The organism is Sphingomonas alpina (assembly GCF_014490665.1).
GTDB classification, from domain to species: domain Bacteria; phylum Pseudomonadota; class Alphaproteobacteria; order Sphingomonadales; family Sphingomonadaceae; genus Sphingomonas; species Sphingomonas alpina.
The window spans coordinates 1,198,954-1,660,326 of sequence record NZ_CP061038.1 but is presented as its reverse complement, the minus strand read 5'-3'; the positions used below and the strand labels follow the sequence as shown (position 1 = coordinate 1,660,326).

The following is a 461,373-nucleotide window of genomic DNA, read 5'->3' as shown; positions in this document are numbered from 1 at the left end:
CTCCATAAAGCAGGGGCGGCTCCCTCTCACCAGCCGGTCGGCTTGCCCTTGTTCTGTTCGTCGAGCCATGCCTTGAGCGGCGCGAAATATTCGACCATCGCCGCGCCGGACATTTCCTTGGTACCGGTGAACGCTTCGAGCGCCTCGGGCCAGGGCTTGGACTGGCCCATCTTCAGCATCGCATCGAGCTTCGCGCCGACTTCCTTGTTGCCGTAGAAGGAACAGCGATGCAGCGGCCCCTTCCAGCCGGCCTGGTCGCACGCCGCCTTGTAGAACTGGAACTGCAACAGCCGCGCGAGGAAGTAGCGGGTATAGGGGACGCTCGCCGGGACATGATATTTCGCGCCCGGATCGAACCGGGTCTCATCGCGATCGACCGGCGGGACGATGCCCTGATATTGCAGGCGCAGCGCATTCCATGACGCTTCGTACCCGACCGGTTTGATCGTGCCGGAGAAGACGCCCCAGCGCCATTTGTCGATCAGCAGCCCGAACGGCAGGAACGCGACCTTGTCCATCGCCTGTTTCAGCAACAGGCCGGTGTCCTTGTCCGCGCTCGGCACCTTGGCCTTGTCGAGCAGGCCGATCTGCACGAGGTAGTCGGGCGTGATCGACAGCGCGACGAAATCGCCGATCGCCTCGTGGAAACCGTCATTGGCGCCGTTCAGATAGAGGAACGGCTGCGCCTGATAGGCGCGCTGATAATAATTGTGGCCCAGTTCGTGATGGATGGTGACGAAATCATCGCCATTGACCTTGGTGCACATCTTGATGCGCACATCATTCTTGTTGTCGAGGTCCCAGGCCGAAGCGTGGCAGATGACCTCGCGGTCGGCCGGCTTGGTGATCTGCGAGCGAGCCCAGAAGGTCTCGGGCAGCGCTGCAAAACCGAGCGAGGAATAGAAACCCTCGCCGGCCTTGACCATCTTGACCGGATCATAGCCCTTGGCCTTCAGCAGCTCGCCGGTATCGAAGCCGAGATCGCCTGCACCCTTGGGTGCGACCAGATCATAGATATTGCCCCATTCCTGCGCCCACATATTGCCGAGCAGGTCGGCGCGGATCGGGCCGGTCTTCGATTGCACCGCATCGCCATATTTCTCGTTGAGCTTCCAGCGGACATAGGTGTGGAGCGACTGGTAGAGCGGCTCGACTTCTTTCCACAATTTGTCGGTGAGCTTGGCGAACTCCTCCGGGCTCATGTCATAGCCCGAGCGCCACAGCGATCCGACATCCTTGTAGCCGAGCTCGACCGCCCCCTGGTTGCCGATCTCGACCATGCGCGCATAATCCTCGCGCATCGGCGCGCCGACATTGTCGTGCCAGCTGACCCACATTTCCTTGAGTTTGGCCGGATCGCGCTCGGTGCCCATCGCGGCTTCGATATCGCTGCCGTTGATCGGCTTGCCGGCGAGCGTGCCCTTGCCCTTGCCATAGGAGGACGACATGCGCGTCACGATCGTCGACAGTTCGGTTGCCGCCCCCGGCTTGGTCGGCGCCGGCAGCGTCAGCCCGCCGCGCAACAGGTCGAGCTTGCGGCGCGTGTCGGGCGACAGCCCGGCAACCTTGTCGTACTTCGCCGCCTCGAGCGCGAACTTGACCGACAATTCGGTGCCGGTCGCGTTGATCCGTGCCGCCATGGCATCGGTATCTTCGGTGATATAGGTCGCGTTGACCCAATTGACCTGGCTCGACTCGATCGAGAAATCGAACAGCGTCTTCTCCGCTGCGGCAACGAAAGCGTCGGCGTCGGCCGCCGTCGGGGCAGCCGCGCTTCGGGCTGCGACCGGCTGGTCCTGCTTCTCCTTGGCAAGCGACGGCGTGGCGGCGAGCGCGCAGGCGAGCGCCGCGATCGAAAGTCCGGTGCGGATCATTGGTAACCCCTGATACTTGTTGCTGGCGGCAACCTGTCCGCCGCCGCATGCAAGGTCAAGTGGGCGGTCAAGCGCGGATCAGGCGGCGAGAAATTCCGCGATCGCCAGGCCCAGCTCGGGCTTCACCACCGCGCTCATATGGCCGCCCGGCACGGTACGATACAGTGCGTCGGGCAAGGTCTGCGCCAGCGCTTCGGCCGATCCGTTATCGTCATCCTCCTCGCCCGACAGGATCAGCGCCGGCCGGGCGATCGCGCGGATCGTCTCGATCGGCGTATCGACGAAGGTGTCGAGGATGTTCAACAAGGCGATCGGGTCGCCCTTGCTGGTCTTCAGGAACGCTTCGGCCAGCCATTCGGGCGAACCCTGCCGGAAGCTGCCGAGATTGGTCAGGATGTTGCGGAAATGCCCGCCGCGCCCCGCGGTGTGGATCAGTCCTTCGAGCCCCATGCCCGACAGGATGAAACGGCGCGGCGTCGCCCCTTGCGCCATCATCCGCGCCACCGTGCGGGCGCCAAGCGAATAGCCGCCCAGGTCGTAATCGCTCAGGCCGAGATGCTCGATCAGCGCAAAGCCGTCCCGCGCCAGCACGTCGGGCGGATAGGATGCGGCGTCATGCGGCTTGGCGCTCGATCCATGCGCGCGCAAATCGGGCATGATGACGCGGAAGCCGCGCGCCGCGATCGCCGCGGCATGGCCATAGCGGATCCAGTTGGTCTGCGCGTCGGAGAAGAAGCCGTGCAGGAGCACCACCACCCTGCCCTCACCCGTCTCGCGCCACGCGATCCGCGCGCCATCGAAGCTTTCGAAAAATTGCGGTTCAATCGGGGAGTGTGCCAAGGGTTTTCATCCAGCGATCGACAAGGCTGTCGTGTTGATCGGCGCGATAGTCCGGTAGGTCGCGAGTGTCGAGCCACGCCTCATGCCGGCTCTCCACCCCGAAATGATGCGTCGGACGAAACCGCCCCGGCGTATCGAAACTGGCGACGGTCAGGTCCATCTGCTCGCTGTCGGGAAATTCGAAGGTCAGCGACGTGCCGCACGCGGCACAAAAACCCCGGCTCGCGATCGGCGAGGATTGATAGCGCTCCGGCTCGCGCGACCAGATCACTTCGGCCTTTTTCGCATTCATGAATGCCACCGAGACATTGCCGATCGCGCGCTGGCACATGCGGCAATGGCACAGATAGGCATCGTCGGTCGCGACCTGCACGGTATAGCGGATTCGCCCGCACTGACAGCCTCCGGAAAGCCGCTCATTGATCGGCGCAACCGCCGGTTCGAGCTTGTCCGGTACGGCACCGGCGGCGGATTGATCAACCATGACACTCTCCCTGAATGCTATGGGCTCACGCGCCCGGCTCAATCACTCACACCACATGGCATCATTTTCTGAATCGGGCGCGGCACCTGAAAAGGTACCGTCACCGATATTCAAAGTGCCGCTGGTTCAAGCTTCGCTATCCCAGTCATCCTGTTGCATTGACCAGGGCTTACCAGCCGCGACGCGTGTTGCCGACCAGCCAGGCGGAAGGCTGGCAATCTCACCAAGATCAGGGTGGCGATCCAAGACCTCCGACATGGCTACCACCAGCGCCGTCGCCATATTGGTCGGTGCTCCATCCATGAAGGCCCATGAGTGATCGTCTTCATAATGTGTGGCTACGAGAACGGTTTGCCCTTCCATCACCGAGCGACAGGTAATGCAGGCAACATTCGGTGCTTGATCGAACTTCCAGCTCATACCCTGTCTTATCCCGCCGAATTTCGTCACCGAATTTCCGCTGTAGCAGCGCTACTCGTACCATTTCCCCGCATAGAGAATGTGGGCGCATCGCCGCCAAGGATTCTGCTTGTCGGCGAATACCCCGGTCTCACCCCAGCGCGCTGATGCGCCAAGAAAATTGTCGATCGTTCCGTTTTCCCAGCCAAGCAGCCCGGCCGAATATGGAACTGGCTTCCCATCCTCCAATTCTTTCTCAAGTGCGAAGTCGGCGGCAAGCGCATCGACAAAATCGATAAAAGTGCTTTCGTCGTGGACCGTCTCCAGCAGCACATCCAGATCGACAATACGCGGATCGTCGACGCTCATTTAAGCGTCCCGCTCATATCCGATAGCGCAGCCTCGATTTGCGCATAAGCATCGGGGCGCTTGGCGCGCTCGCGGCCGATAAAACCGGCATGACGCTGCGCAAAGGCAGTAACCTGGTCGAGTGTTTCGGGATAGGGCTCCCCTAAACTCCAGAACAGGAATCCATGCCGGACCAACGCCTCCACCTTTTCCCACTGCTTGATATCGGTGCGCTTCGGCGGCTTGAACTTCCGCGTCAGGCCGATGCTGGGACCGCCGCAATCCGGGCAGGTGAGGACCGCATTGGCACGACTGGCGCGTTTGAAGCTCTTGCGGCACCGGAAGCAGGCATAGGGATGGAGATAGGCCGAGCTGGAAGCTCCGCCCTTCTGCGCCGGTGGAGTTGAGGCATCGCGGTCCATGCCGTCATTCTACTTCGCGAGACCAGGTTCGCAACACTTGCGATGACGGGCATCCGATTTTGGGGACACAATATTTATCTCGCTGCCGCACCACGCCTAAATTAATAACTATATGATATCTATACATATTACTGTAACACTCTTGATCGCTGGGCACCAGAGATATGGAACAATCCGGTGTCCCATATCTCCCCCGCGCCTTTTATCGCGCGCTCGATTCAAACCCCATGAAACCGCCGTTATCCCGGCAGCATGGAAACACGTCCCTCAACTTTCGATCCTGATTATATCCGCCAGGCGCGCGAGCTCTACGCCGAAGGCCTGACTGACCGCGAGCTCGCCGCAGCCTTCGGTGTCTCGCGCAGCACCATCTTCCGCTGGCGCGCCGCTTACCCTGAATTCGCCGAGGCGACCCGGCTTGGGAAGGACGTTGCCGACGACCGGGTCGAACGCGCGCTGTACGAGCGCGCGATCGGCTACGAAGAGGAAGCGGTCAGCGTCTACCACCCGGCCAGCACCGAAGCGCCGGTGATCGTGCGTTACAAGCGCGAAGTCCGCCCCGATGCTAACGCAGCGTTGCAATGGCTGCGCGCACGCCGCCCGGGACTCTGGGCAAGGCCTACGCCTCCACCTGAAGAGGAAGCGAATATCGCCGAGGAAATCCGCAAGGGAATGGAGCGGGTCAGGAAGCGGACATTGCTTAATCACGGCGAAAGGCCGCATCCCAATGCGCGGGAGTAGGCGTGCGAGCGCCGCCGTCTCCGCCAGCGCGCTCGCTGCGCTGATACCGGACTTCATGCATAATCCGCTCGCTCATGCCGACTTCGCCTATACCTGGGGCGAAGGCGCGCTGAAGGGCGTTAGCGGCCCGCGCGCATGGCAGTGCGAGGTGATGGAGGTGATCCGGGAGCACCTCCAAAACCCAAAGACCCAGTACACCCCCTGCCGCATCGCCCGTGCTTCGGGCCACGGCATCGGCAAATCGGCGCTGATCGCCATGCTGATCAAATGGGGTCTGGATACCGGCGTCGACACCCGCGTCGTGGTCACCGCCAATACCGAAAACCAGCTCCTCACCAAGACCGCCCCGGAACTTGCGAAATGGTCCAACCTGTCGCTCACCCGCGACTGGTTCCGGGTCGGTGCGACGTCGCTCGCCGCGTGCGCAAACTCACGGAGGAAGAGGAATGGGAGCAGCTCCATGCCGAATTACGGCCGGAGGGCTGGAATTCTTGAGCCACAATTTCCTGTGCTTCCCCGGCGAAGGCCGGGGCCCAGTCGGGAAGGCAGTGGTAACGAAGCGCAGCGCCAGCCAATAACTGCTTACCGACTGGGCCCCGGCCTTCGCCGGGGAACACGCAAGATAGATCATGGCTCACGTGGAGGACGCAGAGAGGACGCGCGCCACGGAACGGTCAATCCACAAGGAACGACCGGTCCGCAAGCCAGCAAGTATCGAGGCACGATGACTGCGCCGCAAAAAACCTCCGCGCCTCTGCGCGAACCCTTTTCCTGCCCTGCCGATAAGCACGACATGAATGCCCCACGCACCATTTACGCTGCGCCGCAACATTTCTCTTCGCCAACCACTGGATTATATAAGTAAGCTTATTATATGTGCGGTCATGAGCGATTCACTCGGATTCCTGATCAGCGACGTCTCGCGCCTGATGCGGCGGCGTTTCGATGAGCGCGCGCGCATGATCGGCGTGACGCGCGCGCAGTGGCGCACCCTGTTCACCGTCTCGCGCAACGAAGGCGCCAATCAGGGCGGGCTGGCCGATATCCTCGAAGTCGAGCCGATCACCCTGTGCCGGATGATCGACCGGCTGGAGGAATCCGGCCTGGTCGAACGCCGCCGCGATCCCGCCGATCGCCGCGCGTGGCAGATCTTCCTCACCCCCAAGGCGCTGCCGCTGCTCGGCCAGCTGCGCACGATCGGCGAAGACATGTTCGAGCATGCGCTTGAGGGTGTGACCCCGGAAGCACGCGACCAGCTGGTCGCCGCGCTGACCCTGATCCAGAATAATCTGAACGACGCCCCCAGGGGCAAGGAGGCCAGCCATGGCTGATGCAGACCCGGTGATCGACCGCAACGCGGCAACCGAAATCGAGATTTCCCCGATCGAATCGGCCCCGGCCAGGCGCCGCAACCGGCTGCGCCCGCTGCTGATGTTCAGCGTGCCGCTGCTGATCCTCGCGATCGGCGGCTATTTCTGGCTGACTTCGGGCCGCTACGTCTCGACCGACAATGCCTATGTGAAACAGGACATGGTCTCGATCAGCCCGGACGTGTCGGGCCGCATCGTGCAGGTCGCGGTGGCGGAGAATCAGCGCGTCAAGGCCGGCGACCTGCTGTTCCGCATCGATCCGGAGCCCTATCGCATCGCGCTGGCCCAGGCCGATGCGGCGATCGCCAATGCCCGGGTCCAGGTCAGCACCATGTCGACCGATGTCGGCGGCGCCGATGCGGATATCGAAAGCGCCCGCGCCGACATCCTCCTTTCCCAGGCCACGTATGACCGCCAGGTCGCGCTGATGAAGCAGGGCTTCACCACCCGCGCCAGCCTCGACGCGGCATCGCACGAGCTTGCCGCCAGCAGGGCCAAGCTCGCCACCGCCCAGGCCGCGGTCGCCCGTGCGCGCAGCCAGCTCGGCAGCGGCACCGCCGCAACCGGCGCCCCCGCCGCGATCCAGGCAGCGATGGCGCAGCGCGAACAGGCTGCGCTCAACCTCGCCCGCACCGAAGTCCGCGCGCCGAGCGACGGCATCGTCAGCCAGACCGGGCGCCTGCAGGTCGGCAACATCACGCCGAGCGGCGTGCCGGCGCTGAGCATCGTGGTCAATCAGGGCACCTGGGTCGAAGCGAACTTCAAGGAAACCGACCTCAATCACATGGCGGTCGGCCAGCCGGCCGAGATCAGCCTCGATGCCTATCCCGGGCTCAAGGTCAAAGGCCATGTCGCCAGCATCGGCGCCGGCACCGGTTCGCAATTCTCGGTCCTCCCGGCACAGAATGCCACCGGCAACTGGGTCAAGGTCACTCAGCGCGTGCCGGTCCGTGTCGCGATCGACGGCACGCCGGCGCGCGCGATGATCGCCGGGCTCAGCGCCGACGTGTCGATCGATACCAAGACCCATGGCTGAAGCCGCGCCCGGCACGCCGCTGCTGCCGGTCCGGCAGCGTGGCCTGCTCACCGTTGGCGTGATGGGTGCGATGATCATGCAGATCCTCGACACCACCATCGCCAATGTCGCCCTGCCGCATATGCAGACCAGCCTTGGCGCGACCGTCGATACCGTCACCTGGGTGCTGACCAGCTATATCGTCGCCTCGGCGATCGCCATTCCCGCGACCGGCTGGCTTTCCGGCCGGTTCGGCTCGCGCAACCTGTTCCTGTTTGCGGTCGCCGGATTCATCGTCGCGTCGATGCTGTGCGGCACCGCCGTCAGCCTGGAGGAGATGGTCGCATTCCGCATCTTCCAGGGCGTCACCGCGGCCTTTATCGGCCCGCTGTCGCAAACCGCGATGCTCGACATCAACGCGCCCGAGAACCAGGCAAAGGCCATGTCGGTCTGGGGCATGGGGGTGATGGTCGGGCCGATCATGGGGCCGGTGATCGGCGGCTGGCTGACCGAAAGCTATAACTGGCGCTGGGTGTTCTACGTCAATCTGCCGATCGGCATTGCGACCTTCGCGATCCTCTGGTTCCTGCTGCCTTCACGCCCGCGCGAAACGCGCTCGTTCGATATCACCGGCTTCGCGCTGATCGGCATCGCCGTCGCCAGCTTCCAGCTGATGCTCGACCGCGGTCAGCAGGAGGACTGGTTCTCCAGCTGGGAAATCATCGTTGAGGGCGGCGTCGCCATGGCCGCGCTGTGGATGGGCATCGTCCACCTCGCGACCGCCAACAAGCCTTTGTTCGACCGTGCGCTGTTCAAGAACCGCAATCTGGTCGTCGGCATGTTCTTCATGGTGGTGATCGGCATTTCGACCATGGCGCCGATGGCCCTGCTCCCACCGATGCTGCAGTCGCTGTTCGGCTATCCCGTGATCGATACCGGCCTGATGCTCGCGCCGCGCGGGGTCGGCGTGCTGCTCTCGATGGCACTTGCCGCGCGGCTGATGGGCAAGGTCGATACGCGCATCGTCATCGCGGTCGGGTTGGGTATCTTCGCCTTCTCGCTGCGGCAGATGGCGGGCTGGTCGCTGGAAATGGATTTCTGGCCGGTGATCACCAGCGGCTTCATCCAGGGTATCGGCATGGGTCTGGTCTTCATGCCGCTCAACTCGCTCGCCTTTGCCACGCTGAGCGGCGCATATCGGACGGATGGCGCCAGCCTGCTCAACCTGATGCGCAGCATCGGCCAGTCGGCGGGTATTTCGATGGTCACCACCCTGCTCGCCCGCAATATTCAGCAAAGCCATGCCGATTTGAGCAGCCATATCACCGCGACGACCATCCCGGCGCTCGATCTCGGCGCGCTCGACCGCTTCGGCAGCCTGTCCGACGCCGCGTTCGGCTTTGCCGACGGCATGATCAACCAGCAGGCGGCAATGGTCGCCTATATCGACGATTTCTACCTGATGGCCGGGATTTCGATCGCGGTGGTGCCGCTGGTCTTCCTGCTGTCCAAGCCGAAGGGCAAGATGGAAGCGGTCCACGCCGAATAGGCAGCCTGAAAAGGGCGCGAGAGCCGTTCGACTGCCCCCTGTCATCCCCGCTTTCGCGGGGATGACGGGAAATAATATCTTCCCCCGCCCATCCCCGGCCGCGATTCAACCATGACCCGAGATCAGGCATATCACCTTCGCCGGTCCCGAACCGGCACGCTCTTTCTCAATGTCGAAACCTGTATGCAGCGCGCCGAACGCTCAGCGCAGTCTGCTCTACCCCTTCCGTTCGCCCTGAGCTTGTCGAAGGGCCGTTCTTCCTTCTTTTACGCAGCTGAAGAAGGACGGTGCTTCGACAAGCTCAGCACGAACGGGAAAGGTGATTCCCAATCCGAAACCGCTCAGCGCAGCATCGTCGCAACGAACTCCGCGATCGGCGGCGTTTCTTCGAAGGTCGGGATATCTTCGGCGATCACCACCCAGGGCTGTTTGCGCCTGACCCACATATGCAGGCGCGGGCTGAGCCGGTCGCTCTCGTCCAGCGTTCCGGCACGTAATACGACAAGTCCCGGCCGTGCGCTGTTCGTGTTGAAGATGCGCGTGTGGCAGGTGCCGCACAGGCGCTGATGCGATTCATGCCCGCTCGGGTTGATGAAGCGATACTCGATCACTGGCCCGGTGACGCTGATCGCGCCGTCCGGCAACAGCGCACTCTGGGTGAACGCGCTGCCCGCCCAGCTCTGGCAATTCAGGCAATGGCAGCAATAGATCGCCGGCGCCGCATCGACCGCCAGCACGTAGCGGACCGCACCGCAATGGCATCCGCCTTCCACCGTCACGTCGTGCTGCCTCCTCGAACCGCTATGGCCGCCCTGCCGGTTTGCCCGGCTCGGCCCGCCACTGCCAGATCATCGCCAGGACCGCACCGAACAGCGCGATCGCCATGTCCTTCTGGGCGTCCCATATATCGCCCTGCTGGCCATTATAGTCATTGGCCAGGTCGGACGCGACCATGATCGTCAGCAGCCATTCGAAAATCTCGTACAGCGCACTGACCGCGCCGACGAACAGAAAGGCATTCCACAATGCCGCCCGCCAGCGCGCGCCGGTATAGCGCCAGCTGATCTCGGCATAGAGCGGAACCGCGCACAGGCCGAAGGTCAGATGCACCAGCCGGTCGAAATTGTTGCGCGTCATCCCGAACGTCTCGCTGACGCTGTGCCCGGTCAGCGCCGTCGCCCAGCGGTCATAGGGGATGTTCGAATAGGCATAGCGACCCGCCAAGGTGTGCAGCAGGAAGAAGATCACCACCGCCAGCACCGCGCGATTGGACAGCGGCCAGCGCACCAGCAAGGCTGGTGCGGCCAGGATCAGCAATACGGTCGGAATATGCTGAAGCGGCGCGATCCCCGGATAGGGCTGGTTGATGTTCGCCAGCACCACCGCGGCGGCCAGCACCAGGACCATGCGAAGCTGCGGCCGCGGCAACGACCGCCAGCTCGCCGCATAGCCCGGCAATCAGGCCGCCTTTTTCAAATGGCGCCGCCCGAGCAGTTCCGCGATCTGCACCGCATTGAGTGCGGCGCCTTTGCGCAGATTGTCGCTCACGCACCACAGGGTCAGGCCGTTCTCGACCGTCGAATCCTCACGCACGCGGCTGACAAAGGTGGCGAATTCGCCGACGCATTCGATCGGCGTGATATAGCCGCCATCCTCGCGCTTATCGATCAGCATCACGCCGGGCGCCTCGCGCAGAATGCCTTGCGCCTGCTCGGCCGACATCTCGTCCTCGAACTCGATGTTGATCGCTTCGCTATGGCCGACGAACACCGGCACGCGCACGCAGGTCGCGACCAGCTTGATCTTCGGGTCGAGGATCTTCTTGGTCTCGACCACCATCTTCCACTCTTCCTTGGTCGACCCGTCGTCGAGGAAACTGTCGATGTGCGGGATCACGTTGAAGGCGATCTGCTTGGTGAATTTATGCGGCTCGGCGGGATCGCCGACAAAGATGTTGCGGCTCTGCTCGAACAGCTCGTCCATGCCCTGCTTGCCCGCGCCCGACACCGACTGATAGGTCGCGACGACGACGCGCTTGATCCGTGCCACGTCATGCAGCGGCTTCAGCACCACGACCATCTGCGCGGTCGAGCAATTGGGGTTGGCGATGATGTTCTTGGCGCGGAAGCCGTCGATTGCCTCCGGGTTCACCTCGGGCACGATCAGCGGCACATCGGGGTCCATGCGATACAGCGATGAATTGTCGATCACCGTGCAGCCCGCCTTGGCGGCGATCGGCGCATAGACTGCGGTCGCTTCCGACCCGATCGCGAACAACGCCATGTCCCAGCCGTTCCAGTCGAAATGCTCGATATTCTGGACCTTGAACTGCTTTCCGGTGTCGCCGTAATCGACCATCAGCCCCTGGCTGCGCGAAGACGCGACGACGGCGATCTCGTCCGCCGGAAATTCGCGCTCCGCGAGGATGTTGAGCATTTCGCGCCCGACATTCCCCGTCGCGCCTGCGACCACGACCCGATAGCCCATCATCTACTCCAGTTCCGAAAGTAGCGCCGCCGGTACGCCCCGCACGCCGCACACGCAAGCAAGCGCTGCTTGCTCGCGCCTCAAGCGAGGTTTTTCGCCGCCCTTATCTGGCTGGCGGCTTGTTCTTCACCTCGCGGTCGAGGAATTTCAGGATCGTCGTCCAGACATGAATGTCCCGCCCGGCACTATGCGTCTTGCCCGGATAGAGCATCATCTCGAACGGCACATTCTCAGCCTGCATCTTTGCGGCGAAGGCAGTGCTGTTGTCGAGCACGACATTGTCGTCGGCCATGCCGTGAATGAGCAGCAGTGGATCGGTGATCTTCGCCGCGTCGTCGATCGCATCCGACTTTGCATAGGCTTTCGCATCCTTTTTGGGATTGCCCATGTAGCGCTCGGTATAATGCGTGTCGTACAGTTCCCATTTGGTCACCGGCGCGCCGGAGACGCCCGCCGCATAGGCGCCGGGATTGGCCTCGAGCATCTTGAGCGTCATATAGCCGCCATAGGACCAGCCATAGGTCGCGATCTTGCCGGCATCGACGAACGGCTGCGCCTTGAGCCATTTTGCGCCGGTCAGCTGGTCCTCGACCTCGACCGAGCCCATTGCGCGAAAGATCTGATCCTCGAACGCTGTACCGCGATTGGCCGAACCGCGATTGTCGAGCTGGAACACGATCCAGCCCTGGCTGACGAGATATTGGTGCAGCGGGCTGCCCCAGTTGCGGCTGACGGTCTGCGCATGCGGGCCGCCATAATGTTCGAAGAACACCGGATATTTCCGCCCCGGCTCAAGCACCGGCGTGAGCATCTCGTAATGCAGCGTGCTGCCGTCGCCGGCCTTCAGCGTGCCGAAGGTCGGCGCGCGGTGCTGCGCCAGGAACGGGAAATAGGGATGGCCGGCGACCACCGCATTCTCGTTGATCCATGACAGTCGCTTGCCCTCGGCATTGGCGAGATAGACCTGAGTTGGCTGGCCGGGGTTGGAGCGCGAGATGATCATCCGCGACGCGGCGATATCCATCGTCGCACTGTTCCACCAGCCCGGCTCGGTGCGCCGCGCAATGACGTTCGGATGCGCGAGATCGACCGAATAGACCTGCTGTTCGAGCACATCGTCCTTGTTGGCGGTGAAGAAGATGCGCTCTTTCGCCTCGTCGAACCCGACCATGCCGGTCACCACCCACGGCCCCTTGGTCAGCTGAGTCCAGCTGCCGTCCTTGAAACGGTAAAGATGCGCATAGCCGTCGCGCTCGGAGGTCCAGATCAGGCCGCCGCCCTTCAGCGGGCGATAGCCGTCGCTGAGGTTGACCCAGCTCTTCGGCCCCGATGTCTCGCTGAACAGCAATGTCGACTTGCCGGTCGCCGGATCGACCTGCAGCATGTCGAGCACGGTCTGGTCACGATTCTGGCGCTGCACCAGCAGCGACCGACCATCCGCCGTCCAGTCGACGCGGGCGAGATAAATGTCGGTCTCCGTACCCAGATCGACCTTCACCCGGCCCGATCCGTCGGCATTCATCACATAGAGTTCGACCAGCACATTGGGCGTGCCCGCGGCGGGATAGCGCTGGTCGAACACCCTGGTGCCGTTGGCGCCGATCGCGGCACGGGTGACCACGCCGACCGGCGCCTCGTCGAACTTCTCGACCGCGATGCGCTTGTCGCCCGGCGACCACCAGTAACCGGTGCGGCGGCCGATTTCTTCCTGCGCGACGAACTCCGCCTCACCCCAATGCACCGTGCCGGCGCCGTCATGGGTCAGCGCCAGCTCCCTGCCCGTCGCCGTACCACCCAGCGGCTGCACGAACAGATTCTGGTCGCGCACGAAGCTGACGAAACCGCCCGCCGGGCTGATCTTCGGGTTGAGCTCGCCACTTGGCGTCGCGGTCAGCCGGGTGACCTTGCCATCGAGGCTCGCGAGATAGAGATCGCCGTCGAGCGGCACGAGGATCGACTGGCCGTCGGGCGACCATTCATAAGCAACGATCCCCCGTGCCGCGCCGATCCGCGCGCGCTCGCGCTGCATCTTCTCGGCCTCGGACAGTTCCGCGCCGCTGCCGAATTTCTTCGAATCGACCAGCATCCATTCCTTGCCGGTCCGCGTATCGCGTGCCCACAGGTCGTACCGGTCCTTCTCGTCCGGCCGCGGGCGCAGCGAGGTCAGCAGGCCTCCGTCGGGCGAGAGCTTGAGCAGCTTGGGCTGCGATCCCGCCAGGTCGGGCGATGCGAAGACGCGCTCCAGCGTCAGCGTCTGCGCCACGGCCGCCTCGGCCGGGACCGGCGCGGCCGGCTCAGCAGCCATGGCGGGAACAGCCATCGCGGCGAGCATGACGCCGGCGAGCGTCCATGGTTTCGGCATCGTCCATCTCCAGTCCCGATTTCTCTGCGCCGGCGAAGGGCGGCGGATGCGGCGTTATTACGGGCGTCGGACGCTACGTAAAGTGACCTGTGCGCCACTCAGCTCAGGGCCGGCTTGCGACGCATCGGCAGCACGCGGCCGGCGATGATCGACCGCCACGCCCATTCGACCGGCGCAATGACATGGTCACGCAAATACCAGTTGGCCGCCCAGAGCAGCAGCGCATTCAGCGCCAGCGCAGTCAGCATCAGCGCCATCCACCCTTGCTGCCCGTACAGTCCGAGCGCGAACGGCGGATAGATCACCCACAGGCAGATCACGCTCTGCAGGATATAGAGGGTCAGCGCGGTCCGTCCCGCCGCCTCGAACGGCTTGAGCAGCGTCCTGCCGGGAGCGCTGCCGAGCATCAGGTGGATCAGCCCGATATGGCCAAGCGTGGTCGCCAGCCGGGTCACTTCGCTGGTAGCCACGATCGGGTGCGGATAGGCGTCGAACTGCACCTGCCAATAGGCCGCAGCGGCGCGGCCGGTCAGGCCGATGGCGTATGCGGCAAGCGTCATCACCAGGTAGAAACGGCGCGACCTCTGGCCCTGAATAATGCCCCATTTGAACAGAGCGGCGCCAATCAGCATCGTCCCCGCCGCCTCCCACACGAACAGCGGCTCCAGAAACTCTCCTCTGCCGATGCCATCGGACCTGCCCCACAGGAACAGCATAGTGGTCCAGGCATTTGTCGCCCAGGTCATGAAATTACCGGTCGTCGCCGTACGCCTTTTATCTTCCAGAGCGACGCGCGCGCGTTCTTCCGCCCTGCCCTTGGCCTGGGCTGCTTCGTTGCTTGCCTGGGCGGCCACCTGCTTGGCCTGCTCCGCGGTCAATGTCTGCCCCGCGTCGCGCCTGGCCTGCAACTGGGCGACCTCGACGCGCGATTGCTGCTCGGCATGCAGGCCAAGCCCTCCAAAGAAGAGCAGGCCGAAGGCCATGACCAGGCCGAACCCCAGCAATGCCGCCGGTTGCAGACGCCGAAACAGAAAGGCGACCATCGCGGCGATGCCATAGGTGTGAAGGATGTCGCCGGGCCATAACAGGATGAAAATATGCACCAGGCCGAACAGGAACAGGATGAAGTTGCGCAGATAATAGCGCCGCATCACGACACCGTCGCCGAACAGAACGCGGGCGGCCGCGCGAAACACGCCTTCTGATCCGGTCGCAGCCGTGTCGAGCGCAGTCGCGGCCCGATCGGTCAGGATCACCATCCCCACGCCGAACAGCACTTCCAGCATGCAGCGCGCTGTCCCGTCGGCGAATATCTCGCGTAGCCACCAGGCGACTTGATCAGCCCTGCTCCAGCCGAGATGGCGGACGTCGCCGAACGAAGCCCAGAGCGATCCGCCCATATCGTTGATGTTCATGAACAATATGCCGAGGATCGCGACCCCGCGCAGGATATCGAGGCTCGCGACACGCGGCGCGCCATCGGGCTCGGCCGCGGTGGTCATCGTCGCTTCACTCATCGCTGTTCCCCGCACCATTCTCGTCGGATAGGCGATCCCGGCGGTGTATTGCAAATACAGAGCAGCGCTTGATCGTCCACGTCGTCACCTGTCGTGCGAGAGGTTGAAACGGGCGTTATCCGGGCTAAGGTCGGGCAATGGATTACCCTGATGAACCGGAAACCCGCACCTGGATCGATACGCTGCGGGAGAAATGGATCTACGGCTTCGGCGTGCTGTTCCTGCTGACGTGGATCGTCATGCTCTATTTCATGTTCCACGACGTGATGTAGCGCGCACCTCAGCCGTGGCGGCGAAAACAGTCCGCCAGATGATCGTCGACCACGCCCACCGCCTGCATCCAGGCATAGACGATCACCGGCCCGACGAACTTGAAGCCACGCTTCTTGAATGCCTTTGACATTTCTTCCGACAGCGGCGTCTTGGTCGGCACATGCACGCCATCGCCAATGATCGGCTTGCCGCCCGCCATGCCCCAGACAAAGTCCGAGAAATCCTCGCCCGCCTCGCGCATCGCCAGATAGGCGCGCGCATTGCCGATCGTCGCGACGATCTTGGAGCGCGACCGAATGATGCGCGGGTCGACCACCAGCCGCTCGATATCCGCCTCATCGAAGCGCGCGACGATCTCGGGATCGAAACCCTGGAACAGCTCGCGAAACGCCTCGCGCTTGCGCAGGATGATGCTCCAGGACAGCCCGGCCTGGAATCCGTCGAGCATCAGCTTTTCCCACAGGGCGCGGCTGTCGCGTTCCGGCACGCCCCATTCCTCGTCATGATAGGCGCGCATCATCGGGTCGTTATCGGCCCAGGGGCAGCGATGGGGCATGAGCGGTCCTGACCTTGAGAGGAACTCGCCGCGTCGATCGGTGCGGAGAGATCGGAATGGCGCAGCTTGACGGCACTCCTTACTGAGCCGAGCAACACCCAGCAATATCGATAGGGGAAGTCCGTGACGTCGTGGTTCCGACGCGAAGCGCTGTCAGCCGTATCGCCCGCACTGGTCATCATGGCCGGCGCGGCGGCGACCGCCGGTGCCTATTGGCCCGGACTGATGACCTGGGACGCGATCCGCCAATATGATCAGGCGACCAGCGGCGCGTTCGACGACTGGCATCCACCGGCGATGGAATGGCTGTGGCGGCAGCTGATCCCGATCCATAGCGGACCGGCGCCGATGCTGGTGCTCCAGCTCTTCCTGTTCTGGGGCGGCCTGGCGCTGCTCGCCGGCTGGGCCTTGAAGCAGCGACGTCCCGGATTGGCGCTGGCCTTGGCGGCATGCGGGTTGCTGCCGATCTCGCTCGCCCTGACCGGCGCAGTGCTGAAGGACTGCCTGATGGCGGGGGCCTTGATGTCCGCCACCGGCCTGCTGGCCTGGCAGCCTTATGCAACGCGCCCTGCCGTCCGTGCGCTGGTTCCCGTTCTCGGCGTCGTCCTGCTGCTGTTCGCCGCGACGCTGCGCTTCAACGCATTCCTCGCCACTGTGCCGATCTTCGTCGCGCTCATGCCGCCGGCGGCGCGGAGCAGCAGGCTGCGGTTCGCGAGCACGACCCTGATCGCCGCATTGCTGATGATCGCGGCGCTGCCGCTCGCCAACCGGCTGATCGGCGCGCAATCGAGCGGGGTCGAAATGTCGCTGGTCATCTTCGATCTTGGCGGCATCACCGAACATGCCGGCGTCGATGCCTTTCCACCGGTCGACGTGGCCGATGCGGTCGCGGTCAACCATCATTGCTATTCGCCGGTCAAATGGGATCCCTATTCCTGGTGGGTCGACGAACCCTGCGCGATCGGCTTCGCCGATGTGCGTGCGGCGATCGCAGCGCGGCACGAGAGCCCCTACATATTCCTCGCCAAAGCGATCCTGGCGCATCCGGTGGCCTATGCGCAGCACCGTCTTGCTCACTTCAACGTCAACACGCGTTTCCTCGTCCATGACGAAATCGAGCGGCCGGTGCAGGTCGAGTCCGCCCCCAATGACTGGGGCTATAAAGTGCACCCCAACCCGCTGCTGTCGGCAATCGACGGCATCGCCCTGGCCAGTGCACACACGCCGCTCGACTGGCCGATCGTCTGGCTGGCGCTGGCGTTCGGCGTGCTGACCATCGCGAGCCGGTTGCCGTCGCGCGGCATCGTCATCCCGGTCGCGCTGTCCGCCCTGCTCTATGGGCTGGGCTATGGCGTGTTCAGCGTCGCGGCCGAGCTGCGCTATCATCTGTGGACCATGCTCGCGACCGCCATCGCGCTGGCGATCACCGCCGCCGATCTGGCTGGCGGGAATACCGGCGTGTCGCGTCAGCGGCTGGCCTGGGGGATCTCGCCCGCCCTGCTCGTCACTGCGCTGTGCATCGCCTGGCGGTTGATTCCCGGCCTGTAACGCGAACGGGGCGCGGAAGCTTTCGCTTCCACGCCCCGCGTGACGCCTGAAACTGTCGCGCCCGATTACTCGGCGGCAACGGTGCCCTTGGCCGGACGCGTGTCGCGGCGCTCGGCGATACGCGCCGACTTGCCGGTGCGGCCACGCAGATAATAAAGCTTCGCACGACGCACGGCGCCCTTGCGGACGACTTCGATCGAATCGATGTTCGGCGAATAGAGCGGGAAGACGCGCTCGACGCCCTCGCCGAACGAAATCTTGCGCACGGTGAAGTTCGAACCCATGCCCTTGTTCGAGCGCGCGATGCACACGCCTTCGTAGTTCTGAACGCGGGTGCGCTCGCCTTCGACCACCTTCACACCGACCTTCAGCGTGTCGCCGGGGCGGAATTCCGGGATCTTCTTGGTCTCGAGAAACTTGGCGATGTTCTCGGCTTCGATCGTCTGGATGAGATTCATCTCATTCGTCCTTCGTCTTCGCGTGCGCGCCAGAGGGCGACTGAACCCGAGCACCGATATGGCGCTCCCAAAGGTCCGGCCGCCTTAGCCGTGTCTCGGTCTCGGCCATCGACTTTCGCCAGGCCGCGATCCTCGCATGATCCCCCGATCGCAGCACTTCGGGGATCGTGCGCCCTTCCCACATCGGTGGTCGGGTGTAATGCGGGTATTCGAGCAGCCCCGTTTCGAAGCTCTCGTCCACACCGCTGGAAGCCGCGCCCATTACGCCGGGAAGCAGCCGAATGCAAGCGTCGAGCAACACCAGCGCGCCCATCTCCCCGCCTGACAGGATATAGTCGCCGATCGACACTTCCTCGACGCCGCGCGCTTCGAAGATGCGTTCGTCAAATCCCTCGAACCGTCCGCACAAGATCGTGACGCCGGGTCCCCCCTGCCAACTGCCTGATCCGCGCTTGGGTCAGCGGTGCGCCCCGCGGCGTCATCGCCAGCACTGGCCGACCGCCGGGCACACTGTCGATCGCCGCAGCGAGGACATCGACGCGCAGCACCATACCCGCCCCGCCCCCGGCCGGCGTGTCATCGACGGTCCGATGCCGGTCGATCGCGAAGTCGCGGATATTGACCGCGTCGAGCGTCCATTTTCCTTCGCTCAGCGCGCGTCCGGCAAGAGAAATGCCCAGCGGCCCGGGAAACATCTCGGGGTAGAGCGTTAAGATGGTGGCGGCGAAGGACATGGCTCTCCTTCACGCAATGGCCACACGAAGGCAAGGATGAGCAATTGGACACGCAAGACGACTGCATCATCATCGGCGCCGGCCCCGCCGGCTTGACCGCCGCAATCTATCTTGCGCGCTTCCATCTATCGATCCGATTGTTCGATTGCGGCAACAGCCGCGCCGCACTGATCCCGCGCACGCACAACCATGCGGGTTACCCCCATGGGATCAAGGGCACCGATCTGCTCGCGCTGATGCTCGAGCAAGCGGAGCGCTTCGGCGCGCGGCGTGAAATGGCCGAGGTGACGGCGATCGTGCCGATAGATGACGGCTTCGACGTTCAGGTGGAAGGATCGAGCTTCCATGCACGCAGCGTGTTGCTGGCGACGGGGGTGGTCAACAATCGCCCGGACATGCCGCGCGACGAGCATGACGATGCATTGGCTCGCGGATTGCTGCGCTATTGCCCGATTTGCGACGGTTATGAAGTGACCGACAAGCGCGTCGGGGTCATCGGTACCGGCGATCATGGCATGCGCGAGGCATTGTTCCTGCGCGGTTTTACCAGCGACATCACGCTGATCGCGCCGGGTGCCGCGCATGACCTGGACAAGGAATGCCGGGCCAGGCTCGATGCGGCGGGCATCGCACATGTCGACGGGCCGTGCACGCCGATCCAGGTTCGCGACGATCGGATCGTCGCGGCCACGCCCGATGGCGAAATGGTGTTCGACACCATCTATCCCGCACTGGGTTCCAAAATCCGCTCCGACCTGGCGGTGGCGGCGGGCGCGCGCGCTTCCAGCGATGGCTGTCTTGAGGTCGATGCCCATCAGCGCACCAGTATTCCCGGCCTGTTTGCGGCTGGCGATGTGGTGAAAGGCCTTGATCAGATCAGCCATGCGATGGGTGAAGCCGGCGTTGCCGCGACCACGATCCGCAATTTGCTCGATGAACAGCGCCCGATCAGGCGGTAAGGCGCCCGGTACGCAGCGCCAGGGCCCAATCGTCGCGGCCTTCCTGTGCGGCCTTTAATGCCGCCGCTTCATGATCATAATCGACCGCAACGAACTCGATCCCGCCATCCTCGATAATCGCATAGCGCGCCTGCGGGTCGCCCACCTCGACGCGGTACGGCCAGGGACGGTCGTCATCGAATGCCTGCAGGCCGACGCTGCCGGGATTGGCCACGATCTGCCCGTCGGCAAGCGTGATGGCGCGCGGCAAATGGGTGTGGCCGCAGAGCAGAAAGGCCTCGGGGCGACCGCCAGTTCGCCTGACGATCTCGTCATCGCTGGCCTCACTTATCCCGGCCGGCCCGACGCTGTGCAAGAAATGCTTGAGATCGCTGCCAGGCGTGCCGTGGCACATGAAGATCTCGGGCGACCAGGCCAGCGTCGCCGGCTGGGCAGCGATCCAGGTCATATGACACTCACCCAGCACATCGTGCGCATGAACGTCGCTTGCGCCCATCCGCCCGCGCTCGAGCGTCAGCAACTGCCGTTCGTGATTGCCGGCGATGGTCGGCCAATCCTCGCGCATCAGCCGCTCGGCCGTCTCGACCGGCCAGAGCGGTCCCGACAGGCTATCGCCAAGATTGATGAACACATCGCACCCGCGCCGCCCGGCATCCGCAATCACCGCCTCGAGCGCGGGCAGATTGCCATGAATGTCGGACAAGACGGCAATGCGGCTCAGGAGATGAAATCCTCGGCCACGACCAGCCGCTCGCCATCCCATTCAGGCACGGCATCGGCGTTCATCGGCACCATGAAGCGCTTGCCGCCATCGCGCTCGATCTCGATCACGTCGCCGGCACCGAAATCGTCGATCGCCACGACCTTGCCGATCGCGTCGCCACCAGTCGAAAATGCCGGTAAGCCAAGCAGGTCGGCATGGTAATATTCGCCCTCGGCGAGCGGCGGCAGCGCGGAACGGGGCACGGTAAGCTCGGTCCCGCGCATCGCCTCGGCGGCATTGCGGTCGGTCACCTCGGCGATACGCGCGATCATGCCGTTGCTGCCATGGCGTGTCGATTTCAGCGTCAACGCGCCATTATTGAAGCTTTTGTAGGGCGTCAGGTCCTCGGCGAAGACCTTCAGCCGCACCTCGCCCGTCACGCCGTGCGCGCCAATGACGACGGCGAGCGTGACGGGGCGGTCGGTGGACATCAGCCCTCGGCAGGCTTCTGTGCGGATTCACCTTCGACGGCATCGACGCTGTCGCCGGCATCGCTGTTCGGCGTCGCTTCGTTGACCGCTGCCGGTGCTTCTTCAGCAGCAGGTGCCTCTTCGGCGGCCGGTGCTTCAACCGCAGGAGCTTCTTCCGCGGTCGCTTCGACCACGGCTTCGGCTTCCGGCGTCGGCTCTTCGGTCGCGGCTTCGACTTCAGCGGCTACAACCGCTTCGGCTTCTTCATTGCTGTCGGCAACCGGCGCGGCCTCAGGCTCGGGAGCCGGCGCCGGAGCGGCGGCTGCCGCTGCTGCGGCTTCCTCGGCTTCAGCCGCCTTGGTCGCACGCTCTTCGGCGCGCTCGGTGGCCTTCTCGCCCGGCTTCGCCTTGTTCGGATTGTTGCGTGCAGGACGCTCGCGCACGCCGGCGACGTCGAGGAAGCGCGCAACGCGATCGGTCGGCTGTGCGCCAACGCTCAGCCAATGCTTGGCACGGTCAGCGTCGAGCTTGACGCGCTCAGGCGAATCCTTGGCGAGGAGCGGGTTGTAGGTGCCGAGCTTCTCGATGAAGCGGCCGTCACGCGGGCTGCGCGCATCGGCGACGATGATCTTGTAGTAAGGACGCTTCTTGGAGCCGCCACGCGACAGACGAATGCTGAGTGCCATTGTAATTGTCTTCCTTGATTGATCGAATGTTGATCGGGTTATTTTTTCTTGTTGAGCAGATTTTCAAAACCGGGCGGCAGTTTGGCCTGACCGCCGCCAAGGCCGGGAAGCCCGCCACCGCCGGCGCCGCCGAGCATATTGCCGAGACCGCCCAGGCCACCGGCGCCGCCGGCACCACTCATGCCTCCGCCGCCCATGCCGCCTTTGCCGAACATCGCGGCCATGCCCTTCAATCCGCCCATCTTGCGGATCTTCTTCATTGCGGTGGACATTTCGAGGTGCATTTTCAGCAGCTTGTTGACGTCCTGCACGGTCGTCCCGCTGCCCTTCGCGATACGGATCTTGCGCTTGGCGTTGATCACTTCAGGCTTGGTGCGTTCCTTTTGCGTCATCGACGTGATCATCGCATCCATGCGCAGCAGAATACGCTCGTCGACCGCGCCCGACGCCATCGCTGCCTGCGCCTTCTTCATGCCGGGGATCATGCCGGCCAGCGCGCCAAGACCGCCCATGCGACGCATCTGGGCGAGCTGGTTGCGCAGGTCGTCCATGTCGAACTGGCCCTTGGCCAGCTTCGCCGCCATCTTCTCGGCATCTTCTTGCTGGATCGATTCCGCCGCACGCTCGACCAGGCCGACCACGTCGCCCATGCCGAGGATACGGCCGGCAACCCGGCTGGGATGGAATGCCTCAAGCGCGTCGAGCTTTTCGCCCATACCGGCGAACTTGATCGGCTTGCCGGTGACGGCCCGCATCGACAGCGCCGCACCCCCACGCGCATCGCCGTCCATGCGGGTCAGCACGACGCCCGTCAGCGGCACCTGATCGGAGAAGCTCTTCGCGACATTGACCGCGTCCTGGCCGGTCAGCGCATCGACCACGAGCAGGATTTCGGCGGGCTGCGCGACATCGGCGACGGCGCGCATTTCGTCCATCAGCGCCTGGTCGACATGAAGGCGACCGGCGGTATCCAGTATCAGGACGTCATAGCCCTGCAGCTTGGCCGCCTGCAGCGCACGGCGTGCGATATCGACCGGCTGCTGGCCCTGCACGATCGGCAGAGTCGCGACCTCAGCTTGGGTACCGAGCGTGGCGAGCTGTTCCTGGGCGTTCGGGCGATTGACGTCGAGCGACGCCATCAGCACCTTTTTGCGCTCGCGGCTCGCCAGGCGCTTGGCGATCTTCGCCGTAGTGGTGGTCTTGCCCGAGCCCTGCAGGCCGACCATCATGATCACTGCCGGCGGCGTAACACCGAGTTCGAGCTCGGACGAGTCCGAGCCGAGCATCTCGACCAGCGCATCGTTGACGATCTTGACGACCTGCTGTCCCGGCGTGACCGAGCGCAGCACATTCTGACCAACCGCGAGTTCAGTGACCTTGTCGACGAAATCGCGCGCCACGGGCAGCGCGACATCGGCCTCGAGCAGGGCAACGCGAACCTCGCGCATCGCCGCGCGCACGTCCGCCTCGGTGAGCGCACCGCGCCCCCGCAGTCGATCGAACACACCGCCAAGGCGGTCGCTCAGGCTTTCAAACATCAACAAACTCCGTTGCCGATCGCGGCTATCCCCGGCAAAACGCAAGAAACGCCGGCGGACGAAACCTCGTCAGCCAGCGTATGACCGTCCCTGTGGTGGACGGTGCCCCTGCGTCAGTGCGGGAACGGGTGGGCCTATACGCGGCGGCCGCCGCAAAGGCAAGCCGGGCCCATAACATGCACATTGGCCATCTATGCCGGGTCCCGGCTTAACGTCTTCTATACCCGATCCGTGACATGAGAATGCCCGGCAGGGAACATGAATTGGGGCACACCGGCATGGCGCTGGATTCAAGCGAAGAGATTACCGAAACACCGATCACAGCACGGCGTGAGTTGCTGAGCGGCGCGATCACCGTTGCCGCGATCCTGCTGTTCGTCGGCACCGGCAGCGCTGTGCTCTCGAGCACTCTGAAACATTATTTCGCGGGCGGCGGCGGCGCCGACCAGACTTTGGTCATCGCCCTGCTGCTCAATGTCGCCCTGATCCTGTTCGGCTGGCGTCGCCACCGCGAACTGAGCATCGAGGTGACGATCCGCGCCGCCGCCGAGGAGCGCGCACAACAACTGGCCTCGAAGGATCCGCTGACCGGCTTCCTCAATCGCCGCAGCCTGGCCGAGGAGGGCGCCGCCATGTTCGTGCGCGCCGAACGCCGCCAAAAGGCGATGGCGATGCTGATGCTCGACCTCGACCATTTCAAAACGGTCAACGACATGCACGGCCACGCCACCGGCGACGCCCTTCTGCGCCAGGTCGCGGTCGAGATCGCCGCGGCAATGCCGTCGATCGCACTTACCGCGCGCTTCGGCGGCGATGAATTCGCCTGCGCCTTTCTGTTCGATCCGGCACATCCCGATACGGTCGAGCGGATCGCCGAAAAGCTGATCAGCCGCCTCGCCCAGCCCTTCCATGCCGAAGGCCTGCAACTCCATATCAGCGCTTCGGTCGGCGTAGCGCGATCGGATTTCGATTGCGCCAGCATCGATGCGCTGATGCGTTCGGCCGATATCGCCATGTATGCGGCGAAGAATTCGGGCCGCAACCGCTATGCCTGGTTCGACTTGTCGATGGAGCGCGAACTGCAAGCGCGCAACGAACTGGAAAGCGGCCTGCGCGCTGCCATTCCACGCCTTGAGATCGTGCCCTATTTCGAACAGCAGATCGATCTGACCACCGGTCGGCTCGGCGGGTTCGAAGTGCTGGCGCGCTGGGAACATCCGACGCGCGGCCTGATCGTGCCCGACAAGTTCATCCCGATCGCCGAGGAAACCGGCATGATCGCAGATCTGTCGCTGTCGATCATGCGTCAGGCGTTCGTCGCGGCGAAGGACTGGGATCCGGGTCTGTCACTGTCGGTCAATATCTCGCCCTGGCAGCTCAAGGACGCCTGGCTGGCGCAGAAGATCATCAAGGTGCTGACCGAGACGGGCTTCCCGGCCAGCCGGCTGGAGATCGAGATCACCGAAAGCTCGTTGTTCGACAATCTCGCGCTGGCGCAGTCGATCGTCGGGTCGTTGAAGAACCAGGGCATCCGCCTTGCGCTCGACGATTTCGGTACCGGCTATTCCTCGCTCGCGCATCTGCGGGCACTGCCATTCGACCGGATCAAGATCGACAAGAGCTTTGTCATGTCGATCAACGACAATTCGGAAAGCGCTGCGATCGTCAATGCCATCACGCGGCTCGGCGACAGTCTGAACCTCCCCATCACCGCCGAGGGGATCGAGGACGCCTCAATCGAAGAAAGGCTGCGCGCGCTCGGCTGCTCCAAGGGCCAAGGCTATCTATATGGCCGACCGCTGAGCGTCGCCAATGTACGGCGCTTGCTGGCCGAAAAAGGCTGCTGCGCCATGCCTTGCCGATCGAGCCCAAGCCCGCGGCGGTCACCAGCCAGCGCCTGGCTGGCTGAGATAGTCGAGCTCTTCCGGCGTCGAATCACGCCCGAGTGCTGCATTGCGTGAGGGGAAGCGGCCAAAGCGCGCGATCACCGCCTGGTGGTCGCGGGCATAGGTCAGATTCTCCTCATCCCCCAGCCGCTCGAACCAGATGAGGCTCTTGGTCTGAACCGCAGGATCTTCGCTGTGCATCATCGGCATGTAAAGAAAGGCGCGCCGTTCGACCGGCAGCGTATCGTCCCAGGCGAGGATGATCGCCCGGTTGGTCAGCTTCAGTGCCAGCGCATCGGCCGCGAACGCCGCCGCCGTGCCGCGATGGATGTTGCGCGAGAATTGGTCGAGCAGGATGATCGCGGCGAGCAGCGTGTCCGGATCGTCGCGCCAGCCCGCCGCCTCGGTCGCGATCACCTGATCACGCAAGGCACCGAACCGCTCGGCAATGGTGCGATCGAGCGCATCGTCCTTGGCGAAACGCTTCTCGGCCGGAACCTCGTCGAACCAGAAGCGCAGCACCTCGCGGGCACTATCGCCAGCCTTGTCGTGGACTTCGCCAGCCTTCGCACCTAGATCACCGCTCATGTCCCATCCTCCCGGCCCTGTGGCTGAACCCCATATTGTCAGTCTGGGCTGCCGCTTGAACATCGCGGAGAGCGAAACGATCCGTGCATTGGTCGGCGGACGCGACATGGTCGTGGTCAACAGTTGCGCCGTGACCAACACCGCGGTGCGCCAGACACGCAGCGCGATCCGCCGCGCGCGCCGCGACCGCCCGGGCGCGCAAATCGTCGTGACCGGATGCGCAGCGCAGATCGACCCGGCGGGATTTGCCGCCATGCCCGAAGTCGACCGGGTGATCGGCAATGCCGAAAAACTCACCGCAGGAGCCTGGGAAGCTCATGACCCGGTTGTGGTCGGCGACATCATGCAGGTGCGCAAAACCGCCCCTCACCTCGCCACTGCCTTCGCTACCCATGCCCGCGCCTTTGTCGAGGTGCAGAATGGCTGCGATCATCGCTGCACCTTTTGCGCAATTCCGTTCGGGCGCGGCAACAGCCGCTCGGTGCCGGCGGGCGCCGTGATCGACCGGATCGCTGGGCTGGTCGATGCCGGGCACCGCGAAGTCGTGCTGACCGGGGTCGACCTGACCAGCTACGGCCCCGACCTGCCCGGCGCACCGAGCCTCGCCCTGCTGGTCGAGCGCATATTGCGCCACATCCCCGCGCTTCAGCGGCTCCGATTGTCATCGCTCGATTCGATCGAGATCGACGACCGGCTGTTCGACCTGATCACCGGCGAAGCGCGGATCATGCCGCATGTACATCTCTCCTTCCAGGCCGGCGACGATATGATCCTCAAGCGGATGAAGCGCCGCCACGACCGCGCGCAATCGGTCGCGGCAGTGGCGCGGCTCAAGGCGGCACGTCCGGAGATCGCAGTCGGCGCTGACCTGATCGCCGGCTTTCCGACCGAAACCGATGCGATGTTCGCCAATACGCTGGCGCTGATCGACGATTGCGACGTGGTCCACGCGCATATCTTCCCCTATTCGCCGCGCACCGGCACGCCGGCGGCCCGAATGCCGCAGGTCGCGCCTGAGATCCGCAAGGCACGCGCGGCATCGTTGAGAGCAGCTGGTGAGCGGCGCAAGCTGGCATGGCTGGAGAGCCTGGTTGGAACCGAACAGCAAATATTGATCGAACACCCTGGCGACCGGGGCCATGCACCAAACTTCGCGGAGGTGCGCTTCCCTTCCCCTGTTCGTGCTGAGCTTGTCGAAGCAACGCCGTTTCTCATCGGCGAAGAGAAGAAGAACGGCCCTTCGACAAGCTCAGGGCGAACGGTCGGGTGCATTGCTTCGATCCTCATTACCGCTACCGATGGCAAGACATTGACCGGAATTCCCGTATGAGCACCAATAGCTGGCACGAAAAACTGCTCGGCGGCTTCAAACGCACCTCGGACCGCCTGCTCGGCAATCTCGCCGGGCTCGGCGCGGCGCGGCTCGACGACGCGACGCTTGATGATATCGAGGAAGCGCTGATCGCCTCCGACCTTGGCCCGGAAACCGCCACGCGGATTCGCGCGCGCCTCACCGACGGGCAATATGAGCGCAACATGGAGGAGCTCGGCATCCGCCTGGTGGTTGCCGAAGAGATTGAGAAGGTGCTTGCCAAGGTGGCCAAGCCGCTCGAGATCGAGGCGTTCCCCCGTCCGCAGGTTATCCTTGTCATCGGCGTCAACGGATCGGGCAAGACCACCACCATCGCCAAGCTCGCCCATCTGCTGATGGAGCAGGATTATGGCGTGATGCTTGCCGCCGGTGATACGTTCCGCGCCGCCGCGATCGGGCAGCTCGCGACCTGGGCCGAGCGAGTCGGCGTGCCGATCATCAGCGGCAAGGAAGGCGGCGACGCGGCGGGAATCGTCTATGAGGCGGTCAAGCAGGCGACCGCGACCGGCATCGACGTGCTGATCGTCGACACCGCCGGGCGGCTGCAGAACAAGCGGGAGCTCATGGACGAATTGTCCAAGATCCGCCGCGTGCTCGGCCGGCTCAATCCGGCTGCACCGCATGACGTGGTGCTCGTCCTCGACGCGACGACCGGGCAGAATGCGCTCAACCAGATCGAGGTGTTCCAGAAGGATGCCGGCGTGACCGGCCTGGTGATGACCAAGCTCGATGGCACCGCACGCGGCGGCGTGCTGGTCGCGGCAGCGGAGAAATACGGCCTGCCGATCCATGCGATCGGCGTGGGCGAAAGCATGGGCGACCTGCGCCCGTTCGATGCGAACGAAGTTGCGCGGATCATCGCCGGTGTGGAAGGAGCGGTGAAATGACCAGTTCTACCCGTCCCAAGATCGGCGCAGGCCTGCGCCTCGCCATCGATATCGGCCCGCTCGCCGTCTTCTTCCTCGTCAACACACTGGCCGGCGGCCCTGCCCTCGCCAAGCTGCTCGCCGCCACCGCTGCGTTCATGGTGGCCAGCGTCGTCGCAATGATCGTGTCGCGCGTGAAGACCGGGCATATCTCACCGATGCTGTGGATCTCGGGCACGCTGGTGCTCGTGTTCGGCGGGCTGACGCTCTATTTCCACGATGGCACCTTCATCAAGATGAAGCCGACCTTCGTCTATTCGATGTTCGCCGCGATCCTCGCTTTTGGTCTCGCGACCGGGCGACCCTTGCTGCAGCAATTGCTCGACACTGCGTATCCCGGCGTCGATGCGGCCGGCTGGCGCCAGCTGACAATCAACTGGGCGATCTTCTTCGTGTTCATGGCAGGGCTGAACGAAAGCGTGTGGCGCTACACCGCGCCGCTCAGCAGCGACGATCCCGCCTTCTGGGCCGGATTCAAGCTGTGGGGCGCGGTGCCGCTGACGCTGATCTTCGCCTTTGCCAATGTGCCGATGCTGATGAAGCATGGCCTGAAGGTCGGCGAAGACGAAACACCGCCGATACCGCCCGAAGGCTGAAGGGCCGGGCGACGGGAGATATGGGACACCGGTAATGTCCCATATCTCTGAGCGGGCGCCTTCGACAGATTTGTATAATATTGTTATATATCAGTTACTTATATCGCGCGTTATTGATCCCGATCTATCCTCTCTGTGCTTCCCCGGCGCAGGCCGGGGCCCAGTCGGCAGGCAGTTGTGGCTCTGGCGCTACGCTCATTCCATATTGACCTTCCCGACTGGGCCCCGGCCTGCTCCGGGGAAGCAGAGAAGAAACGAGTCTTGATCAGCGGGCCTTGGTATTAATCTGGCACCGGTCCGTCACGGCAAACGAAAAGGGCCCCGGTTTCCCGAGGCCCCTCACCGTGTCGATGATCAGTTGGATCAGCCGACCGCAGCGTCGTAGCGCTTGCCGGCCTCGTCCCAGTTCACCACGTCCCACCATGATTTCAGATAGGCAGCGCGGTCATTGCGATAGGTCAGGTAATAAGCGTGCTCCCACACGTCATTGCCGAGAATCGGGGTGCCCTTGTCCTTGGCGTCGTCCATCAGGGGATTGTCCTGGTTGGGCGTCGAAGTGACCTTCAGCGCGCCCGAACTGTCGGCGATCACCCAGGCCCAACCCGAGCCGAACTGGCCCGCACCCTTGGTGTTGAATTCTTCCTTGAGCTTGTCGAGGCCGCCGAACGCCTCGATCGCCGCGGCGAGCTTGCCCGACGGCGTGCCGCCGCCCGGGGTCATGATCTTCCAGAAGAAATCATGGTTCCAGAAACCACCGCCATTGTTGCGCACCAGCGGCGGCTGAGTCGAAATCACGGCGAGGATTTCCTCGATCGTCTTGCCGGCCAGCGCCGGATCCTTCTCGACGCCCTCGTTGAGCTTGTCGGTATAGGCCTTGTGATGCTTGTCGTGATGGAACTTCATCGTCTCTTCGTTGATGGTCGGCTCCAGCGCGTCATAGGCGTAGGGCAGCGGGGGCAGTTCGAAAGCCATCGGTAAACTCCATCATCAAAGGGTGCCGCCCGTCCAACGAGCGTCGCGCGAGCTTGTTCAGTCAGCCGGCGGATTTTATCAATCGTTACGTGTAAAAAACGATCTTTTTCCTAGCCCGGCACTGCCATCGGGCAAGAAGCACAATAGCGCCCCCTACATGGGAGGGGTGTCCTGAGGCACAAGATACGCACTGATCGGAAATGGCGATCACTGCGACTTTCAAACTGCCTCAATCCTCGCGCGCTTGCCCCGCCGAAATCAGCCCGTGACGCTTGAGCGCATGGCGGAGCTGGTCATAGCTCAGCCCCAGCCCTTCGGCAGTCGAACGCTGGTTGAAGCGATGTTCGGCCAGCGCCTTGGCCAGCAGGTCGCGCTCGAACCGGGCGATGCGCGATTTGAAGTCGGATCCGGCATCGCCGTCCTCCTCGGCGCGGCCCGCCACCGCCGCGGCATCGCCACCTTCGCCTTGGGCCATAGTCACGGGCGCCGCTGCCGGGCGCCTGACGCTTGCCGGCTGATAAGGCGAGTGGAACGGATCGAACTCGATCGTCTCGATCGGGCCACCCATTTCCCAGCGATAGACCGCTCGCTCGACGACGTTGCGCAGTTCGCGGACATTGCCCGGCCATTGATAATCGACCAGCGCATCGATCGCCTGCGGGCCGAAACCGGGCCAATCGTCCCGCCCCATCTCGGCCGCCATGCGCCGGCCGAAATGATCCGCCAGCACCATCACGTCACCGGGCCGCGCGCGGAGCGGCGGCAGCGTCACGACCTCGAAACTCAGCCGGTCGAGCAGATCGGCGCGGAACTGGTTGCGTTCGACCTTCTCCGGCAAATGCTCATTGGTCGCGGCCACGATGCGGACATCGACCCGCAAGGGCCGCGACGAACCGATCCGCGTGATTTCGCCATATTCCACCGCGCGCAGCAGACGTTCCTGCGCGCCCATCGACAAAGTGCCGAGTTCGTCGAGGAACAGCGTCCCGCCATCGGCCTCTTCAAAGCGTCCGACCCGCGCCTTGGTCGCGCCGGTAAACGCGCCCGCTTCATGCCCGAACAGTTCGGCTTCGATCAGCGTCTCGGGCAAAGCGGCGCAGTTCATGATCACCAGCGGCTGATCCCAGCGCGGGCTGAGCCGGTGAAGGCGCTCGGCGACCAGTTCCTTGCCGGTCCCGCGCTCGCCGATCACCAGTACCGGCCGGTCGAGCGCGGCGGCCCGGCTCGCGCGTTCAAGTACATCGAGAAACTCGGTCGACTGACCAATGACCTGGGTGGTGCGCTCCATGCCTAACGCTTGGCGTAAATTCCCAAGCCTTGGCAAGATGAAAATACCAAGTTGAACGAAATGCCAGAAAAAAGCCCGGAATTCCGCCAATTTCGAAATTGGCACGGCTCCTGCAATGCCCTGAGCAACCGCCGATGAGCGGCACCAGTTACCGCCCCAACGGGCCCAGATCAGGAAGTTTCGACATGAACAACGACTATAACCCCCGCAACGTCCGCCACACCGTCGCAGCGATCATCTGCACCATCGTCTGCAGCTCGGCCTTTGTGCTCAGCGCGGTTGCACCGGCCCAGGCAGTGACCGCCCCCACCCATCAGATCGCCGCTCGCGCCTAATCCGGGCGGCGCTGCCGGGGTGGTCCAACGCCCCTTGCACCATCCCGGCACCCTTTCTTCCAGTCAACCGGCCCAGTATTCCGGCCAGCGTATCTTCAAGGAGTTTCTTCCGATGGGCATTTTCTCCCGCACCCGCGACATCATCGCCGCGAACTTCACCGACCTGCTCGACAAGGCGGAAGACCCGTCGAAGATGATCCGCATGATCATCCTCGAGATGGAGGAAACCCTGGTTGAGGTACGCGCCTCTGCCGCGCGCACCATCGCTGACCAGAAGGAAATGCGCCGTCACATCTCGAAGTTGAACACGCTGCAGGAAAGCTGGACCGAAAAGGCCGAGCTGGCGCTGTCGAAGGACCGCGAGGATCTCGCCAAGGCCGCCCTGGTCGAGCGTCAGAAGGCTGCCGACATGGCCGATCAGCTGAGTGCGGAAATCGGCGTGCTCGACGATGCGCTGCGCGCGTCGGAAGAGGACATCGCCAAGTTGCAGAACAAGCTGCGTGAAGCACGGACGCGCCAGAACACGATCGTCACCCGGCTCGAATCCGCCAACAACCGCTTCAAGCTGCGCGACATGTATGCCGGCCCGAAGATCCAGGACGCATTCTCACGCTTCGAAGTGATGGAACGCCGGGTCGACTTCGCCGAAGGCCGCGCCGATGCGCTGAGCCTGGGGGCGCCGAAAAGCCTGGATGAGGAAATCGCCGAGTTGAAGTCCGCCGAGAAGGTCGATGCCGATCTCGCCGCACTGAAGGCTCGCATGGGTAAGGACGGCTGAGATGGAATTTCTGGTTGGCATAATCGCGATCGTTTCGATCTTCATCGGACTGCCCTGGCTGATCTTCCACTATGTCACAAAGTGGAAAACGGCGCCCAGGATCACCCAGGAGGATGAGAAGCTGCTCGACGAAATGCATATTCTCGCCCGCCGGCTCGAAGATCGCCTCAACACCGTCGAACGCATCGTCGCCGCCGACAATCCCGACTGGAAGCCCGGCCTGCCGAGCGCATCCAGCTCCGATTACGAAATCACCAGGAGGAACTGAAATGTCCGCCAGCCGCACCAAATTCTATCTCGACAAGCAGAACCGCAAATGGCTCGGCGTCTGCTCCGGGATCGCCGATTACACCGGGGTCGATGCTACCTGGGTCCGGATCGGTACCGTGGTCCTCACCCTGGCCGGTGGCTTCCCCTGGACCCTGATCGCCTATTGGCTGGCCGCCTGGATGGCCGATGCCAAGCCTTACGGGCTGTATGACACGCCGGAGGACGCGAAATTCTGGCAGGGCGTACGATCGAACCCGAAACGTTCGACCGCCGAAGTCCGCTCGACCTTCCGCGACATCGATCGCCGGCTCGCCGACATCGAGATGCACTATACGAGCCGCAACAGCCGGCTCGCCAATGAGATCGACAGCCTGCGCTAAGGCGCAGATCGATCCGGGGCTGATCAGGGAGAACGACAATGAGCTGGGGTGGACCGGGTTTCGTGATCGCGCTTGTCGCGATCTCCACGGCCGGATGGATCATCAACAACTGGATCCGTGCTCGCCACGGTTATCCGATGGAAGATGAATGGTCCGGCAAGAAGAGCCATCGCACCGATGTGGCAGCCGACGCCGAACGAAAGATCGGTCTGCTCTCATCCGAAAACGAGCGCCTGACCGGACAGATCAGCCGCCTGGAGGAACGGATCGCCGTTCTCGAACGCATCGCCACCGACCCCGCTGAGCGCACTGCTCGCGAAATCGACTCGCTGCGCTGACATAGGAATACGACCATGAATGTAGCACAGTTCATCCCCGTCATCGCCGCCATCGGCCCGATCTTCGCCATCATATCGGTCGCCGGCGTGATGGGCTGGGTGATCACCACCTGGATGCGCATCCGCCACGGCTATCCGCTGGACGGGCAATGGGGCCAGGCGATCTATCCCAAGACCGACCAGGAATCGGTCGAACGCATCCGCCTGCTCAGCCAGGAGAATGGCCAGCTGCGCGCCGAGATCGGCTCGATCAAGGATCGCCTCGCCAATGTCGAACGCATCGTCACCGACGGCGCGCACAGCCTCGATCGGGAGATCGAAAGCCTGCGCACCAAGGCGAACTGAGGAACCCGGGTCATGGAAAATCTGAACGGGTTCACGATCTTCATGCTGGCCTTTGTGGTCGTCGGGCTACCGGTCATCCTCGGCGTCGGCAGCGAGATTTTCAAAAACTGGACCCAGCACAAAAGAGCCATGGCCAATGCGCTAAGCGCGCAAACTGCTGAGAAAGCCGCCCAATATGCGGCCCAGACCGAGCGGCTCGAACAGCGGGTCCGGGTTCTGGAACGCATCGTCACCGATCGCGGCATTGATGTCGCGGATGAAATCGAACGGCTGCGCGACGACAGCGCACCGCTCAACTGAATCACCTGAAAGGAACCATGAAGTGCTTATCATCTTCGCAGTGTTCGCTGTCATTGCCGGTGTCGGCGTGTATCTGACCGAACGTGTCGACCGCCCGTTGCGCCGCCAGGAACGCGAAGCCCGCAACGCTCAGTAATCGGATCGGTCGGCGGTGATCCGCAGCTCCAAAAACTAGAAAACGACGGAGACTCCCCATGAATCCATTTGAAATGGTCGTCCTGATCGTGATCGTGGTCACGATCGGCAAAGTTCTCCAGGCCCGTTTCGGCGGTGTCCGCCACAAGCGTGGACATGATTTCGGCCCGGGTCGCGACGACGGCGCGACGGAAAACGAGAACCGGCGACTGCGTGAGGAACTGACGGCGATGAAAGATCGTCTCGCGGTTCTCGAACGCCTCGCCACCGACAGCAACGACAGCGGTGCCCGCCTCGATCGCGAGATCGAGAAGCTCCGCGACCGTCCCTAACCCAAGGAGCAGGGATCATGAACGATCCAAACTTCTACATCATCCTGTCCGCCGCGGCGCTTGCCGGGCTCGGTATGCTGACCCTGGCGGCCCTCAACGGCTGGCGCGGCTGGCTTGCCCTCAAGCAGCAGGAACTTCGGGCCCATGGGGAATTCCACCCCGCCGCCCCGGTGCCGAATGCCAGCGCCCGGATCGAGATCGCGGATCTCAAGGAACGCATCCGCAAGCTCGAAGCGATCGCCGCCGGCGTGGATCTCTGAAGACTGCCCGTTCCCCGGTCGGCCGGGGAACGGGAGGTTGGCATGACGAGCCACGAAGCTATAGCCGTCGCCATGGCCATTCTTTCCGACCTGCAAGACGAATATAGCTTCCTCGATGCCGATGATCGGTATCGCCTGTTGATCGACCTGGGCCGCGCGCTCGAGCCGATGCCGGAAGCCCTCAAGACCGATGCAACTCTGGTCCGGGGCTGTTCCGCTTCGGTATGGGTCTATCCCATGGTTCGCGACGACGGCACATTGCACTTTCTTGCGGATTCAAATGCTGCCATCACCAAAGGCATTATCGCACTGGTGTTGCTGACGGTGCAGGACGCCATGCCGGCGGCGATCCTCGCCACCGACATCGCGGGCGCCCTCACCCCCTTCGACCTGAAGAATCAGCTCAGCTCGAACCGCACGCAGGGGATTCCGAACATGATTGCGCTGATCGTCGAAACAGCGCGGCGCTATGCCGCGCACTGACCGGTATCAGTGGGCAGCGGCCGCCTTGGGCGGCCTGGGATATGGTACGAACTCGCCCAGGCCCACCGCGCCGCTCGACATCCGCGTCGACCGGTCAACCAGTTGCAGGATATCGATGCTGCAGAGCTGACTGGAATGGGTGTTGCTGACGAGAATATCGTCATCGTCGAGAAATGCCGCGCTGCCGTTCACCCGGTTGACGTACCGCGTGCCGTTCCGGCCGGTATAGACGATTGCCGTCTTGTCGATGATCTCGCTCGACTGGATGTCGAGCAGGCGGATACAATCCACCGGCTTTCCGGCAACCCGACCGTCGAGAAGCTTAGCCAGCTTGGCTGCCGGGCTCAGCCGCTCGGCCTGGGCGACACCGCCGACCATGAGCCCAGTCACGAGCGCCGCGCCGGTGAGAAAGAGGTGAATCGAGCGCATGCCAAAAACTCCTGTCATTGTGTCGGGTGATAACACAGTCAGCCTTAACCGTCGCTGACCGATGGTCTTTCATCCCCTAAGACGGAGTGCCGATACGATTTCCTCAATGTTATGGCGGGCCGGCACAATCTTCCACTCTCCGGGATTGGCGCCATCGACTATCGTCACGCCCCCGCGCGGACAGACACCCAGGCATTTGACTTCGACCACGCCGAACTTGCCTTTGCGGCCCTTGCCGACGCCAAGTTCCTTGCGCAATGCCTTGGCCAGCGGCGTGCGGCCCTTGGGGCCAAATCCGCCGCCAAGCCGTTTCGAACATTTCCGGCACACCAGCAGCGCGGTCGCCCAGTCGGAGCGGACCGATTTCAGTCCCACGCCCTTCAATCGGCCGGCTTCCATTCCCGCGCTTCCTCGGCGAGGCGAAGCACTTCGTACGCAGCCTGGATCGCCTGGAAGCGTTTGGCCGCCTCAGTATCGCCCGGGCGCAAATCGGGGTGATTCTCCTTGGCGAGCTTGCGCCACGCCAGCCGTATCGCGGTGAAATCAGCATCGGGGTCGAGTTCGAACAGTTCGAGCGCGCGCATCTCGTCTCGCGACCGGCTGCCGTCGCCCGGCCCGGCCCAGCTATGGTGCCTGGATTCGGTATAGCCATCGGCGGTCGATCGCTCGGCCGCCTCACGCTCGGCGGCTTCCTCGGCAGTCAATCCTTCGAAATAATTCCAGCCGCGATTATATTCACCGGCATGTTCCTGGCAGAAATACCAGCGTTCCGGACTGTTGGGCGATTTCGGCGCCGGACAATTGCCCGGCTCCTCGCAACCATGCCGGTCGCACAGGCGCACGGTCGTGGCCTCGCTGCCGGTGGCGCCATAGCCGCGCCAGCGGGGGAAGCCCCAGTCAACCGATCGGGAAGAAGAACGCGCCATCGCCGCACGACATAGGCTGCGCGCGCGAGAGCGCAACCCGGGGTGTCAGTTTTGAATCTGGAACTTCACACGCTGCATGCTGCCACCGCAGCCGAGCCCGCCATCGGGGCGAAAACTCTTCTCATACTTCGCGGTCGCGAGCGTTTCCTTGCCGGCCTTGGTAAAAACGAAGGGCGGATAGGAGACGATCGCGCGTTCGTTAAGCACCTTGCCATCTGCGGCAACGTCGAACTGCACCTGCGTCCAGCCCTCGAAGCCCCATTGCCGCGCCTCCATGGGGAAGGAGCCACCAGCGTGCAGGAACCGCGGCGGTGAGTCGATCAGCGCACATTGGTTGGCCGCCAGACCGGAGCTTTCGAATGCGGCACGCGCCGCGTCGACATTGCCGTTCGCCTGTTCGAGCGACGCGAGCCGGACCAATGCGCCGACGCGCAACGGGTGGTTGGCCGGCAGGCGGGATTCATCCCCGACCTGCTTCAGCACGGCGACTGCGCCATTCTCATCGAAGTTTCGCAGGGTGTCGGCCAGCATTAGCCGCCCCGCCGACAGAGCCTCGGGATCGTCGGCATAGGCTGGCGACGACAGTGCGGCCATTGTGGTCCGGGCGACCGCCCTGGGCCTCCAACTTTCGGAACGTGCCGTGGTCCAGGTCAGGCGATCGACCGCCAGCCGTCCGGCACCCTTTGCGCCATTGGTATCGAGGATCGACAGCGCGCGAGTCGCGGCGGCATAGCTTTCGTCTCGTGTAGCGACCGCATTGTGCGCGATCGCGTAGAGCAGCGGAACCAAACTGAGTGCATTCGGTCCATCCGCCGCTTCGGACTTTGTGAGCTGCAGCTTCAGCTTGGGCAATGCAGCGGCATCCGACCCCGCCTCGATCGCCGGCAAGGACACCTTCTTCGCAATCAGCCAGCGCCCCAGTTCGCCATCGAGATAGTCGCCGATCGACGGTCGCGTGAAGGCGGTCGAACAACGCAGTTCGACACGCGCCCGCGCGCGGAAAAATGTCGGCATTTCCTTCATCTGCTGGGGATTGAACGACCAACCACGCGCCGCGCGAGCGAATTCGAGCGCAACCGCGCCACCGCCGGCGGCGTAAACCGGGGATGCGGCACGAACCGCACCATCATCCGCGACGGAAAATTCGACCACCGCGACATCGTCGGGCTTCAAGCCGCCCTCGCCGCCGCAATCCGGCACCTTCATCTGCGAACCAGGGTCGAAATTGCCCTTGCTGAGACGTCCTGCGCCGGTCATCGCCATATAGCGACGCGCCTCTTCCGTTTTCCCGCCAAGCAATGCCGCAATCGCATAGTTGGATCGTGAGGCAACGTCATACAGATCGGTTCGTGCCGTAAGGCCGCCAAGCAGCTTGACCGACAGCCCGGCCTCGGCCTGTGCTGCCGCATAATTGCCCTGGTTCATCAGCAGCTGGCTTTTGACCCGCTTCAGTATGGCCCTGCTCTTGGCTTCAATCGTCAGTGGCGCGACAAATGCCTCCGCGCGCGCCATATCGCGTGTCGCCGCATCGGGATCGGTAAAAGTCTCAGTCTCGACAAGTCCGCGAAACACCGCAACACGCTCCCCCGCATTGGGTGCAATCGCTTCCGCCTGCCGATAGGCTTCGGCCGCACTGGCATAGTCGAGTGAAGCTTCCGCGATCCGCGCCAGATTTGCCCAGGCCCTGAAGCGATCTTCCTGCAGCGTCGTGTCGCCCGCCGGCAAACCGGCAAGGCCGGCGCGCGCCGCGGCAACCGCTTCATCATCGCGCCACAACCCGACCAGCGCGCTGCTCTTGCGGACATGAATGATGGCCAGGCTGCGCTTGTTGTTGGGAATGCGCTTTTCCAGCGCTTCCCATGCAGCAAGCGCTCCGGCGTAATTATCCGCATCCTGTAGCGCTGTTGCCGCTTCGAAATCCTGCTGCACGGTGCGCTTCGCGGGTGTCGCCTGGGACACCGATATCGACCCGGGTGTTGGCGTGACGGCCTGTGCCGCAATCAACAGAATTCCCAGCATGATTCCCCGCCTTTTCCCTTGCCGCTGGATATATCCGATAGCAGACGGGCAAACACCAGTGGAGTTTCAGCCCGGTCGGCCGGGCGTCGGTCCGCCGAAGATCAGCAGGATGACGAGCAGTAGCGCTGCCGGCATAGCGACCACGACTCCGCCATAGCTGAGCGCCAATGCGGCGCCCGCCACCGCGCCGGCAACCAGCGCAATCCACAGCCCAAGCCATGGCATCACTTCACGCACCTGCCCCGTCCCGATTGCAGCCGCCGCCAGGCGTTCGCCGATCCGCGCCAGTGCGCCGGTCATGTAGGTTACCCCGAAGCGAACCTCGCCGTCCGCCATGAACACTGCGTTTGCGCTGCCCATCGCCAAGACCATAAGGGGCGCGGCCGCCACGGGTCGCCCGGTCGCATGCAGCATCGCCGCGCCTGCCAGCAGCAGCGCCTCGACCAGCAGCAATACGGCGATCCGGTTCCCGGCGACTCGCGCACCGATAATGTTGCCCGCGGCCACACCGGTTACGAACAGCGCCACCAATCCCGCTGCGAAACCGACGTCACGCCACGCGCCAAGTGCCGCCGAGACCGCGAGGCGGGTCGAATTACCGCTCATGAACGACACGAAAAACTGGCCGATCGTGATGAAGGCGACGGCATCGACAAAGCCGGCAACGCCCGCCAGCATCAGGGCAAGCGCCAATCCGGATCGGTCGAGCTGCTTCATGACATCGCGATAGCAGCACCGCCGCTTGCGGTCCAAGCGGGTGTTTGCCGTTCCCGCTCCAACGTTCGTGAAAAAATGCCAGAGGGTCTGTAAGCCGGGTTCTGTCCTCGCACCGAAATGCGATGTGCGACCATTCCTCTAGGCCCGCATTTGCATGCGGGCTCAAGCAACCAACCCGGGCGACGAGCTGAAACAAAGCTCATGTGCCGCCCCTATTCGGTCTTGCTCCCGGTGGGGTTTGCCGTGCCGCCCCTGTTACCAGGCGCGCGGTGCGCTTTTACCGCACCCTTTCACCATGACGTGGCCGAAGCCGTCGCCGTCTGCTCTCTGTGGCACTTTCCCTGGGGTCACCCCCGCCGGGCGTTACCCGGCACCGTCGTTTCGTGGAGCCCGGACTTTCCTCGGCGTGCTTGCGCACGACGCGGCCGCCCAACCCTCTGGCACGACCGCCCTACTCGTCCCCTTGCGGTTTTGGCAACAGCAGTGCGAGCAGGATGCAGCGGCACTCGCCGTCGATCTCGCCGTCGATCAGTTCCGGGCGAAAGCGACGCTGGAAAGCGACCACGGCGGCGAGCTTGTCGGCGACATCATAGCCGAAGCGCTCCAGTGCAAGCAGAAAGCCGCCTTCAGTCCAGCCCGGGTCCATCAGATTCTTCGAGGGACGGGGCAGCGCGAGCCGAACTTTCGCCAGCCGTGCCCAGGGGAATAGTTCACCCGGATCCTGTTTGCGGGTCGGCGCGACGTCGGAATGACCCACCACATTGCCGCGCGTGATGCCGTGACGTTCCTTGATCTCATGGACCAGCGGGATCAGCGCATCGATCTGCTCCTCCGGGAATGGGCGATAGCCCCATTCATGCCCCGGATTGACGATCTCGATGCCGATGCTTGCGCTGTTGACGTCGGTGATGTGCCGCCAGTGCGACTTGCCGGCATGCCAGGCGCGCTTGTCCTCGGCGACCATGCGCAGGATCGTGCCATCTTCCTTGACCAGATAATGCGCGGAAACCTTGGCTTCAGGATCGGTCAGCCGGGCGATCGCCGAGTCCGCATCGTTCATCCCGGTATAATGCAGCACGATCATCGACACGGGCAGCGCACGGTCGTCGAAATTGGGCGACGGCGTTTCGATGATGGTCATGGCGTATCCCCTGCCCTTGCCGTCCGGATGGTGACGATCGCGACGCCCAGCATCGCCACAGCCCCGCCGCTCAGCATAAGCACGGTCAGCGGCGTTCCGAAATACCAGGATGCGGCAAAGACCGACACGACCGGTGCCGCAAGAGTCAATGGCGTGACGATGCTGACCGGATGGCGCTGCAGCAGCCAGGACATGGATCCCTGCCCGATCACGGTCGATCCGAGCGCGGAGAAGGCGACCCAGCCCAAGGTTCGCAGCGGCAGATCGGGGATCGCGCGCATCGCCACGGGCTCGATGAACCAGGCGAGCGTGCCCAGCGTGATCGTTCCCCAGAAGCCGATCCAGGCATAGATGGTCAGCACCGGTACGCCGATCAGGTAGCGCTGGATCAGCGAACAGATCGCCCAGATGAAACTGCCGATCGCGGTCAATGCCAGGCCCGGCACCTCGCGCGCGGCGGCAGGGTCGAACACCAAGAGCACCACGCCGCCAAAGGACAGAGCGATGCCGGCAATGCGCGGCAGGCGAATCCGTTCACGGAACACCAGGATCGCGAGCAGCAGCGAAAAGGGCACGCCCAATTGCCCGGCGATCGCAAGCGCGCCGACATTGTCGGAAATGGCGAGCGAAAAATTGATCGCGACATAGAAAACGCCGCCCGAGAGAATGCCGAGAATGGTCAGCAGCCGCATCCTGCCCGGCACGATCCGGAGCGCGCTGGCGCACACAACCAGGACGATCAGCTGACGCAGGAAGCCCGCGGTCAAGGGCGCGATCGCCATCACCGCCATCTTCACCGCGATGACATTCAGGCCCCACAATATGTTCATTGCCAGCACGACCAGCAGGTCGTGGGCGCCGAAACTGATGGCTTTGGGCGGCGGTGCGGTCACTGCCGTCGCTTGCGGTCTTACACGGGCAAAGTAAACCGCCCTCAGGCGCGGACGGCAACACTGCAGGGCGTGACACCGGTCGGCTCATACAAGCCGCGATAGTCGGGCGACGGCCGGAAGGCCTCGGTCTGGCCGATCACTGTTTCGCCGGCGCCGAGCACCAGCAAACCGCCCGGTCGCATCACTTGCGCAAGCCGGTCGAGGACCTGGGTGCGCAGCGCCGGTGACAGATAAAGCAGGACGTTGCGGCACAGGATCACGTCGAAACGACCGATCGGCAACGGATCCGCGACAAGATTGAGGCGGCGGAACGAAACGCGGCGAACCAGTTCCGGCCGTGCCACCCAATCCACGCCAATCGTATCGAACCAGCGCATCATCCGCCGCACGGGCAGCCCGCGCTGGATCTCGAACTGCGAGAAACGCCCGGCACGCGCGCGCGAAATCGCAGTCTCCGATACGTCGGTCGCAACGATCTCCGGTGATTGCACACCCTTCGCTTCTTCCTGCTCCGCGAACAGCATCGCCAGTGACAATGGCTCCTGCCCCATCGAGCATCCGGCAGACCAGACGCGCAACCGCCGCCCCGGGCTCTCGACACGCATCGCGTCCAGTGCCGGAGGAATCATGTCGAGCACCGCCGCATCCCGGAAGAAGGAGCTTTCCTGGTTGAGCAGCGCGTCGACCACCTGGTCGGCGACCAGCGGGTCGCGCCCGTCGACGATCGCTCCGGCGAGTTCGTCGAGCGTTTGCAGTCCGCGTTCGCGCAGCACCGGCTTGAGCGCGGTCTCGATCCGCCATTCGCGGTTCGCCGCGATCTGCTGCCCGGTGCGCTGTTCAAGCAATGCGGCGAAGATATGCATCGCGCCGGTTGGGCGGACAGCCGACAAGGAAGTGGTCGAGCGCGGTCCGGGAGGCATGGGAAGCAGCATCAGGGCCGCCGCCGCATCGCGATGAGGCGACCGATCTCATCCGGGGGCAGGATCGCATTGGCGCCCCCCGCGCTGGCGATCGCGCCGGGCATGCCCCACACGACCGAGCTGGCCTGATCCTGCACGACGACGCAGCCGCCGGCTTCGCTCAACCGCTTCGCTCCTTCGCTGCCATCACGGCCCATCCCGCTCAGCACGATCGCCAGCGCGCGGGCGCCGTACACATCGGCGAGGCTTTCGAACATCGGGTCGACCGAGGGCATGCACCCGCTCTTCACCGGCTCACGCGTCAGCCGCACGGCCGCGGCCCCGTCACCGAGATTGACCAGCCGAAGATGACCATCGCCCGGCGCGATGATCACCCGCCCCGGGCGGATGCGCAGGCAGTCGGTGGCCACCTCGCAAGGGCGCCCGGCAAGCACTGCCACCTGCGCCGCGAAATAGGGCATGAAGGATTCGGGCAGATGCTGGGTGATCAGGATCGGCAGTGGGAAGCTTGCCGGAATCTCGCGTAGCAACTGGCTGAGTGCGTGGATGCCGCCGGTGGAGGCACCGATCGCAACAATATCGAAGCCGCCGCTATCGCTTCGCGCCGACACCGTCGGCATCACGTCAATCGCGAGATGGTCGATTTCGAGCAGGCGCGTAAGCTTGTCGGACAGCACCTTGGCAAAGCGGCCGGCAAAGGCACCGACGCCCGGTTTCACCAGCGTGTCGGCGGCGCCCAGCGCCAATGCCTGGACCGTCGCCGCGGCGCCCTCGTCGCAGGATGACGAGACGACCAGGACCTTTGCCCCGCCGCTCAGCGCGATCAGGTCGGGCAAGGCGGTGAGGCCGTCGATTCCCGGCATATCGATATCGAGCAGGATCGCATCGACATGATTGGTCTTGAGAAAGGCCATCGCGGCCTGCGCATTGGGCACCGATCCGGCCACCGCGAAGCGACGGCTACCCTCGATCATGCGGCCGATCACTGCGCGAGCGACGGCCGAATCATCGACGATCAGGATGCGGGGCGCGCGACCGGGACCGCGCATATCGGCACGGGTGGACTGTGCCTCGATGGGCGGGCTGTGCATGGCGACGGCGTCAGGCCATGCCGACGATCTGGAGCTTGCTTTCCAGCGTCTCGCGATCGAATGGCTTCATCACATATTCGTCGGCACCGGCCTCGATCGCGGCACGGATATGCGCCATGCCGTTCTCGGTCGTGCAGAAAACGACCTTTGGCCGATGCGTCACGGCGCTGTCGCGCAGCGCACGCAGGAAATCCATCCCGCTCATTACCGGCATGTTCCAGTCGAGCAGGATCACATCGGGCGCGGATGCCAGGCAGGAATCGAGCGCTTCGCGGCCATCGCCCGCCTCCGACACGTTGAAGTTCAACGTTTCGAGGATGTGCCGGGCGACCTTGCGGATCACCTTCGAATCATCAACCACCAGACACGTCTTCATTTGCACATCCTGTCCCGCTCACGTCCCTCTTTGCCGGAAACCCGTAAGCGTCGCGTTAATTTGTAAAAATCGGCCGGCGATGATCACGCCGCCAGCGCGGCCAGCCCTGGAATCAGCGCGCGCAGGTCGATCGCGAGAATAGCCTCCCCGTCGCGCTCGACGATCCCGCATCCGGTCGCGCGCCAACCGCCGTCAAGCACGATCCCGGATGACAAGGGCGCGAGGTCGAAGGGCGCCACATCCTCAAGCGAATCGACCAGCACGGCATAATGATGACCATCGGCCAGCGTGATGATCGCGCGCGTTGCCGGTACCGGGGCGGCCGCCACGCCCAGCGCGGCGCGTGTGTCGATCACCGTCACCACGCGGCTACGCAATGCCGCCAGGCCAAGCACCTGGGTCGCGGCGCGGGGCACCGGAATGACGTCGCCGATATCGACGACCGATTCGACTTGCCCGGATTCGATCGCCACCGCGCGACCGGCGATATGCGCGATCAGGAATAACTGGGTCATTGGCCTTCCCCTGCCCGCGCGGCGAGCGCCGCGAGCAGTGCGCCGCGGTCATAGCGATAAATGCTGTCGTCATTCGCCCCGTTTGCGGAACGATCCTGGCGCAGGCGGACGACCGGCGCCGTACCGATCTGCGCCGGCGCGCCGCTATCCATGGTCAGTACCACCGCCGCCGCCTCGCCCGGCTTGAGCTTCGTCGTCACCTTGTAGCCCGCCCCTTCCAGCGCCGGCTTCAGGAAGGTGGTCATCCACGCCGTGTCGGCACCATCGATCAGGCACAGAGGCGGGCTTTCCTGGCAATTCTCTTCACCATGTGTCGCGAACAGCCAATGCACATCGAGCAGTTCGATCTGCTCGTCGTCGAGCGCGACCACGCCCGCCACCGGACCGAGTTCATGTGCTGGTGCGATCGTATCGGGCAAGGCGACGATGTCGAGCGCCTCGGCGATCGCATAGCCGATCTCCATGGCGCCATCGCGTAGCCGCAGCACCGACACGTCGAGGCGACTGCCGATCTCGCCCTGCGTCGCCAGCGGGATGATGCGGCCATCGATCGACAGCCTCAGTCGACCCGCGGCAAAGCGGATCGCATCGGCCGAAACCGGCTCGACGCGGTCGATCACCGACAGCGGCACCAAGCGGCGGACGCCGTCGAGATCGTCAAACAGCAAGGCGGACGGGCGCTCGGCCGCTATCGCCTCGGGCTCGTCGTCATCGGCCGAAATCTCGCGGTGGAACGCAAGCCCGGCGACCGAGGCGATACCGGTGCAATCGAGCAGCAGCATGGGCAGGCCGCTATCGGGTAGCGTCTGACCGGCATAAAGCCCGGTCGCCATCACCGCCGGAGCGGCCGGCTTGATCACCAGTTCCTCATGATCGAGCACAGAGTCGACCGCCAGTGCATAGCTGCCGCCGACCACGCTGACGATGACCAGCATCGAAGGCGGCGTGTGCCCCACAGGCATGCCGAGCGTGCCGGTCAGGTCGACCAGCGGCATACGTCGCTCGCGCACCGTCGCAGCCGGCGTATCGCCGAGCATGTCGATACGGATCGCGTCGCCGCCGACGCGCACGATTTCCTCGATCGCCTGGCGCGAGATCGCAAAACGCTGGTCGCCGACGCCGACGCCGATGGTAGAGATGATCGACAGGGTCAGCGGCACATGGATCGCAATCCGCAGCCCCTTGCCCGGGCTGTTGTCCAGATCGATGCGGCCGCCAATCTGTTCGATATTGGTCCGCACAACATCCATGCCGACGCCGCGCCCGGAAATTGCGGTCGCCTCGTCCTTGGTCGACAGCCCGGCTTCGAACACCAGGTCAAGCTTGGCCTTGTCGCTCAGCGCGCGCAGTTCGCGTTCCGAACGGCCGGTGCCGGCGATCTTGGCGATCAGCCGGTCGGTATTGATCCCCTGGCCGTCATCGCTGATCTCGATAATGATCTGGTTGCCCGATTGCCGCGCCGCGACCGTCAGCCGGCCGCTCTCGCGCTTGCCCAGCGCGCGGCGCTGCGCCGGTGTCTCGATGCCGTGATCGATCGAATTGCGCACGATATGGACCAGCGGATCGCGCATCATCTCGATCATTTCGCGATCGAGCTCGACATCGGCGCCCTCGACATGGAGCGTCACCAGCTTGCCCAGCTCCGCCGCGGTATCGCGCACCATCCGCGGCAGCGCGGAAAACAGCGCGTCGATCTTCTGCATGCGCGTCCGGGTCACCGTATCGCGCATTTCCGCGACAGTCAGCGACAGGCGCTCGAGCGCTGCCTCGACCGCCGGATCGGCGCCATCGTCGCGCAGGCGCCGCGCCAGTTCGTTCCGCGCCAGCACCATGTCGGACATGCCCGACATCATCCGGTCAAGCAGGTCGACATTGAGACGCACGCTGCGCGACGGCGCGCGGACCGCCGCCGGAATCGATGCCTGGACCGCCGACGCCGATCCCTGGTCGAGCGCCGCGATCAGCAGATCCTCGCCGGTATCGTCGAGCGCCGCGCCGGCATCGATCGCCTCGACGATCTCGCCGATCCGGTCGACGATCGCGAGCACAGCATTGACCAGCGCGGTATCGGGTTCGCGCGCACCGGACCGTACCGCCGCCAGCACATCCTCGGCAGCATGGCTGAGCCGGGCAAGCCGGGGCAGATCGAGAAAGCCGCAGCTGCCCTTTACCGTATGGACGAAGCGAAAAATCGCATCGAGCCGGTTGCGGTCCGAAGGATCGCTCTCCCACGCGATGATCTCGCCGGAAAGCGCTTCCAGCGTCTCACGCGTCTCGGCGATAAATTCTTGAAGCAGATCGTCCATGTGTCCCCGCGCGGCTGCGGCCCGGACCATGGTATAAAAGCGGTTAAAGAGGCGTTATTATCCGGGCAGATGAGCAGTGCGGCAAAAATCCTGATCGTGGCGCTGGCGGTTTCGATCGCGGCCTCCGCCGGCTTCCTGCTTGGGCGCCACGGCCGCGGCGATGTCTATGAACAACGCCGGCTGGGCGTGATGCGCGCGATCGTCCACCAGGCGGGGCCGGGTCAGATGCTGTTGATCGGCGACAGCATCGTCGAGATGCAGGCGCTGCCGCCTTTGTGCGGCCTCACCGCGATCAACGGCGGCATCGGCGGCGCGCGCTCGACCGATCTCGTCGCTTTCGCCACGTCTGCGATCACGATGGCCCGGCCGTCCAGGGTCGTGTTCGCGGTCGGCGTCAACGATCTGTATCAGGGGACCGATCTGGATGCCTGGGCCGCCCGGACGACCGAGTTGGCAGGGCTATGGCCGGGCAAGCCGATCATTATCGGTATCACATCACTCAAGGCCAGGGACCACGCAACGGCGGATCGGATGAACGACATGCTGCGCCACCTCGCAAAGACACGCGGCGGGGTATTCGTCACCGGATTGACACCGCAAGAGACTTACGACGGCGTGCATCCTTCACTCGCTGGAGCCAAGGCCTGGCAGTCGAGAGTCGAGGCAGCGTGTGGTCAGCTGTAGAACGGCGTTGGCTGGAGGTAATTCCCCTCCCCGTTTTGGGCTGAGCTTGTCAAAGTCCTGTCTTGAAGAACGGCCCTTCGACAAGCTCGGGGCGAACGGCTGGGAGTATCAAATCAGCGCGACAGCGCCTTGGCGACCTTGAACGACGCCCCGAACAGCAGCACCGGATCCGCCGGATCCGACACCTGTACCTTGCCGCCGCCCTCGGCGACGAGCGCATGGACGAGATAGGCGGCGGCCGCACGCGGGGTGATGATCGCATCGCCGGTCGCGCCGGTCAGCGCATTGCGCAATTCCTGGTCGAGCACGATGCGCGGCCCATCGGCACGCACCACGATCTCGACCTGGCCGGCGACGCTTTCCGCTCCGACATCGAGCTGCCCGCCACGGATCAGCGCGTCGCCCGCGATCAGCGCGAGGTTGAGCAGCGCCTTGATCGCCGGCTTCGGCAAGGTCGCGTCCTCAACCAGCCAACCGAGCTTGACGCGGTGATTGTCGCTGAACAGCCCCTCGATCGCCGCCCGCGCCTCACGCGAATCCACCGTTTCGCCAAACCCGCCGGCCGCGCCAAAGGCGAGCCGGAAGAATTTCAGCTTGTTGGCAGAGGCACGCGCGCTTTCGTTGAGCAATTCCAGGCAGCGCTGGCGCATTTCCGGGTCATGCTCGTCGGCGAGCAGTTCGAGCCCGTTGTTGAGCGCGCCGACCGGGCTGAGCAGATCGTGGCATAGTCGCGAGCAGAGCAGGCTGGCGAAATCGACCGGACTGATGGTCATGATAAGGTTTGGGCTCCGGGCAAATTGTTGAGGCTCTTCTGGCGATGCTATAGCCTCTGCGCAACCCATCGCCATTTTTCGCAGGGTCGGGCCATCGCTGTTTCAGGCCGGACAGCCGGAGATGCGCGTGATAATTGCGGGGAAAGGAGGAGCGCATGGGGGAGGCGGTGCTTGAGCCGATCGTTGCCGGGAGCACCGATCTGTTCGCGGCGGGAAAACGGCGACCGCTACCAACCGTCGCGACACCTCGCGGCTGACCTGGTGCGCCTATTACGGCGATGTCAGCGCGATCCGCCTGCTGCTTGGGCGGAGGCCGCGCTCACGCCCTTTCCCGATTGTCCCGCAGTACACCCGAAAATTCCGTATCGCTCCGACAAAATTCCCGTAGATTCCCGCAGCACACTCAAAAAGCTCTTTCTCACAGAAATTTCTGCAACTGCGCGGAATTTGGCGTGAAGGTGAGGCCAATTCAGCCCCGCCATACTAACCCCCCGAATTGATCACCCCATGCAAAATTGTTCGAGCGCGACCGGCTCGAATGTGCCGAACGCGACGCTCCGCCACAACCCCGCCTCGTCCCCGGTCAGGATCAGCCAATAGGCGCCGTCGCCCATCGCCGCTTCGGCATCGCGCGCCGAGGGGATCGGCAAGCCCGACGGGTGCGAGTGATAATGCCCGATCATCTGCGGCCCGCAAATGCGTGCGGCGCGGTGCGCGGCGAACAGGGCGGCGGGATCGATTTCGAACCGGCGCGCCGGGTCGAGTGCGACATTGGCGGTCGGCTCGGCAGCCTCGATCCGCTCGGATGTGCCGAACAATAGCCCACAAATCTCCGCACCTGGCGATGCGCGCGCCTCGTTTAGCAGTCTATGCAGGAGAGTGCTTGAAATCGCGATTCCCATGCCCACATCGCTAGAACATGAATTCGGGGGTTTCCATCATCGAAGCGCGCATCTCGACCGAAGCCGATGGCTGGCGGATCGATCGCGCGCTGGCAGAAGCGGTGCCGACTCTGTCGCGCGAACGGCTGAAGGCGCTGCTGTCCTCGGGCGCGGTGAGTGACCCGAGCGGCGCGCTGGTTCGCGATCCGGCGCGCAAGGCGGTCGGCGGCACGGTGTTCACCGTTACCGTTCCGGACGCGACGCCGTCACATAACGAAGCGCAGCCGATCGCGCTCAACATCGTCTATGAGGACGAATATCTGATCGTGATCGACAAGCAGGCCGGGCTGGTCGTCCATCCTGCGGCGGGCAATCCGGACGGGACGCTGGTCAACGCGCTGCTGCATCACTGCGCGGGCAATCTGTCGGGCATTGGCGGGGTCGCGCGGCCCGGAATCGTTCACCGCATCGACAAGGATACGTCGGGGCTGATGGTCGCGGCCAAGACCGACCGGGCGCATGAAGGGCTGGCGCGGCAATTTCACGATCACTCGATCGACCGGCGCTACAAGGCGATCGTCTCGGGACGTCCGACCCGGCTCGAGGGCACGATCGATGCGCCGCTTGCGCGCTCTCCGAGCAACCGCAAGAAGGTCGCGATCGTGCCCGGCGGCAAGCGCGCGGTGACGCATTACACCACGTTGAAGATGCTCAAGGATGCCGCGCTCGTCGAATGCCGGCTTGAGACCGGGCGGACCCACCAGGTGCGCGTGCACATGGCGTCGCTCGGTCACCCCTTGATTGGAGACCCGGTTTATGGTAGAACAAAACAAGCTCATCGAGCAATTCTGGAAACCCTGAATTTCCATCGGCAGGCGTTGCATGCCGCCCGATTGGGGTTCATTCACCCAGTGAAAAGTAACGCTTTGGCGTTCGATAGCGAAATGCCTGCGGATATGCAGGAACTGTACGATACACTCTGCGTCTAATCGGTTCAGCGTCCATGCAGCCTTTTTGGGGCATGGGCCAATAATTAAGGGAGATCAGATCATGGCAAACCGCAGCAACGTGCCAGCAACGGTCCCCGCTCTTGGCGGCGAGGCGAGCCTCAACCGCTATCTGTCGGAAATCAAGAAATTCCCCATCCTCGCGCCCGAGCAGGAATATATGCTTGCCAAGCGCTTCGAGGAGCATGGCGATACGGACGCAGCGGCACAGCTCGTCACCTCGCATCTCCGTCTCGTCGCGAAGATCGCGATGGGCTATCGCGGCTATGGCCTGCCCGTGTCCGAGCTGATCTCGGAGGGCAATATCGGCCTGATGCAGGGCGTGAAGAAATTCGAGCCCGACCGGGGCTTCCGTCTCGCCACTTATGCGATGTGGTGGATTCGCGCCTCGATCCAGGAATATATCCTGCGTTCGTGGAGCCTGGTGAAGATGGGCACCACTGCCGCGCAGAAGAAATTGTTCTTCAACCTGCGCCGCATGAAATCGAAGCTCGACGCGTTCGAGGATGGCGATCTGACGCCGGAACATCTCTCCAAGATCGCGACCGACCTGGGCGTGACCGAGGAAGAGGTCACCAGCATGAACCGTCGCATGTCGATGGGCGGCGATACGTCGCTCAACGTGCCGATGCGCGAGGATGGCGAGGGCCAGTGGCAGGATTGGCTGCAGGACGATGCGCCATTGCAGGACACGGTCGTGGCGGAAGCGCAGGAAGCCGATGTGCGGCATGAAATGCTCACCTCGGCGATGGGCGACCTCAACGAACGCGAAAAGCACATCCTGACCGAGCGCCGACTGACCGACGACCCCAAGACGCTCGAAGAGCTCAGTCAGGTCTATAATGTGAGCCGAGAACGCGTCCGCCAGATTGAGGTTCGCGCATTCGAAAAGCTGCAAAAGGCGATGATGCGCCTTGCCGGCGACAAGCGGATGCTGGCGGCAGCCTGATCGATCATCTCCCTCCCGCTTGCGGGAGGGAGATTGGTTCGGGATCGGGCACGGCACGAAGCCCCTTTCCCCGGCGCGCGCGATCCGGCATTCCGGCAGCGTAATGACCGATCCCACGCGCCCCGACTTTCCGCATACCGATCCCGCACCGTCATCCGGCCTGCCGATCCGTTCGACGCGTGCCGCAACGACGCTGCCAGCTGAAGAGAGTGCCCCCATCCCTGCTCGCCGGCCCGCCAAACGTTACTCGCTGTTCCGGCGCATCGTTACGATCGCCGTCAAGTCGGTGCTGTGGTTCCTGCTGATCTCGGTCCTGTGGGTGCTCGCCTATCGCTTCGTCGCGCCGCCGATCACCTTTACCATGATCGGCGACATGATCGGCGGGCACAGCGTGACCAAGGGCTGGATGCCGCTGGCGAAGATCGACCCGAACATGGCGCGCGCCGCGATCGCCGGCGAGGATGCCCGCTTCTGCACGCATCACGGCTTTGACATCGCGGCGATCGAGCAGGCCTATAAGCGCAATGCCAAAGGTGGCCGCATCCGCGGCGGATCGACGATCAGCCAGCAGACCGCGAAGAACGTCTTCCTGATCCAGGGCGGCGGCTATCCGCGCAAGGCGCTGGAGGCCTATTTCACCGTGCTGATCGAAAATCTCTGGGGCAAGAGGCGTATCATGGAGGTCTATCTCAACGTCGCGGAGACCGGGATCGGCACCTATGGCGTCAATGCTGGCTCATTGCGCTATTTCGGCCATGACGCATCGACCATGAGCCCGGCCGAGGCCGGCCGGCTCGCAGCTGTTCTGCCCCTGCCCAAAAAACGAGCCGCGATCGCACCGCGCGGCTTCACCAAGCGCCACGGCAATTCGATCTCCCGCCGGGTCGGCGTGGTGCGCAATGACGGGCTGGATGCCTGCCTGCGCTAGCCGGATGAACTTACCGTCCGCCCTTTTCGAACAATGGGGGCAAGAGCATCCTACTCTGCCGGCTTGTCGACCGCCTTCTGGGCCGCATCTCCGACCTTCTGTGCGCCATCGCCGACATCCTTGGCAGCCGACTGGATCGCCTCGGTCTTGATGCCGTCATTCTTGCTCTGGTTGAACAGGTAGAAGGCACCGATCGCGACCGCGATCAGCAATATAACGGCGATCAGAATGCCGCCGCCGCCGCGGCGCTCGATGATCGTGGTATGCGGGGTTTCGGTCACACGGTCTTCAGTCATCACATCTCTCCCTGTACCAGAGAGGAGAACGGCGCGCCGGGTGTGATTGTTCCAGGATCAGAAGGGCAGCTTGAACCCCGGCGGCAACGCCATCCCGCTGGTCAGCTTGGACATTTCGCCACTCGATGCGGTGTCAGCCTTGCCGCGTGCATCGTTGAATGCCGCGACGATCAGGTCCTCGAGCATCTGCTTCTCACTCGGCACGAGCAGCGAATCGTCGATTGCGATGCCGATGATCCGGCCCTTGGCCGATGCGCGGACCTTGACCAACCCGCCGCCCGACGCGCCCTCGACCTCGATCGTGTCGAGGTTGGCCTGCGCCTTTTCCAGCTCGGCCTGGACGTTCTGCGCCATGGCCATGATGTCTTCGATGCTCTTCATGCTTCGTTACTCCGTATTTCACTTGTCCAGCTCTCCAGGGCAGCCTCGGGAAATGCCTCGAACGCCGCCCTGACCACCGGGGTTTCCAATATCGCCGCGCGTTCGGCCGCCGCCGCCGCCAGCTTCACTTCGTTGAGCGTCGGCTCACCTGGCACCTCTTCGGCCGAGACGCGCCACTGCTTGCCGGTAATCCGCTTGAGCTCGAGCGTCAGCTCGCGCACGAAATCCGCCGGCATCGGCCGCGCCGAACTCAGCACCAGTTCGCCCGGAGCGTAACGCACCAGACTCGCGCTATGGCTCAGCCGGGCCGCCAGCGCCGCCTCGCCCTGATCGTCGAGCATGCCGATAAGGCCGACAAAAGTCTCCGGCAGAGACGAACCGGCCGTCACGCTTGAACCCGGTGCGGGTGCTGTTGGCGCCGTGGCTACAGCCGGCCCGGGGCCGCCGGCCGCCAATTGTCGGGCCAGCTCGCCCGGATCGGGCAGGGTCGATGCATGGACGACGCGCAACAGCGCCATCTCGCACGCCTCGATCGGCAAGGCAGCGCGCGCGACCTCGTCATGACCCTTGAGCAGCAATTGCCACAGCCGGTGCAGCGCGGCGAAGGACAGGTTGCCGGCCCATTCCTCCTGCACCTGGCGTTCCTCAACCGCCTGCCCCGCCTCGGGCACGGTGCCGAGCTTGACCAGAGTCGTCGCATGAACCGCTTCGAGCAGCGCGCGCATCACTGCCTGGGGATCGACGCCGAGATCATATTGGCGTCTGAGCGCCGCAAGCGCGCCGAGGCCGTCGCCGGTCAGCAGCACGCCGAGTAGTGCACGCACGGCGCCACGATCGGACAGTCCGAGCATGTCGCGCACCGCCGCGGCCTTCACGCCACCGCCTTCAATCCCGGCATGCGCAATCGCCTGATCGAGAATCGACAGGCCGTCGCGCGCCGAGCCTTCCGCCGCGCGCGCGATCAGCGCCAGCGCCTCGGGTTCGGCCTCGACACCTTCGGCCTCGGCGACAGCGGCGAAATGCGCACCGAGCATTTCTGCCGAGATCCGCCGCAGGTCGAAACGCTGGCAGCGCGAGAGAACGGTCACCGGAACCTTGTTGACCTCGGTCGTGGCGAACAGGAACTTCACATGCGCTGGCGGCTCTTCGAGCGTCTTCAGGAGCGCGTTGAACGCGTTCTTCGACAGCATGTGCACTTCGTCGATGATGTAGATCTTGTAACGCGCCGACACCGCCGCATAGCGCGACGCATCGATGATCTCGCGCACATCGTCGACGCCGGTATGGCTCGCGGCGTCCATCTCGATCACGTCGATATGCCGCCCCTCGGCGATCGCCCGGCACGGCTCGCACACGCCGCACGGATCGATTGTCGGACCACCCTCCCCGTCCGGGCCGATACAGTTGAGCGCCTTGGCGATCAGCCGCGCGGTCGAGGTCTTGCCGACTCCGCGGACGCCGGTGAGCAGAAAGGCATGCGCCAGCCGCCCGCGCTTGATCGCGTTGCCCAGCGTGGTGACCATCGCATCCTGGCCGATCAGCTCGGCAAAGGTCTGCGGCCGGTATTTGCGGGCGAGAACGCGATAGACCTCAGCCTTGGCAGGCTGGGGCGGTTCGCCGAGATCGAAGGAGTCGGACATTGCGCCCTATCTAGGGAGCCGCGCAGCGAATGTCGAAGGCGATGATGCAGTGCTGGCGCATCATGGGGATCAAATGAGCGGTTCGAGGAGCGCCGCGGCAAGGCCGCGTCGTCGGACGGCGCCCTAGCGCCGCCAGCCGCGCGCACTGCGGATTCTCGCTGCAGTTTCGCTGCTTCTCGGCAGCGCGCGGTGGGAGCCGGAACGACCCGCGGCGAAATCGTTGCGGCTGCTTCCTTCCGGACCTGACCGGGTTGGCGACGACCACGTCCGCCCGACTCCCGCGCTGCAGATAGGAGAGTCGGGCGGCGTGATCAATAGCCGGGATCAGCGGCGGTAGCGGACCGTGCGGCAACGCGTCACCTTGCGGCCATGATACCAGGTGCGCTTGCAGACCTTGCGAGTGCCCCAGCCATGACGGCGGCGATCATTGCCCCAGTGACGACGGGTTTCGGTACGCTCACGGACGACGACGCGCTCATGCGACTGCACCCCGGCCACGGGGGCTGCGACGGCAGCGGCCGGGGCAGTCGCTGCGACGCTGAGCAATCCGGCGGCGATCATGACGAAGAATTTCATGGGCTTCTCTCCTTGTACCGATGTCGGCACGGGATCGAAACGGTCATCGTCCCTGCATGTTCCGCGCTTCACCGGGAATGCGGACGGTCAAGCCATCGAGAGCATCGTCGAGCCAGACCTGGCAAGCGAGCCGGCTGGTGCGCGTCGCGCCGGCAGCAAGGTCGAGCATGTCTTCCTCGTCTTCGCTCGCCCTGGGCAGCCGTGCAAAATCCTCCGCGGCGACGATGACGTGGCAGGTCGAACAGGCCATCTGGCCTTCGCATGTGCCTTCGAGCGGCTGACCATAAGCCTGGGCGAGGTCGAGGAGCCGGTCGCCGGGCGATCCGCGCGTTTCCATGACCGTCCCGTCGGTGGCGATGAACCGGACGAGCGTCACGCCGCAGCTCGTTGTGCGTCGGCGGCGGCGTTGATGCGATCGATCGCGTCGGTCAGTTCGGCTTCGGTCGTGTAGCGCCCAAAGCCGATCCGGATGCTCGATCGGGCCAGTGCCTCACTCAGGCCGATCGCGCGCAGCACATGGCTGGAGCGGCCCGATCCGCTGGCGCAGGCGGATCCGGCGGAAAATGCCAGGTCGCGCAAATCAGACATCAGGCGCGCAACGTCGAGACCGTCACGGCGGACATTGAGGTTGCCATGATAGCGCTGATGGACCGAACCGTTGATCGTCCAGCGTGGCCCGAGTGCTGCCACCGCACCGACCCACAAGCGCTCGATCTGTGCAGCGTCCCCAGCCTGGCGTTCGACCGCCAGCCGCGCCGCCGCGCCAAAGCCGGCACAAAGCGCGGGCGACAAGGTGCCCGATCGCCCGAGCGCCTCCTGCCCGCCGCCGTGCAGCAGCGGCGCGAGCGTAACGCCATCGCGTACCCACAACGCGCCAATGCCCTTTGGTCCGTGAATCTTGTGCGCCGACACCGCAATCATATCGCAGCCGGCCGGAATCGGCAGTCGTCCGAACCCTTGCACCGCGTCGCACAGCACCAGCGCGCCGGCGGCATGGGCCATTTCGGCCAGCTCCGCGATCGGCTGCACCACACCGATCTCGTTATTGACCAGCATGGCAGCGACCAGCGCCGTGCCCGGCACGATCGCCGCTTGTGCCGCCGCGCGATCGACCAGCCCATCGGCATCGACCGGCAGGACGACCACTTCGCGCCCGGTTCGGGCCAGCGCGTCGACCGTGTCGAGCGTCGCAGCATGTTCGGTCGCAAGCGTGACGATTCGCCCTGGACCAGCCCCCTTGATCGCCCAGTTGATCGCTTCGGTCGCACCACTGGTGAAGGCGCTCTTCCCCGCGACGGGCAGGAGCGCGGCGAGATTGTCCCGCGCCACCTCGACCGCCGCCTTTGCCGCCCTGCCCGGCACATGTGCGGAATGCGGATTGGCGTGCTGGTTCTCCAGCCAGGGCAACATCGCCGCCAGCGCTTCCGGCGCGAGCGGCGTGGTCGCCTGATAATCGAGATAGATCATGCCGCGAATGCTCGAGCGGAGCGTGACACGCCGCGCCATTCCGCGATGAAGCGGTCGATGTCGGCCTCATTCGTGCCACGGCCGAAGCTGACCCGCACCACTTCGCGCGACGCCTCAACGCTCCATCCCATCGCCCCGAGCACATGGCTGGGCTTCATGCTGCCCGAAGAACAGGCGCTGCCCGCCGACACCGCGATCCCCGCCATATCGAACCGGATCAGCTGCGTCGCCGCCGCCAGCCCAGGGAGACGATAGGACCCGATCGCGGGATGCCGCGATGCCCCTTCCGCAACCACCACGCCACCCGACCGCGCAATGGCATCGTCGAGCTTCGCCCGAAGCACCGCCATCTTCTCCAGATCTTCCGGCGCCTCGAGTGCCGCTGCGAAACCCAATGCTGCGGGCAAATTCTCCGTGCCCGGCCGATAGCCCCGCTCCTGTCCGCCGGTCGGCAGCAAGGTCGCCAGATCGCGCACCAGCAGCGCGCCGATCCCGGGCGGTCCGCCGCGCTTATGCGCGGAAATCGCGACGAAATCGGCGTGCTCGGCTACCGCCGGGTCAGCGCCGGCGGGCATCTGTGCCGCATCGACCAGCAGCAAGCCGCCGGCGGCGTGGATCGTTACCGCCAGGGCAGCGATTGGCTGGCGCACGCCGGTTTCGCTGTTCGCCCATTGGATCGCCACCACCGGACGACCCGAAATTCCCAACGCCGCGTCAAGCGAGGTCGGATCGATCAGCCCGCTGGCGTCGACGGCGATCACCGCTGCTTCCGCGGCGACTCGGATCGCCGCATCATGTTCGACCGCCGAGATGACCCGCCGCTCGGCCACCGATCGCCCCAGGCCGATCGCCAGCGCCTCGCTCGCGCCGCTGGTCAGGATCACCTCACCGGACCAGCCATAGACAGCGGCAATGCAGCCGCGCGCCCCCTCCAGCGCCGCGCGCGCCGCGCGTCCCTCGGCATGCGGCGATGATGGATTGGCCCAATGCGCCATGCCATCGGTCATCGCGGCGATCGCCACCGGCAGCATCGGCGTGGTCGCGGCATGGTCAAGATAGAGGCGGTCGGCCAAGCGGTTTGTTCCAATTGCGAAAAGGCGCATCTTGCCTATATAGCGCGCACATTCCAGCGCTCCACTCGCCATTCTTTTCAGGTGGGGCGCGCAGTCATTGTCAGCAGGTCTCCATGCCAGAAGTCATTTTCCCCGGTCCCGATGGCCGTCTCGAAGGCCGTTTCGCTCCCGGGCCGCGCCCGCGCGCCCCTGTGGCGATGATTCTCCACCCGCACCCCTCGTCGGGCGGCACCATGAACAACCGCATCGTGCAGGAGCTCTACAAGACCTTCCAGCGGCGCGGTTTTGCCACGCTGCGCTTCAATTTCCGCGGCGTCGGCAAGAGCCAGGGCACGTTCGACAACGGCATCGGCGAATTGTCCGATGCGGCGTCGGCCCTCGACTGGGTGCAGAGCTTCCATCCCGAGGCCTCGACAACCTGGATCGCCGGGTTCAGCTTCGGCGCATGGATCGGCATGCAGTTGCTGATGCGCCGCCCGGAGATTCGCGGCTTCATCTCGGTCGCGCCCCCGGCGAACATGTACGACTTCACCTTCCTCGCCCCCTGCCCAGCCAGCGGAATCATCATTCAGGGCGAGAATGACGAAGTGTCCCCGCCGCTTGCGACCCAGAAGCTGGTCGACAAGCTGCGCACGCAGAAGCACATCACGATCCACCATGACACGATCCCGAAGGCGAACCATTTCTTCGAGCATGAAATGCCCGAGCTGATGGGCAGCGTGGACAAGTATCTGGATATGCGGCTCGATCCCAACTCGCCGATCCGGTGAGCGGGGTCGGCTTCGCCAATACCAGTTCGATAGCCTGAACGGGGCTGGAGCTCGAGAATCGCATTTCACATTCGCCGCAATAGCGGGGACTGGATGGCGCTTGAATCGCGCCCGCTTGAACGGTTGTGGGCGGTCCGGGGGAGATATGTTACACCGGTAGTGTAACATATCTCCTATGCGGATCCATGGACATCCGTTAGAATATTCGGATAATATTCAATAGCATATAGCGTATATTTAACACATGCTACGGGCGACCGCGCGTCTTGGCGATTGAGAGGTTGTCCTTGCCACCGAAACCATCCGACGCCGCTGCGGATCGCGCGATCGGCGCGCTGCTCGGACTTGCCGTCGGCGACGCGCTGGGCACAACGCTGGAGTTCAGCGCGCGCGATTCGCTGCCACTTCTGGTCGATATGGTCGGTGGCGGCCCGTTCCAGCTCGTGCCGGGCCAATGGACCGATGACACCGCAATGGCGCTCGCGCTCGGTCATAGCCTGATCGGACGGGACGAATTCGATCCGCGGAACTGCATGGCGCGGTTCGTCAACTGGTATCGCTGGGGCATGTATAGCTGCACCGGCACGTGTTTCGATATCGGCGTGACCACGCGGATTGCGCTTCAAAGCTTCGAAGAGAATGGTGATCCCTTCGCCGGATCAAGCGATCCCAAAAGCGCCGGCAACGGATCGCTCATGCGGTTGTCGCCCGTCGCCATCTGGGGTGCGCGACGCGATGAAGCCGCGATCCTGGAGGTTGCCCGCGCCCAAAGTCGGCTGACTCATGGTGCTGCCGAATGCCTCGTCGCATGCGAAAGCTTTGCTGTGCTCACCGCACGTGCGATCCGCGGCGTGGCGCCAGAGGAACTCTTTGCGGCGCCGCTTGTGACAACACCTCCGAGCCAAAGCATCGAAGACATCCTTGCCGGCAGTTGGCGCGGCAAGCCGCGTCACGCGATCCGGTCGAGCGGCTATGTCGTCGACAGCCTGGAAGCGGCGCTCTGGTGCGTGCACGAAACCACCTCGTTCGAAGAGGCAGTTCTGCTCGCAGCGAATCTCGGTGATGATGCCGATACGGTTGCGGCAATCACCGGTCAGCTTGCCGGGGCGATCCACGGCGCAAGCGCGATACCGCCACATTGGCGCGAAAGACTGGCCTGGCGCGAGGAAATCAAAGACCTCGCCCTCAAGCTTTATAATGGCGATTCTGCAATTCCGGCTTAAATCTGAAGGCACAGCGATAAATTTGCCTCAGATAAACAGGCCTACATCGTCCAGACCAGCACATTACCCAACAGCACAACCGCCATGATCAACAGCAGGATGGCGCGTTTGCGCTGCAGTCCCTTGATCAGCAGATAACCGCCGCCGATCAGGCAGGCGAAGAAGCCGATCATGGCAATAGCGGGAGCGACCGCAGCGATTCCGGTGAGGGCCTGGTTCATCCGCCTGTCCTACCTGCTCGCGCCGGACGAAGTCGAGCGGCCGGCACCTGAAATCATCCGGCCGAGTGCGCCGCCAATGCTCAAAAGACTACGCATCCACGCCCGAACAATGCTATAAGATACCTATGACTAGCATATCACTCTTCATTCCGGTTCAGCCGCCGCGCTCGACCGACTGGCAACCGATCTGGCGCGAGCTGAGCGGGGAGCGGCTTCGCAACACCGTCTACGGCATCCCACAGCCCGCCTTCGACCTGCCCATCCGCACGCGCAAGGCGCTGGGGATCACGATACACAGCCTGATGGACCCGGAAGCGGTCGAACGTGTGCTGCTCAGCAACAAGGCCAATTATCTGCGGCCGCGGCTGGCGCAGCGCCTGCTGTCCTCACTGGTCGGCAATGGGCTGCTCAGCGCGGAAGGGGATGATTGGCGCACGCAGCGGCGGATCGTCGCGCCGACCTTCGCACCCGGCGCGGTCGCCGGCATGGCGCAAACCATGACGCAATGCGCGGTCGACAATATCGCGCGGTGGCCGGCCGGTCCGGCGCAAATCGACATGGCGGAGGAAGCGACTCACACCACCATGGCGATCATCGCCAACAGCCTGTTCGCCGGTGACTCGCGGCTGACCAACCCGCAGGCGAGCGATTATATCAGCCAGTTGCTCGTCGTCGCCGGCCAGGCGCGCCTGATGGCGGTGCTCGGCCTGCAGGACTGGGATCCGAGTCCTGGCATGCGGCGGGCACGACGGGCGCGCAACTGGCTGCGGCAGACATTGACCGAGATGGTCCGCGATCGTGGCCCGGACGGCGGGGGCGATGATTTTTTCGGCGGAATGATTCGCTCGCTTGGCGAGCATTTTCCGCCCGAGCAGGCGATAACACTGGCGGTCGACAATGCGATCACCTTCTATCTCGCCGGACATGAAACCACAGCGAACGCGCTGGCATGGAGCATCTACTGCCTGGCGGCCCAGCCCGGCCTTCAGGAAGAGGCGCGGGCCGAAGCCATCGCGGCCAAGTCCTATCCGGCCTCCGAACGGATCGATCATCTCGAGTTGCTGAAGCAGATCTTCGAAGAAACCATGCGGCTCTACCCGCCCGCACCTCGATTCGCCCGCGAAGCACTGGCACCGGACGAACTCGCCGGCCGGCCGATCGCCAAGGGAGAGCTGGTGGCGATCTGGCCATGGGTCATCCATCGCCATCGCGCCTTGTGGAACGATCCCGATCACTTCGATCACACCCGGTTCGCGCCCGAAAACCGCGCCAAGCTGCATCGCTTTCAGTATATCCCGTTTGGCGGCGGGCCGCGGGTATGCGTCGGTGCGCGCTTCGCCACGATGGAAGCGCTGTTGATCCTGGCACAGTGGCTCTGCGAACGGCGCTTCACGCTGCCGCAGGGATTCGTACCGGACCCGGTGGGCAGCGTGACGTTGCGGCCAAGAGGCGGGATGCCGCTGATGACCGAGCCGGTATGATATAAAGGGCGTTGAAGATGATCTTCAGGCCCGTTCTGCTGAGCACTTAAAGATCTGATTCTTCGGTCGATATGGTTCACCAGTCACGCTGATCACCGCTTCCACAACTTGTCAGGGAGCGGCTATATTTCTACGCCTTTCGATGATCATTGAACTGTAGGCGTTACGAGAATGGCATCTTCGACATATGCTGCGGCCTGATCCTTGCCGGCGCCCTTCTGTCCAGCCCTGCCCCGTTGCTCGTACAGTCAGCGCCGTCCTCGGCCAACGGCACTTGCGGCGCCGGAACTATTCCCGGCCGGGCGGCGGGGGTATGTATATACCGCAAGGCGGTGATCAGGCACCGCAGATCCCCACTATTCCAAAAGCCCGATAATGCTCTTGGCACATGAGTTGTACATGCCGGGGACCCATCACTACGTGGAGCAGCCTCGGAAAGCGCCGTTATGTCGATCTTCAACACGATTGCAGCCGAGATGAACGCGTCAACTAGAAGTCACTATGAAACGATAGAACCAATCATGATGGCAAGTTATTCATGACTGACAATGTTCACTCTCAAACTGCGTCTATCTCTAGGCCCGATTGCCCATGATAGAGCGTTTTATGCCGCGCGCTAATATTGGCCATTCGATTGCGGCTGGCCTTGTCCTGATGATTGGCGTCATATCGCCTAGTGCTTCGGCGGAACCGGCGGCTGCTTGCAAGGCAATTTCTGAGCATGGCAAGTCGGTTTCAAGCGCTCGCGATTTGATCTTCTTACCGCCAGAGATACAAACTGACCTGGAATCCCGATTGGGCAGCATTGCCAATCCCGACGAGGATTATCAGAAGAATGATGTTGTTGGCACTCCCGCCTTGCCACGTTGGCGATTTAACGATGCGATCTTGCTGAATGGAATCTGGCTTATCTTCGTAGATGGAGGTGAACGCGGGTTAAATTCTTTTGGTTACGTGATGCAAACGGATACAGAAACGGGAACAGAACAATTTTCATTCCTGTCTAGCTATCACCTTATTGGACCGAAGTGTTCAATCATATCGTCCATCTTAGATGGGGTCAAAAGCCCGTAGATTTGACAGATTCAACTGCCAGATGAAGCTGACCTTTTTGGCGGTGACTTCGATTGACCAGGCGGTCTCGCCGTTCTTCTCGCTGCAGCTGAAGTGGGTTCATCGGTGGAGCGTGAGCTAGGCGTCGTGGACAAAGCTTGACCTGAGACACTCGGGTTGATTCAAGGCTTCCTTTTGGAGGCAGCGTTGGGTGAGCGGATCGGCGTGTCGGACGAAGAGTGGGCGCATCCGACTGAACTATTACCGTCATCCCCGCTTTCGCGGGCATGACGGAGAAGACTGTGATTATCTAACTCTGATGATGCTTTGCGCCTCAGTCGCCCCGCGCCAGCACGGTGCCATAGGCTTCCATATCGACATTGCCGCCCGACAGAATGACCAGCATCCCCTCTTCAAGCGCGACCTGCCCGGTCAGCACCGCCGCCAGTGCGACGGCGCCGCCCGGTTCGACCACCAGCTGCAATTTCTCCGCTGCCCAGCGCTGCGCCGCGCGAATCGCCGCTTCGCTGACCGCCACGCCATTCACGCCGCGTCGCGACAGCACGTCGAAGGTCAGCGGCGATACGCGAATCGTCTGCAACGCATCGCAGGCGGTTGGCGGCGGATTGTCGCCGACCGGCTCGATCCAGCCTGCCTCAAGCGAGCGGCGCATATCGTCCCAGCCCTCGGGCTCCGCGACGGTTATCGCCGCATCGGGCAGTCCGAGCGCGATCCCTGCCGAAAGGCCGCCGCCGCCACATGGCACCGCGACTCGGCGCGGTGCGCCCAGCCCCAAGGCCGCCATTTGCGCCGCTGCCTCGATTCCCGCGCTGCCCTGCCCTTCGATGATCCAGGGATCATCGAAGCTCGGTACCAGCACTGCGCCGCGGGCATGGGCGAGGTGCGCCGCGATCTTCTCGCGACTCTCCGTCATGCGGTCATAATCGACCACTTCCGCACCCAGCGCGAGCGTGCCGTCGCGCTTCGATTTGGGGGCGTCGGCGGGCATCACGATCGTCGCGGGCATGCCCAGCCGCTTCGCCGCCCAGGCAATGCCCTGAGCATGGTTGCCGGAGGAGAATGCGACGACGCCTTTTTCGCGCAGATCGCCATCGATTGCGGTGAGCCGATGCCACGCCCCGCGCAATTTGAACGCGCCGATCGGCTGCAGACACTCCGCCTTGAAAGCCACTGGGATTCCACGAATTTCCGCCACGAACAAAGGCGAAGGCGGCAAGATCGCCGCAATCTTCGCTGCAGCATCGCGGACGCCGGCCCGGGTCGGTTGTCGCACTAGAGTCACATTTTACCTCGCTGGTCACCTTCATGGGTCCAATAGCGCTTTACATCCGTGAAAGCCGACCCTATTTCGCCCATCCGCTGCCCCATGGGACTTCCAACCGCAAGGCAGTGTTTCGTGAACTTGTCTTCGGACATTGGAGGTCCCTTGAATTGCACAAGCATCATAACGCGCTGGGGTTAGCGACCACCCATTCTACCGTTGTAGAGATCGCCAACACTCGTCCGGTTCAGCCGGTCACGCTTATTCGTCCGCATGCCGCTGCGCGTGCCGCCCGCTTCTTCGTCGAGAAGTTTCCGGGACGGTCGCTCTATGCGGTGAAGGCGAATCCGTCTCCCGACCTGATCAAGGTGCTGTGGGACAGCGGAATCACGCATTACGACGTCGCCTCGATCGCCGAGGTGCGGCTCGTCGCGCGCACGCTGCCTGACGCCACCCTGTGCTTCATGCACCCGGTCAAGGCCGAGGAAGCGATCCACGAGGCGTATTTCAAATATGGCTGCCGCACGTTCAGTCTCGATTCGCTTGAGGAGCTGGACAAGATCCTGCGCGCGACCGAGCACGCCACCGATCTGACTTTGTGCGTCCGGCTGCGCGTGTCGTCGGAGCATTCGAAGCTCAGCCTCGCGTCCAAGTTCGGCTGCGCGCCGCATGAGGCAAAGGAGCTGCTGTTCGCAGCACGCCAGGCGGCTGATGCGCTCGGCATCTGCTTCCATGTCGGCAGCCAGGCGATGACGCCGGAAGCCTATGCCAATGCGCTGGAGCGGGTTCGTGCCGCAATCGTCGATGCGGCGGTCACGGTCGACGTGATCGATGTCGGCGGTGGTTTCCCCTCGACCTATCCGGGCATGGAGCCGCCCCCGCTCGAACATTATTTCGAGACGATCCACCGCGCGTTCGAAAGCCTGCCGGTGAGCTATTCGTCCGAATTGTGGGCCGAGCCGGGCCGGGCATTGTGCGCGGAATATTCCTCGCTGATCGTCCGCGTCGAGCGGCGTCGCGGCGACGAGCTGTACATCAACGACGGTGCCTATGGCGCGCTGTTCGATGCCGCGCATATCGGCTGGCGGTTCCCGGTGCAGCTGCTCCGCGAACCCGACAGCCGGGCGCGCGACATGGAGTTCAGCTTCTACGGCCCGACCTGCGACGACATGGACCATATGGCCGGTCCGTTCATGCTTCCCGCCGACACCCAGGCGGGCGACTATATCGAGATCGGCATGCTCGGGGCCTATGGCTGCGCGATGCGCACTGCGTTCAACGGCTTCGGCTCGGATGAGACGGTGATCATGGACGATGAGCCGATGGCGTCGCTGTATGTCAGCGACGAACGTGAGGTCGCGTCGAACGTCGTCACGCTGTAACAGCACAGTATTACCGCCGTCTTCCTCCCCTCCCGCTCGCGGGAGGGGATCGAGGGGTGGGCTCGCGCTCACCACCGGCGAAACCGCTCGCGGGAAGCGCGAGCCCACCCCTGCCCCCTCCCGCAAGCGGGAGGGGAATTGAGATTCTGAATGACCGATACCACCCTCTCGAACCGCAAGGCCGAGCTTCTTTCGACCACCGTCGAGCATATCGACATCACCAAGTTCGACGCGCGCCCGATCGTCGATGCGATGAAGAAGATGAGCTTCACCAGCCGCGACCTGGGCCGTGCGACCGACATCTACAATCAGATGCTGGCCGATCCCGATTGCTCGATCTTCCTGGTCATTGCCGGGTCGACCAGCGCGGGCGGATGCATGGACCTCTATGCCGAGCTGCTGCGCAACAACATGATCGACGGCGTGGTCGCGACCGGCGCGTCGATCGTCGACATGGATTTCTTCGAAGGCCTTGGCCACAAACATTATCAGGCGCTCGAAGTGCCCGATGACGACACGCTGCGCTCGCTGCTGATCGATCGCATCTACGACACCTATATCGACGAGGAGCAGCTGCAGGATTGCGATCACACGATCCTGGAAATCGCCAACAGCCTGGAACCGCGCCCCTATTCGAGCCGCGAGTTCATCCGTGCGATGGGCAAGTATCTCGTCGAGAACGGCAAGAAGGACAACAGCCTGGTCAAGCTGGCATACGAGCATGACGTGCCGATCTTCTGCCCGGCATTCGTCGACAGCTCGGCCGGTTTCGGGCTGGTCAAGCACCAGGTCGACCGCGCCAAGGAGGGCAAGCCGTACATGGTGCTCGACGCGATCGCCGATTTCCGCGAACTGACCGACATCAAGATCAAGGCCGGCACCACCGGTCTGCTGATGATCGGTGGCGGCGTGCCGAAGAACTTCATCCAGGACACCGTGGTGTGCGCCGAGATCCTTGGCCATGACGGTGTTCAGGTGCACAAATATGCCGTGCAGATCACCGTCGCCGACGTACGCGACGGCGCCTGCTCATCTTCGACGCTGCAGGAAGCGGCGAGCTGGGGCAAGGTCAACACCGGCATCGAACAGATGGTGTTCGCCGAAGCAGGATCGGTCATGCCGCTGCTCGCCAGCGATGCCTATCATCGCGGGCTGTGGAAGAACCGCACCAAGCGCCGCTGGGGCGCCAGCTTCGACTGAAGCATTTTTCAGCCAGAAAAAAGGGGCGTCGGATCGATCCGGCGCCCCTTTTTCTTTGGCGGTTATGCCGTATCCGCGGACATCTCGCAGAAAAGTTGCGCATCCGTTCCGATTACGGCAGCTTGCCCGGCAAATATAAGGGGAGCTGAAAGATGACCGAGCATAGCCCGATCCTCGCGCCGATCGTTGTCCTGATCGCGTGGAGCCTTGTGATGTGGCTCTGGATGTATGTCCGCCGCATCCCGGCAATGGGCAAGGCCGGCATCGATTCGAAAACATTGGTCGGTGGAAATGGTAGCGACCTGCGAGCGCGCCTTCCGGCCAAGGACCAGTGGCCCGCCGATAATTACAATCATCTGATGGAACAGCCGACGCTGTTCTATGCGATTGCACTGGTCCTCGCACTGTCCGGGACCGGTGGGGGCTGGAACGCCTGCATCGCCTGGGCCTATGTCGGTCTGCGGATCCTCCACAGCCTGATCCAGGTGACGATCAACCGCGTTCTGGTGCGTTTCGCGGTCTTCACGCTATCGACATTGTGCTTGATGGCACTGACGGTCCACGCGGCAATCGCAGTATTCTGCCGCTGATCCCAGTCAGCCGAAAAGACGCTGCATCGACCGTTCGAGCATCACCAGCTGCCACAAAGTCCGGCCGTGCTCCGCGCGGCCGGACCGGTGCTCGGTGGCGATACGCTCGATTGCCCGCGGATCGAACATGGTTCCAAGTATGCGCGACTTGGCCAGCGCGCCCGCCTCATCGGCAAGCGCACCGCGAAACCAGGCGCTGATCGGCGTCACAAAGCCCATTTTAGGGCGATAGAGGATGTCCCTGGGAAGATAGCGCTCCATCGCCTTCTTCATGAGCCATTTGCCCTGGCCGGCCCTGATCCGCATCGATGCGGGTAGCGACGCGGCGAACTCGACGAAGCGATAGTCGAGCAGCGGCTCGCGTGCCTCAAGGCTGACCGCCATGCTGGTACGGTCGGTCTTGGTCAGAATGTCGCCGGGCAGCCAATGCTGGAAGTCGGCATATTGCGCGCGGTCGATCGCATCGCGCGCCGGCGCGTCGCGCATCGTGCGGACATAGCGGTCCTCGGCCCGGTGTCCGACCAGCGCGCGTTTCGCTTCATCGGAGAAGAGCATCGCCCGGAGCGTCGGAGTCGTCACACCGACCGAGCGCGCATAGGCCTCCGCTCCATCCTCGGCGAGTGCGAGCAGGGTCGTCTTCGCGCGCAACGAGCGTGGCGCCCAGTCGGCCTTGGGATACAGGCCGCCAAGCGCCCCGAACACACCGGCGCGCATCGATGGTGGGAACAGCGCCCTCACCCGCTCCTCCGCCGCCTGGAACTTGTAGCGGCGATATCCGGCCAGTGCCTCGTCCGCGCCGTCGCCCGACAGCGCGACGGTCACATTCTCGCGCGCCAGTTCGCAGACGCGGTAGGTCGCCAGCGCCGAGGCATCGGCAAAGGGTTCGTCGAACGCCGTGACCAAGGTGTCGATCAAGGCAAAATCATCCGCCGCCACGACCCGCTCGCGGTGGTCGGTGGCAAAGCGCTGCGCGACCTGGTCGGCATAGCCGCGCTCGTCATGGCCCGCTTCCCGGAAACCGATCGTGCAGGTCTTGACCGCGCTCGACGATGCTTCAGCCATCAATGCGACCACTGCCGAGCTGTCGACCCCGCCCGAGAGGAACGCGCCGAGCGGCACGTCGGCCATCAGGCGCGACCGGACCGCGTCGCGCATCCGCGACACCAATTCTTCCTCCAGCGCCTTGACCGAACCGCTGGCGCGGCGCGAGAAATCCACATCCCACCAGCGCGACGGGGCGGGCACCGACTTGCCGCGCTCGATCAGCAGCGAATGACCCGCGGGCAGTTTCTTCACCCCGGCGACGAGGCAGATATCGTCCGGCACATAGCCGAACGCCATATAATCCTCGACCGCGCGAATATCGGGCTCGCGCCGCAGCAGCGGGTGCGCGAGCAGCCCTTTCAGTTCCGACGCGAAGGCGACGCCTCCATCGGCCAGCTCGACATAATGAAGCGGCTTCACGCCGAGGCGGTCGCGCGCCATGAACAGGCACTGCCGGCGTGAATCGTGCAGCGCGAAAGCGAACATGCCGTTGAGCCGGTCGAGCATCGCCGGGCCCCAGGCAGACCAGCCATGAAGCAGCACTTCGGTGTCGCTGTTCGATGCGAACACCGCGCCCTTTGCCTCGAGTTGGGCACGAACCTCGAGGAAATTATAGATTTCGCCGTTATAGGTGACCGTCAGCGCCCCGTCAGCGCTCGCCATGGGCTGCGCCCCCGCTTCGGTCAGGTCGATGATGGCCAGCCGCCTGTGGCCCAGACCGACGCCCGGCGCGGTCCATACGCCTGACCCGTCGGGCCCACGATGCAGCTGCGCGTCGGTCATCGCCCGGATGCGCGCAGGATCGACCGGCTTCGGCGTTGCGGGGTAATAAAGGCCGGCGATGCCGCACATATGTTGGTTTATCCCGCAGTCGTACCGATAGATCCGTCAGCTGAACTTGTTTCAGCGTCCCGGCGTGGCCACTCGCACCGGGAGCGCCGCACCTGTGGCTAATGACCGCGCCCGAAGCCTGAAACAAGTTCGAGGTAACGGGTTATTTGCGTCACATCCCCGCTGCACGATCCGCCAGCAGATCGATCGGCCCGAGATCGCGCACGAAGCGCTCGAGCACCGCGCGCGTATCGACGCCGGGCTGGACCTCGGCCGAGACATGCACGGCAACCGCACGCTGCGGACCACCGAGCAACTTCGCCTGCAGGGTCGCGAGCTTCACCGCCCGGTCGCTCTGTGTCAGGACATTGCCGACACGGTACCAGGTCACCACCTGGCGCTCGACCGGGCCGGGCGCGGTAATGCGCATCGCCGACCCGCCGGCGAGATCGGGCAGATCGTCTATCCGCACCCAGATATCGTCCTGCCGCAGCACGCCGGTGCCGAACGAGACCAGTTCCTTGCCCTCGCGCTGGCTGCCGAACACGGCGATGGCGAGATCCACCGACGCACCGCGACCGTCGCTGTAGCGCCCGATCAGGAAATGATCGGCGCCGGGATAATAGGGGGCCCAGGGCGCGCGCTTGCTCATCTCGCTGCGCTGCCAGCCCGGCACATTGGGCAGCGAGATCCTGTCGGGCAGTGATTGAGCACGCCCGGCGATCGCGCCGGCCCAGGCCGGGAAGATACCCGCCACGGTCAGTATCAGTGCACCCGCCAACAATGCATCGATCCGGCTCTTCGGCTGCGCCTGCACGGCTACGGGGTCGAACACGGGGTCATCGGGCGCCCGGTCGAACCAGCGCCAGCCGATCGCGATCACCGCCGCCATCACCACGCCGAAGAACACCCAGCCATAGACGATATGATCCATGCCGGTGGCCTGTTCGACCGAGGTCAGATGCGCGGCATAGATCGTTCCGAAGGCGCGCAGGCCATTGGCGATCACCGGTACGATCACCGCCACCGCCATGAATATCGCGCGCCGCGTCCAGCTGACGAAGCAGACATTGGCGACCAGAGCGCCATAGGCGACCATGGCAATGACGAACTTCGCGCCCGAACAGGCCTCGGCGACTTCGAAATAGCCATTGGGGATGGTGATCAGCACGCCATCGACCTGGGCCGGCACACCGAACAGATGGAGCAACGGCATGGTCATCGCCACAGTGAGGTCCTGCAGCATCGGCTCCAGCCCCTCGCCGAACGGCACCAGAAAAAAGGCGTAGCACAGCGGGAACAGCAGCCCGCGTGCGACATTGGGGCCAAGCAACGTAACCACTGCGCCCTGCAGCATCATCACCAACCCGAGATGCCGCGCCAGCGCGACGCTCGACGCATCGCCGAGCAGCCAGCCGAACCCGCCGGCCGCGACAAGCACGAGCCCCGGCCACCACGCGACCGGCTGAAGTTCAGCGAGTTGCGTGCGCCGCTGCCACACCAGCCAGGCGATGACGGGGGCGATGAACAGGCAATGCCCGAAGGTCGTGCTGGTCCACCAGATCTTCGCCAGGTCTTCGGCATCCCCGCGGAACAGCAGCAACAGGATCAGTGCGACGCCGCCGAGGATCAGCGACTGGCGCCGCCATCCTGCCGCCAGCAACGGCTTTCCGCCCTCGAAATCGGCACTGGGAAAGGCGATCGTCATGCGGCGGTCCGGCGTTGCGGCGCGGCCTTCACGCGAAGGCCCATGATGGTATCGAGCGGTGCAAGCCGCGCCTCCCAGCTATAGCGATCCTCGACCTGCTTGCGCGCCTTCTGGCCAAGCGCGGCTGCGCCGGACGGATTGGCGAGCAACGCGTTGACCTGCTCGGCGATCTCGCCGACCGTCTCGCCGACGCGGATCGTGTCCTGATGGTCGATACCCGCGGCAGCGGCGGCGGAGGCAACCACCGGACGCGCCATCGCCATTGCCTCGAGTATCTTGTTCTGCACGCCGCGCGCGAGCTTGAGCGGCGCGACCACGACGGAGGCCGCGGCGATCCAGCCACGCACGTCGGCGACTTCGCCGGTCACGATCACACCCGGCATCTTGGCCAGCGCCTTGACCGCCTCGGTCGGCTCACGCCCGACGATCGCAAAGCGCGCCTTCGGATATTCCAGATGGATATGCGGCAGGATCGCCTCGACAAACCAGGTCACCGCCTCGACGTTCGGGCGATAATCCATCTGGCCGGTGAACACGATCAGCGCGCCCGTGGTGTCGATCCGTCTGAAGCTCGCGACAGGATCGAAAAATTCGATGTCGATGCCGTTCTCGACCGCATAAACGCGCTCGGCACCGGTCTTTTCGCGGAACAGCGCGGCCTCCGCATCGCTGACGAACAGGCTCGCGGTCGCGTTCCGGGCGACATTGCGCTCAAAGGACTGGAGCAACCGTGCCTCGCGCTTCATCATCCAGGCCATCGGCCCGCGCGAGGATTTGCCATAGGCAGCGAATTTCGCCGAATCCATATCGACGAAGTCCATGATCACGCGCTGCCGCGGATTGGCCGGCAGATACTGCGCCATCTGGCTCGAAAAGACGTAGATCGTGTCGATCGAATGGCGCGCAAGGATGTTGTTCACCGCATCGCGCAGCGGCCGGTTCTCGAACGCGGTGAGCGATACCGGTCTGTACTTCAGTAACGCCTGGGCGGCCGCCATCACCCGGGATTTGGAACGCCAGATGATCGACCGGTTGCCGGTATATTTGGCCAGACCGCTCTTGCCTTTCATGTCGCGCGTGTCGTCGGCAAAGGCGATCAGATGGACGCGTTTGCGCGCCGAGAGGAATTTCAGGATGTGGAAGCCGCGGATCTTGTCGCCCCGATCGGGCGGATAGGGCACCCGATGCGCCAGAAACAGGATGTCCCCCATCAGCCGAGTCCCTTGGAAATAAACGGCCCAACCTGGTTTGCGACCCACAATGGCAGTTTTTTCCACACCTCGATCTTCAACCGATAGCGCGGGTTCAACGGATTGATGTCGCGAAGCGCCCCTCAGATGCCGCACGCTTAACATACATCAAAGGAACGCCCGGAAAACCCCAGTTCTTCTTGAACGCCGCCGGCCCCGTTCCCGCCTTTGAACGCCCGAAATCGAACCGCGTGCAGCCCTTGGCGCGAGCGTGGCTCATCAGCGCGAAGTACATCCGGTCATTGGCGCGAAGCGCACGCGCCGTAGCGGTACCGCCACCCCAATAGGGATAGACGGTGCCGTTGAAGTACAGGCTCAGCACGCTCGCGACCGGCTTGCCGCCCGCGCATACGGTCAAGATATCCGCCTCATCGTCGAACGCCGCCAGAACCTCACGGAAGAGCCGCGCGGGAAACACTGGCGTGCCCAGGTTGCGGACCGATTCGGCATACACCGCGAAATGCGCCGCCTGCTCCGCCTTCTCGCTGCCGGTCGTCACCTGCAGGTCGATCTCCAGCGACTTGCGCACCTCGGCACGCTGCTTGCGCGGAATGGCGAGCAATTCGGCCTCGTCATCGGCGGCAAGATCGCGAACGAAGCCGAGATAGGTGTCGCCGTCGACCTTCCAGCCCGGCCCGGTCGGCTCGGCCCCGCGCAATTCCAGCGTCGGGCACTTCAAATCCTGCGCCAGCGCCCAGGCGGCATCGCCCAGCACCGGCACCGCCGCTTCGTCTTCGGCAAGGATGCCTCCACCGACTGCGAAGCCGTTCGAGACCAATGCCCGTCCGAACAGCGGCGAGCGTATCTCGGTCAGCGGGACATAACCGGCGATCGATCCGTCCGCTCGCTCGGCGATCAGCGCATGGGCGATCTGCCCGCAACCGCGCGCCACCGCGGTGCTCCATTCCGGCAAATGAAACGGCGTTGCATCGGGATGCGCACGCACGAACGCCGCGATCCGCGCGCACTCGTGCGCGTCGCTCAAGTCGACGGCACGCACCGCCAACAGCGTCGAGATCAGCGGCATGTTCACGCCAGCCCGCGCCGCGCCTCGGCCACCACCGCGTCCATCCGGCCCCAATCGTGCCGCCCGATCAGGGTGCGCAGCTTGCCGGCCATCGCGCCGAGCCGGCTGTAATGCCTGAGCTTCGACCTGACCGGCGCGTTGGTGACGCGCGGCTGGCCGGGATCGATCTCCCATGGATGGAAATAGAATACCGCCGGCTGCCCCTCGCCCGCCACCTGGCGTACCGCGAAATCGGTCAGCGCGCCGGGAAAGAGCCGGAAGAAACCACCCCCGGTCGCCATCTTGCGCCCGGCCAGCTCGGCGACCGTAACGGGAACCTCGATCAGATCGGAATCCGGCAGGGGGCGAAACGCATAGCGCGGTGCCTCAGGCCAGCCATAATGGTCGTGCTTCAGCGGCGCGACACTCGACGAATAGGTATACCCCGCCTCGGCAAGTTCCACATGTGCCCAGGGAGTGCGTTTGTCGATCGAGAAACTCGGCGCGCGGTAGCCGGTGACGGCGACGCCGCCGGCATCCTCGAGCGTCTTGCGCGCCCGGGCCAGATCGGCGCGGAAAGTCGCCGGATCCATAGTGAAGACACGATCATGGTCCCAGCCATGGCTGGCCACCTCATGCCCTGCATCGACGATCCGCCGAATCAGCGCCGGGTATCGTTCGGCTACCCAGCCAAGCGTGAAGAAGGTCGCCTTGACCCCGCTTTCACCAAACAGCGCGAGCACCGCATCGGTGTTGCGCTCGACCCGCGCTTCGAGCGAATCCCAGTCCCGCTTGTCGATCACCTTTTCGAAGGCGCCGACCTGGAACCAGTCCTCGACATCGACGGAGAGCGCGTGGCGCATCGCCCGGGCTACCGCCCGGCCGCGTGACGCACGGACGCGATATCCGGACTGCCCTCGCCTTCGACCCAATCGACCAGCAGGGTCAGAACGCGGCGCAGCGCCGCTTCCTGTTCCTCGACGCGCTCTTCGAGCGCCGCGATGCGGTCGATCAGCGCCTGATCGGGAATCGATGCCGCCCTCTCGGGTGCAGAGACAGCTTGCGGTGCAGCAACTGGCGGCACTTCGGGCGCTGTTTCCGTCTCAAGCGCAAAGCGGATCGGACGTGGCTCGACCGGCAATCGTGGCGCGTTGACGATCGGGATCGGCTTGGCCGCGTCCACCGGTTCCAGAGCCTCCACCGCAGGCTCCGGAGCTTCAACTGCGTCTACGGCCGGCACCGGCTCGGCTCTGGCGCGATTGATCGGGCGCGGCATCGGCGAATCGCCTGCGATATCCGCAATCACTGCGTCGACCACATCGCCATTGATGATTTCGAGCTGGTCGATCGCGCCGAACAGCAGCACTCGCCCGGCAAGCTGGTTGAGCACGCGCGGCACGCCGCCCGAGCCGCGATACAGCGCCTGCAAGGCTTCCGGCGTGAAACTGGGGCGCCCCTGCCACCCCACCACTGACAGGCGGTGAACCATATAAGGTTCGACTTCTTCCGGCCCCATCGGATCGAGATGGTGCATGGCAATGACGCGCTGGCGCAATTGTTCGAGCCGGTCGGAGCCGTGCAGCCGCTGGCGGAACTCAGGCTGGCCGAGCAGGAAGATCTGTAACAGCGCATGTCCGCCCGCCTGAAAATTGGACAGCATGCGCAATTCTTCGAGCGCCGATACCGGCAACGCCTGAGCCTCGTCGACGATCAACAGTGTTCGTCGTCCCGACCTCGCCGTTGCATGCAGCCCGCGTTCGATCGCGGTCAGCAACTGCGACTTGGTCTGGCCGGCGGTCTCGATATCGAGCCCGCCCGCGACCATGCGCAGCAGATCCTCCGCCTCGATCTGGGTCGAGACGATCTTGATCACGTTCAGCCGCTCGCGATCCACCGTCGCCATCAGATGGCCGACCAGGGTCGTCTTGCCAGCACCGATATCGCCAGTGATGACGATGAAGCCCTCACCCTGGCTCAGACCATAGCCGAGATAAGCCATCGCCTTGCGGTGCGTCGCGGTGTCGAACCAGAAACGCGGATCGGGCGTCAGCTGGAACGGTCGTCCGCTCAATCCATAATGATCGTCGTACATCGTCACCACCCTGTGCGAGCTAAGCTCGACACGTTTCAGAATTGATACCGTACGCCCACTTGCGCCTGCGCCGAATATTGATCTTCCGTACCGTCCTGGCTGAACGAGTAGATCCCGGCCGATACGGTCGTACCGATGCGCCCGAAATTGCGATAGTAAAGACCGGTCGCCCCCGTCGAGAAGATGCCCGGCGTGTTGCCGATGCCGCTTTCGAAATAATTGGCGAAGACATTCGCACTGATGCCGGAATTGCGGTCGAGCGACGCCGACAGGAAGGCCTGGGCATAATAGCTTTCGTCAGTCACCCCATTGACGCTGTAGCCTGTGCCACCCCTCGGTGCATAAAAGCGGCGATTGGCGTAGCCGGCGCCGACCCCGAAGCTGAGCGGCCCGCGATTGGCGGAGATCACAGCATCGATGCCGCGCGCGCGATAACTCGCGGTGGCGATCGACTGGAACACATCGTTCAGACACCCGCCGGTCGATGCACTCGATTTGCCGAAAGTACAGCCGGCAAATTGCTGACCGAATGAATCGCGCTGATCGATGAAGCTCGTGGGCAGGCTGGCGATGCCGTCACGCAACTGACGTCCAAAGGTTTCGACGCTGTCATATACACCGACCTGGATGCCAAGCGACCGGGTCGCGGCATAGCTGAGGGAGCCGGTATAGATCGTCCCGCCATAGCGCTTGCCCACCCGGGCCTCCAACGTCATGCGCCGGCTCGGTTTCCAGATGACGCCCGCGTCATAGATCAGGCCGTCCGTCTCATAGGCGATTCGACGCGGCGATGATTTGTCGGTGCGAAACCGGCCATTGGAATCGACCACGGGCTCGCCGGCGCCATCCACCACGGGGTCGCGCTGGCTGATTTCGATCTTCTCATAGCCCACACCTGCGGTTACGGCGAGTGTTGGCAAAACCGGCACGACCACGTCGGCGCGGCCATATTTTCCTTCGTATCGCTGATCGAGCTGACCAGCATCCTCGCGCTCATAGGCGCCGCTGACAGTCACCCCAACCGGCAGGACGGTGCCCGCCTTGACGCCGGCGCTTGCCTGCAGGACGTGACTTTTCGAACTGTCGTAATTGTCGAGCCGTGGACTGCCCGGCGCCACGCCGGTGAACCCTGGATCCTCTACCTTGGTATAGCCAAAGCGATAGCTTGCGCCGACGCTGACCGGGCCGACATTGGTCGACACGGTCGGACCAACATAGGCCGAATAGACCTGGCTGATATTGTCGACATTGCCCGCCAGCACCACCGGCGCGGATCCGCGAATGTCCGACCGCGCACGAGTCGCCAGCGCGCCGCCCTCGATGCTCACGCCTGGAGCGACCTTCACGGCTGCACGGGCCAGACCGCTATGGATGTCGTCGTCCCCGACATTCTTGTCCCAGCTGATCCGGCGTTCGTAGCGATAGCTGACCTGCACTTCGGCGCGCCGATTCTGGATCGAAGCATCGACGCCGGCGGCAATGGTCGAATAGGTCAGCACGTCGCCGCCATTGAGATCGGCAGTCAGCACCTGGCCAAGCTCGATATAGGGCGCGATCGATTTCTCGCGTGCGGCGGCGGGACTCGCAACGAGTGCGATCATACCGGCGGCGATCAGATATTGAGCCCGCGTCACGAAGCGTCCTCCTGGCCATAATAGCTACCGAAGCGGCGGCCCCCGGGGACGAACGACACGGCGTTCAGGACCAGCTGAATATGTTCGCATCCATCGAGCAGCGCGACTGCCTGGCGCAGGTCGCCCTCGCTCGTCTTGTCGGCGCGCACGACGAGCATCACCTGCCCTGCCTGCGTGGCGAGTACACCGGCGGGCGAGGCCGCGAGCGCGGGTGGCGAATCGAAGATGATGATGCGGCGCGGATCGGCAGCAAGCAGTGTCGCGATCAGTGTCGCGGTGCGGTCGCTGGCCAGCAATTCGGTATCGGTGTTCGACTTGGTGCCGCACGGCAATAGGCTGAGCTGCGGGATATCGGTCGCAACGACGCAGCGCTCCGCCTCGATCCTCGGGTCGGCAAGAATGTCGAGCAAGCCGGGACCATCGCTCCCGCCCAAGCGGCGCATCACGTCGGGCTTGGCGAAATCGGCATCGACCAGCAGCACTTCAGTGTCGCGCTCCGCAGCGAGCGAGATCGCCAGATTGACCGCGCAGAAGGTCTTGCCCTCGCCGGTATTGGCCGAACACACCAATATGGTGCGCGACCGGTCGCCATCGTGCAGCTTCACGGTCTTTGCCGTGAGAAGCAAATGCCGCTTCACCAGGCGGAATTCCTCGGCCAGTGCGCCGATCGCGGCCCCGGGAACGAGAAGGCCCTTTTCGGAGAGCATCGCGCGATCGATCGCGATCGATTTACCGCCGGTGGGCATGCGCAAGGGGCGTACCGAGGCTTCCGCCGCGGCAACCCGCGGGTGGATCGATTGCGGTGCGGGTTTTGGAACCGGCGCCAGCTCCGGAATCGGCGCGCTTTCCGGAACGCGTGTGGTTTCAGGAGGCTGTCCAAATTCCAGGTCGAGAATCGGTGCCGGCCGGGCCGGCGCTGCTCCACTGCGCGCGCGCAGATGCGCGTCGAAATCGTAAACCTGCGCTGCGCGTTCGAGCAGCGACGCCTGTATCTTCCGTGGCGCCTCGGTCATGCCGCCATCCCCCGCGAAACCATTTCGACGCCGAGCAGCGCCACATAGGCGACGGCCAGCGCCGCAGCGCCGCCCCCGAAATACATTAGCTTACGGCGACGCGTGGCGATCTGCGCTGCGGTCACCATCTCCCCGATCGAGCCGATCACCGGCATGCCGGTCGCCCGCTCCAGCCGGCCGGACGTGGCGAAAGTGGTCTGCAACTGGCCCATCGCAAAGGCCGCGCCGATCCCGCCGCAAATCGCGGCGATCAACGCACCGGTCAGCAGCAAAGGCCGGTTCGGTGCATTGGGCACGCGCGGGCTGGTCGGCGGATCGATCACGCTGAATTTGATCGCGTCGGTCTGGGTCTGGGCCTGGCCGCGCAGCTTGATGTCCTCGCGGTCGGCAAGCATCTTGTCATACTGATCCTTCAGGACCGCATAATTGCGCTCGATCTGGCCCTGTTCGGCGGCAACCGCCGGATCGCCTGCCAGCTTCGAATTGATCGTATCGAGGTCGGCCTGCAGCTGTTTCTTGCGCATCGTCAGCGCGGCGACCTGCGACTGCTTCTCGGCCTGCATCGAGCGCAGCGACAAATAGAGCGGGTTCGACGCACTCCCCGCCCCACCGCCGATAACCGGCTCGTTGCGCGCCGCGGCCTGCGCCGCCGCCAGTTGGCCCCTGAGGGCGACCATGTCGGGATGATTGTCGGTAAAGCCGCGGCCGCGCGCTTCGGCAATCTGGCCCTGGATCGCGGCAAGCCGCGCGCGCGCCGGGCCCGCCGTCGGCCCGCCACCCACCCCCCGCAACATTCTGCGGCGTTCCCGCCATCTGGCCAGTGACCGCGGCGAGGCTCGATTGCGCAGCGGCAAGATCGCTGTCGACCTGCGCCATCTGCGTGCGGGCAGCGCCCATGCGATCGGTCAGCGACCCGGTGCCTGGGAGCGAGCCGAGATAGCGGTTCTGGAAATCGGTCTTCTTCGCCTCGGCGTCCTGCAATTGCTTCTGGCGCTGTTCGAGCTGTGCATCGAGAAAGCGCAAAGTCTGGCTGGTCTCATCGCGATCGCCAGCAAGGTTTTCCTCGACGAAAATGTCGATCAGCTTCTGCACGATTTGACGCACGACCTTCGGGCTGCTGCCGGTGGCAGTGATCTCGAATAGATTGTCCTGCTGGGCGGTGACCTTGATCGCCTTTTGCAAGCCGGCGACCCGATCCGCGATATCTCGGTCGGTGGACACGGTGTTGGCGAGATCGGTGCCGCGCACGACCTTCTGCAAATTGATCGCCGAGGTCAGCGTCTGGCGGACCCGGTCGACATCCTGCTGCTGTTCCACCTGCGTGATCCCGATCTTCGATGGCAGGATCGACTGCATCTGGACGAACACGCGCGCGCGCGATTCATAGCTGCTGGGAATCTGCGCCACAACGAACCAGCCGACGACCGCGATTCCCCAGGCGACCGCAAGCGCCAGCCAGCGCCGCGTCCAGACCGCATGTACCGCGATCCTCAACTCGTCATAAAGACCGTTCACCCCGGCCCCCTCAGAACATCGATTCGGGGATGATGATCACGTCGCCCGGTTCCAACCGGACGTTCGCCTTGGCATCGCCGTTCTTGAGAAGGTTGGAAAGTTTGACGTTATACTCGACCTGACGCCCGGTGGTGCGGTCGTAGCGCACCAGCCGCGCCTTGTTGCCGGCGGCGAACTCGCTCAAGCCACCGACCGCGATCATCGCATCCAGCAGGGTCATGTTGGCGCGGTATGGGATCGACGCCGGCTTTTCAGTCGCGCCGACGATCCGCACCTGCTGGCTGAACGTACCGGAGAAATTCTCCACGATCACCGAGACGATCGGATCCTTGATATATTCGCTCAGCGCGATCTTCATGTCGTCGGCAAGCATTGCCGGGGTCTTTCCGACCGCCGGCATGTCGGAAATCAGCGGCGTGGTGATCCGGCCATCGGGGCGCACCTGCACCTTCGCCGACAGTTCGGGATTGCGCCACACGAAGATGTTGAGCTGGTCGAGCGGGCCGATGACATATTCCTCGCCCGGCTGTTCCTGCGTCGCCACAAAGGTCGCGGGCGGCAACTGGGATCTGCCACCACCGCCGGTGCAGCCGGCAAGCATCGTTGCCGCGATCCCTGCGACAGCGAACCCCTTGGAAACGGAAGAAAAACGCATTGCACTGGCCTCCTGCCGCAACACGTTTCGCTGGTGACGTCGTTCCAGCGAGGCGCACGGCTACATCGGAGCTATGCGATGAAAGAGGTAAATATAGCGTTAGGATTGTCCGACGTTGGCCGTGATCTCCGCCGCTTGCGGGTGTCCCAGAAAGGCCGTCGGACTTGCCGTCAAACCATAAGCGCCGGCCATGAAGATCGCGATAATATCCCCCGGTTGCGCTATCGGCAGGGTGACACGGTCAGCCAGCCGATCGAGCGGGGTGCACAGGCAGCCGACAACGCTGACCGTCTCGGTCGGCGCGTCATAGGGCGCGGCGGCGACCGCAACGGGATAGTTGCGCTTCACTACCGTGCCGAAATTGCCCGAGGCCGCGAGCTGGTGATGGAGTCCGCCATCAACGATCAGGAAGGTCTCGCCGCGGCTCTCCTTTCGGTCGATCACCTGAGTCAGATACACGCCGCATTCGCCGACCAGCCAGCGGCCCAGCTCAATCGCGAAGCGGGTCTCGGCAAGTGATCCCGCGCGCTCCGCCAGCCGCTCGGCCAGTGCCGCACCCACCGCCTCGACATCCAGCGCCACGTCACCCGGGAAATATGGAATGCCAAAACCCCCGCCGAGATTGACCAGCGGCGGCATGACGCCAACATCGTCCGCCAGACGGCCGGCCAGCGCCAGCGTCTCGGTCTGAGTGTCGATGATCGCTTCGGCGCTAAGCGCCTGGGATCCGGCAAAGATATGAAAGCCGCGCCAGTCCGCACCGCTCTTGATGATACGCCGGACCAAAGCGGGTACGCGGTCGGCATCGACACCGAAGGGTGAGGCACGACCGCCCATCTTCATGCCCGAGCCGCGCAACTCCATGTCGGGGTTCACCCGCACGGCGAGGCGCGGCGTGGCGCAAAGCCTTTGTCCCGCCGCGATCGCGCGAGCCGCCTCGCCTTCCGACTCCAGGTTGATCGTCGCGCCGGCGATGATCGCCACCTCGAGCTCTGCATCGCGCTTGCCCGGTCCGGCAAAGCTGATCCGGCCGGCCGGTTTCTCGGCCAGCGCCAGCGATAGCTCTCCACCCGATGCCACATCGAGCCCATCGACCAGCCGCGCCAGCGCAGCGATCATCGGCGGCGCCGGATTGGCCTTGATCGCATAGTGCAGGTCCAGCCCCGGCGGCATCGCGGCACGGAACCGCGCCACGCGAGCCGTGGCGATACCCACGTCATAGACGAAGACCGGGCTGCTGCCCGCCGCATCGATCCATTCCGCCGCGCTCCGGCCAGCAATCCTTAGCGGGCCCGGGGCCAAGAATTCCGCGGGTATCGCCCCCATTGGCTTCATGACGTCATCTCCGCCTTCAGCGCCGCCCGGTCGAGCTTGCCATTGGCATTGCGCGGCAATACCTCACGCCATTCATAGCGCACCGGCTGCATGAAGCTCGGCAAATCGCGCCGCAAACGTTCGCGCAACGCGCTTTCGGCATCGCCGGCATCGCCGACCGCCCGCGCCACGACCAGGATCGCCTGGCCGAGACGCGGATCGGCCACGCCCAGTGCCACCGCCTCCGCCGCTTCGCCACCCGACAGCACCGCCTCCTCGATCTCGGTCGGGCTGATCCGGTTGCCGGCGGATTTGATCATCTCATCATCGCGCCCGACAAAGCGGAACAGGCCATCGGCGTCTTCGACCACCGTATCCCCCGACCACACCGCCATTCCGCCCGATTCCGCCCAGTCGGGCGCCGTGCGGAAACGCTGCGCGGTCCGCTCGGCATCGCGCCAATAGCCCTGCGCGACCAATGGGCCGGCATGAACCAGTTCGCCCGGCTCGCCCGACCCGGCGCGTGTTCCGTCCGCGCGCACCGTCATCACCTCGGCAAAGGGAATCGCCCGCCCCATCGCATCGGGATTCGCATCGACCAGCGACGGATCGAGATAGGTTGAGCGGAATGCTTCGGTCAGGCCGTACATCGGATAGAGATCAGCGTCCGGGAATCGCTCGCGCAGCGCGCGGACCATGCGCGGCGTCAGCGCACCGCCCGAATTGGTCAGCCGCTTCAGCCGAGCCGCGGTCTCGGTCGGCCAGTCGGCCTCGAGCAGCTGAACCCAGAGCGGCGGGACGCCCGCCAGCGTGGTCGCCTCCAGCCGCTCGATCGCCTTCACGACATCGCGCGCAGTCAGATAATCAAGTGGTGCGTAACCGCCCCCAGCGGCCCAGGTCGAGAAAAGCTGGTTCTGGCCATAGTCGAAGCTCAGCGGCAGGACGCCGAGCACACGATCGGCCGGCGTCAGCTTCAGATAATGCGCGACCGAGATCGCACCGAGCCACAGATTGGCATGGCTGAGCATCACGCCCTTGGGCCGCCCGGTCGATCCGGAGGTATAGAGGATGGCCGCCAGCGTCGCGGGATTGGCAACGGATGGAGGCATGACGTCAGTTGCCGTCACTTCGTCCTCCAGCACCGTTCTGCAATCGGCCGGCACATCGCCGGCCTCGAGCGTCCCGGCCCGCGCGGATTGCGTGATCAATAGCGACGCACCACTATCGGCGAGGATATGCGCGACTTGCCCGCGCTTGAGCATCGGGTTGACTGGTACATGCACCAGCCCCGCCCTGGGCGCCGCCATCGGCAGCACGCACGCCATCCGCGTCTTGGGCAGCCAGCTCGCCACCCGATCGCCCGGTGCAAGGCCTCGCGCGGTCAGCCAGGCTGCGGCCTGACCGGTCAGCGCCTCCAGTTCGGTGAAGCTGAGCGTGCCCGCACGGTCGATCAGCGCGATGTCGGCGGCGGCACCATGTGCGGGCAGCGCGTCGATCGGATGCGGAACGGGATCGAGTGAGATCATGCGTCCTTGATAACCTCCACCGCCGCGCTGCCAAGCCGCGCGTGCGGTCCATGCCGGTTGCCCTTGGCATAAACCCCTGCATTCTCTAACGGCGGCTTCATTACGGGGGAAACCAAGGGTTCGCAGTGCTTCCTGATGACACGCAAATGATCGACGCCACAATCCGCGCCGTCCTTCGCGACGTGCTTGGCCTGAGCGAGGAACGCGTTGCGGCCTTTCGCAGCGAAACGCCGCTGTTCGGCGCGCTACCCGAGCTCGACTCGATGGCCGTTGCCGGGTTGCTCACCGAAATCGAGGAGCGACTCGGCATTCTCATCGAGGATGACGAGGTCGATGGCGAGATGCTCGAGACCTTCGGTGCGCTGGTGCGCTTCGCCACCGCCAAGGCCGCGGGGTGATCGACGCCTATGACTGGTCCGGCGGACGAGAGGCGATGCTTCGCTTCGGCCCCGCCACCGGCCCGGTCGTCATCGCCGCAATGCCGTTGTTCGAAGAAGCCAACCGGACGCGCGCGTTCATGGCCGAGATCCTGCGCGGCCTGGCCGAGCGGGGCATTGCCAGCGCCCTCCCCGACCTTCCGGGCTCGGGCGATAGCCTCATCGAGACTGAACAAATTTCTTTAAGCAACTGGAAAGAAGCATTTTCATCTGCAGCCTCTGCACTTCGTGACAGCGGCCCGGTACATGCCGTCGCGATCAGGGGCGGCGCGTTGCTCGACCATGACTCACCGGTCGCCAGCCGCTGGCACTTCGCACCGGCCACCGGCGCGGCGCTGGTCCGCGACATGTTCCGCACGCGCCTCGCCGCGGCCAAGGAAGATGGCGAGGCATTCGATGCCTCGGTAATCGACTCGCCCGGCCCGCCGGTCGAACTTGCCGGGAATCGCCTCAGCCGCGCCTTGCTGGCGGATTTGAACGGCGCGACGCCGTCAACCAGCGGCCCACTGCGCACCGTCCGCCTGGACACCGACGCGCAGGCGGCCGACTTGAAGCTTGCCGGAGCACCGCTCTGGCGACGTGCCGAACCCGGTAACGACCCTGCCCTGGCCGATCGCCTCGCGGCCGACATCGCTGCCTGGATCACGACATGCGGCGTATAACCTCCTTCACCTGCTCAGGCGAAACGCTGTTCGGCACACTTGACGACGCGCCGGGTACCACCGGCCTGCTGATCGTTTCCGGCGGCAATGAAATCCGCATCGGCGCGCATCGCGGCATGGCCCTGCTCGCCGCACGGCTCGCGACCGCCGGCATTCCGGTGTTCCGCTATGACCGGCGCGGCATTGGTGATTCGACCGGCGAGAATCGCGGCTTCGAGGGATCCGGCGATGACATCATGGCGGCAGCGGCGGCGTTTCGTGTCGAGGCGCCCCAGGTCGTGCGACTGGCTGCATTCGGCAATTGCGACGCAGCGACATCGCTTGCGCTGTTCCATGAGGCCGCCGGGATCGAAACGTTGATCCTGTCCAACCCCTGGGTGATCGAGGAGGATGACGACCTGCCCCCCGCTGCCGCGATCCGCGCCCGTTATATCGAGCGGCTGCGCGACCCCGCGACCTGGCTCCGGCTGATCAAGGGAGATATCGATCTCGGTAAATTATTCAAAGGCTTGCTTAAGGCTTCAAAGAGTAATTCTCAGGAACCGGACTCTCTCGCTGGACGGATTCGGAAAGCCCTGAGCGGCCATACCGACACCGTGACCTTTGTCCTCGCGCGCCAGGATGCCACTGCCATCGCTTTTGCCGACGCTTGCAGGCGACATGGTTGGGCGCCGCAGACGCATATTATCGACACCGCATCGCACAGCTTCGCGCGTACCGATGATGCGGCCGAACTTGAATCGGTGATCCGCACGCAGCTGGCGCGCGACTGACCTCACTCGGCCGCTTCGGCGACCTCGAACTCAGCCGTCGCCAGGAAGCGCTCGGCATCCAGTGCCGCCATGCATCCGGTGCCCGCCGCCGTGACGGCCTGGCGATAAACCTTGTCCATCACGTCACCACAGGCGAACACCCCGGGCACGCTGGTCCGCGTAGTGCCCGTCTCGACCGCGATATAGCCATCCGAATCGAGCGCGAGATGACCGCGGAACAATTCGGTTGCCGGATGATGCCCGATCGCGACAAAGCCGCCCTCGACATCGACACGCGAAATCTCCCCGGTCACCGTATCGCGCAGATCGATGCCGACCAGGCCGGCGGTGCCGCCGCCATCGACGAAGCCGTCGACTTCCTTGTTCCACAGCACCTTGATGCCCTTGTGCGCGAACAGCCGGTCCTGGAGGATCTTCTCCGCGCGGAAACTGTCGCGGCGGTGGATCAGCGTCACGTCGGGCGAATGGTTGGTCAGGTACAGCGCTTCTTCGACCGCGGTGTTGCCGCCGCCGATCACGGCGACGCGCTTGCCGCGATAGAAGAAGCCGTCACAGGTCGCGCAGGCGCTGACACCCTTGCCCTTGAGCAGGTCTTCACTGTCGAGCCCGAGCCATTTGGCCTGCGCACCGGTCGCGATGACCAGTACATCGCCCTCATAGACATCCCCGCCATCGCCGATCAGCCGGAACGGGCGGCGGGTCAGGTCGACCTCGACGATCGTGTCCCACATCAGGCGCGTGCCGACATGCTCGGCCTGGGCCTGCATCTGCTCCATCAGCCACGGACCCTGGATCACATCGGCAAAGCCCGGATAATTCTCGACATCGGTGGTGGTGGTCAGCTGGCCGCCCGGCTGGATACCCTGCACGACGATCGGCGCCATGCCGGCGCGCGCGCCGTAGATGGCGGCGGAAAGGCCGGCAGGGCCGGAGCCGAGGATAAGCATCTTGGTCGTGTGGGTGGTCATGAAAGCGTCCGTTCTGGCGAAGCCGCGCTTCTAGGGCGCGCCTGCGTTCCAATGCAACATGGGAGGTGATGGCGCAGGGGGAAGCCTATCGATTCTTGTCCTCGCCCTAGATGCAATTGGGCGCATTATTCCAATCTATAGCCGTTCCCCGGCGAAGGCCGGGGCCCAGCTGGGAAGGTAGAGGTTGCGAAGGGCAGCAGCAGTTACAACCCGCTTCACGACTGGGCCTTCGCCGGGGAAGCAAGAAGAATTGCCGGTGCGATCGGGCAGGTCCACGATATAAGCGGCACGAAATCGACGGCGAGGATCTGAGATGCTGTTCCGAACGACCTTCCTGACACTGGCGCTTACGGCTTCAGTCATCGCTCAAGCGCAAACCACGCCGCCGCCCAAGCCTGCTCCAGCCCCTTCCCCAGCACCCGCCACGGTGCGCGTGGTGCTTGAAACGGATCAGGGCCGTATCGTGCTGGAGCTCGAAAAGGAGCGTGCGCCGGTCACCACGGCCAATTTCCTGCGCTATGTCGACCAGAAGCGGCTCGACGGGATCGGCTTTTATCGCACGGTGAAGGTGCAGGCGGCGTTCGGCTTCGTCCAGTTCGGGGTGCAGAATGCTCCCAAGCGCGTCCTTCCACCGATCAAACATGAGCCGACCACCCAGACCGGCGTGAAACATCTCAGCGGCACGATCTCGACCGCGCGCTATGCCCCAGGCACGGCGACCGGCGACTTCACCATCATGGTCGGCGATCAGCCGTCGCTCGATGCCGATCCAAGCCAGCCGGGGGACAATCTCGGCTATGCCGCGTTTGGCCATGTCGTGGAGGGCATGGATGTGGTGATCCGCGTGCTCGACGCAACGCCCTCGCCGACTGCCGGCGAAGGCGTGATGAAGGGGCAGATGCTCGTCCCGCCGATCCTGATCCGGACCGCGCGGCGCCTGCCATGACCTGATTTGAAAGGCTCGCGAGTGGTAGCGGAGGAGGGACTTGAACCCCCGACCCCAGGATTATGATTCCCGTGCTCTAACCAGCTGAGCTACTCCGCCCCAAAGAGGCCGCTTCACTCGCGAGGCGCGGGCTATAGGAACGCGCGCGGAAAGGGTCAAGCGAACATATGACGCGACAGCGGTTCCCATGGGCCGCCGCGATACCACCAGCTCGCCAGACCGGCGATCGCGACCGGGCGTGGGCAGAAATCCAGCGCCAGCGCCGCCTGCAGCGCCTTGGCCTCAGCCGGCGTGACCTTGTTCTGAATCGTGACGTGCGGCCGCCACCCGACCGCATCCTGCGGCGTCAGCATCGCGGCAAAACTATCGGCCAGCCTGTCGCGGATATCTGCGAGTTCCGGTGATTCGATACGGAACGCCACGCCCTTGCCCAGCGACATCAAACCGGCGATTCGCGCCGGCGGCGGGCGAACGCCGCGCGTCTCATTTGTCAGCCGCTGCCGGAGCTCGGCTTCGAGCGACGGGCTTAGATGATGGAACATCGTCAGATGTGCCGGTAACTGATTGCGTTCGGCCGGGAAATGGGCGCGACGCAAGGCGTCGAAATAGGCCGTATCCTGCTTCCCGAACAGTGCGGTCACTATGATCGGCGCCGGAGCGCTCAAATCTCGACCTGACTGCCCAGTTCGACCACGCGATTGGTCGGCAAGCGGAAGAACTCCATCGCGCTTTCCGCATTGCGCAACATCCAGGCGAAGAGCTTTTCGCGCCAAACCATCATGCCCGGCCGGGCCGACAGCAGCAGCGTCTGGCGCGACAGGAAGAAGCTGGTGTCCATCATGCGGAAATCAGCGCCGCACTGGTGGATGCGGGCCAGCGCCGCCGGCACGTCGGGCTCCTGCATGAAGCCGTATTTCAGCACCATGCGGTGGAACCCCTGATCCAGATCCTCGAGATGGCAGCGGCCGCCATCGGGATAATAAGGCTCGTCCATGATCTTGATGGTGAGCAGGATGATACGCTCGTGCAGCACCTTGTTGTGCTTGAGATTGTGCAGCAGGGCATGCGGCACGCCCTCGGGCGACGAGGTCATGAACACCGCGGTGCCGGGCACGCGCGTGGCCGAGGTCGCGGCGGACTGGATGAACACCTTGATCGGCATCGCGCCCTCGCGCATCCGCTCGATCATCAGCTTGCGGCCCTTGGCCCAGGTGGTCAGCAAGGTGAAGATGATCAGGCCGATGAGCAGCGGGAACCAGCCGCCATCGGGAACCTTGGTCAGGTTGGCGGCGAAATAGGCACCATCGACCAGGAATAGGACGGCCAGCAGCGGGACGGCGTAATAGGCGGGCCAGTTCCACAGCCGGAACAGCACGACGCCGAGCAGGCAGGTATCGATCATCATCGCGCCGGTCACCGCGATGCCATAGGCCGAGGTGAGGTTGGCGGAGGAGCGGAACGCCAGCACCAGCAGCAGGACCATGGCCATCAACAGCCAGTTGACCAGCGGGATGTAGATTTGCCCCGCAGTCGAGGCGCTGGTGTGTTCGATGCGCAGCCGCGGGATGAAGCCAAGCTGGATTGCCTGTTGCGTGACCGAGAAGGCGCCGGTGATCACGGCCTGGCTCGCGATCACCGCCGCGGCGGTGGCGAGCAGCACCAGCGGCAGCTGCAGATACTCAGGCGCGAGCAGGTAGAACGGGCTGGCCAGCGCGGGGGTGCCGTCGCGCATCAACATCGCGCCCTGCCCCATATAATTGAGGATCAGCGCCGGCAGCACGAAGAACAGCCAGGAAACGCGGATCGGGTTGCGCCCGAAATGCCCCATATCGGCATAAAGCGCCTCTGCACCGGTCACCGCCAGCACCACCGAGCCAAGCGCCAGGAAGGCGCGGACCGGATCGTAGAGGAAGAACTCGACCGCATAATGCGGCGACAGGGCCCAGAGGATATCGGGCGTCTTGACGACACTGAGCACGCCGAGCGTGGCAATGACCGCGAAGTAGAGCAGCATGACGGGGCCGAAGAACAGGCCGATTTTCGACGTGCCGCTGCGCTGGATCGAGAAGAGCGCGACGAGGATGACCACCGCGATCGGTAACACCAGCCCGCCCAGGCCCGGCGCGGCGATCGCCAACCCCTCGACCGCGCCGAGGACGGTCACTGCCGGAGTGATCATGCTGTCGCCGTAGAACAGCGCGGTGGCGAACACGCCGAGCAGGACGATGCCGGCTGTCCAGCGCTTGGTCTTGGTCTTGCCTGACACCAGGGCGAGCAAAGCGAGACTGCCGCCCTCCCCCTTATTGTCGGCGCGCATGATGATGCTGACATATTTGACCGTCACGACCAGCATCATCGACCAGAACATCAGGCTGACCACGCCCATGATATGGAACGCATCGACGGCCAGCGGGTGATGCCCCGCAAAGGTCTCGCGAAAGGCGTAGAGAGGACTGGTGCCGATATCGCCGAACACCACACCGATCGCGCCGAGCGACAGCTTGATGATGCCGTCGGGGCCATGGCAATGCGCCGCCGGCGCACCGACAAGGTCGGCGCCCGGTTCAGCGACGATTTCAGGGGAACCGGTGGTCACCGGGGCAGCACTCTGATCGGGATTTGCATCAATCGCATCTTGGCCAAACGCGACCGACGCCTAGCCGGTTGCGTGGCGCGCCTATCACGCGCGGGGTAAGGCCGCAATATATGGTCATGCCGCGCCGGCGAACAAGGCGTCCGCCTCGCCCCGTGTCGGGACGGAGCGAAGCACGAAGCTGCTGCTGATCGTGTTCACGCCGGGCAAGCGGCCGAGATGTTCGCGATGCATGCGCTCATAATCGTCGAGGTCGCGACAGATGATTTTCAGCCGATAATCCTGCGCGCCGGAAACCAGCGCGCATTCGACAATTCCATCGATCGCCGCCACCGCGCGTTCGAACTGGGCGAGATCCTCCTCGACCTGCGTGCCAAGCGTGATGTCGACCAGCGCAGTCACCCGAAAGCCAAGCCGCCGATGGCCGAGATGCGCGCCATAGCCGAGGATATGCCCCGACGACTCGAGCGCCTGGATGCGACGGGTACAGGCCGATTGCGATAGGCCGACCTGAGCGGCGATGCTGCTGACCGATGCCCGCGCGTCGGCAGCGAGCAGTTGCAATATCGCCGAGTCTATTCGGTTAAGTTGCATATTTTCCGTTCAATATCCCGACCACACCGGCAATGTATGCAATCAGCCCCTGTTTAGCCATGGTAATTTGCAGAGATTTGAGGCCCGGAACGCAGTATGATGCGCCATAACAATTCGATCCGGAGAGTTTCGCCATGCGTGTCGGTGTCCCCAAGGAAATCAAGAATCACGAATATCGCGTCGGTCTGACGCCGCCGTCGGTGTCGGAACTGACCGCGCTCGGCCATAGCGTCGTGGTGCAGACCGGTGCCGGTCTCGGTATCGATTTCGAGGACCAGGACTATATCGACGCCGGTGCGACGATCCTGCCCGACGCCGCCAGCGTGTTTGCGCAGTCGGACATGATCGTGAAGGTGAAAGAGCCGCAGCCAAGCGAGATCGCGCTGCTCGAATCACGCCATCTGCTCTTCACCTATCTCCACCTCGCCGCCGACAAGGCGCAGGCCGAGGGGCTGATCAAGTCGGGCGCGACCTGCATCGCCTATGAAACGGTCACCGCCAATGACCGCTCGCTGCCGCTGCTCAAGCCGATGTCGGAAGTCGCCGGCCGCATGTCGATCCAGGTCGGCGCGCATTATCTCGAAAAGGAACAGGGCGGCCGTGGCGTCCTGCTCGGCGGCGTGCCCGGCGTGGCCCCTGCCCGGGTCGCGATCCTTGGTGGCGGTGTCTCCGGCGTCAACGCGGCGCAGATGGCGGTCGGCATGCGCGCCGACGTGACGATCTACGACATTTCGAACGCCCGCCTCGCGGAACTCGACATGTTCTTCTCGAGCCAGATCAAGACGGCCTATGCCTCCAAGGCGGCGATCGCTTCGGCGGTGAAGAACGCGCACCTCGTGATCGGCGCGGTACTGGTGCCTGGTGCCGCCGCTCCCAAGCTCGTCACGCGCGAGATGCTCAAGACGATGAAGCGCGGGTCGGTGCTGGTCGATATCGCGATCGACCAGGGCGGCTGCTTCGAAACCAGCCATGCGACGACACATGACAACCCGGTGTTCGAAGTCGACGGCGTGATCCATTATTGCGTCGCCAACATGCCGGGCGCGGTCGCGCGTACCAGCACGTTCGCGCTCAACAATGCCACCCTCCCCTTCGTGCTGAAGCTGGCGAGCCTCGGCGCGGAAAAGGCGATGGCGGCCGATCCGCACCTCGCCAATGGCTTGAATGTGTCGAACGGCAAGATCCGTCACCAGGCCGTCGCCGACGCGCTCGACCTGCCGTTCGAGGCATGGAGCGCGTAATATCCCGGCCGGACTCGGGGCTTCCGCCTTTGTGGGAGCCCCCGGGCCATGGAGCTTGTTTCTGTACTTGAGTCAGATGACTTTGAGCAGACCTCTCTGCCATTTCCGCGAAAGCGCGACTCCCGCTTCCTTTTCTGAGCGCGGGCAAGGCAGTGGGATCCCCGCTTTGGTGGGATGACGAGGCCGGTTCGATCGAAACAGGGGCTTGCGCCCGACGCTTCACGGCCATGAGAAAGAGCAGAACCTACGCGCCGGTTCATGTCCGGCAAGCGATGACATGCCCGATCCGGTACGATGGTTGAATCGTTGCAGGTGACAGGATTGCGGGGACGCGCGCAGGAGATATGTTACACCAGAGATGTAACATATCTCCTCATCACGGCATTAGACGGCGCTTATATAATTCGTTTATTGTCATATACTTAGCTGAAGAAATCAGCTCTTCGAGCGGCCAAGCATACACCGTGCGGAGCCGCGGGTCCTACCGGGCATCCATGCCCGAAATCAGCGCGGCGTAGCCTGATCCGCGTCCGCCAGCAGGCGATCGAGCAGCGCCAGCCGATAGGCCAATTCCGGCCGGTAGGAGATTTTTGCCGGCGTCAGCGCCAATGCGCGGGCCCAATAGGGTCGAGCCTGGGCGAAATTGCCTGCGCGAATATAGGCCAGACCAGTGAAAAAGGGCGGTGCCGGATGTTTTGGGGCGAGCCGTGCGGCCTGGGCAAAGGCGAACAGCGCGGTGGGCGACACCTGCCCGCCATCGTGCAGCGCAAGCGAAGTACCGAGACCGGTCCAGAGCGCCAGGCTATCGGGATAGCGACGCAGGCCACCAAGAATCGCGCGCACCGCGCTCTCGGTATCGCCAACGCGAGTCATGCCGTCCGCCGCGGTCAGATAAGCCGTATCGGCGCGCAACCGCCCGACCATCGATTCACGCAGCTCGACCAGACCAGCGTCGACCGCGATCGGCCGCGCATTCGCCTCGACCGGCGTGCCCGCCAGCAAGGGCCGGCCCTGCAGCGCATAGCCGGCCGCGCCGAGCACCAGCGCGGATCCGATGAACGACCAGAGTTCACGCGAGACGCCAATGCGCCACAGCAGCAGCGCCGCACCGCCGGCAATCGCAGCAAGGATCACCCAGCCCATCAGCCGCGCCGGCGCTTGAACGACCCGCGCGCGAGCCAACCGCCGATCGCCAGCAGCACCAGCGGCATCAGCCACAAGGGCGCGGTCACAGCGCTGAGCGGCGGATCATAGGTCACATAGTCGCCATAGCGCGCGATCAGCCATTTGCGGACTTGCTCGGGGCTTTCGCCGGCGGCGATACGACGACGCACCAGCGAGCGCATGTCGCCGGCCATGTCGGCATCACTGTCGGAGATGGCCTGTCCCTGACACACCAGGCAGCGCAAGGTCGCCATCAACGCCCTGGCCTGGGCTTCCTTGGCCGGGTCCTTGAGCTGGGTGTTGGCAAGCGATGCCGGCGGCAAGGCGCTGTCAGCGTGAGCCGGAGGGGCGGCGAGCAATGCCAGTACAGCAAAGATCGTCACCCAGATCTTCTTTATGAACGCTTCCCCGGCGAAGGCCGGGGCCCAGTTGGGAAACGGCCTTGGCTGCGCGCTGCGGGTCGTTACATCCGACATCTCGACTGGGCCCCGGCCTTCGCCGGGGAAGCCGTGAGAAAATATGGTCGCGGATCGAATCATCGCGCCGACTGCAACGCGGCAAGAATTTCGGGAATGTCGTCAGCGCGGATATCGCCGACATGCTGTTTCACTACGCGGCCCTGGCCGTCGATGACGAAGGTCTCCGGCACACCTGACGAGCCAAGCGCCAGTTGCACCGAACTCTCCGCGTCGTTGCCGATGCGTTGATAGGGATCGCCGTTGCGCTTCAGAAACGCTTGAATCGCCGGGGTTGTATCGCGAATCGCAATGGCATCGATCGGCACACCCATCTGTTTGAGCTTCATCAGTTGCGGCGCCTCGGCGATGCATGGCACGCACCAGCTGGCGAAGACATTGAGCAATCGCGGCTGGCCCTGACCGAATACCGCGCTGCCGAGCCCCGGCTTGTCCGGCACCATTGCGGGCAGGGAGAAGGTCGGCAGCTTCTGGCCGATCAGTGCCGAGCGCACAGTGCGATCAGCGGGCCGGATCAGGCCGCTCGCGACGACGGCGAACAGCAACGCGAACCCCACCAATGGCAGCCAGATTACCGCGCGCTTCATGCATATGCCTCCCGCAGCACGACCTGGCGTTCGCGGCGGACGCGTCCGAACAGAGACAGCGCACCACCCAGCGCGATCAATGCACCGCCAAGCCAGATAAAGGTCACAAACGGTTTCCACCACAGCCGAAGCTGCCAGCGCCCCTGCCCGTCCGGCGCGCCGAGCACGGTGTAGAGCTGTCCGTCGAGCCGCGTCGCGATCGCCGATTCACTTGTCACGGTCGGCGGCGAGGAGAAAAAGCGCGATTGTGGATGAAGCGCGAAGGGCGTGCCGTCTTCCCCGCGCCGGACCGTCAATTGCGCCTGCAATGCCGACCAGTTCGACCCGATCACCGGGCTGATACCGTCGAGCGTCACACGGTAAGGCCCGACCTTGTATGGCTGGCCGACACGCGCCGCGACCAGCGTTTCCTTGGTAAAGGCGCTGTCGCAGGCCATACCGGCCAAGCTGACTGCGATACCGAGATGCGCGATCACCATACCCCAGGTGAACAGGGGCGTGCGGCGCAGATTGCGTTTCCACAGGGGTGCGACGCTGGCCACCGCCAGCCCTGCCGCGAGCCCGAGTCCAAGCATCGGCAGGATCGCGATCCCGCCGGTGACCATGAACACCGCCGCCCAGGTGAAGCAGGTCGCCGCAATCGGCCCAAGCATGCGCGACACAATCAGCCCGCTTTCATCGCGCCGCCAGCGCATCAGCGGTCCGGCCGCCATGAACGCGACCAGGATCAGGGCGATCGGCCCGGCGGTCTTGTCGAAGAAAGGCGGACCAACCGACAATTGCGTGCCCATCGACGCCGCGACGATCGGATAGAGCGTGCCAATCAGCACGATACCGAGAATGACCGAGAGCAGCAGGTTGTTGGCCACCAGTGCGCCCTCGCGGCTGACCAGTTCGAACGTCCGCCCCTGATGTACCGTGCCAACGCGCGCGCCGAACAGGGCCAGCGCGCCGCCGATATAGATGACCAGCAAGGCGAGAATGAAACTGCCGCGTTCGGGATCGACCGCAAAGGCATGGACGCTGGTCAGGATGCCCGAGCGGACCAGGAAGGTGCCGACCATCGACATCGAAAAGGCGACCACCGCCAGCATCACCGTCCAGGCGCGCAGACCATCGCGCGTCGCCAGCACCGTCACCGAATGAAGCAAGGCCGTCGCGGCGAGCCACGGCATCAGCGAAGCATTCTCGACCGGGTCCCAGAACCACCAGCCGCCCCAGCCAAGTTCATAATAGGCCCAATAGGAGCCGGCGGTGATGCCGAGCGTCAAGAAAATCCATGCCGCCAGGATCCACGGCCGCATCGCTCGCGCGAAAGCCGGGCCGACATCGCGCGTGATCAGCGCCCCGACGGCGAAGGAAAAGGCGACCGAAATGCCGACATAGCCGATGTATAATGTCGGCGGATGGAACGCCAAGCCGGGGTCCTGCAGCAGCGGATTGAGGCCGGCCCCGTCGGGCGCGGCCGGGCTCAATCTTGTGAACGGATTGGAGGAAAAGAGCAGAAAGGCATAGAAACCAAGGGCAATTGCTGCCTGCGCACCCAGCGTCGCGATCAGCGTCGACTTGTTCAGCCGATCCTCGAAGATCGCGATCGCGCCGCCCGCCAGTCCCAATATGGTGACCCAGAGCAGCATGGACCCTTCATGATTACCCCAGGCGCCGGCGAATTTGTACAGCCAGGGCTTGGCCGAATGGCTGTTCTCCGCGACCAGCAGCACCGACATGTCGGAGCGCATGAACACTGCGATCAACGCGCCCATCGCCAGCGTGGTCAGCAGTCCCTGCACGATCGCCACGGGGCGTACCGCCGCCATGACGTCATCACGCTGCTTGGCGATGCCGACCGCGGCCATGATCAGCTGCAACGCCGCCAGCGCCGCCGCCATCCATAATGCTGCCAGCCCCCCTTCGGCGATCATGGCTCGAGCGACTTCGTCTCGTGCATGTTGCCTTCACGCGTCTGGGCGACCTGTGGGGGCATATAGCGCTCGTCATGCTTGGCCAGCAAATTGGTCGCGGTGAAACTGCCATCGGCGTTGAAGCTGCCTTCGGCGACCACGCCCGAGGCCTCCTTGAACAGATCGGGGGTGATGCCGCTGAAGCTGACCGGGACGGTGGCGGCGCCGTCGGTGACCACGAACCGGATCGACACGCCGTCTGCTTGGCGCTCGATCGACCCTTTCTTGACCATGCCGCCGAGCCGCACCGCGCGACCGACCGGCGGCCCCGATTTTGCGACATCCGACGGCGCATAGAAGAAGGCGGCCTGATCCTTGAGTGCAGACAAGGCGAGGCCGCTTGCGCCGGCAATCGCCACCACGGCAAGCAGCACGAGCATCAGCCGCTGATGCTTTGCTTTCATGGTCGCTCGCCCGAGGAGCGTTCCGCCTTGCGCATCGCACGCCAGCTGCCCAGCGCCAGCGCAAAGGCCGCGGCAAAGGTCAGCGTGTAAGCCGCAATGACGAAGGGCCAGGGATTCACGAGGTTGCCATCCGGCGCATCCGCGCCTCGGACTTGGCCGTCGCGAGCATGGTGCGCATCCGCATCAGCACGATCGCGGCAAAGAACAGGGTGAAGCCGAGCAGCATCACCGGCAACGGCCAGAGGATGCTGCCGGCGATCTTCGAGCCGGTCAGGCCAATGCTCTGGCCCTGGTGCAGCGTGTTCCACCACACCACCGAATAGCGGATGATCGGCAGCAGCACGGATCCGGCAACGCCATAGATTGCGGGAATGCGCCCATCGCCGCCGCGATCGGCATCGGCGCGAGCCAGCGCCATATAGCCGAGATAGACGAAGAACAGCAGCAGCATCGAGGTCAGCCGCCCGTCCCATTGCCACCAGGTACCCCAGGTCGGCCGCCCCCAGATCGAGCCGGTAATCAAGCACAGCGCAGTAAACACCGCACCGGGCAGCGCAATCGCCCGCGCAGCGACCCCTGCGAGCGGATGGCGCCAGACCAGGAACAGGATGCTCGACGCCGCGATCCCACTCCACCCGGCCATACCCAGCCATGCGCTCGGCACATGGATGTAGAGGATCCGCACCGTCTCGCCCTGAAGATAATCGGGCGGGGTCACGAGCAACCCGGCCCAGGTGCCAAGCACGATCAGCCCCAGCCCGCCCCAGAACAGGAAAGGCGTCAGCGGGCGCGCGAGCTTCAGGAAGCGGGCGGGATTGGCAAAGGCATGAAGGGAGGCCACGATGGCTCGCGGTCTAAAGGGGATCGAGGCGTTACTCAACAGGCCGAAAGAGCCATTACCGAGTGATCAGCAAGACATGATCGCCCGTATCGATCAGCTGCGCCCGATCAACCGCTTGGCGATCATGTCGGCCACGTCCGACGCCGGCGCGCCGCTGCGGTCGCTCTCGTCCCACACCTCGACCAGGCGCTCGGGAATCCGGGCGATGCGGGCATTGACCTCGGCCTCGTCACCCTGGCCGAGATATTCGAGCCCGACATTGATGATGCCGCCGGCGTTGATGACATAGTCAGGCGCATAAAGAATCCCGCGCGCCGCCAGCCGCGCACCATCTTCGCGCGTCGCAAGCTGGTTGTTCGCGCCGCCGGCAATCACTGTGGTCTGCAGCGCGGCAATCGACTCTTCGGTCAGGATCGCGCCAAGCGCATTGGGGCTGACGATATCCGCCTTCAGGCCGAGGATCGCATCGGTCGCGGCGACTTCCGCGCTCAGTTCGACCGCCAGCGCCTTCGCGCGATCCTTGTTCACGTCCGCCAGAGTCAGACGCGCGCCATCACGGGCGAGCAATCTGGCCAGGCCGCCGCCGACACTGCCGACGCCCTGGATCGCGACATGCACGTCCTTCATCGAGTCGGCGCCTAGCCCCCGCTTCGCGGCTGCCTTGACGCCGAGATAGACGCCATGCGCGGTATAGGGGCCGGGGTCGCCGCCCGCACTCCCCGCCGCAACCGGCAGGCCGGAGACATGGCGAGTCATGGTCGCGATGATCTTCATGCTGGCTTCGGACATGCCGACATCCTCGGCCGTCACATAGCGCCCGCCGAGCGAGTCGACCGCACGGCCGAACGCCTCGAGCTGCGCAGTGCTGATGGTATCGCCGGGCTTCGCCGCCAGCACCACGCCCTTGCCGCCGCCCATCGGCAGGCCGGCCATCGCATTCTTGAAGCTCATGCCGCGCGAGAGGCGCAATGCATCGGTGATCGCACGGTCGCTGTCGGCATAATGCCAGAAGCGCACCCCGCCCGCGGCCGGGCCGAGATTGGTCGAATGGACGGCGATGACCGCCTGGAGGCCGGACTTGGAGTCCGTGAACAGGTGGACGCCCTCATGGTCGTCGAAATCGGGAAAGCCCCAGGTGCTCATGATCATCCTTCGACCGATGCGATACCGGCCCGACACGCCATCAGGCGAGCAAATGAATAAATGGGGCGACCGACGGGACTTGAACCCGCAACATCCGGCATCACAAGCCGACGCTCTAACCAATTGAACTACGATCGCCGCAGAGCCAGCGCCCCTAGCGGGCCGAACGGGCCAGCGTCAAGATTAGCATGCACTCAAACGCTCGAAGGTTATTCAGAATCTGCCCTCGATCGCGAGCGTATAGCCGTTCGCGCCCGGCTGGAACCCACTGAGCACCAGTTTCGGCACGGCTGCAGGATCAGCGGGCTGCACGACCAGTTCGGCGCGGAAACGACCGGTCGCCCAGAGTCGCAACGCGACTCTTTCCGTCCCGGACTGGCTGGCGAGCGGCAGCAACAATGCGCCCGATTCGCATTTCGCCGTGCCGGAAAGGCCCTGGGTCAGCGCGATGCCTGCCAGATCGCCGTTCAGGGTCGCGCGCACCCGGCCCTCGGCCCGCTGGCATGTGCCGTCTTTGAAGCGCACGCTGACATCATCAAGGTTGATCGCGGAGACGGGTACCGGCGCAAATACAGTGCCCGCCGCAAGCGTCGCAGTCATATCGTCGAGCCCGACGCTGTGGCGGCTGACCCCGATCGCGCCGTGCAGCGCGCGGTCCGATTCTGCGCCCGTCGAGCGCCACACGGGCGCGGCCGACCAGCAATTGCACCGGCGACAGCCCCGCGCGCAGATCACCCAGTTCCAGGTCGCCGAACTGCGCGCCGCTGAGCGATCCCCACCAGACGCTGCCCTCGACACTGCGCGCCGCCAGCCCGGTTTCGCCGAGCCCGAACCAGCCGAGCACCAGCCGCATCGGCATGAACGCGATCAGCGCGATCACGAACGCGGCACCGAACATCGCGGTCGGGCCAGTGGTCAGGCAGATGCGCCTCATTGTCCTCGCACCTTCAGGGTGATGGCCGCCGCCACCGTCTGATCGCCATTATTGGTCAGGTTGAGCGAATCGACCAATATGCCTGCCAGTTCCAGATCGGCAATCCAGCCAAGCAGCGCCCCCGGCTTTGCGGCGGCGATGTCGATCTGCACCCGGTCGCCGCCCTGCATCGTGACATTGGCAAGCGGGAATCCGGCATTGTTGGCGCGGTCGCGGATGATCGTGTCGAGCGGGGCACCGAGCGGTGCCGGCCGATCCTGCTGCAACGATTTCAGCGCTGCGAGCCGTGATTCGGTTTCGGCGACGCGGATCACCGCCCCGGCATGGCGTTCGCGCGCCGCGGACAGGCCGTCGGTGACCGGCCGGATAATCCCGGCCCAGACCAGGGTCAGCGCCGCCAGCGCGGCCATCACGATGAGCAAGCGCTTTTCGCGCAGCGACCGGCCAGTGAACCAGCTGCTAAAGGCGGCGATCATCGTGGCGACACCTTCAATTGCCCTGAAACCCGTCCATTGGCCGCCTCGAACGTCGCGGCCGGGACAACAAAGCCCTGTGCCACAAGCCGACTCCGGACATCCGCGGCGGCAGCTTCGCGATCGGCCGAGATGGTCGCGCGGACATCGCCATTCGCATCGAAGGCCAGCGCCGTCAGTTCCGCGCCCGGCACCGACCGCACCGCGGAGGAAACCGCTGCTGCCGTACGGGTGAAACCAAGGCCGCCGCCGCGCAACCGCGACAGGCGTTCGTCGAGCTGGCGGTCGGCATTGTTGACCGTCTCGCCACGCGGCAATCCCTGGCGCGCAAGCGTATCGGCGCGCTGCTCCAGCGCATCGGCGGCGAGGCTGTATTTGAGGATCGACACGATACCGATGAACAGCGTGACGACCAGGATCGCGACCGACAGCCAACCGAGGCGCCGGATCAGCGCCCAATCGAGCGCGAGCTTGCGCCGCCGCGCGAAAACTCCCTGACGCAGGTCGAGCGCCGGCGACGCCACTGCCGCAACGATCGCCGCCTCCAGCTCATCGCGCCCGAGTGTTGCCGGTGCGGCACCGCCGGTCACCAGCTCGGTCAGCCGCGCTTCATCGGCAAAGCCGCTGGTCGTGCCGCGCACCACGCCTTCGCCACCAAGGTCGGCGCGGACATAGCCCTCTTCCGGGCGCGGCAGCAGCATGGGCGCCGGCAGGAGCATCGCCGGATCGACGCCATTCGCGGCCAGCGCGGCGAGCCAATGATGCATTTGCGATATCGACACCACGCCGATCGGCCGTTCGGCATGATCGTCCTCGCGCCCGACAGCGACATGCAGGTCGGCGATCGGCGAGGCGCTGGCATCCGCTGCCAGCATCCGCGCGGCGGTGACCGATTGCGCGGCGGAGCGATCGGGCAATTCCGCCCAGTGCAGCGTGACCGACTCGGCCGGCGCGATCGCAACCGGCGGTGGCCCGTCCGGATCCACGCCTTCCGGGAACCCCTCCCCACGCGCCTTCACCATATCGTCGGCGATGCGCAGCCAGCGCCACGGCGTGCTCGGCGCGGGCAGGAACAGGACCAGCGTGTCGTTCATGACCGCTCACCCCATTGCCGCGACACGAGCCGCGCGGGCAAGGTCGTCGCATCGATCGTCGATTGCTGTTCCAATTCCGCCCCACCCAAGGTCACGTCCACATCGAGCGCGAACCAGTGCGTCGTAACCGCCGTTTGAGCAAGCGCATCCGGGGATGGCGTGATCGCGGTCAACGACGGCAGCTTCCAGAACGCGACCGTGCTCTCATAGCCTTGGGGCGGCCGTTTCAACAGCAATTGCCGCGCACCTTCGACACTCAGCGTTTCGGGCAGCAACATGGCAAACAGCGGCGCCTGTTCCGGCAGCAGCGTGTTGATGTTGATCGTCGAAGGCTTGGCGATCGGCAGCGTGCAGAGCCAGGGGCGAATCTTCGCATAGATTTCGGGCGTGACCCCGGACACCGCGCGCAATTCGCTCGGATCCGCCATTAACGTGTTGGCCGTGCGATATGGTGTCTCCGCGCCGAGATAGACGGAATCCTCCGCCCCGGCTGGCAACGGATAGGTATCGCTGTCGATCCAGTCGGACGCCGCGTCGGCGATCGGCACGGCGAGTTGCGCGGATACGCCGACCAGCCGCATCAGGCGCGCGAACTGCAAGCGGGCGGGCGTGTAGGCGGCATAGATGCGGGGCTCGGTTTCGACAACCAGGCCATTGAGATTGAAGCAATTACCGCCATCGCGGACGCGCGCAGTGGCCATGCCGCCGGGCACCGGCAGCGGGAACGGCTTTCCGCTCCATCCGCCCGCCAGCGTCACTCGCGCCGCATCGCGCCCGAGCAGGTCGGTGACCTTGGTCAGCGCCAGCGTTTCGGCGGCATAGGCATAGGCGCGCGCCTGCTCGGTTGCGGCGGCATTGCCGGAGAGCCGGGTCGCAAGGCGCAGCTTCTCCAATGCGGTCGCGGCGAGCACCGAGATGACTGCGACCAGCAGCAGCACGGTCAACAATGCCGCCCCCGCTCGGAGCCTCGATCAGCCGCCATTGCCGGTCTCCAGCCCCTTGGGCGCATAGCCGGCCCCGACCAGGAAAAGCTGGCGGAACTCAGTGCCGTTGCCGCGGACCAGCCGCATTTCGACCACTTGCGGGAGCGGCGACCTGGCGCTGCCCTGCCAGACATCGCTCCATGCACCGTTGATCCGATAACGCAGGGACACTTGACGCACGTCGCTCAGCAGCACGGCCGGGGCCAACGGTTCGGCGCCATCGAGCATCGGAAAGGAGATGCGTTCGATATTACCGTCGGCAAGCCGATATTCGACCTTCTGCTCGCTCGCGCGGCGGGCCCGATCGAGATTGCTCCAGCCGCCGCGCACGAGACGCAGCATCGGCGTCGTTCCCGAGCCGGATTCTCCAGTGAAGGCGGGCAAGACGTCGCCCGCCTCGTTGCGCGTCGTGCGGAAAGAGGCCTGGGCGAAATCGGCCGACAGCGCCGATGACAGGCGGCTCAACGCGCCGACATCGTCGAGCCGTGCCCCGGTCACGCCCTGCGCCCGCACGCTGAATGACAGCAAGGCAACGCCCGCCGAGGCGAGCATGCCGAAGATCAGGAAGGAGATCATCAACTCGACCAGCGTGAAGCCGTGTTCGGCGGAACGCCTCACGGGCGTGAAGCCGTGTTCGGCGGAACGTCTCATGACGACGCCCCGGGCAAGGAAGCCGGGCGCACCACGGTCAATCGTCCCTGCACCTGCCCTGCCGTATCCGCGACCGAGACGTCGATGCGCAGGATGCGCGTGTCGCCGGTCGGACGAGTCACGCGCGTCCAGCCCCAGCTGCGGCCGCCATTCTGCTCGACGCCCCGGGCCTGGCCGATCGCAGGCGGGCGAGAGTCGCTCAATGCTTCGATCGCGACATTGCGCGCGACCATCTGGGCGGTCAGCGCAGAATCGAGCATCCCCGCACCGCGGATCGTCGCCCCTTCCAGACGGATCAGCGCCAGCGCAGCGAGACTGAACACCGCAAGCGCCACCATCATCTCGATCAGCGTGAAGCCGCGTTCGGCGGAACGCCGCGAAGAGGTGGAGCGAGTGATTGGAAGCCTGTCAGCCATCGACTTTGACCGAACCATCAGCGCCGATCCGCACGATCGTGCTCTCGCCATCGCGGGTCAGGCGGACATCGAACGAACGATCCGCAAGGCCAGTCGAATCGAACACGACCCGATCGCGGTCGCCGCTCAGTACCGGCGTGACGCCGTCGGCCCAGCGCGCCACCTTGAACGGCTTTTCGCTGATCGGCTGCCAGGTACCGCGGCTCCGCGTGTCGAAACCATAACCGCCACCGGAAATCCAGATACTCACCGGCCGCGCCTCGACGATCGCCGAATCATGCGCGGCGCGCGCGCGCGCCGCGAAGCGCGTCGCGTCGTCGATCAGCCGGCCGCGCGGATCGGGGATCGCCAGCACGACGACAGCCGATGCCAGCCCGATGATCGTGATGACGATCATCAGCTCGACCAGTGTGAAGCCGTGTTCGGCGAAACGCCTCACGGGTGTGAAGCCGTGTTCGGCGAAACGTCTCAAGAGAAAGCTCCTCTTAAGACCAAGTCACTGCCAGCTGCCGATATCGGCATCGGCTCCCTCGCCGCCTTCTTTCCCGTCCGCACCAAAAGTCCAGATATCGGTGTCGCCATGCGTGCCCGGCGAGGCATAGAGGTAAGGACGTCCCCAGGGGTCGTCGGGCAGCTTCTTGATATAGCCGCCCTTCTGGTAGCGCGACGGGTCGCCAAGATCGGCCGGTGCATTGAGCAGCGCCGCCAGCCCCTGCGACGTGGTCGGGTAGTTCGACAGGTTGAGCTTGTAGAGTTCCAGGCCATTCTCGATCGTCGCGATATCGGCCTTGGCTTTTTCCGACTTGGCGCGCTCGCCCTGCGGGATCACATTAAGCGCGACGATCGTCGCGAGCAGGCCGAGAATGACGATCACCACCATCAGCTCAACCAATGTGAAGCCGTGTTCGGCGGAACGCCTCACGGGGGTGAAGCCGTGTTCGGCGGAACGCTTCACCGGCGCACATCCTTCCCGATGGCGGCGTTTGCGGGCGGCGGTTTGCGGGTCGGTAGTCATGATCTTCCTCATTGTCCGGCCCTCATTGTCCAGCCAGGGTGTTGAGCTGCAGGATCGGCAGCAGAATGGATAGCACGATCGTCGCAACGATACCGCCCATGACGACGATGATCGCGGGCTCGAGCAGCGACAAAGCGGTCGCGGTGAAGCGGTCGAACTCGCGTTCGAGATAGTCGGCAGCGCGTTCGAGCATCTCGTCGAGCTTGCCCGCCGATTCGCCCGATGCGGCAAGATAGGTCAGCAGCGGCGGAAAGACGCCGGCGCGGCGCATTGCCGCGGACAGACTGCCGCCGCCGCGGATCGATCTCGACGATCTCGTCCGATGCGGCGCGCAAGCGGCGATTGTGGATCGTGCCGGCGGTCAAAGTGAGCCCTTCCAGCAAGGGCAGGCGGCTCGCGACCATGGTGGCCAGCGTACGCGCCATGCGCGCCGCGTGGAGATCACGCAGCAATCTGCCGAGCAGTGGAATGCGCAGCAGCCAACCGTCGAACGCGAGCCGGATCGACGGCTGCTTGAGCGCCTGCCAGCAGATCAGGCTTATCAGCGCGACGGCGAGCAGCATGGCCCACCAATAGCCAACGAGCAAATCCGACAGACCAATGACGAGGCGCGTGAGCAACGGGAGTTGCTGCCCGACATTGTCGAACTGTTCGACTACCTGCGGCACGACAAAGGCCATCAAGGCGGTCACCACACCCATGGCCACCACTGCCAGCACGGTAGGATAGGCCAGAGTGGTGACGATCTTGCCGCTGATCTCGGCCTGGCGCTCGAGCAGGATCGACAGACGGTCGAGAATGGTCGGCAACGAGCCCGATCGCTCACCGGCTGCGACCATCGCGCGGTAGAGCGGCGGGAAGCTTTTCGGCTCTCGCCCCATGGCTTCGGCGAGCCGCCGCCCCTCCATGACGCCGGCATGGACGCTGGCGACGATCGTGCGGACCGATTCCTGCTCGGTCTGGCGGGTGATGGTGCGGAGCGATTCCTCCAGCGGCGATACCTGATTGAGCGTCGCCAGCTGACGCGTGAAGAGCGTAAGCTGCTTCACGCTCATCTTGCGACGCCCGAGGCGAAAGTCGGAAAGCAATGGCTTGCCGCGTGCGGGGCCGCCAGTGCCCGCCTCGATCTTCACGACATGGAAGCGCTTGCGGTCGAGCCGGTCACGTGCATCATCGATCGTATCGGCGGCAATATGTCCACGGACCTCGCGGCCGGCCGTATCGATCACCAGATAGTCGAAATCAGGCATTGCCGTTCGCGTCGATCACCAAAGGAGCTTCGACATCGGCCATGTCGCGGCGCGAAACGCGTACCGCCTCCTCCGGCGTCGTCAGTCCGTCGCGGACGAGCTGTCGCGCAGCCGATCCGAGATTGGGCGCGTTGACGAAGGCATGACGCGCAATGATCGCCTCATCGCCGCCATCGTTGATCAGGCGGCGGATCGTCTCGTCGATGCGGATCGCCTCGAACACGCCGATCCGGCCCTTGAACCCGGTGCCGTTGCAATCCTCGCAGCCGACCGGTTCATAGACGATCGCACCGGGGTCGAAGCCGAGCAACGCCGATACCGACCCTTGTGCTTGTACCGGCCTGCGACAGGTCTGGCACAAACGCCGCACCAGCCGCTGCGCGATCACCGCGCGCAAAGTCGAGGCGAGCAGGAAGGGCTCGATCTTCATGTCGCGCATGCGCGTGATTGCGCCGACCGCATCATTGGTATGGACGGTCGAGAGCACGAGATGGCCGGTGAGCGATGCCTGCACCGCAATCTCGGCGGTTTCCTTGTCACGAATTTCGCCGACCATCACCACATCGGGATCCTGGCGCAGAATCGCGCGCAGCCCCGCGGCGAAGGTCAGGCCGACCTTGGGATTGACCTGGGTCTGGCCGATCCCTTCCATGGCATATTCGACCGGGTCCTCGACCGTCAGGATATTGCGACTGCCGTCGTTGAGCAGGCGCAGTGCGGCATAAAGCGTGGTGGTCTTGCCCGAGCCGGTCGGGCCGGTGACGAGGATGATGCCGTTGGGCTCGGAAACCGCGCCTTTCAGCATGGTGTTGATCGCCGGCGTCATGCCGAGCACGTCAAGCGTGATCCCGGCATTTTCCTTGTCCAGGATACGCAGCACGACACGCTCTCCCGCGCGGCTCGGCAGGGTCGATACGCGCACGTCGAGCAGCTTGCCGGCCAGCGTCAGGCCGATGCGCCCGTCCTGCGGCACGCGGCGCTCGGCGATATCGAGTCGCGCCATGACCTTGACGCGGCTGACGATGACCGGTGCGACATGCGGTGGCATACGCAGCGTCTCGCGCAGCACGCCATCGATGCGCATCCGCACGACGAGGCCGGTTTCATAGGGCTCGATATGGATATCCGACACGCCGTTGCGCGCCGCATCGGCAATGATGCCGTTGATCAGGCGGATCGCCGGGGCATCGTCGGCGGTATCGAGCAGATCGTCGGCGGTCGGCATGTCGCCGGCCAGAATGTCGAGCTCGTCGCCAAGGCCCAGCGTCCCTGCTGCGACCGCCGCCGCCTGTCCGTCCATCGCATAGGCGTCGGACAGTTTGCGATCGAATTCCTCGGCGCTGACGAACCCGACATCGAAGGGCCGCGCGAGATGTCGCCTGAGTTCGAGCAGGACGCGCGGGTCAGCGCCTTCACGCATCGAGATGGCCAGATGATCGCCGCCATCCGGTTCGAGCACCACACCGAAACGCCGCGCAAAGCCATAGGGAATGGCGACCATCGCCGATGGTGGTATGAAAGCTTCTGGCAGTTCGACCGGCGCATCGGTTGCAGGCTCGACCTCGTCGCCGCGCGCGATGTGCATCATCGTTCTCCCTGCGGCTTCAAGGGTTTGGTCGAGTTGCGCATGATCGGCACGGTGATGCGTGGATCCTCGATATTGCCTGGCGTCGGCGCCGAGGGGATCGGCGGCGCGGCGCCCATATAGTCGCGCACCAGCTCATCGATGCTCGGCTCCTGATTGGGTGCCTGGCCCGCCTGTTGCAGGCGCAGATAGCCATAGCGCTGCTCGGTGACGCGCCGCGTGTCCTCGGGCGTGCGCAGGACGGTCGGGCGGATGAAGATCATCAAATTGGTCTTGGTGCGCTGCTTGGCCTTGGAGCGGAACAGGGCGCCGATCCCCGGCAAGTCGCCCAGCAGCGGGATCTTCTCGATCGTGCGGCGCTCATCGTCGCTGAGCAGCCCGCCAATGATCGCGATCTGGCCGTCATCGACCGTCAGCGTCGTTTCCACTTCGCGCTTGTTGAGGATCAGGTCGCTATTGTCGCTCGACACCGGCCCGGCGATCGAACTGACCTGCTGGTGCAGAAACAGCTTGATCGTGCCGCTCGAATTCACCTGCGGCCGCACTTCAAGCTGAATGCCGACATTTTCACGCTGCACCGTGCGGAAGGCATTGTCGAAATTGGTCGACAGCTGCTGACCAGTAGTGATCGGAATTTCCTGACCGACCAGGATCCGCGCCGGCTGATTGTCGAGCGTAGTCAGCGACGGCGCCTGAAGCAGGTTCGAGGTGGTGTCGGATTTCACCGCATTGATGATCGATCCGAAAATCGCATTCTTGCCGATATTGAACGCGCCGCCGCCAAAACCGCCACTCGCGCCGAGGATCGAATTGATCGCCGACTGGGCAAGCAGAATCGCTGACCGCGCTGTTGGTCGACGTTGTGACGGTCGTGCCGTTGACCGTGGTGGTCGTGGTGTTCAGCTGCCGCGCGCCGATCGCGCCGGCGATGGTCAACAGATTGGGGGCCGAATTGCTGAAGCTGGTAGCGAAGGTAGGCACGCCGCTGCCGGGCAATCCGGCGAGCAGGAATTGCACGCCGAGCTTGTTGGCGGTCGCATCCGACACTTCAGCGACGATCGCTTCGACCAGCACCTGCTCGCGCCGCGTATCGAGCTGCCGCACCACCTCATTCAACTGGCGCTGCACCTCCGCCGGCGCGGCGATGACGATCGCATTGGCTCCAGCGAAGCGAGTGATGACCGATGCAGTGCGGCCCCCCTCGGCAACGATCGCGGCCTCGCCGGTCCCCCGCCCGCGGCCGGAGCTGATTGTTGCTGCCGGGGTGGCTCGGCATTGTTGCTGTTGTTCTGCCCGTTCGCCGCGGTTCCGCCGAAATTCGAGCGGGATAGAGTATTGGTATTGTTCGACGTCGGCTGAGTCGGCGTCTGGCCGACAAGCTGTTGCAGCACTGGCAGCAATTGTTCGGCATCGGCATTTTCGAGGAAAATGACGCGAATTTCGGTGCCGTTCTTCGCCCGCTTGTCGAGATCCTCCGCCACGGCGGCGAGCCGCGCAACCGTGGCGCCGTCGCCGCGCAGCGCGATTGAGTTGGAACTGGTAATGGCGACCACCGTCGCGCTGGGCCCGGTCGCGGCTCCCTGGCCACCCTGCCCGCCCGTACCGATCAGCGCCTGCAATGCGCTGGCGATTTCGCGCGCGCCGGCATTCTTCAGCGCGACGACCCGGGTCGAGGCATTGTCGGTATCGATCTGGCGCAGCACTTCGCGCACCCGGCGGACATTGTCGGCGAAATCGACCACGACGATCGAATTGCCACCGCGATTGGCAGTGACCGAGCCTTGCGGGCTGACCAGCGCGCGCACCGTTTCCACAGCGGAGGCGGAATCGATCGAGCGCAAACGGATCACCTCGGTCACGAAGCTGTTGCGTGATGCACCGCGCGATCCCACCCGGCTCGGCTGCGATGCGGCGTTGTCGATCGGCTGCACGCGGAGCGCGCCGTTGGATGTCGGCACCGCGACCAGCCCGTTGGCACGCAGGGTCGACAGGAAGACCTCGAAATATTCGGACCGGCTCAGGGGGCGGTCGGTCACTACCGTCACCTTGCCCTGCACCCGGCTATCGATAATGAAGGTCCGCCCCGTCACCTTGGCGGCATCGGCGATGAACGCGCGGATATCCGCATCGCGCACGTTCAATGTGGTTTGCGCGAGAATCGGCCCGGCGAGCAGGCACGCAAGAACAGGTGCGAGGATCAGTTTTTTCATTGGCTCGCTATCGAGATGACAAGAGGAATGGTGGTGTTGCCCCGCTCGACGGTCAGCGGCAGATTGCCCCCACCTGCGAACTGCCCGGCAATGCGTTCGATGTCGCCCTGACCGGTGACCGCGCGACCGCCAATCGCGGTGACGATATCACCATCGCGCAGATTGGCGGCACGAAACGCGGCGCCAGACCCCTGCGAGCGCACGACGAGGCCGGTCACGCGACCACCATCGACACGCGGGATAAAGCCGATATCCGACTGGACCTGGGCAAAAGTCGTGACGCGAGACCCGATCCCGCCAGGGGCTGCAGCCGGGTTCGGGCCGCTGCCAGCCGCAGAGGCGGTCGGTGCTACGGTTTCGACCGCGCCGGATTGATCGAGAAACAGGTCCTCCTCGGCGCCGCCACGGTCGATCGTGATATGATCGAACGCGACCGCTTTCAATTTCACGCCGGGCATGATCTCGCCACCGACAGCCACGCTTTGCTGCACGCCGTCGGGGCCGGCGACGATCGCCGAGCCGCCGCCGACCGCTTCGTCGATCCGCGTGCCGAACAGCGTGATCTGCAACGAGGTGACCACCGCCGGCTTGCCGTCGCCGCCCGCACTCAGCCGGAAAAAGGGATCGAACCCGCGTAGGATCGCCGCGGGTGAGCCGATCGTACCGGGTTCGGCCGGCTTCCAGTTCCCGAGCGGACCGACCGGCGTGACGATCACCCACAAGAGCCGCGCGCACTGCACCGCCAGCACCGCGAGCAGCAGAAGCTCGAGCGCCGAATAGACAGTGGTGCGCGGTAGCCGCCGAAGGATACGGCGCGCGCGGGCGTCGAGTGCGAGGCGCATTGAGAGAATCCCCCGGGTCGCGCAGGTGCTAGGCGGCCAGTGTTACAGTCACACGGCACAAGTGTGAACCTTTTGCGACAATCCTAATGTCGACGGCCAATCGGTGACCGGCAACGCTCGCGATCGCGGAAATCTCTGCAGGTCCGGCCTCCGGCGGCGCCCAGGCCGGCCGCTCCAGTTAAGTATATGATATACAACGAATTATACTAGAATCCACCCTGACAGCGATGAAGAGATATGGGACACGACGGGTGTCCCATATCTCCCGCCGCCTTCCCCACAGCCCCGTCACCGGCGGCGATTCAGCCAAGACGCGGGATCGGGCATGCCATCGTCGGAGCATCGGCCATCGTCTGAGAGTGCCTGCCATTTTATTATGTGCGACAACGCGATCCGCACAACGTCGGAAATTCCATCGTCGTGCATCCTTGTGGAGAGCAAGTGAGGTTGAGGAAGGCTGATCGGCTTTGATGCAGAGTCGGGCGGAAATCGTGGCATGGGTGGCGGGCAATATCATCCCGCACGAGGGAGCTCTGCGCGCGCGCCTGCGGCGCATGGCGGCGACGTCCTGGGAGATCGACGATATCGTGCAGGATGCCTATCTCAACATCGCGCGGCTGAAGAGCGTCGCGCATATTCGCGACGGACGGGCGTATCTGTTCACCACCGCCCGGATGGCGATGCTCCAGCGGATCCGGCGCGACCGGATCGTGCGCATCGACAGCTTGACCGAGATGCAGGCAATGGCGCTCGAAGACGAGGATCCCGGCCCGGAACGGCGCGCGGGCGCGCGGCGCGAACTGGAACGAATCCGGCAGTTGATCGATGCCCTGCCCGCGCGCTGCCGCGAAATCTTCGAGCTGCGGCGGATCGAGGGCGTGCCGCAGCGCGAGATCGCAGCCCGGCTGGGAATTGCCGAACATAGCGTCGAACAACAGGCGACGCGCGGATTGAAGCTGATCCTGAAGGCACTGGCCGCGGACGGCGGCACCGAAACGCCGCATTCGGGGACGCGGGATGAAAAAACGGAGGGCAATCATGGCAATGGATGAGGACGGCGCGGCGCGCTGGGCCATCCGTCGTGATGCCGGCCCGCTTACCGCCAACGACCAGGCCGAACTCGACCTGTGGCTTGCCGCTGACGAGCGCCACGAAGGCGCCCTGCTACGTGCCGAGGCGGCGTTGGTCTATCTCGATCGCGGGCGCGCGCTGGCGGGCCAGCCGCTCGATCCGGAAGAGGTCGCACGCGACGAGCCGTTCCCCCCCGCCATGCTCAGCCGGCGCAAGCTGGTCGGCGGCGGCGCGCTGATCGCCGCTGCCATTGCCGGGATCGGCGGGGGGCTGCTCTGGCCGGCCGGTGAAAGCTTCACGACCACGATCGGCGAAGTCCGGCGCCTGTCCCTCACCGACGGATCCGTTGCCACGATCAACACCGCCAGCCGGCTAACCGTGACGATGGCGAAGACGGCGCGGCGGATCACGCTCGACGATGGCGAAGCCTGGTTCGAAGTCGCACACGACAAGGCACGGCCGTTCCTGGTGTCGGCGGGCGATGTGCACGTCCGCGCTGTGGGGACCGCCTTTTCCGTGCGCCGTCACACCGACGGTGTCGATATTTTGGTCACCGAAGGTGTGGTCGAAACCTGGACCGGGGACCGCAGCACCGCGCCGACCCGGTTGAGCGGCGGCGAACGTGCGTTCGTTGCCGATGCGACCACGCGGATCGTCGCGGTTCCGGCGGGCGCGGAAATCGAGCGCGCGCTGTCCTGGCGCAGCGGCGACCTGGCGCTGAACGGCGAGCCGCTGGATTATGCTGTGACGGAGCTGAATCGCTATAATCGCCGCAAGCTGATCGTTGACGATCCGGTGCTGGGTCGCACGCCGATCGTCGGCTATTTCAAGGTCGATGACCCCGACAAGTTCATGCGATCGGTGGCGGTACTGCTCGACGCGCGGATCACGACATCGGGCGGCGATATCCATATTGCGCCGAAAGGCAGCTGATTTTTTTCACGCCGGGCATCGGAAACGCATGGCCCGGACATCCTGATCAATAACGAAGGCGCACAAGCGTCTTCACGATCAGGAGGGGACTATGATGCGGGGATTTGCTGTTCCGGGATTCCGTGCCGGCGCCATGGCGAGCGTCGCAGCGATCGCTGCGATAACGGTGGCCACACCGGCTCATGCGCAGACGCGCAGCTTCGACCTGCCCGCGCAGCCTGCCGCCACCGGCCTTCCCGCTTTCGCCAAACAGGCGGGAATCGAGATCGTCGCCGACGGCAACAGTGTCCGTGACAAGCGCACCAACGCGGTCCGCGGCACGATGACGGTGGCCGCTGCGCTGCAGCGGCTTCTGGCCGGCACCGGGCTGGCCGTGAGCGAAGACCAGACACAGACCGGCGTCGTGATCATCCGCGCGGCGGTGCAAGCTGAGGTCGAAAAGGACGACCCTGGCCCCGACATCATCGTGACGGCGCAGAAGCGTGAGGAGAAGATCCAGGATGTGCCGATCGCGATCTCGGTGTTCACGGCAAAGACGCTGGACGAGCAGAAGATCGAGGGCGGCAGCGAGTTGCTGCGCGGGACGCCCAACGTCAATTTCTCCAAGACCAACTTCGCCAGCTACAATTTCTCGATCCGCGGCATCGGTACCAAGGCGCTGTCGGTGACCACCGATCCGGCAGTGGCGATCAGCTTCAATTCGATGCCGCTGGTCCGCAACCGGCTATTCGAGCAGGAATATTTCGACGTCGAGCGGATCGAAGTGCTGCGCGGACCGCAGGGCACGCTCTATGGCCGCAATGCGACGGCGGGTGTGGTCAACATGATCCCGATCCTCGCCGATCCCGGCAAGTTCACCGGCAGCCTGAAACTGGAAGGCGGCAATTACGGTTCGATGCGTGCGAGCGGCATGCTCAACATACCGATCACCGACACGCTGGCGGTGCGCATTGCCGGCGCGCGCACGCAGCGCGACGGCTATGACTTCAACACCGTCACCAACCGCGACGTCAACGACCGCAATCTCTGGTCGACCCGCGGATCGATTACCTGGAAGCCGGACAGCAGCTTCAGGGCCAGCCTGGTATGGGAGCATTTCCAGGAAAAGGACCGCCGCTCGCGCACCGGCAAGCAGCTCTGCCATCGCGATCCCTCGCCGACGCAGGTGGGCGGGGTCGCGATGCTGCCTCAGAATGGCGGTTTCTTCAGCCAGGGCTGCAAGCCGGGATCGCTATACGAGGATGCCGCATTCGGCGTGCCCAATGGCGCCAGCCTGCCCAACGTCATTGCCGCCAGCGTCGGAGTCTCGGGGGCGGTGGGTTTCACGGAGAATTTTCAGGGCGTCTTCGCCATTCCCTTCGCCACGGATCCGTTTTCAGCCGTCGTGCAGTCGCGCGACCTGCGCAAGATCGCGACAACCTATGACCCGCAGTTCCGGGCCAAAAATGACGTGGTACAACTCAACCTCGATTTCGAGATCAATCCAGATCTGAAACTGGTGTCGCAAACCGGTTGGACGCGCGACAAATATTACTCGACGCAGGATTATGGCCGTTTCCAGTCGATCCCGATCTTCACCGATACATCGCAACCCGGAATCTACCAGCTCGTTGGCGACAATCTCGTCCCTGCCTATAATCTGTTGCCCGGCGGGGTTTTTTGCGATCCCCAACTCGGTTGCTCCAGAGGTTATCTTTCGGCCGATCTCAACCGTTCCAAAAGCCGGCAATGGTCACAGGAATTCCGTCTTCAATCCTCCTTCGACGGACCACTCAATTTCAACCTCGGGATCAATTATCTCGATTTCAAAATCGATGAGGATTATTTCGTCTTCAACAATACATTCACACTTGCGGGGATGATATTGTTCAATCGAGGCACCGGTCAGACCGGATCAACGATCACCCAAACCTGCGCCCCAAATCAGTCGGTATTGGCCAACCCCGGCGATGGCGGAACCTGTCTTTATATCGATCCCAATCCGATCGATAAGATCAATGGCGAGGGGCATAATTATTTCCGCAGCCGCAACGTCGCGCACACTAAATCCTATGCCGGGTTCGGCGAACTCTACTGGCAGGCCAGCGACACGCTGAAGGTCACCGCGGGCCTGCGCTATACCCGCGATATCAAGACGACCACGCCCTATCCGAGCCAGTTGTTGCTGACCCCCGGCTATGTCGGCGGCGGCTATGTCAACAGCGGCTATCCGGCGCTTCCCGACATCGAACAGAAATGGGGTGCGCTTACCGGCCGGTTCGTGGTCGACTGGAAGCCACAGCTGTCCTTCACGGACGACAGCCTGTTTTATGCTTCCTATTCACGCGGCTACAAGGCGGGCGGCACCAATTCACCCGGTATCGGGACGAATCAGGCAGCGCTCGGATTCTTCCAGGTCGATCCGCGATTTCGGCCGGAATATGTCAACGCCTTCGAAGTCGGCAGCAAGAACACGCTCGCCGGCGGCAAGCTGCAATTGAACGCCACCGCCTTCTACTATGATTACAAGGATTATCAGGTCTCGCAGATCATCGATCGCGGAACCCGGAACGAGAATTACAATGCCCAGACCTGGGGATTGGAGTTTGAAACGATCTGGCGCCCGACACGGCGGCTGAGCTTCAACGCCAATCTCGGCCTGCTCGACACCAAAATCGGCAAGGGGATGAAGTCGATCGATGTGATGGATCGCCTTCAAGGGCATGATGACTGGATATTGATCAAGCCCTGGCTGCAACAAGCCTCCAATTGCGTCGCGCCCAAGGCGCTGGTCCTGCCATATCTTCAGGGCCTGTACATAGAACATGACCCGTCCAATCCAATCGTCACCCCCCAGATCACCGGCTTTTGCCCATTTGGCGGCGTGCTCCTTGGTGGCCCGGGTGTCGGCTACGACCCCTTCACCTATACCGACGTTGGCCAGAACCAGGGCCAGGGGTTCGCCGCCAATCTCTCCGGTAACGAATTGCCCAATGCGCCGCACTGGACGGTCAATATCGGCACCCAATACACCATCCCGATCGATACATGGAACGTGACCCTGCGCGGCGATTACTACCGCCAGGGCAAGAGCTGGGCGCGAGTCTACAACGCGGTCAATGACCGCCTGCGGTCATGGGGCAACGCCAATTTGGCGATCACCGTCGAACGGCCTGACTCGGCGCTGACCTTCCAGCTTTACGTCAAGAATCTGCTCAACGACACGCCGATCACCGACGCGTTCATCAACAGCGACGACAGCGGCCTGACCACCAACGTCTTCACCCTCGACCCGCGCATCATCGGATTCAGCGTGGCCAAGAAGTTCTGAGTTCCGGCTGACCGGTTCGATCAGCCCTCGCTCCCCCCTCGGGCGATGACGACTTCCCCGCCCCCCGAAGTCGTCATCGCCGCTTTTTTGCCACGCCCACGCGATCGGAATCAGGCAAGCGACCCTTGTCCAGGCTGGCGAAAGCCAGCCGGTTTTGGCAAAGCGTGCGACGATGAATCAGCTCCTCACCACTGCCGCCAATTTCGGTTCGGGCTACCCTTCGGAGGCAATGGTCGCGCATCTTGGCGCGCAGTCCGGCGTGCAACGCGTGCCCAGTCCCAAGCTGACGCTGTTTCTACGACGCGGCTTCCTGTCGCCCGATCTCTGCGCTGCCCTGATCGAGCAGATCGAGGCGCAGCGCCGTCCATCGACCATCTCCGATTCGAACGGGGATGCCGGGTTCCGTACGAGCGAAACATGCGACCTGGACCGCACCGATCCGGTGGTGGCGGAAACCGATGCACTGATCACCGCCCTCACGGGGCTGGATCCCGCCCATGGCGAACCGATGCAGGGCCAGCGCTATGCCGTGGGGCAGGAATTCAAGGGCCATACCGACTATTTCGAGCCGGCCGGCCTCGACTATCTCAAATATTGCAGCGTGGCGGGGCAGCGTACCTGGACGGTGATGATCTATCTCAACCAGACCGAAGCAGGTGGCGCGACGCGGTTCAAGACGATCGACAAGATCGTCCAGCCGGAGGTGGGGAAACTGCTCGCCTGGAACAATCTGCGGCCCGACGGGACGCCCAATCCGGCGACGATCCACCAGGGCATGAAGGTGCGTTCGGGCGTGAAATATGTCGTGACGAAATGGTTTCGAATGCGGGAATGGAAATAGTCCGCCTCCCTCGGCAAAGCGAGGCAGACGGCATTTGCTCCTGACATGACCGCTATCGGGTGTTTCCATCCACGAAGCGCGCATTTTCGGCCGGCCCCTTCCCGGAAGTGAAGGGGCCGGTCGAATTCACAGCTTCGCGCTGATCCCGATCGTGAAGGTACGTCCCAGACGATAGGTGTTGACGTCCACCCGCGAGCCATTGGCGAAGGTCTGAAACTCCTGGAACTTCGTGCCGGTCAGGTTGCGCGCCTCCAGCTTCAGTTCAAATTCGGCATCGCCGAACCTGATCCCCTGCCGCCCGACAAGATCGAGCTTGATGCCCGGCTGCTCGACAATGTCGGGCAGGAACCCGCCCGACACCGGCCCGCGATTGGTCACGCGCTTGCTGGCATAGGAAAACAGCAAGGTCAGCTGCGACAGTGAATCCTTCTTTTCGATGGCGAGCTGGGCATTGACGAGATGATCCGACTGCCCGGTAAGCGGCGCACCGTTGACGAACAACTGATTGGCCGGGACCAGTAGCGCGACACCGTTACCGTTCTGGATCGGGCTCGGTACCAGTTCGGTGCCCGACTTTATCTTCGATTGCGTATAGGTGTAATTTGCCACCACCAGCAGCCGGCGATCGGAGAAGAAGCCGCCTAGGCCGGCCAGGTCGAAATATTTCTGCGCCTCGATTTCTCCGCCGTACAGATCGGCGCTCGGCGCATAGGAAAAGCCTGTCTGCAGTGCCGATGTGTCGTTCGGATAGAAGCCGACCTGCTCGATCGGGTTCTTGATATGCTTGTAAAAGGCGGCAGCGGTAATCCGCTGATCGCGGCCGAAGAACCATTCGTAACGCGCCTCGGCGTTGGTCAGCTGGGAATCGACCAGTTTCGGATTACCAAAAAACTGCCGGTCCGAATCGAAATCGCGGTAGAGCTGCGGCGCAAGTTCGCGGAACTGGGGGCGAGCGATGGTCTTCGATCCGTGCACCCGGAATTGCATATCCGGGGCGAAATTCCACGTCACGGTCGCCGCAGGCAGGAAATAATCATTGTCGAGGCTCGCGCCCTGAAATGAGAGGCTGTTTGTCGTGACTTCTTCGAGCGCCTTTTCGTAACGGACCCCAAGTGTCGCGCGCACGCCGTCAAGAATCTCGCCCTCTAGCTGCACGTAACCGGCATGGATGCGCAACGAAGCGGCGTAAGCCGCTGCGCCGTCCGACCCCGACAAGTTGAACAGCCGGATGCAGCCACCCCCGTCATTCGCTACGCAGCCGTTGACGACACTGTTGATCGACAACAGGTAGTCGGGCCGCAAAAAGCGCGACGGCGCGGGAAGCGCGCTGCCGTCAAAGGTTCGGTACTGGTAATTGTACCGCGTCGATGTGCGGTCGCTGTCGCTGTAATAATAGCCCGCCGACAGTTTGATTGGCCGCGCTGTCGGCAATTTGTAGCCCAGGTCCGCCTGCCCGCTCCACAAATCCTCATTGAGACTGCTGAATGCGACATAGGCGGATTCGCCAAGGCCGTTGAGCGTGTTCTGATAGGCTTTGGCATTCTGGTCGTAGCGATAGCTGAACGAGCGCTCATAGGGCGAGTTGCGCTTGGTGTTGGCATAGCTGCCGCGAACGTCGAGCGAGACATCACCGAATTTGAACTCGCCGACCAGTTGACTGTCGATCAGCTGGCGTTCGAACCAGTTGGTGTTCTGTTGCATGATCCGATCGCCGCTGCTGTTCGGATACAGCGTCGCGGTGCTCAGGCGCCCCTGCTTGAGCGTGTCGTGGATATAAAGGTTGGTCCAACGAACGCGCTGTTCGCCGAAATCGGCGCCGATTCCGATCAGGCCGTTGGCGACGATCCGGTTGTCGGTCAGCACAGTACGGTAATCGCTGCGCAGCGCACCCTCGGCGTCGATCGTGTCCTGCTGGACGGCATCGCGAGTACGAAAGCCGTTGCTGACGCTTCCCGAAGCGATCAGGCCAATCCGCGTGCTGCCCACATCGAACGAATGGCCAAGATTGATCTCGCCCGAGAAATTGGGCGGCAAGTGGTCGTTCTGCTGCAACAGCGTGGTCGGCGCGTTGGACATCGTCATGATCTGCGCCGAACTGAATTGTGGTTCGGTCGAGCCGCCGGCCTTGATGAACCCCGGCACGGTGCGCTCGCCGCTGTCAAAACCGAGCCAGTCAAGGCTGCCGCCATCATAGACATAGCCGAGTTGGTCAGTGCTGGTGCTGTTGTAGGTCGCCGAGGCGCCGAACTCGAGGAAGCTTTCCTCCGGCACCGCCTTGGTCGTCAGATTGATGACGCCGCCGCCGAATTCGGCCGGATAATTCACCGAATAGCTCTTCTGAACAAGCGCGCTGGCGATGATGCTGGTCGGAAAAATGTCGAGCGGCACGGTGCGGCGCAGCGGTTCCGGAGACGGCAGCGGCGAGCCGTTGAGCATTGAGGAGGAATAGCGATCGCCAAGCCCGCGCACGAAGACGAAGCCGTTGCCCACCACGCTGAGGCCCGTCACGCGCTGCAGCGCGCCGGCAATGTCGCCTTCGCCCGTCCGTGCAATGTCCGCGCTGGACAGCACCGAGACGACCTGGGGCGTGGCCCGGATCGCATTGGGGATATTACGCCCGATGACGACGATATCGCCGACATCATCGGCACCCGGGGTCGAAACCTCGATCTGTTCCTGCTCGGCTGCCGGATCCTGACTTGCGTCTGAAGGCGTAGCAGCGGCCGTTTCCGGCGGGGTTGCCGCCTGAGTGCCGGAGGTTTGCGCGATCGCGCCGGGCGCGATCAGGCTGGAGGTGAGCAGCAGCAGGGTGCCGTAGGCGATTGGCTTGGCCATCTTGAAAATATCCGGTGTTCGAGTCCGTACAGCGAAAGCCGGAAGCGGGGTTGAGACCACGCTTCCGGCTTCGCGATCATGCGGGAAGCGGCTCTCAGGCGCCGTTGCAGGCGAAATAGATCGAGTGGAACACGGGCGGGCCGCGCTCATCGATCGTCGTCGGGACGGCACCGGTGCCGCCCGCCGGGCGGATGGTCGATTTGCCGCCATTCGCTTCCGTACCCGCGATCATGTTCACGCAGGGTACGTTCGACTTCACGATGCCGTTCACGAATGTATAGTCCGCACCACCACGCAAACGGATTGCCGCAGCGGAATTCGCCGTCTGAAGGAAGGTGAAGTTGGCAAGCCGGCCGAACTGGCGCGGGAGAAAGTCCTCGTTGCCGTTCGAGTCGATCTCGGTCGAGAAGGAATCGGTGGTCGCGCCGATGGTCTTTTGTGCAACGATGATAAACTGAACAAGGCCCTGCCAGCCCACATCGGTATCCAGACCGTCATCGTCGGAGCCGGTCAGGGCGACATATTTAAGATTGGTGCGGCCACCGAAGATTTCGATGCCATCGTCCGAGCTGTTGTGGACCTGGATATGGTCGAGCGTTGTGCCCGAGCCGGTTCCACCAAGCGTGAGGCCCTGAAGCTCATTGCCGTCCGAGATGGCAATGCCAGAATAGCGGATCTGAACATATTGCATGGTCCCGCTATTGTCGGTGGCGGTCGCACCGCCATAGAGCGCGTTGCCGGTACCCTCGACCACGTTCTCGCAATTCGCAGCGCCACCGGCGGTGCCGGCAACGTTGCAGTTCGAAATCGGTGCGCGACCGGCAAGGATCACGCCGCCCCACTGCCCCTGCGTCGCATCGCCGTTCGATGCCGGGTTGAGATTCTGCTGCGAGGTGAAGATGATCGGGCTGGTGGCGGTGCCGATCGCGTTGATCGTCGATCCGCGGTTGACCACCAGATAGTCATTTGCCGCGTCAGACGAATTTGAGACGACCAGCACGCCGGCGGCGATGTTGAGCGTTGCCGCGGCACCGCCACCGCCCGCACCACCGACATCGGCCCCGACATCGACGCGTCCATTGATCTGATACGCCACGCCATCGATCTTGGGCAGCGACAATGTGCCCGATACCAGGGCCGGCAGGACGCACAGGCGGTAATTGTTATTGGTGCCTGCAGCCGTTGTGCCGGCCGGGCATGCGCTTGCTGCCGGGGCAGCGGCGGAGGTCGGAACCGACGAGCAGGATGAGCTGGTCGCGCCAAAGTTCGCCGTGCTCGAGTTGCAGGTCCAGCCCTGATACCAGGTATCGCCCGCCGGATTGACCGCGCCGATATAGCTGGTGGTCGTGAAGAATGTTGACCCGGCCGGATTGAGCAGCGCCGCATTATACGGCGTTGCGGTTGCTGCGGCGCCCGCCGGCAGGAAGCCGTTGAGCGCGCCGGATCCGGTCAGCACGTTATTGGTGCCGGCATTGACCACAGCCAGTTGCTCGTCGCGCGTCACGGTGATGCCGCTCTGCGTCGTCTCGGCGAATGCCGCGATCGCGGACGGTGTCGGGGTTGGTGTTGGGGTCGGCGTGGGAGTCGGAGTTGGCGTCGGCGTGCCGCCACCACCGCCGGGCGATGCGACACCGTTAGCACCGTCGCATGCGCTAAGCGCGAGCGCGGCACAGCCGCTGAAAAGAACAAGGCTGAGACGCTTGAAGCTGGACATGAAAATCTCCGAATCCGTGGGCATTCACGTTCGGTGGCTCCAGCCCCCGACCCGCCATCGACTCGGTGATCCCCCTGTCGATTGATCGTGCGGGTAGGCGCGCTGCGTGACTCGCAAATGCGAATCCGACGACATAATGATGACGATCATGTTTCGTTTGCATGACAAGAACGGCGCACGGCAGTTTGCGACCCAACTGCATTTGCAGTTCGATGGATCAGAATCAGCGGATTTCGAGAGCGGAGCGGAAGCCGCAGATTGGTGGGCGCGGCAAGGATTGAACTTGCGACCCCACCCGTGTGAAGGGTGTGCTCTACCACTGAGCTACGCGCCCATCGCGTGATCGCGACGGAGATAGCGTTACGGCAGCTCTCTGAGAGCCGCGAACGCAACAGGGCGACGTTTACCGCCGCCCCGTTACATGTGCCTTAAGACAGCCGACCGGGACTTGTCCAGCCCCGGCCGGTCATCAAATATGGTCGATCAGTTGACCGCGTCCTTGAGGCCCTTGCCGGCCTTGAACTTCGGCTGCGACGACGCCTTGATCGTCATCGGCTCTCCGGTGCGCGGATTGCGCCCCGTTGAGGCCTTGCGCTTGCTCACCGAGAACGTGCCGAAGCCAACCAGGCGAACTTCATCGCCCTTCTTCAGCGAATTGGAAATCGCATCGAAAACCGCCTCGACCGCCTTGCTGGCATCACCCTTGCTCAGCCCAGACGCGTCGGCGACGGTGCCGATCAGTTCTTGCTTGTTCATGCCTACAGACCCCCGTTTACAGATTACACCAACTTGAATGATTCACGGCGCGAAGCCGGTGGCACAGTAAGGCGGGTCACGCGGTGACTGTCAAAGCAAAACGTCATCGAACTGCATCGAATGCGGCGGGATTATGGTGCGATCTCCGTAAAAGGCGCCTCAGTGGTGCACGCCCCCACCGATCGGCGCCACACCCGGAGGCGGGAGCGCGGCAAGTTCATCGGCCTCGCTCCAGTCGATCGCGGTCAATGGCTCGGTCAGCGCGAGGCGCAACACTTCGTCGACATGCGCCACCGGGATGATCGTCAATCCTTCACGGATATTCGCTGGAATCTCGACCAGATCCTTCTCATTCTCGGCGGGGATCAGCACGGTCTTGATGCCGCCGCGGAGCGCCGCGAGCAGTTTCTCCTTGAGCCCGCCGATCGGCAACACGCGGCCGCGCAGCGTCACTTCGCCGGTCATTGCGATATCGCGCCGCACCGGCACGCCGGTCAGTGTCGAAACGATCGCGGTAACGATACCGATACCCGCCGATGGTCCGTCCTTGGGCACCGCCCCCTCGGGCAGATGGATGTGGAGATCCTTGCGCGCGAAAATGCTCGGCTTGATGCCATAACTCGGCGCACGCGCTTTGATGAAGCTGAGCGCGGTTTCAATTGATTCCTTCATCACATCGCCGAGCTTGCCGGTAACCTTGGCGCCGCCCTTGCCCGGCACGGTGACGCTTTCGATCGTCAGCAATTCACCGCCGACCTCGGTCCAGGCGAGGCCGGTGACGGCACCGATCTGATTCTCTTCCTCGCTCAGGCCGTAGCGATATTTCTTCACGCCAGCGAAATCGGCGAGATTGTCGGGCGTGATCGTCACGCTCTCCACCTTGCCTTCGAGGATCTGACGCAACGCCTTGCGCGCCAGGCGCGCAATCTCACGCTCCAGCGTGCGGACACCTGCTTCACGCGTATAATATTGGATCAACGCGCGCAGGCCCTCTGTGGTCAGCGTGAATTCGCCGGCCTTCAGCCCATGTGCTTCGATCTGCTTTTCAATCAGATGGCGTTGCGCGATCTCGACCTTCTCATCCTCGGTATAGCCCTCGAGGCGAATGATCTCCATCCGGTCGAGCAAAGGCTGGGGCAGGTTGAGCGTATTCGCGGTGGTCACGAACATCACATCGGACAGGTCGATATCGAGCTCCAGATAATGATCCTGGAACTTCGAATTCTGCTCCGGGTCGAGCACCTCGAGCAACGCCGAAGCTGGATCGCCGCGGAAATCCTGGCCAAGCTTGTCGATCTCGTCGAGCAGGAACAGCGGGTTCGACGTGCCGGCCTTTTTCAGATTGGTCACGATCTTGCCCGGCAGCGAGCCGATATAAGTTCGCCTGTGGCCGCGAATCTCGGCTTCGTCGCGCACGCCGCCGAGCGACTGGCGGATGAATTCGCGCCCGGTCGCCTTCGCGATCGATTTGCCAAGCGACGTCTTGCCCACGCCGGGAGGGCCGACGAGACACAGGATCGGCCCCTTCAGCTTGTTGGTGCGCGCCTGAACCGCGAGATATTCGACGATCCGGTCCTTGACCTTCTCGAGCGCATAATGATCCTCGTCGAGGATCGCCTGTGCCGCCGCGATATCCTTCTTCACCTTGGACTTCTTGCCCCAGGGCAGGCCGAGCAGAACGTCGAGATAGTTGCGGATCACCGTCGCTTCAGCCGACATCGGCGCCATCGACTTGAGCTTCTTCAACTCCGACGTCGCCTTGGTCCGGGCTTCCTTGGACAGTTTCAGCGTCGCGATCTTCTGGGTCAGCTCGGCAATCTCGTCGCCTTCGCCTTCCTCGCCCTCGTTGCCGAGTTCGCGCTGGATCGCCTTCAACTGCTCGTTGAGATAATATTCGCGCTGCGTCTTCTCCATCTGGCGCTTGACGCGGCTCTTGATCTTCTTCTCGACCTGCAAGACGCCGAGTTCACCTTCCATGAAGGCGAACGCCATCTCGAGCCGCTTGGCCGGATCGATCTCGACCAGCAGCGACTGCTTGTCGGCCACCTTGACCGAGATATTGGCGGCAACCGCATCGGCGAGGCGCGACGCGTCCTCGATCTCGTTGAGTTGCACTGCGGTTTCGGCAGGCAGCTTGCGGTTGAGCTTGGCGTAATTCTCGAACTGGTCGATCACCGATCGCATCAGCGCGGAAACCTCATTACCCTCGGCAACGGCTTCCTCGACCGGCAATACGGTCGCGGTCAGATACCCATCGGTTTCGCTCAGCACGTCAAGCGAGGCGCGGGTCTTGCCCTCGACCAGAACGCGCACGGTTCCATCGGGCAGCTTGAGCAACTGCAGCACGGTGGCGGTCACGCCGATATCATACAAGTCGTCGCGGACGGGATCGTCTTCCGACGGATCGAGCTGTGCGACGAGGAAGATTTCCTTATCGGCGTTCATCGCCGCTTCCAGTGCCGCAACGGACTTGTCGCGGCCGACGAACAGCGGCACGATCATGTGCGGGAACACGACGATGTCGCGCAACGGCAGGACGGGGTAGGACTGGGTCATGAATACTCCGGGGGCGCCTGAACGCGGCGCCGGTCTACCCTTATATGGTGATGGTTGCCGATCCATCAATCGTGCGATTTGCACGACGCGCCGAAGCGTTATCGGCGGGGCTGTTGCTATGCTCCCAGCCATAGCGATGGCGCGCGGGGCCTCCGGCGATCCCGTGGCCCGCACCGCTGCGGCAATGGGCGGACAGCGCCTGCTTGACCGGATCGCTGCAATCGGCTGGGTCGGTGCAGCCGAGGTGGTCACACCCGAACGGACGCTCAGACTCGGCATGCGAACGCGCATCGAACCCTTCGTGCGCATGCGTTCCGACAGTTGGGTCATGAAGGAAGGAACCGCCGCGACTCGCTCGCTGATCATCGAGCCCGATGGCGGATGGACCGAACGCGACGGCAAGCGAGCCCCCCTGCCCGCGCATCAGGCCCGGCACGAGCGCGAGCAATATGGCCTGTACGGCTATATGCTGCTGCGCGCGCCGACCGCGGCGGTCGGAGGCAAGCTTCTCGCTGCACATCCCGGCCTGCCACCGGTCAGCTTCGAAACCGACACCGAGGGCCGCCTCACCGCCGCAGCCTATACCGTCTTCGCGCCGGACGGCGGCGAGGTCATCCAGGAGCGCTTCACCTTCGACGGCGCCATTGCCGCCCAAGGCTTGAACTGGCCCAGACGTCTGCGCATCGCGCAGAACGGCGTCCCCTTTTTCACACTCGTCATCGACCGGCTCATGGTCGAGTTGCACTGACCTTGCGAAGAAAGCCCTACATGTTCGTTCGCCCGCTGCTTGCCGTCCCGCTCATCGCACTGATCGCTGCGGCGCCTCCGCCAAAGGGATTGCCGCCGCTGACGGCGCAGACGCAGCGGTCGGGCGGTCCTGTCGACCCGGAGCAGGCGAAATTGCAGCTCGATACCGTCGACCTGGCGATCGAAGTGATGCCCGCCACCCAGTCGATCGCTGGTGTCGCGATACTCGATTTTACCGCCAAGGCGGCGTTGACCAGCCTGGTGATCGATCTCGATCGCAATCTGCCCGTCAGCGCCATCGCGATCGATGGCAAGCCGTTGCCGCGATCGGCCTGGACCAATCCCGAAGGCCGATTGAGCATCACCTTGCCCGCACCGGTACCGGCGGATGGCAAAGTCATAGCGAAAATCAGCTATGGCGGCACTCCGCATGTCGCGGTGCGCGCGCCCTGGGACGGCGGCTTTGTCTGGTCCAAGACGCCGGCGGGATTGCCGTGGATCGCGACTGCCGTGCAAGGCGAAGGCTGCGACCTGTTCTGGCCCTGCCTCGATTTCCCAACCGCCGAGCCGCGTTCGGTCGATCTGCACATCACTGTGCCCAAGGGGCTGAAGGCACCATCGAACGGCATATTGCTCGGCATCGACAAATTGGCTGATGGGCGCACGAGGTGGAACTGGCGCGCCAGGCATCCGAACATGTATGCGATCGCGCTCAACATCGCTCCGTACGAGGAGATCACGGAAACCTATAAAAGCCGTTTCGGCAACAGCTTCCCGATGACCTATTGGTATCTGCCAGGCGAAGAGAAACAGGCCAGGGCGTTGTTCGCCGAATTCGCGCCGACGGTGGATTTTTTCGAGCGCACCATCGGACCCTATCCGTTCGGCGACGAGAAGGTCGGCGTTGTGGAAACGCCGCACAAGGGCATGGAGCACCAGACGATCAACGGGTATGGCAATGAATATGCCAAGGCGGCCGAAGGGTTCGACTGGCTGTTCCACCACGAATTCGCCCATGAATGGTTCGCCAATCAGCTGACCGTCGCCGACTGGGACGATATGTGGCTGCACGAAGGCTACGCCACCTATATGCAGCCACTCTATGGGCGCTGGCGCGAGGGCGATGCGCGCTATGCCGCAATGATGCTGGCCAGCCGTACCGACATTCTCAACCAGGCGCCGATCGTCTCGGGCAAGCCGCGCAGCGAGGAAGATGTCTATCAGAGCGACAAAGGCGGCCCGGGCCTCGACATCTATTATAAAGCGTCGTGGATGCTCCACACGCTACGCTATCTGATCGGCGATCAAGCGTTCGGCGATGTCACCCGACTTGCCGTCTATGGGCGGCTTGATCCGAAGCCAGGCAATTTCGCGCCGCGCTACAGCAGTACGTCCGAATATCAACAACTTGTGCAGCAGGTCACCGGCGTGGACTATCGCTGGTTCTTCGATGTCTATCTGCGCCAGGCAGCCCTCCCCGAATTGATTGAAACGCGCGAGGGCGGGAAACTGACCTTGAGCTGGAAAGTGCCGGGCAACCTGCCCTTTCCGATGCCGGTCGACGTGCAGATCGACGGCCGGGACACCCGGTTCGCGATGACCGGCGGCAGCAATACGATCGATGTATCGCCCGATGCGCATGTCGTGCTTGATCCAGACAGCCGCATTCTCAAACGATCGATCGCCGTCGAGGAATTGCAGGCATGGCGCGCGGCGATGGCTGCCAAGGCAGCAGCCAAGTGAGTTTCGTGCATGCCAGCCCGATTGGTGCGCCGGGATTGGTGGCCATGGCGACCGGCTTCGCGCTTTTCCTGTTGTCGTTGCTGGTGGCGCGCAGCGGGGCAGTGAAAGATACCGGCCAGCAAAAGAAATCGCCGCGTTCGCTGGCCGGGATCCTGATCCAGGGACTGGGCATCGGCCTTGCCGGCTTCGGCCCGATCAATGTCGGGCTCGCCCCCCTTTCCCCTTTTGCGATCGGCCAGGCAATCCTGATCACCCTGCTGATGGCCGCGGTCATCGGCCTCTTCGTCACCTCGGCGCGGGCGCTTGGACGGAATTGGAGCCTGGTTGCGCGCACCAGGTCGGATCACAGCCTGGTGACCAATGGCCCCTTCGCCCATGTCCGCCATCCCATCTACGTGGCGCTGTTCCTATTCATGATCGCGCTGGCGGTCGCGTTCGGGCATCCGCTGCATCTGTTGCTGGCGGTGCCACTCTACATCGCCGGTACGTGGCTGCGGATCGTCGAGGAAGAGCGGTTGCTGCGCGAGATGTTCGGAAGCGTGTATGACAGCTATGCGGCGCGAGTGCGTCGGTTCGTGCCGGGGATATTCTGAATCGGCGGCGTATCTTGATCGTCTGACGGTATCCGATGCCCGACGACGGCTTACATCAATGAAGGACCAACAATGGCGAAGGCCGACAGGCTGGCTCAACTCGACGAACACCGCGCGACAATGGAGCGCGAGTATCGCCTTCTGCTGATTTCTGCACTTGAGCGGTGCGCGACCGGCAAATGGGGATTGTTCGCCCACAACAAGGATCGCCAACTGGCTATACTCTGGGCGCCCGTAATCGAAGAGTTGACCGACCTCGCGGGTGATGTCGACGAGGCTCGGAAACGTCTCGGACTTCCACCGTTCGACCTGCATGCCGAGTTCATGGCCTCGCGCGGCCCCGTCGATGCCAGTGCCGTTGGCGAGCCGAAACAGGCCAAGGCCTGGCTGGGAAAACTGGCCGCCGGAATACCCTAGGCGCTGCGCATCATCGACCAGAAGCGCGGTCCGCCCTTGGGCACCTGCCATTCGCCGGTCAGCTCGAAGCCCAGACCAAGATAGAAGCCGATATTCTTCTCGAGCGGCGTTTCCAGATAGATTGGAAGCCCGCCGCCAGCGACGCGATCAATCCCGGCCTGCACCGCTGCCCTGCCCAGCCCGCGCCCCTGCATGGCCGGATCGCAGCCGGCAATATGGAGATACCAGTAATCCCCGGCCGGGTGATGCGCGTCGATTGCATCGGATACTGCCAGCGCCCGCGCAAGAGTCCCACCCAGTCCCATGGTGCGGAGCACCGGCCAGGCGCTGCGGATCAACTCCAGGCGGCTGGTCCGCGACCGCCCGGGCCCGCGCCACAAGGTCGCCGCCGCGCCGCCCGCGGTAACCAGTCGCATACCCGCCGATTCATCCCCATCGAACAACAAGGCGAACAGCCTCGGCAAGCGCCGAGCGCGAACGACCGGGTCGGGAAAGATGAAGCAGGTTGCCGGGTCCTCGGCAAAGGCACGCGCCAGCATCGCGGCCACCGGTGCCCGATCTCCTTGCCCGGCAAGCAATGTCGTTGCGCTTTCAGCCGTCATGGCACGATCGTCGTGAACAGATAGGCAGCGAAGATGACGAGGTGCACCGCACCCTGCAATACCGTCGTGCGCCCGGTGCCGAGCGACAGGATCGATACCATCAGCGACAGGCCGAGCAAGGTGATGCCCTTCGCATCGATGCCCAGGCTAAGCGGCAGATCAAGGACCAGAGAGACGACCGCAACGCTCGGGATGGTCAGGCCGATCGTTGCCAAGGCTGAACCGAGCGCCAGGTTCAGACTGGTCTGCAGGCGATTTCGCTTGGCCGCACGATAGGCCGCCAGGCTCTCCGGCGCGAGCACCAGCGCAGCGATCGCCACGCCGACCAGCGCCAGAGGCAGGCCCGCCCCAACCACCGCCCGCTCCAGCGTCGGCGCAAGTCCTTTGGCGAGCAGGACTACCGCAACCAGCGCAACCAGCAGCAAACCGAATGCCGTCCAGGTCGTACGCACCGATGGCGGCTCGGCATGCGCGTCAGCCGGCAGCGTGCCGGTGGTCGCCGGCAGGAAATAATCGCGGTGCCGGACCGTCTGCACCAGCACGAAGGTCGCATAGAGGATCAGCGACATGATCGCGACGAAGATCAATTGGCTGTTCGAATAGACCGGCCCGGCGACGGTCGAGGTGAAATTGGGCAACACGAGCGTCAGCACCACCATCGCCGCAAGCACGGCAAGCGTCGCGCTTACACCGCGCTGGACGAAGCGTTGCTCATGATGCCGCGCGCCGCCCGCCAGCAGGCACAGGCCGACAATGCCGTTGAGGATGATCATTACCGCGGCGAACACCGTGTCGCGAGCCAGGGTGGCACCATCCCCACCTTCGGCAAGCATCAGCGAGACGATCAGCGAGACCTCGATCACCGTGACAGAAATCGCCAGGACCAGGGTCCCGAATGGCTCGCCGATACGGTGGGCAACGACTTCGGCATGATGGACCGCCGCGAGTACGCAACCGATCAGGATCAGCGCTCCGATACCGGCACCAACGCCACCCATCTTGGAGACAGAAGCCAGGACGGCGACAAGGCCGAGCGGCGGCAGGATGAGCGACCAGAGCGGAAGGCTGGGGTTACGGGTCATGTGTCGGCTGGATTCCCTGATCTTTGGATGGTCGCACGTGGCGGCGCGATACTGTGGCGGCAAATGACGAACAGCACCAGCGCGGGCACTGCGACCATGCCATGAATCCAATAGGCCAAACCATAGCCGCCTTGCGCGACCAGCCAGCCGGCGACGATATTGCTCAGCGATGCACCGATGCCTTGCACGGTCATCACTGCGGCCAGGCCGACATTGAACCGTCCGCTGCCCGACAGGATTCGCTCCGCTGCGACCGGGGTGACAATTCCGAGCAATCCGGCACCGAAGCCATCAAGGAACTGGACCGGATAGACCGTCCAGAACCCGGTCAGGCCACCGGCGATCGCCCCGCGCAACGGCAAGGCGGCCAGCCCGATGACGAATACCGCTGCCAGCCCGAAGCGCCTGATCAGCAGCGGCGCAAGCACCGCTGCACCGATCATGGTCAGTTGCGCGACACCGGTGATCAGCGCGGTGGTCCGGAAAGGTGTGCCGAGTTCGATCGAATATTGCTGTGCGATCAGCCGGCTGATCGGTGCGTTGGCGAAATGGAAGATCAGCAGCACGACCGCGAGCATGATCAGGCCACGCGAACGGAGCAGCACGGTGAAACCCGACGGTCCCGGTTCGCCATCGTCATGCGCCAGTCCCCGCGCCACCTGGTGATCGATTCGCTTTGGGTCGATCGCCGCGGCCGCAATCACCGCGCCAAGCGCCGTAGCAATCATCAGCCAGACGATGCCAGATTCGCCATACAAGGCCGTCGCGACGTAGATCGCGGCGAGCGAGAGGACATTGCCCGCGTGATTCCAGAATTCGTTCCGCGACACCTGATCGGGAAAGCGCGCCTCACCGACCACGCCCAAGGTCAGGCCGATCAGTGCAGGGCCGATCACGGCGCCGACCACCGCTGTCATGCCCTGCCCGCCGATGACCATCGCGACCGAGGGAATGCGTAGCGTCAGCAGCGCGGCGATTGTTACCAGAATCACCGGCACGATAACCAGGGTTCGCTTGTAACGCGTGCCATCGACCAGCGCGCCGAACAGCGGCGTTGCAATCATGCCGAGCAAACCGCCGCCCGTCGCGATTGCACCCAATGCCATCGAAGACCAGCCATGGGTCGCGAGATAAGCGTCGAGGAAGGGCCCGAGCCCGTCACGCGCATCGGCGAGAAAGAAATTGAGCGCAGCCAACGCGACGAGCGGCCGCCGCAGCCTCGCATCAGTCAATAAAGGTGATGTGCCGCCAGACCGGAAAGCCACACCTGGTGCAGCGGGCATGGCGGCATCGGACATAGCGACGAAACACCAGTCCGATGGGAAGGTTCAATAGTCGTCCGAATATCCCGCGGCAGGAAAACCCGGCCTGGGAAGGTCAGGCCCGGCGCTGCGATCACGCAGCGCCGGCACCCGCCTTGTCCTTCTTGGCATAGACGCGGATCGGCTCCTTACGGCCCTCGATCACGTCGCCGTCGATCATCACTTCGTCAACGCCGTCCATGCCGGGCAGGTCGAACATCGTGTCGAGCAAGATGCCCTCGAGAATCGAACGCAAGCCACGCGCACCGGTCTTGCGATCGATCGCCTTCTTGGCGACGGTGACCAGTGCATCGTCGGTGAAGCCGAGCTTGACCTGCTCCATGTCGAACAGCTTCTGATACTGTTTGACCAAAGCGTTCTTCGGCTCGGTCAGGATCGTCACCAGCGCCGGTACGTCGAGATCCTCGAGCGTAGCGATCACCGGCAGACGGCCGACGAATTCGGGGATCAGGCCGAATTTCAGCAGATCCTCGGGCTCGACAGCCTTCAGTGTCTCGCCGGTACGGCGCTCTTCGGGTGAAGCGACATAGGCACCGAAGCCGATCGACTTGCCCTGCAAGCGGTCGCCGATGATCTTTTCGAGGCCGCTGAACGCGCCACCGCAGATGAACAGGATGTTGGTCGTGTCGACCTGGAGGAATTCCTGCTGCGGATGCTTGCGCCCGCCCTGTGGCGGCACCGACGCGGTGGTGCCCTCCATCAGCTTGAGCAGCGCTTGCTGCACGCCTTCGCCCGACACGTCGCGCGTGATCGAAGGATTCTCCGCCTTGCGGCTGATCTTGTCGATCTCGTCGATGTAAACAATGCCGCGCTGCGCCCGCTCGACGTTATAATCCGACGCCTGGAGCAGCTTGAGGATGATGTTCTCGACATCCTCGCCGACATAACCCGCTTCGGTCAGCGTGGTCGCATCGGCCATGGTGAACGGCACATCGAGAATTCGCGCCAGCGTCTGGGCAAGCAGCGTCTTGCCGCAACCGGTCGGACCGACGAGCAGGATGTTCGACTTGGCAAGCTCGACATCCGCGCCCTTCTGGCCATGGTTGAGGCGCTTGTAATGGTTGTGCACCGCGACCGACAGGACGCGCTTGGCGCGCTTCTGGCCGATGACATAGTCATCCAGCACGTCGCAGATTTCCTGCGGCGTCGGCACACCCCCGTCCTTTTTCGAAACGAGCGCGGATTTGGTTTCTTCACGAATGATGTCGTTGCAGAGCTCGACGCACTCATCACAGATGAACACGGTCGGCCCCGCGATGAGCTTGCGCACCTCGTGCTGCGACTTGCCGCAGAACGAGCAATAGAGCGTGCTCTTCGAATCGCCACCGCTGAGCTTCGTCATTCAATACATCCTTCGCAGCCCCTCGGGCGCGCTAGTGCGGACGGCCATGGTAGACCGCCCGCCTTCATTCCTACAACAATCAAAATCGTCTCACGACGACTGGAATCAAATTCATCTTGCGACGAGTGGCGTCAAATTAGCGTTACGATGCCGGCAGCACCGGCGTGCCCGATTCGTCCGCAATCGCCGGACGCTTGTCGAACACCTCATCGATCAGGCCGAATTCCTTCGCTTCATCCGACGACATGAACTTGTCGCGGTCCATTGCGCGTTCGATTTCCTCGACCGGCTTGCCGGTATAGTGCGCATAGAGCTCGTTCATGCGGGCCCGGATGCGCAGAATCTCGCGCGCCTGGATCTCGATGTCCGATGCCATGCCCTGCGCCCCGCCCGAAGGCTGATGGATCATGATGCGCGAATTGGTCAGCGCAACGCGCATGCCCGGTTCGCCGGCGGCGAGCAGGAAGCTGCCCATCGAAGCCGCCTGGCCCATGCACACGGTGCCGACGCGCGGGCGGATATACTGCATCGTGTCATGGATCGCCATGCCCGCCGTGACGACGCCGCCCGGCGAGTTGATGTACATGAAGATGTCTTTCTTGGGGTTTTCCGACTCCAGAAAGAGCAACTGTGCGCTGATGACCGACGCCATATGGTCCTCGACCCCGCCAGTCACGAAGATGATGCGCTCGCGCAGCAGGCGCGAATAAATGTCGAAACTGCGTTCACCGCGGTTGGACTGCTCGATCACGATCGGGACCAGGCCCGACTGAGGATCTTGCGCAGCGAAGCCGGCGGTAGTGAGGGGACGCATGAAATCGCCGGTGTCGAACGGATTATGCATGGAAGTCTTGAATCCTTTATGCCCTTGCGACAGCCTACATCGGCCTTGGCGAAAGCGAGTTCAACCCCGTTGCCGGGAGCCTTGTGTGCCAGATAGGCAAGACGTCGCACCTCGCGGCGCCCATGCACCACCGTATCGAGGATCAATCCCGCAAAGATATTGAGCGAGGCGAGGATCATCAGGCCGGTCACCAGGATCGCGGTCGGGAAGCGCGGCACCAGATGCGTCTGCATATAGGTCATGACGAGCGGCACTGCGAGTATCACCGCCAGTATCGCGAGCAGCGCCGCGATGATGCCGAAAAACAGCATCGGCCGCTCGATCCGGTATAATGTCGCGATGGTACGCGCGATGCGGAAGCCATCGCGATAGGTGTTGAGCTTCGACACCGACCCTTCGGGCCGCGCATAATAGGGTGTCTCGACTTCACCGACCGGCATCTTCAGTTCGAGCGCATGGACGCTGATCTCGGTCTCGATCTCGAAGCCGGACGACAGGACCGGAAAGCTCTTCACGAAGCGGCGCGAAAAAACGCGGTAACCGGAAAAGATATCGGTGAAGCTGCGCCCGAACAGACGCGCAAGGATTCCTGTCATCGCGCGATTGCCGAATTGGTGACCGCGGCGATACGCCGCGGTTTCCTGCGTGACGCGCGAGCCGACCACCATGTCGAGCTGCTCGTTCTGGACCCGGGCGATCAATGCGGGCGCAGAGGCCGCGTCATAGGTCGCGTCACCATCGGCCATCACATAGATGTCGGCGTCGATGTCCGCGAACATGCGGCGCACCACATTGCCCTTGCCCTGGATACGTTCGCTGCGCACGATCGCACCAGCCGCCTTCGCAACCTCGATCGTGCGATCACGGCTGTTATTGTCATAGACATAGATGGTGGCGTGAGGGAGCACCGCGCGAAAACCGGCGATCGTCTGGGCGATCGCGGCTTCTTCATTATAGCACGGGAGCAAGATGGCGATGCTGGCGGTCATCGCGCCGCCTTAGGGCCGAACGGATCCGAGTTCGACCCCCATTTTATCGTTTGACCGGCAAAGGCGCCTTGCCGACCATGAGCGGCAATCGGGGGACGATACATGAAACTGCTGAACCTAGGTCCATTAACATTATTTCTAGCGGCCATGATTGTCGTTGGCGCTTTGTGGTCGCCCATCGTGCTGGCGTCGGCATTCCTGTTTCCGGAGGCCTTTTCCCAGAATATCACACCGATCGCGCAGCAAGTCGATCTTGCTGCCTCGATCTTTCAAATCTCCACGATGATCGTCTTTTCCTACTGGATTTATATCGCCGGGCTAAATTTGCTGGCCAGCGGACTCAAGGATCTCGAGTTTTCTCCAGCCTCACGCATTTGGTGGTTCTTCGTACCGATCGCATCATTTGTGAAGCCGTATCAGGGCATGCGCGAGCTGTGGAACGCCAGTCGCGGCACCTGGCCTTACGATACCAATACCAATCTTCTCGGTATTTGGTGGGCATTGTGGCTGTTATCGGCGCTCTCCGTCTGGATAACTGGCTTGGCCTTTCGCGACGACATCAGCCAGATGCCGTTGATTATCAACAGCTTCATTGACATCGCTCAGGCAATCGTCGCGATCCTGCTGATTCGCGGCATTGCCCAGGCGCAAAACAACCTCGACGGAACGCCACTAATCGACATCTTCGCCTGATTGCGCGCGGCAAACATAAAGAGGCCGGGCATGATGCCCGGCCTCGTGTAATTGAACCAGCCGCCTGCGCGACACAGTTTCTATCTTTTCAGCTTATTTCTTCGCTGCCGGCTTCTTGGCCGCTGGCTTTTTGGCCGGCGCTGCTTCTTCAACCGGAGCCGCTTCCGCCTTCGGCTTGGCTGCCTTCTTTGTTGCAGGCTTCACCTCTTCGACGACTTCGGCAGGAGCCTCGGCCTTCTTGGCAGCCGCCTTCTTGGCGGGCTTTGCCTCGACCGGCTTCTCCTCGACGGCAGCTTCCTCAGCAGGAGCGGCTTTCTTGGATGCCGCCTTCTTCGCCTTGGGCTTGGCGTCATGATCGTGGTCATGATCATGGCCGCAACCCGGGCCATGGACGTGACCATCCTCGGACTCGATCGCCGCTTCCAGCTCTTCGCGCGTCACTTCGCGGTCGCTGATCGTCGCCTTGTCGAACAGGAAGTCGACCACCTTGTCTTCATACAGCGGAGCGCGCAGCTGGGCGGCCGCCATTGGCTCCTGCTGGATATATTGCATGAAGCGCTGACGATCTTCGGGGCCGTATTGCTGCGCGGCCTGCGCGATCAGGCGGTTCATTTCCTGCTGGCTGACCTCAACGCCGTTCGCTTGGCCGATCTCCGACAGGAGCAGGCCGAGGCGCACGCGGCGCTCGGCGATGTTGTGATAGTCTGCGCGCTCGGATTCCATCTCGGCGAGTGCCGCCGCTGGATCTTCCTCATGGCTCGCTTCATGCTCGAGCTGCGACCAGATCTGGCCGAACTCGGCTTCGACCATCGATGGCGGAACCGGGAAATCATGCCCCTCGGCGAGCTGATCGAGCAGCTTGCGCTTCATGTGCGTGCGCGTCAGGCCATTCAGTTCCTGATCGATCTGGCCCTTGAGCAGTCCCTTGAGCTGCTCGAGACTTTCAAGGCCGAGCGACGTCGCGAGTTCGTCGTCGATCTTGGTCTCGCCGGCGGTCTTCACTGCCTTGATCGTCAGATCGAAGGTTGCAGGCTTACCCTTCAGCGTGTCGACATTGTAGTCGTCGGGGAAGGTCACGTTGATCTGGCGCTCGTCGCCCGTCTTCACACCAACGACCTGGTCTTCGAAACCGGGGATCAGGCGGCCCGAGCCGAGCTCGACCGACATGTCCTCACCGGTGCCGCCATCGAATGCAACGCCGTCGACCTTGCCAATGAAATCCATCACGACGAGATCACCGGTCTTCGCCTTGTAGGTCGCTTTCGCGTCTTCCCAGCGCTTCTGCTGGTCGGCGAACTTCTGCAGTTGCTCATTGAGCGCCGTTTCATCCGTGGCGACGGTCAGGCGCTCGAGCGTCAGGCCATCGATCGATGGAGTCGGTACATCGGGCAGCACTTCCAGCTCGACCTTCAGCTCGGCATCCTTGCCGGGCTCATAGTCATTCTCGAGGCTCACCGAAGGCTGCATCGCGGGCCGCAGCTTCTGCTCGGCGAGCAGTTGCTGCACGCCTTCCTGAATCGAGCTGTTAAGCGCGTCCTGCGCCAGCGCGGGGCCGTGCATCTTGCGCACCAGATTCGCAGGCACCTTGCCGGGGCGGAAGCCTGGCATGCGCACTTGCGGTGCAACGCGCTTCAGTTCGGCATCGACCTTGGAATCGATGTCCTTCGCGGTGATCTTCAGCGTGTAGGCGCGCTTCAGGCCCTCGTTCAACGTCTCGACAGTCTGCATGGTAACTACTCAAGCCTTATCCGAAATTCTAGGAAGCCAGTCCCCGCTAGGAGCAGCGAGACTGGTGCGGGCGAAGGGACTCGAACCCCCACATCTTGCGATACCTGGACCTAAACCAGGCGCGTCTACCAGTTCCGCCACGCCCGCATGGGACACCGCCGATTGCGCGGCGTCTATACCAGCCCCGCGTCGCGGGGCAAGCGGCCCATTACGATATAGGGCCATAGCAATATCATGACCGCTGGCAAGAGCAGAGGCAACCACCCGGATTCCCGCGCGTTTAGGCGATAAGGAGAATTTCGATGGCCACCACCCCGCCGACCGAGTTACCGCCCCAGCCGACCCTGCCTCCCCAGCCGGACCAGGCGCCACCGGAGGTCGGCCCGACCGCACCGGACATCGATATCCCGGCGCCCCAGCCCGACAACCCGGGCGGCGCACCTGGGCAACCTGCAGATCTTGGAGATTTTGCATGAGCGATCGCGCTTCCCACCCCGACACGCCGCCGAGCAATGACAATGAAATTGGCGAGGACGGACGCAGCGACATCGAGCAGGTGATTGAAGCACGCAAGGATGCGGTCGAGCGCGGCGAAGGCGGGCGCGAACCCGATGCCTTTACCTCACCCGGTTTGCCGGACGGCGTTGGCGGTACCGGCGGCGTGACGAAGAATCAGGAAGATGACGCGCAATAGCCTTGATGGCGTGGGCAGCGTGAAATGCGCCGCCCGCGCCTTATCGGTGGATTGGGTGCTACTTCTTGACCGGCCGGATCACGGCGGTTTCCGCGAGCTTGTGGAACAACTCGATCGAGGCATCGTAATAATGGATGACCGGGGCTTCATAAGTGATCATGTATAAATTGCCGCCGATCACGGCGCCCGTCGCCTCGCCCTTTCGCCGCACTTCCTCGCCCTGAACCACGAAGCTGTAGGAGAAATGAAAACCCGGGCTACCGGCAAAAGTGGCCGGCTTCACGGCATCGATGGACATCAGCGACGTGCCGACGGACACCCGGTAGCTGCTCTCGAACAACTGCGCGATGTCCGGGATCAACATCGTCGAAGAGAATCGCGGCAGTGGCTCGGTCTTCTTCTTGGCGTCCTTGAACAGGGTCGTGTTGTTGGGGATGCCGCCATAGAAGGTCACATCGTTCAAGGTCAGACCGTCAAGCGTCCAGCTTTCCGCATTTCGGCCGGGGCGTGATCCCAGACGGTTCCAATCGATCGACGGCGTGATCGTCAGCCCCGATTTCGCCACTGCGACCGGAACGCCAGCCGGCATCAGCTTGTATCCGGCGATCGCTGGTGCCGTGACCAAACCGATGGCCGCAACGCCAAGCGCCAGTTTCTTGAAGTGATTCATGGTCATACTCCTGCCAGCATGGCAATCATGGTTTTGTCGGACGCGTCGGGACGACGGCTCAGATAATCCTTGAGCGCCGCCTGACCTTCAGCCTGAGCTCCGGTACGCAGCAATGAGAGCCCCAATCCCCGCCAGGCTTCGACCGGTGCGTCGGCTCCCTGGGTCGCCTGACGGTAGAAGCCTGCCGCTGCGGTGAGATCCTCCGGCCGACCACGCGCGCGATACAGTTCACCCCGGGCATAATTCAAGCTGGGGGTCCAGCCGTCGACCGCAAGGAAACCGATCAGATATTCGGTCGCTCCGAAATCGTTGAGCTTGACCTGATCGTCGATCAGGCTTGCCCACATCGGCGCGAGCGCCGCGCGATATTCGTCGCGATTCAACCGCGGCGTTCCCATTGGCTTGATGCTGGCGGCCAACGCCTTGAGTGTCGCGAGGCGTTCGGTAGTCGGCGGATGGCTCGCGAACATGCCGCCATTCTTGTCCTTGCGGCTCTTGGTATTGCGCGCGGCGGCCGTCGCATCCGCCTCCGCACCGATCTGTTCCCAAATTCGCGATGCGGCCATCGGATCGTAACCGGCCTTGGCGATCATCTCCACCGACAGCGCGTCGGCCCTGGCCTCCATCTCACGAGAGAATCTGAACAGGGCGCTGATCTCGCCAAGCGCGAACAATGCGCCGACCAGACCAAACATGGCGAGGAAAGTTGCCGAGGCGGCCTTGGCCTTGGCCTGGCGGAACAGCATCAGGGAATGCCGCTCCTTATAATGCGCAAACTCGTGCGCCAGCACGGCAGCGAGTTGCGCCTCGTCGCGCGTACGCAGGAACAGCCCGGACCATATCTGCATCGCGCCATTTGGTGCCATATTGGCGTTGAAATAGGCCGTACGCATCAAATAGATGCGGATGCTTGCGCACTCCGGCCCGACTGTCTTGCAGAAGACGCGATGGACATAGTCGTTGAGTTGCGCCTCGCGCATGACGAAGTTGGAGGTCTTGAGCTTTCGCTCCTCCTCTTCCATCTGCATCCACAGGCCGCGTTCGTCCTTGTCCTGCGGCACATACACCGCCGGAACCGGTTGCGGCTCGACCGATACGATGATGTCCGGCTGAGTCGCACTGGTCTGGGGCGTCGGCGCAGCGACTTGCGGCGTGGATGCGGCCACTTGAGGCGTCGACGCCGCGGCCTGTGGCGGCACGGTCGCCGCACACAGCGTCGTCGCCATGACCGCGAGCGTTACCGCCCGACGGGCGATCATTTCGCGGCAACCACCGGGACAGTCCGTCCGGGCAAGCCGGCGAGCAATTGCCCGACTCGTTTGGTCGCGCCTTCGGGCGTACGAACGTCGCCGCCCATTTGCGGATCGGCGTTGAACCAGATCACATCGCCGGTCTTCAGATCGACAAGGCCGGCATAACCGACATGGATGCCCGGAGCGATCGCCACACCGAACATCGCGCCGAAAATCTGCGCGGTCTTCCGACCGGAAGAACCATAGGCATCATGGGTGAAGAAGAAGAGCGCATAATCGGCCCCCGCCATCTTCCCGATCCGCGCCGTCCCGTCCCCAAGCGTCCAGTCGAAGTCCTTCTTCTTGGTCGGCAACCGCTGGCCGACAAAGAGCTTATGGACCTGGATCGACTGCGCGACCGCACTGAATAATGCGCGATACTCGGCAAGATAGGCGCCGTCCTCGCCTTCGGGATCCTCGGGGAAGATGACCTTCGCGCCGGAGATCTTGTCGTTCGCCTTCATCTGTTCGGCGATCAGGCCACGGGCCGTCGCGGTCCAGTCGGCATTGGGCTCATCGACCCCGCCGGTTGTGAGCGTTCCGACATGAACATCCGGCCGGAATACGGCGATGGTCACCTGGCGATCGGTCGGAAAGGCGAACCCTTCACGAACCGCAGACCGCTCCTGCGCCACCGCCGCAGACGACATCAGAAACGCAGCAGCAAATGCCGCAATAAAACGCGAAATCATCATTCCCCCGACCCCTCGAAGCCAAATCTCTCGATCTGTCACCGGCAATTTTGGCAATCGGGCAAAATTTAGGCAAGCATCTTTTCGGGGGGCTTGTCCAAGGCAGGCTTGTCGGGCCTGCCGGCGAGGATCAACTCAATGCTTTTTTGAGCAATTCATTGACTACCGCCGGGTTGGCCTTGCCGCCCATCGCCTTCATCGTCTGTCCCACGAAGAAGCCGAACAAGGCTTCCTTGCCGCCACGATACTGCTCCAGCTGGTTGGGATTGGCCGCCATCACATCGGCAATGACCTTTTCGATCGCACCGGTATCGCTGGTCTGCTTCAGGCCGCGTTCCTCGACGATCGCTCCGGCCCCCTGCCCGGTTTCGAGCATGACTTCGAACACCTGCTTTGCAAGCGTGCCCGACAGCGTACCATCGGCAACCAGGCCGAGCAGTTCCGCCGCCTGGGTCGGACCGACCGGACTTTCGTCGAGTCCCTTGCCCAGCCGGTTGAGCGCGCCGAACAGTTCCGAGGTCACCCAATTGGCGGCCGCAACCGGCTTGGCGCCGGCGTCGAGCAGCGTATCGAACCAGCGGGCATTTTCCACCTCCGCAGTCAGCACCGCCGCGCCATAAGGCGTGATGCCAAGTGCCTGGTACCGGGCGCGCTTGGTATCGGGCAGTTCGGGCAGGCTTGCACGGCATTCGGCAAGAAACGCGTCGTCAAGCTCCAGTGGCAACAGATCGGGATCGGGGAAGTAGCGGTAATCATGCGCATCTTCCTTCGATCGCATCGACCGCGTCTCGTTACGATCGGGATCGTACAGGCGCGTTTCCTGGACGATACGGCCGCCCTCTTCCAGAACATCGACCTGGCGGCGCGCTTCCTGTTCGACCACCGCCATGACGAAGCGAACCGAATTGACGTTCTTGGTCTCGGTTCGCGTACCGAGCGGATCGCCGGGCTTGCGCACACTGACATTGACGTCGGCGCGCATCGAACCCTCTTCCATATTGCCGTCGCAGCTGCCGACATAACGCAGAATCGATCTCAGCTTGCGCAGATAAGCCCCTGCTTCTGCGGGGGAAGCCATGTCGGGCTTGGACACGATCTCCATCAGCGCGACGCCCGAGCGATTGAGGTCGACATAGGACCGCGTCGGATGCTGATCGTGCATCAGCTTGCCGGCATCCTGTTCGACATGGATACGCTCAACGCCAATCCGCTTGCCGCTGGCATCGGGGTTCTTCTCGTCGAGGCTGATGTCGATCGCGCCCTCGCCGACCAGCGGATGATAGAGCTGGCTGATCTGATAGCCCTGCGGCAAATCGGCATAGAAGTAATTCTTGCGGTCAAAACGCGACCATTTGTTGATCTGCGCGTCGATTGCCATGCCCGTGCGCACCGCCTGACGGATGCACTCACGATTCGGCACCGGCAACATACCGGGCATCGCGGCATCGACCAGCGACACCTGCGTGTTCGGCTCCGCGCCGAACGCCGTCGCCGCGCCCGAAAAGAGCTTGGCGTTCGACGTGACCTGGGCATGGACTTCAAGGCCGATCACGACCTCCCACTCGCCGGTTGCGCCCTGAATGCGATAGTCGCTCATTTCCGATTCCGATGATGAATGTAATGAATTGCGGTCAGCACCGCATTGCTGCCGAGAAGCGCACCGACCCAGCATCCGGCCAGGATGCGCAGGATCGCAACCTCGAAGCCGAGCGAGCGACCTTGGCTGTGCGCCGCGACCGCGGCACCTGCTGCGATCGCCAGGAACAGCGCTCCAAGGCGGAACTCACCACGCAGGATCACGCTGTTGCCGACGCATAACCCGATGATGAAGATGGCGATGAACACGAAGAATTTCGCCAGCGCTGTATGGTCGAATGGGCCATTGTCGATCTCGGCCAGCGAATTGCCGATATAAGCGCTGAGAATCGCACCGAACGCCACGTTCAGCGCCGTCTGGGCTTCGCGCAGCACCTCGAGGTTGCGGGCGCGGAATCCCTCTGGCGTTACCACCACGCCTCCGGTCGCGCGACAAACCCGGCACGTTCCTCCAGCGCCAGGCCGGCATTGAGCACGCCCTGCTCGTCCAGTGCCTTACCGATGATCTGCAACCCAAGCGGCAGGCCGCCCATATCGAGACCGCCCGGCACCGACATCGCCGGAAGGCCGGCGAGAGACGACGGCACGGTGAAAACGTCATTCAAATACATCGCCAGCGGATCGGCGAGCTTTTCGCCCAGCGCGAACGCCGCAGACGGCGCGGTCGGGGTGAGCAGCAGGTCGCAACTTTCCCAGGCGCGGTCGAAATCGCGTGCGATCAGCGTCCGGACTTTCTGCGCCTGGGTGTAATAGGCGTCGTAGAACCCGGCCGAGAGCACATAGGTGCCGATCAGGATGCGGCGCTTGACCTCCGGCCCGAAACCGGCAGCGCGGGTCGCGGCATACATGTCCTGCAGATTCGCACCATCGGGCAAGTCGCGCAGGCCGTAGCGCACACCATCATAGCGCGCGAGGTTGGACGAAGCCTCCGCCGGCGCGATGATGTAATAGGCAGGCAACGCGTACTTGGTGTGCGGCAATGAGACCTCGACGATCTCCGCGCCCGCATCCTTCAGCCAGTCGATGCCCTGCTGCCACAAGGCGTCGATTTCGGCCGGCATATTGTCGACGCGATATTCCTTCGGGATACCGACGCGCTTGCCGCGCAGATTACCCGACAGGCTCTGCTCCCATTTCGGCACGTCGAGCTCGAGCGAGGTCGCGTCCTTCGGATCGAAACCGGACATCGCCTCAAGCATGATCGCGCAGTCGCGTACGTCGCGCGCCATTGGCCCGGCCTGGTCGAGCGACGAGGCGAACGCCACCACGCCCCAGCGCGAGCAGCGGCCATAGGTCGGCTTGATTCCGGAAATACCGGTAAAGGCGGCGGGCTGGCGGATCGACCCACCGGTATCGGTGCCGGTCGCCGCCGGACACAGCCGAGCCGCGATCGCCGCGGAGCTGCCGCCCGAGGATCCGCCCGGCGCGAGCGGTGCGTTACCACCATCGGCGCGCCGCCAGGGCGAGATGACATTGCCGAACGCGCTGGTCTCGTTCGACGATCCCATTGCGAACTGGTCCATGTTGAGCTTGCCGAGCATGCCGGCACCGGCGTCCCACAGCTTGCCCGACACGGTCGATTCGTACGGCGGGGTGAAGCCTTCGAGGATATGGCTCGCCGCGGTCGAGGCCACGCCCTTGGTACAGAACAGGTCCTTCATGCCGATCGGTACGCCGGCCAGCGGCTTGAGCGCTTCGCCCGCGGCGCGCGCCGAGTCCGCTTCCTTGGCGGCGGCGATCGCATGGTCCGGGGTTTCGACCAGGAACGCATTCAGCGCCTTTGCCTGGCTCACCTTGACGATGAACGCATCGGCGACTTCACGCGCCGAAAAGGTGCCGACACGCACCCCGTCGCGGATCGCCGCGACGCCAAGATCAGTCAGGTCTGTCACTTTGCTGCTCCGTTCGGGCTGAGCCTGTAGAAGCCGCTTGTAGAGAGATACCCTTCGACAAGCTCAGGGCAAACGGAGGTGGAGAAGCTCATCATTCGATCACCTTGGGCACGGTGAAGAAACCGTGTTCGGCCTGGGGCGCGTTGGACAGCACCGCGTCGCGCACGCCACCGTCGGTGACGACGTCATCGCGCAGGCGCAGATGATTGGGGATGACTGCGGTCATCGGTTCGACGCCGGTGCAATCGACCTCGCCCAATTGCTCGATCCAGCCCATGATATTGTCGAGCTCGGGCGCGATACGCGCGGCCTCTTCCTCGGTGATCGCGATGCGGGCAAGGCTCGCGATCTTTTTGACGGTTGCGATATCGACTGACATGCCGGAGCGGCTAGCAGAGCCCGCCGCGCCGACGCAACCTATTCGAACGGTTCTCCCACCGGAACGCCGCCAACAAACACCTGACGGCGCGGTACGGTGCGAATTTCAAAGCTCCCTGCGGCGGCGCCCCGCTTCAGCGCGGCCTGTTGCGCATCGCTCAATCCACGCCATTCACCACCCAGCACGGACCGCCATTCGCTGCCATGCTGCCAGAAGCGAGCGACAGCGCAGACATTCGACGATTCCGGGCGCGCCACGCAATCCTCGCGCAGGACGATCGCTTCAGTTGCACTGGGCGAATAAAACACGGTGCACCGGCCAAAAGACCCGCAGCTTTCGAACCCGGTGAGCTTTTGACGAAGAGCATAGGGCAGCGGAACGGGCTTTGGCAGGACTCGCAGTCGGTTCACCAACTTGTCGGCCTCATCGCGGCCTTCTTCGATCTGTGTCACCTGCCAGCGATTTTCCTTGCCGGCGGCTTCCTTGGCGCGGGTCGCAATCGCTGTTTTGGACGATTTGGCCAGCCGTCCGATCGCCGCCTTGCCAGGATCGCCGAAATCAAACGCGAGCGCCGCCCAGTCAAATTTGTCCGGCGCCGTGCGTCCGCTTTCCAGCCGCCCGACCTGATCGCGCACCGAGATTGCGTTGAAGCTGAGGATCGGTGTGGCCAGGAACAGCGCCACCCCGGAAACCACGAACGCCAGAGTCAGATTCGATGCGCGGACAAACCGCGCCCAATCGAAGCGCCCACGCACCAGCGCCACGAGATAAACCACACCATAGCAACTCGCGAGGATCACGAAGACCAGCGCCCAGAGCCGATCCGGCGTGAAACCATATTGGCCGATCCGCGCGCCCGTCGCCACCGCGGCGATCACCGCCAGCGGCAGGATCGCCAGCGCCAGCGCCATCGCACCCCAGCGCAATATCGGGTTGGTCGCTTCGTCCTCCCCATCTTCACCTGAGCCATTGCCGATCACCGCATTGGCCAGGATCAGCGCGCCAATCACGCAGCCAAGCAGAATCGGCGTGGTCGATTTGGTCGCTTCCCACAAAGCTCCGAGGCCGGTGAAGGGCAGCGCACCAAGAAAGATCAGCAGGCCGACACCAAGGATCGGTGCGAGCACGCCGAGCACCGCTGTCACCACGCGCTGGAGCAGTCGCACGACCCGATCGCGTTCGCGCAACACGCCCAAAGCGCCACCGAACGCAGCGCCCGCCATACCGGCACCGAACCAGTCCTTGCCCAGCAACTCGGTCAGGATCTTCAGCCCGATCAGATCGAACAGCGCAGCCAGCAGATGGGCGAGCAGGAACACCACGCCGACGAACAGCCAGCATGCGAACCACAGCACGACATTGGTCCAGGCATGACCATGAACCTCCGCATAGGGGAACTGCCAGCGCCCCTCGTCGCGCGCGGTCTGGAACAGTGGCACCGCGATGGCGATCGACAGGAACAGGCTCGCATTGCTCCACCCGCCAAACGCCTCCCAGCCGGGATTGCCGTGCCAATAGAGGATCAATCCGCCAACCGCGCCGACAACCCCGGCAAAGATCAACGACCAGATCAGCCGCAGGCGTTCCATGCCGAAGCCAAGCGCCAGAGCACCCGCGCCGATGGCCGTGGCCAGTGCGATTCGCCAGGTCGCCGGCTCGGGCGTGACCACGCCGCTCCGGTAATCGCGGTCGAGCAATTGCTGGAGGATCAGCGCGACGATCAGCCCGATACCGGCCAGGATCAGCGGCCGCGCCCGCCATTCGCCATGGTCGCGCACTGCGCTTTCGTATCCCGCTGCAGCTTCGTCGCTCATCGCTATGCCCCTTTTCCCGGCGAATGAAGGCTGGTGCGATCACGATTGCAAGCATTGCCTTCATCAGGCACGGCGCATGCGATTATCCCGGCAGGCGGCATTCCCGCCTGGCACATTGGAGTTTGGCGTTTGGCCCGGAAGTTCCTCTATGTCATCGCGATCCTCATCGTGCTGGCGATAGCGTCGCTCTTCGCCTACCGGCTCTGGGGTCCACAGTTGATCCGCTTCGCGACGGTACCAAGTGCTGCGTTCGAGGCATTGCCGGCGCAACCGGCCAATGCCTATGCCGATCCGAAACTATGGGTCGCGCGGCCCGGCATGCGCGGTAATCCGGCGCTATGGGCACCGGCCGGTTACAAGGCAGCGACTTCGCCCGCCGCCGCGATCTTCTACATCCATCCGACTTCCTATCTCGGCCGCACGCATTGGAACGCGCCGCTCGACGATGCCGAGGCGAACGATCGGGCCGTGCTGTTCCTGCGCGGCCAGGCGACTGCCTTCAACGAAAGCGGCGCAATCTGGGCGCCACGCTACCGCCAGGCGACGTTCGGCGCGTTCCTGACCAGCCAGGCCGAGGCGCAAAAGGCGCTCGATCTCGCCTATCGCGACATCGCCGCCGCCTTCGATCAGTTCCTGAAGGAAGCCGGCGACCGCCCGATCATCCTTGCCGGCCACAGCCAGGGTGCGCTGCACCTCACCCGCTTGTTGCGTGACCGCGTCGCCGGCACGCCGCTCGCCAAGCGCATCGTCGCGGCCTATGTCGTCGGCTGGCCGGTGTCGCGCACCACCGACCTGCCCTTGCTGGGCCTCGCCGAATGCACGCGCGCCGATCAGGCCGGATGTCTGTTGTCCTGGCAGAGCTTCGCCGAGCCGGCCGAACCCGAATTGATCATCGATATGTTCGACACCACGACCGGCTTCAACGGCCAGCCGCGCAAGGGCACCCCGATGGTCTGCACCAACCCGCTGACCGGAACGGCTGATGCCGCAGCCCCCGCGACGGCCAACCTCGGCACATTGCTTCCCTCCGCCGACCTCGGCAGCGCGACGATCGTCGCCGGCCAGGTTCCGGCACGCTGTGCGGGCCGCGGCCTGTTGCTGATCGGCGCGGGACCGAACATGGGCAGCTATGTGCTGCCCGGCAACAACTACCATGTTTATGACTATGGCCTGTTCTGGGCCAATGTCCGCGCCGACGCCGCGCGGCGGCGCTCGCGGCATTCCAAGCCAGATGACGGCTTCCCTCTCCCCGTTCGCCCTGGGCCTGTCGAGGGGCCGTCCTTCTTGTCGGCCTGTGAGAAAAATCAGGACGGCGCTTCGACGACCCCGGATCAACTCCGGGGTCGAACGGAAGGGTGTGAAATGATCACCACCGACCGCACACTCTTCCGTGACGCCCTCCCTGCCGGCGGCCGCCTGATCGGTCTCGACGTCGGTACCAAGACGATCGGCACGGCTTTATGTGACGCCGGCTGGAGCTTCGCCTCTCCCGCCACGCTGATCCGCCGCACCAAGTTTCAAAAGGACAAGCTCGCGCTCGCCGCGCTGATCGCCGAACAGCAGGTCAAGGGCATCGTCATCGGCCTGCCGCTCAACCTGACCGACGGCAGCGAAAGCCCGCGCAGCCAGTCGAGCCGCGCATTTGCCCGCAACATGGAGGATCTCGGCCTGCCGATCTTCCTGCAGGACGAGCGCTGGTCGACTCAAGCCGTGACCCGCACCCTGATCGAACAGGACGCAAGCCGCGCCAAACGCGCCGAGCTGGTCGACAAGATGGCCGCCGCCTACATCCTGCAGGGCGCGATCGATGCGCTGGTCGGCGTTTGAACTCCGGGTCGGGGCACTGCCCCCGACCCGTCCAAGGCTTCCCGTCTAAGGCTTCATGCCATGCATCCGGTCTATCGCGCGCCGAACACCGCGCCGGCGACCGAAAAATCCAGTGTTCCACCACCGAAATTCAGCATGTTGAAGGAATAGCCATATTCCTGTCCTTGCGGCCCGAAGAAAGCGCCGCCGAAATTGCCGATCACCGGCCGCGTCGTCCCGCTCCACGATCCGTAATAGTTACCGGTGGACGGATCGATATCGCCATCGCCGGTAAATGTTCCCAAATCGACATCTGCGCCGGAACCGGTCGGCAAGGGCGTACCGACAAGATTCATCGTCGCGACGATCTTTCCTGTGGTTAGGTTGACCGTCATGCCGATCGTGCTTTTGACGAGCGAGAATTGTGTCGTCGACCCGCTCGGATTGCGCAGGAAGGCGCTGCCGGTGATACCACTCCGTGTAAAGCTGACCGACGTGACCGGCGGCGCATCATTGACCCGCGTCTGTACACCGATCCCGCAGAAATTAATCGTGAGAGTAGGAATGCTGGCTGTGTTCCGCCACTGCACCGCCCGCGCATAGGTCAGCCCGCTGCCCCCCGCACCCGGATTGAACAGGACGAAGCTATCGGCACGCGCGCCGCTTGGGGTGAATTTGACATAAGCCTTGGCCGGAGCCGGTGCGGCCGGATCGACATCCGCCGGACCGAAGGTCTGGGTCTGTCCGTTGGCACTCAGCGTGTAAGTCGCGGTTGGGGAATCATACGCGATGTTGACCCCCTGGCCATATGGCGTGGCCGGCGTGACCTGCGGCGGATTCCCGTTCAGCAGCAAGGCGGCGCAGGTCGATGCGAAATTCTGATTGCCCGTCAGACTGTCGAAGCTGGTGTAACTCGCCGGCGGGGTCGGCGTTGGTGTTGGCGTGGGACTGGTCGTTGGTGTTGGTGTCGGCGTGTTTCCGGTCGTCGAACCGCCCCCACCGGAGCCACAGGCGGCCAGAGACAGCCCGGCCAAGATCGCCCCGATCGTTATCGCCTTCATAAATATCCCCCTGTTACAGATGCTTAATGCCCAAGCTCGATCATATCAGACCCTGTCGTTCTTGCAATGCGATTGGATTGGGCTCGTGGATCGCCCGCGTGAACCGGACGACCGAAAATCGCGCCGCGTCCTGCAACAATCAACTACCTCCCCGCTTGCGCCTCCGCCGCCGTCTCGCTACCCGATCCCTTTAATGTCAGCTTCAGATCATCGCCCCGCTTCGCAGTTCGCCGGAAGCGCCGTTTTCCCGCACCGGCACCTGACCGGGATCGACGGGTTGCAACCGCATGAGATCATGTTCCTGCTCGACGAATCGGAACAATGGATCGACAGCAATCGCAGCCGTGACAAGAGCCACAAGCAGCTGCGCGGCCTGACTCAGATCAACGCTTTTTTCGAAAACAGCACCCGCACGCTGCTCTCGTTCGAGATCGCGGGCAAAAGGCTGCGTGCCGATGTCGTCAACATGCACGCCGCCCAATCCTCGGTGAAGAAGGGCGAGACGCTGATCGACACCGCGATGACGCTCAATGCGATGCGCGCCGATGTGATCGTGATCCGCCATCAGAGTTCGGGCGCGGTGCGGCTGATTGCCGACAAGGTCGATTGCCCCGTGCTGAATGCCGGCGACGGTCGGCATGAACACCCGACTCAGGCGCTGCTCGACGCGCTGACCATCCGCCGCCGGCGCGGCTCGGTCGCCGGGCAGCGCGTGGTGATCTGCGGCGACATATTGCACAGTCGAGTCGCGCGCTCGAACATCCTCGCGCTCACCGCGCTCGCCGCCGAGGTGCGCGTCTGCGCACCCTCGACACTGATGCCGGCGGGGATGGAGCGAATGGGCGTCACGCCCTTCACGGATTTCGACCAGGCGCTCGAAGGCGCCGATGTGGTGATGATGCTCAGGCTGCAGAATGAACGGATGAGTGGCGGCTTCATCCCCTCCAACCGGGAATTTCACTTGCGCTACGGCCTGACGCTGGCACGCCTCGCCCGCGCCAAACCCGATGTGCTGGTGATGCATCCCGGACCGATGAATCGCGGCGTCGAGATCGACTCGGCGGTCGCCGACCATGTCGTGCATTCGGCGATCACCGAACAGGTCGAAATGGGCGTGGCGGTGCGCATGGCCTGTCTCGATGTGCTGACGCGCCGCGCGCGCCGCGTGAAAGGCTGGTCATGAGCCGTACCTTTGCCCTGACCAATGCCAACCTGGTCTGCCCGGTCGCCGGAGCCAGCAAGGGCGCGGTGCTGGTGCGTGGCGAGACCATCGCGGCAAGCGGCGACATCAGGATTCCCAAGGACGCAGACGTCATCGACTGCAAGGGCGCGACGCTCGCCCCGGCGATCGTCGATCTGGGGGTCTTCACGATCGACATTCCCGCCTGCCATGCCGGCGGCATCGTCCGGGTCGGGCTGATGCCCGACCAGACACCGGTCCTGGATGAACCTGGCGTGGTGCAGCGCGCCGCGCTGATCGGGCGTCCGGGGTTGTGGATCCATCCGATCGCCGCCGCGACCCGCGGCCTTGCCGGCCAGGATCTCGCCGAAATGGCGATCAATCGCGACGCGGGCGCCCGGGCCGTGGGCACGGGCGAGCGCTGGATCGCCGATTCGGGCGTGATGCGCAAAGTCCTGGCCTATGCTGGCGATCTCGGCCTGACCGTCATCGCGCACCCGGAGGATGGCGGCGTGGTCGGTGAGGCCGTCGCCACCTCGGGCGAAACCGCGACGCGGATGGGCTTGCCCTCGGCGCCGGCGATTGCCGAGGCTCTGGCGATCGCACGCGATCTGATGCTGGCTGAGGAAACCGGCGCGAAGCTGCATCTGCGCCAGGTAACGACGGCCGCTGGTTTCGACCTGGTGCGCGCCGCGAAACGCCGGGGTATCGCGGTCACCTGCGGCATCACCCCTGCCCATCTGCTGCTGTCCGACATCGCGATGAGCGATTTTCGCACCTTCACTCATTTGTCGCCGCCGTTACGGGATGAAAGCGATCGCCGGGCCTGCCTGCAGGCGTTGGCCGACGGGACGATCGATGTATTGTGCTCGGGGCATGACCCGCGCGGGCCGGAGGAGAAACGCTTGCCCTTCGCCGATTCGGCGCCGGGCATGGCGGGTGCAGAAACCTTGCTCGCGCTCGCGCTTGGCATGGTCCGCGACGAGGTGATCACGGTCGAACGGTTGATGGCGCTGCTCTCGGCCAATCCCGCCGCCATACTCGGGCTTGAAACGGGCACGCTGGCGGCAGGTATGCCGGCCGATCTGATGGTGTTCGATGCCGATGCGCCGTGGCTGATCGATGCCGACCATATGGTTGCCATCGCCGGCAACACCCCATTCGACGGGTTGCCGGTTCAGGGCAAGGTGCGCCGCCTGTTCAAGGGCGGCGCCGAGCTTCTGTAATCAGGCGCTTCGCGCCGGCCCTTACTTGACCCAGCTGGCCGGCTGGTCGCCCGCACTGGCGCGCACGAAGCAGGTACCGCCCTTCGCCTTGTAGCTTTTGCACAATGCGTTGGCATCGTTGCGGGCAAAGCCGCCGACCGACAGGCGATAGAAGCTGCCGGCCGCCGATTTGATCGGCATGCCCGATGGCTTCTGGCCGCCAAAGCCGGCCTCGCGCCGGGTGGCGCGTCCCCAGGCGTCCTTGGCGACGGCGGCACTTTCGAACGCGCCGAGCTGGACGAAGAAATTGCCCTTGGCCGTGATGCGTGGCGCCACAGCCGCACCGGCAACCGGTTTGGGTTTGGCAGTGACGAGCCTGGCCGCTTTCGGGGCAACGATCGGGCTGACCGCCGCGCCTGGCGTATCGCGCGGTTCCGGCTTCATACGGGCAACGCGTGCCGGGATCGACTGAACCATTTCCTGACGTGGGCCGAAGCTGACATAAGAAGCGGGCGCAGCCACCGCGGCGACCGATGTTTCCGCAGGCAAGCTTGCCTCGGTAGCGACAGCGACCGCGGTCGCGGGCTGGCTCGGCGCGACAGTCTCGACCGGAACGCTCCCCGTGCTCGCCAGCGCCGTACCGCGCGGCATGTTGAGCGCCAGCGCGACCGGTTGGCCCGAATCCTGGGCAGGCGTCACGCCGAGTAGCGCTGCGACCTGGTCGGAGGCCGAAGTCGGGCGCGCAAAGCTCGCCCATTCCATGATCCGCTTGTCGACCTCGGCGGGAGCCACATCGACTGCAATAAGGGTCTTGGCATCCTGCCAGCGCCCGGCCAGCGCAAGCGCGAGCGCAAGATTCTGCCGGGTTTTCGCATCCGAACCGGGCGTCCGAACAGCGGCGACCAGCACTTCGACGGCGGTGCCCGGATCGCCGGCCAGTGCGATGGCCAGGCCACGATCGCTGGCCGGAATGATCGAGGCATTGGCATCGAGCGTGCGGCGTGCGCCGTCCCAATTGCCTTCGGCGATCTCGGTCAGCGCGAGTTGCAGCGCGGCCCCGCCGTTCGACGGCTCGAGTGCCAGAACATCGGCAAAAGACTGGCGCGCGGAACTGAAGCGCCCGGCGCGAAGATAGCTTTGCGCCAGCAGCATGCGATAGCTCGCAACCTGCGGCCCGAAACCGACCGCCGCTTCGGCATGGGCGACCGCTTGATCATATTTGCCCTTGCCGAATGCCTTGCGCGCCGTCGCCACTTCCCTGGCGGCGGCCTTTTCGACATCGGTTTCCGCACGCGTGCTGGCGGTGGCTATACCACCCGGCCCAGTGGCGCAGACGAACACCGTCCCGCCAAGCACGAGTGCGGACATTCCAGCGGTGAACAAGGCCCGGGTCTTCATCGGATTTCCCCCAAATCGATCAACGTGCGGCCGGTGGTGACAGCTGGTTCGCCAGCTCGGCCACCTCGGGCAAAGTTTCGAGAAATGCGTCCAGCGCCTCCGTGACGAGTTGCTGGGCGGAACGGTTCCTGAGTGCGCTTGCCAGGCGCAGGTGCAGATGACGGTCTTGATCGAGCCGCAGCGTGAACGCCGCCTTGCCCCGCTTGGCGCTCGTCTCGCGAACGATCTGTGCCGCGCGCGCCGGGGGGAGCGTGACAGCGACCGGAACCATGTTCGCAACACTTGGCGCTGCTACGGGCACGGCAGCAACCGGGGCCACCACAACAGGGGGCGCCGCGACCGGAGGCGCCACAACTGGAGACGAGGCTACCGCAAGTGCCGCGACCGGTGTTTCGACGGCGCGGACCGGCTTCACCGCCAGAACGGATTCTATCGCCGGCGCATAATCTTCCTCGAGTTCGGGCTCGGGTTCGTCTTCATACGAATCGAACATGGGCGCTGGCTGAACCGGAGGCGCGTCGAAGTCGTCGCCGATCATCTCGCGCTGCAGCGCTTCGCGTTGCATCAGCACGGGCGGTACGGCCGGTTGTTCTTCATGATGGGCATGCACGTCGTGCGGATCGCCCATGTCGTTCCAGCCGAGATCGTCCTGCGTCTGCAGCGCGCCGAAGCCGCCAAAGCCCTGCGGGCGCATGGCGGGACGCGCCGTGCCCTTGCGGGCCAGCAGGGTCGAGGAAAGCGATGCGAAGGGTTTGGGCTGTCCAATCATGTCAGGCCCTCCCTCAGCTCATCACGCGGCGGCCGAAGCCGCCTGCGGCCGGACGCTGCTGACCATAGCCGTTGACCGCCTGAGGGGCGGCAAAGACGGTACGGCGGAAATTCTTCTCGAGCCGGTCGGAGATATAGGTCCAGAGCGCCTGAACTTCCTGGCTGGAGCGTCCATTGGGATCGACCTCCATCACGGTACGGCCATCGATCATCGATGCAGCGAAATCGGTGCGGTGATGGATCGTGACCGGAGCCACCGTGCCATGCTGCGACAGCGCGACCGCTGCTTCCGAGGTGATCTTGGCCTTGGGCGTCGCGCCGTTGACCACGAACAGCAGCGGCTTGCCGGCGCGTTCGCAAAGATCGACCGTCGCACCGACGGCGCGCAGGTCGTGCGGCGACGGTCGCGTCGGAATGACAATCAGCTCTGCGACCTGGATCACGCTCTGGATCGCCATGGTGATTGCCGGCGGCGTATCGATCATCGCCAATCGAAAGCCCTGCTGACGCAGCACCTCCAGATCGGCGGCGAGCCGCGCCACCGTTGTTTGCGCAAAGGCCGGATATTCGGCACTCCGCTCGTTCCACCAATCGGACAGCGACCCCTGCGGGTCGATATCGATCAGCACGACCGGGCCGGCGCCGGCCAGCTGTGCCTGAACGGCCAGATGCCCGGACAGCGTGGTCTTGCCCGACCCGCCTTTCTGTGATGCCATCGCGAGAACGCGCATGTGTCCCCTGAACTCCCGCTAAAATCCAGGGGCTGAAATGGCATGGGACACGTCAAGAACCGGTTAACGGGCCGGAGAGCGACTTGGATGCGGCGGTTGAAAGCCGGCACCGGAACGGCCGCGCCCCGTTTCGGCACGATATGGCTAACGAAATCTTTGCCAATTTCGCGTTAGGGGGCATTATCGACCTCAAGTGGTGTAGCGAGGATGGAACAGATTATGCGCAGCACGCTTCGTCCGGTGGCTCTTGGCCCGATAGCCTTGGGCCTTGCCGGTATCTTCATGGCGCTGGCCACGCCGGCGGTTGCCGACGTGAAAGCAGGCGTCGATGCCTGGGGCCGCGGCGAATATAAGAGGGCCGTCGACGAATGGCGGCCGGCGGCGATCGCCGGTGACGCCGATGCCCAGTTCAATCTCGGCCAGGCCTATAAGCTCGGCCGCGGCGTGCCGGTCGATATCGCCATGGCCGAAAGCTGGTACCGCAAGGCTGCGCTCCAGGGTCACCCCCAGGGTGAGACCAATTACGGCCTGATCCTGTTCCAGGGCGGAAAGCGCGCCGAGGCACTGCCCTGGCTGGAGAAATCGGTCGCCCGCGGCGAACCGCGCGCTCAGCTCGTGCTCGGCACCATGCTCTACAATGGCGACGGCGTGCCGCGCGACTGGCCGCGCGCCTATGCGCTGATGGTCCGCTCCGCCGCCTCCGGTCTGCCCCAGGCGTCGACCGTGCAAGCGCAGATGGATCAATATATTCCGCAGGATCAGCGCCAGAAGGGCCTGGTCCTCGCGCGTCAATATGAAGCCGATGCCGCGCGGTCGCCGCTGCCGCCGGAAACCTCCGGCTCGGGTACGCAGACCGCCATGCGGGGTACCGAAGTGCCGCCCTCATCCTATGACGACAATGCCGGCCCGCGCCCCGTTGACGAGGCGCCGGCGCAACCGCCGGTACGGACGAAGCCCCGTCCGGCACCGGTCGCGACACAGGCCCCGCCGCCCCGTCCGGCCGCAACCGGCAAGTGGCGCGTGCAGCTCGGCGCGTTCGGCGATCCCAACAATGCGCGCAAGCTGTGGGGGCAAGTCGCCGGCCGTTTTGCCGGTCGCCAGCCCTATTATGTGAAGAGCGGCGCGCTTACCCGCTTGCTCGTCGGGCCGTTCGCCTCGAGCAGCGAAGCCTCGCGCGCCTGCGGCGCGGTCAAGCCATGCGTACCGGTCGGGCCATAGGATCTATTGGCGATTCAACCCCGACATCGACCATGACAGGCGGGAGCCGGTCGGAACCCTGCTCGGGTCCCGGCCCGCTTTTTCTCATGGTTGGAATGACGACTGGACACGACGCACCGCTGTTCGGCAATCGCTGACCCCTGTTAATTCACCGATCCACCCCTGTTATCCATAACAGCGGTGGAAGCGATCAAGCGATTGAAAAGAAGCCGCTAATTCCCCACTGAAATCCAACTTAACAGGGGTGGTTTTTTATTTTTTCGTAACAGCGGAAAAACAGCGGTCCTGCCGGATGCGGGAACGTCTGACACCGGCCGCTACGCCGTCACCCAATCGGCCTTGGCGATCCCTTGCGCATACAGCAGCGCGGTGAGATCGTTATGGCTGACCCGCGCGGCTGCCGCCGCAGCGACGATCGGCTTGGCACGATAGGCCACGCCCAGCCCTGCGCGCTTGATCATTGCCAGATCGTTCGCGCCGTCGCCGACCGCCAATGTCTGATTCGGGTTCAACCCGATCTCAGCCACTGCGTTGAGCAGGGTCTGCAGCTTGGTGTCCGACCCCACGATCGGCTTGGTCACCGTGCCGGTCAGCGCGCCGTCCGCCACTTCGAGCACATTGGCGATCGCGCGGTCGAAGCCGATGATCTTGGCCACCGGCTCGGCAAAGCGCGTGAAGCCGCCCGACACCAAGATGGTCAGCGCACCACGCTCCCGCATCGTGCGGATCAGCGGCGCTGCGCCCGGCATGATGACGACGCGTTCGGCGAGGCACTGCTCGATCACGGCTTCGTCGAGCCCCTTGAGCAGTGCGACCCGCGCATCGAGCGCTGCCTCGAAATCCAGCTCGCCGCGCATCGCTCGCTCGGTAATCTCGGCGATCTGCGGCTTGATGCCGGCATAATCCGCAAGTTCGTCGATGCATTCGACCGTGATCATGGTCGAATCCATATCGGCAACCAGCAGCGCCTTGGCGCGTCCCTTGGCGGGCTGCACAACGATATCCACGGCCGGGACGTTGCTTTCCAGCGCCTCGCGCGCCGCCGCCGGATCTCCGGTGAAACCGATATCGGCGGCAAAGCCCTCATCGATCCAGCCCGTCGCACCTGGTTCGCAACCGGCATCCCGAAGCACGTCGCCGGCGGTGGAAATATCGCTCCCGGCCAGTGTCCCCGGTGCTATCAGCGTCGCGATGAACATGGCCCAATCCTCGAATCCGGAGCCCCTGCCCCGCGTGGCGCTCATTGCAGGGCCGACCGCAAGCGGCAAGTCCGCGCTGGCGATGGGGCTCGCCGAACGACATGACGGCGTGGTGATCAACGCGGATTCGGCGCAAATCTATGCCGATCTGCGTGTCCTCTCGGCGCGCCCCACCGCCGAGGAAGAGGCACGCGTTCCGCACCGACTGTTCGGTTATGTCGACGGTGCCGAAAGCAGTTCCGCCGCGCACTGGGCGGCCGATGCGCGGCAAGTTATCTCCGAGACCCACGCATCAGGCCGGTTGCCGGTCCTGGTCGGCGGCACCGGCCTCCATATCCGCACCCTGCTTGACGGGATCGCGCCGGTCCCGCCGATCGACCCGGCGATCCGCGAGGAAATCCGCGCCCTGCCCGTTGCCCAGGCCTATCGCCTGCTGGCCGAGGCCGATCCCGTCGCCGCGCAACGCCTTGCGCCTGCCGATACGACGCGTGTCGCCCGCGCGCTCGAGGTCGTGCGATCCACCGGCCGCCCGCTCACAGACTGGCAACGCGACAAGACCGGGGGCATCGGCAATGCGATCCACCTGACCGCAACCATCTTGCTGCCCGATCGCGACTGGCTGCTCGACCGCTGCGACACGCGGCTCGGCTGGATGTTCGACCATGGCGCGATCGCCGAAGTCGAAGCGCTGCTCGCCCGCACCGACATCCCGTCACTCGCCCCGGTGTTGCGTGCGATCGGCGTTCCCGAAATCGCCGCGTTGCTGAATGGCGAGATCGACCGCGACGAAGCGCTGACCCGCGCCCGTCTCGCCACCCGCCAATATGCCAAGCGACAATTTACATGGTTTCGGAATCAACCTCCCGCTATGTGGCCCCGGACGTCGGAGACAGATTCGAACACGCTGATCGACGATATTGAAACTAGATTACACAATTGAGGTTGACGACCGCATTTTCCATCCCTAGCAGCGCGCTTCGCATTGCATTTGTTGCGCTGCAATCATGAAGGACGACCAATGACCGAGAAGAGTGGAGCCGATATCCTTGTCGAGGCGCTGTGCGATCTCGGTGTGGAAGTCGTGTTCGGCTATCCGGGCGGCGCGGTTCTTCCAATCTATGATGCTCTGTTCCGCTCGGGTCGGATCAAGCACATTCTGGTGCGCCACGAACAGGCCGCAACGCATGCCGCGGAAGGCTATGCGCGCTCGACCGGCAAGCCCGGCGTGGTGCTCGTCACCTCCGGCCCCGGCGCGACCAATGCCGTCACCGGCATCACCGACGCGCTGATGGATTCGATCCCGATGGTCGTGATCACCGGTCAGGTGCCGACCGCGCTGATCGGCACCGACGCGTTCCAGGAGGCCGACACGGTGGGCATCACGCGCCACTGCACCAAGCACAACTATCTGGTGAAGGATCCCGCCCAGCTCGGCGCGGTGATCCATGAGGCATTCCATATCGCCACCTCGGGCCGGCCCGGCCCGGTCGTGGTCGACATCCCGAAGGATGTTCAGGTCGCAACCGCGCGCTACACCAAGCCCGGTCCGATCAAGCACAAGACCTATCGCCCGCAGGTCAAGGCCGACCAGTCGGCGATCGAGCAGGTCGTCGACATGCTGGCGGCGGCGGAACGGCCGATCTTCTACACCGGCGGCGGGATCATCAATTCGGGCCCGGCGGCAAGCCAGCTGCTGCGCGAACTCGCGCGCATCACCGGCGCGCCGGTCACCTCGACCTTGATGGGTCTGGGCGCATTTCCCGCTTCGTCCGACCAGTGGCTCGGCATGCTCGGCATGCACGGCACCTATGAAGCGAACTGGGCGATGAATCAGGCCGATCTGGTGATCGCGATGGGCGCGCGCTTCGACGACCGGGTGACTGGACGGCTCGATGCGTTCAGCCCGAACAGCCGCAAAGTGCATATCGATATCGACCGCTCTTCGATCAACAAGACGGTGCGCATCGATCTGCCGATCGTCGCCGATGTCGGCCATGCGCTCGAGGATATGATCCGCGTCTACAAGGCACGGCGTCATCCCAAGCCCGACCTCGCCGAATGGTGGCGGCGGATCGAAGGCTGGCGCGCCGTTGGCAGCCTCAACTTCACGGACAGCGCGACCGAGATCATGCCGCAACGCGCAATCCGTGCGCTGTGGGAGGCGACGCACAAGCAGGCGCCGATCATCACCACCGAGGTCGGTCAGCACCAGATGTGGGCCGCGCAGCATTTCGACTTCGAGGCGCCCAATAAATGGCTGACCTCGGGCGGGCTCGGCACGATGGGGTACGGCCTGCCCGCCGCGATCGGCGCGCAGCTCGGCAATCCCAAGGCGCTGGTGATCGACATTGCCGGCGAAGCCTCGATCCAGATGAACATCCAGGAACTGGCGACGGCGACGCAATATCGCCTGCCGGTCAAGATCTTCATCCTCAACAACCAATATATGGGCATGGTCCGTCAGTGGCAGGAACTGACCTATTCGAGCCGTTATGCCGAGAGTTACAGCGACTCCCTGCCCGACTTCGTCAAGCTCGCCGAGGCCTATGGCTGGAAGGGCATCAAGATCGAGAAGCCAGGCGAGCTCGATGACGGCATCGCCGCGATGCTCGCGCATGACGGCCCGGTGCTGGTCGACTGCATGGTCAGCCAGCTGGCCAATTGCTTCCCGATGATCCCGTCGGGCGCAGCGCACACTGAAATGATCCTTCAGGCCAATGAAGTCACCGGCGAAATGGACGACGAAGCGAAGGCGCTGGTCTGATGCACATCAAGACGGAAACGACGCAGCGTCACACGCTGGCGATCATGGTCGACAATGAACCGGGCATTCTCGCGCGAATCGCCGGCCTGTTCACCGCACGCGGCTACAACATCGAAAGCCTGACCGTGTCCGACGTGACCGCCGACCATGCGGTCAGCCGGATCACCATCGTGACCAGCGCATCGGATGAGACGATGGAGCAGATCCTCGCTCAGCTCGACCGGCTGATTCCGGTTCATTCGGTCACCGACCTGACCGCGCTCGGCCCGCATGTCGAACGCGAGCTGGCGCTGGTCAAGGTCGCCGGCACCGGCGATCACCGCATCGAGGCGCTGCGCCTCGCCGATGTCTATCGCGCCCGCGTGGTCGATGCGACGACCTCGAGCTTCGTGTTCGAAGTGACCGGCGGGCGCGAGAAGATCGACACGTTCGTCACCCTGATGCGCGAGGTCGGCCTGATCGAGGTCGCCCGCACCGGCATCGTCGCCATCGCCCGGGGGAAAGAACCGGTCTGATTTTCCCCTCTCCCCTTGTGGGAGAGGGAGGGGCCCGCTGTGCAGCAGCGGGAGGGTGAGGGGGAAACCCCTGCCCTTGTCAGCCCCCTCACCAACTTCGCCTAACCCTCGCTTCGCGAGGCCATGGCTCCGTATCCTCTCCCACAGGGGGAGAGGAGCAGAAGGGGAACTAGAATGCGTGTCTATTACGATCGCGATGCCGATCTGAACCTGATCTCGACCAAGAAGATCGCGATCGTCGGCTATGGCAGCCAGGGCCATGCCCATGCCCAGAATTTGCGCGACAGCGGCGTGAAGGACGTGGCGATCGCACTGCGCGAAGGCTCGGCCACCGCCAAAAAGGCAATCGACGCGGGCTTCGCGGTCAAGTCGAACGCCGAAGCGGCGGCCTGGGCCGACATCGTCATGATCCTCGCCCCCGATGAACATCAGGCCGCGATCTATGCCGACGATCTTCACGCCAATATGAAGCAGGGTGCCGCGCTTGCCTTCGCGCACGGCCTCAACGTGCATTTCGGCCTGATCGAACCGCGCGCCGATCTCGACGTGATCATGATCGCGCCCAAGGGTCCGGGCCACACCGTGCGCTCCGAATATGTCCGCGGCGGCGGCGTCCCCTGCCTGATCGCAATCGACCAGGACAAGAGCGGCAACGCGCATGACATCGCGCTCGCTTACGCCTCGGGCGTCGGCGGCGGCCGCTCGGGCATCATCGAGACCAATTTCCGCGAGGAATGCGAAACCGACCTGTTCGGCGAGCAGGCCGTGCTGTGCGGCGGGATCACCCATCTGATCCAGGCCGGTTTCGAAACCTTGACCGAAGCCGGTTACGCACCCGAAATGGCCTATTTCGAATGCCTTCACGAAACCAAGCTGATCGTCGATCTGCTCTATGAAGGCGGCATCGCCAATATGCGCTATTCGATCAGCAACACCGCCGAATATGGCGACATCACCACGGGCCCGCGCATCATCACCAGCGAGACCAAGGCGGAGATGAAGCGCGTGCTGGACGACATCCAGAGCGGCCGTTTCGTGAAGAACTTCGTCCTCGACAACCGCGCCGGCCAGCCTGAACTCAAGGCCGCACGCAAGCGGGCCGAGGCGCATCCGATCGAGAAGGTCGGCACCGAACTGCGCGCGATGATGCCATGGATCGGGGCCAACAAGCTGGTGGACAAGGACAAGAACTAAGCGTTTCCGCTTCGGCGCTTGCGTGGTGGAAGGGGTCGCGTCAGACTGGCGCGGCCCCTTTCCCTTGTCTGGAGACGACCCGATGCGCCTTCCCCTGATCCTGCTCGCCGCCACCGCCATCATCGCCACCCCGCTGCTCGCGCAGCAGGCAATGGAGAAGCCGGGGTCGAAGAACGTCGCGCTGGTGACCGGCGGCGCCTACAAGGCGGATCCCTATCACACGCTGGTCAGCTGGTCGGTCGATCATATGGGCCTGACGCCCTATTTCGGGCTGGTCGGCGACATCACAGGCACGCTGGAGCTCGACCCGAAGAATCTGGCGGCCGCCAAGGTCGATGTCACCATACCGATCGCCAAGATCACCACCGCCAGCGCCGGCCTCACCAGCCATCTGCTCAAGGCCCCGGCAACGGCCGGCGGGAAGCCCGACTTTTTCGGCCCCAATCCGGCGGCCGCCCATTTCGTCTCGACCTCGGTCCAGGTCAAGGATGAGGACGAAGCGGTCGTGACCGGCAATCTGACGCTGAACGGCGTGACGCGGCCGGTTACGCTCGACGTCGATTTCTACGGCGCCGGCAAGACCCCGCCGCAGATGGGCGGCAAGGACAATGTCGGTTTCGAAGCCGAGGGCACGATCAAGCGCAGCGAATTCGGCCTCGGCTTCGGCGTCCCGATCGTCTCCGACGAGATCAAGCTCAAGATCGCGGCCGGCTTCCAGAAGTAGCCGCCCGGCAATAACGACGACGCCACGGCGCGGGAATGCCGTGGCGCCGCCTGTGCGCGATTGGGGGGACGAGATGAGCAAGACAGAACTGACCGACGACGGCCGCCCCGCCGATGGCGGGCAGGAAGGCGTGCCGGGCGTCGGCCGGGTCGAGGCCTTCTCCGATGGTGTGATTGCGATCATCATCACGATCATGGTGCTCGAACTGAAGGCGCCGGAAGAGGCGGGCATGCACCACCTCTGGCAGCTTTGGCCGATCGCGGTCGCCTATGTGCTGAGCTTCGCCTATGTCGGCATCTACTGGGTCAATCATCACCAGTTGTTCAGTCATGCGACCAAGGTCACCAATCCGCTGATCTGGGGCAATCTCGCCTTGCTCTTCACCCTGTCGCTGGTGCCTTTCTCGACCGCCTATCTCGGCGAGCAGCATTTCAGCCGCGACGCGACGATCATCTATCTCGTGACGATGCTGCTGCCGGCGATCGCCTATGGCCCGCTGCAGCGCGCGATCCGCGCCACCGGCATCGCCGGCCCTGCCGCAGACCGCTATCACCGCCGCGGCATCCGCAAGACCCTGGTCGCCACCGGCATCTATGCGGCAGGCATTCCGCTCAGCTTCATCACGCCATGGCTCGGCGTGGCCGCTGCCACCGCGGTCGCCATCCTGTGGTTCCTGCCGAAAAGCCCGATGGACGCCTGGTTCGATCAGAAGTGACCGTAAATCCGGGCTGGACATGCGGCCCGTCGCCACGCTAGGCGAACAGGCAATGACGCAGGCCACTCGCCTTTCGCTGCTTCGACTTACGCGCCCTTAGGCGCGACCCTCGCCGCGCGCCTCGGGCGTGCGCGATCCGCCTAAGGGCCCGTGGGACATCCCCACAAAATCAAATGCCGCCGCCCCAGACGACGACAAGCGAATTGCGAGACCCGAAGCCATGCTGCGTGACCCTTCCGTAAAATACCGCCCCTTCCCCCAGATCGACCTGCCCGACCGCCAATGGCCGTCGCGCACCATCACCCGGCCGCCACGCTGGCTCTCGACTGACCTGCGCGACGGCAATCAGGCGCTGATCGACCCGATGGATGCGGAGAAGAAGACCCGCCTTTTCGACCTGCTGGTCAAGGTCGGGCTGAAGGAGATCGAGGTCGGATTCCCCTCCGCTGGCGCGACCGAGTTCGATTTCATTTCCGGCCTGGTGAAGAACGACCGCATCCCCGACGATGTGACGATCCAGGTGCTGACCCAGTCGCGCCGCGACCTGATCGAAACCAGCTTCGAAAGCCTGCGCGGCGCGCCCAGGGCGATCGTCCATCTCTACAACGCGGTCAGCCCGGCCTGGCGCAAGATCGTCTTCGGCATGACTCGCGACGAGGTACGCCAGATCGCGGTGCAGGGCGCCATGATCCTGCGCGACCAGGCCGCCGCCCAGCCCGGCACCGACTGGCATTTCGAATATAGCCCCGAAACCTTCTCGACCGCCGAACTCGATTTCTCGGTCGAGGTGTGTGAGGCGGTGATGGAAGTGCTGCGCCCCACCCCCGACCATCCGATTATCCTCAACCTGCCCGCGACGGTCGAATGCGCCACGCCCAACATCTATGCCGACCAGATCGAATGGTTCGGCAAGAACATCCGCAACCGCGACAGCATCGTCATCTCGCTGCATCCGCACAACGACCGCGGTACCGGCGTAGCGGCGGCGGAGCTCGGCCTGATGGCCGGCGCCGACCGGGTCGAGGGCTGTCTGCTCGGCAATGGTGAGCGCACCGGCAATTGCGACCTGGTGACGGTCGCGCTCAACATGTACACGCAAGGCATTGATCCGAAACTCGATTTCTCCGACATCGATGAGATCGTCAGCACCGTGAATTATTGCACCAACCTGCCGGTGCATCCGCGCACACCCTATGCCGGCGACCTGGTCTTCACCGCCTTTTCGGGCAGCCATCAGGACGCGATCAAGAAGGGCTTCGCGTCACAGGCGGAGCGCAACGACGAATATTGGGAAGTCCCCTATCTGCCGATCGACCCGGCCGATCTCGGGCGCAGCTATGAAGCCGTGATCCGGGTCAATTCGCAATCCGGCAAGGGCGGGGTCGCCTGGGTGATTGAGCAGGATAAGGGGCTGAAGCTGCCCAAGCGCCTGCAGGCCGATTTCAGCCGCCATGTGCAGGCCTTTGCCGACGAAAGCAGCCGCGAACTCAACGCTGCCGATATCTGGCAGCTGTTCGAGACGACCTATCTGCCGACCGGCCGCGACCGCTTCGCGCTGATCGACTATCAGGAAAACCACGCCCCCGGCGGCGGCCCGCCGCGCACCTTTGTCGGCCGCGTCCGGCTCGACGGCGAGGAACGCTCGATCAGCGGGCGCGGCAATGGCCTGATCTCCGGCGTGCTCGATGCGCTGCGCGAGGATTGCGGCGTGGACCTCGACGTGATCGACTATAACGAACACGCAATCGGCGTCGGCGCGCAGGCGCAGGCGGCGGCGTATCTCGAATGCCGCACCGCCGATGGGCGGACGGTGTTCGGGGTCGGCATCGATGTCGATGTCGCGACGGCCACGGTGCGCGCGGCGCTGAGTGCGGCGAACGCCGTCTGAGCGCTGCTTTCGGAGGATCTATCGATGGTCGCTGTTCGTATCGAATATCTGGGGGATCTTCGCTGCAAGGCGCTGCATGGCGAGTCCGGTACCGAACTGACCACCGATGCGCCGAAGGACAATCAGGGTCGGGGTGAGAGCTTCTCCCCGACCGACTTGCTGGCGAGCGCGCTGGGCAGTTGCATCCTGAGCGTCATGGGCATCAAGGCGCGCGCCCTGAACATTGAAATCGGCGGCGCGACGGCAATTGTCGAGAAGGAAATGGCCAATGCGCCGGTGCGCCGGGTGCATAAGCTGGCGGTCCGTATTCATGTGCCGCAACAGCTTAGCCAGGAACATCGGCACAAGCTGGAAGAGGCTGCACATAGCTGCCCGGTGCACAAGAGCATGCATCCGGACGTGCAGATACCGATCGAGTTTTCCTGGGGTTGAGGTTCTCGGTTTGGGCGACTGAAGCGCGACACGCTCGCCATTGATTGCATCCACTGGCGCCGATGCAATCGCCATGATGCGCCATACCATCCCCGCATCGATGTGCGAGGATCGACGGCATAGCCGGTTCCATCGTTCCTCTAACGGGATCATCACATTCCTGTTGGAAACAGTGACGCGCCGAGGAAGAGATTAACTTAACTTATTGATTATAAATCATTTTATTAACATCTTCCTTGATATGTAAGACCGCCTGGTTGAGCAACATCGATAGATGCCCTCGCCCGCTCCGCGTCCGAGATATGGAACAATCCGGTGTAACATATCTCCCCTCCAGCCTTTATCGCGCGGCCGATTCAAACCCCGTGCAAGCGCCGCTATCCCGGCAGCATGGAGACACGTCCTTCAACCTTCAAAACCGACTATATCCGTCAGGCGCAGGAGCTTTATGCCCACGGCCTGACCGATCGTGAGCTCGCCGCAGCTTTCGGCGTCTGTCGCATGACGATCTTTCGCTGGCGCGCCGCTTACCCTGAGTTCGCCGAGGCGACGAAGCTCGGCAAAGAGGTCGCCGACGACCGTGTCGAACGCGCGCTGTACGAGCGTGCGATCGGCTATGAAGAGGAAGCGGTCAGCGTTTATCACCCGGCCGGCAATGAAGAGCCGGTGATCGTGCGCTACAAGCGCGAAGTGCGCCCCGATGTCACCGCAGCACTGCAATGGATGCGCGCGCGCCGCCCTGCAATCTGGGCACGGCCCGCGCCCCCGCCTGCGGAAGAGACCAATATCGCCGAGGAAATCCGCAAGGGGATGGAGCGGGTCAAAAACCGGACATTGCTCAATCGCGGCGAAAGGCCATACCATCATGCGCACGAATAGCGCGTCCGGCGTCGCTAGCCCCGCCCCCGCACGATCTCGCACCCCACTGCCGCATCGGGATAGATATCCGGCTTGGACGACCGCACCGTCACTTCGCACACGCGGTCATCACGCAGGCACAAGGCGGCAACCGCTTCGCACAATGTCTCCTGCAAGTTGAAATGGCGCCCGGCGACCAGTTCGCGAATGCCGGTGCGGATGAAGTCGTAGTCGAGCACGGCCTCGATCCGGTCTTCGGCCGGCGGCGCGGGATAATCGACCTCGATCCGCACGTTCAGGATCACCCGCTGCGGCGCCGCCAGTTCCTCCGGATGGATGCCGAGGCCCATGGTGACCTCCAGGCCATCGAGGATCGTCGCGAAGCGCGTGCCTTTAGCCATGCGCGATTCTCGTTTCGAACATCACATCGCCATCGCGGGGCAGGAAATGCTGGCCATTATCGACAAAGACATTCTGCCCGGTGACGCCACGCGCGGTCAGCAGGAAATCGACCGCGCGGGCGATCGCGCCGGTATCGACCGGGCGCTGGAGCAGGTTGCGGCTTGCCACCGCGACGAATTCGGCCTCGGTCTGGTCGAGGCTCGGCAGCGACAGGCCTGGCGACACCGCATTGACGCGGATGCGCGGCCCCAGCGCTTGCGCCAACATTGCGGTCGCCCCCGCCAGCGCGACCTTGGAGCAGCTATAGGAGAAGAAGTCGGGATTGAGGTTCGCGACCTTCTGGTCGAGGATATTCACCACCGCCCCGTCCGCCAGATCGTCCTGCGCCGCGATCGCCGAGGCCAGCAGCACCGGCGCCGTCAGATTGACCGCCATATGCTCCGCCATCGCCTCCCCATCGGTCAGCGGCGGGCGATCGAACTGGAAGATCGACGCATTATTGACCAGCCCGGCGACCGGCGCACCGAACCGCTCACGCACTTCGCCGACCAGCGCCTGCGCGGTGGACGGCAAAGCAAGATCGCCCGTCACCACCATCGCCCCGGGCAGCTCGGAGGCCAGCGCATCGGCCTCGTCATGCGATTTCCAGTGATGGATCGCGACGCGCCACCCCTGCCCCGCCAGATGGCGCGCAATCACCGCACCGATCCGGCGCGCGCCTCCTGTAACCAGAACGGTTCGGCCAGATTCGGGCATGCGGCGCTAGAAGCCCATCAGGGCAAGGACTTCCTTGCGGCTGCGCTCATCTTCGCGGAACACGCCCATCATCCGGCTGGTGACCATCGCCACGCCCGGCGTGCGCACGCCGCGCGCGCTCATGCAGGCATGGTTCGCCTCGATCACTACTGCGACGCCGACCGGCTTCAGATTGTCCCAGATGCAATTGGCGACCTCCGCGGTCAGCCTTTCCTGCACCTGCAATCGGCGCGCATAGGCGTGCAGCACGCGCGCCAGCTTGGAGATGCCAACCACCCAGTTGCTCGGCAGATAGGCGATGTGCGCCTTGCCGATGATCGGCGCCATATGATGCTCGCAATGCGACTGGAACGGGATGTCCTTCAACAGCACGATCTCGTCATAGCCGCCGACTTCCTCGAACACGCGCGACAGATGGTGCGCGGGATCGTCGGTATAGCCCTGGCAATATTCCTTCCACGCCCGGGCGACGCGCGCCGGCGTATCGATCAGTCCTTCGCGCGCGGGATCGTCGCCGGCCCAGCGGATCAGCGTCCGCACCGCCTCCGCCACTTCGTCCGGCACCGGAATCTTGGGAGTCGGGGCGACGAGGTCCCCATCATCGGGGCTGGCGATCAGATCAGGCATTCGGGATTCCTTCGCGGCGATTCGCAGGCGACGTTACGGCAAGCGACGTTCCGGCGTGACGATGTTCGATTCAACGACTGTCTCATTTAGGCAACTGTGCCGCAACCCCGCAGATTCCCGCATGAAACGCCATTGACGTCCGAATCGACGCAGCGCAGATTACCGTACCGAATTTACGAACGTGCCAGCCGACGAAAAGATCGGCAACGTAAACACGAGGGGATGTTTATGAAGAAATATGAACTGCTTGCCGCGTCTGCATTGGCATTGATCTATGCAGTACCCGCCACCGCCCAAACCGCCGGCCCTGCCGATACTGCGCAGGATACCCAAGCCGCCGACACCAGCGATGACATCATCGTCACCGCGACCAAGCGCGAACAGACGCTGCAGGACGTGCCGATCTCGGTCGCCGTGACCGGTGCCGCGACCATCGAACAAGCGCAGATTCGCGATCTTATCGACCTGCAATCGGTCGTTCCCTCACTGAAGGTTTCGCAATTCAACGCGGCCGGACAGACCAATTTCTCGATCCGCGGCTTCGGCAACGGCAACGGTAATGACGGTATCGAAAGCTCGGTGGGTGTGTTCATCGATGGCGTCTACCGCTCGCGTTCCGCCGCCGCGCTGGACGATCTTCCGGAGATCGAACGCGTCGAGGTCCTTCGTGGCCCGCAATCGACCCTGTTCGGCAAGAACGTGTCTGCAGGCGCGATCAACATCGTAACCAAGCGTCCTGCATTCGACTGGGGCGGCAAGGCAGAGATCAGCGTCGGCAATTACGGCCTGATGAATGCCAGGGCGACGGTGACTGGACCAATCGCTGAGAGTCTTGCGATCCGTTTGTCGGGCAGCGTCAATGAGCGTGACGGCTATTTCAATAACCTGACGACCGGTACCGATGTAAACAATCGCCACCGCTGGTCAGTCCGCGCGGATGTTCTGTGGGAACCGACGTCCGACCTCTCGGTCCGCATCATCGGCGATTATAATTTGATCAAGGAAGTCTGCTGCGGCGTCTCGTCGATCCGCAACGGCCTGCCGACACAAGCGATCGGCGCGCTCGGGTTCGCCATTTCCGATACGACGCGCGTGTTCGATCGCAACGTCATCTTCAATACCGACCCATCCAACCGTATCCGGGGCAAGGGCGTTTCCGGTCAGGTCGACTGGAATGTCGGTTTCGCCAAACTGACCTCCATCACCGCCTATCGCAACCAGATCAACCAGTCGCAGCAGGACATTGATTTCACTGGCGCCGATATTGCGAGCAATACGACCGCAAACGAGATCAAGACCTTCACCCAGGAATTCCGCCTTGCTTCGACCGGAGATGGGCCCTTCAGCTGGCTGGTCGGCGGTTTCTATCAGGATGAAAAACTCGACACCGGTCGCGACATTCGTTTCGGCAAGGATGCCCGCGCGTTCGTCAACGCTCTTACGGGTGGCCCCGGCGGCTTGATCACTGGCCTCGAAACGTTGCAGAGCCTAACCAATCCAGCGATCGTGCCCGGACGCACCTATTTCCAGGCCGGGCAAGGTATTTCGGACCGTTACAAGATGAAACAGCGCTCCTATTCGCTGTTCGGTCAGGCGGATTTCAAGGTCACTGACCGGCTGACCCTGACCGGCGGCGTCGCCTATATGAACGATCGTAAGGCCGTGATGTCCAACGTGGTCATGAACGACCCATTCTCGTCACTGAATCTGGAGAATATCGCTGGTCTCGGCTTTATTCCTTTTGCGGCACTTCCGGCATCACTGTCCGGTTGCCTGTTGCAAAAGGGCTTCAACCCGGCGTCGACCGCTGGGCGGACGCCGGTCAACCTGTTCGGGTCAAGCCTCGGCGCTTCGCTCCCGGGACCGGGCGGCACGCCCTGCCCCTCATCACTTGGCGGGGTCAACCCGTTCGCCTTGAACGGCCTGCAGTTCTTTTACGGAGATTCACCGGTCCACGGGCCGGTTAATTTCCCGAATGCGAACGAGTCGGGCATTCTCACCGGCGACAAGGTCACCTATGCCGCGCGCGTCGCCTATGACCTCGATTTCGTGAACGTCTATGCCAGCTACTCCACCGGCTGGAAGGCCGGCGCCTATAATCTCTCATCCGACAGCCGCCCACCATCGAACGGCGTTGGTCGCTCGGCCGCTCCGGAAGAGGTCACCGTCTACGAAGCCGGACTGAAGGCGAAATTCCGCGGCGGTTTCTTCAACCTCGCGGTGTTCAAGCAGGAGATCAAAGGCTTCCAGTCCAATGCCTTTACCGGCCTTGGGTATAGCCTGGTCAATGCGGGCAAGGAATCGGTCAAGGGCTTCGAGATCGATGCCGCCTATCGCCCGGCACCGTGGCTCTCGCTTACGGGCGCGGCCACCTATCTCGATCCGAAATATGATTCCTTCACCCGCGCACCGTGCGTCACCTACGACCCGCGCTGCGCCCGTAGCACGACCACAGGTCTGCGGCCGCCTTTCCGCGATCTGACCGGTGAGCGTCCTGCCGGTATCCCCAAATGGAGCGTATCGGCCTCCGCAACTCTTTCGCATGACATCTCGGATGGGGTTAACGCCTATCTGCGTGGCGAATATGATTATGTCAGCCCGACCCAACTGACGGAGACCACCCCGCCAGCATTGTCGACGTTCGACAGCAACAATGTGAACGCGAGCTTTGGTGTCAGCTTCACCAAAATCCAGCTCGACGTCATGGTCTGGGGGCGTAACCTGACCAAGGACAATGCGCTGATCTCGACCTTCCCGACGGTCGCGCAGCAATTCCCGGAACCGGAAAGCTATAGCGGCTATCCCAACCAGCCGCGTACCTATGGCGTGACGCTGCGCAAGTCGTTCTGATCCGGCATCGGGGGCGGGCCCGTCCGTCCCCGACCCACTAAAAAGCCCCCGGCGTCGCACGCCGGGGGCTTTTCCTTTTTCGGCAGGCCACACCCGCCGGCTACGTCGATTCAATAGACCACCACGCTCCTGATACTCTCCCCGGCATGCATCAGGTCGAAGCCCTTGTTGATCTCCTCCAGGCTCAGCACATGGGTGATCATCGGGTCGATCTCGATCTTGCCGTTCATGTACCAGTCGATGATCTTGGGCACGTCGGTACGGCCCTTGGCGCCGCCGAACGCGGTACCGCGCCAGTTGCGCCCGGTGACCAGCTGGAACGGCCGTGTGGCGATCTCCTTGCCCGCCTCGGCCACGCCGATGATGATGCTGGTGCCCCAGCCCCTGTGGCAGGCCTCGAGCGCCTGGCGCATCACCGTGGTGTTGCCGGTGCAGTCGAACGTATAGTCCGCCCCGCCATCGGTCAGCGCAACGAGGTGCGCGACGATGTCGCTCACATCCTTCGGGTTGACGAAATGCGTCATGCCGAACTTGCGGCCCCATTCTTCGCGGTCGGGATTGATATCGACCCCGACGATCATGTTGGCGCCCGCCATCCGCGCGCCTTGCAGCACGTTGAGACCGATCCCGCCGAGGCCGAACACGATAACGTTGTCGCCGACCGCGACCTTGGCGGTGTTGACCACCGCGCCCACACCGGTGGTCACGCCGCATCCGACATAGCAGCTGGTCTTGAACGGCGCGTCCTCGCGGATCTTCGCCACCGCGATCTCGGGCAGGACGGTGAAGTTCGAAAAGGTCGAACAGCCCATATAATGGAAGATCGTCTCTCCCTTGTAGCTGAAGCGGCTGGTGCCATCGGGCATCAGCCCCTTCCCTTGCGTGGCACGGATCGCGGTGCACAGGTTGGTCTTGCCGCTGAGGCACGACTTACACTGGCGGCATTCCGGGGTGTAAAGCGGGATGACATGATCGCCCGGCTTCACGCTGGTCACGCCGGCGCCGATCTCGCGCACGATTCCCGCCCCTTCATGGCCGAGCACGCTCGGGAACAACCCTTCCGAATCGAGACCGTCCAGCGTGTAGGCGTCGGTATGGCAGATTCCCGTCGCCATGATCTCGATCAGCACTTCTCCCGCTTTCGGTCCTTCAAGGTCCAGTTCGACGATCTCGAGCGGCTTCTTCGCTTCGAATGCAACGGCGGCACGAGTCTTCATCGGTCGTCCTTTCAGGCTGTGCGGATCAGATGCCGCGATGCCGGCGACAACGCAAGCGTGAGGCGGAAAATGGCGGAAATGCAACCTTTCCTGCTATTCCGCGCTTGTCATACGATATGATCAGAGAGGCCCCAAAATGGGCGAAGCGGTCAACTGGAAAGCGCCGTCACGGCATTGGGCGCGACCGGTTCGTGAAACCGCGGCTCGGCGTCCTGCGGGCTGCGCCCCCTCGGGCTCGTGCGACGAAGGGTTGCACGCAAGGCATGGTAGAGAGTGACAATGGCGGAAAGGCAGCGCACAAGGAGGGCGCGCTGAAGAAGGCGTGAATCGATGTCGGCTTGAACGGCACATCAGGAAGGACTTTATATGGCGACGACCCCCACCAAGACCGGCGGCATCCATGCACCGGTGCAGCCCTCGCCCGAGCTCGGCGCGATCGTCGGCAACGACAAGCTGCCCCGCAGCCAGGTCATCAGCAAGGTCTGGGACTACATCAAGGCCAACAATCTCCAGAACCCCGCCAACAAGCGCGAGATTCTGGCTGATGAAAAGCTGAAGAAGGTGTTCGGCCGCGACAAGTGCACGATGTTCGAAATGAACAAATATATCGCGCAGCACGTCAAGGCGTAACCATCTGCTGCCGGATGCGCAGGCATTCGCGGCACATATAACGAGACCGGGCCCGGCGGCATGGCTGTCCGGGCCCGGCCTTTGTTCGGATGCGGCCGGATAGGGTGCTGACGTTCGTTGCGGCCAAGTGACCAATTGACCGCCTCAGCGCCAGCGCTTACCAACCGCGACCGTGCCCCCGTAGCTCAGCCGGATAGAGCAACGGTTTCCTAAACCGTAGGCCGCGTGTTCGAATCTCGCCGGGGGCACCACTCCGAACCCTTGATTCGACCAACGAGTCATTGATCGAACGATATATATCGCAACCCGAGATTCGGTTGAACGCTACCTAATCGACCCAGTTGGACAGCTTCTGTGTCACGGTTTCTGACCTGGGAGCCTCGACCGGGCGAGAGGCCAAGCCCGAAAGCGTCCGGACTCGCCCAGCGCAATTGACAACGAAGGACAATTTCGCCAACGACTTGGGCATGGCTCGTGGAGAGAAACGTTCAACGATCATTGACGTCGCCAAATTGGCGCAGGTGTCACCCAAAAGCGTTTCGCGCGTCTATAATGACGAACCGCATATCTCGCCCGCCTTGCGCAAAAAGGTGCTCCGCGCGGCCAAAGAGCTCAATTATCATCCCAATGTCCTCGCGCAAGGTCTGGTCCGGAGGCAGTCCTACCTGATTGGATTGATTTATGAAAAGCCGAGCCCGAGCTATGTGGTCGAGTTGCAGCGAGGGGCGCTCGAACGATTGCATGGCGAACGCTACCGTTTGATAGTGCTGCCCGTGGAATCAGTGGCGGATCACCCTCTCGAAGTGGTGAGCCTCGTGCGATCAGCGGCCCTTGACGGTGTCATCCTCGCGCCACCGGCGTCCGATCACCCTGACATTATCGAGGGGCTTTCCGACGCAGGGATTCCCTTCGCGCGGATCGCGCCGCAATCACAGCTGGGCGTCGGACTGTCGACCGCGATGGACGATGTGGCCGCTGCGCGCGAGATCGCAGAGTATGTCATCGGCCTCGGCCACCGGACAATCGCGATCCTCATGGGTGATCCCGCCCATGCCGCAAGTGCCCAGCGACTGATCGGCTATCATCAGGCGTTCGACGTCAATGGCCTGCCGCGACTTCCCGAGTTGGTCGAAACCGGCGATTTCAGCTTTGAATCGGGGTATGAGGCGACCAAGCGCCTTTTGTCGCGCAAGCTGAGACCGACGGCAATATTGGCGCAGAATGACGATATGGCGGTCGGCGCCATGTCGGTAGCGCGTGAGCTCGGATTTGATATTCCCGGCGACCTGACCGTCGTCGGCTTCGACGATTCCGAAATCGCCCGCATGGTGTGGCCGCGCCTGACGACGATCCGGCAACCGGTCGTAGAAATGGCCAAGACGGCCGCCGATATGTTGCTGCGCGACCTGGCGGGTGAAGATCCGGGTGGTATGATCATTCATGCACACCACCTCGTCGAGCGGCTGACAGCTGCGCCACCGCCAGCCTAAGCGGTATCTCTTCTCGCGCATTTGGCCTGGCCTGCAAGAGCAGCGACCCTTCGAAAGAAGGGTCGCTGCCTTATCCGAGGAAAACTCCAAGGTCAGAAGTTGAATTTCACCCCGCCGTAGACGCGCCTCGAGCCTGACTCGTAGCGGAAGGGCAGTTCAGGAAATTGCAGATAAACGCGGGTGTCGGCTTTCGTGATATTGATGGCCTCTGCAAATATCTCGAAATTCTTGGTGAGCTTATAGCTGATCTGCCCGTCGAGTTGACCATAGGATTTCTGAAAAATACCGAGGTTCCGCGTTATTGCTCCGTCGGAAAATCCGAAATTCCCCAGATATTGCTTGGAACGCCAGCTGTACGAAGCGCGCGCGGCAAACCCATATTTCTCGAAATAGAGCTGACCGTTAGCCGAATGCTTCGACACGCCGGGCAAAGGCAATTTGTCATCGAAGTCGGTGCTGAAATTGGTGCTCGTGTCCGAGAAGGTATAGTTCGCGGTAAAGCCAAAGCCGAAATCAAAACCATATTGCGCCGCGAGTTCGAAACCTTTGACCCGACCGCCCGATCCGTTTGCGGGCTGCGAAACCGGCCCCAACCTGCCCCCGGCCTGGTCGTTCACAAACACAGCGACCGTTTCGTTGACGATGAAGCTGTCGACTTCCTTCCAGAACAGGCCAGCGGACAATAGACCCTGGCTTCCGAAATAATGTTCGAAGCCGAGGTCGAATTGATACGCGCGGAACGGATCTAGATCGGCGTTTCCGCGGCTGCCGTTGGTGAATTTGAACAGGTTATCGACTGGGTCGCGCGTAAATTGGGTAGCGAACCCCTGCCCGAGCGATACGAGCGGTTGGCGGGCAACCACGCGTGCCGCCGAAAAGCGAATCTTGTCACCATCGCGCACATCGAACACCGCGTTCACGCTGGGCAGGAAGTCCGTGTAGCGGCGAACCACCGTGGCCGTCGTAAAATCACGCAGCACGCCATTCCAGCTGTCCGTTCCCCAATAGCTGGGATCGGCGTTGGCGGGCTGGTTCTGGTCGATGGTCAAATTGGTGTTTACGAGACGGAGCCCGACATTGACATGGTAGGGATCGTCGGCCCCACCCATGTCCGCCATGATATAGCCCGACTTGGTTTCTTCCTTGACCCGATAGGTCTGCAGCGGATCGCTAAAGAAAGTGAACGGCGTATCGGGATAGAGTGACTGGATCCATTGCAGGGCATTGGTCATCTGCGACCGGTTGGCCACCAGCACCGTATCGCCCGGGATATGGCCACCCCCTGCAAAATTCTTGATCGCCTCGACCCGCTTGGGATTACTGAAAAGGGTGTCGTAGGGCGTGATCAATGCTGGCGAATTGCCGAAGCGAGTGCATCCCGCAAAGGCCGCGGGCTTGTTTGCTTCGGGCAGGTCGCAGATTTTAAAACCAATCGCCCCATCCTGAAAATAGCCATAGGGCGTCCAGTTGTATGAGAAACCGGGCACCCGGTTGGCAGCGGGGATTGCGGTCGCATCGAGTTCGCCCTTACCGCGATAGTCGGCGAGATAGCGGCCCGAAGTGAAGTCCACCGTGCGTTGCCCGTATCGAAAGCCTGCACTCAACGTGATGGTGTTCGTATTGCCGTTATCGGCGTCATAGGCGAAGTCCGCACGGATCGAATGCCCCTTGATATCGGACCGGTCGCCAAAGGCCCAATGCGATTTGAAGAAGCCATAGGCCGGATTGTTGAACAGATCCTGTGGGCTGCCCGCGCCGATGCCGAAGCTGGGGAAATCGCCGTTCCGGTAGGTGAAATCAAACGTCGCCGGCGCCGCAGCGTTTGGTATGAACCCCGGCTGCGGTCCTGAAGTGCCCGGGCCGCGGACGCCGTAAGCGGTGTAGCGCACGTCGTTATTCGCCACTTCGCGATTCATCTTGGAGGCTGAATAATCGGCCATGATCGACGCGCGGAAATTGGTGTCATTGTCCCAGTCGACTTTAAACTGGAGATTGTCCGATTTGATATTCGAGACATCCACGAACGAGATGGCTTCGGCTGATTGCGCGCGGACAGTCCCTTCGAGCAGAACCCCGTTGGGGTTGATATTATAATTACCGATCAGGCCTTGTGATTCACCCTGGCCGAACGGAAATTTGACCGACGCTTCGCGCGTATCGATCTTCAGATCCGACCGAAAATATTGCGCGCTGACTTCGAGTTCATCGGTGGGTCTGAAATTGACTCCCAGCGATGCGCCCCAGCGCCGGCGATACTGGTCGCGGTCGGTAATATAGCGATATTCGGGCGCATAATAATTGGTCGGGACGGTCGCTGTGTCGCGGCGTCCACCGGCAAAGGCCCAGTTGCCGCGATTGTCGCCGCCCAGGACATTGACGTGATTATTGGTCTTTTCGTAGCTGAACGAAGCGATGATTCCGAAACGATCGTTGAAATTATAACCCAGTACGGCTGCGCCGGCAGGTTTCCACCCCCTGATTTCGCTGCCATTGCTCATCTTCAAATTGCCGCCGACGGTCAGGCCCTTCTTGAGATCGAGCGGGTTGCGCGTCTTCAGATTGACGATGCCGCCCAGGCCGCCTTCGAGGAGCGAGGCATTGGGCGATTTAAAGACCTCGATCCCTCCGATCAGTTCCGACGGAACGCCCTCAAGGCTGTCGTTGCGGTTATAATTGCCCTCGCCGACCTTGTAGACTTCGAGTCCGCTGACAAAAAGCTCGCCGTTGAGCAACGTCACATTCTGTTCGAGACCGCGAATACGGACCTTTGATCCCTGTCCATTTTCGCGATCGATCTGAATTCCGGGAAGACGCTGCAGCGATTCGGCGACATTCTGGTCAGGAAATTTCCCGATATCTTCGGCCGTTACCGACTCGATGATCAAGTTGGAATCACGCTTGGCGTTCAACGCGTTCTCTAGCGATGCGCGAAAGCCGGTTACGACGATGTCGTCGCCGGCACCCTCTTCAACCGCCTGACCTGTGCCCTCTCCAACCGCCTGTTCGGACTGCGCGAATGCAGGCGAACCCGCCAATCCCAGAACCAGAACCGATGCCGCCGCCAGCAGCATTCTCCGGTGATGCAAAGTCTTGCTGATCATTTCCATCCTCCCAACCGCATCTTGGCGTGCGGATATGAACGTCTGTTGCGGAACGACGCGGCCCGGCGAAACCCAACAAGCAGACTCGCAGCCCATCAAACCCCACGCACTTTTTGTTGCATAAGCTTGTCAACGTTGTCAAATAATGTTTCATATTACTACCAATACGGGTCATTTTCGGCTTAAACCTGTCAAGGTTGTCAGACCTAACTCGCTTGAAAACGACGCGAAACTACAGCCCGGGATGTGACTTTATGCTCGTTAGAACACTGCGTTACGCCACCGTCTCCGCTCTGGCTGCGACCTTGACGCTGCCCGCATTGGCATCGCAGCACGACGATCGCCCTCCTGCGAAAGCGTCAGCTATGGTCCATCCCGAAGAATGGCCCGAACTGGCCTTTCCGCAGGTCATTTCCCCCAGCGGCGAGGCGCATGTTCAGGCGCTGCTGGCCCAAATGTCCGTTGAACAGAAAGTCGGGCAGACCATTCAGGCCGATATCGGCAGCGTGACACCCGATGATGTGCGCAAGTTTCATCTCGGCTCGGTGCTCAACGGCGGGAACTCTGGCCCCGGCGGCAATGACCTCGCTGCCGCGCGAGACTGGCTTGCGTTGGCTGACGCCTTTTACGCGGCGTCGATGGACCACGCGCCGGGCGAGCCGGCGATCCCGATCATATGGGGCACTGACGCCGTGCACGGGCATAGCAATATCGTCGGAGCCACCCTGTTCCCTCACAATGTGGGCTTGGGCGCCGCGCGCGATCCCGACCTGATCGAACGCATCGGCCAGATAACGGCGATCGAAATTCGCGTTACAGGCCAGGAATGGACCTTCGCCCCGACCATCACCGTTCCGCAGGATTATCGCTGGGGGCGCGCCTATGAAGGCTATTCGTCTGATCCGGCGCTCGTTACCTCTTATGTCGGCCGTATGATCCGCGGATTGCAGGGACCGCCATCGATCACGCCAATTCTTGCTGGGCCGCATGTCGCTGCAAGCACCAAGCATTTCCTTGCCGACGGCGCGACAGAGGGCGGCAAGGACCAGGGCGACGCGATCATCTCAGAGCGCGAGCTGCGCATCGTCCATGGTGCGCCCTATATTCCAGCGATCGAAAGCGGTGTCGCTACTATCATGACCAGTTTCTCGAGCTGGCAGGGAGTGAAGATTGCCGGCAACAAGGGACTGGTCACCGATATATTGAAAGACAGGATGAAGTTTGGTGGCTTTGTCGTCACCGACTGGAACGCGCATGGCCAAGTCGCCGGTTGCAGCAACGCCAGCTGCCCCATCGCGGCCAATGCCGGTATCGATATGTTCATGGCTCCCGACAGTTGGCGCGCACTTTATGCAAGCACGCTGGCCCAGGTGAAGGATGGTACGATTCCAATGGCGCGGCTCGACGATGCGGTCGCGCGTATCTTGCGCGTCAAGCAGCGCCTGGGCCTGTTCGAGGCGGGCAAGCCATCCGCGCGCGCCTATTCGGGCCGCTACGACCTGCTCGGCGCGCCCGAGCATCGAGCGGTGGCGCGCGAAGCGGTTCGCAAGTCGCTCGTCCTGCTCAAAAACACCGGCGCCCTTCCCCTCGAACCGCAGTCGCATATCCTCGTCGCCGGCGACGGCGCCGACGACATTGCCCGCCAGTCGGGTGGCTGGACCCTGAGCTGGCAAGGCACTGGGCTGAACAACGGAAATTTTCCGGGCGCAACATCGCTGTGGCACGGCATCGAGCAACAGGTCACCGCAGCAGGCGGCAGCGCCGAACTGGCCTCCGAAGGCGACTATAAGCAACGTCCCGATGCGGCGATCGTTATCTTTGGCGAAACGCCGTATGCCGAATTCCAGGGCGACATCCCGTCGCTCCAGCTGCGCCCCGAACTGCGTCGCCCCTTCGCGACGATGCGCAAACTCAAGGCGGCGGGGATTCCGGTGGTGGCAGTCATGATCACCGGACGACCGCTCTATATCAACGACGCGTTAAACGAGGCCGATGCTTTTGTTACCGCCTGGTTGCCAGGGTCAGAAGGCGCGGGCGTTGCGGATATGCTGTTTGCGGGCAAGGATGGCCGGGCGCCCTTTGATTTCCGCGGGCGTCTGCCGACGGCCTGGCCGGCGACGGCAAAGCATGGCGGACCGACGCTGTTTCCCTTTGGCTATGGTCTGACGTACGCCGATGGTCCGCAACGGTGGAAAGCGCTTTTACAGGACAGCGGAGTTACCGACGACGGCAGTGGCGGCAGCGTATATTTCGACAAGGGCGCGGCGACGGCGTCCTGGTCGCTGACCGTGTCAAAGATCGATGGCAGCGATCCGCTGCGCGTGACGACGGTTCCCGCCACCGGCCTGTCGGGGCGGGTGATCGTCACCGCAACCGATCACGGCGTTCAGGAAGGGGCGCGAAAATTCGCAATTGCTGACGGTACCGGCGGCGCGGCGATCGAGATCAACACGCACCACGCCGTTGACTTATCGCGAGAAACCAACGGCGACGTTATGTTGCTTGCTACCCTGCGCCTCGACACGCCTCTTTCGGCATCTGTTTCCGTGTCGATTCGGTGCGACGGATCGGACTGCGGGCGTCCACTCCGCCTATCCGAATTTACGGAGCTAGCGCCCGGCCGTTGGCGTGTGCTGGGGGTGCCGCTGAAGTGTTTCGCCGCGACCGGCGCCGACATGACCCGCATCACCGCGCCGTTTCACCTAGCTACCAACGGAAGCCTGGGAATCAGCCTGTCTCGGGTGGCCTTGGGCAGCGGCGCGGGAAGCGGATATCGTCGCAAAATGCCCGACAGGATAGTCGATCCATTGTTTCACAGCATGAGCAGACCTCGCGGGCGCTAGACAACGCACCGCTGGTCAGCAACGACGCCGATCGTTTCCTGCACTCAGGAATGGTCAGCGGTTTGCGTTTGGATCCTGTGCCGTGATCACCGCGCAGCCGGAGGAAATCATGGGCTCAGCTCTCATTTACGATGGACCCGGATCGTCTTCGCCGCTAGCGGGCGTGCCGACTTTCAACAGGAGTATCCCCTATGAACAACGCCGACCTCACCGACAAGATTGCTACCGCCCATGACTTGACCAAGGCAGATGCCAAGAAGCTGATCGACGGTGTATTTGGCGCGATCGCCGATGCAGCTGCCGCCGGCGAGGAAGTGTCGCTGAACGGCTTCGGCAAGTTCAAGGTCAAGCAAAGCCCGGCGCGGGAGGGCCGCAATCCAGCGACCGGTGCAACCATCCAGATCGCGGCCTCGAAGAAGCTCGGCTTTTCTGCAGCCAAGGCACTCAAGGACAAGCTCAACGGCTGACCGATTTCGATAGGCCGGGGTGCTCCTTGAACAAGGAGCACCCCGTACATCCGTGTGGCTAGATCACGCCGTGGATCAACGCTCCCAGATGACCGGGCATCGGCGCCCCGTCGCGCTGTTTTTCCATGCGGCGGGTGTCGATATAGTCGCGCCAGGCGAGAATCCCGCCATCTTTGAATTCGATCACTGCCGCATAAGGCATTGCGACCGAAATGCCGTTACGGCGAGTGTAAGCATCCACCCCTTCTACGAACAGGCGATCGTCCTTCTCGGCATGATAGCGAATGCTCCAGCGCGCTTCGATCGTGTCCGCATGCAGTGTCTCCAGGAAGGAACGCACTGCCCCCTTGCCTCGCAACGGAGCGAGCGCTCCCGCAGCGAAATGCCAGACAATCGCATCATCCATGCCCACAAGGGCCGCATCAATATCGCGCGCATTCCACGCGGCGATGACGGCGGAAAAACGGTCAAAGAGAGTCATGGTGCGAGCATGGCGAGCACCGTCTCGCGCAGGTCGCGGCGCGACACCTTGTTCATCGCATTGCGCGGCAGGGCATCGACGGTGACCAGCAGTTCGGGCAATTTGAACACCGCCAGACCCTGATCCTTCAGCCAAGTGGATATTGCCGCAAGGTCGGGTGCTTGGTCGTCCGCCGGCACAGCGGCGACACACATGCGTTCGCCCAGCCGGTCGTCCGGTATGCCGACCACCGCGGCTTCCTTCAGCGCCGGATGACCGGCGAGCAGATCGTCGATCTCGGCCGGGGAGATGTTCACGCCGCCGCGCACGATGATGTCCTTGCAGCGCCCGACGAAGCGATAGAAGCGGTGTGGCGCAGTGTCGCCGGCGATCTCGAACAGGTCGCCGGTGCGGTAGAAGCCGCTCGCGTCGAACGCGTTGGCACTGATTTCCGGACTTTCGAAATAACCGCCGAATGTCGCCGCGCCCTGGAAACGCAGTTCACCGGGGCGGAGGGGTTCGGTGATGTCCTGTTCGGTATCGAGATCGACCAAGCGGGTCTGGATCATCGCCGAACTCTCGCTGCCCGGCCAGTCGATCCCGGCGACGCCCATGCGCGGAAAATAACGGGCGCGATCATGGTGGTCGGGCACTTGCCGCGCATCGCTGAACAGCGATGCACCTTCGTTGGAACCGTAGATGTTGCACACCTCGATCCCATGGTCCTGCGCGAAGCCCTCGATCATCCAGGGCGAGAGCGGCGCGGAGCCGGAGCCGATTGCTCTGAGCGACGACAGGTCCACACTAGAGAGCAGGCCGGGTGTCTTGAGCAAGGCGTTGAGGATCGCCGGCGCGGCGATGGTGTAATTCACCCGCTCGGCGGCGATCTGTGTCAGGAATATCTTCAGATCGAACGGATGATGCAGGACCAATGTCCCGCGCTTCATCAACCAAGGTGTGACCAGGCCGAATGAGCCGATATTGACCAGTGGGAACGGGTTGAGCAGCACCTCAGCTTCGCGGATATCGGCAGCTTCGGCGACCATCTTCGCATTGACGATCCAGTGGTTCTGGTCGCGCGGCACGCCTTTGGGCCGCGCTTCGGTGCCCGATGTCCAGAAGATCGTGAACACCTCCCCCGGCTGCATCGGCTGCGCGTCGTGATAGGCAGCGGCGCGGGCCGGATCGGCAACGGCGATCGCGGCGTCGAGATCATAAGCGCCGCGCGGCGTATCACCGCCCAGCACCAGAACTTTGCAATTGCGTTCGCCGGTCAGCGCGAGCGCCATCTCGGCGTGGTCATGCCCTGCGAACCGTGCCACCGTGATGACCGCGCTCGGGCGCACCTTGTCGATGACAAAGCCCAGTTCATGCGCGCGATACGGCATGACGACGGGCGATATGATCAATCCTATCCGCGAACATGCCAGCGCCAGAATAACCGTATCGGCGACATTCGGCAGCTGATAGGTCAGCACGTCGTCCTTGCGCAGGCCCGTATCGAGCAAAGCCGCCGCGACACGATCGACCTCTGTACCAAGCTCCGCCCAGGTGAAGCGGCGCGGCGTGGCACCATCCAAGTCGGACCGGTTGGGTGGATCGACCAGCGCCAGCCGATCCGGCACCTCGGCGCGGTTGCGCTGCAGCCAATGGTCGAGCGTCAGGTCGCCCCACCACCCCTGGGCGGTGAAATCGTCGATGCGGGATTGCGGAGTCAGTTGCACGGGATTCAGCCTTTCGCGCGCTTTGGCGGCCATGGCACGAAGCCGGAGGTGGTCGCGATGTAGTCGGCATAATGCGGCTTGGTCTTGCGCATGCGGAATTCGAGTGTCGGCGCGCCGGACCATTTCATCAGCGTCCAGGTGAGCAGGATCGGCCCGGGCAGCGCGAACCAGCCAAGACCGCTCTCCGCACCGATCGCGAACAGCCCCCACCAGACGCACGCATCGCCGAAATAATTCGGGTGACGGGTGTAGCGCCACAGGCCGGTATTGAGCACCTTGCCGGCATTGTCCGGGTTCTTGCGGAACAGGGTCAGCTGAAAATCCCCGATGCTCTCGAACACGATACCGAACAGCGCGAGTGCCGCGCCGGCATAAGCGAGCAGCCCGAGCGCGACCGGCTCGGCCTGAATCTGGCCGAGCATCACCGGCAGCGCGACGATGAACTGCAGCGGCGCTTGAGTGACGAACACCAGCCAGAAGGATGCGCGGGCATAGCCCCAGCCACGCTTCTCCTGCGCCTTCTCCATCATGCGGACATAGCGGCGATCCGGTCCATGATCGCGCCAGCGCCAGAACAGATAGCCGCCGAGACGGAATGCCCAGAGGGCGCACAGGCCGACCAGCAGCACGCGACGATCGGTCGCGACATCCATCTGCAGAAATGTCGCGAGCGCAAGCAGCGCCATGCCCAGCGCCCACCAAGCATCGACCATTGTCACGTCGCGGATCGAGGAGCAGATCGCCCAGAGCGTGGTGAAGGCGATCACAACCGTCCCCGCATCGATCGCCAGTATCTTCAGGATTTCCATTGCAAGCCCCCTCTTCGCCGGATCAACGTCCGGTCGAAATCGTGTCCATGTCGAGCATCCGCGCCAATGCGCGCTCCTGCGCCTTCGGGTCGCGTGCCTTGTGCGCGCGCACCTCAATTGCCATGCGGTCCGTATCGACCTCGTCCGTCCCGCGCTTGATGGCGGAAAGGCCGACTTTTGCGATGTCCTCGGGTCGCTCTTTCGCACCATCGACATGCGCGGCCATGCGCGTATCGACCGACCCAACAATCAGCGCGGATACACTGGTGCCCTGCTTGGCGAGTTCGGCCCGGATCGAAGTGGTCGCGGCGCGGGCAGCGAATTTGGAAGGGCTATAGCCACCCATTGCCGGCACCGCGACGACCCCGCCCGAAGACAATATGTTGACGATCGCGCCGCCGCCATTGGCCTTCAGGGTCGGGGCGAAGGCGCGGCACATGCCGAGCAGGCCGAAATAATTGACCTCCATCTCCTCGCGCGCGGCGTTCATTGTCTCCGCGCCGATCAAGCGCTGATTGATAAAGGCGCCAGCGTTGTTGACGAGGATCGACACATCCAGGCACGTCTCGGCAGCCGCCGCGATCTGTTCCGGTTTCGACACGTCGAGCGCGAGCGCGACGATCTTGCCTTGCCCTTCTTCAACCAGATGCCGCGCATTGGCGATGTCGCGCGTGCCGACATAGACCTTTGCCGCTCCCTTGCCGATCAGCGCGCGCACGAACGCCTCACCGATGCCGCGATTGCCGCCGGTGACTAGACCAACCGCGCCTGCGATCTCCGTCGCCATCAGTTGGCCGCCATCTGATAAAGCACGTCATGCGGATGTTTGGCGCCGCGCGTCAATTCGGTGTCTGCGGGGAACATCATGCCGCGGCCCCAGCTTTCGCTGAGCGGCATCTCGTGGTTCCATTCCCAGGCGAGGCGACGCAGCGCAATCTTCCATTTGCCGTCGCGGCGTTCGAAACGATCGACCGCGCGGGCAAGCGTCAGCGTGTCGAACTTCTCGCCCTCTTTCTTCATCCTGGCAAAGGCCAGGATGTAATGTTCGGCGCGCGCGACATCGCCGTTGATCTCGATCACGATATTGGTGGCAAGGTGATTCATGATCCCGCCCTTGGGCAGCATCTTGGCCATCAGCGCGACGTAATCGGACGCAGGCCCATGATAGACGCCGCCATGATCCTCGACCGCATCGGGGTGATAGGCGTTGGCGATCAGGTCGATCTCGGCACGATCGGCGCCGCGCAGGTAAAGGTTGATGACATCGGTGATCTCCTGCTTGTCGAGCAGGGTCTGGATACGCGGATCGGTCATGACAGCTCCTACAGGATGATGATGTCTGGGTCAGGGAGGGCGGCATAAAGCCGGTCGACATCCGCCTTGCGCCGGTCGATCACCGCGCGGCGGTTGATCGTGCCCTTGTCGGACATTTCATGCGCATTGGGATCGGGCGGCACGTCGAGCAGCAGGGCGCGGCGAATGCGTGACGATCCGCCATGCTGCGCAGCATTGAACGCGGCAAGGCCAGCGGCGATGCGGTCGCGATCGCCGTCCGGCGTGGGCCACAGCAGCAGCGTCAGATATTCACGATTCTCATCGCACAGCACCAGGTCGCGGATCATCGGCGTCAGCGCCTTCAGCAACTGGTCGCGTAAGCTCCCGCCATAGACCCAGGCGCCGCTCGACAGCTTGAATTCCTCCGCCGTACGACCGGCAAAGGCGAGACCCTTTTCCGGAACATCGGCATCATTGAATACCGCCATGTCCCCGGTGCGGTAAAAACCTTCCTCGTCGAACGCTTCCGCGTTCTTCGCCGGCTCTTCTAGATAGCCGCGCGTCACGTTCGGGCCAATCGCGCGGACCTCGTAGCGATCGCCCGACGGTACCAGTTTGACCACGGCGCCCGGCGCGGGCAGGCCGATGCCGACCCGATCGGTTTCGAAATGGATCGCCATGAAAGCGGACACCGTCTCGGTCGAACCATAGCCCGAGGTGAGCATGATGCGATGTCCGGTCTCGGCGATCGCCGCCGCCTGCAAGCGATCATAGACCGGCTGGCTGAGGCCGGCGCCGCCATAGAGCATGACCTTGAGCTTGGAGAAGAAGGTACGGCGCAGCTCGGCATCGCTTTCCAACGCCTGGACCAGCATGCCATAACCGAGCGGCACATTGTTGAAGAAGCGCACCGGGATTTCGCGCAGATTGCGGATCGATTCCGCGAACAGACCGGGCATTGGTTTGCCGTCGTCGATATACAACGTGCCGCCCTCGGTCAGCGTGGTGCGCAGGACGAATGCCCCGGCCGCATGGTGCCAGGGCAACCAATCAAGCATCACGTCGTGCCAGCCTGCCGCCTCGCCGATCATCTGACGGCATTGCGCACTGTTCGCGGCGAGATTGTCGAAAGTGATCGCGACCATCTTGGGCAGGCCGGTCGAACCGGAGGTGAGCATATAGGCGGCAAGATCGTCGGCCTTGATCGCCTCGACCGCCATGACGACGGCATTGGTCGGCCGGGTCGCCAGCAATGTGTCGATCGCGATCGCAGGTTTTTCGATCGCGGCAGGATCACCCGTCACGATGATCGTATTACCGAGATCGAGCGCTGCGAGCGCGAATGCGAGCTTGGCCGAATTCTCCGCGAAGACCACGCCCGGCTTCACCTTCGCCACGACGTGTGCCAGCCGTCCGTAATCGCCGCCGAGCGCGCCATAAGCACTGCTCACCGGACAGACCGGCAGACCCGCTGCCCAGGCGGCAAAAGTGGCAATAGCGAAGGCCGGAGTGTTGTCGGCGATCAGCAGCAGCGGGCGGCCAGCGGGCGCATTGTCGATCAGCCATTGCGCCGCCGCGTCGATCCGTGCCTTCAACTCGGTATAGGTCAGCGTCGTCCAGCCTTCGCGCCCCGCCTCGCGCCACGCCAGCGCCGGCTTGCCCGGCTGACGCGCGCAGGCGCGGGCGAGTTCAGCCGGGATATTCGCGTCATAATCGGCGATCGCGACGCGTGACTTGAGGATGATCGTGCCGTTCCCGCGCCGCTCGACCGACAGGTCGACCGGCATCAGCTTCGCCTCGCGAAACGGCGGCGCGATATCCCCTGACAACACTGCGGTGGCCATCGTCGTCACACCGCCGGGCGTGCGAGCATGGCATCAACCGTGTCGCGTACGCCCTTGCCCGCGACCTGTTCTTCCTGCAGCCGACCCTCGAAATATTCGCGCCAGTGTCGGATCACGCCGTCCTCATAGTCCAGGATGCCGCAATAGGGGATGGCGATGCGGGTGCCGTCCATCGTGTCGAATTCGTCGACACCCTCCATCCACACCGTGTCGCCGACCGCCGCGACGTCGAACAGGCGCCAGCGATTATTCTTCAACCGGCCCTTCATCGCCTTCAGCGTCTTGCGCATCATGTCCTTGCCCTGGATCGGCGGCTTCAGGCCGCCGGAATTGTTCCAGGTGATATCCTCGTGCAGGCAGGACAGGACGCCTTCGACATCGGCCTCGTGCCAGCTGCTGATGACCTTGCGGAGCGTGGCGATATTGTCGGGCATGTCTCTCTCCTTGGCGAATGCCGGGAAGGTCACGACCAGCGCCGTGCCCCCGATCATGATGGTTCTTCGATCGATCACGCGGCTTGCACGACGAGACTGACCGTGGTCGTCGTGGAACCGCCGATATTGAGCGTCTGGACGGTCTTCGCGCCGTCCACCTGATAGTCGCCGGCGGTGCCGGTCACTTGCTTGAAGGCATCCAACGCCATGCGCACGCCAGTCGCGCCAACGGGATGGCCGCAGCCGATCAGGCCACCCGACGGATTGACCGGAATGCGCCCGCCGGCCTCGATGCTGCCATCCTCGATCGCTTTCCACGCCTCTCCAGGCGCGGCGATACCAAGATGTTCGATCGCCATATATTCGGTGGTGGTGAAGCAGTCGTGGAGTTCGATTGCATCGACCGAATCGAGCGCGATGCCGGCCCGGGCACGCGCATCGTCGACCGCGCGCTTCACTTGCGGGAAGACATAGGCCTGGTTCTCGCTCGCCTGCACCTTGCGCTTGTACGAGATCGGCGCCGAGCGATGGCCCCAGCCAGTGATGCGCGGCAGGCTCTCGATCGGAATATTCCGCTGCTTCGCATAGTCCGCAGCGCGTTTGGGCGAAGCAAGGAAGATGACACTGGCGCCGTCTGTCACCTGACCGCAGTCCATTTTGCGCATGCGACCCTCGACGACAGGGTTTGCGTCATCATCCTCGGTGAAGCTTTCCGGCGTGAAGGCCCAGCCGCGCGACTGGGCGTTAGGGTTGCGCCTGCCGTTGGCGAAATTGATCTCGGCGATCCGGCGCAGATGCCGCGCATCGATACCGTAACGGCGATCATATTCTTCGGTCAGGTCAGAAAAGGCGCGCGGCCAAACGAACTCGGCATCGCCGAACTCATGCCCGGTCCACGCCGCCGCGCCGAGATTGGCCGCCGCCTGCTTGCCGGACACATTGCGCATCTGCTCCATACCAAGCACGCAAGCGAGATCGTAGCGCCCCGCCTCGAGTTCGGCGGTGGCGGCAAGGATCGCTACCGATCCGGATGCGCAGGCCGCTTCATGGCGTGAGGTCGGCAAGCCGTCGAAATCGGGATGGACCAGCCCGAAAAAGCCGCCGAGCAGCCCCTGTCCCGCGAACAGCTCACCAACGAAATTGCCGACATGGCCGGTCTCGACATGCTTCGGGTCGAGCTTCGTCGCATCCAGCCCGGCTTCGATCGCTTCGGAAAACGCGTCGGCCATGTCTATGCCGCGCCGCGCCCAATTGTCGGAGAAATCGCTCTGCCAGCCGCCGAGGATATAGGTCATGTCCGCTCCGATTCGCCGAAAACTAGTCGGTCTCTTTAAACAAGCTTATGCCGTGACTGCCGGTTTGGCAAGCGCATCCACCGCACGCCCGAATGGCTTGATCGCGCTTAAAACGAGCAGCCCCGCGATCGGCCCGAGCACGCACGCCGTCAGCGCGATCGCCGGGCCGAGCGCATTGGGGTTGCCGAAGACATGTTCGGTGATCAGCGCAACGCTGACCGGACCGACCGTCAGCCCAACCATGCCGAGCACGAAATAATAGAGTGCTGCGGTGCGTCCACGCAGATTGCCCGGAGCCGCCTCGCACAAGGCCGATACCGCCAACCCACCCGATGCGGTGAAGGCGATCATTGCCGGCGCAAGGATGAACAGCGCGGTCCAGCCATCCGGGGCAAGGCAGGCAGCGACCAACAGCGGCGTGACGATCAGGATCGACCAGCCAGTGATCTTCAGGCTCGCCGCACGCATGCCACGAATCGCGAGATGCGAGGCAAGCCACCCCGCGCCCGCCAGCCCGGAGCCGCCGAACAACGTGACGACAAGACCATAGCGCAGGCCGACCTGCCCTGGCGTCCAGCCGAAGGTACGGATGAAATAAGCCGGCATCCAGGAAAGAACGCCGTAAATCAGCACGCAGTAGAGTGCCATGCCGCCGAGATGCCGAAGATGAAACCCACGATGACGATTGAGGTGCGGGATCAGCCCGCTGCCACTCTCCTCTCGCACCAGCGCTTCTCGGCGTACGGGTTCGGTGACGAACGCGAGCAGCACCACCACGACCAAGCCGGCAAGGCCGACAATAATGAACGTCGCTTGCCACGGCGCGACCTCGCCCAGCAGCGGCAACGCGAAACGCGGCTGCGCGGAGATCAGCTGGATCACCGTCCCGCCGACCATCAGCGCAAGGCCGGCGCCGACCGACGAGGCCATCGAATAGACGCTGATCGGAAACGCTCTCCGTTCGGGCGGAAAACTGTCCCCGATCATCGAGATCGCGGCAGGGGACAGGCTCGCTTCTCCTGCCCCCACGCCCATCCGCGCAATGAACAAATGCCAGAAATTCCCGGCCAGCCCGCACACCGCGGTCGCCAGGCACCAGGTGGTGACACCGATCGCCACCACCCGCCGTCGCGACGTGCGATCGACTAGCCAGCCTAGCGGCATGCCCATCACGGTATAGAACAAGCCGAACGCCAAGCCCTGCAACAACGCGATCTGCGTATCGCTGAGTCCGAGATCGGCCTTGATCGGATCGATCAGCAGACTGAGTATCGTGCGGTCCACGAACGATACGGTGTAACCGAGCGTCAGGACCGTCACCGCGAACCAGCTTCGCACGGGACTCGGCCAATCCGCCTCGCCGGTCATATCAGCGAGTCTCGTGATCGAAGTCCTGTGCGACGCCCATTTCACGCAGCAGTTGCCCGCGATCATAATATTCGCGCCACACCTTGATCAGGTCACCCTCGAATTCGAACACGCCGGTCACCGGCACCGCACCCGTATTGCCGTTGTAGACGAAGCGATCGACCCGCTCCATGTACAGGATGCCGTTGATCACCCCCATGTTGCTGACGTCGAGAATGATCTCCGTCGCCAGCTCGCCCAGGCCGGAAATGCGCTTGTGGATCGCGTCACGACCTTCGATCGGATCGACCATCATCGAATGCAGCACACCGTCTTCGGTGAACAAAGCGGCGGCGGCATCCCAGTCCATCGCCTTCCATGCAGCGATCATCCGAGTCGCAATGTCGATCTTGCGGGCGTCGCTCCCACTACCGCCGGACGTGTCGTTACGGGTGTCGATCGCGGTGTCGGTCATGCTGCTCTCCAATGACAGTCGTTTTATGCAAGTGAGGTTGGCGCAGCGCGGCGCGGCTGTCAATTAGTTAGTCTTGACAAGCAAGTCACTTTGGCGAAAACAGCACCAGCTTGCTTAAAAAGACTTAGTTGGCGCGACACGGCCAAAAGGCCGGACGAATTTTTGGGAGGGACTGAAATGGCCATGATCACCTGCGCGCGCGTACTGCGTTTGGCTTTGGCATCGGCGAGCATCGCCGCGCTCGGCACGACGCTTCCGGCATTCGCTCAATCGACCGCCGGGCCGACGACTCCGGCGGCCGAGCCCGCCGCGCAATCCGAAGGCCCGCAGCTCGAGGACATCATCGTCACTGCACGCAAACGCGAAGAAAGCCTGCAGAACGTGCCGATCGCGGTCACCGCGTTCAGTGGGAACGCGCTGCGCGATGGCCAGATCACCGATCTTTCCGCACTTGCCGGTCGCACCCCGAGCTTCACCTTTCAGGCGCAGGGTTCGCTTGAGCAGGAATCGTTCATTCGTGGCGTGGGTACCGTCCGACTGACCAGCGCCAGCGCCGATCCGTCGATCGGCCTGTTCGTCAACGAGGTCTATATCGGCCGCCGCGGCTCGGCGACGCCGCCGATCTTCGATGTCGAGCGCGTCGAGGTATTGCGCGGACCGCAGGGAACGATCTTCGGCAAGAATGTCGTCGGCGGCGCTGTGAGCATCATCACCGCCACGCCGAAATTCGATTACGGCGGCGGCGGCTACGTCTCGGTCGGCAGCCACGGCACGATCCAGTCCGAGGCGAATGTCACCGGCGCATTGTCGGATTCGACCGCGGCACGCATCTCGTTCCAGCAGAATCGGCATGACGGTTTCAGCCGCAACATCGTAAACGGGCAGGAACTCGACGATACCGACGGCTATGCCGGCCGCGCGTCCCCTGCTGATCAACGCCAGCGAAGGACTGACCTTCAACTTCATCGCCGATGCCAGCCATGACGAGGGTGGTGGCCAGGCTCGCCATGCGGTCGACGATCCCACGCGCGTCGGGGTCGGCCCGATCACCACGGGTCAGATCTCCAAGGATCCACGCGTCACCGAGACCCCGTATCTGCAATATAATCGCCGCAATACCTACGGTTTCACCGGGCGGATGGACTATGATCTGGGTAGTGCCAAGCTGACCTATCTGGCCGCTGTGCGGATCGGCGATTCCGGCCAGCGTTTCAGTCAGGCAGGAGCCGGCGCGCCGCCGTCCTTCACCGATTCGGTGCTGACCCAATCGGAAAAATATACCGGCATCACTCAGGAAGTGCGCCTCGCTTCCGACAAGACCGGCCCGTTCAGCTGGCTGTTCGGCCTTTATTATCTGCGTGAGGACACCAAGCGCAGTTCGCAGAACACCGCACGCTCGGCCTTGCCCGGCGGCCCCGGCGGAACCCGCGACAGCCTCGATGGCGACAATGTCTTCGCGCAGGACGGCGTGACGTCCAATTATGCCGCGTTCGGCGAATTGGAATACGAAATCCTTTCCGGCCTGACACTCTCCGCCGGCGTGCGCTACACGATCGATCACAAGGATATGGACGCGGATGCGCGCATCCTGAGCCTCGGTCCGGTCGGCGACATCCTTTCGCCCGCGCCGCTCAAGACGCCGTATGACGTCCATGTCAAAAAGACCTGGCGCGAGACCACGCCGCGCTTTGCGCTGGAATGGAAGGCCACACCGTCGATCCTGCTTTATGCCTCGGCGGCAAAGGGTTTCAAGGGCGGCGGCTGGCAGGCAGCCACGCCCGACGCGGTCACCGCGTCGCGTCCATTCAATCCGGAAACCGCGTGGAACTATGAAATCGGCTTCAAGAGCGACCTGTTCGACCGCCGCGTGCGCCTGAACATCGCCGCGTTCCGACTCGATTTCAGCAATCTGCAGGTCGAACAGCTCGACGATGTCCTGCTCACCACCGTCGTGACCAACGCCGCAAGCGCCAAGATCCAGGGCATCGAAGGCGAATTGTCGGTTGCCATCACCGATGGTCTGTCGATTTCCGGCTCCGGGTCGTTGCTGGACGCCAAGTATAAGGACTATGTCGATCGCAACCGTAACCTCGACTATACCGGTAACAAGCTGGCGCGCACCGCGGACTATCAATATTCGGTTGCCGCCGATTACAAGCTGCCGGTCGGCGACACTTATGTGATCAAGGCGCATGCCGATTACACGTATCAGGACAAATTCTTCTACGGCCCGGAGAATCTCAATTCGGAACCAGGCTATGGCCTGCTCGATGCGCGAATCGGCTTCGGTCGGGCCGACGATCGCTGGGCGGTGACGCTTTGGGCCAAGAACCTCACCAACAAGCTGTATCGGACCAGCGTGATCCCGTTCCTCGGCGACGAAGCATCGCTCTACGGGGCCCCGAGCACCTATGGGGTCCGTCTCTCGGGCAAATTCTGATCGCGTTCAAACACTTGGCCGGCGGCGGCGATCGGACAGGCGCCGCTGGTTACTTGCTTTAAAAGACTGACTATGTTAGTCGCTCGGCTCAAGTAATGGCCGGTAATGCCCAAGATATAAGGACGCCCCATGAAGCTCGAACGACACCCCCCGGTCGCCACCAGCCTCAAGCCGAGCAATCACCCCTATCTCAACGGCGCATGGACGCCGCTGCATGAGGAGGTCGATGCCGATGACCTCGACGTGATCGAAGGCGTGCTCCCGTCCGACATCGACGGCATCTATTTCCGCAACACCGAAAATCAGGTGCATCAGCCGCTCGGCCGCCACCACCCGTTCGATGCCGATGCGATGATCCACCAGATCTCGTTCCAGGGCGGCAAGGCATCGTATCGCAATCGCTTTGTGCGCACGCGCTGCTTCCAGGCGGAACAGGAAGCCGGCGGTTCGTTATGGGGCGGCCTCGCCGATCCAGTCGGCACGTCGTTGCGCCCGGGCTTCGGCGCGCATGGCAGCCTGAAGGACAATGCCAGCACCGACGTGGTGGTTCATGCCGGCAAGCTGCTTTCGACCTTCTATCAATGCGGCGAAGCCTATGCGCTCGATCCGGAGACGCTGGAGGATCTCGGCGTGTCTCCCTGGGCGCCGATCGATGGCGTATCCGCACATTGCAAGGTCGACGAAGCGACCGGCGAACTGCTGTTCTTCAACTATTCGAAGCACGCGCCCTACATGCATTACGGCGTGGTCGGGGCGGACGGAAAACTCAAAAGCTATATTCCGATTCCCTTGCCTGGCCCGCGCCTGCCGCACGATATGGCGTTCAGCGAGAAATACTCGATCTTCAACGACTTCCCCGTCTTCTGGGACCCCCGGCTACTCGAACGCGACATCCATGCGGTGCGCTTCTACCGTGACATGCCGGCGCGCTTCGCGATCGTGCCGCGCCATGGCGGACCGGAAGAGGTCAAATGGTTCGAGGCCGCACCATGTTATGTGCTGCACTTCTTGAATGCCTATGAGGATGGCGACGAACTGGTCCTCGATGGATATTTCCAGGAGGATCCGACGCCGCGTCCGCTGGAGGGGTCGGTCGAAGGGCACGAGCATATGATGGCCCTGCTCGACATGCACAGTTTCCGCAGCCGCCTGCATCGCTGGCGCTTCGACCTCAAGACCGGCGAGACCAGAGAAGAACGGCTGTGCGACGATATCGTCGAATTCGGCATGATGAATGCGCGCTTTGCCGGCAGACCGTATCGCTATGCCTATTCGGTCACCTCGAAACCCGGCTGGTTCCTGTTCAACGGCCTGGTCAAGCACGACCTGCACACCGGCGAGAGTGAGCGCTTCACCCTGCCCGAGGGCGTGTATGCCAGCGAGGCCCCGTTCGCGCCGCGCATCGGCGCGGTGGACGAGGATGACGGTTACATCGTCAGCTTTCTGATCGACGAGAATCGCGGCACGTCCGAATGCGTGCTGATCGATGCGAAGAATTTCGCTGCGGGTCCGGTGTGCCGCATCGCACTGCCGCACAAATTGAGCAGCGGCACGCACGCGGTATGGGCCGACCGCGCGTTCATCCAGGCCGGTCGCGTCGCCACCTGACTCATGGCAATCAGAGTCATCCAATGGGCGACCGGCGCAATGGGTCGCACCGCGCTACGCTGTATCATCGACCATCCCGATCTCGAACTGGCCGGCGTATATGTCTATTCGCCGGACAAGGCCGGGCGCGATGCGGGCGAGATCGCCAGACGCCCGGCGACCGGCGTGATCTGCACCAGCGATATCGCCGAGATCCTCGCGATCGACGCGGACATGGTGATCCACACGCCGCGCATCACCCTCCCCTACCATGCGATGAATGCGGACGTCGCGCGGTTGCTGGCGAGCGGCAAGAACGTGATTTCCACCGCCGGCTTCCATTATCCGCTCACGCATGGGGCGGATTATACGTCGCCGCTGCTAGCGGCATGTGCGGCGGGCAGCGCAAGCCTCGCCGGGCTTGGGGTCAATCCCGGCTTCGTGGTCGAACGCCTGACCGTCGCCGCGACCGGGCTGTGCCATGACATCGACCGGATCAGTATCAGCGAAACGGTCGATGCGTCCGCCATGGCGTCGAGCGAGTTCGTTTTCGGCCTGATGGGCTTCGGCGCCGATCCGGCAGTGAACGACATCACGCAAGGACCGCTGGCCGGGCTCTACACCGCACTGTTTTCGGAAGTGCTGCATCTTGCGGCGCAAGGCCTCGACGATGCCGTGCTGAGCATCGCGCCGGCTCATGAGATCACCATCGCACCGCGCGACATCCTGTTGCCGGCCGGCACGATCCCCGGCGGCACCGTCGCGGCGACCCGCTGGCGGTGGACCGCGACATTCGCCGGCGGGATCGTCTTGAGTTTGTCGATCCTGTGGACCGCCGACCCCGCGCTGCATCCCGAACACGGCCTTGGCCACTGGAACGTGCAGATCGAGGGCCGGCCCAATGTCCGGCTCACCTTGGCGATCGACGAAGGGGATTCCGCCGCGCCGCCAGCCCGCGCCTTGACCGACGCGACAATCGCCGTCGCCATCGCCGCGATCCCGGCAGTGATCGCGGCGCCACCGGGCTTTTTCGCCTTTCCGGCACCGACCCCGTTCCGCCGACGACTGGAGATTCGATGAGCGTCTATATTCGCGACGCGCTGCGCACCCCGCGCGGCAAGGCCAAGCCCGATGGCGGCCTTGCGCAGCAGGCGCCGCAAGGGCTGGTCGCGGCCCTGGTCGAGGCACTCGAAACGCGCGCGCCTGGCGCAAAGGATACCGATGCGTTGATGCTCGGCTGCGTCGGCCAGATCGGTGCGCAGGGCGGCAATATCGCGATGGTCGCCAAACTCGCCGCCGGCCTGCCCGACCGTGCCTCGGCGCAGACGATCAATGCCTATTGTGCCTCCGGCCTCGTCGCAATCGGCCAGGCGGCCGCGCTGATCGAAACGGGTGCGATCGACACCGCCTTGGCCGGCGGTGTAGAGATGATGTCGGCGGTCGGCTTCATGGCCGACGAAGCGAGCTTCTACACCGACCGCGACTTGCCGCAGGCGGCGCAATATCTTCCGGTCGCCATCGCCGCCGACCGACTTGCCACGCGCGAGGGCGTTAGCCGCGAGGCGATGGATGCCGTCACCGCGACATCGCAGGCGCGGGCCGCTGCCGCCGAGGGAAACGCGACACTCACCGCTTCGCGCATCGCCGTCGCCGATCTTGCCAATGACGAATGCGTGCGTCCCGGTCTGACCCTCGACAAGCTCGCCCCGCTCCCCGCCGCCTTCGCCGCTTTCGCTGCCGGCTATCGCGATGTGCTCGGCACCGAAACCATCGCCTACACGCACAGCATCGCCCACGCCCCGCCGATCTGCGACGGCGCGGGTCTCGCCGCGCTGACTCGCACGGCCGATGGCGCACGCGCGAAGATCATCGCCTATGCCGAAGTCGGCGGCGATCCCGCTGCCTCCCTCACTGCCGGTTTCGCGGCGATGGACAAGGTGCTTGCGCGGTCCGGGCTGACCTTGGCCGATATCGACCGCATCGAATTCATGGAGGCATTCGCCGTCACCATCGCCAAGTTTCTGCGCGATCGCGACGTCGATCCGGCGCGCGTGAACATATCGGGCGGGCATCTTGCCAAAGGCCATCCGATGGGCGCGACGGGCGCGATACTGTTGTCGACATTGCTCGACACGCTGGACGCTTGTGATGGGCGGCTGGGACTGGTCGTCGTCACCGGCGCATCCGGCGTCGGCGCAGCGATGATCGTCGAGCAGCTGGCATGACCCTGCCCTTCGCGTTGCGCCTGCCGGTGATCGCCGCGCCGATGTTCTTGGTGTCCGGCCCGGCGCTGGTGATCGCGGCCTGTCGCGCCGGGATCATCGGCTCCTTTCCCACCACCAATTGTCGCACCGCGGAAGAAGTCGATGCGTGGATGACGGAGATCACCGCAGGCATCGATGGCGCGCCATGGGCAGCGAACCTGATCACGCATTCGACCAACGAACGGCTCGCCGATGATCTGGCTCTGGTCGCCAAATACAAGCCGCCGCTCGTGATCACCGCGCTGGGCAGCCCGGCACCGGTGATCGACACGGTGCATGGTTATGGTGGCATCGTCTTCGCTGACGTGATCGACGTGATGCTGGCGCGAAAGGCGCTGGCGGCCGGCGCTGACGGCCTGGCCTGCGTCGCTGCCGGTGCGGGCGGCCATACCGGCACCTTCTCACCGCTCGCTTTGGTCTCCGTGATCCGCGGCTTCTTCGATGGCCCCCTGGCGCTCGGCGGCGGGATTGCCGATGGCGCCGGGGTCGCGGCGGCGGTCGCGGCCGGGGCGGACCTCATCTATATGGGCACCCGGTTCGTCGCGGCGCGCGAGAGCATGGCCTCCCCGGATTACAAGGCGATGCTGGCCGAAGCGGGAATCGCGGATGTGGTCGTCAGCAGCGCGGTGACCGGCACCCCGGCATCGTGGCTGCGCGCCAGTTTCGATGCAGCCGGCTATACCGTCGACGGCGGTGCGCCGACACGCGACTATAATTCCGCCTCCGACGGGCGGTCGCGCTGGCGCGATATCTGGTCGGCTGGCCAGGGCGTGCATGCTATCAGCGACGAAAGGTCGATGGCGGACATTGTCGACGAGCTGGATCTCGGTTTCATCGCCGCGCAGGCCCGTCTGACTGCATGGCCGCGCCGGACAAGTCGTTCATAAAGCTTTCTCTCTCCGCCGCATCGTTTACGATGACATGGGCGTGACCAAGCAGAGGTGAAGGTTGGAAATACTGGAAAGCCCATCCGTCGAAGCGAATATGGAAACCGGGCATCGCCTTGCGTCCAATTCGGCGCGGCGGGCGTTAGATATACTCGGTGATCGCTGGACGCTGATGATCCTGCATCTTGCCTTCAAGCGCGTGCGGCGGTTCGACGATTTCCGCGCACGGATCGGCATTGCGCGCAGCCTGCTGACCGACCGCTTGCGCCGCATGGAAGCGGCCGGCGTCATCCGGCGCGAACGCTATCAAGATCGACCGCCGCGCGACGAATACCGTCTCACGGAGATGGGCCTCGACCTGTTCGGCGCTTCACTGATGATCATCCGCTGGGAGAAGCGCTGGTTTCCCGACGATCGCGTCGACGTCCATAAATTGCGGCATAGCTGCGGCAAGGTGTTCCTGCCCGAGTTGCGCTGTAGGACCTGCGGCGAGGAAGTGACTGCGCGGGACGTCATTTCTGAGGATGGCCCGGGGGCGGGATTCGAACCACCGCAACGGGCGCGAGCGCAACGGCGCTCGATTATCGAACGGGGCGACCTTGATCCGCACCAGCGGATGCTCGAACGCGCGATCGACGTGCTTGGCGACCGCTGGACCGCGCAGACCATTGCTTCGGCCTTCATGGGCATCCGCCGGTTCAGTGCGTTCGAGGCGGATCTCGGCGTCGCGCCGAACATTCTTGCCGACCGGCTCGCTCGGCTGGTCGAGCTCGGGGTTCTGGAACGTAAGCAATATCAGGAAAAGCCCGAGCGCTTCGAATATCGCCTGACCCCGGAGGGTCTCGACCTGTTTCCGCTGATTGTCGAGCTGATCCGCTGGGGGGACCGCTGGCTGGCTGGCGATGCCGGACCACCGCAGGTGATCCGGCATCGCACTTGCGGCGGGCAGCTTGTGCCAATGATCACCTGCAATCAGTGCGGAGAAGCCGTCGGCCCTCGGTCGACGATCATTGGCTAGCCGCAATGTTGGATCGCATGATGCCGATCCTCTTCGGCTGGTTTCAGCGGAAACGACGCCACCATGATCACGCAGGACGCATCACGCAGCGAGAGAAGCGATGCGCCCGCCTTTCAACAGGAAGCTCCAAATCCGCTCCAATCGCGCTTAACCGCCCGAGCATCAGGCGGGAGGTCTGATCCGACCACTTACACCGAGGCAGCATGCGACGGGTGGTGGGACACGGTGATCCTTCCTGATGGCGACACCGAGACACCGACGCTTCCCCATGCACTGTGGTTGGGGCCGGTGGCGGTGATTAGGCCTGCCCGGCATGGCCGAGGCGATCGGACCGGTCGGTCCAACCCTGGCGTCCAAACCAATGCTCTGCACGGCGAACAGCGTCGCGCGGAGCACCGCAGGCGACCGCTTGCTGATAGCTGGAGACAGCGCGATGGCCTTGCCCCCTCGTCATCGCAGGGATTGTTCAACGCGCTCGCGACTTCGCTGGGCGCGGGCGAGGCAACGCTTGCCAAAGCTGCCGGTCACCACGACGCGGCCCGGCTTACGCCGCCCCAATAGGCAGTATCTAGCAAGCCTATCTTGGCCGCCATGCGACCTATTATGACATGGAAACGCGTTGGCCCGAGGCGCCATTTTGGAGTCGGCGCGCGGCTTCCACAGGCTGAAGGCCCCTGCATCATCCATTCACCTGAGCAGATGCACAGCCGGACAGAATCGAATTGTTGGAACATCGGCGCTCGGCTTGGGTTGTACGGTTCTTAACCATTGGAAGAATGTAATGTTGGCGTCTTTAACGAAAATTGCTCCTGCGGCTGTCATTCTGGTTGGTGCGCTGGGCTTGGGTGGATGCGCTACCAAAGGGTATGTGCGGGATCAGATCGCTCCGGTAAGCCAGCGCGTTGATGCACTCGAGACAAGACTGCAAGAAACCGATGGCACAGCGAAGTCGGCATTGGCGCAGGCACAGGCCGCAGCCGGGCAGGCACAGAATAATGGCCAGCGCCTGGATCAACTCAATGGCCGGGTGGATGGCATTGAGCAGCGGATGCAGGAAAATCAACGGAAGCGGCCACGCAATTGATGCAGCAATGCAGCAAATACTGATCGGCCAAATGCCGATCGGATTGTGATTTTCCGCGTCGACCCTTCCTCGGGCGACGACGTTCAAGTTGAGCGCCTCAAGCGATGATTAATATCTTTCTGGCGCTTGCTGGACTTGTAACGATTGTACCGGCGGCGGAGAGCTCTCAGCCGCCGGTGCAGTCGCGGTCGGGAAGCGTGGAAGCCCAGCGTGGCGTAAACCAATCGGCGGCGACTATGCGCGTCGCCGATTGGATCGCTTCCTCAGGCGACAATACTTCCCTGCCATATATCATTATCGACAAGAACAACGCTTCCCTCTTCCTGTTCGATGCAAAGGGGAAACCGCTCGGCAAGGTTCCGGTACTGATCGGTGTTGCAGTCGGAGATGAGGCAAGCCCCGGCATCGGCAGCAAGAATCTCGCCGAGATCGGTCCTGCGGAGAAGACGACGCCTGCCGGGCGCTTCCTTGCGAAATTTGGATTGGCCGCTGGGCGGCAAAGAGTGCTTTGGGTCGATTATGCCACATCTGTAGCGCTCCATCCGATTCCGCAAGGGACCAGTAAGGAACGGCGCCGTCAGCGAATGCTGTCCCCCACTACAGACGACAACCGCATAACATTTGGGTGCATCAATGTGCCCATGGCCTTTTATGGCAAGAGCGTGCGTCCGCTTTTCCAGAAGAAGGGTGGATATGTTTATATATTGCCCGACACCAAGCCGCTTGAGGAAGTTTTCCCCCCCTTGCGGGTTCAGGCCGTCATGAACGGCGGCACACCTTGATAGCGAGGTGTTCAGCGATCACCAATCCAGCTACACCGCCATCGGCAATCGCATCCGCGTCCTGCCGATCATGCTCGACAATCCGCCATGGCGCGCGCGGATCAAGCTACGCCTTCGAAGGAGAGTAAGGCAAAGCTCGCCAACCATGCTCGCCCATATAGTCACCGAGGACATGATCCATCGCAGCCCACAAATGCTCGTTTGCCCAATTGAGTAAACGCTCCTTGGTGACGTTCTCCGCAGATGTGACAGCTATACCGCATCGCCCAGGCGCGACTGAGGTTTAGTCCGTCGAGATGTGCCAGCTTGCCGTCGCTTCGATCGCTCACCTGGGCTGGAACAAACAAAACCGCTGGCTCGCCTTCCCCCAATCCGGGCAGAAAGCGTGCAAGCCAGGAGGCGAAAGCTGCGTCCTTCAGCAAGGAACGCATCGCCAGCGCCTCTGTCAGGACTGGCGGCAGGCAGTCGTCGCCGCCGGTACGAGAGCGTAGGCGGTATTCGCATGCGTTCCAGCGCGCACCGGATAAGCGAGCAGCGGCGGATAGCGGTGGAACGCATGCGCGAGGGCATCCGCGAATGGCCGAAGGATTGCCGCATAAGGGCTCGCCGCAATGTGCAGGTCTCCGGCAAGCATTGGCAACGACGCCCAGCAAGCCGTAGCTCTCTACCTGCCAAAACGATATGAGAGCGAAAGGAAACCAAGCGGCTGCGTCTTGTGAAAAACGATCGGGCTGTCCTGCACCTTGCCGAGCAGAGTGGTCACGCCGCCTGTGACGCCAAGGCTGAACCTGTCCGTGAGCCGATACTGCGCACTGAGCATGAACGAGGCATCGTTGAATCCACCCCCTGGCCGGAATTGCGGCAGCCCGGACGCAAGGGACTGTTCCGCATTCACGCCGAAATATCGATCATTGTGCTTCTTGTCGGCCCATGTTGTCCCGATCGTGGGGATAAGCGTCAGACGTGGCGAGACTGACACCGGGTACGACAGGCTTGCATCAGCGATAATGCCCTTCGTGCTACCGGCAAACCCCTTCGTCGCACCGATTGTGGCGACGAAGCCCGCGCCCTTGAGGCTCATGAAACCCCGGCCGCCTGCGCCGAACGATAGCTTGCCTATCCCGTCGGGCACATCCTTGCTGCGATAGCCCTGCATGACCGTCACGCTCGCCCCAATGGTAATATGATCGGTGTCGACAGCGTTGATGCCGATGCCGTTTTGCAGATTGGCGAAAAATGGGCCCCAGGCCACGTCGATCACCGGGATCGGCAGAGCACGATAATCGTCTGCGCCCTGATAGGCCGGAGCGTAGCCCGCGCCGATGCCGATGACGATATGGTCTTTATCCTTGTCATTCTCCTGCTCTTGAGCCTGTGCCGAGGCGCCCCAGAAGATGAGTGAAAGCATGGCAAACGCCGCAATGAGACGGCTATGGGTGAGGGAAAGAAAAGTGTTGGAAAGATAGGTCACAAATACTCTCACAGGGTTTGCGCCACGGAGGCCGTGCACGCTGGGGGGAAAGAGATATTAGCCTGCTCGAAAAGACATTCGTTCAGACGAGCCGGATGGTTGATTCCAGGTGATGATGCGCCGACGCGGCAGAAGGCGGCGCGCCATCCCGTTCGCAGCGCGACGGCGCGACAAGGTTTTCGATCATTCTGATCTGCTGCGGATTATAGCCGGCGCGGCGGAGGCGCTCATGCTCGACTTCCGCCACTTCGCACCGTTGAAGCCGGAACAGGACTGCGTAGCGCCGAAGGGCTTCAAGCCGAGGATTGGCGAGCGGCAGATGCTGGCGCTGGTCGGACAGAAAGAGAGCGGAATGCCACGACGGCTTGACGCTCGATAAGGGGTCGTGGCGTGCAAGAGCGATCACCGCGAGTTCGATCGTCGTCATCATCATGTCGGGCACCGATCATCTCCTTTCCCCCTTGAGACGCCGGCACCAGCGCACACCCCCACCAAAAAATGCCGGGCTGTGCCGAGGGACTCCGCGATCGAGCGCCGGCGGATCCCATCACTGGCGACGCGGCAACAACTGGATTGCGAGACCCCAGCGCTGCGGTTAGGACCGCGCGATGCGCGAGGATCGGGTCGATGAGGAGAGACTTGCGAGCGACGGCCTCGTCGGAACCTTCATGGACTCACGGCCGGCCTTACGCCGCTACCTCATGCTGCGCGGCGCAGCCGCGGATGAAGCCGACGACATTCTCCAGGAAGTCTATCTCAAGCTTTCGGCCGACGGGATTGGTCCGGTCGCCGAACCGCGCGCCTATCTGTACCGAATGGCAACCAATCATTTCCTGGGGTTTCGCCGTACCGCGGGCCGGCGCACCCGACGCGAGGAGGATTGGGTAGAAGCGCATAGCGGCGATGAGCGGGAGATCGACGAGCAGCCATCGGCGGAAGCGCATCTCATTGCACGGGAACACCTCGCAATCCTGCAGCGCGTCCTCGACGGGCTCCCCGATCGGACTCGTGTCATCTTTCGCCGCTTCCGCATCGATGGCGAGCCCCAACGCCAGATCGCCGACGATATCGGCATCAGCGTCAGCGCGATCGAAAAGCACCTGACCCGCGCCTATGAAGCGATTACGGCTGCAAAGCTTCGTCTTGATGGGGATCGTAGCGACCCGCGGCATCTTAGGGGTGAGAGAGGTCGTCATGGCGTTTGACGCAAAGGACAGCGTTCGCGCACAGGCCATCGAATGGCACATCCGGCTCCGTCATGGCGATGACGCAGCCTGGGACGCGTTTGCCGAATGGCTGGCGGTGGACCCCGATCACGCCGAAATCTATGACGAGATCGAGCAGACCGATCTCGCGATCGAGCCGCTGCTGTCCGAAGTAACCTTTCTGGAAGCCGCCAATGATACCGAGACGCCCGCCGACCCGCCAACGTCTCGATGGCACTGGTGGGGACTTGGCGGCGGCGCACTCGCCGCGTCGATCGCGGCTGCTGCCTTCCTGGCTCCACAGGGGGCGACCAGCCGGTACGAGGTGGTAACGGCACCGGGGCAACGCGAGATCGTCACCCTTGAGGCAGGGACGCTGGTGACGCTCAACGGTTCGACGCGCATGACCTTCGACCGCAAGGATCCGCGCTTCGCGTCGCTCGCGGCAGGCGAGGCATTGTTCCAGGTACAGCATGACGACGCCCGGCCATTCGCGCTTGAGGTCGGCGAAAGCCGCGTCGAGGATCTCGGGACGGTCTTCAACGTCGTGCGAGATGCGGGCGAGGTGCGTGTCGCCGTGGCCGAGGGCAAAATCCTCTACAAATCCGGGAAAGAAGCGATCCCGCTCCAGGCAGGTCAGGCTCTGCTCGATCGATCCTCGGCAGGAGCCGTTCGCGTGACCCGCGCGCCAATCAATTCGGTCGGCGCCTGGCAGAGGGGAAGGCTCGTCTATACCGGCGAACCGCTATCGCAGGTTGCGGCCGATCTCGGCCGTGCGCTCGGAGTCCGCATTACGGTTGCGCCTGATATCGCCGACCGCCCTTTTTCGGGCGCCATTGCGATCGACGGGAGCGGGTCGGACCAGCTCAAGCGTTTGATGCCGGCTCTGAATGTGACGATCGCGCCCAGCGCCGGCGGCTGGGCGATGAAGTCTAGCGGTGCAGGGCGCTAGATGGGCGGCACTCGCCGCGAGTTCAGTCTTGGGCCTCGGCATGGCCGATGTCGCAGAAGCAAAGCGATTCAACGTCCCGGCCGGCCGTCTCGGTGAGGTCGCAGCCGCCCTGGGCGAACAGGGCGGGATCACGATTGCCGTAACGGATCCGGATCTCGCCGCCCGCCCCTCCCCTGGCGTCAGGGGCGATTTCTCTCTTCGTGCGGCACTGGCGCGCGCGTTGCGCGGAACTGGCACAGAGGCCATTTTCTACGACAGCACCACCGTTCGCATCATGAGACGCCGCGCATCACCACAAATCAAAAGGCCGGCACCGGCGCCTCCCAAAGCAGTCGATATTGATCGGGATTCCGAAATCCTCGTCACTGCCAGCAAGCAGAATATCCCGATCGACGCCTATCCCGGCTCGATCAAACTCGTCGAACTCGATTCCGGCTGGGACGCGCGCAACGCGGCCGGCGGGACCGCGTCGATCACCAAGCTGCTCCCGGCACTCGGCTCCACCAATCTCGGCCCCGCGCGCAACAAACTGTTTATTCGGGGTATCGCCGACAGCAGCTTTAACGGCCAGACCCAGGCTACGGTGGGTCAGTATCTTGGCGATGTCCGGCTCAACTACAGTGCGCCCGACCCTAACCTCAACCTTTACGATATGAAGCGCATCGAGGTTCTGGTCGGGCCGCAGGGCACGCTCTATGGCGCGAGTTCGCTTGGCGGCATCATTCGCCTCATTCCCAACGAGCCCGACCTACGCGAGGCATCCGCGACAGCGTCGGTCGGCGCCAGTTCCACGCGGTTCGGCGGGCTGGGCGGCGATGGTGCCGCCATGATCAACCTGCCAGTGATCAACGACCGGATCGGCGTCCGGTTCGTCATCTTCGGTACCCGCGAGGCAGGGTATATCGACAACCCATCGCGCGGTTTGCAGAATATCAACAGCACCGTCAGCTACGGCCAGCGGGTGACCTTGCGCATCGAGGACCTGTGGGGCCTGGACGTCGATATCGGGTCCGCTACCCACAATACCTCAACTCAGGACGGCCAATATGTTGTTCGTGGCGATCCGGCGCTTACCCGCGACGATGCCATCGCGCAGCCGTTCAAGAATACCTATTATCTGGCCTATCTCACAGCACGCCGGATGCTGGGGTCAGCAGAGCTGGTTTCGACGACCTCGATCGTCCGGCACGACCTCAAGACCGTCTTCGACGCCACAGGTCATGATGGATCGACGTCGCCCACCCGCTTCGAAGAGAACAACAACATCACCCTTGTCAGTCACGAAACAAGGATTTCAGGCGGCGGCAAGAATTCTCCCTGGGTGGCGGGGATCGCAAGCATCTATAATGCGAGCGCGCTCTCACGCTCGCTCGGTGCGCCCGATGCTCCGGCACGGATCACCGGTGTCGTCAACCAGCAGGCCGAGGCGGCTGTGTTCGGCCAGTTTTCCAAGCCGCTCTGGTCGAACCTTACGGGTACGATCGGCGGTCGCCTCACCTTCGCGCACAGCGTTGGCAATCTGCTCGACAATCCGGCAGACAAATCAAAGGAACCTTTTCGCAACGAGTTGCGCTTCTCTCCAACCTTTGCGGTCGACTGGCACCCAGGCGGACGGTTTTCCGCCTTCCTGCATTATCAGCAGGGATATCGTGCCGGCGGATTGGCCGTAGCACCATCGGGATCAGAACTGGAGAGCCGGAAGTTCGATACCGATGACTTGAAGATGAGCGAGGTCGGTATTCGGCTGGGCAACAAGGAACGTAACCGCCTGTCGCTTCGGGCAGCCTTCTTTTATGCTGACTGGAATCATATCCAGGCCGATCTTATCGACAGTTCCGGCCTGCCCTATACCACCAATATCGGCAGCGGCCGAATTTTCGGGCTGGATGCGGACATCACATGGCGTCTGTCGCCCACTGTGACGATCACCGGAGCAGCGTTCCTCAACGACAGCAATCTCTACGCCCCGGAGCCGGAGTTCTCCGGTTCCGGCATGCGGGTTTTGCCGAATGTTCCGCGCAACGGCATCCGCCTGGTGACGGGCTGGCGCGGCAATATCGGATCGGGCATGTCCCTGACCGGTGAGGCATCGCTGCGTTATGTCGGAGAATCCTGGCTCGGAATCGGACCGCTGCTCGATATACCGCAAGGACATTATACCGTCGGCGATGTCGGCGGCCGGGTCGAATTCGGAAAGTTCGGGTTTTCGCTGGATATTACCAATCTGGGCGATGTTCGCGGCAACAGCTTTGCGTTCGGTAATCCTTTTGGTCTGGCACGGCGCGATCAGATGACACCGCTGCGACCGCGAACCGTCCGATTAGGGTTGTATACACGCTTCTGAATAAGACTGCATGCGCTGGTGAGCCGGCTGCTATTCATCATATCCCAGCGCTCGTTTTGTGACGCTGATCCACCAGGCCAGTTGAAGTGCGGCACCATCGTCGCGAGAGCCGGAAATGCCCGCGCTTCGCCTGAATTCGGTCCCGAACAGCGGATCGGTTGCAAGCGCGTGATGGAAGGCGGCAACGACCAGCCTGGTGTGCAGAATGTCAGGCGCGGAGACACCTGAGGTGAATCGCGCGGCGTGCAAGGCTTCAACCACCTTCTCCAAAACCGGCGAGCCGGTTTCCCGCCAACCGGCAGCATGAAGCGCAACCGCCAGACCGCTATACCCTTGCCGATAGAGGCCGGCGAGCTTGGCAAGCAAGACACCGATGTCGGGCTCACTCTCCAACCAATCCGTGACCGTCGCGTCGATCATGGCGCGAAGCTTGTCACCGCCATAAGCGATCAAGGCTGTCAGCAGACCGTGGCGATCCACAAAGTGATGGGCGACACCAGCGTCGGTAATGCCGGCGAGCCGCGCAACGGCGCGCATCTGGACTGCGTCGACTCCGCCCTGAGCCAACAGAGTTTCGGCGGCCGCGAGGATATGGGCTCGTGCGACTTCGGGCGCGCGTCTCGCGCGGAGTGGCTTGTGGTTCACATGGCCTTCCTTTGAACGCTACCTTGACCTATCAAGGTTTGAGTTTACCTTGATCAGTCGAGGTAAGGAACTTCTTATGATCGATGATGCGCTGATCCGGCCTGATGCCGTTCTTCGTTTCGATCAGTTGGGAAGTGGGCCGGCGGCGCTTCTCCTTCATGCCGGTGGAGAGCGGCGACGAGTGTGGCACAAGATCATGGAGCCACTCGCACAGTGTGGCTTTCTGACGGTCGCCTATGATCAACGCGGACACGGCGAGAGCGGTGGAAGCTTGGACGCACCGCTGACTGCCTTTGGCGCCGATACCGCTGCGATGATCGAACACCTCATCTCACCGGTCGTTGTTGGCGCCTCGCTTGGGGGTTTGCCGCATTATCCTCTTTGGCCGATCCGAAAGTTCGGGAGAATGTTGCCGGGCTGGTGCTTGTCGATGTGGTGCCTGATCCCGATCCAGTGCGCACGCGATCGTTCCTCGAGAGCGATGGCCTGCATAGGAGTCGCGCTCTCTTGATCGGCGATATACTGGGCCGTGCGACATCACTCCGAACGGCGGCCGCCTCCCTGGATATGCCAGTGCTGATGATCCGTGCCGGGTTGCACAGTCCGTTGTCGGATGAAGATGCATATCGATTTTTGAAGCTTGTGCCGCATGCGACCATCGCCACGATCGCGGGTGCTGGACATCTTGTGGCCCGGGATAAGCCGCTTGAACTGGCGCAGGCGATTGGCGACTTCCTCCTGCAAGATGCGGTTCGGGATCGTCGCATAGGCCTGTTCCTGACCCACAGCGGCGCCGATACGCTTTGTCACCCCGGCGGCACGCTTGCCCGGCATCTGCATCGAACCGCGGAGACGCTGCGCAACTGGGGAGCTTCTCTTGCATTGATCGACGCCGGCCGTCTTCACGCGGCTTACGGCACCGACGGCTTCCTTGCGGCTCTGGCGGACGGAACCGCACGGGAGAAGATTGTCGCTGTCGTCGGGAGAGAGGCGGAGACGATCATCGATTGCTATTGCCGTTGCGACCGGGATCGCAGCTATCCCACATGGCATACCGACACGCCCATGTTGATCGATCGATCCACAGGCGCGCATGAACCGCTTTCGCCAGAGATGCGCCTGGCGTTGATCGAATTGACCGTCGCCAACGAACTCGATGTGATCGAGCATGATCCGGAAATAGCAGCCCGATTTGGCGCTCCTTTGCTTCGCCTGTTTGCGCGTTGGCGCCCATTCCTGGGAGATGGAGCCAGAGCGGCGATTTCTCGCTCAGGCTGAGGCCGTCGGCTAACGCTTCTTTCTGAATTTCAGCGCTTCGGTATCCTGATCGAGAGTCGGTGCAGCAAACGGTTCCGGCCCCACTGTGCGCCCAAACCGGATCGGCCGCGTTACGCCGCGATAGCTGCCGAGCGTCGGATGGGAGATCGTCGTTATCATTTCCTCGGCGGCAACCTGGGGGTGATCGAACATGTCCTCAACCGGCCGTACGATCGAGCACGGCACAGCATCTTCGAGCAGCCGCTCCCATTCGACCGCAGGTCGCGACAGCAGGATTTCGCGCAACCTGGGCACGATCTCACCTGCATGCTCCGCTCGTTTGCGCACGCTGTCATAGCGCGGATCGGCACCGAACGCACCGAGCCCGGTCCGTTCACACAATGCTTCCCAGAAATGCCGCGTGTTGGCCGAGAGATAGATATAGCCGTCCGCCGTGGGATAAAGGCCGGTGATGCCGCCCGATCGCATATCGCGCGGTACGTCACGCCCCTCGCCCTCGGCCTCGATCATGCGCGCCGATTGCATGGTCAGTGCGCTGCGCAGGAGCGAGACACCAACATATTGCCCCTGTGCGCTGCGCTCACGCTCGAACAAGGCGGAGGCGACGCCTGCTGCGACGAGCGCAGCAGCGTAATAATCAACGGGCGAACCATAAGTCAGTTCGGGCGGACCGTCCCGCTTGCCTTGAAGCGCGCACATACCGGTCATCGCCTGCAGCACCTGGTCGTAACCGGCCTTGGTACGCAGCGGCCCTTGCTCACCATAGCCGGTCACCGCGCAATAGATCAGGCGCGGATTGAGCTCGCTCAGTCGATCATAATCGATCCCCAGCCGCTCCGGCACGCCCGGGCGGAAATTATGCACGAGCACATCGGCCTCGGCAACGAGACCGAGCAGCACAGCCATATCCTCGGTCCGTTTCAAATCGAGGACCACGCCCTGCTTGCTGCGATTGACGCCGAGAAATGCGCGATTCTCTCCCGCGAGCGTAGAGGGGTATTGCCTGAGATTATCGCCACCCGGCGCCTCGACCTTGATCACATCGGCCCCCTGATCGGCGAGTAATGTGCAACCATAAGGGCCAGCGATATAAGCGCTGAGGTCGAGTACATTCACCCCGCTGAGCGGGCCCGACGGGCCCGAGCGCTGCGGGCTGCGGAAAACCGAAGGCGGTGTCGTCATTGCCATCACTCCGGCGCCAGCATCATCCAGGTCAGCCGCCAGCTCCGGTCTTCTCGACCACCGGCACGATAATAAGGCTGGAACATGATTGCGGCTCGGCCTTCCGGCCTTAGCCGGAGGTCCGGGCCAGGTCCGCCATCCGCCGCCGGCACACAGTCCAGCCGGATATCCGCCGCATTGCCGGCGAAACGCAGCGTCTCCTCGACCTTGAACCCGTCGATCAGACCCGTTGCATAGATCAGCGGGCCGCGGCTGACCGCCAGATAGTCGGTGCGCAGTACTTCTTGGGCAACCGGCTCGCCATCAGGTGCGAGGGATTCCTGGACATTGCTCGCGATCGCGCGGTGGATGGTCGGCGGCATCGGCAGGTCGAGTAGAATAACGTCCCCGCCCTGCCACATGCGTTCAATGCGAACATAACGACCCGGCTCCGGCGTCGGCATTTGCTCGGCGCCGTTGATCCGGAGGCTCGCTCCACGCGCCCATTCCGGAATACGGATATCGATCGGGAACGATGCGCTGGTCCGGGGCGTGACAATGATCGCGACAGCACCGTCAAAGGGATAGTCGGTCCGCTGCTCGATGCGCACGGCATCACTCGCCGGCACGGCCAGTTCTCCCTCGGATGGTCCGAGCAGGTTGATCGAGATGCCGCCGTCGCGCGTGCCCGCATAGGCAAGTGCGGGCAGTTCCTCCAGCGCCATGGCTCCGCTCGACTTGCAGCAACGCCAATAAGTCGTGTGCGTCCGCCGACCGTTCGGAAAGGAGTAATAACACCAGTCCTCACCATCCGCCGCCTGTGCGCCGAGCAGGTCATTATAGGCGCTGCGCTCGATTTCCTGCGCGAACGCGGCATCGCCCAAGATTTCGAGCAACTCGCGGTTGAGCTGGACCCAAGCCATGGTCGAGCAGGTCTCGACATAACCATGGGGACTGAACACCGATGCCGGGTTGAAGACCTCGCGCGAGCGATGCGCGACTCCACCCCAGGGGCCGCCGCCAAGTGTCAGATGATGCGCGCGAATGGCGCTCCATAGATTGCGGACCGCAACGAGAAAGTGGGCCTCGCCAGTCGCGCGGTGGAGCTTGGCGATCCCCACCAGATTCCAGAGGAGCTGATAGGCCTTGCCGGTCGCGATCTCCGAAGGATCCGCGCCCGCAAGTGCCGCCGACAACAACGCGTTGCGCGGCTCGCGCTCGGCCTGTTCCAGCACCAGCAGCGCGAGATCGAGATACCGCTGCTCGCCGGTCGCGAAATAAAGCTCGACTGCGGGGTCGATCAGCACCGTCGCCGACAAACCGAAATGGTTGCCGAGATCGGTGATGTCGATCTCGCCGTCGTGCAGCGTCCGCCAGCACAGGTCACCGATCCGCCGCGCGGCGGCCAGATAGCGGCCCTCGCCAACCTGTCGATACAGCTCGATCAACCCGAGGATCAAATAGCTATGCGTCCAGATGTCCCAAGTCCGCTCGGCCGGCGCACCATCCCAGGTCAGCGGCTTGGGTGGCTGACGACGCATGAATCGGCGTTCGGGAGCATAATTGCCGAGATAGCCGTCAGCGCCCTGCAGGCCCGTCAGATAGTCAGCGACACGACGCACATGCGCCAGCATTTCGGTATCGCCGCTCCGAACCGCGGCGCGCGTCGCTGCGACGAGCCACTTGCCCGCATGCTCACCATACCAGTCACCGGCGTGATTATGCGCCACGACATCGGGGGCAAACAGCGCGATCGCAGGACTCGTCTCATCGACGATGAAGTGCGAGAGCCGACCCTGGAGATTAGCCGCAAGAGCCTCACCCAATATCCCGTCCAGCCGGACTGAACCCGCACCGGGGAAGGTCATCGCCGGCCGGGTTGTGGAGGTAACGTCAGAGGTCAGCGGCACAACGGAATCCGATACCGGCCGAACGGTCCTTCGATGGCGCCATCAGCAGATATTTGCCATGCTCGTCGAGCCGATAGGCCTGCGGGAAATACCAGTGCGAGCCTTGCGGCTGATAATTGCTGCCGCCGCGCAGTACCGCCGCGCGCAGATGCTCGTCGACATATTCGTCTGTCCACTGCCAGACATTACCGACCATATCCATCACACCGAACGGGCTCGCCCCGGAAGGATGTGCACCGATATCGGCGGGGACGGGCATCTCGCGACCGCAACCGGGCTCGGGCGCGGCGCGCGGATCCCAGTCATTTCCCCACGGATAGCGCCGGCCGTCGGTCCCTTGCGCGGCATATTGCCATTCCCATTCGCGTGGCAGGCGCTTGCCGGCCCAAGCCGCATAGGTGCGCGCATCCTCGATCGACACCCAGGTGACCGGTTTATTCTCCCCGCCGATCGGCGGCGCGCCATCCTGCCAATGATGGAGGAAATTGCCGTCATCCGCGGGTCGGTACCCGCTGTCATCGAGGAACGTCTTGAACTGGCCATTGGTGACAGGAAAGCGATCGATCCAGAATGCCTCGACCTGCATGCGCCGGTGATGGCTCCGGCGCGCGCTCGTTTCCCAGGGATATTGGAAATCGACACCCTCGTTCGCATAGCCTTCGATCACCACACCGCGAACGGCGAAGTCGAAATCCCCAGCGGGGATCGCAATCATATCCTCCGATGCCGCGCGCGAACGGGTTTTCTCGACCACCACCAGTTTCTGCGGGGCCGATGACCATTGTGCCGAATAGGCAGCGAGCGGCGTCGCGGCGAGATCGCGCATCCGATCGAGGAAAGGTTGGAGGTCACCTGTCTTCCCTCCGGGCGCTCGTGCGACAACGGCGCCGAACCCCCGCCCTTCAAGCTCCAACGCAAATACCGCGCGGTCGCCATCGATACGCGGCGTCAGGTCCACGCCGTTCCAAGCGTCGAAATACGCACATCCGGCGACATGCGGTACGGCGAACTGCTCGCCATCGACGGCATATTCGTTGCGATTGATCAGTGTCCACAAATCGACCGCATCACCCGGGAAACGGCTAGCAAAGACCCCCGCCTGCAGCGTGAGCTCATAAGGCCGCCATTCGGCACTGACGATCAGCGCGGCGAATTGCCGCTGAACCAGCGCGACCCGGCGCAGCGTCTCCGCATCGCGTTCGGTAAGCTGGTTCCACAGCCCGAAGACGTTTTCCCAAGCAGTGTATCCGACGCCGTTGAAGAAGGCGTGCTGCAGATCATTGTTGCGGTCGCGGCTCCAGCGATTCTCGATATTGATGATATGGCGCGGCTCGAGCCATTTGAGTTTGAGGACGGTCGGAATCGACTCATTCGGGACGCGCTTGGTCCAGCTCTGCAGGTTCCACGACAGGATATGGTCGCCGGCTTGGGATGTCGTCTCGGGTTGCAACACCACCGAGCAATCAAGGCTATCGCACGCCTCCTGAAACGCACGCGGTACACCGCTATAGGTGTCGCCGTTGATCCCGTCGGCACCGGTCGCCTTGATCAGCGCCGCCATCCGCTCCCAATCGGGACGGTCATGCGCGCGCGTGCCATTGTCCCACGGCATGGTCGGGAGGAACACCTTGACCCCGCGGCGATGAAAGTCGGCGACCGCACCCTTCAGGCCCTCGATCCCGCCAGGCAGTGCTTCGATCAGGTCGAACTGGCTGCGGTCATCGACCCCGATATTGGGATAGATATACCAGATCAGCACGCTGTCGACGCCGCCGAAGCGTGTCTCCAGATCGTCGAGATAACGATCGACCGTATAGCGCCCGGTCGCCGGATCGAAGAAATAGCGGTCTTCGACCATCAGCAGCGCATGGACGAAGTTGCGCTGCGCCCAGGCAAGTTCGGGGCGGCGATAGAGCGTATCGTCGAAGCCGATCCGGATCAGATGTTCGTGCCGCCATTCGGTGAACCCGCGGACCCAATCGTCGGCGGCACCGTTCACGTCGATCTTCCATCGGCCCATCTCGGCGAAGGGCCAGCCCGGCACCTTGCCGGGCGTCGGCAGATAGGGGCCAGTCAGCGCGTGCGAGACCTTATAGTCGCTGTTCGTTCGGATCGGGGATTGGCTCATTTCAGTGGTCGTGATCCTGAAGGGCGCCGCCGGGCTGTCCGACGGCATGGTCGGCAGTTACGCCGCAATAAAGAGCGAGCCGAGCGAGCCCCGTTTCGTCCCGGGCGGACGACGCGATCAGCGCATCGACTTCGGCGCGTACCGGTACGCTTGATTGTGCGCCCAGCCGGGTGGTCGCAAGCGCGCCAGCCGCGCTGGCCCGTAGCAATGCGTCGGGCAAGACGGCGCCCATCGACAGGGCAGCGGCGAGCACGCCGCAAAAGGTATCGCCGGCCGCGGTCGTATCGACCGGCGTGACCTGAAACGCGGGCTGCAACCAATAGGCGCCGTCAGCGAACGCGCAGCAACCATGGGCGCCCAATGTTGCTACAACATATGGCACGCCGACCGACTTGAGCTGGTCCGCGATCGTTCCGCCCCGGCCGGTTATCATGGCCAGCTCCTCCTGATTGGCGATCAGGATGTCGACCGCCCCGAGCAGCTCGGCGGGCAGTGCCCGTGCCGGTGCGGCGTTGAGAATAACCCGCACACCTTCTGCCCGGGCAGTTTTCGCGAACGCGATGACCGTCGAAAGCGGGGTTTCGAGTTGCAGGACGAGGCTGTCCACCCCGGCAAGGCCGGGAAGGTCGTCCGGCACCAAAGCCATATTGGCGCCGGGCGCGACCGTAATCGCATTCTCGGCATCGTCCGAGACGCAAATCAGCGCCGCCCCGGTCGGGCGCGGGGATCGCACGATGTGCAATGCGATCCCGGCTCCCTGCAGGGATTGCTCGATCAGCGGCGCGAACAGGTCGTCGCCGAGCGCGACCAGCATCGCGGTTGCGGCACCACCGGCGCGCGCGCACGCCACGGCCTGGTTCGCGCCTTTACCGCCCGGCAGAACCGTGAGATCGCCGCCGAGCACCGTCTCGCCCGGCGCCGGGATATGCGGCGCACGGACGAGGAAGTCGACATTGGCGGACCCGGCGACCAGCACCGCGCCATGGGGTTTGGCTATCGTCATCCGGCGTCCATCGTCAGAAATCGCGGTGGAGGGTCAGCGATACTGTCCGCCCACGTCCCGCGAAATAATTCTGGAAGATGTCGACCTGCGACGAGGACAGGAAATAGAATCGGTTGGTCAGATTCTCGACGCCCAGCGCAAATGTCCCGATCTTCTCCAATTTGTAGTTCACCGTCAGGTCGAACAGCGTGTACCCACGGGTGCGCTCCTCGAGAGTCCCCTTGCCCTCGTTGATATGACGGCTGAGGATCGAACTCGCTCCCAGCGTCACCGAACCGTTCGGCACGAACCGCCATTCCACTGCCCCATTGATCTTGTCGGGACTGATATTCACCGTGCCGAGCGTCACGTCGAGCGGGGACGTGATGTTGTTGGCGGCCGTCGTGGTTCCCTTGACGTGCGAATAGAGCGCGGTCAGCTTGAGGGTCGAAGTCGGACGGACCTCGGCCGTGAAGTCGATGCCTTCGATGCGGATCGGCCGCCGGTTCAGGATATAGTCGCGCGTGACGGGATCGATCGCCAGCGTCGAACCCAGTTGCGATTTCGACACATAATAGGACGCGCCGACGCTGCCCCACCGGCCGCGCCAGTTGAACCCGGCCTCGCGACTCTCGAAGATCACCGCCTTCAGATCGAGCAGCCCCTCGACCGTCTTGCCCGGCACGTTCACGTTGCGCAGCGGAATGCCGACATTCGGCAAGGTGAAGCCCTCATTATACGATCCGAATACCGAGAAGCCGCTGCCGATGCGCCAGATCGCGCCGGCGTTGAGCAGATCGTTCTTGTACTTCAGCGTACCGCCCTTCACCGCCACGCCGTTGCGGAAATAGGTCGTGGTGTAGTCGTCGACCTTCACCTTGCCGTCCTCATGGCGCAGGCCACCGGTCAGCGTCACCGGGCCGATATCGTAGGACAGCTGGGCGTAAGGACCGAAGCTGGTATAATCCAAAGGCGGCACCCAGATGCGGTTGGTGAGCGCCAGCAACTGCTGCGTATTGTCATGCACGGCATCGATTCCGATGCGCAGTTCGAGCCCCTTGAGCAGAAAATCGGGCCGCGACCAGGAGGTGCGCAAGCCATATTTCTTCGACAGGATTTCGGATTGATCGACCAGCTGGCCGATCGGCGCGATCGCCGGATCCTGGCGATCGGCGCTGTTGTCGCCGGGGAAGCGCATCGCCTGTCGCGCCCAATAACCGGTCGCGACCAGGCTGCCGCCGAACAGGTCGGTGTTGCTGTAGTTGAGGGCCACTTGCTTGAAATCGTTGAATTCGGTTCCGGCGAGTGACACGCCGCCCGTGCCGAGTGGCGGACCGGCCTCAGCGGTATCGGGGATGCCGAGTGCCCGGCTGCCCGCAACGTAATGATAATTGCCCTTGCTCGCGAGCCTGAAATAGCTGCCGACAAGCTCAAGGCGTTGCGTGTCACCCTCTCCGAAATTGGTGCCTATCTTCGCAAAGACATTGCGCTGCGTGGAATCCGCAAGTGAGCTCGAAATGCTCAGGCCGATACGGCGACCTCTTGCGTCGTAGGTAATGCCGCGATCGACATAAGCCGCCGCGAGGAACGCGTCGAACCCGTCCTGCTTGTACGCGACGGTGCCACCGATCTTCCACACTTCGCTGTCATCGCGGAACTGGCTGCCGATACGGCCGGTCGCGCCGAAATGCAGGCCCGTTTCGGTCGCGCGCTTTGAGATATAGTTGATGATGCCACCGGCCGCGCCGATGCCCTCGGCCGCGGACGCGCCGCCGATCACTTCGATCCGCTGGACCGTCGACATGTCGGTGAAGGTCGCGTTGCGGCTACCATCGCGCAGCGGCGTGCTTTGCGGGATGCCGTCGAACAGATAAAGCGCGGTACGCCCCCGCATGGTTTCGCCAAGCGTGTTCAGCGACTGGTTCGATTCGGAATAGCCCGGCACGATGCGCGCCAGCACCGCCGTCGCATCTTCGGTGAGCGCCAATGTCCGCTGGACTTCGGCCGGTGAGATGATCGTGATCGCCCCCGGAATCCGGTCGACAGCCTTGGCCGTACGCGTTGCCGTCACAATGACGTCGGCTCCACCCTCATCCGGCGCGTCGGCTACGGTCGCATCCTGCGCAGGCGCCGGCTCGGCGGCCGCAGGCGCAGTCTGCTGGGCGTAAGCGCCGGCAGACATCGAGCTCAGTAACAATGACCCCAGCGTCACGCGAGCAAAGTTGCTCATTTCTCCCCTCCCTTGTCGGTTATTTTCTGCCCCAATAATAATGGCGGCGGACGGCGCGATAAAATCGGTCCAGTGCTGCGTTCAGACGTCAGCTTTTGTGGTTTCCGGTCATGCCGTCCTTTAGCCAACCCTCAAGTCACCTGCACGCGACCGATGTGTCGCGCCGATGGCGCATCACCTCAGACCCAAGATTTACTGTGGTATGAAGACAGCGGCCAAGCGCGGTGTCCGGCGCTATCAGAAGCCTGCACCCTGCCGCCAGAGCGTGGGGAGAAAAGGGGACCGGTCCATGCGCAGCAAGCTGTTCGTTCCATGCTCGCGCCCAGAATTCTTTGCCAAGGCGCTGGCCGGCGACGCGGACGCAATCTCGTTCGACCTTGAGGATTCGGTCCCGGAAGGCGGCAAGGTGCAGGCACGTGCACGGCTCATCGAGTTCCTCGCCTCGGATCATGCCCGCCAGAGCGAGTCGGGCAAGCGGATCATCGTGCGGGTGAACGCCCTCGCCTCACCCCATTTCGCAGACGACATCGCTGCCATCGCTGTGGCTGGCGTGGATTTCATAAACCTGCCCAAGGCAGAGCGCGCATCCGATGTGCAGGCGGCTGCGGCTGCGATTGATACGGCCGGATGCAGCAGCGGCCGGACCGAACCGACCGGCCTCCTGGTCAATATCGAGACACCGCGAGCGCTCGCCCATGCCGCGGAGATCGCTTGCGCGCATCCAATTGTTGCGGGTCTTCAGGCCGGGCTGAACGACCTGTTCGAGCCGCTCGAGATCGACCGCACCGACCTTCGTCACATCCACCCCCCACTTTGGACCATCCGCTTGGCGAGCGCTCAGGCCAGCTGCTTCGCGTATGACAGCGCTTATGCCGACCTTGGCGATGAGGATGGCTTTCGGCGCGAGGCGGAACTCGCAAGGGGTCTCGGCTTTCTCGGCAAAAGCTGCGTTCATCCCAAGCAGGTCGGGATCGCCAACATGGTGTTCGACCGACCCGATACCGACCTCGCCGCAGCTCGGCGCATCGTCGCCGCGGCGCAAAGGGCGGCCAGCGAGGGCAAGGGCGCCTTCTTGCTTGACGGTCGCATGATCGACCAGCCGATGATCGCCCATGCGCGTGCCGTGCTGGCCAACAGCGATGCCGCGGAGAACAGGCGATGATCGCCATCATACATGCAATCGGCCGCTGGTTTGCCATCGGCTTGCTGTTGCTGATGCATGCCGCGCCGGCCTGGGCAGCGGAGGAAGCATCTTCGGTACATGGTGCGCCCCTCCCCACGCTGTCGAGCGACAAGGCGCCTATGGTGCTCGTGGCGGTAGGCGGTCGACCGGTGGTCATCCAGCATGGATCGGCGCATATATTGAAGGCCGACAGGAGCGGCTGGACGGTGCTCGACCGACGCCAGCTCGGCCCTGACCCGCAGATCACGGGCAGTATCACCGACGGACATCGCACAGTGCTGCTGCTGGGCGGCTCGGCTGAGCGCCGAACGGATCGGGCCGCCCTGCTCCAGTTGGACGGTAACGCATTGCGCGGAAAGTTACTGCCGCCACTTCCCGTCGCGCTTTCCTCGGCACAGGGCGCGATTCAGGGCAGCGCGTTATTGATGGCCGGTGTGGCCGACGATGGGGCATCGCGACTCCTTCGGCTGACCTTGTCGGACGGATCGCAAGGCTGGGTGGAACAGCCGGCCTGGCCCGGCAACGGTACGCCGACCGCGCTGGTTTCGCAGGGGGCCGGGATATTCCTTACTCTCGACAATGGCCGTCGCCAGATGCGCTGGACCGCGAAAAGCGGCTGGCAGACGCGGGCACCGGCGCCCGGCCCTGTCATAGCAGGATCGGGGCGCCCCATCAGCCAGGCCAATATGCTTTATCTGCTGAGCGAGGCTCAGGGCAGCGCGGGCCTCTACAGCTACAACATGATCACCGATGCCTGGGCGCGGCTCGGACATCGCCAGGCGGGCGGTGTGATCGCCACCCTTCCGTTCGGTAATGGACTGCTCTCAGCCTGGCAGCGCGGCAATCGCCTCGACTTCGCCACGGCCGAGCTCGAGCTGAAACGCCGCCCGCTCGACCTCCTGGATTGGGCTGTTATCGGCCTTTACATGGTCGCGATGCTGTCGGTCGGCTTCTATTTCTACCGTCGCTCGAAACATGGCTCAGCCTCCGAATTCTTCCTGGGCAGCCGCACGATTCCCTTCTGGGCGGCGGGGGTCAGCATGTTCGCCGTCAACACCAGTTCGATCAGCTATCTCGCGATTCCGGCCAAGGCGTTCGACACGAACTGGGAATATATGATGTCCAAGATCGTCACGGTCGCGGGCCTCATCTTCGTCGCGATCTGGGTCATACCGATCTTCCGGCGATTGAACCTGGTGTCGGTGTACAATTATCTGGAGCTGAGGTTTCACCCGGCGATCCGCATGCTGGTCAGCGCGCTCAGCATCCTGATGCACGTCGGCGGCAGGATGGGAATCGTTCTGTTCCTTCCCGCGCTCGCGATCGGCACGATCACCGGCACGAATGTGGCGCTGTGCATCCTGATCCTGGGCATCTGTACCATCATCTACACCGCGCTTGGCGGGATGCGGGCGGTGGTGTGGACCGACTTCTTCCAGGTGATCGTACTGATGGGCGGGGCGATCTTCGCGATCGGCTTCATCGTTCATTCGCTTGGCATCATGCCGATCTATGAGACTGCCATGCAGTTCGACAAAGCGCATCTGGTGAATGTCAGCTTCGATTTCACCCAGCCGACGATCTGGGGATTTATCATCCTGATCCTGTTCGACACCGTGCTGACCTTCCCCAAGGATCAGGTGTTGATGCAGCGCGCGCTGTCGACATCGTCCGCCAAGCAGGCGAGCCGCTCGATCTGGCTGTTTGGCGCGGTGCTGCTGCCTGGGGGGTTCATCTTCTACCTCATGGGCACGGTTCTATTTGCCTATTACCGCGCCAATCCGGGTCGGCTCGATCCGCTGTTGCCGATCGACGCGGTGTTTCCCGCCTTTATCGGCACCGAACTGCCGCACGGCGTGACCGGCATGATCATCGCCGGATTGTTCGCCGCGGCGATGGGCTCGCTGTCGGGCACCATCAACAGCGTTGCGACATTGCTGTCGGTCGATTTCTACGAGAAGTTCACCAAGGATCCGACGTCGAAAAAGACCGTGCGCTTCGCCGAGTGGATGACGGTCGTCATCGGCCTGGTCGGCATCGGCATCGCGATCATCCTTTCGACGCTCGACATTCATTCGCTGCTCGACCTCACGATCGAGCTGTTCGGCCTGTTGGGAGGAAGCTGCGCAGGAGCCTATACGCTCGGCATGTTCACCCGTCGCGCCAATTGGCAGGGGGTTGCGATCGGCATCGTAACCGCCTCGCTGGTGACGCTGGGTGCCTGGGCCCTCGGCTTGGTGCACCCCTATTTCTATCTGGCCATTGCGATCGTGATGTCGATCGTGGTTGGTTATGCCGCGAGCCTGTTCTTTCCGCCGCCACAGGGTTCGCTCGAAGGCCTGACGATTTTCGCCAGGCGCGATCGGAACGCGGCGAACCGGGAGGCGGAGCGATCGACATCAACTTCCTGAAAACGTTCGTCGCGGTGGTCGATCATGGATCGATGGCAGCGGCGGCACGGACGCTGAACATCAGCCCGTCCGCGATCGCGCAACAGCTTCACGCGCTCGAGCGCGAGCTTGGCGCGCCGCTGATCGTCCGGGTCGGCCGTACCGTTCGCATGACCGAGCCGGGCGGGCGAATCCTGAATCAGGCGCGCCAGTTGCTCCGCGACGCGGATGATCTGCGCCGGATCGCCAATGGCGACGAACTCAGCGGCGAGCTGCGGCTGGGCGCTTGCACCACGGCACTGGTCGGGATGCTCCCGGAGATACTGGCACGCGTGAGCGGCAAATGCCCGCAGGTCAACGTCCATATCCAGTCCGGCAATTCGTCGCAGCTTTATGCCGAGGTCGAGGCGGGAAACCTGGACGCGGCGTTCGTGCTGGAGGCGCCGTATCTGCTGCCCAAGACGTGCGACTGGACGATGCTGCGCGAGGAATTGCTGATCCTCCTCGCCCCCCGGCACCTTGCCCATCGCCACCCGCATGACCTGCTCGAAAACGAGCCGCTGATCCGATATGATCGCAACCAGTGGGGCGGGCGCCGCGCGGAGGAATATCTGCGCCAGGCCGGCATCAGGCCGCAAGAACGGTTCGAACTCAACGCGCTGAATCCGATCGCGGTGATGGTCAATCGTGGGCTCGGCGTGTCGTTGGTCCCCGACTGGGCCGCGCCATGGCCCGAGGGCCTCGACCTGGTGCGACTGCCCTTGCCCACACCCTGCGTCGCCCGCCGCATCGGCATCGTCTGGTCGCGCGCCACGATCCGCATGGGCCTGGTCAGCGTGCTCCTGGAAGAGAGCGCGGCGGCCTGCGCCCCTCCCCCTTCTCCGTGAGCATCTGTTCATCGCTCCGGGACTGACGATCATCTCCCAATCGCAAAAGGCGCTCATGTTTTCCCTGGACTTCAATCCCTATGTGCCGCGGCCGATCGACTTGCCCGTGACCGTACCGCTTGCGCCGGATGCCGATCTTTCGGTGCTCGACGAGGCCAAGATTTTCGCGGCACCCGACGACCCGGCGGATTGGCCGGCCTGGCGCGCGGCGCTGACCCGCTGGCGCAGCGAAACCCGTCGGAGAATTGCTTATGACCCGCACCGCTATGCCGATCCGCGTCGGCTGGCGCGAGTCATGAACATCGCGTGGTTGTGGGACGAATTGCTCTACGATCATGCGTGCGGCGTGTTCACGGTGGATCGCTATCTCGACACGGCAGAGGCCGAATTCGGCGGCTTTGACGGCGTGACGTTATGGAATGCCTATCCGGTGCTGGGCATCGACGAACGCAATCACTTCGCCTTTTTCGAGGATGTGCCCGAGCTGCCGGATGTGGTCGCGGCGTTCCAGCGGCGCGGCGTGCGGGTCTATCTCAGCTACTATCCCTGGGAAACCGGCAGCGGCGAAGAGGCGATCGGCACAGTGATGGGGCTGGTCGGCAAGCTCGGTGTCGACGGCGTCTTTCTCGACAGCAGCAAGGAAGGCAGCACCGCGTTGCGCGCCGCGCTCGACTCGATCGATCCCACACTGACGCTGGAGGGGGAATCGCGCGTGCCGCTGGACCGCGTGGCGGATCAGCCCATGTCATGGGGACAATGGTTCGCCGATAGTCCGGTGCCGGGCGTGTTGCGCACCAAATGGCTCGAACGCCGGCACGAACTGCACCATATCAGGCGCTGGAACCGCAGCCATGTCGACGAACTCCATTCCGCCTGGCTCAATGGGACTGGCGTGCTGGTCTGGGAAATCGTCTTCGGCGTCTGGGTCGGCTGGACCGAGCGGGATCGCGAAACGCTTCGCGCCATGCGTCGGGTCTATCGGAGCCATGCCGACTGGTTCGTGACCGAAGACTGGACGCCACTCGCCGACCATGCCGCCGATGCACCCGCGATCTTCGCATCGCGCTGGGAACATAATCGCGAGCCGCTGTGGAGCATCGTCAATCGCGGTGCCGATCATGACGGCAACTGGCTGGTGGTCGATGGCGCGGCGCACGATGACTTTGTCGATCTCGTTTCGGGGACGCGCCTGCGCGTAACGGCATGCGGCGACGGCAAGGTGGCGGTCGGCGGCGCGCTTGCATCGGGTGCGATCGCGGCGGTTGCCCGTGATGCAGGCGCGGTCGAGCAGCCGGCACGGTCATCAGTCACGCCCTCATCCACATTCCCGCAGCGAATTGCGGTCCGCGTCGGGCATCCACGCACGGCACACAAGGTCGTGCCACAGGGAATGATCGCCGTCGACTGGCAGGGTGGCGATCTCACCATGACCCATCGCCTGCGTGAAACCGGGCTCTATGGTGAGGCCCCGTTCATCGACGAATGGAAGCCCCTGCCGCCGCGGCTGCACCAGACCGCACAGGTGACCCGTCATATCGGGGCCAGCCGCTTCGCAATCGCGCGACGAGAAGTGAGCAACAGGCAGTTCGCAGCCTTTCTCGCCGCCACCTCCTACCAACCGGTCCGCCCCGAGCGATTCCTCATGCACTTTAGAAACGGCGCTCCGGCGCCGGGCAGCGAGGAGTTGCCGGTCGCTTGTGTCGAACTGGCCGATGCCAGAGCCTATGCGGCATGGGCCGGCCTGCGGTTACCGACCGAGGACGAGTGGCAGATCGCCGGGCTTTCCGGGCTGATCGAGCGCAGTCGGCCCCAGCTATGGGAGCTTACCGAAAGCGAGCATAATGACGGGCGCAGCCGGTTCCACATCCTAAAGGGCGGCTGCGAACCGCTCCCGAGTCCGTCCGACTGGTATGTGGAATCGGGCCTGCGCGCGCCCGATTATGCAGTGAAGCTGCTGCAATGCGGCGCGGGTTTGAACCGCTCCCCCCATATCGGCTTTCGCTGCGCCGCCGATCTGCCTTGAGTACTGACGGCGGACCCGACCGGGTGGTCCGATCGGGCCTCGCTGCTGCTGATGCAGCAGGATGGTCCCCGGAATGCTGCGTTCCCACCAGTCGAGCGCCGTGTCGCTTGCCTGCAAAACCGCCAGATTGAACCAAAATGGCGATAGTTCCGACACTTAGACCCGCTGGCACATCGCTTGCTTATCCCACCGTGACGATCACCGGCGCAACCGCGCCGCCATTGAGCGGGGGATTCCTCTTTGTTGCACTTCACGAACCGAAAGCCCGTCCAGCTGCTCTCGCACGCCAGCCTGCTGGCACTGGCGCTGGCTGCGCCCCTGTTCGCATCGCCTGCCTTTGCTTCACCAGCCGCAACCGCTCCGGAGGGCGCACCCGAAGACAATGAAGCGGCCCTCCCCGCCGAGAGCGCAGACATCGTGGTCACGGCGCAGCGGCGCGAGGAGCGCCTGCAGAATGTGCCGACCGCGATCACTGCGCTCGGCAGCGATACGTTCAAGATCGGCGGCATTGGTCGTTCGGCGAACGAAGTGCTCAATCTCGTGCCCAATGCCTCTGCCGGGACACAGCAGCATGGCCGACCGCGCTGGTGGATTCGCGGCGTGGGCGCGGGCCAGCAACAACTCGACCTGGCCAATCCGGTCGGCTTCTATCTCGACGACGTCTATATCAGCAATGCGAGCGCCACCGGCCTGCCGCTGTTCGATATCGAGCGGGTCGAGGTGCTGCGCGGGCCGCAAGGGACTTTGTGGGGCAAGAACACCACCGGCGGCGCGATCAACGTGATCTCCAAGCGCCCCTCGCTCAGCGGCGGCAAGGACGATAATTACGTCAAGCTCGACTATGGCAGCTATGACAGCAAGATCGTCGAGGGCGGCGTCGGCGCAGTGCTGGTGCCGGATGTGCTGGCGACTCGCATCTCCTTCCATGTCGATGATCGCGACGGGCGCTACACCAATGTGTTCACCGGCGAGAAGTCGAACGGCGTCACCGACAATGTCCTGCGCGGGCAGCTGCTGTTCGCGCCCGCAGCGAATTTCGAAGCACTGCTCAGCCTGCATTACCGCGACTACAAGACCGATGGCGCCTATTGGACGACCGCCAGCTACGCCGCCAATGGCGTGCTCCGCAACGGCTATGCCCCGTCGACCGTCAAGGACGAGATCAGCATCAACGCCCCGGAATATAGCCGCAACACGCAATTCGGTGGCTCGCTGCATCTCGACGGGTCGATCGGCGATCTCTCCCTAACCTCGATCACCGGCTATGAACGCTTCAAGACGCGCGGCGCGGGCGACAGCGATTATACCCCGCTGGAAATCTCGCGGTCCTATACCCAGGCGCGCAGCCAGCAATGGACGCAGGAGTTGCGCCTCACCTCGCCCCAGGCGGACCGGCTGAACTGGATCCTGGGCCTGTATTATTTCAACGAGAAGATCGTCTCGAACGCTTATTCGGCAACGCTGCCGGCCGGGTCGGTGCCGGCCCTGTCTGGCGGTACGGCCCTCCAGGCCTACAGCCTCACCGCCTATAACCATAAGGCGGAGAGCGGGGCGGCGTTCGGCAGCGCGACGTTCAACTTCACCGATGCGCTGAAGCTGACGCTAGGCGCGCGCTGGACACGCGAAACCAAGACGCTCGACTTCGACCGTAGCGCCTCGCCCAATGCTCTCTCTGCCTCATGGAGCAATTATGCGCGCTGGTGGGATTCCTACACCGGCAGCTTCGGCGGCCCGGGCACCTTCTCCGGCAATTTCAACAAGACCTGGGACGCCTTCACCTATGAGGTGACGCCGTCATGGACCATCGCAACCGATCAGCTGCTCTACTTCAAATTCTCGCATGGCGTGAAATCGGGCGGGTTCAATACCGCAGCGACACTGCCCGTCGCGTTGGTCGCGGTGGCACCGGAGAAGCTCGATGCGTTCGAGCTCGGCTATAAATCGCAATGGTTCGATCGCCGTCTCACCTTCAACGCGACGCTCTTCCATTATGGTTATGACGATGTGCAGATCAACGTGGTGGGGCCCAATCCCGGCGCCGTCGGCGGCGCGACGGTCTCCTATCTGCAGAACGCCAGGAAAGCGCATGTCAACGGCGCGGAGATCGAGTTGGAAGCACGCCCGATCGAGCGGCTGACGCTGAGCGGCGCGGTCGGCATTCTCGACACCAAATATGATGAGCTGCAGGTTCTGAACGGTGGGCTCAACCTGTCCGGCGCACGGTTCGTGCGCGCGCCGAAACTGACGCTGAACGGTAGCGCGACCTACACCATCCCGCTGGGCGGGAGCGGCAGCGTCGATCTGGCGGCGGATGCGCGCTACACCTCGCTGCAATATTACTACATCACGCCGCAGGACACGGTAAACCGCCCGATCCTGACCCAGCCGGGCTATACCATCGCCAATGCCCGGATCAGCTATACCCCGTCCAACGATCGCTTCACGCTGTCGGCCTATGTGAACAACTTCCTCGACACCGACTATCGCAACCACTCGCTGCCGCAGAACAATCCCGCCGCCGCGATCAATGGCGACACGGTGAGCTGGGCCGACCCGCGCACCTATGGCGCATCGCTGATCGTGCGATTCTAGCCGGGAGCAGCCGGATTTCGCGCGCGATGTGCTGGCTGTTATTCGCTGTTATTCGCGAAACTATTTTTTGCTGGCTGTTATGTTGGATTTTGGCCGGTCATTTTCGATGATCTTTCAATAGCTTAATGAGGGGCTGGCTGTTCCGCAATAACAGCCATGGAACAGCCAGCATAACAGCCACCGAACAGCCAGGTATCAGCCAGGGAACAGCGATGGCCGCCGGCTGTTTTCCGACCGGATTCACCGGTCGAAAATTCGACAATCTTCAAATTTAGAAAGAGCGTGGCGGGACGCGCGGGGCGGCTCGTCCGGCCTGTACTGCCATGTGCCGCGACGGGGTTGAATCGGCCGAGGTGAGCCTTTCCGGGGCCAAAAAGGGCGATGAGTACTCCCCAATTTGTCTGGCTGTGGCGGTTAGTGGTCATTCCAGGCGCCTTGGGCCGGCGATCTATCGGAATGCCCGTTTATGGGCCGTTAGGCGACAGGCGGGTTCGGGCGGCCAATAATGGATAGCCGTCGTTCAGCGGGTCCGGGTGGACCGGCTGGTGTCGACCAAAGCCGGTCGTTCGCATGCGCAACTATGAACGTCCGCTCCTTACAGAAGCTGCCGATTGGACGCCTTGAAGCAGACCGTCAGAAAAAGACGGCGTGGTGGGCATCCGTCAAAGAGAAGCACTTGCTCCTCTTATGTTCCTAAGAGTCCTCGTCAAACGGGTCTGTTTTCGGATCGTCGGATCAGGCCCGGATCCCCTGCATGTTCCATTCGGGCTGGATCATGCGGATAAGTCCGGCCTCAAGGCCGGGGGCCGTCAACACTGGAAGCCCACGCCATTCCGTGGCTTCGGGGGTTGCGATCAGGATTTCAACGCGGCTGCCAGCGCCAAGGGCGGCAAGGATCAAGCCTTTCACCCGCGCGCTCGTGCGCTGACGGCTGTGACCTCGGACATAGTGCCCCATGCGCCCGCGCAAGCCGCGCTGGGTCAGGCCGATATACCGGATGACACTGTCGACGACGAAGACATAGACCCCAGGGTCGGCCGGAACGATGCAATCAAGCTCAAAGGCATCATCGCTGACCAGCGCCCATTGGCCGAGCCGCGAGAACCCGGCCTCGATCAGCCGCTCCACCGGATAGGGTGGAGCCACCATCACCGTCGATGTGACAGCTTTTACCACCGCCTTTCGTGTTGCCGGCGCAGCGCCAGCGGGGTCGCCTCGTGATCGGCCGAGATCGATCCCCGATCGCTCAAGAACCTGACGGACATGCTGATATCGGATGTCGAGGTGGGTCGCGATTTCGGTCCGCAGATACCCAGCGAGCGCGAGCGCGCGGATTTTATCGGCTTTCGTCGTCATGCCGGCGACGGTTTCGGCAGGCGATGGGCGTGCTGCCGAAACCTGTGATCCTCCGCTCATCCGCTCAGGCCATCGTCGCCGCGCCAATCCGCGCACTGAAATCATGCTCCCCTCCGGGAAGGATCAAATACCGCATGGTCAGCGCATCACTTGGAGCCCCCCGCGTGTCGTCATCGACTCCAAGGATCTGGACCGCCGCGAAGAAGCCGTTGGTATTGCGAAGGACTGCAATTTCACCGGTCTGGAGGGTGCGCGAGCGGGAGGTGAAGTCATAAGCCGACGCATCGGTGATCTGCTCGATGGCGGTCGCCCCGCGCGCAACGGCGATACCATGGATCGATTGGGGGTCGTTGTAGAGATGGATACTGGTTTCGCTTCCCTTGCTCCACTGGGTCTCGAATGCCGTCGCGTCGGTGCCGATGACGTACCGGCCGTTGAACGCGCCGTAGTCGAACGTCACCTCACCAGACATGGCCCCGGACGTAGGCGGAGGCACGTCGGACGCCTTGCCCGACGTCGGTCCGACCCCGACCTTGTTCGCAATTTCGACCGCGAGCGCAGCCGGTGTGTAGCGTCCCGCCGAGAGGTATTGGATCGTATCGGGGAGCCCAGGCACCGCCGTGTCGTCGAAGCGGACAGGAAGGATATATTCGGCCTCGTCCTTCATCTGACGGCTGATCGCCGAGCGCCGCTCCTGGCGAGTCCATGCTTTTGCGACGTACTCGGCCGAGATGAACATCACCACATACTGGGTGCCGCGCGAGTAGATCTGGTGGAAGTGCTCCGCGCCATCCTTGCCCCACAGGGTATTGGCCTCGAACTCATCATAGAAGACGGCGACGTGGCGGGCAGCGAGAGCGCGGGCAACGTCGCGCACATACTCGCGCTGCTCACCCGCGAACGACAGCGCCACCTGATACGGGCGGAGGTCATGTTCGATCTGTGCGGCGACTGGCGGGTCAGCCGGTAGCCCGCGTGACGCTGCCGACGCCGCTGGTGACGCCGGCTCAGCTTTCGCAACCCCGACCTGATCCAGGCCGACATCGAATTGCCGGAAGCGGTAATCGATCTTGGGAAGCAGAGCCTCTACGCGCTTGTTGATGACATCTCCGGCCGTGCCGCGCCCCATCATGTCGATCCATTTATCCAGCTCGGCTGCGCCGCGCAGCACGGGAAGAAGGTCGCGTGCCCGCAGGAACGCCTGATCCCGGCAGGCCTGATAGTCGATGTCCGGCACCGACTTGATATGGCGGAGCGTCGCCAGCATCTCGCTAAGGGCCGCATCGAACTCCTTCTCGATCAGCTCGGCCATTGCCTTCAGCGTAGCTCCTGATCGGAGCAAGCCCCGCGCGGCGTTGCGCGTCGAGATCGCGTTCGCCTCCGCCTTCGCCCGGGCGCCGGCATCGTCGCGGATCGTGTAGAGCCGGGCGAGGAAATCGTTGATGGTCGGATGCTCGTGATTTGCCATGCTGGCAATATAACTAATTGCGATAGTCGAACCACTAATACGAGCGATGACCGAGATACTGGGGCCGTCGCCTGCACAGCTATCGCGAAGCGGCAATGCGGATCCCCGCCGCAGGCTGATCCTCTCGACATTCAGGGTTGGGTTGCTGTCTCTACGGCTAGCACGGCGACGATGCACTGATCGCCACCGTCAACGGCCATCTGAACGGCGAAAACGACCAAGACCGCGCTTTCCACGGCGACTCTATTGCGGTTGAATCCGTGGTGACCTCCGACCGGGTCGCCGGCAGGACTGGCTATTCGAGTCCCAGCTTCGCTACAACCGGCGAGGTGGACGATTCTCGCTATTACGACGACTAAGGTTCTTGGGGCGGCCGACCGAAGGGCTGGCCGCCCCCTCGTTCGAAGTCAAAGATGCAGCAGGGGCCTTAGACCTGATGACGACGTTGATGTCCTGGATTTCGTATTCGGATACCGGTGAAGCGCCGCACCTGCCGCGAGCCGTCCATTTGGTGTCGGACAGCAAGATTACATGGGGTTCTGCCGATAAGCGCTGGGAAGCCGGACGCAAAATATTCGCCACGAGAACCGAACCCCATCTTTTTGGATTCTGCGGAGATGTCGTGCTCCCCGCATTGATCCTGGGACAGATCGTAAGCGCGATCGACGCCGAGATACTGTTCGAGCCGATCGCAACCGCGCAGGAGCGACAGGCGCTGATCTTCGAGACCGTGAAGCGCGCCATTGCGAGCGCAGTCAACACCCCGACGCTGGATTTCACGATCCATCATCTGTTCCGGGACCAGCCCTGGCCAAACACGTCGTTCCGCGCGTGGAACATGCAGTTCGACGCCACCGCTCGCACGACGCAAGCTCACGAGGTGCCGATACCCACCAGCACCGACATCATCGGTTCATTTGGTTCGGGGAAGTCGGCGGCAAAGGCTCACCGTGATCGATGGGAGCAATCGGATGCTGCGGGACTAAGCAGAGCGCTCCTCGCCTCGTTCTGCGATGCGATCAGATCTGGAGATGACCCTCTTTCCGGAGGCCCCCCGCAGCTCGCCGCCCTGTACACGCGCGATACGCCGCGCCAGATCGGAATGGTGTTCGACCAAGGCCGCTACTTCAACGGACTCGCCGTTGAGATGACGCAGACGCTTGAAAGAATTGAATGGCGCAATGAGCTCGGCGAGGTCGCTGATCCGGCGACGAGAAAAGCTTCACAAGGTGCCCGTCGGTTCGGGCGCCCGAACGCCCTTGCAACCGAATGACCGGCCTGTTCTGGAGCCCAAATGACGTTCGATGAAACGATAGAGGCCTTCCGCCGCGGCGATTTTGAGATCGATATGCCGCGCATCGAGATGGTCGCGGGCGATCGCCGAATGCAGGGGCCAGGAAGCCTTCGTCAGAATGCGAGAGGCGACATCGAACTCAAATGTCATGTCGCCTTCAGCGAGCTTCAGCCCATGATCGATATGATCAACCGATCGATGAGTTCGGAAGCCGGCGCCCTCGTGCCAGAAGACAATTACCATCTCGCCACGGCAACCGATCCCGCCAGCGCTGCTTGGGATCTCGGCCGGATCTTGACCTATCACTCGATCTCGCTGCCGACGGCCTCAGGGACGATCCGGGCGGTTCCCAAAACGCTGCGCAGGCAAGAGTCCACGCGGAATACAGCGTCGATCCTGGCGCTATACTTTTTCGAACAGGACAAGCGCGACTGGGAAGGTCTGATCGGCGGGCCACACGCGATCAAGATCAATGATACTGATCTGCACGTCACATTTGAGGATCTTACGGGCGAGCAGATAAAGGTCGTAGCGAAGTACGATTTGCCGTTCCCACCAGGGTTCGAACGGCGTTTGATCGAGGCGATGCAGTTTGTGGTTGGTCAGTCGCTCAACCCGGCTATCGTCGATGAGGTCGTGTCGTCGTGCCGAACGCTTTCGCTCAGCGGGGCCCGGCCAGACATCCGTCGCGTACCAGCCTACCCGCCGCTGGCAACGAACACCTGCCTGCACAGCAAGCAACTGGGCGAACTATTGCAGAGTTACCTGCAATATCTGGCAGATGCTCCCGACGAAGACATCCGGAGCGCGCCGTCGAGCTTTCTCTCGCTGGTACGTCGCTCGAGCGAGAGCTCGATCGACGGGTGGCTCATCGGGATTTGCGTCGCCGTGGAGGGCCTGACCGGCCTAATAGAATTGGCACCGTCAGCGTTGGCAACCGAATTGGAAGACTTTAAGAAGGCCACGACGGTTTGGATGGACGACAAGGGCATATCTGCAGGCAATCGGCAACGTATCGTGGGTCTAATCGGTCAGCTGAGCGCTATCCGACCGAGAGATCGCATGATGAGCCTAGTGCCAGGTGGTTGGCTCATCGAGGATGACATCAAGACGTGGACAAAGGCACGAAACTCAGCCGTGCATACCCGAAAATCAAGCGCGGCAGACGTCGAACGGGACAGCTTTCAGAAGCGCGTCGACCAGCTTCATCGTATCTACAGATTGCTCCACACCATCATCTTCCACGTTATCGGCTATACCGGGCAATATACAGACTACGGCGAACGTGGGTTTCCCGACCGCGTGTACCCCTAGCGTGGTGAGCGTCGCCCTAGGCTATTGGCGTCTCGCAACCCATACAATAACAGGAGCTGATTGACTGTATCGACTAAACTGTGGATGCCTTCAGACACCATGGCCGACGAGCCAGTATATGCCGCGCCCGACAATTTCGCGACCGCTATGCCCGCGTTAGCAGCGAGGGCAGTATAGAGGGTGAGCTTGGGAGCGTGCGCGCTCATGGCAGCACAGCGGTTATGTCAGGTCTTTTCTGTTCCTACGATTATCGTGTTCACCGTTGCTCCTTAGAGTGGGGTTTCGCCGAGATCGGCTGTAGTCCCATGCTCCTACGCGGCAAGCCAGATGCAAAGGGGTTCGACAATTCGACAAGCTGAGCTGGACAACTTTCGGCAACTATTGGCAGGAAACCTGCCTTTCCAGATTATCCTGCGAACGGCAGCAATGTCCCAAGCTCGGACTTTCGCCGTGCCTGCCGGCATTTCGAAAAACGGCAGCTTCCGGGATCAACGATCTGGTCGGCGAACAGCTATAATGGTCGCACAGCCGCCCCGTCCGGCCCCGCATTGCCACGCGTCACACCGGTGTTGAATCAGCAGAGTCCGGCCTTTCCGAGGCCAGAAAACGACGATGACATTGCCTCCCCAGACTTCCCGCGACCAACGATCCGAACGAACACCGCAACCAGACCGGGCGTTGCGGATGGTCAACGCCAGCCGCCGAGCTGCCGAGATCGGGCATATAGGCAAACGCGCGGAGGCAGCCTTAAATATTGGTGCTGGTCGGGATCAGGCTAGGCTGGAGGAAGGGATAGGGGAACATGCGGCCGGCGTTGCGCGCCACGATCTGCTCCTCGACCTGCGCCAGCACTGCCTGAAAGCGCCGCAGGGGCCCCTCCGATCCGGTCACCGCCGGATCCTGGAACCATTGCGGATAGGGAAACGACCGGCAACGATAGTCGCCCAGCGGCCGGTAATGGAGCGAGCCGAGCAGATAGAGCGTATTGAGCTGTTCCAGCGCCAGCGAAACCGGCGGCATCGCCGCGAGCCAGCCGGCCTTGTCGTTCCCCGCCTGTGCGTTGGGAGAAGCAAGCCAGCCAGCGCCGGTCACCGCGGGCGCGAAGTCCATGATCGTGCGCTGCGGGAAGTTGACCGCCGCATGTTGCGCGCTCGCGGTGAAGATCACCATCGTACAGACATCGACGAGCGCATGGCGCGTGGCGATTGCCGGGAAGCCGGATATCTGCCCCTCGCCTGCGATCGATGCCGCCCACGCGGCGAGTTCGGTATCGCCGGTCACCGCCGCGTCGTCGGCATAATAGAGCGCGACATAGCCGTCCGCCCATTCGCGGATCGCCTGCCAGACGAGCAGCGCGTCGTCGCGATAGGCGTAATCGGGCAGCATCGTCTTGTCCGCGACCTTGCGCGCGGCCAGATCGACCGGCAGCATCGACCGCGAAAAATCGAAGGCCAGGCGATCGTCCGCCGCGGCGAGCTGGCTGGAGGTGATCGTGCCGCCGAAGATGTGGTCGATCGGCCCGTTGGCGGCAATGAGCGAGGTGGCGGCAGCGTTGTTGATGAACAACGTGCCTTCGAAATGCGGCAGCAACAGTGCCCAGATCGGATGCATCGCGGCAAGATGGCGTTGCGTCGCGACGGCGACCGCCTCGATCACGAGGTGCGTGCGCGCGAGGTGCGCGAACAATTCGTGGTAATTGCCGTCGGCGACCTGCACGACCTGCTTGGCCATTTCCCAGCCCCATTGCATGTCGGCACGCGGCGTGGGCAGGAATATGGGATTTTCCAGCGGATCCTGACCGCATTGGATCGCCACCGGCACCAGTGAGCTCCCGCCGGGCGGCACCGCAAACAGCGCCAGCGGCCGATAGACGAATTTCGCCTTGCCTTCCCAGATTCCGGGCTGGAGCACCTCGAGCTCGCGATAGTCGCAGATGTAGATCCGCCCCTGGGCGAGCGCTGCGTCCAGCGTGTCGCCATTGACGACCGACGCATATTGCGCCGCGCCTAATGGAAAGTTCGCCGGCAGGGCGGAAATGCCTGCGATCATCCCGGCATTGGGTCCTGCCGTGCGCAACCGTGCGAAAACCGTGTCGTCGATGAATTGCCAGGCGATGCCGGGTAGCGCGATGGTAGCGAACAGGTCGCGATAGCTTTCGAGCGAGCGCGGGGCGCGCGACCCGATCGCCAACCGCTCGGCATCGCTCAATTCGATCATCGCACGCAGGCTGGCGACATGATCCCTGAGCGTGGCGAACAGGGCCTCTTCCTCAACCGCCTCGATCAGCAGATGGATCTCTCCGGCGATCGAGCCGCCGCCCTGGGCCAGCTTGGCCTTGATCGCCGCCACCGAACTCTCGATCTTCGCGCATTCCACCAGCATCGCCGCAATCTCGATCTCAGGGATCAGGATCTCGCCGCGGCCAATCGCCGCCAGCTTCACTGCGATCTCGTTGCGCGCGATGTCCAGGCCGATGCCGATCAGCAATATCCACCATTCGAGCGTGGGCGTCTCGTTCGACGGCAACGCCGCAACCAGCGGGACGCCAGGCAGCGTCGGCACCTCCGTGGTCCATTGATAGGTCTTGCACGTCGCCTGGAGCTGCGCGGCGCGTGCAGCCTGTTGCGTCGGCGTGTCGTTCTGCGGAAGACTGGGATCAAGGGGGGCACGCTGCATCGATTGGCTCCTGTCGGGCATTGCCGTCGCAGGGCTTGCTAGTCCGGGATGGTTAACAAGATTTTTAGCGCAGGGGCTTAGTACCGATCTGGCGATAATTCTTCCTCATGTTAACCAAAGAGTGAGATCACGCCGATACGCCCTTGGCCTATGATGAATTTGGTCCAGCAGCTCCGCATTCGACTGTTTCCGCCACTGCCGGAAGCGATCCGCGACGAATTCGTGCTGATGACGGCCGCGCAACTCCAAGTGCAATCCAGGATGCTGTTCCTGGCATTGTTCCTGACGGTGCCCACAGCCGCTTATGCTTATTCGGCTGGCGCCCCATGGTTCGTTCGCTTCGGGTTGCCGGCGATCATGGGCGGTGCCTGCTTCGCCGGGTTTCTCTCTTTGAGCCGCGACCTTAAAATCTCGACGAGCGTGCGCCGCGCGCGCAAGCTGATCCGGCAATCGACCTGGTCGTCGAGCGCGCTGGCATTGGTGTGCAGTTCGTGGTGCGTGGTGAGCTGGCTCGGCGCGCCTGCCGATACCAAGATCTATTATCCGCTGATTCTGTCGATGGGCGCATTGTCGACCGCCTACTGCCTTTCCAGTGTCCGCAGCGCGGCTCTGCTCAATCTCGCGATCGACATGCTGCCGATCTCTGCACTGTTGCTCGCATCGGGCAACCGGCTCGATCTTGCCGCCGGCGTAAGCATGGCCGTCGCGACCTTCTTCCTGTTGCGCATGATTGTGCTGCGTCACCGGGATCTCGTCAGCCTGCTCGAACTCAAGCGGCAGATGCGCGTACAGGCCAGCACGGACCCCTTGACCGGTCTGCTCAATCGACGCGCATTCGACCTGCAGGTCGAGGCAGAGCACGCAACGGCCGAGAAGAGCGGACGGGTCTTTTCAATCGCTCTGATCGACCTGAATGGCTTCAAGCCGATCAACGACAGCTATGGTCACGCGACCGGCGACCAGTTGCTCTGCGAAGTGGCCCGGCGCCTGCTCGATGCATGCGGGCAAGAAGGCCAAGTGGCGCGGATGGGTGGTGACGAGTTCGCCGTGCTGGTTCCGGCACGATCGGCGATCAAGCGTGAAGTGATTGCCGATCGGTTGCTCGGCGCATTGGCCCGTCCCTGCGACATAGGCGGGCATCGCATCCCGATCAGCGCCGGTATGGGCGTGGCGCATTGGCCCAAGGACGCAAGCGCAATTTCGGGCCTGTTCGAAGCAGCCGACCATGCGCTCTACGCTGCCAAGGGAATCCAGATAGTACCTAACGCGAACGCCACTTGCTCCAACGGTCGGGTACAGCCGATCAGGGTCGCATAAGAACAGCTATGCCAGGCCGATCACCATCAGCGCACTCGAAAGCCACGACACCTTGCCGCCGAGCAGCCGCTTGCGAACCAGTTGAACGAAAGGCAGATTTCGGAGTCGCTGCCGATCTCCTAAACGGCTGAGATCAGGGCGCATAGCCGCCCCATCCAGCCCGCATTGCCATGCGCTACGCCGGTAGAAGCGACCACCCCACAGCGCGATCCCGGGCGCACGCCGGCGTCAGATCCCCTGCGCCTACCTTGACTCACCCACGCCCGCTGTCACGCTTGCCGGGCTATCCGGGGGACAGAATCATGAGCGCGAACACGGCCGATATCAGCGTCGCCAACGACTTTGACGGCGACGCGATCGTCACCTTGTTCCACACCAACGATCATTTCGGCGCCCAGCGCGCGCAATGGCGGATCGCACCCGGCGAAGCCAAGGGATCGCTGGCCGCGATGTTTCGGCCCGGCCTGTTCGCCGACGATCGCTGGACGGTGATGGTGCTGGTGACAAATGGCAGCCAGGCCGGGCTGTATGTCAATGCCGGCGGCGCGGCGGGCGGCAAGGGGATCGAGTCCCGGCTGGAGACGGAGGACACCGAAGTCACATTCCGCGTAGGCCCCCACCGGCTCGACCTGCTGCGCGGCGCCAGCGACGCGATGACCCGGCTGACCCCGGCCGCGCCCAAGCCGGTCAGTCACGTCTTCGTGCTGATGCTCGAGAATCGTTCGTTCGACCATGTCTTCGCCTTTTCGGGCATTCCCGGGCTCCACGTCGCGACGACCGCCGATTTCAACATGGCCGGCGATACGAAATACTCGGTCACCAAGGGTGCACCGCTGCGCATGAGCACCGATCCGGGGCATGAATTCTGCGACGTGCTCGAACAGGTCACCGGCCAGCCCTCGGACCAGCCGGGCGAACCCCCCGCGCCGGCGAAACACCCCAAGGCGCCCCCGCTCGAAACCTGTCAGGTTCCGACCTATCCGCCGATGACCAACAGTGGCTTCGCGCAATGCTATGCGACCGGGTTCAGCGAATATCCCTATCAGCGGCCCGATCCGGCGCGGGTCGGCGACATCATGGCGTGTTTCGACACTCCACAGCAATTGCCGGTCACCTATGCCATCGCCACCCAGTCGTCGGTGTGCGATCATTGGCACGCATCGCTGCCCGGCCCGACCTGGCCCAATCGCTTCTTCGTCCATGGCGCGTCATCATCGGGGCTCGACGATAGTCCGATCCATCACGGCAATGCGGTGTGGGAATTCTGGAAGGGATTCCGGTACAAGAATGGATCAATCTACGACCGGCTCGCCGAGCATGCGATCCCGTATCGTTTCTATCATGACAGCGATCTGTTCGGGTATAGTCTGTACAGCGATGACCCGCAGCTCGGTTCGCCGCTCGGCTGCATCCCGCAGGCCGGATCGCTGCACGGCGTGTCGATCCTCGATTTCCACGGGCTCGACCGGTTCGCCGCCGACCTGCAGCAGCCTTACCCCTATCCCTATACCTTCATCGAACCCAATTATGGCGACTTCAACACCTATGCCGGCGGGTCGTCGCAGCATCCGATGGATGACGTTTATGGCGGCGAACGGCTGCTTGCCGCGGTGGTCGAGGCAATCCAGCAGTCGCCCTGGTGGCAGTCGAGCGTGCTGATCGTCTGCTATGACGAACATGGTGGCTTCTATGATTCAGTGCTTGCGCCGGACGCCGTCCCGCCGGGCGACCATCCCGATTACGGGCTCAACCAGCATCAGTTCGATTTCTCGAAGCTCGGCGTGCGCGTGCCGGCGATGATCGTGTCGCCGCTGGCCGATGCCGGGGTCGATCACACGACCTATGACCATGCCTCGGTATGCAAGTTCGTCGAGGAACTATGGGGCCTCGATCCGCTGACCGACCGCGACCGCCACGCCAGGTCGCCGCTATCCGGCCTGCGCGACACCCCGCGTGATCTGCACATCGATCTGCCTCACCCGATGCCGCCGGCGAGCCGGCCGGCCGTCGATCGCGCCGACCGGCCGCTGCCGCGGTCGGGCAATGTGGTCGGATCGCTGTCGGTCGTGCGCAAGATCGAGGCCGAACTCGCCGCGCGCTTTCCGGCCGCGATGGCACAGGCCGCGACGGCAAAGCCGCCATCGCTCGAGACGTTCGCTGATGCCGAAGCGCATACGACGCAGGTGATGGCGAAAGTTCAGCTGGCAAAGCAATTGGCCGCGACATAGCGCCGGTTTCGCCACATGGAGCCGGCGAAGATCGGCGATCCGATGGCAGTTTCCGAGCCAACTCGGCTCATGAATTGTGCGCACGTCATAGCGGAGCGGCTATCCGCCCAAAAACCAAACGGTGTCGCCCGACTGAGTTGATCACCGCTCCGATATGTCGCGATTATGACGGATCCTGGCCGGAATCGCACAAACGAGTTTTGGCGGTGCACCCATTGTTACCGTTGTAACCGGGGATATCCCCTATGAACGTGCCGCCACCGCTGCCGCCGCCGCCGCCGCCACCATCACCGCCGACAGGGCCGCCACCGCCGGTTTGTTGATAGTAATAATTCACAGCTGCGGCATAGCATTGGTCGTAATCCCCATACCCCAGATAGTCCCACCGGCCGTTACCGCATTGTTGCGATGCGTATGTGTCGACATCCGGATAGGATTGCGCGAGAGCCGGTGTGGGTATCGAATACAGCGACACCATAGCCAGCATCGCAAAAATGGACTTCCGCCTCATCTGTGGCCTCCAACTCATTGGTTTCCTCCGTCTCGCAGAGGAGGCCGTGGCTATCGCCAAATTGACAATCACTCCAACGCACATTGATCCAAATTGGGGAGAGATAGGACCGGATGTCTCTGTCTAAGCCGCCATCATTCCGCCGCGTGCAGCAATGCCTCCGCCTGGCGGCCAAGCAACGGCAGCACTTCCTCACCGATCCGGTACGCTTCCTCGAGATGCGGCGTGCCGGCGAGAATGAAGGCATCCGTACCACGCGCGATCAGTTCATCGAGCTTCGCTGCACATTGTTCATAGCTGCCGACAATGCCGAGCGCCGGGCCGCCGCGCAGTAGGTTGAAGCCGCCCCATAGATTGGGCGCGATGATCAGTTCGTCATAGCGCCGCGCCTCGCTCGGTTTCAGCGCCTGCTGGCGCGCCGCGCCGACCGAATCCGTCGGGCCGCCCCGCCCCTGCGCGCGGCGTTCCTCGGTGAGATTCTCGAAACCCGCGCGAATATCGCGCCAGGCTTCCTCCTCGGTTGCGCGCGCGACGAGATCGACGCGCACCGCGCATTTCTGTTCGCGGCCCAGTGCAGCGGTGCGTTCCTTCACGCGCGCGAACTTGTCGGTCAGCTGGTCGAACGGTTCGAGCCAGGACAGGTAATAATCGGCATGCTTCGAAGCCGACTGGAGCGCGGCGTCGGACGAGCCGGAGAACCAGATCTCGGGGATTTCCTCGGCCGCCAGCAGCGGCGACAGGCCACCATCCGCAACCTGATAGAAGCGGCCGTCATAGGAGAAGCCCCCGCCCCTCCACACGCCCTTGAACACATCGAGGAACTCGGTGGTGCGACCATAGCGATCGTCATGGCTGAAGCCGTCGCCCCACCAGAGCTGCGCCGGCCCGCCACCGCCGGTGATGATGTTGAACACGGTGCGCCCGCCGGTCGCGCGTTGCAGGCTCGCCGCCATGCGCGCGGCGTGCACCGGATTGAGGAAGCCGGGCTGGAACGCGATCATGAAGCGGAAGCTGCTGGTCTCGCGCGCCAGCAGCGGCGAGATCACCCAGGGATCATCGGTATTGGGAAAGGACGGGATCAGCCCGCCGATAAAACCGGAGCTCTCCGCTGCCTTCGCGATCTCGGCGAGATGGTCGATATAGCGAAAGCCGTCATCCTCACCGTAGCGATCGAGGCCCGGCGCGACATTGTGCGCGCCAAGCGGCGACCAGTCGCCGCGGTCATAGGCGCCGTGGCGGATGCTGCCATGGCAGCCATGGGTCGGCAGTCGCCAGTAGAAATCGATCGTCATGGGAACCTCTCAGGCGGCGGCGCGCGCGATTTCGGTCAGCGCGCGGAAGCGGGGAAGGACATGCTGGCCAATGCGATAGGCTTCCTCGAGCGAAGACGGCGCGCCCAGCACGATGTGATTGAGGCCAAGCCGGCAAGCTCGCCCAGTCGCGCGGCGACCGAGTCATAATCACCGATGATCGCCGGTGCCGCGACGCCGGCGCGCGCCGCATCCTGCCGCGCCTCATCGTCCGTCTCGCGCGCCAGAACCTGCTGGATCACACCATAGTCGACCGAGCGGCCCTGCGCCGACGCCAGCGCGTCGAGTTGCTCGATCCGGCCGCGCAACACCGCTGCCGGCGCAGCGCCGAACAGATGCACATCGGCAGCACGTGCCGACAGCGCCAGCGTCGCCTCATCCTCCCCCTGAAGGAACACGCGCGGGAACGCCACGCGATTGAGTGGTGCTTCGAAGCCCCCGCCCTGCACCTCGAAATGCGCGCCGGCGAAGGAGAAAGGCCGGGTGCCGTGCACGCCGCGCGCCACGGTCAGGAATTCTTCGGTTCGTTCGACGAGCTGGCCGTCCGGCACATGATCGCCATCGCTGGCACGCGTGGCCGCATCGGCCGGCCGCGCGATCGCCCAGCCGAGCCGCCCATGGGTCAGTCGCTGGAAGCTCACGGCCTGTTTCGCGGCATAGACCGCCGATCCGACCGATGCGGGAAATTCCGGGATCAGCGCGAGCCGTGGCACTTCGCGCGCGATCGCCGCCGCCACGGTCTGGCTGTCGTCGGAATCCGGGCGATAGGGAAAGAAGACACCGTCGAACGCGGTCTGCGCCGCAGCCTGGGCGATCTGCGCATAATAATCGTAGCGGTTGATCGCCCGCGTCCGCACATCGCGGAAGACGGTCGGCGTTCGCGGCCGCGCGCCGATTTCGGACCGCGTCGCGGCGTCCGTGACGTCGACCTGCCAATAGCTGTAGATGGTCATGCGGCACTCCTTTCACCGGCAAAGGCGGGCAGCCCGAGCCGCCCGGCGAACACCGTCTGATCGATCGGCCGCCGCCCGTTCGGGCTTTCGGCGGCGTGGAAATCGGCATGAAGCGTGTCGATGCCGGCCTGGCGGCCGATCGCGACCATCGCCTCGATCGTATAATCCTCCGGAACCTCGAGCCGCTCGCGCGCGGCGATGCGGTCGAACCCGCCAATGCCATGCGTATGCCAGCCAAGCAGCAGTGCCTGATGCGCGAAGTTGGTCCAGGCGGCGCCCGCGTCGAAGCTGCGCGAGCCATTCTCCACCACGACGCCCTGCCGTTCGACCCAAAGCGCGGAGAGGATCACGATCAGAGCCGATGCCTGCCCGGCCCAGAGTCGATTGCGCGGCGCGAGCAGATCGACAAATTCCTGCCAATGCGCATCGCCGTGCCGCGCGACCAGGAACCGCCATGGCTGGACATTGGACGCGGAGGGCGCCCAGCGCGCAGCCTCGAACGCGCTGAGCAATACTTCGTCAGGCACCGGCTCCGCGGTGAAGCTGCGCGGTGACCAGCGATCGACGAACAAAGGTGCGACAGGGTGATCTGGCTGGCGCGACATCAGCGTTCCTCCCGGCCGGGCAAGCGCACCAGATTGGCAGGGGCGCTCGGCGATGCGGTCAGTTCGGCGAGGATTTCATCCTTCAGCCGGTGGAGCAGCGGCGCGGCGCGGTCGCGCGGATGCGGCAGGTCGACATCGACGATGCGGCGAATGCGCCCGGGGTTGGGCGCCATCACCACGACGCGGTCGCCGAGATACAGTGCCTCCTCCACATCATGCGTGACCATCAGCATGGTCGAGCGTTGAGTCATCCAGATGCGCTGCAGCTCATTCTGCACATGCACCCGGGTCAATGCGTCGAGCGCGCCGAGCGGTTCGTCGAGCAGCAGCAATTTGGGCTCGGTCACCAGCGCGCGAGCGATCGCCGCGCGCTGCGCCATGCCGCCCGAAAGCTGGTGCGGATAGGCGGTTTCGAAGCCCTTCAGATTCACCAGTGCGATATGATCGGCGACGATCTGCGCCCGCCGCGCCTTTGGCGTATCGGTGTTGAGCAGCGCGAGTTCGATATTCTGTTCCAGCGTCATCCAGGGAAACAGCCGGTGGTCCTGGAATACGATGCCGCGATCGAGGCTGGTGGTGGCGACGCGTTCGCCATCAAGGCGGATCTCGCCATGATATTCATCGTCCAGCCCGACGATCAGCCGCAGCAAGGTCGATTTGCCGCAGCCGGACGCACCGACAATGCTGACGAACTCGCCGGGCTTCACCGTGAGGTTAATGCCTTCGAGCACTGGCATCGGCGCACCACCGATGGTGAAGCTCTTGTGCAGGTCGCTGATCGACAGCGCACCGTGCGCGGCAGTGGCGTTGTGCGGCGAGAATTGCGGCCGGGCTTCCGGGATCATGCCGGTCTCCTGATCAAAGGGATATCGCCTGCCAGCGCAGCAGATATCGGCGCAGGCGAAGGAACAGATGGTTGATGACGAAGCCGAGGATCGCGGTGGCGATGATCGCGACAAGGATCACGTCGAGCCGCTGCTGAGTCTGGGCGAGCTGCATGGTCACGCCGAGTCCGCCGCCGGTGCCGAGCAATATCTCGGTCGCGATCGAGGTGATCCAGGCAAAGGCGAGCCCTTGCGTCACGCCGGTGAGGATCAGCGGCATGGCGGCGGGCAGCAGGATCAGGCGAAAACGCTGCAACGCGGTAAAGCCATAGACCCGCCCGACATCGAGATAGCGCCCCTCGACATGCGCCACGCCTTCATAGCTGTTGAGCATGGTCGGGAAGAAAGCGGAGAGGCTGACCACGATCAGTTCCGATCCCTGGCCGGTGCCGAACCACAGGCCGATCAACGGCAGCCAGCCGATCATCGGCACTTGCCGGATCGCATGGAGCAATGGCCCAAGCACTCGGTCGAGCGGCCGCCAGATCGCCATGGCGACGCCGGTGGCGATGCCGAGCGTGCCGCCGATCAGCAGGCCGGTCAGGCTACGCGACAGAGTCGACATCATGTCGGACAGGAGCGAGCCATTCTTGCTTAGTTCGACGAACGCCGCGCCGATCGACCCGAGCGGCGCAAAGGCGAGCGCGCGTACGTCGCCGGAGGTCGCCTGCAATTGCCACCAGATCAGAAACAGTACGGGCGCGACCAGCCCGATCGCGATGCGGCGCCATGGCTGTGAGAGCAACGCACTCATGCCGTTTTCCAGCGCGTCGCGCGGCGTTCGATCGCCTTGGCGCCGCGATCCAGCGCGAAGCCGATCAGCCCGCTCACCACCACGCCCGCCAGCACCACATCGATGCGGAAGAGCTGGCGGCCCATTTCCATCATCTGGCCAATGCCGCTGTCCGCCGCGAGCAGCTCCGCCGCGACCAGCACCACCCAGGCGCGGGTCAGGGCAATGCGCAAGCCAGTGAGCACCGAGGGCACGGTCGCCGGGATCAGGATCCGCCAGATGAGATCGGGCAGCCGCGTGCGATAGACCCGCGCCACGTCGAACCACGCCTTGGGCACGCCGCGCACGCCGTCGAATGTCGCCAGCGCGACCGGGAAGAATGTCGCGAGCGCGACGATCGCGATCTTGAACGGCTCGTCGATGCCGAGAAAGATCACCAGCATCGGCACGAAAGCAATCACCGGCACTTGCCATAGCGCGAGAAAGAACGGCGCCAGCGCCGCTTCGGCAAGCCGTGACAGCGCGATCGTCGCACCGAAGATCAGGCCCGCGATCGCGCCGATCGCAAAGCCGGCGGTCAGCCGAAACATGCTCTCGCCGATATGGCGCTCAAGCTCCCCGCTCGCCGCGAGCGACCAGAGCGCGCGCGCCACCTCGCTCGGCGGCACCAGCACTTGCGCAGGAAAAAGGCCGCTGAGGCAGGCCAGTTGCCACAGCGCGAGCAACGCAACCGGCGCAAGCAGCGAGGCAAGGCGGGAATGCCGGGCCCGGCCATGGGCCGGCAGCGGGACGGGAAGCGCCGCCCCGGCCATCAGGAGCGCGCCGGCGGAACCGGCTCCGGCTTGTCCGCCACTGCATTGGTCGGCGTCCAGAACCCGTCGAGCTTCAGATTGCGCAGCGCCTGGGTCACGAAGCGGTCGTCCAGCAACTTGCCGGCATCCACTTCGCTGCGCACCAGTCCGCGATCAAAGGCATAGGCGGCGACCGAGCGGTAATGGCCCGCGACATCGGCATTGAAGAGCGGCGAGAAACGCTCACGCCACGTGACATTGGACTCGGCATAATCCCTGGCGATGATCGCCTCGGGCATGGTCCCGCGCGCGGCGTCGTGGATCACGGCCGGACGATTCTCCTCCCGCGCCGACCAGGCCGCGGCGCGGACATAGGCGTCCACCACCAGTTGAGTGAGCGCCGGATTGCCGTCGACGAAATCGCCGCGGCCGAACAATTCCGCGCGCATCTTCCAGTCGGCCGGTGCTTCCTTGGTCGACCAGATCACCCGACCCATGCCCTTTTGTTCAAGCAGCAATCCATCGGAAAGCAGGAAGGTCGCATCGACATTGCCCGACGCCAGAGCCGCCGGGGTCGCGGCAGGATTGATGTTGACGATGGTGAAGTCGGTGAGCTTCAGGCCATTGGCATCGAGGAGCTTCGAAAAGGGCAGCTCCCATGGCCGCCCGCGATGCAGCGCGATACGCTTGCCCTTGAGATCGGCGATGCCCCTCGCGGCGAGGCCGTTGCGCACCACCAGATAGCTGTTCTGCCCCTGTCCGATCGGCGCCACCAGCTTCAGCGGCACGCCACCCGAAACCGCGATGATCGCGGGGAAATCGCCATAAGAGGCAAAGTCGATGCGCTTGCCGGAAAAGCCTTCATTGATCAGCGGGCCGCCGACGGCCGTCGGGACCGGGGTAAAGGCCAGCTGCACGCCCTGTCTGGCCAGCTGTTCCTTGAGCCAGCCCTGCTCGATGACGACGCCGGTCAGGCCATTATAGGTCTGCCCGCCCTGATAGGGATAGGCGATGCCGGCGATCGTCACCGTCCGGACCGCGCCACCGGCGCTTGCCGGGCCACGGAACTGGAACAGGATCAGGCCGGCGAGCAGGACCAGCACGACAGCGCCGATCGCCCAGGGGGCCCATGATTTCGGATTTCCGGCCTTTGCGCTCGCCACGTCATGAAGCTCCTTTGCGCCGATACGATGCACTTCGCGTGCCAAGCGTGAGGCGTCAGGGGAGAGACCGAAGCATGTGCTGGTTGGCAGGCTCGCGCTGCGCAATTTCGCGCAGCGCCCCGCCCGCAACTGCGCGAAATGCAGCGGCACCCGGCCCCGCAAGCACACGAAATGGCCGCCGGGCGACTTGGCACATGGTTTGCTGATACCGTATCAAAACCGTGCGTCCGCTCTGGCAGGCAGGACGCACCGAGGCAGGAGACGAGCCGAATGTCCGGACGCGCGACACCGGCGCAACACGACCCCGACTGTATCTGGCTCACCCGATGCCCCGTTCCTGCGGCGTCCGGCGTCGCCTGGGCATTGGGCTGGATGACCGAGGAGTTCGGGCGCGACGGGATCACCACCAAGCGCGTGCGCGAAGCCGGGCTCAACCTTGTCGCGCCCGATCCCGAACGGCAGGCGCAATATCTGTTCCGCGAAGGCGGCAATATCCAGGCGCTCGCCGCCCGCGCACTGGGCGCACCAACGCGCGTGATCGGCCTGACCTGGATCGACGAACGCCAGGCGATCATGGTCCGGCCGGACACGCGAGTGCTGGAGCCGGCGGACCTGAAGGGCCTGCGCTTCGCCCTGCCCGGCTTCGCGCGCACGCGCGGGGAAAGCATTGCCCGCGGCATGGCGCTCCATGGCATCAAGAGCGCGCTGGCGCTGGGCCGGCTCGACCTGGAGGATGTCCGGCTGGTCGATGTTCCCGCCCCGCCGGTGGAGCAGCCTAGCGCGCAGGGCATGCGCCGGCTGTGGCTCGGGCTCGAATGGCTTGCCGCCGGTCGCGTCGATGCGGTCTATGTAAAAGGCGCGGCGGCGGCCGAGACTGCGGCACGGCTCGGGCTGTCGGTGGCGATCGATCTCGATGCCTATCCGAGCCGGCTCGCGCGGGTGAACAACGGCACGCCGCGCCCGATCACCGTGCACGAACATATGATCGAGCACCATTTCGACCTGGTGGTGCGCTTCCTCGAACAGACGCTGCGCGCGGCCGACTGGGCCTCGACCAATCTGGCGGAACTGAAGCACATCCTGGCGCACGAGACGCTGGCCGGGGTCGCCGCGGTGGAGGCGACCTACCGCGGCGATTTCCATCGTTCGCTCCATCCCGACCTCTCGGCCGATCGCGTCGAAATGCTGCGTTCCCAAGCCAACTTCCTGTGGTTGCACGGCTTTCTCGATGCACGCGTGGATGTGGGGCAATGGATCGACACCCGCCCGCTCGACGCTGCGCTGGGTCGCCGCGCCGGGATCCGGCCGGAGTCGGTCGTTAGCTCGGATAGCTGAGCTAGGCCGCGCCATTGAATTCCTACTTAACCGATAGGAGTATTGCTGCTATCCTGCGAATCTGATCGGGAGGAACCAATGGTCGCTATCCCGCACGACGATATCGCAGAGCGGATCGACGTCGGACTCTCGGCAACGAAGCACCCTGGCGGGCGCTCCGTGCTGTCGTTCGATTCCGACAAACATCATGCGGTGGGGGCACGCGCCCGCGCCTTCATCTTCTCCGACCCGCGCTCGCGCGCGCTGGTGCCGCTGATCGAGAAAACCGCACCAAGCGAGGCAAACATCCTGGTGATCGGCGAGACCGGCACCGGCAAGGAACTGGTCGCACGCTATGTCCATTCGCTCAGCCACCGTGCGCAGGGACCGTTCCTCGCCGTCAATTGCGGCGCTTTTTCGGAAACGCTGATCGAGGGCGAGCTGTTCGGCTATGAACGAGGCGCTTACACCGGTGCACATGCCGCCCGCCCCGGCTGGTTCGAGGCCGCGAATGGCGGGACCTTGTTCCTCGACGAACTGGGCGACCTGCCGCTTTCGCTGCAGGTGAAATTGCTGCGCGTGCTGCAGGAGCGCGAAGTGGTGCGACTCGGGTCGCGTACGGCGATCCCGCTCGACGTACGGGTGATCGCCGCGACCAATGTCGACCTGCATCACGCGGTGGCGACCGGCGCGTTCCGCCCGGACCTGTTCTACCGGCTTCAGGTGGTGACATTGCCGCTGCTGCCGCTGCGCGAACGGCGCGCCGACATCCTGCCGCTCGCGCGCCATTTCCTCCAGGTTTATGGCGACAAGATCCAGCCGCGGCGGCTCGATCTCAGCTCCGCCGCCGAGGAAGCGCTTTATCATTATGGCTGGCCGGGCAATATCCGCGAGTTGGAGAATGCGATCTACCGCGCCACTCTGGTCAATCAGGACGGGCTGATCCAGATCGAGGATCTTGGATTGCCGACCGGCCAGGGGATCGCATTCTATCCACCTGTCCTTTCCTTGGATGAAGGTCGGGGCGAGGCCAATGTTGCGCCGAGACTGGAGGGAGGAACGCTGGAGGAGATCGTGCGCCCGCTGGTCGCAAAACTGCTCGACGGCGACCATGAAGCGATGCTCGACCGGCTGGTCAGCGCAGTGGTGACCGAGACTTTCCATTTGTGCGGATCCAATCAGATCAGGACCGCCGCGGCGCTTGGCATCACGCGCAATGTGGTGCGGACTCATCTCAAGAATTTCGGCCTGATCTGACCAAAATCGAACCGGGATCGCTGAAAACTCAGCACGGATTCTGTTGAATATCGCGCACTGCGGGTGGCCGATGCGCGGTTGGTCGCTCTTCCCCCCTCCACGGGTCGTCTGGCACGCCCCTTGCTGATCCTCCGGCACGCAATCGCCGCGAGGAAAGACCAGCATGGCAACGACGCTCGACCGCTCCGCAACGGCAGACACTCTGCCCGCCGAGATCTGGTTCACGCGCTGCCCGGTGCCGACCGCGACCGGCATTGCCTATAAGCTTGGCTGGCTGACCGACGCGTTCGCAGCCGATGGCATTGCGCTGCGCACGCTGCAGGAATCCGGCTCGGAACTCGGCCGGCATCATTACGATCACCGCCTGCCGACTTTGATCCGCGAGGGCGGTAATATGCTGTCGATCGCGGCGCGCGCGCAGGGCGAGCCGACCCGGCTGGTCGGCCTGACCTGGATCGAGGAAAGCCAGCTGATCCTCACCCGCCCCGATACCGGCATCCGGAGTGCGGCCGATCTCAAGGGCCGCCGCCTCGCCCTGCCCGGCTGGAGCCGCAACGACATTCCAGCACATGTCCGCGGCACCAGCATCGCGCGCGGCATGTCGCTGCACGGCTATAAGGGTGTGCTCGCCTCGGTCGGCCTGTCGTTCGACGATGTCGAGTTGGTGGAAGTGGCCGATCGCCTCCGCAACATCGGCGGCAGCGGGCGCGATCTCGGCCCGCGCCGCAGCGGGCTCGGCCGGCTCTGGCCGATCGAGGCGCTGGTCGCAGGCGAGGTCGACGCGATCTACGTCAAAGGCGCGTCCGCGCTCGACGGTGCGCGCGAGGCGGGGCTGGTGGTGGCGGTCGATCTCGACGCCCTGCCCGATCGCCGCTTCCGCGTGAACAATGGCACACCCCGGCCGATCACAGTTCACCAGAGCCTGATCGACGACCATTTCGACCTGCTGGTCCGTTTCCTCGCGGTGACGCTGCGCGCCGCCGACCATGTCGCGGCGGAACCCGACAGGTTGCGCCAGATCCTGGAATTCGAAACCGAAGGCAGCCCGGAAGCAGTCGATCAGGCCTATGCCCGATTGCATGAGGGGCTGCACCCGACGCTCGACGCCGACCGGCTCGAACTGCTCGATCAGCAGAAGAAATTCCTCTTCACCTACGGCTTTCTCGACGCGGATTTCGCGCTCGAGGACTGGGTCGATCGCCGTCCGCTCGACGCGGCGCTGGCGCTCAACGCCGGCCAGAATTCCCCCGCTCTCGCATAAAGGAATCATCCTCATGTCCGAACTGCCCGGTCTTTCGTCCGCCGCCATCGCCTTCATCGTCGAGGCCGAAAAGGAAACCACCCGCGCATTCCGCCTGCTGCGCGAAACGCGCACCATCTCGCCCAGCGGCACCTTGTTCTACGGGGTCCGCATTCCCGGCGAGGACAAGCTCGTCACGCTGAATTATCAGGGCTTCTGGCAGGAAGACCCGGACAAGCCCAAGATCGGCGTGATCGACTTCGACGGCAACAGCTATTGGAGCAATCCTCCCGGCGGCACCGCGCGTTATGTGAAACTGTTCCGCACCCACCCGGAAGTGCAGGCGGTCAGCCACGTCCATACGCCGCATCTCGGCGCCTATTCGCAGGCGCACAGCACGCTCCCCTTGCTCTACGTGCCGAACCGCCGCTTCCGTTTCACCGCCGAGCTGCCGGTCTATATCAACCGCCGCCAGCCCGAGGTCGACTTCATTCTCGATTCGATCGAGAACGACCGGCAGGTTCCCGGCATCATCGAAGCCAATGGTGGTGCGACGATCTGGAGCTGGAAGGGCATTCGCGACCTGACCGACACGATCGTGCTGCTAGAGGAAGGCGCCCAGTTCCAGATCCTCGGCGAAGCACTTGGCGGGTCGAAGCAATTCGGTCCCGGCGTGCTGCAGCAGCAATGGCGGATGAGCAAGCTCGTCCCGGCCGACACCTATGTCGAGGATGACGGCACGATCCGCGACGAGACCCCGGCAGCGCAGGCCGCGGAGTAACGCCGGTGACCAGCAGCAAGCGGCAACTCGCGCTCGGCGTCTTCCTGACGCGCCACGGCCATCATCCCGGAGCCTGGCGTCAGCCGGGCTCCGCGAAAAGCGGCCGGCCCGATTTCAACTATTGGGCGGATCTCGTGCGTACCGCCGAGCGCGGCAAGCTCGACACCGCCTTCTTCGCCGATTTCGCCGGGCAAAGCGGCGACAGCACCAAGGGGATCGAACGGCGCCACGCATTCCTCGATTTCGAGCCGCTGACGCTCACCGCGGCGCTGGCCAGCGTGACCAGCCATATCGGGCTGGTCGCAACGGTGAACACCAATTTCGAACAACCTTATGCGCTCGCCCGCCGTTTCGCCTCGCTCGATCATATCAGTGGCGGCCGCATCGGGTGGAACATCGTCTCCTCGCTCGCCGACGGCGCGGCGAAGAGTTTCGGCATCGACCAGCCGCTCAGCCACGCCGACCGCTATGAGCGGGCGGCCGAGTTCGTCGATGTCGCCCGTGCGCTGTGGGACAGCTGGGAGGATGACGCATTCGAGCATGCCGACCGGGAAAGCGGCATCTATCTCGATTCAAGCCATGTCCATCCGGTCAAACATCAGGGCAAGCATTTCCAGATCAGCACCGTGCTCGACACCGCCCGGCCGATCCAGGGTCACCCGGTCTTCGTCCAGGCAGGCAATTCCGAGGTCGGGCGCGACTTCGCCGCCAAATATGCCGAGATGATCTATGCCGCCGCGCAATTCATCGAGGAAGCGCAGAGCTTCTATGCCGATGTGAAGGGCCGCATGGCGCGCCATGGCCGCGACCCGGACACGCTGAAGGTGATGCCCGGCCTGTCCTTCGCGATCGGCAGCAGCAGGCAGGAAGCGCAGGACAAGTTCGCTGCGCTGGAATCGGCGGTGGATTTCTCCGGCGAGCTCAACCTGATGGGCCAGGATGTAAGCGGCTATCCGCTCGACGGTCCGCTGCCCGACTTACCCGAACCGGAGAATGGCAAGGGCCGCTGGCGTCAGCTGACCGCGCTTGCGCAGCGCGAAAATCTGACCATCCGCCAGCTCTTTCTACGCTTCAATGCGGTGCGCGGCCACCGCGTCGCGATCGGCACGCCGTCCGACATCGCCGATCAGATCCAGGACTGGTTCGAGCGCGATGCAGCCGACGGCTTCAACCTGATCCCGCCCCTGCTGCCCAGCTCATTGACCGAGTTCGTCGATCTGGTGGTGCCGGAGCTGCAACGGCGCGGCCTGTTTCGAACCGAATATGAGAGCACGACCCTGCGCGGACACCTCCATCTGCCACGCCCGCAAATCCGGCAGCAGACAGACGAAACCGCGATCGCAGCGCCTGTCCTCGACGCCGTCGCCTGACGAAGGAAGCATTGCCATGACCAATACGCTCGACACACTCTGGTACACCCGCTGCCCGGTCCCGACCGGCCTTGGCATCGCGCTTCAGCAAGGCTGGCTGGAGGACGCATTCCGTGCCCAAGGCACCAAGGTTGCCTCGTTGCTCGAATCCAACGACTTCGCCACGCGTGAATCGCACTTCAGCCATACGGTGAAGAATTCCGTGCGCCATGGCGGCAACATCCCGGCGATCAGCGCCAAAGCGCGCGGCCGCGATACGCGCGTGATCGGTCTGTCCTGGGCGGACGAGACGCAGCTCATTCTGACCACGCCGGAGTCCGGCATCGAGAGCGTGCGCGACCTGAAGGGCCGCCGCTTCGGCCTGCCCAACTGGAAGAATGTCGAGATCGACTTCACCCGGGCGCAGGCGATCCGCGGCCTGGAGAATGCGCTGAGCCTCGAGGGGCTGAACGTCGCCGATGTCGAGCTGGTCGATCAGGATATCGAGAGCCATTACAGCGACCAGTCGGCCGAGAATGTGAACGGCACGCTCGCCTATCGCGGGCGCACCACCAGCCGTGCGCGGGCGAACAATCTCGAGGTCGTCGCGCTGTTGCGCGGCGAGGTCGACGCCATCTTCCTCAAGGGCGTGCACGGTGCACAGGTCGCCAACCAGTTCGGGCTGACGACGGTGATCGACACCGGCGCGCATCCCGAGCCATTGATCCGTGCCAATAACGGCACGCCGCGGACATTGGCGGTGGACGGCAATCTGCTCGACAATCACTTCGACGCCGCAGTCACCATCGTCGAGCAGGTACTGCGCGCCGAAACCTGGGCGCAGGATCATGCGTCGGATGTGCGCCGCTATCTCGCCCGCGAGACCAATGCGAGCGAATATTGGGTGTCGGTCGCTTATGGTGACAATGCGCAGACCCGCCTCAAGACCGATCTCGCCGAGCAATCGCTCACTGCACTCCAGGACTTCACCGATTTCCTGCATCGCTGGAACTTCATCCCGCGGAGCTTCGATGTCCGCGAATGGGCCGATTTCCGTCCGCTCCAAGCCGCATTGTCGACACGCATCGCGGTATGATTCCCTCCCGCTCGACGCCAGCGGACGCTCGCGGCGGGAGATATGGGACACCGGTCTGTCCCGCATTCCCTGAGTTATCGTCCATGGTCGCGACGGGAGATTGACCGTCTGGCCCGAGCAAAGTACCAATGCCGCTGTTTTAATTAAGTATCTGATACTTAACGACTATCCAGGCTTGTGGCCAGGGAAGCGGCGAAATATATATGCTACATTCCGGTGTAACATATCTCCCGTCGCCAACCCCCAGCCCAGTCGCCAGCGGCGATCGCCTGCTTGCCCGACTACGGCGCTGCCACGATCGCCGCATATTTTTCCTGGGGAAGGTGATGGAAAAGACCGACATAAAGAAGGCTTGGAAAGCGTTCTACAGTGCTCCGGTGGACAAGTTTTCCATCATTGACCTGCCTGGGCTTAGCTATTTGATGATTGATGGCGCAGGCGACCCGAACACCGCGACCTTGTACAAGGAGGCGGTTGAAGCACTCTATACTGCGTCCTATACATTGAAGTTCCTGTGCAAGGACGTTTTGAAACGCGACTATGTCGTCCCCCCATTGGAGGGTCTCTGGTGGGCCGAGGACATGACCGATTTTGTGGCGCGCCGAAAAGAGCGCTGGCTATGGACCATGATGATCCTCGTCCCCGAGTTCGTCGAGCGGCCCTTGGCAGACCGCGCCATTGCAACGGCGTTGCGCAAGAAAGAGCTGCGGGCACTCTCCAAGGTCCGGTTCGACACATTGGAGGAAGGGAAGGTCGTGCAAACCCTGCATCTCGGTTCTTACGATGAAGAAGGACCGATACTCCGGACAATGCATGAGAGCTTCTTGCCCGAAAGCGGATTGATCGCAGTTGGCCGCCATCATGAGATATATCTGAGCGATCCGCGCAAGGTGTCCGCCGACAAGTTGAAGACGATCCTGCGGCAGCCCGTAGCGCTTGCGAGTGACCAGCCCTCAGGCGCGCCACCTTTGAACGGTTGAGCAAATCGACGGAAGGCGGTGAGCCAAGCTGTCGCTCGACCAGCGGGAACGTCAGTCGAGCCCCACCTTGCCCGGCGCCCAATAGGCTTTCGTACGAATACGCGCAGATTGGATGCCAATCTCCTTGAGCGCGCGCCTCATGCGCTGGATCGCAGGCGCGCGCCCGGTCAGGACGAACCCGACTTCGTCGAGTGCGAGATGCCGCAACCGATCTTCCAGCACGGACAAATGACAATCGTCGGCGATACGCTCGACCATGATCGCATGGCCCAGACCCAACGCTCGCAGCACGGGCTCGCACTCCTGAACATCCGATACTTCGAACAGCAGATGCAGCGCACGATCCCGCGCCTGCGAAAGAGCCGCAGCCAGTGCAAATGAGGTCTCGTCACCGAACAGGACGAGCGGTCCGGCTAGGCCGCTGACGTCGAGCGAACGGCGTGGCCCGAAAAACTGGCAAGGATCACCTTGCGAGACAGTTTCCGTCCATTGGCTGCCCGGTCCCTCACCATGCGACCAGGCCAGGAGGCGTGTTCGCCCCGCCCGGTCGTCCCAGCACATCGGCGTATAGGTTCGTGCAGTGCGCAACCCATTGAGCATGATCTGCAGCTTCTGCCCCGGTAACCAAGCAACGCCCTTCAGCGCATCGCCGGCAAGGTCGACCAGGCGAAAATGAGGCGACAGCGCTTCGACCGCGACGACGGTCGATGGCCGCATCAACAACCGGATCAGTGCCCGTTCGATGCGACCCGGCGATGCGACAGAAGTCATGGGCGCTCCTTCGGCGCAGGGCGGCTCAGGATGAACGCAGCGCAACCGGCCATCACCACCGCGACAAGCAGGTCGATGAGAAGCGAGGGACGCGCGGCCCACCAGAATAGTGCATACCCAAGCGCAATACCCGAACAGGCCATGGCCTTTGCGCGCGGCCCGATCGCGCCATCCTCCCGCCAGGCTCTGAGTGTCGGTCCGAACCGTGGATGATCGAGCAACCAGGCTTCGAACCGGGGTGACGACCGGGCAAAACAGCCCGCCGCCAGGATCAGAAAGATCGTCGTGGGCATGAGCGGCAACAACGCCCCAATGAAGCCAAGTGCCACGAACAAAAAACCCAGCGAGAGCCAGATCGCTCGCGACGCATGCCGCAGCGGGCCGCGAGGCGACTCAGGTGACGGCACGAAGCACCGGAAAAAGACGGCGGGATTTCGACTTTCGTGACACGCCTCGCCGCCAATCCATCTCGCGGGATCGCCCCCGCCCGCTTTCGCATATGCCTGGCTGGCTTGCCATTAATGCGAACGACTCGCAAGTACTGTATGATGCCTGCCAGGACAATTTTTGGCTCGATCCGTTCCTGTTCTGCACCGGAACAGGATGACCGGTTCAATAAAAGGCCAATCTACAGGTGATGGCATCAACGGGCGAGCCGCTGCACTCTCCGCTGCCGGGTCGGCTTGCTCATCGAATTACCTCGGTCCGCTCGGTATTTTCCCGCACCTCTTCGGGATAGAAATAGATTTTACGCAATTTCTCGTTCGAGAAGAGATCGAGCTGATCGCCGGCATGGACCGAATCCTCGCGGCTGGTATTGCCATAAGGCAGGAGCCCCGACGCACGCAGCCTGTCGCCGAACGAGACGATCGCGACGAAGCTGTCTCCGCCACTCACCACTTCCTTTCCGTCCGGCGCGGTCGAGGACCAAGTCGCACGGAACGAACCGAGATGGACCGGACCACCGGAGGCGGGCAGGTCATGGGCTCCGCGCCGGAGGCGGATCGCCTCGCCAAAGGCGATGTCGATCCGGCCATAGCGCGCTTTCACTGCCGCAGCCGCTTCGGCGAGGAACCGCACCGCCATGGTCGGATCGGCCAGGCCGGCGGGTGTGGCAAGCGGACGGTTCGGATCCCATTGCGTCGCATATACGCTGTTCCCGCCATGCGCCCTCATCCGGCGCTCCCATTCCGCGAAAAGCACAGTGCCCCGGCTGTCGGTATGCGCCGCATGATCCCAACTGGTCAGGACGCGCACCGCCTCGACGACATCGGCATCCCCGGATATCCGCGCCGCCGCCAGCAGGTCGGGAAGGATACGGTCGGCGAATTCGAGCCGGTTCGAGCGCTGCATCGCGACGAGATCGTCAAAGCTGATCGACGTGCCGGCGAGAATCTGGCGCAACGAGTGCTGGGCGCGCCAGTCCATCACCTCCGGTGGTGCGATGTGTGCGGCAAAGTCGCGCGGATCGAGCACCGCCGGCGATGCGGTCGCCCAGGGCGGATCATTGGCGTTCTGGATGAAGCCGCCCGGCGGATCGCGGAAATGCGGAATGGCGCTGTAAGGGAGCGTCTCGTTCCACAGGAACTCGGAACGATCGCCCGGGATGATCCCGCCCCAGAATGCATGATCACCCTGTTTCCGGTCGGGAAAGCGCCCGCCATACAGATAGTAGAGACTGCCTTTCCTGCTCGCATAAACGGTATTGAAGAAGGGCATTTGCATGCGGCTGCTCGCGGCCTCGAACTCCCCGGCGTCTTTTGCGGCCGCCATGTCCCAATATTGCTGCAGCATGCCGAAACAGTCGAAGCCGGCAATCCGTAGCGCCAGCCCCTTTTGCCCCTCACGCCGGATGACCGGGCCATGGACCGAACGTTCGATCACCAGCGCACGATCGGTCAGCCTGCCGTCCGCACCGCGCACTTTCAGCGTCTCGACGCTGCGCTCGAGCGGTCGCCAGCCACCATCGAACCGATAGCGGTCTCCGTCGAGCGTCAGGGCGTAGAGATCGGCACCGTCGAACTGATTGACGGTGTGGGTCCAGCCGCCCTGCTCACCAAAGGCAATGCCGAGAAAGGGCATGCCGACTTCCGCGGCGCCATAAGCGTTCGACGATGGGAAGCTCAGCTGTGCCTCGAACCAGGTATAGAGATCACTCCATGGCAGGTGCGGGTTCATCAGCAGCATCGCATGGCCGTCGGCCGAGCGGGACGGCGCAATGGCATAGCCGTTCGAGCCATTCGGCAATGCCTCCGGCTTTGCGGACGACACGTCGGCAAGCGGCACTTTCATCGCCATGCCGATCGTGCTTCCGGCGATGAAGGTCCGGTGCACGATTTGCTGCAGATGCATCAGCGGATCGGCCGAGACGATTGGCAACACCGCCCGCTTGTCAGCCGCGATGCGTTCGGGGTGTGCCCTGGCATAGGCATTCATGCCGGCGACGAACGCATCGAGCTTGCGCCGCTGATCCGTCGGCAGCGCGGCCGCCCATTCGCGTCCGCGCGCAGGGATACCCAACTGGCGGATCACCGTGTCGGATGCGATATAGGCCTCGCCCCAATATTCCGCGGCACGGCCCCGCGCGCGGCCATATAGTGTCAGGATGAGATCGCCATGGGCCTCCATTTGCGCCCAGCCGAACGCCTTCATGGCCTGTTCCTGATTGTCTGCCTGGATATGGGGGACACCCCATTTATCCCACTGAATTGTGGCGGGCCCTGCCAAAGCCGGATTGGCGAAGCCTGCAATCAGGCCAAGACCAAGTACGAGATTGAGGATGCGTTTCAAAACACTCTCCCTGATTGCAACGGTTTCAAAATGAGCATCGAAGAAGGAAGATCGTCCGTCTGATGGACGACAGCACTAGATGACCACGCGGTAGATCGAGCCTTCCGGTGAATAGCAGGCGAGCAACGGAAGCCGCTGTGCGCCAAGATCCAGGATGTAGCGTCGCTGCCGGTCCGCGATCGTCACCACATCCTCGACGAGCGAAAATTGTTTCAGCCGCGCTCTCTGCTCCGGATTGAGGCGAGCGATCTCATCGGTCGCGACCGGCAGCGGCAGGCGCGCAAGCTCCGGAGCGAGGGACGCCGCATCGACTGGCTTTCCATCGACCACGAGTGCCTTGAGCGCCGCGGTCAGCCCAGGCGCACGATCAGGGATCGCCGGACGTGCCAACGGCGTGCGGCCAGGCCATTGGCGCTCGGTCGCAGCCATTCCGAACGGGACCATCGGTGCCTCGCCCACCGCCATCAGCATGAGTGCCAGGTCGCCCGCCGGGGCGCGAAAATGATAAGCACGAAAACCCGGAACACTCCCGGTGTGCATGAAGAACGGCCGGCCCGCGCCGTCGCTCTCGATCCGCCAGCCCATGCCATAGCTGGTGGAGCGCCCGGTGTCGAAGCGCGCTGCGGTAAACATGATCTCCTTGCTGCGCTGATCGAGCAATGCCCGACCGCCGAGCGCGCGTTCCCATGCCGGCACGTCGCGCGCCGACATCAACAATCCACCGGCGCCGACCGACGATACGCTGCTGGACATCTGCATCGCGCGACGGAAGGCACCGTCGCGCCGGATGAGCGGCTCGGCGCGATTGGGGATGATCCCCTCCCCGTCATCGGCGCGGCTGTCGATCAGGCCGTGAGGGCGGAACAATGTATCGGTGATGTGCCGGCCGTAATCGTCGCCCGTCAGGTTCTCGATCACATGGCCGAGCAATACATAGCCGACATTCGAATAAACCCAGGCCTGGCCCGGAGCCGCCACCGGGGTCAGCGCCGCACTGAAGGCGCTGACCTTTTCACGCGTGAAAGGGCGATCGAAATCCTGGCCATCGAAATTGCCCGGCAGGCCACCGGTGTGCGTGAGCAGCTGATAAATCGTCGCGCGCGACCATCCCGGCGCGATACCCTGCACATAACGCGACAAAGGCGCATCCAGCGCGAGCTTGCCTTGTGCCGCCAGCCGCAGGATCGCCACCGCCGTGATGTGCTTGCCGACCGAGCCGAGATGGAAAAGAGTGCGATCGGTGACCGGGACGCCAAAGGCTTGGCTGGCCTGGCCGAGCAGAAGCGTGTCGATCACCCGACCACCGGCCATAGCGACCAGCGCCAGCGCCGCGATGCCCGCGGGCTTGATCGCCTGTGCCGCCGCGTCGCTCAACGCCGCTGACGGCGGCCACCCCGCCGCGAGCGCCTCGAACGCGGCAAGCCCATATCCGGCGAGTGCAGTGCCCAGCAGGCCCCGACGGCTCATGGCAATGGACGCTGCCCGCGCCTGATTCATGTCATACCCCCAGCACCGATGATAACGAGCGCGGCTCTCATCCGTCTTCGGATTAACATTATCGTGAATATATTATATTATTGAGTCAAGCATCATAACCACGCCGGAAGATCGCTTGCAGCAGCATCGCGACTCGCCGTTCGAGCGACTCGGATTCCCTATCTTTCTCGAGAAAAATCCGCTGTACGGCCTGAGACTCCCCCCTCCATGAAGCCGCCCCAAATCATTGCCGATGCAGCGTTTTATGCGGCGCCGGCCTGCCCACGGCGTCGCGTTGACATTGTCACGGTAATAATTACACTTTGATTTTCGCGCATCCGGCCATGACATCCGCAAGGGGGCTTGGAAAAAAGCGGAGCGTGGCAGGAGGTACTCGTCAGAAGTTCACGAGCGAAGGGGATAAAGATAATGAACACCATGGTAAGGCGCGCAATCGCCTTGACGCTGATGACATCGGCCAGCGTCTTCGGGATCGGCGCCTTTGACGGCGCGGCATGGGCGCAGGAAGCGCCTGCGGCGGAGGAGCAATCGGACGGCGTGGACGCCAGCGACATTCTGGTGATCGGCCGCGGCTATGAAAGCGGGTTCGCCGGCGAAAAGGCGCTGGCCTCGATCCGCGCCACGCCCAGTTCCGTTACAATCATCGATTCCGAGCGGATCGAGAAACAGCGTCTGATCACGCTGGACGATGTGCTGAAACAGACTGCTGGCGTGACGGTGGTCCGCAACGTGTCGACCTACCCGCAATTCTACGCCCGCGGGTTCCAGATATCGAGCTTCCTGTTCGACGGCACCCCGCAACAGGGTTTCGCCCAGGCGCCCTATTCGATGCCCGATCTCTTCCTCTTCGACCATGTCGAATTCCTGCGCGGCCCGTCCGCACTGTTCAGCGGATCGGGCAGCCCCGGCGGCAGCGTCAATCTCGTGCGCAAGCGGCCGAAACAGGAATTCTCGCTCACCAGTTCATTCAGCGCAGGCTCGTGGAATTTCCTGCGCGCCGAAGTGGACATCTCCTCGCCGCTCAACAAGGACGGCACGATCCGCGCGCGGGCCGGCGGTATGGTCCAGGACGCCGGCGAGTTCATCGACAATTACCGCAAGGACCGTAAGCTCGGCTTCCTGTCGGTCGATATCGATCTCGGAGCCAAAACCACGTTCAGCGTCGGCGGCTATTATGACGACTATAGCACCACGATTCAGACCGGACTGCCCGCCGATGCGACCAACGGATTGCTCGACCTTCCGCGCAACACTTATCTGGGCAGCGACGACAACAAGGTCCGTACAAAACAGGCGCAGCTTTATGCGCAGATCAACCATGAATTCAGCAGTCGCTGGAAGGCGCGTGCGACGGTTCAGTATAATGATCTGAAGCGCGACGAATTCTATGGTTTCGTGCGCGGCCCGGTCAACAGCGTCAACCAGGGCGTTCTGAATCTCGAACTCTATCGTGGAAAACACAAGGCCGACGCGGTCTCCGGCGATGCCAGCATTGTCGGTGAATTCGACCTGTTCGGCAACACCAGCGGCATCATCATCGGCGGCGATTATCAGCGATCACATTGGAGCTTCGCGTCGAACTATGCCAATCCGGGACCTCCGCTGACCGTCGATATATTCAACCCGCGACCGGTCGTGATGCCGGCGTTCCCGCTCGGCCCGACCGGGGCGGATTTTTACGAAGGCGCCGAAACCAAGGAGCAGTACGGCTTTTACGGTCAGACGCGCCTCAAGATTCTGCCTTCGCTGACATTGGTCGGCGGCGGACGGATCGGCTGGGTGACCTATACCGCGCAGGACTTCGACCTGACGCCTAACGGCATCTACAAGGTCAAGGGCAAAATCTCGCCCTATGCCGGGATTGTATACGACTTTGCCGACAAATGGACGCTGTATGGCAGCTATGCCGATGTGTTCGAACCGCAGTCGGCATTCGACAGGAACCAGAACCCGCTTGGTCCGGTCAGCGGCACACAGTTCGAAGCCGGCATCAAGACCAATTTGTTCAGCGATCGCTTTCTCCTGACTGCGGCAATCTACCGGATTCGGCAAAGCAACCGAGCCGTCACCGACCCGACCGATATCAATGCATCGATTGCGTCTGGCCTGGTCGAAGGCAAAGGCTTCGAGATCGAACTGAATGGCCATATCACGAAGAACTGGTCGATCAGCGGCGGCTACAACTACAACGTCAACAAGATCCTGTCGGACACCAACCCCGCGCTGGTCGGCACGCAGATCGCACCGGTGACGCCGAAACACAGCGTCAAACTCTATACCGACTACAGCTTCGCTGAAGGCAGCACGCTCGCCGGCCTGAGCATCGGTGGTTCGTTCACGCTCAACGGAAAGCAACGTGGCACTGGCGTCGAACAGCCCGGTTACTTCGTGGCCGACCTGCATGCCGGCTACGATATCTCGGAAAGGTTCAGCGTTTCGCTGAACGTGAACAACATCTTCGACAAGAAATATTACAGTGAAATTCGGGATACGCGATTCAGCAACTGGTACGGTGCACCGAGAAGCGCCTTCGTTGCCTTCAAGATCAAATATTGATGTCGGTTTGCGGGGTGCCGCCCGGGCACCCCGCATTTTTTACACGAACATCGCGCTCGAAGCTCAGCCGGCATAAATTCAGGAACAATCGATGGCATCCGTTCACTCCGTGGAAGAGCTCAGAGCGAAATTTACCGATAGTACGATCATTACCGACCTGATTTTCGTGTACGAACCGCCGATTGGAAACGATGGCGCGCTCTTCCAGCATTATGCCGACGTTGGATTTGATTTCATTCAGTGCCACCCGGCCGGGGACGACCATAACATATCGCAAGCCATTCAGCGGATCGCGCGAATGCGGCGCGACATATGGATGCGCAGGGACAAATGCGTTCTGGTCGAAGTGGTCGATGACATCCACTGGGCCAAGAAGGCCGGCAAACTCGCGGTCGGCATCCAGCTGGAGGGGTTCAGATGCCTCGAGCGCAATCTGGACATGATCGATATCTATTATGCCCTCGGCGTCAGGCTGTGCCACCCGATCTTCAACATCACCAACTCGATCGGCGGAGGCTGCGCGGACGGCAATGATGTCGGGCTGACGCGCTTCGGGCGCCGCGTGATCGAACGCATGAACGAAGTCGGCATGGTAGTCGACGGATCGCATGCCGGGCATCGTTCACAACTCGATATGATCGAAATCTCATCGGCGCCGGTCGTCTGCACGCATCACGGCGTTCATGCCCTCTATCCGCATATCCGCAATCTTACCGACGATGTGATCCGCGGATGCGCGGCGCGAAACGGTGTCGTGGGGATTACCGGTGCCGGTTATTATCTCGGCGGGATGCCGTCGCCCGATCTGTTGTTCCGGCATATCGATCATGTCGTACAGATGGTCGGCGCGGAGCATGTCGGGCTGGGCCTGGACTGGACCGCCGACACGGGTCGCCTGGAGCAGGCATTTGCCGCCGCCCCCGATGTGTGGGGCTCGCTCGACCAATGGCAGCCAATTGCATTTTGTTCGCCGGATATGCTCTGGCCGACGGTAATGCTGATGGAGGGCGCCGGATATGGCGACGAAGCGATTACCGCGATTATCGGCGGGAATTGGCTGCGTGTTGCCAATGCGGTGTGGAAATAGGCGATCGCGATCGAGGAACGGCAGCATGTGCACCGGGAGTTTTCTGAAAGCGGCGATGACGGCGCTGTTGCTGACCGCGGCCGCTCCGGCCGTCGCGGCGCCGGATCAGCATGGGCCGATCATCTTCGATGGATACCATCGCGGGATTCAGGTTTATGAACTGTCGATCGCGCAGGTCGATGGCCAGGAACGCTACACGCTGAAGCGCAAGGATGTGCGCCGAAACATCTGGAATCCAGCCGTCACCGTCAGCGCGGAGGACCTCGCCAAAAGCGCCAGCGCGCTGCCGCTCGACGGCGCGGTAAAGGTGTTTCCAAGCTTGCTCTCCAGGCTTGGCGCCGTGGACTGGAGCAAGCTCCAGCTCGCATCGATCCCCGGCGAAACCACCGTCTATGCCCGACAAAGAACGCTCCGCAAGACAGTCGATGGCGCCGCCGCCACGGCCGATTATTGGGGCGCGAAAGACGCCAGCGACCCGATGGATCTGGTGATCGGTTCGAACAATGACATTCTCGCCGCGATCGACGTCAACGCCGACACCGTGATGGTGAAGCGCGGCTATGAAGCCTTCACCACCGTCGCGGCATGGCGCGATCCGAAAGTCTCGCAGCCGCGTTACGGCTATCGCGCGCTCGACCTGCAGATGATGCCGACGCGGTCGGGCGTCCGGCTCGCGACGCGCGTCTATCTGCCCGACGGCGACGCCAAGGGCCCCTTCCCCACCATTCTGGTGCGCAATCCTTATGGCATTTCCAGCCTGATCGATCGCTATGAGCAATATGTCGTGCGCGGCTACGCGGTGGTCGTGCAGGCGGTGCGCGGGACCGCCTATTGGGATCCGGAATCAAAGTCGGAGGGCTCGTTGCGATTGCAGGTGCAGGAGCCCGATGACGGCGCCGACACCCTGCAATGGGTAACGAAGCAGCCCTGGTCGAACGGCTCGATCTGCATGCAGGGCCTGTCCTATCACGGCTATACCCAATGGGCCGCGACGATGGCGCGCAATCCGGCGCTGAAATGCATCATCCCCGAAAGCACGCTCGGCACCGCCTTCGGCGATCAACCCTATATGGGCGGCACTTTCGTTGAAGGGTCACCCTTCTATCTCTTCTGGATGCTCGGCAAGAAATTGCTGCCGGGACGCACCTGGCCCGATGTGCTGCGCCACCGCCCGCTAAAAGACATGGATGTCTATGCGACGGGCGAGGATCTGCCGCTATGGAACGCGACCGTCGCGCATTCGCGCAACGATGACTATTGGCGCGGGCAGGACTGGTTCCAGGGCGATCACCCACGCAATTTCGCCAGCTTCTCGATCAGCGGCTGGTTCGACGATGATTTCGCCGGGACGCGCAGCACCTGGGCGATGATGCAGAAATACGGCACACAGCCCAACCGCCTGCTGATCGGCCCGTGGAAGCACAGCTATAATCACGACCGCGCGCTCAACGGCTACAGCTTCGGGATCGATGCACTGCGCGACGATATCTGGCTGACCAAGCAGAAATGGTATGATCATTATCTGAAGGGCGTGGACAACGGCGTCACCGACCCGGTCGTGCAATATTTCGTCCTCGGCAGCAACGAATGGCGAACCGCCAGATCCTGGCCGCCCGCCGAGGTCCAGGCGCAGAACTGGTATTTCCACAGCAGCGGCAATGCGGCGCTGCACACCGATGACGGCCGGCTCACGCCGAGCGAGCCGAAAAGCGCCGAGGCACCCGATGCCTATGTTTATGACCCGGCCGATGCGCCGAAGAACTGGTACACGTTCGACCTGATGGGCGACTATCAAGACGTCCAGACTTTTCCGTATGATTTCAAGGATATCGAAGCACGGAGCGATGTCGCGACCTATACCAGCGCACCGCTGGCGCAAGACCTCACCATCGCCGGCAATATCAAGCTGGTCCTTTACGCCTCGGCCGATGTCAAAGACACCGACTGGTGGGCGCATATCAGCGACGTCGCGCCCGACAATTCCTCGAAGCGACTGAGCGTCGGCGTGATCCGGGCCCGCTTCAGGAAGCTGGACGATAGCGACTATCAAGTGTTCGGCAGCAACTTCACGCGCGAAGATTTGTTGAGCGGCAGCCTCAAGGACATTGTCCGCTACGAGATCAGCCTGCGGGCCATCGCCAACACCTTCGCCAAGGGCCACCGCATCCGCATTGCCGTGATGAACGCGCAGGAGAATTACTCCTTCCCGAACTCCAACACCGGCGGCGACGAAGCCTTGGTCGTGAAGAGCATTCCGGGCCGGATGCGCATCCATCACAGCAGCGTGGCTGCAAGCCATGTCATCCTGCCGGTGCTGCCGGCCGCAAAACCATGATCGACTCTCAGGGAGACCGAATGACCAGGACATTTCGTATCGGCGTTATCGGCCTCGGGCTGGTGGCGACCGAGCATCTCGCCGCCTATGCCAAGCTCGACAATGTCACCATCGCGTCGGTCTGCGATGTACGCGATGCCGTCGCGGCCGACTGGGGTGCGCGGCTTTCGGCCGAAGCGTTCACTGACTATCGGGCCCTGCTCGCCAAAGGCGGTATCGATCTGGTGCTGGTGCTGACCCCGGCATCGAGCCATCGCCCGATCGTCGAAGCGGCGGCGGCGGCCGGCATCCATATCCTGTGCGAAAAGCCGCTCGCCGTCACATTGGAAGACGGCGAGGCGATGGTCGCCGCCTGCACACGGCATGGGGTCAAGCTCTTCTATGGTTCGATCTATCGCTATCTGCCGGCCGTACGAACCGCCTATGGCTTGATCCGCGAAGGCGCGATCGGCGACATCCAGCTGATGAGCGAGCAGATGATCGGCGGCAACGGCGCGGCGCGCTATCGCCAGCTCGATCCATCACATTATCCCGATGGCGGGCCGGGCGGCGCGGGTATGGGACTGGTCGACCACGGCATCCATCTGATCGACGTCTTCTCCTGGTATGCAGGAGCAGCCCCGATCCATGTTTCGGGAAGCGGCCAGATATCCGGCAAGCCGCTGCAATCGGAATATCTGGTCATGACCTTCCCCTCGGGCGTGATGGGCCATTTGCTGTACAATGCCGGCACTTACACGGCGGCTTTGCCCAATGAGGGCATGTTCAGCGGCGGGATGAGCTGGCTGACCGATGGCAGCCTGGCTCCGGCAGGCACCTGGCTCGGCGAGCCCGGTTCGATCGCGATCTACGGCACGACCGGCACGCTCAGGATATTCCATTTCGCCAATGCACTGTTCCTCAACACGGGCAACGGGCCGCGTCAGATTCCACTGGAGGGGCGCCCCTGCCCGGATCATTTCGCGACCCAGCTTGAGGATTGCCTCGACGCGATCGCGCATGATCGCGCGCCGGCGATCGGCGGCGAGGATGCATTGCACGCACTCCGCACACTTGGCGCCGCTTACGCATGACGACGCAAAACTCCGAAGGACTCCCCGCAATGACCAAGATTGAACTCGGCACGATGATGAAGCGCCTTCGTGACGAAGCGCTCGCCGCAGCACCGGCCGATTGTCTGGAGCCAATGGAGGGCGTGGTCACGCAAATCGACGGCTTTCGCTGCACCGCGCGTTTCGGCGAGCTCGAAATGGGTGTCGACGAACCGGTCATCTTCGGCGGCACTGGCACAGCGCCCAACCCGGCCGAGGTCGCGCTGGCCGGCCTTGGCGCGAGCATCCAGGTCACCCTGCTGTGCTATGCCGGCTATCTCGACATCGATGTCGGCGATTTGCAGGTGAAACTGTCCGGCGCTCTCGATGCCCGGGGTTTTTTCGATATCGATCCCACCGCTCCGGTCGGCTTTTACGATATCGATGCCCGCGTCTCCTTCACCGGCAAAGCTTCTGCCGCCGAGCTTGCGCAACTGTTCGCATGTGTCGAAAAATGCTGTCCGGTGCTGGCCGTCTTCCGCGAGCCGATGACGGTGAACCTCTCCTTCGACCAGCGCGAAAGCTGAGGCGACGCCTGGAAAGGATGCCCGTTGTGAGAATATTGCTGCTGCTGACTTCATTGCTGTTCGCGGTGCCGGTATCCGCCAGCGAGGCGCCCATCGCCAGCCCCCGACTGGCTGCCTTGCAGGCGCAACTGGATGGGCGGAACGACGGCGGCGACGTCGCGGCGTTCTGGGCGGATGTGCGAGCGAAGGGTACGCCCTTGATCGAACCGGTGGCCGGTGAGCCGGCTCAAATGACCCTCACCTTCCTGTGGCGCGAACCGACCGACCGCGACCATATCGACCTGGGTGTGTTCGGCGTGTTCAACGCCACGCCGTGGCAGACCGGCGACCCGCTGATCCGGCTGGCGCATACCGATATCTGGTATCGCAGCTACCGCGTGAGTGCGGCACTCCGCGCGCAATATATGCTGATCGGGCGCGATGGTGCCGCGCGCGGCGCAAAACCCCAGCGCGCATGGTCACACACGGACGAAGCAGGCCGCGACAGGGATTTCGATCTGTTTCTCGATCCACTTAACCCGCGCACGATCGACGATGTCTATTTCCTGCCGCACAGCCGCGAGAGCATCTTCGACGGGCCAGACGCGCCGCGCGAGACCTGGCTCGCCCCGAAACCGGCACGACTGCACGGCAGGATGATCGACCTGACGATCAGGAGCGCCGTTCTGGGGAATGAGCGCAACCTCGCAGTCTATGTGCCCGACCCGAGTTTGACCAAAGGCAAGCCACCCGGACTGCTCCTGCTGTTCGACGGCCCTTCCTACCGCGCAGCCGGGCGGGTACCGGAAATGCTCGACCGGATGATTGCCGCCGGCGCGATCGCGCCGACAGTGGCGGTGATGGTCGACAGTATCACATTGGACAATCGCGAGAAGGAGCTTGCGCCCAACGAGCCCTTTACCCGTTTCATCGCCGAGGAGCTGATGCCGATGCTGCGCACCCGCTTCGGCCTGTCTGGCGATCCGCGCAAGACGGTGATCGCAGGCGCGAGCCGCGGCGGCCAGAGTGCCAGCTTCATCGCGATGCGGCATCCCGAATTGTTCGGCAATGTCATCGCCCAGTCGCCCGCCTTATGGTGGGGCCCTTCCGAAGCGGATATGGACACGCATTGGCTGGCGCGCGCGTTCGAAAACCGGGATCGCCTGCCGATCCGTTTCTATATCCAGATGGGCACGCTCGAAGACGCCAAATCGATGCTGGGCACGGCCCGGCATTTCCAGGAAATTCTGCATTCAAAGGGCTATGACGTTACCTATCGCGAATTTGTCGGCGGCCATACATTCTTCAGCTGGCGCGCCATCCTTCCCCCAGGCGCTGACCGCGTTACTGCCTGCCGAAGAACGCCGGGCTGAAGCGGTCACCGAGGGACGGCATGCTGCGGTTCCTTGATCTGTTGCTGCGCAATAACTCTATGGCGCTCGGACGCGACGCACTGCTATAGCGGCATCGGTAAAAATATCGTGCGGATAATGTAAATGGCTCGTCCAAGACTGGATCACAACGAACAACGCGAAAGGATCGCGCGCGCCGCTTGCGACGTGATTCTGGAGGTCGGGTTGGAGAATGCCCGGCTGGCCGAGATCGGCACCCGTGCAGGCGTGACGACCGGCGCCGTCCAGCATTATTTCAGAAGCAAGGAAGACCTGCTCTTCTTCGCCAAGAACCATGTCTACGACCTGTTGATGGACAAGAGCCGGGCGATGCCGGAGGAAGGCGCCGGCGCCGAGCGGCTGTTCTTCATCATTCACCGCCATCTGCCGACCAGTGGCGAGCGGATCAAGGCGAGCCGCTTGCTCGAAGCGTTCAGGGGGCGCGCGATCGGCAACGCCACGTTGCTGCGCAGCCAGCACAAGCGCGATCGCATTTTCCTGGACATGCTCCATCACGAGATCGAGCGACTGAAGGACATGGGACTGACGCACGCCGACCTCGACATCGAGAAGGCAGCGCTCGGCTTGAACGCAATGCTCGATGGCCTGGGCTGCATCGTCATGGCGTCCCCCGGCGGGTTCAAATCGCTCGATCTGGCTGCGATCGTCGAAGACTATGTCTGCGCCACGTTCGGCGTGCCACGCCCCGCAACGGATGCGGCACCGATACCCAAGCGCCGCAAGGGCGCTTGAGCATCGGCACTATGACAAGGTCGATCGCCAGCGGATCCGCACTAGGCGACGGCCACCGGAACACGCGGCCGCAATCCGAGTATCTCCCTGGCCTCCGCCGGGGTAGCCATCTCATAGCCGAGCCCCTGGATCACCGATACCGCCCGCTCCACCAGTTGCGCGTTGGTCGCGAATTCACCCTTGCGCAGATAGATATTGTCCTCCAGCCCGACCCGGACATTGCCACCGAGCAGAGCCGCCTGCGCCGCCATCGGCATTTGCAATGACGCAATGCCGAACCCTGCCCAGACCGCGCCGTCGGGCAGCAGGTCACGCATATAGATCATCGTCTCCGGTGTGGCCGGCGCGCCCCATTTTACCCCCAGCACGAACTGGAACAAGGGCGGCGCGTCGAACACGCCTTCGCGGTGGAGCTGGTTGGCGAGCATGATGTCGCCCGCCTGAAACACTTCCAGTTCGGGCTTCACCCCCAGTTCCTGGAACCGGCGCGCCATCGCCCGCAGCGTGCGCGGCGTGTTGAGATAGACGAAATCCATGCCCCCATCGACCTGATTGGCGGTAGTGACATCCAGCGAGCAGATCTCCGGCAGACACGCCTCGATATGCGCGACGCGCTCGGCAACCGTGCCGACATCGGTGCCCGGCGCTGCCCGGCTCTCGTCCTCCGGATCGGGCAGGAAGAAGGCGGCATGACCACAGGTCAGGTTGATGATCACATCGACATCGCTGGCGCGGATCCGGTCGCAAATCTCGCGGTAGATCGCGACATCGCGCGTCTGCAGCCCGGTGTGCGGATCGCGCGCATGAATATGCACGATCGCCGCGCCAAGCCGCGCGACCCGGATCGCGTCGGCCGCAATATCCTCGGGCGTGACGGGATAGTTCAGGTGCGTGGGGTAATTCGGATTGATCTCATGCCCTCCGGTCAGGGCGCAGCTCAAAATGACTTTTCTCATCTTCACTCCAGGTCGAATTGAAATCCGTCGATCCATAGACATTATCACTGTAATAAGTATTATTGCAACTCGATCATCAGATTCGCTGCTGCCGAGGTGCGCCTTGCAAGACCCGTCCGTCGAAGACGCCTTTCGCTCCTGTCCGATCTCGAACAACACGCCCCCAGGGCGCGATCGGACAAAATCTCGCCCTTATGGCAAAGTCCGAACGGCAGCGCCGTGGTACACGCGCCGCCTCCCGATCAGCCCAGCTGGATGAGCGCCCCATGACCGATTCAGAAATCGTGATTCGCGCCGCCGGGCCGGCCGATATCGACGCGTTCATGCGGCTTGCGACTACCGTCGGCAAAGGCATGACCAATCTGCCCGCCGACAAGGCTGTGCTGCTCGCCAAGCTCGATGCCAGTGTGGCGCGGCTCGCCGATGGGCACGATGGTGTCGATCCGACGCCGATCTGGCTCGCGCTGGAAATCGACGGTACGGTGATGGGTGCTGCCGCGCTGTTCCCGTCGATCGGCAATGACTGGCCATTCTACAGCTACAAGCGCAGCAATTTGCGCAATCGCTCGCTCGCGCTCGAAAAGACCGTCACGGTCGAAACGCTCACCCTGAACAATGATCTTGGCGGGATGGCCGAGGTCGGCGGCCTGGTGGTGATGCCCCAGGCACGCGGTTCGGGCGCGGGGCGGCTGGCTGCACAAAGCCGCTATCTCTTCATGGCCGAACATCGCGACTGGTTCCCCAGGAGCGTGATGGCGGAGATGCGCGGCTATATCGATCCGCAGGGCCGTTCGCCGGTCTGGGAAGCACTTGGCCGCCCGTTCTACCAGATGGATTTCGAGGAGGCCGATCATTTCAGCGGGGTCGCCGGCAACCAGTTCATCGCCGAGCTGGGGCCGCGCCATTGCCTCTATGTCAGCATGTTGCCGGAGGATGCTCGTGCGGCACTCGGCCGTCCGCACGATGCAAGCCGCATCGCTTACGACATGCTGTTGAAGGAGGGGTTCCGCGACACCGGCTATTGCGACATTTTCGACGGCGGGCCGCAAGTGTTCAGCGAGATTGACGAGCTGCGGATCCTGCGCGGTGGCCGTCAGTCAATTGTCGGCGCGCTCGGGATCGACGGCGACCCCGTCGACAGCCTGTGCAGCGCCGGCCGCGGGGCCGCCTTTCGCGCCGTACGGGCGCCGGTCATACCAGGCGATGGGCGGCTGACTCTGTCGGAGCGCGACGCGATCGCGCTCCGGGTCGGTGCGGGCGACAGCGTGCGTCATGTCGCACTGTCCGACTGAGCAAGCCTTACGCGCCCTCGAAACCGCTGAAGAAGCTGACGACATTGTTGCCCAGCTCATCCACCGCATAGCCGCCCTCGAACACGATCAGGGTCGGCAGATCGATCCCCGCAACCCGCCGCCCCATCCGTGCGAAATCCTCGGTCTTGAACCGGAAATGCGACAAGGGATCGCCGGCGAAATTGTCCACGCCGAGCGACACCACCAGAGCCTCGGGCGCGAAACGGCGGACGATTCCTTCGGCCGCATCCATCGCTTCGTTCCACGCCGCCCACGCCGTGCCGCGCGGCAAGGGAAGATTGTGGTTGAAGCCATCGCCCGCACCTCGGCCCAGTTCGTCGCGATACCCCGCGAAATAGGGAAAATCGCTCGACGGATCGGCATGGATCGACACGTACAGCACGTCATCGCGATCGTAGAAAATCTGCTGCGTGCCGTTGCCGTGATGATAATCGACATCGAGGATCGCCACTCGTTCAGCGCCTTCGTCGCGCAGATATTGCGCGGCGATCGCCGCATTGTTGAGGAAGCAATAACCGCCATAACTGCTGCGTCCGGCATCATGACCGGGCGGGCGGCACAGGCTGAAGGCCGACCGCCCGCCGCCATCCTTCCCGGCAAGCCAGGCAGCCCCGGCAAGCGCAGTGTCGGCGCCGCGCGTCACCGCGGCCCAGCTTCCCGAGGTGATCGGGGTCATGACATCGAACGAATAATGCCCCAGCCGCCCGTCGAGCGATTCAGGCGGCGTCAGCGTCACCTCCGATCGTCCCGGCCAGCAGATCGGCAGCGCGTCGCCAGGGCGACCGAGCGCACGCCATTCGTCATGCGCGCCGCGCAGGAAATCGACAAAGGCCGTGTCGTGGACACGACACAGGATGCTTTCCGGAAAATGCCGCGGCGTCTCGATCGCGCCGATCGCCGCCGCTTCAAGTGCGGTCACGATATGGGTCGCGCGGCCGGCATGCTCGAACGGCGGACCGAGTTCCCCGCGGTTGAGTTCGACCAGCGGCGCGTGCAGCAATTGCTCTGGTGCGAAGAAGATTTTCACTGGACCTCTCCCTGTTCCGCTGCGGAGGACAGCGCGATATGGTCCGACCAGATCCGTCCTGCCGAAGGCACGACTTTGCGGTCGGGCCAGGTTTCCGGTACCCAGATCTTGGCGCGCATCACGGACCGTGCGCAATGCAGGAACGCTTCGCGCACTTCGATCACCAGGCCGGTCTTCGGCACCTTCCCGCCCTCTTCATGTTTGAGCAGCAATGACGGGTCGCAGGTGATGCGCGCTTCGCCATTGATGCGCAGGGTTTCGCGGACGCCGGGGATGAGGAACAACATGCCGATCGAGGGCGAATGAAAGACATTGATCAGGCTGTCGATGCGGTTGTTTCCGGGCTTGTCGGGCAACAGGAGATGGCGGTCGTCGAGGATCTCGACAAAGCCCGGCTGGTCGCCGCGCGGTGACGCGTCGCTATGGCCATCCCGGTCATGCGTCGCGAGCATGAAGAAGGGCGAAGCCGAGATGAAATTGCGGCAATGGACATCGAGATGATCGAGCACCTTGCGCAACGCGAGCGTGTCCGGTGCGCCATACAGGTCGCGCAATTGCTGTTCGCTCTGCACAAATGCGATGCTCACTATCCACCCCTTATGCGCTGGTCGTCATCCGGAAAACTCCGGGCCGGCCGGCATTATAAACATTACCATGACGATAAAAACAAGTGGATTGATCGTCTTTTTGATGGCATTCACATCGTGTCGATCGCCCATTTTCGGATTGCCGCATGACACCTTTGGCAACACTCCAGACCCCGGCTCTCTTGCTTGATGTGCAGCGCGTCGAACGCAACGCGGCGCGGATGCGTGCCGCGGTCACCGATCGCGGCGTGCTGTTGCGCACGCATGTGAAGACATCGAAATCGATCGACGTGGCGCGGCTGGTGATCGACCCGGAACGACCGGCGATCACGGTCTCCACGTTGCGCGAAGCGGAAATTTTCTTCGATCACGGCATGCACGATATCTTCTATGCGGTGGGCATTACGCCCAACAAGCTCGATCGCGCATTCGACCTGCGCGCGCGCGGTGCCGCACTGATGCTGGTGGTCGACACTGTCGATGCGGCGCACGCGGTGGCGAGCGCGGCACGGCGACACGGCGATGCCGTACCGGTGACGATCGAGATCGATTCCGATGGCCACCGCGCCGGTGTGCGTCCTGATCAGAAGGATGTTCTGCTGGCGATCGCAGCCGCGCTGGTCGAGGGTGCCAGGGTGGCCGGCGTGATGACTCATGCCGGCGGCAGCTATAACGCGCGGAGCGACGACGAACTGCGCCATTATGCGCGACTGGAGCGCGAGGGCGCGATCACGGCGGCAAACCATCTGCGCCAGGCAGGTTATGATATCGACACCGTCAGTATCGGATCGACCCCCACCGCCCTGTTCGCCGAGCATTTCAAGGGCATCACCGAGGTGCGCGCCGGCGTGTTCACCTTCTTCGATCTCGTCATGGCCGGAATCGGCGTGTGCGGGATCGACGAGATCGCGATCAGCGTGCTGTCCAGCGTCATCGCGGTTCAGCCGGACAAGGGACAGATCGTCATCGATGCGGGCTGGATGGCTTTGTCGCGCGACCGCGGCACGGCCGCCCAACCGGTGGATCAGGGCTATGGCCTGGTCTGCGATGCGGACGGTGTGCCGATACCCGATCTGATCGTGGCCGCCGCCAATCAGGAACATGGGCTTGTCCGCGTTCGCGACGACAGCCCATGCCCCCTCCCCGATCTGAAGATCGGCGACCTCATCCGCATTCTGCCGAACCATGCTTGCGCGACGGGCGCGCAGCATGATGCCTATCAAGTGTTCGATGTCGAGTGCCGCGCGGCAACCGCCGTCTGGCCCCGTTTTCATGGGTGGTGATATGGAAGACAAGCGACCGTTGCAGATCTATCCTGCCGAGGGCCCCGCGCCCGGCGGACATTATGCGCCGGCGACGATCAGCAACGGGCTGATCTTCGTTTCAGGCCAGTTGCCGGTCCGGGCCGGACCGGATCATGGCCTCGCCACCGCGCCGTTTGCGGCGCAAGCGCGCCAGGCGTTCGAAAATCTCCTGATCGTGCTCCGGGCGGCGCAGTCCGATGTCGACCATGTTGCGAAGGTCACCATCTATCTGGCCGGGATCGAGTTGTGGCCGGAATGCAATGCAATTTTCGCAGAAGTGTTCGGCGATGCGAGACCCGCACGCTCGATCGTGCCGGTTCCGGGCCTTCATTACGGCTATCGGATCGAGGTCGATGCCATCGCCGTGGCAATTTCCTGACCCATCGTCTACCGATCGGCGAATTAATGTTATTGCAGTAATAATAAAAATAGATAATTGTTGCGGCCGATCGGGGGTAGGAGGGACTGTGCAGGCGCCAAGCGTAAAAAGCGGACCGTCGCTTGCTCGCGCCATTGGCGGCGCAGGATTCTTCACCCTCGCCTTTGGCAGCATCGTCGGATCCGGCTGGGTCGTCGTCCTCGGCGAATGGATTGCCGCGGCCGGCCCCGGCGGTGCGCTGATCGGATTCCTCGCCGGCGGAGTGCTGATGGCGATGGTCGCGGCGGCCTATGCCGAACTGGTCGCCCGCCTGCCGCGCGCCGGATGCGAATGCACCTTCGCGCTGGAGGGGATCGGGCCACGCTGCGGTTTCATCACTGGCTGGTTCCTGTGCCTCTACATCGTCAGCTTTACCGCGTTCGAGGCGATCGCCTTGTCCTGGTTTCTGGAAATGCTGTTTCCGGCACTCGCCCAGGGACCGGTCCCGTATCGGCTGCTGGGTCATGACGTCTCGCTGTTCGCGTTGCTGCTCGGGGTCTGCGGCGCGGTACTGCTGGGGATCTTCAACAGTCTCGGCGCGCATCTGGCGGTCGGTCTGCAGCGACTGATCACCTTCGCTTTTATCGGCCTGTCGCTGCTGCTGATCCTGCTGGGGTTCTGGAAGGGTGATCCGCAAAACTGGCACCCCTTTTTCCTTGCGCCGGAAAAGGGCTCGCTCGGCACCGGTATATTCTGGGTCTTTGCAACCTCGACCTTGTTCCTCAGCGGATTTCAGTCCGCCGCCAATGCGATCGAGGAACGGTCTGTCGGGACGTCATTCAGGACGGTAGCTCGGGCAATGATCGGCGGCGTCGCGGGGGCAGCGGCCTTTTATTGCCTGATCATCCTCGCATCGACCGCGCTGGTCCCGTGGCGTGACCTGCTGTCCCAATCGCTGCCCGTCGCTGCTGCCTTTCAAAAGGCCCTGCCCAATGGCCTGGCTTCGAAAATCATTCTCATCGCGGCGATCATCTCGCTGGCCAAGACATGGAGCGCGCTGCATCTGAGCGCTTCGCGGCTGGTGCTTGCCCAGGCTCGCGCCGGCTTCCTGCCTGCGGCACTCGCCAAGGTCGATCCGGTTCATGGCGTGCCGCGCCGGGCGATCCTGTTCGTTGCGGCCTGCACCTGTCTCGGCGTTTGCCTCGGGCGCGGCGCGATCCTGCCGATCATCAACATGAGCACGATCTGCGTGACGCTGATCGTCGTGCTGTCGCTGATCGCCTTGCTGCGCGTGCGGCGCCGGCAGGGCGCCCGGCCCGGCTTTGTCCTGGCAGGCGGTACGCCGCTGGTCCTGGTGATCATGCTGGGCGCGGCAGTGGCGGCGGTGGTCGCGGTCGTCTCGCCGTTTCAGGCCGCCACGGGCGTGCCGCTCGAATTCCTGATGATGGGGGGATGGACCATTCTCGGCATATTGTTCTGGTTCGGCACGACGCGTCGGCATGCCTGACGAAAATCGCGCGGCAGGCGCCGCACCACGCACATTGTTCGGCCACCCGGCCGGACTGACGATACTCTTCTCGACTGAGGCGATGGCCTATTTCTCGGCCTTCGGAATGCAGGCGCTGCTGGTGCTCTACATGGTGCGCCAGCTCGACTTCACTCAACCGCAAGCCTCTTTCATTTACGGCCTCTACGTCGGCGCGGCCAATCTGACGCCCCTGCTCGGCGGTTTCATTGCCGATCGCTTTATCGGCAAGGGCCGCGCAATCACCCTCGGCGCATCGCTGATGGCGCTGGGTCATCTCGCCATGACCTGGGACAGCGGGCTCTATGCGGGGCTGACACTCGTCGCGCTGGGCAACGGCTTCTTCATCACTTCGCTGGCGAGCCAGATCGGCGACCTCTACGCTGCCGATGACCCGCGCCGCGAACGCGCCTATGTCATCTATTATCTCGGCATCAATCTGGGCAGCTTCGTTGCGCCTCTGGTCTGCGGCGCGCTCGCCCAGGCCTATGGCTGGCACTATGGCTTTGCCGCGGCGGCGGTCGCGATGGTGCTCGGCCTGGTGATCCATATCGCGTTCAAGCCGGCGCTCAGCGCTTCACTGGCCCATTCCGGCCGGTTTTCGGCGTCGTCATCCCCTGAAGCGCCGGCCGCATCCGACACCATCAAGCTGGCAGCCAAACTCCCCCTGCTTGCGGCGGTACTGGGCCTCGTGATCCTGTTCCGGCTTGGTTATGAACAGATCGGCAACACCATCGCATTGTGGATCGACGGCAATACCGATCGCATGCTGGGCGGGTTTCGCATCCCCGCACCCTGGTTCCAGTCGCTCAATCCACTGCTGATCTTCACCCTCACGCCTCTTCTGACCTGGTACTGGCGCCGGCGCGAAGATGCCGGGCGCCCGATCCCAACTCTGTCCAAGATGATGCTCGGCTGCGCCTTCTCCGCCCTCGCCTATCTGGCAATGATCGGCGGCGCATGGGAATGGGGCGTGCATGGACAGGCCGGCATGATGTGGCCGTTGGCATTCTTCCTGTTCATGACGCTGGCGGAGATCCATGTACTGCCGATCGGCCTGGCGCTGTTCGGCCGGCTCTCCCCGGCGCGGCATGCCTCGTTCATCATCGGCATCTGGTATTCGGCCAAGTTCGTGGCGAGCATCGCTGCCGGCGCCTTCGGCACCTTATGGACCGCGCTGACGCCGACAGCCTTTTTCGCCGTCAATATCGGCCTCGCGCTTGCGACCATGGCGCTGATGTACGGCGCGGGCCGGATGGGCTTGAATCGAGCGCTCGCCCGATAGGGTCCGCGCCGCCTAGCCGAGTTGCGCGCTCATCCGGAACCGGGCGCGGCTTGCTGCGGCGCGGTGCTTGGTTTCCTCGATCTCGCGCTCTTCGGTTGCGTCCAGCATGGCCTCGAGCAGGCGGTTGAAATGCTGGCGCATGGCGACACGCGCCGCTTGCGGGTCACGCCGCGCAAGCCCGTCGACGATCGCGGCATGCTCCGCCTGTCGTGCGGAGCCGTCATGGTGACACACCGACGCATGCGTGGTGCGCACCTCGGCGATCTCGGTACGCAGCCGCCACAGCGTCTCGATCACATGGATGATCGCCTTGTTGCCCGACGCAGCGGCAATGGTCAGGTGGAACAGGCGGTCGATCGCGGTAACCGCATCATCGTCGAGATTGTCCTGCGCCATCTGATCGAGCAGGTCGCCCAGGATCGCAAGATCGTCGTCCGAGATGATCGGCGCGGCGAGCGCCGCCGCCTCGGATTCGAACAACAGCCGCGCCTCGGTCAACTCAAAGGCGCTGACCATCGGCAGTTGCCCGGTGTCCTGCGTCACGGTGTCCGAAACATAGACACCGGAACCGGTCTTGATCCGGATCCGTCCGGTCGCCTGCAGCGCAATCTCCGCCTCGCGGATCGTGACGCGGCTGACGCCGAAGCGCTCGGACAGTTCGCGTTCGCCCGGCAAGCGGGACCCGGGCGGAAAGGCGCCCTTGTCGATCAAGGCGACGATCTGGTCCGCGATATTCTGAAAAAGACGACGATCTGCCATTGGCCTAACAATTCCTCCGCTTCTCGCCCGGATTGTCATACCACTTGGCCCGGACGACACAAGCCGTCCGGGCAAGAGCCGATCAGAAACGCACCCGGGCGCCGATGAAATATTTCGAGCCGTAATAATGATATTGCCGGCTGCTGCCATAAACCGGCATATCGGTGACCTTGGCATCGTTGAACACGTTGAGCGCCTCGACCCGCAGCGAGAGATTGCGGTTCACATTGTACGACATGCGCAGATTGACCAGGTTCGACGGACGCACGAAACGCAGCTGCGTATTGCCGCCGACAAAGTCCTGATAATAGCTCGACCGATAGGTGTAGACCGCCTCCAGCGACAGGCCCTTATATTGGTAATAGAGCTGGGCAGAACCGGTGTGCTTCGAAAAGCCCGACAGATTGGCGGCCGGGATGATGCCCGGCGTCACCACGCCGGTGGCGGGATCGATCACATTACCGAGGCGGATGTCGTAATTCTTGAAGTTCGAATTGGCGTAGTTGTAGCTGAGCTTCGCGCCGAGGCCGTCGAACGGTGCGGGCAGCCAGGAGAAGCGGTTGGTGAGCGTCAGTTCGAGACCATAGACGCGGCTCTTCTCATCGCTGTTCTGGCGCTGGGTAACCGGCACGCTGACATCCTGGCCGCCGATGTTGAACGTCTCATTGATCAGCACCGGCACGAACCCGCCGCCGAAGCTCTTGTAATAGAGCGTACCGGCGACGATCGTATCCTTGTTGGGATACCATTCGAGCGCGAGGTCGCCGTTCCACGACATGATCGGCTTGAGCGAGGGCGAGCCGTCGGCGACGATCTGGCCGATCGCGTCCTTGATGTCGGCAAAGGCGGTGCCGTCCTCCAGCGTAATCGTGCGGCCGGCGGCGAGGTCGCTCGGCGCCGGGCGCGACATCGCCCGATAGGCGGCGGCGCGCGCGACCACGGTTGGCGACAATTCGAAATTGGCGTTCACGCTCGGCAAGGCGCGGAAATAGCTGTTGGTCAACGTCTGCGTTGCGAAGTCGCCATTCTCGACCAGCCGGATCGTGCCGTCGGAATTGGTGATGACGTTCAGACCTGAACGCAACCCGATCGAGCGGAGGTCGGTCTGCACCACGCGAACGCCGAAATTCCCGCGGATCGGCGTATCGCCCAATTGGCTGTCATAGGTCCCCATCACATATCCGGACCAGACCTTCTCGGTCACATCGGCATTGTCGACCGCGCGGGTATCCGAACCGATGCCGGGATCCTCAGTGCCGAGATAGCCGCGAAACTGGCACAAGGTATCGAACGTCGCCCAGGACGTGATCGATTGATTGGGCGCATCATGCAGATACCCGGTCTGCGGAAATGGCGTGCGACATGCGAGATTGACGCGCTTGTCGACCGTGCGGTCGTCCTGCGTGATCTCGACGAGATTGTTGATGTTGACGTAGTGGCGACGCGAATAACGCCCGCCGATATCGATCCGCTTCAGGAAACCGTCGAACTCATACCCCGCGTCGAGCCGGGCGGCGAAGATCTTGTCCTGCTTATATTCGTCGTCGCGGCGCAGGCGGGCATCGTCGCTGAACAGCGACCAGTCATTGGCGTTGAAGCGCGGATCGAGGGTGATCTGCGTCGCGAAGCCGTTCCGCGCATCATAGGTATAGGGAATGCGCTGATTGTTGATCGGGGTGCGCACATTGTTGATATCGAATGGATCGGTCCGCAGCCGCACGCTGCGCTGGAGCGTGTCGCGCTTGGTCTGCGAATAGGACACATCGGTGCTGATGGTCAGCCGGTCGGTCGCCTTCCAGCTGATCGATCCGCCGCCGCCGAGATACTCCTCGTCGCGCGTCAGATAATTGCCGATCGCGTCGATCGATGACGTCCCGGTCGCATAGACCAGGCGATGCTGGTCGTCATATTGGACATTGCGCAGCGCATAGCGCGTCTCGGCCAGCGTCAGGTCGTGGCGATCCTCGCTATAATCGCGCTTCGAATATTGAAAATCGAGGTTGATATCGATTTTGGAATTCGGCTTCCATTGCAGTGAGCCCATGAATGCGTCGCGCTTGTCGGATTCGGTGATCTGGCGGAACGTGACCGAGCTCGGCGCGAGATAGAAAGGCGACCCCGCGCCTCCCTGTTGCCGGGTGATCTCGGCACAATTGCCGGTCGCATTGGTCAGCGGGTTGCAGGCATAATAGGTGCTGCCCGCGGCATAGGTTTCTTCCGGATTATTGACCTGATTGCGCTGCACGCCGAGCGCGATACCGAGCTCGCCCAGACTGCCCAGATCGAACTGATCGACATAGCTGGCGGTACCGCGCCAGCCCCACGCGCCCTGCCCGCGGATCTTGTCCTGATAAGGATTGTAATTGCCCTTCAGTTCGACCTGGATCGAACGCTTCTTGTAATCGAGCGGACGCAAGGTCTCGAGTTCGATCGTCCCGGCCACGCCGCCTTCGATCAGGTCGGCCTGTTGCGACTTGTAGATCTTGATGCCGCTGACCAGCTCGGACGGGAACTGGTTGAAATTCACCGCGCGGTCGCCGCTACCGTTCGACGCTTCGCGGCCGTTGAATGTGGTCGCGCTGAGGAACGAGCCCAGGCCGCGCAGCGAAATCTCGGTGGCGCCGCCCTTTTCCTGATGGCTGGTCGCGCCGGTGATGGTCTGGATCGCTTCGCCGATCGACAAAGCGGGCAAATCGCCGATCTCGGTCGAGTTGAGCGCATCGACGATCGCCATCTCCTGACGCTTCACCGCGATCGAGCTTTCGATCGTCTGGCGGATGCCGGTGACGACGATATCGGATTCGGACTCCTGCGCGGGCACCTCCTGAACGGCAGCATTGTCGTCGGATGGAGCCGCAACGGATCCAGCGACCGGTGTGCCGGGCACAGGTTGTGCGGCGACCGGGTCGGTCGTCTGTGCCGCAGCCACCGATGCGATCGTCAGGCACCACAGCGCAACGCCGCCGCCCAGTACGCGCGATCGCGACGTCAAAGCTGCCGGCTGCCGAAATCTGCCCATCATACCTCTCCCAAGGGTTTGTTCTTATCCGCCGATTGATCCGGTCGTGACGATCTGTCAAGGCAGATTGCTATACCAGTTTAGTAGTTCTTTCAACGCATATCGCATGACCAATATTAAAACGAGGGGATACCAGTGCGGCAGACCGGCTCCATCCTGTGCTTCGGCGAATTGCTGCTGCGGCTGAATCCGGTTGTCGCGACGCCGCTGGCACGGGCCGATATGCTGGCGCTTCATGCCGGTGGTGCCGAAGCCAATGTCGCCGCCGCTCTCGCCGCGCTCGGCCATGATGCGGCAATGGCGAGCATGACCGCGGCCAACGATCTGGGTGAAGCGGCCTGCCGCGCGCTGCGCGCCGCGGGCGTCGACCTGCGCTTCGTCGCGCGCGGCGCCGGGCGACAAGGTCTTTATTTTCTGACGCCGGGTGCATCGCTGCGGCCGGCGCAGATCCTCTACGATCGCGAGGAGAGCAGCTTCACCCGGCACGACTGGTCGTCCACCGACTGGCCGGCCCTGCTGGCGGGCCGTTCATGGCTGCACGTATCGGGCATCACCCCGGCGCTCGGGCCGGACCCCGCGGCGGCGACGCTGGCCGCGATGCGTGCAGCGCGTGCCGCCGGCGTCTCGGTTTCCTTCGACGCCAATTACCGCGAACGGCTATGGTCGCGGTGGAGCGCCGAGCCGCGCGATATCGTGATCGAACTGGCCGCCGAGGCCGACCTGTTCTTCGCCACGCACCGCGATATGTCGCTGCTGCTCGGCCGGCGCTTTCACGGCGACGGGCCCGCGCGCCGCCGCGAGGCCGCCGAAGCCGCGTTCGCCGCGCTGCCGCGACTGCGCTGGATGGCCTCGACCGCGCGCGAGGTCGAGGCGGTGGATCGCCATCGCCTCTCGGCCCGGATCGACACCCGCACCGAAAGCTGGACCACGGAAGAGGTCATGCTGACCGGCGTGGTCGACCGGATCGGCGGCGGCGACGCTTTTGCGGCGGGTGTGCTGCATGGCCTGATGCGCGGCGCCGGCGAAGCGGCGGCGATCCGCGACGGACTGGCGCTGGCATGCCTCAAGCACAGCGTGATCGGCGACATGGCACTATTCACGCGTGCCGATCTGGAAGAGTTCGGCAGCGGTGGACTCGATGTCCGGCGTTGAGCGGTTTCAGGCTGAGATTGTTGAAGTATTGTATTAAATCAATCTATCTAATTGATAATATACAATATTAATGGATTTCCTGCTTAGCACGACGTGTGCCGCGCGCTGGAGATATGGGACAAACCTGGTGTCCCATATCTCTTCCTCATCCAGCTCACCCTAAGGCACCAACTGGCTGCGTAGCGGCGGCACGACCTTGGCCAGCCCATTGGCGACCAGCCGGGAGAAGACGCGCGCGCCTGCGTCGCCGACATGGGTATAGTCGAACTTGCGGGCATATTGTCCGCGCGGCCCGTCGGCCGTCGTCGGCGCATCGGGCACGCGCGCCTCGGTGGCAGGACGTGGCCTCAGGGTCGTACCGGTCTTCGCCGCCGCCACTTCCTCGGGAATCGGATCGGTCATGGCGAGTTTCATCGCTTCGACCGGGCCGATCTGCTGCACCACCCGCGCACTGTCGGCGTTGAGGTCGATCAACGGAGTCGCGGTCGCCGTCGCCACCTTGCGCACCTGGTCGGACCACACATCCAGCGTGTTGAGTATCTTGCCGTCCTTGAAATCACGCCGCACCAGCGGGGTCAGCAGCACCGGAATGCCACCGGCGGCACGCACCTCCGCGACGTAGCGGGTCAGGTTGGCCGGGAATTCGCTGTCGATCATGGTCCAGCGTTCGGGCGCGGAGGACTGGTCGTTATGCCCGAACTGGATCAGCACATAGGTGGCGGCATAACCCGCCGCCTTGATCTCGTTCTGCACGATCGCCCAGGAACCCTCCTGCCGATAGCTGCGCGTCGAACGCCCGCCCCGCCCCATGTTGAGGCAGGCGACATTGGACTTCACATGCTCTGCGCAGAAGATCGATGCCCAGCCGCTGCCCACCGCCATGGTCGAATCCCCAACCAGGATCAGCTTGTACGCCTTGATGGGCGGCGCATCGGTGCGCGTCTTCGGCACTTCGCCGGCGACGCGCGGATGGGCCGGTTCGTCCTGTGCCAGCGCCGGGGTCGTCACCAGCGCCAGCGCGAAAAGCATGTGTCGCATCATCTTTGCTTCCTCAGGAGAAGAACAGGCCGCCATTGATGTCGAGATTGACGCCGGTGAGGAAGGCCGCATCCTCCGACAAAAGATAGGCGACCGCGGCGGCGACCTCGTCCGGGTGCCCTTCGCGGCGCAGCGGCGTGTTGCCGGCAACCGCGGCGCGCCCTTCCGGCTTGGAGAAAATGTCATGGAAGCTGGTGCCGATCAGACCGGGGCACAGTGCGTTGACGCGAATGCCCTGCGGTCCCAGTTCCTTCGCCCAGCCGCGCGTGATGGTCATCAGCGCACCCTTTGCCGCGGCATAGACCGATGCGCCCGGGCCGCCGCCGTCGCGCCCCGCCAGCGAGGCGAGATTGACGATCGCGCTGCCCCTGCCGAGATGTGGCAGCACCGCCTTGGTCACCAGGAAAGCGGAGCGAAAGTTCAGGCTCATGACCTGGTCGAAGAAGTCCGCGTCCATTTCGGCCAGCGTCTTGCGCGCGATCATGCCGCCCGCACAATTGACGAGGAAATCGATATGCGCGCCGAACGTGTCGGTGGTCGCCGCGACCAATGCCGCGACCTGGTTGGCATCGGTTACGTCGGCGCGCTGCAGCAGCGCAGTGCCGCCGACCGCAGTGATCGCATCGGCGGTCGCCTGAGCGGAGGCCTCGTCGCTGCGATAGTTGATCACCACCGTGGCGCCTTCGCTGGCCAGCCGCAGCGAAATCGATTTGCCGATGTCGCGTCCGCCGCCGGTGACGATCGCGATCTTGTTCTTGAATCTCATAATCCAGCCTCTTCGATGATGGGCGTTGAGGGCGACGCGACGGGCGCAGTGCGTCCGCCGAGCAGCCAGATGGCGAGGACCCCAAGCGGCACGATCGCCGCTGAGAGTGCGAAAATCGGGCCGTAGCCGTCGACCGTCATGACCGGCACGAGCCAGGTGGTGATCAGCGTGCCCGCGACCGCCGCCGTGCCGCCGATCCCGGCCAGCGAACCGACCGTGCCGCCGGCGAAATAGTCGCCCGGCAAGGTCTGGATATTGTTGATCGCGATCTGGAAACCGAACAGCACCACCGCGATCAGCAGCACCGCATAAAGCGGGGTCGCCGCCATCGCGGTCAGCAGCAGCGCGGGCAGCATGATCACGCCGCCGATCGTGATGATCGCCTGGCGCGCACGCAACGCCGACCAACCGCGCCGGATCAGCATCCCCGACGCCCAGCCGCCGAGCAGGCTGCCCAGCATCGCGCCGACGAACGGCACCCAGGCGAACAGCCCGATCTGCTTGACGTCGAAGCCGAACGTCTCGGCGAGATAGATCGGCAGCCAGGAGACGAACAGCCACCACACCGGATCGAGGAAGAAGCGGCTGACCAGGATCGCCCAGGTCTCGCGGTGGCGCAGCAATTGCCCCATGCCCGGCGCATAGCCGGCAATCGGTTGCAGCGGCCCCGCTTCACCCTCGCCCGCAATATGCGCGCGCTCCGCTTCGCTCAGCCAGGGATGCGCACCGGGCTCGCCGCGATAGAGGAACAGCCACGGCACCAGCCACAATATGCCGAGCACGCCGATCAGCAGGAAAGTCGCGCGCCAGCCGATCGCTTCGTACAGCAACGCCACCAGCGGGGCGGAGATGATCGCGCCGATCGCGGCGCCTGAATTGAAGATGCCCTGCGCCAGCGCGCGCTCGGCCGGCGGAAACCAGGCCGCATTGGCCTTGACCGCGCCGGGCCAGTTGCCCGCCTCGCTCAGCCCCAGCGTCACGCGCAGGAAACCGAGCAACCCGAGCGAGCGGACCAGCGCATGCGCGGCGATCGACACCGACCAGAAGAAGATCGAGGCGACGAACCCCATGCGCGTGCCGATCACGTCAAGCACGCGCCCGAACAGCGACTGGCCGACCGCATAGGCGACCATGAACGCGGTCACGAGCAGCGCATAATCGGCCTTGTCCGCGCCGATATCCTTCGACACCGCCGGCCACATCACCGCCAGCGCATTGCGGTCGATATAGTTGATCACCGTCGCCAGCCCGATCAGGCCGATGATGAACCAGCGCAGGCCTCTTATTTTACCGGCCATCACTTCGCGCCCACTGCGTCGATACGAGCGATATGCCCGGTCCAGCGGATCGTGCGGCCATCGACCTGCGCGGTGTGTTGCTTGCCCGTCGCGACATCGTCTGCGACCGCGACGATCACCGGCGCGCCCTTCACCGGCTCGATCACGATCACGTCGCCATCTGCAGTGCGAACATGGCGCAGCGACTTGATCTGGCTGGCGCTGGCGACTGTCGTTTCCGCCGCCGCGTCATAGGATCCGTGCGGCTCGAGCAGCGAGACGAACACCGTGTCCTTCGCCCCCGTCACGCGCTGGATCAGCATGGGCTCGCGACGCAGGTTGAAGCGCGGATCGTTGGCGCCGCTCTCGCCCAGGATCACCGTACTGCCGGCCGGCGGGAGCATGCGATAGGTGTAGAAACGACCGCCATTGATCCAGGTCAGCGTCGCGTTATCGGCGGTTGGCGTACCGGTCGCATCGACCCAGATATGCTGATAACCATTGGCCGTGCCCAGCACCGGCCGCGCCGCGACGTTCGACTGCAGCGGGAAACCGACATCGGTGATGTGCCCCGCATAATGCAGCGGGAGGTCGTAGGTCGCTGGTGCGCCACCGGTGACGCGCAGCAGGTCGAGCACGACCGGACTGCCCTTGCCCAATGGCAATTGCGCCAGCGTGCGGCGGAAGGTGACTCCGGGCCAGGCGCCGGCCATTTCGGCGGTGCTCGCCTTCAGCGCGTCATCGCCGGAGAAGAACAGCTGCTTCGGCGCCAGATCTTCGCCGACCTTCCACTTGCCGCCGAAGTTCGACGTCTCGTTCACCACCAGCGTGTTGTGCGCGACCGTCTGCTTCGCCCAGCTCTCATTTTCCTTGAGGTAGCGGCCGCCGTCCTTGCTCTCGATGTTGAGGAAGCGGGCCGAGCCGTAGTCGGTCACGATCGCGTTGCCGCCATCGTAGAGGATCCAGCCCAGTTTATCGAAATGACCATGCCCCATGCCCATCGCGCTGTTCTTGGCGACCAGTACTTCGGCATCGTCCTCGGCGCTCGAGCGCAGCACGGCCAGAGCGCCCTGATCGCCGTTCGGCCCGTCGCGAAACAGTTGCGAGGCATAGGCAAAGGGCTGCGCCTTGCCCGCGGCGAGATCGCGCGCGACGGCGAGCCCGGCCGGCGTCAGGATCGTGCGCCCCTGCCATTTCGCGATCGACAGGAAGCTCGGGTCGCGGGTCGCCGCATAGCCGATCGCCACCGCCTGATAGAGTTCGTCGGTCTTCAGGCTCTTGTCGGGCATCGCGTCGTTGAGCGGGAAGAAATAGCCGTCATAGGTCAGCTGGATCGTGCTGCGGATCGCCTTGGGCAGCACGCCGCCATGCCGTTCCCAGATCTTCAGTTCGGGCTGATTAGCCTGGATCGCATCGGCGAACACCACGAACGGCTGCAGCGCATAACGCTGATAATAGGGCCCTTCGGTGTAATAGCCGTCGGGCGAGAAGAGCTGATCGACCTGCGCCAGGAACCCGGCCTTGCCGCTCTTGTCGGTACCCTTCAGCGCGCGCGCGACCAGTTCGGGATCGTGCAGGACATAACCGGTCATGCCCACGCCGGCCGCCGCCCAGGTCGCGTGGTTGTGAATCAGGTTGAACGTCTTGGCATTCCCGACCGACAGGAACTCGGCCATCTTTCGGAACACATTGGTGTCGATCGTCTCGCGGTCGGCGGGGCTCAGCGTGTCGCGGATCGCGTCGTAACCCTGCACGCCATAGACCAGCCAGACGCTGTCGTTCAGGCTCTGCCAGAACAGCCGTCCCGCCGCTTCGTTCGCCTTGGCCGGATGCGGCCCAAGCGTCGGATAAAGCCTGGCATACTCAAGCAACATGGTGCGCGCGAAATCGGCATAGGCCTTGTTGCCGGTGATGCGGTACAACAGCCCCGCACCATAGAGCGCCATATAGTTGCGCTTATGCTGCTCATGCGTGAACCCGCCGCCCGGATCTTTCGGCACCGGCACGACGATCCCGGCGCGCATCGCCTTGTCGACCGACTTCTTGGTCCGTTCGAACTCTGCCGCGAACAACGGATAGCGTTTGGCGTCCGCCGCCATGGTCTTCAGGCCGGCGGAATCGAACAGCACCGGCGCGGTTTGTGCGCTGGCGAGGCCCGGCGTCAGCGTCGCCAGAGCGAAGCCCAGCGCCCAGAGGGAAATACGCATTACAGGCCCTTCTCGTTATCGGCGATCACGGCCCGGGGCGGGCCCTTATAGGCCAGTTCGACCACGGTCGGCGGCGGCGTACGGTCGAGTGCATTGCCGCGGATCAGGGTGTGCGGCGACCCGACACTGTGCGTGACCTGGATGCCGCTGCTGCTCTGGAAACGATTACCGGTGATGGCGGCTTCCTGGACGCCCGACAGCTTGATCGCACCGCTGCCGGTAATGGTCGACCCGGACAAAGCGAAGCGCGGGCCGAAGGTGCTTTCATCGCTGCCGCCGCGCAGCACATCGGCGACCGTGCCGACCTTGTCGAACTGCGATCCGGCGATCGAGACCTGTTCGGCACCGTACCAACCTTGCTTGCCGGTCTCCGCCGCCAGCGCCAGCACTACACCGGAGACACCGGTGAACGCCGTGTCGCGGATCGAGATATCGCCGGCGAGCGTCGCGGGCGTCGTCGCCAGCACATCGAAACCCGGCGCACCGTCGAGATGCTCGAAGCGCGTGCCGATGATGGCCAAACGGTAATTGCTCAGCATCGGCGTCGCGCTGCTCCGGATCACCGCATTGCCCGATTGTGGCGGCGCTCCGGCGCCGTCGATCACCACGCCATCGAGCGCGAGGCTGCCACCTTCCTCGATCTGGAACAGGGTCGCCGCCGCCATGCGCAGGGTCGCACGGCCCCGTTCTGCCGCACGAAACGTCAGCGGCGATCGTAGGGCCAGCGGCTCGGTCACCGGATAGCTTCCATCCGCCAGTTCGAACACGCTCCCCGGGGCGGCGGTACCGATCTGCGCGGATAGCGATTGCGCAGGCGTCACACGGACAATTGGGCCCGCACTGAACGCTATCTCTCGCGATGCGGGCTTCGCATACCAGGCGACGCCGACCTGCTCGCGCGTGATCGGAACGAGGTCGCGCCGTACGCCCAGCGCCGCCAGCTTGGGATCGACCGGATAGAGCAATCCGTTCTTCGCGCGCGCCAGCTGCACGGTGCGCCGAGCCAGGCCGGCCGCCTCCACGCCTTTGGCATCCAGCACATTGTCGGTGAACTGAACGCCGGCAATATCGGCCTCGATGCGCAGCGGATCCTGCCCGCCCGCGCCGGTGATGAGATTGTCGGCGATCCGCGTGTCGCGCGGCGCCTGCGATCGCTCCGCATCCGCGCCGGCGCCGATCGTCACGCGCGCCACATCGATCAGGCTGTTATGCTCGATCGCCGCCTGGCGCACCGGCATGTAGCGGTTCACCGGCGAGTTGGGCACGCCGTTCATCACCGCGATCGCGCTGGTGAAGTCGATGCCGGCCAGCCCTTCCATGTAATTGTTGCGGATCGTCTGGCGCTCGTTAATCACGCGGATGCCACCGCTATGCGCCACGCCCTGGCCGAGAAAGACATTGTCCTCGACGATATTGCCGCTGCCATGGCGCAGCACGACCGACCCTTGCGACTTCAGGAAGAGATTGCGGCGGACGACATTGCCGCCCGATTTGACCGAGACGATCTCGACCTCTCCATCGCACTGCTCGAACAGATTATCCTCGACGATGGTGTGGGAGTCGCTGGCGGATTCGGTGCTGGTGCCGATGCGGATCGTTTCGCCGCCATTGGAGCCGAGCGGTGGGCGCGGGCCGAAATAGACATGGTCGATGCGCACGCGATTATCGAGCGGCATGCCTTTCTGCCGTACCACGACCATCATCGCACCGGCATTCTGCTTGCCCTCGAAATGCGAATGATCGACGCGATTGTCGCTGCCATAAATCGCGACCCAATGATCCTCGCGCCGGCGATCGGGATTGTTGAACCGGTCGATGACGATCCCGGTGACGCGGCTCTGCTCCGCCCAATGTTTCGAATCCGTGCGGAACGCGATCACCTCGTCGCCCGGCGCATGGCCATCGCGGAACACCAGGTTCGACGCGACGAGATGGCGGCCGGCAAGCTTCAGGCTGGACCGCCCGGTGAGGATGACTCGCCCGGGATGCTGTGCGGTCAATGTGATCGGCCGGCCCGCCTCTCCTTCCCCGGAAAATGTAAGGGCTGCATCGCGCCACTCGCCATCAGCCAGGATAATGGTGTCGCCAGGCTGCAGGTGCGCCACTGCATCGCGATATTCCGGCTGATCGCGGACCAGCACCTCGCGTGCGAACGCCGGGAACGTCCCCGCCAGCATTGTCGCAGCGGCTGTGATCGCAAAAGCGCGCAAACCCGATTCCTCGCCTGACATGACCTGTTACCAAGCCAGCTTATTTGGACTAGCACTTCTATGCCGATGACTGGCGCAGATGTCTATACCAGATTGCATGACAATGTGTTCATGTGACCGGGCGGGCTGAGCTGACCTTCGAGCCCGCGGGATCGGATGATAGTGCGACCGATCCGCGGCGAGCGAAATCGATCGCCTCGCCTTCTTTCAACGTTGTTGCTCAAAAAGCCCTGGATTATCCCGAACAGGCCCCGCTTTGCCCGCTATGCGCCGGCCCGGTTCTCCGCCCGCCATGCGCGCAGGCCGCGTAACGCCGCACCGTGCATCGATCGACCGATCTCCACCACGCGGTCGCGCCATAGCGGATCGGCGGGGTCATAAGCGGCGCGCAACCTGGCCCGCAGGGTAGCGCACAGATCAACGCTCTTCGGCTCAAGCCCCAGGCGCAGCCACCGGTCGATCATCACCGCTTCGAATGCTTCGAAGTTGGAGACGGTGCCGATCTCGATCGGTGCGCCGACAATGTCGATATGCGGCGCCAACCGGCGCAGTCCGGGCAGCAACAGGCCGGACCAGTCCGGCGTTTCACCCGACTCGAAGGCCTGATCCTCGCCTTGCAGCCCCTGCCCGGCCCACCAGCGCGCCATCCGATCCCGCGCGGCCGTGCCGGGTGCATCGAGCGCGACGACCAGCGGCCCGCCATAGTCGCCAAACCCGGTATGCCATTCCAGATAGGCCATGCGCCGGCAGGCGGTAAGTTCGGTATCGACGATGCGCTTGAACACATGCTGCGATGGCGACGGGCCAACGCCGCCAAAGCCGACGCCATCCGGATGGCTGTGCTGCCCCCCGGTAAAAGCCGTCAACGCCGCCGCCGCGCCCAGTTCGGCTGTGAGTGACTGGAACAGCGCACCCACCCGGCCGAGCAGGCCCTCATCCCACTGGTCGGGGCAGACCGTGTCGTGGATCCGCGCATAATCGGGATTGAGCCGCAGCGGCACATCGAAATCGCCAAAGTTGCGGGAGAGATCGACATTGTCGGCATCGACGCGGTGGCCATGCGAAAAGCCCCAGGGGTTGAGCGCATGGATCATCACCATGTTGCAATCCTCGCCCAGATCGCGCGGGTCGAATTCGGCGGCAAAGGCGCGCTGCGCCGCGGATCCGGCATGGCCTTCCGCACCGTGAACGCCGGAGATCGACAGCAAGCTATGCGATGCATGGGCCGGCCCGATCACCGCCCAGTCGATCGTCAGCGCTTCACCCTGGACGCCGATCCCGGGAATAACCGCGGACTCGAGCCGGCCGCCCAGCGCCGTCATCGCGGCTCGGAATGCGCTCCGCGCTTCTTCATAGCTCTCGACGAACATGATCTCAGCGCTGATCGCCGGATGGAGTGGCGGCGAGCAGTGGCACGGTGAACAGGAAGCTGATCAGATACAGCCCAGCCGCCAGGAAACCGATCATATGCGGGCCGTAAACGGCCAGCGTCGCGCCGATCGCCGGGCCGATCGCCGATCCAAGCGCGAGCAGCGCCGCCCCCATGCTGCTCCACCGGCCGCTGCGGTCAAGCCGCGCCAGTGCGCCGAGAATGAAGGGCAGGCCGAAGAACCAGGCGGTCTTCACGATCACCGCCCCCGCGACATAAGCGGCCATGACCGGCAGCGCGAGCAGCAGCGCCGAGGCGATCAGCCCGGCAAAGGCGAGCGCATTGGGACCACGCTGACCGAACCGGCTGCCCGCGGTCATCGACAGGATCGCGCCGGCGATCGCGCCCAGCACCGAAATGCCCAGCAGCACGCCGACCTGGCTGCGATCGAGCCCGACCGCCAACCCCATTCGCTCCTGGAACGACCATAGGGTGGTATGGCCGGCATAAAGGCAGAGCAGCGCCAGCGCACCGCAGATCGCCGGGACATTGATCGTCCAGCCGTTCTCCACCACCTTGCTGGCCAGTGCCGCCGGTGGTGGTGCAGGCGGGATCAATCGCGTGCAGGCCAGGCCGATCACCGCGACCATCGCCAGCACCGCGACGATCCCCAACAGGCCGAAAGTCTGCGCGATCCATCCCGACAGGGTCAGCAGGATGGCGGCATAGGTCAGGTTGACGAAGGTGGCGATCGCCCAGACCCGTTGCGGATCGGCGCGCCCGGCATAGGCGGCGAACACCGTCGACGCGGTGAAACCCATCGCCAGGCCGAAAGCCGCGCGGATCGCGAGCAGCGGCACGAAGCCGCCCGCTCTGGCGGTCAGCAGGCTGGTGACGATCATCACGACAAGGCCGATCGCCGCGAGCAGCGGGCGCTTCGCCCGGTGCAATATGAGGTAGAAAAGCAGCAGCCCGAGCGCATAGGCGCCATTCTCCGCGGCGAGCGCCAGGCTCGCCTGCGACGCGGTAAGGCGAAGCTCGTCGATATACAGGCCGAGCATCACCGGGCTCAGCGTGGCGCTGGTCATCGCGCCGGTGCCGATGACGATCAGCGCGGCGAGGCTGGTCCGCGATTCACGGGGTGTCTCAACCGACATAAGTGATCGCCTGTGGGGCGGTGAAGGCGGCAAGGCCGGCCAACCCGCCCTCGATCCCGAAACCGGATTGCTTGCGCGGCTCGAACGGCGTGCCGAGCGCGAGGCCGGGCCGCGCGGCTGGTGTGACGATCACGTCCAGCGACCCAACGCACAGGCCGGCGGCGATGCGCTCGGCGGCGTCCCGGTCCGCGCCCCAGATGGTCGCGCCAAGGCCATAGGGACTGTCGTCGGCCAGTCTGATCGCTTCGTCCGCATCGCCATATTCCTGCACTGTCAGCAACGGGCCGAATATCTCCTGCTGGACCAGCGCGCCATCCTGTGGCGCATCCAGCACCAGTTCCGGTGCGGCATAGAAGCCGTCGTCCCGCAGGTCGCCCGGCACATCCGACAGCGGCACGACCCGCCCCGTCTGGAGCGCAATCTCCCGGAAGCGCTGCACAACCTCATATTGGTTGCGGCTTGCGAGCGGCCCGAGCCGCGTCGCCGGATCGCGCGGATCACCGATCGGCCAGTCCGCCGCGGCCGCGCGCAGCCCCTCCACCGCTGCCTCCACGCCGCCCTTCGGCACCAGAAGCCGGGTGCGCGCCGCACACCATTGGCCGGTGTTCCAGAAGGCGGCGGCAAACACGCCGGGCCAGATCTCGGGCTGATCGATCATATCGGGCAGGACGAACTGCGGCGACTTGCCGCCGCATTCCATCATCAACGGCTTGAGCGAGCGTGATGCCGAAGCCTGGATGATTGCCTGGCCAGTGCGGGTCGAGCCGGTAAAAGCGATCATGTCGACACCGGGATGCGCCGCGAGCGCCGCACCCGTCTTCTGCCCGGAGCCCGGCACGACGTTAAACACGCCCGGTGGGAGGCCAGCTTCGCTCGCCAGTTGCGCGAGCAGGACGGCCGAGCGCGGCGACAGTTCCGAGGGCTTGAGCACCAGTGTATTGCCCGCCGCCAGGATCGGCCCCGCGCGGATCAGCACATTGGCGGTGGGGAAATTCCACGGTGTGATCGCGCCGACCACACCGCGCGGCCGCCGCACCGCACCGTCGGCGCGATCCTCCAGCGCGGGGATCATGCTGGCATAATGGCCGATCAGCAGCGGTCCCTGTGAAATCAGCGCCTTGGCGTCGGCCGTCGGGCGACCGACTTCGAGCGTCTCGAGCCAGGCGAGTTGCTCGACCTCCTCGGCGATGCGCGCTGCCCAGCCCAGCAGCAACGCAGCACGATCGGCGGCGCTGATCCGGCCCCAGTCGCCGAGGAACGCCGATCGCGCTGCGGTCACCGCCGCATCGACCGCCTGCGCGCCGCCTTCGTCGAACCCTCCCAGCATCGCGCCGGTCGCGGGATTGATGCTGACGATCGGGGCCCCGCCAAACACCCGGGTCTCGCCGTGAATCCAGGCATGGCCCAAAGCTTCGGGAAAAGGTGCATCCCAGTCGGGCAGAGTCCGGACAGCGGCGGGAGAATTCATACGGGCATTCCGATCAGGTCTGCGGCCCTGTCGCCGATCATCATCGCGACGGCCTGGGTGTTTCCGCTGATGTGGCGGGGCATGACGGAGGCATCGGCGACGAACAGTCCCTCGACGCCGCGAACCTTGAGCTGCGGATCGACCACCGATGCGGCGTCCGATCCCATCCGGCACGTGCCGACCGGATGATAGATCGGCGCCGCGAGGCTGCGGATCTGATGTTCGGCCTCGGCGGCGTCCGCGTTCAGATCCGGCCAGCCGATCCGTTCCTCGACAAAGTCGCGAAATGCCGGCGCATCGACGATCCGGCTGCACAGTTCGACGCCGCGGCGCAGTGTCGCCAGATCCTCGGGCGCATCGAGCAGTTGCGGGAAGATCAGCGGCGCGGCGGCCGGATCGCTGCTTGCCAAGTCGATCCGGCCCTTGCTCTGCGGATGATTGACGCTGGCGACGACGCTGACCATCGGAAACGGTGCAAGCTTGCGCTCGGCACCGCGCCCGATATGGCCGAACGGCGTCAGATGGATCTGGATGTCCGGCGATTGCAGGCCGGCCAGCGTGCGCGCGAAGCCGACGGCCTGAGCGGTCGGCGCGGCGGCAGGGCCTTTTCCCGCCAGCCATTGCAGCATCGCGCGCGCCATGCCCAATAGATTGACTTGCTGGTTGATCGTCGGAACCGTGACCTTCAGGCCCATCCAGAGGCCGACATGCTCCATCAGGTTGCTGCCGACTTCCGGTGCATCCGCCACCACCGGGATGCCGAGTTCGCGCAGCCGCGCGGCCGGACCGATGCCCGACAACATCAGCAATTGCGGCGTGTGGATCGCACCGCCCGACAGGATGACCCCTTTGCGTGCGTTGACCGTGCGAACCACGCCGTCCTGCTCGAATTCCACGCCGACCGCCCGGCCGCTTTCGAAAATCACCCGGCGCGCGCGGGTGCCCTGGAGCATGACCGCTGCACCGCTGGCGATCGCCGGCTTCAGGAAAGCGGTAAAGCTGTCGTGGCGGCGGCCTTTCCTGGCCGAGCTCTGCACATAACCGATGCCGTCCTGCCATTCGCCATTGATGTCCGGATTGAACGGCAAGCCCGCCTCGCCCGCCGCGGCGATGAAGCGCGGGGTAAGCTCGTGGATATAAGGCAAAGGCGACACATGCAGCGGCCCGGTCGCGCCACGCACCTGGGATTCGGCATCGGTGCTGGTCTCGATCCGCCGGAAATAGGGCAGCACGTCGCGATAGCCCCAGCCCTCCACACCGAGATCGCGCCACGCGTCGAAATCCTCCGGCGCCCCGCGCACGAAGATCGTCCCGTTGATCCGCGTGCTGCCGCCCGGACCAAGCCCGCGCGGCCAGTCCTCGGTCCGGTCGAGCCGGCTCGGATCGGGCTGGGACACCAGCTTCCAGTCGTAGAAGGGATGGCCATTGGTATGGATCGTCGCGGCCGGAATCGCCTCGATCTTCAGCCGCCCTGCGCGCCCCGCCTCGAGCACCGCGACGCGGGTTCCCGGCACAGCCGCCAGCCGCCCGGCAAGGGCGCTGCCGCTCGCGCCGGCACCGACCACCACATAATCGAAGATCTCCGCACTACTGCTGGTCATGCCGCCTTGCGCCCCGCGCCCAATTTGAGGTCGACCAGCTTGAGAAAGAAGCTCGCCCCGACCGGCAGCAGCCGATCCTCGAAATCATAATCCGGACTGTGCAGCATCGGCGTCTCCTCGACGGTGCGCGTGCCGAGCAGGACATAGGCGCCGGGCAGGCGCTCCAGCATATAGGCGAAGTCCTCCGATCCGGTGACTGGCGGCATGTCGCGGATCACCGCGCCGGTACCCAGAATCTCGCCCAGGGCATCAGCCGCGATCCCGGCTTCGCCGGCATGGTTGACGGTCGGCGGAAACAGGATTTCGAAACTCACGTCACAGGCCACATCGTGCGCGAGATCGATCCCCGTACAGCGCCGGCGCAGTTCCACCTCAAGCGCGCGCATCGTCGGCGTATCGAACGCACGCGCGGTTCCTGTCAGGGTGACGACATCCGGCACGACATTGAAAGCGCCGCCGCCATTGATCGAGGCGACCGTCATCACCGCCATGCCGCTGGCCTGGATCCGGCGCGCCGGGATCGATTCGATCAAGGCGACGAGCGCCGCCGCCGCCGATACCGGGCTGGCGGTGAGATATGGCGTCGCCGCATGACCGCCATGGCCGCGCACCTCGATCTGGAATCGCGCCGCGCCGGCACAGGCCGGCCCGGCATGCACCGCCGCCGTACCGAGCGCGAGCGGCGGCGCGTTGTGCAGCGCGAATACCGCATCGCAGGGAAAACGCTCGAACAGGCCCGCGTCGATCATCGCGCGTGCACCGCCAAGGCCTTCCTCGGCCGGCTGGAAGATCAGATTGACCGTTCCCGCAAAATCGCGCCGCCCGGCCAGCACCTGCGCCGCGCCGAGCAGCATGGCGGTGTGGCCGTCATGCCCGCAGGCATGCATCAGGCCGGGCCGGGTCGACCGATACGCCGCCTGACCCTGCTCCTCGATCGGCAGTGCATCCATGTCGGCGCGCAGCCCGATGCTTGGTCCCGGACCGTCACCCCTGATCACGCCCACCACGCCGGTGCCACCCAACCCGACATGAGTTTCGATGCCCCAGCCACGCAGCCGCTCGGCGACGAATGCCGCGGTCTCCACCTCCTCGAAGCCCAGTTCGGGATGCTGGTGAAAGTGCTGCCGCCAGGCCGTCATGTCGGCGACAAGCGGGGCGATCTCTCGATCCAGGGTCATAACCGGGTTCATCATGGCTCCGACCTTAGGCCGGGACGCCACCTTCGTGCTTATGGCGGCGGCGGATGGATTATGCCGGCCACACTATTTGTGCGGCGGCGTCGCGCGCGACCGACGGGCTCATCCCGAAATAAGCCTTATAGGCGAGCGAGAAATTGCTCAGATGGCCATAGCCGCAGCGCTCGGCGATTTCGCTGACCGACAGGCTCTCCTCGCCCAGCCAAATGCGCGCGCTTTCCATCCGCTCCTTTTGCAGCGCCTGACCGATCGTCTCGCCATAATAGGCACGGAACGCGGTATTCAGGCGGGTGCGGTTGGTACCGACCGCCCGGGCCAGCTCGGCAACACCGGGCGGCTGATCGAGATGTTCGGCAAGGATCGCGCGAACCTGCTGCACCCGGCGCACTTCGCGCTCGGTCAGCCCATGATCGTCGGATCGCTTGAACTGGCTGATGAAGAAATCGAGCAGCAGGCAGGTCAGTTCGTCGATCTTGGCGCGCTTGAACCGTTCCTGCGTCCAGGGCGAACGGCGCGGATCGAGGATGTCGGCGGCGCAAAGTGCCGCGGCGCGCGGCAGCTGGTAACGCCTGAACAACAGGCGCTGCGACAGGAATTCACTGGCCGCACGAACCTCCTGCCCTTCATCCTCGAACCCGGCGATCCGGCCATTGCCCAGCCGCGGGAAGAACAAGGTCACCGAGCGTTCCTCGGTGTCGCTGAGGATGATCTGCCGCTTGACCACGCCCGATGGCTGATGGGCAATCACCAGGCACTCCCCGGCGATCTCGGAGGTCGGCGCATCGTTGAACTGATATTCGCCGGCCCCGGTCAGTTGCACCTTGAACGTCAGCCGGTCGTCACCGACCAGCTGTTCGTCGATCCGGCTGCGGGAACGGCCATCGATCACCACACCGCTGATCTCGTCGTCGCGAAGGAAATGTTCGAAGCGCCCGCTCACATAGTGCGGGACTTCTCCATGTAGTTCTGCCAGCGCCATTGATCTTGCCTCGGGTAAGCCGCGTGCCAACCTCCAGCTTCGCATGGAAGCCGGTCCTTGCCAAATTACAGCCGCCACGGACGATTTTCTGCGCGCGCCATAAGCAACCCGTATCCGCGCATAACAACATGCGATCAAAAGGCGTGGATGAGTGATCGCGTTGAATTACCCAAAAAGGCGACGCGACCCCCAATCAGGCGCGGCGTACAGGGCGAGGGACGCCCGGTTGGGACGGAGGGACATTATGCGATATCATCTTAGCAGCACCGCCTGGACTGCGCTCGCGTTCGCCACGATCGGCAACGCCATCCCATTGGCATCGGCCCAGGCTCAAACTGAGCCTCAAGCGCAAGCCGCGGCTCAGCCAGAGCCTCAGTTGCAGGAAGAAGAGGCCACGAACGACGACATCGTGGTCACCGCCCGCAAGCGCAACGAACGCCTGCAGGACGCGCCGCTTTCCGTTTCCGCTTTCTCCGCCGCCGATCTGCGCCAGGGCAATGCCCGCGACTTCAAGGACGTGCTGCGCAAGGTGCCCGGCGTCTCCTTCTCCGGTGCCGAACTGGGCCAGAGCCGCTACAGCATTCGCGGCGTCAGCACGACCTCGCCCAGCCCGACCGTCGGCATCTATCTCGACGACATATCGCTGCTCGGCGTGACCAACGCCTTCAGTGGCGCGGCCGACCCGGTGTTCTTCGACTTCAGCCGGGTCGAGATCCTGAAAGGGCCGCAGGGCACCCTGTACGGCGGCAGCGCGATGGGCGGCGCGATCAAATATGTCAGCCACGCGCCGGAACTGGGCAAGACCACCGTCGATACCGCCGCCGGAATATCGAGCACCGCACATGGCGGCGTCTCCTATCAGGGCGAAGCGGTGCTCAACCTGCCGCTGTCGGACAAGCTCGCGCTGCGCACCGGCGTGCTCTATCGCAGCAATGCCGGCTATATCGACAATGTCGCGAACGGCACCGCCGTCGATGTGCGGACCAGCACGACCGCACCGCCCGCCGCACTGACGCCGCTCGCGCGTCCTTCGCTCAGCACGCTGGCCGACAAGGATCAGAATTCGGACCATGTGCTGGCGGTGAAGGCGGCATTGCTGTGGCAGCCCGATCCGTCGCTCGACATCACCCCGTCGCTGTTCCGCCAGGCCTATCGCCAGAAGAATACCGGCGCGTTCTGGACGAACCTTCCCGACCTGCAGAGTTCCTTCCGGCTGGCACAGCCGACCGATGATGATCTCGGCGTCTATTCGCTGAACATGGTCAAGCGTCTGGGCGGCGTCGATCTCACCTCGCTGACCGCCTATGTTGATCGCTCGGTCCGGTTCGACCGCGACTATTCCTTCTATATCGCGACGCTGGTGCCCGCGCTGTACGGCGTCAATTCGCCCAACGCCTCGAACAGCACCACCAAGACGTTCAGTCAGGAACTGCGTGCGGCATCGTCGAACCCGGCGGCACGGCTGCGCTGGACCGCCGGCCTTTATTATTCGCATCAGCGTGACGAACTCGACCAGACGGTCAACTCGATCGGGGTCGGCGCCTTGCTCGGGACCGGCACCGACACGGTCTATCACGGCAATACCGTCAGCAAACTGACTCAATATGCCGCCTTTGCCGACCTCACCTTCGAAATCCTGCCCGGCCTCGATGCCACCGCCGCGCTGCGCTATTTCCATCTCAAGCAGACGATCGACACGCGCGGCGACGGCGTGCTGAACGGCGGCGTCACGCACGGTGCGGCCGACACCAGCCAGAGCGGGGTCAATCCGAAGTTCGAGCTGGCCTATCGCGCCGGTCGTGACGCTCTGGTCTATGCCAGCGCCGCCAAGGGTTTCCGTCCCGGCGGCGGCAATCCGTTCGCCGTGGCGCCGGGCCAGTGCCAGGCCGATCTGGCCAATCTCGGCCTGTCTTCGGTACCGATCAGCTACCGGTCGGATTCGCTCTGGACCTATGAAGTCGGCAGCAAGAACCAGTTCCTCGACCGCCGCCTGACCCTGAACGCCGCGGCCTTCCGGACCGACTGGAAGAATATTCAGCAGAATGTCTTCCTGCCGGGCTGCGGCTTCTCGTTCAGCGGCAATGTCGGCGGGGCGAAGATCAAGGGCGCGGAACTGAGCAGCCAGTTCGTGGTCGACGGCCTGACGCTCGGCGTCGCGGCGAGCTATACCGACGCGAAGATCTCCCGAAGCGCGACCGGCGTTTCGGCCAGGGTCGGGCAACCGGTGCTCGACACGCCGAAATGGATCGCGAACGCCAATATCGCCTATCATTTCCCGCTCGGCGGCGACGTCACCGCGACGGCTCGGGCCGATTATCAGTATCGCAGCTCGAGCCTGAGGATGTTCGAGGACAGCTTCGTCGTGACAACCCCGACCGGCCCGGTTCTGAGCAACAATTTCACGCAGCGGCAACAATCCTATGACGTGGTCAACCTGGGCGTGCTGATCGACACCGGAACCTGGCAGGTCGATCTGTTCGTCAACAACCTGCTCGATAAGGCGCCGCTGCTCGATCATAATGTCGTCAGCGGGATCGAGGCCGCCATCACGCTGCGGCCGCGGACGATCGGCCTGGGCGTGCGCCGGCAATTTTAGGGGTGCGCGGCTGGAGGATCGCGAAGATGGCGGCGTTGCTCGCCCTGGCCGGGGGCGGTGCAGCCATCCTGCTTGGCATGGCAGGTATCGGCCCGGTCGCGACCGTCGTCGCGACCTTCGGGTCGCCGTCGCTGCCGTTCGACGCCGCGCATGTCCCGCCCGAGCCCGATTATGCCCGGGCCGATGCCTGGCTGGCCTATCCGGGGCGTGGCGGGCTCGAACGCTCGATCACACCGGGCGTGACCGCAGTCGATGAAGCGACTGCGCCCGCCGATGTCTTCTTCATCCACCCGACCACCTATCAGCAAAGCGATGTCTGGAACGTCGCTTACGACAACGTGTCGGAGTTCGACCCCGCTGTCCTGCTTGGCCAGGCCAGCGCGTTTAACGGTTGTTGCCGCATCTTCGCGCCGCATTACCGCCAGGCGTCCTTGCGCGCACTGGACAAGAGCCGTCCGGCAGTGGCGCTTGCCTATGCCGATGTCGCACGCGCCTTTCGCTATTTCATCGCGCATGAAAATAAGGGCCGCCCGTTCCTGATCGCGGCGCACAGCCAGGGATCAATGCATGCGGTCAAGCTGCTCCAGGCGGAGATTCTCGGCACCCCGCTACAGGCGCGCATGGTCGCTGCCTATGTGATTGGCGCCTATGCCCCGTCCGACTTCGGCACGATTGGCCTGCCGGTTTGCGACGGGCCGCGGCAAACCGGCTGCATCCTGTCCTGGAACACCAGCCAGACCGGGCGCACCGGAGCCTTCCAACTGGTGCGCGACAAAACCTATTGGTGGCGTGGCAGCGAGAAGAGCAGCGGCCAGCCACCCGCCATCTGCGTCAATCCACTGACCTGGCGCCGCGAGGATGCAGCGCCCGCCAACGCCAATCCCGGCAGCCTGCCCTTCCCCAAGCCAGGTGCCGACAAGGCGAGCCGGGCCCTGCCCGCCCTCACGCCGCATCTGACCGGCGCGGTGTGCGACGAAAGCCTGCTCAAGGTCGATATCCCCTGGTCGGCGCCGAGCGGCTTTCACGACGCCCTGAGCGCGCTCTATGGCAGCTATCATCTCGGCGATTACGGCATCTTCTATGCCGCGATCAGAGGCAATGCCATGGAGCGGGTCGATGCCTGGAAAGCGCAGCAGCCCGCCGCCGGATCGCCTCACGCCACGGCCGCGCGCAAGCCGTCTCCGCAATAGCGGAGGTATCTCCCCAGGAGTCTATCTTACCCTCTGTCATCCCCGCGAAAGCGGGGATCCCGCTGCCTTGCCCCGCACTAGGACGAAGAAGCGGGACCCCCGCTTTCGCGGGGGTGACAATGAGTGGCTTATTCAAAGAAATGAATTAAATATCTGATATAAAATCATTTTATGCCTTATCATTCAGACAGCAGGAAGAGAGATACGGGACACGACCGGTGTCCCATATCTCCCCACTCGTCCCCGCAGCCCTGTCGCCAACGGCGATTCAACCATCACACAAGATCAGGCATCTCATCCTTGGCGGACTGGTACCGGCGCGCTCTTTCTCAGTGTTGAGACCATGATTGCCACGACGCGATCGGCGCAATGGCGTCGTGCACGGCCTGCCCCCACGCGGGTGCCTAAGCCCGATACTCAAGAGTCTCATGGACTTGGGCGGAACTCCCTTCCCCGTTCGTGCTGAGCTTGTCGAAGCACCGTCCTTCTTCTTCTGCGTCGAAAAGAGAAAAACGGCCCCCTTCGACTGCCTGCCAAGGCAGGCGCTCAGGACAGGCTTCGACAAGCTCAGGGCGAACGGAAGGGCATGGACCAACTCAGCTCGAAATCGCTCTAGCCATTCCGCCGGATCGCCACCCGCGCCCGCATCGCGACGCTTCCATCATCGCGCTGCGCGGCAAGCTCGATCGCGTCACCATCGGCACGCGCCAGCAAGTGCAACGCCTGCCCGGCAATGGCGGGGGCGAGTGCCCTGAACGAAAGACCGCCGATCGCATCCGGCCCGATATGCTGCGCAACCAGATCGAGCAGCAATGTCGCGATCAGCGGGCCATGGACGACCAGCCCGGGATACCCCTCCACGCCGGTCGCATAGGGCAGGTCGTAATGGATACGGTGGCTGTTGAAGGTCAGCGCCGAATAACGCTGCAGCAGCGCCGCGCCGGGCGTGAGCGTGCGCTGCCGATCCCATCCGTTAAGCTCTGCGCCACCGGTTGCCGGCAACGGCATCGGTTCGGTCGATGCCGCGCGATAGACGATCGTCTGGCGCTCGCTGACTGCATCGGCTCCGTCCGCTCGCGTGAGATGGTCGATCTCGACAAAGGCCAATGGCCCACTGCTACCCTGCTTCTCGCGGATCGCGGCAATGGTCGATACGCGCTCGATCGCCGCGCCGATCGCGATCGGCCGCAGGAAGCGCACCTCGCTCCCCGCCCACATCCGGCGCGGCAGATCGATGGGTGGCAGGAAGCCGCCCTTTAGCGGATGCCCGTCCTCGCCAAGCGCGTCGGTCGGCGTATCGGGCAGGCACAGGCTCCAATGAAATCCCGGCGGCGCGGCAGGACCATCGCCGGGGCGGTCGATCGTCGCCCGGAAGCGCGCGACCGCGCCGGCCGTTACCATGTCGGTGGCGCGCGCCTCACGGCCGATCCAGGCAGTCGGATCGGCCATCAATAGGATCGCGGCAGGCCAAGCACATGCTCGGCCAGATAGGACAGGATGAGGTTGGTCGAGATCGGCGCGACCTGATAAAGTCGCGTCTCCCGAAACTTGCGTTCGACATCATATTCGGCGGCAAAGCCGAAGCCGCCATGCGTCTGGACGCACGCCTCGGCCGCTGCCCAGCTCGCCTCCGACGCCAGCAGTTTGGCGATATTGGCTTCCTCGCCGACATCGCCGTCCGCTTCATATTTGCTCAAGCCTTCATGCACCATCAGCTCGGCCGCACGCATCTGCGCATAAGCACGCGCAAGCGGGAAGGCGACGCCCTGATTCTGCCCGATCGGCCGGCCGAATACCTTGCGCTCCCCGGCATAGGCGACCGCCTTGTCGAGAAACCATTTGGCGTCGCCGATACATTCCGCAGCGATCAGCAGGCGTTCCGCATTCATGCCCGACAGGATGTAGCGAAAGCCCTTGCCCTCCTCCCCGATCAGATTGGCGGCCGGGACCGGGACATCGTCGAAGAAGATCTCGGTCGTCGCATGATTCATCATCGTGTCGATCGGGCGGATCGTCAGCCCCTGCTCGCGCGCCGCGCGCATATCGACGAGAAAGACCGACAGGCCCTCGGTGCGTTTGGCCACCTTGTCCCGCGGCGTGGTCCGCGCGAGCAGCAGCATCAGGTCCGAATGCTCCGCGCGCGAGGTCCAGATCTTCTGCCCGCTGACGATATAATGGTCGCCCTCGCGCCGCGCGAAGGTCTGGATCGATAGCGTATCGGTGCCGCTGGTCGGTTCGCTGACCCCGAACGCCTGGAGCCGCAAATCGCCCGATGCGATGCGGGGCAGATATTCGACCTTTTGCGCTGCCGACCCGTACCGCAGCAAGGTCCCCATGATGTACATCTGCGCATGGCAGGCGCCGCCATTGCAGCCCTGACGCTGGATTTCCTCAAGTATCGCGGCGGCCCCGGAAAGTGGCAGACCCGCACCGCCATAAGCCTCAGGGATAAGTGCAGCGAGATATCCGGCCCGGGTCAGCGCATCGACAAACTCGCCGGGATAGGCGCGGTCGCGATCCTTGGCGCGCCAATACTCGCCCGGGAAATCGCCGCACAGCTTGGCGACTTCCTCGCGGATCGCGCTGTGATCGTGATCCATCTCAGTTTCGCTCCTGCAACCGGCCGCGCGCGATCACCTGCGCCTGGATCTCCGCTGCGCCCTCGAAGATATTGAGAATACGCGCATCACACAGCACCCGGCTGATCTCATATTCCAGCGCATAGCCATTGCCGCCATGAATCTGCAGCGCGGCGTCGGCATTGGCCCATGCGGCGCGTGCGGCGAACAGCTTGGCCATCCCCGCCTCGATATCGCAGCGCCGCCCCTTGTCCTTCTCGCGCGCTGCGAAATAGGTCAGCTCGCGCGCCAGCACATGATCGACCGCCATCATCGCCAGCTTGTCCGACACACGCGGGAAATCGATGATCGGCCGCCCGAACTGGCGGCGCCCCACCGCATAGTCGAAGCCAAGCTCGAACGCGCGCCGCGCCACCCCGACCGCGCGCGCAGCGGTCTGGATCCGCGCGCCTTCGAAGGTACGCATCAGCTGCTTGAACCCCTGCCCCGCTTCGCCGCCAAGCAATGCGTCGGCGGGCGCGAGCATGCCGTCAAAAGCCAGCTCATATTCGCGCATCCCGCGATAGCCGAGCACTTCGATCTCGGTGCCGGTCATGCCCGGTGCGGGAAAAGGAGCGGCGTCGGACCCGCGCGGTTTGGCTACAAGGAACATGCTGAGCCCGGCATAACCCGGCACATCACTTCTCGTGCGAGCAAGCAGGGTCATCAAGTCACTGCGCGCGGCATGAGTGATCCAGGTCTTGGCGCCCGTGATCGACCAGCCCTCTGCACCGCGTGTCGCGCGCGTGGTCAGCCCGCCGAGATCGGATCCGGTGTCGGGCTCGGTAAAGACTGCGGTCGGCAGCACTTCGCCGCTCGCAATCCGCGGCAGCCATTCAGCTTTCTGCGCGTCGGTTCCGGCGAGCGCGATCAGCTCCCCGGCAATCTCCGAGCGTGTACCGAGCGACCCTGCGCCGATCCATCCCCGGCTCAATTCCTCGGTCACCACGCACATGGTGAGCTTGCCCAGCCCGAGCCCGCCATAAGCCTCGTCGATGCACACGCCGAAGGTACCAAGCGCCGCCATCTCCGCGACGATCGCATCCGGGATCAGCGCATTGTCGAGATGCCAGCGATGCGCGAACGGCAGGATGCGCGCTTCGGTGAAGCGGCGGAACTGGTCGCGTACCGCATCGAGCGTCGGGTCGCCAAGCGTCTCGGCAATGCCGTCGCCGCCGCGCAGCCGTTCGACCAGCGCCGCGCGATTGGCTGCGCTGTTCCCCGACGCGACCAGCCGCGCCACCGCGTCGTCCTGCATCAGGGTCGCGGCGGCAGCGGCGATTCCGAGATCGGCCGGGCGGCAAAACTCATTCTGCCCCATCGGGATTCCACCCGAGAGCTGCGCGAGATATTCGCCAAAACCGATTTCGACCACCAGCGCCTCGACCGACCCCGGTTCCGCACGCGCATCGGCCCAGCGCACGAGTGTCCTGAGCGCGGTCAGCGTGGTCTCGATCCAGGCATAGCCATGCACAGCGCGCTGCTCGCGATCGATTGCCCGCGGGTCGACCGTGCCATCCACCACTACCCGCGCACGCACCGCAGCCAATGCGGCAGCGGCATAACCCTCCGCCGCATCGAGCGCGGCCGCGATCTCAGGCACTGGCCACCACGCCGGCGTCATGCAACCGGCCGATCTCGCCCGAACCGAGGCCAAGCACATCGGCCAGAATCTCGTCGCTATGCTCGCCGAGATAGGGCGCGCGCACCGGCGTCAGGCGCTGCGACTGTGGCAATGTCGCCATCGATCCGGCCACCGGATAGGTCATCTCGCTTGGCTGGGCGATGCTGGAAAAGATCGGGTTCTGCGTGACCATCGCCGGATCGGACGCGGCCTCGACCGTGGTCTTGTACGGTCCCCAGCAGCATCCATTGGCATCGAATGCCGCGCAGAGTTCGCCGGCCTGACGCGTGGCGAATGCCGCCTCGACCAGCGCGAACAATGCATCGCGATGATCGAACCGCGCGCCCTCGTAGGTCGCAAAGGCGACGCCCTGCGCCGCCTCGATCCGCGCGACCGCGTCGCCAATCCCGAGCGTCTTGATCAGACCGGCCCATTGCCGCGTGGTGAGCGCCATGATCATCAACCGCTTGCCGTCGCCGGTCACGAAATCGCGCCCGAACGAGCCATACAGCGCATTGCCGTAGCGCTGCCGGCTGACGCCGGTGTGGAGCACTTCGGCAACCTGACCCAGATTGGCGATCGTCGCGATCCCGACATCGGAGAGCGGAATGCGCACTTCCTGTCCCTGCCCGGTGTCGCGCCGATGCCGTTCGGCGGCGAGCAGCGCGAAGGCGGAATAGGCGCCGGTCAGCAGGTCCCATGCCGGCAGGACATGATTGACCGGTGCGCCTTCATGACCGACCGGGCCAGTGAGGTTGGGAATGCCGATCGCCGAATTGACCGTATGATCGAATGCGGTGCGGCCATCGGCCTGGCCCATGATGCGCACCGTGATCAGGTCTGCGCGCCGCTTGACCAAATGCTCATGCGCAAGGAAGCCGCCGACCGGGAAATTGGTCAGGAACACGCCGCCATCGTCACCCGGCGCGGTTGCCAGCGCGACAAGCAGTTCGCGGCCTTCCGGACGCGACAGATCGAGCGCGACCGATTTCTTGCCCTTGTTGAGCCCTTCCCAGGCGAAGCTCGCGCCATTGTCGGCGAGCGGCCAGCGCTTGAAATCGGGGCCGCCGCCAATCTGGTCGACGCGGATCACTTCCGCTCCCATCTGTGCGAGATACAGTCCGGCGGTGGGCGATGCGATGAACGATGCCGCCTCGACCACGCGCAGCTTGCCGAGCAGATCGTACATCAGGCCGCACTCGCAAATTCACGCAGCATATTCTTGGCGATGACCAGCTGCAGGATCTGTGTGGTCCCTTCATAGATGCGGTAGATCCGCGCATCGCGGAAGAAACGCTCCGCCTCATATTCGGCGAGATACCCCGCGCCGCCGTAAATCTGGACGCAGCGATCGGCGACCCGGCCGCACATTTCCGACGCGAACATCTTTGCGCTGGCCGCCTGCACCAGCACGGCCTCGCCGGCATCGGCGCGGCGCGTCGCGTCGGCGATCATGCATTCGGCGGCGTAGATCTCGGCCTGGCTGTCGGCGAGCATCGCCTGGATCAGCTGGAAATTGGCGATCGGCTCGCCGAACGCCTTACGCTCCGTGGCGTAGCGCGTCGCGGAATCGAGGATCCGCCGCGCATAGCCGACGCTCGCCGCCGCGACTGAAAGCCGGCCGTTGTTGAGGCTCTGCATGGCGATCAGGAAGCCCTTGCCCTCTTCGCCGCCAAGCAACGCATCGCCCGAAACATGGACATCCTCCATGACGATGTCGGCGATATGCGATCCGGCCTGCCCCATCTTCTTGTCCGACTTGCCGACACTGACGCCCGGCGAATCCATCGGCACGAGGAAGGCGCTGACATGAGCGTTCTTCGGCAGCGCCTCCTTGCTGGTCCGCGCCATGATCAAGGCGACCTTCGCAAACGGCGCATTGGTGATGTAGCGCTTGGTACCGTTCAGCACATAACCATTGCCCGAACGCACCGCGGTGGTCGCCATCGCCGCCGAGTCCGATCCGCTGCCCGGCTCGGTCAGCCCGAACGAGGCGATCTCGCCCGCCGCAAGCCGTGGTAGCCAGTGCGCTTTCTGCTCCGCCGTCCCGCTCTTCACGATCGCCGAACAGGTCATGCCGATATTGATCGAGGTGATCGAGCGATAACAGGGCATGGCATAGGAAAGCTGGCGGATCGTCTCGACATATTGCGAGACGTTCATGCCCGAGCCGCCATACTCGACCGGCATGGTGATCCCGAACAGCCCCATCTCGCGCATCTCGGCAAGAATGTCGTCGGGGATGCAATCGGTCTCGATGACCTGCTTTTCCGCCGGGATCAGGCGCTCGCGGACATAGCGTTTGAGCTGGTCGATGAACGCCTCGAACACGTCCTGGTCCATTCCGGTGTCAGGCATCGGCCATTCCCACGATTGCGATCGCACAGACATTCTGGTTGGGCATGCCGCCGAGGTTATGGCTCAGCCCGAACACCGGCGGCGTGCTGCGCTGACGCGGGCCGGCGCGGCCGAGCAGCTGGAGATAATTCTCGTAGATCATGCGCAGGCCCGACGCGCCGATCGGATGACCGAAGCATTTGAGCCCGCCATCGATCTGGCATGGCAGGGTTCCATCGGCATCGAAGAAGCCATCGAGTACATCCCTCCACCCTTCGCCTTCCTTCGAGATGTGCAGATCCTCCATCGTCACCAGCTCGGTGATCGAGAAACAGTCATGCACCTCCATCAGGCTGATCTGGCTACGCGGATCGGTGATGCCGGCCTCTTCATAGGCGCGGGTCGCGGCAATCCGGGTGGTCGGGAAATAGGCGCCATTCCAGCCCGATCCCTGCAATTCCCAGCCATTGGAGGTCGCAACCTGCAGCGCCTTCACCGTGATGATGTCGGTCTTGCCCAGCGCGCGGGCGATCTCAGGCGTGGTCACGATCGCGCAGGCCGCCCCGTCGGAGACGCCGCAGCAATCGAACAGCCCGAGCGGCTCGGCGATCATCGGCGCATTCAGCACCGTCTCCATGCTCACTTCCTTCTGGAGATGCGCCTTGGGGTTCTTCGCACCATTGGCATGGCTCTTGACCGAGACATGCGCCATCGCCTGTTTCAGATCATCCTTGGATACGCCGTGCTCGGCGCGATAGGCCGAGGCGAGCTGAGCGAAATTACCCGGTGCCGAGCCGGTGATGCCGATCATGTCATGGGTCGTGCCGCGCGTCCGCACCGGCAAGCCGCCATAGCCGGTGTCCTTCAATTTCTCGACCCCCATCGCCAGCGCGATGTCGGCTGCGCCAGACGCCACCGCATAGACCGCACCCCGAAAACTCTCGGTGCCGCTGGCGCAGTAATTCTCGACCTTGGTCACGCCGATATTCTTGAGCCGCAGCGCCATCGACAACGGAATGCCCGACGGCCCGATATTGACCGCATCGAATGCCGCACCCAACCAGGCGGCGTCGATCTGCGAGGTCTCGATCCCGGCATCGGTGATCGCTTCCTCATAGGCCTCGACCATCAGCTGGTCGGCATCCTTGTCCCAGCGCTCGCCGAACTTGGTGCATCCCATGCCCAATATGGCGACCTTGTCCTTGATCCCTCGGGCCATCGGCCAGCTCCTTAAATGGTGTCAGCCGGCCGGAGCCGCTTTCCAGAAATAGCGTTTGAAATCGCGCTTCTCGTCCACTGCCTTGATGCGGAACATCATCCGCAAGGCAGCACCGACCTCGATTGCATCGGGTTCGATATCGGCGAATTCGGCCATCATCCGGCCGCCGCCCTCGAATTCGATACTGCCATAACAGCTCGGCGGATCGGGCGAGTAGGTCAGGCTGTCCGCGGTATAAGTCAGAATTCTCGCCGGCAGTTCGGCGAGCGGATAATCCTCCTGCGTGCGGATCGCATGGTCATTGGGATTGACGCTGATATCGGTCTTCGGGAACTGCACCGTCCCGGTCTTGCTGCAGCGTCCGCCGACCAGCCCGAGCACCGCCTTGCGGTTGCGGTAAAGCGCAGTCAGAGCAACCTTGTGATCCTGCTCCGCGCGCATCCCGCGATCGAGTGCCAGCAAGCCGCGCAGCGAGAGATATTTCAGGTAATTGCTCTCTTCCCTGCGCCGTGCAAGCCAGCCCGACACCCCGGACAATGGCTTTGCCCCGGCGATCGCCTCGGTCACTTCGAACAGCAATATGTCCGCCCCCTGGCCGAAGCTGGTGACGAGGATGCGCTCGCCGGGCTTTGCGCTCTCCAGCGCATGCGCCAGCATCAGCGTGGCGTGCGCCGCGCCGCTTTCGCCGACCGTCGCGGCCAGCGCATCAACGATCGCCGCTGGCGCAATGCCCGCGGCCCTGGCCAGCCCCTCGGCAACGCCGCGCGTGGTGATCGGTACGATCAGCCGGTCGATCGCACTTCCGTCGAGCCCGAACTTGATCAGCGCATCGCGGATCGCGCCGCCGAGGATCTTGCCGATCCCTTCATCGCGGATCCAGCGCGTCTCCCAGCCATAATCGAACGCTTGCCCACTGGCGCGGAAATGGTCGACGAAATCGGTGGCCACGCCGTGATGACCGACAAGCCGCGCGATCGGGTTCTCGCTTCCAACCAGCAACGCCGAGGCCGCATCGCCCTGCACCATCTCCGCCTCGGATGCGGGCAATGCCTGGCGCTTCTCAGCCGCAAGATGGAGGATCGGCCCGCTGCCGCCGGCCACTGCCTGCAGCGCACTCAGCAACGAAGAGGTGCCGGCACGCTGGCTGCCCGTCACGTCGAGCGTGGCGATCGCGTCGGGCAGGTTGAGCGCTTCCTTGACCACCCCGGCATTCTGGCGATCGACAAAAGGCAGGCTGGTCGATGCCAGCATCACCGACGCCAGCTGCGTACGATCCACATTATTCAGGCAATCGCGCCCCGCCTCCACCGCCATGGTGATCGCGTCCTCATCCCAATTGGCGATGGCGCGCTCGCCCTTGGCCAGCCCTTTCAGGCCGGGTGCGAACCAGCTGTTCGCGGCATGGACCGCCGCACGCTGCAACCGTGTACGCGGCACATAGGCGCCATAGGCAATGATGCCGGTCATCGTATCTCCGCTCATCGATATTGCACCCGGCCATGGTTGAGCACGAACAGGCCGCGCTCCTCGACCCGCGCGCGGAATCGCGCCTCACCCGCACCGTCCTGCCAGATTTCGATCCGGATCGTCTCGCCGGGATAGACCGGCGCCGAAAAGCGGCAGGTCATCGACGCCAGCCGCGCCGGATCATTGCCGCACAGCGCCGCGATCAGCGCGCGCCCGGCAACGCCGTAGGTGCACATGCCATGCAGGATCGGACGATCGAACCCGCCGATGCGCGCCACCTCGGGATCTATATGGACCGGATTATAATCGCCCGACAGGCGATAGAGCATTGCCTGACTCGCGCTGGTCGGCAGCGACACGCTGAAATCGGGCGCGCTCTCCGGCATCGGCTCTGGCGATGGCGCAGCCGGGTCGCCGCCGCCAAAGCCGCCGTCCCCACGCGCGATGATCGCGCCGCGCGCCGTCGCGAAGTGATGACCCGCCCCGTCGCTGATCCGGCGCGAGGTGGTGATGATCGCCCCCTTGTCCGCGCCCTTGTCGACGATCGACTCGATCACCGTATCCGCGCTGAAGCGTCCTTCCGCCGGGATCGCCCCGTGAATCTCGATCGTCTGCTCGACATGAAGGACCTTTTGCCAGGTCACGCCATAATCGGGATTCTTCCAGATGAAGCCGGGATAAGCGAGCACGCCGCACATCGTCGGCAGTGCGCTGAGGCCCGCTTCATAGACGAACGGCAAGTCGGTCGCGCCGATGCCGAGCGCGTAGATCATCGTGTCACGCGCCGTCCAGTCGTGCCGCGCGGCGATCGGCGGCAGTGCCTTCAGCAACGCGTAATCGAGCGGCATCAGATCGGGTCCCAGCCGAAAATGTCGCCCGAACGATCGAGGCCGGAAAAGCTCGGCCGGAACGCCGGCAGCAAATCGCTGGCGATGCTCTCCACGGTCCAGCCCTCGGCGCGGTGCATGGAACGGATCGGGCGCGGCTTGGAGAACAGGAAAATCTCGTTCTTGCGTACCGAGAAGATCTGGTTGGTGACCTCTGCCGACGCATCGGACGCGAGAAAGGCGACGAGCGGCGCGATCTTGTCGGTCGACATGGTTTTCAGCCGCTCGAGGCGCAGCGCCTCGACTTCATTGCTTGCCGGGATCGTCGCGACCATCCGGCTCCATGCAAACGGCGCAATGCAGTTGGAGCGCACCCCGGCGCGCGCCATGTCGAGCGCGATCGATTGCGACAGCCCGACAATGCCGAGCTTGGCGGCCGAGTAATTGGCCTGTCCGAAATTGCCGATCAGGCCGGAGGTCGAGGTGAAATGAATGAAGCTGCCCGCCCCTTGATCGCGGAAATAGGGCGTAGCCGCCTTGGACACGTTGAAGGCGCCGTGGAGATGGACGTCGATGACCGCCTGCCAGTCCTCATGCGACATTTTGTGCCAGATGCGGTCGCGCAGAATGCCGGCATTGTTGACCACGGCGTCGATCCGCCCGAAATTCCTGACCGCATCCTCGACGATCGATGCCGCACCCGCCGGATCGGCGACACTCGCGCCATTGACCACCGCCTTGCCGCCGGCTGACCTGATATCGTTGACGGTTTCCTCGGCCGGGCCGGCGTCGCTACCCTCGCCATCGGCGGATCCGCCCAGGTCGTTGACGACCACCGCTGCGCCCTCCTTCGCGCAGAGCAGCGCAATGTCCCGGCCGATGCCGCGTCCGGCGCCGGTTATGGCGACCACCTTGCCCTCGAGCATTCCCATCAGCGACTCTCCACCCGCCTTTTCTTTGCAGGCCTTCTATCATCATCGGCGATTGTTATTCAACATCACGAATGCTATTCATCTATGTGAATGAATAATCCATCATGACAATCGACCTCCCCTCACATGGGCCCGCGTTACGCTCCCCGTTCGTTGGCTCGGTGGTGCATGCCATCGCCATTCTCCGCTATCTCGGCCCCATGCCGGACGGACGTGGAGTCAACGCCATTGCGCGCGATCTCGGCATCAGCCCGAGCAGCTGCTTCAACCTGGTCAAGACGCTCGCTGCGGAGCGGCTGCTCCTGTTCGATCCGGCGACCAAGCGCTATGCGCTCGGCCCCGGCATCGCGGAACTCGCGCAACCATCGCGAGGCGAGAACATCTTATCTGCAGCTGCGCCCGCGATGCGGGATATCGCCGATCGTTTCGACGTCGCGTGCGGGCTTTGGCGCCTGGCCGCGTCCGAGCGCCTCATCCTTGTCGCTCTTTCGGAAAGTGTCGCGGCGACCCGGATCCATATGGTAGTCGGCCAGCGGCAACCGCTTTATGCCGGTGCAGCCGGGCGCGCGGTCGCGGCGGCGACCGGTGCATCGCACAGCAGCATTGCCGCAGGAATCGCCGCGGTCCGGTGGCAGGAAAATCCGGACATCGAGCATTATGTGACGGAGCTTGAAACCACGCGTCGCCGCGGCTGGGCGCTGGACCGGGATCAACTGCTTCGCGGCGTCACCAGCGTGGCTGCGACCATCGGCACCGCGGACGGCGCGGCACGCTTCGTCTTGTCCTGCACGATGTTCAGCGGCCAGCATGGCGACGATATGATTAGCGCCATTGGCGAGGCGACCCGCGAAGCCGCCGGCCAATTGACCAGAATGGACAGGAATATTTCCAACCCCGTCGCGCCGGGATGAGCAGCCCCTGATCGTCAGGCGCGAATGCTCGCCATCGCCCGCAGCCCCGCGCGGCTGCGGTGCCTTACTCGGAAGGGCAATTGCCTGGACGCTGTTCGGTTTTGCCCGCCGCGACGTACCAGGTCGATGCGCCGTCCGGCTTGGCGTCGTTCTGATAGAAACAGACCTCGGCGCTCGAACCATCCGGCGTGATCGAGACCGACCAGTTATGGTAGCCGCAATTATGCTTCTCGCAGCCCCAGGCAAGCACTCGCCCGTCCTTCTTCACAATCGGTGCGTCGGGTCCGTTATAGCCATGCACGAAATCACGAACCTTCGCGTCCGGCACAGCGGCAACCGCCGCCTTGACAGATGGCTGCGCCAGGAAGGTCAAGCCGTCGACTTTCTCCGATGGATGCTTGCCAACCCAGGCATCCAATGGTCCGGTTGGCGCCGCAGAGGCGGCGATGGTATTTCCGATGGCGACGGAAGTATTGGCCGTCGCCGCGTTATCGCTGGGGCCACCACCGCTGGTGCAGGCCGCGATCGTAAGGCCAAGCGTGGCCATGATTCCGAAACGAAGCATTGCACATCCTCTCGTCAGCGTCGGCGAGTCGCCATTGGCGCGAGGGTGACACGCGCGATGGCCATACGGCAAGCTGGGCAAAGGGGACGCGAGACGCATTCGGACCTGGGCGCCACCTCACGATGTGGGTTCTGACCTGGCCTGCCGCTATCGCTTGCGGCACGCCCCACCGCCCGGCCAGCCCGTCCAGCCGGGTCCGCGCACGACCTGGCCCGGCCGGTTCGCGGTCGGCTCGCCGTTGAGCAGCACAGCCTTGCCGTTGACATAGACCGACCGCATGCCGGCGGCGAAGGCCTGGGGCTGCTGCACGGTTGCGCGATCGACGAAGCTTTTAGGGTCGAAGACCGCAATATCCGCGTGATAGCCGGGCGCGAGCCGGCCGCGTTCCCTGATGCCGAGATTGGCGGCCGGCAGCGAGGTCATGCGCCGGATCGCCTCGGCCATCGGCATCCGCCCTTCGTCGCGAGCATAATGACCGACCACCCGCGCGAAAGTGCCATAGGCGCGCGGGTGCGGCCGCGATTTCAGGAACGGCCCCTCCGGCGCCTGCGCATCGGCATCCGATCCGAAGCTCATCCAGGGCAGCGCCACGGCGCGGGCGACATTTGCCTCGTCCATGATGCGATAGATGATGCCGACCCGGCTGCCATCTTCGATCACCAGATCCATCATCGTCTCGATCGGCGAGGTGTGGCGCATCGCCGCAATCTCGGCGATGGTCTTGCCGGTCAGCGGCTTCAGCTTCTCGCTCTTGAAGCCGACCGCGATCAGCCCGTCGGCGCCGCCCGAGGCACGATACATATTCTCCCAGCCCACTCCCGGCTTGCCGATCTCGTCGACCAGCCGCGCACGGACCTTCGGATCCTTCATCCGCTCGATCCATTTCTCCAGTCCGCCGGACTGGACCCAGGTCGGCATCGAGGCGTCGAGACCCGAGCCCGCGATGGTATAGGGATACATGTCGGCGGTGATCTTCAGGCCTGCCTGGCGCGCTGCCTCGACCCGCGCAATCGCGGCATCGATCTTCGGCCAATTGTCCTTTCCGGCTTGTTTGAAGTGATAGATTTCGGCGCGCGCGCCGGTCCTGCGCGAAATCTCGATCAGCTCGTCGATCGCCTCGATCAACCGGTCACCCTCGGACCGCATATGACTGATATACAGGCCGTCGCAGCGCCCTACCTCGTCGACCAGCGCGATCAGTTCGGGCGTCTCGGCATAACTGGCAGGCGCATAGATCAGCGACGATCCCACCCCGATCGCGCCATCGCGCATCGCCTTCGCCACCAGGCCGCGCATCTGCTGCAATTGCGCGGGCGTCGGATCGACATCCTCCTCGCCCAGCACGTTCGCGCGCACGGTGGTCGCGCCGATGAACGAAGCGACATTTGGCGCGATGCCGCGCTTGGCCAGCCAGTCGAGATATTCGGCAAGCGAGTTCCATGCGATCGGATATTTGACGTCGCTCTGGCGATCGACCGCGAGCCGCTTCATCCCCGGTGTCACCGGCCCGAAACTGTCGCCCTCGCCGAACACCTCCAGCGTCACGCCCTGACGGATATCGCTCAACCCGCGCCCGTCGGCGATCAGGGATTCGACCGCCCAGCTGAGCATATTGATGAAACCAGGCGCCACGGCGAGCCCCTTGGCATCGATCGTCGTCTGCGCAGTACCCGGCGCCTTTGGACCGACATAAACGATACGGTCGCCGCGGATCGCGACATCGCCGGTCACCGCTGCGCCGCCCAACCCGTCATAGATGGTGCCGCCTTTCAGGAGGGTGTCATACGTCGGACCGCCCCCCTTGCGTGCGGGCGCGGCCGAGCTCAGCGTGGCGGTCAGGAGAGTGGCGACGATCGCACTAGTCCGGAACTTCATCTCGATTTCTCCCATCAGCTTTATTTTCAGGTCGCGGGATTTTTGGCGTCACGAGAGGGACGAAACATCACGAACCGGTCGGTAACCGGATGACGAAAGCCCGACATTCTCGGACGTGGGATCCCCTGCCTGGCGTTCTTTCATTCAGCCAAACCATATTGAGAAGAAAAATATTCTCTAATCAAGACAAAATGTGCAAATCTTGCTGTTCCGTTGAGTTGCCCATTGAATGACCGCCTGAAGCATTGCCGCGACACCGACGCCGATGGCTGCTGAGAAGGGAACAGCCGGCGCCGAGCGCGGATATGATCGCATGGCCGGCGCTGTCGTGAATCGCTGAATTGCGCGAGCGCTATATGTGATGCTAGTTTTCACGGATGTTTATATGAGACCTCTGCTACATATGCCCTGAACAGGATATTGTGTCCCGTTCAGGACGTCCTGGCGGAACGGTCTTTAGGAGATGTTCGACGATGCAAAGCGGTCAACTCACACTCGGCACAGTGCTGAAGGGGCTTCGCAGCCGCAACAACTGGACGCTGAAGCAGATGAGCGAGCGCAGCGGCATTCCGGTGTCGACTTTGTCGAAGGTCGAACATGACCGCCTGACATTGACCTATGACAAGCTGCAGCAATTGAGCGAGCGGCTCAACATTCGCATGTCGGAGATGTTCGCCGAGGGCGAAACATCGGCCACATCGGGGGTGATGGCACGCCGCAGCATCGGCACGCTCGATCGGGCGGTGCGGGTCAACACTCCCAATTATGATTATTATTATCTGTGCACCGAATTGCGCCAGAAACGCATGATCCCCAATTTGACCAAGATCCGCGCCAAGTCGCTGCAGGAGTTCGGCGACCTGGTGCGTCATGCCGGCGAGGAATTCATCTTCGTGGTCAAGGGACGCATCGTCGTCCACACCGAATTCTACGACCCGGTCGAACTCGGCGAAGGCGAATCGATCTATATCGATTCAGCGATGGGCCATGCCTATCTCGTCGCCGAAGGCTGTGACGAAGCCGTGACGATCGGCGTGATGTCGAGCGGCGAGGACAATCTCATGACCTCGCTGATCAACATCCATGAGGAACGCACCCAGGATATCGCCGCGGCCTGAGGACGTCATAAACGTCGACACTGCGGGCTCGCTCCGAGTGGAACAGGCGCGTTCCCTGCCGCGAAATCGTCGGTTTAGGTGGAATCCCTTTTCCGTTCGTTTCGAGCGAAGTCGAGAAACATGCCACAAATGCTGCGCATAGTTTCTCGACTTCGCTCGAAACGAACGGAGGGGACGGACTAACTGAATTCGAAAACGCTCTGAACTCAGGGCTTCACGAAATGATAGGTCACATGCGGTTGCGAGCCGAACGACAGCCGCGGGTCCGCGTTCGTGCCGTAGAACTCCAGCCGGTCATAGGGCCCACCATCGCGCGCGCCGGTGACCAGTTCATACAAGCCGGGGCCGACCTGCTCCCAGGACGTCTTGCGCCCGCTATTCTCGACTGTGACGATATGATCCGCCGGCATTGAGATCTTCAGATCATATTCCGGTTGAGCCGCCTCGGCATAATCGCGGCGATTGCTGCGATAGCCGCCGAGAGGCGGCCGCTTCTCGCTGCCGGTCCAGCGCGGTGCGGGCTTTTGCGGAAAGACTTTTCCGATGATCGCATCGCTCAATTCGGTGCGCCCGAGATAGCTTCCGGTCCCGCCGGTGAACGACACGAAGAAGCCGAAATCGGCGGCCGGGGCGATGGTCAGGTTGGAGTGGAAATCCTGGGTGTTGCCGCCATGTCCGACCAGGCGCGGCCCGGCTTCGCGGTGAACCATGAAACCATGCGCCATCCCGGCAAGGTGCGGGGCATTGGCGAATGAATTGCTCTCCAGGAACGCGACCGATGCCGGGGTCAGGATCCGCGCCGTGCCAAGCTGCCCCTTGTTGAGCATGGCGAGCATGAAGCGCGCCATGTCGGGTGCGGTCGCCGAGGCCGATCCGGCCGGCATGATCAGGCTGTAATATTCGAATGGTGTAGCCAGGAGACGCCCGTCCTTCACCTCGTACCCCGTCGCCATATGGTCCCGCATCGCGCCGGTCAGCGGCTCGCGAAAGGTGGTCGTCATCATGCCGAGCGGACGAAAGATGTGCTTCTCGACGTAATCGGGATAGGGCTCGCCCGAGACGCGCTCGACGATATAGCCGGCCAGTGCAGCGCCATAGTTGGAATAGGAAATCTCGGTGCCCGGCGCCCATACTCGCGCCGGGATGTGCGCTTTCATCCAGTCGCGATACGGCACCAGCTTGCCTACATTCTCCGCCGTGATGCCCCCGATATCGCTCATCCCGGGTGTATGTTGAAACAGGTCGCGCACCCGGATCGGCGTCGATCCAAGGGCAGGAATCTTGTAGTCGAGATAGGTATTCACATCGGCGTCGAGATCGACCTTACCCTGCTCCACCTGCTGCATCAGCGCAGTCCAGGTGAACAGTTTCGACACCGATCCCGGCCGGAACAGCGTGCGCGCAGGATCGACCGGGATGCGCTTGTCGACATTGGCATAGCCATAGCCCCGCGAAAGCAGCACCTTGCCCTTGTAGACGATGGTCACCACGCCCCCTGCCACTTCGCGCGTAGCGATCTGTTCGGCCATCACGCCATCGATAAAGCTGGGTAGCGCCGCCAGGCTGACCGGACTGATCGCCACCGCCGCGGCAGCGCGATTCGCTTTGACGGCGGGGGTTTTCGCGGCGAGTGGCGCCGCCGTCACGGTGAGCGGCGCGATCGCCAGCAGGGCGCCGGCGGTCAGGGTTTTCGGGCTGTATTTCATCATGTCCGCCACTCCATTGTGATGCGGTCGATCTTCAGGGTTTGACAGGATGCGCCGCCGCCCCGGTCGAAGCGGCAGCGCTTCCTTGCTCGATCAGAATTTCACGCGCACGCCGGCGGTGAAATAGGTGCCGACAATATCGTAATGCGGGTTGCCGGCGGTGGTGATCGGCGGCGGCGCGTCGAACACATTGTTGACGTTGCCGAACAGGGTGAAGCGGTCCATCACCTTGAACTGCGCGCCGAGATCGAGATAGGTCCGCGACGCGATCTTGTTGTTCACCAGCGTGGTCAGCGCGCGATTATACAGCCCGCCATCGACATAGCGCACCCGGGCATCGAACCCGACGATGTTATCCTGATAGGTCAGGCCGAGCGTGCCACGCCATTTGGGAACGCCGTTGGCCGTCGCGTCGCCAACACTGCCCGCACTATCGACCCGGGTGACGCCCGTGTCGAAGATGAAGCTGTCGATATAGGTCGCCAGCGCACGCATTCGCAGCGTACCGCCCATGCTGCTGCTGACCCTGGACAAGGGCAGCACATAGGATGCTTCGATGTCGACGCCGCGGGTCGAGAAGCTGGCGATGTTCTGCGAATTGGAGAACACCGTTTCGACCGTCTGGGTCGTCGGGTTGCGGATGATCGAGTTGCACGCGGCCGTATTCCCCTTCGAACAGGCAAGTGTCAGGCTCGATGCGGTCAGGGTGGTGATCGCGCCGTTGATGTTCACATCGTAATAGTCGACCGCCAGGCTGAAGCCGCGAAAGAAGGACGGCGAATAGGTTATGCCGGCGGTCCAGCCCTTGCTGACTTCGGGCACCAGGTCCGGGTTCCCGCCGCTATAGGTGGTCACCGCCTGCGGCGTCGCATTATAGCCGGGAATTGCCACCCGGCCGGCACTGTCCTGATCGACCAGCGCGCCGACATTGATGTTCCGGACGCTGAACAATTCATTGATATCGGGCGACCGGATGTCACGCGAACGCGTCACGCGCAGCAACAGGTCATTGAACAGCCGTGCGGTGCCGCCGGCCTTCCAGGACCAGATACCGCCGCTATTGCTGTAATCCGAATAGCGCGCCGCGCCGTTAAGCTCGACTTTCGCCACACCCTCGGCGTCGATCACCGGGAAGGAAACCTCGGTAAAGGCTTCCTTCACGTTGAAGCTGCCCTTCAGGTCGCTGGTATAAACCGGCAGGCTGAAAATGCCGGCCACCGCATCGGCGTTGCGCGTGGATGAGATGCTCGACCAGCGCGCTTCGCCGCCGACAACCAGAGTAACCGGGCCGGCCCAGAGCGAGAAAAGGTCGCCCTGTATTTCGGCCGCCACCGAATCCAGTTTCGTCGTCGTCAATTGCTGCTGCGTCCCCGTGACGTAATCCACTGCCTCGGCCGAGGCGTTGTAGCGACCGAACGGATTGAGCGGGCGGCACGCCGGGTCGTCATTGGTGGTAATTGCATCGGCGTTGATCGCACAGACGATCTTGCCGCCGCTCGACACGGCGTCCAGCGCATTGGTGAAGTTGGCGTCGATCCGCGAATTCTCGAGCCGTTCATTCTCGTGAATCTCGCCATGGCTGTAATGCGCACGATATTTGAACTTGCCGAGGTCGCCGTTGATGCCGAACGCGCCTTCCCAATTCTCACGCTTGGTATTGAACCTCATCGACAGGACATCGCTGAACATACGGCCGAGCGTGAAGCTGGTCTCGCCCGCCGCCGCCAGCTGGTTGCGCACTGCCGCCGACAGGAATGGGTTGGTTGCCGAAATCGTCAGCGGCGGAACGATGAAATCGGTCAGGAATCGCGCATTGCTGGTCGATCGCCCATAGGTCCCATCGACCCAGATCGTCGCCCCACCCAGATCATAGCTCGCCCGGCCATAGATGTTGAGCCGGTCGAACGGCGTCGAGGCGCTGACATCGTCATATAGGCCAACACCGTCGGCGCCACCGATCATCTGGCCCGGAAAGGCTCCGGCGCCGAGCGGGGTACCACCGCGAAATGGACGCAGCACGCCATCGCTGCCGAAGTTCTGACCAGCCAGAACGCCGGTCGTGATCAGGCCATCCCGGCTGATATTGCCGTAATTCACGTCACGCGTCAGGCGCGTCGACAAATCGGTCAGACTGGTCGGATTGACCCGCACGATCCCGGCGCTGCCCAGATTGCGCCGCGAATTGCGATCGAAGATCCCCTCATCCTTGAGATACTCGCCGCCGATCATGAAATGGCCGTTGCCACCCGCGAATTTTGTGCCGAAGCTGGCATCGAAACCATACCGCATGCCGTCGCCGCGCGATGAAATGCCGCTCTGCGCGCCGACCGTTACGCCTTGCAGATCGTCCTTGAGGATAAGGTTGACCACGCCGGCGACCGCGCCCGACCCCCAGGCCGCAGATGCACCGCCCGTCACGACCTGAACCTGCTCGATCAGGCCGGTCGGCACGAAGTTCAGATTGTTATCGCCGACGAAACGCCGTCCGTTGACCAGAGTCAGCGTGCGATTGATGCCAAGGCCGCGCAGATCGACCGGCGCCGTACCGGTCGAAGTGTTGCCGTTCGAGACCTGCGGCGTCACCGTCGCGCGAAATTGCGGCTGATCGTTCAAGACTTGCTGGATATTGGCGCGCGCGCCCTGCCGCAGTTCGACATCACCGAGCACCGTGGTGGGCGTGGGTTGATCGAAACCGTCGCGACGAATGCGCGACCCGGTGACGATGATTTCCCGGCCATCGTCCCCAGCCTCAGCACCGGCTGGCTCGATACCGGCCTGTTCGGCAGGTGTGTCGGCGGTCTGCGGCGCGGTTGTTGCCTGAGCCAGGGCACCGCTGCTGTACATCAAGGCAATTGCCGACGTCGCACAGCATAGAATCCGTTCGATTTTCATCCCTCTTCCCCTTTTTTTGTCTCGACGGGCTGCCTGCCAGCCTCGTGGCTCGCGGGTTCTTTGGAGGATCGATTCCTCATTTTCGGCCAGCCCGGCCGCATTCAGTGCGCATCCGAGACAAATCACGCTTTTATACTCCCGACAAGAGAATTTAATCCTGAATGGGCGTTTTAATCTCAAGTGAGACAAAAATCCTTCGGTCCTTAGACCCGCCTCGCCGACCCGGCCGCGAACGAGCGACAGGTTGCCCAAGCCGCTGACCCGAACGCCTCGCGACTGATTCAAGGTCTATATCGCTCATGGCAGGGTCGCACCGGACGAGACCCTGACCGGGTTTCCGCCGCGCTCTTTCTCATGATGAAGACAATCGGCCGATCGAACCCCGCTGTTCGACCGCTGTTCGACCGCTGTTACGCCTTAGCCGACCCCTGTTATTCATAACAGCGGTAAAAAGGCATAAGCACCTGAAAATCAAACAGAAATCCGGACCGGAAATCCAACTTAACAGGGGTGGTTTTTTATTTTTTGGCGGAACAGCGGAGATGGTCACATTTCGTCATCTCTTGAAACCCCCGCGTTATCCGCTCGCGCGACGCGGTCGCTAGCTTGCCGGCAACCCGCACGGAGAAACAGAGACATGGCAACACCGATCGAACGCAGGCGACTCATCCAGGCCGCGGGGCTTGCGGTGGCGCTGTTCAACGCCGACCGCGCCACCATCGCGGCGCCGGGATGGCAAGCCAGAAAGACTCCCCGATCGCCCTGGTATGATCTGGGGCTGTTCGAGGACGGCGTGATGAACAGCCAGCTCCTGCATGCACTCGGAACCACCTATTCGGGAAGCGCCGACATCGGCGAAGTCCTCGATACCGGAGTCCGGATCGACGGCACCGACGATTGGAGCTGGCCACGCGAATGGATGAACACGGCGCAGCGCGTCGAGCGAACGGCCCGGGCGAGCGAGCAGCAGGATCGTCGGACAAGCGCCGGCAAAGCCTATCTGCGTGCCGCGACCTATTACCGCCAGGTGGTCATGCACCATCCGGAGCCCAGTCACTCCAGCAATCGCGACGCGGCCCAGCGTTCGTCCGACGCCTATCGCCAGGCAGTGCGATTGCTGCGCTGGCCGGCACAGCCAGTACAGATACCCTATGAAAACACTGCCTTGCCCGGCTATTTCCTGCGCTCGCCACGCGCACGCGGCGATGCGCCACTCATCATCCTGCAACAGGGCCGCGACGCCTGGCCGGAAGCGAGCAAGCACATCTGCGACGATGCGCTCGAGCGCGGCTATCATGCCCTGTTCGTGCACAGCCCCGGCCAGGGCATGGCATTGCGGGCGCAGGGTTTGCCATTCCGCCATGACTGGGAACGCGTCGTCTCGCCGATGATCGACTTTGCCGAGCGGATCGCCGGGGTCGACCGGAAGCGGATTGGCTTGCTCGGCTGGAGCATGGGCGGCGCACTCGTGCCGCGCGCCGCGGCGTTCGAGCATCGCATCAAGCTGATCGTCGCCAATCCCGGCGTTCTCGATTGGGGCGCATCGACCTTCGAGCAGCTCGAGATCTATATTCCGGAATTGCTGCCTCTGCTGGACAGCGATCCCGCACGCTTCGATCGCGAAATACGCGCTCTGATGGATCAGCAGCAGCTCATTCGCTGGTTCATGCGCGATGCCATGGCCAAGCACGGCGTCGGATCGCCATCGGCACTGCTCTTCGAACTCCGGCGATATTCAAATGTCGACTCGGTTCGCAGGATCAAGGCACGCACGCTCGTGATGGACGGCAGCGGCGAGACCACCAGCGTCGGCCAGGCGCGGCAGCTCTATGACGCGCTGCGCTGCCCCAAGACCTTCATGCTGTTCGAGGCCGAGGATACGGGCCTGCTGCATTGCCAGGAGGGCGCGGCCGCGGTGAGCGACCACCGACTGTTCGACTGGATCGACGAATATATCTGAGCCAACCGCCGGTACCCGGCGAACTAGCGCGGCTTGTAGGAAATGCTGGCCTGCCCGCTGGCTTGGACCGGCATGAACAATCCCTCGCCCGTGACCTTCAGGGTTCCGTTCGTCACGGTGGACACATTGGCGGCAAACACGAAATCGCCTTCGCGGTGGCCGGCAATCGCTTTCCGCGCCGCGAGGAGGACCTTCTGATAATCGCCGCCAAAATCATGCGTCAACGATGCGCGTATCCCCTCCAGGACCGACGGATCCTCGAACAGCGAGAACAACAGGTTGACGACACGACTGTCGGCCTGCCCGGCGATCTTCAGGTCGCGGACCAGCACCCGCTGTGAATTCGTCTCATTATAGGGAATGGCGGACAGCCAGATCACGCCGCTGGTAGTAGCGCGGATGCCGCTGCGCTGCTGGACCTTGGCCTGTATTCCGACCGCCAGACGGCCGCCATCCGTGGCATAGATGGTCACCTTGCCGAATTCCGCATCGACCGGCCCGATGCCGGTCAGACTGATCCCCTTCTTTGCCCGCCTCACCAGCGCGCGTTCGACCACCGGCTCAAGCTGCGCATAGTCCGCGAGAACCGGAATGAAGAAGCGCAGGCCCTTGGATCCATAACGGGGTGATGGCGGCGGCAACGGCGTGGGCGTTGGGTCAGCCGGACGATCACCCACGAACGTCTCGGTCAGGGCCTGCGCCGCGAGGGTCATTTCGAGCGTGCGGCCGGAGACGCGATACCCTTCGAAGCCCAGCTCGCGCGGCGTTACCCGCATCCAGACCGGCGGGCGCTCGCGGTTGAGCAGGATCGAGGCGAAGCCCTGTTTCCACAGGCCCTGCAAACGATCGTGCATGCGGAGTTTGGCAAGCTCCTTGGGCAGATCGCGCTCGAGGTTGGCGACCACCGACTTCAGCTTGGCGTCGGCCTTGCTGGTGAAACGGATCCTCTGGCCGAGGAAATCGATGCCGGGTGGATCGGTCCAGTCATAGGCGATGTTGACCTTCGCCACCGGCGACCAGCGCCGATCGACCGACAGTTTCGCCTGCGCCCGGACGATGGCGGCGCCGGTCGCCGTTTCCTGCTTGATGATGCCGCCGACATTCTTCGCGCTGATTGCGGCGCGGATCGGCATGGTGATCGTGAGCACATCGCCGCTGCCGCTCAGGCTGATCCGCCCGCGCGTCACTTGCCCGGCGATCCGGCAGTGCAGGGTCGGCGTGACTTTCAGCTTCTTGCCGAACACCTTCAAGCGCTGAGCCGGCACGCAACTCGGCACGAATTCGTCGATCTTCCACAGGGTCTGCGGCGTGCGCTGGTTGAGGCCCGCTTCCAGATCGGCGAGCCCGACGCTGATCGGGACGACGATGGTCGACGTCTGCTGCGGCAACTCCGCCGGCGATTGATTCTTCGGGGGTGCGGGATTGCCGGTCGTGCTGCTGCAGGAGGCCGACAGCAGTGCCAGGCCCAGTACGAATGTCCGCCGGAATCGGAGGAGGTGTCCCAATATCATGGCCCCGTCGCGATCAAGACCGGGATTCGAATTCGAAGTCTCAATCATGGAGTGATCGTGATCCTGTCGCCCAACTGGCTGACACTACACCATTATTGACTTAACAATCCATGCGCCATTGCTTTGAGGTGCAACTCTATCCCACCCGGTCAGCCACTGTAGCGATCGACGATCCTCCCTCGAGCGTCCTGTGTACCGGGCATTTCGCGGCAACATCGATCAGCCGCTCATGCTGCTCTTCGGTCAGCGCAGCGCCCCGGATCCGGACCGTCTTGTGGAAGATGTCGACCATGCCCGCCCTGCCCTCGACCGCGCCTTTCCGGTGCGTCACATCCACCGCGATATGGTCCACCGGCCATTGGCGCTGGCGCGCAAACCAGCGCACGGTCATTGCGGTACATTCGCCCAGCGCGGCGGTGAGCAGCTGATAGGGTGACGGACCGAGATCGGCGCCCCCCATCGATGCTGGCTCGTCACCGACGACGATATGACCGCCTGTCACGATCCGGACAGCAAACGGGCTCTCTCCTGTCTCGGTGACACTGACGCTGACAAGGTCACTCATGATCTGCCCTCCTCGATGAATGCAACGAAGCCGGCGACGAACCCGGCGAGCTTTTCGCGAACGGCATCGTCGGTCAGCCGCCCTTCGGCATCGAACGATCCGCCGGCGCGCGCAGCAAGCAGGCGTCCCTCGAACCAAGGCTTGGTGCCGAGCGTACGCAGCACGCCGAGCCAGGCATTCTGCGCCAATATCGTGCCGAACCCGCCCGGCGACGCCCCGATCACCGCGACGGGTTTCGCACCGAACACCCGGCCGATATCGCTCGCCGGGCGGGACAGCCAGTCGATGCTGTTCTTGAATACGCCGGGAATGCCATTGTTGTATTCAGGGGTCGCCAGCAGCAGCCCATCGGCCGCGGCAATCTTATCCTTGAGATCGGTCACCGCGCGCGGCAGCCCCTCGGCCACTTCCACATCGGCATTATAGAGCGGGATGTCGTTGATGGTGTGGACCTCAAGCGTCGCGCCATCGGGCATCAGCTCCGCCGCGGCACGCAACAGCCCCAGATTGAACGACTGGCGCCTGAGGCTGCCGGCGATGCCGATGATGCGCGTCACTGCCCCTCCATCAGTTCAGTTTCGATCGGGACGCCGTTCCTGATGACCAACGTCACCGGCGTCCGCTCCGCGACATCGGCCAGTTTCGCGCGCTGGGCAACATCGAGCGGTCCCTTCACGTGCAACCTGCGCTCGATCCGGTCCCCCTGATCGTTGCGAATGAATGTCAACGCCACGTCAATCCCTTCTAACGGCCAGGTCTTGCGCTCGGCATATATTTTGAGCGTCGCTGCGGTACAGGCGCCAAGCGCGGAGAGCAGCAAGTCGAGCGGTGCCGGCCCCTTGCCCTGCCCGCCCAGCTTCACCGGCTCGTCGGCGGTCAGCCGGTGATCCCCCGCGTCGATTGCAACTGCGTAAGGCGTCGAGCCGATCACGGCACCGACCTTGCTCAATATATAATCCTTGCCCGGAGTCATTGCGCCGTTCCCGATGGTCCGGCCGGTGGCGGCGGAAGATCGGGGAGCGGAATGAACTCCTGATCATCGGCATCGGGCAGCTTCATCCGCCCCGCCTTCCAGTCGGCTGCGGCTTGCGCCAGCCGGTCTTTCGAGGAGGATACGAAGTTCCAATAAAGGAAGCGTTCGCCAAGCGGCTCGCCGCCCAGCAACATCACCGTCGCATGCCTGGTAGCTCGTACCTTTGATGCATCCCGCCCCAGCACGAGCATCTTGCCGGCCGTATATTCGGCGCCGTCGAACTCCACTGCGCCGGTCGCGACATAGAGTGCGCGCTCGGAATGATCGGTCGGGATTTCGGCCATTGCCCCCGGTTCCATCTCCAGATGGGCGTAGAATAAGGGCGAGTGCGTCCGCACTGCAGCTGTCAGGCCATAGGCACTGCCGGCAATGAGCTGGCCGTGCACGCCTGCATCGCTCCATTGCGGCAGGTCGCCGCCCTCATGGTGCGAGAAGGCAGGATCGGTTTCCTCATCCGCTTGCGGCAGTGCGACCCAGGCCTGGATGCCGTGCAGACGATCGCCCTCCGCTCGTGCCTTTTCGAACCGCTCGCTGTGCGTGATCCCGCGCCCGGCGGTCATCCAGTTGACCTCTTGCGGACGTACCGGCAGCACCGAACCGATGCTGTCGCGGTGCATGATCTCGCCGGAAAACAGATAGGTGACGGTCGAAAGACCGATATGCGGATGCGGACGGACGTCCAGCGAGCGATCAATGCCAGGCGCAAGATCGAGCGGCCCCATATGGTCGAAGAACACGAACGGCCCGACCATTCGCCGTTTCGCAAAGGGCAGGACACGCCCCACTTCCAGTCCGCCGCCCAGGCTGCGTCGACGCTCGTCGATCACCATCTCGATCATGACAATTCTCCCGCCGGCATGCGCTGGCTGTTGATGATATCGGAATAATCGCAATGCGTGACATCATTGCGGTGAGGTGAATCCGGTTCCCGGATGAAGGGAACCGGACTCGGACGGTCAGGCTGCCAGTTGCGTAAACCGGCCGCTGTTGAAATCGTCCACGGCCTGGTGGATTTCCGCTTCGCTGTTCATGACGAACGGGCCATGCCCGACGATCGGTTCGTCGATCCGCTCCCCGGTCAGCACCAGCAGCATCGCATCGCCATCGGCATGGATCGCCACATCGCCTCCCTCGCGGCTCAGCAGCAGCATTTCCGCCTCGCCGACCGCATGGGCGGCATTCACCGTGACATGGCCGGTCAGCACGACCAGCATGGCGGTATGCCCCTCCGGCAGATCCAGCACGATATCCGCATCGCGATTGAGCCGCAGGTCCCAGAGATTGACCGGCGTGAAGGTCTTTGCAGGCCCCTTCCTGCCGCCGAACTCGCCCGCAATGATGCGCGCCTTGCCGACCCCGCCGGGCAGGTCGACGACCGGGATATCGGCGTTCAGGATTCCCTGATAGCCGCCGGGCGCCATCTTGTCCTTCGCCGGCAGGTTGACCCATAGCTGCACCATCCGGAATGGCCCGCCGGTCTTGGCGAAGGCGGGTGAATGATATTCCTCGTGAACGATACCGCCACCGGCCGTCATCCATTGCACGTCCCCGGGACCGATGACGCCGCCATTGCCGGCCGAATCCCTGTGTTCGACCTCGCCGTCATAGACGATGGTGACCGTTTCGAACCCGCGGTGCGGATGCTGCCCGACGCCGCGGCGATCGGTGGTCGGTTCGAAATAATGCGGCCCGGCATAATCGAGCAGCAGGAACGGACTGATATGCGTCCCCAGGCTGTTATACGAAAAGAGCGAGCGCACCGGAAAGCCGTCGCCCACCCAATGGCCGCGATTATTGCCGTAACGGCCGAGAATCTTCTTGCTCATCACATTTCTCCGAAGCGGTCGCGCCTCTCTGACGGGCCAATCGCTGTTAGAGTGGAAATAGCACCGCGACGATGGTGCCAAAAGATTGCAAAATCCGACACATCGTCCTAAAAACAGGACGATGCAGGACCTGAATGATCTTTATTACTTCGTTCAAGTGGTCGATCATGGTGGTTTCGCGGCCGCCGGGCGCGCACTCAATATCCAGAAATCGAAGCTCAGCCGCCGCATTGCATTGCTGGAGGAGCGGCTGGACGTGCGGCTGCTCAACCGTTCCTCCCGCCGTTTCTCCGTCACCGAAATCGGCCGTGAATATTATGACCGCTGTGTCGCCGTGCTGGTCGAGGCGGAGGCAGCGGAGCAGGTAATTGCCGAAGTACGCGCTGAACCGCGCGGCGTGGTGCGCATGAGTTGCCCGGCGGCGCTGCTCTCATTCCAGTTCGGTGCGATCGTTTCGCGCTTCCTGGTCGCAAACCCGGCGGTCGAACTTCACCTGGAAAGCACCAATCGGCGGGTGGATGTCATCGCCGAAGGATTCGACATCGCCATCCGGGTGCGTTTCCCGCCGCTAGAGCCAAGCGACCTCATCATGCGGCGTCTCGACGAAAGCACACAATGCCTGGTTGCCAGTCCGGCATTGGTGTCCGGCGCGCTGCACTCGCCGGCCGATCTCAATGATCTTCCAAGCCTTGATCTCGGGCCGCCGCATCGCGACCATCAATGGCAGCTTCATCATGCCGATGGCCGAACGGCGGTCGTGCCGCACCGGCCGCGCCTCGTCACCGACGATATGGCCGTGCTGCGCGATGCGGCGATTGCGGGTGTCGGCATCGCCCAGCTTCCGACGCTGATGATCTGGGAGGATGTCGAGGCCGGCCGGCTCATCCATGTCCTGCCGCAATGGCGCCCCCGCGCCGGCATCATCCACGCCGTGTTTCCCTCACGGCGTGGCCTGCTTCCTTCAGTACGGGCGCTGATCGAGTTTCTCGCCGACGAATGCGTCAGGCAGCGTCAAAGTGCCGGGCCCGTTCTCCACGATCTCGACGCGGATATGGTCAGTTGATCGCCTCGGGCGGCACGATCGGCACGAGCAGCGGCGCGATCGGCACGCCTTCCTCGACCAGGTCCCTGACCTCCTCGGCGGTGGATTGGCCGTGAATCGGCCCTGAGGCCTCGTCGCCGACATGCATCGCGCGAGCGCGATCGGCAAAGGCGCGGCCAACCCATTCCGAGGTTTCCAGCGCCTTGGATTGTGCCGCGGCAAGTGCTTCGAACGCTGCCTTCATCGCCTCGGGCGTGGGGAGGGTCGAGGGCATGGACCGGCTGTTGCTCTTGGCAGGAATACTCGGCGCCATTGCGGCCTTGATCACATCGGTCGCACCACAATAAGGGCAGGAAACCAGCCCGCGCTCGCGTTGCTCCTCAAATGCCGAGCTCGATCCGAACCAGGCTTCGAAGACATGGTCGCCGGCGCATTTCAGGTCGAAGACGATCATCGCGCAACCGTCACGGCGGGAATAGCGCGGCGATGCGACAGAACCGGAATGCGGCCACGCACATCTACAACCCGCGCCGGATCGATCTCGGCAAAACCCAGACCGGGCTCCTCGCCCATGTCGAGTATGACCTCACCCCAGGGATCGATCACCAGCGAATGACCAAATGTCGCACGGCCATCTTCATGAACGCCGGTCTGGGCAGCCGCGACGACATAGGCCCCCGCCTCGATCGCGCGCGCGCGCAGCAGGACATGCCAGTGTGCCGCGCCGGTCGGACGCGTAAAGGCCGCCGGCACGGCAAGCAGCGTCGCGCCGGCATTGCTCAGCGCACGGTACAGGTCGGCAAAGCGCAGATCGTAGCAGATCGACAAGCCGAGCGTGCCCGCCGGGGTCTCCACCACCGACGCGCTGTCTCCGGCACCGTAATTCGCGGATTCGCGCCAGCTCTCGCCGGTCGGCAGATCGACATCGAACAAGTGAAGCTTGTCGTAGCGCGCCCGGATTGCGCCCTTGTCATCAATCACAAAACCGCGATTGGCGAGCTTGCCGTCCTCCCGTCGCACCGCCAGCGATCCGAGATGCACCCAAAGACGGTGCTCGGCGGCGGCGGCCCGGACCGCAGCAAGGACCGGATCGCTGTCCTCCGTCGTGATGTTGCCGGCCCCACGTTCCCGATCTCGGTCGATCAGGCCAGACATTTCCGGCGTGAAGGCCATGCTCGCGCCACCCGCTGCCGCGTGTGCGATACCATCCGTCAGGGTCGCTGCATTGACCGCGGGATTGATCCCGCTGGTCATCTGAAGCACGGCAATCCTCATGCCGCCAGCAGCGCGTCCAGCTTGCCTTCGCGCTCCAGCGCAGCAAGCTCGTCCGATCCACCGACATGCCGGCCGTCGATGAAGATCTGCGGAACGGTACTGCGGCCACTGGAACGATCGAGCATCTCCGCGCGCTTCGGGCCGCCCATGGTAATGTCGAATTCCTCGACCTCAGCTTGCTTGGCGGACAGGAGCTTCATCGCCCGCGAGCAATACGGACAGAAGGCTTTGGTATAGATTTCGACTTTTGCCATACCGCCGAAATGTGGTGTGACCGGCCGCTTGTCAATCGCTCTGGGTCGCATCGAGCACCCGGGCCCAACACAAGATGGTCACGCTGGCGACCCCGGCACGGAGCAGCATCCGTGAACAGCTGTCGCTGGTCGCACCACTGGTATGCACGTCATCGACGAGGATCACGGCCTTGCCGCGCAGGCTGTCCTTGCGCGCAGAATCGACCTGGAAAGCACGAGCGACCATCTTCTCGCGTTCGCGCGGCCCCAGCCCGCGCATTGACGGCGTGGCCTGAATCCTATGCAGGATCGTCAGATCCGCCGCGATGCCGCTCGTCCGCGCCAATGCGGTCGCGATCAAAGCCGCCTGGTTATAGCCGCGCGACCAGATCCGCCAGCGATGGAGCGGGACAGGCACGAGCAGATCGGCCTGTGCCGGCATCAACCGCGCCATCTGACGCGCGACGGTTTCTGCATAGGCGGTGCGGCCGCCATATTTCAGCTTCAGCGCGACGGTCCGCGAGACCTCGCCATAGGCGACAGCCGCGCGAACCCCGGCGTGGCGCGGCGGTGCTCGGTGGCATTCGGCGCACAGCGCTCCCTCGCCCCTGTCATAATCGAACGGGAGATTGCACCCGGCACACCAGGGCGGCCCGAGGAAACGCAACGCGCTCCAGCAGGTGACGCAGAAACGATGATCCTCGATCGTCACCGCGCCGCATCCCGGGCAGCGCGGCGGCAAGGCCAGGCCGGCAGCGAACCTGAAAGGCGCAAGCGGTGTCACACACCCCTTGTCGCGGCACCGCGCGCACGGCACAAGCCCGGCCGTGACGCCACCCGATATCTTCGACCGCAACCTCCGCCGCCGCCGCCGCGATCGTGCCGCACCGAACTTTGCCGCACATGATTTTCTGCGCGCGGCGATGCTCGAGGGGATCACTGAGCGGCTGGAGTCGGTTACGCGGTCTTTTTCCGACGTACTCGATCTCGGCTGTTTCGATGGCGCCTTCGCAGCGCCGCCCGATGCGCAAGTCGTCAGAAGCGACCCGGGCGCGGTGTTCGCAGAGCTGACGCAGGGCATTCAGGCCGATGAAGACCGGCCAAGCTTTCCCGATGCCTCCTTTGACCTGATTGTCGCGGCAGGGACGCTGGACACTGTCAGCGACTTGCCCGGCGCGCTGGCGCTGGCGCGTCGGGCGTTGCGGCCCGACGGATTGTTCATGGCGGCATTTACCGGTGGCAACAGCCTGTCGACGCTTCGTGCCGTGCTGCGCGAGGCGGAGGGCGAGCGACCTGCGGCACGGATCCACCCGCAAGTCGATGTGCGCTCGGCGGGCGACCTGCTGATGCGCGCGGGTTTCGCGCTGCCCGTCGCTGACGTCGAGACATTGACGGTGCGCTACCGTGATATCTGGAGCTTGTTCCGCGACTTGCGCGGCATGGCGGCGACCAATGTGCTGCCGGGCACGCCGCCGCTCCGCCGCGACACGCTGGTGCGCGCTGCGCAGGGCTTTGCGGATCGTGCCAACGACGATGGACGTACCAGCGAGCGGTTCGATATCGTCTTTCTGACCGGCTGGGCGCCCGACGAATCGCAACCGAAGCCGGCGCGGCGCGGTAGTGGCACGACCTCCCTGGCGGCGGCACTCAATCGCCGCGATTGATCAGCCGATCATCCCGTCGCCGGACCCCTTGGCCAGGATCCGGCCCATCGCATCGAACAGCGCATCCATCGCCACCGGCTTGAACAGCACTTCATCCGCTCCTTCGGCGAGGCAGCGTTCGCGCAGGTCGATGGCGGTGTCCGCGGTAACCACGATGATCGGCAAGCTAGCCTTGGCATCGTTACGGGCGCGAATGTGCCGAATCGCGGTGAGGCCATCCATGCCCGGCATACGCAGATCGACCAGGATGATCGCATAGTCATTCTCATCGATCATCTTCAGGCCGATCTCAGCGCTTTCGGCGCCTGTCATCGTTGCCCCGGCAACGTCGAGCATGTCGCCCACGACGCGACGGTTCATCTGATCGTCTTCGATGAAGAGGACGTTCATGGCTGCAAGGCCGTCAGCGATTCGGTGCGCGACATGATCGTTTCTGCCTCTTTCACCCTATGCGGCGCGTGACACAGACGAACTCGGCGCCCTGTCGTCCAAAGGATAGAGCAAGTCCGCCAACGCCGCTCCAGCGATCGGCTTGGCCACCATTGCATCCACACCGGATGCAATCAAGCGATCACGTTGCGCATCATCCGGCGCTGCCCATAATATGGACGTGTGCGCATCGCCTGCGGCATGGGCAATCGCCCGCAATGCTGCATCGACATCGCCGGTGGCCTTTACCGTCGCGTCGTCGATCAGCACTTGGCTGATCCCGCCGCCGTCGAGCCGCTCCACGGCCTCTTCGACCGAGCCGGCAAAGACCACCGTGCCGGCGCGTGCTTCAAGCAATGCACGCAACATGCTGCGCGTGATCGGGCTGCGATCGACGATCAACAGGGCGCCTTTTTCATTTGCCGCGCTCGCCACCGCCTCGGGCGGATTCGCCAGCACCAGCGGCAGTTCGAGCGTGAAGGACGATCCCGAACCGGAAACGCTCTCGACCCGAACATCGCCGTTCATGGCCCGTGCGAGATTGCGGCAGATTGTCAGGCCCAGCCCGGTACCGCCAAATTTGCGGGTCGTACCGGCATCGACCTGGCGGAAGGATTCGAAGATGATGTCCTGCTTGTCGGCAGGAACGCCGATGCCGGTATCGCTGACGGTGATCGCGAGCGTTGCGCCGGTCGCGGCAGCGCGTACCGTCACCGCGCCGGATTCGGTGAACTTCAATGCATTCGACAACAGGTTGAAAACGATCTGACGCAGGCGGGCGGCATCGCCTTCGATCCAGTTGGGCGCGGCATCGAGGTCGAGTGTGAAGCCGATGCCCCTGCCCTTTGCCTGTTCCTCCCACAGCCGCGCGACATCGCGCAGCGTCGCTTTCAAATCGAGCGCGACCGCCTCGATCGTCATGTTGCCGGTTTCCATCTTGGCGACGTCGAGGATATCGTCGACCAGCGCGCGCATCGTCACGCCGGCGCTATGGACGACGCCGATCCGGTCGCGCATCGGATCGCTGAGCTTGCGATCTGCAAGCATCACCTGGGTCATGCCGAGAATGCCGTTGAGCGGCGTGCGGATTTCATGGCTGGTGGTGGCGAGGAATTCGGTCTTCGCGGCCAGCGCCTTGCCCAGAGCATCGTTGGTGGCGGCGAGATCGATATTGGCAGCCCGCACCTCGTTGCGGCTGCGCCGCAAGGTAACGATGCCATAGGCCAGCATCGACAGAATGATCAGCGTCACCAGCGCAATGCCGATGAAGATGAATTGCTGCATTTCGGCGCGCGAGCGTTCGAACTCGATATTGCGCTGCAACTCGTCCGCTTTGAGCTTCGCGATACGCAGTTCTTGATTGGCATAGTCGAACCGCGCCGCCATCAGCGCAGTGTTGGTCGACGTCGCAAGCTTGGTCGTCTGATCGTCGAGCCGCCTCAGTGCCTCGAGATGCGTCAAGGCCGCGTCATTCAGGCCCAATTTGCGGAATATGTCGTACGCGGTTTGATGATTGGCGCGAAATGACAGGGTGGTGGTCGCCGGATCAACACCGGCAAAGCTGCGGACGATCAGTTGCTGTGCCTGGGCAAGACGACCCCGCTGCAACGCCGCTTGAGCAGCGACAGCGGCGAATTGCGCATTCGAGGCGGCGTCGCCCGAATCGACGAGCTTCCATCCCTCGCGGATTGTCGCATCGGCTGCGTCGAGCTTGTTCGCGACCAATTGTCCGCGGGCGATGTTGCGCATGATCTGCGCCTCAAGCCCGGGGCTGTTCATGGTTTTAGCCAGGTCGAGCGCCTTGCGGAACTGTTCCTCGGCCTCGTCATAGCGTTCGAGTTCCTTGAACGCTTCGCCGCGATTGTTGTAGATCGACAGCTGCAATTGCGGATCACCCTGATACACGTCGAGTGCTTGCCCGTAATATTTCAGTGCGTTCTGATAATCCTTGGCCTCCTGGTAGAGCGCGGCGATACTGAGCAGAGCGATCGCGCGGCTGCGCGTCTCCCCGCTGTCGCGGAAAATATTATGCGCCTGCTGATAATCGGCGAGCGCCGCCGACACCTCGGTCGTCGCCATGTGCAGACCGCCTCGCGACAGCAGCACATCGCCTTTCAGCTTGGTCGGCTTCTTTTCGGCGGAGAGCGCGGCCAGTGCACTGTTGATCAGGGGGCGTGCCTCATCGATCTGATTCAGTCGCAAATGCGCTTCGCCCTGCAACCAGCGGGCGGTGGCGATACCGACATTTCGCTGCGGCCCAGCCAGAACGCCCGCAACCTTTTCAGCTTGCTTTGCCTTGACGATGGTCTTGGCGGGATCGGCGAGCATCATCGCCTTGGCCTCGGCGATCATCACGTCGAATCGCGTGCCGGCACCGGCAGCTTCAGCATGGGCAGGCTGGGCCGCCGCACAATGCGGTGCAGCAACCCCGGCCAGGGCCAGAATGAGCAGCACATGCCGGAGCAGTGCGTGAAGGCGTGTCCCCGTCATGTCGTTACGGTTCTGGTCCAGATAGCTTAAGGTCAGACTAAAGAAGCACCGATTCGGTGTTATCCGCTCTTCCAGAAGCTTGCCGGCCGCTTGAACATCGACGGCGCACTATATTCCTCCGGGCGAAGCTTGTCGTCGCGCAGGAACTGGCGGAACGCATCGATCGAGATCGGGCGGCTGATCAGATAGCCCTGTACCATATCGCAGCCCATAACGGTGAGCAGCGCCATTGCTGCCTGAGTCTCGACCCCCTCGGCGGTGACTTCCATCTCGAGCGCATGAGCCAGATCGATGGTGGAGCGCACGATCAGCGGGTCGCGGTTGCTGCTGGTCAGCTGCAACACGAACATCTTGTCGATCTTCAATTCGCGCGCCGGCAACTGCTTGAGATAGGCGAGCGAGGACAGGCCCGCGCCATAATCGTCAATCGCAATGGTGATACCGACATCGGCGAATGTCTGGAGGTTGGCGATCGCACTTTGCGGATCGCGAATCACCGATGTCTCGGTGATCTCGAACCCGATCCTGGCGGCGTTGTCGCAAACCTTCGCGCAAGCCTCGGCCACGAAGCTCGTATCGGCGAGCAATTGGCCGGAGATATTGATGAAGATGGTCAAGTCATGACCATCCGCGGCCAGCGTCCGCTGATCCTCGATCACCTTGTCGAGCGTCCACAACGTCAGCGGCCCGATCTCGCCGATCTCTTCTGCGAGCGGGATGAAATCACCGGGCAGCACGAGCCCCCGCGTCGGGTGCTGCCAGCGCACCAGCGCCTCGGCGCTGGATATCTCCTGCCGCCGGACATGAACCTTGGGCTGATATTGCAGAAACATCTCGCCATTGGCGATCGCGGCGCCGAGTTCGCGTGTCAAAGTGAGCCGGTCGAACGCCGGCGTCCCCATCGACAGGTCGCGGATCACGATTGCCTGCTCAACGCGCGCCTGGTCGAGTGCACTTTCGGTTTCTTCGGCCAGGCGGACATCCTCGGTCGCACCGACTGGTGCGGCGGCGGCGCCGAACAGCATGCGGATCTCATGCGGCTCACCGTCGATGTTGACCGGCGTGGCAAATATCTCGGACAGGCTGGCAAGTGCCCGTTCCAGATCGGCGATTACATCGCCTTCGAAACCGAATTCAACGATCGAGCGTCCGACAACCGAAACGCGCACGCCACCCAGGATCGACGCGACCTGACTGGAGATGTCGAAAGCGAGCCGATCGGCGCGTCCGCGGCCGAGATGGCGACGCAGCGCAGCGAAATTGGCAATTTCGCTCAAGCACAGAAATTGCCACGCCTTGACCGGCCTTGGGCCAGGACCGTCGGACAATTCGAGGTTGCCGATGATCGACATGCGTCGTCCGGCGCGGAACGCATCCATGCTTCCCTGAATGTCGGCGCTCGGCTCGATCCGGGCGCTTTGCGCCACGACCGACGGCGCCGAAATACGCAGTTGCGACCCGCATCGCACGGCATGGGGACCGGGTCCCGAATCTCTGGAAGCGCGCGCCATCATCTCGGGAGCTATCATCAGACGCTAAAGGAACTCTTAAACCGCCGCGCAGACTCCCCGCAAAGCCCGGAAATCCGATTGCTTTATCCTTAAAAAACCATTAATAATCACAAGCACTCACCTGAGTGCAACAAGGGAGAAAGCGTATGCTCAAGTTCATTCTTGCGCTGGTGTATGGCGAGCTGATTCGCCCCTGGTAAGCCAGTCGGTCGGTCCGATACCTGGTAAAATTGGCCGCTTCAGAGCGGGTTAGCCAAGGGTCGGATCGATATTTCTTGCTTCAGGCGCGTCGAATTTCCGCGCCGCCACGACTTGTCCGAAAAGTCGGCGCCCCCGATTGAGCTCTGATTCGGGATTTGCGTATTTTGCGCATATCGAGCGCCATTCCGGCACAAATTTAGTTGAGCGTATTATTTGGCAGGCGCTGTTTTTAGCGTCGAACCGCCTCGTACAGCCGCGCCATGAACGCCGCGCCGCGCTCCAGTTGAGCGATTTCGAGATATTCGTCAGGCTGATGTGCCTGTTCGATCGAGCCGGGCCCGCAGATCACGACCGAGAATCCCGCCTGCTGAAACTGCCCTGCCTCGGCCGCGTAGGAAACCACGCGCGCCGGTCCATTATCGCCCGCGAGGCGGCGAGTCAGCAACTCCGCGGCACCGCCTGGTTCCGGCGCAAAAGAGGGCGTGGCCGATCGCCGCACGACCTCCACCCCCGCCCCTTCGAAGCGGGCCCGCAGGATCGCATCCTGTCGAGCGCATTCGGTAATGAAGGGCGCGATGATCGCGTCCGGCTCCTGACCGGGCGGTGCGCGCAGATCAAAGACAAAACTACACTCCCGCGCCAGGATATTGACTGCTGTGCCGCCATGGATCTGGCCGATCGTCAGTGTCGCATGGCCGGGGCAATAGAGTGACGCTGGATCGGCATCATGCTCCAGTGTCTCGGCAATTGCGGCGAGTTGATTCATCAGGCCCACCGCAACCATGTTCGCCGAGACACCGAGATGCGTTAGGCTGGAATGCGCCTCATGTCCCGTCACGGTAACGCGCCATGTCGCAATTCCCTTATGGCCACTCACCACTTCCATATTCGTCGGCTCACCGACCACCACCGCAGCCGGCGGTGGCAATTCGGTCACCAACTCGCGGATCATTGATGGCGCACCGAGGCACCCGACCTCCTCGTCATAGGAAAAGGCGAAATGCACGGGTCGCGCATTGCTTCCACGCGCGAAATCCGGCGCAGTCGCCAGTGCGAGCGCCAGAAAACCCTTCATGTCGCAGGTACCGCGCCCGTGCAGCCGGTCGCCGCGCCGGGTCAGCGTGAAAGGATCGCTGCTCCAGGGCTGGCCATCGACCGGCACGACATCGGTATGTCCTGACAAGACGATTCCGCCCGGAGCGGATGGGCCAAGCGTGGCATAGAGATTGGCCTTGGTACCCTCGGCATTGGCGACGCGGCGCGAAACAACGCCCAGCCCTCCCAGCAGCGCTTCGACATATTCGATCAGTGCCAGGTTCGAGATCGCGCGATGTCGTATCGAACGCAACCAGCCGGGCGAGATGCTCGGTGGCAGCGATATTGATCTCGGCTGGCGTCATCGCGCCAGCCTTAGCGGCACTCCTGCCAGCCGCCTAGGGCCAAACCCATGGGCATCCCCGGTTTGCCCTCTTCACACTCCCACTCCGTTCGTTTTCGAGCGACGTCGAGAACCAGGCCCAGAATCCAGGCAATGTTTCCTGGCTTGTTAAAGTGCGGGGATAAGATGGATCACCTCAAAAACGCTTCGAGCATCCAACACACGACCCGGTCCGGCGAATCCTAAATATCTCATATAAATCAATTATATAGCGCTTCGACGGCACGGCTGCGCAAGGAGATATGTTACACGACCGGTGTAACATATCTCCCCGTCATTCCGCCGATGGCACGATTCAACCATGGCACGAGATCGGGCAAACCATCTCTTGCCGGACTGATGCCGGCACGCTCTTTCCCAATGTCGAACCAGGATTGCCACAGCGCCGCCCGCGCAGTGGTGCAACCCAGAGCCGCCACCCTCCCGTCCGATAGCCCTCCCGGGCAGTAGATGGGTCAGGCCGGCACGGCCTCGCGCTTGTCTGCAACGGTTTTCCGATCCGGTACGGGGTTGGAAAACTCCATCTCCGCGTCGACCGAGCCATATTTCAGCGTCAGAATGTCGAGCGCATAATTCTGGTAGAGCTTCCAAGGCTTGCGATCCCCTTGCTTGGGGAATTTCTCCATCGCGCGGGTGACATAGCCGGAGCTGAAATCGAGAAATGGCTCGGGCTGCATTGCTTCGGTCGAGATCCGCGGCGTCGCCTGGCGCAGGCCGCGTTTGGTCATCGTGTTGAGCAGGCGACAGACATAGCCGCAGGTCAGGTCGGCCTTCAGCGTCCAGGAGGCATTGGTATAGCCGAACGACGATGCCAGATTGGGCAGGTCGCTATACATCATACCCTTGTAATTATAGGTCTTCGACAGATCGACCGCGGCGCCGTCGACACTGAACGCGACATCGCTGAGCAGCTGCAGCTCGAGTCCGGTGGCGGTGACGATGACATCGGCGGCAAGCTCGCCGCCGGACTCCAGCTTGATCCCCGACGGTGTGAAGGCTTCGATCCGATCGGTGACGACCGAGGATGTCCCGGCCTTCAGCGAATCGAACAAGTCAGCGTCGGGTACGAGGCAGAGCCGCTGGTCCCAAGGATTGTAGCGCGGCGTGAAATGCTTTCCGACGTCATAGTCGGGACCGAGATGGTCGCGCACCATGCCGATGATCCGCTCCTTGACCCGTTCCGGCTTCCGCCGTGCAAGGCGGAAGAAGAACATGCCGAACAGCACATTCTTCCAGCGCGTAATACCATACGCGACTTTCGACGGCAGCTTGGAACGCAGCCAGTTGGCGATGCTGTCCTCCGACGGGCGCGACACCACATAGGTCGGCGAGCGCTGCAGCATGGTCACGTGCGCGGCACGCTTGGCCATTTCCGGCACCAGCGTCACGGCGGTCGCGCCGCTCCCGATCACCACGACGTTCTTGCCCGAATAATCCAGATCCTGCGGCCAGTGCTGCGGATGGACGATGTCGCCGGCGAAGCTCTCTGCACCGGGGAAATCGGGTGTGTGGCCCTTGGCGTAATTGTAATATCCGCTGCACATGAAGAGGAAATTGCAGGTAATCCGGACTGGCCCGTCCGGCCCGTCGGAGACGACCGTCCAGCGCGCATCTTCGGTCGACCAGGAGGCGGTCTTGACCTGATGATTGTATCGGATGTGGCGGTCGATGCCGTTCTCGTGCGCGGTGTCGCTGACATATTTCAGGATCGACGGTCCGTCCGCGATCGCCTTCGCCTCGGTCCAGGGGCGGAAGGAATAACCGAGCGTATACATGTCGGAATCGGAGCGGATGCCGGGATAACGGAATAGGTCCCAGGTGCCGCCAAGCTGCGGGCGCCCCTCGAGAATCACATAGCTGCGATCCGGGCTCAGCGTCTGCAGATGATAGCCGGCGCCAATACCCGAAATTCCGGCACCGACCACAATCACGTCGAAATGTTCAGTCGTCATATCGTCTCTCCGCAATACCCGATATTCGATTTTTCGGTTGCAGAAAAGGACTGAGTTTGCCGGACGGGGTCAAATCATTGCGTCGAAGGGAAAGGCCTCTCCTACGGCGCTCAAAAATCCTTCGAATATTTGATGCTGACATTCGACCCGCCGAATGACCCGGCCTGCGACAGGACACTGAGACTCTTGGTCAGCGCGACCTGCAACTGGGTCGCGGTGAAGCCCCGCGCATCGGTGATGATCTCGATATAGATATCGTCCGAGATATATTGCCCGGCCGCGAGCGCAGTACCCCGCCCGGTCGCTTCGTCTGCGCCTAGGATGCGCAGCCGGTCGATCCCGGTCGCCGAGCGCAGCTTGCCGAGCGGGTTGAGTCCCCCGCCCGATCCCCGCAGCGAATTGAGCGCTGCGGCGAGCTGGATCGCCTCGGTCGCGGACAGGTTGGTGACCGAACTGCCGAACAGCAACCGGCTGAGCACCTCGTCCTGCGGCAATGACGGAGTCGAGGTGAAGGCGATACGCGGTGCCTGACCGCTGCCCGAAATGTTGATCGCGACGGTAATGCCGTTCGTCGTGGTGCTCGCGGTGATCGCGATCTGCGGGTCCGCGAGGGGACCGCCGGCAAAAGTGATGGTGCCGCTGTCGAGCTCGAATCGCTTGCCCGCGAAAGAATAGGTACCGCGCACGACCTTGGCCTGCCCGCTGACGGTGGGCGCTGCCGAGGTGCCGCCGATGCGCAGGTCCATGCGCCATTCCGATTCCAGCCCCATGCCGGAGACGAACAGCCGATTGTCGCCGCGCACGCGCAGGTCGAGCTTGAACAGCCCGGCCGATGCTACCGCCGGGCGATCGGTGGGTCGGCGTACCAGATCGCTCTTGCGCCGCACGCCGGTCAGTTCCGGCACCTCGGCCTGGCCCTGGACGATGACTTGGTAGCGCGCCTCGGGGATGATCAGGGTACCGCTGATCAGGCCGCCATTCGCCTTGCTGTTGGTCAGCCTGATGTCGCCGGTAGCGGTGGCACCAAGCGCATCGCTGCGCGCGAGCCGCGCATTGTTGAGCTTCGCGCGGATATCGACCGGGAAGCCTTCATCGGCAGCGAAGCCGATCGACCCTTGCGCCGAGACGGTACCGTCGCCGGCAGTTGCCTGGAGTTGGGTGATGTCGAGCCGCGTGTTGGTGAAGCGGCCAGCAAGCTTCATGTTCGACAGGCGCGTGCCGTAAGTCTCGTTCTCATAGGTCAGCTTGTCGGCGCGGATCACGCCGGTCAGGTTCGGCGACTGTGCGCGGCCGGAAAAATCGGCCGCGACCGCGATCGGGCCGGACAATTGCTGCTCGGGTTGCGCAGCAAGCGAAAAGAGCACGCCGGCCGGCCCGTTATAGCGGATGCCCCCACCAAGCGGCGCGTCGAGCAGCCGGGTGGTCCAGCTGCCGCTCCCCGGGGGCAACGGGTTGAGTGTCGCCACCATGCGGCCGACGGTCGACGGGCCGCGTTTGATCAGCGCACGGAAATCGCCGCCTTCGGGCACCAGCTTGCCCGCAAGGACGATATCGACCGGCTCCGATACTGCCGCGAGGCTGGAGCGGGTAAAGCCCTTGATCGTCGCGCGGAGATCGGCTTGCGGGAAGGATGAAGGAGTCGGCTGAGTGAAGTCGAGGCTGCCGGTCGCTGACCCGCCAATGCCGAGATTGGGGATCAGCGCGTTGATCACCGACAGGTCGAGCGCGTCGAGCCGTGACTGGATTGCCAGCCCCTTGCCATAGGTTCCGGCGATCCGCGCCGAGCCTTTGTCGAAATCGAGCCGCGTCGGCAGCAGGCGGTAGGCGCCCTTGTCGATCTGGATCCGCGCCGGCGTGCCGGTCTTGAAGCCGATACCGTTGGCCCGCCCCTGTGCCGCGACCAGCCATAGCGTGGGGCTGAGCCGCGAATTGACCGCAATGGTGAAGGGCACACCGTTCGATCCGGTCGCGACCGCTCGCGCCGTGCCACTGCCACCCCGATAATCGATCTTCGCGCGCGCCGAGGACAGGACGGTCGGGCCGTAGCGCAGGTCGGCGAGCTGTACATCGGCCACCACTTGCGGCTGGTCGTACAACACGACGTTGGCGGCAACGATCGCGCGGCCGATGGTGAAGTCGGTGGTACCCGGAATCGTCGCGGCATAAGCGCGCGCCGCAATGTCGGCGCGCTGATATTTGCCCGTCGCGCCGAGGTTCGCCGCGCCGGTGATGCCGGAACCGGCGAACTGCACGCGCCCGGCGAACGGCCCGGCCGCCGTCTGCTGCAGCTTGCCCGTGATATCCATGCCGGCAAAGCGCGCGGTGCGGATATCGATCGCAAGTACCGTACCCGGGCGCACGACCACATCGGCGGAGAATGGCCCATAGTCCGTGCCGCCGGTGGCGATGACGGCATAGTTCGTCCCGTCGCCGCGGATTCGCGCTTCGAGATTGGCGAGGCCGATGCCGACACCCGGGCGTGGCGCACGCAACAGCACGATTGGCTTGGTGGTCGTGCCGGACACGCGCGCGAACAGCGGGCCATATTGGGTCGAATAGCCATCGGCATTGACCAGGATGCCGCCCGCCGGATCATATCGGCCAGATCCGCCGGTGATGCGGAATTGCGGCGCGTTGAGCCGCAAATTGCGGAAGGTGATGATGCCGTTCGGATCATAGCCGATATCGGTCCGCACCACCGCATTGCCGCCAAGGAAGCTGCGCGCGCCCTCGTTGAAGATCTGCGACGTCCGCGCGACGATCCGCCCGGTGATGCCGAACCCGCCGCCTGGCGCCGCGACCAGCTTCGCATTGGTGGTCAGGTTGATGATGCCGATGCTCTCGAGGCGATAATCGTTCACCCGCCCGTTGATCGCCCCGGTATAACGCCCGGTCGACAGGTTCGCGGCGATGATCGCTGTGGCGTCGATCTTGCGCGACCGGATGCGCAGATTGTCCGACAGGATGCTCGCGCCCGAAATCGCCAGGTCACCGTTGATCGCAACATTGTCGAGCAGGCCGCCCGCAGCGGCATTGAGCCCGGTAATACGCCGCGCCCGCGCATTGACCGGCACGAGAATATGCTCGGCATCGACCTTGGCGAGACCATTGGCGGTGAGATCCTCCACCCGCATGTCGCCAAAACCGATCGAGGCGGCGCGGATCGCATAGGCGACCGTCGGCGTAGCGAAGGCGCCGTCGAGCGTCACGTCCGCCGCGACATCGCGCCCGTTGAGATTGGGCAGGATCGCGCCCGGCGTCAGCAGCCGCGCATCGAGCCTGAACTGGCCGAACCGGCTCTGCGCCAGGTCGATCAGTCCGCCACCGTGTACTGCGATCGCATTCGAAGACAGCGCCAGCTTGGTATCGACGCGCCGCTGGTTCAGCGCGGCATCGATCGCGACCGTGACCAATGGCGCGGTCAGGCGCGCAATTGGGTTGTCGGGCGTCGGCACCGGTTTCGCCTTGGTGCCCGGCTGCGCCGCGGCTTGCGCCGGAGAGCCAGCGACATAGAGCGCGGGCTGCGCCGTGCCGCGAATCTTGAAGGTCCCGTCATTTCCCGCGAGCGTGAGATTGGCGAGCGGCTGCCCACCCAAAGTCCCGATCGCCTTGCCCGTCCATGCCTTCCAGCTGCCAGCACCGCTGAGCGTGAAGTCGAGTGGCGCGGTCAGGCCCGCCATGCTGGCAATAAGGCCGCCGGCCGGCGCCTGGACCTTCGCATCGAGATCGAGCTTGTTCTGCGCCGGCACCGCATCGAGCTTCAACGCAAGCCGGTCGCCACCGGCAATCCCCTGCCCGGTCAACGCCGTCGCACTGGCCGTCACCTGCGCCCGCGCGTCGGCGATGTGCGCCACACCATCGATGCTGACGATATGCGCCGCACCGCTCACTGCCTTGGCCAGCACCAGCCGGTCGATCTTCAGCCGACCGATATCGATATCGAGATCCGGCAACAGCGGCGCATTGGGATCGCCGGGCTTGAGTTCGGGGCTACGCTGCACCGTGACGAGCCTGGTCGTCGCCGATCGCACATCGACATGATTGCTGACAAAGGCGAAGGGTCGCCAGTCGACATCGATGCGCGGGCTGGTCAGGAACACGCCCTTGGGATCGCTGACCCGCACATCGGTCAGGATCATCGCGCCATAGATCGATCCGTCGATCCGCCCGACCTTGATATTGAGACCCGAAGCCGTCGTATAACCGCCGAGGAAATTGGTGACGAGCCGCCGGCCCGGGCTGGTGTTGAGCCCGAACACCAGCAGCGCCAGCAACGCGATCAGCCCGAGCAGGCCGATCACCACCCATTTGACGATCGACAGCCATAAAGCGCGGCGCGTCACGGCAGCGGTTTCAGCGGGAGCGGTATCGTCGGCCATCAGAATGCCTGGCCGATCGAGATGTACAGCGCCACCTTGCCGTCACCCGGCCGCGGGTTGAGCGGCGTCGCGACATCGACACGGAGCGGCCCGAAATTGGTGTAGAACCGCCCGCCGATGCCGGCACCATAGCGCAGGTCCGACCCCTTGGGCAGCACGCTTTCATAGGCGTTGCCGCCATCGATGAATGGCACGATGCCGAAATTGCCGAAGCGATAGCGCGCCTCGAGCGAGAATTCGTTGAGACTGCGCCCGCCGACCGGGTCACCATTGGGATCGAACGGCCCGAGCCGCTGATAGCCATAACCGCGCACCGACCCGCCACCGCCGCCATAATAACGCCGCGACGGTGCGAGATCGTCGCGGTCGACGCCGGGGATCGATCCCGCGCGCAACCGCCCGGCCAGCACGATGCTGTCGCTGACATGCTGATAGATGCTGCCCTCGATCAGCACCCGGGCATAGGGCCGCACGCCGCCACGCACCGATGTTTCGGGGCTGAGGCTCAGCTTCAGGCGATAGCCCTTGGTGGGGTTGAGCAGATCGTCCGACGTATCGAATTGCGCCTGTGCCGGGAGCGCGAGAATACCATAGGTCGCGCGGCGCTTTTCGAGGCGTGAAAAATCATAGACGCTCTCATTGGTGCCGATCAGTTCGAACCCATAGGCATAGGTGAATTTCTTCTGCCAGATCGGTGTCGAATCGTAACTGATCCGACCGGCCAATGTGCCGGTGAAAGCGTTGAACGCGTCATAATTGCTGTGATTGGCCGACGCGGTCAGCGACACCGTGCGGTCGCGTTTTCCGGCATTCGAACGACGGAAGGTCGCGCCCAGCCCCTGCTCCTGCGTGCCGGCGACCGCCGACAGGATCAGTGCGCCTTCGGGTTTCCACATGTTCCTGTGCGTGAAGGATCCTTCGAGGCGGAAGCCCTGTCCAGTCGAATAGCCCGCGGTCGCGCCGATCGAGCGCGGCGGTCCCGCTTGCTGCCGGACGAGCAGATCGACCGCTTCGGTACCGTCGGGCCCGGGCTTGCCCGTGCGTACCGGCTCCACCGACACGGTCGAGAACAGGCCGGTCGCCACCAGCGCGTCGCGCAGATCGTCTACCTTGCGATTATCGTACAGCTCGCCGGGCTTGAAACGCGCCAGCACGCCGACATGCGCGGCATCGAACGCCATCTTGCCCTCGGTCGAATAGCTGCCGAACGAGGATCGCGGCCCGGTGTCGACCGGCAGCGTATAGGCACCGGTCCAGTTCGCATCGTCGAGCAAGATGTCACGCTGTCCCAGCGTCACGAAAGGATAGCCTTGCTGCGGCAGCTTGAGGCTCAGATTTGCCTCCGCGCCCTGCACCCGATCGGCCTCGATCGGATCACCGACGCGCAGCGGCAGCTCGCGCGCCAGCAGGTCGGGCGGCGTAACCGGCCCGGCCTCGATCGCGATCGATCCAAGCTTGTAGAGCTTGCCCGGCGTCGCGCCGATGATCGCCTTGACGTTGCCGCTGTTCGGCACGCTCTCGATCGTCGAGATCGCCGTACCGTCATAATAGCCGCGCGACTTCATCAGCCGAACGGCAAGCGCCTCATCCTCCCTCGCCCGCGCGGAAACCATCGTCGCATTGGCCGCCTTGCCGCCACCTTCCTTCAGCGCGGACAACGCATTGAACTGACCGGTCAGGTCGAGATCGTCGAGGCCATTGACCTGAGTGTCGTACCGGATGACCACCGTCTTGTCGTCGCTGGTATCGGCGACATCGACCGGGGGTTCGAATCGAACGTTCCGAGCGCCGGTAGCGGCTGCGCCAGTTCGGTCTCCTCGACCGGGGGCGGCGCGAGCGTATCCGCATCGGCCAGCGGCATTGTCGATGACGTCTGGGTCGATGGCGTCTGAACTGGCGTCGGCTGAACGGCCGGCGCGGCTGGCATCGCCTCAAGCGGCGCATTGATATCGTCGCTGAGTTGCGGCAGCGCCTTGTCGAAATCGGGATCGCTGACGATCGGAGCGTCCGCCTGGGGTTCTGCCGGCTCGACAACGACCGGCGGCGTCCTGGATTGGCTGGCGGACGCGGCCGACGGTGTCTGCTGCTGCGCCGCAAACGCAACCGGTAGAACGAGCCAAGTGCTGGAAAATGCCAGAAAGTTCAAACCGATTATTCCCCTTAGGGGAACCTTTCCGGCCAAACCCCCGTCCCCTACGCCAACGCCCAAGACGCGCTTTGGTTTCGCATCAATTTATCACACCGTCAGGCCGCTCAACCCCCGCATGACGAATTTGTCATTTGAATTTCCGCCCGACAAGGAATCCAATCGCCATGCCCCTTATACCGCGCGAACGGATCGAGCCATGGCAGAGCAACGGATACCCGGAAAATTGATCGCGGGCATGCTCCTGTCGTTGTCGATGACGGCCGCAACGGCATCTCCGATCGAAAGACCGGCTCGCTTCGCAATTGCCTGTACCGGAGCGGAAACCGTGACGGCGGGTCGCCAGATGCCGAAACAGCTTGCCTATGGCATCACACTCAGTTTCGACTTGCCTGACAAGCTCTACTGTTATGGCGCATGCGGCAAGGAGCAGACCTATCCCATTGCCGATCCGTCTTCATCGCCGATCAGGCTGGCAAACCTCGAGACATCATCCCAGATGCGTCGAATGACATTCGACCGCGGGACGATGCGGCTGATCGACGACCAACGAATAGCAATGGAGCCGGTCACCACGCTCGTTCGCCATGCAACCGCCGTCTGCAAACCGGCATTGTTTCAGCAACCATGGCAGCCTGTGACCGATCAACCCCGCTAGTCCAGCAAAGGTCGCCCACCGCCGAGCAAGCGCATCCCCTACGCCGCCTTCACTTTGGCCCGGTATGCATGAAGCAGCGGTTCCGTGTAGCCGCTCGGTTGGCTCACGCCCTCGAACACCAGCGCACGTGCCGCCTGATAGGCCAGGCTTGTCGCCTCATTGCCCGACATGGCGCGGTACAGTTTGTCGCCCGCATTCTGCCCATCGACCTTCGCCGCCATGCGCTTGAACGCGGCGTCGACATCGGCCTCGGTCGCAACGCCGTGAAGCAGCCAGTTGGCCATGTGCTGCGAGCTGATGCGCAAGGTCGCGCGGTCTTCCATCAGACCGATATCGTGGATGTCGGGCACCTTGGAACACCCCACGCCCTGGTCGATCCAGCGCACGACATAGCCCAGAATGCCCTGCGCATTATTGTCGAGCTCGGCGCGAATCTCCTCCGGCGTCCAGTTGCGCCCGCCCGCGACCGGCACGGTCAGCAACGGCGAGAGGCCGGGGATCGCCTCGCCGGCAATTTCCTTCTGCCGCGCGAACACATCGACCTGATGATAATGCATCGCATGCAGCGTCGCAGCGGTCGGGCTCGGCACCCAGGCGGTATTGGCACCCGACAAAGGATGGCCGATCTTTTGCGCCATCATGTCGGCCATGCGGTCGGGCGCTGCCCACATGCCCTTGCCGATCTGCGCCCTGCCGCTCAGGCCATGCGCCAGGCCGATGCGGACATTGCGGTCCTCATAGGCCTTGATCCAGTCGCTCGCCTTCATCTCCGCCTTGGGGATCATCGGCCCGGCGCGCATCGCGGTGTGCATCTCGTCGCCGGTCCGGTCGAGAAAGCCGGTGTTGATGAACACGATGCGGTCCTTCACCGCCGCGATACAGGCGGCGAGGTTGGCCGAAGTACGACGCTCCTCGTCCATCACACCGACCTTCAGCGTGTGGCGGTCGATCTGCAGCAGATCCTCGACCGCATCGAAGAGCGTGTTGGTCAGCGCGGCTTCTTCGGGGCCGTGCATCTTCGGCTTGACGATATAGACAGAGCCAGCGCGGCTGTTGCGATACTGTCCCAGGCCGCGCAGATCATAGAGTGCGATCGTGCTGGTCATGATCGCATCGAGAATGCCCTCCGGCGCCTCGCTGCCATTCGCCAACTGGATTGCCGGCGTGGTCATCAGGTGACCGACATTGCGCACGAACAACAGGCTGCGGCCGGGCAGCGTCACCACGCCACCATCCGGCGCGGTATAGCTGCGGTCGCCGTCCAGCTTGCGCGTGACGGTGCGGTCGCCCTTGGTGAAGCTTTCCTCCAGGTCGCCGCGCATCAGGCCGAGCCAGTTGCCATAGGCCAGCACCTTGTCGTCGGCATCGACCGCCGCGACCGAATCCTCAAGATCGACGATCGAGGTCAGCGCGGATTCGAGAATCACATCGGCAATGCCTGCCGGATCCTCGCTGCCGATCGGGTGGCTGCGATCGATGACGATTTCGATGTGCAGGCCGTGATGACGCAGCAGCAGCGCCGACGGGCTGGCCGGATCGCCGCGATAGCCGGCAAACGCCGATGGATCGCCGAGCGCCGGCGTCTGACCGGTCAGCAGGCCCCGCGCCATCAGGGCGCCGTTCGTCACGCTGAGCGACGCGACTTCGTCCCATTTCCCGTTCGCCAGCGGCACCGCTTCATCGAGAAACGCCTTGGAGCGCTCGATGACCTGCGCGCCACGCTCCGCGTCATAGCCACCGGGCCGCGCGCTGCCGGGCAACGCATCGGTGCCGTAGAATGCATCGTAAAGGCTGCCCCAGCGAGCATTGGCGGCATTCAGCACGAAGCGCGCATTGAGCACCGGTACCACCAGCTGCGGCCCGGCCATGGTCGCCACCTCGGCATCGACATTGGTCGTGCCGATGGTGAAGGGCGCGGGTTCGGGCACAAGATAGCCGATCTCGCGCAGATACACCTCATCGACCGGCTCGCCGGCGGCATAGCGTGCGTCGATCAGCAGCTGGAGCGACTCGCGCTTGGCCAGCAGCGCGACATTTTCAGGCGTGAAGCGCGCGAAGATATCGGCCACGCCGCGCCACCAGTCGCTCGCGTGGATGTGCAGCCCCAGCAGCACTTTTCCCTCGACGAACCGCACCAGGGGTTCGGCAACCGACAGACCGGCACGATCGAGCATGTTTGGCATTGAGCCTCCTTGGAGATTGCAACTGCCTGGGGAGGGCGACTTCTGCCGCTTAGGCCAGCCAGGGGCCGGGCATCAACCCCGTTCGGGACGGATTACTCGGGATCGATCTTTTCAGCCGAAGCCTCGACTCGGTCGAGCAACCCGCGAAACATCGCGATCTCGGCGGCGGAAAATCCGGCAAACACCTGCTTCTCCAGCGCCAGCGCCTTGGGCGTGACGCTGTCGTACAATGCTTTGCCTGCAGCCGTCAGCGACAACAGATGCGATCGCTGATCGTCCGGATTGGGTTTCCGCTGCACCAGACCGCGACCATAGAGCGCGATCGCGGCGCGACTGACCGTCACCTTGTCCATTCGCGTGGCCGATCCAAGCGCCTGCTGAGTCATCCCCTCGCCTTCCGCGATGACCGCGATCAGCCGCCATTCCGGGATTTTGAGTCCGAACAACGACTGATAAGCGGTGGCGATCGCCGACGATACGCGGTTCGACGCGATCGACAGGCGATAGGGCAGGAAATCGTCCAGATTGAGCTTCGGCATCGTCGTTTTCTAACCCACCCTTTCTTATTCGTCATGCCGGACTTGTTCCGGCATCCACTCCTCCGCTCGGCATGACGCACCTGAAGCACGGTGGATCCCGGAACGAGTCCGGGGTGGTGGCATTGGGATAGACGAGCTCATCTCAAACCGATATAGTATCATCTGTAACCAAATTTCCCGTCACGGAGATACCGTCATGACTGCGACCGAGAACCCCATGGGCCTGAACGGCTTCGAGTTCGTCGAATTCACCAGCCCCGATCCGGAAGCACTGGCCGATCTGTTCGTGAAGATGGGCTTCACGCATGTCGGGACGCACAAGTCGAAGAATGTTCGCCGCTATGCGCAGGGTGACATCAACTTCCTGCTCAACATGGACGAAGCCGGTCAGGTCGCCGGTTTCCGCAACGCGCATGGCCCCTCTGCCAATGCGATGGCGTTCCGCGTCGCCGACAGCGATCAGGCGCTGAAGCTGGCGATCGAGCGCGGCGCGAGTCCCGTGAAGGGCGAGCATGGCCCGGGCGAGCTCGATATTCCGGCGATCGAAGGCATTGGCGGCGCCAATCTCTATCTCGTCGACCGTCACGGTGGAGAGACGATCTACGACACCGATTTCGAGCCGGTCGCCGGCGCGAACGCGGACGATCATGCCGTCGGTCTGCACACGCTCGACCATCTGACGCATAATCTGCAGCGCGGCCGGATGGATTATTGGGCCAATTATTACGAGACGATCTTCAACTTCCGCCAGATCCGCTATTTCGACATCGAGGGTCAGGCGACCGGCCTGTTCTCCAAGGCGATGACTGCGCCCGACGACAAGATCCGCATCCCGCTCAACGAAAGCCAGGACGAGCATTCGCAGATCGAGGAATTCATCAAGGACTATAAGGGCGAAGGCATCCAGCATCTCGCGCTGGCGACCGACGACATCTTCGGCACGGTCGACAAATTGCGCGCCAACGGCATCAAGTTCCAGACCACGCCGCAGACCTATTTCGACCTGATCGACAAGCGCCTGCCCGGCCATAATCATGACGTCGAGGAAATGCGCAAGCGCGACATCCTCATCGACGGCGCGCCGGAAACCGGCGGCGGCCTGCTGCTGCAGATCTTCACCGAAAATATGGTCGGCCCGATCTTCTTCGAAATCATCCAGCGCAAGGGCAATGACGGCTTTGGCGAGGGCAATTTCAAGGCGCTGTTCGAATCGATCGAGCTCGACCAGATCCGCCGCGGTGTGGTGCCCGGCAAAGTAGACGCTTAAATTCCTTCTCCCCTTGTGGGAGAAGGTGGCCCGAAGGGCCGGATGAGGGGGAGTGATGGGCGTTAACGCCCGCGACATTCCCCCTCACCCTTCCGCCGCTTCGCGGCTCCAGTGTTGGGTGAACAGCGCCCCGCGCTGTTCAGGTCATGCTGGGAGCATGACCGACCCAATACTCTCTCCCACAAGGGGAGAGGGAATTAAGGAACGGCGATGACTGACTACCAAACCGGCTTCGGCAATCATTTCGCCACTGAAGCCGTGCCCGGCGCCCTCCCCATCGGCCGCAATTCACCACAAAAGCCGCCCTTCGGCCTATATGCCGAACAGCTCAGCGGCACCGCCTTCACTGCGCCGCGCCACGAGAATCGTCGCTCCTGGCTTTACCGCCTGCGCCCCTCCGCCGCACACCCCGCCTTCACTCGCTATACCGGGGCGAAGCGCTTCGCCCCGGGCCTCAGCAAGGATCCGCTAGCCCCGAACCGTTTGCGCTGGGGACCGACCGAGATCGAGGATGCCGACTGGCTCGATAGCCTGACGACAATGATCGTTGCCGGGGACGGCCCGGCGACTCAGGCCGGCGTCGCCATGCACCTCTATGCCGCGTCGAAGGATATGATCGACCGCGCCTTCGTCAGCGGCGACGGCGAATTGCTGATCCTGCCGGAGATGGGCGCGCTCACCCTGCTCACTGAACTCGGCCGCATCGATGTGAAGCCCGGCCAGGTTGCGCTGATCCCACGCGGCGTTCGCTTCCGCGTGACACTCCCGGACGGCAAGGCGCGCGGTTATGTCGCGGAAAATCACGGCCAGCCTTTCCGCCTGCCCGATCTCGGCCCAATCGGCTCCAACGGTCTCGCCAATCCACGCGACTTCGAAACCCCCGCCGCCTGGTTCGAGGATCGCGAAGGCAAATTCGAACTGGTGCAGAAATTCCTCGGCTCGCTCTGGACCACCGAGCTCGGCCGCTCGCCGCTCGACGTCGTCGCCTGGCACGGCAATTACGCACCGTGGCGCTATGACCTGGCGCGTTTCAATACCATCGGCAGCATCAGTTTCGACCATCCCGATCCTTCGATCTTCACCGTGCTGACCTCGCCCAGCGACGTGCCCGGTACGGCAAATGCGGACTTCGTGATCTTCCCGCCGCGCTGGATGGTCGCCGAGGATACGTTCCGCCCGCCCTGGTTCCACCGCAACGTGATGAGCGAGGCGATGGGCCTGATCCACGGCGCCTATGATGCAAAGGCCGACGGCTTCGTCCCTGGTGCCTTGTCGCTGCACAACCAGATGAGTGGTCACGGTCCCGATGTCGCAAGTTGGAAGGGCGCGAGCGAGGCCGAGCTCAAGCCGCACAAGATCGACGGCACCATGGCGTTCATGATCGAAAGCCGCTGGGTCTTCCGCGCGACCGACTTCGCGCTGCAGACGGGCACGCTCGATGAAGACTATGATCAGGTATGGACCGGCTTCCCCAAGGCGCAACTGCCCGACCGGACTTGATCCGTATCAGCTAGATTTTCCGGAACGAGTGATGCCGGGTGCGCGTCTTGTCGCTTATGTCAGCACCCGCCACTCCCTTGTATCACTGGCAACATCGCGCGCAGGATGAACTGCAGACGATGATGCACAGCCATGTTTCGGACGCCGCCTTTCCGTGCGTCGGTGCAAAGGCCGCGCTCGCCAAGGGCACGCTCGACGTGCTCGCCTGCAATCGCATCGACAGCGCATGGGACGATCTGCGCATCCATGACGGGCTAATCAAATTCGCCAAGGCTTATCGTGACTCGCCGGCACTGTTCCGCAGCTTTGCCGTGGTGTTCGAAGGACCCGAGCAGCTGAGCGAAACCGAATTCGAAGCCGCGCTGTGGGAACGTGTCCAGTCGCTGTCCGACAAGGATGTATGGCGCGGCCAGGATTATGATTCACGCGTCAGCCCCGACCCGGAGAACCCGCATTTCTCGCTGAGCTTCGGCGGCCAGGCCTTCTTCATTGTCGGTCTCCACCCCAATGCCAGTCGTCCTGCGCGGCGTTTCTCGCGCCCGGCGATGGTCTTCAACCTGCACGACCAGTTCGAAACACTGCGCGCCGAGGGCAGATATGAAGGCCTGCGCGAAAAGATCATGATCCGTGACGAAGCACTGGCCGGCACGCGCAATCCGATGCTATCGCGCCACGGCGAGGCAAGCGAAGCTCGGCAATATTCCGGGCGTGCGGTCGGCGATGCGTGGCAATGCCCGTTCAGCTATTCGGGAGACGGCAAGTAACCGATATCATCGAAATCCCCGAGCGCAGCGGGACCGCATTCAGGCTGGCAAAGGGAGAAACGCTGATCGTGATCGATCCGCGCGGCGAACAGGTCGCCGATCTGCTGGCTTTCAATGCAGCCGATGTCGACGAGGTCATCTCCTCGGGCCGCACGCTTGATTATGCCGAGCACATCTACCTGACCAAAGGCGACAAGCTCTATTCAAACCGCTCCAACGTGATGCTCGATATCGTCGAGGATGTCGTCGGGCGGCACGACTTCCTGCTCACCCCCTGCTCCTTCGACACGTTCAAACACTTCTATCCCGACCTCGAGCCGCATCGCGGCTGTTTCGGCAATCTCGCCGAAGCACTCGATCCCTATGGCATCGGCGCCGATCGCATCCCGGTCGCGTTCAACTGCTTCATGAACGTGCCGGTCGACGGCGCCAGCGGCCGGCTGAGGGTCCTGCCGCCAATCAGCAAGGCCGGCGATCATATTGCGCTGCGCGCCGAGATGGACCTGATCATCGGCCTCACCGCCTGCTCCGCCCCTGATTCCAATGGCGGCACGTTCAAGCCGATTCACTACCGGATCGAACCCGCTCAAACGCGCTGATCGACATAGGGCCCCATTCCCGCGGGGTCGCCGGGGATGTTGAAAATTATCGGTTTACTTCGCGTACGAACAATATAGTTCGTACGCGAACAACTGGTGCAGACGATGATCAAGGCAACGGACAAAAGGCGCGGACGATTCATCTACCTCCTCAATGTCGCTCAACGCCGGATCCAGGCAGCGATCCAGGATGCGAATGACGGAGGAACCGCAGCGCGCGGAGGACTGCTCATGGCACTGTCACCCGACACAGGCACGCCGATGGCGCAGCTTGGACAAGCACTCGACCTCGGCGCGCCGGCATTGTCGGGCCTGATCGATCGGACTTCCCGCGTCGGCCTGATCGAGCGCTGCCCGGATCCGGCCGACGGACGGGCATGGATCATCACCCTGACCCCCAAAGGGGTGACCGCGCGAACGGACGCGATCCGCGGCGCACGCGCGATGAATGACCGGCTTTGCGATGGCTTTGACGACCAGGAGCTCGCGATCGTCGCGCGCTGGCTGGAGGCCGTGCGCGAGAAATTTCCCAAGGAGAACGGCAAATGACCGACCATATCCAGATCCAGAAATCGAACGGGGTGCTGACCCTCGTCATGAACCGCCCGGACAAGAAGAACGCACTGACCGATGCGATGTACGAGGCGCTGGCCGACGCGATCGAAGCGTCGAACGACGATGGCGACGTCCAGGTAATCCTGATCCGGAGTGAAGGCGACCTGTTCACCTCGGGAAACGATATCGGCGAGTTTGCGGTGGTTGCCGCCGGCGGTGAAGGCCCGCGCAACGTGGCGCGCTTCATCCGGGCCATCGCCACCGCCACCAAACCGCTGATCGCCGCCGTGCAAGGCCGCGCCGTCGGCGTCGGGGCGACAATGCTGCTGCACTGCGACCATGTCGTACTGGCCGAAGACGCGCAGCTCACCACCCCGTTTGTCAGCCTGGCGCTGGTGCCGGAGGCGGCGTCGAGCCTGTTGCTGACCCGGCGCATCGGGCATGTCCGGGCTTTTTCGATGTTCGCGCTTGGTGAAGCGGTCAACGCTCACGACGCCGTTGCCTGGGGCCTGGCGAACAGCGTCGTACCGCTCGGGGCGTTGCTGGAGACCGCCCGGGCGGTGGCCGAGCGATTGACGAAACAGCCGCTTGGCGCACTGGTCGCGACCAAGGGACTGATGCGCGACAACGACGCGATCACTGCGCATATGGACGTGGAGAGCAGGTTGTTCCTGGAGCGCCTTTCGACGGCGGAAGCGCGAGAAGCGTTCACGGCCTTTGCGCAACGCCGTGCGCCAGACTTCACCGGATTGGCATAGCCGCAAATAATTTCGCGACACCTGTCGAATCCGCTCCCCCCTCGCCCGTCTCCACGGTACGATCGCATTCACGCGAGCGGGAGACGAACGATGCAATATATGCTGCTGATCTATGAGGACGAGAGCGGGTATGGCGACACGCCCGAGATGATGGCGATCATCGACAAGCATATGGCGCTGGTTGGCGAGCTTGGTGACAGGCAGGTCGACGGCGCCGGCCTTCAGCCCGTGACCACCGCAACGACCGTACGCACCACCGGCGGCAAGCAGGTGATCCATGACGGGCCCTTTGCCGAAACCCGCGAGCAGCTGGGCGGCTATTATGTGATCGAGGCGCCCGATCTCGACGCCGCGCTGGAGATCGCGAAAAAGTCCCGCTACGGCTCGACGGCGCAATCGAGGTTCGCCCGTTGATCGTACATTGATCGACATGCTGGACCGGGCCGCACGCGCATATAAAGGGCGGATCATCGCCGCGCTCGCAGCCCGGTTCCGCGACCTCGATATCGCGGAAGAGGCATTTGCCGAAGCTTGCACCCGCGCCGTCACAGCCTGGCCGACGGAGGCGCCGCGCAATCCGGCGGCATGGCTGTACCGCGTCGCCGACCGCGTTGCGCTCGACATGCTGCGGCGGCACGCGATCCGCGCCGGTGCGGCTCTGCCTCCGCCCGAACCCGACCCCACGGCGGAGGAATTGCTGATGGCCGATTCCACGCTCATTCCTGACGAGCGGCTGCGGCTGATCTTTATCTGCTGTCACCCGGCAATCCATCCCGAGGCGCGCGCGGCGCTTACCTTGAAGCTCGTTTGCGGACTGACGACGCTCGAGATCGCCCAGGCATTCCTGGCCAGCGAAACAACGGTGGCGCAGCGCTTGGTACGCGCCAAACGCAAGATCGCCGATGCAGGAATAAGCTTCGAAATGCCTGGACCCCAAGCATGGCCGGAGCGTATCGATGCGGTGCTGAGCACGATCGAAATCGCTTATGCCAGGGCCCATGCCGATGCGGCGGGCGGTGGGCGACACTCCGATTATGCTGCGGAAATGCTGCAGGTCACCGCAACGCTTGCCGACCTGATTCCGCACGATGCCGACGTGCTCGCGTTGGCGGCAATGATACGCTTCGCCGAAGCGCGACGACCGGCGCGCATCGACGCGGATGGTTTGATGGTGCCCCTCGACCAACAGGATCCAGCGCTCTGGAATGCGGCACTGATCACCGAGGCGCGACCCTATCTGGCCAGCGCCCTGAGGTTCGGCGCTGCGCGACCGCGCGTGCTGTCGGCGCTGGTCCACGCCGAATGGTGTGCCCGCAATTCGCTAGAGGACGCAGCGCCCTGGCCTGCGGTCTTGGTCATCTACGACGCATTGGTTGCAGTGCGCGACGATCCGGTCACGCGCCTCAACCGCGCGGTTGCACTGGCGCAGGTTAGGGGCGCGGCCACGGCGCTCGATGAGATCGATGCGCTCACCCTGCCTGGCCTGATCTGCTTCCTGCCTTATCATGCGGTGCGCGCCGACTTGCTCGCCCGACTCGGCCAACGCGACGCGGCACGCATCGCCTATGATGCCGCGCTCAACCTGGAACCGGAGCCGGCCGAGCGGCGCTGGCTGGAGCGGAAGCGCGATTGCTGCTGAACCGCCGGGCAATGGCTTTTGTGTCAAATATCCTATAACTACTTGATATAAAATGATATTATACAATTCCTCGCCGAGATCCGGGCAGGAGATATGTTACATATCTGGTGTAACATATCTCCCGGCGTTCGCCCCCGCCGACGGGACTGCTGGCAGCGATTCAATCGTGCCGCAGGATCGGGAAGACCGCCCTCGCCGGACTTAACACCGGCGCGCTCTTTCTTATTGTCGAACGGGAGGCGGTGATTGCAACAGCTCAGGCCGCATTGCAGAATATCACCCCTTCATCTGCCGCTTCACCGACGCCATCGTCGCCTTCCCATAAGGCGGCTTGAGACCGGCCAGTTTGGCCACGTCGAGCCTAGCTTGCTTGTACACGCTCTTCGCGTGACTGAAGGTCTTGAAGCCGTCATGCCCGTGATAGGCGCCCATGCCCGACGGACCGATCCCACCGAACGGCAATTCCTCCATCGAGATATGGAAGATCACGTCGTCGAGCGTGACGCCGCCGGCGATGGTGCGGTCGAGCACGCGACGGCGCTCGCCAGCGTCACTGCCGAAATAATACAGGCCAAGCGGCCGGTCGCGCTGGTTGACCTGTCCGATCGCGTCATCGATCCCGTCATAGCGGCGGATCGGCAGCACGGGGCCGAATATTTCTTCCTGCATCACCGCCATGTCGTCGGTGACGTTGGTGACGATGTGCAGCGGCATTTTCCGTGCATTCGATGCACCGAAATCCTCGTTTGCCGGATTGACGGCCTCGACCGTCGCCCCCTTGGCGCGCGCATCGTCGAGCAGGTCGCCAAGGCGCTGAAAATGCCGGTCGTTGATGATCGCGGTGTAATCGGGATTGGCGAGCAGGCTCGGATACATCGACGATGCCGCCGCTTTCAGGCCGGCGACCACTGCCGCTTCCTGGTCGGCCTCGACCAGCATATAGTCGGGCGCGAGGCAGATTTGTCCCGCGTTGAGCATCTTGCCCAGGGCAACGCGTTCGGTCGCCTGTTTCAGGTCGGCCGATTTGCCGACGATCACCGGCGACTTGCCGCCCAGTTCGAGCGTCACAGGCACGAGATTGTCAGCCGCCGCATGCAGGATATGCTTGCCGATCGCGGTCGCGCCGGTGAAGATCAGATGGTCGAAAGGCAGCTCGGCAAACGCCTTGCCGACATCCGGCCCGCCCGACACGAAGGCCAGTTCCTCGGGTGTGAAATACTGGCCGACAACCTCTTCGAACAATGCGGCGACGCGCGGCGTGAACTCGCTCGTCTTGACCATCGCGCGATTGCCCGCCGCCAATACCCCGGCAAGCGGCGACATTACCAGATTCACCGGAAAATTCCATGGCGCGATGATCCCGATCACACCCTTGGGCTGATATTCGATCCACGCCTTCGCGCCGAGCAGGCCGAGCGGGAATTGCACCGGGCGCCGTTCCGGTTTCGCCCATTTGTCGAGTGACTTGATCGCGTGATTGATCGGCGCGACCGAGCTGGCGATATCGGTCAGCATCGATTGCTCGCGGCTGCGATGCCCGAAATCCTCGCTCAGCGCATCGCAGAAGCGTTCAGCATTGTCGCCGATCATTGCCGCGGCGCGTTTCAGCCGATCCTTGCGGGTGGCAGCCGAGACGGGAAGCTGCTCCATGAACGCTGCGCGCTGGCCAGCCAGGATCGCCTTCAAATCGGACATCATTCTCTCCCCGGGGACCCTGTCCCCTGCCCGCCGCCATTGGCGCAACGGGCTATTTATCAGTCTTTAAACGCAACCGATCAAGCCCATCACGGGTAATATGATGCTGTCCTTTCCCGACCGCTCAATCCGTAGCGTCGCTTCGGGCACCGTCGCCCCGTCCTTCAGGTCGCCGCGGGTCGCGATGGTCATGTCGAGCACCGCCTTCACACCGCTGCCCTCATACTCCGTGACGCTGGAAAAGCCGAAGCCGCCCGCGCCCTGCTGCGCCGTACGCGGCACGTCGATCTGCTGTCCGTCGATCGAGAGGCGTACCGAAGCTGGCTCCGCACTGGCCATCGCGACCATGGCGCGGGTCTGGCCGACGCTCCACAGAAAAGCAGCGCATCCGGTCGCGGGCAGCACCTGCTGCGGAAGGCCACCGATCGGCAGTCCGTCGACCGATACGGGCGGTGGCGGCGGGGGTGCCTGTTTGGGCTGCTTGTCGGCGGTACCGGCGACGAGCAGCGCCAGGAGAGCGATCACGATCATGCCTGATAACCTAGCAGGAACAGCCATGCCGGGTAAGCCGCGATCGCGAGCAGCGCACCGAACGGCATGCGATCATCGAGCCTTCCGCCTCGCCCCATGAGCCAAGTGGTCAGGGCGATGGCGAGACCGGTCAGGCTGGCGAGCAACAGCACCGCCGGCAGCATCTGCCATCCGAGCCACAGACCGATCGCACCAAGCAGTTTTGGATCGCCCCCGCCCAACCCTTCGCGGCCACGCAAGCGCTTATAAACCGTGCCGATCAGCCAGAGCGCGCCGAACCCGGCAGCGCCCCCGATAAATCGGTCGATGATCGGCGGATCGACGCCCAGCAGGCTGGAGGCGAGGCCAGCGAGGGCCAGCGTGATCGTCAACCGGTCCGGCAGCCAGAATTCCGTGATATCGAGCGCAGCCAGCGCAAGCAGCAGCCATCCGAATACCGCGCCAGCCATTCCGACCGGACCCGTCACGGCGAATCCGGCGATCACGCCGATCGCAAGCGCGGCCAGCTCGATTTGCCAGTGACGCGGATCAATCGGCGCGGCGCAGTGCCGGCATCCGCCGCGCGCCAGCGCCGCGCTGAGCAGCGGGATCAGATCACGCGGACCGAGCACCGCGTCGCACTGGTCGCAATGCGACCGCCCGGCCATCACCGACCGTCCCTGCGGCCAGCGGATCACCAATGTCGCGATAAAACTGCCGATCACCGCACCGAGGACCCCGAGCGCAAGCGGCCAGAGCCAGAGCTCAGCCATCGGCCTTCTTGCGGATCAGATAGCGATAGACGCCGAAGATGTTGATCGCGAACAGGGCGATGTTCTGGCTCCCCAGCGCCCAGTCATTGGTCAGCGCGGCGCCCGCCATCCATGCGATGCTGGAAGCGACGAACAGGACGAAACCCCAGCCGGTCACGCGGCGACCGGAATCAAGTGATACCATCAGTGCCGCGACGACGCCGCTGCCCGAAGCGAACCATTTGAGCGCGGTGGTGAGCGTGTCTTCCATGATGAAGGCGATAGGCTGCCTCATCTCCTTCGTCACCCTGAACTTGGTCCGGGCGTGACGGGACGCATGACAACCAGCACACCCAAACATCCGCCACGCATTTGTAAACCGCCGTCACCGCGACTAGATCGCCCGCAACCCCTCCCTCTTCCGGAGTCTCGCTCATGTCCGCCGATCCGATCGTCATCCTGTCCTATGCCCGCACCCCGATGGGCAGTTTCCAGGGCGCGCTGTCCGGTGCGAGCGCGACGGAGCTCGGCGCGGCGGCAGTCGGCGGTGCGGTCGAGCGCGCCGGCCTGTCGGGCGAAGCGATCGAGCGGATCTATATGGGCTGCGTCCTGCCCGCTGGTCTCGGCCAGGCTCCCGCGCGCCAGGCAGCGCTCAAGGCCGGCCTGCCCAATCATATCGAAGCGACCACGGTCAACAAGATGTGCGGCAGCGGCATGATGGCGACGATGCTCGCCGCCGACGCGCTTGCCGCCGGTTCCGCCGATCTGATCGTGGCGGGCGGCATGGAGAGCATGACCAATGCGCCCTATCTCTCGCTGCGCCACCGCGGCGGCGCGCGCATCGGTCATGACCGGCTGATGGACCATATGTATCTCGACGGCCTTGAGGATGCATATGAACCCGGCAAGCTGATGGGCAATTTCGCCGAGGATACCGCGGCCGAGTATCAATTCACCCGCGCGCAGCAGGACGACTTCGCCATCGCGTCGCTCGAGCGCGCACAAAAGGCGCAGCGCTCCGGCGGCTTCGATCGCGAGATCGTCCCGGTCGAAGTCGCCGGCCGCAAGGGCAGCGTGACCGTCACGCTCGACGAGCAGCCGGAAAAGGGCGATCCGTCCAAAATCCCGACACTACGCCCCGCTTTCTCGAAAGACGGCACGATCACCGCCGCCAACGCCTCGTCTATCTCCGACGGCGCGGCCGCGCTGGTGCTGACCCGCGCCAGCGTCGCGGAGCGGCTTGGTCTCGACCCGATCGCGCGGATCGTCAGCCAGGCGGCGCATGCGCACGCCCCGTCGCTCTTCACCACCGCCCCGGTCTTCGCGATGCGCAAGGCGCTGGAGAAAGCTGGCTGGTCGGCGGGCGATGTCGATCTGTTCGAGGTCAACGAAGCGTTCGCCGTGGTGGCAATGATCGCGATGCGCGACCTCGACCTGCCGCACGACAAGCTCAACATCAATGGCGGTGCCTGTGCGCTCGGCCATCCGATCGGCGCAAGCGGTGCGCGCATCCTCGCCACCTTGCTTTCGGCGTTGCAGGCGTCCGGCCAGAAGCGCGGCCTGGCGTCATTGTGCATCGGTGGCGGCGAAGCGACGGCGCTGGCGGTGGAGTTGATGAACTAGGCAGCAATTCCGCCCCGGCGTATTGACTCGCTGCCGGACTAGCTTCGGCTAAGTCGAACCGCGCCATATGCGTTCACCGGTCTTCGCCAGCAGAGCGGGAAGAATGATCGCGACGGCCATCACGAGCCAATGCGGCGCACCGACATGGTCCGCCGCCGGCAAGCTGATCACGATCGCGGTATATCCGATCACGGCCCAGGCCAATATCGCGAGCAATGCCCTTCTTTTACTCATGGCTCCATCCTATTGGATGCACAGAATGTACCGGCTGATCTAGCACGTCTCGCCGACCTGTTCACCCGCAAGGACGATCATCGCGATCTATACGTCCGGATCGAGCGCCAGCGTGTAATATCGGCTGAAGCTCGCATCCGTATAGTCGGCGAACGGCCCACATTCGACAAAGCCTGCGCGCGCGTACAGCGCCCGGGCCGGCGCGAACGGTGCGTTGTTGCCCGTCTCCAGGCTCAGCCGTCGATAGCCTCGCGCCAATCCTTCGGCGATCAGATGATCGAGCATCGCCGCAGCCACGCCGCGTCGCAGCTGCGCCGGTGCGGTACGCATCGATTTCAGTTCACCATGCTCGGCATCGAGCCGCTTGAGCGCGCCCATGCCGAGCAGCGCCCCTCCTCCCACGCGGTCCACAACGTCACGGCGGGATCCCTCAGGCCGCTGAGGTCGAGCGCGAAGACGCTACCAGGCGGAGAGTTCTCGAACGCCGCCTTGAGATGCAGTTCGACCAGCGCAATCACATCGGGGTGAGTCAGGTCATCCGTAACGACGCGCATCGCCATATCAGTTCAGCGATTCGCCGGGCTCGACGCCCCAGAGCCGGTTCGCCTCGACATAGCCGCCGCGCCCGCGCACGTCGAAATAGCACCAGCCCCGCGCGCATTTGCTCAGCCGGCCAACCACGCCGGGCGCCGCCCGCCATATGATCTTGCCCCCGAAGCGCGGAGAATCGCGCAATTCGGCAACCGTGCCCATGATCAGGCCGGTCCGATTCTCGCTGATCAGCGTGCCCATCATCCAGCCCTGCGTACCAGACGGATCCTCGATCTTGAGCCAGGCGCCGCGTTCGTACATGTCGATCACCTTCACCGGCAGGTCGGCGCGCTGATAGAGCCAGCTCGCCGGATAAGTCCGCGCAGGGCCCGTACGCATGCGCGCCTTGCCCGCCGAGATCGATGCGAAATAAGGCGGCTTTTTCTGTATCAGCCCGGCCAATGCCGGCGCCAGGCCAGATACTGCCAACCCGATCGCTGCTAAAGCGAGGATGATTCTCGCACTGTTACGCATAACTCTTCCCTGTCCCCGGCTTCACGAATCATTTACCCCGTTCGCAAGAGGCGGTTCAACCACCGTTGACGTAGGCCAAGGGCTTCGCCAAGCCGGATTCATGCCCGAAATGAGACGCCCGTCCGCCAAAGTGTCAAAACCCCGGGTGGTCGTGACCCGCGAACTCTCCGACACGATCATGGATCGGATGGAGCAATTGTTCGACACGGTGAACAATCGCAGCGACGCGCCGATGACTCGCGAGCAGCTCGCCGCGGCGATGGCCGATTGCGATGTCCTGGTCCCGACCGTGACCGATGAAATCGATGCCGAGCTGATCGCCGGTGCGGGCGAGCGGCTGAAGCTGATCGCCAATTTCGGCGCCGGCGTGAATCATATCGACCTGAAGGCGGCGCGCGCGCGCGACATCATCGTCACCAACACGCCGGGCGTGCTGACCGAGGATACCGCCGACATGACCATGGCGCTGATCCTGTCGGTGCCGCGCCGGCTGGCCGAGGGCGAGAAGCTCGTCCGCTCGGGCCAGTGGAAAGGCTGGAGCCCGGGCGGGATGCTCGGTCACCGCATCGGCGGCAAGGCCCTGGGCATTATCGGCATGGGCCGGATCGGCCAGGCGGTCGCCGCCCGCGCCCGTGCCTTCGGCTTGTCGATCCATTACCATAATCGCCACCGCCTGCCCGCCGTGCTCGAAGCGCAGCTGGCCGCGACCTGGCACGAATCGCTCGACACCATGCTCGGCAGCATCGACATCCTGACCATCCACACTCCGCGCAACCCGGCGAGCGAGAATCTGATCGACGCGCGCCGCATGGGCCTGATGCGGTCGCACGTCTATCTCATCAACGCCGCACGTGGCGGAATTGTCGATGAAGCCGCGCTGGTCGACGCGCTTGAAGCTGGCCGCCTCGCCGGCGCCGGGCTCGACGTCTGGGCGCATGAGCCGGAGATCGACCCGCGCCTGCTCGCTTTGCCCAATGTCGTGATGCTGCCGCATATGGGCTCCGCCACTTATGAGGGTCGGCTTGCGACCGGCGAGAAGGTCATCGCCAATATCCGCATGTGGGCCGACGGACACCGCCCGCCCGATCAAGTGCTGGAAGGCTGGGCCTGATCTTCGAGATCGACAAGCGAGTTTTCCTGATGAGCAGGACATCTCGTCCCGTGTGACGCCCCTGTGCGGGGATCCGCGCCGGTGTTGAGTCGCAAGCCGCGCTAGCGAATGCCCAGTGGCAGGCACATCGCCGGGCGCATCGCGGCCCATTCGGGGCGTATCCCCGCACCGGGATCGGGCACGAACACGCGGACCCGGTTCCGGCCATGCCCCTTGGCGAGATACAGCGCCGAATCCGCTTCGGCGAAGCGCAGCGCCGGATCATGGACCGCCATATCGTCGATCAGCGTGGCGCCGGCCGATGCGCTCATCGCCACCGGCTCGCCGTGACACAATATCGGCCGGCGCAGCCCCGCCAGGACCTGTTCCAGCCGATGGCCGAGTTCGTCGCGCTTATGGATGCCGCGCAGCAGCACGGCGAACTCGTCGCCGCCGATCCGTGCGACCATCTCCGCATCGGCGAACAACTGCTTCAGCCGCGCCGCGACCTGGCGCAGGCAATCGTCGCCGGCGGAATGGCCCAGCCGGTCGTTGATCAGCTTGAAGTCGTCGAGATCGATCAGCACCAGCGCCGACACGCCGCGTGCGCGCAGCAGCGCATCGGGCAAGTCGTAGAAGTTGGTCTGGAACATGCCGCGATTGGCAAGACCGGTCAGCGGGTCGCGCTCGGCAAGGCGGCGGAGACGCTCGGTTCGTGCGCGGTCCTCGGTAATGTCCTGCTTGGCGCCGTAGAGCCGCCGCGCCCGGCCGCGTTCCTGTTCGACACCGGTGGTCAGGCGCATCCAGCGCTCCACGCCCGCGACAGTCTGGATCCGCGCGTCAAGCGCGAAGCCACGTCCAGTCGCGATCGCCTCGGCTCGCAATGCCTCCATCTCGCGCCGCGACTCCTCATGATAGAGCTCGACGGTTGCCGCGCGGTCGGGGGCGATCAGCGGCGACAGGCCGAACAGCTGATAGACGCCCTCGGTCCAGGTCAACGCCGACGTATCGAGGTCGCACTCCCATGCCCCGAGCGTGACCAGCGAGGTGGCGCGATCATAAAGACGGTTGAGCCGGGCAATCGATGGCATGGCCAGTGCCATACCTCCCGTCGATCGAACCGAATCATGCCTCATCAACCCATTCCCTGCCGGCCCGCGACGAGCGGGTTCGGCAACGATCTAAGGGGCAAGGGTTAAGGACGAATTAGAGCGCAAGACTGCGCATTTGCCGTGCTGGCACGTCCGCAAGCCCCGTGGCTGAACCGAACCGGAAGCCACCCCTGCCCGCGCCGATCCTGGCCGCCAATGTTTTGGCACCATCGATGCCAAATAACGGTCAATCCGCGCGATCGACGATGCTCAATCGCCGGTCAGAATCCGGTCGACCAGTTGCTTCACCGTCGGCACGAAGCCGTTCGAATAGAAGGGATCCTTCTTGAAATTATAGGCGCCATGCCCGGCGAACATCAGATTCTGTTCGATCGGTCCGCCATGCGCGATGTCCTGCAGCGTCTTCTGGATGCAGAAGGAGCGCGGATCGGCGAGGCGACCGGTCGAGTTGGTCTCGGTATCCGACCATGACGAGAACGCGCACTGGCTGAGGCAGCCCATGCAATCGGCCTGGTCCTTGCGGATCACGCCTTTTTCCTCCGGCGACACGAACACCAGCGTGTTGTCCGGGGTCTTCAGCGCGTCGGTAAAGCCTTCACCGAACCATTGCCGTGCGCGCAGCAGATCGTTGCGCGTGACCCAGAAATTCCGGCCCTTCACCCCGACATCGAGCTGGAAAGTGTGATCGCCCGCCTCCTGCGTCGAAAAGGCGATCTGGCGCTCCGAGCGCGCCTCGAGGCTGCGCAGGAACGGGTTCCTGACCGCGCTGGAATAGAAGCCGGTCGGCGAGAAGCGGTGCAGCAGCACTTCACCTTCCTCGATATCCATCAGCTTGGCTTTCCAGCCATCCGGGATCGGGCTTTCCTGAGTCAGCAAGGGCCGTGTGCCGAACTGAAAGGCGATGCTGCCCAGTTCGGGATTGTCGATCCAGTTGGACCAGTCGCGCAGGAACCACACGCCGCCGGCCATCACGATCGGCACGGAATCGGAAATGCCCCCTTCGCGCATCACGTCGCGCAATTCTTTCACGCGCGGGTACGGATCCTGCGGCTTGAGCGGATCCTCGGCATTGGACAGGCCATTATGGCCGCCAGCGAGCCAGGGATCTTCATAGACCACCGCCGCGAGCCATTCCGATGCCTTGGAATAAGCCCGTTTCCACAGCGCGCGAAAGGCGCGGCCCGAACTGATGATCGGCAGATAGCTGACCTCGTACGAAGCGGCGATCTCGCTCAGCTTGTAGGGCATGCCCGCGCCGCAGGTGACGCCCGCGACCATGCCGCGGGTGCGTTCGAGCACGCCGTGCAGAATGCGCTGCGCCCCGCCCATTTCCCACAAGACGTTGATATTGATCGCACCCTTGCCGCCGGCAATGTCGTATGCGCGCTTGACCTGCTGCACCGCGCCCTCGATCGCGAAGTCGATCAGTTCCTCATGGCGTTCCCGCCGGGTCAGTGCGGTGTAGATCTGCGGAATGATCTTGCCGTCCGGGTCATAGCTGTCGGCATTGACCGCCGAGACCGTGCCGATGCCGCCCGCCGCGGCCCATGCGCCGGCCGAAGCATGGTTGGTCGCGGCCACGCCCTTGCCACCCTCCACGATCGGCCAGACCTCCTGGCCGTTATAGATGATGGGCTTCAGACCTTTGAACACGACGACCTCCACGTTAACATACGCGCGATATACGGATTGGATGCCCGTTAGCGAGCAAATTGCGACTCAGGAAAACGCTCCCGGGCGGCCCATTGCGGCCTCATAAAGGCCGGCATAGCGTGCGATCATCACGCTTTCGTCATATTCCGCGACGGCCTTCTTACGGTTTTCGGCGCCCAGCGCCGCCCGGAGTTTGGGGTCTCGCGCCAGTGTCTCGATCGAATCGCGCAACCGCACCTCACTGGTGTAGTCAACGATATAGGGCATGTTCGGATCCGACACCATGCTGCGGATATCGCCAACGCCCGGCGCGGCGATTGGCAGGCCCGCCGCCATCCCCTCGATCACCGCGATCGGGAATTGTTCGCTGCGGGATGACAAGGCGAGGATGTCGAACAGCCCGATATAGCGATGCGGCTCGGGCAGGAAGCCCGGCATCACCAGCCGGTCGGACAGTCCCATCAGCTCCGCGGCATCCAGGATCGCCTCGCGTTCGGGCCCCTCGCCGACGATGACCAGCCGGATGCGCGATGAACAGCCACCGACCGCGCGCACCAGAGCGGGCAGATCCTTGACCGCGCGCAGCCCCGCCAGCGTGCCGACCACCACTTCGCCCGGCTTGCGCTTCAGCCCCGGGATCGCATTGGCGACGGGCTTGCCGCCATAGGTGCCGGTCGAAATGCCGTTGACGATGCGGTGCACGCGCCCGACCGGCTGTTTCCAGATGTCCATCGCGATGCGGTGCAGCGTTTCCGACGGCACCACCATGGCGTGCGCAGCGGGCAGCGCGATGCGGCGATAGAGATTGCGCTCTACCTTCAGGCCCTTGGCTTCGTCCGAATTGAACCCGTCTTCATGATGGACCAGCGGCGGCAGGCCCTTGGAGAAGACGCGCCGCGCCATCACCCCGTCGATCGCGCCCCAATTATAGGTCAGCACCAGGTCGAAGCGCCGCATATAGCGCGCGATCGCCTCGAACCGCGCGACCGACGGCCGCCCGGTCAACGGCGGCGGATCCTGCGCGATCTCATATTTGACGCCCCTGGCGATCGCATCGCGCGCGCCGAGCTGATCGGGCATGCCCGAGACGATGGTGTGCCGTGCGCGGTCGCCCCAGACATTCATCAACCGGACCGCACGCGCCTCCTTGCCGCCCAGGTTGAAGGTCGAATGGAGGTGCAGGATGTTGACCGGTTGCGGCATGCGCCGCGAACTAGCGCGGAAATCCGTCCGCGTCATGTGCTTCTCCCCTGTCGCTTCCGTTACGGCGGCGGAGCGTAGGGCGGTGATTGGCGCGGCCGCCTTCGATTGCCATTGCCGCGCGAGCCGGAGGTGCCCCGCCCCTGTTATCCCCTGTTTTCGACGAGTAGTTTTTCGGCCCCTGTTATGTTGGAATTCCCGTCCGGAATTTACGTTCAAGATCAACACCTTGAAACCAACCGCCCCTGTTATCGAAATACGCGGAACAGGGGCGATAACAGGGGCGGCCATCGCCCCTGCTGCATCAAAACAGGGGGCGGCTCGATTCAACCTTCGGCAAAAAGCTGATTGAGGGGCGACAGGATTAGCCATGACCGAGGGCGGTGACATGATTGGACGGAATGTAGAATCGGATCAAAACGAAACAACGGGCGATGCAGCGCCGGAAAAACCGGCCAGGCCCATGCCGCCACTCGGCCAGCGCTTCGTCAAGGGGCAGTCGGGCAATCCGTCGGGCCGGCCCCGCGTCCGCGGCGCGACCGGTCGTCCGGGCGATCGCCTGCCCGGATCGGACGAACCGACGCGCAGGGTCATTCTGGAAGAGGCGTATCGCACTGTCCGGGTGAAGGACGGCGATGACGAGATCGAAATGCCGGCGCACCGCGCGGTGATCCGCGCGCTGACCGAGGCGGCGATCAACGGCAGCCGGCTGGCACAGCGGCAATGGACCTCGATCGTCCTCGCGGCCGAAGCCGTGCAGAAACAGCAGCAGGTCGCCCTGTTCGAGACGCTCGAGCGCGACGGGGTCGGCGCGCGCTATTCCAGCGCGAAGCGGGAATATGTGGCGATCGGGTCATTCGACGACGAGATTATTTCCGGGCTGACCGGCGGCGAGTCGATCGTGCGGCCGGTGACCAGCGAGGACGAAGCATGAGCCGCGCGCTGCGCACTGCCGACAGCCAGTTGCTGTCCGAACTGGCGCGCATCCATACCGAAGCCGCGCTCGACGCCATCGCGATGATCGCCACCGACAGCAAAGGAAGCGAGACGGTCCGCATGGCGGCGGCGGTAATGCTGCTCAATCGCGGCTGGGGCCGGATCGGGGCGGGTTACGACGGCGATGACGGCCCGGAGATCGATCTGGCCGAAGAACTCAGCGCCGCCCGGGACCGGGCGATAGAACTTAACGACCAAAGGCGCGCGGCGGCGATGGAGGCGCGGCAAGGGTGCGGGTGCACGGCGTGTTTGGGGGAGCTTGTTAATGGGGTGGATTGGGAGTGATGTGGGGTGAACGGGGATTGCTGGTCTGGTCGCATGGCCTTTTCGACTGCTTTGCGTCCGATGTCGGCCACCCAGCCGCCTCGAAGGTAATCCCGAAAGCCGTTATTCGTTCACGTAGGGAGCGTTCGACATTGGTGGAAACCGGCCCGTCTGCTTTTGGGCGCTCAGGCGGGGTAAGAGGACGTTCGTTCAAGACCCGCTAGTCGACAACTATGCGCCCCAGTTGCGGTCGGTTAGCGCGTCCGTCGACCGCCTGTAAGCTGCCGTTCATCGGGTTCCCGAAGCGTCCGTAGACGCGAAGCGCCAGCACCGTGAACGCGCCCCCGAGGAAGATCAGCGGCGCGTCAAGGTAGAAATTGGACTCGTGAGGGAATTGGCGCGACACGTGCCGACCGCGCCCGGCCCCACGCCGGGCGGGCCGAAAGAGCGGTTGGAACGTGTCCGCCAGCCAACGCGATCGTCTTCCCGCGAACAGGGGGAAAGCTGGCGTCGGCGAGATTACGGATTCGATCGCTAGGCGACGGGCAAAATGCCTTTTTCTCTCATGACATCGATATAGGTTTTTGACGTGGTGTAATATTCGTCGGATTCCTTGAGGTGATTTTCTTCAAGGTCTTTCAAAAGCATCGGTTTGAAAGCATCGGCAGCACCGACATAGGCGCAGACCAACCCTTCTAGAAACTGCATCCGCTCGCGGCGGCGCTCCATTAATTCGCCCCGATTGAGCTTGATAATTACTTCCGTCGCCTTGGCGCGCAGACTGTCTGGCCGGGCGGCAACCACTTCACGCATGAACAGAAAATGGTCATGCGGATCATCGACATATGGATCGATGAGATTGTCCTGCGACAGCGCCGGGTCATTGCTGTAGTGATCGCCCTTGTTCTCGTTGCAGACATCGCAAGCAAGCGTCAGGTTAGGCCAGTCATAGGCTTTCGCGGGAACCTTTGACTTCGGCACGATATGCTCGATGTCCCCATGTGTGATATGACGGACTTTGCTCTCGCAATACGCGCATTTTCCATGCGTCTCTTCAATGATCGCAGCTTTGATGTCCTTATGCCGATATCGCCCCTTTATTGCTTCGGACGGCTTATCGCCTCGCCCGAGGATAGCCAGCAAGTCGGCGCGCCATTGAGCCCCGTTCTGCGCAAGAATGGCCGGTGCTGGTCCCTTCGCCAAGGCCCTCATTGAGGCCTCGTCAGGCTGGCAAGCACCGTCGGATAGCTGGCGGCCAAGCCCTCTCGTTCCAATTGTGCGTATATGGCGGCGACGGTGTCCTTGTTCATCGGCCAACCCTGATAATCCGCCACGATCTGCTCGACCCTATCTTCTGCCCAATCCGGGATTGTGGTCGTGATGCCGAGAACGTCTCTCAGGATTTCGCTTGCGGTTCCGGCCTTATTCACGGTGTCCAACTGCTCGGCGTAGACGCGCGATCCCATCATGCCCTTGATGCTTTGATCATCGCCATCGCTTGCGACATCAGTGTCCTCGTAGCGAAGCACATACACGAAGGAATCCCGCATCGCCGAGATGATGAAGGGACTGTGCGTGACTACGATGATCTGGGTGTTTGGAAAAGCCTTCATTATGTTAGGAAGAAACGATTTTTGCATGGAAGGATGCAGATGGTTTTCCGGCTCATCGAATGTGACAACGAATCCCGACTTGCCTTGCGAGTAGAAATAGATTTGCCAAGCAACCTCAATAAGCTTGATGACGCCTCCTGATGCTGCATCAATTAGAAAATCACCTGATTTTGTGGAAAGTAGAACTTCTGGTGATCGGATCACCAGCCGCTCGAAACCGAGAGACGGTGGTAGAATCTCGCGTAGCTTTTGCTCAAAACCACTGAAAAGCCTGATCAGCTCGGGATTAGGCTCCATGGTGTTGTTGCCATGGCCAAATATGCTCATTTGGATCAAAGACAATTTTATGTGATGCAGACTCCCTTGGTTAATTTGCCCGTTGGAATAGTAATTCATGTATTCCGAATTGAGCCCATTCCCAATGTCGGTGCTTGAGGGCGAGGCCGTGGAAATGGTCGAAACATGACGATAAATGTTCGGCGGGCGATGAGAGTCAATGTGCACGCCATCCACATGCTGCTGGCCGTGGATCGATATTGAATAGTTCAACCCCTGAGATGGCGGAAGAAATATTGAGGCTTGCTGGCCTGACGCATATTCAATCTCGCCTATCCGTGTGCCTTGGCCGGCGTCATATTGGCCGGAGAAAAAAAGGTTTCGCTTAATAACTTTAAATATGCCGAATGTGAAAGACACGATCCCGGATTTTGTTTGAGGGGTCGCCAGAAAATCTCGGTTATATCCGAAGTGGCGTGTTAAAAAGCTTAGGATAGTGCTTTTTCCGGCACCGTTTGCGCCCGTTATAATCGTCAAGCGAGGATGTACTTCTATGTCGATGGCATGAAATTGTCGCCATCCTTGAATTTTCAGCCTTTTGAAGCCTTGCCTATCCATGACTCTACCCTCTCTTCGGAAAGGTTAGGAGATTTAGCGGCGTCGAGCCAGCCCAAGACTTTGTATGCGGCATATCGTTGAATTAGGACTTCGCCCTTGGCGCGCTGCAAGCGACCTTCCGCCCGGCTTCATCGCTGCGCTTGCAGCCAGTTCCCCGCGAAGACGCCTTCCGCTTGCACACCCACTCTTCGCCAGAGCGGCAAGGGTTCGGTGACAGTCCACTTAATTGGCCAAGCCGAAGCTCGCTGGCGCAGTTAAGTGGACTGTCACCGGAATACCCGAGCTGAATCCGGATGGCGACACCGCGAAATGGGCGCGCACGCGCCTCGATGCCAAGGTGGGACCGGCGCTGACGCTTGCGATGACTCCGTCTTGAACGCGTTCGCGACGGGCCAAACCGGCTCGGGCCCGAGCGGACCAATTAAGGATTTAGGTCGTTATCGGCCAACGCCCAGGATGTAGAGATTGAGATTGGTGGCGGCCCACAATGCGAAGAGAACGCACCCACTCCACACCAGCATCAGCGCGAATATGCCGCCGACCAACGGGGGCTCGGCGTCCTTCCAGCGATAATTCGCAAGCCGTAGCCGTTCGCGATCGTTGCCGCCGAATTCCTTCTTATACTCCGCGACAAGCTCTTCGTACGACAGCAGAACCAACCGTTCTCGCTTGCGCCGGAACTGCCCGAAAATTCCTTTCGCAGCTGTTGTCGCCTGGCTGATGCGGGATACTTCACCGCTCGGAATCTCGATGTCGTCGGCCACCATGAAGCTCCGCACGAGTTGGCGCATCAGCAACGCGCGCACAAGTCGCCGGCCAAAGAGCAGCATGATGGCAAAGTAGATGAGGACGAAGGCTGCGCCTGACAGAGCTTGGTCGTAGGTCTTGTCGATCCCCTGCGCGATGATCAGGCTCGCGGCGATGGCGAACAGACCGTCCACGACCTGCGGAAAGTACATCGCTCCCATTGAGTTCGGCGGATATGCTCGCTTGAGCCGCTCGCCGAGGCCGAACAGCAGCACGATCCAGAGAATCCTCAGAATTCCCGGGACGTAGCGGTAGCTGATCGTGAAGCCGCCATAGATGAGCAGCGTGACCACATATGCGTAGAAGAAGCCCGCGATTCCTGCCTGCATGTGCATCGGCTTGTGGTCGTGCATCGGCAAAGCGACGGCCAGCGCCGTTATCGCGAGCGTCGTGGCCCAGAGCGCTACCAAGCCCGCCAGCAGCGGCAAGTCGCTCAACAGTGTCGCGACGGGCACATACCCCGTCTTGAGGGCGGCGAGGATGTCCGGGCTGAGATAGGCGAAGAACAGTATCTTGTTTGCCGGAATCTGGTGCTGCGCAGACGCGAGATAGATCAGAACCGGGGATATCAACGCCCAGACCAGTGCCGTCAGCATAATGCCAAGTGCGAGTGAGGGTTTTACGCCTGCAAGTAGCTTTTCGAGCTTGTCCGACAGGGAGAATTCGACCCCGCCCATCTCCTCCTTGGTCAGCGTGGTGACCTCGCGCCCGAGCCTTGCCACACCCGCCTCGCCTACTAGGCTGAATGCGAACCCCTCTTCTACCGCATCATACGGCACGGACACATGGACGCGTTGGAGGCCGTCCAGGACGACGATCTCGAAATGATCATCGAGCGGGACGAGGTTCCAGTAGTTGCAGTCGATGATGAGATCGAGATGGGGGCCGCTCAGCGTCGAAAGCGGCTTGGGATCGAATGTGCAGCGATCGGCCGCGCCCCGGAGCTGGATCGCAAGTTCATCGCCCGGACCCATCGCCGCCTTTTCGGCAAGTGCGCTTCGGATCGCCTCGGCTTCGAGCGGAATGTCGGCCGAGGAAAACGGCGCGTCCTTCTCGGTCTCGTTGAGATCGGCACGCTCGAAGAAGTCGCTCAGCGCGTCATAAGGAATGGTCAGCTCTTCCTGGACGCCGTGGAAAGCGAGCGTGACCTTGAAGCAGTCCTCGGCATCCTCGATGTCCCAGAACTGATGTTGCACGACGAAGACCGCGACCGGGTGGGGCGTGGCGCGAAGCGGCTCCGGGATTCGGACACCTGAGCTGTCCTTCCGCACCGCAATGATCAGAGCCTTGCTACCGCCCGGACCTTGCGCTCGCTTCTTTGCCAGCATGCGCCGTAAGATCTTGACAGATGGCGGCCCGATTCTGCTGGAGCGTCGGGCCTTGCGGCGCGGTTTCGGGCTCGGGGCGGCTACCACCTGCGCGCTACTCGAGCGCCGCGCACATGAATTCCATGGCAAGAAATTACCTTCATCCCCGTTCCCCCGGAGCCTAAAAGGGCAAGCGAATGGTAGGCCTTGGGCTGCAAAGGTCAAGGTTGTGGCGATGTATCCGCCTCTATTGCCGGGTGGAGCCTTAGTCCGGACTGGTTCTACTTTAGTATTCAAGCCAGCGCTCGCTCGATTGATCATGAGTGAATTCACCTTTTCATGGTGGATATCGACTGCGCTCGTCGGAAATCTCGCGTCCTGACCTTGATGCCCTCGGCTGACTCGCCCGGGATGATCGCCGAGCCGAGCCGAGCCGAGCCGAGCCGAGCCGAGCCGGAGATCGGGATCATACATCGCCTTGATCCTGCCGAGCCTAGCGGCTTGATCGCGCGACGATTGCGGTCGAATTGGGTCCTCGGGCGCGATCGGAATCGTATCGACGACGCAGCCCAAATGTCTGTTTTATTGGCTCTTGATCGGGAAGCGGACAAGCAGCTTCCGGCCCAGTTCCGGCCGCGGCCAGGTACCGGAATGAGCGGCAGATTTCGGGAAGTGCGAAGGCGGCGCTGAATGTCCGCTTGTGGGTCCTTGCTGAAGCGGCTGAAGATCTTCGGCACAGGCTGATTACCGGGAGGTAGCACGAGGACCAGCAACTTCGGCCGCCACGGCCGTCTTTATCCTCGAGTGCATTGGGCGACGCTTGATCCACGGTCTTCCGTATCTTGTTCGCGAAACGACTTCGAGGCGTGGCCGCGCTCGGTTGACGCATACCGGCGCTCACACCTTCATGTCGAACCAGACGCCATAGAGCATCAAAGCCGATCCTAAGCACCACATCATCGTGCCGAACATTTTCAGCTGGCGCTCATAGCCGATAAGGAAACTGATCGGAAAGCGGTGCAGGTTTGCGGCATTGTAGCGCTTGTGGAACGCGATCTGCGCGTTAACCATTCCATGAAAGACAAAGTTCATGATGTTGAGCATTGCGGCGACGACGGCCGTGAACAGCAGCTGGAACAGAGCCGTCGTGAAGGCGTGAGACGGCTGCACTTTTAGCCCACGCAACGCGAGGGCAATCATCACAACCAGGACTGTTCCGCCGATGATCGCGCCTACCGAACGTTTGATGACGAACCCGGTGCCAAATCGCGGAGCGACGATCAGCAAAGCGATACACACAGCAACAGAAATCAGCCACACGATGGCCTGCATATGGGAAATCCTTGGGTTAGGTCCGCGACTTAGCTTCGGTCGAAAGCTATTTGTCGAGCCCAGATTAACGAACGTCGGGAGTAGGGAGGCATTAGGTGGCCGCTGAATGGCGGCTTGTGGGTCTAGCCCGCCTGCAAAAGCAACGACAGCTACACTCGGCATTGTTCCTGATATCGCCCACAACGACCAAGAGAAACGAGGATGGCCATTCGCTCCAACGAGCGGTGCAGTTTTCGGCAAAGAGATCGTAGCCTTGATTTGTAACGCCCTCGACAGAGCAGCTTGACCAGAGGTCGCCACCACGAAACTATCCACCCAAACGAGCGCCGGGAGCGTGAGATGGATCGACGACAGTTTCTGGCAAGCGCTGCGGTCATCGGGATCGCCGGCGTATGGGCGACGAGATCGACGGCCGCTCCGTCGCAAGTCGCGTGGCGCGAGGATCGTGCACTGTATCCGCAGGGCGTCGCTTCGGGCGATCCGGATGAGCAGAGCATCGTGCTGTGGACCAGGCGGCCGTTCGACCAAGGCGATCAGCACACGCTGACGGTCGAAGTCGCGCTGGACGCGGATTTCCGCCGCGTCGTCGCCACGGCGCGCGTGCCGGTGCTGGCGGCGGCCGACTGGACCTGCCGCGCGCTGGTCGGTGGCCTCTCTCCGGCGACGGTCTATTGGTATCGGTTCACCGACGACAAGGGCGCCGGCAGCCGGATCGGGCGCACGATCACCGCGCCGCGCGTCACCGACCGGCGACCGGTCCGCTTCGCCTTCGTGTCGTGCCAGAGCGTCAATGAAGGCGCGCAGAACGCGTTTCGCCGGATGATCTGGGAGGATGAGCGCGCGCCCGACGACCGCAAGCTTGGCTTCGTGCTCCATCTGGGCGACTTCATTTACGAAGTGGTCGAATATCCCGACGAGGTGCCGCACCGTTATTCGCGCACCGTCTATGACCTCGGCCGGGTGCCCGACGCGCGTAAGGTCAGCAATTTCCATGTACCGACCAACCTGGCCGGATATCGCCACGTCTATCGTGCGCATATCGACGATCCCGACATCCAGGACGCGCGGGCCCATTTCCCGTTCGTGTGCATCGGCGACAATCACGAATTCTCGTGGCAGGGCTGGCAGAGCTTCATCAAATATGGCGGCAAGGTCGAGCCCGCGCAGCCGTTGCGCGTCGCCGCCAACCAGGCGTGGTGGGAATATATCCCGTCGCGCGTGCGCAAGGCATCGGGCGCGGGACTCGACCAGTTCCGCCCGCCCGCGGTGACGGCCGCGGCGATCGAGACGTTCGACGATCATGGTTTCGGCACGGAGGCGAACAACCGCGTCGCGGTCGGCAGCATGACCGCCTATCGCGCGCTGCGCTATGGCCGGCATGTCGAGCTGATCCTGACCGACCTGCACAGTTACAAGATGGCGGACCCGACCGACCGGGCCGAGGCGGCGGCGCTCGATTCGGGAGAGTATCCGGTCATCCCGCAAGAGTGGCTGGAGATCGTCGATGGCGGGAAAGACTATGCCGGGGGCAAGCCGCCCGCGACCATCGCGATCGGCGACAAGACGATCGCCAATTTTCGCAAGGGCGAGCCCGCCTACACCGTGCTCGGCCGCGAGCAGAAGGCCTGGCTCAAGGAAAGACTGACCCGATCGACCGCGACCTGGAAGATCTGGGGCGCGACCAACGGCACGCTCGACATGCGGACCGACCCGCAGAACCTGCCCGCCGGATTCGTGAAGGCGGCATGGCCGGGCAAGGGGTATGGCACGTTCGGCGGCGGCGATTTCAGCGGCGCGTTCGCCGAGCGTGCCGAGATCTATGACACCGTCCGCGATCACAAGGTGTCGGGCTTCGTCACCGTATCGGGCGACCGCCACAGCTTCTGGGCGGGCTATGCCGCGCCGGCCTTGCCGCCCGCCGGGTTCGAGCCGGTCGGGGTGAGCTTCATCACGGGTTCGATTTCCGCGCCGGGCATGGGCGAAGCCGCCGAATATTTCAAGGAGTCCCCCACACTGCCGCTGTTCGTGCGCAAGACGGCGGGTGCCGCGCCCGAGCACACGATCAACCTGACGATCAAGCGCGGGGTACGCAGCGCGCTGGAATATGCGGCAAGCGGCGACATCGCGAAGGCCCGGGCGCTGACCAATCCCGGCGTCGCGCCGCATCTGGAATTCGTCGACATGGCCGGCCATGGCTATGCCGTGGTCAGCGCCGGGCCGGACGCGATCGAGACCGAATTCGTGTGCATCGTCCGCCCGATCGCGCGCGCGACCACGCCCGACGGCGGCCCGCTGCGCTATCGCGTGTCGCATCAGGCACGCCTGTGGCAGCCGGGTACGCCGCCGAAGCTGGCGCAGCGGGTGATCGAGGGGGATGCCAGATTGTCGGTTTGACGGCCAGGCAGGGAATGGCGGCAAGGCGCCCAAACCAGGCCCTGATCGCCAGATGCGAGCTAGCCAGAGCCTTCCGCCCTCCAAGTCGCGACGAAGACATCGCGATAGGCCGGCATATCCGTATCGATGGGCCGGATCGGGGTCACACCGTGCATCACCCTGTGGTCGTCCAGCAGCACGGTGTCCCCTGCCGCCGCCAGGGTGAAGCGATCCATCTCCGGCCGACCGGCAACCTGAATCTCGGTCACGCCTTCATCGGCGTTCAGACGATCGATCAGCATCACCAACACCCAATCGACCCCGTCGCGATGCATTCCCTCCGGGGTCGGGCGGCCCGGGTTCCGGGCTGTGGTCTCGATCCGGAACTGATGCAGTTCGACATGCCAATGAGCGGCCAGGGCGCCCTCGCCGGCCGCCTCGAAGCAAAGGGTCGCGCCGCGGAGCAGCCGGTGCATCATCGCGCTGTCGGCGATGGCGTCGTCCATGGGCTCGAACCAGCGCTGAACATCTCCATTCAGCTGATTATAGTCACGGCTCTGAAAATGGGGCTGGTGCGGCTTGCGCGTGATCGCGTCGGGAGTGATCGCCAATGCAGCGTGACGGCGTCGGCGATAGCGACCGCCATCGGCCATATATCGATCAAGGCCGAGCCGATTCCATGACTCCGCGAAGCTCTTCCAGCTCGAATCCAGGGCAGGCGCCGGTAACCAGTCGATCGTGTCCGGCGCCAGACGAACAAAACCCTGCGCAGCAAGCTCCACGGCCAGACGAGGGTCGCCCTCATTTCCAATGTTCACCGATGGTCGAGGCACAGCATAGTCACCACATCAACAATTGCCCGGTATCGAAGCCGTGCGTATCCTATAAGGATTCATGCGGCCAGATCATGGCCGACGCCGTGGCGAGCTCCTGCCTCCGTTTTTCGAACGTCGCCGGCCATGAATCCGCCAGGTCAGTTCGCCAGCGCCCATTTCTGCACAAGTTCGCTTGCTTGAACGAGCCGCGCCCGGGCCGCGTCCGGCTGGCGAAAGTTGCAGCCGAAATCGAAACGCAGCGAGGTTTCGTGATCGCGTCCATGCCAGCTGAGCGTGCCCGTCCCCTGGTCCGTGACCGCCCCATCACAGGGCAATTCGCGCACATCCTCGATCGGCCGCAATATCGCGCGGATGCGTTCGAAGCCCTCTGGCCCGGCGTTGAACTTGCCGCCTGCCTGGCGACGAACGGTCGTGCGATACATGCCGCGCCCCGAACGGTCGATCGACCATTCGGTCCGGCCGCCGGTCCAGCCATTGCCGGTGCCGACATAGGAAATTCGATCGGGAGTTGTGGCAGGCTGGGGTTCCGAGCTTCGCGCTTGCGGATCGGCAAGGCCGGCCAACATGAGTGCGGCCAGGGACACGAGATTGCGGATCATCGAGAAAACTCCCCTGTCTTCGACATCGCCCTGTCTTCGCTATCGCACAGCCGCTCCGATCCCGAAACGGCGGACCTACGGCGGCGCTACCGCGTCTTTGCCTTGGCGAAGTCGTGTACGAACAGCCCCGGCTTGCGGCTGTCGAACAGCGCCTGCAGTTCGCACGACGTGCCCTTCTGTTTCTTGCAGTTCACCCGGGCCGCTTCCTGCGCGCGCTTGGCCGAGGTTTCGACGGTCGCGCTGTCGCGATTGCCGTCCATGCGATAAGCCTGGATAAACCCGTTGCCGGTCAGCGCGGTGCTTTCGCACGGCCGCGATGTCGCGTCGCGGCATGCCTTGATTGCCGCCGCGGTCGCGGCATCGGCGCTGCGCTGGCCGCTCGCGATGTAGAGCTTGTGATCATATCCGTCGGAGCCGACGACCCAGGCCGACACCGCATAGAATTTGCGCGCGGATGGCCCGGGCGAACGCCGGTTGGTGCTGGAACGAATGGTGGCGAAGATCTCGCACGGCAGCAATTGCTTGGCGGAACATTCGGCAAGTACCCGCCGACGTTCCGCCCCGCCCTCGCCGGCCCAGCCCCGGTAGAAGGATCCATTCCGGTCGCGGATGATGGCCATCGACGAATTCCCCCAGTCGCCGGCCAACGAGCAACCGCCGCCCATCACGCTGTTGCATGCCGCCACCACCTCGCGCTCGGCGATATTCTCGCCGCCGCTGTAATTGCCGTCGACCCAGATGTCGGCGGCGTCGGGATGCCAGGCGATCGCCGCATAGCTGTTATGGGCCGCTGCGGGCTCGGCAGGAGCGTTGCTGCTTTCGTCGCGCACGCACAGCGGAAAGGACGCGACGCCGGGCGCCGCCGGAGACATGCCGACCACCCGCTCGCCCGGGCCTGCGCCATTGCAGGGATAGGCCTGCCCCTGCGCCTGTGCCTGTACCGGCCAGAGGCACCAGGCCAGCCCGATCAGGAGCATCCGCGCCATCCGGTGCAGATCAAGGAAACGCGTCATACAGGCTCTCGCATATGGGTGGCATGGTTCGCCGTCATCCGGCCTTCCCGCTTCGCAGCGACACGGGGCATGGCGAAGCGGATTTCGGCGATCCGCTGGCTTCACGCCCTGGACGGTGCAAATAATCTGCGAACGGCTTGAAATGGCCCCGAACGGCACTCGACTTGGCCGGGCAAGATGCAAATAAGGCATGCGATGGATGCCGACGGCCACAGCGCGTTGCACGACAATGCGGATTCGCGGATCGAACTGCGCCGGATGACCTGGCAGCTTGGGGCCGTCTACTGGTTTTCCGTCTTCCTGATCACCAGCCTTCTCTGGCATTTCGTCGGGGTCGACGCCTGGACCTCGGCACCGGCAAAGCTCGTCTGGATCGGAGCCAGCGTCGCCATCACCTTCGCCATTTCGGCGCTGCTGCTGCGCTGGCGCGATGTGCCCTTTCTGCACAAGGCGATATTGTGCTTTGCCCTCACCTTGCTCTGCGCGCCATTTTCCGCGAGCATCGATTTCCTTCTCGCCTCCTGGTATTTGTGGCCGCAGAAACCGTCATTCGCGCCGCGCGATTTCGTCTATAGCCTGATCGAGAACAGCTCATTCTTCTTCGGCTGGGCCTGCCTCTATGTCGCGATGCTCTACAGCCATGAGGTGCGTCAGCAGGAGCGGCGGCTGGCGGCGATCCGGGAAGAGGCGCTGGCCGCGCAGATGCGGGCGCTGCGCTATCAGATCAATCCGCATTTCCTGTTCAACACGTTCAACTCCGTCGCTGCGCTGATCGAGGAAGGCATGCCGAACGAAGCCAAGCGCATGGTCGTCGTCCTGTCGGAATTCCTGCGCACGACGCTGACGCTGGATCCGTTCAGCGATGTTCGCCTGGACCGGGAAATCGCGCTGCAGCAGGACTATCTGGCGATCGAACGCGAACGGTTTTCCGACCGGCTGAACTTCGCATTCGACATTCCCGCCGAATTGAGCCGCGCACTCGTGCCCAGCCTGATCCTGCAGCCGCTCATCGAGAATGCGATCAAGCATGGCGTGGGGCAGGCGCGCGCACCCATCGTGGTGCGCATCGACGCCAGGGCGGTGGAGCAAAGGCTGATCCTGACGGTCGTCAATGACGTGGCACCGGATCACGACATGACGGACACTTCCTCCTCCACCGGGATCGGGCTCGCCAATGTCAGCGACAGGCTGTCCGCGCGGTTCGGCAATCGCGGACGATGCACCGCGGGCCATGATGGCAAGGGCGCGTGGGAGGCGAGGATCGAAATGCCGCTGCGCTACGAATGACTGGTTTTTCGGTCCTGATCGTCGATGATGAACCTTTGGCGCGCGGCCGCATCCGGCGCGCCCTTGGTGCGATGGCGGACATCCATATCGTGGGCGAGGCGGCGAACGTCGATGAAGCGGAAGCACTGATCGGCCGATTGCGCCCGGACATCGTCACGCTCGACATCCAGCTGCCGGGCGGCACCGGCTTCGATCTTCTCGAGCGGCTCGGCCCGGCGGCACCGGCAACCATATTCGTCACTGCATTCGATCATCAGGCCCAGCGCGCCTTCGACGCTCATGCCATCGACTATGTCACCAAGCCGCTCGAACCGGCCCGTTTGCAGGTGGCGGTCGCTCGTGCCTGCGCCCGGCTGCGCGCGAGTTCGAATGAGGAGCGCGTCAACGAGCTTCAGGAAATGGTCAGCTCGCTTCGGCGCGCGCTGCAGCAGACCGACAGCGCCGGGCCGGATTTCTGGGTGAAATCGCGCGGAGAATATCGACGCCTTTCGTTGCTCAACGTCACACACATCGTCGCCGAGCGCGACTATGTCCGTATCTTCAGTGACGGGGAAAGCCATCTGCATCAGGAAAGCGTGACCTCGCTGGAACAGCGCCTGCCACCCAAAGTCTTCATTCGCGTCCATCGCAGCGCGATTATCCGCAGGGACGCCATCGTCCGCTTGCGGAGCGTGCAGTTTTCGGCGCTGATCGCAGAACTTGTCGACGGCAGCGAAATACGCATCGGACGAACCTATGCGGCCAGGATACGCGCCGAACTGGCGCGCGGCAGAGTGCCGGCCCTGCATTGAACTGTCACCAGGCGCGCCGACGAGCTCCGGGTCGTAGGGCCGGCGTGCAGGCGTTCAAGGTCTGATAGGTCGTCGGCCCCAGGGTCCAGCGCGGCTCGCCATGTTCGCTGTTGAGGTTTTTGACCTTCCTATTCCGTGAGGTATGCCGCCAACTCCTTCAGGCCCGCAGGTGCGTCCTGCCAAAACCCCGACAGGTCATTGGGAAAGCGCCCCTTCAGGTCAGCAAGGACGGGCGCAGCGACAGGCTCTCGCAAGCGGGCAAGCCAGGGGGCGAGAGGAAAGCCTGCACGGGCCGCGCCGCATAGTATTCCTTCAGTCTCCCAACCGACCGTCCCTTCAACGCTCGCAAGCAAGTCGTGGCCAAGCGCGCGGTCAAACCAGACTTCCACGAAGCCCTTGATTGCGTCCTGCTCTCCTTGTGACCAGGATTGCCACTTGGCGAGACCAACTTTGCCCAACACGATCTCAGCATCGATCGAGTTTTCGGGGTCATCGATGGCGATCTCCAGGATACGCGGCAAGAAATAGCGAAAATCTTGTACGCTGCCGACCGTGTAGAACACGCCCGATACGTATCGCCAAAGCGCCTGACCGGTCAGATCCCGCAATGACGTCGTCAGCAAGACATCAACGCCGCGCGTTGCGACGCAGCACGGACAGCCTTCGATTGCCACAGGCGTCGGTGCTGCGAACTGGCGATAAATCTCTTCCACCACGTTTCGAATCTGCGCCTTGTTGGGCAGTGACAATGCGCTACTCATGGGCATCAGCGTGACACCGGCGCAAGCTCGCTGCAATGTCCTCATGGGGCCGCCAGCGCATATTCCCGCGCCGACAAACGGCGGCCACTGCCATCGCCGCTGATGGCTCGGTCGAGTCCTCAGCCGAGTTGTAGCTCGTTACGATGCGCCTCTCCGGTAGCTCCATAGACTCGAAGCGCATCCTCCCCGCAAACCTCAAAACCCATATTTCAACGTCACCCGCGCATTTCTCGGCTCGCCATAGACGAAGCCGGGAAACCAGCTGTTGCCACTGTAGAAGGTCTTGTCGAAGACATTGTCGACATTGAGCTGAAGCGACAGCCGCTTGTTCACTTCGTAACGCGTCATGAGATTGACGATCGCGTAGGCGGGCTGGCCGATCGGCCGCGCGACCTTCGTGACGGGATCGTTCGCGGTGACCGGCGGGCGGCTTTCCCATTTGAGTGCGCCGCCGAGACTGAACCCGTCGAGCGCACCGGCAAAGACATATTTGGTCGCGAAATTGAACGCTTTGCGTGGTTGATGGCTGAGCACGTCGACGCGCTGGGCATCCTTCGCGCTATATTGGCTCCAGCCGGCGCTGAGGTCCCATTGCTGCGTGATCTTGCCGACGACTTCCAGTTCATAGCCCTTGGCGACAGTCCCCTTTGCCCCGATCGAGGCCGGGGTGCTCGTGCCCGGTACGAACACTCCCGACCCATCGGGCACGGCAAGATTATCCTGTTCGATACGGTACACCGCCGCCGTCGCCAGCAGCTTGCCGTCGAGCAGCAGCGCCTTCAGGCCCGCCTCGTAGCTTTTGCCTTCCAGCGGATCGAGCAGACGCCCGTTGCGGTCGCGGACATCGCCCTGCGGCTTGAAGATATTGGTGTAGCTCGCATAGGCGGACAGGTTGCGCATGATGTCGAAGACCAGCCCGGCATAGGGCGTGAGCGTGCCCTTGTAGCTGATCCGGTAAGGCTGTGTATCCACGGTCCTTTCTTCGTTGCGCCTGAAATAGCTCAAGCGTCCGCCACCGATCAGCTTCAGCCGATCGAATATGCTGATCCGCGTCGTGGCGTAAAACGCTGCCTGGGTGGTCGTGCCCTTGCTCGACTGGAAGCGTGGAGCCCATTCGGGGTCGGCGAGATCGCCATCCCAGTGATTGAAATCGGCGATCGGATCGATCGAAACCGGCTTGCGATTGCTCCAGCCGTCGGCGAGGTGGCTGACCATGGCACCAACCGCCAGGTCATGCTGGCCACCAAGCAGCGAGAAGGGGCCATTGGCCTGGATGCTGCCGTGCCATTGCTCGGGGTTGGCCTTGAACCAATAGCCCGAGGTATCCACGCCCGCGCCAGTGACCCGGTCGGGTGTGCCGTCGAGCCACAACAGCTTCGATTCTTCCAGCCCCTTGTGATAGGCGAGGTCGCCGCGAAGGCTCCATTCCCCGCCCAGCTGATGCTTCAGCGTGACAAAGGCCGAGATCTCGGTGGTATTCCAATATCCCCAATCGGTGCCGGTGGTCTTCGATCGCGGCCAGTGAGTGCGCGTGCCGTCGGTATACCAATAGGGCAGCTGTGCCCACATCACGCCATCGCGATCGTCGCGCTGATAGCTCGCGCCGATGGACAATGTCGTGCGATCGCCCAGATCAGCATCAACCACGGCATAAAGAACGATGCCCTTCTTTTCCTCGCGATCGACGAAGCCGTCCTGGCGATAGGCCTGGGCGATGGCGCGCGCGCGCACCGAGCCGCTGGCATTGAGCGGCGACTGAACATCCAGCGTCCCGGCGACGCGGTTCCATGACGCACCCTCAAGGCTGGCCTGGCCGGTGAATTCGCGGGCATCGGCATGTTTGCGGATCAGGTTGACGACCGCTGACGGGTCGCCCGCCCCCTGCATCAGGCCGGCCGCGCCGCGCACCAGGTCGACGCGCTCATAGATCGCCGTACTGGTCTCGCCAAAGCCAACATTGCCGTTGACGAACGGCGCGCCGTCGAGCTGGAAATTCTGCACCTCGAAACCGCGTGCGGAAATCGCGCTGCGGCCGCGATCGATGTCCTTCTTGGAAATGCCCACTGCGAAATCGAGCGCGTCGTTGATTGAGATCAGTGCCTGATCATCGATCTGCTGGCGCGTGATGACGCTGATCGTCTGTGGCGTTTCGATTGGCGTGAGACGCAGCCCGGTCGCGGTGGTCGGCTGATCGCTCCGGCCATAGCCGGTCACGACGATGTCATCGCTGCTTTCTTCTTCGGACGCCGTGCCCTGATGCTGTGCCTCCTGAGCATGGAGCAGTGCCGGCGTGAATGCCCAGGCAGAGCCCGCCAGCAGCAGGCAAAATGAACGGCGCATCAATGTCCCCTTTATGTCATCTCCCGGGAGCGTCTCTTCTTCCGTACCGCGCCGGACTCACCCGCAATTGCCTCCACCGGAACGAAGCCGGGCGCCACGAGGCGAACCGGCAGGACGCGGAGGAGGGTGCGAGCGTGACCGGTCCACGACCGAGCCGATGATTCGCCTTCCCAAGGCGTGCGTCGCTAATGCGATTAACTCGCAATTGCAAGACGCGACAATCAGGGAAATATAGTGCCGCAGCATGATCATCGCGCTATGTCGCGGGCGGGACGCAATGCCCGGTAAATACGACGGCTGCGGAGGAGATGGGAATCAAACAGGCTATGGCGACAGTCAGATGAGCGTCGTCACCTGATGCATTTCCGCTTCCCCACCCTGAGGTCGAACAGGCGTGGCCCCGGATTGCTTCTTGCCTTGCCAATGAGTTGCACGTCGACCGCACACCTGCCGCTCCAGATACGGTAGCGATCCTGGGTCGTGGTTTCGACCTTGGTGATCGGCGCATCTTGCAGCTCCCGGGCGACGTCCTGGCTCTCGAGAATGGCCGTGAACTCGCGCGCCCGCTGCCAATAGGGCGGCAGTGCCGCTTGCACCGAGGTGGCCACCGCAAACCCGGCAAAGGCAATTGTTCGGAAAAACACGCGCATCATGCTCATGGCTATCTCCTGGCTGAGAACGGCTAGGGGCTTTTATCCTATTATGGCGAGGTCAATCCACCAACGTCGCGGATGGTGCCCGGCCCTTCCCCGCTCCATCACTCAGAACAAGGCCGGCGTGCCGACCCAGATCATGCGTACCGGCGTATCGCCGGCGTTCTGCATACGATAAGCGTGGCGCTGGTCGAAATGCGCGCTGTCGCCCGAGCCAAGTACGAAATGCTCGTTGCCGACCCAAGCCTCCAGTTCGCCCTCCAGCACGTACCAGAAGCCCTCACCTTCGCGATGCGACAGAGGCGAGCTCTCACCCGGCGGGACGGTGATGTGTAGCGCTTCCATCTTGCGTTCTTCATGCCGGCCGCTCAGCCGGGCATAGACCACAGAGGTCGTGCCACCGAGCTTGAGATATTCCGGCGCGGCGCCGCGCCGCACGATCTGGCCCGGCAGCGGCGTGCCGACGAAATAGCTCATGTCCACGCCCAGCGCCCGGGCGATCGAGGTGAGCGACACGAGCGACGGCATCGCCAGGTCGCGCTCCACCTGCGACAGGAAGGGCACGGACAGGCCACAGGCATCGGCAAAGGCCTGCAAGGTCAGGCCGAGACGGTGCCGGCGATCGCGGATCGCAGCGCCGATCGGCGGCGGGCCGGTATCGGCCACCGGCACGACCGGGGCCGCCAGCGACAGCTCGTCGGTGTCCATCATCAACTGTGATCCGCGACGATTCGCCAGCCGGCCGATGTGCGGTGGAACAGCAAGCTGGTCAGGCCGCTCGCGTCGCCGCCCGATGCGGCATCGCGGTGCAGATGGAACCGCCCGACGATAAAGGCATGGTCGCGATCGGTCAGCCGGAAATCGAGGATCTCGAGCTTGAGCTGTCCCATTGCCGCCGCGCTCCCGCCGCCGAAGCGACCCGCATACATATCGCGGATCGCCTGGTAGCCGCGCACGACATTGCCGCCGCCGATATAGACCGTGCCGGGGGCATTTTCATAAACCGTCATGAAACGGTCGAGATCGGCTGCGTTCCATGCCGCCGCGCTCGCATCCAGCGCTTCCTGGACGGCAATGCGGGCCGCCTCCGGTCGCGCGGCAGCGGCGGGCACAGCAATGACCGGGGATGCCGTAACGGCAATCGCCGCGATGCTCGCGGCCAGGATAGTCTTGATCATGTGCGCCCCCTTTGAATGACGTGGTCGAGCATAGAGGGGTCAGCTAAAAAACAAACCCCTATCAAAAAAGTTTGACAGCATAAAAATGTTCTGCTGCAGGCGCAAAAGGGCCGCCGACCGCGACCCGGCGAAGGGGATGGCGAATATGCGTAAGGGACAATCGGTTTTTCTGGGTAGCGCTTGCGCGCTCGCATCGCTTGCCGCCGCTTTGGCGACACCGCCTGCCCTGGCGCAGACGGCCGATGCGGCAGTGGCGGCATCGGCCGTCGAAGAAGACTCGACCGACATCATCGTGACAGCGCAGAAGCGGTCGGAAAAACTGCAGAACGTGCCGATCAGCGTCACCGCGCTGACTCAGGCCGACCTGGAACGGCGTGGTGTCACCAACCTGTACGACGTCTCGCGGATTGCGCCGTCGCTGGCGGTGGTTTCCTCCGGGCCGGGCGAGAACAACCTGATCGTGCGCGGCATTTCGTCAGTGGCCGGCTCCGCCGCGACGGTCGGCTATTATCTCGACGACACCCCGATCGCAGCTTCCAGCAATGCCGCCCTGCTCTCGACGCGCGGCGTGATCGACCCCTCGATGATGGACATCAGCCGGATCGAAGTGCTGCGCGGGCCGCAGGGCACGCTATACGGCTCTAGCTCGATGGGCGGTACGGTTCGCTACATCTCCAATCAGCCCAATCTCGATACCGTCGAAGGCAAGGTCCATGCCGAGGCGTCGGATACGGCGCATGGCGGGTTCAACTGGAACGTCAACGGCGTGATCAACCTGCCGGTGGTCAAGGACAAGGTCGCTTTGCGCGTCGCCGGCTATTACCGCGACGAGGACGGCTATATCGATCGCTACGCGATCGATCCGACCAATTATCTCGCCGCCGATCCGACCGCCAAAAAGCAGAACAACGTCAACACCTACAAGACGTATGGCGTGCGCGCCGCGCTGCTGATCCAGCCGACCGAGACGCTCTCGATCACGCCGTCCTTCCTGTATCAATATACCAAGCTCGGCAGCCCGTTCACCTATGACGGCGTGCCGGGGTCGCTGTCCAACCCGATCCAGGTGCGCGACGTCGACGAGCGCAACGTGCAGAAGAGCTGGATCGCGAACCTCGCGATCAAGCAGCAGATCGGGCCGATCGAACTGCTCTCGTCCAGTTCCTATTATCACCGCGACGTGCAGCTCCAGGATGATTCATCCAAGGTCATCAATTACTTCTTCGGCACGCCAACGGTGTCGCCGGTGGCCATGTACGGCAGTTACCGCAACAAGGAATTCACTCAGGAACTGCGCGCATCGAGCAGCTTCGAGGGTCCGTTCCAGATCCTGGTCGGCGGCTTCTATCACGATGTGAAGGCCCCCCTCACCTCGTCCATTCCCTATCCGTCGGACTTCCCCTATCGCACGACCGCACCCTTCGCGAGCTTCGACACCATCTATGCCGGCACGCGGCGCGCGACGCTGAAGGAATATGCCGGCTTCGGTGAGGCCTCCTACAAGATCACGCCGACGCTGACGGCGCGTGCCGGGGTTCGCGTCTTCCAGGTCGACCAGGGTTTCTACCAGTCCGGCGACGGCCTGTTCAACGGCGGCTTCTCCCAGGTCACGAACAGTTCGCGCGACCATGGCGTGACGCCCAAGGCCACGCTGCAGTGGCAGGTGACGCCGGACAAGTTGCTCTATGCGACCGCGTCCAAGGGCTATCGGCCCGGTGGCCCGAACAACCCGGCGCCGGCCAGCCTGTGCGGCGCCGAGGTGCAAGGGCTCGGACTGAGCCAGGGGCAGCTCAATCGGTACAGCCCGGACAATCTCTGGAACTATGAGATCGGCGCCAAGACCAGCTGGCTCGATCGCCGCCTCACGGTGAACGCATCGGCCTTTTATATCGACTGGTCGAAGGTGCAGCAGCAGATCGTCCTGCAATGCGGTTTCAACATCACCGCCAATTTCGGCAATGCGGTAAGCAAGGGCGGCGAGCTCGAGATCGAATTCCGCCCGATCAAGCCGCTGACGCTGAGCGCTGGTTTCGGTTACACCGATGCCCGGCTGAAGAACGACGTGCCGGGGACCGCCGCAAAGGATGGCGACCAGCTGCAGAACGTACCGAAATGGACGGTAACCGCATCGGCGGAATATGCCGACCGGATCAATGACGACTATAAGGGCTTTGCGCGGATCGACTTCAGCTATCTCGGGGCATCCGACTTCCTCTATGATCGCACCAGCCCATTCTATCGGCGCCCGGCCTTCTCACTCTTCAATGCGCGCATTGGCATCGATCCGGTGAATGCGCCCTGGGAAATCTCGGCCTTTATCAACAATATCACCGACAAGCGTGGGCAGACCGATCTGCCCGTCGCGATCTCGGCCGATCTGCCGACGACGCGGCGCATAGCACTCAATCAGCCGCGCACGATCGGCGTTGGCGTCGGGTATCGCTTCTGATGGAAGACAGGGAAGCGGGTCATTCCAGGCCCGCTTCCCGGGACGCCCCTCACCGCTCCCCGGCGGCTTCGAGGATCAGTTGAGCGATCTCGCCGGGATGCGAGATCAATGACACATGGCTGGATTTCAGCTCGATCGTCTTTGCCCCCATGCGTTTGGCCATGAAGCGCTCGAGATCGGGATTGATCGTCCGGTCCTCGGTCGAGACGGCATAGAAGCTCGGCTTGGATCGCCACGCTGCCTGAGTGGTCCTGCCGGTGAGCAGCGCCTTGTTGAAGGGTTGTTGCACCGCGTAGAGAATCCGCGCCTTTGCCTCGGGCAGATCGCCAGCGAAATCGCGCAGGAATGCGGCCTCGCCGAGGCGGCCTTCATCGCCGTCGAAGACGATACCGGCGCTCGCCGGCGGCGTGGGAAAGGTCTTGGCCAGCGCCGCATAGTCCTCACCGGCATCGGGCGCCCGCGCCGCCACATAGACCAAAGCCGAGACATTGGGGTGCATCCCGGCCTCAGTAGCGATCATGCCGGAAAAGGAATGCCCAACCAGCACCGTCGGGCCATCCTGGCGCGCGAGCACACGCTCGGCCGCAGCCACCGCTTCAGGCAATGTGGTCAGCGGATTCTGCACCGACGTGACATTGAGACCCACCGCCTGCAATCGCGCGATCACGTCGGACCAGCAGGATCCGTCGGCGAACAATCCATGCACCAGAACGACGTTGCGCGCTTTGGCCGGAGCGGCAATGCCGCTGGCGGAGATCAATGGAGCAGCGACGCCGGCCAGCATTGCCGTCGTAAATGTGCGTCTGTCGATCATGGTGCGGTGCCTTTGGCGAGGTGGCGGGACATCGGCTCGAGTCAGTTCGAGGCTTCATAGCCGGGTTCGTCACTTCCCCGATATGCTCACCGCCTTGCACAGAGTGTCGGTCGCCAGCGCGATGCGCGATTCCGGCCGGGTGCGGTTCGCGGCGTTGTTCTCAACGCCACGGGTCTCGGTGTTGAGGGCAAGCAGGCTGCCCATATGCTGGTCGGGGCACAGGCTGAGATAGGCGCGGAAACCGTTCTGGTCGCCATTATGGCCGATGAAGCGGATCCCGTCGCGCTGGTCGAGGAAGAAGGACAGCCCGCTCCACGTCGTCGTTGCCATCCGCCCTTGCGTGAAATCCTCGCCCGCTGAGATCTGCGGCCGCCACATTTCCTCGAGCGAGGAGCGCTTGAGCACCAGATCATGATCGGCCTGGCGCGTCGCATCGCCGAGCAGGAAAGCCATATATTTCGTCATGTCCGGCAGTGGCGCGTTGAGCCCGCCGTTTGACACCGTCACGCCGGTATCCGCGTCGAACGGTGCCGCCACCCGCTTGCCGTCGCGGATATAGTAGCTGTGCGACCGATGCGGCAGCAGATAGGGCGGTGTGCGGTCGAAATAGCTCTCCCGCATGCCGAGCGGCCGCAGGATGTTCTTGTCGATATAGACTTCGAAATCCTCGCCCGAGAGCCGCTCGATCACCTGACCGAGATAGACGATGCCCGGATTGGAATAGCTGAACCTTGTGCCGGGCCGGAACTGTACCTCGGTATAGGGCAGCATCGCCACCAGCTGCGCCCAGCCCTTGGGTTCGAACGGCTGCCAGTCGCGGTCGCGCCAGCGCCATGTCGCGCCGCCGAAACCGGCGCTGTGGCTCATCAGCTGGCGCAGTGTGATCGCCCCGGTGTTGCCGAACGGATTATGCACCGCGGCAAGTTCCGGCACATAGCGGACGATCGGATCGTCGAGCGTCAGCAGCCCGCGATCGCGCAACTGCATGATCGCGATGCCGGTCATGGTCTTGGTGATCGACGCCCAGTGATAGATGGTTTGCGCGTCGACCGGCACATTGGCGGCCGCGTCCTGCTGTCCGAGATGATCGGCAACGACCACGCGGCCGTCGCGCACGACATAGAAACTGCTGCCGACGATGCCCGATCGCTTGACCTCGGCACGTTGCAGCGCGCGAAAATCGGCCAGCGCCTTTTCGAAGGCGCGGTCGTCGGCCAGAGCCGCACCGGGAAGCTGCGACACGGCGAGCAAGAGGCAGGCGGCGAGCCGGCGGAACATGGCGATCTTCCTCATTCTAGGCGTTTTCGAGCCGCGCTTAACCACTCCCTACCGTTCACCCTGAGCTTGTCGAAGGGTCGTTCTTCTGCGGCAAGAAGGACGGGGCTTCGACAGGCTCAGCCCGAACGGGGAGAGTTGGTTCATCCATCTCATCTCGTCAGGACGGCCGCAGCATCGTCCGCCCCGCTGCATTCGCCTCGACCGCTTCGCGGCTGAACGGCATCGGCTGCATCTGTCCCGCAACCCAGGGCTTGTACATGTCGCGATAATGCGGCGATTTTGGATCGATCGACTGGCCGGGCAGGACCAGCATCAGCGAATTGTCCCAGGCGCCGACATCGATCACCTGCAAATAGCTGGCGCCGCCGCCGACGCTCCAGCCTGGACCGGAGCCGAGCCAGCGCGCCATCACGGTATAGCCATCGCCACCCGACCCCTCGCCCTCGATCGGCGGAAAGGCTGCGGCAATCGCGGGGATCGCCGACAGCGGATGGCGCAGCCGCACCTGATGCAGCGTGCCGTAGCGCCATGCCGCGGGATCGGCACCAAGCCGGCCGCGCGCCTGCGCCCAGGCGGCGACCAAAGCTGCATCGAGCATCGCATCGCGCACGGCCTGCGGATCACGACCGAGCCGCGCGTCCGGCTTGGCGAGCAGGTCAAGCAGCACCGAGGGCGCTATCTCCGTCACCAGCTCCTTGGCTCGCTGGGGCACGATCGCGGCGAGCATGCGCGTGCCGAGCTCGCGCCAGGTCATTTCGAACAGGGCGGCTGCGCCGCTGTCCGCCGCGATCCGGGCATCCCAGCCGCGCAGCATGTCGACGGCCGGTTTGGCGGCATCGGAAGGCTGTGGCGGCAGATGCTCGAGGAACAGGCGCGCCGGCGTCGACAGCGTGTCGTGCTGCAAGGCGACGCTGTCGGCCAGGCTGTGCCGGGCCTGGCTCGCCAGCACCTGCGCGATCCGATTGTAGCGATAAGGATCGCGGAACGAGAAAGCCGGGATGCGGTCGCGTGGCCAGTTTGCCGGCAGATTATTCTGGTTGGCCGAGGCGAACCAGCCCTTGGCGGGATTATACTCGCTGGGCAGCGATGCGAAGTCGCGCATACCGGCCCAGTCATAGCGCCCGTCGCCCGGCACCGGCAGCAGGCCGTCGCCCTGCTTGCGCACCGGCGCGAAGCCGATCACCTGCCAGCCGGTGTTGCCGTCCACATCGGCATAATGGAAATTGGTTGGCGACGGGTGCAGCGTGAACGCCTTGCGCAGGCTCGCCCAGTCCTTCGCCAAGTTGATCGCGATCATCGCAAAGGCGCCGCTGGCGCCCGGTTGCAGCATGATCGAGCCAAGCACGGTCGCGCGGTGCCGCCGCGGATTGTGTGAGATTACCGGCCCCTGCACCGAATAGCGCAGCGTTACCTTCTGCGCCGCTGCGCCCTTGACCGGGATCGACTCCACGACCTGCTCGAACCGCTTCCAGCCACCATCATGGCGATAGCGTTCGGGATCCTCCGGGTGGAGCTCAAGCACGAACAGGTCGTTCTGGTCGATGTGGAAATTGGTGCGGCCGAAGGCGAACCGGTCGGTATGGCCCTGCATGATCCCCGGCAGCCCGGGTGCGCCGCCGCCGATCACATCGAGCCCGGGTGCGGTGAGATGCGCGACATGGCGCGGGCTGAAGCCGCCAATGCCGAGATGCGGATCATTGGCCAGGATCGGCCGGCCGGTGGCGGAGCGCGCCGGCGCGACCGTCCAGGCATTGCTGCCGGCATTGGCACGTTCAGCCGAACCGGCGGGATCCGCCACCGGCCGCTCAGGCTCGAACGGCAGCCGTCCGAGCAGCAGGACGCCGAGATCGGCCTCGCTCACCGCCGCGACATCCAGCCCCTCGGGCACGCGCATGGTCCAGGCCGGGCGGAGCGGCGCTACGACAGCGTCGAGTTCGAGCAATCCAAGGGCGGCGAGCTGTGCCCGACGAATCTCGTCATCGGCATTGCCGGCTGCCGCTTCGCGCGCGAGCACCAGGTCGCGAACGTCCCATTTCATCGGCGCGATCTTGAGGATCCGGTATTCGCCCGGAAGCAATGCAGGGTCGGCCATCACCTCGTCGATGCGCGCGTTGATGCCCGCGATATAAGCGCGCGCGCAGGCGAGTATGTCGGGCGGCACGCGACGCAGCTCGGCATCCAGGTCGCCGCGATAATGGAACAGTCGCGCATTCGCGTCGTGCGGGACAAAGCGTGCGCCGAACACCTCGGCAAGGCGGCCAAGTTCGCGACGATGCGCCAGGTCGATCTGGAACAGGCGATCGCGCGCGACGACATAGCCCTGGCCGAAAAATGCATCCGGGATCGACTCCGCCCGAATATGCGGGGTGCCGTACACGTCATCGACGATCTCGATCGACGCGCCCGGGCCCTGCACGGCCTGGCGCCGTTCCGTCACCGGCAGGCGGGACTGAAGCAACGGCGCAGCGGTGGCAGCACTTGTAACAAGCATCGCGGTCGACCCCAGCAGGAACGTACGACGGTTGAGCATCGGCAATTCCCTGCTGTCTCTCTGGGCCGAAAGGTTGGGCCTGCTTGGCGCACCTGTCTATGCGGCAGGTGTTCTATGGTCATAACCAGCGGCTATCGGCCAGGCTGTTGCGGTAGCCGGTGCGGTCGCTCCCTTGAATCGGAGAGCAGTTATCTGTCTCATATATCGTCTTCCCCGGCGAAGGCTGGGGTCCAGTCGAGGGGCGTCTGCGGCGCCGTGAGGCGCCTGTTACAGCTGCCTCCCAACTGGACCCCGGCCTTCGCCGGGGAGGCAGCTGAGACATGCCTGTCAACGGGATCATCCCCGCCTCAAAGCGGCGGCAGGCGCCGCTTCACTGGGGTGGCCTTGACGATCGATGTGCTGGTCTGGGCGAAATCGACGATGCGATCGAGGACCGTGTCGAGCTGTCCGATCGACTGGAGATAGACATGGGCGATGTAGCAATCGTCGCCCGTCACCTTGTAGCATTCAGTGAATTCGGGGATTTTCTCGATCATCCGCTGCGTCGCGGGAAGCTTGCCGGGAAACGGCTTGATCCTGACGATCGCCTGAAGGGTATAGCCAAGCGCATACGGATCGATATCGACCGTATAGGCGCGGATCACGCCGCGGTCCTCCAGCCGGTGCAGGCGATCCGATACGCTCGGCGACGACAGTTCGACGCGCTGCGCCAGTTCCTTGAGCGAGAGGCGCGCATTGCCCGCAAGCAATTCCACGATGCGCCGGTCCACGTCATCCAGCATCATTCTCTCCTTAGGTAAAACCCTGATCATATCTTATTATCTCAGGCAAATTCCGCAAACTGCCTTTCTCTACCCATATCAACCTGCATTATCCCCTGCTAAAAAACCATCATGGTTGATGGGAGGCCGGAATGACCGGACAGACACGCGGCACGATCGAAATGGCGGTCGCCATGACGATTTCCGGCACGATCGGCTGGTTTGTGATCATGTCGGGCCAGCCGGTGATCGATGTCGTGTTCTGGCGCTGCGTGTTCGGTGCGGTGACGCTGAGCGCAGTGTGCCTGGCACGCGGCCTGCTGCGCCGCGATGCCCTGTCGCGGCGGCAATTGCTGATCGCCATGGCCGGCGGCGTGGCGATCGTGCTCAACTGGCTGTTGCTGTTCGGCGCCTATGCGCATTCCTCGATCTCGATCGCGACCACGGTCTATAACACTCAGCCCTTCATGCTGGTGGGATTGGGCGCATTGCTGTTTGCGGAGCGGCTGACGGTCAATAAACTCCTGTGGCTGGCGGTCGCGTTCGGCGGTGTGTTGCTGCTGGTTCAGGCCAGGCCAGAGTCCGGTCAGACCGGATCGGATTATCTGCTCGGCATCGTCATGGCGCTCGCCTCGGCATTTTTCTACGCGCTTGCCGCGATTGCCGCGAAGAAGCTGACCGGCGTGCCACCGATGCTGATCGTCCTGATCCAGGTAATCGTCGGGATCGTGCTGCTCGCACCGCTCAGCCATGTCGCGACGCCGCCGGGCGGCGCGTCGACCTGGGCCATGCTCGCCTCGCTCGGGGTGATCCATACCGGACTGGCCTTCATCCTGCTTTATGGCGCGATCCAGAAGCTGCCGACCCACCTGGTCGGTGCGTTGTCATTCATCTATCCGCTGGTCGCGATCCTGGTCGATGTGGCCGCGTTCGGACACAGGCTGTATTTCCTGCAGATCGTCGGCGGTGCCGCCATCCTGCTCGCCGCCGCGGCGACGACGCTGGGCTGGTCGCCGATCCGGGCACGCCGGCCGGCATAACCCTCAGGCCAGAGATCGCCGCAGCACGACGAAATGCAGATCGTCCCGCCTGGGGATACCAAAGCGATCGTCGCCATACGGGAACGGCCTGGTATCCCCGCTCGGCTCATAGCCCCGCCGCGCATACCAGGCGATCAGGCCGTCGCGGATATTGACCACGCTCATGCTGACCTCCGTGCCGCCGCGCGCGAGCACCCAGGCCTCCGACGCGGCGAGGAGCCGGCGGCCCGCACCGGCGTTCTGGAGCCGCGGGTCGACGGTGAGCGAGCCGAGATACCAGCGCCCCTCACCCAGCGGCTCGAGCCAGACACAGCCGCGCAGCCGGCCATCGGCATCGTCCCGCCAGATCAGCAGAGTCGCATGGGGCTTGGTGGCGATCTCATCGCGCAGGAACGGCTCGCTCGTCCGGTCGCCATCGATATAGCCGGCCTCGGTGTTCCAGCCCGCCTCATCGCCGCGATAGGCCAGGTTCATCAGCGCGACGATCGCGGGCACATCGCCGTCCTGCGCCGGGATCAGGCGCACCACATCGTCAGTCGCGTCATCGAGCATCGCTTCGTCTCCTCACCGGACCGGCGGATCAACGCGCGCGTCGTGCCCTCTCCGCTCGTCCGGAACCACTGCCCGTCAATGCCGATCCGTGTGATGAAGGCAAGAGCCGTCGAGGCAAAGCCACCCGCTGGTGACGCTGCAACCATGCCATTGTCGACAAAAAGAAAGCGCGCGCCGGGATCCGGCAAAACGTGACATGCCCGATCCTGCGCGACGGTTGAATCGCTGCCAGCGGCAGGCTGCGATGGAGGAGCATGAGCCCCACGGCGAGATATGTTACACCGGTCGTGTCACATATCTCAGGCCCCTCGACGGGAGATATGTTACACCAATCCTATCCCATCTCAGGACCCGATGGGAGATATGTTACACCGGTTGTGTCGCATATCTCAGGCTCGCGCGCGACAAGGCATCCGTAATAATATATTTATATATCAGATACTTAACTGAATACTCTGATCTTCGGTTGCAACCTCATGGCCCGTGCGACACAATCCTCGCAATGCGGCCGGCAAGGTGATCCATGAAAGAGCGACCTGCAAGCCGACAGATCATGGTTCCCTCGCGCAGACAATCGCCAGGACGCGCAATCCAGGTGCTGCTTCACAGCGGAGCGTTATGCGCCGCAATGCTCTGTGCCGGATGCAAACCGGTACGGGATCCGCCACCGGCGATGTTTTTTGGCGGCCTGCCCGTCAGCGGTAAATTGAGCGACGCGCAGCGCGCAGGCTTCAATAGCTGCGTCAATACCGACGCGATCCGAATGCGGTGTCGTCGGCACGCAGTCATGCTGGCGAAGAGCGGACCCTATGAAGCCGCCGTCGATCTGGTGGGCAGCGACGGAAGGGGCGGTTTCGATCAAGTCACGCTTTGGCACGACCGGGACAATTACGCGGTGTACCAGATAACCGACGCGCTGGAGCAGGCTGGGTGGGTTTACTGTCAAACCGGCGAGGGTCGCCGCGGGGACCAGATTATCTATACACGCAAGGGATCGCCGGTCCGGATATCCATGGACCTGAGCTATTGGGGGAAGCGCCGGCTGAGGATCATCCCGGAATGGAATCAGCAAGAGCCTCGCTGCACCCCGACTGAGGGCCCTGCCGTGCCGATCGATCGGCAGCGTCCACCCGGTTGACCGAAATCGCTGGCCCGGCACCCTGACCAGCGTGGCGGATGAATCGGAACGACTGGCAAGACTGGGTCGACGATCGCGGGCGTGCCAATGGACCAACCCTCCATGGCCGCTCTTGAATTTCCCGTCATCCGCCATAGATTGATGGGGCGGTACCGGGCCCCTCTGGCGAGGGCTTACCAAAGCCCTCGTGATGTCGGACCGCATCGAGCATGCTCGGTGCAGGATCGGCCTGGTGTACCCGCCACCCCTCCCCCGCAGCGCAGCAGGCCCGATCGATCAAACTTCGATTGGAGAGGCTTTATGACTGTCATCGTTACGCGGCTCATCGCAGCCCACCGCGCACTCAATCAGGAGATCGCGCGCGAAGTCACGCGCCGGATGCCCGACGGGTTCCGGCTCGCCACGCTCAAGAAGCGGCGGCTTGCGATCAAGGACAATCTGCACCGGCATCTCGCCGCCGCCCGCCGCGCCACGCGCGGCCGGTCGCCCGCGGCGATCTGACCCCATTCATCCGTTCAAGGAAATCCAACATGGAAACCCGTTTTCCCGCCTTTGGCGCCGGCGTCCGCCAGGACGCGGCCTTTGACGAAGGCCTGCGCCGCTACATGCTCGGCATATATCGCAACATGGCGATCGGCCTGGCGCTGACCGGCCTGGTCGCGCTGGCCATTGCCGCGACGCCCGCGCTCAGCGCGCTGATCTTCGGTACGCCGCTCAAATGGGTGGCGATGTTCGCGCCGCTCGCCTTCGTCATGTTCTTCTCGTTCCGCATCGAACAGATGAGCCTGGCCACCGCGCGCACCGCCTTCTTCGCCTTTGCCGGCGTGATGGGCGTATCGATGGCGAGCATCTTCCTGGTGTTCACCGAAACCAGCATTGCCCAGGCCTTCTTCACCGCCGCCGCGGTGTTCGCGGGCATGAGCCTGTGGGGCTACACCACCAAGCAGGACCTGACGCGCTACTCGACCTTCCTGTTCGTCGGCCTGATCGGCGTGATCGGCGCGAGCCTGTTCAACCTGTTCATCGGGTCGGGCACGCTGCAGATGGTGATCTCGATCGCGGGCGTGCTGGTCTTTACCGGCCTGACCGCATGGGACACGCAGCGGCTGAAAGGCGAGTATGCCATGCATGCCGGCACCGAGCGCGCCGACAAGCTGGCGATCATGGGCGCGCTGTCGCTCTATCTGAACTTGATCAACCTGTTCCAGCTGCTGCTTGGCCTGCTGGGCCAGCGCGAGGAGTAAGCGCATGAACACCACGCGGAACATCCTGCCTTGCCCGGTATGCCGAAGCGAGCTCCAGCCGAGCGAGCGCCAGGGGATCGAGATCGGCAGCTGCCCGACATGCCGCGGCGTGTGGCTCGATCGCGGCGAGCTGGACAAGATCATCGAACGCTCGGCCGAATACCGGCCGCGCGGCGAGCCAGAGCCGTTCGGCCGGGCACGGCCCTATGGCCGCGATGATGACGATGATGACGACCATCACCGGCGGCACGGCGGGAAGCGCCGTTCGTTCCTGTCGGACCTGTTCGACTGATCCGACCGACCGAACCGGGGTCGCCGCCTTTGCGCGGTGGCCCCGGAACGGCTCCGGCACCCCACGGCTCGTCGAGTGCCGGACGGATCGGGCACCCGGGCATGGGCGCGCTCACGCACAGCCAAAAACCAATTGCGATACGGAATCACTCGTCCTAGCGTACAACCGATTGCACAACGCAACCAGAATGTGCCGATATCCTGCGTGAAGAAGGAAATGGTATGGCCAGGCTCGTATTCGGCATGAACCAGTCCCTGGACGGCTATGTCGACCATATGAAGTTTGCGCCAAGCCCCACGCTCTTCCGCCACTTCATCACCGAGGCGCAGGGACAGGCCGGCAGTGTCTATGGCCGCCGGATATATGAGATCATGCGCTACTGGGACGACGATCATCCGGAATGGAGTGCGGACGAACGCGCCTTCGCGGCGGCGTGGCGACGCCAGCCGAAATGGGTCGCCTCACGCTCGCTGGCCTCGGTCGGCCCCAACGCCACCCTGATCGGGGACGACCTTGAGAGCGCGATCCGAGCGCTCAAGGCCGAGCGCGACGGAGAGATCGAGATTGCCGGTCCCGACCTGGCGCACAGCCTCACCGGCCTTGGCCTGATCGACGAGTATCGCATCTATCTGCATCCCGTCGTGCTTGGTCACGGCACGCCATATTTCGCCGGAGCACGGCCGCCGCTTCGGCTTGTGGCGAGCGATCGGATTGGCGAGGATGTGATCCGGTTGAGCTATGTTCCTGTCTGAGTGGCGATTTGTTGGGCGGAGATCGTCGTTGAAGTGTTGGGTTGGGCTTAAGACCGGCTTTGGGTTTGGCCTCTCGCCATTCTCGTGATCCCCGGGCGATATCATGGCGATTCTGGTCGTGAACCAAACGACCGGTTTCAAGCCGCAAACTTGAGAGCCGATCGCGCCCGGTTTGCTGGAATGCGGGGATGGAAGACTATGGCTGCCGAACGAAGCGTATATTGCGCGCGCCGTTCAACCAGGCGGAAAAGCCGTCGATCTGGCCGGTCGGCGTACGTGTGAAGACGAGACTGGCCGTGCCGCGCAGGCGTGTCGTAAAGCCGTCTGCGAAGCGCGGCATCAGCGGCCATTCGACCGCGAAGGGTTGCCGCATCACCAGAGTGTCACCCTTTCGTACGACCGAAATCCGCCTGTCCAGCTCTGCACAGTAATAGGTTCCGACATAGGCATTGAGCGCGGCGGAGCCGGTTCCGGCAGGCGCGACCGCAACATAGCGCTGGCGCGAGGCATCGGTGCCGAGCGTCAGGGCGATCGCTTTCGCACCCTTTCTGGAAAACTGCACAGAGCCACCATCCGCGCGCTGAAAGCGCTCCTCGCCCGTCTGTGCCAATATCTCGGTCGGCCCTTGCTGGAGGGTAAGCTGATGATTGACGACCTTCGTCTCCACCAGGGCGCCGGTAACCGGGTTTCTAAACAGCCCCTGGTAGGGCGTCAGGTCTGTGCCGGCGGCAATGGGCGACGCAGCGGGCGGAGAGGCTGGGCTCGCGGGCCGGCTCTCGACATAGCCGCTCGCACGGAGCGCCTGCCCGGCGACTCTCTCGCCCAGGCTTACGGGGTCGACACCGCCATTGTTACACATCACGGCAACCGAAATGCCCTTCTCCGGATAACGGCCCAACCAGGTCTTGTAGCCTGCGGTAGAGCCGCTGTGCGCGACCAGCCGCAATCCGTTCGCGCGGGTGACCTCAAGTCCCAGAGCGTATTCGAGCGACGTGCCATCGCGCAACTTGCCGGGGGTTTGCAGGGCCGCTGCCAAGGCCTCGCCGCCAGCCAAGCCCGAGGGATTGTCCAGGAACGCGTTCCAGCGCAGCAGATCCCCGATCGTGGTGAGCAGCCCACCATTTCCATAGACATTGGTGAAGGGCATATTGGCGATGAAACCATCGCCGGCCGAGGCATAGGCCATTGCCCGCCCCGGAACGATCGTGCGGAAATCCTCCCGCCATCGGCTGTGATTCATGCCGAGCGGCCGGAACATGCGCTGCTCGGTGAAGCGCTGCAGGCTCATGCCGCTGACGCGCTCGATGATGATCGCTGCAAGGGCGTAGTTGGTGTTGGTGTATAGGAATTCCGCGCCGGGCGTGAAATTCAGCCCCTTCTGACGCGAGGCCATATCGAGGATCACGCTCAGCGTATGCACCTGCGTTCCAGGACCGTTGCCGGTCAAGGCGAGCAAGCTCCATTGCTCGCGCAGCCCGCTTGTGTGGGTGAGCAGATGGCGGATCGTGATCGGCGTGCCATAGTCAGGCAGCTCCGGCAGGTAGCGCCGGATATCATCTTCGAGCGCCAGTTTGTCGTCCTGCACCAGCAGCAGCATCGCGGCGGCGGTGAACTGCTTGGCGAGCGAGCCTGTCTCGAAAACACTATCCGCACCAAGCGGCACCGGGTGTTCCAAATCGGCCAGCCCATAGGCGCGTGTCACTGGTGCTGCCCCGGCAACCGCTACGCCCACCGCGCAGCCGGGCCCTGTCGGCGCGATCGACGCAAAGTCCGCATCGAGGTCGATTGCCGGCCGATCCTGCGGCGTCGCGACGGCTGAGCGCGCCGCATATTGTGGAGCGGAACCCCAGGCGACGCTGGCGGGAAGGCACGACAGGGCCGCGACGGTAACGAAACGCATTGGACGCATTGAACTCTCCGATGAACTCGGGACCGCAAGACCCCAGTTCCGGCGGCAACCCAATACCGGATCGGTGAATGCCGTGTGAGAACGGTGAATGACGACAGCCGGCGTAAGGCGGCTCGCGCGTGGCTATGGCGCAACCGCCGTCATCGCCGGCGGCGGAACATCCATGGCTTCGCGCAGCGCAGGCTGGCGGGAGCGGCTGACCGGCAGGGGCGCGCCCTCGCGCATATGCAGCCGCCAGCGGTCGCCGTCGCGCTCAAGGCGCTGCACCTGGGAAAGGTTGGCGATCACCGAGCGGTGCACGCGCAGAAAGCTTGCCGGCAACTGGGCCGCCAGGCCGTCCAGGCGCGCGGCGTGCAACAGGCTGCGGCCGCCAACCAGCCGCAACTCGACATAGTCATCGGCCCCCACCACGGCCAGGATCTCCGCGATCGGCACCAGTTCGACGCCCCGCGCCGAGGCCACGGTCAGACGGTCGGGACGGCTGGCGGCGCGAGTCAGGGCGGCCTCGCGGCCACGGTCGTCGCGGCCCAACCGCACGACCTCGACCATCAGCAGCGGCAACACCAGGCCAGCGGCGAGCAGGAAGTAGGAAAGATCGGCCAGCCATTCGGGGAACCCAAGCGCCAACGTAAGGAATAGCACCAGCCAGGCCAGGGTCGGTTGGGCGCCAGGCACGCGCATGCGTACGCCCGCCGCGGCCGGCAGGGCGGCGAGCCCCGCCCCAAGGATCAACGCCCAGACCGTCTTCAGGTCGAAGCCCGGCAGCAGGACCGTGGCCCCTACCATGCCAATGGCCAGGCCGGTCATCAGGCGCCGCGCCTTGGGCAGGAAGCGGGTGGACGCATAGCTCACCAGCAGGATCGCGAAGGCGGCCGCGAGCGCCCAGATGGCACTCATCCGCCAGGCGTGCAGGGGATAGGAATAGTCGAACAGCGTTCGCAGGCTCTCGACGATGGCCTGCAGGGCCGCGACCCCGGCCATCGCGGTCAGGATCAGACTTGATCCCGTACGACGCATGGCGTGGATGGCGCCGAAGCCGAACGCCGCGGCCAGCAGGGTGCCGGCCGCCACGAAAGTGACGGCCAGCGGCACGATCTGCTGTGCATAGGGATAGGGGCCGATGCCAATGGCGCTCATGGGGCGGGCGAAATGCAAGCCGCCATGGAAGGATGACAGGTGCAACACCACCATGTTCCCGCCGGGCCGCCATGCGCTCTCGCGGATCGGAAAGATCGCCTGGTAGCGACCGGGGCTCTCGGCACGTGCGGTGGCGCCGGGTTGGCCGTTGGCACCCAGCCGCTGGCCGTTGAACCAGGCCTCCGATGAGGCGACGCCCCCCACATAAAGGACGCGCGGCCGGGTATCGGCGGGCGCGCCGAGGGTGGACCGAATCCAGAGCTCACGCCCTTGCGGATCGATGAAATCCCGGATCGGGCGACAGTCGCTCAGTACTGGGCCGGCCGGACCGATCGCGCCACGGCAGGCTTGCCACGGCAGATCCTGGGCCAGGACCGGGGTCGCGAGACCCGTCAGGAAAACGGTGAGGAGCAGGATTCGCCACATGGGCTTCCTCTAGGGCGCTGTTCGCCGAGATGCACCGCCATTCGCCGATTCCCGGGCGCCATTGACCGAAGCAGGCTGGCGGCCGGAACCGTGAACGGCTCATCCGGCGGCATGACCTACACATCGCTCAATCGCCGCGCCGTGCTCGCTGCCGCCGCTCTTGCCCTTCCTGCCCTGGCGCTTGCGCGCGCCTCTGCCCAGCCGGCATCCCCGTTGCAGGCCGGCCCTTTCCGCTTCAAGGGCTGGCGCGGCGAGGAGACCGACGCCGACCGGGGTTTCTTCGAGGTCCCGGAGGATCGTCGCGATCGGCGCTCGCGCAAGATCCGGCTGGGCTATGTCCGGTTTCCCTCGACGGCGGCGAAGCCGGGTCCGCCGATCGTCTATCTGGCCGGAGGACCGGGTGGCGAGGGAACGGGTGCGGCGACCGGGCCGCGCTTTCCAATCTTCATGGCCCTGCGCGCAGTGGCCGACGTCATCGCGTTCGACCAGCGGGGAACGGGCCTGTCCAGCACCATCCCGGAACGGCCGGCCTCGACGCGTCCAGCGCCGGTGTTCACCGAGGCCGGGTTGACGTCCTATTACCGCTCGGAATTGCAGCGCGCGTGGGCCGACTGGACCAAGGCCGGCGTGGCGATGGCCGGCTACAATACCGAGCAGAGCGCCGACGACATCGACGACCTGCGGCGTCACCTGGGTGCGGAAAAGATCGACCTCTGGGGCACCAGCTACGGGTCGCATCTGGCGCTTAGCGTGCTCAAGCGGCATGGTGACCGGGTGAACCGGGTGGCGCTGTCCAGCTTGGAGGGTCAGGACCAGACGGTCAAACGGCCGGCCCGGACCGATGTCTATCTGCGCCAGGTCGATGCGTTGCTGGGCGCGGACCCCGCGGCCCGGGCGGCAGTGCCGGACCTGCTGGCGCTGATGCGCCGCGTACACGCCAGGCTGGAGGCGCAGCCGGCGCTGACGGCGGTAACCCTGAACGGCAAGCCGGGCCAGATCAGGATGGGCGGCTTCGGCGTCCAGATGCTGGCGGGCGGGCTGATCGCCAATCCCCACACTTTGGCAAGGCTGCCTGGCCTGTACCTGGCGCTGGATCTCGGCCGGACCGACGTGCTGGCGCCGTTCCTCGGCGATGTCGCCAACCTGCTGAACCTGAGGGGCATGCCCGAAGCCATGGATCTGGCGTCCGGAATCTCACAGCGCCGGCTGGCTTTGGTGCGGCGCGAGGCGCGGACGGCCGTGTTGGGCGAGGCGCTGAACTTCCCGATGCCGCAGCTGGCGGGCGCTATCCGAGGCGTCGATTTGGGTGAAGACTTCCGGACGTCGATCCGCATCGACCATCCCGCGCTGCTGATCGCGGGTTCGCTGGATGGGCGTACGGTGCTGGCTGAGCAGGACGAAGTCGCGGCGCAGTTTCAGCGCAAATCGCGAGTGATGGTCGAGAATGCAGGTCACAATGTTTTCGAGGCGCATCCCGAGGTACGGCCCCTGTTGGTGCGGTTCTTCCGCGGCGAGCCCGTCGCCGACACCCGGCTTACGCTGCCGACGCCCGAGTTTCGGTTGACGTGACCGACGGCCCGCAACGGCTTGGTGAGCGGCAGCTTCAGACGCCAGGCTCGCGAAAGCTGCGTACCTGCGTCAATATTGTGAATGGGCGGGCGATCCTTACCGTCGCAGGCAGGTCATCGGTGCGAGAACGGGATTGCAGCTTTCGCAAAGCCTGAAGCACGGAATATGGTTGCTCCAGCCGAACCCTCACCGTCGGTGGCGACGATATAGATTTCATTCGTGCCGGGCTTGAACGCCAGGCTGGTCGTGAGGAGAAACCGGCCCTCGTCCCGTCCGGGGATAAGAATTTGACCAATTGGCAAGCCATTGCGATTGAAAACGAGTATACGGCCCTGGTGGAACATGGCGGCATACACATTGCCGTCGGCATCCACTCGCAGGCCGTCTGGCGACGGCCCGGTGAAGTGATAGGCGATCGCCGTGCCCACCGGCGCTACGGTCGTGGCGTCGGCAAGCGTTACGCGGTGCAGCACGTTTCGCGCATATTCCGTGACCCAGAGGGTCTTTCCGTCCGGTGACAATGCGACGCCATTCGCGGCGGAAAGGTTTGGCAGGATCGGCGAGATCCGCCCGTCCGGGGAAGCGTAATAGACACCTCCGGTGGACTGGGTGGATGTGCCCTTGAAATCCGCGAAGTAGAAGCCGCCTACGCTATCGAATACCAGATCATCCGGGACGTAACCTGCGCCTGGCGGGATGATCTCGGCACGACCGCGGCCATCGGCTCGGAATGCGACGACGCTGCCGGAGCGCATGTTCCCCACACCGGCCAGAAACAGACGCCCATCCCGGTGAACCGCGAGTCCGGTCGGAACGATGGTGTTCCTTTCCACGACGGTCGATACGGATTTGCTCGGATCGACCTTCAAAACCCGGCCACTGAACATATCCACGAACAGCAGGTCGTTCGCCTTGTCGAAGACCGCACCTTCCAGAAAAAGGCGCTGACCAGCCAAGGACAGCCAGGGCTCCGCAGTGACCGTCTGCAGGCCGATTTCGGACGGCGGTATCGGCACCGGGCCTCGGTTTGCGGCGTCGTAGGCGAGCGTAGTATTACCTTGCTGGGCGTGTGCGACCCCAGACAATATAAGGAACAGGGCCGCCGCAGCGACGCGCATATTATACAGCTTCATCGATCGATCTCCTGAAGCGCGCGTCGCGACGCTTGCCCAAAGCCTAGCGCTGCCTGGCTTCGACCCCGTTCGCCGATGTCGACGGGTCGAGCACACGAGGTCCGATGACGGGCGCCCTGGCCAGGTCGGCTGCGATCTGCTGCAGGTCCGCCGTCGAGAAGGTGACGGCGGCCGCGCCGAGATTCTCGGCCAGATGCCACGGGTCGGTGGTACCGGGGATCGGCACGATCCACGGCTTTTGCGCCATCAGCCAGGCAAGCGAGAATTGCGCCGGTGTGATACCCTTGCGTTTGGCCCACGCGTCCACGACAGCGAATAGCGCCATGTTTCCCTTCATATTGTCGGGGAAGAAGCGCGGGATCGTCGAGCGCCAGTCATCGGAGGCGAAGCGTGTCCCTTCGCCGAACCTGCCGGTGAGGAACCCTCGCGCCAGCGGCCCCCAGGGCACAAATCCGATCCCCAGCTCCTCGCAGATCGACAGGATCTGCCCCTCTGGACTGCGTTCCAGCAGCGAATACTCGTTCTGCACGGCTGAGACCGGAAGCTCGGCATGGGCGCGACGCAACGTGTTGGGACCGGGTTCGGAGAGACCGTAATGCTTGACCTTGCCCGCCTGGATCAGGTCCTTCACCGCCCCCGCGACATCTTCGATCGGGACGTCCGGATCGACGCGATGCTGATAGAGCAGATCGATCGCGTCGACCTTCAGGCGCCTGAGTGAACCTTCCACGGCTTGCTTGATATGGTCCGGTCGGCTGTTCCGTCCGGTCTCCTTGCCGTCCCGGAACGCGAAACCGAATTTTGTGGCGATCGCCACCTTGTTCCTGAAGGGCGCGAGTGCTTCGCCCACGACCTCCTCGTTGGTGAAGGGGCCATAGACCTCGGCGGTGTCGAAGAAGGTCACGCCGCGCTCGACGGCATCGCGGATTACCGAAATCATCCTCTGGCGACCGGGAAACGGCAGGAAATAGGCGCTGCCCACCATGCAGCCTAGGCCGATCGACGACACCTCCAATGCCCCGAGCTTACGCGTCTTGCCGATCGCCCCGCGCGATGTGGTGACGCTCGCCGCGCTTGCGGGCCTTGCCGCCGGAGCGCGTTGCGCAGCCGCCGAAAGAGGTGCGCCGACGGCCAGCGCGGAACCGGCAAGGCCTGCCATGGTCAGAATATCACGGCGGCTATTGCCCGTGCCTTCAGATGACGAAGTGGGGTCGCTGCGATGGGTCATGGATCACTCTTTCTGCGCAGTATCTGGCGCGCGACAGGTTCGGGGAGAGGGAGGCGGCCGCAGGCGCCATGATCAGGAATCGACCATGCCAAGCGCCGCCGCGTGCAAGCGAGGCCCCTGGACCGGAATCCGTGACAGAGCTGCCTCGATCTCCCGCAGGTCGGCCTGGCTGAGGACCACCTCGGCAGCGCCCAAATTCTCTTCGAGACGATGGAGCTTGGTCGTGCCCGGGATCGGCACGATCCACGGTTTCTGAGCGAGCAACCACGCCAGCGCCAGTTGCGCAGGGGTGGCGTCCTTGCCGGCGGCGATTTGCTTCAGGGCATCGACCAGCGCCATGTTCGCCGCGCGCGCTTCCGGCGTGAATCGCGGCCCGTTGCTGCGGAAATCCGAAGCGTCGATTTCGGTGTCGGCGGTGATCGCTCCGGTCAGAAAGCCGGCACCGAGCGGACTCCACGGTACGAACCCGATTTTCAGCTCCTCGCAGGCCGAAAGGATGCCGTTCCGCTCCACATCCCTCGTCCAGAGCGAATACTCGCTTTGGACGGCAGCCACCGGTTGAACGGCGTGCGCACGGCGGATCGTCGGCGTGCTGGCCTCGGATAGTCCCCAGTGCTTGACCTTGCCCTGGCCGATGAGTTCGCCGACTGCGCAGGCAACGTCTTCGATCGGCACGTTCGGATCCACGCGGTGCTGGTACAACAGGTCGATCGTATCGACCTTCAGCCGGGCCAGCATGCCATCGACGGCGTTGCGGATGGTCGCGGGGCGACTGTCCAGCCCGGCGCGCGTGCCATCCGGCTTCAGGTCGAATCCGAATTTCGTGGCGATGACCACATCATCCCGGAAGGGCGCCAGCGCATCGCCAACCAGTTTTTCGTTGATGTACGGCCCATAGACTTCGGCGGTATCAAAGAACGTCACGCCGCGCTCGACTGCCGCGTGGATCATGCGGACGCCATCGGCGTGGTCGAGCGGCTGGCCATAGGTGGTGTTCAACCCCATGCAGCCAAAGCCGAGTGCCGAGACTTCCAGGCCGCCGGTTCCGAGAGTTCGCGTCTTCATCATTTTCTCCTGTTCGGCCGCTGGGCGAACCTCGCCGGCCTGACAGGGAATTTAGCGTGCGATTCATTTGTTGATTAGACGCTATGATCGGTATGGGCTTATATCAGGAATGAATAAATGCGCCGACAGGATTTTGGTGAGCTGAACGCGTTCATGGCGGTGGCGGAGGAGAACAGCTTCACGCGCGCCGCCGCGAAACTGGGCACTTCGCAATCGACGCTCAGCCAAACCATCCGGCGGCTGGAAGCACGCCTCGGTCTGCGGCTCCTGACCCGGACAACCCGAAGCGTAGCGCCGACAGAGGCCGGAGAGCGGCTGCTGGAGACTTTGCGGCCCGCCTTCGAAGGTATCGATAGCAAGCTCGCAGCTCTCACTCAGCTGCGGGAGAAACCGGCCGGCACCGTGCGCATCAACGCTACCGAGCAGGTCGCGGAGTCGGTTCTCTGGCCCGCCCTGAAACGCCTGCTGCCGGACTATCCAGACCTTGAGGTTGAGATCACCGCGGAATCGGGCCTGACCGACATTGTCGCGGGTCGATACGATGCGGGCGTTCGCCTGGGAGAATTGATCGACAAGGACATGATTGCCGTGCGCATCGGACCACAGCTGCGCATGGCGGCGGTCGCCTCGCCCTCTTATTTCGCTCGAAAACCTCCGCCACGCACGCCGCATGACCTGGCACAACATGACTGCATCAATCTCCGCCTCTCGACGCGTGGGGGCCTTTATGCCTGGGAATTCGAGAAGGATGGGCGGGAGTTGCGGGTTCGGGTCGAGGGTGCTCTCGCTTTCAACGGGGGAAGGATGATGGTGACTGCGGCGCTCGACGGTTTCGGCATTGCTTATGTGACGGATGATTTTGCGGATCACGCGATCGCCGATGGACGGCTCATCAGGGTGCTTGAGGACTGGTCACCCCCGTTCGCGGGCTACCATCTATACTATCCCAGCAGACGACAGCTCTCGCCGGCCTTCGCCCTGGTCGTGGACGCATTGCGATATCGCGATTGAGCCTATGAGCTGGCTGCACGGCGCTGAGTGTCTGCAGGTGGAAATGGCTCTGCGAGGTCAAGCCGGATGAAAATTGTCCAAGCGCATCAACCGTGTCTAAGAGCGGACGCACCCTTCTCGAAAAGCGCATGACGCGCTCCATGACATTTGTGCGGTAATATCCATTATTCGAGCCCGACCATGTCCGATCGCCTCAAGATTCTGCTTCAATATCTGCTGCCCAAGCAGCGCCTGACCCAGCTCGCCGGCCGGGTCGCCGGCGCGCAGGGAAGCGCGATCACCCTCCCGCTGATCCGCTGGTTCGTTCGCAAATACGGCGTCGATATGAACGAAGCCGCGAATCCCGACATCGCCAGCTACAACAGTTTCAATGATTTCTTCACCCGCCCGCTGAAGATCGGCGCGCGACCTCTGGCCGCGGCCGATTTCATCTGCCCAGTGGACGGCGCGATCAGCCAGTTCGGCGCGATTGACGACGACCGCATGGTGCAGGCCAAGGGCCATCGCTTTACCACCACCGATCTGGTCGGCGGCGATACCGCGCTCTCGGGCCTGTTTCGCCATGGCAGCTTTGCCAATCTGTATTTGTCGCCCCGGGATTACCACCGCCTGCACATGCCCTGTGACGGCAAGCTCATCCGCATGATCTATGTGCCGGGCGCGCTGTTCTCGGTGAACCCGACCACGGCGCGCGGCGTGCCGAACCTGTTCGCGCGCAACGAGCGCGTGGCGTGCGTGTTCGAATCGCCGGAATATGGTCCGTTCGTAATGGTGCTGGTGGGCGCGACCATCGTCGGCAGCATGGCGACGGTCTGGCACGGCGTGGTCAATCCCAAGCGCACCGGCCCGAAACGCACCGGCCCGAAACGCACTGGGGTTTGCGAATGGACCTATGCCAACGAGGACATCCGGCTGAAGAAGGGCGAGGAAATGGGTCGTTTCCTGCTCGGCTCGACGATCGTGATGCTGTTCGGGCGCGACACCATCGCCTTCAACCCGGATTGGGCGCCCGAACGGCCGGTGCGCCTTGGCGAAAGGATGGGCAACAGCCCGAGCTGAGCAGCTTTACCGCTCGCCCGCCGGGTCCTCGGATTTCCGCCCGGCATCAGGCGCGAACGGATCCCTCGGTATCTGGTCGGAACGCCCCTTCTCTCGTCCACCGGCGACAGGCTTCGCCCGGTAAATGTCCACGCAACGACGCAGCTCGGCAACCGCCGCGCCACTCCCGTCCAGGTTCAGCTGCTCGACCGGCACGTCGCCGCGATAGATGTGGAGCGCCTTGGATGCGGCGAAATAGGAGGGGAATTTCGTTTCGAAGCTCGTGACGAAACCCTTTTTCCCTGCGGACTCCATGCCGACCACCAGTTGTCTGGAATAGCCGCCGGTGGAGAGCCGAAAGTTCAATTTCAGCCGGTCCATCTGCTTGATCGACCAGTTGCTGTTGAGCACCGAGAGATGATTGCTGCCATCGATATCGATGCCGAGAAGGAGGGTCGTTTCCCCGGCACCGCCGTACGTCCTGGTCAGGAAGCAGCCGTCCTTATCTTTGCTTGCCGCCACCGTCCAACCGCCTACATCCCGCATCGCATAGTCTTGCGCCGATGCATCTGCACTCGCGAACAGCCCGGCAAGGAGAGCAAACGGCATGAACGCCCAACGGACGGTCACCCGAAACCAGATATGGACCTGTTCACGCATTCTGTACCCGATCTCCACGGCGATTTAATCCGACAGCGGCCATTGGCCATGAACGCAGCACGATGCCGGACGCTCCGCAGCCGAGCTGGACAATGACCGCTTCGGGTCGAGTCAGCAACTGACCTGAGCGATGAGAAAGGGCGCATCGCCGTCGAGCGGTTGCCGCCGCCCCGGCGGGCCTGGCCTCTGTCCTCCTTCCCTCTATTGGGGTTATGGCGGACCAGATTTGGAGAGAATGATGAGCAATCCATCAAAGGCATGGGATGGGGAACTGGTCCGCAAATGGCTGGAACGCCGGTTCGAGGTGTCGAAGCTGGATCAGGCGGCAGCGGACCGGCGTGGGTATGAGGCACAGGACGAGTATGACAAGGCGGCCGCAGAGGAATGGGTCTGCCGTGCGCTGAAAGCCGCGGATTGCACGAATGAGCAAGCCATGTTCGCCAAGCGTCTTAAGGAACTGATCGGCCAGGAAGACTATCCGGCGACCGGCATCCATGACGATATTCGGTTCGAACGGCATGTTCGCGGCCAGCTCAGGAAGCTGGCCAAGATGACCAAGGCAAATGAGGGGTTCGAGAAGACGCTGCGCTATCAGTGAGCGCGGCGCAGCGGTGCAAGGCTATATCGCGAACACGCGCTTGCCCAGATGCGTGATGCGGCATGCCAGATCCGCCTCACCACTGGCCACGACATAATGGTCGCCAGCATCGACGATCCCGGTCGTGAATACGACATTGTCGAGATACATCAGTTCCTTGAGCGGATCGGTCAGCGCGGCGCGCGGTTCGATCAGGGGATCGTGGCTGGTGCGCAGCACCACGCCCGGATCGTCGCGGTCGAGCAGCGACCAATAGGTGCGGTAGATGCCCACCACGCCCAGCGGCTCGACCCCGTGCCACAAGGTCAGCCAGCCCTTGTCGGTCAGGACCGGCGGCGCGCCACCGCCCATCCGCGCGGTCGCCATGGTCGCGGCATGCGGGCGGATGCCGGGTTTGTCATAGGGTTTCCAGTGCAGCGCATCGGGTGAGCTGGCGAGGTTGATCGACGGTCCGGCGCGCCATTCGCTGCCCGGCGGATAGGCGAAATAAAGATCGCCGAGCGGCCGGGTCTGTGCCCAATATTTACCGCCGACCAGCCCTTCGAAGATCAGCATGTCCTTGTTCTGGTGATCGAGCACGATACCCTCGAGCTGCCAGTCGAGCGCATTGTCGGAGGTGTAGAGCGTGGTCGAATGGCGTTCCGGACTAACCGAGCAGGTGGTCATCAGCCAGCGATCGCCGACCTTGCTGATCCGTGCATCCTCGACACCATAGCATTGATACGGCGCGCGCGGTTCGACCGCACGGTCGTAATGCACCGCCTCGACCCGCCGGCCGTCCGCCGAGAGTTCGACCGGGAGGAGCCAGGACAGCGACGTCAGCGCCATCACCTTCCACCCGCCACCGCGCATCATGAACTTGCGCGGATCGGAGGTGTCGACGAAATCGAGCGGCCATTGATCGAGCGTATAGCCTCCCTCTTCCCAGCGGATGGCATGGATATGCCCGTCGCGGATCGGTGTGCGCAGCGCTTCCGCCACGCGCACCATCAGCAGCAGATTGCCATTGGGCAGGCGCGTCATGCCGGGATTGAACGCACCGAGCACATAGGTTTCGGCATCGACCTTGCCGGCAAGCGGCGAGCGCGACAGATCGACATCGCGCGGGTCGAACAGCAGCGCATCGAACAGCGGCACCGGCACGCTCATTCGCCTTCGCTTCGGCGCGGCACCACGGTCATTTGCTGCACCACGGTCCGGCGCGGCTGAGTCAGCGCGAAATGCACGGCGACCGCGATATCCTCGGAGCGCAGCATGGTTTCGTCCCTCACCTTTTTCTTCTGCTCCTCGGCATCGATATCGGGGTAGTGGAAATCGGCCTGAGTCTTGCCGGGTTCGATCAGTGCCACGCGCACATCCTTGTCGCCCAGTTCACGGCGCAATGCCTCGGAAAAGCCGGCAATGCCCGCCTTCATCCCGGCATAGATGGTCGATCCCGGCCCGAGCACATGCGCCGACATCGAACCGGTCAATATGATATCGCCCGCCCCGCCGAACCGGTCGACCGCCGCATGCGCGCTGAGCAGATAGGCGGTGAAATCGGTCGCGATCTGATAGCGCAGATCCTGCACGCTCGTCTCCGACAACGCATTTGCCGGAACGGCGGCGTTGATCACCGCGACGTCCAGACCGCCGAGCCAGCTCACCGCATCGGCGAAATAACGCGTGACATTGTCCGGCTCGGCCAGGTCGATCGCGGTGCCCGATCCCTCACCCACTTCGTTGATCCGCTTCAGCGCATCCTCGAGATGCTCCGGCGTGCGGCCGCAGATATGCACCCGTGCGCCTTCCGAGGCGAGCAGTACGGCGATCGCCCGGCCGATCCCGGTGGTGCCGCCGGTAATGATGACGCGCTTGCCCTTCAGCGAGGTGACGGCAGTGTGTGCGTCGGTGATATCGGTCATGAAGCTCTCCCGGTGGGTGTCGGGAGGACAAGCGTTCAGACTCGCACCGGTTCCATCATCACTTTATCGAGCAATCGCCCGATCGCGGCCCGGACCGGCTCTTCGTCGAGCGTCGGCGCATGGCCGATCCCGGGCATTGTGACCAGTTCCGAACCTTCCAGCGTCGCCGTCATGCGAGCGGCGGTCTTTGCCGCAAACACGTCGGATCGTTCGCCGCGCACGATCAGTGCCGGCACGCCCTGCAGCTGATCCAGCGCGCGCCACATGTCCGGCCCGGCCTCATTGCCGGGCACGCGGAACGGCTCGGCGATCTTCATGTCGTAATCGAGCACGATCCGCCCGGCGCTGTTGAGGCGATAGAGCCGCTTCGCCATCGCCAGCCAGTCCTCGATGTCATAATCGGGGTAGACGCCGTCATTGCCCTCGGCGACGGCGCGGGCGGCATGCATCCAGGTCGGCCAGGCCTGCGACTTGCCGACATAGGAGCGAATCCGCGACAGGCCGACCGGGTCGATTTCCGGCCCGACATCGTTGAGCAGCACGCCGGCGATCTTCTCTCGCGCCGTGCCCGCCAGCAGCATCGTGACGATCCCGCCAAGCGAGGTGCCGAAGGCGACGTAACGATCCACGCCGAGTTCGCGGAGCAAAGCCTCGATGTCCTGGACATAGCTCAGCGGGACATAGCTCATCGGATCCTTGGCATAGCCGCTCTCGCCGCGGCCGCGCAGGTCGATGGTGATCACGCGCCACTCGCCCGCCAGCCGCTCAGCCACCACGCTGTAATCGCGCGCGTTGCGGGTCAGGCCGGGCAGGCAGAGGATCGGCGGGCGATCGTCGCGGCCCGCCCCATGCGCAGGATAGTCGCGATAATGCAGCCGGATGCCGTCGTTCGACCACCAATATCGATTTTCATAAGCGGCCATGGTTGCGTCCTGCGGTTCGGAACCACCATATCGCTGCATGGCAGCATCCCCGCAAGCATATCGACCCGAACGCGCGATTCTCGAATTGGGGGAGGCGTTCTACGATCCCGTGAGCGCGGCGGACTTTCCGGAAACCCGGCTGCGTTTCCGCAACGACCGTGCGGCGGCTGAGGTCGGGCTCGATACGCTGAGCGATGCCGAATGGCTGGCGCATTTCGGCCGCTTCCAGCCCATGCCCGGGAGCCTCGATCCACCGCTCGCGCTGCGCTATCACGGCCATCAGTTCCGCGTGTACAATCCCGATATCGGCGACGGCCGCGGTTTCCTGTTCGCGCAATTGCGCGACGATCGCGGCCGGCTGATGGACCTCGGCACCAAGGGCAGCGGCCAGACGCCGTGGAGCCGCTTCGGCGACGGGCGGCTAACGCTGAAAGGCGGCGTGCGCGAGATCCTGGCGACCGAAATGCTCGAGGCGCTTGGCGTTCGGACCTCGCGCACTTTCTCGCTGATCGAGACCGGCGAAGCGCTGGAGCGCGGCGACGAACCCTCCCCCCACCCGTTCTGCGGTGATGGTGCGGCTCAGCCATGGCCATATCCGCATCGGCGTGTTCCAGCGGCTCGCCTACACCCGTGACGCCGAGAGCATGCAGCGGCTGATCGCCTATGTGCTGCGGCACTATTTCAATGAGGAAGCGGGCGCGGACGGGGCCGTGCGGCTGCTCGACCATGTCGTGCGCGGCACGGCGAAACTCGCGGCCAGCTATATGGCGGCCGGCTTCGTGCACGGCGTGCTCAACAGCGACAATATCAACGTGACCGCGGAAAGCTTCGATTACGGCCCATGGCGGTTCGCGCCGAACTGGGATCCGGGCTTCACCGCCGCCTATTTCGACCATGCCGGGCTCTACGCATTCGGCCGCCAGCCCGAAGCGATCCATTGGGACGCGATGCAGCTTGCCGTCGCGCTGCGCGCGGTAAGCGAGGCCGAACCGCTGATCGCGGTGCTCGACACGTTCGGCGAGCGCTATCAGCCGGCGGTGTCCGATGCGGTGCTGTGGCGGCTCGGCGTGCGGCCCCGCGATGCGGAACACGACCGCGCTGTCGTCCAGGCGGTTGAACGCGGCTTGCGCGGTGAAGGCGCGTCGATCGACCGTTTCTTCTTCGACAGTTTCGGCGGGCAGGTGCCGGAGGGTTATGGCGCAGCGTTCGACGAAGCGCGGACGGTGCTTGCGGCCTATCCGCCGCGCGCGGATCGTTCGCACGCCTATTGGCAGGGCGATGCGCCCTGTTCGATGCTGATCGACGAAGTCGAGGCGATCTGGGCCGCAATCGATCAACGCGACGATTGGGGACCGCTGGAGGCCAAGATTGTCGCAATCCGGGACATGGGCGAGGCGCTCCGCTGATCCTCCCCGTTCCGGCGAGGATTAACGCCACTAGTGGATTCCCCCGAGAAACTAAGGCAAAGCCTTTCGACGATGGCGGGCACCGAAATCATCTCCACCGAACCGGCGACCGGCGCGATCCTGTGGCGACGCGAGATCGGCGACGTAGACGCCGAAGTCGCCCTTGCCCGCGCCAGCTGGGCCGCCTGGGCAGCGCAGTCGCTCGCCTTCCGGATCGAGGCGCTGCGCCGCTTCGGCAATGTCGTCCGCGCCCGCGCCGACGCCTTTACCGACCTGATCGCGCGCGAGACCGGCAAGCCGCTCTGGGAAGCGCGCACCGAGGTCGAATCCGTCATCGCCAAGGTCGACATCTCGGTCAGCGCCTATGCCGAACGCACCGCCCAGCGCCGTATCGACGCGCCGATGGGCAGCCGCATGGCGGTGCGCCACAAACCGCACGGCGTGCTCGCGGTGCTTGGCCCGTATAATTTTCCGGCGCATCTGCCCAATGGTCATATCGTGCCCGCTTTGCTCGCCGGCAACGCGGTGATCTTCAAGCCGTCGGAAAAGACCCCGGCGGTCGGCGTGTTCCTGGTCGAATGCTTCCATGCCGCCGGCGTGCCGGAGGGCTGTATCCGCGTCCTGATCGGTGGCCCGGCGGAGGGCAAGGCGCTCGCCGAGCATCCCGATATCGACGGGCTGCTGTTCACTGGTTCCGCGCGCACCGGCCTGTTGCTCAACCGCGCCTTTGCCAACCGGCCGGAAAAGATCCTTGCGCTGGAAATGGGCGGCAACAACCCGATCATCGTGTGGGAATCGCCTGATCTTCACTCGACCGCCGCGCTGATCGTCCAGTCCGCCTTCACCACCGCCGGCCAGCGCTGCACCGCTGCGCGCCGCCTGATCGTCGACGACCGCGTCTATGACCAGGTGATCGAGCAAGTGAACAAGCTGACCGGCAAGCTGATCGTCGGCGAACCCCACGCCACCCCGGCCCCGTTCATGGGCTGCGTGATCGACAATGAATCCGCCGACCAGCTGACCGAGAGCTTTCTCGAGCTGATGATGCGTGGCGGCCGGCCGATCCGCCACCCCGAACGGCTGGTCGAGGGCCGCCCCTTTCTCACCCCGGGCCTGATCGACACGACCGAATTGAAGGACCGGCCCGATATCGAACTGTTCGGCCCGATCCTGCAGGTGATCCGCGCCAAGACCTTCGACGAAGCGATCGCCGAGGCGAACAACACGCGTTATGGCCTCTCGGCATCGCTGATCAGCCAGAACCCCGCGCTCTACGACCGCTTCTGGGCCAATGCCCGCGCCGGCATCGTCAACTGGAACAAGCCGACCAACGGCGCCAGCTCAAGCGCGCCGTTCGGCGGCATCGGCTGGTCGGGCAATCACCGCCCCAGCGCCTATTATGCGGCGGATTATTGCGCCTATCCGGTGGTGTCGAACGAAGCGGACCAGGCGCGCGCGAGCATCGGGGTGGGGCTGCGCGACGGTTAGGGCTCGAACCCAACCGTTCGGGCTGAGTCTGTCGAAGCCCCTGCGCGACAAGCAACGTACCGCTTGGGATCCCTGCCCTTCGACAGGCTCAGGGCGAACGGGAGACGGTGATCAGCCCTGAAGTGCCCCGGGCCCGACGCCCTCGCCTCGCGCCCCCGTTTCGACGGTCGCGGCACTCCCTGTCTCCGCTTCCCCAGTCTCCGCCCGCCACCGCGCCTTGATCGTCTCGCTGGTCTCGCGCGATCCGTCATGGCTCCAGCCCGGCGGCGCGACCATATAGCCTAGCTTGTTCGTCCACCCCGGCGTGCGCCATACATCCTTCGCGATGCCGACCCATTCATGGAACGCCGCCCAGAGCAGGTTGAAGCTGCCGAGATTCCGAACAATGCCATAACGCGGCCGGTCCTCGTCGAGCTCGGGCTCGAACGTGCCGAACATCCTGTCCCAGACGATGAACACGCCGGCATAATTCTTGTCGAGATAGCGCGGGTTGGTCGCATGATGGACGCGGTGGTGCGACGGGGTGTTCATCACCGCCTCGACCCAGCGCGGCAGGCGGCCGATCGTCTCGGTGTGAATCCAGAACTGGTAGATTGTGTTGAGCGCGCCGACGAACACCAGCATCGGAATCGGGAAGCCCAGCAGGAACAGCGGCAGGAAGAAGATGAAGCCAAGGCTGATGAAATTGGTCCAGGTCTGCCGCAGCGCAGTCGACAAATTATAATGCTGGCTCGAATGATGAATGACATGGCTCGCCCACATCCAGCGGATGCGGTGCGACGCACGGTGCGCGACATAGAAGCACAGGTCATAGAGGATGAAGGCAAGCAGCCAGGCCCACCAGCTGTAAGGAATCTCGAACGGCGCATAGCGCTGCAGCCCGAGCCCCATCACCACCACTGCGCCACCGGTGATCACGCCGGCAACGGTACTGCCCAGCCCGAGCAGCAGCGAGGTCAGCGTGTCCTTCACATGATAGCGCGAGCGATCGCGAAAGCGCGCCAGAACCATGTCGAGGATCACCATCAACACGAACACCGGGATCGCATAGCTGATCGGGTTAGGCAGATTGGGCATCGCGTCTCCCTCCTGTTTGGCCGGCGCCGACCAGTTCCGCCGCCCAGGCCGTCGCCTCATCGCCAAGATCGAGCGTGACCGTGCCGAACATCGCCTCGGGCAAGGCCAGGGTGAGCGTCTCGCGGTCGAGCGATGCCTGGAATGGCGGATCGACAAAGCGCGAGACGAAATGATTGCCGTGCGCGCGGAGCACCATGTGCCGGTTCGCGGCGTTGCGGAGCAGCGCGGCCCGCCCGTCACGGTCGATCGCGACCGCCGTGGCGCGAAACCCGCACCAGGCCTCTTCGGCCAGGCGGCGGGCATGATCGGCATCGGCAATGCGCGACGCGACGCCCAGGCCGAGCAGGCGCGCGACCAGCGTCATCACCAGGACGGCGACCAACGATCCCGCGAACACCAGCCAGTTCATTCCACCCTCTCAACACCGTCCAGATCGGCAGCCGGTCTGCCGGGGTCGTTCCGACTCTGCGGTCGGCCCCGTCCCCGTTTCGGCGTTCAGCGCCGATAATTTCGATAGTAACCGCTACCATCTCCCGGTGCAATCCACCGATATGGGTCCGACACCCGACAGATCGGACCAGCCATGGGATCCGATCACCGGACCTTATAGCGGCTCGCCGCGCGACGTGGCCGCTTCGTCGTGATGCGTCCGGAGTGGAGCTAACATGCGTTGCCCATGGCCCGGCCCAGCCATAGCCTCGTCCATCCAACGAGGAGAGAGACAATGAAAGCAGTCGACTCAAAAACCTTGCAGAATCAATTGGAATCACTGGACAAGGCGATCGTCAACGGTGTGCCGAAAGAAGGCATCACGGTGGCGCGCAAGACTCCGTTCGAACCCTGGGATGCGGTCTTCGGCGGACGCGGCGCCGGCTGATCCAATCAACGCGGCCGATCGACAATGCTGACGGCCGGGATCGATTTTTCGCACTTGCGCGCTCCCGTCGAGATCATCGACGGGAGCGTTGTTTTGGGCGGGTCGCGCGTTACCCCATTCGCACACCGGCTGCTGCGCGCGCTGGTGATCGATACCGACACGACAATTGCCATTGCCTGCCTGGAACGGTTCCGCGGCGATCCGCACGGCATCGACCATGTCCGCCCGGACAATGACCAGGCGCTTGCCGATCGGCTGAACAGCATCCGGTCGCACTTGCTCGACTGGTCGATCCTGACCATGGACCGCGTCCGCGGCGCCATATCCTATGAAACCTCGCTGATTCATTCGGCCCCGGTCTATCTGCGCAACCATGCGGGCCGCCTGACGATCGACTGGGATTGCACCCGGCTGCTGCAGGGCTTGGGCGCGCCGATCGACTGGCCGGCGACCATGGCGCAGATCGCAGGGCTGATGTCCTATACGCCGCGCACGATGGTCGCGGGCCTGTACCGATCGATCGCCGGCGCGACCCTCACCGCGCACGGCGACACGATCGACACGCACATGCCGCCACCGATGGGCATGCCGGGCGCGCAAAGCCTGGCCGAACAGGTCTCGGCCGAGACCTTGTTGTTCGATACGGTGAAGGCACTGCTCGCCGCGCGCGATATCGATCCGCAGCGCACCGCGATCGAGCTCAGCGGCGGCATGGATTCGGCGCTGATCGCGCTTGCCGCCGCCGATGTGCTTGGCCCGGGCGTGCTCAGTTACGGCGCCGAATTCAGCGGCGCGATGGGCGCGGCGCAGCGCGACCGGCGCACGCTGCTGTGCCGCCACGGCGAGTTCGAGGATATCGTGTTGCCGGCGGGCCGCTTTCTCCCCTTCGGCCCGCGCAGCGCGCGCCGCGACCGCTTCGGCGTCTGGCCGCAGGACGAAAGCTATCCGGAGATATTCGAAGCCTTTTTCGACCTGCTCGCCCGCGCAGGCGTGGATACGCTGACCAGTGGCTTCGGCGGCGACGAACTCTATGCCGTCTATAGCGACGAAACCACCGACACCGACGACCGCGCGCTGGAGGATCACCCCTATCTCACCGCACGCGGCCGCGCGCTGGCCCGTAAAGGCGGCGCACCGGGATCGCAGGGTGTGATTGCCGATACCAGCTGGCTCTCCGCCGCCGGCCGCTCGCAACGCCTGCTGCGCCAGGGGATCTGGCCGATCTATCCCTATATCAACCCGATCCTGGCGCGCTTCGTCGCCAGCCTCCCCTGGGAGTATCGCCGCGACCGCATGCTGCTGCGCCGGACCCTGACCGCGCAACTGGGCGATCCGGTGTTCGAGCAGGATTATGTGAAAGAGAGTTTCCGCGAGGTTGCGGTGCGGGGGATCGCGGAGAACCGCGAGTATCTGCTTGCAATGTTGGCGAGGTCGCCGGTGCTGGATGCGGATCTTGTCGATCGCGACCGGGTGCTGGCGGCGCTGGGCGGGGATATCGAAGCGCTGCCTTCTGAGGAGTTTGGGTTGCTGTTTTTGGTGCTGACGACGTGTTGTTTTTTTGATGAGTGAATGTGTCGAATGATTATATTGATCGATCACAATGAGATTAAACGCCTCACCTATTAATCGGGGTTAATAACGGCCATGCTGGTGCACAAACGCGCTTTACCTAAGAAATTACCGGACCAAACTCATAACACAACAAGATTAGTTGAATATATTAAAAATATAGACAAAATGTTTGCCAATCCATCCAGCTGCTTCGGCATGGATCAGAAAGTTCAGTATCATCTTGAGGTAGAAAAAAAACTACCGCCAAATAGGAAAGTATTTAATCGCAGAATTCAGGAGCCCGTTCTTTCCGGATACTGGAATAGCTTGAAGAAGTTCGATTTTACTCCGGAATCCTCTGCATTTTTTGTCTCGCTACTATGCGGAAAAGAGGTGTCCCTTAGAACACAAGGAATGCGCGCATTTGACGATAAAAACAACAAAACGATCTTTGAGGATTATGATCCATCTCAGTCTTGGATGAATAAAATTATCGATATCAGATTAAAAGGATATGACCCCGTCACCGAAGGAATCATCTGCTATACCATCGTTATTTTCGCTCATCCCTTCTTGGATGGAAATGGCAGATTTGCGCGATCCGTTTTCTATGGCGCCCTCGCCCGACATGGCATATTGCGCTCACCCTGCCTGGGGATGGGCGCCGGTTTTACCTTACACATAGCGCGCATAGCAAAGGCAGCGACGCAACTCTCTCAATCGGGCGACTGGGTCCCATACCTGCGCGAGCTGACCTCTATCATTGAAGATTGTTGTTCATATGCATTTTTCATAAGGTGCGCCGAGCTAAGGCCATAGGATATCACCTGAAGCTCACACACCCCTATTTATTTACCTTATTTTTTATGACGGCTACTATTCTAAATGCAATGATCGAGATAATAAATATGACAAGCAACAAAAAGCCCCAGTTAAAACTTCTTTTAAATCCGTAGAATATTATGACCGATATTAACAATAGTGGAATAAATCCAAATATTACTTTAAAAACTATCGGATTTATCGCTTCTTCTTTATCTTCCATTTCGCCGTCGCCTTAAGAAGGTGTTATGTTCCGCAAATAATCAACGACATACATTCTGCTCTTTTGCATTAAGCTGCCTTAATCTTGCATTCAATGCAGCAAGTTGATTCTGAGCTTTGTTGGATTCATAATTAGCAAAAGCTTGATAGCCGACCCATAGAGCTGTAAATATTGCACCCCGAACAGCAGTCGTCTTCCCGATTGGCGCACGACCGCCGCCGCGAGTAGCAACCTCAACACCAGCACCGGCAGCGGTTCCATCTACGATAGCCATAGCATCGCCTATGGCCTTCGCGTCACCATAGTTCATCTTAGCTTGAACAATATCATTTTCTATTGCGGATGAATTCTTCCATCTCCAAGTATCAGTAATAAATTTAGGAAGGTCTTTTCTTGTAATATTTACTTCTCTGTTGAGGTCATCGCATAAGTCTGGTCTTTCAGACCCTGGGGACGGAGATCCGCCACTTCCCATCCCATCGGATGGACCAACCCCTCCATGAGATCCAGAAGAGTTACCACCGCCACTGGGCGCGGTCACTTCAATGTCAGGCGCCAAACCACCATGAGGGTCGCAGCTCTCCGATTCCCATACGCTCGTGCCATCGAAACACTCTTTCAATCCAAATGGATCCACGGAGTTGACCGGGTCGCTACCGACATAATTGTACCAATTCATGCCGTCGCCATAGCCGATCGGATCGGTCTGCATGAATCGCCCCAACGTCGCGGAGTAGAACCGGGCCCTGTAGTAATAGAGGCCCAACTGCGACACCCAATATTGCCCGGTATATTGGAACCGAGACGTGTTGGTTGCACTCGGAATGCCATATTCGTCATAGGAATTAACGCCGATGGCAGCCCCCGTGCTATCGGTCACCGCGATCACGCTACCGCGCTCGTCGGCCGGAAGCCAGAACCGGTCGCCGTTCGGGCCATAGGTCGTCACTGGCGCAGGGTCGCCGGGACCATAGACGAACCGGCTCCCCAGCGCACCAGTCACGGGGTTCCATATCGCGATCATGTTCTGCCCGTCATAGCCGAACCGCTGTTGGGTATTGACCTGATACAACCGCATTAGTGGATCATAGATCAGCGTGTTTGCGCCGGAGGACTTTAGCAGATTCTCCGAGCTATAGGCATACGTCGTCGCGCCCGAACTGGTCAGGTTGCCCCGTGCGTCGTACCCAAGCGCTGTCGCCCCAGACGCCGTCGCCTGGTTGAGCCCGTTTACCGTATAGGGGCGGTCGATATTGACCGAGCCGGTCCAGGCATAGTTGTCGTTTGAACGTGTCGTACCCGATATCTGGTTCGCCGCATTATAGCTGAACCCCAATGTCAGGTCCTGTGCCGTACCCGGGAGGTCCTGTGTCAGTGACGACAGACGCGAGATCGGATCGGGCGTGTAGGTTGCGCTGGTTCCATTGCCGCGCGCCAGGCTCAGCTTACGTCCCAGATCGTCATAGCTGTAAGTCGCCAGCACGCCCGGGCCGCTCGTCGCACCATTCTCGCGGATCGCCGTTACGTTACCGGTCACGTCATAATCATAAGTGACATAGAACGCGTCCGGCCAGGTCAGCCGGATACGCCTACCTGCCGGATCATATTGCGAGGAAACGGTGCCGCTCGGCCCGACCTGTGTGAGATTGCGCCCGAACGCGTCATAGGTGAACGACAATGTCTGCACACTGGAGCTGATGGAGGTTGGCCGGCCGAGCAAATCGTAGCTATAGGAGATATCCGCTTCGGGTGACGGAAGATCCTTCAACGTCAATCGGTTCAGCGCATCGTAGCCGTAAGCAATCGACTGCGCATCGCGCAACCGCCGGCTCGTCACATTGCTAGCCGCATCATAACCAAACTGCTCATAGTCGGTCGTCGAACTGGTCCCCGCACCCAACGTCGTCACCGGGTAACGCGTCTTTACCAGCCGATCGAACCCATCATACTCATAGCTCGTCTTGTTGCCTTCGGCATCCGTCAAGGTCGCGATCGAGCCATTGTCCGTAAAGGTCCGCGTCACGTCGTCCGACGCCGCGCTCGTCCCCAAGGCGCTCTGCGACTTCGTGACCCTACCGACAGCGTCATAGCTAACCTTCATGATGCGATCGGCCTTGGGTCCGCTGACAGTCGCCGGCGTACAGGTCGATGTCAGCGCCGTTCCCCATAAAGCGCTGTCCATCCTCTGTGCTGAGCACAGCGGGCGACCAAGCGTGTCATAACTATATTCCGTCACACCATAGGTCGTGCCGCCCGCGATAAGCATATCCTTCGCCTTGCGACCATTGGCATCATAGCTTGATGTCGATTGCTGCGACGGCGTGAAGGATGTCCAATCGCCATCCAGTTGGCTTGTGACCGTACCGGTTTCTATTGTCGTCAGTTGCCCATCCAGATTATAGCTAAAGCGTTGTGCGATGGGCTTGCGTGCGCTCGCGCCGTCGGGATCCGGCGCAACCACTCCAACAATTTGCCGCGCCGAATCATAGCGATAGCGAATTGTATCCGCTGCACCAGGGAGCGGACCATCCACCGTCAACACATTGCCGATCACATCATAGGTGATCGCGCTTGTCGCGCTGACACTATTGTCGCCCGCCGCAAGGGAAGTTGAGGTTGGCAAAAGTAAACTATTATATCCGATTGTGGATTTTACCTCGCCCGCAGTACCTGCACATGAGGCCGAAGTCTGACAGACAGAGATTTCAGTAAGTAACGATACTCCTGCAGTTTCCGTGTATCCATAACGAGTTTGCGGACGCACTGCACCGCTGCTGGGTGCTGGAGCGGTCATGCTCTTCAGCATACCAGTTGTTAAATCATAGACATAATCCGTCTGGTTGCCTTTAGCGTCTTTTACCCAGTCTGGCCTATTGCAGCTAACATAGTTCACGCAACTTGCAGGGTAACTTGCGGTCGTGACTATATCTGCCGGCGTTCCCGGTGTTTTCGATACGAATTTGGTTTGTGTGGCATTGCCTCGCGTATCGTAAGTATACTCGGTATAATTTCCCTCCGGCATCGTAATACGAAGCAATCTTCCCGTCGGATCGTAGCTATAATTAGTCGTTTTATCCAGCTCATCCTTGATCGACGTCGGCAATTTGATCGTTAGGTCCGATACAACAGTACGGGTCTTGCCCGAAGGGTCCGTGGCAACCGACGTAGCAACATTTCCAGTTGTGGAATAGGTATACGTCCAAGTTACTCCATTGTCGAATACCGATGATACTTTTCCTGTCAAAATGTCAAAATTAACAATGAAATTATTAGATGCGCTTCCGGGTGTTTGGATCGACAAACTGTTATTTGAAGACGTGTATTTAGTTATTCTTCCGAGTGGATCGGTAACATTGTCACTTGTAGTTTTCGTATACAGAATTTTTGGCCAGTCTTGCACAAGACCGGCACAAAGCGGCGCCGTTGGAGAGCATGGTTCCACATTTGTATTTATTGCCTGAATATTGACTAACTTCCTCCAAAGAAGACCGTCGGCATAGTCGCCAGACGCGGCCTGCTCAGCATAATTAAAATGAAGTTGATACCCAGAAGAATTAGTTACAGATTGCACTCTGTAATATTGCGCAATCACTCCACCAGCACATCCATCTCGATTATTAGTACAAAAAAATCCAGACGCCCAATATATATTCTTTTTATATCCAGATGAGTACTCTACGGATACCATTCTTCCTTTACCATACGACTCCCACGGAGCCACAAGATTTTCATCGTAAATTACTCTCGTACCATCGCCAGTTGTTAGAGTGTATAAATTACCTGACTTGGTAAGCGCGGCACCCTTGCCATCGGATGAAGTATAATTCCCACCAGATACATTAAATTCGTAACCCTCAAAATCAAAAGATACATAGAAAATACCATTTGTTCCATCGAGTACTCTCATATCATATTCTTTAGCTGTTGCAGCATTCTTCAACATGCGAGAATAGGACAATCCGGAGAGGCTGTTACCTCCGATTGAAATATCCGTAATTTTCTGCTGGTATTCACCTGTCGCAACATTGATGTGATTTTTATCTACCACTGCTCGCGACGGAAAATCCTGTGCTTGAGCGGACACCACGAGCCCTGTGCTCAAAGCGGTGGAGAGAGTGAAAAATGCAAGGTGCGCGTGACGCCGGCCACGCCCGACAGATGTCGAGTTCGTCATAAGAAGCCCTTTTTGAATTATCCGAAAATAACTGACTGCACACGACGCCCCTACGGCGCGCCGGTCACCTTGACGTTCTTGCGGTTGTCGGCCTTGTCGAGCGTGTAATTGGCGACAATGCCATTGTTGACCGTGCCACTATGCTCGACCTTCACCAGCCGCCCCTTGGCGTCATAGGTGTAGTTGATCGTCTCCGACGCGCCGGCCATGCCGCTGAGCGCGGTCAGACCCGCAGCGATTGCGGCACCAGACGCCACCAGTGCAACCGTGGATTTGCGAACCATGTTTCTTTCCCCGCTAACCTGATGCAAGTCACTTCGAACAAATAAAGAACACTTGAAATCCAACAATGCAAGTGAGCGTTCTTCTGCAGCCGTCTCCACACGCACAAAGCCTTGGCAATGCGCCTTTATCTTTCATCAAACTGCCGCAGATTCGCACAGGCGCGACTCGGTAGCCCCGCCCGGGAGTAGATGCCTCCCTGCCCCCGCCCACAAGATGAAAATCCAGCTAAGCATGTAAATTGCTGCCATATCGGGCGCATCGCCGAAAACCCGCGATTCAATCTGCCGGATCGACCGTGCAAATGTACCCCGGACGCGATGCCGCATCGCACACCCGCCTGCTCTTTCTCATGGTCGCACGATATCGGGGCACGGCTCACCCCTGTTCCTGTCACAACGCCCCCTGTTATTCGCGCATCGCGACCCCTGTTCCACCGCTGTCATGATAACAGGGGTGGGAGGTACTAATATGCTGAAAAATGGCGCGTATTTCGGATCGAAAATCCAATTTAACAGGGGTGAGCTTTTTTATTGCGGAGAAACAGGGGAAAACAGGGGTGCCCAACTACCCGAGCAACCATCCCCAGCATCGCCGCCCGACCCGCCGGAATATGACATATCTGCCTCGGCGGGCATCCCGTCCCGGAACCGCGCGGCAAGGGCTTGGGCGACGCGCCCTCTTCGCTTATGCAACCGCTATGCGCCCGATCCCTCGCCTCCTTCTCGCCCCCATCGCGATCGCCCTCGCCGCCCTCACCCTGACCGGCCCGACCATCGCCAAGCCCGCCAAAAAGGCTCCCGCCCCCGCCGCGGGCATCGTCCGCGTCCGCATGGTCACGGCCGACGGGCCGATCATCCTTGCGCTCGACACGCGCCGCGCGCCGGTGACCAGCGCGAACTTCCTGTCCTATGTCGATGACGGGCGCTTCGACGGCGCGGTGATCTATCGTTCGGCGCGCAGCCGCAATGCGCAGCAATATGGCTTTATCCAGGGCGGCATCCGCACCGATGCACGCCGCATCCTGCCGCCGTTCAAGCATGAACGCACCGACCAGACCGGCCTCCACCATATCGACGGCACCATCTCCATGGCGCGCCGCACCGAACCCAATTCGGCCGGCGGCAATTTCTTCATCACGGTCGGCGCCCTGCCGAGCTTCGACGCCAAGGGCGACTTTCCCGGCTATGCCGCTTTCGGCCATGTCGTCGGCGGCATGGACACGGTGAAGCGCATCCTCGCCCAGCCGACCGGCGGCAGCATGCGCGGCCAGATGCTGTTGAAGCCGATCAAGGTGATCAATGCACGGCGGCTGAACGGGCCGGCCAAACCGACCGGCCTGGTCAAGCCCTGGCTGGTGAAGCAGAAGCGCTGACCGGAACGACCCGCCCGGCGCGCCGATATGGCGGCCAGGACGGATCGCCCTCCCCCAAACCGGCTTCCTCGTTACCCGTTTCTGGTCGCCCCGTCCTTATCACAGAGCAAGTTTGCGCAGCGCCAGCGTCCGTTTGTAGCCGTCGAGCATGCCGGCATTGCCGGTCACGGTCAGATCGAAAACGCAATTGGCATAGGCCGTCTTGTCCTCGATCACCTTGCACAGCCGCTGCGCGACTTCGGGCTTCATTCCCTCGACCGGCCGCTTGTTGGGTATCCCGGGCATCGGCTTTGCCGAGACGCAAGCGGTGCCCGGCTTGGGCGGCCAGCCGCGATCGGTGAAGCTCAGCGTCGATGTGCCGGCGGCATAGTCGAACAAGCTCGATGCCGCAGTGACACGCCATGCATTGGCGAACTTCACATTGAGCAGCGCGTGGCGCGCGGCGAGCGAGGCCGGTGCCGGACCGAAGGATGCGCCGCTGGGCGCCAGCGGCAACCAGCTTGTGGCCGGGATATGCCCCATCGTGCCTTCGCGCGCCGGCGTGTTGACCACTTCGACATCGAGATACCAATAGCCTTGCGATGCCCAATAATTCGGCGTGACGATCAGCCGCGTGCCGTCGCTCAGCTTGACGTCGATGCCGCCGCCTGCCGCCGCCCTGGCGATCAGGTTGCCGCTGCCCAGGCTGAGGCCGTTTGCCGGGATCGCGACGGCACGGCCGTCGATGCGCAACTGCATCCGCTCGGCGCTGGCCGGCCGGCCGGCGCTGGGCTGAAAACTGATGCGGTGCTTGCCGATGCGCGCCGCGACCGCGGTGTTGAGGCTCACGCAGCTCGCCAGCCCGGTATAGGGATTGGCGCCGGGGATGAAGGTCGTCGTCACCGGCGTCTGGCGCGTCTGCAATTCGAACCCGGTGTCCGAATTGCGCAGTGCAGTGAACTCGCCGGCCGCCTGGAAATCATAGTTGATATTGTTGGTGGTGGTGAGATGCGGATCGCCGCGATCGGACGGGCCCGACGTCGCATCGGTGCCGCAAAAGGCACGGAAGGTGGCGACCGCCGGATTACTCAGCTCGCCGCCGCCGTTGAACTCCGGCATGGTCTTTTCGACCGCCTGTTTCAGGATCGTTTTGCAATAGCCGCTATTGCCATTGTACTGCGTCGACAGATGCGGGAAGCGCCCCGCATTGCCCTGCACATGGCACCCGACACAGACATCGGGAACCAGCGGCTGGGCATGCGACAGGTTGTTCTGCGGCCAGGACGCCGGCACGATCGGATCGTAGCGATTGGGCGCGAAGGTCGGCAGCGTGATGCCCAGATCCTCCATCGTCTTGCCCGGCGCGATCGTCACCTCGGGATGGATGATATAGGGGTTTTCGCCGGCATGGCAGTCCGTGCACACGCCGCCAGTCCCGTTCTCCAGTTCGAAGCCGCCCGCCTGATACAGGCCGGCCGGATTGACCGCGAGATTGGGCTTGCCGATCGGGATCTGCGTGCCGGCGGGGAAGGAGAAGCCCACCCCGTTCATCTGATTGTCCCAGATGCACACTTTCGAGGTGGTCTTGCTCAGGCAGATCACGCCATCCAGCCCGACCGTCGTCTTGCCTGGCGTGGTGTAGCGCGGCAGCGCCATGCACATGCCCTGCGGGCTCTCGAACGTGCGCAGCTCGGCCGGTGAGGGGCCGTTGTTCTGGCCGATGAACTGGTCGGGTATCGGAATGAAGCCCTGCGATTTCCAGCCCGCGGTGCCGGCAGGATCAAGCACCCCGATCGACGGCGGAATCGGCACGCCGTTCGCGACGCACTCGTCGATATAGGCCTGCCCCTTATTGGTGGTGGACAGGAAGACTGCGCCGCCGCCCGGCTTGAAATCGGGCAAGTCGAGACGCTTGGCGAGTTCGGGATTGAGGTCGAACATCTTCAGCTCGGGCAAGGATTTGCGGTCGCCCTTTGCGGGAAGCGTGAAGGTCAGCCGGTATTTGAGCGCGTTGATCTTGCCGATCGTGCGCCCGTCGGCCCGGACCCGCGGCGCATTCGCCACCAGCCAGTCGAGCGACGCTTGCCGGACGATCAGCTCGGCCTGGGGGCTTTGCTTCACATCGACTTGCGCCATCTCCGCCTTGAAACGCCGTTCGAACTCGGCGAACCCCTCTCTGGCCTTGCCGTCCAGGCTCGCCATCAGCTTGTCGCGATAGTAATCCTGCGCCCGCGCGACGAACTCGACCGTCGGGACGATCTGGTTGCCATCGGAATCGAAGAAGGAGCCGTGCCCGATATAGGCGATCGGCTCAACATCATTGGTTGGCGCCTGAGACGCACCGGACATCGCGAACAGGCCTATTGTGGCGGTGGCGACAATGCCCTTGATCAGCTTCGAAGAAACAAGGTTCATGGCTGGACTCCTGCAACAAGGCGGAATCTCGTATGCGACCGTATCGTTCTTAAGCGGTGCCATGGCTATGTCAGCGCGATCTCCCGGTCAAACCACAACTGAACCATTTCAGTTCTATCTTCTTTGAATGACGAAGATCACCGGCACAGCCATCTTTGCGCAATAGGGAAATTACATGCCACATACTTTCCGGCATCCATCGACGCCTGCCTGCCCCCGCCACCTGGAGCGCGACCAACAAAGTTACGCTACCCTTGCCAAAAGCATCGCTCGGTTGCCCGTTTGGCCGCATTGTCCCATCTGACAGCGATGGCCACTCTCCTTGATCCTTCCGCGCGCGGGCGCGTCATCCTTGTCGGCGCTGGCCCGGGCGACCCGGGCCTGCTCACGGTGCGCGCGGTCGAAGCGCTGAAATCAGCCGACATCGTCGTCCATGACGGCCTGATCGACCCACGCGTCCTTGAGATCGCGCCGGCGCAGGCGCAGCGCATCTCGGTCGCCAAGCAGCGCGCGCGTCACACCTTGCCGCAGGAGGCGATCAATGCGCTGATCATCGCGCATGTGAAGACCGGTGCGATCGTCGTTCGGCTGAAGGGCGGCGACCCATTCATCTTCGGGCGTGGCGGCGAAGAGGTCGAGGCGGTGCGTGCCGCCGGCCTGCCGGTGGAGGTCATTCCCGGCGTCTCGGCGGCGCTGGGTTGCGCTGCGGAAGCGATGCTCCCGCTCACCCACCGCGATCATAGCAGCGCGGTCAGCTTCGTCGCCGGCCAATGCAAGGGCCTGACCGAGCAGGACTGGTCGGGGCTCGCCGGCAAGGGTCGCACGCTGGTGATTTATATGGGCGTCGCGACCGCCGCCGATATCGCCGACAAGCTGATGCGCGACGGCGTCGCGCCGGAGATGCCGGTCGCGGTGCTCGAACGCGGCACGCTCAAGGGCAGCCGCGCGATCCGCACGTTGCTCGCCGATCTCGGCTCGATGGTCGAGCGCGAGAAAGTCGCCAGCCCGGCGATCATCGTCGTCGGTGAAGTGGTCGAGCTGTCCGATGCGCAAGATAAACTGGGCCGCTGGGCGCGCGTCGCCGAAGGAAGCTTTGCATGAAACTGCTGACCGGAAACGATTTACCGACCGGCGATGTGATCTGGTGGACCGGCGAGAGCTGGTCGCGCCATGTCGAGGATGCGGTCGACGTGACGGACCAGGGCGAGAGCATCGCCCGCGCCGAGGAAGGCGCGCGCCGCGTCAACGCCGCTTATGTGATCGACGCGACCGCCACGCCCGAGGGGCCCCGCCCCGCGCATATCAAGGACCGCGTCCGCGCGCTCGGCCCGACGGTTCGCCCCGATCTGACATTGAAGCCCGCCGATCCGGCGGCGGGAAACTGGGTAATCTGAGATGTACAAGTACGACACTTACGATCAGGCGATCGTCGATTCCCGCGTCGAGGAATTCCGCGACCAGGTGAAGCGCCGTCTCGCCGGCCAGATTACAGAGGATCAGTTCAAGCCGCTGCGGCTGATGAACGGCCTGTATCTGCAGCTGCACGCCTATATGCTGCGCGTCGCGGTGCCCTATGGCACGCTCGACGGGCGCCAGATGCGCATGCTCGGCTATATCGCGCGCAAGTACGATCGCGGCTACGGCCATTTCACCACGCGGCAGAACATCCAGTATAACTGGATCAAGCTGGAGGACGCGCCCGACATCCTCGCCGATCTCGCCACGGTAGAGATGCATGCGATCCAGACCAGCGGCAATTGCATCCGCAACATCTCGTCGGACCAATATGCTGGCGCCGCCGCGGACGAAGTCACCGATCCGCGCGTCTGGGCCGAGCTGTTGCGCCAGTGGAGCACCTTCCACCCCGAATTCAGCTATTTGCCGCGCAAGTTCAAGATCGCGGTGATCGCCGCGGACGAGGATCGCGCGGCGATGCGGCTGCACGATATCGGCATCCAGCTGGTCGAGCGCGACGGACAGCTCGGCGGGCGCATCTTCGTCGGCGGCGGCATGGGCCGCACGCCGATGGTCGCGCCGGAGATCAAGGATTTCGTCACCGCTGCGGACCTGCTCAGCTATGTCGAGGCGTGCCTGCGCGTCTATAATCGCTATGGCCGGCGCGACAATATCTACAAGGCAAGGATCAAGATCCTGATCCACGAACTCGGCGCCGACGAATATCGCCGCCAGGTCGAGGAGGAGTTTGCGCTCGTCAAGGCGCTCGGCATCGATCCGCCCCAGGCCGAATTCGACCGCATCAGCGCCTTCTTCGCCCCACCCGCTTTCGTTGCGGATGACGGTGTCGCGGCCGACCGCAGCGATCCCGACTTCGCGGTCTGGCTCGACCAGAACGTCAAGCCGCACAAGCAGCCGGGCTATGCGATCGTCAATATCAGCCTGAAGCCGACCGCCGGCATCCCGGGCGACGCCAGCGCCGACCAGATCGACCTGATGGCCGACCTCGCCGAGCGCTATTCGTTCGATGAGCTGCGTGTGACGCATGCGCAGAACATCGTCCTGCCGCATGTCCGCACCGCCGATCTCTATACCGTGTGGCAAGCGCTCGATGCGGCCGGCCTGGCGCCCGCCAATCTCGATCTGATCAGCGATATCATCGCCTGCCCGGGTCTGGATTATTGCAGCCTCGCCAATGCCCGCTCGATCCCGATCGCGCAGAAGATTGCCGAGCGTTTCTCCGATCTCGGCCGGCAGCGCGAGCTGGGCGAATTGAAGCTCAAGATCAGCGGCTGCATCAATGCCTGCGGCCATCACCATGCCGGTCACATCGGCATTCTCGGCGTCGACAAGAAAGGCACCGAGAATTACCAGCTGCTGCTCGGCGGCTCGGGCGCGGAAGATGCGAGCCTCGCACGTATCACCGGCCCCGGTTTCGACGAGGACGGCATCGTCGATGCGGTCGAGAAAGTCACCAACGTCTATCTGGCGTCGCGCGAGGATGGCGAACGCTTCCTCGACACCTATCGCCGCGTCGGCCTCGATCCGTTCAAGGAGGCGCTTTATGGATAATATCTTGCGCTTCCGCGACGACGCCGCGCACGACGAACCCGCCGTGACGCTTGAGGCGTTCCTCGGCCAGACCAACGCCACCGCCGTGCGCATCGAAGCGGGCGATGACGCCCGCGCGCTGATCCCGCACCTCGGCCAGATCGGGCTGGTCGAGATCAGCTTCCCGTCGTTCCGCGACGGGCGTGGTTACTCGGCCGCACGCATTCTGCGCGAGGCCGGCTATACCGGCGAGTTGCGCGCGCAGGGCGACGTGCTGGTCGATCAATTGCTTTATATGCGCCGTTGCGGCTTCGACAGCTTCGCACCCGAGGCGGAGATCGATGAAGCGACCGCCCAGGCATCGCTCACGCGCTACAAGCAATTCTACCAGACCGCCGCCGATGGCGCGGTGCCGGTATGGAAGCTGCGGCATGGGTGAAGCCGTGCGCAAACTCGACCTGATCGATGTGACGCCGTTCACCAAGGCGGATGCGGCGGCGATGAACGCGCGCTTCGCGGGCGTATCGACGCGCGCCATGCTCGAGGAACTGCTCACCGGCGAGCTGCTCGGCCGCGTCGCGGCGGTGTCGTCGTTCGGCGCGGAAAGCGCGGTGCTGCTCCATTTGATCGCGAGCATCGACCGCGATATCCCGGTGATCTTCGTCAACACGCAGAAGATTTTCGGCGAAACCCTCGCCTATCGCGACACGCTGTCCGAACAGCTCGGCTTCACTGACCTGCGCGTGTTCCGTCCCGATCCGCGCCTGCTCGCGGCGAAGGACAAGACCGGCCTGCGCTGGTCCTACGACCCAGACGGCTGTTGCGACCTGCGCAAGGTCGAGCCGTTGCGCCGCGCGCTTGCGCCGTTCGACGCGTGGATCTCGGGCCGCAAGGGCTTCCAGGCCGGCACGCGCATCGCCATGCCACGCTTCGAGGAGGATGAGGGCCGGCTCAAGCTCAACCCGCTTGCGGATTGGGACAAGGCAGCGCTGAACGCCTATTTCGAAGAACATCAGCTGCCGCATCATCCGCTCGAGGCCGAAGGCTATCCGTCGATCGGCTGCGCGCCCTGCACCAGCAAGGTCCAGCCGGGCGAAGACCCGCGCGCGGGGCGCTGGCGCGGCTGGGAAAAGGTCGAATGCGGCATCCATGTCGCTGAAAAACCAGGCGAAGAGCCGGTCTTTTAGGACCGGGCTGCCGCTTCAGTTCGAATAGGTGGTCTCGCCAATATAATCGCTGAACCGCGTGATCTCGGGTTCGAAGCGCAGCGTGATCTTGCCGGTCGCGCCGTGACGCGACTTGCCGATGATCAGTTCGGCCAGGCCCGCCGCATCCTGATAGGCGAGCGACCATTTCGAATGCTTTTCATGTACTTCGGCTGAGCTGGTCGAGCTGGGATGCTCCGGCTCGCGCATCGCCAGGTAGTAATCTTCACGGTACACGAACCACACCATGTCGGCGTCCTGCTCGATCGAGCCGGACTCACGAAGGTCGGACAGCTGCGGCCGCTTGTCCTCGCGCTGTTCGACTGCGCGGCTGAGCTGGGACAGGGCCAGCACCGGCACGTTCATGTCCTTGGCCAGCGTCTTGAGGCCGCGGCTGATCTCGGAGATTTCCTGCACGCGCCCGTCACCCGATGCCTTGGCCGATCCGGTCAGCAATTGCAGATAGTCGATCACCACCAGGCCGATCTCATTATTATGCCGCCGCTGCAGCCGGCGCATGCGTGTGTGCAGCGCAGCGATGGTCAAACCGGCGGTGTCATCGATGAACAACGGCAAATTCTCGAGGTCGGCGGCGGCGGCGGCCAGCTGGTTGAATTCCGTGCGACTGATCTTGCCCATGCGCAGCGATTCGGAGCTGATCCGCGACTGTTCCGCCAGGATACGCGTCGCCAGCTGATCGGCCGACATTTCCAGGCTGAAGAAGGCGACTTTCGCGCCGATCGATTCTGCATGGGTCAGGCCATCCTCGCGATCACGCATATAGCGGCGTGCGGCATTGAAGGCGATGTTGGTGGCAAGCGAAGTCTTGCCCATACCGGGCCGGCCGGCGAGGATCATCAGATCCGAATGATGCATGCCGCCGATCTTTGCATTGACGGTGTCGAGCCCCGTCGTGACGCCCGAGACGTTACCGCCCGAATTGAGTGCGCGCTGCGCCATCTTGACCGCCGCGGTGGTCGCCTGGGCGAAGCTCTTGATCTGGCTCTCGCTCCCGCCTTCAGCCGCAACCTTGAACAATTCTTCCTCGGCCAGTTCGATCTGGCCGCGCGGATTGACCTCTTCCGACGTGTCGAGCGCGCGCTCGACCAGTCCGCGCCCGACCGTCACCAGCGTGCGTAACATGGCAAGATCGTAGATTTGCTTGGCGAACTGCCGCGCACCGATCAGCCCAGCGCCGCTGCCGGTCAATTGCGCGAGATAGGCCGGGCCACCAAGCTGCTTCATGCCCTCATCCGCTTCGAACATCGGGCGCAACGTCACCGGCGTCGCCAGCATATCGTTGCCACGGGCCGATTTGATCGCGGCGAAAATGCGTCCATGCAGCGGTTCGAAGAAATGCTCGGGTTCGAGCGTGTCGATCAGGTCGTCGGCGAGACGGTTGTCGATCATCATCGCGCCGAGCATCGCCGCTTCGGCCTCGACATTCTGGGGAAGCGACGTCGATTCGGGTGTCGTGGGCAAAGGAAGGATGGTGGCCATATCGGACGTCATAGTCCCCTCATCTCGTCTCTCAAGCCGCTTGTGACAAAGCGGCTGTGGATTACGGGGACGGCCTGATGGATCGCTGCGATTGGCCGGGTGATCGATCAATACCAATTGATCGGGCGCATTGTCCCCTGCGCCTATCCTCGATAGGGCAGTCACAATGTCCGATCCGCGCATCATAGCCGTCAACCTCGACGAACGCACCATCCTGTGGCGATCCGCGGATATCGAACAGGAGCGCCGCATCGCGATCTTCGATCTGATCGAGGGCAATCATTTCGCGCCGCAGCGCCCCTATCCCGACGACTATGCCGGCCCGTACAAGATCGAGCTGGCGGTCGAGGAAGGTCGGCTGGCGATAGCGATCAACCGCGAGGACGATACGCATCTCGAAACCTATATCCTCGGGCTCGGTCGTTTCCGGCGGCCGATCAAGGATTACTTCGCGATCTGCGACAGCTACTATCAGGCGATCCGTAACGCGACACCGACCCAGATCGAGACTGTGGATATGGCGCGGCGTGGCATCCATAACGAGGCGGCCGAGCTGTTGAAGGAACGGCTGGAGGGCAAGATCGAAATCGATTTCGACACCGCCCGTCGGCTGTTCACGCTGATCTGCGTTCTGCACATCAAGGGCTGACATGGTGAGCCTGCGCCTTTTGGGTCGTCGTATCGGCCGTACCGGTGCGGGGGCGATCATCCTCGGGCTGAGCGGGATCATCATCTGGACCTTTGCGATCAGCTGGCGGCCCTCCGACAGCAGCTATACCTTCCAGGGCGTGGACGTGAGCGAGGCACAAGGGCCGATCCTGTGGCCCAGCGTCATGGCGAGCGGCGCTGATTTCGGCTATCTGCGTGCGACGATGGGCGCGGACGGGCGAGACCAGCGCTTCGCGCAAAACTGGACCGATACCTATGCCAGCGGTATCCGCCGCGGCGCGATTCATGTCTGGTCCTTTTGCCGCCTGGCCGCGGACCAGGCGAACAATTTCAACACCACCGTGCCGCGCGCGAGCGACGCCCTGCCCGCCGCCCTCTACATGGATTTTTCCGAAGATTGCCCGGCGCGCCCCGAACGTGACGTGGTGATCAGCGAGGTCAAGCGCTTCATCACCATGGTCGAATCGCATACCGGCACACCGATCCTGCTGAAGCTCTCCCAGCAGGTTGAAGTGACCTATCGCCTGTCCAGCGCCATTCCGCGCCCGGTCTGGGCGATGCAGAATTTCTTCCCGCCCAACTATGCCGACCGGCCCTGGCGGATGTGGCAGGCAAGCGACATGCGGCGCATCGACGGCGTCGAAGGACCGATCCATTGGAACGTGGTGGCGCCATGATATTGACCGACGAGATACGCGATCGCCTGATCACCGCCGCGCGTGAAGCAGCGCGCAGGGCCTATGCACCCTATTCACGGTTCGGTGTCGGCGCCGCCGTGCTGCTGAGCGACGGCAGCGTCGTGACCGGCGCCAATTTCGAGAATGCCAGCTATGGCCTGTCGCTCTGCGCGGAAACCGTGGCACTGGCGACGGTCAGCAGCGCCGGGCGTCTCGCCGATGTGCTGGCAATCGGGGTAATCGGTGGCGCGATGGACGCGGAAGGGATCGCGCGTGGCCTGACCCCAGTGGGCCCGTGCGGACGCTGCCGTCAGGTCATCAACGAGGCGGCGCAGGTCGGTGACCGCGATATTGTCGTCTGGTGCGGCGCGGCCGAAGGCGATGCCGTCGACCGGCATATGCTGTCCGACTTGCTGCCGCACGCCTTCGGCCCTCGCGACCTTCAATAAGGCACGTCCCTCCCGGGGGCGCCTGCAACCGGATCAGGCGGGGCCGGCACACTCGATCGTCAGATGCCGGATGCCTTTTATACCCACCGCCCGGGTACGGATCACCTCCGCGGATAGGATCGGCGTCGAGGCCACCGTGACGATCGCGGCATGGCAGCCGGCGCCGATCGGCCAGACATGCAGGTCGGTAATGGTGACGTCGCCTGCGCCTTCGATCGCGGCGCTCAGACGGCCAGCGAGCTGCGCATCACTACGGTCAAGCAGGATTCCCGCCGTGTCGCGCAACAACCCGTGTGACCAATGCGCGATGACCAGCGCACCGACTACACCCATCGCCGGATCGAGCCACACCCAGCCGAGATACCGCCCCGCCAGCAGCGCGCCGATCGCCAGGACCGAGGTCAGCGCATCCGCAAGCACATGGATATAGGCCGAACGCATATTATTGTCGTGGCCATGGGCGTGATGATGCCCGTGATGGGCGTGACCATGAGCCTGTGCATGATCGTGGTCATGGTCCGCGTGAGCATGGCCGTGATCGCCGCCCGGCCCGTGATTGTGATCGCCGGACAACAATATCGCACTGACGATGTTGACGATCAGGCCGAGCACAGCGACGAACGTCGCGTCGCCGAAATCGACCTTTTCCGGATGCACCAGCCGAACGACGGATTCGACGCCGATGCCGATCGCGACCAGGCCGAGGATCAGCGCCGAGGTGAATCCGGCCAGATCGCCGACCTTGCCGGTACCGAAGCTGTAGCGGCCGCTCTCGGCGTGATGTTTGGCATAGGCATAGGCGGCAGCGGTAACGCCCAGTGCGCCGGCATGCGTCGCCATATGGAAACCATCGGCCAGCAGTGCCATCGACCCGGTGATATAGCCCGCGACAATCTCGCCGACCATCATCACGGCGGTCAATATCACCACCCACAGGGTGCGCCGCGCATTGCGATCATGGCTGGCCGCGAGCGGCACTGGGGCGTGGCACCGCATCGAGCTATCAAGCTTTGACATGGCTGCGCCCTTATTTCGCGTAGCGTCGAATGGCGGCCAGGAGCTCATCGGCACCCTCGGCACGAGCCGTGTCGGACAGATCCGGACCCGCGACATGTTCGCGCAGATAGGCGTCGATGATTTCCTCCATCAGCCCGTTGATCGCGCCCCGTGTGGCGGCGACAAGATGCAGGATACTGGCACAGCTTGCCGAACTGGCAAGGGCGCGATCGATTGCGTCGACCTGTCCGGCGATGCGCTTGACGCGATTGGTCAGCGCCTCATTATCTTTCGTAAGATGAGCCATAGGATACCCCCCTACCCTAATATCCCGCTCTCAGCAATGGCATGACCATGTCCTTCTCCCCTTGCCCACGCCGCCCATTCCCGCGAAAGCTTGGTGATCAGGAGAGTAGAAGCATGTCGATTCTGTCGGACCGCTGGATTCGCGAACAAGCCCTCAACAACGGCATGATCGAGCCGTTCGTCGATGGCCAGAAACGCGATGGATGCATTTCATACGGCCTGTCCTCCTATGGCTATGATGCGCGCGTCTCGGATGAGTTCAAGATTTTCACCAATATCGACAGCGTCATCGTGGATCCCAAGGATTTCGCGGCGAACAGCTTCGTCGACCGGCAGACCGACGTCTGCATCATCCCGCCCAACAGCTTCGCCCTGGCGCGGACCGTGGAGTATTTCCGGGTGCCGCGCGACGTGCTGGTCATTTGCCTCGGCAAATCGACCTATGCGCGGTGCGGGATCATCGTGAATGTGACACCGCTCGAACCCGGCTGGGAGGGCCATGTCACCCTGGAGTTTTCCAACACCACCCCGCTACCGGCAAAAATCTACGCCAATGAAGGCGCATGCCAGTTCCTTTTCCTGCAAGGCAATGAGCCATGCGAGACGAGCTATGCTGATCGCGCAGGCAAATATATGGGGCAGCGCGGCGTCACACTGCCCAAAATCTAGGGCGCCAAACGTAAAAACCCGCCCCGCTTGCGCCGAGTGGAGATTGGGTGGGCGAAGCCATATCGAGAAATCGTCAGAAGGAAATCTGATATGGGAAGCCGATCGGCGATCGATAATGCCCGATGCTCCCGCCTCTCTGCGCGCTTCGCACCCATTGCCTCTCCCGGCCGCCTATGTTGATTTAGTATCTGCTATTCAAAGATATTCTATAAACCCGTGGCTGAAACCGCAGCTTGAGATATGCGACATAGCGGTGTCCCATATCTCCCGTCGTTCTTCCCTGCGGCAGCGATTCAACCCTAACCAGGGATCGCGCATGTCAGCGCTGGCCGGACTGATACCGGCGCGCTCCTTCTCAGTTTCGGAAAACACATTGCCGCGGCATTATGGGCACAATAGCCTCACGCATGACGGAGTTGCGGCCCACGCCCCCTGAGATAAGGCTCGATGCACTGGCAATATCGCCCTGCGATCTCGCGGGGCGAGATCGCGTCGAACTTAGCGCGCGGTGATTTGTGAGCGTTCCAGACGTTGAAGCGCGATCGTCGCCAGTTGATGTGCCGAGAAAGTCCGCTCGTTCGCCAGATCGACCTTCTCGTCGGGTTGACGCAGGACGTCGCGATACAACGCGCGAGCCTCGCTGATGCGGCCCGCGTGCTGATAGACCGCAGCCAGATTCAGCGTCAGATCGGAGTGATCGGGAAACAGACGACGCTGGTCGACCAATGTCTGCTCCGCAGTGACATAGTCGCCGCGGATGATCTCTGCCGATCCATTGCGACCCTCACTGGCAGCCTGGACCATGGCGGGCGCTACCAGTGCAGCCGCAGCGATCAGCGCGCGAAAGGCGATACGCATCATGACTCTCCTCGTGACACTTCCATTTCGGAATGGTTGCACTTTTATGACATCTGTATGTCACTTTAGTGAAACATTCGCAAGGGTTGTGCCGCGGGAGTACCGAAACGAAAAAGGGCGACCCTAAGGCCGCCCTGTTCCGTATCGCGATGGCTGATGCGAGATCAGAAATCGTTGCGATATTGCTCGTTGCCGATGAAGCCGAGCTTGCTCACGCCCGAACGCTTGACCACTGCCAGAACCTCATCGACCTTGGCATAGCGTGCCTGCGGATCGGGCTGGAAATGGAGTTCAGGCTCCGGATTGATCGTCTTCGTCGTCTCCAGATATTGCTGGAGCGTGACGGTGTCGACCGGAGTTCCGTTCCACGCGACGACACCTGCCGGATCGATCGTGACCTTGTTCTTTTCAGGGTCGATCGGCTGAGTCACCGAGTTCGGATCATTTACGGGAAGGTCGACCTTCACCGCGTGAGTCTGGATCGGGATCGTGATGATGAACATGATGAGGAGCACGAGCATGACGTCGATCAACGGCGTCGTGTTCATTTCCATCATCGGTTCACCGTCGTCGGAACCGCCGCTCATTGCCATGCTATATTACTCCTGAATCTCGCGACCGTTACAGGCGCTGAACGCTGCCACCCGCCGGCGGTTCGGAAATGAAGCCGACCTTTGCGAAGCCTGCCATCTGCATCGTGTAGATCGCGCCGCCGATGCACTGATACGGGACGTTCACGTCACCGCGGATGTGCGCTTCGGGAAGCTCGAGATCCGGGTTGCCAACGCCACCCTGACGCTTGATCTCCGCCGTCAGCTTGTCAACCGCCTTTGTGAGCAGTTCCTCATGCGTCACACGCGACAGGTTCCAATACACTGCGCACCGGCCTTCCTTGTCGGTCGTGATCGACAGAGACACGTTCTCAGGCTTGGTCGTCGTCGGATCGTACCGCACATCGGGCAGCTTGAGCTTGATCGCCTGGATCGCGACCGGAATCGCAATCAGGAAGATGATCAGCAGCACGAGCATCACGTCCACCAGCGGGGTCGTGTTGATGTCCGACATCGGCTTTTCGGCGGCTTTGTCGCCGCCAACACTCATTGCCATTGAGGGCTATCCCTATCCATTCAATCCCGTCACCGGATCGTTCCCGGCGAGGCTTGCTTATAGCAGCCGCCCTCGGGGGCGACCGCAAAGGTTCGGGGCCGCACGAAGCGGCCCCGAACCGTCATTCTCAGCGTGCCGGAGCGGCCGTGGTTGCAGCAGCCGGCTTGGCGGGAGCAGCCTTGCGCGACGTCACGACCGGGCGAACCGCACCGTTCGATGCGAGGAAGCCGAGCACATCGTTCGAGAAGGCGCTGAGGTCTTCCGCGATCGACTTGTTGCGGCGCTGCAGGAAGTTGTAGGCGAGCACGGCCGGAACCGCCACGGCGAGGCCGAGTGCGGTCATGATCAGCGCTTCACCGACCGGGCCGGCGACGGCGTCGATCGACGCCTGACCAGCCGCACCGATCTTGATCAGTGCGCGGTAGATGCCGATAACCGTACCGAACAGACCGATGAACGGCGAGGTAGCGCCAACCGTCGCGAGGAAGGCGAGACCGCCGCCCAGCTTCGAGTTGATCGAAGCTTCCGAACGCGCCAGCGAACCGTGCAACCAGTCATGCGCCTCGACCGGATCGGTCAGCTGCGCGTGCTGGTCCTGTGCCTGCAGGCCGTCATCGACGATCTGGCGATAGGCCGAGTTCTTCTCGAGCTTGGCGGCGCCTTCGCGCAGCGAGTTCGAGCTCCAGAAATTGGCGCGGACGCGTCGTGCCTGGTTGATGATCTTCTGCTGCTCGAACAGCTTGGTGAACAGGATATAGAATGAGACGATCGACATGAACGCCAGGATCGAAAACACCGACCAGGCGATGACGCCGCCCTGCTCGAGCGCTTCCCAGAAGCCGTACGGGTTGTTTCCGGCGGCGGGTGCCGCGCCTGCGGCAAGAATGGTAGTCAACATTGCGGTACTTCCCTCTCAATCAGTCAAAATCTTGAAACTGGACCGAACGCCCCCGGGGTCACCGAGGGCGTCGGTTATACTATCGGTCTTCGATCTGCCACTTGACCGCCCGGATGGAGGTCGTGGATTCGATCGGCGTGCCATTTGCGTCCTTGGCCGGGTTGAACCGGCCGTTACGCGTGGCGAGCCGGCACGTCGCTTCATCAAGGTCGGAATTTCCGCTCGATGAGGTAACGCGGCAGGCCGAAACGCGACCTCGTGTATCCACGGTCACCTGGACGCTGACGCGGCCTTCGGCCTCGGCGCGACGGGCTGCCGCAGGATAGGAATCCTGAGGGAACCAATCGCCCTGGTTACCGCGCGGCGTCACTGGAACGGCGATACGCGGTGGCGCAGGTGCCGGTGGCGGCGGTGCCGGAGGTGCAGCAATCGGCACCATTGGCGCAGCCGGCGGCGGTGTGGTCACCGTCTGCATCACCACGGGTGGGCGCGGCACGTTGACGATCGGCGGCGGCGATACGACCGGCGGCGGCGTCAGGGGCGTGTCTGGCGGTGGGGGTGGCGGTTCGTCCGGTGGCGGGGGGGGTGGCTCTTCCACGTCAAACGTATTGAGCTTTTCCGCCGCCTTCTTCACGTACTGATACGCGAGGCCGGTGACGAAGGCGTACCCGATAACGGCATGGATGAGCGCGACGATAACGATCGCGACCACCTTGCTACCGCTCATTCTTTGGTCAGCATACGACATTCAGAAACGACACTCCTCTGTCCCGGTCAGTTCGGGTGTGACGATCCGCAAAGCGATCGTTCCCCGTCCGCCATGGGCTATTGTATCCTCAGGCAGACCAAACCTCTATCGTGAGGGAAACTACGACGCAAACGCTTTGTCGGACGCAACAAACGTACAATCGGAACGCGACAGAATTATTTCTGTCTAAAACGGGCCCGATCGCGTAACGTAAAGCCATGGTTCGAGTTCCAATTATTGTATGCGGTGCAGCCCTTATTTTGGCCGCAATCGCCCCCATTTCCGCCAATGCGCAGCGCAAATCCGCCGGCGAGCGAGCGCGCGTCGAAGCGCCTCTGCCGGTACCACCGCCTCCTTACGCGGTGTTCGCTGACCTGGTTCTGGCGGCCCCGATAATCGTCGATGCGGCCGTCCGAAGCACGACGCGAATCAAGGGGCCGGAGGCGTTAACCGTCCCTCAAGGCTTTGCCCGCCTGTACGTGCAGGCCGATGTTCAGGCACTGATTCGGAGCAGTGCACCATTGCCGCCCCGGATTGGGTATGTGCTCGACGTGCCGATCGATTCGCGTGGCAAATTGCCCAACCTGCGCAAGTTCCGCGTCCTGTTGTTTGCTCGTGCGGTGGCCGGCACGGCCGGACAGATTCAGCTGGTCCGCCCCGATGCCCAGCGCGCCTGGACTCCGGGAGCCGACGAGCTGACCCGACGTATCACGACCGAAACGCTGGCGGTCGATGCGCCCCCCACGGTCACCGGCATCGGCAATGCCTTTCATACGCCCGGCAATTTGCCCGGCGAGGGGGAGACTCAGATCTTCCTGACTACTGCAGACAGCCGCCCCGTCTCGCTGAACATCACACGCCGCCCGGGCGAGCAGCGCCGCTGGTCGGTGTCGCTGAGTGATGTGGTGGAACAGGCGGCGCCGCCGCCGGCTCGCGACACGTTGCTATGGTATCGGCTGGCCTGCGCCCTGCCGGCAGCATTGCCGAATACCGCGCAAGACGGGGAAGACGCCGCGATCGCGCGGGAAGATTATCAGTTCGTCATCGAAGCGCTCGGCCGATGCGACCGGGGTTCAGGCCGCTGAACCTATTGGCCCGCCCGCTGCAATACTCTCAAGCGATGCGCAGTACCTGACCGGTCGTCGATTCGGCCTCGCACAGGAACCGCGCCGCGGCAACGCCGTCCGCAATCGACGCTTCCCGGGTCAGATCGAGCGCACCGATTCGCTGCCCGGGAGCAAGTTCTACCGCCAGCGGTCCGATAGCGGCTATCAGCGCCGCGCGATCGACGGGGTTCAATTCGGGCCCGGCGAGGATGAGAATCATCGCCGCCGACGAGCGCCGCACTGCCTCCACCACGTCCCCGATCGGGACAGTCGCAGCGAGAATCCAGGCCGAATCGACCGCAGCGGTAACGGCAGACAGCATATCGCCGGGTACCGGCGCTGCGGTCATCGCCGGTGGCGCGTCAACGTGATGCCGATCGATTCGCCTGCTTCGGCGATCGCCAGCTTGACGATCTTCACGACGACTTTCGACACGCGCTTGTCCTGCAGGAACAGCGTCTCGGCGATATGATCGGCCACGCCCTCGATCAACGTGAAATGCACGCCATCGGGGAGCGCGGTGGTCGCTGCATGCCGCAGATCCATATAGTTTTTCGACGCGTGCAGCGGCGTATCCGCGGCGAATCGATCCGGACAATCGATATCGACGGTCATGGAGATGCGCAGCGGCTGCGGCAGATGCGTCTCCTCGGAATAGATTCCTGTCAGCACCTGAACGTCGAGATCATGTACTTCGAGGCTGAGACTGTCGTCCAAGCGCGGCCCTTTCACTGGCGGAAGCGCGCGCCATAGCAGATGCCGCGCTGCGCGAAAGCCACGCGTCTTTCCGGCTCATTCTTCTTGCGTTCAGCTGCATAGCTCCTACAGCGCGCGGCCCCGTGAAAAAATGCGCGGGCAGGAGCAGAACCGTGATCGAGATCGTGCCCATTGCCGAGGTCAGCAACGATGCCGTCGAGCAGCTGCTCGACCGCGCGTTCGGCACGGACCGGCATGGCCGAACCGCCTATCGCATCCGCGACGGCATACCCGCCCTCCCCGCGTTGAGCTTCGCTGCGTTCGACACGGGTGCGCTGATCGCCACGATCCAGTGCTGGCCGGTTCTGTTCACCGGCGATGACGGCGACCTCGTGTCGATGGTGATGGTCGGGCCGGTGGCGGTGGAACCGGCGCGGCAGCGCGACGGAATCGGCCGGATGCTGATGCGCCACGCGCTGGAAACCGCCGATGCGCGCGGCGAAGCAGATGCGCTGATGCTGATCGGCGATCCCGAATATTATAGCCGCTTCTTCGGATTTTCCGCCGAGCGCACCACTGGCTGGCGTGTACCCGGTCCGGTTGAACGCGCGCGATTGCTGTCGCGAGGGGACCGGGTACCGACCGGTACAGGGTCGCTGGGCCCGCGCGTCCTTGCCTGACACTTGCTCCCTTATACTGTCGCCTGCGCTTTACCGGGGCGCGGGGCTGGCCTACCGCTTCTTCCATGCCGATGCCCCCCGTTCCGGATCTCGCCTCGCTGTCGTTGACCGATATCGCGCGCCTCGCCGAAGAAAATAAGCTGCCGCCCGTCGATCGCTGGAATCCGACGCACTGCGGCGACAGCGAGATGCGCATCGCACGCGACGGGACCTGGTTTCACCAGGGGGCGCCGATCGGGCGGCAGGCGATGGTGCGACTCTTCTCGACGATCCTGCGGCGCGAGGAAGATGGCAGCTATGTGCTGGTCACCCCGGTCGAGAAACTCGACATCGCAGTCGAGGATGCGCCGTTCGTCGCGGTCGAGATGAAAGCCGAAGGCGAAGGGCATGCTGCCCGACTCGCCTTTCGGCTCAATACCGGCGATCTGGTGACGGCTGGCCATGATCATCCGCTGCGCTTCGAAACGCGCGAGGACGGGCCCCGTCCCTATCTCCACGTCCGTGGCGGGCTGGATGCGCTGGTCGCGCGGCCAGTCTATTATGAACTCGCCGCCATCGCGTTGTCCGGCGGCGATTCGCCGCCCGGCATCTGGAGCGATGGCGCTTTTTTCCCGCTGGAGCCGGCCGCATGAGTCTTGTCGAACGGCTACGTCACGCCCTGGATACGGGCAACGCGACCGACACCGTGCTGCTGACCGGCGATCACCGCGATCCCGAGCTCGATTCGGCCACGGGCACGGCGCGCGCCGCGGTGCTCATCCCGGTGACCGACCGTGCCGACCCGGGAGTCATCCTCACCCAGCGCCCCGACACGATGCGCCGCCATGCCGGCCAGATCGCCTTTCCCGGCGGACGAATCGATTCGGGTGACGTGGATGCGATCGCCGCGGCGCTGCGTGAAGCCGAAGAGGAAATCGCCCTGCCCCGCGCCCGGGTGACGGTGATCGGTACGGCGGATCGCTATCGTACGGTGACGGGGTTTGACGTGACCCCGGTGATCGGTGTCGTGCCGCCCGATCTGGTGCTGGTGCCGAATGCCGCCGAGGTTGCCGACGTGTTCGAGGTGCCGCTCGGCTATCTGCTCGAATCCGCCAATCATGTCGAAGCGACCACCGAATGGCAGGGACGCAACAGGCATTATTACGAGATCAACTGGAACGGCCGCCGTATCTGGGGCGCGACCGCCGCGATCATCGTCAATCTGTCACGGCGGCTGCGATGGAGCGCGTGACCCTGCCCGACGCGGCGTGGCGAGCACGCGCCGGCCTTGACCGGCTGTGCGCCATTCTCGGCGCAGCGGACGGCAATGCCCGATTCGTCGGCGGCGCGGTGCGCGATACGTTGCTGGGCATCGATGTCGCCGATGTCGACCTGGCTACGCCGCTTGCCCCCGACGATGTGCTCGACCGGCTGAGGGCGGCGGGCATCAAGGCGATCCCGACCGGCCTGGCGCATGGCACGATCACGGCAGTGCTGCCCGACGGATCGCCGGTCGAGGTGACCACGCTGCGCCGCGACGTGTCGACCGATGGCCGGCATGCGGTCGTCGCCTTTACCGACAATTGGCGCGAAGATGCCGCGCGGCGCGATTTCACCATGAATGCGCTCTATGCCGACCCGCTGACCGGAGAGCTGTTCGATTATTTCGGCGGGCAGGACGATCTGGCGGCGCAACGCGTGCGCTTCATCGGCGACCCGCTGCAGCGGATCGCCGAGGATCATTTGCGCATCCTGCGCTTTTTCCGCTTCCATGCGCGGTTCGGCGACGAACCCGACGACGCGGGTCTCGCGGCCTGCGCGGCGCGCGCCAATGACCTGATGGCATTGTCGCGCGAGCGCATTGCCGCCGAACTCGTCAAATTGCTGGTCGCCGTCCATGCCGTACGGGTGGTCGCGTTGATGGTCGATCGCGGCATTTTCCTGCCCGTCCTGCCCGAAATCGATCGCGCGGGGGTCGACCGTTTGACGACATTGGCGGCGCGTGAATCCGCCGCAGCGATCGCCCCTGCCGCGATCCGGCGGCTGGCGGCGCTGCTGCCGCGCGATACGGCAATCGCCGAAGATGTCGGCGCGCGGCTCAAACTGTCCAAGGCGGATCGCCGGCGCCTGATCAGCGCGGTCGAACCGATCGGCGATGAACCGGCCGAGGTGATGTCCTACCGGATGGGAACCACACTCGCCATCGACCGGATATTGCTGTCCAATCGCCCGATTGAAGACCTTGCTCACCTGGCCGACTGGAGCGCGCCCTCCCTGCCGCTGACCGGCGGCGCGCTGGTCGAGCGCGGGGTCAGCAAGGGGCCGGATGTCGCGAAATTGCTCCGCCTTGTCGAAGAGCAATGGATTGCCGAAGGCTTTCCCGATGCGGCGCGCGTGACGGCGATCGCCGACATGACGGTCGCTCAGTGGGCGCTCGCCTCCAGATAGGCGAAGGCCGCATTGGCCTCGAGCGCCCGGGCATAGACATAGCCCTGGCCATAGGTGCAACCGAGCGCAGCCAGCGTCTGGCCCAGCTCGTTGGTTTCAATGCCCTCCGCCGTGGTCTTCATGCCCAGTGCCTGGGACAGGCTGAGAATCGCGCGGACGATGGCGATCTTGTCGCGATCGGCCAGCATGCCGGTGATGAAGCTGCGGTCGATCTTGAGGATGTCGATCGGCAGCTTCTGAAGATAGGCCAGATTCGAATAGCCAGTACCAAAATCGTCCATTGCGATGGTCGTGCCCAGGCTCTTCAGCGCATGCATGATCGCCGCGATCCGATCCGGATCGGTGACCAGCGCACTTTCGGTCAGTTCCAGCGTGAAGCGCGAACCCGCAAGGCCGTTGAGCGACAGCGCCCGTTCGACGACGGGGGCGATCGCGTCGCGCTGCAGCTGAATCGCCGACAGGTTGACGGCCAGCTTGACGCCGCAATCGCCACCGGCCTGCTCATCCCAGCCGGCCAAGGTGCGCGCCGCTTCCTCGATCGCCCAGCGACCAAGCGGGACGATCAGCCCGGATTCTTCCGCGACGGGAATGAAATCATTGGGCGAATGCTGCACGCCGTCCTCGTCGGTCCAGCGCGCGAGCGCTTCGAACGAGACGATGCGCCCGGTCGCGAGATCGCAGATCGGCTGATAGGTCAGGCGCATCAGGCCATTCTCGATCGCGCGGCGCAGCGCGGTTTCCATGCCGAACTGTTCGCGCGCGATGTCGAACGCCTGAGTCTGATACGCCTCGGCCCGGCCGCTGACCTTGGAGCGCTTCACCGCGAACTGCGCGTGACGGATCAGCTCCTCCGCATCCTCGACCTCGGACGAGCCAAAGGCGATGCCGATCGAGCAGGCGACGCGAATCTCGAAGTCCGACAGGCGGAACGGCGTGGCGAGCGCGCTCTGGATGCGGCGCGCGACATGATCGGCATCGGCCGGCCCCTCTTCGAGCGTCAGCAATATGCCGAATTCGTCCCCGCCGGTGCGGGCGAGAATGTCATGTGCGCGAAGCGCGCCCTTCAGGCGACGCGCCACGGTGATCAGCAATTCATCACCCGCCATCGACCCGAGACAGGCATTGACCCGGCTGAAGCGATCGAGATCGAGCACCAGCACGGCATAGCGCGCGCGCTGCTCCTCATCCGCCATCAGCGCTTCGAGCCGATCGGAGAAGCCGGCGCGATTCGACAGGCCGGTCAGGCTGTCGGTCATCATTTCGCGCCGCAGATTATGTTCGGTGCGCAGTTCCGATGTGTGATCGACCAAAGTCACCAGGCAGCGGCGTTCGTCGTTGCGTGCCAGCCGCGCGAGCGTCACGCGATAATAACGGCAATCGACGCTGTCGCCGAATTCCCATGGAAATTCCTCCCGCAGCGCGTCGCCATCGATAAAGGCCTGAAGGCGCTGACCGATATGCGCGATGAAAGGCGATTGTTCAGGCGTGGTGCCGAGGCCGGCGAGCCGGAACGGATGATTGACGGTCAGCAGCAGAAACTGGCCTTCGCGGTGCGCGACGAGCGCGGCGGGGATCGGCAACAGGTTGATCGCCGCCGCCGCCATGTCGAGCGCGGGGACAGAAGTAGCCATCGCCGCCGGGGCCTCCGGCTGCTTCGGTTTGAACAGGTTGAGAGGCTTTGTCAGCGCCATTGGATCAGCGCCTAACCCAACTTCGTTAAAGCCCGCTGAAAATTGACTTATTTTACGAACGTTTCGATCAGAAGCGATTGTCACGCGGAAAGCCCGTCGGCGGCATCCGTCCCGCCGCGCCGCGCGCCGCGCGCCAGGGAGCGAGATCGGTCTCGGTGCGAACGCGCCCGGTGTCGCCGCCCATCGGCCAGCTCAGCCCCGATGCGAAGACGAACGTCGTCGCATCGGACAAGCCGCCATCACCATAACGCTGCAGCTGTACCCCCTGCCCGCGCGCCAGTTCGGCCAGTTCGGCGAGCGGAAACACCAGCAGGCGGCGATTATCGCCGATCGCCGCGACATAGTCGGCGCCCGGCGTCACCGGCCGCACGACCTTCAGCTTCGCCCCGATGCGCGGCGTGACCACGGTCTTGCCCTTGCGAGTCTCGGCAATGGTGTCGGCGGTGCGCACGACGAAGCCGCGGCCATCGGTTGCTGCCACGATCAGCTTTTCCGCAGCACTCGCCGGCAACAGGCCGACAATGCCGGTCTCTCCATCGAGGTCGATCATCAGCCGCACCGGCTCGCCGAAGCCACGCCCGCCCGGCAATTTGTCGGCCGCGAGCGTGTAGAAACGGCCGGTTTCGGCGGCGAGCAGGATCTTGTCGGTAGTCTGCGCCGGGAAGGCGAACATCGGCCCGTCGCCCTCCTTGAACTTCTGCGCGGCGATGGTCGCTTCGTCGGCATGGCCCTTCATCGCGCGGATCCAGCCGCGCTGCGACATGATCACGGTGATCGGTTCACGCTCGATCATCGCCTCGAGTGGAATGTCGCGCGCCGGCGCGGCTTCCTCGACGGTGGTTCGGCGCTTGCCGAGCAATGTATCGGGACCATAGCGCTCGCGCAGCCTGCCCATGTCCTTCTTCAGCCGGGTGCGCTGCCGCGCATCGCTGCCAAGCAGCAGTTCGAGCCCGGTCTTCTCCGCCTCGAGCCCGTCGCGCTCCTTGCGGATCTCCATCTCTTCCAGCTTGCGCAACCGCCGCAGCCGCATGTCGAGGATCGCCTCGGCCTGGCGATCGGTCAGGCCGAATTCGGCGATCATCACCGGCTTGGGCTCATCCTCGGTGCGGATGATCTCGATCACGCGGTCGAGATTGAGATAGGCGATGAGATAGCCGTCGAGCAGCTCGACCCGGTCGCTGATCTTGCCCAGCCGGTGCGCGGTGCGGCGCTGCAGCACGATGAACTGATGCTCGACCCAGCCCTGCAGCGCCTCGCGCAGCGACATGACGCGTGGGGTGCGGCGCGAATCGAGCACGTTGAGGTTGAGGCTGACGCGGTTTTCGAGGTCGGAGAGCCGGAACAGGCTTTCCATCAGCATGTCGGGATCGACCGTGCGGCTGCGCGGTTCGATGACGATGCGGATCTCGCTGTCGGATTCATCGCGGATATCGGCGAGGATCGGCAGCTTCTTGTCGTTGATCAGCCCGGCGATCTGCTCGATCAGCTTGCCCTTGGCCACACCGTACGGAATCTCGGTGATGATCGCGTTCCAGCCGCCGCCTTTTTCGCGCTCGATTACCCAGCGCGCGCGGACGCGGAAACCGCCGCGCCCGGTGGCATAGGCCTCGGCGATCGAAGCAGCGCTGTCGACGACCAGGCCTCCGGTCGGGAAATCCGGGCCCTTCACATGCTCCAGCACCTGCGCATCGGTCGCACCGGGCTGATCGATCAGCAGGATCGCGGCGTCGAACAGTTCGGCGGCATTGTGCGGCGGGATGCTCGTCGCCATGCCGACCGCGATGCCGGCGGCGCCATTGGCGAGCAGATTTGGGAACAGGCCAGGGAAGAGCTCGGGCTCCTGCTCCTCGCCATTATAGGTCGGGCGGTAATCGACGGCGTCCTCGTCGAGGCCGTCCATCATGTCGATCGCGACCTGAGTCAGCCGCGCCTCGGTGTAGCGATAGGCGGCGGCGTTATCGCCGTCGATATTGCCGAAATTGCCCTGCCCGTCGACCAGCGGGTAGCGCATCGCGAAACTCTGCGCGAGGCGGACCATCGCGTCATAGACCGACTGATCGCCATGCGGATGATATTTGCCGATCACATCGCCGACGACGCGGGCGCATTTCTTGTAGCCCTGTGCCGGATCGAGCTTGAGCAGCCGCATCGCCCATAACAGGCGGCGATGCACCGGCTTCAGCCCGTCGCGGACATCGGGCAGCGAGCGCGCGGTGATCGTGGACAGCGCATAGACGAGATAGCGATCGGACAGCGCACTGTCGAAGGGCGCATCGACAATGGCGTTGAAGGCATCCGGGAATTCATCCGGCACGGCGTCGGTCACATCGCTGGTCATCCCCTTGCCGATAGCAGCGCGGATCGGCGGTGGCGAGAGTGCAGCGGTGGACGGGCGTCAGCGGGTTTGAGGTTGGCGCGCGGGTTTCCCATGGCTGATGGAATAGCGGGGGTTCGAGCGCGGTTGAATCGTGCCGTGTGTGGGGCGTGGGACCGGGAGGAGAGGCATGGAACAGGGGAGATATGTTACACCGGATTGTACCATATCCCCGGCGCGTCATCCGGGCGTGATGTCGTGATGTGAAGCGATCCGCTCAACGGCAATGCTGAAGGATCGGGAGTGACGACCGGAGAGATATGTTACACCCCTTTTGTAACATATCTCCGGTGTGGCGTGCGCAGTGATTTGCAATATATCTTTGTATATTCAATGAGATAGATGGAATATTTGATGACCCATGGCGCAAGGCGCCCCGCAGCGCGCTAATTCGCTATCTGGCCGTTTGCCGACTGACGGCCTTCGGGTGACGAGTTCGGGAGGCCGCCATTCGTTCAGCTGGCGGCTGTATCCAGAGCCCCAAGGCAGACATTCAGGTCAGTTGAACCGCCCCCAACAGCGGGCGTCCATTCATGCTATCAGGTCGACCGCTTCCGGAACGCGCGATCGTTGATCGGAACGGCCTGCACTGGTGGAAGAAGTCGTATACCTGTTATGGAGCGTCATGGTTCATACGCGTAGTCTGGCTGGCATCGTCGAAATCGACGGCCTGAAATATGAGTGGCAGCTCCAGCGGGAGCCGCAATTCACGGCGGACGGCTGGAAGGGCATGACGGTCTCACTCCGGCAGATAGATACCCAGCGCGAGGCGTTCCTGGAATTCCCCACACCCAAACGCCTGTTGAAAGGGCTGCCCAAGGGCCGTTCCCAAATAAACGACGTGATTGCCGCCCGAGGCGTTCGCGCAGCGTTATCGGCGGGGTGGGAGCCGGCATCTCGGGGCAAGCCGATGGTTTTCATGGTAGATGCAAACGGCGATTAATCATCGACGCCCGCCGGCAGTTGCGCGGCGGTGAGGACCCACATTCGGACACGCGTAGCGGCTTATGCGGCTGCCAATAACGGACGTTCGTTCAGACACAGCTGGCGGCTGGAACTGGGCCGGGTCCAGACTGGCAGCTTTCGAGAAGCTCTAAATGAATAGCTGACCGTCGTTCAGGATCGTGCGAAAGCGTCAAAGACGCAGAAACGGCCGTTCATGCGTGCAGTTCGGCTGCGCCTTTGCTACGCTCAGCGACGACGACGAAGGGAGCGCGATGAAGGGCGATTGGGTTAAGCATGGATCGCCGACCGCACCCGTCGTCGTATTCATCCACGGTGTTCTGTCGAGCGGCGAGAGTTGTTGGCGGCACGAAAGCGGAGCATATTGGCCAGACATTGTCGCCGCCGATCCAGAGATGTCGGACCTTAGCGTCTACGTCTTCACTTACAGAACCGGCTTCTTCTCTGGTGGCTACCACCTTTCCGACGCTGTTGATGCATTGAAGGAACATCTCGCTCTCGATGGAATAACCGGCTCGGCGGGAATAGTGTTCGTGTGCCACAGTATGGGCGGGATTGTGGCTCGCAGGTACTTGGTGTCGCGAGCCACAGAGCTGATCGAGCGTCAGGTACAAGTCGCGATCTTCCTTCTGGCGTCTCCGTCGCTTGGAGCAGACTATGCTGACTGGCTTAAGCCGCTCGCAAAATTCCTTGGACACTCTCAGGGTGACGCTCTGCGTTTCGCCCGATCCAACATCTGGCTCACTGACCTGGACCGTGATTTCCTGAACCTGAAGGAGCAGGGTCGCCTCTCCATTGTAGGGAAGGAGTTGATCGAAGATCGGTTTATCGCCGTACGTTGGCTTTGGCGCAAGCAGGTAGTCGAGCCATTCTCTGGGGCGAGATATTTTGGTGAGCCTTATAAGGTACCCGAGTCAGACCACTTCTCAATCGCGAAGATCGACGATGAACATGCGATTCAGCATCGCCAGCTTAAACGGTTCGTCGCAGAATGGCGCCGGACCAATATAACAGCGACGACGTCCAGTAAGTCCACCGAGCGAAATCCTGTAAACCCAGTAGAAACAGACGAGGACTCATTGTCTGTCTTCGTAAACGATACGGCTGCTGAGGAGTTACAAGGCCTAGGCCCAGACACTGGGTCTTCTCAAGCCTCGATTTCTGTCGTCGATGGGGCGATTTCCCCCACCTCTCACGTTAGCCTAGAGGTAATCATGAGTGACCCCACAATTCGGCATCTCATCGACCGCTTCTGGGATCTGGACGCAAGCGACCGGCGCGAGATCGCGCTCGAACTTGGCCTAATTAGTGAAGGGGAAGTCGACCTGCCGGAGCCACAGCGCTACAACATTGCACTGATCCGCGCCTCCGAGCGCAACCTTCTCGACCGGCTGGAGCAGTTGGTCGACGAGCGAGAATGAAGAAATGGGAGCGGACCTGAATATGCACGCTGACTTTCCAAAATTGTTCTCCGAGATTTCGACCGACGGCGCGCAGCGAGATCTGCGCTGGGCCGGGATCGAGGCATTCGCCGGGACCTATACGAAAGCGCGGGTCGAAATGCTCGCGCGCCTCGCCTTCGACACCAAGCCACCGCCTGGCGGTCATCAGCAGGAGGATCTCGCCACGGCACTGGGCGCATTTCACAAGGTGTTCTTGGACGCCGACCCATCGATCGAGCAGGGCAAGAGGCAGGATCAGATACTCTCGGCTGCTGCACTGATGCGCTACTTCGCGACCAAGTCCACGGCGGCGATGGTCGTGACCACCACCGCCTGCGGAGGGGCACGCAAGGCTCAGCTACCGATCGACTTCGTGACGGCGGCCGAGAACGCGCTCTCCCTTCTCGCAGCCAACCGGCGACGGCGGCCCGACCTCAACAAGGTCAAGGTCGAAGCGCCCGAGGTCGAATACGAGCTCGACTTCTCCGAGGCTCAGCCGAGCTCTCCGACGACCTTCCAAGGCGTTTTCGATCAGATCGCCAATGCCGTGGACCAAGCGTTTGCCGATCTCGTCGCCAAGTTCAACAAGTCCACGGAGCTTCTCATCGACGCCGGGAAAAAGGCGGACGAGGAACTGGACATGCTCTCCTGGGTGTTCGGGCAAAGGGCTCAGCTGCCGGACGAGGCCTTCGCCGACGTTCCGGCAAATCAGAAGCCGCTCGTGTTCGCACGGGATCTGGCTTCGCTGACCACAATCTATCCCGGACCAAACTCGGTGCCTGCGCTACTTTCGCGCGCAGGAGTCAAGTCCACCGGCAAGCTGAGCATCGTCGATGCGGTGAACGCGGTCTCGGACAGATGGACAGCGGCGGTTCTGAAGGACCGTTCGCCGTCTCCCGCGACCACGCCCATCCACTTTGCGCTCGCGAAGCGCCAGGAGACGGGGGCTGGCGATGAGTGGACTGCCGGCTGGAGCGCGATAACTGGCATCGAACCTGGTGCGGCCTTGCCTCCAATTGCACTCGCGGAACTCTTCTACCGCGAAATCCTCTGGCTGCGCTGACCCTCGATGGCCGAGACAGAGGTGATCTGCGCGAACCGGGAATGCCGCATCGCTCAAGGCGGGAGATGCATCGAAGGTCACGACGACCTCGCCAAGTGTCCCCACTACGGCAAGGAGCCGGAGGAACTCGACGAGGACCAAGATGACGACGGTCTGACCCTGGTCGACACTTTCGACGGTGTGCATCTTCCCGACGCGCTTCCGCTGGAAAGCGGCCGCGCCGACCGCGTCCTCGCGATGCTGCCAGCACGCATGATCGGCGTGATCGGGGTCCACGATTCTGGCAAGACGAGCGTCATCGCCGGCCTGTTCGACCTCTTCCAGCTGGGCCCGGTTTCCGGCGCCTCGTTCGCGGGATCCTCGACGCTACACGGTCTCGAGATCATCTGCCATGATGCGAGGGTCGCGTCGGAGCGGGACGAGCCGCATTCCGAACGCACCAAGCGGGGCGAGGTCAGATTCTACCACATCGACGTGCGCCGCGACGGCGCGCTCCAGTCGCTGCTGATCGCAGACCGGTCAGGCGAAGAATACGAGGAGGTCTCCGACCTCGCCGCGAATGCGACCGCTATGTTCGAGCTCCGGCGCGCGGACGTTATCACCGTCCTCGTGGATGGTCGGCGGCTATCGTCTCCAAGCGACCGAGCGGACGTAATGGGCGCCATACCGCTCATCATCCAAGGCATGGTCGAAAACGGCGCATTCGAACGCAAGCCCAATCTCGCGATCATCCTGACCAAAGACGACGCCGTGCAGGCATCGTCCCGCAAGGACCGCGTCGAGCAGGACTTCCGCTCCATCGTCGACGGCATTAAGGACGCCTTCGCCGACCATTTCAGCGATTTCAGTTCCTTTGTCACATCGGCCTCACCGAAGGATACCAACGTCATGCGTGGATCCGGATTGGCGGAGATGCTGGGCTTTTGGCTGAAGCCCAGCGTCGAACCGAAAGGCCTCCGCCTCCGGTATCGAAACGGTCGCGTCTTCGATGGCCTCATGCCCGCGGAGACAGATCTTGGCTGATTCAGAGAAGCGCCAGGTCTCGATCTCGATCATCGGGTTGCCCGGCTCTGGCAAGACGACCTTCCTCGCCGCCCTGTGGGAACTCGTGGGCGAGCGGCGCGTCACCAAGGTGCTCACCTTCGACACGATCGGAGAGAACGACCACAGTTATCTGCGAAAGATCGTCGGCGTCTGGCGCAAGGCGACCGAACAGGCCCGCACTCGTCTTACCGGTCCCAGCGCCGTGAGGATGAACCTGAAGGATGCCGAAGGGAACGTGGTACAGATCACGATGCCGGACGCTCCCGGCGAGGACTTCCGCGCGATGTGGGAAGACCGCGAACTCGGACGGGTTTTGGGTGAGACCCTCGCCGACGGGAACCTCCTCCTCCTCGTGAACGGCAACAAGGTGAAGGCGCCTGCCTGGGTCGCGGAGCGTGCCGCGCAGCGCAGGGCCACGGGCAGGGAGAAGGTTGAAGCCCTCCCCAAGGAATGGCATCCGAGTCACGCACCGACCCAGGTGCAGCTGGTGGATCTGCTCCAACTGATCTCCCACGCCCCCGTCGGAACCGCGGACCGGAAAATCGTCGTCATGATCAGCGCATGGGATAAGGTCGAGGGCGAGAAGCTCGCGCCGGATGCCTTCCTGCGAGAGAACCTGCCCTTGCTCGCGCAATACCTCGAAGCCGGCCGCGACGGCTGGGCGAGCCGGGTATACGGCGTCAGCGCCCAGGGCGGCGAGTACGACGGCAACGACGCCAATGCCGAACCGGTCGAAGGGGAAGCACCGAAGAAGGCTAGAAAGGGCCGCGACGCGGATCGACTGCGCGAGGTGGGCATACCGGCGAATCGCATCCGCCTTGTCTTCGGCGAGAAGGAGTCGAACGACCTGACCGAGCCTCTGCAATGGCTGATGCATTGAGCCCCGATCCAATCAAGGTCGACCAGACGCTTCACGGCTACAGCGAGGGCCACCGTCTCATCGACGGATCACTCAAGCTGCCGCAGCCCGACGCGCGCACGATGCTAGTACTGAGCGACGCCTCTGGCAGCGGCAGCAGGCTCCCACCGGACGGCTATCTCACCGGCTACCCGCTCGCAGAGTCGGGTAAGTACGTCCTTGCCAGGACCTGGGCGGCCCCTGAGATGAGCCGCCCGGGCTGCGTGTGGACCCATTCCCTGCTGATCGACTTCGCGGATCTCGCGCGCCTCAGGTCGGCGGACGACCTGCTCAATAGCTTCCGGCGTCCCTCCGAAACGGGCGGCGTCGGTTTCGCCGCCCGCCTCGAAGTCGAGACCGCGAGGACGCCGACGGCGGTGCCGCCGGTCCACCTGAGGCGGGCCGGACTGTGGGCCAGCGCGCTCTACGGAAAGCCGAGGGGCAGGATCGTCGCCGAACGCGACGGTCCGGGGGACGACGAGCTCGTCGCTGCGATATGGATGCAGCAATGGCCCCGCCTGCGCCGCGCCTTTCGCTTCTGCTCGTTCTCGACGGAAGACCGGTCCACTTCGGCCGACATATTCGATCTCCAGCTCATGGACGCCGGAAGATCGAGCCGCTCGCGGATCCCCGACGGTGTGATCGCTTCGATGGTCGACCACAGCGAGTGGATCAACATGCTTCTCGACGATCTCGAGCTGCCCAAGCGATCCGGCCTGCGGCAGTTCCTGCGCGACGTGGGATCGGATGTGACCAATGGCCGGGCGGCGATGGTCACGCTGGTAGATTTGTACGCCGCATTGGAGTCGAATGCCGGTCCATCGAAGCTGACCGACGCCGTCGCGAGGCTTGAGGGCCTAGGATCGGGTCAGGGCCGGGTGGGGCGAGCCGCGGCTGCGCGCGTTGTCTTCTCCCGGCCGGGCCTGAATGACTCGCGACTATTTGACTTCGCGTTGGAGCAAGTGCGCACTGAGCGTAACCTCCTCGAGATTGATCCGGTCACCATCGGCAGGGCGCTACTGCGGTGGAGACCGGAGCTGCTCGCCGAAGGCATCGGCGATGGCGATCCCCTTCAGGAGGCGATCGAAGCTGCAGTCATGGAAGCCAGCTCCGACGAGTTGGTGGACCTCGTCGAGACGGTTCCCGGGGCCGCCACGGCATTGCTTCCTCTCCGCCAGGACCTCCTTGAGCAGGCATCATTCTGGCGGATTGCATCAGTCGATGCGCAGCGTCTGATCGCCTCCTTTGATCCAGAGTTAGATCAGGCCGCTCGTATCGTCGGCGCACTCGTGGATGCAGGACGTGACGACTGCTCCTCGGCCGTGGTCGTCCGCTTCGGCATCGCTCCGGTGGTTGCCGCCCTCTCCAAGCTGGACGTCGCCGGAATCCGCTCCGGCATGGGGTGGGTGCGCGCCATCGCTCGGCAGACTGACGATCTAGCCAAGGGTATGGCGGATGGAACTGTCTGGCACAGGCCGCTTCTTTTCGCGCTGGCGGAGGTGCTCGACCCCGATTCGGTACCGAACAGCGTCGGCACCGACCCGTGGGTGATTGCGGTCGAGCGTTCGAGGACGTCGGGCGATGCGCACGGCGAGGACCTGCTCGCCGCGTGCCTCTTTACTCGTGCCAGAGGATGGCGTTCTCGATCCGCAGGTAGGCTCTTCTTCCTGTCCGTTCAGCGTCTCCACGAGGCCATGGCCTCCGCACGTCTAAGCGACCAGGCATGGCGCATCGCCAAGCTCAGGCTACCGTATGGATCGATGTGGAGGGATTGGGACCAGTGCAAGAAGCTCCGGCACGCGGTGGTTGATAGCTTCATCGACCGGGATCTGCCCCCGATCGAGTTCGGAACGGTCGTGGATGACGGCAAGCTCTGGGAGGAGCTGGTCGACCTTGCCGCTGATAATTCGCGGGGGCGCAGGTATCTGGATAAGGTGCGCAGCGCACTCCGAAGTGGTGGAGAAGCTTGGTGGGCCGAGCGCGTTAGGCTGATCGATCGCAAGGTCAAATAGTATGAAAGCTGCGAATGCCGTTGCTAAAACGGCTCTTCGGAGCTCAAGGTCCGCTGCGGGTCTGTTCAGCGATCAAGCAAGCGCATCCGCCCACGACTCGATCGAGCCGCACCGTGAGGCTTCATGCTGCCGACGATTTTAGCCTAAACGAAGGGCCACTTTATCCGGTCTGGGCACCAAACCGGCCGGCCCGGTTTCACCAACCACGTCTGCATACGGCGCATGAACAAGCGACGGCTTTTAGGATCGGCCACCGGCGCGGCAAATGACCGAAATTAAGGCGCGTAGCTGCCGACCCGGCATCATGAACGAACGGCCGCTTACCTTATCTCGCCGCCCGAAAGCCGACGGGCCGGTTTCCACCAATCTTGCCGGGGGCGCCACATGAATAGATGTCCCTTTTCAACGTCGGATCGGGGGGGCGCTGGACGGCAGCAACTGGGCGCATAGCTGACGATTCTTAGCGATGCCCAATGACACGCCGGATCCACCGCCGGGCTGGTCAGGTGTTGGCTCAGAGGCTAGCCTGGACCGTGACAGGGACGTTCCGCCAAAATGATGCTCGCACTTCTCCTGCAAGCCGGCTCGCCTCTCCCGCCGTCAGTGACGCTGGGCGAGGCCGCGGCGATGTCGCCGACCTCCCTTGCCGGTCGCTTGATGCCCGACCGCAAGCTTGGCCCGATCGTAGATGTCATATTCAACGGCCAGGGTGCGCTGACACCCCCAAGCAAAAGCCTCAATCGGCTCTGGCTAGTCGAGCAGATGGTGCCCTTCGACGCCACGCTCTGTCGGTCACACGTATTCAACATTGAGATGAAATCCGATCCTGACGCGAAGCCCTATGTCGACGCGGTGCCGACCCATCCGGTGAAGATCGAGGAATATGATCGACTCTGGGTGCCCCCGACCGGCGTGGCGACCGCTGCAACATGTGCCGCTGCTCCCGCGCAGGAATCAGGTTTCGGAACCGGTGGCCTCAGTCTACAGCAAGCCGCCGCTCTGGTTGCGCAGGCCCGCAATGCCTTTGCGCTCGCCCCCCGGCCAGGCAAGATCGCCATCAGTTGCAAGGGCGATAAAGGTGCGTGCGGCTCGAACCCTAGGAAGACCTTGGCAGCAATTGATTGGGGCACACTCGCCTTCGTCGAACAAGTAAACTCAAAGGGTGACGGTTATTATGTCGGCGACCGCAAACCCGCCGATGCGCCATGGGGTCCGGCACATGTTCAGTTCACCTTTCCATACGCTGCCGACGGGGCAACCTGGGTGGTCACCGTGGATCGCAAGCCGGCGATAGCTGCCGCGCGCATGGACGCTCAATGGGCCATCTACGAATAGACCGTCGTAAGCCGTTAGGCGCTGCCGTACCCGCTTTTGCGATCGCAGCAGGGTCATAACAGCCGCTACACCCAGCCGGCTTCTTTCAGCACCGGGGCATGGGTTCGGCTCACCGGCACCATGACGCCGCCGACAAGGCGCATCTCGCCTGCGCCACGCCGCCAGCGCACGTCCTCCACCGCGTCGGCCGCTACCCACCATGAGCGGTGGACACGCCAGCCATCAATATTTCGGGGACACTATACTAAATTATCTGCGAAGTTTCTCTATCCGGAAATACGGCATGAGACCTGTGCTTCAGGTCCGAATAAAGGCTGCCAATTCGTCGGGAGTGCCCTTGGGGAACGCTTCTCTGAGATAGTCGAGAAAGGCGGAAACGCGGGCGTTCAACAGGCGCCGCGAAGGATATAGCGTCCACAAGGCGGTATCTGGTGCATCGACATCAGCCCAGTGCACTAACCTGCCAGCGGTCAGGTCATGGCTTACGAGCGATACCGGCAGCCGTGCCGCACCCACACCCGAGATGACGGCATCGCGAACCATGATGAGCGATGAAAGGCTGAGAACTGGAGAGAAGGCGATCGTTGTCGGCCCCGCGTCCGATTTGATGTTCCAGGACGAATGCCCGCTGTCCGAGCCCCGCACGACCGCCGGAGCGACCTCTCCGTCTCGCGGTCGCGCCACTTGCGGGCTCGCCACGATCACAAGCCGATCACGCATGAAAACCCGTCCCACCAAGCTTTCGTCGGAACGCGGGCTGACGCGAATAGCCAGGTCATACCCTTCCTCCACCATGTCGACCGCCCGGTCTTCGGTCGTGACCTCCAGGCTTACGTCCGGATATCGGAGCGTGAATCCTGCCGCCAGCTTCCCCATCGCAAGTTGAGCGAAGAGCAACGGCGCAGTGATCCGCAAATGTCCACGCGGTCGCCCATCTCCCGACGCAACCACCGCGACCGTTTCCTCTACTTCCTTCAGCAAGGGGCCGGTTCGCTCGTGCAACGCCTTTCCCTCCTGCGTGAGTTTGAGCGCACGTGCCCCGCGCTCAAACAAGCGAAGGCCAAGACTGCTCTCCAGTTCGGCAACGCGCCGGGAGAGCGTTGCCTTGGGGCGGCCCGTTGCGCGCGACGCTTTTCCGAAACCGCCATGCCGAGCGACCAGGTTGAAGTCGGTGAGGGCGAGTATGTCCATGCGTTCCACCAGTGAGACGGGGTGTCCATATATGGCAGCTACCGGTGCGTTTGTGGATCCCTAAATATGTGCTGTCGATTTGATACAAGCAGGAGTGACCTACATGACTATCCTCGTTACCGGCGCGACCGGAACCGTTGGCCGCAATGTCGTCGATCAGTTGATCAAGCGCGGCGCTGATGTGCGCGCTCTCGTCCGCGATCCCTCAAAGGCCAATTTACCTGCCGGCGTTGCCGTCGCCAAAGGCGACCTGCTTGACGTCGATGCGGTGCGCGCTGCCTTCTCGGGCGTGTCCACCCTGTTCTTGCTCAACGCGGTGGTGCCCGACGAGTTTACCCAGGCGCTGATCGCCCTCAATCTGGCCCGCGAGGCCGGGATCGAGCGGATCGTCTACCTGTCGGTGATCCACAGCGACATCTACGTGAACGTGCCGCATTTCGCCGGCAAGTTCAGTGTCGAGCGCATGCTCGAGCAGATGGGCTTCAACGCCACCATCCTGCGCCCTGCATACTTCATCAATAACGATCACTCGGTGAAGGATGTGGTGCTCGGTCACGGTGTCTATCCGATGCCGATCGGCGATAAAGGCCTTGCGATGGTCGACGTGCGTGATCTCGGCGAGATCGCAGCCATCGAGCTCATTCGCCGTGAGGAGGCAAGTGAGCCGCTTCCCCTCAAGCGGATCAACGTCGTTGGTCCCGACACGCTGACCGGTGCCAATATCGCTGCCATCTGGTCGGATGTTCTTGCGCGGACGATCCACTACGGAGGCAATGATACCGCTGCATTCGAGCAAAACCTCCGAAATTACGCACCAAGCTGGATGGCGCTGGACATGCGCCTGATGACCGAGCGTTTCCTGGTGGACGGCATGGTCCCGGAGGCAGGGGATGTCGATCGCCTGACCGGCATGCTGGGACGGCCGCTCCACTCCTATCGCGACTTCGCCGCGGAGATCGCCGCTTCGGCCTGATCGTTCTGCATGACTGAATGCTGGCTGTCGGCGCTCATGCGACGCCGACAGCTCGGCTATGCCATGCAATGCGGCATTTGAGCGCCTCACCCCTCATCGCGATTGCCGCGCATATCAGATGCGCCTAACCGCCGCAGCATAACGCGACGAGGGTGATATGATCGATTTTTCCGGGCTTCAGGCCACCAGTGCAATCACGGACGAGTGGAAATATCCTGCGGCCGATCCCAACCGGAGCGGGCTGCTTCAGGTCGATACCGCGCCCGATCACAAGCTCTACTGGGAGGAATATGGCAACCCGGCCGGGGAGCCCGTCATGGTGCTGCACGGCGGACCGGGCGGCGCCTGTGCGCCGGTCATGGCGCGCTTCTTCGATCCCGCGCGCTATCGCATCATCCTGTTCGACCAGCGCGGATGCGGCAAGAGCGAGCCCACCGTCGCCAAGGCAGGCCCGACCGTCGCGCTGATCCGCAACACCACCGACTATCTGGTGGAGGATATCAACGCACTGCGGGCGGCGCTCGGCATTACCGGCAAGATGCATGTTTTCGGTGGCAGCTGGGGCAGCACGCTGTCGCTGGTCTATGCGATCCGGCACCCGCAGCATGTTGCGTCGCTGATTCTGCGCGGCATCTTCATCGGCGCGCGCGAAGACCTGCACTACATGTACCAGGGCAATGCCGCGACCTTTGCCGAGGCGCCTTTTGCGCTCACCGAGCCGGGTAGCTACGTCACCTATCCCGACGAATGGAAGGCGTTCGTCGAGGTCATTCCCGCCGGCGAGCGCGGCGACATGATGGGCGCGTACAAGGCGATCTTCGACATGGTTCCGGCGAGCGACGCCGACCGCGCGCTTCAGCTACGCGCCGCGCTGGCCTGGTCGATCTGGGAAGGGGCGATCTCCAACCAGATCCCCAAGGACGACGATGCGGGCAAGTTCGGGGATGCCGAGTTCGCCTTGTCCTTCGCACAGATCGAAGCCCATTTCTTCGCCAACCACCTGTTCCTGGAGCCGGATTATATTCTCGGCAATGTCGACCGGATCGCCGGGATACCGATGCATATCGTGCATGGCCGCTTCGATCAGGTCTGCCCGCTGACCCAGGCATCACGCCTGATCGATGCCCTGGCCGCGGTCGGCGCGGCGCCGGTCAGCTATGTCCGGACCAATGCCGGGCATAGCGCGATGGAGCTGCAGACGGCGCTGGCGCTGAGCGCGATCATGGATGGGCTGGCGCCGATCCGCTAGACGGCCCTGCGTGGACATTCCGTGATCCAGCGGTAAGCTCGAAAGCTGCTCGCCCGACGGAGTTGATGAACTCTGCTGTGGGGCGCCAATGCCTGGAGGTCTCGTGGCAGATATTTTCCCCCATGGCACCGTCCATCAGGCAGGTGACGACCTTCAGGCCGCAATTCGATCGGATCCCGAAATCCTTGCGCTGTGGGAACGCCTCACGCCGCTGGGGCGGAATGAATTCATCTGCTGGGTCGATGACGCGAAGCAGTCAATGACGCGCGCGCGTCGGATCGAGCGAACTTGCGAGGAATTGGCGGAGGGAAAGAAGCGGCCCTGCTGCTGGGTGGGCTGCATTCACCGCACCGACAAGCCGCCAAGCCGATGGCAGCAGGCGGTCCTGATCGATAAGGAAAAGAAGCATCCCTAACCGGCCTGCAGGACGGCTTCCGGGGTCAGCGAACGTCGCATTGAACAGCGAAAACCCGGCGTAAAGCAGCCAATTCCCCGCTTGGCAAAGAGCTCAAATAGCCACCTCCAGAGTGTCGGGCATTCGGAGGCTCGAAACATTCGGTGGAATTCTCACTCATCCGCCGGTTGACAACAAAGCCCATCCACCACGCCTTGCTTCACCGGCGAGCCCGCGGCGCCGGTGGCGTGCCGCCGGCCGCCAGGTAAGCCGTGGCCATGCGCTGATCATATCCTTGCTGGCTCTGGCCGTTGTAGCCAAGTGCGAAAGAGAGCCAGTCCTTCGTGCGAACAAAGCCCATCAGGTTGTTGTCGTTGCAGAACGCGACAAAGGATCTCAGGTGGTTGGCCTCCGAGACATACATCGCCTCCACGAAGCTGCGGACATTGGGCCAGCCGCTATGGTTGGATCCCAGCACCTGAAACTTGCCCCAGGATGCCGATTTCAACGCCGCATCGACATCCAGGACCATGGCTTCGCGCAAGCGCTGATATTGATCCCAGCCATAATAATTGCTTGCCGTCCGCCATTGGCGGGCCGGTACCGACAGATGGGGATGAGTGGTGTTGAAACGATTGCCCGAATGGCCGCTGAAATGATGCGCTTCGAACAGGATTTTGGGCCGGCCCTGACTGTCGAAACCGGATCGCCCGCCGCTTTCGACGACCGCCACCGCCTTGATCGCGGCAACCTCGACATTTTGCTGAGTCGCGGCGGTCGAATAATCGGCCTCGGTCAATGCCGGCGGGATGCCCGTCGGCGTGGGCAGCGTCGCGGTCACGTCGGTCGGCATGGTCAGCAAGGGTCCGACGCGCCGCCGCCGCTCGACATCCAGCAACGCCAGGCGGACCTGTTCGACCAGGGCCGGGTCGGGGCGCAGCGGCAGAAGCAATCCGGCCGGATCGTTGAACGCCTGCCGGCCAATCTCCGACAAGATCGCCACGGTATCGATCGGCTCCGGCAGCGGGCGAAAGGCGGTGACCATGGCCGGGTACACCGTGATGGCCCGCAAGCGTTGCGGGCCGATAAAAGTGCCGAGCTCAACGCTTTCCGCCACCGTCAATGCTTCGAACACCTGCCGCAACTGGCTGGTCGAACCCGTCCGGATCGCGCCCAGAGCCGCGGGATAAGGGATGGTCACCCTTTTCTCCTGCCAAGCCGGGCGCGCACGGTTGCGGCATTTGCCGCCCCCTCCAGTCGTCGCTCGATATCGGGGCAGCGCAGGGCCTTCGTCGCGTCGATGCGATAGACCAGCGCGCGGTGCTGGGTGCCATGTTGCGGGCCGATCCGGCTGCTATCGTAAAGGATCACGATATCATTGCTCCGCGATCGAGCAGTGGGGACAAACAGCACCGCCTTTGGTTCGACCTGGAAAAAATCCGCATTCTCGTCCGGACCGGCCAGGATGAGCCGTTTACCCCGGCCAATGTCGAGCATGCCCGTGAAGGGAGCGC

Annotated in this window: 416 protein-coding genes, 5 tRNA genes, 2 other RNA genes and 12 pseudogenes (1 of these 435 only partly in view); 176 read left to right on the top strand and 259 right to left on the bottom strand. The window is 63.3% G+C overall.

Annotated features, from left to right (window positions below; all coding sequences use genetic code 11):
- Positions 1–26 precede the first annotated feature (26 nt).
- The 6 genes from H3Z74_RS07680 to H3Z74_RS07655 all read right to left on the bottom strand — a co-directional run bounded on the left by H3Z74_RS07680 (position 27) and on the right by H3Z74_RS07655 (position 4,367).
- Positions 27–1,874 carry a M2 family metallopeptidase gene (locus tag H3Z74_RS07680; RefSeq protein WP_187763318.1) on the bottom strand — a complete coding sequence of 616 codons (1,848 nt, stop codon included), beginning with the start codon at positions 1,872–1,874 and terminating at the stop codon, positions 27–29.
- Positions 1,875–1,952: 78 nt separating this feature from the next.
- The gene (locus H3Z74_RS07675; RefSeq protein WP_187763317.1) at positions 1,953–2,714 is read right to left on the bottom strand and encodes an alpha/beta fold hydrolase; all 762 of its coding nucleotides are present in this window, start codon (positions 2,712–2,714) and stop codon (positions 1,953–1,955) included.
- Positions 2,695–3,198 (bottom strand): GFA family protein, encoded by a 504-nt coding sequence (locus H3Z74_RS07670; protein ID WP_390901790.1) that lies wholly within the window; start codon positions 3,196–3,198, stop codon positions 2,695–2,697. Before H3Z74_RS07670 ends, H3Z74_RS07675 begins: the two co-directional genes overlap by 20 nt.
- Positions 3,199–3,324: 126 nt before the next feature.
- Entirely contained in the window at positions 3,325–3,618 is a 294-nt protein-coding gene (locus H3Z74_RS07665) for a hypothetical protein (protein WP_187763316.1), read from the bottom strand.
- Between the two features lie 51 nt (positions 3,619–3,669).
- A complete protein-coding gene (locus tag H3Z74_RS07660; RefSeq protein ID WP_187763315.1) occupies positions 3,670–3,966 on the bottom strand; it encodes a DUF7660 family protein in 297 nt (98 codons plus the stop codon).
- On the bottom strand, positions 3,963–4,367 hold the full coding sequence (locus H3Z74_RS07655) for a hypothetical protein (RefSeq protein WP_187763314.1): 405 nt from the start codon (positions 4,365–4,367) through the stop codon (positions 3,963–3,965). The genes H3Z74_RS07660 and H3Z74_RS07655 overlap by 4 nt, the downstream gene beginning before the upstream one ends.
- Positions 4,368–4,619: 252 nt before the next feature.
- On the opposite strand from H3Z74_RS07655, the gene H3Z74_RS07650 reads away from it, so the two are divergent.
- Genes H3Z74_RS07650 through H3Z74_RS07630 form a run of 5 tightly spaced genes read left to right on the top strand, consistent with a single transcriptional unit; the run spans position 4,620 to position 9,042 of the window.
- On the top strand, positions 4,620–5,108 hold the full coding sequence (locus H3Z74_RS07650) for a helix-turn-helix domain-containing protein (RefSeq protein ID WP_187763313.1): 489 nt from the start codon (positions 4,620–4,622) through the stop codon (positions 5,106–5,108).
- Between the two features lie 55 nt (positions 5,109–5,163).
- Entirely contained in the window at positions 5,164–5,973 is an 810-nt protein-coding gene (locus tag H3Z74_RS07645) for a hypothetical protein (RefSeq protein ID WP_187763312.1), read from the top strand.
- Positions 5,974–5,992: 19 nt separating this feature from the next.
- Positions 5,993–6,439: a MarR family winged helix-turn-helix transcriptional regulator gene (locus tag H3Z74_RS07640; protein WP_187763311.1), complete on the top strand. Its 447-nt coding sequence runs from the start codon at positions 5,993–5,995 to the stop codon at positions 6,437–6,439.
- Entirely contained in the window at positions 6,432–7,514 is a 1,083-nt protein-coding gene (locus tag H3Z74_RS07635) for an HlyD family secretion protein (protein ID WP_187763310.1), read from the top strand. Before H3Z74_RS07640 ends, H3Z74_RS07635 begins: the two co-directional genes overlap by 8 nt.
- Positions 7,507–9,042, top strand: coding sequence for a DHA2 family efflux MFS transporter permease subunit (locus tag H3Z74_RS07630; RefSeq protein WP_187763309.1), 1,536 nt, complete (start codon positions 7,507–7,509; stop codon positions 9,040–9,042). Before H3Z74_RS07635 ends, H3Z74_RS07630 begins: the two co-directional genes overlap by 8 nt.
- Before the next feature lie 341 nt (positions 9,043–9,383).
- On the opposite strand, the gene H3Z74_RS07625 is transcribed toward H3Z74_RS07630, so the two are convergent.
- The 5 genes from H3Z74_RS07625 to H3Z74_RS07605 all read right to left on the bottom strand — a co-directional run bounded on the left by H3Z74_RS07625 (position 9,384) and on the right by H3Z74_RS07605 (position 15,408).
- Complete coding sequence (locus tag H3Z74_RS07625; RefSeq protein WP_187763308.1) at positions 9,384–9,821, bottom strand: GFA family protein; 438 nt, start codon at positions 9,819–9,821, stop codon at positions 9,384–9,386.
- 22 nt (positions 9,822–9,843) lie between these two features.
- The gene (locus H3Z74_RS07620; RefSeq protein WP_187764217.1) at positions 9,844–10,449 is read right to left on the bottom strand and encodes a DUF2238 domain-containing protein; all 606 of its coding nucleotides are present in this window, start codon (positions 10,447–10,449) and stop codon (positions 9,844–9,846) included.
- A 51-nt stretch (positions 10,450–10,500) separates the two neighbouring features.
- Positions 10,501–11,529, bottom strand: a complete 1,029-nt coding sequence (locus tag H3Z74_RS07615) for an aspartate-semialdehyde dehydrogenase (RefSeq protein WP_187763307.1) — start codon at positions 11,527–11,529, stop codon at positions 10,501–10,503.
- 103 nt (positions 11,530–11,632) lie between these two features.
- Positions 11,633–13,891 carry a S9 family peptidase gene (locus H3Z74_RS07610; protein WP_187763306.1) on the bottom strand — a complete coding sequence of 753 codons (2,259 nt, stop codon included), beginning with the start codon at positions 13,889–13,891 and terminating at the stop codon, positions 11,633–11,635.
- Positions 13,892–13,989: 98 nt separating this feature from the next.
- On the bottom strand, positions 13,990–15,408 hold the full coding sequence (locus H3Z74_RS07605; RefSeq protein WP_187763305.1) for a DUF418 domain-containing protein: 1,419 nt from the start codon (positions 15,406–15,408) through the stop codon (positions 13,990–13,992).
- A gap of 137 nt (positions 15,409–15,545) precedes the next feature.
- Between H3Z74_RS07605 and H3Z74_RS24600 the strand changes: the two genes are divergently transcribed.
- Entirely contained in the window at positions 15,546–15,680 is a 135-nt protein-coding gene (locus H3Z74_RS24600; protein WP_261300364.1) for a hypothetical protein, read from the top strand.
- 8 nt (positions 15,681–15,688) lie between these two features.
- Here the strand turns inward: H3Z74_RS24600 and H3Z74_RS07600 are convergent, their stop codons facing one another.
- A complete protein-coding gene (locus H3Z74_RS07600; protein ID WP_187763304.1) occupies positions 15,689–16,237 on the bottom strand; it encodes a DNA-3-methyladenine glycosylase I in 549 nt (182 codons plus the stop codon).
- Between the two features lie 123 nt (positions 16,238–16,360).
- Here H3Z74_RS07600 and H3Z74_RS07595 point away from each other — a divergent pair, with 123 nt between their 5' ends.
- Complete coding sequence (locus H3Z74_RS07595; RefSeq protein WP_187763303.1) at positions 16,361–17,785, top strand: hypothetical protein; 1,425 nt, start codon at positions 16,361–16,363, stop codon at positions 17,783–17,785.
- Positions 17,786–17,850: 65 nt separating this feature from the next.
- On the opposite strand, the gene rplS is transcribed toward H3Z74_RS07595, so the two are convergent.
- The gene (rplS, locus tag H3Z74_RS07590) at positions 17,851–18,243 is read right to left on the bottom strand and encodes a 50S ribosomal protein L19 (protein WP_187763302.1); all 393 of its coding nucleotides are present in this window, start codon (positions 18,241–18,243) and stop codon (positions 17,851–17,853) included.
- Between the two features lies 1 nt (position 18,244).
- Positions 18,245–18,977 (bottom strand): annotated as a pseudogene (gene trmD, locus H3Z74_RS07585) (tRNA (guanosine(37)-N1)-methyltransferase TrmD).
- Positions 18,978–19,021: 44 nt separating this feature from the next.
- Here trmD and H3Z74_RS07580 point away from each other — a divergent pair.
- Positions 19,022–19,936 (top strand): NAD(P)/FAD-dependent oxidoreductase, encoded by a 915-nt coding sequence (locus tag H3Z74_RS07580; RefSeq protein WP_187763301.1) that lies wholly within the window; start codon positions 19,022–19,024, stop codon positions 19,934–19,936.
- Here the strand turns inward: H3Z74_RS07580 and H3Z74_RS07575 are convergent.
- The 4 genes and pseudogenes from H3Z74_RS07575 to ffh all read right to left on the bottom strand — a co-directional run bounded on the left by H3Z74_RS07575 (position 19,926) and on the right by ffh (position 23,333).
- Entirely contained in the window at positions 19,926–20,639 is a 714-nt protein-coding gene (locus H3Z74_RS07575; RefSeq protein ID WP_229726960.1) for a metallophosphoesterase family protein, read from the bottom strand. The genes H3Z74_RS07580 and H3Z74_RS07575 overlap by 11 nt on opposite strands.
- A gap of 14 nt (positions 20,640–20,653) precedes the next feature.
- Positions 20,654–21,130 (bottom strand): ribosome maturation factor RimM, encoded by a 477-nt coding sequence (gene rimM, locus H3Z74_RS07570; RefSeq protein ID WP_187763299.1) that lies wholly within the window; start codon positions 21,128–21,130, stop codon positions 20,654–20,656.
- A gap of 188 nt (positions 21,131–21,318) precedes the next feature.
- Positions 21,319–21,795 (bottom strand): annotated as a pseudogene (gene rpsP, locus H3Z74_RS07565) (30S ribosomal protein S16); the annotation flags it as partial.
- A gap of 38 nt (positions 21,796–21,833) precedes the next feature.
- Complete coding sequence (gene ffh / locus H3Z74_RS07560) at positions 21,834–23,333, bottom strand: signal recognition particle protein (protein WP_187763297.1); 1,500 nt, start codon at positions 23,331–23,333, stop codon at positions 21,834–21,836.
- A gap of 278 nt (positions 23,334–23,611) precedes the next feature.
- On the opposite strand from ffh, the gene H3Z74_RS07555 reads away from it, so the two are divergent.
- Positions 23,612–25,294 carry a putative bifunctional diguanylate cyclase/phosphodiesterase gene (locus H3Z74_RS07555; RefSeq protein WP_187763296.1) on the top strand — a complete coding sequence of 561 codons (1,683 nt, stop codon included), beginning with the start codon at positions 23,612–23,614 and terminating at the stop codon, positions 25,292–25,294.
- Here the strand turns inward: H3Z74_RS07555 and H3Z74_RS07550 are convergent.
- Positions 25,217–25,807, bottom strand: coding sequence for a DUF924 family protein (locus tag H3Z74_RS07550; protein ID WP_187763295.1), 591 nt, complete (start codon positions 25,805–25,807; stop codon positions 25,217–25,219). The genes H3Z74_RS07555 and H3Z74_RS07550 overlap by 78 nt on opposite strands.
- Between H3Z74_RS07550 and mtaB the strand changes: the two genes are divergently transcribed.
- From mtaB to H3Z74_RS07535, 3 genes are read left to right on the top strand one after another with little or no spacing between them, the layout of a single operon-like run.
- Entirely contained in the window at positions 25,806–27,137 is a 1,332-nt protein-coding gene (gene mtaB, locus H3Z74_RS07545; RefSeq protein WP_187763294.1) for a tRNA (N(6)-L-threonylcarbamoyladenosine(37)-C(2))-methylthiotransferase MtaB, read from the top strand. The genes H3Z74_RS07550 and mtaB overlap by 2 nt on opposite strands.
- Positions 27,134–28,066 (top strand): signal recognition particle-docking protein FtsY, encoded by a 933-nt coding sequence (ftsY, locus tag H3Z74_RS07540; protein ID WP_187763293.1) that lies wholly within the window; start codon positions 27,134–27,136, stop codon positions 28,064–28,066. The genes mtaB and ftsY overlap by 4 nt, the downstream gene beginning before the upstream one ends.
- Positions 28,063–28,701 (top strand): septation protein A, encoded by a 639-nt coding sequence (locus H3Z74_RS07535; protein ID WP_187763292.1) that lies wholly within the window; start codon positions 28,063–28,065, stop codon positions 28,699–28,701. Before ftsY ends, H3Z74_RS07535 begins: the two co-directional genes overlap by 4 nt.
- 363 nt (positions 28,702–29,064) lie before the next feature.
- On the opposite strand, the gene H3Z74_RS07530 is transcribed toward H3Z74_RS07535, so the two are convergent.
- Together H3Z74_RS07530 and pspF are read right to left on the bottom strand one after the other, a co-directional pair.
- Positions 29,065–29,673: a superoxide dismutase gene (locus H3Z74_RS07530; protein ID WP_187763291.1), complete on the bottom strand. Its 609-nt coding sequence runs from the start codon at positions 29,671–29,673 to the stop codon at positions 29,065–29,067.
- 229 nt (positions 29,674–29,902) lie between these two features.
- Complete coding sequence (pspF, locus tag H3Z74_RS07525) at positions 29,903–30,961, bottom strand: phage shock protein operon transcriptional activator (RefSeq protein ID WP_187763290.1); 1,059 nt, start codon at positions 30,959–30,961, stop codon at positions 29,903–29,905.
- A gap of 185 nt (positions 30,962–31,146) precedes the next feature.
- Between pspF and H3Z74_RS07520 the strand changes: the two genes are divergently transcribed.
- The 10 genes from H3Z74_RS07520 (at position 31,147) to H3Z74_RS07475 (ending at position 34,917) form a co-directional block, all read left to right on the top strand.
- A complete protein-coding gene (locus H3Z74_RS07520; protein WP_187763289.1) occupies positions 31,147–31,296 on the top strand; it encodes a hypothetical protein in 150 nt (49 codons plus the stop codon).
- Between the two features lie 112 nt (positions 31,297–31,408).
- On the top strand, positions 31,409–32,074 hold the full coding sequence (gene pspA, locus H3Z74_RS07515) for a phage shock protein PspA (RefSeq protein ID WP_187763288.1): 666 nt from the start codon (positions 31,409–31,411) through the stop codon (positions 32,072–32,074).
- Position 32,075: 1 nt separating this feature from the next.
- Positions 32,076–32,342, top strand: a complete 267-nt coding sequence (gene pspB / locus H3Z74_RS07510) for an envelope stress response membrane protein PspB (RefSeq protein WP_183112949.1) — start codon at positions 32,076–32,078, stop codon at positions 32,340–32,342.
- Between the two features lies 1 nt (position 32,343).
- The gene (gene pspC, locus H3Z74_RS07505; RefSeq protein WP_187763287.1) at positions 32,344–32,724 is read left to right on the top strand and encodes an envelope stress response membrane protein PspC; all 381 of its coding nucleotides are present in this window, start codon (positions 32,344–32,346) and stop codon (positions 32,722–32,724) included.
- 38 nt (positions 32,725–32,762) lie between these two features.
- Positions 32,763–33,062, top strand: coding sequence for a hypothetical protein (locus H3Z74_RS07500; protein ID WP_187763286.1), 300 nt, complete (start codon positions 32,763–32,765; stop codon positions 33,060–33,062).
- Between the two features lie 15 nt (positions 33,063–33,077).
- Positions 33,078–33,407, top strand: coding sequence for a hypothetical protein (locus tag H3Z74_RS07495; protein WP_187763285.1), 330 nt, complete (start codon positions 33,078–33,080; stop codon positions 33,405–33,407).
- A gap of 12 nt (positions 33,408–33,419) precedes the next feature.
- On the top strand, positions 33,420–33,707 hold the full coding sequence (locus H3Z74_RS07490; protein ID WP_187763284.1) for a hypothetical protein: 288 nt from the start codon (positions 33,420–33,422) through the stop codon (positions 33,705–33,707).
- A 194-nt stretch (positions 33,708–33,901) separates the two neighbouring features.
- Positions 33,902–34,174 carry a hypothetical protein gene (locus tag H3Z74_RS07485; protein ID WP_187763283.1) on the top strand — a complete coding sequence of 91 codons (273 nt, stop codon included), beginning with the start codon at positions 33,902–33,904 and terminating at the stop codon, positions 34,172–34,174.
- A 17-nt stretch (positions 34,175–34,191) separates the two neighbouring features.
- Positions 34,192–34,434, top strand: coding sequence for a hypothetical protein (locus H3Z74_RS07480; protein WP_187763282.1), 243 nt, complete (start codon positions 34,192–34,194; stop codon positions 34,432–34,434).
- Positions 34,435–34,506: 72 nt separating this feature from the next.
- Complete coding sequence (locus H3Z74_RS07475) at positions 34,507–34,917, top strand: SufE family protein (protein ID WP_187763281.1); 411 nt, start codon at positions 34,507–34,509, stop codon at positions 34,915–34,917.
- A gap of 6 nt (positions 34,918–34,923) precedes the next feature.
- Here H3Z74_RS07475 and H3Z74_RS07470 read toward each other — a convergent pair whose 3' ends face one another.
- From H3Z74_RS07470 to H3Z74_RS07410, 13 genes are all read right to left on the bottom strand, one after another.
- Positions 34,924–35,346, bottom strand: a complete 423-nt coding sequence (locus tag H3Z74_RS07470; RefSeq protein ID WP_187763280.1) for a hypothetical protein — start codon at positions 35,344–35,346, stop codon at positions 34,924–34,926.
- Between the two features lie 69 nt (positions 35,347–35,415).
- On the bottom strand, positions 35,416–35,745 hold the full coding sequence (locus H3Z74_RS07465; protein WP_229726959.1) for an NADH-quinone oxidoreductase subunit NuoE family protein: 330 nt from the start codon (positions 35,743–35,745) through the stop codon (positions 35,416–35,418).
- On the bottom strand, positions 35,727–36,272 hold the full coding sequence (locus tag H3Z74_RS07460) for a J domain-containing protein (protein WP_187763279.1): 546 nt from the start codon (positions 36,270–36,272) through the stop codon (positions 35,727–35,729). The genes H3Z74_RS07465 and H3Z74_RS07460 overlap by 19 nt, the downstream gene beginning before the upstream one ends.
- Before the next feature lie 45 nt (positions 36,273–36,317).
- The gene (locus H3Z74_RS07455; protein ID WP_187763278.1) at positions 36,318–38,291 is read right to left on the bottom strand and encodes a hypothetical protein; all 1,974 of its coding nucleotides are present in this window, start codon (positions 38,289–38,291) and stop codon (positions 36,318–36,320) included.
- 66 nt (positions 38,292–38,357) lie between these two features.
- Positions 38,358–39,008, bottom strand: coding sequence for a YoaK family protein (locus tag H3Z74_RS07450; RefSeq protein WP_187763277.1), 651 nt, complete (start codon positions 39,006–39,008; stop codon positions 38,358–38,360).
- A gap of 74 nt (positions 39,009–39,082) precedes the next feature.
- Positions 39,083–39,449: RNase P RNA component class A (gene rnpB / locus H3Z74_RS07445), an RNA gene on the bottom strand.
- A gap of 10 nt (positions 39,450–39,459) precedes the next feature.
- Positions 39,460–40,149: an N-acetylmuramoyl-L-alanine amidase gene (locus H3Z74_RS07440; protein WP_187763276.1), complete on the bottom strand. Its 690-nt coding sequence runs from the start codon at positions 40,147–40,149 to the stop codon at positions 39,460–39,462.
- A complete protein-coding gene (locus tag H3Z74_RS07435; protein ID WP_229726958.1) occupies positions 40,146–41,042 on the bottom strand; it encodes a DMT family transporter in 897 nt (298 codons plus the stop codon). Before H3Z74_RS07435 ends, H3Z74_RS07440 begins: the two co-directional genes overlap by 4 nt.
- Positions 41,043–41,083: 41 nt before the next feature.
- Positions 41,084–41,905 carry a CheR family methyltransferase gene (locus tag H3Z74_RS07430; protein ID WP_187764214.1) on the bottom strand — a complete coding sequence of 274 codons (822 nt, stop codon included), beginning with the start codon at positions 41,903–41,905 and terminating at the stop codon, positions 41,084–41,086.
- Between the two features lie 68 nt (positions 41,906–41,973).
- Positions 41,974–43,011: a chemotaxis-specific protein-glutamate methyltransferase CheB gene (gene cheB / locus H3Z74_RS07425; RefSeq protein WP_187764213.1), complete on the bottom strand. Its 1,038-nt coding sequence runs from the start codon at positions 43,009–43,011 to the stop codon at positions 41,974–41,976.
- A 52-nt stretch (positions 43,012–43,063) separates the two neighbouring features.
- On the bottom strand, positions 43,064–43,429 hold the full coding sequence (locus H3Z74_RS07420) for a response regulator (protein ID WP_187763275.1): 366 nt from the start codon (positions 43,427–43,429) through the stop codon (positions 43,064–43,066).
- A gap of 83 nt (positions 43,430–43,512) precedes the next feature.
- The gene (locus H3Z74_RS07415) at positions 43,513–43,944 is read right to left on the bottom strand and encodes a chemotaxis protein CheW (protein WP_187763274.1); all 432 of its coding nucleotides are present in this window, start codon (positions 43,942–43,944) and stop codon (positions 43,513–43,515) included.
- Positions 43,941–46,250, bottom strand: a complete 2,310-nt coding sequence (locus H3Z74_RS07410; protein WP_187763273.1) for a chemotaxis protein CheA — start codon at positions 46,248–46,250, stop codon at positions 43,941–43,943. Before H3Z74_RS07410 ends, H3Z74_RS07415 begins: the two co-directional genes overlap by 4 nt.
- Between H3Z74_RS07410 and H3Z74_RS07405 the strand changes: the two genes are divergently transcribed.
- On the top strand, positions 46,233–46,934 hold the full coding sequence (locus H3Z74_RS07405; RefSeq protein WP_187763272.1) for an SGNH/GDSL hydrolase family protein: 702 nt from the start codon (positions 46,233–46,235) through the stop codon (positions 46,932–46,934). The genes H3Z74_RS07410 and H3Z74_RS07405 overlap by 18 nt on opposite strands.
- Positions 46,935–47,047: 113 nt before the next feature.
- On the opposite strand, the gene H3Z74_RS07400 is transcribed toward H3Z74_RS07405, so the two are convergent.
- Both H3Z74_RS07400 and H3Z74_RS07395 read right to left on the bottom strand, forming a co-directional pair.
- Complete coding sequence (locus tag H3Z74_RS07400) at positions 47,048–47,707, bottom strand: histidine phosphotransferase family protein (protein WP_187763271.1); 660 nt, start codon at positions 47,705–47,707, stop codon at positions 47,048–47,050.
- A 500-nt stretch (positions 47,708–48,207) separates the two neighbouring features.
- Positions 48,208–48,525, bottom strand: coding sequence for a M67 family metallopeptidase (locus H3Z74_RS07395; RefSeq protein WP_412034827.1), 318 nt, complete (start codon positions 48,523–48,525; stop codon positions 48,208–48,210).
- Between the two features lie 101 nt (positions 48,526–48,626).
- Here H3Z74_RS07395 and H3Z74_RS07390 point away from each other — a divergent pair, with 101 nt between their 5' ends.
- From H3Z74_RS07390 to mtgA, 3 genes are all read left to right on the top strand, one after another.
- On the top strand, positions 48,627–49,577 hold the full coding sequence (locus H3Z74_RS07390; protein ID WP_187763269.1) for an RluA family pseudouridine synthase: 951 nt from the start codon (positions 48,627–48,629) through the stop codon (positions 49,575–49,577).
- Between the two features lie 61 nt (positions 49,578–49,638).
- Positions 49,639–50,544: an RNA polymerase sigma factor RpoH gene (rpoH, locus tag H3Z74_RS07385; protein WP_187763268.1), complete on the top strand. Its 906-nt coding sequence runs from the start codon at positions 49,639–49,641 to the stop codon at positions 50,542–50,544.
- A 103-nt stretch (positions 50,545–50,647) separates the two neighbouring features.
- On the top strand, positions 50,648–51,472 hold the full coding sequence (mtgA, locus tag H3Z74_RS07380) for a monofunctional biosynthetic peptidoglycan transglycosylase (RefSeq protein WP_187763267.1): 825 nt from the start codon (positions 50,648–50,650) through the stop codon (positions 51,470–51,472).
- Between the two features lie 50 nt (positions 51,473–51,522).
- Here the strand turns inward: mtgA and H3Z74_RS07375 are convergent, their stop codons facing one another.
- The 8 genes from H3Z74_RS07375 to H3Z74_RS07340 all read right to left on the bottom strand — a co-directional run bounded on the left by H3Z74_RS07375 (position 51,523) and on the right by H3Z74_RS07340 (position 56,905).
- Positions 51,523–51,768: a hypothetical protein gene (locus H3Z74_RS07375; protein WP_187763266.1), complete on the bottom strand. Its 246-nt coding sequence runs from the start codon at positions 51,766–51,768 to the stop codon at positions 51,523–51,525.
- 57 nt (positions 51,769–51,825) lie between these two features.
- A complete protein-coding gene (locus H3Z74_RS07370) occupies positions 51,826–52,149 on the bottom strand; it encodes a YbaB/EbfC family nucleoid-associated protein (RefSeq protein WP_187763265.1) in 324 nt (107 codons plus the stop codon).
- Positions 52,146–53,789: a DNA polymerase III subunit gamma/tau gene (locus H3Z74_RS07365; RefSeq protein WP_187763264.1), complete on the bottom strand. Its 1,644-nt coding sequence runs from the start codon at positions 53,787–53,789 to the stop codon at positions 52,146–52,148. The genes H3Z74_RS07370 and H3Z74_RS07365 overlap by 4 nt, the downstream gene beginning before the upstream one ends.
- A 185-nt stretch (positions 53,790–53,974) precedes the next feature.
- Positions 53,975–54,072, bottom strand: an RNA gene (gene ffs / locus H3Z74_RS07360) — signal recognition particle sRNA small type.
- Between the two features lie 41 nt (positions 54,073–54,113).
- Positions 54,114–54,365 carry a hypothetical protein gene (locus H3Z74_RS07355; RefSeq protein WP_187763263.1) on the bottom strand — a complete coding sequence of 84 codons (252 nt, stop codon included), beginning with the start codon at positions 54,363–54,365 and terminating at the stop codon, positions 54,114–54,116.
- Between the two features lie 43 nt (positions 54,366–54,408).
- Positions 54,409–54,741, bottom strand: coding sequence for a 2Fe-2S iron-sulfur cluster-binding protein (locus tag H3Z74_RS07350; protein ID WP_187763262.1), 333 nt, complete (start codon positions 54,739–54,741; stop codon positions 54,409–54,411).
- Positions 54,738–55,832 carry a cysteine desulfurase family protein gene (locus tag H3Z74_RS07345; protein ID WP_187764212.1) on the bottom strand — a complete coding sequence of 365 codons (1,095 nt, stop codon included), beginning with the start codon at positions 55,830–55,832 and terminating at the stop codon, positions 54,738–54,740. Before H3Z74_RS07345 ends, H3Z74_RS07350 begins: the two co-directional genes overlap by 4 nt.
- Entirely contained in the window at positions 55,829–56,905 is a 1,077-nt protein-coding gene (locus tag H3Z74_RS07340) for a cysteine desulfurase family protein (protein ID WP_229726957.1), read from the bottom strand. The genes H3Z74_RS07345 and H3Z74_RS07340 overlap by 4 nt, the downstream gene beginning before the upstream one ends.
- Before the next feature lie 113 nt (positions 56,906–57,018).
- Here H3Z74_RS07340 and H3Z74_RS07335 point away from each other — a divergent pair, with 113 nt between their 5' ends.
- Positions 57,019–57,675, top strand: coding sequence for an alpha/beta hydrolase (locus tag H3Z74_RS07335; protein WP_034158616.1), 657 nt, complete (start codon positions 57,019–57,021; stop codon positions 57,673–57,675).
- A 287-nt stretch (positions 57,676–57,962) separates the two neighbouring features.
- Complete coding sequence (locus H3Z74_RS07330; protein ID WP_229726956.1) at positions 57,963–58,898, top strand: ADP-ribosylglycohydrolase family protein; 936 nt, start codon at positions 57,963–57,965, stop codon at positions 58,896–58,898.
- Positions 58,899–58,939: 41 nt separating this feature from the next.
- Here H3Z74_RS07330 and H3Z74_RS07325 read toward each other — a convergent pair whose 3' ends face one another.
- The gene (locus H3Z74_RS07325; protein WP_187763259.1) at positions 58,940–59,119 is read right to left on the bottom strand and encodes a hypothetical protein; all 180 of its coding nucleotides are present in this window, start codon (positions 59,117–59,119) and stop codon (positions 58,940–58,942) included.
- A 125-nt stretch (positions 59,120–59,244) separates the two neighbouring features.
- On the opposite strand from H3Z74_RS07325, the gene H3Z74_RS07320 reads away from it, so the two are divergent.
- Both H3Z74_RS07320 and H3Z74_RS07315 read left to right on the top strand, forming a co-directional pair.
- Positions 59,245–60,600 carry a cytochrome P450 gene (locus H3Z74_RS07320; RefSeq protein ID WP_187763258.1) on the top strand — a complete coding sequence of 452 codons (1,356 nt, stop codon included), beginning with the start codon at positions 59,245–59,247 and terminating at the stop codon, positions 60,598–60,600.
- Between the two features lie 591 nt (positions 60,601–61,191).
- Positions 61,192–61,674 (top strand): hypothetical protein, encoded by a 483-nt coding sequence (locus H3Z74_RS07315; protein ID WP_187763257.1) that lies wholly within the window; start codon positions 61,192–61,194, stop codon positions 61,672–61,674.
- A 313-nt stretch (positions 61,675–61,987) separates the two neighbouring features.
- On the opposite strand, the gene H3Z74_RS07310 is transcribed toward H3Z74_RS07315, so the two are convergent.
- Positions 61,988–62,956, bottom strand: coding sequence for a threonine ammonia-lyase (locus tag H3Z74_RS07310; RefSeq protein WP_187763256.1), 969 nt, complete (start codon positions 62,954–62,956; stop codon positions 61,988–61,990).
- Positions 62,957–63,105: 149 nt separating this feature from the next.
- Between H3Z74_RS07310 and H3Z74_RS07305 the strand changes: the two genes are divergently transcribed.
- From H3Z74_RS07305 to H3Z74_RS07295, 3 genes are all read left to right on the top strand, one after another.
- Positions 63,106–64,317, top strand: a complete 1,212-nt coding sequence (locus tag H3Z74_RS07305) for a type III PLP-dependent enzyme (protein WP_187763255.1) — start codon at positions 63,106–63,108, stop codon at positions 64,315–64,317.
- Positions 64,318–64,467: 150 nt separating this feature from the next.
- Positions 64,468–65,517, top strand: a complete 1,050-nt coding sequence (locus H3Z74_RS07300) for a 1,9-bis(guanidino)-5-aza-nonane synthase (protein ID WP_187763254.1) — start codon at positions 64,468–64,470, stop codon at positions 65,515–65,517.
- 152 nt (positions 65,518–65,669) lie between these two features.
- Entirely contained in the window at positions 65,670–66,107 is a 438-nt protein-coding gene (locus H3Z74_RS07295; RefSeq protein ID WP_187763253.1) for an MAPEG family protein, read from the top strand.
- A 6-nt stretch (positions 66,108–66,113) separates the two neighbouring features.
- On the opposite strand, the gene H3Z74_RS07290 is transcribed toward H3Z74_RS07295, so the two are convergent.
- From H3Z74_RS07290 to H3Z74_RS07235, 12 genes and pseudogenes are all read right to left on the bottom strand, one after another.
- Positions 66,114–68,003, bottom strand: a complete 1,890-nt coding sequence (locus H3Z74_RS07290) for an XrtA/PEP-CTERM system amidotransferase (RefSeq protein ID WP_187763252.1) — start codon at positions 68,001–68,003, stop codon at positions 66,114–66,116.
- 151 nt (positions 68,004–68,154) lie between these two features.
- Complete coding sequence (gene xrtA, locus H3Z74_RS07285; RefSeq protein ID WP_187763251.1) at positions 68,155–69,690, bottom strand: exosortase A; 1,536 nt, start codon at positions 69,688–69,690, stop codon at positions 68,155–68,157.
- Positions 69,687–70,901, bottom strand: coding sequence for a TIGR03087 family PEP-CTERM/XrtA system glycosyltransferase (locus tag H3Z74_RS07280; RefSeq protein ID WP_187763250.1), 1,215 nt, complete (start codon positions 70,899–70,901; stop codon positions 69,687–69,689). Before H3Z74_RS07280 ends, xrtA begins: the two co-directional genes overlap by 4 nt.
- Positions 70,901–71,967: pseudogene (locus tag H3Z74_RS07275) on the bottom strand (FemAB family XrtA/PEP-CTERM system-associated protein). Before H3Z74_RS07275 ends, H3Z74_RS07280 begins: the two are co-directional and overlap by 1 nt.
- A 2-nt stretch (positions 71,968–71,969) precedes the next feature.
- Positions 71,970–72,809 carry an XrtA system polysaccharide deacetylase gene (locus tag H3Z74_RS07270; RefSeq protein WP_187763249.1) on the bottom strand — a complete coding sequence of 280 codons (840 nt, stop codon included), beginning with the start codon at positions 72,807–72,809 and terminating at the stop codon, positions 71,970–71,972.
- An 8-nt stretch (positions 72,810–72,817) separates the two neighbouring features.
- On the bottom strand, positions 72,818–74,038 hold the full coding sequence (locus H3Z74_RS07265) for an AAA family ATPase (protein WP_187763248.1): 1,221 nt from the start codon (positions 74,036–74,038) through the stop codon (positions 72,818–72,820).
- A gap of 35 nt (positions 74,039–74,073) precedes the next feature.
- Positions 74,074–75,672 (bottom strand): hypothetical protein, encoded by a 1,599-nt coding sequence (locus H3Z74_RS07260; protein WP_229726955.1) that lies wholly within the window; start codon positions 75,670–75,672, stop codon positions 74,074–74,076.
- Positions 75,669–76,685 carry an AAA family ATPase gene (locus tag H3Z74_RS07255; RefSeq protein WP_187763247.1) on the bottom strand — a complete coding sequence of 339 codons (1,017 nt, stop codon included), beginning with the start codon at positions 76,683–76,685 and terminating at the stop codon, positions 75,669–75,671. Before H3Z74_RS07255 ends, H3Z74_RS07260 begins: the two co-directional genes overlap by 4 nt.
- Positions 76,682–78,200 (bottom strand): annotated as a pseudogene (locus tag H3Z74_RS07250) (XrtA system polysaccharide chain length determinant). Before H3Z74_RS07250 ends, H3Z74_RS07255 begins: the two are co-directional and overlap by 4 nt.
- Positions 78,201–78,210: 10 nt before the next feature.
- Positions 78,211–78,855 carry an XrtA/PEP-CTERM system exopolysaccharide export protein gene (locus H3Z74_RS07245; RefSeq protein ID WP_187763246.1) on the bottom strand — a complete coding sequence of 215 codons (645 nt, stop codon included), beginning with the start codon at positions 78,853–78,855 and terminating at the stop codon, positions 78,211–78,213.
- 99 nt (positions 78,856–78,954) lie between these two features.
- A complete protein-coding gene (locus H3Z74_RS07240) occupies positions 78,955–80,190 on the bottom strand; it encodes a pyridoxal-dependent decarboxylase, exosortase A system-associated (protein WP_187763245.1) in 1,236 nt (411 codons plus the stop codon).
- A complete protein-coding gene (locus tag H3Z74_RS07235) occupies positions 80,187–81,695 on the bottom strand; it encodes an acyl-CoA ligase (AMP-forming), exosortase A system-associated (RefSeq protein ID WP_187763244.1) in 1,509 nt (502 codons plus the stop codon). Before H3Z74_RS07235 ends, H3Z74_RS07240 begins: the two co-directional genes overlap by 4 nt.
- Before the next feature lie 146 nt (positions 81,696–81,841).
- On the opposite strand from H3Z74_RS07235, the gene H3Z74_RS07230 reads away from it, so the two are divergent.
- Genes H3Z74_RS07230 through H3Z74_RS07220 form a run of 3 tightly spaced genes read left to right on the top strand, consistent with a single transcriptional unit; the run spans position 81,842 to position 83,567 of the window.
- Positions 81,842–82,093, top strand: a complete 252-nt coding sequence (locus H3Z74_RS07230) for an acyl carrier protein (protein WP_229726954.1) — start codon at positions 81,842–81,844, stop codon at positions 82,091–82,093.
- Positions 82,090–82,794: a hypothetical protein gene (locus H3Z74_RS07225; RefSeq protein ID WP_187763242.1), complete on the top strand. Its 705-nt coding sequence runs from the start codon at positions 82,090–82,092 to the stop codon at positions 82,792–82,794. The genes H3Z74_RS07230 and H3Z74_RS07225 overlap by 4 nt, the downstream gene beginning before the upstream one ends.
- Positions 82,782–83,567: a hydrolase 1, exosortase A system-associated gene (locus tag H3Z74_RS07220; RefSeq protein ID WP_187763241.1), complete on the top strand. Its 786-nt coding sequence runs from the start codon at positions 82,782–82,784 to the stop codon at positions 83,565–83,567. Before H3Z74_RS07225 ends, H3Z74_RS07220 begins: the two co-directional genes overlap by 13 nt.
- Before the next feature lie 2 nt (positions 83,568–83,569).
- Here the strand turns inward: H3Z74_RS07220 and trxB are convergent, their stop codons facing one another.
- On the bottom strand, positions 83,570–84,535 hold the full coding sequence (trxB, locus tag H3Z74_RS07215; RefSeq protein WP_187763240.1) for a thioredoxin-disulfide reductase: 966 nt from the start codon (positions 84,533–84,535) through the stop codon (positions 83,570–83,572).
- 313 nt (positions 84,536–84,848) lie between these two features.
- On the opposite strand from trxB, the gene H3Z74_RS07210 reads away from it, so the two are divergent.
- Positions 84,849–85,481 carry a peptidylprolyl isomerase gene (locus H3Z74_RS07210; RefSeq protein WP_187763239.1) on the top strand — a complete coding sequence of 211 codons (633 nt, stop codon included), beginning with the start codon at positions 84,849–84,851 and terminating at the stop codon, positions 85,479–85,481.
- 22 nt (positions 85,482–85,503) lie between these two features.
- Here H3Z74_RS07210 and H3Z74_RS07205 read toward each other — a convergent pair.
- From H3Z74_RS07205 to H3Z74_RS07190, 4 genes are all read right to left on the bottom strand, one after another.
- A tRNA-Met gene (locus H3Z74_RS07205) sits at positions 85,504–85,580 on the bottom strand.
- A 56-nt stretch (positions 85,581–85,636) separates the two neighbouring features.
- Positions 85,637–86,146 carry a 2'-5' RNA ligase family protein gene (locus tag H3Z74_RS07200; protein WP_187763238.1) on the bottom strand — a complete coding sequence of 170 codons (510 nt, stop codon included), beginning with the start codon at positions 86,144–86,146 and terminating at the stop codon, positions 85,637–85,639.
- Positions 86,143–88,056, bottom strand: a complete 1,914-nt coding sequence (locus H3Z74_RS07195; RefSeq protein ID WP_187764210.1) for a potassium transporter Kup — start codon at positions 88,054–88,056, stop codon at positions 86,143–86,145. The genes H3Z74_RS07200 and H3Z74_RS07195 overlap by 4 nt, the downstream gene beginning before the upstream one ends.
- Before the next feature lie 135 nt (positions 88,057–88,191).
- Complete coding sequence (locus H3Z74_RS07190) at positions 88,192–88,638, bottom strand: Lrp/AsnC family transcriptional regulator (protein ID WP_229726953.1); 447 nt, start codon at positions 88,636–88,638, stop codon at positions 88,192–88,194.
- A 164-nt stretch (positions 88,639–88,802) separates the two neighbouring features.
- Here H3Z74_RS07190 and ald point away from each other — a divergent pair, with 164 nt between their 5' ends.
- Positions 88,803–89,909, top strand: a complete 1,107-nt coding sequence (gene ald, locus H3Z74_RS07185) for an alanine dehydrogenase (protein ID WP_187763236.1) — start codon at positions 88,803–88,805, stop codon at positions 89,907–89,909.
- Between the two features lie 504 nt (positions 89,910–90,413).
- Here ald and H3Z74_RS07180 read toward each other — a convergent pair.
- The 23 genes and pseudogenes from H3Z74_RS07180 to H3Z74_RS07085 all read right to left on the bottom strand — a co-directional run bounded on the left by H3Z74_RS07180 (position 90,414) and on the right by H3Z74_RS07085 (position 107,938).
- Positions 90,414–91,091, bottom strand: a complete 678-nt coding sequence (locus H3Z74_RS07180) for a tetratricopeptide repeat protein (RefSeq protein ID WP_229726952.1) — start codon at positions 91,089–91,091, stop codon at positions 90,414–90,416.
- Positions 91,052–91,456: a cytochrome c-type biogenesis protein gene (locus H3Z74_RS07175; protein WP_390901791.1), complete on the bottom strand. Its 405-nt coding sequence runs from the start codon at positions 91,454–91,456 to the stop codon at positions 91,052–91,054. The genes H3Z74_RS07180 and H3Z74_RS07175 overlap by 40 nt, the downstream gene beginning before the upstream one ends.
- A 152-nt stretch (positions 91,457–91,608) precedes the next feature.
- Positions 91,609–92,136 carry a redoxin family protein gene (locus tag H3Z74_RS07170; protein ID WP_187763233.1) on the bottom strand — a complete coding sequence of 176 codons (528 nt, stop codon included), beginning with the start codon at positions 92,134–92,136 and terminating at the stop codon, positions 91,609–91,611.
- Positions 92,133–94,058 carry a heme lyase CcmF/NrfE family subunit gene (locus tag H3Z74_RS07165; RefSeq protein WP_187763232.1) on the bottom strand — a complete coding sequence of 642 codons (1,926 nt, stop codon included), beginning with the start codon at positions 94,056–94,058 and terminating at the stop codon, positions 92,133–92,135. The genes H3Z74_RS07170 and H3Z74_RS07165 overlap by 4 nt, the downstream gene beginning before the upstream one ends.
- Positions 94,055–94,501, bottom strand: a complete 447-nt coding sequence (gene ccmE, locus H3Z74_RS07160) for a cytochrome c maturation protein CcmE (protein WP_187763231.1) — start codon at positions 94,499–94,501, stop codon at positions 94,055–94,057. The genes H3Z74_RS07165 and ccmE overlap by 4 nt, the downstream gene beginning before the upstream one ends.
- Positions 94,498–94,620, bottom strand: a complete 123-nt coding sequence (locus H3Z74_RS24595) for a hypothetical protein (RefSeq protein ID WP_261300369.1) — start codon at positions 94,618–94,620, stop codon at positions 94,498–94,500. The genes ccmE and H3Z74_RS24595 overlap by 4 nt, the downstream gene beginning before the upstream one ends.
- Positions 94,617–95,342 (bottom strand): heme ABC transporter permease CcmC, encoded by a 726-nt coding sequence (ccmC, locus tag H3Z74_RS07155; RefSeq protein ID WP_187763230.1) that lies wholly within the window; start codon positions 95,340–95,342, stop codon positions 94,617–94,619. Before ccmC ends, H3Z74_RS24595 begins: the two co-directional genes overlap by 4 nt.
- 93 nt (positions 95,343–95,435) lie before the next feature.
- On the bottom strand, positions 95,436–96,491 hold the full coding sequence (locus tag H3Z74_RS07150) for a Glu/Leu/Phe/Val family dehydrogenase (protein ID WP_229726951.1): 1,056 nt from the start codon (positions 96,489–96,491) through the stop codon (positions 95,436–95,438).
- 55 nt (positions 96,492–96,546) lie between these two features.
- Positions 96,547–96,623 (bottom strand) — tRNA-His (locus H3Z74_RS07145).
- A 75-nt stretch (positions 96,624–96,698) separates the two neighbouring features.
- Positions 96,699–97,338: pseudogene (gene gspN / locus H3Z74_RS07140) on the bottom strand (type II secretion system protein N).
- A 77-nt stretch (positions 97,339–97,415) separates the two neighbouring features.
- A complete protein-coding gene (gspM, locus tag H3Z74_RS07135; protein WP_187763228.1) occupies positions 97,416–97,895 on the bottom strand; it encodes a type II secretion system protein GspM in 480 nt (159 codons plus the stop codon).
- Positions 97,892–98,986: a type II secretion system protein GspL gene (gene gspL / locus H3Z74_RS07130; protein WP_187763227.1), complete on the bottom strand. Its 1,095-nt coding sequence runs from the start codon at positions 98,984–98,986 to the stop codon at positions 97,892–97,894. The genes gspM and gspL overlap by 4 nt, the downstream gene beginning before the upstream one ends.
- The gene (gspK, locus tag H3Z74_RS07125) at positions 98,983–99,930 is read right to left on the bottom strand and encodes a type II secretion system minor pseudopilin GspK (RefSeq protein WP_229726950.1); all 948 of its coding nucleotides are present in this window, start codon (positions 99,928–99,930) and stop codon (positions 98,983–98,985) included. The genes gspL and gspK overlap by 4 nt, the downstream gene beginning before the upstream one ends.
- A gap of 27 nt (positions 99,931–99,957) precedes the next feature.
- Complete coding sequence (gene gspJ, locus H3Z74_RS07120) at positions 99,958–100,620, bottom strand: type II secretion system minor pseudopilin GspJ (protein WP_229726949.1); 663 nt, start codon at positions 100,618–100,620, stop codon at positions 99,958–99,960.
- Entirely contained in the window at positions 100,617–101,036 is a 420-nt protein-coding gene (gene gspI, locus H3Z74_RS07115; RefSeq protein WP_187763225.1) for a type II secretion system minor pseudopilin GspI, read from the bottom strand. The genes gspJ and gspI overlap by 4 nt, the downstream gene beginning before the upstream one ends.
- Positions 101,029–101,508 (bottom strand): GspH/FimT family pseudopilin, encoded by a 480-nt coding sequence (locus tag H3Z74_RS07110; protein WP_315444027.1) that lies wholly within the window; start codon positions 101,506–101,508, stop codon positions 101,029–101,031. The genes gspI and H3Z74_RS07110 overlap by 8 nt, the downstream gene beginning before the upstream one ends.
- A gap of 24 nt (positions 101,509–101,532) precedes the next feature.
- Positions 101,533–101,991: a type II secretion system major pseudopilin GspG gene (gene gspG / locus H3Z74_RS07105; protein ID WP_390901792.1), complete on the bottom strand. Its 459-nt coding sequence runs from the start codon at positions 101,989–101,991 to the stop codon at positions 101,533–101,535.
- 82 nt (positions 101,992–102,073) lie between these two features.
- Positions 102,074–103,301: pseudogene (gspF, locus tag H3Z74_RS07100) on the bottom strand (type II secretion system inner membrane protein GspF).
- Positions 103,294–104,886, bottom strand: a complete 1,593-nt coding sequence (locus H3Z74_RS07095; RefSeq protein ID WP_390901793.1) for a GspE/PulE family protein — start codon at positions 104,884–104,886, stop codon at positions 103,294–103,296. Before H3Z74_RS07095 ends, gspF begins: the two are co-directional and overlap by 8 nt.
- Positions 104,886–105,569 (bottom strand): type II secretion system protein GspD, encoded by a 684-nt coding sequence (locus tag H3Z74_RS24750; RefSeq protein WP_326838812.1) that lies wholly within the window; start codon positions 105,567–105,569, stop codon positions 104,886–104,888. Before H3Z74_RS24750 ends, H3Z74_RS07095 begins: the two co-directional genes overlap by 1 nt.
- Entirely contained in the window at positions 105,454–106,014 is a 561-nt protein-coding gene (locus H3Z74_RS24745; RefSeq protein WP_326838806.1) for a hypothetical protein, read from the bottom strand. The genes H3Z74_RS24750 and H3Z74_RS24745 overlap by 116 nt, the downstream gene beginning before the upstream one ends.
- A complete protein-coding gene (locus H3Z74_RS24740; RefSeq protein WP_326838805.1) occupies positions 105,999–107,096 on the bottom strand; it encodes a secretin N-terminal domain-containing protein in 1,098 nt (365 codons plus the stop codon). Before H3Z74_RS24740 ends, H3Z74_RS24745 begins: the two co-directional genes overlap by 16 nt.
- Entirely contained in the window at positions 107,093–107,938 is an 846-nt protein-coding gene (locus H3Z74_RS07085; protein ID WP_187763223.1) for a type II secretion system protein N, read from the bottom strand. Before H3Z74_RS07085 ends, H3Z74_RS24740 begins: the two co-directional genes overlap by 4 nt.
- Positions 107,939–108,408: 470 nt before the next feature.
- On the opposite strand from H3Z74_RS07085, the gene H3Z74_RS07080 reads away from it, so the two are divergent.
- The 4 genes from H3Z74_RS07080 (at position 108,409) to H3Z74_RS07065 (ending at position 114,093) form a co-directional block, all read left to right on the top strand.
- The gene (locus tag H3Z74_RS07080) at positions 108,409–108,990 is read left to right on the top strand and encodes an RNA polymerase sigma factor (RefSeq protein WP_187763222.1); all 582 of its coding nucleotides are present in this window, start codon (positions 108,409–108,411) and stop codon (positions 108,988–108,990) included.
- Entirely contained in the window at positions 108,977–109,942 is a 966-nt protein-coding gene (locus H3Z74_RS07075) for a FecR family protein (protein ID WP_187763221.1), read from the top strand. The genes H3Z74_RS07080 and H3Z74_RS07075 overlap by 14 nt, the downstream gene beginning before the upstream one ends.
- A 94-nt stretch (positions 109,943–110,036) precedes the next feature.
- The gene (locus tag H3Z74_RS07070) at positions 110,037–113,252 is read left to right on the top strand and encodes a TonB-dependent receptor (protein ID WP_229726948.1); all 3,216 of its coding nucleotides are present in this window, start codon (positions 110,037–110,039) and stop codon (positions 113,250–113,252) included.
- Positions 113,253–113,481: 229 nt separating this feature from the next.
- Positions 113,482–114,093, top strand: coding sequence for a prolyl hydroxylase family protein (locus H3Z74_RS07065; RefSeq protein WP_390901798.1), 612 nt, complete (start codon positions 113,482–113,484; stop codon positions 114,091–114,093).
- Positions 114,094–114,219: 126 nt separating this feature from the next.
- Here the strand turns inward: H3Z74_RS07065 and H3Z74_RS07060 are convergent, their stop codons facing one another.
- The 5 genes from H3Z74_RS07060 to lon all read right to left on the bottom strand — a co-directional run bounded on the left by H3Z74_RS07060 (position 114,220) and on the right by lon (position 121,954).
- Positions 114,220–116,928 carry a TonB-dependent receptor domain-containing protein gene (locus tag H3Z74_RS07060; RefSeq protein ID WP_187763219.1) on the bottom strand — a complete coding sequence of 903 codons (2,709 nt, stop codon included), beginning with the start codon at positions 116,926–116,928 and terminating at the stop codon, positions 114,220–114,222.
- A 94-nt stretch (positions 116,929–117,022) separates the two neighbouring features.
- Positions 117,023–118,642: a hypothetical protein gene (locus H3Z74_RS07055; protein WP_187763218.1), complete on the bottom strand. Its 1,620-nt coding sequence runs from the start codon at positions 118,640–118,642 to the stop codon at positions 117,023–117,025.
- 259 nt (positions 118,643–118,901) lie between these two features.
- Positions 118,902–118,976 (bottom strand) — tRNA-Val (locus tag H3Z74_RS07050).
- Between the two features lie 149 nt (positions 118,977–119,125).
- Complete coding sequence (locus H3Z74_RS07045) at positions 119,126–119,398, bottom strand: HU family DNA-binding protein (protein ID WP_187763217.1); 273 nt, start codon at positions 119,396–119,398, stop codon at positions 119,126–119,128.
- 159 nt (positions 119,399–119,557) lie between these two features.
- The gene (gene lon / locus H3Z74_RS07040; protein ID WP_187763216.1) at positions 119,558–121,954 is read right to left on the bottom strand and encodes an endopeptidase La; all 2,397 of its coding nucleotides are present in this window, start codon (positions 121,952–121,954) and stop codon (positions 119,558–119,560) included.
- A 136-nt stretch (positions 121,955–122,090) separates the two neighbouring features.
- Between lon and H3Z74_RS07035 the strand changes: the two genes are divergently transcribed.
- The 4 genes from H3Z74_RS07035 to H3Z74_RS07020 all read left to right on the top strand — a co-directional run bounded on the left by H3Z74_RS07035 (position 122,091) and on the right by H3Z74_RS07020 (position 125,454).
- Positions 122,091–122,702 (top strand): hypothetical protein, encoded by a 612-nt coding sequence (locus H3Z74_RS07035; RefSeq protein WP_187763215.1) that lies wholly within the window; start codon positions 122,091–122,093, stop codon positions 122,700–122,702.
- Positions 122,703–122,722: 20 nt separating this feature from the next.
- Positions 122,723–124,444, top strand: a complete 1,722-nt coding sequence (locus H3Z74_RS07030) for a M1 family metallopeptidase (protein ID WP_187763214.1) — start codon at positions 122,723–122,725, stop codon at positions 124,442–124,444.
- Positions 124,441–125,037: a methyltransferase family protein gene (locus H3Z74_RS07025; RefSeq protein ID WP_229726947.1), complete on the top strand. Its 597-nt coding sequence runs from the start codon at positions 124,441–124,443 to the stop codon at positions 125,035–125,037. The genes H3Z74_RS07030 and H3Z74_RS07025 overlap by 4 nt, the downstream gene beginning before the upstream one ends.
- A gap of 72 nt (positions 125,038–125,109) precedes the next feature.
- Complete coding sequence (locus H3Z74_RS07020; protein ID WP_187763212.1) at positions 125,110–125,454, top strand: hypothetical protein; 345 nt, start codon at positions 125,110–125,112, stop codon at positions 125,452–125,454.
- On the opposite strand, the gene H3Z74_RS07015 is transcribed toward H3Z74_RS07020, so the two are convergent.
- The 6 genes and pseudogenes from H3Z74_RS07015 to H3Z74_RS06990 form a co-directional block, all read right to left on the bottom strand.
- The gene (locus tag H3Z74_RS07015) at positions 125,451–126,056 is read right to left on the bottom strand and encodes a GNAT family N-acetyltransferase (RefSeq protein WP_229726946.1); all 606 of its coding nucleotides are present in this window, start codon (positions 126,054–126,056) and stop codon (positions 125,451–125,453) included. The two genes, H3Z74_RS07020 and H3Z74_RS07015, sit on opposite strands and share 4 nt — an antisense overlap.
- Positions 126,053–127,138, bottom strand: coding sequence for a calcium:cation antiporter (locus H3Z74_RS07010; RefSeq protein ID WP_187763211.1), 1,086 nt, complete (start codon positions 127,136–127,138; stop codon positions 126,053–126,055). The genes H3Z74_RS07015 and H3Z74_RS07010 overlap by 4 nt, the downstream gene beginning before the upstream one ends.
- Positions 127,135–128,334, bottom strand: coding sequence for an MFS transporter (locus H3Z74_RS07005; RefSeq protein WP_229726945.1), 1,200 nt, complete (start codon positions 128,332–128,334; stop codon positions 127,135–127,137). Before H3Z74_RS07005 ends, H3Z74_RS07010 begins: the two co-directional genes overlap by 4 nt.
- Before the next feature lie 199 nt (positions 128,335–128,533).
- Positions 128,534–129,802, bottom strand: a complete 1,269-nt coding sequence (clpX, locus tag H3Z74_RS07000) for an ATP-dependent Clp protease ATP-binding subunit ClpX (RefSeq protein WP_034159405.1) — start codon at positions 129,800–129,802, stop codon at positions 128,534–128,536.
- Between the two features lie 142 nt (positions 129,803–129,944).
- A complete protein-coding gene (clpP, locus tag H3Z74_RS06995) occupies positions 129,945–130,646 on the bottom strand; it encodes an ATP-dependent Clp endopeptidase proteolytic subunit ClpP (RefSeq protein ID WP_187763209.1) in 702 nt (233 codons plus the stop codon).
- Between the two features lie 71 nt (positions 130,647–130,717).
- Positions 130,718–131,635: pseudogene (locus H3Z74_RS06990) on the bottom strand (glycosyltransferase family 2 protein); the annotation flags it as partial.
- Between the two features lie 102 nt (positions 131,636–131,737).
- Here H3Z74_RS06990 and H3Z74_RS06985 point away from each other — a divergent pair.
- Positions 131,738–132,328 carry a DUF4328 domain-containing protein gene (locus H3Z74_RS06985; protein WP_187763207.1) on the top strand — a complete coding sequence of 197 codons (591 nt, stop codon included), beginning with the start codon at positions 131,738–131,740 and terminating at the stop codon, positions 132,326–132,328.
- 93 nt (positions 132,329–132,421) lie between these two features.
- Here H3Z74_RS06985 and tig read toward each other — a convergent pair whose 3' ends face one another.
- Positions 132,422–134,056 carry a trigger factor gene (gene tig / locus H3Z74_RS06980; RefSeq protein ID WP_187763206.1) on the bottom strand — a complete coding sequence of 545 codons (1,635 nt, stop codon included), beginning with the start codon at positions 134,054–134,056 and terminating at the stop codon, positions 132,422–132,424.
- Between the two features lie 62 nt (positions 134,057–134,118).
- Positions 134,119–134,203 (bottom strand) — tRNA-Leu (locus H3Z74_RS06975).
- A 155-nt stretch (positions 134,204–134,358) separates the two neighbouring features.
- On the opposite strand from H3Z74_RS06975, the gene H3Z74_RS06970 reads away from it, so the two are divergent.
- On the top strand, positions 134,359–134,532 hold the full coding sequence (locus tag H3Z74_RS06970; RefSeq protein WP_187763205.1) for a hypothetical protein: 174 nt from the start codon (positions 134,359–134,361) through the stop codon (positions 134,530–134,532).
- Entirely contained in the window at positions 134,529–134,750 is a 222-nt protein-coding gene (locus tag H3Z74_RS06965) for a hypothetical protein (protein ID WP_187763204.1), read from the top strand. The genes H3Z74_RS06970 and H3Z74_RS06965 overlap by 4 nt, the downstream gene beginning before the upstream one ends.
- Positions 134,751–134,808: 58 nt before the next feature.
- Here H3Z74_RS06965 and H3Z74_RS06960 read toward each other — a convergent pair whose 3' ends face one another.
- From H3Z74_RS06960 to H3Z74_RS06925, 8 genes are all read right to left on the bottom strand, one after another.
- The gene (locus tag H3Z74_RS06960) at positions 134,809–135,420 is read right to left on the bottom strand and encodes a hypothetical protein (protein WP_187763203.1); all 612 of its coding nucleotides are present in this window, start codon (positions 135,418–135,420) and stop codon (positions 134,809–134,811) included.
- A 2-nt stretch (positions 135,421–135,422) separates the two neighbouring features.
- Positions 135,423–136,679 (bottom strand): M48 family metallopeptidase, encoded by a 1,257-nt coding sequence (locus tag H3Z74_RS06955; protein ID WP_187763202.1) that lies wholly within the window; start codon positions 136,677–136,679, stop codon positions 135,423–135,425.
- A complete protein-coding gene (locus H3Z74_RS06950; protein ID WP_229726943.1) occupies positions 136,676–137,362 on the bottom strand; it encodes a hypothetical protein in 687 nt (228 codons plus the stop codon). Before H3Z74_RS06950 ends, H3Z74_RS06955 begins: the two co-directional genes overlap by 4 nt.
- 172 nt (positions 137,363–137,534) lie before the next feature.
- Positions 137,535–139,001, bottom strand: coding sequence for an Asp-tRNA(Asn)/Glu-tRNA(Gln) amidotransferase subunit GatB (gene gatB / locus H3Z74_RS06945; RefSeq protein ID WP_187763200.1), 1,467 nt, complete (start codon positions 138,999–139,001; stop codon positions 137,535–137,537).
- A complete protein-coding gene (locus H3Z74_RS06940; RefSeq protein WP_187763199.1) occupies positions 138,998–139,417 on the bottom strand; it encodes a hypothetical protein in 420 nt (139 codons plus the stop codon). Before H3Z74_RS06940 ends, gatB begins: the two co-directional genes overlap by 4 nt.
- Positions 139,408–140,892: an Asp-tRNA(Asn)/Glu-tRNA(Gln) amidotransferase subunit GatA gene (gatA, locus tag H3Z74_RS06935; protein WP_187763198.1), complete on the bottom strand. Its 1,485-nt coding sequence runs from the start codon at positions 140,890–140,892 to the stop codon at positions 139,408–139,410. Before gatA ends, H3Z74_RS06940 begins: the two co-directional genes overlap by 10 nt.
- A gap of 91 nt (positions 140,893–140,983) precedes the next feature.
- On the bottom strand, positions 140,984–141,271 hold the full coding sequence (gene gatC, locus H3Z74_RS06930; protein ID WP_034159396.1) for an Asp-tRNA(Asn)/Glu-tRNA(Gln) amidotransferase subunit GatC: 288 nt from the start codon (positions 141,269–141,271) through the stop codon (positions 140,984–140,986).
- A gap of 38 nt (positions 141,272–141,309) precedes the next feature.
- Complete coding sequence (locus H3Z74_RS06925; protein WP_187763197.1) at positions 141,310–143,085, bottom strand: DUF4153 domain-containing protein; 1,776 nt, start codon at positions 143,083–143,085, stop codon at positions 141,310–141,312.
- A 129-nt stretch (positions 143,086–143,214) separates the two neighbouring features.
- On the opposite strand from H3Z74_RS06925, the pseudogene H3Z74_RS06920 reads away from it, so the two are divergent.
- Positions 143,215–144,312, top strand: a pseudogene (locus tag H3Z74_RS06920) (DUF3089 domain-containing protein); the annotation flags it as partial.
- Positions 144,313–144,447: 135 nt separating this feature from the next.
- Positions 144,448–144,912, top strand: a complete 465-nt coding sequence (gene ruvX, locus H3Z74_RS06915; RefSeq protein ID WP_187764204.1) for a Holliday junction resolvase RuvX — start codon at positions 144,448–144,450, stop codon at positions 144,910–144,912.
- A 71-nt stretch (positions 144,913–144,983) separates the two neighbouring features.
- On the opposite strand, the gene H3Z74_RS06910 is transcribed toward ruvX, so the two are convergent.
- Positions 144,984–145,952 carry a hypothetical protein gene (locus H3Z74_RS06910; RefSeq protein WP_187763196.1) on the bottom strand — a complete coding sequence of 323 codons (969 nt, stop codon included), beginning with the start codon at positions 145,950–145,952 and terminating at the stop codon, positions 144,984–144,986.
- A 193-nt stretch (positions 145,953–146,145) separates the two neighbouring features.
- Between H3Z74_RS06910 and H3Z74_RS06905 the strand changes: the two genes are divergently transcribed.
- Both H3Z74_RS06905 and H3Z74_RS06900 read left to right on the top strand, forming a co-directional pair.
- Positions 146,146–147,135, top strand: a complete 990-nt coding sequence (locus tag H3Z74_RS06905; RefSeq protein WP_187763195.1) for an aspartate carbamoyltransferase catalytic subunit — start codon at positions 146,146–146,148, stop codon at positions 147,133–147,135.
- Positions 147,132–148,358: a dihydroorotase gene (locus H3Z74_RS06900; protein WP_187763194.1), complete on the top strand. Its 1,227-nt coding sequence runs from the start codon at positions 147,132–147,134 to the stop codon at positions 148,356–148,358. Before H3Z74_RS06905 ends, H3Z74_RS06900 begins: the two co-directional genes overlap by 4 nt.
- Positions 148,359–148,379: 21 nt before the next feature.
- On the opposite strand, the gene H3Z74_RS06895 is transcribed toward H3Z74_RS06900, so the two are convergent.
- The 3 genes from H3Z74_RS06895 to H3Z74_RS06885 are packed head-to-tail and all read right to left on the bottom strand — an operon-like array spanning position 148,380 to position 151,234.
- Positions 148,380–149,735 (bottom strand): SPOR domain-containing protein, encoded by a 1,356-nt coding sequence (locus tag H3Z74_RS06895; protein ID WP_187763193.1) that lies wholly within the window; start codon positions 149,733–149,735, stop codon positions 148,380–148,382.
- Between the two features lie 19 nt (positions 149,736–149,754).
- Positions 149,755–150,504 (bottom strand): hypothetical protein, encoded by a 750-nt coding sequence (locus tag H3Z74_RS24850; RefSeq protein ID WP_390901794.1) that lies wholly within the window; start codon positions 150,502–150,504, stop codon positions 149,755–149,757.
- 13 nt (positions 150,505–150,517) lie between these two features.
- Positions 150,518–151,234: a ParA family protein gene (locus H3Z74_RS06885; RefSeq protein ID WP_187763192.1), complete on the bottom strand. Its 717-nt coding sequence runs from the start codon at positions 151,232–151,234 to the stop codon at positions 150,518–150,520.
- Between the two features lie 219 nt (positions 151,235–151,453).
- Here H3Z74_RS06885 and H3Z74_RS06880 point away from each other — a divergent pair, with 219 nt between their 5' ends.
- Positions 151,454–152,452 carry an SPOR domain-containing protein gene (locus tag H3Z74_RS06880; RefSeq protein ID WP_187763191.1) on the top strand — a complete coding sequence of 333 codons (999 nt, stop codon included), beginning with the start codon at positions 151,454–151,456 and terminating at the stop codon, positions 152,450–152,452.
- A gap of 317 nt (positions 152,453–152,769) precedes the next feature.
- On the opposite strand, the gene serB is transcribed toward H3Z74_RS06880, so the two are convergent.
- Positions 152,770–153,651 (bottom strand): phosphoserine phosphatase SerB, encoded by an 882-nt coding sequence (gene serB, locus H3Z74_RS06875; RefSeq protein WP_187763190.1) that lies wholly within the window; start codon positions 153,649–153,651, stop codon positions 152,770–152,772.
- Here serB and miaA point away from each other — a divergent pair.
- The 9 genes from miaA to H3Z74_RS06830 all read left to right on the top strand — a co-directional run bounded on the left by miaA (position 153,644) and on the right by H3Z74_RS06830 (position 162,762).
- Positions 153,644–154,591, top strand: coding sequence for a tRNA (adenosine(37)-N6)-dimethylallyltransferase MiaA (gene miaA / locus H3Z74_RS06870; protein ID WP_187763189.1), 948 nt, complete (start codon positions 153,644–153,646; stop codon positions 154,589–154,591). The genes serB and miaA overlap by 8 nt on opposite strands.
- Before the next feature lie 78 nt (positions 154,592–154,669).
- A complete protein-coding gene (locus H3Z74_RS06865) occupies positions 154,670–156,415 on the top strand; it encodes an acetolactate synthase 3 large subunit (protein WP_187763188.1) in 1,746 nt (581 codons plus the stop codon).
- Complete coding sequence (ilvN, locus tag H3Z74_RS06860; RefSeq protein ID WP_187763187.1) at positions 156,415–156,930, top strand: acetolactate synthase small subunit; 516 nt, start codon at positions 156,415–156,417, stop codon at positions 156,928–156,930. The genes H3Z74_RS06865 and ilvN overlap by 1 nt, the downstream gene beginning before the upstream one ends.
- Positions 156,931–157,104: 174 nt before the next feature.
- On the top strand, positions 157,105–158,124 hold the full coding sequence (gene ilvC, locus H3Z74_RS06855) for a ketol-acid reductoisomerase (RefSeq protein WP_187763186.1): 1,020 nt from the start codon (positions 157,105–157,107) through the stop codon (positions 158,122–158,124).
- A gap of 82 nt (positions 158,125–158,206) precedes the next feature.
- Positions 158,207–158,848, top strand: coding sequence for a YceI family protein (locus H3Z74_RS06850; RefSeq protein WP_187763185.1), 642 nt, complete (start codon positions 158,207–158,209; stop codon positions 158,846–158,848).
- Between the two features lie 73 nt (positions 158,849–158,921).
- A complete protein-coding gene (locus H3Z74_RS06845) occupies positions 158,922–159,563 on the top strand; it encodes a TMEM175 family protein (RefSeq protein WP_187763184.1) in 642 nt (213 codons plus the stop codon).
- A gap of 220 nt (positions 159,564–159,783) precedes the next feature.
- Positions 159,784–161,451 (top strand): 2-isopropylmalate synthase, encoded by a 1,668-nt coding sequence (gene leuA / locus H3Z74_RS06840; protein WP_187763183.1) that lies wholly within the window; start codon positions 159,784–159,786, stop codon positions 161,449–161,451.
- Positions 161,452–161,475: 24 nt separating this feature from the next.
- The gene (locus H3Z74_RS06835; RefSeq protein ID WP_187763182.1) at positions 161,476–161,883 is read left to right on the top strand and encodes an OsmC family protein; all 408 of its coding nucleotides are present in this window, start codon (positions 161,476–161,478) and stop codon (positions 161,881–161,883) included.
- 390 nt (positions 161,884–162,273) lie between these two features.
- Positions 162,274–162,762 (top strand): helix-turn-helix domain-containing protein, encoded by a 489-nt coding sequence (locus H3Z74_RS06830; RefSeq protein ID WP_187763181.1) that lies wholly within the window; start codon positions 162,274–162,276, stop codon positions 162,760–162,762.
- A gap of 14 nt (positions 162,763–162,776) precedes the next feature.
- Here H3Z74_RS06830 and H3Z74_RS06825 read toward each other — a convergent pair whose 3' ends face one another.
- Genes H3Z74_RS06825 through folE form a run of 3 tightly spaced genes read right to left on the bottom strand, consistent with a single transcriptional unit; the run spans position 162,777 to position 164,526 of the window.
- Complete coding sequence (locus H3Z74_RS06825) at positions 162,777–163,142, bottom strand: dihydroneopterin aldolase (protein WP_187763180.1); 366 nt, start codon at positions 163,140–163,142, stop codon at positions 162,777–162,779.
- Positions 163,135–163,899, bottom strand: a complete 765-nt coding sequence (locus H3Z74_RS06820) for an SDR family oxidoreductase (protein ID WP_187763179.1) — start codon at positions 163,897–163,899, stop codon at positions 163,135–163,137. The genes H3Z74_RS06825 and H3Z74_RS06820 overlap by 8 nt, the downstream gene beginning before the upstream one ends.
- 6 nt (positions 163,900–163,905) lie before the next feature.
- Complete coding sequence (folE, locus tag H3Z74_RS06815; protein WP_187763178.1) at positions 163,906–164,526, bottom strand: GTP cyclohydrolase I FolE; 621 nt, start codon at positions 164,524–164,526, stop codon at positions 163,906–163,908.
- 228 nt (positions 164,527–164,754) lie between these two features.
- On the opposite strand from folE, the gene H3Z74_RS06810 reads away from it, so the two are divergent.
- Positions 164,755–167,376 carry a TonB-dependent receptor gene (locus H3Z74_RS06810; RefSeq protein WP_187763177.1) on the top strand — a complete coding sequence of 874 codons (2,622 nt, stop codon included), beginning with the start codon at positions 164,755–164,757 and terminating at the stop codon, positions 167,374–167,376.
- Positions 167,377–167,486: 110 nt separating this feature from the next.
- Here the strand turns inward: H3Z74_RS06810 and H3Z74_RS06805 are convergent, their stop codons facing one another.
- Positions 167,487–168,593 carry an S-(hydroxymethyl)glutathione dehydrogenase/class III alcohol dehydrogenase gene (locus H3Z74_RS06805; RefSeq protein ID WP_187763176.1) on the bottom strand — a complete coding sequence of 369 codons (1,107 nt, stop codon included), beginning with the start codon at positions 168,591–168,593 and terminating at the stop codon, positions 167,487–167,489.
- Positions 168,594–168,959: 366 nt separating this feature from the next.
- Here H3Z74_RS06805 and H3Z74_RS06800 point away from each other — a divergent pair, with 366 nt between their 5' ends.
- The 3 genes from H3Z74_RS06800 (at position 168,960) to H3Z74_RS06790 (ending at position 170,713) form a co-directional block, all read left to right on the top strand.
- Positions 168,960–169,223, top strand: coding sequence for an SWIB/MDM2 domain-containing protein (locus H3Z74_RS06800; protein ID WP_187763175.1), 264 nt, complete (start codon positions 168,960–168,962; stop codon positions 169,221–169,223).
- 174 nt (positions 169,224–169,397) lie between these two features.
- Positions 169,398–169,474: transfer RNA gene (locus H3Z74_RS06795), tRNA-Arg, on the top strand.
- Between the two features lie 180 nt (positions 169,475–169,654).
- Positions 169,655–170,713 (top strand): LacI family DNA-binding transcriptional regulator, encoded by a 1,059-nt coding sequence (locus H3Z74_RS06790; protein ID WP_229726942.1) that lies wholly within the window; start codon positions 169,655–169,657, stop codon positions 170,711–170,713.
- Between the two features lie 92 nt (positions 170,714–170,805).
- Here the strand turns inward: H3Z74_RS06790 and H3Z74_RS06785 are convergent, their stop codons facing one another.
- Positions 170,806–173,814 carry a TonB-dependent receptor gene (locus H3Z74_RS06785; RefSeq protein WP_187763174.1) on the bottom strand — a complete coding sequence of 1,003 codons (3,009 nt, stop codon included), beginning with the start codon at positions 173,812–173,814 and terminating at the stop codon, positions 170,806–170,808.
- A gap of 305 nt (positions 173,815–174,119) precedes the next feature.
- On the opposite strand from H3Z74_RS06785, the gene H3Z74_RS06780 reads away from it, so the two are divergent.
- Positions 174,120–176,657, top strand: coding sequence for a glycoside hydrolase family 3 protein (locus H3Z74_RS06780; RefSeq protein WP_229726941.1), 2,538 nt, complete (start codon positions 174,120–174,122; stop codon positions 176,655–176,657).
- A gap of 191 nt (positions 176,658–176,848) precedes the next feature.
- A complete protein-coding gene (locus H3Z74_RS06775) occupies positions 176,849–177,124 on the top strand; it encodes an HU family DNA-binding protein (protein ID WP_187763173.1) in 276 nt (91 codons plus the stop codon).
- 58 nt (positions 177,125–177,182) lie between these two features.
- Here the strand turns inward: H3Z74_RS06775 and H3Z74_RS06770 are convergent, their stop codons facing one another.
- From H3Z74_RS06770 to H3Z74_RS06725, 10 genes are read right to left on the bottom strand one after another with little or no spacing between them, the layout of a single operon-like run.
- A complete protein-coding gene (locus H3Z74_RS06770) occupies positions 177,183–177,605 on the bottom strand; it encodes a nuclear transport factor 2 family protein (protein ID WP_187763172.1) in 423 nt (140 codons plus the stop codon).
- Positions 177,602–179,308: a class I adenylate-forming enzyme family protein gene (locus H3Z74_RS06765; RefSeq protein WP_187763171.1), complete on the bottom strand. Its 1,707-nt coding sequence runs from the start codon at positions 179,306–179,308 to the stop codon at positions 177,602–177,604. The genes H3Z74_RS06770 and H3Z74_RS06765 overlap by 4 nt, the downstream gene beginning before the upstream one ends.
- Positions 179,309–179,313: 5 nt before the next feature.
- The gene (locus H3Z74_RS06760) at positions 179,314–180,117 is read right to left on the bottom strand and encodes a DUF1295 domain-containing protein (protein ID WP_187763170.1); all 804 of its coding nucleotides are present in this window, start codon (positions 180,115–180,117) and stop codon (positions 179,314–179,316) included.
- A 22-nt stretch (positions 180,118–180,139) separates the two neighbouring features.
- Complete coding sequence (locus H3Z74_RS06755; protein WP_187763169.1) at positions 180,140–180,904, bottom strand: SDR family oxidoreductase; 765 nt, start codon at positions 180,902–180,904, stop codon at positions 180,140–180,142.
- Positions 180,904–181,431, bottom strand: coding sequence for a nuclear transport factor 2 family protein (locus H3Z74_RS06750; protein ID WP_187763168.1), 528 nt, complete (start codon positions 181,429–181,431; stop codon positions 180,904–180,906). Before H3Z74_RS06750 ends, H3Z74_RS06755 begins: the two co-directional genes overlap by 1 nt.
- 8 nt (positions 181,432–181,439) lie before the next feature.
- Complete coding sequence (locus H3Z74_RS06745) at positions 181,440–183,236, bottom strand: AMP-binding protein (RefSeq protein WP_187763167.1); 1,797 nt, start codon at positions 183,234–183,236, stop codon at positions 181,440–181,442.
- 5 nt (positions 183,237–183,241) lie between these two features.
- Positions 183,242–183,727, bottom strand: a complete 486-nt coding sequence (locus H3Z74_RS06740; RefSeq protein ID WP_187763166.1) for a nuclear transport factor 2 family protein — start codon at positions 183,725–183,727, stop codon at positions 183,242–183,244.
- Between the two features lie 17 nt (positions 183,728–183,744).
- Entirely contained in the window at positions 183,745–184,965 is a 1,221-nt protein-coding gene (locus H3Z74_RS06735; protein WP_187763165.1) for an acetyl-CoA acetyltransferase, read from the bottom strand.
- Between the two features lie 45 nt (positions 184,966–185,010).
- Positions 185,011–186,333 (bottom strand): MFS transporter, encoded by a 1,323-nt coding sequence (locus H3Z74_RS06730; RefSeq protein WP_229726940.1) that lies wholly within the window; start codon positions 186,331–186,333, stop codon positions 185,011–185,013.
- 1 nt (position 186,334) lies between these two features.
- On the bottom strand, positions 186,335–186,787 hold the full coding sequence (locus H3Z74_RS06725; protein ID WP_187763163.1) for a nuclear transport factor 2 family protein: 453 nt from the start codon (positions 186,785–186,787) through the stop codon (positions 186,335–186,337).
- 177 nt (positions 186,788–186,964) lie between these two features.
- On the opposite strand from H3Z74_RS06725, the gene H3Z74_RS06720 reads away from it, so the two are divergent.
- From H3Z74_RS06720 to H3Z74_RS06680, 9 genes are all read left to right on the top strand, one after another.
- The gene (locus H3Z74_RS06720; RefSeq protein ID WP_187763162.1) at positions 186,965–187,771 is read left to right on the top strand and encodes a TonB-dependent receptor plug domain-containing protein; all 807 of its coding nucleotides are present in this window, start codon (positions 186,965–186,967) and stop codon (positions 187,769–187,771) included.
- The gene (locus H3Z74_RS06715; protein WP_187763161.1) at positions 187,695–189,227 is read left to right on the top strand and encodes a TonB-dependent receptor; all 1,533 of its coding nucleotides are present in this window, start codon (positions 187,695–187,697) and stop codon (positions 189,225–189,227) included. The genes H3Z74_RS06720 and H3Z74_RS06715 overlap by 77 nt, the downstream gene beginning before the upstream one ends.
- A gap of 129 nt (positions 189,228–189,356) precedes the next feature.
- Positions 189,357–190,835, top strand: coding sequence for a carotenoid oxygenase family protein (locus H3Z74_RS06710; protein WP_187763160.1), 1,479 nt, complete (start codon positions 189,357–189,359; stop codon positions 190,833–190,835).
- 3 nt (positions 190,836–190,838) lie between these two features.
- Complete coding sequence (locus H3Z74_RS06705; protein WP_187763159.1) at positions 190,839–191,894, top strand: NAD(P)H-dependent amine dehydrogenase family protein; 1,056 nt, start codon at positions 190,839–190,841, stop codon at positions 191,892–191,894.
- A complete protein-coding gene (locus tag H3Z74_RS06700; RefSeq protein WP_187763158.1) occupies positions 191,891–193,039 on the top strand; it encodes a thiolase family protein in 1,149 nt (382 codons plus the stop codon). The genes H3Z74_RS06705 and H3Z74_RS06700 overlap by 4 nt, the downstream gene beginning before the upstream one ends.
- Positions 193,036–193,965, top strand: coding sequence for an NAD(P)H-dependent flavin oxidoreductase (locus tag H3Z74_RS06695; protein WP_187763157.1), 930 nt, complete (start codon positions 193,036–193,038; stop codon positions 193,963–193,965). The genes H3Z74_RS06700 and H3Z74_RS06695 overlap by 4 nt, the downstream gene beginning before the upstream one ends.
- Positions 193,966–194,137: 172 nt before the next feature.
- On the top strand, positions 194,138–194,983 hold the full coding sequence (locus H3Z74_RS06690; RefSeq protein ID WP_229726939.1) for a winged helix-turn-helix transcriptional regulator: 846 nt from the start codon (positions 194,138–194,140) through the stop codon (positions 194,981–194,983).
- 781 nt (positions 194,984–195,764) lie between these two features.
- On the top strand, positions 195,765–196,067 hold the full coding sequence (locus tag H3Z74_RS24345) for a hypothetical protein (RefSeq protein ID WP_229726938.1): 303 nt from the start codon (positions 195,765–195,767) through the stop codon (positions 196,065–196,067).
- Between the two features lie 104 nt (positions 196,068–196,171).
- Positions 196,172–196,849, top strand: a complete 678-nt coding sequence (locus H3Z74_RS06680) for a hypothetical protein (RefSeq protein WP_187763154.1) — start codon at positions 196,172–196,174, stop codon at positions 196,847–196,849.
- Positions 196,850–197,010: 161 nt separating this feature from the next.
- Here the strand turns inward: H3Z74_RS06680 and H3Z74_RS24845 are convergent.
- The 3 genes and pseudogenes from H3Z74_RS24845 to H3Z74_RS06665 form a co-directional block, all read right to left on the bottom strand.
- A pseudogene (locus H3Z74_RS24845) lies at positions 197,011–197,483 on the bottom strand (DUF2891 family protein).
- Positions 197,484–197,513: 30 nt separating this feature from the next.
- Positions 197,514–198,320 carry a MipA/OmpV family protein gene (locus tag H3Z74_RS06670; RefSeq protein ID WP_187763153.1) on the bottom strand — a complete coding sequence of 269 codons (807 nt, stop codon included), beginning with the start codon at positions 198,318–198,320 and terminating at the stop codon, positions 197,514–197,516.
- A gap of 82 nt (positions 198,321–198,402) precedes the next feature.
- Positions 198,403–198,762, bottom strand: a complete 360-nt coding sequence (locus tag H3Z74_RS06665) for a hypothetical protein (RefSeq protein WP_187763152.1) — start codon at positions 198,760–198,762, stop codon at positions 198,403–198,405.
- A 166-nt stretch (positions 198,763–198,928) separates the two neighbouring features.
- Here H3Z74_RS06665 and H3Z74_RS06660 point away from each other — a divergent pair, with 166 nt between their 5' ends.
- Genes H3Z74_RS06660 through H3Z74_RS06650 form a run of 3 tightly spaced genes read left to right on the top strand, consistent with a single transcriptional unit; the run spans position 198,929 to position 202,821 of the window.
- Positions 198,929–199,525 (top strand): RNA polymerase sigma factor, encoded by a 597-nt coding sequence (locus tag H3Z74_RS06660; protein ID WP_187763151.1) that lies wholly within the window; start codon positions 198,929–198,931, stop codon positions 199,523–199,525.
- Positions 199,515–200,477 carry a FecR family protein gene (locus H3Z74_RS06655; RefSeq protein WP_187763150.1) on the top strand — a complete coding sequence of 321 codons (963 nt, stop codon included), beginning with the start codon at positions 199,515–199,517 and terminating at the stop codon, positions 200,475–200,477. The genes H3Z74_RS06660 and H3Z74_RS06655 overlap by 11 nt, the downstream gene beginning before the upstream one ends.
- 40 nt (positions 200,478–200,517) lie before the next feature.
- Positions 200,518–202,821 carry a TonB-dependent receptor gene (locus H3Z74_RS06650; protein ID WP_187763149.1) on the top strand — a complete coding sequence of 768 codons (2,304 nt, stop codon included), beginning with the start codon at positions 200,518–200,520 and terminating at the stop codon, positions 202,819–202,821.
- Between the two features lie 30 nt (positions 202,822–202,851).
- Here the strand turns inward: H3Z74_RS06650 and H3Z74_RS06645 are convergent, their stop codons facing one another.
- Positions 202,852–203,466 (bottom strand): TetR/AcrR family transcriptional regulator, encoded by a 615-nt coding sequence (locus H3Z74_RS06645; protein WP_187763148.1) that lies wholly within the window; start codon positions 203,464–203,466, stop codon positions 202,852–202,854.
- Positions 203,467–203,542: 76 nt separating this feature from the next.
- On the opposite strand from H3Z74_RS06645, the pseudogene H3Z74_RS24840 reads away from it, so the two are divergent.
- Positions 203,543–203,773 (top strand): annotated as a pseudogene (locus H3Z74_RS24840) (alpha/beta fold hydrolase); the annotation flags it as partial.
- Positions 203,774–203,847: 74 nt separating this feature from the next.
- Positions 203,848–204,744, top strand: coding sequence for an alpha/beta fold hydrolase (locus tag H3Z74_RS06635; protein WP_229726936.1), 897 nt, complete (start codon positions 203,848–203,850; stop codon positions 204,742–204,744).
- 9 nt (positions 204,745–204,753) lie between these two features.
- On the opposite strand, the gene H3Z74_RS06630 is transcribed toward H3Z74_RS06635, so the two are convergent.
- Genes H3Z74_RS06630 through H3Z74_RS06610 form a run of 5 tightly spaced genes read right to left on the bottom strand, consistent with a single transcriptional unit; the run spans position 204,754 to position 213,155 of the window.
- A complete protein-coding gene (locus H3Z74_RS06630) occupies positions 204,754–205,926 on the bottom strand; it encodes a CaiB/BaiF CoA transferase family protein (RefSeq protein WP_229726935.1) in 1,173 nt (390 codons plus the stop codon).
- A 5-nt stretch (positions 205,927–205,931) separates the two neighbouring features.
- On the bottom strand, positions 205,932–207,773 hold the full coding sequence (locus H3Z74_RS06625; RefSeq protein ID WP_187763144.1) for a glycoside hydrolase family 127 protein: 1,842 nt from the start codon (positions 207,771–207,773) through the stop codon (positions 205,932–205,934).
- A gap of 25 nt (positions 207,774–207,798) precedes the next feature.
- Positions 207,799–209,943, bottom strand: coding sequence for a formylglycine-generating enzyme family protein (locus tag H3Z74_RS06620; protein ID WP_187763143.1), 2,145 nt, complete (start codon positions 209,941–209,943; stop codon positions 207,799–207,801).
- Position 209,944: 1 nt separating this feature from the next.
- The gene (locus H3Z74_RS06615; protein WP_187763142.1) at positions 209,945–210,946 is read right to left on the bottom strand and encodes a ribokinase; all 1,002 of its coding nucleotides are present in this window, start codon (positions 210,944–210,946) and stop codon (positions 209,945–209,947) included.
- A 13-nt stretch (positions 210,947–210,959) separates the two neighbouring features.
- On the bottom strand, positions 210,960–213,155 hold the full coding sequence (locus H3Z74_RS06610; RefSeq protein WP_187763141.1) for a TonB-dependent receptor: 2,196 nt from the start codon (positions 213,153–213,155) through the stop codon (positions 210,960–210,962).
- Between the two features lie 289 nt (positions 213,156–213,444).
- Between H3Z74_RS06610 and H3Z74_RS06605 the strand changes: the two genes are divergently transcribed.
- The 5 genes from H3Z74_RS06605 (at position 213,445) to H3Z74_RS06585 (ending at position 222,230) form a co-directional block, all read left to right on the top strand.
- Entirely contained in the window at positions 213,445–214,317 is an 873-nt protein-coding gene (locus H3Z74_RS06605; RefSeq protein ID WP_187763140.1) for an HpcH/HpaI aldolase/citrate lyase family protein, read from the top strand.
- Complete coding sequence (locus H3Z74_RS06600; RefSeq protein ID WP_187763139.1) at positions 214,314–216,749, top strand: sodium:solute symporter; 2,436 nt, start codon at positions 214,314–214,316, stop codon at positions 216,747–216,749. Before H3Z74_RS06605 ends, H3Z74_RS06600 begins: the two co-directional genes overlap by 4 nt.
- Positions 216,750–216,763: 14 nt before the next feature.
- Positions 216,764–217,615, top strand: coding sequence for a LysR family transcriptional regulator (locus tag H3Z74_RS06595; protein ID WP_229726934.1), 852 nt, complete (start codon positions 216,764–216,766; stop codon positions 217,613–217,615).
- A 55-nt stretch (positions 217,616–217,670) separates the two neighbouring features.
- Positions 217,671–219,638, top strand: coding sequence for an SUMF1/EgtB/PvdO family nonheme iron enzyme (locus H3Z74_RS06590; RefSeq protein WP_187763138.1), 1,968 nt, complete (start codon positions 217,671–217,673; stop codon positions 219,636–219,638).
- 243 nt (positions 219,639–219,881) lie between these two features.
- Positions 219,882–222,230 carry a TonB-dependent receptor gene (locus tag H3Z74_RS06585; RefSeq protein WP_229726933.1) on the top strand — a complete coding sequence of 783 codons (2,349 nt, stop codon included), beginning with the start codon at positions 219,882–219,884 and terminating at the stop codon, positions 222,228–222,230.
- A 735-nt stretch (positions 222,231–222,965) separates the two neighbouring features.
- On the opposite strand, the gene H3Z74_RS06580 is transcribed toward H3Z74_RS06585, so the two are convergent.
- Complete coding sequence (locus tag H3Z74_RS06580; RefSeq protein ID WP_229726932.1) at positions 222,966–223,691, bottom strand: GIY-YIG nuclease family protein; 726 nt, start codon at positions 223,689–223,691, stop codon at positions 222,966–222,968.
- A complete protein-coding gene (locus H3Z74_RS06575) occupies positions 223,651–225,231 on the bottom strand; it encodes a TIR domain-containing protein (protein ID WP_187763136.1) in 1,581 nt (526 codons plus the stop codon). The genes H3Z74_RS06580 and H3Z74_RS06575 overlap by 41 nt, the downstream gene beginning before the upstream one ends.
- A gap of 259 nt (positions 225,232–225,490) precedes the next feature.
- On the opposite strand from H3Z74_RS06575, the gene H3Z74_RS06570 reads away from it, so the two are divergent.
- Both H3Z74_RS06570 and H3Z74_RS06565 read left to right on the top strand, forming a co-directional pair.
- Positions 225,491–226,327 carry a hypothetical protein gene (locus H3Z74_RS06570; RefSeq protein WP_187763135.1) on the top strand — a complete coding sequence of 279 codons (837 nt, stop codon included), beginning with the start codon at positions 225,491–225,493 and terminating at the stop codon, positions 226,325–226,327.
- 21 nt (positions 226,328–226,348) lie between these two features.
- On the top strand, positions 226,349–227,662 hold the full coding sequence (locus tag H3Z74_RS06565) for a hypothetical protein (protein WP_187763134.1): 1,314 nt from the start codon (positions 226,349–226,351) through the stop codon (positions 227,660–227,662).
- On the opposite strand, the gene H3Z74_RS06560 is transcribed toward H3Z74_RS06565, so the two are convergent.
- The gene (locus H3Z74_RS06560; protein WP_187763133.1) at positions 227,659–227,868 is read right to left on the bottom strand and encodes a cation transporter; all 210 of its coding nucleotides are present in this window, start codon (positions 227,866–227,868) and stop codon (positions 227,659–227,661) included. The two genes, H3Z74_RS06565 and H3Z74_RS06560, sit on opposite strands and share 4 nt — an antisense overlap.
- A gap of 541 nt (positions 227,869–228,409) precedes the next feature.
- Positions 228,410–230,338 carry a lipoxygenase family protein gene (locus H3Z74_RS06555; RefSeq protein ID WP_187763132.1) on the bottom strand — a complete coding sequence of 643 codons (1,929 nt, stop codon included), beginning with the start codon at positions 230,336–230,338 and terminating at the stop codon, positions 228,410–228,412.
- Positions 230,339–230,491: 153 nt separating this feature from the next.
- On the opposite strand from H3Z74_RS06555, the gene H3Z74_RS06550 reads away from it, so the two are divergent.
- Positions 230,492–231,655: a GGDEF domain-containing protein gene (locus H3Z74_RS06550; protein ID WP_187763131.1), complete on the top strand. Its 1,164-nt coding sequence runs from the start codon at positions 230,492–230,494 to the stop codon at positions 231,653–231,655.
- Between the two features lie 302 nt (positions 231,656–231,957).
- A complete protein-coding gene (locus H3Z74_RS06545) occupies positions 231,958–233,883 on the top strand; it encodes an alkaline phosphatase family protein (protein ID WP_229726931.1) in 1,926 nt (641 codons plus the stop codon).
- Positions 233,884–234,046: 163 nt separating this feature from the next.
- On the opposite strand, the gene H3Z74_RS06540 is transcribed toward H3Z74_RS06545, so the two are convergent.
- From H3Z74_RS06540 to H3Z74_RS06505, 8 genes are all read right to left on the bottom strand, one after another.
- On the bottom strand, positions 234,047–234,394 hold the full coding sequence (locus H3Z74_RS06540; protein WP_187763130.1) for a hypothetical protein: 348 nt from the start codon (positions 234,392–234,394) through the stop codon (positions 234,047–234,049).
- Positions 234,395–234,528: 134 nt separating this feature from the next.
- Positions 234,529–235,686, bottom strand: a complete 1,158-nt coding sequence (locus H3Z74_RS06535; protein WP_187763129.1) for an LLM class flavin-dependent oxidoreductase — start codon at positions 235,684–235,686, stop codon at positions 234,529–234,531.
- Between the two features lie 35 nt (positions 235,687–235,721).
- Positions 235,722–236,657: an LLM class flavin-dependent oxidoreductase gene (locus H3Z74_RS06530; protein WP_187763128.1), complete on the bottom strand. Its 936-nt coding sequence runs from the start codon at positions 236,655–236,657 to the stop codon at positions 235,722–235,724.
- The gene (locus H3Z74_RS06525) at positions 236,654–237,262 is read right to left on the bottom strand and encodes a nitroreductase family protein (protein WP_187763127.1); all 609 of its coding nucleotides are present in this window, start codon (positions 237,260–237,262) and stop codon (positions 236,654–236,656) included. Before H3Z74_RS06525 ends, H3Z74_RS06530 begins: the two co-directional genes overlap by 4 nt.
- Positions 237,262–238,107 carry an ABC transporter ATP-binding protein gene (locus H3Z74_RS06520; protein WP_187763126.1) on the bottom strand — a complete coding sequence of 282 codons (846 nt, stop codon included), beginning with the start codon at positions 238,105–238,107 and terminating at the stop codon, positions 237,262–237,264. The genes H3Z74_RS06525 and H3Z74_RS06520 overlap by 1 nt, the downstream gene beginning before the upstream one ends.
- A gap of 13 nt (positions 238,108–238,120) precedes the next feature.
- Positions 238,121–238,900 carry an ABC transporter permease gene (locus tag H3Z74_RS06515; protein ID WP_229726930.1) on the bottom strand — a complete coding sequence of 260 codons (780 nt, stop codon included), beginning with the start codon at positions 238,898–238,900 and terminating at the stop codon, positions 238,121–238,123.
- Positions 238,897–239,691 (bottom strand): ABC transporter permease, encoded by a 795-nt coding sequence (locus H3Z74_RS06510; protein ID WP_187763125.1) that lies wholly within the window; start codon positions 239,689–239,691, stop codon positions 238,897–238,899. The genes H3Z74_RS06515 and H3Z74_RS06510 overlap by 4 nt, the downstream gene beginning before the upstream one ends.
- Complete coding sequence (locus H3Z74_RS06505) at positions 239,691–240,833, bottom strand: ABC transporter substrate-binding protein (RefSeq protein WP_187763124.1); 1,143 nt, start codon at positions 240,831–240,833, stop codon at positions 239,691–239,693. Before H3Z74_RS06505 ends, H3Z74_RS06510 begins: the two co-directional genes overlap by 1 nt.
- Before the next feature lie 270 nt (positions 240,834–241,103).
- Here H3Z74_RS06505 and H3Z74_RS06500 point away from each other — a divergent pair, with 270 nt between their 5' ends.
- The 7 genes from H3Z74_RS06500 to H3Z74_RS06470 all read left to right on the top strand — a co-directional run bounded on the left by H3Z74_RS06500 (position 241,104) and on the right by H3Z74_RS06470 (position 248,850).
- Positions 241,104–242,168, top strand: a complete 1,065-nt coding sequence (locus tag H3Z74_RS06500) for an ABC transporter substrate-binding protein (protein ID WP_187763123.1) — start codon at positions 241,104–241,106, stop codon at positions 242,166–242,168.
- A gap of 78 nt (positions 242,169–242,246) precedes the next feature.
- On the top strand, positions 242,247–243,404 hold the full coding sequence (locus tag H3Z74_RS06495; protein ID WP_187763122.1) for a sigma-54 interaction domain-containing protein: 1,158 nt from the start codon (positions 242,247–242,249) through the stop codon (positions 243,402–243,404).
- 163 nt (positions 243,405–243,567) lie between these two features.
- Positions 243,568–244,665, top strand: a complete 1,098-nt coding sequence (locus H3Z74_RS06490; RefSeq protein ID WP_187763121.1) for an ABC transporter substrate-binding protein — start codon at positions 243,568–243,570, stop codon at positions 244,663–244,665.
- Positions 244,666–244,678: 13 nt separating this feature from the next.
- Entirely contained in the window at positions 244,679–245,425 is a 747-nt protein-coding gene (locus tag H3Z74_RS06485; RefSeq protein WP_187763120.1) for a class II aldolase/adducin family protein, read from the top strand.
- Positions 245,426–245,430: 5 nt separating this feature from the next.
- Entirely contained in the window at positions 245,431–246,795 is a 1,365-nt protein-coding gene (locus H3Z74_RS06480) for an LLM class flavin-dependent oxidoreductase (protein ID WP_187763119.1), read from the top strand.
- A 16-nt stretch (positions 246,796–246,811) separates the two neighbouring features.
- Complete coding sequence (locus H3Z74_RS06475; RefSeq protein ID WP_187763118.1) at positions 246,812–247,870, top strand: ABC transporter substrate-binding protein; 1,059 nt, start codon at positions 246,812–246,814, stop codon at positions 247,868–247,870.
- Positions 247,871–248,196: 326 nt separating this feature from the next.
- Complete coding sequence (locus H3Z74_RS06470) at positions 248,197–248,850, top strand: GyrI-like domain-containing protein (protein WP_187763117.1); 654 nt, start codon at positions 248,197–248,199, stop codon at positions 248,848–248,850.
- A gap of 51 nt (positions 248,851–248,901) precedes the next feature.
- Here H3Z74_RS06470 and H3Z74_RS06465 read toward each other — a convergent pair whose 3' ends face one another.
- The 4 genes from H3Z74_RS06465 to H3Z74_RS06450 form a co-directional block, all read right to left on the bottom strand.
- Positions 248,902–249,621 carry a siderophore-interacting protein gene (locus H3Z74_RS06465; protein ID WP_187763116.1) on the bottom strand — a complete coding sequence of 240 codons (720 nt, stop codon included), beginning with the start codon at positions 249,619–249,621 and terminating at the stop codon, positions 248,902–248,904.
- Entirely contained in the window at positions 249,618–249,950 is a 333-nt protein-coding gene (locus H3Z74_RS06460) for a YbaN family protein (RefSeq protein WP_412034826.1), read from the bottom strand. The genes H3Z74_RS06465 and H3Z74_RS06460 overlap by 4 nt, the downstream gene beginning before the upstream one ends.
- A 358-nt stretch (positions 249,951–250,308) precedes the next feature.
- On the bottom strand, positions 250,309–252,411 hold the full coding sequence (locus H3Z74_RS06455; RefSeq protein ID WP_187763115.1) for a penicillin acylase family protein: 2,103 nt from the start codon (positions 252,409–252,411) through the stop codon (positions 250,309–250,311).
- A 75-nt stretch (positions 252,412–252,486) separates the two neighbouring features.
- Positions 252,487–253,878: a serine hydrolase domain-containing protein gene (locus H3Z74_RS06450; RefSeq protein ID WP_187763114.1), complete on the bottom strand. Its 1,392-nt coding sequence runs from the start codon at positions 253,876–253,878 to the stop codon at positions 252,487–252,489.
- 438 nt (positions 253,879–254,316) lie between these two features.
- Between H3Z74_RS06450 and H3Z74_RS06445 the strand changes: the two genes are divergently transcribed.
- Positions 254,317–256,464, top strand: coding sequence for a TonB-dependent siderophore receptor (locus tag H3Z74_RS06445; protein ID WP_187763113.1), 2,148 nt, complete (start codon positions 254,317–254,319; stop codon positions 256,462–256,464).
- On the opposite strand, the gene H3Z74_RS24335 is transcribed toward H3Z74_RS06445, so the two are convergent.
- Entirely contained in the window at positions 256,454–256,828 is a 375-nt protein-coding gene (locus H3Z74_RS24335; protein WP_229727123.1) for a hypothetical protein, read from the bottom strand. The genes H3Z74_RS06445 and H3Z74_RS24335 overlap by 11 nt on opposite strands.
- Here H3Z74_RS24335 and H3Z74_RS06440 point away from each other — a divergent pair.
- The 6 genes from H3Z74_RS06440 to H3Z74_RS06415 all read left to right on the top strand — a co-directional run bounded on the left by H3Z74_RS06440 (position 256,763) and on the right by H3Z74_RS06415 (position 263,627).
- Complete coding sequence (locus H3Z74_RS06440) at positions 256,763–257,551, top strand: dipeptidase (protein ID WP_229726929.1); 789 nt, start codon at positions 256,763–256,765, stop codon at positions 257,549–257,551. The two genes, H3Z74_RS24335 and H3Z74_RS06440, sit on opposite strands and share 66 nt — an antisense overlap.
- A 25-nt stretch (positions 257,552–257,576) precedes the next feature.
- The gene (locus tag H3Z74_RS06435; RefSeq protein WP_187763111.1) at positions 257,577–259,886 is read left to right on the top strand and encodes a CocE/NonD family hydrolase; all 2,310 of its coding nucleotides are present in this window, start codon (positions 257,577–257,579) and stop codon (positions 259,884–259,886) included.
- A gap of 20 nt (positions 259,887–259,906) precedes the next feature.
- On the top strand, positions 259,907–260,959 hold the full coding sequence (locus H3Z74_RS06430; RefSeq protein WP_187763110.1) for a Gfo/Idh/MocA family protein: 1,053 nt from the start codon (positions 259,907–259,909) through the stop codon (positions 260,957–260,959).
- Between the two features lie 29 nt (positions 260,960–260,988).
- A complete protein-coding gene (locus tag H3Z74_RS06425) occupies positions 260,989–261,504 on the top strand; it encodes an OsmC family protein (RefSeq protein WP_187763109.1) in 516 nt (171 codons plus the stop codon).
- A 26-nt stretch (positions 261,505–261,530) separates the two neighbouring features.
- The gene (locus tag H3Z74_RS06420) at positions 261,531–262,856 is read left to right on the top strand and encodes an alpha/beta hydrolase (protein WP_187763108.1); all 1,326 of its coding nucleotides are present in this window, start codon (positions 261,531–261,533) and stop codon (positions 262,854–262,856) included.
- A gap of 123 nt (positions 262,857–262,979) precedes the next feature.
- Positions 262,980–263,627, top strand: coding sequence for a TetR/AcrR family transcriptional regulator (locus tag H3Z74_RS06415; protein ID WP_187763107.1), 648 nt, complete (start codon positions 262,980–262,982; stop codon positions 263,625–263,627).
- A 41-nt stretch (positions 263,628–263,668) separates the two neighbouring features.
- Here H3Z74_RS06415 and H3Z74_RS06410 read toward each other — a convergent pair whose 3' ends face one another.
- Positions 263,669–264,583 carry a beta-keto acid cleavage family enzyme gene (locus H3Z74_RS06410; RefSeq protein ID WP_187763106.1) on the bottom strand — a complete coding sequence of 305 codons (915 nt, stop codon included), beginning with the start codon at positions 264,581–264,583 and terminating at the stop codon, positions 263,669–263,671.
- Positions 264,584–264,849: 266 nt separating this feature from the next.
- Between H3Z74_RS06410 and H3Z74_RS06405 the strand changes: the two genes are divergently transcribed.
- Complete coding sequence (locus H3Z74_RS06405) at positions 264,850–265,875, top strand: arginine N-succinyltransferase (RefSeq protein ID WP_187763105.1); 1,026 nt, start codon at positions 264,850–264,852, stop codon at positions 265,873–265,875.
- Positions 265,876–265,882: 7 nt separating this feature from the next.
- Here H3Z74_RS06405 and H3Z74_RS06400 read toward each other — a convergent pair whose 3' ends face one another.
- Together H3Z74_RS06400 and H3Z74_RS06395 are read right to left on the bottom strand one after the other, a co-directional pair.
- The gene (locus H3Z74_RS06400; RefSeq protein WP_187763104.1) at positions 265,883–266,923 is read right to left on the bottom strand and encodes a histone deacetylase family protein; all 1,041 of its coding nucleotides are present in this window, start codon (positions 266,921–266,923) and stop codon (positions 265,883–265,885) included.
- Positions 266,920–267,510 carry an MSMEG_1061 family FMN-dependent PPOX-type flavoprotein gene (locus H3Z74_RS06395; protein WP_229726928.1) on the bottom strand — a complete coding sequence of 197 codons (591 nt, stop codon included), beginning with the start codon at positions 267,508–267,510 and terminating at the stop codon, positions 266,920–266,922. Before H3Z74_RS06395 ends, H3Z74_RS06400 begins: the two co-directional genes overlap by 4 nt.
- Positions 267,511–267,656: 146 nt before the next feature.
- On the opposite strand from H3Z74_RS06395, the gene H3Z74_RS06390 reads away from it, so the two are divergent.
- From H3Z74_RS06390 to H3Z74_RS06375, 4 genes are all read left to right on the top strand, one after another.
- Positions 267,657–268,793, top strand: coding sequence for an alanine racemase (locus tag H3Z74_RS06390; RefSeq protein ID WP_187763103.1), 1,137 nt, complete (start codon positions 267,657–267,659; stop codon positions 268,791–268,793).
- Position 268,794: 1 nt separating this feature from the next.
- On the top strand, positions 268,795–269,193 hold the full coding sequence (locus H3Z74_RS06385; RefSeq protein WP_187763102.1) for a RidA family protein: 399 nt from the start codon (positions 268,795–268,797) through the stop codon (positions 269,191–269,193).
- A gap of 88 nt (positions 269,194–269,281) precedes the next feature.
- Entirely contained in the window at positions 269,282–270,679 is a 1,398-nt protein-coding gene (locus H3Z74_RS06380; protein ID WP_187763101.1) for an APC family permease, read from the top strand.
- Positions 270,672–271,982, top strand: a complete 1,311-nt coding sequence (locus H3Z74_RS06375; protein ID WP_187763100.1) for a peptide MFS transporter — start codon at positions 270,672–270,674, stop codon at positions 271,980–271,982. Before H3Z74_RS06380 ends, H3Z74_RS06375 begins: the two co-directional genes overlap by 8 nt.
- 12 nt (positions 271,983–271,994) lie before the next feature.
- On the opposite strand, the gene H3Z74_RS06370 is transcribed toward H3Z74_RS06375, so the two are convergent.
- Both H3Z74_RS06370 and H3Z74_RS06365 read right to left on the bottom strand, forming a co-directional pair.
- Positions 271,995–272,741, bottom strand: coding sequence for a FadR/GntR family transcriptional regulator (locus H3Z74_RS06370; protein ID WP_187763099.1), 747 nt, complete (start codon positions 272,739–272,741; stop codon positions 271,995–271,997).
- 82 nt (positions 272,742–272,823) lie between these two features.
- Entirely contained in the window at positions 272,824–275,760 is a 2,937-nt protein-coding gene (locus H3Z74_RS06365) for a TonB-dependent receptor (RefSeq protein WP_187763098.1), read from the bottom strand.
- 135 nt (positions 275,761–275,895) lie between these two features.
- Here H3Z74_RS06365 and H3Z74_RS06360 point away from each other — a divergent pair, with 135 nt between their 5' ends.
- A complete protein-coding gene (locus tag H3Z74_RS06360) occupies positions 275,896–276,912 on the top strand; it encodes a sugar kinase (RefSeq protein WP_187763097.1) in 1,017 nt (338 codons plus the stop codon).
- Positions 276,913–277,071: 159 nt separating this feature from the next.
- On the opposite strand, the gene H3Z74_RS06355 is transcribed toward H3Z74_RS06360, so the two are convergent.
- From H3Z74_RS06355 to H3Z74_RS06305, 11 genes are all read right to left on the bottom strand, one after another.
- Positions 277,072–277,950, bottom strand: a complete 879-nt coding sequence (locus H3Z74_RS06355; protein ID WP_187763096.1) for a rhamnogalacturonan acetylesterase — start codon at positions 277,948–277,950, stop codon at positions 277,072–277,074.
- Between the two features lie 13 nt (positions 277,951–277,963).
- Positions 277,964–278,716 carry an SDR family NAD(P)-dependent oxidoreductase gene (locus H3Z74_RS06350; protein ID WP_187763095.1) on the bottom strand — a complete coding sequence of 251 codons (753 nt, stop codon included), beginning with the start codon at positions 278,714–278,716 and terminating at the stop codon, positions 277,964–277,966.
- Entirely contained in the window at positions 278,713–280,014 is a 1,302-nt protein-coding gene (locus tag H3Z74_RS06345; RefSeq protein ID WP_187763094.1) for an MFS transporter, read from the bottom strand. The genes H3Z74_RS06350 and H3Z74_RS06345 overlap by 4 nt, the downstream gene beginning before the upstream one ends.
- Positions 280,014–282,200, bottom strand: a complete 2,187-nt coding sequence (locus H3Z74_RS06340; RefSeq protein WP_187763093.1) for an alginate lyase family protein — start codon at positions 282,198–282,200, stop codon at positions 280,014–280,016. The genes H3Z74_RS06345 and H3Z74_RS06340 overlap by 1 nt, the downstream gene beginning before the upstream one ends.
- Positions 282,200–284,377, bottom strand: coding sequence for a polysaccharide lyase 6 family protein (locus H3Z74_RS06335; protein WP_187763092.1), 2,178 nt, complete (start codon positions 284,375–284,377; stop codon positions 282,200–282,202). Before H3Z74_RS06335 ends, H3Z74_RS06340 begins: the two co-directional genes overlap by 1 nt.
- A gap of 296 nt (positions 284,378–284,673) precedes the next feature.
- A complete protein-coding gene (locus H3Z74_RS06330) occupies positions 284,674–285,780 on the bottom strand; it encodes a DUF2817 domain-containing protein (protein WP_187763091.1) in 1,107 nt (368 codons plus the stop codon).
- Positions 285,781–285,784: 4 nt separating this feature from the next.
- Complete coding sequence (locus H3Z74_RS06325; RefSeq protein ID WP_187763090.1) at positions 285,785–286,936, bottom strand: MFS transporter; 1,152 nt, start codon at positions 286,934–286,936, stop codon at positions 285,785–285,787.
- Entirely contained in the window at positions 286,926–288,404 is a 1,479-nt protein-coding gene (locus H3Z74_RS06320) for an aldehyde dehydrogenase family protein (protein WP_187763089.1), read from the bottom strand. The genes H3Z74_RS06325 and H3Z74_RS06320 overlap by 11 nt, the downstream gene beginning before the upstream one ends.
- Positions 288,401–290,005: a GMC family oxidoreductase gene (locus H3Z74_RS06315; protein WP_187763088.1), complete on the bottom strand. Its 1,605-nt coding sequence runs from the start codon at positions 290,003–290,005 to the stop codon at positions 288,401–288,403. Before H3Z74_RS06315 ends, H3Z74_RS06320 begins: the two co-directional genes overlap by 4 nt.
- Positions 290,002–291,183: an amidohydrolase gene (locus H3Z74_RS06310; RefSeq protein WP_187763087.1), complete on the bottom strand. Its 1,182-nt coding sequence runs from the start codon at positions 291,181–291,183 to the stop codon at positions 290,002–290,004. The genes H3Z74_RS06315 and H3Z74_RS06310 overlap by 4 nt, the downstream gene beginning before the upstream one ends.
- 70 nt (positions 291,184–291,253) lie before the next feature.
- Positions 291,254–292,141, bottom strand: coding sequence for a helix-turn-helix transcriptional regulator (locus H3Z74_RS06305; RefSeq protein WP_187763086.1), 888 nt, complete (start codon positions 292,139–292,141; stop codon positions 291,254–291,256).
- A gap of 283 nt (positions 292,142–292,424) precedes the next feature.
- Between H3Z74_RS06305 and H3Z74_RS06300 the strand changes: the two genes are divergently transcribed.
- Together H3Z74_RS06300 and H3Z74_RS06295 are read left to right on the top strand one after the other, a co-directional pair.
- Positions 292,425–294,776, top strand: a complete 2,352-nt coding sequence (locus H3Z74_RS06300) for a TonB-dependent receptor (protein ID WP_187763085.1) — start codon at positions 292,425–292,427, stop codon at positions 294,774–294,776.
- A 26-nt stretch (positions 294,777–294,802) separates the two neighbouring features.
- Entirely contained in the window at positions 294,803–295,966 is a 1,164-nt protein-coding gene (locus tag H3Z74_RS06295) for a DUF3089 domain-containing protein (protein ID WP_187763084.1), read from the top strand.
- A 612-nt stretch (positions 295,967–296,578) separates the two neighbouring features.
- Here H3Z74_RS06295 and H3Z74_RS06290 read toward each other — a convergent pair.
- Genes H3Z74_RS06290 through H3Z74_RS06250 form a run of 9 tightly spaced genes read right to left on the bottom strand, consistent with a single transcriptional unit; the run spans position 296,579 to position 306,990 of the window.
- A complete protein-coding gene (locus tag H3Z74_RS06290; protein WP_187763083.1) occupies positions 296,579–297,415 on the bottom strand; it encodes an HTD2 family dehydratase in 837 nt (278 codons plus the stop codon).
- Positions 297,415–298,566, bottom strand: coding sequence for an acyl-CoA dehydrogenase family protein (locus H3Z74_RS06285; RefSeq protein WP_187763082.1), 1,152 nt, complete (start codon positions 298,564–298,566; stop codon positions 297,415–297,417). Before H3Z74_RS06285 ends, H3Z74_RS06290 begins: the two co-directional genes overlap by 1 nt.
- Position 298,567: 1 nt before the next feature.
- Entirely contained in the window at positions 298,568–300,208 is a 1,641-nt protein-coding gene (locus tag H3Z74_RS06280) for an acyl-CoA dehydrogenase family protein (protein WP_229726927.1), read from the bottom strand.
- Positions 300,180–301,397, bottom strand: a complete 1,218-nt coding sequence (locus tag H3Z74_RS06275) for a CoA transferase (protein ID WP_187763080.1) — start codon at positions 301,395–301,397, stop codon at positions 300,180–300,182. The genes H3Z74_RS06280 and H3Z74_RS06275 overlap by 29 nt, the downstream gene beginning before the upstream one ends.
- Positions 301,397–302,566, bottom strand: coding sequence for an acyl-CoA dehydrogenase family protein (locus tag H3Z74_RS06270; RefSeq protein ID WP_187763079.1), 1,170 nt, complete (start codon positions 302,564–302,566; stop codon positions 301,397–301,399). Before H3Z74_RS06270 ends, H3Z74_RS06275 begins: the two co-directional genes overlap by 1 nt.
- Positions 302,559–303,764, bottom strand: coding sequence for an acetyl-CoA acetyltransferase (locus H3Z74_RS06265; protein WP_187763078.1), 1,206 nt, complete (start codon positions 303,762–303,764; stop codon positions 302,559–302,561). The genes H3Z74_RS06270 and H3Z74_RS06265 overlap by 8 nt, the downstream gene beginning before the upstream one ends.
- Positions 303,765–303,785: 21 nt before the next feature.
- On the bottom strand, positions 303,786–305,231 hold the full coding sequence (locus tag H3Z74_RS06260; RefSeq protein ID WP_187763077.1) for a hydroxymethylglutaryl-CoA synthase family protein: 1,446 nt from the start codon (positions 305,229–305,231) through the stop codon (positions 303,786–303,788).
- A gap of 11 nt (positions 305,232–305,242) precedes the next feature.
- Positions 305,243–306,079 carry a MaoC family dehydratase gene (locus tag H3Z74_RS06255; protein WP_187763076.1) on the bottom strand — a complete coding sequence of 279 codons (837 nt, stop codon included), beginning with the start codon at positions 306,077–306,079 and terminating at the stop codon, positions 305,243–305,245.
- Positions 306,079–306,990: an SDR family NAD(P)-dependent oxidoreductase gene (locus tag H3Z74_RS06250; RefSeq protein ID WP_229726926.1), complete on the bottom strand. Its 912-nt coding sequence runs from the start codon at positions 306,988–306,990 to the stop codon at positions 306,079–306,081. Before H3Z74_RS06250 ends, H3Z74_RS06255 begins: the two co-directional genes overlap by 1 nt.
- Positions 306,991–307,190: 200 nt before the next feature.
- Here H3Z74_RS06250 and H3Z74_RS06245 point away from each other — a divergent pair, with 200 nt between their 5' ends.
- Positions 307,191–307,901 carry an IclR family transcriptional regulator gene (locus tag H3Z74_RS06245; RefSeq protein WP_229726925.1) on the top strand — a complete coding sequence of 237 codons (711 nt, stop codon included), beginning with the start codon at positions 307,191–307,193 and terminating at the stop codon, positions 307,899–307,901.
- Positions 307,902–307,965: 64 nt separating this feature from the next.
- Here the strand turns inward: H3Z74_RS06245 and H3Z74_RS06240 are convergent, their stop codons facing one another.
- Both H3Z74_RS06240 and H3Z74_RS06235 read right to left on the bottom strand, forming a co-directional pair.
- Positions 307,966–308,448, bottom strand: coding sequence for a hypothetical protein (locus tag H3Z74_RS06240; protein WP_187763074.1), 483 nt, complete (start codon positions 308,446–308,448; stop codon positions 307,966–307,968).
- Between the two features lie 165 nt (positions 308,449–308,613).
- Entirely contained in the window at positions 308,614–310,341 is a 1,728-nt protein-coding gene (locus H3Z74_RS06235) for an N-acyl-D-amino-acid deacylase family protein (protein ID WP_187763073.1), read from the bottom strand.
- 473 nt (positions 310,342–310,814) lie between these two features.
- Here H3Z74_RS06235 and H3Z74_RS06230 point away from each other — a divergent pair, with 473 nt between their 5' ends.
- On the top strand, positions 310,815–311,459 hold the full coding sequence (locus H3Z74_RS06230) for a helix-turn-helix domain-containing protein (RefSeq protein ID WP_187763072.1): 645 nt from the start codon (positions 310,815–310,817) through the stop codon (positions 311,457–311,459).
- 206 nt (positions 311,460–311,665) lie between these two features.
- Here the strand turns inward: H3Z74_RS06230 and H3Z74_RS06225 are convergent, their stop codons facing one another.
- Together H3Z74_RS06225 and H3Z74_RS06220 are read right to left on the bottom strand one after the other, a co-directional pair.
- Complete coding sequence (locus H3Z74_RS06225; protein WP_187763071.1) at positions 311,666–313,168, bottom strand: serine hydrolase domain-containing protein; 1,503 nt, start codon at positions 313,166–313,168, stop codon at positions 311,666–311,668.
- Positions 313,169–313,258: 90 nt separating this feature from the next.
- On the bottom strand, positions 313,259–316,057 hold the full coding sequence (locus H3Z74_RS06220; RefSeq protein WP_187763070.1) for a TonB-dependent receptor plug domain-containing protein: 2,799 nt from the start codon (positions 316,055–316,057) through the stop codon (positions 313,259–313,261).
- Positions 316,058–316,694: 637 nt separating this feature from the next.
- On the opposite strand from H3Z74_RS06220, the gene H3Z74_RS06215 reads away from it, so the two are divergent.
- Positions 316,695–318,017, top strand: coding sequence for an alpha/beta hydrolase family protein (locus H3Z74_RS06215; RefSeq protein ID WP_187763069.1), 1,323 nt, complete (start codon positions 316,695–316,697; stop codon positions 318,015–318,017).
- A gap of 23 nt (positions 318,018–318,040) precedes the next feature.
- Here the strand turns inward: H3Z74_RS06215 and H3Z74_RS06210 are convergent, their stop codons facing one another.
- From H3Z74_RS06210 to H3Z74_RS06185, 6 genes are all read right to left on the bottom strand, one after another.
- Positions 318,041–319,528, bottom strand: coding sequence for a DUF4403 family protein (locus H3Z74_RS06210; protein ID WP_187763068.1), 1,488 nt, complete (start codon positions 319,526–319,528; stop codon positions 318,041–318,043).
- A 136-nt stretch (positions 319,529–319,664) separates the two neighbouring features.
- Positions 319,665–320,093, bottom strand: coding sequence for an OsmC family protein (locus H3Z74_RS06205; RefSeq protein WP_187763067.1), 429 nt, complete (start codon positions 320,091–320,093; stop codon positions 319,665–319,667).
- Positions 320,090–320,650 (bottom strand): NADPH-dependent FMN reductase, encoded by a 561-nt coding sequence (locus H3Z74_RS06200; RefSeq protein WP_187763066.1) that lies wholly within the window; start codon positions 320,648–320,650, stop codon positions 320,090–320,092. Before H3Z74_RS06200 ends, H3Z74_RS06205 begins: the two co-directional genes overlap by 4 nt.
- Positions 320,647–321,066, bottom strand: a complete 420-nt coding sequence (locus H3Z74_RS06195; protein ID WP_187763065.1) for an OsmC family protein — start codon at positions 321,064–321,066, stop codon at positions 320,647–320,649. The genes H3Z74_RS06200 and H3Z74_RS06195 overlap by 4 nt, the downstream gene beginning before the upstream one ends.
- On the bottom strand, positions 321,063–321,965 hold the full coding sequence (locus tag H3Z74_RS06190; RefSeq protein WP_187763064.1) for a pirin family protein: 903 nt from the start codon (positions 321,963–321,965) through the stop codon (positions 321,063–321,065). The genes H3Z74_RS06195 and H3Z74_RS06190 overlap by 4 nt, the downstream gene beginning before the upstream one ends.
- 117 nt (positions 321,966–322,082) lie before the next feature.
- Complete coding sequence (locus tag H3Z74_RS06185) at positions 322,083–322,952, bottom strand: pirin family protein (protein ID WP_187763063.1); 870 nt, start codon at positions 322,950–322,952, stop codon at positions 322,083–322,085.
- 121 nt (positions 322,953–323,073) lie between these two features.
- Here H3Z74_RS06185 and H3Z74_RS06180 point away from each other — a divergent pair, with 121 nt between their 5' ends.
- Positions 323,074–324,015 (top strand): LysR substrate-binding domain-containing protein, encoded by a 942-nt coding sequence (locus H3Z74_RS06180; protein ID WP_187763062.1) that lies wholly within the window; start codon positions 323,074–323,076, stop codon positions 324,013–324,015.
- On the opposite strand, the gene H3Z74_RS06175 is transcribed toward H3Z74_RS06180, so the two are convergent.
- The 4 genes from H3Z74_RS06175 to H3Z74_RS06160 are packed head-to-tail and all read right to left on the bottom strand — an operon-like array spanning position 324,008 to position 326,286.
- Positions 324,008–324,448: a DUF1178 family protein gene (locus tag H3Z74_RS06175; protein WP_187763061.1), complete on the bottom strand. Its 441-nt coding sequence runs from the start codon at positions 324,446–324,448 to the stop codon at positions 324,008–324,010. The two genes, H3Z74_RS06180 and H3Z74_RS06175, sit on opposite strands and share 8 nt — an antisense overlap.
- A complete protein-coding gene (locus H3Z74_RS06170; RefSeq protein ID WP_187763060.1) occupies positions 324,445–325,269 on the bottom strand; it encodes a carbon-nitrogen hydrolase family protein in 825 nt (274 codons plus the stop codon). Before H3Z74_RS06170 ends, H3Z74_RS06175 begins: the two co-directional genes overlap by 4 nt.
- Entirely contained in the window at positions 325,266–325,523 is a 258-nt protein-coding gene (gene grxC, locus H3Z74_RS06165; RefSeq protein ID WP_187763059.1) for a glutaredoxin 3, read from the bottom strand. The genes H3Z74_RS06170 and grxC overlap by 4 nt, the downstream gene beginning before the upstream one ends.
- Positions 325,524–325,554: 31 nt before the next feature.
- Positions 325,555–326,286: a ComF family protein gene (locus tag H3Z74_RS06160; RefSeq protein ID WP_187763058.1), complete on the bottom strand. Its 732-nt coding sequence runs from the start codon at positions 326,284–326,286 to the stop codon at positions 325,555–325,557.
- Positions 326,287–326,329: 43 nt separating this feature from the next.
- Between H3Z74_RS06160 and H3Z74_RS06155 the strand changes: the two genes are divergently transcribed.
- Positions 326,330–327,166: a methyltransferase domain-containing protein gene (locus H3Z74_RS06155; protein WP_187763057.1), complete on the top strand. Its 837-nt coding sequence runs from the start codon at positions 326,330–326,332 to the stop codon at positions 327,164–327,166.
- Here the strand turns inward: H3Z74_RS06155 and H3Z74_RS06150 are convergent, their stop codons facing one another.
- From H3Z74_RS06150 to H3Z74_RS06120, 7 genes and pseudogenes are all read right to left on the bottom strand, one after another.
- Complete coding sequence (locus H3Z74_RS06150; protein ID WP_187763056.1) at positions 327,167–327,556, bottom strand: response regulator; 390 nt, start codon at positions 327,554–327,556, stop codon at positions 327,167–327,169.
- Between the two features lie 57 nt (positions 327,557–327,613).
- Positions 327,614–330,085: a sensor histidine kinase gene (locus tag H3Z74_RS06145; protein ID WP_229726924.1), complete on the bottom strand. Its 2,472-nt coding sequence runs from the start codon at positions 330,083–330,085 to the stop codon at positions 327,614–327,616.
- Positions 330,086–330,144: 59 nt separating this feature from the next.
- Positions 330,145–331,512, bottom strand: coding sequence for an EAL domain-containing protein (locus H3Z74_RS06140; protein ID WP_229726923.1), 1,368 nt, complete (start codon positions 331,510–331,512; stop codon positions 330,145–330,147).
- 514 nt (positions 331,513–332,026) lie between these two features.
- Positions 332,027–333,145: an acetylornithine deacetylase gene (gene argE, locus H3Z74_RS06135; protein WP_326838804.1), complete on the bottom strand. Its 1,119-nt coding sequence runs from the start codon at positions 333,143–333,145 to the stop codon at positions 332,027–332,029.
- A gap of 545 nt (positions 333,146–333,690) precedes the next feature.
- Positions 333,691–335,187 carry a flavin-containing monooxygenase gene (locus H3Z74_RS06130; protein ID WP_187763055.1) on the bottom strand — a complete coding sequence of 499 codons (1,497 nt, stop codon included), beginning with the start codon at positions 335,185–335,187 and terminating at the stop codon, positions 333,691–333,693.
- Between the two features lie 110 nt (positions 335,188–335,297).
- Entirely contained in the window at positions 335,298–339,566 is a 4,269-nt protein-coding gene (locus H3Z74_RS06125; RefSeq protein ID WP_187763054.1) for a translocation/assembly module TamB domain-containing protein, read from the bottom strand.
- A pseudogene (locus H3Z74_RS06120) lies at positions 339,566–341,712 on the bottom strand (autotransporter assembly complex protein TamA). The gene H3Z74_RS06125 and the pseudogene H3Z74_RS06120 overlap by 1 nt, the downstream one beginning before the upstream one ends.
- Between H3Z74_RS06120 and H3Z74_RS06115 the strand changes: the two are divergent.
- Positions 341,687–342,370: a hypothetical protein gene (locus H3Z74_RS06115; RefSeq protein WP_187763053.1), complete on the top strand. Its 684-nt coding sequence runs from the start codon at positions 341,687–341,689 to the stop codon at positions 342,368–342,370. The pseudogene H3Z74_RS06120 and the gene H3Z74_RS06115 overlap by 26 nt on opposite strands.
- A 38-nt stretch (positions 342,371–342,408) precedes the next feature.
- On the opposite strand, the gene H3Z74_RS06110 is transcribed toward H3Z74_RS06115, so the two are convergent.
- Together H3Z74_RS06110 and H3Z74_RS06105 are read right to left on the bottom strand one after the other, a co-directional pair.
- Positions 342,409–344,553 (bottom strand): malate synthase G, encoded by a 2,145-nt coding sequence (locus H3Z74_RS06110; protein WP_187763052.1) that lies wholly within the window; start codon positions 344,551–344,553, stop codon positions 342,409–342,411.
- Between the two features lie 92 nt (positions 344,554–344,645).
- The gene (locus H3Z74_RS06105) at positions 344,646–345,092 is read right to left on the bottom strand and encodes a MarR family winged helix-turn-helix transcriptional regulator (protein ID WP_187763051.1); all 447 of its coding nucleotides are present in this window, start codon (positions 345,090–345,092) and stop codon (positions 344,646–344,648) included.
- 196 nt (positions 345,093–345,288) lie between these two features.
- On the opposite strand from H3Z74_RS06105, the gene hppD reads away from it, so the two are divergent.
- The 8 genes from hppD (at position 345,289) to H3Z74_RS06065 (ending at position 352,174) form a co-directional block, all read left to right on the top strand.
- The gene (hppD, locus tag H3Z74_RS06100; RefSeq protein ID WP_187763050.1) at positions 345,289–346,359 is read left to right on the top strand and encodes a 4-hydroxyphenylpyruvate dioxygenase; all 1,071 of its coding nucleotides are present in this window, start codon (positions 345,289–345,291) and stop codon (positions 346,357–346,359) included.
- Between the two features lie 210 nt (positions 346,360–346,569).
- The gene (gene hmgA / locus H3Z74_RS06095) at positions 346,570–347,859 is read left to right on the top strand and encodes a homogentisate 1,2-dioxygenase (RefSeq protein WP_187763049.1); all 1,290 of its coding nucleotides are present in this window, start codon (positions 346,570–346,572) and stop codon (positions 347,857–347,859) included.
- 56 nt (positions 347,860–347,915) lie between these two features.
- A complete protein-coding gene (gntA, locus tag H3Z74_RS06090) occupies positions 347,916–348,623 on the top strand; it encodes a guanitoxin biosynthesis heme-dependent pre-guanitoxin N-hydroxylase GntA (protein ID WP_187763048.1) in 708 nt (235 codons plus the stop codon).
- Positions 348,590–349,222: a DUF1989 domain-containing protein gene (locus H3Z74_RS06085; protein ID WP_187763047.1), complete on the top strand. Its 633-nt coding sequence runs from the start codon at positions 348,590–348,592 to the stop codon at positions 349,220–349,222. Before gntA ends, H3Z74_RS06085 begins: the two co-directional genes overlap by 34 nt.
- 231 nt (positions 349,223–349,453) lie before the next feature.
- The gene (locus H3Z74_RS06080; protein WP_229726922.1) at positions 349,454–349,771 is read left to right on the top strand and encodes a MarR family winged helix-turn-helix transcriptional regulator; all 318 of its coding nucleotides are present in this window, start codon (positions 349,454–349,456) and stop codon (positions 349,769–349,771) included.
- Positions 349,768–350,535 (top strand): enoyl-CoA hydratase, encoded by a 768-nt coding sequence (locus tag H3Z74_RS06075; protein WP_187763045.1) that lies wholly within the window; start codon positions 349,768–349,770, stop codon positions 350,533–350,535. The genes H3Z74_RS06080 and H3Z74_RS06075 overlap by 4 nt, the downstream gene beginning before the upstream one ends.
- A gap of 90 nt (positions 350,536–350,625) precedes the next feature.
- Positions 350,626–350,949, top strand: coding sequence for a YciI family protein (locus H3Z74_RS06070; protein WP_229726921.1), 324 nt, complete (start codon positions 350,626–350,628; stop codon positions 350,947–350,949).
- 16 nt (positions 350,950–350,965) lie between these two features.
- Positions 350,966–352,174: an RNA polymerase sigma factor gene (locus tag H3Z74_RS06065; RefSeq protein ID WP_229727058.1), complete on the top strand. Its 1,209-nt coding sequence runs from the start codon at positions 350,966–350,968 to the stop codon at positions 352,172–352,174.
- A gap of 276 nt (positions 352,175–352,450) precedes the next feature.
- Here H3Z74_RS06065 and H3Z74_RS06060 read toward each other — a convergent pair whose 3' ends face one another.
- From H3Z74_RS06060 to H3Z74_RS06045, 4 genes are all read right to left on the bottom strand, one after another.
- Positions 352,451–353,869, bottom strand: a complete 1,419-nt coding sequence (locus H3Z74_RS06060; RefSeq protein ID WP_187763044.1) for a coniferyl aldehyde dehydrogenase — start codon at positions 353,867–353,869, stop codon at positions 352,451–352,453.
- Between the two features lie 66 nt (positions 353,870–353,935).
- Positions 353,936–354,400, bottom strand: coding sequence for a hypothetical protein (locus H3Z74_RS06055; RefSeq protein WP_187763043.1), 465 nt, complete (start codon positions 354,398–354,400; stop codon positions 353,936–353,938).
- A complete protein-coding gene (locus tag H3Z74_RS06050; RefSeq protein WP_187763042.1) occupies positions 354,397–355,152 on the bottom strand; it encodes a prepilin peptidase in 756 nt (251 codons plus the stop codon). Before H3Z74_RS06050 ends, H3Z74_RS06055 begins: the two co-directional genes overlap by 4 nt.
- Positions 355,145–355,402: a hypothetical protein gene (locus tag H3Z74_RS06045; RefSeq protein WP_187764192.1), complete on the bottom strand. Its 258-nt coding sequence runs from the start codon at positions 355,400–355,402 to the stop codon at positions 355,145–355,147. The genes H3Z74_RS06050 and H3Z74_RS06045 overlap by 8 nt, the downstream gene beginning before the upstream one ends.
- Before the next feature lie 164 nt (positions 355,403–355,566).
- Here H3Z74_RS06045 and H3Z74_RS06040 point away from each other — a divergent pair, with 164 nt between their 5' ends.
- Positions 355,567–356,754: an acetyl-CoA C-acyltransferase gene (locus H3Z74_RS06040; protein WP_187763041.1), complete on the top strand. Its 1,188-nt coding sequence runs from the start codon at positions 355,567–355,569 to the stop codon at positions 356,752–356,754.
- Positions 356,755–356,802: 48 nt separating this feature from the next.
- Here H3Z74_RS06040 and H3Z74_RS06035 read toward each other — a convergent pair whose 3' ends face one another.
- The 4 genes from H3Z74_RS06035 to H3Z74_RS06025 all read right to left on the bottom strand — a co-directional run bounded on the left by H3Z74_RS06035 (position 356,803) and on the right by H3Z74_RS06025 (position 358,053).
- Positions 356,803–356,988, bottom strand: coding sequence for a hypothetical protein (locus H3Z74_RS06035; protein ID WP_187763040.1), 186 nt, complete (start codon positions 356,986–356,988; stop codon positions 356,803–356,805).
- Between the two features lie 87 nt (positions 356,989–357,075).
- Positions 357,076–357,366, bottom strand: coding sequence for a GNAT family N-acetyltransferase (locus H3Z74_RS24730; protein ID WP_326838803.1), 291 nt, complete (start codon positions 357,364–357,366; stop codon positions 357,076–357,078).
- The gene (locus H3Z74_RS24725; RefSeq protein ID WP_326838802.1) at positions 357,324–357,542 is read right to left on the bottom strand and encodes a hypothetical protein; all 219 of its coding nucleotides are present in this window, start codon (positions 357,540–357,542) and stop codon (positions 357,324–357,326) included. The genes H3Z74_RS24730 and H3Z74_RS24725 overlap by 43 nt, the downstream gene beginning before the upstream one ends.
- Before the next feature lie 7 nt (positions 357,543–357,549).
- A complete protein-coding gene (locus H3Z74_RS06025; RefSeq protein WP_187763039.1) occupies positions 357,550–358,053 on the bottom strand; it encodes an SH3 domain-containing protein in 504 nt (167 codons plus the stop codon).
- A gap of 100 nt (positions 358,054–358,153) precedes the next feature.
- On the opposite strand from H3Z74_RS06025, the gene H3Z74_RS06020 reads away from it, so the two are divergent.
- Positions 358,154–359,164 carry a 2-hydroxyacid dehydrogenase gene (locus tag H3Z74_RS06020; protein WP_229726920.1) on the top strand — a complete coding sequence of 337 codons (1,011 nt, stop codon included), beginning with the start codon at positions 358,154–358,156 and terminating at the stop codon, positions 359,162–359,164.
- A 101-nt stretch (positions 359,165–359,265) separates the two neighbouring features.
- On the opposite strand, the gene H3Z74_RS06015 is transcribed toward H3Z74_RS06020, so the two are convergent.
- The 3 genes from H3Z74_RS06015 to H3Z74_RS06005 all read right to left on the bottom strand — a co-directional run bounded on the left by H3Z74_RS06015 (position 359,266) and on the right by H3Z74_RS06005 (position 363,111).
- Complete coding sequence (locus H3Z74_RS06015; protein ID WP_187763038.1) at positions 359,266–360,246, bottom strand: diguanylate cyclase domain-containing protein; 981 nt, start codon at positions 360,244–360,246, stop codon at positions 359,266–359,268.
- Positions 360,247–360,504: 258 nt separating this feature from the next.
- Complete coding sequence (locus H3Z74_RS06010; protein ID WP_187763037.1) at positions 360,505–361,908, bottom strand: NAD(P)H-dependent flavin oxidoreductase; 1,404 nt, start codon at positions 361,906–361,908, stop codon at positions 360,505–360,507.
- Positions 361,909–361,974: 66 nt separating this feature from the next.
- Positions 361,975–363,111: a glycosyltransferase family 4 protein gene (locus H3Z74_RS06005; protein ID WP_187763036.1), complete on the bottom strand. Its 1,137-nt coding sequence runs from the start codon at positions 363,109–363,111 to the stop codon at positions 361,975–361,977.
- A gap of 460 nt (positions 363,112–363,571) precedes the next feature.
- On the opposite strand from H3Z74_RS06005, the gene H3Z74_RS06000 reads away from it, so the two are divergent.
- Entirely contained in the window at positions 363,572–364,042 is a 471-nt protein-coding gene (locus H3Z74_RS06000; protein WP_187763035.1) for a DUF5681 domain-containing protein, read from the top strand.
- The gene (locus tag H3Z74_RS05995) at positions 364,039–364,389 is read left to right on the top strand and encodes a hypothetical protein (RefSeq protein WP_187763034.1); all 351 of its coding nucleotides are present in this window, start codon (positions 364,039–364,041) and stop codon (positions 364,387–364,389) included. Before H3Z74_RS06000 ends, H3Z74_RS05995 begins: the two co-directional genes overlap by 4 nt.
- Positions 364,390–364,902: 513 nt before the next feature.
- On the opposite strand, the gene H3Z74_RS05990 is transcribed toward H3Z74_RS05995, so the two are convergent.
- The 4 genes from H3Z74_RS05990 to H3Z74_RS05975 form a co-directional block, all read right to left on the bottom strand.
- Entirely contained in the window at positions 364,903–365,571 is a 669-nt protein-coding gene (locus H3Z74_RS05990; RefSeq protein WP_187763033.1) for a retron system putative HNH endonuclease, read from the bottom strand.
- Positions 365,572–365,576: 5 nt separating this feature from the next.
- Positions 365,577–366,875 (bottom strand): AAA family ATPase, encoded by a 1,299-nt coding sequence (locus H3Z74_RS05985; protein WP_187763032.1) that lies wholly within the window; start codon positions 366,873–366,875, stop codon positions 365,577–365,579.
- Between the two features lie 437 nt (positions 366,876–367,312).
- Positions 367,313–369,010: a ClpXP protease specificity-enhancing factor SspB gene (locus tag H3Z74_RS05980; protein ID WP_187763031.1), complete on the bottom strand. Its 1,698-nt coding sequence runs from the start codon at positions 369,008–369,010 to the stop codon at positions 367,313–367,315.
- A gap of 876 nt (positions 369,011–369,886) precedes the next feature.
- Positions 369,887–370,321 carry a hypothetical protein gene (locus tag H3Z74_RS05975; protein WP_187763030.1) on the bottom strand — a complete coding sequence of 145 codons (435 nt, stop codon included), beginning with the start codon at positions 370,319–370,321 and terminating at the stop codon, positions 369,887–369,889.
- A gap of 339 nt (positions 370,322–370,660) precedes the next feature.
- Between H3Z74_RS05975 and H3Z74_RS05970 the strand changes: the two genes are divergently transcribed.
- Positions 370,661–372,715, top strand: coding sequence for an alkaline phosphatase D family protein (locus H3Z74_RS05970; protein WP_187763029.1), 2,055 nt, complete (start codon positions 370,661–370,663; stop codon positions 372,713–372,715).
- A 59-nt stretch (positions 372,716–372,774) separates the two neighbouring features.
- Here the strand turns inward: H3Z74_RS05970 and H3Z74_RS05965 are convergent, their stop codons facing one another.
- From H3Z74_RS05965 to H3Z74_RS05955, 3 genes are all read right to left on the bottom strand, one after another.
- The gene (locus tag H3Z74_RS05965) at positions 372,775–373,347 is read right to left on the bottom strand and encodes a 2OG-Fe dioxygenase family protein (protein ID WP_187763028.1); all 573 of its coding nucleotides are present in this window, start codon (positions 373,345–373,347) and stop codon (positions 372,775–372,777) included.
- 320 nt (positions 373,348–373,667) lie between these two features.
- The gene (locus H3Z74_RS05960) at positions 373,668–374,129 is read right to left on the bottom strand and encodes a hypothetical protein (RefSeq protein WP_187763027.1); all 462 of its coding nucleotides are present in this window, start codon (positions 374,127–374,129) and stop codon (positions 373,668–373,670) included.
- An 86-nt stretch (positions 374,130–374,215) separates the two neighbouring features.
- Complete coding sequence (locus tag H3Z74_RS05955) at positions 374,216–375,142, bottom strand: DUF4189 domain-containing protein (RefSeq protein ID WP_187763026.1); 927 nt, start codon at positions 375,140–375,142, stop codon at positions 374,216–374,218.
- Between the two features lie 195 nt (positions 375,143–375,337).
- On the opposite strand from H3Z74_RS05955, the gene H3Z74_RS05950 reads away from it, so the two are divergent.
- A complete protein-coding gene (locus tag H3Z74_RS05950) occupies positions 375,338–376,429 on the top strand; it encodes a sensor histidine kinase (RefSeq protein WP_187763025.1) in 1,092 nt (363 codons plus the stop codon).
- Positions 376,426–377,220 carry a LytR/AlgR family response regulator transcription factor gene (locus H3Z74_RS05945; RefSeq protein ID WP_187763024.1) on the top strand — a complete coding sequence of 265 codons (795 nt, stop codon included), beginning with the start codon at positions 376,426–376,428 and terminating at the stop codon, positions 377,218–377,220. Before H3Z74_RS05950 ends, H3Z74_RS05945 begins: the two co-directional genes overlap by 4 nt.
- Before the next feature lie 128 nt (positions 377,221–377,348).
- Here the strand turns inward: H3Z74_RS05945 and H3Z74_RS05940 are convergent, their stop codons facing one another.
- The 5 genes from H3Z74_RS05940 to H3Z74_RS05920 form a co-directional block, all read right to left on the bottom strand.
- On the bottom strand, positions 377,349–377,981 hold the full coding sequence (locus H3Z74_RS05940; protein WP_187763023.1) for a hypothetical protein: 633 nt from the start codon (positions 377,979–377,981) through the stop codon (positions 377,349–377,351).
- A 195-nt stretch (positions 377,982–378,176) separates the two neighbouring features.
- Positions 378,177–380,321, bottom strand: a complete 2,145-nt coding sequence (locus H3Z74_RS05935; protein WP_187763022.1) for a TonB-dependent siderophore receptor — start codon at positions 380,319–380,321, stop codon at positions 378,177–378,179.
- A 350-nt stretch (positions 380,322–380,671) separates the two neighbouring features.
- The gene (locus H3Z74_RS05930) at positions 380,672–380,980 is read right to left on the bottom strand and encodes a hypothetical protein (RefSeq protein ID WP_187763021.1); all 309 of its coding nucleotides are present in this window, start codon (positions 380,978–380,980) and stop codon (positions 380,672–380,674) included.
- A gap of 102 nt (positions 380,981–381,082) precedes the next feature.
- Positions 381,083–381,682 carry a helix-turn-helix domain-containing protein gene (locus H3Z74_RS05925; protein WP_187764190.1) on the bottom strand — a complete coding sequence of 200 codons (600 nt, stop codon included), beginning with the start codon at positions 381,680–381,682 and terminating at the stop codon, positions 381,083–381,085.
- 2 nt (positions 381,683–381,684) lie between these two features.
- Positions 381,685–382,152 carry a YybH family protein gene (locus tag H3Z74_RS05920; RefSeq protein WP_187763020.1) on the bottom strand — a complete coding sequence of 156 codons (468 nt, stop codon included), beginning with the start codon at positions 382,150–382,152 and terminating at the stop codon, positions 381,685–381,687.
- A 145-nt stretch (positions 382,153–382,297) separates the two neighbouring features.
- Here H3Z74_RS05920 and H3Z74_RS05915 point away from each other — a divergent pair, with 145 nt between their 5' ends.
- Positions 382,298–384,601 carry a TonB-dependent receptor gene (locus H3Z74_RS05915; RefSeq protein WP_187763019.1) on the top strand — a complete coding sequence of 768 codons (2,304 nt, stop codon included), beginning with the start codon at positions 382,298–382,300 and terminating at the stop codon, positions 384,599–384,601.
- A 49-nt stretch (positions 384,602–384,650) separates the two neighbouring features.
- Here the strand turns inward: H3Z74_RS05915 and H3Z74_RS05910 are convergent, their stop codons facing one another.
- The 4 genes from H3Z74_RS05910 to H3Z74_RS05895 form a co-directional block, all read right to left on the bottom strand.
- Complete coding sequence (locus H3Z74_RS05910; protein WP_187763018.1) at positions 384,651–385,415, bottom strand: alpha/beta fold hydrolase; 765 nt, start codon at positions 385,413–385,415, stop codon at positions 384,651–384,653.
- 69 nt (positions 385,416–385,484) lie between these two features.
- The gene (locus H3Z74_RS05905) at positions 385,485–386,708 is read right to left on the bottom strand and encodes a serine hydrolase domain-containing protein (RefSeq protein ID WP_187763017.1); all 1,224 of its coding nucleotides are present in this window, start codon (positions 386,706–386,708) and stop codon (positions 385,485–385,487) included.
- Positions 386,709–386,850: 142 nt separating this feature from the next.
- Positions 386,851–389,223, bottom strand: coding sequence for a penicillin acylase family protein (locus H3Z74_RS05900; protein ID WP_187763016.1), 2,373 nt, complete (start codon positions 389,221–389,223; stop codon positions 386,851–386,853).
- A gap of 308 nt (positions 389,224–389,531) precedes the next feature.
- The gene (locus H3Z74_RS05895; protein ID WP_187763015.1) at positions 389,532–389,966 is read right to left on the bottom strand and encodes an Lrp/AsnC family transcriptional regulator; all 435 of its coding nucleotides are present in this window, start codon (positions 389,964–389,966) and stop codon (positions 389,532–389,534) included.
- Positions 389,967–390,097: 131 nt separating this feature from the next.
- On the opposite strand from H3Z74_RS05895, the gene H3Z74_RS05890 reads away from it, so the two are divergent.
- Entirely contained in the window at positions 390,098–390,985 is an 888-nt protein-coding gene (locus H3Z74_RS05890; protein WP_187763014.1) for a DMT family transporter, read from the top strand.
- Between the two features lie 3 nt (positions 390,986–390,988).
- Here H3Z74_RS05890 and H3Z74_RS05885 read toward each other — a convergent pair whose 3' ends face one another.
- A complete protein-coding gene (locus tag H3Z74_RS05885; RefSeq protein WP_187763013.1) occupies positions 390,989–391,537 on the bottom strand; it encodes a GNAT family N-acetyltransferase in 549 nt (182 codons plus the stop codon).
- A gap of 673 nt (positions 391,538–392,210) precedes the next feature.
- Between H3Z74_RS05885 and H3Z74_RS05880 the strand changes: the two genes are divergently transcribed.
- The 5 genes from H3Z74_RS05880 (at position 392,211) to H3Z74_RS05860 (ending at position 394,963) form a co-directional block, all read left to right on the top strand.
- The gene (locus H3Z74_RS05880; protein ID WP_229726919.1) at positions 392,211–392,675 is read left to right on the top strand and encodes a hypothetical protein; all 465 of its coding nucleotides are present in this window, start codon (positions 392,211–392,213) and stop codon (positions 392,673–392,675) included.
- A gap of 300 nt (positions 392,676–392,975) precedes the next feature.
- Complete coding sequence (locus tag H3Z74_RS05875; protein ID WP_187763012.1) at positions 392,976–393,176, top strand: YdcH family protein; 201 nt, start codon at positions 392,976–392,978, stop codon at positions 393,174–393,176.
- Positions 393,177–393,205: 29 nt separating this feature from the next.
- On the top strand, positions 393,206–393,919 hold the full coding sequence (locus H3Z74_RS05870; RefSeq protein WP_229726918.1) for a Bax inhibitor-1/YccA family protein: 714 nt from the start codon (positions 393,206–393,208) through the stop codon (positions 393,917–393,919).
- Between the two features lie 4 nt (positions 393,920–393,923).
- Positions 393,924–394,211, top strand: coding sequence for a TFIIB-type zinc ribbon-containing protein (locus tag H3Z74_RS05865; protein WP_187763011.1), 288 nt, complete (start codon positions 393,924–393,926; stop codon positions 394,209–394,211).
- A 221-nt stretch (positions 394,212–394,432) separates the two neighbouring features.
- A complete protein-coding gene (locus tag H3Z74_RS05860; RefSeq protein ID WP_187763010.1) occupies positions 394,433–394,963 on the top strand; it encodes a dihydrofolate reductase family protein in 531 nt (176 codons plus the stop codon).
- Between the two features lie 196 nt (positions 394,964–395,159).
- Here the strand turns inward: H3Z74_RS05860 and H3Z74_RS05855 are convergent, their stop codons facing one another.
- Positions 395,160–396,872, bottom strand: coding sequence for a serine hydrolase domain-containing protein (locus H3Z74_RS05855; protein ID WP_187763009.1), 1,713 nt, complete (start codon positions 396,870–396,872; stop codon positions 395,160–395,162).
- A 123-nt stretch (positions 396,873–396,995) separates the two neighbouring features.
- Positions 396,996–398,435: a LytR/AlgR family response regulator transcription factor gene (locus H3Z74_RS05850; protein ID WP_187763008.1), complete on the bottom strand. Its 1,440-nt coding sequence runs from the start codon at positions 398,433–398,435 to the stop codon at positions 396,996–396,998.
- A gap of 111 nt (positions 398,436–398,546) precedes the next feature.
- Here H3Z74_RS05850 and H3Z74_RS05845 point away from each other — a divergent pair, with 111 nt between their 5' ends.
- The gene (locus H3Z74_RS05845; RefSeq protein ID WP_187763007.1) at positions 398,547–400,004 is read left to right on the top strand and encodes an alpha/beta hydrolase; all 1,458 of its coding nucleotides are present in this window, start codon (positions 398,547–398,549) and stop codon (positions 400,002–400,004) included.
- 113 nt (positions 400,005–400,117) lie between these two features.
- Here the strand turns inward: H3Z74_RS05845 and H3Z74_RS05840 are convergent, their stop codons facing one another.
- The 3 genes from H3Z74_RS05840 to H3Z74_RS05830 all read right to left on the bottom strand — a co-directional run bounded on the left by H3Z74_RS05840 (position 400,118) and on the right by H3Z74_RS05830 (position 403,430).
- On the bottom strand, positions 400,118–401,137 hold the full coding sequence (locus tag H3Z74_RS05840) for an SMP-30/gluconolactonase/LRE family protein (RefSeq protein ID WP_229726917.1): 1,020 nt from the start codon (positions 401,135–401,137) through the stop codon (positions 400,118–400,120).
- A 43-nt stretch (positions 401,138–401,180) separates the two neighbouring features.
- Positions 401,181–402,122, bottom strand: a complete 942-nt coding sequence (locus tag H3Z74_RS05835) for an aldo/keto reductase (protein WP_390901769.1) — start codon at positions 402,120–402,122, stop codon at positions 401,181–401,183.
- A 315-nt stretch (positions 402,123–402,437) separates the two neighbouring features.
- On the bottom strand, positions 402,438–403,430 hold the full coding sequence (locus tag H3Z74_RS05830; RefSeq protein ID WP_187763005.1) for an aldo/keto reductase: 993 nt from the start codon (positions 403,428–403,430) through the stop codon (positions 402,438–402,440).
- Positions 403,431–403,547: 117 nt separating this feature from the next.
- On the opposite strand from H3Z74_RS05830, the gene H3Z74_RS05825 reads away from it, so the two are divergent.
- Together H3Z74_RS05825 and asd are read left to right on the top strand one after the other, a co-directional pair.
- The gene (locus H3Z74_RS05825; RefSeq protein WP_187763004.1) at positions 403,548–404,441 is read left to right on the top strand and encodes a LysR family transcriptional regulator; all 894 of its coding nucleotides are present in this window, start codon (positions 403,548–403,550) and stop codon (positions 404,439–404,441) included.
- 180 nt (positions 404,442–404,621) lie between these two features.
- Positions 404,622–405,500: an archaetidylserine decarboxylase gene (gene asd, locus H3Z74_RS05820; RefSeq protein WP_187763003.1), complete on the top strand. Its 879-nt coding sequence runs from the start codon at positions 404,622–404,624 to the stop codon at positions 405,498–405,500.
- A 6-nt stretch (positions 405,501–405,506) separates the two neighbouring features.
- On the opposite strand, the gene H3Z74_RS05815 is transcribed toward asd, so the two are convergent.
- The gene (locus tag H3Z74_RS05815; RefSeq protein WP_187763002.1) at positions 405,507–406,139 is read right to left on the bottom strand and encodes a hypothetical protein; all 633 of its coding nucleotides are present in this window, start codon (positions 406,137–406,139) and stop codon (positions 405,507–405,509) included.
- A 238-nt stretch (positions 406,140–406,377) separates the two neighbouring features.
- Here H3Z74_RS05815 and H3Z74_RS05810 point away from each other — a divergent pair, with 238 nt between their 5' ends.
- Positions 406,378–406,737: a hypothetical protein gene (locus H3Z74_RS05810; protein ID WP_187763001.1), complete on the top strand. Its 360-nt coding sequence runs from the start codon at positions 406,378–406,380 to the stop codon at positions 406,735–406,737.
- A 21-nt stretch (positions 406,738–406,758) separates the two neighbouring features.
- Here the strand turns inward: H3Z74_RS05810 and H3Z74_RS05805 are convergent, their stop codons facing one another.
- The 3 genes from H3Z74_RS05805 to H3Z74_RS05795 are packed head-to-tail and all read right to left on the bottom strand — an operon-like array spanning position 406,759 to position 409,564.
- A complete protein-coding gene (locus H3Z74_RS05805; RefSeq protein WP_187763000.1) occupies positions 406,759–407,886 on the bottom strand; it encodes a glycoside hydrolase family 130 protein in 1,128 nt (375 codons plus the stop codon).
- Positions 407,883–408,641, bottom strand: coding sequence for an SDR family oxidoreductase (locus H3Z74_RS05800; protein ID WP_187762999.1), 759 nt, complete (start codon positions 408,639–408,641; stop codon positions 407,883–407,885). The genes H3Z74_RS05805 and H3Z74_RS05800 overlap by 4 nt, the downstream gene beginning before the upstream one ends.
- A gap of 35 nt (positions 408,642–408,676) precedes the next feature.
- Positions 408,677–409,564: an alpha/beta fold hydrolase gene (locus H3Z74_RS05795; RefSeq protein WP_187762998.1), complete on the bottom strand. Its 888-nt coding sequence runs from the start codon at positions 409,562–409,564 to the stop codon at positions 408,677–408,679.
- A gap of 37 nt (positions 409,565–409,601) precedes the next feature.
- Here H3Z74_RS05795 and H3Z74_RS05790 point away from each other — a divergent pair.
- Both H3Z74_RS05790 and astD read left to right on the top strand, forming a co-directional pair.
- A pseudogene (locus H3Z74_RS05790) lies at positions 409,602–410,970 on the top strand (protein adenylyltransferase SelO).
- A 72-nt stretch (positions 410,971–411,042) separates the two neighbouring features.
- Positions 411,043–412,458 carry a succinylglutamate-semialdehyde dehydrogenase gene (gene astD / locus H3Z74_RS05785; protein WP_187762997.1) on the top strand — a complete coding sequence of 472 codons (1,416 nt, stop codon included), beginning with the start codon at positions 411,043–411,045 and terminating at the stop codon, positions 412,456–412,458.
- Between the two features lie 111 nt (positions 412,459–412,569).
- On the opposite strand, the gene H3Z74_RS05780 is transcribed toward astD, so the two are convergent.
- Positions 412,570–413,535: a sterol desaturase family protein gene (locus H3Z74_RS05780; RefSeq protein ID WP_187762996.1), complete on the bottom strand. Its 966-nt coding sequence runs from the start codon at positions 413,533–413,535 to the stop codon at positions 412,570–412,572.
- Positions 413,519–413,944, bottom strand: coding sequence for a hypothetical protein (locus tag H3Z74_RS05775; RefSeq protein ID WP_187762995.1), 426 nt, complete (start codon positions 413,942–413,944; stop codon positions 413,519–413,521). The genes H3Z74_RS05780 and H3Z74_RS05775 overlap by 17 nt, the downstream gene beginning before the upstream one ends.
- A 315-nt stretch (positions 413,945–414,259) precedes the next feature.
- Between H3Z74_RS05775 and H3Z74_RS05770 the strand changes: the two genes are divergently transcribed.
- From H3Z74_RS05770 to H3Z74_RS05760, 3 genes are all read left to right on the top strand, one after another.
- Entirely contained in the window at positions 414,260–414,412 is a 153-nt protein-coding gene (locus tag H3Z74_RS05770) for a hypothetical protein (protein WP_183112377.1), read from the top strand.
- Positions 414,413–414,466: 54 nt separating this feature from the next.
- Complete coding sequence (locus tag H3Z74_RS05765) at positions 414,467–415,981, top strand: adenine nucleotide alpha hydrolase family protein (RefSeq protein WP_187762994.1); 1,515 nt, start codon at positions 414,467–414,469, stop codon at positions 415,979–415,981.
- Positions 415,982–416,179: 198 nt separating this feature from the next.
- Complete coding sequence (locus H3Z74_RS05760) at positions 416,180–416,782, top strand: Fic family protein (RefSeq protein WP_187762993.1); 603 nt, start codon at positions 416,180–416,182, stop codon at positions 416,780–416,782.
- Positions 416,783–417,048: 266 nt separating this feature from the next.
- On the opposite strand, the gene H3Z74_RS05755 is transcribed toward H3Z74_RS05760, so the two are convergent.
- Complete coding sequence (locus H3Z74_RS05755; protein ID WP_187762992.1) at positions 417,049–421,182, bottom strand: RHS repeat domain-containing protein; 4,134 nt, start codon at positions 421,180–421,182, stop codon at positions 417,049–417,051.
- Between the two features lie 50 nt (positions 421,183–421,232).
- Complete coding sequence (locus H3Z74_RS05750; protein ID WP_187764525.1) at positions 421,233–421,466, bottom strand: hypothetical protein; 234 nt, start codon at positions 421,464–421,466, stop codon at positions 421,233–421,235.
- A 698-nt stretch (positions 421,467–422,164) separates the two neighbouring features.
- Here H3Z74_RS05750 and H3Z74_RS05745 point away from each other — a divergent pair.
- On the top strand, positions 422,165–422,839 hold the full coding sequence (locus H3Z74_RS05745; protein ID WP_187762991.1) for a peptidylprolyl isomerase: 675 nt from the start codon (positions 422,165–422,167) through the stop codon (positions 422,837–422,839).
- Positions 422,840–422,938: 99 nt separating this feature from the next.
- Here the strand turns inward: H3Z74_RS05745 and H3Z74_RS05740 are convergent, their stop codons facing one another.
- Positions 422,939–425,233: a hypothetical protein gene (locus H3Z74_RS05740; RefSeq protein WP_187762990.1), complete on the bottom strand. Its 2,295-nt coding sequence runs from the start codon at positions 425,231–425,233 to the stop codon at positions 422,939–422,941.
- A gap of 309 nt (positions 425,234–425,542) precedes the next feature.
- On the opposite strand from H3Z74_RS05740, the gene cobA reads away from it, so the two are divergent.
- Genes cobA through H3Z74_RS05715 form a run of 5 tightly spaced genes read left to right on the top strand, consistent with a single transcriptional unit; the run spans position 425,543 to position 429,426 of the window.
- Positions 425,543–426,334 (top strand): uroporphyrinogen-III C-methyltransferase, encoded by a 792-nt coding sequence (gene cobA, locus H3Z74_RS05735; RefSeq protein ID WP_187762989.1) that lies wholly within the window; start codon positions 425,543–425,545, stop codon positions 426,332–426,334.
- Positions 426,331–426,627 (top strand): DUF2849 domain-containing protein, encoded by a 297-nt coding sequence (locus H3Z74_RS05730; protein WP_187762988.1) that lies wholly within the window; start codon positions 426,331–426,333, stop codon positions 426,625–426,627. The genes cobA and H3Z74_RS05730 overlap by 4 nt, the downstream gene beginning before the upstream one ends.
- A 1-nt stretch (position 426,628) precedes the next feature.
- Positions 426,629–428,260, top strand: coding sequence for a nitrite/sulfite reductase (locus tag H3Z74_RS05725; RefSeq protein ID WP_187762987.1), 1,632 nt, complete (start codon positions 426,629–426,631; stop codon positions 428,258–428,260).
- On the top strand, positions 428,253–428,678 hold the full coding sequence (locus H3Z74_RS05720; protein WP_187762986.1) for a DUF934 domain-containing protein: 426 nt from the start codon (positions 428,253–428,255) through the stop codon (positions 428,676–428,678). The genes H3Z74_RS05725 and H3Z74_RS05720 overlap by 8 nt, the downstream gene beginning before the upstream one ends.
- Entirely contained in the window at positions 428,671–429,426 is a 756-nt protein-coding gene (locus H3Z74_RS05715) for a phosphoadenylyl-sulfate reductase (protein ID WP_187762985.1), read from the top strand. Before H3Z74_RS05720 ends, H3Z74_RS05715 begins: the two co-directional genes overlap by 8 nt.
- Before the next feature lie 15 nt (positions 429,427–429,441).
- Here the strand turns inward: H3Z74_RS05715 and H3Z74_RS05710 are convergent, their stop codons facing one another.
- Complete coding sequence (locus H3Z74_RS05710) at positions 429,442–430,944, bottom strand: replicative DNA helicase (protein ID WP_187762984.1); 1,503 nt, start codon at positions 430,942–430,944, stop codon at positions 429,442–429,444.
- Positions 430,945–431,110: 166 nt separating this feature from the next.
- Here H3Z74_RS05710 and H3Z74_RS05705 point away from each other — a divergent pair, with 166 nt between their 5' ends.
- Genes H3Z74_RS05705 through H3Z74_RS05695 form a run of 3 tightly spaced genes read left to right on the top strand, consistent with a single transcriptional unit; the run spans position 431,111 to position 432,739 of the window.
- On the top strand, positions 431,111–431,593 hold the full coding sequence (locus H3Z74_RS05705) for a UPF0262 family protein (RefSeq protein ID WP_187762983.1): 483 nt from the start codon (positions 431,111–431,113) through the stop codon (positions 431,591–431,593).
- 1 nt (position 431,594) lies between these two features.
- Complete coding sequence (locus tag H3Z74_RS05700) at positions 431,595–432,290, top strand: GH25 family lysozyme (RefSeq protein ID WP_187762982.1); 696 nt, start codon at positions 431,595–431,597, stop codon at positions 432,288–432,290.
- Entirely contained in the window at positions 432,287–432,739 is a 453-nt protein-coding gene (locus H3Z74_RS05695) for a cytidine deaminase (RefSeq protein WP_187762981.1), read from the top strand. Before H3Z74_RS05700 ends, H3Z74_RS05695 begins: the two co-directional genes overlap by 4 nt.
- Positions 432,740–432,772: 33 nt before the next feature.
- Here H3Z74_RS05695 and dmeF read toward each other — a convergent pair whose 3' ends face one another.
- Together dmeF and H3Z74_RS05685 are read right to left on the bottom strand one after the other, a co-directional pair.
- Entirely contained in the window at positions 432,773–433,756 is a 984-nt protein-coding gene (dmeF, locus tag H3Z74_RS05690) for a CDF family Co(II)/Ni(II) efflux transporter DmeF (RefSeq protein WP_187762980.1), read from the bottom strand.
- Positions 433,757–433,766: 10 nt separating this feature from the next.
- The gene (locus tag H3Z74_RS05685) at positions 433,767–434,042 is read right to left on the bottom strand and encodes a metal/formaldehyde-sensitive transcriptional repressor (protein WP_187762979.1); all 276 of its coding nucleotides are present in this window, start codon (positions 434,040–434,042) and stop codon (positions 433,767–433,769) included.
- Between the two features lie 113 nt (positions 434,043–434,155).
- Here H3Z74_RS05685 and dcd point away from each other — a divergent pair, with 113 nt between their 5' ends.
- A complete protein-coding gene (dcd, locus tag H3Z74_RS05680; protein ID WP_187762978.1) occupies positions 434,156–434,710 on the top strand; it encodes a dCTP deaminase in 555 nt (184 codons plus the stop codon).
- 498 nt (positions 434,711–435,208) lie between these two features.
- Here dcd and H3Z74_RS05675 read toward each other — a convergent pair whose 3' ends face one another.
- From H3Z74_RS05675 to H3Z74_RS05655, 5 genes are all read right to left on the bottom strand, one after another.
- Positions 435,209–435,568: a tetratricopeptide repeat protein gene (locus H3Z74_RS05675; RefSeq protein ID WP_187762977.1), complete on the bottom strand. Its 360-nt coding sequence runs from the start codon at positions 435,566–435,568 to the stop codon at positions 435,209–435,211.
- A 164-nt stretch (positions 435,569–435,732) separates the two neighbouring features.
- On the bottom strand, positions 435,733–436,161 hold the full coding sequence (locus tag H3Z74_RS05670) for an ExbD/TolR family protein (protein ID WP_187762976.1): 429 nt from the start codon (positions 436,159–436,161) through the stop codon (positions 435,733–435,735).
- A 28-nt stretch (positions 436,162–436,189) separates the two neighbouring features.
- Positions 436,190–436,675, bottom strand: a complete 486-nt coding sequence (locus H3Z74_RS05665; RefSeq protein ID WP_187762975.1) for an ExbD/TolR family protein — start codon at positions 436,673–436,675, stop codon at positions 436,190–436,192.
- A gap of 127 nt (positions 436,676–436,802) precedes the next feature.
- Positions 436,803–437,573 carry a MotA/TolQ/ExbB proton channel family protein gene (locus H3Z74_RS05660; RefSeq protein WP_187762974.1) on the bottom strand — a complete coding sequence of 257 codons (771 nt, stop codon included), beginning with the start codon at positions 437,571–437,573 and terminating at the stop codon, positions 436,803–436,805.
- Positions 437,574–437,652: 79 nt separating this feature from the next.
- The gene (locus H3Z74_RS05655) at positions 437,653–438,321 is read right to left on the bottom strand and encodes an energy transducer TonB (RefSeq protein ID WP_187762973.1); all 669 of its coding nucleotides are present in this window, start codon (positions 438,319–438,321) and stop codon (positions 437,653–437,655) included.
- Between the two features lie 260 nt (positions 438,322–438,581).
- Between H3Z74_RS05655 and H3Z74_RS05650 the strand changes: the two genes are divergently transcribed.
- Positions 438,582–439,406: a hypothetical protein gene (locus H3Z74_RS05650; protein WP_229726916.1), complete on the top strand. Its 825-nt coding sequence runs from the start codon at positions 438,582–438,584 to the stop codon at positions 439,404–439,406.
- A 28-nt stretch (positions 439,407–439,434) separates the two neighbouring features.
- Here H3Z74_RS05650 and H3Z74_RS05645 read toward each other — a convergent pair whose 3' ends face one another.
- Positions 439,435–439,776, bottom strand: a complete 342-nt coding sequence (locus H3Z74_RS05645) for a Rossmann fold domain-containing protein (protein WP_187762972.1) — start codon at positions 439,774–439,776, stop codon at positions 439,435–439,437.
- The gene (locus tag H3Z74_RS05640; protein ID WP_187762971.1) at positions 439,773–440,144 is read right to left on the bottom strand and encodes a dihydroneopterin aldolase; all 372 of its coding nucleotides are present in this window, start codon (positions 440,142–440,144) and stop codon (positions 439,773–439,775) included. Before H3Z74_RS05640 ends, H3Z74_RS05645 begins: the two co-directional genes overlap by 4 nt.
- A gap of 152 nt (positions 440,145–440,296) precedes the next feature.
- Between H3Z74_RS05640 and H3Z74_RS05635 the strand changes: the two genes are divergently transcribed.
- The 4 genes from H3Z74_RS05635 (at position 440,297) to H3Z74_RS05620 (ending at position 443,230) form a co-directional block, all read left to right on the top strand.
- Positions 440,297–440,803, top strand: a complete 507-nt coding sequence (locus H3Z74_RS05635; protein WP_187762970.1) for a GNAT family N-acetyltransferase — start codon at positions 440,297–440,299, stop codon at positions 440,801–440,803.
- A 65-nt stretch (positions 440,804–440,868) separates the two neighbouring features.
- Positions 440,869–441,435 carry a DUF1285 domain-containing protein gene (locus H3Z74_RS05630; RefSeq protein WP_187762969.1) on the top strand — a complete coding sequence of 189 codons (567 nt, stop codon included), beginning with the start codon at positions 440,869–440,871 and terminating at the stop codon, positions 441,433–441,435.
- Positions 441,432–442,034, top strand: a complete 603-nt coding sequence (locus H3Z74_RS05625; protein WP_187762968.1) for a CoA pyrophosphatase — start codon at positions 441,432–441,434, stop codon at positions 442,032–442,034. Before H3Z74_RS05630 ends, H3Z74_RS05625 begins: the two co-directional genes overlap by 4 nt.
- Positions 442,022–443,230 (top strand): CCA tRNA nucleotidyltransferase, encoded by a 1,209-nt coding sequence (locus H3Z74_RS05620; RefSeq protein ID WP_187762967.1) that lies wholly within the window; start codon positions 442,022–442,024, stop codon positions 443,228–443,230. The genes H3Z74_RS05625 and H3Z74_RS05620 overlap by 13 nt, the downstream gene beginning before the upstream one ends.
- Here H3Z74_RS05620 and H3Z74_RS05615 read toward each other — a convergent pair.
- Both H3Z74_RS05615 and parC read right to left on the bottom strand, forming a co-directional pair.
- Entirely contained in the window at positions 443,206–444,861 is a 1,656-nt protein-coding gene (locus tag H3Z74_RS05615; RefSeq protein ID WP_187762966.1) for a putative bifunctional diguanylate cyclase/phosphodiesterase, read from the bottom strand. The two genes, H3Z74_RS05620 and H3Z74_RS05615, sit on opposite strands and share 25 nt — an antisense overlap.
- Positions 444,862–444,988: 127 nt before the next feature.
- Positions 444,989–447,259, bottom strand: a complete 2,271-nt coding sequence (gene parC / locus H3Z74_RS05610; protein WP_187762965.1) for a DNA topoisomerase IV subunit A — start codon at positions 447,257–447,259, stop codon at positions 444,989–444,991.
- 661 nt (positions 447,260–447,920) lie between these two features.
- Here parC and H3Z74_RS05605 point away from each other — a divergent pair.
- The 7 genes from H3Z74_RS05605 to H3Z74_RS05575 all read left to right on the top strand — a co-directional run bounded on the left by H3Z74_RS05605 (position 447,921) and on the right by H3Z74_RS05575 (position 456,052).
- Positions 447,921–448,238: a hypothetical protein gene (locus tag H3Z74_RS05605; protein WP_187762964.1), complete on the top strand. Its 318-nt coding sequence runs from the start codon at positions 447,921–447,923 to the stop codon at positions 448,236–448,238.
- A gap of 274 nt (positions 448,239–448,512) precedes the next feature.
- The gene (locus H3Z74_RS05600) at positions 448,513–449,679 is read left to right on the top strand and encodes an alpha/beta fold hydrolase (protein WP_187762963.1); all 1,167 of its coding nucleotides are present in this window, start codon (positions 448,513–448,515) and stop codon (positions 449,677–449,679) included.
- 22 nt (positions 449,680–449,701) lie between these two features.
- Positions 449,702–450,763: a GTPase-associated system all-helical protein GASH gene (locus H3Z74_RS05595; protein WP_187762962.1), complete on the top strand. Its 1,062-nt coding sequence runs from the start codon at positions 449,702–449,704 to the stop codon at positions 450,761–450,763.
- A gap of 6 nt (positions 450,764–450,769) precedes the next feature.
- On the top strand, positions 450,770–451,786 hold the full coding sequence (locus tag H3Z74_RS05590) for a TRAFAC clade GTPase domain-containing protein (protein ID WP_187762961.1): 1,017 nt from the start codon (positions 450,770–450,772) through the stop codon (positions 451,784–451,786).
- On the top strand, positions 451,779–452,687 hold the full coding sequence (locus tag H3Z74_RS05585; protein WP_187762960.1) for a TRAFAC clade GTPase domain-containing protein: 909 nt from the start codon (positions 451,779–451,781) through the stop codon (positions 452,685–452,687). Before H3Z74_RS05590 ends, H3Z74_RS05585 begins: the two co-directional genes overlap by 8 nt.
- Positions 452,672–454,717, top strand: a complete 2,046-nt coding sequence (locus tag H3Z74_RS05580; protein ID WP_187762959.1) for a GAP1-N1 domain-containing protein — start codon at positions 452,672–452,674, stop codon at positions 454,715–454,717. Before H3Z74_RS05585 ends, H3Z74_RS05580 begins: the two co-directional genes overlap by 16 nt.
- Before the next feature lie 558 nt (positions 454,718–455,275).
- Positions 455,276–456,052, top strand: coding sequence for a hypothetical protein (locus H3Z74_RS05575; RefSeq protein WP_187762958.1), 777 nt, complete (start codon positions 455,276–455,278; stop codon positions 456,050–456,052).
- Positions 456,053–456,117: 65 nt separating this feature from the next.
- On the opposite strand, the gene H3Z74_RS24330 is transcribed toward H3Z74_RS05575, so the two are convergent.
- A complete protein-coding gene (locus H3Z74_RS24330; RefSeq protein ID WP_229726915.1) occupies positions 456,118–456,222 on the bottom strand; it encodes a LytTR family DNA-binding domain-containing protein in 105 nt (34 codons plus the stop codon).
- Between the two features lie 127 nt (positions 456,223–456,349).
- Positions 456,350–457,243: a LysR family transcriptional regulator gene (locus H3Z74_RS05565; protein ID WP_187762957.1), complete on the bottom strand. Its 894-nt coding sequence runs from the start codon at positions 457,241–457,243 to the stop codon at positions 456,350–456,352.
- 160 nt (positions 457,244–457,403) lie between these two features.
- Here H3Z74_RS05565 and H3Z74_RS05560 point away from each other — a divergent pair, with 160 nt between their 5' ends.
- The 3 genes from H3Z74_RS05560 to H3Z74_RS05550 all read left to right on the top strand — a co-directional run bounded on the left by H3Z74_RS05560 (position 457,404) and on the right by H3Z74_RS05550 (position 459,880).
- Positions 457,404–458,216, top strand: coding sequence for an NmrA family NAD(P)-binding protein (locus tag H3Z74_RS05560; RefSeq protein WP_229726914.1), 813 nt, complete (start codon positions 457,404–457,406; stop codon positions 458,214–458,216).
- Between the two features lie 157 nt (positions 458,217–458,373).
- Complete coding sequence (pip, locus tag H3Z74_RS05555) at positions 458,374–459,465, top strand: prolyl aminopeptidase (protein ID WP_229726913.1); 1,092 nt, start codon at positions 458,374–458,376, stop codon at positions 459,463–459,465.
- 103 nt (positions 459,466–459,568) lie between these two features.
- Positions 459,569–459,880 (top strand): YdeI/OmpD-associated family protein, encoded by a 312-nt coding sequence (locus H3Z74_RS05550; protein WP_187762955.1) that lies wholly within the window; start codon positions 459,569–459,571, stop codon positions 459,878–459,880.
- A 199-nt stretch (positions 459,881–460,079) separates the two neighbouring features.
- On the opposite strand, the gene H3Z74_RS05545 is transcribed toward H3Z74_RS05550, so the two are convergent.
- Together H3Z74_RS05545 and H3Z74_RS05540 are read right to left on the bottom strand one after the other, a co-directional pair.
- On the bottom strand, positions 460,080–461,060 hold the full coding sequence (locus tag H3Z74_RS05545; protein ID WP_187762954.1) for an N-acetylmuramidase family protein: 981 nt from the start codon (positions 461,058–461,060) through the stop codon (positions 460,080–460,082).
- Positions 461,057–461,373: the 3' portion of a hypothetical protein gene (locus H3Z74_RS05540; RefSeq protein WP_187762953.1), read on the bottom strand. The gene runs 190 nt beyond the window's last position; 317 of the gene's 507 nt are visible here — the last part of the coding sequence; its start codon lies beyond the right edge, outside the window; it ends in the stop codon at positions 461,057–461,059. Before H3Z74_RS05540 ends, H3Z74_RS05545 begins: the two co-directional genes overlap by 4 nt.

Bases quoted from the DNA above. Each gene is read 5' to 3' on its own strand.
- H3Z74_RS06545 (WP_229726931.1), top strand. From the start codon at position 231,958: ATGAGCGCGAACACGGCCGATATCAGCGTCGCCAACGACTTTGACGGC.
- H3Z74_RS07400 (WP_187763271.1), bottom strand. From the start codon at position 47,707: ATGACCATCAGTCCGGTCGATTTCGCCAGCCTGCTCTGCTCGCGACTA.
- H3Z74_RS06340 (WP_187763093.1), bottom strand. From the start codon at position 282,200: ATGCGTATTTCCCTCTGGGCGCTGGGCTTCGCTCTGGCGACGCTGACG.
- H3Z74_RS05740 (WP_187762990.1), bottom strand. From the start codon at position 425,233: ATGAACCTTGTTTCTTCGAAGCTGATCAAGGGCATTGTCGCCACCGCC.
- H3Z74_RS06705 (WP_187763159.1), top strand. From the start codon at position 190,839: ATGGCAATCAGAGTCATCCAATGGGCGACCGGCGCAATGGGTCGCACC.
- H3Z74_RS06745 (WP_187763167.1), bottom strand. From the start codon at position 183,236: ATGGCCACCGCAGTGTTGTCAGGGGATATCGCGCCGCCGTTTCGCGAG.
- H3Z74_RS07015 (WP_229726946.1), bottom strand. From the start codon at position 126,056: ATGACGGCTGAAAGCGCAACGACATTGCTTGCCGGGCAAGGAGATCGG.
- H3Z74_RS24740 (WP_326838805.1), bottom strand. From the start codon at position 107,096: ATGAAAAAACTGATCCTCGCACCTGTTCTTGCGTGCCTGCTCGCCGGG.
- H3Z74_RS06615 (WP_187763142.1), bottom strand. From the start codon at position 210,946: ATGACGATAGCCAAACCCCATGGCGCGGTGCTGGTCGCCGGGTCCGCC.
- H3Z74_RS05685 (WP_187762979.1), bottom strand. From the start codon at position 434,042: ATGGCTCATCTTACGAAAGATAATGAGGCGCTGACCAATCGCGTCAAG.
- H3Z74_RS06210 (WP_187763068.1), bottom strand. From the start codon at position 319,528: ATGATATTGGGACACCTCCTCCGATTCCGGCGGACATTCGTACTGGGC.
- miaA (WP_187763189.1), top strand. From the start codon at position 153,644: ATGAACATGGCCCAATCCTCGAATCCGGAGCCCCTGCCCCGCGTGGCG.
- gntA (WP_187763048.1), top strand. From the start codon at position 347,916: ATGTCAGCACCCGCCACTCCCTTGTATCACTGGCAACATCGCGCGCAG.
- H3Z74_RS06385 (WP_187763102.1), top strand. From the start codon at position 268,795: ATGGAAGACAAGCGACCGTTGCAGATCTATCCTGCCGAGGGCCCCGCG.
- H3Z74_RS05770 (WP_183112377.1), top strand. From the start codon at position 414,260: ATGAAAGCAGTCGACTCAAAAACCTTGCAGAATCAATTGGAATCACTG.
- H3Z74_RS07460 (WP_187763279.1), bottom strand. From the start codon at position 36,272: ATGGCGCGTTCTTCTTCCCGATCGGTTGACTGGGGCTTCCCCCGCTGG.
- H3Z74_RS07665 (WP_187763316.1), bottom strand. From the start codon at position 3,618: ATGAGCTGGAAGTTCGATCAAGCACCGAATGTTGCCTGCATTACCTGT.
- H3Z74_RS07070 (WP_229726948.1), top strand. From the start codon at position 110,037: ATGCGGGGATTTGCTGTTCCGGGATTCCGTGCCGGCGCCATGGCGAGC.
- H3Z74_RS05630 (WP_187762969.1), top strand. From the start codon at position 440,869: ATGCCGATGCCCCCCGTTCCGGATCTCGCCTCGCTGTCGTTGACCGAT.
- trxB (WP_187763240.1), bottom strand. From the start codon at position 84,535: ATGACCACCCACACGACCAAGATGCTTATCCTCGGCTCCGGCCCTGCC.
- H3Z74_RS05880 (WP_229726919.1), top strand. From the start codon at position 392,211: ATGTTTTTTGGCGGCCTGCCCGTCAGCGGTAAATTGAGCGACGCGCAG.
- H3Z74_RS06240 (WP_187763074.1), bottom strand. From the start codon at position 308,448: ATGGCCACGCTTGGCCTTACGATCGCGGCCTGCACCAGCGGTGGTGGC.
- xrtA (WP_187763251.1), bottom strand. From the start codon at position 69,690: ATGACGATCGCCTTTCCCAGTGCCGATTTCGAGGGCGGAAAGCCGTTG.
- tig (WP_187763206.1), bottom strand. From the start codon at position 134,056: ATGCAGACTGTCGAGACGTTGAACGAGGGCCTGAAGCGCGCCTACACG.
- serB (WP_187763190.1), bottom strand. From the start codon at position 153,651: ATGTTCATCGCGACGCTGATAGCACCGGGGACACTGGCCGGGAGCGAT.
- H3Z74_RS06785 (WP_187763174.1), bottom strand. From the start codon at position 173,814: ATGATCAGCAAGACTTTGCATCACCGGAGAATGCTGCTGGCGGCGGCA.
- H3Z74_RS05780 (WP_187762996.1), bottom strand. From the start codon at position 413,535: ATGCCCAATCTGCCTAACCCGATCAGCTATGCGATCCCGGTGTTCGTG.
- H3Z74_RS05715 (WP_187762985.1), top strand. From the start codon at position 428,671: ATGGGTGAAGCCGTGCGCAAACTCGACCTGATCGATGTGACGCCGTTC.
- H3Z74_RS07635 (WP_187763310.1), top strand. From the start codon at position 6,432: ATGGCTGATGCAGACCCGGTGATCGACCGCAACGCGGCAACCGAAATC.
- H3Z74_RS06550 (WP_187763131.1), top strand. From the start codon at position 230,492: ATGAATTTGGTCCAGCAGCTCCGCATTCGACTGTTTCCGCCACTGCCG.
- H3Z74_RS06375 (WP_187763100.1), top strand. From the start codon at position 270,672: ATGCCTGACGAAAATCGCGCGGCAGGCGCCGCACCACGCACATTGTTC.
- H3Z74_RS06610 (WP_187763141.1), bottom strand. From the start codon at position 213,155: ATGAGCAACTTTGCTCGCGTGACGCTGGGGTCATTGTTACTGAGCTCG.
- H3Z74_RS07370 (WP_187763265.1), bottom strand. From the start codon at position 52,149: ATGAAGAGCATCGAAGACATCATGGCCATGGCGCAGAACGTCCAGGCC.
- H3Z74_RS06565 (WP_187763134.1), top strand. From the start codon at position 226,349: ATGACGTTCGATGAAACGATAGAGGCCTTCCGCCGCGGCGATTTTGAG.
- H3Z74_RS06600 (WP_187763139.1), top strand. From the start codon at position 214,314: ATGATCGCCATCATACATGCAATCGGCCGCTGGTTTGCCATCGGCTTG.
- H3Z74_RS06715 (WP_187763161.1), top strand. From the start codon at position 187,695: ATGCCGGCCGCGCGTCCCCTGCTGATCAACGCCAGCGAAGGACTGACC.
- hppD (WP_187763050.1), top strand. From the start codon at position 345,289: ATGACTGCGACCGAGAACCCCATGGGCCTGAACGGCTTCGAGTTCGTC.
- H3Z74_RS07610 (WP_187763306.1), bottom strand. From the start codon at position 13,891: ATGCCGAAACCATGGACGCTCGCCGGCGTCATGCTCGCCGCGATGGCT.
- H3Z74_RS06625 (WP_187763144.1), bottom strand. From the start codon at position 207,773: ATGACCTTCCCCGGTGCGGGTTCAGTCCGGCTGGACGGGATATTGGGT.
- H3Z74_RS05600 (WP_187762963.1), top strand. From the start codon at position 448,513: ATGAAGGGCGATTGGGTTAAGCATGGATCGCCGACCGCACCCGTCGTC.
- H3Z74_RS05970 (WP_187763029.1), top strand. From the start codon at position 370,661: ATGGATCGACGACAGTTTCTGGCAAGCGCTGCGGTCATCGGGATCGCC.
- H3Z74_RS07555 (WP_187763296.1), top strand. From the start codon at position 23,612: ATGGCGCTGGATTCAAGCGAAGAGATTACCGAAACACCGATCACAGCA.
- H3Z74_RS07280 (WP_187763250.1), bottom strand. From the start codon at position 70,901: ATGGGGGACATCCTGTTTCTGGCGCATCGGGTGCCCTATCCGCCCGAT.
- H3Z74_RS06760 (WP_187763170.1), bottom strand. From the start codon at position 180,117: ATGGAAATCCTGAAGATACTGGCGATCGATGCGGGGACGGTTGTGATC.
- H3Z74_RS06800 (WP_187763175.1), top strand. From the start codon at position 168,960: ATGGCGACGACCCCCACCAAGACCGGCGGCATCCATGCACCGGTGCAG.
- gspL (WP_187763227.1), bottom strand. From the start codon at position 98,986: ATGAACGACACGCTGGTCCTGTTCCTGCCCGCGCCGAGCACGCCGTGG.
- H3Z74_RS06405 (WP_187763105.1), top strand. From the start codon at position 264,850: ATGACCGATTCAGAAATCGTGATTCGCGCCGCCGGGCCGGCCGATATC.
- H3Z74_RS06695 (WP_187763157.1), top strand. From the start codon at position 193,036: ATGACCCTGCCCTTCGCGTTGCGCCTGCCGGTGATCGCCGCGCCGATG.
- H3Z74_RS06150 (WP_187763056.1), bottom strand. From the start codon at position 327,556: ATGAACGTCCTCTTCATCGAAGACGATCAGATGAACCGTCGCGTCGTG.
- H3Z74_RS06230 (WP_187763072.1), top strand. From the start codon at position 310,815: ATGCAAAGCGGTCAACTCACACTCGGCACAGTGCTGAAGGGGCTTCGC.
- H3Z74_RS06105 (WP_187763051.1), bottom strand. From the start codon at position 345,092: ATGCCGAAGCTCAATCTGGACGATTTCCTGCCCTATCGCCTGTCGATC.
- H3Z74_RS06110 (WP_187763052.1), bottom strand. From the start codon at position 344,553: ATGCCAAACATGCTCGATCGTGCCGGTCTGTCGGTTGCCGAACCCCTG.
- H3Z74_RS07240 (WP_187763245.1), bottom strand. From the start codon at position 80,190: ATGAAGCCAATGGGGGCGATACCCGCGGAATTCTTGGCCCCGGGCCCG.
- H3Z74_RS05720 (WP_187762986.1), top strand. From the start codon at position 428,253: ATGGATAATATCTTGCGCTTCCGCGACGACGCCGCGCACGACGAACCC.
- rplS (WP_187763302.1), bottom strand. From the start codon at position 18,243: ATGAATCTCATCCAGACGATCGAAGCCGAGAACATCGCCAAGTTTCTC.
- H3Z74_RS05660 (WP_187762974.1), bottom strand. From the start codon at position 437,573: ATGTTGACTACCATTCTTGCCGCAGGCGCGGCACCCGCCGCCGGAAAC.
- H3Z74_RS06300 (WP_187763085.1), top strand. From the start codon at position 292,425: ATGCGATATCATCTTAGCAGCACCGCCTGGACTGCGCTCGCGTTCGCC.
- H3Z74_RS07680 (WP_187763318.1), bottom strand. From the start codon at position 1,874: ATGATCCGCACCGGACTTTCGATCGCGGCGCTCGCCTGCGCGCTCGCC.
- rpoH (WP_187763268.1), top strand. From the start codon at position 49,639: ATGGCAAACCGCAGCAACGTGCCAGCAACGGTCCCCGCTCTTGGCGGC.
- H3Z74_RS07450 (WP_187763277.1), bottom strand. From the start codon at position 39,008: ATGAAGCAGCTCGACCGATCCGGATTGGCGCTTGCCCTGATGCTGGCG.
- H3Z74_RS07640 (WP_187763311.1), top strand. From the start codon at position 5,993: ATGAGCGATTCACTCGGATTCCTGATCAGCGACGTCTCGCGCCTGATG.
- H3Z74_RS05975 (WP_187763030.1), bottom strand. From the start codon at position 370,321: ATGCAGGCCATCGTGTGGCTGATTTCTGTTGCTGTGTGTATCGCTTTG.
- H3Z74_RS05730 (WP_187762988.1), top strand. From the start codon at position 426,331: ATGAAACTGCTGACCGGAAACGATTTACCGACCGGCGATGTGATCTGG.
- H3Z74_RS05835 (WP_390901769.1), bottom strand. From the start codon at position 402,122: ATGGTGGGCAGCGCCTATTTCCTGCCGTTTCCCGGTCGCCAGAGGATG.
- H3Z74_RS06880 (WP_187763191.1), top strand. From the start codon at position 151,454: ATGCGCAGCACGCTTCGTCCGGTGGCTCTTGGCCCGATAGCCTTGGGC.
- H3Z74_RS05745 (WP_187762991.1), top strand. From the start codon at position 422,165: ATGCGCCCGATCCCTCGCCTCCTTCTCGCCCCCATCGCGATCGCCCTC.
- H3Z74_RS06830 (WP_187763181.1), top strand. From the start codon at position 162,274: ATGGAGACACGTCCTTCAACCTTCAAAACCGACTATATCCGTCAGGCG.
- H3Z74_RS06510 (WP_187763125.1), bottom strand. From the start codon at position 239,691: ATGGCCGGGGCGGCGCTTCCCGTCCCGCTGCCGGCCCATGGCCGGGCC.
- H3Z74_RS05725 (WP_187762987.1), top strand. From the start codon at position 426,629: ATGTACAAGTACGACACTTACGATCAGGCGATCGTCGATTCCCGCGTC.
- hmgA (WP_187763049.1), top strand. From the start codon at position 346,570: ATGACTGACTACCAAACCGGCTTCGGCAATCATTTCGCCACTGAAGCC.
- H3Z74_RS07265 (WP_187763248.1), bottom strand. From the start codon at position 74,038: ATGTACGACGATCATTATGGATTGAGCGGACGACCGTTCCAGCTGACG.
- H3Z74_RS07210 (WP_187763239.1), top strand. From the start codon at position 84,849: ATGCTGTTCCGAACGACCTTCCTGACACTGGCGCTTACGGCTTCAGTC.
- H3Z74_RS06965 (WP_187763204.1), top strand. From the start codon at position 134,529: ATGAGCGATCGCGCTTCCCACCCCGACACGCCGCCGAGCAATGACAAT.
- H3Z74_RS05695 (WP_187762981.1), top strand. From the start codon at position 432,287: ATGATATTGACCGACGAGATACGCGATCGCCTGATCACCGCCGCGCGT.
- H3Z74_RS06275 (WP_187763080.1), bottom strand. From the start codon at position 301,397: ATGTACGATCTGCTCGGCAAGCTGCGCGTGGTCGAGGCGGCATCGTTC.
- H3Z74_RS07650 (WP_187763313.1), top strand. From the start codon at position 4,620: ATGGAAACACGTCCCTCAACTTTCGATCCTGATTATATCCGCCAGGCG.
- H3Z74_RS06490 (WP_187763121.1), top strand. From the start codon at position 243,568: ATGGCAACGACGCTCGACCGCTCCGCAACGGCAGACACTCTGCCCGCC.
- H3Z74_RS06755 (WP_187763169.1), bottom strand. From the start codon at position 180,904: ATGGCGACGGAGATCGCAGGCGCGGTTGGTCTAGTCACCGGCGGCAAT.
- H3Z74_RS06250 (WP_229726926.1), bottom strand. From the start codon at position 306,990: ATGGGAATGCTCGAGGGCAAGGTGGTCGCCATAACCGGCGCCGGACGC.
- H3Z74_RS06440 (WP_229726929.1), top strand. From the start codon at position 256,763: ATGCGGCGCGACATATGGATGCGCAGGGACAAATGCGTTCTGGTCGAA.
- H3Z74_RS06235 (WP_187763073.1), bottom strand. From the start codon at position 310,341: ATGAAGTTCCGGACTAGTGCGATCGTCGCCACTCTCCTGACCGCCACG.
- H3Z74_RS06735 (WP_187763165.1), bottom strand. From the start codon at position 184,965: ATGACCTATATCCTCGGCGGCTGGCAGAGCGATTTCTCCGACAATTGG.
- H3Z74_RS06215 (WP_187763069.1), top strand. From the start codon at position 316,695: ATGGCAACACCGATCGAACGCAGGCGACTCATCCAGGCCGCGGGGCTT.
- H3Z74_RS05885 (WP_187763013.1), bottom strand. From the start codon at position 391,537: ATGCTCGATGACGCGACTGACGATGTGGTGCGCCTGATCCCGGCGCAG.
- H3Z74_RS07535 (WP_187763292.1), top strand. From the start codon at position 28,063: ATGACCAGTTCTACCCGTCCCAAGATCGGCGCAGGCCTGCGCCTCGCC.
- H3Z74_RS06050 (WP_187763042.1), bottom strand. From the start codon at position 355,152: ATGGCTGAGCTCTGGCTCTGGCCGCTTGCGCTCGGGGTCCTCGGTGCG.
- H3Z74_RS06720 (WP_187763162.1), top strand. From the start codon at position 186,965: ATGGCCATGATCACCTGCGCGCGCGTACTGCGTTTGGCTTTGGCATCG.
- H3Z74_RS06075 (WP_187763045.1), top strand. From the start codon at position 349,768: ATGACCGACCATATCCAGATCCAGAAATCGAACGGGGTGCTGACCCTC.
- H3Z74_RS05615 (WP_187762966.1), bottom strand. From the start codon at position 444,861: ATGGCTACTTCTGTCCCCGCGCTCGACATGGCGGCGGCGGCGATCAAC.
- H3Z74_RS06810 (WP_187763177.1), top strand. From the start codon at position 164,755: ATGAAGAAATATGAACTGCTTGCCGCGTCTGCATTGGCATTGATCTAT.
- H3Z74_RS07165 (WP_187763232.1), bottom strand. From the start codon at position 94,058: ATGATCGCCGAAGGGGGGCTGGCAGCATTATGGATGGCGGCGGCGCTG.
- H3Z74_RS07030 (WP_187763214.1), top strand. From the start codon at position 122,723: ATGTTCGTTCGCCCGCTGCTTGCCGTCCCGCTCATCGCACTGATCGCT.
- H3Z74_RS06725 (WP_187763163.1), bottom strand. From the start codon at position 186,787: ATGACCGACACCGCGATCGACACCCGTAACGACACGTCCGGCGGTAGT.
- H3Z74_RS05895 (WP_187763015.1), bottom strand. From the start codon at position 389,966: ATGCTGGATGACGTGGACCGGCGCATCGTGGAATTGCTTGCGGGCAAT.
- cobA (WP_187762989.1), top strand. From the start codon at position 425,543: ATGGCCACTCTCCTTGATCCTTCCGCGCGCGGGCGCGTCATCCTTGTC.
- pspA (WP_187763288.1), top strand. From the start codon at position 31,409: ATGGGCATTTTCTCCCGCACCCGCGACATCATCGCCGCGAACTTCACC.
- H3Z74_RS07255 (WP_187763247.1), bottom strand. From the start codon at position 76,685: ATGACCGAGGCGCCACGGAAGATACAGGCGTCGCTGCTCGAACGCGCA.
- ilvC (WP_187763186.1), top strand. From the start codon at position 157,105: ATGCGTGTCTATTACGATCGCGATGCCGATCTGAACCTGATCTCGACC.
- H3Z74_RS06260 (WP_187763077.1), bottom strand. From the start codon at position 305,231: ATGACCGGCATCATTGCCTATGGCGCCTATGTGCCGCGTACACGGTTG.
- H3Z74_RS06415 (WP_187763107.1), top strand. From the start codon at position 262,980: ATGGCTCGTCCAAGACTGGATCACAACGAACAACGCGAAAGGATCGCG.
- dmeF (WP_187762980.1), bottom strand. From the start codon at position 433,756: ATGTCAAAGCTTGATAGCTCGATGCGGTGCCACGCCCCAGTGCCGCTC.
- H3Z74_RS06205 (WP_187763067.1), bottom strand. From the start codon at position 320,093: ATGAGTGACCTTGTCAGCGTCAGTGTCACCGAGACAGGAGAGAGCCCG.
- H3Z74_RS06835 (WP_187763182.1), top strand. From the start codon at position 161,476: ATGGTCGCTGTTCGTATCGAATATCTGGGGGATCTTCGCTGCAAGGCG.
- H3Z74_RS07520 (WP_187763289.1), top strand. From the start codon at position 31,147: ATGAACAACGACTATAACCCCCGCAACGTCCGCCACACCGTCGCAGCG.
- H3Z74_RS06470 (WP_187763117.1), top strand. From the start codon at position 248,197: ATGGAAAAGACCGACATAAAGAAGGCTTGGAAAGCGTTCTACAGTGCT.
- H3Z74_RS06185 (WP_187763063.1), bottom strand. From the start codon at position 322,952: ATGAGCAAGAAGATTCTCGGCCGTTACGGCAATAATCGCGGCCATTGG.
- H3Z74_RS07335 (WP_034158616.1), top strand. From the start codon at position 57,019: ATGCCAGAAGTCATTTTCCCCGGTCCCGATGGCCGTCTCGAAGGCCGT.
- H3Z74_RS06315 (WP_187763088.1), bottom strand. From the start codon at position 290,005: ATGACCAGCAGTAGTGCGGAGATCTTCGATTATGTGGTGGTCGGTGCC.
- H3Z74_RS06065 (WP_229727058.1), top strand. From the start codon at position 350,966: ATGCTGGACCGGGCCGCACGCGCATATAAAGGGCGGATCATCGCCGCG.
- astD (WP_187762997.1), top strand. From the start codon at position 411,043: ATGGCGGGCACCGAAATCATCTCCACCGAACCGGCGACCGGCGCGATC.
- H3Z74_RS07300 (WP_187763254.1), top strand. From the start codon at position 64,468: ATGACCGATACCACCCTCTCGAACCGCAAGGCCGAGCTTCTTTCGACC.
- H3Z74_RS06885 (WP_187763192.1), bottom strand. From the start codon at position 151,234: ATGCGCGTTCTCGCGATGGCATCACAGAAAGGCGGGTCGGGCAAGACC.
- H3Z74_RS07095 (WP_390901793.1), bottom strand. From the start codon at position 104,886: ATGCACATCGCGCGCGGCGACGAGGTCGAGCCTGCAACCGATGCGCCG.
- mtgA (WP_187763267.1), top strand. From the start codon at position 50,648: ATGACCGATCCCACGCGCCCCGACTTTCCGCATACCGATCCCGCACCG.
- H3Z74_RS06710 (WP_187763160.1), top strand. From the start codon at position 189,357: ATGAAGCTCGAACGACACCCCCCGGTCGCCACCAGCCTCAAGCCGAGC.
- H3Z74_RS06570 (WP_187763135.1), top strand. From the start codon at position 225,491: ATGACGACGTTGATGTCCTGGATTTCGTATTCGGATACCGGTGAAGCG.
- H3Z74_RS06070 (WP_229726921.1), top strand. From the start codon at position 350,626: ATGCAATATATGCTGCTGATCTATGAGGACGAGAGCGGGTATGGCGAC.
- H3Z74_RS05675 (WP_187762977.1), bottom strand. From the start codon at position 435,568: ATGCGTATCGCCTTTCGCGCGCTGATCGCTGCGGCTGCACTGGTAGCG.
- H3Z74_RS05945 (WP_187763024.1), top strand. From the start codon at position 376,426: ATGACTGGTTTTTCGGTCCTGATCGTCGATGATGAACCTTTGGCGCGC.
- H3Z74_RS07020 (WP_187763212.1), top strand. From the start codon at position 125,110: ATGGCGAAGGCCGACAGGCTGGCTCAACTCGACGAACACCGCGCGACA.
- H3Z74_RS05800 (WP_187762999.1), bottom strand. From the start codon at position 408,641: ATGACCGATATCACCGACGCACACACTGCCGTCACCTCGCTGAAGGGC.
- H3Z74_RS06910 (WP_187763196.1), bottom strand. From the start codon at position 145,952: ATGAAGGCGATAACGATCGGGGCGATCTTGGCCGGGCTGTCTCTGGCC.
- H3Z74_RS06905 (WP_187763195.1), top strand. From the start codon at position 146,146: ATGTCAGCTTCAGATCATCGCCCCGCTTCGCAGTTCGCCGGAAGCGCC.
- H3Z74_RS06540 (WP_187763130.1), bottom strand. From the start codon at position 234,394: ATGAGGCGGAAGTCCATTTTTGCGATGCTGGCTATGGTGTCGCTGTAT.
- H3Z74_RS06525 (WP_187763127.1), bottom strand. From the start codon at position 237,262: ATGTCGCGCCAGCCAGATCACCCTGTCGCACCTTTGTTCGTCGATCGC.
- H3Z74_RS06000 (WP_187763035.1), top strand. From the start codon at position 363,572: ATGCCGCCACTCGGCCAGCGCTTCGTCAAGGGGCAGTCGGGCAATCCG.
- H3Z74_RS07600 (WP_187763304.1), bottom strand. From the start codon at position 16,237: ATGCCCCATCGCTGCCCCTGGGCCGATAACGACCCGATGATGCGCGCC.
- parC (WP_187762965.1), bottom strand. From the start codon at position 447,259: ATGACCAGCGATGTGACCGACGCCGTGCCGGATGAATTCCCGGATGCC.
- H3Z74_RS05940 (WP_187763023.1), bottom strand. From the start codon at position 377,981: ATGAGTAGCGCATTGTCACTGCCCAACAAGGCGCAGATTCGAAACGTG.
- H3Z74_RS06195 (WP_187763065.1), bottom strand. From the start codon at position 321,066: ATGACTCCGGGCAAGGATTATATATTGAGCAAGGTCGGTGCCGTGATC.
- ilvN (WP_187763187.1), top strand. From the start codon at position 156,415: ATGCACATCAAGACGGAAACGACGCAGCGTCACACGCTGGCGATCATG.
- H3Z74_RS07270 (WP_187763249.1), bottom strand. From the start codon at position 72,809: ATGCGCCACGCGCTCTCCGTCGATGTCGAGGACTGGTTCCAGGTCGGC.
- rimM (WP_187763299.1), bottom strand. From the start codon at position 21,130: ATGTCCACCGACCGCCCCGTCACGCTCGCCGTCGTCATTGGCGCGCAC.
- H3Z74_RS06660 (WP_187763151.1), top strand. From the start codon at position 198,929: ATGCGCGAGGATCGGGTCGATGAGGAGAGACTTGCGAGCGACGGCCTC.
- H3Z74_RS07320 (WP_187763258.1), top strand. From the start codon at position 59,245: ATGACTAGCATATCACTCTTCATTCCGGTTCAGCCGCCGCGCTCGACC.
- H3Z74_RS06410 (WP_187763106.1), bottom strand. From the start codon at position 264,583: ATGAGAAAAGTCATTTTGAGCTGCGCCCTGACCGGAGGGCATGAGATC.
- H3Z74_RS06700 (WP_187763158.1), top strand. From the start codon at position 191,891: ATGAGCGTCTATATTCGCGACGCGCTGCGCACCCCGCGCGGCAAGGCC.
- H3Z74_RS06820 (WP_187763179.1), bottom strand. From the start codon at position 163,899: ATGCCCGAATCTGGCCGAACCGTTCTGGTTACAGGAGGCGCGCGCCGG.
- H3Z74_RS06020 (WP_229726920.1), top strand. From the start codon at position 358,154: ATGCCCGAAATGAGACGCCCGTCCGCCAAAGTGTCAAAACCCCGGGTG.
- H3Z74_RS07245 (WP_187763246.1), bottom strand. From the start codon at position 78,855: ATGCGTTTTTCTTCCGTTTCCAAGGGGTTCGCTGTCGCAGGGATCGCG.
- H3Z74_RS06680 (WP_187763154.1), top strand. From the start codon at position 196,172: ATGATTAATATCTTTCTGGCGCTTGCTGGACTTGTAACGATTGTACCG.
- clpP (WP_187763209.1), bottom strand. From the start codon at position 130,646: ATGCATAATCCGTTCGACACCGGCGATTTCATGCGTCCCCTCACTACC.
- H3Z74_RS06775 (WP_187763173.1), top strand. From the start codon at position 176,849: ATGAACAACGCCGACCTCACCGACAAGATTGCTACCGCCCATGACTTG.
- H3Z74_RS06960 (WP_187763203.1), bottom strand. From the start codon at position 135,420: ATGAATCACTTCAAGAAACTGGCGCTTGGCGTTGCGGCCATCGGTTTG.
- H3Z74_RS06125 (WP_187763054.1), bottom strand. From the start codon at position 339,566: ATGGCCGACGATACCGCTCCCGCTGAAACCGCTGCCGTGACGCGCCGC.
- H3Z74_RS07355 (WP_187763263.1), bottom strand. From the start codon at position 54,365: ATGAAATTCTTCGTCATGATCGCCGCCGGATTGCTCAGCGTCGCAGCG.
- H3Z74_RS07465 (WP_229726959.1), bottom strand. From the start codon at position 35,745: ATGGAAGCCGGCCGATTGAAGGGCGTGGGACTGAAATCGGTCCGCTCC.
- H3Z74_RS06950 (WP_229726943.1), bottom strand. From the start codon at position 137,362: ATGTCGTCTGCGGCGGTGGCGCAGGAGCGGTCTGCGGTTCGTGAAGGG.
- H3Z74_RS07295 (WP_187763253.1), top strand. From the start codon at position 65,670: ATGACCGAGCATAGCCCGATCCTCGCGCCGATCGTTGTCCTGATCGCG.
- H3Z74_RS07670 (WP_390901790.1), bottom strand. From the start codon at position 3,198: ATGGTTGATCAATCCGCCGCCGGTGCCGTACCGGACAAGCTCGAACCG.
- H3Z74_RS07660 (WP_187763315.1), bottom strand. From the start codon at position 3,966: ATGAGCGTCGACGATCCGCGTATTGTCGATCTGGATGTGCTGCTGGAG.
- H3Z74_RS05825 (WP_187763004.1), top strand. From the start codon at position 403,548: ATGCGCCGACAGGATTTTGGTGAGCTGAACGCGTTCATGGCGGTGGCG.
- H3Z74_RS05795 (WP_187762998.1), bottom strand. From the start codon at position 409,564: ATGGCCGCTTATGAAAATCGATATTGGTGGTCGAACGACGGCATCCGG.
- H3Z74_RS06970 (WP_187763205.1), top strand. From the start codon at position 134,359: ATGGCCACCACCCCGCCGACCGAGTTACCGCCCCAGCCGACCCTGCCT.
- H3Z74_RS07500 (WP_187763286.1), top strand. From the start codon at position 32,763: ATGAGCTGGGGTGGACCGGGTTTCGTGATCGCGCTTGTCGCGATCTCC.
- ccmE (WP_187763231.1), bottom strand. From the start codon at position 94,501: ATGAAAGCAAAGCATCAGCGGCTGATGCTCGTGCTGCTTGCCGTGGTG.
- grxC (WP_187763059.1), bottom strand. From the start codon at position 325,523: ATGGCAAAAGTCGAAATCTATACCAAAGCCTTCTGTCCGTATTGCTCG.
- folE (WP_187763178.1), bottom strand. From the start codon at position 164,526: ATGCCTGATCTGATCGCCAGCCCCGATGATGGGGACCTCGTCGCCCCG.
- H3Z74_RS07440 (WP_187763276.1), bottom strand. From the start codon at position 40,149: ATGACCATCATCGAAACGCCGTCGCCCAATTTCGACGACCGTGCGCTG.
- H3Z74_RS07615 (WP_187763307.1), bottom strand. From the start codon at position 11,529: ATGGGCTATCGGGTCGTGGTCGCAGGCGCGACGGGGAATGTCGGGCGC.
- H3Z74_RS05625 (WP_187762968.1), top strand. From the start codon at position 441,432: ATGAGTCTTGTCGAACGGCTACGTCACGCCCTGGATACGGGCAACGCG.
- H3Z74_RS06265 (WP_187763078.1), bottom strand. From the start codon at position 303,764: ATGGCCCGAGGGATCAAGGACAAGGTCGCCATATTGGGCATGGGATGC.
- H3Z74_RS06325 (WP_187763090.1), bottom strand. From the start codon at position 286,936: ATGTCGGTTGAGACACCCCGTGAATCGCGGACCAGCCTCGCCGCGCTG.
- H3Z74_RS06865 (WP_187763188.1), top strand. From the start codon at position 154,670: ATGACCGAGAAGAGTGGAGCCGATATCCTTGTCGAGGCGCTGTGCGAT.
- H3Z74_RS07455 (WP_187763278.1), bottom strand. From the start codon at position 38,291: ATGCTGGGAATTCTGTTGATTGCGGCACAGGCCGTCACGCCAACACCC.
- H3Z74_RS06130 (WP_187763055.1), bottom strand. From the start codon at position 335,187: ATGACGACTGAACATTTCGACGTGATTGTGGTCGGTGCCGGAATTTCG.
- asd (WP_187763003.1), top strand. From the start codon at position 404,622: ATGTCCGATCGCCTCAAGATTCTGCTTCAATATCTGCTGCCCAAGCAG.
- H3Z74_RS07490 (WP_187763284.1), top strand. From the start codon at position 33,420: ATGGAAAATCTGAACGGGTTCACGATCTTCATGCTGGCCTTTGTGGTC.
- H3Z74_RS06025 (WP_187763039.1), bottom strand. From the start codon at position 358,053: ATGCGTAACAGTGCGAGAATCATCCTCGCTTTAGCAGCGATCGGGTTG.
- H3Z74_RS05580 (WP_187762959.1), top strand. From the start codon at position 452,672: ATGGCTGATGCATTGAGCCCCGATCCAATCAAGGTCGACCAGACGCTT.
- H3Z74_RS06605 (WP_187763140.1), top strand. From the start codon at position 213,445: ATGCGCAGCAAGCTGTTCGTTCCATGCTCGCGCCCAGAATTCTTTGCC.
- H3Z74_RS06495 (WP_187763122.1), top strand. From the start codon at position 242,247: ATGGTCGCTATCCCGCACGACGATATCGCAGAGCGGATCGACGTCGGA.
- H3Z74_RS06270 (WP_187763079.1), bottom strand. From the start codon at position 302,566: ATGCCTGACACCGGAATGGACCAGGACGTGTTCGAGGCGTTCATCGAC.
- lon (WP_187763216.1), bottom strand. From the start codon at position 121,954: ATGACCCAGTCCTACCCCGTCCTGCCGTTGCGCGACATCGTCGTGTTC.
- H3Z74_RS07065 (WP_390901798.1), top strand. From the start codon at position 113,482: ATGGTCGCGCATCTTGGCGCGCAGTCCGGCGTGCAACGCGTGCCCAGT.
- H3Z74_RS07415 (WP_187763274.1), bottom strand. From the start codon at position 43,944: ATGACCCAGTTATTCCTGATCGCGCATATCGCCGGTCGCGCGGTGGCG.
- H3Z74_RS05875 (WP_187763012.1), top strand. From the start codon at position 392,976: ATGACTGTCATCGTTACGCGGCTCATCGCAGCCCACCGCGCACTCAAT.
- H3Z74_RS06520 (WP_187763126.1), bottom strand. From the start codon at position 238,107: ATGATCCCGGAAGCCCGGCCGCAATTCTCGCCGCACAACGCCACTGCC.
- H3Z74_RS05925 (WP_187764190.1), bottom strand. From the start codon at position 381,682: ATGGACACCGACGAGCTGTCGCTGGCGGCCCCGGTCGTGCCGGTGGCC.
- H3Z74_RS07055 (WP_187763218.1), bottom strand. From the start codon at position 118,642: ATGTCCAGCTTCAAGCGTCTCAGCCTTGTTCTTTTCAGCGGCTGTGCC.
- H3Z74_RS05860 (WP_187763010.1), top strand. From the start codon at position 394,433: ATGGCCAGGCTCGTATTCGGCATGAACCAGTCCCTGGACGGCTATGTC.
- H3Z74_RS05590 (WP_187762961.1), top strand. From the start codon at position 450,770: ATGGCCGAGACAGAGGTGATCTGCGCGAACCGGGAATGCCGCATCGCT.
- H3Z74_RS05920 (WP_187763020.1), bottom strand. From the start codon at position 382,152: ATGATCAAGACTATCCTGGCCGCGAGCATCGCGGCGATTGCCGTTACG.
- H3Z74_RS07470 (WP_187763280.1), bottom strand. From the start codon at position 35,346: ATGCGCTCGATTCACCTCTTTCTCACCGGCGCGGCGCTCGTGACTGGG.
- H3Z74_RS06655 (WP_187763150.1), top strand. From the start codon at position 199,515: ATGGCGTTTGACGCAAAGGACAGCGTTCGCGCACAGGCCATCGAATGG.
- H3Z74_RS07045 (WP_187763217.1), bottom strand. From the start codon at position 119,398: ATGAACAAGCAAGAACTGATCGGCACCGTCGCCGACGCGTCTGGGCTG.
- H3Z74_RS05775 (WP_187762995.1), bottom strand. From the start codon at position 413,944: ATGAACTGGCTGGTGTTCGCGGGATCGTTGGTCGCCGTCCTGGTGATG.
- H3Z74_RS06750 (WP_187763168.1), bottom strand. From the start codon at position 181,431: ATGACCGATCCGCGTATCCAGACCCTGCTCGACAAGCAGGAGATCACC.
- H3Z74_RS07530 (WP_187763291.1), bottom strand. From the start codon at position 29,673: ATGGCTTTCGAACTGCCCCCGCTGCCCTACGCCTATGACGCGCTGGAG.
- H3Z74_RS05980 (WP_187763031.1), bottom strand. From the start codon at position 369,010: ATGCTGGCAAAGAAGCGAGCGCAAGGTCCGGGCGGTAGCAAGGCTCTG.
- H3Z74_RS07290 (WP_187763252.1), bottom strand. From the start codon at position 68,003: ATGTGCGGCATCGCCGGCCTTTATTACCCCGCAACGCCGAAGCCGGTC.
- H3Z74_RS05665 (WP_187762975.1), bottom strand. From the start codon at position 436,675: ATGGCAATGAGTGTTGGCGGCGACAAAGCCGCCGAAAAGCCGATGTCG.
- H3Z74_RS06220 (WP_187763070.1), bottom strand. From the start codon at position 316,057: ATGAAAATCGAACGGATTCTATGCTGTGCGACGTCGGCAATTGCCTTG.
- ald (WP_187763236.1), top strand. From the start codon at position 88,803: ATGCGTGTCGGTGTCCCCAAGGAAATCAAGAATCACGAATATCGCGTC.
- H3Z74_RS05865 (WP_187763011.1), top strand. From the start codon at position 393,924: ATGAACACCACGCGGAACATCCTGCCTTGCCCGGTATGCCGAAGCGAG.
- H3Z74_RS06465 (WP_187763116.1), bottom strand. From the start codon at position 249,621: ATGACTTCTGTCGCATCGCCGGGTCGCATCGAACGGGCACTGATCCGG.
- H3Z74_RS07550 (WP_187763295.1), bottom strand. From the start codon at position 25,807: ATGAGCGGTGATCTAGGTGCGAAGGCTGGCGAAGTCCACGACAAGGCT.
- H3Z74_RS06225 (WP_187763071.1), bottom strand. From the start codon at position 313,168: ATGATGAAATACAGCCCGAAAACCCTGACCGCCGGCGCCCTGCTGGCG.
- H3Z74_RS05915 (WP_187763019.1), top strand. From the start codon at position 382,298: ATGCGTAAGGGACAATCGGTTTTTCTGGGTAGCGCTTGCGCGCTCGCA.
- H3Z74_RS06955 (WP_187763202.1), bottom strand. From the start codon at position 136,679: ATGATCGCCCGTCGGGCGGTAACGCTCGCGGTCATGGCGACGACGCTG.
- H3Z74_RS07475 (WP_187763281.1), top strand. From the start codon at position 34,507: ATGGCCATTCTTTCCGACCTGCAAGACGAATATAGCTTCCTCGATGCC.
- ftsY (WP_187763293.1), top strand. From the start codon at position 27,134: ATGAGCACCAATAGCTGGCACGAAAAACTGCTCGGCGGCTTCAAACGC.
- H3Z74_RS06485 (WP_187763120.1), top strand. From the start codon at position 244,679: ATGTCCGAACTGCCCGGTCTTTCGTCCGCCGCCATCGCCTTCATCGTC.
- H3Z74_RS06530 (WP_187763128.1), bottom strand. From the start codon at position 236,657: ATGACCATCTACAGCTATTGGCAGGTCGACGTCACGGACGCCGCGACG.
- H3Z74_RS07060 (WP_187763219.1), bottom strand. From the start codon at position 116,928: ATGGCCAAGCCAATCGCCTACGGCACCCTGCTGCTGCTCACCTCCAGC.
- H3Z74_RS05910 (WP_187763018.1), bottom strand. From the start codon at position 385,415: ATGATCGACAGACGCACATTTACGACGGCAATGCTGGCCGGCGTCGCT.
- pspC (WP_187763287.1), top strand. From the start codon at position 32,344: ATGTCCGCCAGCCGCACCAAATTCTATCTCGACAAGCAGAACCGCAAA.
- H3Z74_RS06295 (WP_187763084.1), top strand. From the start codon at position 294,803: ATGGCGGCGTTGCTCGCCCTGGCCGGGGGCGGTGCAGCCATCCTGCTT.
- H3Z74_RS24730 (WP_326838803.1), bottom strand. From the start codon at position 357,366: ATGGGCGCGCTCAAGCGGCTCGATGCCGAGCATGGTGAACTGAAATCG.
- H3Z74_RS06985 (WP_187763207.1), top strand. From the start codon at position 131,738: ATGAAACTGCTGAACCTAGGTCCATTAACATTATTTCTAGCGGCCATG.
- H3Z74_RS06620 (WP_187763143.1), bottom strand. From the start codon at position 209,943: ATGAGCCAATCCCCGATCCGAACGAACAGCGACTATAAGGTCTCGCAC.
- H3Z74_RS05750 (WP_187764525.1), bottom strand. From the start codon at position 421,466: ATGGTTCGCAAATCCACGGTTGCACTGGTGGCGTCTGGTGCCGCAATC.
- H3Z74_RS07495 (WP_187763285.1), top strand. From the start codon at position 33,078: ATGAATGTAGCACAGTTCATCCCCGTCATCGCCGCCATCGGCCCGATC.
- H3Z74_RS06350 (WP_187763095.1), bottom strand. From the start codon at position 278,716: ATGAGATTCAAGAACAAGATCGCGATCGTCACCGGCGGCGGACGCGAC.
- H3Z74_RS06500 (WP_187763123.1), top strand. From the start codon at position 241,104: ATGTCCGGACGCGCGACACCGGCGCAACACGACCCCGACTGTATCTGG.
- H3Z74_RS07220 (WP_187763241.1), top strand. From the start codon at position 82,782: ATGCGGCGTATAACCTCCTTCACCTGCTCAGGCGAAACGCTGTTCGGC.
- H3Z74_RS06055 (WP_187763043.1), bottom strand. From the start codon at position 354,400: ATGATCGTGATCGCTCTCCTGGCGCTGCTCGTCGCCGGTACCGCCGAC.
- H3Z74_RS07480 (WP_187763282.1), top strand. From the start codon at position 34,192: ATGAACGATCCAAACTTCTACATCATCCTGTCCGCCGCGGCGCTTGCC.
- H3Z74_RS06515 (WP_229726930.1), bottom strand. From the start codon at position 238,900: ATGAGTGCGTTGCTCTCACAGCCATGGCGCCGCATCGCGATCGGGCTG.
- H3Z74_RS05645 (WP_187762972.1), bottom strand. From the start codon at position 439,776: ATGACCGCAGCGCCGGTACCCGGCGATATGCTGTCTGCCGTTACCGCT.
- H3Z74_RS06630 (WP_229726935.1), bottom strand. From the start codon at position 205,926: ATGACGACACCGCCTTCGGTTTTCCGCAGCCCGCAGCGCTCGGGCCCG.
- H3Z74_RS24725 (WP_326838802.1), bottom strand. From the start codon at position 357,542: ATGCGCGTCGTTACGGATGACCTGACTCACCCCGATGTGATTGCGCTG.
- H3Z74_RS05830 (WP_187763005.1), bottom strand. From the start codon at position 403,430: ATGAAGACGCGAACTCTCGGAACCGGCGGCCTGGAAGTCTCGGCACTC.
- H3Z74_RS24600 (WP_261300364.1), top strand. From the start codon at position 15,546: ATGGATTACCCTGATGAACCGGAAACCCGCACCTGGATCGATACGCTG.
- H3Z74_RS06430 (WP_187763110.1), top strand. From the start codon at position 259,907: ATGACCAGGACATTTCGTATCGGCGTTATCGGCCTCGGGCTGGTGGCG.
- H3Z74_RS05575 (WP_187762958.1), top strand. From the start codon at position 455,276: ATGCTCGCACTTCTCCTGCAAGCCGGCTCGCCTCTCCCGCCGTCAGTG.
- H3Z74_RS05890 (WP_187763014.1), top strand. From the start codon at position 390,098: ATGACCGGACAGACACGCGGCACGATCGAAATGGCGGTCGCCATGACG.
- H3Z74_RS05670 (WP_187762976.1), bottom strand. From the start codon at position 436,161: ATGGCAATGAGCGGCGGTTCCGACGACGGTGAACCGATGATGGAAATG.
- H3Z74_RS07420 (WP_187763275.1), bottom strand. From the start codon at position 43,429: ATGAAGACGTGTCTGGTGGTTGATGATTCGAAGGTGATCCGCAAGGTC.
- ruvX (WP_187764204.1), top strand. From the start codon at position 144,448: ATGATCACCACCGACCGCACACTCTTCCGTGACGCCCTCCCTGCCGGC.
- H3Z74_RS07010 (WP_187763211.1), bottom strand. From the start codon at position 127,138: ATGACCCGTAACCCCAGCCTTCCGCTCTGGTCGCTCATCCTGCCGCCG.
- H3Z74_RS06850 (WP_187763185.1), top strand. From the start codon at position 158,207: ATGCGCCTTCCCCTGATCCTGCTCGCCGCCACCGCCATCATCGCCACC.
- H3Z74_RS06740 (WP_187763166.1), bottom strand. From the start codon at position 183,727: ATGATCGGGGGCACGGCGCTGGTCGTGACCTTCCCGGCATTCGCCAAG.
- H3Z74_RS06080 (WP_229726922.1), top strand. From the start codon at position 349,454: ATGGCACTGTCACCCGACACAGGCACGCCGATGGCGCAGCTTGGACAA.
- H3Z74_RS06035 (WP_187763040.1), bottom strand. From the start codon at position 356,988: ATGAGTAAAAGAAGGGCATTGCTCGCGATATTGGCCTGGGCCGTGATC.
- H3Z74_RS05595 (WP_187762962.1), top strand. From the start codon at position 449,702: ATGCACGCTGACTTTCCAAAATTGTTCTCCGAGATTTCGACCGACGGC.
- H3Z74_RS05655 (WP_187762973.1), bottom strand. From the start codon at position 438,321: ATGTCGTATGCTGACCAAAGAATGAGCGGTAGCAAGGTGGTCGCGATC.
- H3Z74_RS06280 (WP_229726927.1), bottom strand. From the start codon at position 300,208: ATGACGCCGGCGTGGTGGCCAGTGCCTGAGATCGCGGCCGCGCTCGAT.
- H3Z74_RS05995 (WP_187763034.1), top strand. From the start codon at position 364,039: ATGAGCCGCGCGCTGCGCACTGCCGACAGCCAGTTGCTGTCCGAACTG.
- H3Z74_RS07075 (WP_187763221.1), top strand. From the start codon at position 108,977: ATGGCAATGGATGAGGACGGCGCGGCGCGCTGGGCCATCCGTCGTGAT.
- gatB (WP_187763200.1), bottom strand. From the start codon at position 139,001: ATGAGCGACTATCGCATTCAGGGCGCAACCGGCGAGTGGGAGGTCGTG.
- H3Z74_RS06310 (WP_187763087.1), bottom strand. From the start codon at position 291,183: ATGACCCTGGATCGAGAGATCGCCCCGCTTGTCGCCGACATGACGGCC.
- H3Z74_RS07430 (WP_187764214.1), bottom strand. From the start codon at position 41,905: ATGCATATCTTCGCCGCATTGCTTGAACAGCGCACCGGGCAGCAGATC.
- H3Z74_RS05710 (WP_187762984.1), bottom strand. From the start codon at position 430,944: ATGGCCACCATCCTTCCTTTGCCCACGACACCCGAATCGACGTCGCTT.
- H3Z74_RS05905 (WP_187763017.1), bottom strand. From the start codon at position 386,708: ATGAGGAAGATCGCCATGTTCCGCCGGCTCGCCGCCTGCCTCTTGCTC.
- H3Z74_RS06190 (WP_187763064.1), bottom strand. From the start codon at position 321,965: ATGATCGAGATGGTGATCGACGAGCGTCGACGCAGCCTGGGCGGCGGA.
- H3Z74_RS07035 (WP_187763215.1), top strand. From the start codon at position 122,091: ATGGCGCGCGGGGCCTCCGGCGATCCCGTGGCCCGCACCGCTGCGGCA.
- H3Z74_RS06560 (WP_187763133.1), bottom strand. From the start codon at position 227,868: ATGAGCGCGCACGCTCCCAAGCTCACCCTCTATACTGCCCTCGCTGCT.
- H3Z74_RS06045 (WP_187764192.1), bottom strand. From the start codon at position 355,402: ATGGAAGACACGCTCACCACCGCGCTCAAATGGTTCGCTTCGGGCAGC.
- H3Z74_RS05985 (WP_187763032.1), bottom strand. From the start codon at position 366,875: ATGGATAGGCAAGGCTTCAAAAGGCTGAAAATTCAAGGATGGCGACAA.
- H3Z74_RS05870 (WP_229726918.1), top strand. From the start codon at position 393,206: ATGGAAACCCGTTTTCCCGCCTTTGGCGCCGGCGTCCGCCAGGACGCG.
- H3Z74_RS06390 (WP_187763103.1), top strand. From the start codon at position 267,657: ATGACACCTTTGGCAACACTCCAGACCCCGGCTCTCTTGCTTGATGTG.
- H3Z74_RS05810 (WP_187763001.1), top strand. From the start codon at position 406,378: ATGAGCAATCCATCAAAGGCATGGGATGGGGAACTGGTCCGCAAATGG.
- H3Z74_RS06085 (WP_187763047.1), top strand. From the start codon at position 348,590: ATGCCCGTTCAGCTATTCGGGAGACGGCAAGTAACCGATATCATCGAA.
- H3Z74_RS07410 (WP_187763273.1), bottom strand. From the start codon at position 46,250: ATGGACGATCTGCTTCAAGAATTTATCGCCGAGACGCGTGAGACGCTG.
- gspI (WP_187763225.1), bottom strand. From the start codon at position 101,036: ATGGCTGACAGGCTTCCAATCACTCGCTCCACCTCTTCGCGGCGTTCC.
- H3Z74_RS05805 (WP_187763000.1), bottom strand. From the start codon at position 407,886: ATGAGCGTGCCGGTGCCGCTGTTCGATGCGCTGCTGTTCGACCCGCGC.
- H3Z74_RS06290 (WP_187763083.1), bottom strand. From the start codon at position 297,415: ATGGCCGATCCGACTGCCTGGATCGGCCGTGAGGCGCGCGCCACCGAC.
- H3Z74_RS07085 (WP_187763223.1), bottom strand. From the start codon at position 107,938: ATGCGCCTCGCACTCGACGCCCGCGCGCGCCGTATCCTTCGGCGGCTA.
- H3Z74_RS07315 (WP_187763257.1), top strand. From the start codon at position 61,192: ATGATAGAGCGTTTTATGCCGCGCGCTAATATTGGCCATTCGATTGCG.
- H3Z74_RS05840 (WP_229726917.1), bottom strand. From the start codon at position 401,137: ATGAAGCTGTATAATATGCGCGTCGCTGCGGCGGCCCTGTTCCTTATA.
- H3Z74_RS06180 (WP_187763062.1), top strand. From the start codon at position 323,074: ATGCAGGACCTGAATGATCTTTATTACTTCGTTCAAGTGGTCGATCAT.
- H3Z74_RS06145 (WP_229726924.1), bottom strand. From the start codon at position 330,085: ATGACGGGGACACGCCTTCACGCACTGCTCCGGCATGTGCTGCTCATT.
- H3Z74_RS06580 (WP_229726932.1), bottom strand. From the start codon at position 223,691: ATGATTTCAGTGCGCGGATTGGCGCGGCGACGATGGCCTGAGCGGATG.
- H3Z74_RS07655 (WP_187763314.1), bottom strand. From the start codon at position 4,367: ATGGACCGCGATGCCTCAACTCCACCGGCGCAGAAGGGCGGAGCTTCC.
- H3Z74_RS06900 (WP_187763194.1), top strand. From the start codon at position 147,132: ATGAGCCGTACCTTTGCCCTGACCAATGCCAACCTGGTCTGCCCGGTC.
- H3Z74_RS06445 (WP_187763113.1), top strand. From the start codon at position 254,317: ATGAACACCATGGTAAGGCGCGCAATCGCCTTGACGCTGATGACATCG.
- H3Z74_RS06825 (WP_187763180.1), bottom strand. From the start codon at position 163,142: ATGGCTAAAGGCACGCGCTTCGCGACGATCCTCGATGGCCTGGAGGTC.
- H3Z74_RS05850 (WP_187763008.1), bottom strand. From the start codon at position 398,435: ATGTGGCGAATCCTGCTCCTCACCGTTTTCCTGACGGGTCTCGCGACC.
- H3Z74_RS05755 (WP_187762992.1), bottom strand. From the start codon at position 421,182: ATGACGAACTCGACATCTGTCGGGCGTGGCCGGCGTCACGCGCACCTT.
- H3Z74_RS07230 (WP_229726954.1), top strand. From the start codon at position 81,842: ATGATCGACGCCACAATCCGCGCCGTCCTTCGCGACGTGCTTGGCCTG.
- H3Z74_RS06590 (WP_187763138.1), top strand. From the start codon at position 217,671: ATGTTTTCCCTGGACTTCAATCCCTATGTGCCGCGGCCGATCGACTTG.
- H3Z74_RS06435 (WP_187763111.1), top strand. From the start codon at position 257,577: ATGTGCACCGGGAGTTTTCTGAAAGCGGCGATGACGGCGCTGTTGCTG.
- H3Z74_RS07170 (WP_187763233.1), bottom strand. From the start codon at position 92,136: ATGAAGCGCGCGGTAATCTGGCTGCCATTGGTGGGGTTCGCGTTGCTG.
- H3Z74_RS06175 (WP_187763061.1), bottom strand. From the start codon at position 324,448: ATGATCGTCTTCGACCTGAAATGCGCCGGCGACCATGTCTTCGAAGCC.
- H3Z74_RS05760 (WP_187762993.1), top strand. From the start codon at position 416,180: ATGGATCAGAAAGTTCAGTATCATCTTGAGGTAGAAAAAAAACTACCG.
- H3Z74_RS06355 (WP_187763096.1), bottom strand. From the start codon at position 277,950: ATGCGACACATGCTTTTCGCGCTGGCGCTGGTGACGACCCCGGCGCTG.
- H3Z74_RS07325 (WP_187763259.1), bottom strand. From the start codon at position 59,119: ATGAACCAGGCCCTCACCGGAATCGCTGCGGTCGCTCCCGCTATTGCC.
- H3Z74_RS07345 (WP_187764212.1), bottom strand. From the start codon at position 55,832: ATGATCTATCTCGATTATCAGGCGACCACGCCGCTCGCGCCGGAAGCG.
- H3Z74_RS24850 (WP_390901794.1), bottom strand. From the start codon at position 150,504: ATGATTGGACAGCCCAAACCCTTCGCATCGCTTTCCTCGACCCTGCTG.
- pspF (WP_187763290.1), bottom strand. From the start codon at position 30,961: ATGGAGCGCACCACCCAGGTCATTGGTCAGTCGACCGAGTTTCTCGAT.
- H3Z74_RS06170 (WP_187763060.1), bottom strand. From the start codon at position 325,269: ATGAGGATTGCCGTGCTTCAGATGACCAGCGGGATCAATCCCGCGGTC.
- H3Z74_RS06345 (WP_187763094.1), bottom strand. From the start codon at position 280,014: ATGGCCGGTAAAATAAGAGGCCTGCGCTGGTTCATCATCGGCCTGATC.
- H3Z74_RS06895 (WP_187763193.1), bottom strand. From the start codon at position 149,735: ATGAAGACCCGGGCCTTGTTCACCGCTGGAATGTCCGCACTCGTGCTT.
- H3Z74_RS05815 (WP_187763002.1), bottom strand. From the start codon at position 406,139: ATGCGTGAACAGGTCCATATCTGGTTTCGGGTGACCGTCCGTTGGGCG.
- H3Z74_RS05930 (WP_187763021.1), bottom strand. From the start codon at position 380,980: ATGAGCATGATGCGCGTGTTTTTCCGAACAATTGCCTTTGCCGGGTTT.
- H3Z74_RS05705 (WP_187762983.1), top strand. From the start codon at position 431,111: ATGTCCGATCCGCGCATCATAGCCGTCAACCTCGACGAACGCACCATC.
- pip (WP_229726913.1), top strand. From the start codon at position 458,374: ATGATCGATTTTTCCGGGCTTCAGGCCACCAGTGCAATCACGGACGAG.
- cheB (WP_187764213.1), bottom strand. From the start codon at position 43,011: ATGCGCGGTCCCGGTCGCGCGCCCCGCATCCTGATCGTCGATGATTCG.
- H3Z74_RS05620 (WP_187762967.1), top strand. From the start codon at position 442,022: ATGGAGCGCGTGACCCTGCCCGACGCGGCGTGGCGAGCACGCGCCGGC.
- H3Z74_RS06650 (WP_187763149.1), top strand. From the start codon at position 200,518: ATGGCCGATGTCGCAGAAGCAAAGCGATTCAACGTCCCGGCCGGCCGT.
- H3Z74_RS06730 (WP_229726940.1), bottom strand. From the start codon at position 186,333: ATGACCGGCGAGGCGGATTGGCCGAGTCCCGTGCGAAGCTGGTTCGCG.
- H3Z74_RS07630 (WP_187763309.1), top strand. From the start codon at position 7,507: ATGGCTGAAGCCGCGCCCGGCACGCCGCTGCTGCCGGTCCGGCAGCGT.
- H3Z74_RS06245 (WP_229726925.1), top strand. From the start codon at position 307,191: ATGCCGGACGGACGTGGAGTCAACGCCATTGCGCGCGATCTCGGCATC.
- H3Z74_RS07080 (WP_187763222.1), top strand. From the start codon at position 108,409: ATGCAGAGTCGGGCGGAAATCGTGGCATGGGTGGCGGGCAATATCATC.
- H3Z74_RS24345 (WP_229726938.1), top strand. From the start codon at position 195,765: ATGTTGGCGTCTTTAACGAAAATTGCTCCTGCGGCTGTCATTCTGGTT.
- H3Z74_RS06370 (WP_187763099.1), bottom strand. From the start codon at position 272,741: ATGGCAGATCGTCGTCTTTTTCAGAATATCGCGGACCAGATCGTCGCC.
- H3Z74_RS06925 (WP_187763197.1), bottom strand. From the start codon at position 143,085: ATGAGCGACGAAGCTGCAGCGGGATACGAAAGCGCAGTGCGCGACCAT.
- H3Z74_RS05960 (WP_187763027.1), bottom strand. From the start codon at position 374,129: ATGATCCGCAATCTCGTGTCCCTGGCCGCACTCATGTTGGCCGGCCTT.
- clpX (WP_034159405.1), bottom strand. From the start codon at position 129,802: ATGACGAAGCTCAGCGGTGGCGATTCGAAGAGCACGCTCTATTGCTCG.
- H3Z74_RS05855 (WP_187763009.1), bottom strand. From the start codon at position 396,872: ATGCGTCCAATGCGTTTCGTTACCGTCGCGGCCCTGTCGTGCCTTCCC.
- H3Z74_RS06805 (WP_187763176.1), bottom strand. From the start codon at position 168,593: ATGAAGACTCGTGCCGCCGTTGCATTCGAAGCGAAGAAGCCGCTCGAG.
- H3Z74_RS06005 (WP_187763036.1), bottom strand. From the start codon at position 363,111: ATGCCGCAACCGGTCAACATCCTGCACCTCCATTCGACCTTCAACCTG.
- H3Z74_RS06690 (WP_229726939.1), top strand. From the start codon at position 194,138: ATGATCCTGCATCTTGCCTTCAAGCGCGTGCGGCGGTTCGACGATTTC.
- H3Z74_RS06450 (WP_187763114.1), bottom strand. From the start codon at position 253,878: ATGAGCCGTCGGGGCCTGCTGGGCACTGCACTCGCCGGATATGGGCTT.
- H3Z74_RS06255 (WP_187763076.1), bottom strand. From the start codon at position 306,079: ATGCCGCTCGATTACGCGTTGCTGAAGGCACTGCCGCCGATCGCCGCG.
- dcd (WP_187762978.1), top strand. From the start codon at position 434,156: ATGTCGATTCTGTCGGACCGCTGGATTCGCGAACAAGCCCTCAACAAC.
- leuA (WP_187763183.1), top strand. From the start codon at position 159,784: ATGCTGCGTGACCCTTCCGTAAAATACCGCCCCTTCCCCCAGATCGAC.
- H3Z74_RS06320 (WP_187763089.1), bottom strand. From the start codon at position 288,404: ATGAATTCTCCCGCCGCTGTCCGGACTCTGCCCGACTGGGATGCACCT.
- mtaB (WP_187763294.1), top strand. From the start codon at position 25,806: ATGTCCCATCCTCCCGGCCCTGTGGCTGAACCCCATATTGTCAGTCTG.
- H3Z74_RS06040 (WP_187763041.1), top strand. From the start codon at position 355,567: ATGTCCGCCGATCCGATCGTCATCCTGTCCTATGCCCGCACCCCGATG.
- H3Z74_RS05700 (WP_187762982.1), top strand. From the start codon at position 431,595: ATGGTGAGCCTGCGCCTTTTGGGTCGTCGTATCGGCCGTACCGGTGCG.
- H3Z74_RS05935 (WP_187763022.1), bottom strand. From the start codon at position 380,321: ATGCGCCGTTCATTTTGCCTGCTGCTGGCGGGCTCTGCCTGGGCATTC.
- H3Z74_RS06335 (WP_187763092.1), bottom strand. From the start codon at position 284,377: ATGCTGGCGGGGACGTTCCCGGCGTTCGCACGCGAGGTGCTGGTCCGC.
- H3Z74_RS06555 (WP_187763132.1), bottom strand. From the start codon at position 230,338: ATGCAGCGTGCCCCCCTTGATCCCAGTCTTCCGCAGAACGACACGCCG.
- H3Z74_RS07485 (WP_187763283.1), top strand. From the start codon at position 33,902: ATGAATCCATTTGAAATGGTCGTCCTGATCGTGATCGTGGTCACGATC.
- H3Z74_RS07645 (WP_187763312.1), top strand. From the start codon at position 5,164: ATGCATAATCCGCTCGCTCATGCCGACTTCGCCTATACCTGGGGCGAA.
- H3Z74_RS07390 (WP_187763269.1), top strand. From the start codon at position 48,627: ATGAATTCGGGGGTTTCCATCATCGAAGCGCGCATCTCGACCGAAGCC.
- H3Z74_RS05845 (WP_187763007.1), top strand. From the start codon at position 398,547: ATGACCTACACATCGCTCAATCGCCGCGCCGTGCTCGCTGCCGCCGCT.
- H3Z74_RS07375 (WP_187763266.1), bottom strand. From the start codon at position 51,768: ATGACTGAAGACCGTGTGACCGAAACCCCGCATACCACGATCATCGAG.
- H3Z74_RS05955 (WP_187763026.1), bottom strand. From the start codon at position 375,142: ATGACGCGTTTCCTTGATCTGCACCGGATGGCGCGGATGCTCCTGATC.
- H3Z74_RS07235 (WP_187763244.1), bottom strand. From the start codon at position 81,695: ATGATCTCACTCGATCCCGTTCCGCATCCGATCGACGCGCTGCCCGCA.
- H3Z74_RS05950 (WP_187763025.1), top strand. From the start codon at position 375,338: ATGGATGCCGACGGCCACAGCGCGTTGCACGACAATGCGGATTCGCGG.
- gatC (WP_034159396.1), bottom strand. From the start codon at position 141,271: ATGTCAGTCGATATCGCAACCGTCAAAAAGATCGCGAGCCTTGCCCGC.
- ffh (WP_187763297.1), bottom strand. From the start codon at position 23,333: ATGTTTGAAAGCCTGAGCGACCGCCTTGGCGGTGTGTTCGATCGACTG.
- pspB (WP_183112949.1), top strand. From the start codon at position 32,076: ATGGAATTTCTGGTTGGCATAATCGCGATCGTTTCGATCTTCATCGGA.
- H3Z74_RS05965 (WP_187763028.1), bottom strand. From the start codon at position 373,347: ATGGCCGATGGCGGTCGCTATCGCCGACGCCGTCACGCTGCATTGGCG.
- H3Z74_RS07150 (WP_229726951.1), bottom strand. From the start codon at position 96,491: ATGATCATGAGCACCTGGGGCTTTCCCGATTTCGACGACCATGAGGGC.
- H3Z74_RS06475 (WP_187763118.1), top strand. From the start codon at position 246,812: ATGACCAATACGCTCGACACACTCTGGTACACCCGCTGCCCGGTCCCG.
- H3Z74_RS06015 (WP_187763038.1), bottom strand. From the start codon at position 360,246: ATGGCACTGGCCATGCCATCGATTGCCCGGCTCAACCGTCTTTATGAT.
- H3Z74_RS05565 (WP_187762957.1), bottom strand. From the start codon at position 457,243: ATGGACATACTCGCCCTCACCGACTTCAACCTGGTCGCTCGGCATGGC.
- H3Z74_RS06365 (WP_187763098.1), bottom strand. From the start codon at position 275,760: ATGGGCAGATTTCGGCAGCCGGCAGCTTTGACGTCGCGATCGCGCGTA.
- H3Z74_RS06535 (WP_187763129.1), bottom strand. From the start codon at position 235,686: ATGACGATCGATTTCTACTGGCGACTGCCGACCCATGGCTGCCATGGC.
- H3Z74_RS07605 (WP_187763305.1), bottom strand. From the start codon at position 15,408: ATGAGTGAAGCGACGATGACCACCGCGGCCGAGCCCGATGGCGCGCCG.
- H3Z74_RS06770 (WP_187763172.1), bottom strand. From the start codon at position 177,605: ATGACTCTCTTTGACCGTTTTTCCGCCGTCATCGCCGCGTGGAATGCG.
- H3Z74_RS07365 (WP_187763264.1), bottom strand. From the start codon at position 53,789: ATGTCCGACTCCTTCGATCTCGGCGAACCGCCCCAGCCTGCCAAGGCT.
- gspJ (WP_229726949.1), bottom strand. From the start codon at position 100,620: ATGAGACGTTCCGCCGAACACGGCTTCACGCCCGTGAGGCGTTCCGCC.
- H3Z74_RS06330 (WP_187763091.1), bottom strand. From the start codon at position 285,780: ATGTTCGTCGAGAGCTATGAAGAAGCGCGGAGCGCATTCCGAGCCGCG.
- H3Z74_RS06285 (WP_187763082.1), bottom strand. From the start codon at position 298,566: ATGGATCACGATCACAGCGCGATCCGCGAGGAAGTCGCCAAGCTGTGC.
- H3Z74_RS06060 (WP_187763044.1), bottom strand. From the start codon at position 353,869: ATGTCCGATTTGAAGGCGATCCTGGCTGGCCAGCGCGCAGCGTTCATG.
- H3Z74_RS06425 (WP_187763109.1), top strand. From the start codon at position 260,989: ATGACCAAGATTGAACTCGGCACGATGATGAAGCGCCTTCGTGACGAA.
- H3Z74_RS07620 (WP_187764217.1), bottom strand. From the start codon at position 10,449: ATGGTCCTGGTGCTGGCCGCCGCGGTGGTGCTGGCGAACATCAACCAG.
- H3Z74_RS05605 (WP_187762964.1), top strand. From the start codon at position 447,921: ATGGTTCATACGCGTAGTCTGGCTGGCATCGTCGAAATCGACGGCCTG.
- gspM (WP_187763228.1), bottom strand. From the start codon at position 97,895: ATGATCGCCGCCTTTAGCAGCTGGTTCACTGGCCGGTCGCTGCGCGAA.
- H3Z74_RS05900 (WP_187763016.1), bottom strand. From the start codon at position 389,223: ATGCTCAACCGTCGTACGTTCCTGCTGGGGTCGACCGCGATGCTTGTT.
- H3Z74_RS06845 (WP_187763184.1), top strand. From the start codon at position 158,922: ATGAGCAAGACAGAACTGACCGACGACGGCCGCCCCGCCGATGGCGGG.